The 450,181-nt window shown below is 72.8% G+C and carries 394 protein-coding genes, 8 tRNA genes, 3 rRNA genes, 8 pseudogenes and 1 riboswitch (2 of these 414 only partly in view); of the genes and pseudogenes, 150 read left to right on the top strand and 263 right to left on the bottom strand.

All coding sequences use genetic code 11. The annotated features are described in order from the left end of the window. The 4 genes from alaS to rpsD all read right to left on the bottom strand — a co-directional run. Positions 1-2,536 carry the 5' portion of an alanine--tRNA ligase gene (gene alaS / locus ACSHWO_RS27570; protein ID WP_361091556.1) on the bottom strand. The gene continues 134 nt to the left of window position 1, outside the view, so the window shows 2,536 of its 2,670 coding nt (coding positions 1-2,536); the start codon lies at positions 2,534-2,536; its stop codon lies off the left edge, out of view. Then, positions 2,536-2,889, bottom strand: coding sequence for a DUF6167 family protein (locus tag ACSHWO_RS27565; protein WP_361091559.1), 354 nt, complete (start codon positions 2,887-2,889; stop codon positions 2,536-2,538). The genes alaS and ACSHWO_RS27565 overlap by 1 nt, the downstream gene beginning before the upstream one ends. 9 nt (positions 2,890-2,898) lie before the next feature. Continuing rightward, a complete protein-coding gene (locus tag ACSHWO_RS27560) occupies positions 2,899-3,327 on the bottom strand; it encodes a DUF948 domain-containing protein (protein WP_438315878.1) in 429 nt (142 codons plus the stop codon). 256 nt (positions 3,328-3,583) lie between these two features. Further along, a complete protein-coding gene (rpsD, locus tag ACSHWO_RS27555) occupies positions 3,584-4,195 on the bottom strand; it encodes a 30S ribosomal protein S4 (RefSeq protein WP_361091565.1) in 612 nt (203 codons plus the stop codon). Between the two features lie 277 nt (positions 4,196-4,472). Here rpsD and ACSHWO_RS27550 point away from each other — a divergent pair, with 277 nt between their 5' ends. Further along, positions 4,473-5,129 carry a DUF2470 domain-containing protein gene (locus tag ACSHWO_RS27550; RefSeq protein ID WP_385805222.1) on the top strand — a complete coding sequence of 219 codons (657 nt, stop codon included), beginning with the start codon at positions 4,473-4,475 and terminating at the stop codon, positions 5,127-5,129. Here the strand turns inward: ACSHWO_RS27550 and ACSHWO_RS27545 are convergent. The 4 genes from ACSHWO_RS27545 to ACSHWO_RS27530 all read right to left on the bottom strand — a co-directional run bounded on the left by ACSHWO_RS27545 (position 5,126) and on the right by ACSHWO_RS27530 (position 9,340). Next, complete coding sequence (locus tag ACSHWO_RS27545; protein WP_361091571.1) at positions 5,126-6,475, bottom strand: replication-associated recombination protein A; 1,350 nt, start codon at positions 6,473-6,475, stop codon at positions 5,126-5,128. The genes ACSHWO_RS27550 and ACSHWO_RS27545 overlap by 4 nt on opposite strands. 40 nt (positions 6,476-6,515) lie before the next feature. Continuing rightward, a complete protein-coding gene (locus ACSHWO_RS27540; protein WP_385805221.1) occupies positions 6,516-7,130 on the bottom strand; it encodes a vitamin K epoxide reductase family protein in 615 nt (204 codons plus the stop codon). Between the two features lie 133 nt (positions 7,131-7,263). Next, complete coding sequence (gene hisS, locus ACSHWO_RS27535; RefSeq protein WP_438315872.1) at positions 7,264-8,616, bottom strand: histidine--tRNA ligase; 1,353 nt, start codon at positions 8,614-8,616, stop codon at positions 7,264-7,266. A gap of 10 nt (positions 8,617-8,626) precedes the next feature. Beyond that, positions 8,627-9,340 carry an MBL fold metallo-hydrolase gene (locus tag ACSHWO_RS27530; protein WP_361091580.1) on the bottom strand — a complete coding sequence of 238 codons (714 nt, stop codon included), beginning with the start codon at positions 9,338-9,340 and terminating at the stop codon, positions 8,627-8,629. Positions 9,341-9,504: 164 nt separating this feature from the next. Between ACSHWO_RS27530 and ACSHWO_RS27525 the strand changes: the two genes are divergently transcribed. Together ACSHWO_RS27525 and ACSHWO_RS27520 are read left to right on the top strand one after the other, a co-directional pair. Continuing rightward, positions 9,505-10,287, top strand: coding sequence for a peptidylprolyl isomerase (locus ACSHWO_RS27525; protein ID WP_385805219.1), 783 nt, complete (start codon positions 9,505-9,507; stop codon positions 10,285-10,287). A 186-nt stretch (positions 10,288-10,473) separates the two neighbouring features. Further along, entirely contained in the window at positions 10,474-11,703 is a 1,230-nt protein-coding gene (locus tag ACSHWO_RS27520; RefSeq protein WP_385805218.1) for a DUF349 domain-containing protein, read from the top strand. Between the two features lie 102 nt (positions 11,704-11,805). Here the strand turns inward: ACSHWO_RS27520 and ACSHWO_RS27515 are convergent, their stop codons facing one another. From ACSHWO_RS27515 to pgsA, 15 genes are all read right to left on the bottom strand, one after another. Next, entirely contained in the window at positions 11,806-14,244 is a 2,439-nt protein-coding gene (locus ACSHWO_RS27515) for a RelA/SpoT family protein (RefSeq protein ID WP_361091589.1), read from the bottom strand. A gap of 251 nt (positions 14,245-14,495) precedes the next feature. Continuing rightward, a complete protein-coding gene (locus ACSHWO_RS27510; RefSeq protein ID WP_361091592.1) occupies positions 14,496-15,047 on the bottom strand; it encodes an adenine phosphoribosyltransferase in 552 nt (183 codons plus the stop codon). Next, positions 15,044-16,105, bottom strand: a complete 1,062-nt coding sequence (gene secF, locus ACSHWO_RS27505) for a protein translocase subunit SecF (protein WP_385848473.1) — start codon at positions 16,103-16,105, stop codon at positions 15,044-15,046. Before secF ends, ACSHWO_RS27510 begins: the two co-directional genes overlap by 4 nt. Before the next feature lies 1 nt (position 16,106). Then, positions 16,107-17,870 carry a protein translocase subunit SecD gene (secD, locus tag ACSHWO_RS27500; protein WP_361091598.1) on the bottom strand — a complete coding sequence of 588 codons (1,764 nt, stop codon included), beginning with the start codon at positions 17,868-17,870 and terminating at the stop codon, positions 16,107-16,109. Positions 17,871-18,028: 158 nt separating this feature from the next. Continuing rightward, positions 18,029-18,472: a preprotein translocase subunit YajC gene (gene yajC, locus ACSHWO_RS27495; protein ID WP_361091601.1), complete on the bottom strand. Its 444-nt coding sequence runs from the start codon at positions 18,470-18,472 to the stop codon at positions 18,029-18,031. Between the two features lie 165 nt (positions 18,473-18,637). Further along, positions 18,638-19,696 carry a Holliday junction branch migration DNA helicase RuvB gene (ruvB, locus tag ACSHWO_RS27490; RefSeq protein ID WP_385848479.1) on the bottom strand — a complete coding sequence of 353 codons (1,059 nt, stop codon included), beginning with the start codon at positions 19,694-19,696 and terminating at the stop codon, positions 18,638-18,640. Positions 19,697-19,779: 83 nt separating this feature from the next. Beyond that, the gene (ruvA, locus tag ACSHWO_RS27485) at positions 19,780-20,412 is read right to left on the bottom strand and encodes a Holliday junction branch migration protein RuvA (protein ID WP_361091607.1); all 633 of its coding nucleotides are present in this window, start codon (positions 20,410-20,412) and stop codon (positions 19,780-19,782) included. After that, entirely contained in the window at positions 20,409-20,939 is a 531-nt protein-coding gene (gene ruvC / locus ACSHWO_RS27480) for a crossover junction endodeoxyribonuclease RuvC (protein ID WP_438315863.1), read from the bottom strand. Before ruvC ends, ruvA begins: the two co-directional genes overlap by 4 nt. 123 nt (positions 20,940-21,062) lie before the next feature. Further along, complete coding sequence (locus ACSHWO_RS27475) at positions 21,063-21,815, bottom strand: YebC/PmpR family DNA-binding transcriptional regulator (RefSeq protein ID WP_179176434.1); 753 nt, start codon at positions 21,813-21,815, stop codon at positions 21,063-21,065. 59 nt (positions 21,816-21,874) lie between these two features. Beyond that, positions 21,875-22,468 carry a pyridoxal 5'-phosphate synthase glutaminase subunit PdxT gene (gene pdxT, locus ACSHWO_RS27470; RefSeq protein ID WP_361091615.1) on the bottom strand — a complete coding sequence of 198 codons (594 nt, stop codon included), beginning with the start codon at positions 22,466-22,468 and terminating at the stop codon, positions 21,875-21,877. 12 nt (positions 22,469-22,480) lie between these two features. Next, positions 22,481-23,392 (bottom strand): pyridoxal 5'-phosphate synthase lyase subunit PdxS, encoded by a 912-nt coding sequence (gene pdxS / locus ACSHWO_RS27465; protein ID WP_361091618.1) that lies wholly within the window; start codon positions 23,390-23,392, stop codon positions 22,481-22,483. Positions 23,393-23,520: 128 nt separating this feature from the next. Continuing rightward, entirely contained in the window at positions 23,521-24,060 is a 540-nt protein-coding gene (locus tag ACSHWO_RS27460; protein WP_438315859.1) for a hypothetical protein, read from the bottom strand. A 141-nt stretch (positions 24,061-24,201) separates the two neighbouring features. Continuing rightward, positions 24,202-25,371 (bottom strand): glycosyltransferase family 4 protein, encoded by a 1,170-nt coding sequence (locus ACSHWO_RS27455; protein ID WP_361091624.1) that lies wholly within the window; start codon positions 25,369-25,371, stop codon positions 24,202-24,204. Continuing rightward, entirely contained in the window at positions 25,368-26,273 is a 906-nt protein-coding gene (locus tag ACSHWO_RS27450; RefSeq protein WP_361091626.1) for a phosphatidylinositol mannoside acyltransferase, read from the bottom strand. Before ACSHWO_RS27450 ends, ACSHWO_RS27455 begins: the two co-directional genes overlap by 4 nt. After that, positions 26,273-26,938, bottom strand: coding sequence for a phosphatidylinositol phosphate synthase (pgsA, locus tag ACSHWO_RS27445; protein ID WP_361091629.1), 666 nt, complete (start codon positions 26,936-26,938; stop codon positions 26,273-26,275). The genes ACSHWO_RS27450 and pgsA overlap by 1 nt, the downstream gene beginning before the upstream one ends. Positions 26,939-27,191: 253 nt before the next feature. Here pgsA and ACSHWO_RS27440 point away from each other — a divergent pair, with 253 nt between their 5' ends. Together ACSHWO_RS27440 and ACSHWO_RS27435 are read left to right on the top strand one after the other, a co-directional pair. Continuing rightward, a complete protein-coding gene (locus ACSHWO_RS27440; protein WP_361091632.1) occupies positions 27,192-29,396 on the top strand; it encodes an elongation factor G-like protein EF-G2 in 2,205 nt (734 codons plus the stop codon). 127 nt (positions 29,397-29,523) lie between these two features. Then, positions 29,524-31,188: a hypothetical protein gene (locus ACSHWO_RS27435; RefSeq protein ID WP_438315854.1), complete on the top strand. Its 1,665-nt coding sequence runs from the start codon at positions 29,524-29,526 to the stop codon at positions 31,186-31,188. Positions 31,189-31,350: 162 nt separating this feature from the next. Here the strand turns inward: ACSHWO_RS27435 and ACSHWO_RS27430 are convergent, their stop codons facing one another. After that, positions 31,351-31,911 carry an HIT family protein gene (locus tag ACSHWO_RS27430; protein WP_361091638.1) on the bottom strand — a complete coding sequence of 187 codons (561 nt, stop codon included), beginning with the start codon at positions 31,909-31,911 and terminating at the stop codon, positions 31,351-31,353. A 67-nt stretch (positions 31,912-31,978) separates the two neighbouring features. Between ACSHWO_RS27430 and ACSHWO_RS27425 the strand changes: the two genes are divergently transcribed. Then, positions 31,979-32,659 (top strand): potassium channel family protein, encoded by a 681-nt coding sequence (locus ACSHWO_RS27425; RefSeq protein ID WP_438315851.1) that lies wholly within the window; start codon positions 31,979-31,981, stop codon positions 32,657-32,659. 102 nt (positions 32,660-32,761) lie between these two features. On the opposite strand, the gene thrS is transcribed toward ACSHWO_RS27425, so the two are convergent. Then, positions 32,762-34,738, bottom strand: coding sequence for a threonine--tRNA ligase (gene thrS, locus ACSHWO_RS27420; protein WP_438315848.1), 1,977 nt, complete (start codon positions 34,736-34,738; stop codon positions 32,762-32,764). Positions 34,739-34,871: 133 nt separating this feature from the next. Between thrS and ACSHWO_RS27415 the strand changes: the two genes are divergently transcribed. Beyond that, complete coding sequence (locus ACSHWO_RS27415) at positions 34,872-35,396, top strand: GNAT family N-acetyltransferase (protein WP_438315845.1); 525 nt, start codon at positions 34,872-34,874, stop codon at positions 35,394-35,396. On the opposite strand, the gene ACSHWO_RS27410 is transcribed toward ACSHWO_RS27415, so the two are convergent. Then, positions 35,393-36,637: a hypothetical protein gene (locus ACSHWO_RS27410; protein ID WP_438319287.1), complete on the bottom strand. Its 1,245-nt coding sequence runs from the start codon at positions 36,635-36,637 to the stop codon at positions 35,393-35,395. The two genes, ACSHWO_RS27415 and ACSHWO_RS27410, sit on opposite strands and share 4 nt — an antisense overlap. Continuing rightward, on the bottom strand, positions 36,634-37,224 hold the full coding sequence (locus tag ACSHWO_RS27405) for a DUF4365 domain-containing protein (RefSeq protein WP_361091654.1): 591 nt from the start codon (positions 37,222-37,224) through the stop codon (positions 36,634-36,636). Before ACSHWO_RS27405 ends, ACSHWO_RS27410 begins: the two co-directional genes overlap by 4 nt. Before the next feature lie 213 nt (positions 37,225-37,437). Here ACSHWO_RS27405 and ACSHWO_RS27400 point away from each other — a divergent pair, with 213 nt between their 5' ends. Next, on the top strand, positions 37,438-38,163 hold the full coding sequence (locus ACSHWO_RS27400; protein WP_361091657.1) for a 3'-5' exonuclease: 726 nt from the start codon (positions 37,438-37,440) through the stop codon (positions 38,161-38,163). 91 nt (positions 38,164-38,254) lie between these two features. Here ACSHWO_RS27400 and ACSHWO_RS27395 read toward each other — a convergent pair. Both ACSHWO_RS27395 and ACSHWO_RS27390 read right to left on the bottom strand, forming a co-directional pair. Then, a tRNA-Val gene (locus ACSHWO_RS27395) sits at positions 38,255-38,326 on the bottom strand. 39 nt (positions 38,327-38,365) lie between these two features. Next, complete coding sequence (locus tag ACSHWO_RS27390) at positions 38,366-38,851, bottom strand: SRPBCC family protein (RefSeq protein ID WP_438315841.1); 486 nt, start codon at positions 38,849-38,851, stop codon at positions 38,366-38,368. A gap of 103 nt (positions 38,852-38,954) precedes the next feature. Between ACSHWO_RS27390 and ACSHWO_RS27385 the strand changes: the two genes are divergently transcribed. Continuing rightward, positions 38,955-41,498 (top strand): SCO7613 C-terminal domain-containing membrane protein, encoded by a 2,544-nt coding sequence (locus ACSHWO_RS27385; RefSeq protein WP_438315838.1) that lies wholly within the window; start codon positions 38,955-38,957, stop codon positions 41,496-41,498. A gap of 123 nt (positions 41,499-41,621) precedes the next feature. On the opposite strand, the gene ACSHWO_RS27380 is transcribed toward ACSHWO_RS27385, so the two are convergent. Beyond that, positions 41,622-41,693 (bottom strand) — tRNA-Val (locus ACSHWO_RS27380). A 46-nt stretch (positions 41,694-41,739) separates the two neighbouring features. Beyond that, positions 41,740-42,207 (bottom strand): TIGR02611 family protein, encoded by a 468-nt coding sequence (locus tag ACSHWO_RS27375; RefSeq protein WP_438315835.1) that lies wholly within the window; start codon positions 42,205-42,207, stop codon positions 41,740-41,742. 177 nt (positions 42,208-42,384) lie between these two features. Between ACSHWO_RS27375 and ACSHWO_RS27370 the strand changes: the two genes are divergently transcribed. Both ACSHWO_RS27370 and ACSHWO_RS27365 read left to right on the top strand, forming a co-directional pair. Beyond that, positions 42,385-42,798 (top strand): SsgA family sporulation/cell division regulator, encoded by a 414-nt coding sequence (locus ACSHWO_RS27370; RefSeq protein ID WP_030011909.1) that lies wholly within the window; start codon positions 42,385-42,387, stop codon positions 42,796-42,798. A gap of 270 nt (positions 42,799-43,068) precedes the next feature. After that, positions 43,069-43,689, top strand: coding sequence for a CGNR zinc finger domain-containing protein (locus ACSHWO_RS27365; RefSeq protein ID WP_361091670.1), 621 nt, complete (start codon positions 43,069-43,071; stop codon positions 43,687-43,689). On the opposite strand, the gene ACSHWO_RS27360 is transcribed toward ACSHWO_RS27365, so the two are convergent. Both ACSHWO_RS27360 and ACSHWO_RS27355 read right to left on the bottom strand, forming a co-directional pair. Next, positions 43,630-43,809, bottom strand: coding sequence for a hypothetical protein (locus ACSHWO_RS27360; RefSeq protein WP_256987697.1), 180 nt, complete (start codon positions 43,807-43,809; stop codon positions 43,630-43,632). The two genes, ACSHWO_RS27365 and ACSHWO_RS27360, sit on opposite strands and share 60 nt — an antisense overlap. Positions 43,810-43,918: 109 nt before the next feature. Continuing rightward, complete coding sequence (locus ACSHWO_RS27355; protein ID WP_361091673.1) at positions 43,919-44,383, bottom strand: hypothetical protein; 465 nt, start codon at positions 44,381-44,383, stop codon at positions 43,919-43,921. A 183-nt stretch (positions 44,384-44,566) separates the two neighbouring features. Between ACSHWO_RS27355 and ACSHWO_RS27350 the strand changes: the two genes are divergently transcribed. Continuing rightward, positions 44,567-45,070, top strand: coding sequence for a DsbA family protein (locus ACSHWO_RS27350; RefSeq protein ID WP_361091676.1), 504 nt, complete (start codon positions 44,567-44,569; stop codon positions 45,068-45,070). 43 nt (positions 45,071-45,113) lie between these two features. Here ACSHWO_RS27350 and ACSHWO_RS27345 read toward each other — a convergent pair whose 3' ends face one another. The 3 genes from ACSHWO_RS27345 to ACSHWO_RS27335 all read right to left on the bottom strand — a co-directional run bounded on the left by ACSHWO_RS27345 (position 45,114) and on the right by ACSHWO_RS27335 (position 47,927). Then, a complete protein-coding gene (locus ACSHWO_RS27345; protein WP_385848516.1) occupies positions 45,114-45,938 on the bottom strand; it encodes a GNAT family N-acetyltransferase in 825 nt (274 codons plus the stop codon). Positions 45,939-46,030: 92 nt separating this feature from the next. Next, on the bottom strand, positions 46,031-46,855 hold the full coding sequence (locus ACSHWO_RS27340; protein WP_361091682.1) for an aminotransferase class IV: 825 nt from the start codon (positions 46,853-46,855) through the stop codon (positions 46,031-46,033). Between the two features lie 16 nt (positions 46,856-46,871). Next, the gene (locus ACSHWO_RS27335; RefSeq protein WP_438315826.1) at positions 46,872-47,927 is read right to left on the bottom strand and encodes a chorismate-binding protein; all 1,056 of its coding nucleotides are present in this window, start codon (positions 47,925-47,927) and stop codon (positions 46,872-46,874) included. Positions 47,928-48,108: 181 nt separating this feature from the next. Between ACSHWO_RS27335 and ACSHWO_RS27330 the strand changes: the two genes are divergently transcribed. The 5 genes from ACSHWO_RS27330 (at position 48,109) to ACSHWO_RS27310 (ending at position 48,584) form a co-directional block, all read left to right on the top strand. Continuing rightward, positions 48,109-48,181 (top strand) — tRNA-Gly (locus tag ACSHWO_RS27330). A gap of 40 nt (positions 48,182-48,221) precedes the next feature. Next, positions 48,222-48,295 (top strand) — tRNA-Cys (locus tag ACSHWO_RS27325). A gap of 1 nt (position 48,296) precedes the next feature. Continuing rightward, positions 48,297-48,368: transfer RNA gene (locus ACSHWO_RS27320), tRNA-Val, on the top strand. 19 nt (positions 48,369-48,387) lie between these two features. Further along, positions 48,388-48,459 (top strand) — tRNA-Val (locus tag ACSHWO_RS27315). A 53-nt stretch (positions 48,460-48,512) separates the two neighbouring features. Continuing rightward, positions 48,513-48,584 (top strand) — tRNA-Val (locus ACSHWO_RS27310). Between the two features lie 84 nt (positions 48,585-48,668). Here the strand turns inward: ACSHWO_RS27310 and ACSHWO_RS27305 are convergent. Together ACSHWO_RS27305 and ACSHWO_RS27300 are read right to left on the bottom strand one after the other, a co-directional pair. Beyond that, positions 48,669-49,682: a phosphotransferase family protein gene (locus ACSHWO_RS27305; protein ID WP_438315823.1), complete on the bottom strand. Its 1,014-nt coding sequence runs from the start codon at positions 49,680-49,682 to the stop codon at positions 48,669-48,671. A 259-nt stretch (positions 49,683-49,941) separates the two neighbouring features. Further along, positions 49,942-50,127: a hypothetical protein gene (locus ACSHWO_RS27300; RefSeq protein WP_361091690.1), complete on the bottom strand. Its 186-nt coding sequence runs from the start codon at positions 50,125-50,127 to the stop codon at positions 49,942-49,944. Between the two features lie 598 nt (positions 50,128-50,725). On the opposite strand from ACSHWO_RS27300, the gene ACSHWO_RS27295 reads away from it, so the two are divergent. Beyond that, the gene (locus ACSHWO_RS27295) at positions 50,726-51,934 is read left to right on the top strand and encodes a serine/threonine-protein kinase (RefSeq protein WP_361091693.1); all 1,209 of its coding nucleotides are present in this window, start codon (positions 50,726-50,728) and stop codon (positions 51,932-51,934) included. Positions 51,935-51,952: 18 nt separating this feature from the next. Here ACSHWO_RS27295 and ACSHWO_RS27290 read toward each other — a convergent pair. Next, positions 51,953-52,779, bottom strand: a pseudogene (locus ACSHWO_RS27290) (RNA-guided endonuclease InsQ/TnpB family protein). A gap of 32 nt (positions 52,780-52,811) precedes the next feature. Between ACSHWO_RS27290 and ACSHWO_RS27285 the strand changes: the two are divergent. Beyond that, positions 52,812-52,996, top strand: a pseudogene (locus ACSHWO_RS27285) (IS200/IS605 family transposase); the annotation flags it as partial. Positions 52,997-53,067: 71 nt separating this feature from the next. On the opposite strand, the gene ACSHWO_RS27280 reads toward ACSHWO_RS27285, so the two are convergent. The 8 genes from ACSHWO_RS27280 to ACSHWO_RS27245 form a co-directional block, all read right to left on the bottom strand. Further along, positions 53,068-53,886 (bottom strand): TrmH family RNA methyltransferase, encoded by an 819-nt coding sequence (locus ACSHWO_RS27280; protein WP_361091695.1) that lies wholly within the window; start codon positions 53,884-53,886, stop codon positions 53,068-53,070. A 58-nt stretch (positions 53,887-53,944) separates the two neighbouring features. Next, positions 53,945-55,177, bottom strand: a complete 1,233-nt coding sequence (gene cobA / locus ACSHWO_RS27275; protein ID WP_438315819.1) for a uroporphyrinogen-III C-methyltransferase — start codon at positions 55,175-55,177, stop codon at positions 53,945-53,947. 1,048 nt (positions 55,178-56,225) lie between these two features. Further along, positions 56,226-60,035, bottom strand: coding sequence for a nicotinate-nucleotide--dimethylbenzimidazole phosphoribosyltransferase (cobT, locus tag ACSHWO_RS27270; RefSeq protein ID WP_438315816.1), 3,810 nt, complete (start codon positions 60,033-60,035; stop codon positions 56,226-56,228). Between the two features lie 322 nt (positions 60,036-60,357). Continuing rightward, a complete protein-coding gene (gene cbiE / locus ACSHWO_RS27265) occupies positions 60,358-61,560 on the bottom strand; it encodes a precorrin-6y C5,15-methyltransferase (decarboxylating) subunit CbiE (protein WP_361091704.1) in 1,203 nt (400 codons plus the stop codon). An 82-nt stretch (positions 61,561-61,642) separates the two neighbouring features. Continuing rightward, positions 61,643-62,317: a GNAT family N-acetyltransferase gene (locus tag ACSHWO_RS27260; RefSeq protein ID WP_361091707.1), complete on the bottom strand. Its 675-nt coding sequence runs from the start codon at positions 62,315-62,317 to the stop codon at positions 61,643-61,645. Between the two features lie 224 nt (positions 62,318-62,541). Continuing rightward, positions 62,542-63,402, bottom strand: a complete 861-nt coding sequence (locus tag ACSHWO_RS27255) for a MetQ/NlpA family ABC transporter substrate-binding protein (protein ID WP_438315812.1) — start codon at positions 63,400-63,402, stop codon at positions 62,542-62,544. Positions 63,403-63,569: 167 nt separating this feature from the next. Further along, on the bottom strand, positions 63,570-64,238 hold the full coding sequence (locus tag ACSHWO_RS27250; RefSeq protein WP_385848535.1) for a methionine ABC transporter permease: 669 nt from the start codon (positions 64,236-64,238) through the stop codon (positions 63,570-63,572). Continuing rightward, complete coding sequence (locus ACSHWO_RS27245; protein ID WP_438315808.1) at positions 64,235-65,353, bottom strand: methionine ABC transporter ATP-binding protein; 1,119 nt, start codon at positions 65,351-65,353, stop codon at positions 64,235-64,237. The genes ACSHWO_RS27250 and ACSHWO_RS27245 overlap by 4 nt, the downstream gene beginning before the upstream one ends. Positions 65,354-65,976: 623 nt before the next feature. Here ACSHWO_RS27245 and ACSHWO_RS27240 point away from each other — a divergent pair. Beyond that, a complete protein-coding gene (locus ACSHWO_RS27240; protein ID WP_361091720.1) occupies positions 65,977-66,345 on the top strand; it encodes a hypothetical protein in 369 nt (122 codons plus the stop codon). After that, positions 66,338-66,775 carry a hypothetical protein gene (locus ACSHWO_RS27235; RefSeq protein ID WP_385848537.1) on the top strand — a complete coding sequence of 146 codons (438 nt, stop codon included), beginning with the start codon at positions 66,338-66,340 and terminating at the stop codon, positions 66,773-66,775. The genes ACSHWO_RS27240 and ACSHWO_RS27235 overlap by 8 nt, the downstream gene beginning before the upstream one ends. Here the strand turns inward: ACSHWO_RS27235 and ACSHWO_RS27230 are convergent. The 3 genes from ACSHWO_RS27230 to ACSHWO_RS27220 all read right to left on the bottom strand — a co-directional run bounded on the left by ACSHWO_RS27230 (position 66,765) and on the right by ACSHWO_RS27220 (position 69,114). Next, positions 66,765-67,271 carry a GNAT family N-acetyltransferase gene (locus ACSHWO_RS27230; RefSeq protein WP_361091726.1) on the bottom strand — a complete coding sequence of 169 codons (507 nt, stop codon included), beginning with the start codon at positions 67,269-67,271 and terminating at the stop codon, positions 66,765-66,767. The genes ACSHWO_RS27235 and ACSHWO_RS27230 overlap by 11 nt on opposite strands. A 37-nt stretch (positions 67,272-67,308) precedes the next feature. Beyond that, complete coding sequence (locus ACSHWO_RS27225) at positions 67,309-67,824, bottom strand: sigma-70 family RNA polymerase sigma factor (RefSeq protein ID WP_361091729.1); 516 nt, start codon at positions 67,822-67,824, stop codon at positions 67,309-67,311. 93 nt (positions 67,825-67,917) lie between these two features. After that, positions 67,918-69,114: a glycerophosphodiester phosphodiesterase gene (locus tag ACSHWO_RS27220; protein ID WP_438315804.1), complete on the bottom strand. Its 1,197-nt coding sequence runs from the start codon at positions 69,112-69,114 to the stop codon at positions 67,918-67,920. A 304-nt stretch (positions 69,115-69,418) separates the two neighbouring features. Here ACSHWO_RS27220 and ACSHWO_RS27215 point away from each other — a divergent pair, with 304 nt between their 5' ends. Next, entirely contained in the window at positions 69,419-70,048 is a 630-nt protein-coding gene (locus tag ACSHWO_RS27215; protein ID WP_361102247.1) for a lysophospholipid acyltransferase family protein, read from the top strand. Between the two features lie 45 nt (positions 70,049-70,093). On the opposite strand, the gene ACSHWO_RS27210 is transcribed toward ACSHWO_RS27215, so the two are convergent. The 3 genes from ACSHWO_RS27210 to ACSHWO_RS27200 form a co-directional block, all read right to left on the bottom strand. Continuing rightward, positions 70,094-71,641 (bottom strand): membrane-associated oxidoreductase, encoded by a 1,548-nt coding sequence (locus tag ACSHWO_RS27210; protein ID WP_438319286.1) that lies wholly within the window; start codon positions 71,639-71,641, stop codon positions 70,094-70,096. Between the two features lie 71 nt (positions 71,642-71,712). Further along, positions 71,713-73,272: an MFS transporter gene (locus ACSHWO_RS27205; protein ID WP_438315801.1), complete on the bottom strand. Its 1,560-nt coding sequence runs from the start codon at positions 73,270-73,272 to the stop codon at positions 71,713-71,715. Continuing rightward, positions 73,269-73,820, bottom strand: coding sequence for a TetR/AcrR family transcriptional regulator (locus tag ACSHWO_RS27200; RefSeq protein ID WP_361102226.1), 552 nt, complete (start codon positions 73,818-73,820; stop codon positions 73,269-73,271). Before ACSHWO_RS27200 ends, ACSHWO_RS27205 begins: the two co-directional genes overlap by 4 nt. 84 nt (positions 73,821-73,904) lie before the next feature. On the opposite strand from ACSHWO_RS27200, the gene ACSHWO_RS27195 reads away from it, so the two are divergent. Together ACSHWO_RS27195 and ACSHWO_RS27190 are read left to right on the top strand one after the other, a co-directional pair. Further along, a complete protein-coding gene (locus tag ACSHWO_RS27195) occupies positions 73,905-74,423 on the top strand; it encodes an HAD domain-containing protein (protein ID WP_438315797.1) in 519 nt (172 codons plus the stop codon). Between the two features lie 99 nt (positions 74,424-74,522). Next, entirely contained in the window at positions 74,523-75,722 is a 1,200-nt protein-coding gene (locus tag ACSHWO_RS27190) for a hypothetical protein (RefSeq protein WP_438315794.1), read from the top strand. 176 nt (positions 75,723-75,898) lie between these two features. On the opposite strand, the gene argH is transcribed toward ACSHWO_RS27190, so the two are convergent. Together argH and ACSHWO_RS27180 are read right to left on the bottom strand one after the other, a co-directional pair. Further along, entirely contained in the window at positions 75,899-77,326 is a 1,428-nt protein-coding gene (gene argH / locus ACSHWO_RS27185) for an argininosuccinate lyase (protein WP_438315791.1), read from the bottom strand. A gap of 110 nt (positions 77,327-77,436) precedes the next feature. Then, positions 77,437-78,630 (bottom strand): argininosuccinate synthase, encoded by a 1,194-nt coding sequence (locus tag ACSHWO_RS27180; protein WP_385848544.1) that lies wholly within the window; start codon positions 78,628-78,630, stop codon positions 77,437-77,439. 195 nt (positions 78,631-78,825) lie between these two features. On the opposite strand from ACSHWO_RS27180, the gene ACSHWO_RS27175 reads away from it, so the two are divergent. The 3 genes from ACSHWO_RS27175 to ACSHWO_RS27165 are packed head-to-tail and all read left to right on the top strand — an operon-like array spanning position 78,826 to position 81,752. Further along, complete coding sequence (locus tag ACSHWO_RS27175) at positions 78,826-80,433, top strand: HEAT repeat domain-containing protein (protein WP_438315788.1); 1,608 nt, start codon at positions 78,826-78,828, stop codon at positions 80,431-80,433. A 44-nt stretch (positions 80,434-80,477) separates the two neighbouring features. Further along, positions 80,478-81,059: a pyridoxamine 5'-phosphate oxidase family protein gene (locus ACSHWO_RS27170; RefSeq protein WP_361102244.1), complete on the top strand. Its 582-nt coding sequence runs from the start codon at positions 80,478-80,480 to the stop codon at positions 81,057-81,059. A 3-nt stretch (positions 81,060-81,062) separates the two neighbouring features. Then, positions 81,063-81,752 carry a L,D-transpeptidase family protein gene (locus ACSHWO_RS27165; RefSeq protein ID WP_385848546.1) on the top strand — a complete coding sequence of 230 codons (690 nt, stop codon included), beginning with the start codon at positions 81,063-81,065 and terminating at the stop codon, positions 81,750-81,752. A 60-nt stretch (positions 81,753-81,812) separates the two neighbouring features. On the opposite strand, the gene ACSHWO_RS27160 is transcribed toward ACSHWO_RS27165, so the two are convergent. The 9 genes from ACSHWO_RS27160 to ACSHWO_RS27120 form a co-directional block, all read right to left on the bottom strand. Then, positions 81,813-82,376 (bottom strand): arginine repressor, encoded by a 564-nt coding sequence (locus ACSHWO_RS27160; protein ID WP_385849490.1) that lies wholly within the window; start codon positions 82,374-82,376, stop codon positions 81,813-81,815. Between the two features lie 7 nt (positions 82,377-82,383). Then, a complete protein-coding gene (locus ACSHWO_RS27155; RefSeq protein WP_438315783.1) occupies positions 82,384-83,595 on the bottom strand; it encodes an acetylornithine transaminase in 1,212 nt (403 codons plus the stop codon). Beyond that, complete coding sequence (gene argB, locus ACSHWO_RS27150) at positions 83,592-84,518, bottom strand: acetylglutamate kinase (protein ID WP_438315780.1); 927 nt, start codon at positions 84,516-84,518, stop codon at positions 83,592-83,594. Before argB ends, ACSHWO_RS27155 begins: the two co-directional genes overlap by 4 nt. After that, positions 84,515-85,672, bottom strand: coding sequence for a bifunctional glutamate N-acetyltransferase/amino-acid acetyltransferase ArgJ (gene argJ, locus ACSHWO_RS27145; RefSeq protein WP_385849489.1), 1,158 nt, complete (start codon positions 85,670-85,672; stop codon positions 84,515-84,517). Before argJ ends, argB begins: the two co-directional genes overlap by 4 nt. Before the next feature lie 73 nt (positions 85,673-85,745). Then, positions 85,746-86,774 (bottom strand): N-acetyl-gamma-glutamyl-phosphate reductase, encoded by a 1,029-nt coding sequence (gene argC, locus ACSHWO_RS27140; protein WP_438315777.1) that lies wholly within the window; start codon positions 86,772-86,774, stop codon positions 85,746-85,748. Between the two features lie 129 nt (positions 86,775-86,903). After that, positions 86,904-88,271, bottom strand: coding sequence for a pyridoxal phosphate-dependent decarboxylase family protein (locus ACSHWO_RS27135; protein ID WP_385849488.1), 1,368 nt, complete (start codon positions 88,269-88,271; stop codon positions 86,904-86,906). A 56-nt stretch (positions 88,272-88,327) separates the two neighbouring features. After that, positions 88,328-89,077, bottom strand: coding sequence for an N-acetyltransferase (locus ACSHWO_RS27130; protein ID WP_385849487.1), 750 nt, complete (start codon positions 89,075-89,077; stop codon positions 88,328-88,330). Between the two features lie 40 nt (positions 89,078-89,117). Continuing rightward, positions 89,118-89,693: a histidine phosphatase family protein gene (locus ACSHWO_RS27125; RefSeq protein WP_361102193.1), complete on the bottom strand. Its 576-nt coding sequence runs from the start codon at positions 89,691-89,693 to the stop codon at positions 89,118-89,120. 31 nt (positions 89,694-89,724) lie between these two features. Further along, positions 89,725-91,194, bottom strand: coding sequence for a PLP-dependent aminotransferase family protein (locus ACSHWO_RS27120; RefSeq protein WP_438315773.1), 1,470 nt, complete (start codon positions 91,192-91,194; stop codon positions 89,725-89,727). Between ACSHWO_RS27120 and ACSHWO_RS27115 the strand changes: the two genes are divergently transcribed. Further along, on the top strand, positions 91,193-92,137 hold the full coding sequence (locus tag ACSHWO_RS27115) for a DMT family transporter (protein ID WP_438315770.1): 945 nt from the start codon (positions 91,193-91,195) through the stop codon (positions 92,135-92,137). The two genes, ACSHWO_RS27120 and ACSHWO_RS27115, sit on opposite strands and share 2 nt — an antisense overlap. A gap of 62 nt (positions 92,138-92,199) precedes the next feature. After that, positions 92,200-92,397 carry a DUF1918 domain-containing protein gene (locus ACSHWO_RS27110; RefSeq protein WP_361102186.1) on the top strand — a complete coding sequence of 66 codons (198 nt, stop codon included), beginning with the start codon at positions 92,200-92,202 and terminating at the stop codon, positions 92,395-92,397. 25 nt (positions 92,398-92,422) lie between these two features. On the opposite strand, the gene ACSHWO_RS27105 is transcribed toward ACSHWO_RS27110, so the two are convergent. After that, a complete protein-coding gene (locus ACSHWO_RS27105; protein ID WP_385849484.1) occupies positions 92,423-93,721 on the bottom strand; it encodes a glycoside hydrolase family 10 protein in 1,299 nt (432 codons plus the stop codon). A 175-nt stretch (positions 93,722-93,896) separates the two neighbouring features. On the opposite strand from ACSHWO_RS27105, the gene ACSHWO_RS27100 reads away from it, so the two are divergent. Beyond that, complete coding sequence (locus ACSHWO_RS27100) at positions 93,897-94,769, top strand: 3-hydroxybutyryl-CoA dehydrogenase (protein ID WP_361102180.1); 873 nt, start codon at positions 93,897-93,899, stop codon at positions 94,767-94,769. A 100-nt stretch (positions 94,770-94,869) separates the two neighbouring features. Then, positions 94,870-96,225, top strand: a complete 1,356-nt coding sequence (locus tag ACSHWO_RS27095) for an acyltransferase family protein (RefSeq protein ID WP_438315765.1) — start codon at positions 94,870-94,872, stop codon at positions 96,223-96,225. Here the strand turns inward: ACSHWO_RS27095 and ACSHWO_RS27090 are convergent. The 10 genes from ACSHWO_RS27090 to infC all read right to left on the bottom strand — a co-directional run bounded on the left by ACSHWO_RS27090 (position 96,222) and on the right by infC (position 107,422). Then, positions 96,222-96,752, bottom strand: coding sequence for an NUDIX hydrolase (locus ACSHWO_RS27090; protein WP_438315762.1), 531 nt, complete (start codon positions 96,750-96,752; stop codon positions 96,222-96,224). The two genes, ACSHWO_RS27095 and ACSHWO_RS27090, sit on opposite strands and share 4 nt — an antisense overlap. Before the next feature lie 52 nt (positions 96,753-96,804). Further along, positions 96,805-98,145: a transcriptional regulator gene (locus ACSHWO_RS27085; protein WP_438315760.1), complete on the bottom strand. Its 1,341-nt coding sequence runs from the start codon at positions 98,143-98,145 to the stop codon at positions 96,805-96,807. Positions 98,146-98,506: 361 nt separating this feature from the next. After that, positions 98,507-99,670: a PP2C family protein-serine/threonine phosphatase gene (locus ACSHWO_RS27080; protein ID WP_438315757.1), complete on the bottom strand. Its 1,164-nt coding sequence runs from the start codon at positions 99,668-99,670 to the stop codon at positions 98,507-98,509. Positions 99,671-99,837: 167 nt separating this feature from the next. Beyond that, positions 99,838-102,366, bottom strand: coding sequence for a phenylalanine--tRNA ligase subunit beta (gene pheT, locus ACSHWO_RS27075; RefSeq protein ID WP_438315754.1), 2,529 nt, complete (start codon positions 102,364-102,366; stop codon positions 99,838-99,840). Beyond that, on the bottom strand, positions 102,366-103,496 hold the full coding sequence (pheS, locus tag ACSHWO_RS27070) for a phenylalanine--tRNA ligase subunit alpha (RefSeq protein WP_361096131.1): 1,131 nt from the start codon (positions 103,494-103,496) through the stop codon (positions 102,366-102,368). Before pheS ends, pheT begins: the two co-directional genes overlap by 1 nt. A gap of 154 nt (positions 103,497-103,650) precedes the next feature. Beyond that, positions 103,651-104,838 carry a sensor histidine kinase gene (locus ACSHWO_RS27065; protein ID WP_361096128.1) on the bottom strand — a complete coding sequence of 396 codons (1,188 nt, stop codon included), beginning with the start codon at positions 104,836-104,838 and terminating at the stop codon, positions 103,651-103,653. A gap of 56 nt (positions 104,839-104,894) precedes the next feature. Further along, positions 104,895-105,758, bottom strand: coding sequence for a TrmH family RNA methyltransferase (locus tag ACSHWO_RS27060; RefSeq protein ID WP_361096125.1), 864 nt, complete (start codon positions 105,756-105,758; stop codon positions 104,895-104,897). Between the two features lie 167 nt (positions 105,759-105,925). Then, positions 105,926-106,318, bottom strand: coding sequence for a 50S ribosomal protein L20 (gene rplT, locus ACSHWO_RS27055; RefSeq protein ID WP_008741875.1), 393 nt, complete (start codon positions 106,316-106,318; stop codon positions 105,926-105,928). A 100-nt stretch (positions 106,319-106,418) separates the two neighbouring features. Then, complete coding sequence (gene rpmI / locus ACSHWO_RS27050) at positions 106,419-106,613, bottom strand: 50S ribosomal protein L35 (protein ID WP_114056849.1); 195 nt, start codon at positions 106,611-106,613, stop codon at positions 106,419-106,421. Between the two features lie 104 nt (positions 106,614-106,717). Next, a complete protein-coding gene (infC, locus tag ACSHWO_RS27045; RefSeq protein ID WP_361096162.1) occupies positions 106,718-107,422 on the bottom strand; it encodes a translation initiation factor IF-3 in 705 nt (234 codons plus the stop codon). 354 nt (positions 107,423-107,776) lie between these two features. Between infC and ACSHWO_RS27040 the strand changes: the two genes are divergently transcribed. Then, positions 107,777-108,154 (top strand): DUF1844 domain-containing protein, encoded by a 378-nt coding sequence (locus tag ACSHWO_RS27040; RefSeq protein WP_361096121.1) that lies wholly within the window; start codon positions 107,777-107,779, stop codon positions 108,152-108,154. Positions 108,155-108,303: 149 nt separating this feature from the next. On the opposite strand, the gene ACSHWO_RS27035 is transcribed toward ACSHWO_RS27040, so the two are convergent. From ACSHWO_RS27035 to ACSHWO_RS27025, 3 genes are all read right to left on the bottom strand, one after another. After that, on the bottom strand, positions 108,304-109,044 hold the full coding sequence (locus tag ACSHWO_RS27035) for an SseB family protein (protein WP_438315746.1): 741 nt from the start codon (positions 109,042-109,044) through the stop codon (positions 108,304-108,306). 120 nt (positions 109,045-109,164) lie between these two features. Next, complete coding sequence (mycP, locus tag ACSHWO_RS27030) at positions 109,165-110,334, bottom strand: type VII secretion-associated serine protease mycosin (protein WP_438315743.1); 1,170 nt, start codon at positions 110,332-110,334, stop codon at positions 109,165-109,167. After that, positions 110,331-111,215 (bottom strand): hypothetical protein, encoded by an 885-nt coding sequence (locus ACSHWO_RS27025; protein WP_438315741.1) that lies wholly within the window; start codon positions 111,213-111,215, stop codon positions 110,331-110,333. Before ACSHWO_RS27025 ends, mycP begins: the two co-directional genes overlap by 4 nt. A gap of 167 nt (positions 111,216-111,382) precedes the next feature. On the opposite strand from ACSHWO_RS27025, the gene ACSHWO_RS27020 reads away from it, so the two are divergent. Beyond that, entirely contained in the window at positions 111,383-112,588 is a 1,206-nt protein-coding gene (locus tag ACSHWO_RS27020) for an amino acid deaminase/aldolase (RefSeq protein ID WP_438315738.1), read from the top strand. 26 nt (positions 112,589-112,614) lie between these two features. Continuing rightward, a complete protein-coding gene (locus ACSHWO_RS27015; RefSeq protein WP_438315735.1) occupies positions 112,615-112,851 on the top strand; it encodes a hypothetical protein in 237 nt (78 codons plus the stop codon). A gap of 31 nt (positions 112,852-112,882) precedes the next feature. On the opposite strand, the gene ACSHWO_RS27010 is transcribed toward ACSHWO_RS27015, so the two are convergent. The 4 genes from ACSHWO_RS27010 to ACSHWO_RS26995 form a co-directional block, all read right to left on the bottom strand. Then, positions 112,883-114,166, bottom strand: coding sequence for a haloacid dehalogenase-like hydrolase (locus ACSHWO_RS27010; RefSeq protein WP_438319285.1), 1,284 nt, complete (start codon positions 114,164-114,166; stop codon positions 112,883-112,885). Between the two features lie 198 nt (positions 114,167-114,364). Then, positions 114,365-115,159 (bottom strand): 3-oxoacyl-ACP reductase, encoded by a 795-nt coding sequence (locus ACSHWO_RS27005; RefSeq protein WP_361096100.1) that lies wholly within the window; start codon positions 115,157-115,159, stop codon positions 114,365-114,367. Positions 115,160-115,162: 3 nt separating this feature from the next. Next, positions 115,163-116,542 (bottom strand): aldehyde dehydrogenase family protein, encoded by a 1,380-nt coding sequence (locus ACSHWO_RS27000; protein ID WP_438315732.1) that lies wholly within the window; start codon positions 116,540-116,542, stop codon positions 115,163-115,165. A 53-nt stretch (positions 116,543-116,595) separates the two neighbouring features. Continuing rightward, the gene (locus tag ACSHWO_RS26995) at positions 116,596-117,969 is read right to left on the bottom strand and encodes a glutamine synthetase family protein (protein WP_361096094.1); all 1,374 of its coding nucleotides are present in this window, start codon (positions 117,967-117,969) and stop codon (positions 116,596-116,598) included. A gap of 77 nt (positions 117,970-118,046) precedes the next feature. Here ACSHWO_RS26995 and ACSHWO_RS26990 point away from each other — a divergent pair, with 77 nt between their 5' ends. From ACSHWO_RS26990 to ACSHWO_RS26970, 5 genes are all read left to right on the top strand, one after another. After that, the gene (locus ACSHWO_RS26990; RefSeq protein WP_385836487.1) at positions 118,047-118,793 is read left to right on the top strand and encodes a FadR/GntR family transcriptional regulator; all 747 of its coding nucleotides are present in this window, start codon (positions 118,047-118,049) and stop codon (positions 118,791-118,793) included. A gap of 129 nt (positions 118,794-118,922) precedes the next feature. After that, entirely contained in the window at positions 118,923-120,392 is a 1,470-nt protein-coding gene (gene eat / locus ACSHWO_RS26985; protein ID WP_438315728.1) for an ethanolamine permease, read from the top strand. Positions 120,393-120,480: 88 nt separating this feature from the next. After that, positions 120,481-121,170 (top strand): gamma-glutamyl-gamma-aminobutyrate hydrolase family protein, encoded by a 690-nt coding sequence (locus tag ACSHWO_RS26980; protein WP_361096086.1) that lies wholly within the window; start codon positions 120,481-120,483, stop codon positions 121,168-121,170. A 73-nt stretch (positions 121,171-121,243) separates the two neighbouring features. Continuing rightward, complete coding sequence (locus ACSHWO_RS26975; protein WP_361096083.1) at positions 121,244-121,444, top strand: DUF5988 family protein; 201 nt, start codon at positions 121,244-121,246, stop codon at positions 121,442-121,444. Positions 121,445-121,455: 11 nt separating this feature from the next. Continuing rightward, entirely contained in the window at positions 121,456-121,770 is a 315-nt protein-coding gene (locus ACSHWO_RS26970) for a DUF1876 domain-containing protein (protein WP_361096080.1), read from the top strand. Positions 121,771-122,000: 230 nt separating this feature from the next. Here ACSHWO_RS26970 and ACSHWO_RS26965 read toward each other — a convergent pair whose 3' ends face one another. Further along, positions 122,001-122,924 (bottom strand): LysR family transcriptional regulator, encoded by a 924-nt coding sequence (locus ACSHWO_RS26965; RefSeq protein ID WP_361096077.1) that lies wholly within the window; start codon positions 122,922-122,924, stop codon positions 122,001-122,003. A gap of 71 nt (positions 122,925-122,995) precedes the next feature. Here ACSHWO_RS26965 and ACSHWO_RS26960 point away from each other — a divergent pair, with 71 nt between their 5' ends. Next, positions 122,996-124,153 carry a TDT family transporter gene (locus ACSHWO_RS26960; protein ID WP_438315723.1) on the top strand — a complete coding sequence of 386 codons (1,158 nt, stop codon included), beginning with the start codon at positions 122,996-122,998 and terminating at the stop codon, positions 124,151-124,153. Here ACSHWO_RS26960 and ACSHWO_RS26955 read toward each other — a convergent pair. Continuing rightward, the gene (locus tag ACSHWO_RS26955; RefSeq protein WP_438315720.1) at positions 124,150-124,872 is read right to left on the bottom strand and encodes a helical backbone metal receptor; all 723 of its coding nucleotides are present in this window, start codon (positions 124,870-124,872) and stop codon (positions 124,150-124,152) included. The genes ACSHWO_RS26960 and ACSHWO_RS26955 overlap by 4 nt on opposite strands. A gap of 6 nt (positions 124,873-124,878) precedes the next feature. Beyond that, on the bottom strand, positions 124,879-125,490 hold the full coding sequence (locus ACSHWO_RS26950; protein WP_361096071.1) for a helix-turn-helix domain-containing protein: 612 nt from the start codon (positions 125,488-125,490) through the stop codon (positions 124,879-124,881). Positions 125,491-125,794: 304 nt separating this feature from the next. Between ACSHWO_RS26950 and ACSHWO_RS26945 the strand changes: the two genes are divergently transcribed. Genes ACSHWO_RS26945 through ACSHWO_RS26930 form a run of 4 tightly spaced genes read left to right on the top strand, consistent with a single transcriptional unit; the run spans position 125,795 to position 130,175 of the window. After that, complete coding sequence (locus ACSHWO_RS26945; protein WP_438319284.1) at positions 125,795-126,703, top strand: 5'-3' exonuclease; 909 nt, start codon at positions 125,795-125,797, stop codon at positions 126,701-126,703. A gap of 49 nt (positions 126,704-126,752) precedes the next feature. Further along, complete coding sequence (locus ACSHWO_RS26940; RefSeq protein ID WP_361096068.1) at positions 126,753-127,586, top strand: siderophore-interacting protein; 834 nt, start codon at positions 126,753-126,755, stop codon at positions 127,584-127,586. A gap of 51 nt (positions 127,587-127,637) precedes the next feature. Next, positions 127,638-129,176 (top strand): serine hydrolase, encoded by a 1,539-nt coding sequence (locus ACSHWO_RS26935; protein ID WP_438315715.1) that lies wholly within the window; start codon positions 127,638-127,640, stop codon positions 129,174-129,176. Positions 129,177-129,206: 30 nt separating this feature from the next. After that, a complete protein-coding gene (locus ACSHWO_RS26930; protein WP_385836544.1) occupies positions 129,207-130,175 on the top strand; it encodes a pseudouridine synthase in 969 nt (322 codons plus the stop codon). Here the strand turns inward: ACSHWO_RS26930 and ACSHWO_RS26925 are convergent. The 14 genes and pseudogenes from ACSHWO_RS26925 to ACSHWO_RS26860 form a co-directional block, all read right to left on the bottom strand. Then, positions 130,072-130,380, bottom strand: a complete 309-nt coding sequence (locus tag ACSHWO_RS26925; protein WP_438315713.1) for a hypothetical protein — start codon at positions 130,378-130,380, stop codon at positions 130,072-130,074. The genes ACSHWO_RS26930 and ACSHWO_RS26925 overlap by 104 nt on opposite strands. Positions 130,381-130,806: 426 nt before the next feature. Continuing rightward, positions 130,807-131,448: pseudogene (locus tag ACSHWO_RS26920) on the bottom strand (helix-turn-helix domain-containing protein); the annotation flags it as partial. A gap of 91 nt (positions 131,449-131,539) precedes the next feature. Beyond that, on the bottom strand, positions 131,540-134,401 hold the full coding sequence (locus tag ACSHWO_RS26915; protein ID WP_438315710.1) for a DEAD/DEAH box helicase: 2,862 nt from the start codon (positions 134,399-134,401) through the stop codon (positions 131,540-131,542). An 80-nt stretch (positions 134,402-134,481) separates the two neighbouring features. After that, positions 134,482-135,369 carry a diacylglycerol kinase gene (locus ACSHWO_RS26910; RefSeq protein ID WP_438315707.1) on the bottom strand — a complete coding sequence of 296 codons (888 nt, stop codon included), beginning with the start codon at positions 135,367-135,369 and terminating at the stop codon, positions 134,482-134,484. 39 nt (positions 135,370-135,408) lie between these two features. Then, entirely contained in the window at positions 135,409-136,377 is a 969-nt protein-coding gene (tatC, locus tag ACSHWO_RS26905) for a twin-arginine translocase subunit TatC (RefSeq protein WP_438315704.1), read from the bottom strand. 81 nt (positions 136,378-136,458) lie between these two features. Continuing rightward, entirely contained in the window at positions 136,459-136,743 is a 285-nt protein-coding gene (gene tatA / locus ACSHWO_RS26900; protein WP_361096050.1) for a Sec-independent protein translocase subunit TatA, read from the bottom strand. A gap of 214 nt (positions 136,744-136,957) precedes the next feature. Continuing rightward, positions 136,958-137,161 (bottom strand): hypothetical protein, encoded by a 204-nt coding sequence (locus ACSHWO_RS26895; RefSeq protein ID WP_361096047.1) that lies wholly within the window; start codon positions 137,159-137,161, stop codon positions 136,958-136,960. Positions 137,162-137,186: 25 nt separating this feature from the next. Next, positions 137,187-137,468 (bottom strand): hypothetical protein, encoded by a 282-nt coding sequence (locus tag ACSHWO_RS26890; protein WP_385836586.1) that lies wholly within the window; start codon positions 137,466-137,468, stop codon positions 137,187-137,189. A 111-nt stretch (positions 137,469-137,579) separates the two neighbouring features. Then, a complete protein-coding gene (locus ACSHWO_RS26885; RefSeq protein ID WP_361096039.1) occupies positions 137,580-138,548 on the bottom strand; it encodes a helix-turn-helix transcriptional regulator in 969 nt (322 codons plus the stop codon). A gap of 171 nt (positions 138,549-138,719) precedes the next feature. Beyond that, positions 138,720-139,679 carry a helix-turn-helix transcriptional regulator gene (locus tag ACSHWO_RS26880; protein WP_361096036.1) on the bottom strand — a complete coding sequence of 320 codons (960 nt, stop codon included), beginning with the start codon at positions 139,677-139,679 and terminating at the stop codon, positions 138,720-138,722. A 128-nt stretch (positions 139,680-139,807) separates the two neighbouring features. After that, positions 139,808-140,188 (bottom strand): FKBP-type peptidyl-prolyl cis-trans isomerase, encoded by a 381-nt coding sequence (locus ACSHWO_RS26875; protein WP_361096033.1) that lies wholly within the window; start codon positions 140,186-140,188, stop codon positions 139,808-139,810. A gap of 67 nt (positions 140,189-140,255) precedes the next feature. Beyond that, positions 140,256-141,194, bottom strand: coding sequence for an FKBP-type peptidyl-prolyl cis-trans isomerase (locus tag ACSHWO_RS26870; protein ID WP_361096030.1), 939 nt, complete (start codon positions 141,192-141,194; stop codon positions 140,256-140,258). A 101-nt stretch (positions 141,195-141,295) separates the two neighbouring features. Beyond that, positions 141,296-142,657, bottom strand: coding sequence for a Pup--protein ligase (gene pafA, locus ACSHWO_RS26865; protein WP_438315697.1), 1,362 nt, complete (start codon positions 142,655-142,657; stop codon positions 141,296-141,298). Between the two features lie 58 nt (positions 142,658-142,715). After that, positions 142,716-143,966, bottom strand: a complete 1,251-nt coding sequence (locus ACSHWO_RS26860) for an MFS transporter (protein ID WP_404241529.1) — start codon at positions 143,964-143,966, stop codon at positions 142,716-142,718. Positions 143,967-144,100: 134 nt separating this feature from the next. On the opposite strand from ACSHWO_RS26860, the gene ACSHWO_RS26855 reads away from it, so the two are divergent. After that, positions 144,101-145,105 (top strand): LacI family DNA-binding transcriptional regulator, encoded by a 1,005-nt coding sequence (locus ACSHWO_RS26855; protein ID WP_438315694.1) that lies wholly within the window; start codon positions 144,101-144,103, stop codon positions 145,103-145,105. An 89-nt stretch (positions 145,106-145,194) separates the two neighbouring features. On the opposite strand, the gene prcA is transcribed toward ACSHWO_RS26855, so the two are convergent. The 6 genes from prcA to arc form a co-directional block, all read right to left on the bottom strand. Continuing rightward, positions 145,195-145,959, bottom strand: a complete 765-nt coding sequence (prcA, locus tag ACSHWO_RS26850) for a proteasome subunit alpha (protein WP_361096018.1) — start codon at positions 145,957-145,959, stop codon at positions 145,195-145,197. A 46-nt stretch (positions 145,960-146,005) separates the two neighbouring features. After that, positions 146,006-146,845 carry a proteasome subunit beta gene (gene prcB / locus ACSHWO_RS26845; protein WP_361096015.1) on the bottom strand — a complete coding sequence of 280 codons (840 nt, stop codon included), beginning with the start codon at positions 146,843-146,845 and terminating at the stop codon, positions 146,006-146,008. Then, entirely contained in the window at positions 146,797-147,384 is a 588-nt protein-coding gene (locus tag ACSHWO_RS26840) for an endonuclease VII domain-containing protein (RefSeq protein ID WP_404241532.1), read from the bottom strand. Before ACSHWO_RS26840 ends, prcB begins: the two co-directional genes overlap by 49 nt. Positions 147,385-147,424: 40 nt before the next feature. After that, a complete protein-coding gene (locus ACSHWO_RS26835) occupies positions 147,425-147,637 on the bottom strand; it encodes a ubiquitin-like protein Pup (protein ID WP_042803062.1) in 213 nt (70 codons plus the stop codon). Positions 147,638-147,824: 187 nt separating this feature from the next. Continuing rightward, positions 147,825-149,336, bottom strand: a complete 1,512-nt coding sequence (gene dop, locus ACSHWO_RS26830) for a depupylase/deamidase Dop (protein WP_361096011.1) — start codon at positions 149,334-149,336, stop codon at positions 147,825-147,827. A gap of 254 nt (positions 149,337-149,590) precedes the next feature. After that, positions 149,591-151,357, bottom strand: coding sequence for a proteasome ATPase (gene arc, locus ACSHWO_RS26825; protein WP_438315687.1), 1,767 nt, complete (start codon positions 151,355-151,357; stop codon positions 149,591-149,593). Between the two features lie 265 nt (positions 151,358-151,622). Between arc and ACSHWO_RS26820 the strand changes: the two genes are divergently transcribed. Next, the gene (locus tag ACSHWO_RS26820; RefSeq protein WP_385836708.1) at positions 151,623-151,952 is read left to right on the top strand and encodes a ferredoxin; all 330 of its coding nucleotides are present in this window, start codon (positions 151,623-151,625) and stop codon (positions 151,950-151,952) included. A gap of 4 nt (positions 151,953-151,956) precedes the next feature. Here the strand turns inward: ACSHWO_RS26820 and ACSHWO_RS26815 are convergent, their stop codons facing one another. The 3 genes from ACSHWO_RS26815 to ACSHWO_RS26805 all read right to left on the bottom strand — a co-directional run bounded on the left by ACSHWO_RS26815 (position 151,957) and on the right by ACSHWO_RS26805 (position 154,825). Next, the gene (locus tag ACSHWO_RS26815) at positions 151,957-152,562 is read right to left on the bottom strand and encodes a hypothetical protein (protein WP_438315684.1); all 606 of its coding nucleotides are present in this window, start codon (positions 152,560-152,562) and stop codon (positions 151,957-151,959) included. A gap of 199 nt (positions 152,563-152,761) precedes the next feature. Beyond that, on the bottom strand, positions 152,762-153,673 hold the full coding sequence (locus ACSHWO_RS26810; RefSeq protein ID WP_361095999.1) for a tRNA (adenine-N1)-methyltransferase: 912 nt from the start codon (positions 153,671-153,673) through the stop codon (positions 152,762-152,764). A gap of 18 nt (positions 153,674-153,691) precedes the next feature. Beyond that, entirely contained in the window at positions 153,692-154,825 is a 1,134-nt protein-coding gene (locus ACSHWO_RS26805; protein ID WP_361096149.1) for a site-2 protease family protein, read from the bottom strand. A 264-nt stretch (positions 154,826-155,089) separates the two neighbouring features. Here ACSHWO_RS26805 and ACSHWO_RS26800 point away from each other — a divergent pair, with 264 nt between their 5' ends. Both ACSHWO_RS26800 and ACSHWO_RS26795 read left to right on the top strand, forming a co-directional pair. Further along, entirely contained in the window at positions 155,090-155,986 is an 897-nt protein-coding gene (locus tag ACSHWO_RS26800) for a RecB family exonuclease (protein WP_438319283.1), read from the top strand. A gap of 64 nt (positions 155,987-156,050) precedes the next feature. Continuing rightward, the gene (locus tag ACSHWO_RS26795; protein ID WP_361095993.1) at positions 156,051-156,725 is read left to right on the top strand and encodes a response regulator transcription factor; all 675 of its coding nucleotides are present in this window, start codon (positions 156,051-156,053) and stop codon (positions 156,723-156,725) included. A gap of 92 nt (positions 156,726-156,817) precedes the next feature. Here ACSHWO_RS26795 and ACSHWO_RS26790 read toward each other — a convergent pair whose 3' ends face one another. From ACSHWO_RS26790 to metH, 4 genes are all read right to left on the bottom strand, one after another. Further along, entirely contained in the window at positions 156,818-158,398 is a 1,581-nt protein-coding gene (locus ACSHWO_RS26790) for an ABC transporter substrate-binding protein (protein ID WP_438315680.1), read from the bottom strand. Between the two features lie 68 nt (positions 158,399-158,466). After that, positions 158,467-160,071: an ABC transporter substrate-binding protein gene (locus ACSHWO_RS26785; RefSeq protein ID WP_438315677.1), complete on the bottom strand. Its 1,605-nt coding sequence runs from the start codon at positions 160,069-160,071 to the stop codon at positions 158,467-158,469. Positions 160,072-160,552: 481 nt separating this feature from the next. Further along, the gene (locus ACSHWO_RS26780) at positions 160,553-161,254 is read right to left on the bottom strand and encodes an HAD family hydrolase (protein WP_361095985.1); all 702 of its coding nucleotides are present in this window, start codon (positions 161,252-161,254) and stop codon (positions 160,553-160,555) included. A 113-nt stretch (positions 161,255-161,367) separates the two neighbouring features. Then, on the bottom strand, positions 161,368-164,880 hold the full coding sequence (gene metH / locus ACSHWO_RS26775) for a methionine synthase (RefSeq protein ID WP_438315673.1): 3,513 nt from the start codon (positions 164,878-164,880) through the stop codon (positions 161,368-161,370). A 252-nt stretch (positions 164,881-165,132) separates the two neighbouring features. Here metH and ACSHWO_RS26770 point away from each other — a divergent pair, with 252 nt between their 5' ends. The 5 genes from ACSHWO_RS26770 (at position 165,133) to ACSHWO_RS26750 (ending at position 171,413) form a co-directional block, all read left to right on the top strand. After that, positions 165,133-165,900 (top strand): IclR family transcriptional regulator, encoded by a 768-nt coding sequence (locus tag ACSHWO_RS26770; RefSeq protein WP_438315670.1) that lies wholly within the window; start codon positions 165,133-165,135, stop codon positions 165,898-165,900. 319 nt (positions 165,901-166,219) lie between these two features. Next, a complete protein-coding gene (locus tag ACSHWO_RS26765; RefSeq protein ID WP_361095976.1) occupies positions 166,220-167,002 on the top strand; it encodes an MIP/aquaporin family protein in 783 nt (260 codons plus the stop codon). 79 nt (positions 167,003-167,081) lie between these two features. Then, complete coding sequence (glpK, locus tag ACSHWO_RS26760; protein ID WP_361095973.1) at positions 167,082-168,608, top strand: glycerol kinase GlpK; 1,527 nt, start codon at positions 167,082-167,084, stop codon at positions 168,606-168,608. Positions 168,609-168,647: 39 nt separating this feature from the next. Further along, the gene (locus ACSHWO_RS26755; RefSeq protein ID WP_385836784.1) at positions 168,648-170,255 is read left to right on the top strand and encodes a glycerol-3-phosphate dehydrogenase/oxidase; all 1,608 of its coding nucleotides are present in this window, start codon (positions 168,648-168,650) and stop codon (positions 170,253-170,255) included. Between the two features lie 126 nt (positions 170,256-170,381). Beyond that, positions 170,382-171,413, top strand: coding sequence for a PAC2 family protein (locus ACSHWO_RS26750; RefSeq protein ID WP_385836795.1), 1,032 nt, complete (start codon positions 170,382-170,384; stop codon positions 171,411-171,413). 123 nt (positions 171,414-171,536) lie between these two features. On the opposite strand, the gene mshC is transcribed toward ACSHWO_RS26750, so the two are convergent. From mshC to ACSHWO_RS26730, 4 genes are all read right to left on the bottom strand, one after another. Beyond that, on the bottom strand, positions 171,537-172,766 hold the full coding sequence (mshC, locus tag ACSHWO_RS26745) for a cysteine--1-D-myo-inosityl 2-amino-2-deoxy-alpha-D-glucopyranoside ligase (RefSeq protein WP_438315665.1): 1,230 nt from the start codon (positions 172,764-172,766) through the stop codon (positions 171,537-171,539). A 109-nt stretch (positions 172,767-172,875) separates the two neighbouring features. Beyond that, a complete protein-coding gene (locus ACSHWO_RS26740; RefSeq protein ID WP_438315662.1) occupies positions 172,876-173,733 on the bottom strand; it encodes an SCO1664 family protein in 858 nt (285 codons plus the stop codon). Continuing rightward, positions 173,697-174,287, bottom strand: a complete 591-nt coding sequence (locus tag ACSHWO_RS26735; RefSeq protein WP_361095959.1) for a DUF3090 domain-containing protein — start codon at positions 174,285-174,287, stop codon at positions 173,697-173,699. Before ACSHWO_RS26735 ends, ACSHWO_RS26740 begins: the two co-directional genes overlap by 37 nt. A 119-nt stretch (positions 174,288-174,406) precedes the next feature. Further along, complete coding sequence (locus ACSHWO_RS26730) at positions 174,407-175,144, bottom strand: histidine phosphatase family protein (RefSeq protein ID WP_385836823.1); 738 nt, start codon at positions 175,142-175,144, stop codon at positions 174,407-174,409. Positions 175,145-175,226: 82 nt separating this feature from the next. On the opposite strand from ACSHWO_RS26730, the gene ACSHWO_RS26725 reads away from it, so the two are divergent. Then, positions 175,227-176,219 carry a magnesium and cobalt transport protein CorA gene (locus ACSHWO_RS26725; protein ID WP_438315658.1) on the top strand — a complete coding sequence of 331 codons (993 nt, stop codon included), beginning with the start codon at positions 175,227-175,229 and terminating at the stop codon, positions 176,217-176,219. 19 nt (positions 176,220-176,238) lie between these two features. Here ACSHWO_RS26725 and ACSHWO_RS26720 read toward each other — a convergent pair whose 3' ends face one another. Together ACSHWO_RS26720 and ACSHWO_RS26715 are read right to left on the bottom strand one after the other, a co-directional pair. After that, entirely contained in the window at positions 176,239-177,033 is a 795-nt protein-coding gene (locus ACSHWO_RS26720) for a ferritin-like domain-containing protein (protein WP_385836830.1), read from the bottom strand. 228 nt (positions 177,034-177,261) lie between these two features. Then, positions 177,262-178,311, bottom strand: coding sequence for an LLM class F420-dependent oxidoreductase (locus tag ACSHWO_RS26715; protein WP_361095946.1), 1,050 nt, complete (start codon positions 178,309-178,311; stop codon positions 177,262-177,264). Positions 178,312-178,413: 102 nt separating this feature from the next. Here ACSHWO_RS26715 and ACSHWO_RS26710 point away from each other — a divergent pair, with 102 nt between their 5' ends. Further along, complete coding sequence (locus tag ACSHWO_RS26710; RefSeq protein WP_438315654.1) at positions 178,414-179,409, top strand: aldo/keto reductase; 996 nt, start codon at positions 178,414-178,416, stop codon at positions 179,407-179,409. Then, a complete protein-coding gene (locus tag ACSHWO_RS26705; protein WP_438315651.1) occupies positions 179,406-181,985 on the top strand; it encodes a helix-hairpin-helix domain-containing protein in 2,580 nt (859 codons plus the stop codon). The genes ACSHWO_RS26710 and ACSHWO_RS26705 overlap by 4 nt, the downstream gene beginning before the upstream one ends. Positions 181,986-182,061: 76 nt before the next feature. Here ACSHWO_RS26705 and ACSHWO_RS26700 read toward each other — a convergent pair whose 3' ends face one another. Next, positions 182,062-182,721, bottom strand: a complete 660-nt coding sequence (locus tag ACSHWO_RS26700; RefSeq protein ID WP_438315648.1) for a hypothetical protein — start codon at positions 182,719-182,721, stop codon at positions 182,062-182,064. A gap of 47 nt (positions 182,722-182,768) precedes the next feature. Here ACSHWO_RS26700 and ACSHWO_RS26695 point away from each other — a divergent pair, with 47 nt between their 5' ends. After that, positions 182,769-182,957, top strand: a complete 189-nt coding sequence (locus tag ACSHWO_RS26695; RefSeq protein ID WP_360622827.1) for a DUF5703 family protein — start codon at positions 182,769-182,771, stop codon at positions 182,955-182,957. 40 nt (positions 182,958-182,997) lie between these two features. Here ACSHWO_RS26695 and ACSHWO_RS26690 read toward each other — a convergent pair whose 3' ends face one another. The 3 genes from ACSHWO_RS26690 to ACSHWO_RS26680 form a co-directional block, all read right to left on the bottom strand. Continuing rightward, complete coding sequence (locus ACSHWO_RS26690; RefSeq protein ID WP_438319282.1) at positions 182,998-183,822, bottom strand: chaplin; 825 nt, start codon at positions 183,820-183,822, stop codon at positions 182,998-183,000. 141 nt (positions 183,823-183,963) lie between these two features. Further along, positions 183,964-184,197: a chaplin ChpH gene (chpH, locus tag ACSHWO_RS26685; protein ID WP_361095931.1), complete on the bottom strand. Its 234-nt coding sequence runs from the start codon at positions 184,195-184,197 to the stop codon at positions 183,964-183,966. Between the two features lie 129 nt (positions 184,198-184,326). Next, positions 184,327-185,652 (bottom strand): M20/M25/M40 family metallo-hydrolase, encoded by a 1,326-nt coding sequence (locus ACSHWO_RS26680; RefSeq protein ID WP_361095928.1) that lies wholly within the window; start codon positions 185,650-185,652, stop codon positions 184,327-184,329. 164 nt (positions 185,653-185,816) lie between these two features. On the opposite strand from ACSHWO_RS26680, the gene ACSHWO_RS26675 reads away from it, so the two are divergent. Together ACSHWO_RS26675 and ACSHWO_RS26670 are read left to right on the top strand one after the other, a co-directional pair. Continuing rightward, positions 185,817-185,904, top strand: a tRNA-Leu gene (locus ACSHWO_RS26675). 177 nt (positions 185,905-186,081) lie between these two features. Then, positions 186,082-186,441 carry a zinc ribbon domain-containing protein YjdM gene (locus ACSHWO_RS26670; protein WP_385836877.1) on the top strand — a complete coding sequence of 120 codons (360 nt, stop codon included), beginning with the start codon at positions 186,082-186,084 and terminating at the stop codon, positions 186,439-186,441. Positions 186,442-186,547: 106 nt separating this feature from the next. Here ACSHWO_RS26670 and ACSHWO_RS26665 read toward each other — a convergent pair whose 3' ends face one another. The 3 genes from ACSHWO_RS26665 to ACSHWO_RS26655 all read right to left on the bottom strand — a co-directional run bounded on the left by ACSHWO_RS26665 (position 186,548) and on the right by ACSHWO_RS26655 (position 190,844). After that, a complete protein-coding gene (locus ACSHWO_RS26665) occupies positions 186,548-187,984 on the bottom strand; it encodes an amino acid permease (RefSeq protein ID WP_438315643.1) in 1,437 nt (478 codons plus the stop codon). 296 nt (positions 187,985-188,280) lie between these two features. Then, positions 188,281-189,834 carry an APC family permease gene (locus tag ACSHWO_RS26660; RefSeq protein WP_438315640.1) on the bottom strand — a complete coding sequence of 518 codons (1,554 nt, stop codon included), beginning with the start codon at positions 189,832-189,834 and terminating at the stop codon, positions 188,281-188,283. A gap of 65 nt (positions 189,835-189,899) precedes the next feature. Further along, positions 189,900-190,844, bottom strand: coding sequence for a hypothetical protein (locus ACSHWO_RS26655; protein WP_385836899.1), 945 nt, complete (start codon positions 190,842-190,844; stop codon positions 189,900-189,902). Positions 190,845-191,085: 241 nt separating this feature from the next. On the opposite strand from ACSHWO_RS26655, the gene ACSHWO_RS26650 reads away from it, so the two are divergent. Then, positions 191,086-191,511, top strand: a complete 426-nt coding sequence (locus ACSHWO_RS26650; RefSeq protein WP_438315636.1) for an ASCH domain-containing protein — start codon at positions 191,086-191,088, stop codon at positions 191,509-191,511. 19 nt (positions 191,512-191,530) lie between these two features. On the opposite strand, the gene ACSHWO_RS26645 is transcribed toward ACSHWO_RS26650, so the two are convergent. Beyond that, positions 191,531-193,186 (bottom strand): FAD-binding dehydrogenase, encoded by a 1,656-nt coding sequence (locus ACSHWO_RS26645; RefSeq protein ID WP_438315633.1) that lies wholly within the window; start codon positions 193,184-193,186, stop codon positions 191,531-191,533. A gap of 75 nt (positions 193,187-193,261) precedes the next feature. On the opposite strand from ACSHWO_RS26645, the gene ACSHWO_RS26640 reads away from it, so the two are divergent. The 7 genes from ACSHWO_RS26640 (at position 193,262) to ACSHWO_RS26610 (ending at position 198,420) form a co-directional block, all read left to right on the top strand. Further along, on the top strand, positions 193,262-193,816 hold the full coding sequence (locus ACSHWO_RS26640) for an NUDIX hydrolase (protein ID WP_438315630.1): 555 nt from the start codon (positions 193,262-193,264) through the stop codon (positions 193,814-193,816). 9 nt (positions 193,817-193,825) lie between these two features. Continuing rightward, positions 193,826-194,224 carry a YidH family protein gene (locus ACSHWO_RS26635; protein ID WP_438315627.1) on the top strand — a complete coding sequence of 133 codons (399 nt, stop codon included), beginning with the start codon at positions 193,826-193,828 and terminating at the stop codon, positions 194,222-194,224. 4 nt (positions 194,225-194,228) lie between these two features. After that, complete coding sequence (locus ACSHWO_RS26630; RefSeq protein ID WP_438315624.1) at positions 194,229-194,555, top strand: DUF202 domain-containing protein; 327 nt, start codon at positions 194,229-194,231, stop codon at positions 194,553-194,555. Between the two features lie 130 nt (positions 194,556-194,685). Then, positions 194,686-194,994: a hypothetical protein gene (locus ACSHWO_RS26625; RefSeq protein ID WP_438315621.1), complete on the top strand. Its 309-nt coding sequence runs from the start codon at positions 194,686-194,688 to the stop codon at positions 194,992-194,994. A 78-nt stretch (positions 194,995-195,072) separates the two neighbouring features. Next, complete coding sequence (locus ACSHWO_RS26620; protein ID WP_361095896.1) at positions 195,073-195,984, top strand: MBL fold metallo-hydrolase; 912 nt, start codon at positions 195,073-195,075, stop codon at positions 195,982-195,984. Positions 195,985-196,147: 163 nt separating this feature from the next. After that, positions 196,148-197,188 carry a phosphotransferase family protein gene (locus ACSHWO_RS26615; protein WP_438315617.1) on the top strand — a complete coding sequence of 347 codons (1,041 nt, stop codon included), beginning with the start codon at positions 196,148-196,150 and terminating at the stop codon, positions 197,186-197,188. 11 nt (positions 197,189-197,199) lie between these two features. Beyond that, entirely contained in the window at positions 197,200-198,420 is a 1,221-nt protein-coding gene (locus ACSHWO_RS26610) for an acyl-CoA dehydrogenase family protein (RefSeq protein ID WP_361095890.1), read from the top strand. A 29-nt stretch (positions 198,421-198,449) separates the two neighbouring features. Here the strand turns inward: ACSHWO_RS26610 and ACSHWO_RS26605 are convergent, their stop codons facing one another. From ACSHWO_RS26605 to ACSHWO_RS26595, 3 genes are all read right to left on the bottom strand, one after another. After that, entirely contained in the window at positions 198,450-199,055 is a 606-nt protein-coding gene (locus tag ACSHWO_RS26605) for a TetR/AcrR family transcriptional regulator (protein WP_361095887.1), read from the bottom strand. 64 nt (positions 199,056-199,119) lie between these two features. After that, positions 199,120-200,832 carry a class I adenylate-forming enzyme family protein gene (locus tag ACSHWO_RS26600; RefSeq protein WP_385836957.1) on the bottom strand — a complete coding sequence of 571 codons (1,713 nt, stop codon included), beginning with the start codon at positions 200,830-200,832 and terminating at the stop codon, positions 199,120-199,122. Beyond that, positions 200,817-201,593 carry an SDR family oxidoreductase gene (locus tag ACSHWO_RS26595; protein WP_438315612.1) on the bottom strand — a complete coding sequence of 259 codons (777 nt, stop codon included), beginning with the start codon at positions 201,591-201,593 and terminating at the stop codon, positions 200,817-200,819. The genes ACSHWO_RS26600 and ACSHWO_RS26595 overlap by 16 nt, the downstream gene beginning before the upstream one ends. A 125-nt stretch (positions 201,594-201,718) precedes the next feature. Here ACSHWO_RS26595 and ACSHWO_RS26590 point away from each other — a divergent pair, with 125 nt between their 5' ends. The 4 genes from ACSHWO_RS26590 (at position 201,719) to ACSHWO_RS26575 (ending at position 206,276) form a co-directional block, all read left to right on the top strand. Next, positions 201,719-203,008 (top strand): exo-beta-N-acetylmuramidase NamZ family protein, encoded by a 1,290-nt coding sequence (locus ACSHWO_RS26590; RefSeq protein ID WP_438319281.1) that lies wholly within the window; start codon positions 201,719-201,721, stop codon positions 203,006-203,008. A gap of 158 nt (positions 203,009-203,166) precedes the next feature. After that, positions 203,167-204,540 (top strand): serine-threonine protein kinase, encoded by a 1,374-nt coding sequence (locus tag ACSHWO_RS26585; protein ID WP_438315609.1) that lies wholly within the window; start codon positions 203,167-203,169, stop codon positions 204,538-204,540. A 153-nt stretch (positions 204,541-204,693) separates the two neighbouring features. Then, positions 204,694-205,449: a hypothetical protein gene (locus ACSHWO_RS26580; protein ID WP_438315606.1), complete on the top strand. Its 756-nt coding sequence runs from the start codon at positions 204,694-204,696 to the stop codon at positions 205,447-205,449. Then, entirely contained in the window at positions 205,446-206,276 is an 831-nt protein-coding gene (locus ACSHWO_RS26575) for a 3-keto-5-aminohexanoate cleavage protein (RefSeq protein WP_438315603.1), read from the top strand. Before ACSHWO_RS26580 ends, ACSHWO_RS26575 begins: the two co-directional genes overlap by 4 nt. A gap of 5 nt (positions 206,277-206,281) precedes the next feature. On the opposite strand, the gene soxR is transcribed toward ACSHWO_RS26575, so the two are convergent. Beyond that, a complete protein-coding gene (soxR, locus tag ACSHWO_RS26570; RefSeq protein WP_361095869.1) occupies positions 206,282-206,725 on the bottom strand; it encodes a redox-sensitive transcriptional activator SoxR in 444 nt (147 codons plus the stop codon). Positions 206,726-206,829: 104 nt separating this feature from the next. Here soxR and ACSHWO_RS26565 point away from each other — a divergent pair, with 104 nt between their 5' ends. After that, the gene (locus ACSHWO_RS26565; protein WP_385837008.1) at positions 206,830-207,291 is read left to right on the top strand and encodes a MaoC family dehydratase; all 462 of its coding nucleotides are present in this window, start codon (positions 206,830-206,832) and stop codon (positions 207,289-207,291) included. Between the two features lies 1 nt (position 207,292). Here the strand turns inward: ACSHWO_RS26565 and ACSHWO_RS26560 are convergent, their stop codons facing one another. Together ACSHWO_RS26560 and ACSHWO_RS26555 are read right to left on the bottom strand one after the other, a co-directional pair. Then, positions 207,293-207,925, bottom strand: coding sequence for a TetR/AcrR family transcriptional regulator (locus tag ACSHWO_RS26560; protein WP_361095863.1), 633 nt, complete (start codon positions 207,923-207,925; stop codon positions 207,293-207,295). Between the two features lie 125 nt (positions 207,926-208,050). After that, a complete protein-coding gene (locus ACSHWO_RS26555) occupies positions 208,051-209,202 on the bottom strand; it encodes an acyl-CoA dehydrogenase family protein (RefSeq protein ID WP_438315598.1) in 1,152 nt (383 codons plus the stop codon). A gap of 97 nt (positions 209,203-209,299) precedes the next feature. On the opposite strand from ACSHWO_RS26555, the gene ACSHWO_RS26550 reads away from it, so the two are divergent. Next, positions 209,300-209,974, top strand: coding sequence for a TetR/AcrR family transcriptional regulator (locus tag ACSHWO_RS26550; protein ID WP_438315595.1), 675 nt, complete (start codon positions 209,300-209,302; stop codon positions 209,972-209,974). Between the two features lie 30 nt (positions 209,975-210,004). On the opposite strand, the gene ACSHWO_RS26545 is transcribed toward ACSHWO_RS26550, so the two are convergent. The 8 genes from ACSHWO_RS26545 to ACSHWO_RS26510 all read right to left on the bottom strand — a co-directional run bounded on the left by ACSHWO_RS26545 (position 210,005) and on the right by ACSHWO_RS26510 (position 222,099). Then, a complete protein-coding gene (locus ACSHWO_RS26545; RefSeq protein ID WP_438315592.1) occupies positions 210,005-211,084 on the bottom strand; it encodes a Zn-dependent alcohol dehydrogenase in 1,080 nt (359 codons plus the stop codon). Positions 211,085-211,187: 103 nt separating this feature from the next. Beyond that, entirely contained in the window at positions 211,188-212,600 is a 1,413-nt protein-coding gene (locus ACSHWO_RS26540) for an aldehyde dehydrogenase family protein (protein WP_361095851.1), read from the bottom strand. A 100-nt stretch (positions 212,601-212,700) separates the two neighbouring features. Then, positions 212,701-214,218 carry a CitMHS family transporter gene (locus ACSHWO_RS26535; RefSeq protein WP_438315589.1) on the bottom strand — a complete coding sequence of 506 codons (1,518 nt, stop codon included), beginning with the start codon at positions 214,216-214,218 and terminating at the stop codon, positions 212,701-212,703. Between the two features lie 73 nt (positions 214,219-214,291). After that, positions 214,292-216,601 (bottom strand): molybdopterin-dependent oxidoreductase, encoded by a 2,310-nt coding sequence (locus tag ACSHWO_RS26530; protein ID WP_438315586.1) that lies wholly within the window; start codon positions 216,599-216,601, stop codon positions 214,292-214,294. A gap of 106 nt (positions 216,602-216,707) precedes the next feature. Continuing rightward, entirely contained in the window at positions 216,708-217,328 is a 621-nt protein-coding gene (locus ACSHWO_RS26525) for a TetR/AcrR family transcriptional regulator (RefSeq protein WP_385837307.1), read from the bottom strand. 58 nt (positions 217,329-217,386) lie between these two features. Then, on the bottom strand, positions 217,387-218,787 hold the full coding sequence (locus ACSHWO_RS26520) for a hypothetical protein (protein ID WP_438315583.1): 1,401 nt from the start codon (positions 218,785-218,787) through the stop codon (positions 217,387-217,389). Continuing rightward, positions 218,784-219,635 carry a hypothetical protein gene (locus ACSHWO_RS26515; protein ID WP_438319280.1) on the bottom strand — a complete coding sequence of 284 codons (852 nt, stop codon included), beginning with the start codon at positions 219,633-219,635 and terminating at the stop codon, positions 218,784-218,786. The genes ACSHWO_RS26520 and ACSHWO_RS26515 overlap by 4 nt, the downstream gene beginning before the upstream one ends. A gap of 325 nt (positions 219,636-219,960) precedes the next feature. Next, complete coding sequence (locus ACSHWO_RS26510; RefSeq protein WP_438315580.1) at positions 219,961-222,099, bottom strand: right-handed parallel beta-helix repeat-containing protein; 2,139 nt, start codon at positions 222,097-222,099, stop codon at positions 219,961-219,963. A 146-nt stretch (positions 222,100-222,245) separates the two neighbouring features. On the opposite strand from ACSHWO_RS26510, the gene hmgA reads away from it, so the two are divergent. Further along, on the top strand, positions 222,246-223,559 hold the full coding sequence (hmgA, locus tag ACSHWO_RS26505; RefSeq protein ID WP_361097877.1) for a homogentisate 1,2-dioxygenase: 1,314 nt from the start codon (positions 222,246-222,248) through the stop codon (positions 223,557-223,559). An 87-nt stretch (positions 223,560-223,646) separates the two neighbouring features. Then, entirely contained in the window at positions 223,647-224,396 is a 750-nt protein-coding gene (locus ACSHWO_RS26500) for a GntR family transcriptional regulator (protein ID WP_361097880.1), read from the top strand. Positions 224,397-224,560: 164 nt separating this feature from the next. On the opposite strand, the gene ACSHWO_RS26495 is transcribed toward ACSHWO_RS26500, so the two are convergent. Next, positions 224,561-224,725, bottom strand: a complete 165-nt coding sequence (locus ACSHWO_RS26495; protein ID WP_361097883.1) for a hypothetical protein — start codon at positions 224,723-224,725, stop codon at positions 224,561-224,563. Between the two features lie 159 nt (positions 224,726-224,884). Between ACSHWO_RS26495 and ACSHWO_RS26490 the strand changes: the two genes are divergently transcribed. Beyond that, positions 224,885-226,090, top strand: coding sequence for a type ISP restriction/modification enzyme (locus ACSHWO_RS26490; RefSeq protein ID WP_438315575.1), 1,206 nt, complete (start codon positions 224,885-224,887; stop codon positions 226,088-226,090). 72 nt (positions 226,091-226,162) lie between these two features. On the opposite strand, the gene ACSHWO_RS26485 is transcribed toward ACSHWO_RS26490, so the two are convergent. Beyond that, positions 226,163-226,891 carry a TetR/AcrR family transcriptional regulator C-terminal domain-containing protein gene (locus tag ACSHWO_RS26485; protein WP_438315572.1) on the bottom strand — a complete coding sequence of 243 codons (729 nt, stop codon included), beginning with the start codon at positions 226,889-226,891 and terminating at the stop codon, positions 226,163-226,165. A 120-nt stretch (positions 226,892-227,011) separates the two neighbouring features. Here ACSHWO_RS26485 and ACSHWO_RS26480 point away from each other — a divergent pair, with 120 nt between their 5' ends. Then, entirely contained in the window at positions 227,012-228,214 is a 1,203-nt protein-coding gene (locus ACSHWO_RS26480) for a CaiB/BaiF CoA transferase family protein (RefSeq protein ID WP_438315569.1), read from the top strand. Between the two features lie 34 nt (positions 228,215-228,248). Here the strand turns inward: ACSHWO_RS26480 and ACSHWO_RS26475 are convergent, their stop codons facing one another. Beyond that, entirely contained in the window at positions 228,249-228,518 is a 270-nt protein-coding gene (locus ACSHWO_RS26475; RefSeq protein ID WP_361097895.1) for a hypothetical protein, read from the bottom strand. 450 nt (positions 228,519-228,968) lie between these two features. Between ACSHWO_RS26475 and ACSHWO_RS26470 the strand changes: the two genes are divergently transcribed. Continuing rightward, positions 228,969-230,693, top strand: a complete 1,725-nt coding sequence (locus ACSHWO_RS26470; RefSeq protein WP_438319279.1) for a serine/threonine-protein kinase — start codon at positions 228,969-228,971, stop codon at positions 230,691-230,693. Between the two features lie 24 nt (positions 230,694-230,717). Here ACSHWO_RS26470 and ACSHWO_RS26465 read toward each other — a convergent pair whose 3' ends face one another. Then, positions 230,718-231,527 (bottom strand): SGNH/GDSL hydrolase family protein, encoded by an 810-nt coding sequence (locus ACSHWO_RS26465; protein WP_438315566.1) that lies wholly within the window; start codon positions 231,525-231,527, stop codon positions 230,718-230,720. A 223-nt stretch (positions 231,528-231,750) separates the two neighbouring features. On the opposite strand from ACSHWO_RS26465, the gene ACSHWO_RS26460 reads away from it, so the two are divergent. Together ACSHWO_RS26460 and ACSHWO_RS26455 are read left to right on the top strand one after the other, a co-directional pair. Further along, positions 231,751-232,848, top strand: a complete 1,098-nt coding sequence (locus ACSHWO_RS26460) for a DUF5925 domain-containing protein (protein WP_361097900.1) — start codon at positions 231,751-231,753, stop codon at positions 232,846-232,848. 195 nt (positions 232,849-233,043) lie between these two features. After that, positions 233,044-233,604 (top strand): FABP family protein, encoded by a 561-nt coding sequence (locus ACSHWO_RS26455; protein ID WP_361097903.1) that lies wholly within the window; start codon positions 233,044-233,046, stop codon positions 233,602-233,604. Between the two features lie 57 nt (positions 233,605-233,661). Here the strand turns inward: ACSHWO_RS26455 and ACSHWO_RS26450 are convergent, their stop codons facing one another. After that, positions 233,662-234,048 (bottom strand): GntR family transcriptional regulator, encoded by a 387-nt coding sequence (locus tag ACSHWO_RS26450; RefSeq protein ID WP_385837142.1) that lies wholly within the window; start codon positions 234,046-234,048, stop codon positions 233,662-233,664. Positions 234,049-234,119: 71 nt separating this feature from the next. Between ACSHWO_RS26450 and ACSHWO_RS26445 the strand changes: the two are divergent. The 3 genes and pseudogenes from ACSHWO_RS26445 to ACSHWO_RS26435 form a co-directional block, all read left to right on the top strand. Continuing rightward, positions 234,120-235,049: pseudogene (locus ACSHWO_RS26445) on the top strand (GNAT family N-acetyltransferase); the annotation flags it as partial. A 15-nt stretch (positions 235,050-235,064) separates the two neighbouring features. Further along, positions 235,065-235,535, top strand: coding sequence for a DUF402 domain-containing protein (locus tag ACSHWO_RS26440; RefSeq protein WP_438319278.1), 471 nt, complete (start codon positions 235,065-235,067; stop codon positions 235,533-235,535). Positions 235,536-235,781: 246 nt separating this feature from the next. Beyond that, positions 235,782-236,825 carry a lytic polysaccharide monooxygenase gene (locus ACSHWO_RS26435; protein WP_438315561.1) on the top strand — a complete coding sequence of 348 codons (1,044 nt, stop codon included), beginning with the start codon at positions 235,782-235,784 and terminating at the stop codon, positions 236,823-236,825. A 9-nt stretch (positions 236,826-236,834) separates the two neighbouring features. Here the strand turns inward: ACSHWO_RS26435 and ACSHWO_RS26430 are convergent, their stop codons facing one another. The 3 genes from ACSHWO_RS26430 to ACSHWO_RS26420 all read right to left on the bottom strand — a co-directional run bounded on the left by ACSHWO_RS26430 (position 236,835) and on the right by ACSHWO_RS26420 (position 242,435). Further along, positions 236,835-237,704 (bottom strand): esterase/lipase family protein, encoded by an 870-nt coding sequence (locus tag ACSHWO_RS26430; RefSeq protein ID WP_385837155.1) that lies wholly within the window; start codon positions 237,702-237,704, stop codon positions 236,835-236,837. 163 nt (positions 237,705-237,867) lie between these two features. After that, the gene (locus ACSHWO_RS26425) at positions 237,868-238,860 is read right to left on the bottom strand and encodes a DNA polymerase Y family protein (protein WP_438315557.1); all 993 of its coding nucleotides are present in this window, start codon (positions 238,858-238,860) and stop codon (positions 237,868-237,870) included. Then, a complete protein-coding gene (locus tag ACSHWO_RS26420) occupies positions 238,857-242,435 on the bottom strand; it encodes a DNA polymerase III subunit alpha (RefSeq protein WP_438315554.1) in 3,579 nt (1,192 codons plus the stop codon). Before ACSHWO_RS26420 ends, ACSHWO_RS26425 begins: the two co-directional genes overlap by 4 nt. A gap of 165 nt (positions 242,436-242,600) precedes the next feature. Between ACSHWO_RS26420 and ACSHWO_RS26415 the strand changes: the two genes are divergently transcribed. Further along, positions 242,601-243,719 (top strand): ABC transporter permease, encoded by a 1,119-nt coding sequence (locus tag ACSHWO_RS26415; RefSeq protein ID WP_438315551.1) that lies wholly within the window; start codon positions 242,601-242,603, stop codon positions 243,717-243,719. Positions 243,720-243,760: 41 nt separating this feature from the next. Here ACSHWO_RS26415 and ACSHWO_RS26410 read toward each other — a convergent pair whose 3' ends face one another. The 4 genes and pseudogenes from ACSHWO_RS26410 to ACSHWO_RS26395 form a co-directional block, all read right to left on the bottom strand. Beyond that, positions 243,761-245,026 carry a vanadium-dependent haloperoxidase gene (locus tag ACSHWO_RS26410; RefSeq protein WP_438315548.1) on the bottom strand — a complete coding sequence of 422 codons (1,266 nt, stop codon included), beginning with the start codon at positions 245,024-245,026 and terminating at the stop codon, positions 243,761-243,763. A gap of 301 nt (positions 245,027-245,327) precedes the next feature. After that, a pseudogene (locus ACSHWO_RS26405) lies at positions 245,328-246,973 on the bottom strand (IS1182 family transposase). Between the two features lie 185 nt (positions 246,974-247,158). After that, positions 247,159-248,034: a S1 family peptidase gene (locus ACSHWO_RS26400; protein WP_361097926.1), complete on the bottom strand. Its 876-nt coding sequence runs from the start codon at positions 248,032-248,034 to the stop codon at positions 247,159-247,161. A gap of 427 nt (positions 248,035-248,461) precedes the next feature. Then, positions 248,462-249,808, bottom strand: coding sequence for a DUF5685 family protein (locus tag ACSHWO_RS26395; RefSeq protein ID WP_438315544.1), 1,347 nt, complete (start codon positions 249,806-249,808; stop codon positions 248,462-248,464). Positions 249,809-250,092: 284 nt separating this feature from the next. Here ACSHWO_RS26395 and ACSHWO_RS26390 point away from each other — a divergent pair, with 284 nt between their 5' ends. Next, positions 250,093-250,542, top strand: a complete 450-nt coding sequence (locus tag ACSHWO_RS26390) for a cell division protein SepF (RefSeq protein WP_361097932.1) — start codon at positions 250,093-250,095, stop codon at positions 250,540-250,542. Positions 250,543-250,551: 9 nt separating this feature from the next. Here the strand turns inward: ACSHWO_RS26390 and ACSHWO_RS26385 are convergent, their stop codons facing one another. Further along, a complete protein-coding gene (locus ACSHWO_RS26385; RefSeq protein ID WP_385837217.1) occupies positions 250,552-251,721 on the bottom strand; it encodes an acyl-CoA dehydrogenase family protein in 1,170 nt (389 codons plus the stop codon). A 27-nt stretch (positions 251,722-251,748) separates the two neighbouring features. After that, positions 251,749-253,554 carry an MFS transporter gene (locus ACSHWO_RS26380; protein WP_438315539.1) on the bottom strand — a complete coding sequence of 602 codons (1,806 nt, stop codon included), beginning with the start codon at positions 253,552-253,554 and terminating at the stop codon, positions 251,749-251,751. A 295-nt stretch (positions 253,555-253,849) separates the two neighbouring features. Between ACSHWO_RS26380 and ACSHWO_RS26375 the strand changes: the two genes are divergently transcribed. Next, a complete protein-coding gene (locus tag ACSHWO_RS26375; protein ID WP_438315536.1) occupies positions 253,850-254,989 on the top strand; it encodes a hypothetical protein in 1,140 nt (379 codons plus the stop codon). A 346-nt stretch (positions 254,990-255,335) separates the two neighbouring features. Then, complete coding sequence (locus ACSHWO_RS26370) at positions 255,336-256,466, top strand: phosphatase PAP2 family protein (protein WP_438315533.1); 1,131 nt, start codon at positions 255,336-255,338, stop codon at positions 256,464-256,466. A 447-nt stretch (positions 256,467-256,913) separates the two neighbouring features. Here ACSHWO_RS26370 and ACSHWO_RS26365 read toward each other — a convergent pair whose 3' ends face one another. Together ACSHWO_RS26365 and ACSHWO_RS26360 are read right to left on the bottom strand one after the other, a co-directional pair. After that, a complete protein-coding gene (locus tag ACSHWO_RS26365; protein WP_438315530.1) occupies positions 256,914-257,906 on the bottom strand; it encodes a helix-turn-helix transcriptional regulator in 993 nt (330 codons plus the stop codon). A gap of 356 nt (positions 257,907-258,262) precedes the next feature. After that, the gene (locus tag ACSHWO_RS26360) at positions 258,263-259,099 is read right to left on the bottom strand and encodes a transglycosylase family protein (RefSeq protein ID WP_438315527.1); all 837 of its coding nucleotides are present in this window, start codon (positions 259,097-259,099) and stop codon (positions 258,263-258,265) included. A 387-nt stretch (positions 259,100-259,486) separates the two neighbouring features. On the opposite strand from ACSHWO_RS26360, the gene ACSHWO_RS26355 reads away from it, so the two are divergent. Together ACSHWO_RS26355 and ACSHWO_RS26350 are read left to right on the top strand one after the other, a co-directional pair. Beyond that, a complete protein-coding gene (locus ACSHWO_RS26355) occupies positions 259,487-260,308 on the top strand; it encodes a hypothetical protein (protein ID WP_438315524.1) in 822 nt (273 codons plus the stop codon). A 209-nt stretch (positions 260,309-260,517) separates the two neighbouring features. Further along, positions 260,518-260,916, top strand: coding sequence for a hypothetical protein (locus ACSHWO_RS26350; protein ID WP_385849155.1), 399 nt, complete (start codon positions 260,518-260,520; stop codon positions 260,914-260,916). 33 nt (positions 260,917-260,949) lie between these two features. On the opposite strand, the gene der is transcribed toward ACSHWO_RS26350, so the two are convergent. The 4 genes from der to ACSHWO_RS26330 form a co-directional block, all read right to left on the bottom strand. Beyond that, entirely contained in the window at positions 260,950-262,410 is a 1,461-nt protein-coding gene (gene der, locus ACSHWO_RS26345; protein ID WP_361097956.1) for a ribosome biogenesis GTPase Der, read from the bottom strand. Between the two features lie 122 nt (positions 262,411-262,532). Further along, a complete protein-coding gene (locus tag ACSHWO_RS26340) occupies positions 262,533-263,228 on the bottom strand; it encodes a lysophospholipid acyltransferase family protein (RefSeq protein WP_438315520.1) in 696 nt (231 codons plus the stop codon). Continuing rightward, on the bottom strand, positions 263,177-263,887 hold the full coding sequence (gene cmk, locus ACSHWO_RS26335; protein WP_438315517.1) for a (d)CMP kinase: 711 nt from the start codon (positions 263,885-263,887) through the stop codon (positions 263,177-263,179). The genes ACSHWO_RS26340 and cmk overlap by 52 nt, the downstream gene beginning before the upstream one ends. A gap of 286 nt (positions 263,888-264,173) precedes the next feature. After that, complete coding sequence (locus ACSHWO_RS26330) at positions 264,174-265,262, bottom strand: prephenate dehydrogenase (protein ID WP_385849156.1); 1,089 nt, start codon at positions 265,260-265,262, stop codon at positions 264,174-264,176. A gap of 233 nt (positions 265,263-265,495) precedes the next feature. Between ACSHWO_RS26330 and ACSHWO_RS26325 the strand changes: the two genes are divergently transcribed. The 3 genes from ACSHWO_RS26325 (at position 265,496) to ACSHWO_RS26315 (ending at position 267,191) form a co-directional block, all read left to right on the top strand. Next, the gene (locus ACSHWO_RS26325) at positions 265,496-265,837 is read left to right on the top strand and encodes a DUF952 domain-containing protein (protein ID WP_361097968.1); all 342 of its coding nucleotides are present in this window, start codon (positions 265,496-265,498) and stop codon (positions 265,835-265,837) included. Positions 265,838-265,969: 132 nt separating this feature from the next. Then, complete coding sequence (locus tag ACSHWO_RS26320) at positions 265,970-266,452, top strand: Rieske 2Fe-2S domain-containing protein (RefSeq protein ID WP_438315512.1); 483 nt, start codon at positions 265,970-265,972, stop codon at positions 266,450-266,452. A 55-nt stretch (positions 266,453-266,507) separates the two neighbouring features. Next, a complete protein-coding gene (locus ACSHWO_RS26315; RefSeq protein ID WP_438315509.1) occupies positions 266,508-267,191 on the top strand; it encodes a nucleotidyltransferase domain-containing protein in 684 nt (227 codons plus the stop codon). 74 nt (positions 267,192-267,265) lie between these two features. Here ACSHWO_RS26315 and ACSHWO_RS26310 read toward each other — a convergent pair whose 3' ends face one another. Further along, the gene (locus ACSHWO_RS26310) at positions 267,266-271,843 is read right to left on the bottom strand and encodes an FG-GAP-like repeat-containing protein (RefSeq protein WP_438315506.1); all 4,578 of its coding nucleotides are present in this window, start codon (positions 271,841-271,843) and stop codon (positions 267,266-267,268) included. A gap of 521 nt (positions 271,844-272,364) precedes the next feature. On the opposite strand from ACSHWO_RS26310, the gene ACSHWO_RS26305 reads away from it, so the two are divergent. The 3 genes from ACSHWO_RS26305 to ACSHWO_RS26295 all read left to right on the top strand — a co-directional run bounded on the left by ACSHWO_RS26305 (position 272,365) and on the right by ACSHWO_RS26295 (position 280,345). Continuing rightward, positions 272,365-279,000 carry a polymorphic toxin-type HINT domain-containing protein gene (locus tag ACSHWO_RS26305; protein WP_438315503.1) on the top strand — a complete coding sequence of 2,212 codons (6,636 nt, stop codon included), beginning with the start codon at positions 272,365-272,367 and terminating at the stop codon, positions 278,998-279,000. A gap of 3 nt (positions 279,001-279,003) precedes the next feature. After that, positions 279,004-279,282: a DUF6959 family protein gene (locus tag ACSHWO_RS26300; protein WP_438315500.1), complete on the top strand. Its 279-nt coding sequence runs from the start codon at positions 279,004-279,006 to the stop codon at positions 279,280-279,282. 103 nt (positions 279,283-279,385) lie between these two features. Continuing rightward, positions 279,386-280,345 (top strand): IS481 family transposase, encoded by a 960-nt coding sequence (locus ACSHWO_RS26295; RefSeq protein ID WP_438315497.1) that lies wholly within the window; start codon positions 279,386-279,388, stop codon positions 280,343-280,345. Between the two features lie 190 nt (positions 280,346-280,535). On the opposite strand, the gene ACSHWO_RS26290 is transcribed toward ACSHWO_RS26295, so the two are convergent. The 13 genes from ACSHWO_RS26290 to ACSHWO_RS26230 form a co-directional block, all read right to left on the bottom strand. Next, the gene (locus ACSHWO_RS26290; RefSeq protein WP_438315494.1) at positions 280,536-281,603 is read right to left on the bottom strand and encodes an ADP-ribosylglycohydrolase family protein; all 1,068 of its coding nucleotides are present in this window, start codon (positions 281,601-281,603) and stop codon (positions 280,536-280,538) included. Then, positions 281,600-282,343 (bottom strand): NUDIX hydrolase, encoded by a 744-nt coding sequence (locus tag ACSHWO_RS26285; RefSeq protein ID WP_438315492.1) that lies wholly within the window; start codon positions 282,341-282,343, stop codon positions 281,600-281,602. The genes ACSHWO_RS26290 and ACSHWO_RS26285 overlap by 4 nt, the downstream gene beginning before the upstream one ends. Before the next feature lie 6 nt (positions 282,344-282,349). Further along, complete coding sequence (locus ACSHWO_RS26280; RefSeq protein WP_438315489.1) at positions 282,350-283,462, bottom strand: AAA family ATPase; 1,113 nt, start codon at positions 283,460-283,462, stop codon at positions 282,350-282,352. Beyond that, the gene (gene pnuC / locus ACSHWO_RS26275) at positions 283,459-284,091 is read right to left on the bottom strand and encodes a nicotinamide riboside transporter PnuC (protein WP_438315486.1); all 633 of its coding nucleotides are present in this window, start codon (positions 284,089-284,091) and stop codon (positions 283,459-283,461) included. The genes ACSHWO_RS26280 and pnuC overlap by 4 nt, the downstream gene beginning before the upstream one ends. Positions 284,092-284,190: 99 nt before the next feature. Continuing rightward, entirely contained in the window at positions 284,191-285,384 is a 1,194-nt protein-coding gene (locus tag ACSHWO_RS26270) for a pseudouridine synthase (RefSeq protein WP_438315483.1), read from the bottom strand. Next, complete coding sequence (gene scpB / locus ACSHWO_RS26265; protein ID WP_438319277.1) at positions 285,384-285,986, bottom strand: SMC-Scp complex subunit ScpB; 603 nt, start codon at positions 285,984-285,986, stop codon at positions 285,384-285,386. The genes ACSHWO_RS26270 and scpB overlap by 1 nt, the downstream gene beginning before the upstream one ends. Before the next feature lie 106 nt (positions 285,987-286,092). Continuing rightward, a complete protein-coding gene (locus tag ACSHWO_RS26260; RefSeq protein WP_438315481.1) occupies positions 286,093-287,277 on the bottom strand; it encodes a segregation and condensation protein A in 1,185 nt (394 codons plus the stop codon). A gap of 372 nt (positions 287,278-287,649) precedes the next feature. Further along, positions 287,650-288,165, bottom strand: a complete 516-nt coding sequence (locus ACSHWO_RS26255; protein WP_438315478.1) for a hypothetical protein — start codon at positions 288,163-288,165, stop codon at positions 287,650-287,652. Further along, positions 288,150-289,310 carry a ParA family protein gene (locus tag ACSHWO_RS26250; protein WP_385849167.1) on the bottom strand — a complete coding sequence of 387 codons (1,161 nt, stop codon included), beginning with the start codon at positions 289,308-289,310 and terminating at the stop codon, positions 288,150-288,152. The genes ACSHWO_RS26255 and ACSHWO_RS26250 overlap by 16 nt, the downstream gene beginning before the upstream one ends. 335 nt (positions 289,311-289,645) lie before the next feature. Then, the gene (gene ald, locus ACSHWO_RS26245; RefSeq protein ID WP_361098007.1) at positions 289,646-290,761 is read right to left on the bottom strand and encodes an alanine dehydrogenase; all 1,116 of its coding nucleotides are present in this window, start codon (positions 290,759-290,761) and stop codon (positions 289,646-289,648) included. 151 nt (positions 290,762-290,912) lie between these two features. Beyond that, a complete protein-coding gene (locus tag ACSHWO_RS26240; RefSeq protein ID WP_438315474.1) occupies positions 290,913-292,958 on the bottom strand; it encodes a tetratricopeptide repeat protein in 2,046 nt (681 codons plus the stop codon). A 97-nt stretch (positions 292,959-293,055) separates the two neighbouring features. After that, positions 293,056-293,685, bottom strand: coding sequence for an NUDIX hydrolase (locus tag ACSHWO_RS26235; protein WP_361098069.1), 630 nt, complete (start codon positions 293,683-293,685; stop codon positions 293,056-293,058). A gap of 91 nt (positions 293,686-293,776) precedes the next feature. After that, positions 293,777-295,429, bottom strand: a complete 1,653-nt coding sequence (locus ACSHWO_RS26230) for a CTP synthase (RefSeq protein WP_438315471.1) — start codon at positions 295,427-295,429, stop codon at positions 293,777-293,779. Between the two features lie 482 nt (positions 295,430-295,911). Between ACSHWO_RS26230 and ACSHWO_RS26225 the strand changes: the two genes are divergently transcribed. The 3 genes from ACSHWO_RS26225 to ACSHWO_RS26215 all read left to right on the top strand — a co-directional run bounded on the left by ACSHWO_RS26225 (position 295,912) and on the right by ACSHWO_RS26215 (position 300,838). Continuing rightward, positions 295,912-297,708 carry a glycoside hydrolase family 15 protein gene (locus tag ACSHWO_RS26225; protein ID WP_385849170.1) on the top strand — a complete coding sequence of 599 codons (1,797 nt, stop codon included), beginning with the start codon at positions 295,912-295,914 and terminating at the stop codon, positions 297,706-297,708. A 90-nt stretch (positions 297,709-297,798) separates the two neighbouring features. Further along, complete coding sequence (locus ACSHWO_RS26220) at positions 297,799-299,181, top strand: FAD-binding oxidoreductase (RefSeq protein ID WP_438315468.1); 1,383 nt, start codon at positions 297,799-297,801, stop codon at positions 299,179-299,181. 34 nt (positions 299,182-299,215) lie between these two features. Beyond that, positions 299,216-300,838 carry a PucR family transcriptional regulator gene (locus tag ACSHWO_RS26215; RefSeq protein WP_438315465.1) on the top strand — a complete coding sequence of 541 codons (1,623 nt, stop codon included), beginning with the start codon at positions 299,216-299,218 and terminating at the stop codon, positions 300,836-300,838. 292 nt (positions 300,839-301,130) lie between these two features. Here ACSHWO_RS26215 and ACSHWO_RS26210 read toward each other — a convergent pair whose 3' ends face one another. From ACSHWO_RS26210 to ACSHWO_RS26185, 6 genes are all read right to left on the bottom strand, one after another. Beyond that, positions 301,131-301,799 (bottom strand): class I SAM-dependent methyltransferase, encoded by a 669-nt coding sequence (locus tag ACSHWO_RS26210; protein WP_361098024.1) that lies wholly within the window; start codon positions 301,797-301,799, stop codon positions 301,131-301,133. Positions 301,800-301,824: 25 nt separating this feature from the next. After that, complete coding sequence (locus ACSHWO_RS26205) at positions 301,825-302,946, bottom strand: glycosyltransferase family 4 protein (RefSeq protein WP_438315462.1); 1,122 nt, start codon at positions 302,944-302,946, stop codon at positions 301,825-301,827. 347 nt (positions 302,947-303,293) lie between these two features. Next, positions 303,294-305,012, bottom strand: a complete 1,719-nt coding sequence (gene recN, locus ACSHWO_RS26200; protein WP_438319276.1) for a DNA repair protein RecN — start codon at positions 305,010-305,012, stop codon at positions 303,294-303,296. 129 nt (positions 305,013-305,141) lie between these two features. Next, the gene (locus ACSHWO_RS26195; protein ID WP_438315459.1) at positions 305,142-306,071 is read right to left on the bottom strand and encodes an NAD kinase; all 930 of its coding nucleotides are present in this window, start codon (positions 306,069-306,071) and stop codon (positions 305,142-305,144) included. Between the two features lie 68 nt (positions 306,072-306,139). Next, positions 306,140-306,955: a TlyA family RNA methyltransferase gene (locus ACSHWO_RS26190; protein ID WP_385849174.1), complete on the bottom strand. Its 816-nt coding sequence runs from the start codon at positions 306,953-306,955 to the stop codon at positions 306,140-306,142. Positions 306,956-306,962: 7 nt separating this feature from the next. Continuing rightward, positions 306,963-307,229 carry a hypothetical protein gene (locus tag ACSHWO_RS26185; RefSeq protein WP_361098036.1) on the bottom strand — a complete coding sequence of 89 codons (267 nt, stop codon included), beginning with the start codon at positions 307,227-307,229 and terminating at the stop codon, positions 306,963-306,965. A gap of 65 nt (positions 307,230-307,294) precedes the next feature. Between ACSHWO_RS26185 and ACSHWO_RS26180 the strand changes: the two genes are divergently transcribed. Next, a complete protein-coding gene (locus ACSHWO_RS26180) occupies positions 307,295-307,642 on the top strand; it encodes an SCP2 sterol-binding domain-containing protein (protein ID WP_361098039.1) in 348 nt (115 codons plus the stop codon). Positions 307,643-307,696: 54 nt separating this feature from the next. Here ACSHWO_RS26180 and ACSHWO_RS26175 read toward each other — a convergent pair whose 3' ends face one another. The 4 genes from ACSHWO_RS26175 to ACSHWO_RS26160 all read right to left on the bottom strand — a co-directional run bounded on the left by ACSHWO_RS26175 (position 307,697) and on the right by ACSHWO_RS26160 (position 311,751). Further along, a complete protein-coding gene (locus tag ACSHWO_RS26175; RefSeq protein ID WP_438315454.1) occupies positions 307,697-308,545 on the bottom strand; it encodes an ABC transporter ATP-binding protein in 849 nt (282 codons plus the stop codon). Continuing rightward, the gene (locus tag ACSHWO_RS26170) at positions 308,542-309,588 is read right to left on the bottom strand and encodes a FecCD family ABC transporter permease (protein ID WP_438319275.1); all 1,047 of its coding nucleotides are present in this window, start codon (positions 309,586-309,588) and stop codon (positions 308,542-308,544) included. Before ACSHWO_RS26170 ends, ACSHWO_RS26175 begins: the two co-directional genes overlap by 4 nt. A 23-nt stretch (positions 309,589-309,611) precedes the next feature. After that, complete coding sequence (locus ACSHWO_RS26165) at positions 309,612-310,658, bottom strand: FecCD family ABC transporter permease (protein ID WP_438315451.1); 1,047 nt, start codon at positions 310,656-310,658, stop codon at positions 309,612-309,614. 61 nt (positions 310,659-310,719) lie between these two features. Further along, positions 310,720-311,751 (bottom strand): HAD hydrolase-like protein, encoded by a 1,032-nt coding sequence (locus ACSHWO_RS26160; protein WP_438315448.1) that lies wholly within the window; start codon positions 311,749-311,751, stop codon positions 310,720-310,722. Between the two features lie 118 nt (positions 311,752-311,869). Between ACSHWO_RS26160 and ACSHWO_RS26155 the strand changes: the two genes are divergently transcribed. Further along, positions 311,870-313,141 (top strand): DUF1015 family protein, encoded by a 1,272-nt coding sequence (locus ACSHWO_RS26155; RefSeq protein WP_438315445.1) that lies wholly within the window; start codon positions 311,870-311,872, stop codon positions 313,139-313,141. Between the two features lie 81 nt (positions 313,142-313,222). On the opposite strand, the gene ACSHWO_RS26150 is transcribed toward ACSHWO_RS26155, so the two are convergent. The 6 genes and pseudogenes from ACSHWO_RS26150 to ACSHWO_RS26125 all read right to left on the bottom strand — a co-directional run bounded on the left by ACSHWO_RS26150 (position 313,223) and on the right by ACSHWO_RS26125 (position 321,925). Continuing rightward, positions 313,223-314,185, bottom strand: coding sequence for a hypothetical protein (locus ACSHWO_RS26150; protein ID WP_438319274.1), 963 nt, complete (start codon positions 314,183-314,185; stop codon positions 313,223-313,225). A 222-nt stretch (positions 314,186-314,407) separates the two neighbouring features. Next, a pseudogene (locus ACSHWO_RS26145) lies at positions 314,408-315,457 on the bottom strand (hypothetical protein); the annotation flags it as partial. A gap of 159 nt (positions 315,458-315,616) precedes the next feature. Then, positions 315,617-315,733, bottom strand: a 5S ribosomal RNA gene (gene rrf / locus ACSHWO_RS26140). Between the two features lie 106 nt (positions 315,734-315,839). Continuing rightward, positions 315,840-318,955 (bottom strand): 23S ribosomal RNA (locus ACSHWO_RS26135). 281 nt (positions 318,956-319,236) lie between these two features. Further along, positions 319,237-320,760 (bottom strand): 16S ribosomal RNA (locus tag ACSHWO_RS26130). The 16S, 23S and 5S rRNA genes sit together here, the layout of an rRNA operon. A gap of 523 nt (positions 320,761-321,283) precedes the next feature. Next, entirely contained in the window at positions 321,284-321,925 is a 642-nt protein-coding gene (locus ACSHWO_RS26125) for a DNA-3-methyladenine glycosylase (protein ID WP_361087516.1), read from the bottom strand. 98 nt (positions 321,926-322,023) lie between these two features. On the opposite strand from ACSHWO_RS26125, the gene ACSHWO_RS26120 reads away from it, so the two are divergent. The 3 genes from ACSHWO_RS26120 to ACSHWO_RS26110 all read left to right on the top strand — a co-directional run bounded on the left by ACSHWO_RS26120 (position 322,024) and on the right by ACSHWO_RS26110 (position 324,056). Further along, positions 322,024-322,806 (top strand): sporulation protein, encoded by a 783-nt coding sequence (locus ACSHWO_RS26120; protein WP_361087519.1) that lies wholly within the window; start codon positions 322,024-322,026, stop codon positions 322,804-322,806. 61 nt (positions 322,807-322,867) lie between these two features. Continuing rightward, the gene (locus ACSHWO_RS26115) at positions 322,868-323,401 is read left to right on the top strand and encodes a YbhB/YbcL family Raf kinase inhibitor-like protein (protein ID WP_385849798.1); all 534 of its coding nucleotides are present in this window, start codon (positions 322,868-322,870) and stop codon (positions 323,399-323,401) included. 151 nt (positions 323,402-323,552) lie between these two features. Further along, entirely contained in the window at positions 323,553-324,056 is a 504-nt protein-coding gene (locus ACSHWO_RS26110; protein WP_404243118.1) for an HNH endonuclease, read from the top strand. Between the two features lie 94 nt (positions 324,057-324,150). Here ACSHWO_RS26110 and ACSHWO_RS26105 read toward each other — a convergent pair whose 3' ends face one another. From ACSHWO_RS26105 to ACSHWO_RS26090, 4 genes are all read right to left on the bottom strand, one after another. Next, a complete protein-coding gene (locus tag ACSHWO_RS26105; RefSeq protein ID WP_385849800.1) occupies positions 324,151-324,921 on the bottom strand; it encodes a sulfite exporter TauE/SafE family protein in 771 nt (256 codons plus the stop codon). A gap of 102 nt (positions 324,922-325,023) precedes the next feature. Next, positions 325,024-326,022: an SPFH domain-containing protein gene (locus tag ACSHWO_RS26100; RefSeq protein WP_361087531.1), complete on the bottom strand. Its 999-nt coding sequence runs from the start codon at positions 326,020-326,022 to the stop codon at positions 325,024-325,026. A 95-nt stretch (positions 326,023-326,117) separates the two neighbouring features. Continuing rightward, positions 326,118-326,543, bottom strand: a complete 426-nt coding sequence (locus ACSHWO_RS26095; RefSeq protein WP_385677900.1) for an NfeD family protein — start codon at positions 326,541-326,543, stop codon at positions 326,118-326,120. 44 nt (positions 326,544-326,587) lie between these two features. Continuing rightward, complete coding sequence (locus tag ACSHWO_RS26090; protein WP_361087536.1) at positions 326,588-327,382, bottom strand: ABC transporter ATP-binding protein; 795 nt, start codon at positions 327,380-327,382, stop codon at positions 326,588-326,590. Positions 327,383-327,526: 144 nt separating this feature from the next. On the opposite strand from ACSHWO_RS26090, the gene ACSHWO_RS26085 reads away from it, so the two are divergent. Further along, positions 327,527-328,309 carry a hypothetical protein gene (locus tag ACSHWO_RS26085; RefSeq protein WP_385849801.1) on the top strand — a complete coding sequence of 261 codons (783 nt, stop codon included), beginning with the start codon at positions 327,527-327,529 and terminating at the stop codon, positions 328,307-328,309. 130 nt (positions 328,310-328,439) lie between these two features. Here the strand turns inward: ACSHWO_RS26085 and ACSHWO_RS26080 are convergent, their stop codons facing one another. The 3 genes from ACSHWO_RS26080 to ACSHWO_RS26070 form a co-directional block, all read right to left on the bottom strand. Then, positions 328,440-328,688 (bottom strand): chaplin, encoded by a 249-nt coding sequence (locus ACSHWO_RS26080; RefSeq protein ID WP_385849802.1) that lies wholly within the window; start codon positions 328,686-328,688, stop codon positions 328,440-328,442. A gap of 135 nt (positions 328,689-328,823) precedes the next feature. Next, complete coding sequence (locus ACSHWO_RS26075; RefSeq protein ID WP_438315436.1) at positions 328,824-329,477, bottom strand: response regulator; 654 nt, start codon at positions 329,475-329,477, stop codon at positions 328,824-328,826. Then, positions 329,470-330,600, bottom strand: a complete 1,131-nt coding sequence (locus tag ACSHWO_RS26070; RefSeq protein WP_438315433.1) for a GAF domain-containing sensor histidine kinase — start codon at positions 330,598-330,600, stop codon at positions 329,470-329,472. The genes ACSHWO_RS26075 and ACSHWO_RS26070 overlap by 8 nt, the downstream gene beginning before the upstream one ends. A gap of 473 nt (positions 330,601-331,073) precedes the next feature. Between ACSHWO_RS26070 and ACSHWO_RS26065 the strand changes: the two genes are divergently transcribed. Continuing rightward, positions 331,074-331,739: a transglycosylase SLT domain-containing protein gene (locus ACSHWO_RS26065; protein ID WP_438315430.1), complete on the top strand. Its 666-nt coding sequence runs from the start codon at positions 331,074-331,076 to the stop codon at positions 331,737-331,739. Between the two features lie 108 nt (positions 331,740-331,847). On the opposite strand, the gene ACSHWO_RS26060 is transcribed toward ACSHWO_RS26065, so the two are convergent. After that, positions 331,848-334,352, bottom strand: a complete 2,505-nt coding sequence (locus ACSHWO_RS26060) for an FHA domain-containing protein (protein WP_438315427.1) — start codon at positions 334,350-334,352, stop codon at positions 331,848-331,850. Between the two features lie 295 nt (positions 334,353-334,647). Here ACSHWO_RS26060 and serB point away from each other — a divergent pair, with 295 nt between their 5' ends. After that, on the top strand, positions 334,648-335,847 hold the full coding sequence (serB, locus tag ACSHWO_RS26055) for a phosphoserine phosphatase SerB (protein ID WP_361087558.1): 1,200 nt from the start codon (positions 334,648-334,650) through the stop codon (positions 335,845-335,847). A 117-nt stretch (positions 335,848-335,964) separates the two neighbouring features. Here the strand turns inward: serB and ACSHWO_RS26050 are convergent, their stop codons facing one another. The 4 genes from ACSHWO_RS26050 to ACSHWO_RS26035 all read right to left on the bottom strand — a co-directional run bounded on the left by ACSHWO_RS26050 (position 335,965) and on the right by ACSHWO_RS26035 (position 338,400). Then, entirely contained in the window at positions 335,965-336,486 is a 522-nt protein-coding gene (locus ACSHWO_RS26050) for a SixA phosphatase family protein (RefSeq protein ID WP_361087561.1), read from the bottom strand. A 110-nt stretch (positions 336,487-336,596) separates the two neighbouring features. Then, positions 336,597-336,797, bottom strand: coding sequence for a hypothetical protein (locus ACSHWO_RS26045; protein ID WP_385849806.1), 201 nt, complete (start codon positions 336,795-336,797; stop codon positions 336,597-336,599). Between the two features lie 146 nt (positions 336,798-336,943). Continuing rightward, on the bottom strand, positions 336,944-337,063 hold the full coding sequence (locus ACSHWO_RS26040; RefSeq protein ID WP_361087566.1) for an SGM_5486 family transporter-associated protein: 120 nt from the start codon (positions 337,061-337,063) through the stop codon (positions 336,944-336,946). A 5-nt stretch (positions 337,064-337,068) separates the two neighbouring features. Next, positions 337,069-338,400 carry a CynX/NimT family MFS transporter gene (locus tag ACSHWO_RS26035; protein WP_438315422.1) on the bottom strand — a complete coding sequence of 444 codons (1,332 nt, stop codon included), beginning with the start codon at positions 338,398-338,400 and terminating at the stop codon, positions 337,069-337,071. Positions 338,401-338,485: 85 nt separating this feature from the next. Between ACSHWO_RS26035 and ACSHWO_RS26030 the strand changes: the two genes are divergently transcribed. Continuing rightward, complete coding sequence (locus tag ACSHWO_RS26030) at positions 338,486-339,175, top strand: FadR/GntR family transcriptional regulator (protein ID WP_385849808.1); 690 nt, start codon at positions 338,486-338,488, stop codon at positions 339,173-339,175. A 105-nt stretch (positions 339,176-339,280) separates the two neighbouring features. Here ACSHWO_RS26030 and ACSHWO_RS26025 read toward each other — a convergent pair whose 3' ends face one another. The 3 genes from ACSHWO_RS26025 to fabG form a co-directional block, all read right to left on the bottom strand. After that, a complete protein-coding gene (locus tag ACSHWO_RS26025) occupies positions 339,281-339,712 on the bottom strand; it encodes a hypothetical protein (RefSeq protein ID WP_438315419.1) in 432 nt (143 codons plus the stop codon). 226 nt (positions 339,713-339,938) lie between these two features. Continuing rightward, positions 339,939-340,709 carry an enoyl-ACP reductase FabI gene (gene fabI / locus ACSHWO_RS26020; protein WP_361087575.1) on the bottom strand — a complete coding sequence of 257 codons (771 nt, stop codon included), beginning with the start codon at positions 340,707-340,709 and terminating at the stop codon, positions 339,939-339,941. Positions 340,710-340,714: 5 nt separating this feature from the next. Beyond that, a complete protein-coding gene (gene fabG, locus ACSHWO_RS26015; RefSeq protein WP_385849831.1) occupies positions 340,715-341,434 on the bottom strand; it encodes a 3-oxoacyl-[acyl-carrier-protein] reductase in 720 nt (239 codons plus the stop codon). 186 nt (positions 341,435-341,620) lie between these two features. Between fabG and ACSHWO_RS26010 the strand changes: the two genes are divergently transcribed. The 3 genes from ACSHWO_RS26010 (at position 341,621) to tyrS (ending at position 345,917) form a co-directional block, all read left to right on the top strand. Then, the gene (locus ACSHWO_RS26010; protein WP_361087581.1) at positions 341,621-343,144 is read left to right on the top strand and encodes a TldD/PmbA family protein; all 1,524 of its coding nucleotides are present in this window, start codon (positions 341,621-341,623) and stop codon (positions 343,142-343,144) included. Then, entirely contained in the window at positions 343,141-344,529 is a 1,389-nt protein-coding gene (locus tag ACSHWO_RS26005; RefSeq protein ID WP_385849830.1) for a metallopeptidase TldD-related protein, read from the top strand. The genes ACSHWO_RS26010 and ACSHWO_RS26005 overlap by 4 nt, the downstream gene beginning before the upstream one ends. Positions 344,530-344,648: 119 nt before the next feature. Further along, positions 344,649-345,917: a tyrosine--tRNA ligase gene (gene tyrS, locus ACSHWO_RS26000; RefSeq protein ID WP_361087587.1), complete on the top strand. Its 1,269-nt coding sequence runs from the start codon at positions 344,649-344,651 to the stop codon at positions 345,915-345,917. 88 nt (positions 345,918-346,005) lie between these two features. Here the strand turns inward: tyrS and ACSHWO_RS25995 are convergent, their stop codons facing one another. Continuing rightward, positions 346,006-346,284 carry a GlsB/YeaQ/YmgE family stress response membrane protein gene (locus tag ACSHWO_RS25995; protein ID WP_361087590.1) on the bottom strand — a complete coding sequence of 93 codons (279 nt, stop codon included), beginning with the start codon at positions 346,282-346,284 and terminating at the stop codon, positions 346,006-346,008. A 232-nt stretch (positions 346,285-346,516) separates the two neighbouring features. On the opposite strand from ACSHWO_RS25995, the gene ACSHWO_RS25990 reads away from it, so the two are divergent. The 3 genes from ACSHWO_RS25990 to ACSHWO_RS25980 all read left to right on the top strand — a co-directional run bounded on the left by ACSHWO_RS25990 (position 346,517) and on the right by ACSHWO_RS25980 (position 348,360). Then, positions 346,517-346,795: a DUF3099 domain-containing protein gene (locus ACSHWO_RS25990; RefSeq protein WP_361087593.1), complete on the top strand. Its 279-nt coding sequence runs from the start codon at positions 346,517-346,519 to the stop codon at positions 346,793-346,795. Between the two features lie 146 nt (positions 346,796-346,941). Next, positions 346,942-347,181 carry a hypothetical protein gene (locus tag ACSHWO_RS25985; protein ID WP_360634830.1) on the top strand — a complete coding sequence of 80 codons (240 nt, stop codon included), beginning with the start codon at positions 346,942-346,944 and terminating at the stop codon, positions 347,179-347,181. 321 nt (positions 347,182-347,502) lie between these two features. After that, entirely contained in the window at positions 347,503-348,360 is an 858-nt protein-coding gene (locus ACSHWO_RS25980; RefSeq protein WP_385849828.1) for a caspase family protein, read from the top strand. A gap of 5 nt (positions 348,361-348,365) precedes the next feature. Here the strand turns inward: ACSHWO_RS25980 and moaA are convergent, their stop codons facing one another. From moaA to ACSHWO_RS25965, 3 genes are all read right to left on the bottom strand, one after another. Continuing rightward, positions 348,366-349,355, bottom strand: a complete 990-nt coding sequence (gene moaA / locus ACSHWO_RS25975) for a GTP 3',8-cyclase MoaA (protein WP_438315411.1) — start codon at positions 349,353-349,355, stop codon at positions 348,366-348,368. A 193-nt stretch (positions 349,356-349,548) separates the two neighbouring features. Beyond that, on the bottom strand, positions 349,549-351,204 hold the full coding sequence (locus tag ACSHWO_RS25970; protein WP_438315408.1) for a solute symporter family protein: 1,656 nt from the start codon (positions 351,202-351,204) through the stop codon (positions 349,549-349,551). Beyond that, complete coding sequence (locus ACSHWO_RS25965) at positions 351,201-351,566, bottom strand: DUF485 domain-containing protein (protein WP_361087605.1); 366 nt, start codon at positions 351,564-351,566, stop codon at positions 351,201-351,203. Before ACSHWO_RS25965 ends, ACSHWO_RS25970 begins: the two co-directional genes overlap by 4 nt. A gap of 255 nt (positions 351,567-351,821) precedes the next feature. Here ACSHWO_RS25965 and ACSHWO_RS25960 point away from each other — a divergent pair, with 255 nt between their 5' ends. Continuing rightward, positions 351,822-353,363: a S8 family serine peptidase gene (locus ACSHWO_RS25960; RefSeq protein WP_438315405.1), complete on the top strand. Its 1,542-nt coding sequence runs from the start codon at positions 351,822-351,824 to the stop codon at positions 353,361-353,363. An 88-nt stretch (positions 353,364-353,451) separates the two neighbouring features. Here ACSHWO_RS25960 and ACSHWO_RS25955 read toward each other — a convergent pair whose 3' ends face one another. The 3 genes from ACSHWO_RS25955 to ACSHWO_RS25945 form a co-directional block, all read right to left on the bottom strand. Beyond that, complete coding sequence (locus ACSHWO_RS25955; RefSeq protein ID WP_361087610.1) at positions 353,452-354,495, bottom strand: zinc-dependent alcohol dehydrogenase family protein; 1,044 nt, start codon at positions 354,493-354,495, stop codon at positions 353,452-353,454. Positions 354,496-354,559: 64 nt separating this feature from the next. Continuing rightward, positions 354,560-355,282, bottom strand: coding sequence for a lysoplasmalogenase (locus ACSHWO_RS25950; protein WP_438315401.1), 723 nt, complete (start codon positions 355,280-355,282; stop codon positions 354,560-354,562). Next, positions 355,279-356,199 (bottom strand): sterol desaturase family protein, encoded by a 921-nt coding sequence (locus tag ACSHWO_RS25945; protein ID WP_438315398.1) that lies wholly within the window; start codon positions 356,197-356,199, stop codon positions 355,279-355,281. The genes ACSHWO_RS25950 and ACSHWO_RS25945 overlap by 4 nt, the downstream gene beginning before the upstream one ends. 92 nt (positions 356,200-356,291) lie before the next feature. On the opposite strand from ACSHWO_RS25945, the gene ACSHWO_RS25940 reads away from it, so the two are divergent. Next, complete coding sequence (locus tag ACSHWO_RS25940; RefSeq protein ID WP_438315395.1) at positions 356,292-359,390, top strand: NACHT domain-containing protein; 3,099 nt, start codon at positions 356,292-356,294, stop codon at positions 359,388-359,390. Between the two features lie 22 nt (positions 359,391-359,412). On the opposite strand, the gene ACSHWO_RS25935 is transcribed toward ACSHWO_RS25940, so the two are convergent. Genes ACSHWO_RS25935 through ACSHWO_RS25920 form a run of 4 tightly spaced genes read right to left on the bottom strand, consistent with a single transcriptional unit; the run spans position 359,413 to position 363,628 of the window. After that, positions 359,413-360,633, bottom strand: a complete 1,221-nt coding sequence (locus ACSHWO_RS25935) for an amidohydrolase family protein (RefSeq protein WP_438315392.1) — start codon at positions 360,631-360,633, stop codon at positions 359,413-359,415. Beyond that, positions 360,630-361,934, bottom strand: coding sequence for an amidohydrolase family protein (locus tag ACSHWO_RS25930; RefSeq protein ID WP_438315389.1), 1,305 nt, complete (start codon positions 361,932-361,934; stop codon positions 360,630-360,632). The genes ACSHWO_RS25935 and ACSHWO_RS25930 overlap by 4 nt, the downstream gene beginning before the upstream one ends. A gap of 10 nt (positions 361,935-361,944) precedes the next feature. After that, positions 361,945-362,829: an SDR family NAD(P)-dependent oxidoreductase gene (locus ACSHWO_RS25925; RefSeq protein ID WP_438315386.1), complete on the bottom strand. Its 885-nt coding sequence runs from the start codon at positions 362,827-362,829 to the stop codon at positions 361,945-361,947. Between the two features lies 1 nt (position 362,830). Further along, a complete protein-coding gene (locus tag ACSHWO_RS25920; protein WP_385806996.1) occupies positions 362,831-363,628 on the bottom strand; it encodes an acetoacetate decarboxylase family protein in 798 nt (265 codons plus the stop codon). Between the two features lie 148 nt (positions 363,629-363,776). On the opposite strand from ACSHWO_RS25920, the gene ACSHWO_RS25915 reads away from it, so the two are divergent. From ACSHWO_RS25915 to ACSHWO_RS25895, 5 genes are all read left to right on the top strand, one after another. Then, the gene (locus tag ACSHWO_RS25915) at positions 363,777-364,475 is read left to right on the top strand and encodes a TetR/AcrR family transcriptional regulator (RefSeq protein ID WP_404243052.1); all 699 of its coding nucleotides are present in this window, start codon (positions 363,777-363,779) and stop codon (positions 364,473-364,475) included. A 2-nt stretch (positions 364,476-364,477) separates the two neighbouring features. Continuing rightward, positions 364,478-365,449 carry a DEDDh family exonuclease gene (locus ACSHWO_RS25910; protein ID WP_361087635.1) on the top strand — a complete coding sequence of 324 codons (972 nt, stop codon included), beginning with the start codon at positions 364,478-364,480 and terminating at the stop codon, positions 365,447-365,449. Between the two features lie 63 nt (positions 365,450-365,512). Next, positions 365,513-365,746 (top strand): hypothetical protein, encoded by a 234-nt coding sequence (locus tag ACSHWO_RS25905; RefSeq protein ID WP_361087638.1) that lies wholly within the window; start codon positions 365,513-365,515, stop codon positions 365,744-365,746. 141 nt (positions 365,747-365,887) lie between these two features. After that, positions 365,888-366,682 carry an SURF1 family cytochrome oxidase biogenesis protein gene (locus ACSHWO_RS25900; RefSeq protein ID WP_438315381.1) on the top strand — a complete coding sequence of 265 codons (795 nt, stop codon included), beginning with the start codon at positions 365,888-365,890 and terminating at the stop codon, positions 366,680-366,682. A 61-nt stretch (positions 366,683-366,743) separates the two neighbouring features. After that, positions 366,744-367,499 (top strand): SDR family oxidoreductase, encoded by a 756-nt coding sequence (locus ACSHWO_RS25895; RefSeq protein WP_385806970.1) that lies wholly within the window; start codon positions 366,744-366,746, stop codon positions 367,497-367,499. A 45-nt stretch (positions 367,500-367,544) separates the two neighbouring features. On the opposite strand, the gene amaP is transcribed toward ACSHWO_RS25895, so the two are convergent. The 8 genes from amaP to ACSHWO_RS25855 form a co-directional block, all read right to left on the bottom strand. Then, the gene (gene amaP / locus ACSHWO_RS25890; protein ID WP_438315378.1) at positions 367,545-368,108 is read right to left on the bottom strand and encodes an alkaline shock response membrane anchor protein AmaP; all 564 of its coding nucleotides are present in this window, start codon (positions 368,106-368,108) and stop codon (positions 367,545-367,547) included. Further along, on the bottom strand, positions 368,105-368,794 hold the full coding sequence (locus tag ACSHWO_RS25885) for a DUF6286 domain-containing protein (protein ID WP_438315376.1): 690 nt from the start codon (positions 368,792-368,794) through the stop codon (positions 368,105-368,107). Before ACSHWO_RS25885 ends, amaP begins: the two co-directional genes overlap by 4 nt. After that, positions 368,791-369,297 (bottom strand): hypothetical protein, encoded by a 507-nt coding sequence (locus ACSHWO_RS25880; protein ID WP_438315373.1) that lies wholly within the window; start codon positions 369,295-369,297, stop codon positions 368,791-368,793. The genes ACSHWO_RS25885 and ACSHWO_RS25880 overlap by 4 nt, the downstream gene beginning before the upstream one ends. 13 nt (positions 369,298-369,310) lie before the next feature. Beyond that, a complete protein-coding gene (locus ACSHWO_RS25875; protein ID WP_385806939.1) occupies positions 369,311-369,493 on the bottom strand; it encodes a hypothetical protein in 183 nt (60 codons plus the stop codon). A gap of 10 nt (positions 369,494-369,503) precedes the next feature. Then, the gene (locus ACSHWO_RS25870; RefSeq protein ID WP_385806931.1) at positions 369,504-369,938 is read right to left on the bottom strand and encodes an Asp23/Gls24 family envelope stress response protein; all 435 of its coding nucleotides are present in this window, start codon (positions 369,936-369,938) and stop codon (positions 369,504-369,506) included. A 171-nt stretch (positions 369,939-370,109) separates the two neighbouring features. Next, positions 370,110-370,889, bottom strand: coding sequence for an enoyl-CoA hydratase/isomerase family protein (locus tag ACSHWO_RS25865; protein ID WP_361087659.1), 780 nt, complete (start codon positions 370,887-370,889; stop codon positions 370,110-370,112). A 165-nt stretch (positions 370,890-371,054) separates the two neighbouring features. Then, on the bottom strand, positions 371,055-371,276 hold the full coding sequence (locus ACSHWO_RS25860; RefSeq protein WP_361087662.1) for a helix-turn-helix domain-containing protein: 222 nt from the start codon (positions 371,274-371,276) through the stop codon (positions 371,055-371,057). A gap of 393 nt (positions 371,277-371,669) precedes the next feature. Next, positions 371,670-373,268 carry an ABC-F family ATP-binding cassette domain-containing protein gene (locus ACSHWO_RS25855; protein ID WP_361087665.1) on the bottom strand — a complete coding sequence of 533 codons (1,599 nt, stop codon included), beginning with the start codon at positions 373,266-373,268 and terminating at the stop codon, positions 371,670-371,672. A gap of 237 nt (positions 373,269-373,505) precedes the next feature. Between ACSHWO_RS25855 and ACSHWO_RS25850 the strand changes: the two are divergent. Continuing rightward, positions 373,506-374,015: pseudogene (locus tag ACSHWO_RS25850) on the top strand (neutral zinc metallopeptidase). Positions 374,016-374,126: 111 nt separating this feature from the next. Continuing rightward, positions 374,127-374,522 (top strand): VOC family protein, encoded by a 396-nt coding sequence (locus ACSHWO_RS25845; RefSeq protein ID WP_385806910.1) that lies wholly within the window; start codon positions 374,127-374,129, stop codon positions 374,520-374,522. 61 nt (positions 374,523-374,583) lie between these two features. On the opposite strand, the gene ACSHWO_RS25840 is transcribed toward ACSHWO_RS25845, so the two are convergent. Next, positions 374,584-376,074, bottom strand: coding sequence for a hypothetical protein (locus ACSHWO_RS25840; RefSeq protein WP_438315367.1), 1,491 nt, complete (start codon positions 376,072-376,074; stop codon positions 374,584-374,586). Between the two features lie 117 nt (positions 376,075-376,191). Continuing rightward, positions 376,192-377,322 carry an alpha/beta hydrolase gene (locus ACSHWO_RS25835; protein ID WP_385806899.1) on the bottom strand — a complete coding sequence of 377 codons (1,131 nt, stop codon included), beginning with the start codon at positions 377,320-377,322 and terminating at the stop codon, positions 376,192-376,194. Between the two features lie 373 nt (positions 377,323-377,695). Here ACSHWO_RS25835 and ACSHWO_RS25830 point away from each other — a divergent pair, with 373 nt between their 5' ends. The 7 genes from ACSHWO_RS25830 (at position 377,696) to ACSHWO_RS25800 (ending at position 386,440) form a co-directional block, all read left to right on the top strand. Then, entirely contained in the window at positions 377,696-378,949 is a 1,254-nt protein-coding gene (locus ACSHWO_RS25830; protein WP_404243027.1) for an inorganic phosphate transporter, read from the top strand. Positions 378,950-378,977: 28 nt separating this feature from the next. After that, positions 378,978-379,199 (top strand): hypothetical protein, encoded by a 222-nt coding sequence (locus ACSHWO_RS25825; RefSeq protein WP_361087679.1) that lies wholly within the window; start codon positions 378,978-378,980, stop codon positions 379,197-379,199. Between the two features lie 234 nt (positions 379,200-379,433). Next, a riboswitch (cobalamin riboswitch) is annotated at positions 379,434-379,517 on the top strand. A 58-nt stretch (positions 379,518-379,575) separates the two neighbouring features. Then, positions 379,576-380,562, top strand: a complete 987-nt coding sequence (locus tag ACSHWO_RS25820) for a cobalamin biosynthesis protein (protein ID WP_438315362.1) — start codon at positions 379,576-379,578, stop codon at positions 380,560-380,562. Next, a complete protein-coding gene (locus tag ACSHWO_RS25815) occupies positions 380,559-382,079 on the top strand; it encodes a cobyric acid synthase (RefSeq protein ID WP_438315359.1) in 1,521 nt (506 codons plus the stop codon). The genes ACSHWO_RS25820 and ACSHWO_RS25815 overlap by 4 nt, the downstream gene beginning before the upstream one ends. A 166-nt stretch (positions 382,080-382,245) precedes the next feature. Continuing rightward, positions 382,246-384,390: a putative cobaltochelatase gene (locus ACSHWO_RS25810; protein ID WP_438315356.1), complete on the top strand. Its 2,145-nt coding sequence runs from the start codon at positions 382,246-382,248 to the stop codon at positions 384,388-384,390. Then, complete coding sequence (gene cobO, locus ACSHWO_RS25805) at positions 384,390-384,989, top strand: cob(I)yrinic acid a,c-diamide adenosyltransferase (RefSeq protein ID WP_361087691.1); 600 nt, start codon at positions 384,390-384,392, stop codon at positions 384,987-384,989. Before ACSHWO_RS25810 ends, cobO begins: the two co-directional genes overlap by 1 nt. 8 nt (positions 384,990-384,997) lie before the next feature. Further along, the gene (locus tag ACSHWO_RS25800; RefSeq protein ID WP_438319273.1) at positions 384,998-386,440 is read left to right on the top strand and encodes a cobyrinate a,c-diamide synthase; all 1,443 of its coding nucleotides are present in this window, start codon (positions 384,998-385,000) and stop codon (positions 386,438-386,440) included. A gap of 2 nt (positions 386,441-386,442) precedes the next feature. Here ACSHWO_RS25800 and ACSHWO_RS25795 read toward each other — a convergent pair whose 3' ends face one another. After that, the gene (locus ACSHWO_RS25795) at positions 386,443-387,165 is read right to left on the bottom strand and encodes a ZIP family metal transporter (RefSeq protein WP_438315353.1); all 723 of its coding nucleotides are present in this window, start codon (positions 387,163-387,165) and stop codon (positions 386,443-386,445) included. An 86-nt stretch (positions 387,166-387,251) separates the two neighbouring features. Between ACSHWO_RS25795 and cobC the strand changes: the two genes are divergently transcribed. Next, entirely contained in the window at positions 387,252-388,682 is a 1,431-nt protein-coding gene (gene cobC / locus ACSHWO_RS25790) for an Rv2231c family pyridoxal phosphate-dependent protein CobC (RefSeq protein WP_438315350.1), read from the top strand. 170 nt (positions 388,683-388,852) lie between these two features. Beyond that, positions 388,853-390,112 carry a CapA family protein gene (locus ACSHWO_RS25785; protein WP_385806852.1) on the top strand — a complete coding sequence of 420 codons (1,260 nt, stop codon included), beginning with the start codon at positions 388,853-388,855 and terminating at the stop codon, positions 390,110-390,112. A 110-nt stretch (positions 390,113-390,222) separates the two neighbouring features. Here the strand turns inward: ACSHWO_RS25785 and ACSHWO_RS25780 are convergent, their stop codons facing one another. Together ACSHWO_RS25780 and ACSHWO_RS25775 are read right to left on the bottom strand one after the other, a co-directional pair. Next, a complete protein-coding gene (locus tag ACSHWO_RS25780; RefSeq protein WP_438315346.1) occupies positions 390,223-391,176 on the bottom strand; it encodes an SCO1860 family LAETG-anchored protein in 954 nt (317 codons plus the stop codon). Between the two features lie 337 nt (positions 391,177-391,513). Next, positions 391,514-392,602, bottom strand: coding sequence for an amidohydrolase family protein (locus ACSHWO_RS25775; RefSeq protein ID WP_385806842.1), 1,089 nt, complete (start codon positions 392,600-392,602; stop codon positions 391,514-391,516). Positions 392,603-392,667: 65 nt separating this feature from the next. Between ACSHWO_RS25775 and ACSHWO_RS25770 the strand changes: the two genes are divergently transcribed. After that, positions 392,668-393,750 (top strand): pyridoxal-phosphate-dependent aminotransferase family protein, encoded by a 1,083-nt coding sequence (locus tag ACSHWO_RS25770; RefSeq protein WP_438319272.1) that lies wholly within the window; start codon positions 392,668-392,670, stop codon positions 393,748-393,750. 70 nt (positions 393,751-393,820) lie between these two features. Here ACSHWO_RS25770 and ACSHWO_RS25765 read toward each other — a convergent pair whose 3' ends face one another. The 7 genes from ACSHWO_RS25765 to ACSHWO_RS25735 form a co-directional block, all read right to left on the bottom strand. Beyond that, complete coding sequence (locus ACSHWO_RS25765) at positions 393,821-394,528, bottom strand: DsbA family oxidoreductase (RefSeq protein WP_385806833.1); 708 nt, start codon at positions 394,526-394,528, stop codon at positions 393,821-393,823. Between the two features lie 88 nt (positions 394,529-394,616). Next, a complete protein-coding gene (locus ACSHWO_RS25760) occupies positions 394,617-395,126 on the bottom strand; it encodes an N-acetyltransferase family protein (RefSeq protein ID WP_438315341.1) in 510 nt (169 codons plus the stop codon). Between the two features lie 63 nt (positions 395,127-395,189). Then, the gene (locus tag ACSHWO_RS25755) at positions 395,190-396,638 is read right to left on the bottom strand and encodes a peptidoglycan D,D-transpeptidase FtsI family protein (protein ID WP_361087715.1); all 1,449 of its coding nucleotides are present in this window, start codon (positions 396,636-396,638) and stop codon (positions 395,190-395,192) included. A gap of 73 nt (positions 396,639-396,711) precedes the next feature. Beyond that, entirely contained in the window at positions 396,712-397,383 is a 672-nt protein-coding gene (locus ACSHWO_RS25750) for a response regulator transcription factor (protein WP_438315337.1), read from the bottom strand. Further along, a complete protein-coding gene (locus ACSHWO_RS25745) occupies positions 397,380-398,693 on the bottom strand; it encodes a sensor histidine kinase (RefSeq protein WP_438319271.1) in 1,314 nt (437 codons plus the stop codon). Before ACSHWO_RS25745 ends, ACSHWO_RS25750 begins: the two co-directional genes overlap by 4 nt. Positions 398,694-398,870: 177 nt before the next feature. Beyond that, complete coding sequence (locus ACSHWO_RS25740; protein ID WP_438315334.1) at positions 398,871-399,977, bottom strand: hypothetical protein; 1,107 nt, start codon at positions 399,975-399,977, stop codon at positions 398,871-398,873. Positions 399,978-400,072: 95 nt separating this feature from the next. After that, positions 400,073-400,939, bottom strand: coding sequence for an IclR family transcriptional regulator (locus tag ACSHWO_RS25735; protein ID WP_385806807.1), 867 nt, complete (start codon positions 400,937-400,939; stop codon positions 400,073-400,075). Positions 400,940-401,087: 148 nt separating this feature from the next. Between ACSHWO_RS25735 and ACSHWO_RS25730 the strand changes: the two genes are divergently transcribed. The 4 genes from ACSHWO_RS25730 (at position 401,088) to ACSHWO_RS25715 (ending at position 404,598) form a co-directional block, all read left to right on the top strand. After that, positions 401,088-402,629 (top strand): aldehyde dehydrogenase (NADP(+)), encoded by a 1,542-nt coding sequence (locus ACSHWO_RS25730; protein ID WP_438315330.1) that lies wholly within the window; start codon positions 401,088-401,090, stop codon positions 402,627-402,629. Positions 402,630-402,779: 150 nt separating this feature from the next. After that, on the top strand, positions 402,780-403,001 hold the full coding sequence (locus ACSHWO_RS25725) for a hypothetical protein (protein WP_361087731.1): 222 nt from the start codon (positions 402,780-402,782) through the stop codon (positions 402,999-403,001). A 71-nt stretch (positions 403,002-403,072) separates the two neighbouring features. After that, positions 403,073-404,299 carry a TerD family protein gene (locus ACSHWO_RS25720; protein WP_385806792.1) on the top strand — a complete coding sequence of 409 codons (1,227 nt, stop codon included), beginning with the start codon at positions 403,073-403,075 and terminating at the stop codon, positions 404,297-404,299. A gap of 113 nt (positions 404,300-404,412) precedes the next feature. Continuing rightward, positions 404,413-404,598 (top strand): hypothetical protein, encoded by a 186-nt coding sequence (locus ACSHWO_RS25715; RefSeq protein WP_361087737.1) that lies wholly within the window; start codon positions 404,413-404,415, stop codon positions 404,596-404,598. Between the two features lie 40 nt (positions 404,599-404,638). Here ACSHWO_RS25715 and ACSHWO_RS25710 read toward each other — a convergent pair whose 3' ends face one another. Together ACSHWO_RS25710 and ACSHWO_RS25705 are read right to left on the bottom strand one after the other, a co-directional pair. After that, complete coding sequence (locus ACSHWO_RS25710) at positions 404,639-406,081, bottom strand: alkaline phosphatase PhoX (protein WP_438315326.1); 1,443 nt, start codon at positions 406,079-406,081, stop codon at positions 404,639-404,641. Positions 406,082-406,375: 294 nt separating this feature from the next. Continuing rightward, a complete protein-coding gene (locus ACSHWO_RS25705) occupies positions 406,376-407,905 on the bottom strand; it encodes a hypothetical protein (RefSeq protein WP_438315323.1) in 1,530 nt (509 codons plus the stop codon). Between the two features lie 363 nt (positions 407,906-408,268). Between ACSHWO_RS25705 and ACSHWO_RS25700 the strand changes: the two genes are divergently transcribed. From ACSHWO_RS25700 to ACSHWO_RS25690, 3 genes are all read left to right on the top strand, one after another. After that, complete coding sequence (locus ACSHWO_RS25700) at positions 408,269-410,113, top strand: endonuclease/exonuclease/phosphatase family protein (RefSeq protein ID WP_438315320.1); 1,845 nt, start codon at positions 408,269-408,271, stop codon at positions 410,111-410,113. A gap of 121 nt (positions 410,114-410,234) precedes the next feature. After that, the gene (locus ACSHWO_RS25695; RefSeq protein WP_438315317.1) at positions 410,235-410,696 is read left to right on the top strand and encodes a GNAT family N-acetyltransferase; all 462 of its coding nucleotides are present in this window, start codon (positions 410,235-410,237) and stop codon (positions 410,694-410,696) included. Positions 410,697-410,884: 188 nt separating this feature from the next. Beyond that, positions 410,885-411,160 carry a hypothetical protein gene (locus ACSHWO_RS25690; protein ID WP_361087752.1) on the top strand — a complete coding sequence of 92 codons (276 nt, stop codon included), beginning with the start codon at positions 410,885-410,887 and terminating at the stop codon, positions 411,158-411,160. A 117-nt stretch (positions 411,161-411,277) separates the two neighbouring features. Here the strand turns inward: ACSHWO_RS25690 and dapD are convergent, their stop codons facing one another. Together dapD and ACSHWO_RS25680 are read right to left on the bottom strand one after the other, a co-directional pair. Beyond that, positions 411,278-412,258, bottom strand: a complete 981-nt coding sequence (dapD, locus tag ACSHWO_RS25685; protein WP_438315314.1) for a 2,3,4,5-tetrahydropyridine-2,6-dicarboxylate N-succinyltransferase — start codon at positions 412,256-412,258, stop codon at positions 411,278-411,280. A 9-nt stretch (positions 412,259-412,267) separates the two neighbouring features. After that, positions 412,268-413,494, bottom strand: coding sequence for an MFS transporter (locus tag ACSHWO_RS25680; protein WP_438315311.1), 1,227 nt, complete (start codon positions 413,492-413,494; stop codon positions 412,268-412,270). Between the two features lie 103 nt (positions 413,495-413,597). Here ACSHWO_RS25680 and ACSHWO_RS25675 point away from each other — a divergent pair, with 103 nt between their 5' ends. Continuing rightward, on the top strand, positions 413,598-414,476 hold the full coding sequence (locus tag ACSHWO_RS25675; protein WP_438315308.1) for a winged helix-turn-helix transcriptional regulator: 879 nt from the start codon (positions 413,598-413,600) through the stop codon (positions 414,474-414,476). A gap of 21 nt (positions 414,477-414,497) precedes the next feature. On the opposite strand, the gene ACSHWO_RS25670 is transcribed toward ACSHWO_RS25675, so the two are convergent. Together ACSHWO_RS25670 and ACSHWO_RS25665 are read right to left on the bottom strand one after the other, a co-directional pair. Further along, positions 414,498-415,067 (bottom strand): TetR/AcrR family transcriptional regulator, encoded by a 570-nt coding sequence (locus ACSHWO_RS25670; protein ID WP_361087764.1) that lies wholly within the window; start codon positions 415,065-415,067, stop codon positions 414,498-414,500. Then, positions 415,067-415,387: a DMT family transporter gene (locus ACSHWO_RS25665; RefSeq protein WP_361087767.1), complete on the bottom strand. Its 321-nt coding sequence runs from the start codon at positions 415,385-415,387 to the stop codon at positions 415,067-415,069. Before ACSHWO_RS25665 ends, ACSHWO_RS25670 begins: the two co-directional genes overlap by 1 nt. A gap of 308 nt (positions 415,388-415,695) precedes the next feature. Between ACSHWO_RS25665 and ACSHWO_RS25660 the strand changes: the two genes are divergently transcribed. Beyond that, positions 415,696-416,910, top strand: a complete 1,215-nt coding sequence (locus tag ACSHWO_RS25660; RefSeq protein ID WP_438309567.1) for an IS110 family transposase — start codon at positions 415,696-415,698, stop codon at positions 416,908-416,910. Positions 416,911-417,025: 115 nt separating this feature from the next. Here ACSHWO_RS25660 and ACSHWO_RS25655 read toward each other — a convergent pair whose 3' ends face one another. From ACSHWO_RS25655 to ACSHWO_RS25615, 9 genes and pseudogenes are all read right to left on the bottom strand, one after another. Then, a complete protein-coding gene (locus ACSHWO_RS25655; RefSeq protein ID WP_438315303.1) occupies positions 417,026-418,390 on the bottom strand; it encodes a hypothetical protein in 1,365 nt (454 codons plus the stop codon). Between the two features lie 177 nt (positions 418,391-418,567). Then, positions 418,568-418,912, bottom strand: a complete 345-nt coding sequence (locus ACSHWO_RS25650) for a metal-sulfur cluster assembly factor (RefSeq protein WP_007263433.1) — start codon at positions 418,910-418,912, stop codon at positions 418,568-418,570. Next, on the bottom strand, positions 418,909-419,370 hold the full coding sequence (gene sufU, locus ACSHWO_RS25645; protein ID WP_361087774.1) for a Fe-S cluster assembly sulfur transfer protein SufU: 462 nt from the start codon (positions 419,368-419,370) through the stop codon (positions 418,909-418,911). Before sufU ends, ACSHWO_RS25650 begins: the two co-directional genes overlap by 4 nt. A gap of 13 nt (positions 419,371-419,383) precedes the next feature. Further along, entirely contained in the window at positions 419,384-420,640 is a 1,257-nt protein-coding gene (locus ACSHWO_RS25640; RefSeq protein WP_438315300.1) for a cysteine desulfurase, read from the bottom strand. Next, positions 420,637-421,401, bottom strand: a complete 765-nt coding sequence (gene sufC, locus ACSHWO_RS25635; RefSeq protein ID WP_361087780.1) for a Fe-S cluster assembly ATPase SufC — start codon at positions 421,399-421,401, stop codon at positions 420,637-420,639. The genes ACSHWO_RS25640 and sufC overlap by 4 nt, the downstream gene beginning before the upstream one ends. Before the next feature lie 7 nt (positions 421,402-421,408). Further along, complete coding sequence (locus tag ACSHWO_RS25630) at positions 421,409-421,729, bottom strand: bifunctional 3-phenylpropionate/cinnamic acid dioxygenase ferredoxin subunit (RefSeq protein WP_361087783.1); 321 nt, start codon at positions 421,727-421,729, stop codon at positions 421,409-421,411. Next, a complete protein-coding gene (gene sufD, locus ACSHWO_RS25625) occupies positions 421,729-422,907 on the bottom strand; it encodes a Fe-S cluster assembly protein SufD (protein ID WP_385806704.1) in 1,179 nt (392 codons plus the stop codon). The genes ACSHWO_RS25630 and sufD overlap by 1 nt, the downstream gene beginning before the upstream one ends. Before the next feature lie 78 nt (positions 422,908-422,985). After that, positions 422,986-424,456: pseudogene (gene sufB / locus ACSHWO_RS25620) on the bottom strand (Fe-S cluster assembly protein SufB). After that, positions 424,453-425,214, bottom strand: coding sequence for a helix-turn-helix transcriptional regulator (locus tag ACSHWO_RS25615; protein WP_361087792.1), 762 nt, complete (start codon positions 425,212-425,214; stop codon positions 424,453-424,455). The pseudogene sufB and the gene ACSHWO_RS25615 overlap by 4 nt, the downstream one beginning before the upstream one ends. A gap of 208 nt (positions 425,215-425,422) precedes the next feature. On the opposite strand from ACSHWO_RS25615, the gene ACSHWO_RS25610 reads away from it, so the two are divergent. From ACSHWO_RS25610 to ACSHWO_RS25595, 4 genes are all read left to right on the top strand, one after another. Further along, entirely contained in the window at positions 425,423-426,349 is a 927-nt protein-coding gene (locus tag ACSHWO_RS25610) for an ABC transporter ATP-binding protein (protein ID WP_385806682.1), read from the top strand. Next, on the top strand, positions 426,346-427,113 hold the full coding sequence (locus tag ACSHWO_RS25605; protein WP_385806675.1) for an ABC transporter permease: 768 nt from the start codon (positions 426,346-426,348) through the stop codon (positions 427,111-427,113). Before ACSHWO_RS25610 ends, ACSHWO_RS25605 begins: the two co-directional genes overlap by 4 nt. 85 nt (positions 427,114-427,198) lie before the next feature. Next, entirely contained in the window at positions 427,199-428,353 is a 1,155-nt protein-coding gene (locus tag ACSHWO_RS25600; RefSeq protein ID WP_438315293.1) for a hypothetical protein, read from the top strand. A 4-nt stretch (positions 428,354-428,357) separates the two neighbouring features. Next, complete coding sequence (locus ACSHWO_RS25595; RefSeq protein WP_438315290.1) at positions 428,358-429,347, top strand: COX15/CtaA family protein; 990 nt, start codon at positions 428,358-428,360, stop codon at positions 429,345-429,347. Between the two features lie 106 nt (positions 429,348-429,453). Here the strand turns inward: ACSHWO_RS25595 and ACSHWO_RS25590 are convergent, their stop codons facing one another. The 3 genes from ACSHWO_RS25590 to ACSHWO_RS25580 all read right to left on the bottom strand — a co-directional run bounded on the left by ACSHWO_RS25590 (position 429,454) and on the right by ACSHWO_RS25580 (position 431,989). Next, positions 429,454-430,575, bottom strand: coding sequence for an amidohydrolase family protein (locus ACSHWO_RS25590; protein WP_438315287.1), 1,122 nt, complete (start codon positions 430,573-430,575; stop codon positions 429,454-429,456). 103 nt (positions 430,576-430,678) lie between these two features. Further along, on the bottom strand, positions 430,679-431,017 hold the full coding sequence (locus tag ACSHWO_RS25585) for a hypothetical protein (protein ID WP_361087810.1): 339 nt from the start codon (positions 431,015-431,017) through the stop codon (positions 430,679-430,681). Positions 431,018-431,041: 24 nt separating this feature from the next. Then, positions 431,042-431,989: a heme o synthase gene (locus ACSHWO_RS25580; RefSeq protein WP_361088556.1), complete on the bottom strand. Its 948-nt coding sequence runs from the start codon at positions 431,987-431,989 to the stop codon at positions 431,042-431,044. Positions 431,990-432,241: 252 nt separating this feature from the next. On the opposite strand from ACSHWO_RS25580, the gene tkt reads away from it, so the two are divergent. From tkt to pgl, 5 genes are all read left to right on the top strand, one after another. Next, positions 432,242-434,326 (top strand): transketolase, encoded by a 2,085-nt coding sequence (tkt, locus tag ACSHWO_RS25575; RefSeq protein WP_438315284.1) that lies wholly within the window; start codon positions 432,242-432,244, stop codon positions 434,324-434,326. Between the two features lie 35 nt (positions 434,327-434,361). Continuing rightward, a complete protein-coding gene (gene tal / locus ACSHWO_RS25570) occupies positions 434,362-435,480 on the top strand; it encodes a transaldolase (RefSeq protein WP_361087816.1) in 1,119 nt (372 codons plus the stop codon). Between the two features lie 5 nt (positions 435,481-435,485). After that, positions 435,486-437,012 carry a glucose-6-phosphate dehydrogenase gene (gene zwf / locus ACSHWO_RS25565; RefSeq protein ID WP_438315281.1) on the top strand — a complete coding sequence of 509 codons (1,527 nt, stop codon included), beginning with the start codon at positions 435,486-435,488 and terminating at the stop codon, positions 437,010-437,012. Continuing rightward, positions 437,009-438,145: a glucose-6-phosphate dehydrogenase assembly protein OpcA gene (opcA, locus tag ACSHWO_RS25560; protein ID WP_438315278.1), complete on the top strand. Its 1,137-nt coding sequence runs from the start codon at positions 437,009-437,011 to the stop codon at positions 438,143-438,145. The genes zwf and opcA overlap by 4 nt, the downstream gene beginning before the upstream one ends. Positions 438,146-438,245: 100 nt before the next feature. Next, positions 438,246-439,028, top strand: coding sequence for a 6-phosphogluconolactonase (gene pgl / locus ACSHWO_RS25555; RefSeq protein WP_361087826.1), 783 nt, complete (start codon positions 438,246-438,248; stop codon positions 439,026-439,028). A 150-nt stretch (positions 439,029-439,178) separates the two neighbouring features. On the opposite strand, the gene pgi is transcribed toward pgl, so the two are convergent. The 9 genes from pgi to ACSHWO_RS25510 all read right to left on the bottom strand — a co-directional run. Next, positions 439,179-440,834, bottom strand: coding sequence for a glucose-6-phosphate isomerase (gene pgi, locus ACSHWO_RS25550; RefSeq protein WP_438315275.1), 1,656 nt, complete (start codon positions 440,832-440,834; stop codon positions 439,179-439,181). Positions 440,835-440,986: 152 nt separating this feature from the next. Then, a complete protein-coding gene (locus ACSHWO_RS25545; protein WP_007263454.1) occupies positions 440,987-441,322 on the bottom strand; it encodes an RNA polymerase-binding protein RbpA in 336 nt (111 codons plus the stop codon). Positions 441,323-441,517: 195 nt separating this feature from the next. Further along, the gene (secG, locus tag ACSHWO_RS25540) at positions 441,518-441,748 is read right to left on the bottom strand and encodes a preprotein translocase subunit SecG (RefSeq protein ID WP_361087830.1); all 231 of its coding nucleotides are present in this window, start codon (positions 441,746-441,748) and stop codon (positions 441,518-441,520) included. 172 nt (positions 441,749-441,920) lie between these two features. After that, positions 441,921-442,697 (bottom strand): triose-phosphate isomerase, encoded by a 777-nt coding sequence (gene tpiA / locus ACSHWO_RS25535; RefSeq protein ID WP_361087833.1) that lies wholly within the window; start codon positions 442,695-442,697, stop codon positions 441,921-441,923. A 6-nt stretch (positions 442,698-442,703) separates the two neighbouring features. After that, positions 442,704-443,915 carry a phosphoglycerate kinase gene (locus ACSHWO_RS25530; protein WP_438315269.1) on the bottom strand — a complete coding sequence of 404 codons (1,212 nt, stop codon included), beginning with the start codon at positions 443,913-443,915 and terminating at the stop codon, positions 442,704-442,706. Between the two features lie 147 nt (positions 443,916-444,062). Then, positions 444,063-445,067, bottom strand: coding sequence for a type I glyceraldehyde-3-phosphate dehydrogenase (gap, locus tag ACSHWO_RS25525; protein WP_385806600.1), 1,005 nt, complete (start codon positions 445,065-445,067; stop codon positions 444,063-444,065). Between the two features lie 209 nt (positions 445,068-445,276). Then, complete coding sequence (locus ACSHWO_RS25520) at positions 445,277-448,240, bottom strand: M14 family zinc carboxypeptidase (protein ID WP_438315265.1); 2,964 nt, start codon at positions 448,238-448,240, stop codon at positions 445,277-445,279. 305 nt (positions 448,241-448,545) lie between these two features. After that, entirely contained in the window at positions 448,546-449,535 is a 990-nt protein-coding gene (gene whiA / locus ACSHWO_RS25515; RefSeq protein WP_360626588.1) for a DNA-binding protein WhiA, read from the bottom strand. Continuing rightward, positions 449,526-450,181, bottom strand: partial view of a gluconeogenesis factor YvcK family protein gene (locus ACSHWO_RS25510; protein WP_438315261.1) — the 3' portion only. 415 nt of this gene lie beyond the right edge of the window; only the last 656 of its 1,071 coding nucleotides appear in the window; the start codon falls outside the window, past its right edge — the gene reads right to left on this strand; its stop codon occupies positions 449,526-449,528. The genes whiA and ACSHWO_RS25510 overlap by 10 nt, the downstream gene beginning before the upstream one ends.

The following is a 450,181-nucleotide window of genomic DNA, read 5'->3' as shown; positions in this document are numbered from 1 at the left end:
CCAGGTCGCCGGCCTTGAGACCGCGTTCGCGAGCGGCCTCGTTGGTGGCGATCACGGTCAGCGGCCGCTCGTTGGCCGTGGCGAACAGCGCCACGACGGCCGGGCGGTCGCCCTGGATGCGGCCGCGCACGTCGAGGACCAGCTTGCGCAGGTCGTCGGCGCCGGTGCCGTCCGGCACCTGGCCCACGACGAGGGCGACGCCGCGGATGTCCTGGGCGTTCTCGGCGAGGCCGGCGGCGGCCTGGAGGACCTTCTCCGCGCGGAACTTCTCGATCTCCTTCTCGGCGTCCTTCAGCTTGCCGAGCATGGAGGCGATCTTCTCCGGCAGCTCCTCCGAACGGCCCTTGACCAGCTCCTGGAGCTGGGCGACGACCGTGTGCTCCTTGGCGAGGAAGTTGTAGGCGTCCACACCGACGAGGGCCTCGACACGGCGCACGCCGGAGCCGATCGAGGACTCGCCGAGCAGCTTCACCAGGCCCAGCTGGGCGGTGTTGCCGACGTGCGTGCCGCCGCACAGCTCCTTGGAGAAGTCGCCGATGGTGACGACGCGGACCTGCTCGCCGTACTTCTCGCCGAACTCGGCGATGGCGCCCTGCTTCTTCGCCTCGTCGATGCTCATGATCTCGGCCGTGACCTCCAGCTCGCGGGAGAGCACGTCGTTGATCTTCTGCTCGACGTCGGTGAGGACCGTGCCGGGGACGGCGTTCGGCGAACCGAAGTCGAAGCGGAATCGGCCGGGGCTGTTCTCGGAACCGGCCTGGGCGGCGGTCGGGCCGAGGGCGTCGCGCAGCGCCTGGTGGGTCAGGTGCGTGGCCGAGTGGGCGCGGGCGATGGCCCGGCGGCGCTTGATGTCGATGGCGGCGTACGCGGAGGCGCCCACCGTCACCTCGCCGACCTGGACGGAGCCCTTGTGGACGGAGACGCCGGGGACCGGCTGCTGGACGTCGCGGACCTCGATGACGGCGCCGGTGTCGAGCTTGATGCGGCCCTGGTCGGCGAGCTGGCCGCCGCCCTCGGCGTAGAACGGGGTGCGGTCCAGGACGACCTCGACCTCGTCGCCCTCGGAGGCGGCGGGCGCGGAGACGCCGTTGACCAGCATGCCCACGATGGTGGCCTCGCCCTGGTTGGTGGCGTAGCCGGTGAACTCGGTGCCGCCGGCGGTGTCGGCGATCTCCCGGTAGGCGGAGACGTCGGCGTGGCCGGTCTTCTTGGCCTTGGCGTCGGCCTTGGCGCGGTCGCGCTGCTCCTGCATCAGGCGGCGGAAGCCGGTCTCGTCCACGGAGAGGCCCTGTTCGGCGGCCATCTCCAGGGTGAGGTCGATCGGGAAGCCCCAGGTGTCGTGGAGCAGGAACGCCTTGTCGCCGGAGAGGACGGTGCCGCCGGCGGCCTTGGTCTCGGTCACGGCGGTGTCGAGGATGTTGGTGCCGCCCTTGAGGGCCTTCAGGAACGCGGCCTCCTCGGCGAGGGCCACGGTCTCGATGCGCTTGCGCTCGGTGACGAGCTCCGGGTACTGCTGGCCCATCGTGTCGATCACGACGTCGATGAGTTCCTTGACCACGGGGCCGGTGGCACCCATGAGGCGCATGTTGCGGATGGCGCGGCGCATGATGCGGCGCAGCACGTAGCCGCGGCCCTCGTTGCCGGGCGTGACGCCGTCGCCGATGAGCATGGCGGAGGTGCGCATGTGGTCGGCGACCACGCGCATCGAGACGTCGGTGTCCTTGGCCTGGCCGTAGCGGACGCCGGTCAGCTCGGTGGCCTTGTCCATGACCACGCGCAGGGTGTCGGTCTCGTACATGTTCTGCACGCCCTGCAGGATCATCGCCAGGCGTTCGAGACCGAGGCCCGTGTCGATGTTCTTCGACGGCAGGTCACCGAGGATCGGGAAGTCCTCCTTGCCGTCGCCGGCGCCCCGCTCGTACTGCATGAAGACGAGGTTCCAGATCTCCACGTACCGCTCGTCGTTGACGGCGGGGCCGCCCTCGACGCCGAACTCGGGGCCGCGGTCGTAGTTGATCTCGGAGCAGGGGCCGCAGGGGCCGGGCACGCCCATGGACCAGAAGTTGTCCTTCTTGCCCAGGCGCTGAATGCGCTCGGCGGGGACGCCGATCACGTCGCGCCAGATCGTCTCGGCCTCGTCGTCGTCGAGGTAGACGGTGATCCAGAGCTTCTCCGGCTCCAGGCCGTAGCCGCCCTTGTCCTGGGGCGTGGTGAGCAGCTCCCAGGCCAGCTTGATGGCGCCTTCCTTGAAGTAGTCGCCGAAGGAGAAGTTGCCGCACATCTGGAAGAACGTGCCGTGGCGGGTGGTCTTGCCGACCTCTTCGATGTCCGGGGTACGGACGCACTTCTGCACGCTGGTGGCCCGCGGGGCGGGCGGCTTGGTCTCACCGAGGAAGTACGGCTTGAACGGGACCATGCCCGCGTTGACCAGGAGCAGAGTCGGGTCGTCCGCGATGAGCGACGCCGAAGGGACGACGGTGTGACCGCGCTCCTCGAAGAAGCTCAGCCAGCGGCGGCGAATCTCAGCCGACTCCATCAGTGGTCCTCATTCCGGTTGATGTGGGAGAAGTTCGGTCGGGTGGTCCCGCGGTGCGGGTCGTTCTCAAGGGCCTGCAGTCGCCGCGGCCCGGGGAGGGCGGTGACGTTGCCCGGCCGGTCGGGGTCCTGGTGCAGCCCCAGTGCGTCATTCAGCTCGTCCTCGCGCTGGGACATTCCCGCCTTGACGTCGAGGGCGAACTCCTTGAGGCGGTGGCCCGCCTCCACGGCCTTGTCTGCGGCCTGGGCGGCAAGGCTCTCCGGCGTCAGCTTCCTGAGCTGGCGGTGGACCTTGTTGGTGGCCCACACGCCGGCGGCTGCGCCGGCGGTGAACCAGAAGGCTCGGCGGAACATCGGCGTGGGTCAGCCCTTCTGCTTCCGGCGCCGGGCCGCCGGCACCGTACGTCCAACGATCACGGTACGTCGCTCAGCGGCGGGCGCACCCTCCTGGGTCCGGCCCAGGGCCTTGCGGACCCCGTAGCCGAAGGCGGCGACCTTGACCAGCGGGCCGCCGAAGGTGGAGGCCACGGTGGACGACAGCGCGGACGCGTTGGAGGTGACCTCCTGGACGTCGCTGGCGATGGCGTCGACCCGGTCGAGCTGGGTGCGCGCGGAGCGGACGGTCGTGGAGGCGTCCGCCAACAGCGGCACGGCCTGGTCGGTCACCTCGGCCACCAGCCTGGTCGTCGCCTTGAGCACCTGGGCCAGCCTCGCCAGCGCCACGGCCAGGAAGGAGACCAGAATTGCCCAGAAGACGGCCACGAGGATCCCGGCCACCTCTCCACCGGACACGTTGCACCGCTCTCTGCATGTTGATCGCTACGTAGAAAAGTCGTTCTCCGACCCTATCGCGCCGGAGATACGCAGCCGTACCGGAAATCCCGGCCCGCGGGCCCGCAGGACTCCGGAAACAATCTTGCCCCGCGGCCGGCCGGCGCCCGCGGGCGGGGTGCCCGGTCGGCGGGGGCCGGAAAACAGGAAGCCCGCCGGCTCCCCCGAGGGGGAACCGGCGGGCTGACCAGCCTGTGAGGCTACGCCTGCCGAATGATCAGCGGGCGTAGTACTCGACGACGAGCTGCTCGTCGCAGATGACCGGGATTTCCTTGCGGTTCGGGTCGCGGTCCAGGCGGAAGGCCAGGGCCTTCAGGTTGACCTGCAGGTAGCGCGGGGTCTCGCCCTCGCCTGCGTAGCCACCCTCACGGGCGATCTGGAACGGAACCTTCTCGCGGCTGCGCTCGCGAACGGTGATGACGTCGTCCGGGCGGACACGGAACGACGGCTTGTCGACCTTCGCGCCGTTGACCTCGATGTGGCCGTGGACGACCATCTGGCGGGCCTGGTAGATGGTGCGGGCGATGCCCGAACGCAGGACCAGGGCGTCGAGACGACGCTCGAGCTCGACGACCAGCGCCTCGCCCGTCTTGCCCTCGGCCTTCTTCGCGCGGTCGTACGCGCGGGCCATCTGACGCTCGGAGATGTCGTACTGAGCGCGCAGACGCTGCTTCTCGAGCAGACGGACCTTGTAGTCCGAGGTCTGCTTGCGGCCACGGCCGTGCTCGCCCGGCGGGTAGGGGCGGGCCTCGAAGTACTTGACGGCCTTCGGCGTCAGGGCGATGCCGAGAGCGCGCGACTTCTTGACCTTGGGTCGCTTCTGGTTCACGGGGAACCTACCTCCATGTAAGTTAGGTGAGGCTTACCTTATCGAGGAGGACGTAATGTCTCGACCGCATGGGATCCCCCTGCCCAGTGCGCATCGGAGTTCGGATTCCAACGAAACGGAATCCGCTTTCGACGACGATAGGCAAGGTCAGCCGCGTCCCAGGGAAGGCGTTCGGCAGCTCACCGGAGCCGAACGCGTACGAACCCTCGTAGAGTCCAACGCCTCAGTATCCCTCACCCTGCCCGGTGCTCGTGACCAGGGAGAGTGGTGGACAGGGATGCCGGCCGCTGCGACCGTCACCCCGGACGGGGACGTGATCCTCCTGGTATCAGGGGGTTCCACGGCTGCCAGGGCTGCCGCACACGCCCAGGACGACGACCTCACCGCCGTGATCGAGATCACGGACGTGGCGCCGGTGTCCGTGCCCCATCGTATCCGAGGCCGCGCATGGCTCGCCGGGTGGCTGACCGGGGTCGGCGACGAGGACCGCGCCGCCTGCGCCGCCCTGCTCGCCGAGCGCCACCCCGTGGGCGAGCTGCTGCGGCTGCACGGCAGCCCGCAGTGGGTGCTGCTGCGGCTGGAGGTCGGCGACATCTCGGTGGACGACCTGTGGGGAGCCGAGCGCGTGGATCCCGACGACCTCGCCGCGGCCGAGCCCGACCCCGTCGCCGCCCACGAGACCGAGCTCCTCCAGCACCTCGCCGCCGCCCACCGCGACCGGATCGCCGACCTCGGCTCCCTGCTGGGACCGCGGGAGAGCACGGGCCTGACCGCCGTCCCCCTCGCCCTGGACCGGCTCGGCCTGCGCGTCCGCTTCACCTGCCCGCGCTCGGCGTCCTCCTTCGACGCCCGCTTCGACTTCCCCACCCCCGTCGGCGACGTCCACGGCCTGCACCGGGCCATGCAGAACCTCTTCGCCGCCGCCGGCGGCTAGGAGCCGCGCAGCCGCTCGCGGACCTTCTCCACCACGTCCGCGTACCGCGCCTCCGCGCCGTAGCGCGTCGGCTCGTAGTACCGCTTGCCGTGCACCGCGTCCGGGGCGTACTGCTGCGCCGCGATGGCGCCCGGCACGTCGTGCGGGTACACGTAGCCCACCGCGTGCCCGAGCTTCGCCGCGCCCTTGTAGTGCCCGTCCCGCAGGTGCGCCGGCACCGTCCCCGCCAGGCCCGCCCGGACGTCCGCGAGCGCCGCACCGATCGCGGTCGTCGCCGTGTTCGACTTCGGGGCCAGCGCCAGCGCGATCGTCGCGTGCGACAGGGTCAGCGCCGCCTCCGGGAAGCCGATCATCGCCACCGCCTGGGCCGCGGCCACCGCGAGCGGCAGGGCCGTCGGATCCGCCAGGCCGATGTCCTCGCTGGCGGAGATCATCAGCCGCCGCGCGATGAACCGCGGGTCCTCCCCCGCCTCGATCATCCGGGCCAGGTAGTGCAGGGCCGCGTCCACGTCCGAGCCGCGGATCGACTTGATCAGCGCGCTCGCCACGTCGTAGTGCTGGTCGCCGTCCCGGTCGTAGGCCACGGCCGCCCGGTCGACCGTCTCCTCCACCGTCTTCAGGCTGATGTCGCCCTCACCCTTGGCCAGTGCCGCACCGGCAGCGGCCTCCAGCGCCGTCAGGGCCCGTCGGGCGTCACCGCCCGCGATCCGCAGCAGGTGCGCCTCGGCGTCCGCCGGGAGGGAGACGGCCCCGCCCAGGCCCCGCTCCTCGGTCAGGGCCCGGCGCATCAGGGCGCTCAGGTCGTCGTCGGTCAGCGGTTCCAGGGTCAGCAGCAGCGAGCGCGACAGCAACGGGGAGATGACCGAGAAGTACGGGTTCTCCGTCGTCGCCGCGATCAGCGTCACCCAGCGGTTCTCCACGGCCGGGAGCAGCGAGTCCTGCTGGGCCTTGCTGAAGCGGTGGATCTCGTCGAGGAAGAGGACGGTCTCCTTGCCGTACCCGCCGGCCGCGCGCCGGGCGCCCTCGATGACCGCCCGGACCTCCTTCACGCCCGCGGTGATGGCGGAGAGCTCCACGAAACGCTTCTGCGTCGCCTGGCTCACCACGTACGCGAGGGTGGTCTTGCCGATGCCGGGCGGTCCCCACAGGATCACCGACGACGGGCCGGCCGGACCGCCCGCGCCCTCCCCGACCAGCCGCCGCAGCGGCGAGCCGGGCTTCAGCAGGTGCTGCTGTCCGACGACCTCGTCCAGGTTGCGCGGGCGCATCCGGACGGCGAGCGGGGAGCTCGCCGGGTCCTTCTCCTGGCGCTCTTCGGCTGCGGCGGTGAACAGGTCTGGTTCCACACGGGAAGCCTAAGCGCTCCCGCCGACAGCCCGGGGCGGCTCAGGAGGTCCAGAAGTCCCACCAGCGGGTCAGGATCAGCATGCCGATGATCCCGACGTGCAGGACCGGCAGCACCCAGGTGAACTCGTCGAGGAAGCCGCGCAGCCAGCCCGGGGCGGGCAGCATGCCCTCGCGGACGTTGTGCGCGGTGACGTACCAGAACATGAAGATCGTGGCGACCCAGGCCAGGGAGCACCACAGGCACAGGGCGTTGATGTTGTACAGCGACTGGTAGGTCAGCCAGGCGCAGAAGACGACGCCGAAGAGGCAGCCGGCGTTGAAGGTCAGCCAGTACCAGGGGCGGAAGCGGGCCCCGGCCAGCACGCTCATGCCGACGCAGATCACGATGCCGTAGGCGACGAGGCCGAGCATCGGGTTCGGGAAGCCGAACACCGCCGCCTGCTCGCTCTTCATGATGCTGCCGCAGGAGACGACCGGGTTGAGGCTGCAGCCCGGCGTGAAGTTCGGGTCCTCGAGCAGCTTGAACTTGTCGATCGTGATCACCCAGGCCGCCAGCAGCCCGGCCGCGCCGGTGATCACCAGCAGCCAGGCCAGCGCCCGGCTCGCGCCGACGGTCCGCACGGTCTTGTCGCCTGTAGTCGTCATGCGGTGCATTCTGCCGCACGGACCTGTGGGCCGGACCGGGAAGCGGCTGGAGCCCGCAGCGGTGTGCCGGTCCGGCAAGTGCTCGCGGCCGGCACGGGGTTGGGGCCGGACTGCGGCGCGTGCGCCGTCCGGCCCCACCTCGTCACGCGAGCTTCGCGCGCACGCTCTCGACCAGGGCGTCCAGCGTCACGGCCGTCTGCTCGCCGGACTCCATGTCCTTGAGCTGGACGACGCCCTCGGCCAGGTCGCGGTCCCCCGCGACGATCGCGAGGCGGGCACCCGAGCGGTTCGCGTCCTTCATGGCGCCCTTGAGCCCCTTGCCGCCGAACGAGAAGTCCGCCGCGATGCCCTCCTTCGCGAGGCGGGCACCCGAGCGGTTCGCGTCCTTCATGGCGCCCTTGAGCCCCTTGCCGCCGAACGAGAAGTCCGCCGCGATGCCCTCCTTGCGCAGCTCGACGACCTTGCCGAACAGCAGCCGGCGGGCCTCGTCGCCGATGGCGACGGCGAAGACGCTGGTGGCCGCCGGGATGTCCAGCTCGACGCCCTCGGCCTCCAGGGCCAGGACCGTGCGGTCCACGCCGAGCGCCCAGCCCACGGACGGCAGCGCCGGGCCGCCGATCATCTCGGACAGGCCGTCGTAACGGCCGCCGCCGCCGACCGCGGACTGGGAGCCGAGGCCGTCGTGGACGAACTCGAAGGTGGTGCGGGTGTAGTAGTCCAGGCCGCGGACCAGCTTCGGGTCGTCCTCGAAGACCACCCCGGCCGCGGTGACGAGCGCGCGCACCTCCTCGTGGTACGCCTTGCAGGCGTCGCACAGGTAGTCGCGCAGCAGCGGGGCGTCGACCAGCTGCTTCTGGACGTCGGCCCGCTTGTCGTCGAGCACCCGCAGCGGGTTGATCTCGGCGCGGCGCAGGGTCTCCTCGTCGAGGTCCAGCCCGCGCAGGAAGGTCTGGAGCGCCTCGCGGTAGACCGGGCGGCACTCCTTGTCGCCGAGCGAGTTCAGCAGGATGCGGAAGTCGCGCAGGCCCAGGGAGCGGTAGGCCTGGTCGGCCAGGATGATCAGCTCGGCGTCCAGGGCCGGGTCCTCGGCACCGATGGCCTCGGCACCGACCTGCGAGAAGTGGCGGTAGCGGCCCTTCTGCGGGCGCTCGTAGCGGTAGTACGAGCCGGAGTACCAGAGCTTGACCGGGAGGTTGCCCTGCTTGTGCAGGCTGGCTTCCAGGGCCGCGCGCAACACGGACGCCGTACCTTCGGGGCGAAGAGCGAGCTTGTCTCCGCCCTTCGTTTCAAAGGCGTACATCTCCTTGGTGACGATGTCGGTGGACTCGCCGACACCGCGGGCGAACAGGTCGACGTCCTCGAAGCCCGGCGTCTCCACGTACCCGTAGCCCGCCTTGCGCAGCGGCGCGGAGATGGCCTCGCGGACGGCCAGGTACTTCGCCGAGAACGGCGGGATCAGGTCGTACGTGCCCTTGGGGGCCTTGAAGGTGCTCACGAAAGTCTCGTCACATTCCTCGTCGTGGAGCGGCGGTCGGGTCCGCTCCCAGGCCGGCGGCGACCTCCCGCAGGTACGGGTTGGTCGCGCGTTCGCGGCCGATGGTGGTCTGGGGACCGTGGCCGGACAGCACCACGGTCGAGTCGTCGAGCGGCAGGCACACGCGGGCCAGCGAGTCGAGCATCTCGGCGTGGGAGCCGCCGGGCAGGTCGGTGCGTCCGATGGAGCCGGCGAAGAGCAGGTCGCCCGAGAAGAACACCGAGGGGATGTCGGCCTGCTCGGGCATCCGGAAGGTCACCGACCCCCTGGTATGGCCGGGCGCGTGCGACACCGTGAAGTCGAGGCCGGCCAGCTTCAGCGCGGCGCCGTCGCTGAGCTCGCGGACGTCGTCCGGCTCGCCGACGGTGATCTCGCCCATGAGCGGCATGCCGATGGAGCGGCCGAGGGCCTTCTCGGGGTCGCTCATCATGTAGCGGTCCTCCGGGTGGATCCAGGCGGGAACCTCGTGGGCTCCGCACACCGGGACCACCGAGGCCACGTGGTCGATGTGGCCGTGGGTGAGGACGACCGCGACGGGCTTGAGCCGATGCTTCTTCAGCGTCTCCTCGACTCCCCGGGTGGCCTGGTGGCCCGGGTCGATGATCACGCACTCCTCGCCTGCGGCGGGGGCGACCACGTAGCAGTTGGTCCCCCAGGCCCCGGCGGGGAACCCGGCAATCAGCACGTTCGTCCTCATTCATGTCCGGCGGGAGGGTCGGCAGCGGCCGTCGATCGCCAATGCTGCTGCTCAGAGCCTACCGGCGCGGCTCGTTCCACAGCGAACCCATATACGGTACGGCCTAACCGAGCGCGCACAGCGGTACCAGACACGTACAAGGAGACGACCCGGTGGTCACGAGCGATCAGCGGCGGCGACAGCTCGCCAGGGAGAAGTTCGAGCGTCAGCAGCAGCGTCGGGCCGAGGCCCGCCGCAAGGGGCGGCAGCGGGCGATGGTGATCGGCGCGGCGGTGGCCGTGGTGATCGCCGCGCTGGTCGGCCTGATCGCCGGCGGCGTCTTCGACTCGGGCAAGAAGGACGAGGCGGCGGACCCGTCCGCGAGCCCGTCGGCGGCGCCGACGCCGAAGCAGTCCCCGGCGCCGGCGATGGCGATCGACCAGAAGGCCAAGTACACCTTCGCGCTGAAGACGAGCGCCGGTGAGGTCAAGGTCGAGATGGACGCGGCGAAGACCCCGGAGACCGTCAACTCGTTCAAGGCGCTGGCGGACAAGGGGTTCTTCGACAACACCAAGTGCCACCGCCTGACCACTTCCGGGATCTACGTGCTGCAGTGCGGCGACCCGGAGGGCACCGGCATGGGCGGCCCCGGCTACACGATCGCGGACGAGAACCTCGACGCCCTCGGCAAGCCGAACGAGCAGGGCCAGGTGATCTACCCGGCGGGCACGGTGGCGATGGCCAACACCGGCCGCCCGCACACCGGCGGCAGCCAGTTCTTCCTGGTCTACAAGGACAGCCCGCTGGCGCCGTCCTACACGCCGTTCGGGAAGATCGACGCGGCGGGCCTGAAGGCGCTGGAGGAGGTCGCCAAGGCCGGTACGGCGGAGGGCGGCCAGGACGGGGCCCCCAAGACCCCGGTGGTGATCCAGAAGGGCACCGTCACCCAGAACTGACGGCCGGGCGGCCCGCCGGGCCGGCCCCGCGCCCCCCGCGGCGATATTCCGTCGTGCGGGATGCGGACAGCCGGCCCGGCGGTCGCCTATGTTGGCGTTGTGCAGGGCGGGCGCTGCCCGCCCCAGGAAACTGTGGACGATGCCCGGGGGTGGACCCCCTCGCAGGCATCAGGTGGAGGAGGCGCTGTGAGCAGCGACCCGTGGGGCCGCGTCGACGAGACGGGCACCGTGTACGTGCGTACTGCCGAGGGGGAGAAGGTCGTCGGCTCGTGGCAGGCGGGCACCCCCGAGGAGGCCCTGGCCTACTTCGAGCGCAAGTACGAGGGCCTGGTGGTCGAGATCGGCCTCCTCGAGCGGCGGGTGCGGACCACCGATCTGTCCGCCAAGGACGCCCAGACGGCGATCGAGCACCTGCGCGCGCAGGTGGAGGAGCACCACGCGGTGGGTGACCTGGACGCGCTGCGCGTGCGGCTGGACAAGCTCGTCGCGGACGTGGATGCGCGCCGCGAGGAGCGCAAGGCGCAGAAGGCCAAGCAGGCGGACGAGGCCCGGACGGCGAAGGAGACCCTGGTCGCCGAGGCCGAGGAGCTGGCGCAGAGCGACCAGTGGCGGTCCGCGGGCGAGCGGCTGCGGGCGCTGGTGGACACCTGGAAGGGGCTGCCCCGGCTGGACCGCAAGTCCGACGACGAGCTGTGGCACCGGTTCTCGCACGCCCGTTCCGCCTTCTCCAAGCGCCGCAAGGCGCACTTCGCGGCGCTCGACGCGCAGCGCGAGGACGCCCGCAAGGTCAAGGAGAGGCTGGTCGCGGAGGCCGAGTCGCTGTCGAAGTCGACGGACTGGGGTCCGACGGCCGCCCGCTACCGCGAGCTGATGGCGGACTGGAAGGCGGCGGGCCGGGCTCAGCGCGAGGCCGAGGACGACCTGTGGAACCGTTTCCGCGGTGCGCAGGACGTGTTCTTCGCGGCGCGCAGCGAGGTGTTCGCCGAGCGCGACGCCGAGCAGGTGGAGAACCTGAAGCTGAAGGAGGAGCTGGCCGAGGAGGCCGAGAAGCTCGTCCCGGTGACGGACCTGAAGGCGGCCCGGGCCGCGTTCCGCTCGATCAACGAGCGCTGGGAGGCCATCGGCCACGTGCCGCGGGACGCCCGTGGTCGGGTGGAGGGCCGGATGCACGCGGTGGAGCGGGCGATCCAGGAGGCCGAGGAGGGCGAGTGGCGCCGTACGAACCCGGAGGCGCGGGCCCGTGCGGCCGGTCTGACGGGTCAGCTGCAGGCCGCGGTGGACAAGCTGCGCGCTGAGATCGACGCGGCGCGCGCGGCGGGCAACAACGCCAAGGCCGACAAGCTGGCGCGCGAGCTGGAGGGCCGTCAGGCCCTGCTGGACCAGGCGCTGAAGGGCCTGGAGGAGTTCGGCGGCTGAGCCGCCGGTCGGACGCACGGGGGCCCCGGTACGCGATCGCGTACCGGGGCCCCCGTGCGTCCGACCCGGGCCGAGCGGCCCGGGCCGGGTACGGCGTACGGCCTACGGCCTGCGGGCGGAGGTGACGCGGTAGACGTCGTAGACGCCCTCGACGCCCCGTACGGCCTTCAGGACGTGGCCGAGGTGCTTCGGGTCGCCCATCTCGAAGGTGAACCGGGAGGTGGCCACCCGGTCGCGGGAGGTCTGCACGGCCGCCGAGAGGATGTTCACGTGCTGGTCCGACAGGACCCGGGTGACGTCCGACAGGAGGCGGGAGCGGTCCAGGGCCTCGACCTGGATGGCGACCAGGAAGACGGAGGACTGGGTGGGCGCCCACTCGACCTCCAGGATCCGCTCGGGCTGCTGGGAGAGGGAGTCCACGTTGACGCAGTCCGCGCGGTGAACCGATACGCCACTGCCGCGGGTGACGAACCCGATGATGGGGTCGCCGGGGACCGGGGTGCAGCAGCGGGCCAGCTTGACCCACACGTCGTCGACGCCCTTGACGACGACGCCGGGGTCGGCGCTGCCGCGCCGCTTGGTGCGGGCGCGGGACGGCGGGACGCTCTCCTCGATGTCCTCGTTGGCGGCCTCCTCGCCGCCGAGGGCCTGCACCAGTTTCTGGACGACGCCCTGCGCGGCCACGTGGCCCTCGCCGATCGCCGCGTACAGCGAGGAGATGTCGGGGTAGCGCATCTCGTGGGCGAGGGTGACGAGGGAGTCGCCGGTGAGGATGCGCTGGATCGGCAGGTTCTGCTTGCGCATGGCCCGCGCGATGGCGTCCTTGCCGTGCTCGATGGCCTCGTCGCGGCGCTCCTTGGAGAACCAGCCGCGGATCTTGTTGCGGGCCCGCGGGGACTTGACGAAGCCGAGCCAGTCCCTGGAGGGGCCGGCGCCCTCGGCCTTGGAGGTGAAGACCTCGACGAGGTCGCCGTTGTCGAGGGTGGACTCCAGCGGGACGAGGCGGCCGTTGACGCGGGCGCCTATGGTGCGGTGGCCGACCTCGGTGTGGACGGCGTACGCGAAGTCCACGGGGGTGGCACCGGCGGGCAGGGCGATGACGTCGCCCTTGGGGGTGAAGACGAAGACCTCGTTGCGGGAGAGGTCGAAGCGCAGCGAGTCGAGGAACTCGCCCGGGTCCTCGGTCTCCTTCTGCCAGTCCAGCAGCTGGCGCAGCCAGGCCATGTCGTTGACCGTGTCCTGGCCGGCGCTGCCCTTGGCGGCCTGCGGGACGTCGGTGCGGATCTTGGAGGCGCCGGCGACGGTCTGCTGCTTGTACTTCCAGTGCGCGGCGATGCCGTACTCGGCCCGGCGGTGCATGTCGAAGGTGCGGATCTGCAGCTCGACCGGCTTGCCGTTGGGCCCGATGACCGTCGTGTGGAGCGACTGGTACATGTTGAACTTGGGCATCGCGATGTAGTCCTTGAACCGCCCCGGAACCGGGTTCCAGCGGGCGTGGACGGTGCCCAGTGCCGCGTAGCAGTCGCGGACGGTGTCGACGAGGACGCGGATGCCGACCAGGTCGTAGATCTCCGCGAAGTCGCGCCCGCGGACGATCATCTTCTGGTAGACGCTGTAGTAGTGCTTGGGCCGGCCGGTGACGGTGGCCTTGATGCGGGCGGCTCTGAGGTCGGTCTGCACCTCGTCGGTGACGATGGCGAGGTATTCGTCGCGCTTGGGGGCGCGCTCGGCGACGAGGCGGACGATCTCGTCGTACATCTTGGGGTAGAGGATCGCGAAGGAGAGGTCCTCCAGCTCCCACTTGATGGTGTTCATGCCCAGCCGGTGGGCCAGCGGGGCGTAGATCTCCAGGGTCTCGCGGGCCTTCTTCTCCTGCTTCTCCCGCTTGAGGTAGCGCATGGTGCGCATGTTGTGCAGGCGGTCGGCGAGCTTGATGACGAGGACGCGGGGGTCCTTGGCCATGGCGACGACCATCTTGCGGACGGTCTCGGCCTGGGCGGCCTCGCCGAACTTGACCCGGTCGAGCTTGGTGACGCCGTCGACGAGGAGGGCCACGGCGTCGCCGAAGTCGCGGCGCAGGTCCTCCAGCCCGTAGTCGGTGTCCTCGACGGTGTCGTGGAGCAGGCCGGCCATCAGGGTGGCCGGGTCCATCCCGAGCTCGGCGAGGATGGTGGTGACCGCGAGCGGGTGCGTGATGTACGGGTCGCCGCTCTTGCGCTTCTGGCCGCGGTGCCAGCGTTCGGCGACCTGGTAGGCCTGCTCGATCTGGCGGAGGGTGGCCGTCTCGATCTTCGGGTCGTTGCTGCGGACTATGCGCAGCAGGGGTTCCAGGACCGGGTTGTACGGGTTGGAACGCTGGACTCCGAGGCGGGCGAGCCGGGCGCGCACGCGATTGGAGGACCCTGCGGGCTTCGTCGGCGCGGGCCGCGCCGGGGCGGGCTTCGCGAGTGGCGCCGGCGGGGGCGTGGCAGGGGACGCCGCGGCCTTGTCGGCCTGGGGGTCGGGCTGCGCGGCGGAGAGTGGCTGGACCTCGTCTGGCAAGAGCGCTCCTCTGGGAGTCCCCCCGGACGGAGTCCGGGGGAGGATCCGGGGCCCCGGTCAGGTCCGGACATCCCATGGTAGCGAGGGTTCCGCCAGCCTGTTCCCCCTGCCCGGATCGCGGGCGTCCGCCTCCGGAGCGCCGTTGCCGGGCGGCGGGTGCCCGGTCCGCGGCCGGTCGGGGCCGGACGTGCCGGAGCGGCGGGCACCGGGAGGATCCCCGGTGCCCGCCGCTCCGCTGCGCCGTTCGGTCGTCAGACGACGATCAGGGCGTCCAGTGGTGCGCCCGCGAGGGCGTCGGCCAGGCGCTCGCGTCCCGGCAGGAACGACAGCTCCATGAGCACCGCGACGCCGGCGACCTCGGCGCCGGCCCGGCGGATCAGCGACAGCGAGGCGTGGGCCGTGCCGCCGGTGGCCAGGACGTCGTCGATGACCATGACCCGGTCGCCCGTGCGCAGGTCCTCGGCGTGGACCTCGATCTCGGCGGTGCCGTACTCCAGCTCGTACGCCTGGGCGAGGGTCGCCCCGGGCAGCTTGCCCGCCTTGCGGACCGGCACGAAGCCGATGCCCGCCTGGACGGCCACGGGGGCGGCGAGGATGAACCCGCGCGCCTCCAGGCCGACGATCTTGGTCGCGCCGTAGCGGGCGGCCAGTCGGGCGAGGGTGTCCGTCAGCGCGGCGAACGCCGCCGGGTCGGCGAGCAGCGGGGTGATGTCCTTGAACATCACGCCCGGCTTCGGGTAGTCGGGCACGTCCTTGATGCGGCTGAGGAGCAGCTCGCGGACCTCGGGGGACAGTGCGGTCATCGCCGGCGCCCCGCTGCCCGGCCCTGAGCCACGACCTGCGGCGCGTCCCCGGTGTCGTACGCCTCGTCCTCCACGGACTCGCCCTTGGCGGCCGCGGCGGCCCGCTTGGCGAGGACCCGCTTGCGCAGGGCCTTCATCGCCGGCTCGCGCTCCTTGAGGTCCACGACCAGCGGGGTCGCGATGAAGATCGAGGAGTACGCGCCGGCCGCGAGGCCGACGAACAGCGACAGCGAGATGTCGTTCAGCATGCCGGCGCCCAGGAAGCCGCCGCCGATGAACAGCAGGCCGGCGACCGGGAGGAGGGCGACGACCGTGGTGTTGATCGAGCGGACCAGGGTGCCGTTGATGCTGCGGTTGGCGACCTCGCCGAAGGTGTACCGGGTCTGCTTCGTGATGTCCTTCGAGCTCTCCTTCAGACCGTCGAAGACGACGACGGTGTCGTAGAGGGAGTAGCCGAGGATCGTCAGCAGACCGATCACGGTGCCCGGGGTGACCTCGAAGCCGACGAGCGCGTAGACGCCGACGGTGATGGTGAGGTCGTGGATCAGGGCGATCAGCGCGGCGACCGCCATGCGCCACTCGAAGGCGATGGCCAGGTAGATGACCACGAGGATCATGAAGATGCCGAGACCGGTCCAGGCCTTGTTCGCGATCTGCTCGCCCCAGCTGGGGCCGACCAGGTCCGCGTTGATGTCCTGCTCCGGCATCTTCAGGCCGGCCGCCAGCTCCTTCTTCACGTCGTTGGCGGCGTTGGTGTCCAGGCTGGCGATCTGGATGCGCAGGGTGCCGTTGCCCAGCTTCTGGACGATCGCCGCGTGGCCGGAGGCCTCCTTGGCGAGCTCACGGGCCCTGGTGTCCGAGACGGTCGTCTTGGCGGTGGTGAAGACGGCACCGCCCTTGAACTCGATCCCCATGTTGAGGCCCTGGACGGCCAGGCCCACGATCGCCGTGATGGTGATCAGGATCGAGACGCCGTACCAGATGAAGCGCTTGCCGACGAAGTCGTAGCCGACCTCGCCGCGGTACAGCTTGGCGCCGATGTCTCCGAGCTTCGACATCTCACGCCTCCTTTGCGTCGACGGGGGCGGGGGTGCGGCGGCGGGAGCTCCGCAGCGGCGGGCGGGCGCCCAGGCGCTTCGGGTCCAGGCCGGACCACGGGTGGCCGCTGGAGAAGAACTTCGTCCGGGCCATCAGTGTCATGAGCGGCTTGGTGAAGAGGAACACCACGACCACGTCGAGCAGGGTGGTCAGGCCGAGCGTGAAGGCGAAGCCCTGCACCTTGCCGACGGTGACGATGAACAGCACCGCGGCGGCCAGGAACGACACGAAGTCGGAGACCAGGATGGTGCGCCGGGCGCGCGGCCAGGCCCGCTCGACGGCGGGGCGCAGGGTGCGGCCCTCGCGGATCTCGTCGCGGATGCGCTCGAAGTACACGATGAACGAGTCCGCGGTGATGCCGATCGCGACGATGGCACCGCACACGGCGGGCAGGTTCAGGGCGAAGCCGATTCCCTTGCCCATCAGCGCCATGAGCGTGTACGTGAGGACCGCCGAGACACCGAGGCTGAGGATGGCGATGAACGCCAGGCCCCGGTAGTACACGAGCAGGTAGATCACGACGAGCACGAGGCCGATGGCGCCCGCGATGAGGCCGGCCTTGAGCTGCTCGCCGCCGAGGGCGGCGGTGACGGTGGTGACGCTGTCCTCGCTGAAGGAGAGCGGCAGGGCGCCGTACGAGAGCATGTTGCCCAGGTCCTGCGCGGACTGCTGGGTGAAGCCGCCGGAGATCTCGGCGTTGCCGCCGGTCAGGGCCTGGCTGACGGAGGGGTCGGAGATGACCTTGCCGTCGAGGACGATCGCGAACTGGTTCTGCGGGGCCTGCTTGGTGGCCAGCTCACCGGTGATCTTGGCGAACTTGTCGGCGCCCTTGTCGGTGAACTGCATCGTGACGATCCACTGGCCGCGCTGCGGGTCGATGACGCCCTTGGCTTCCTTGACGTCCGTACCGGCGACACCGGCCGGACCGAGGATCCACTTGCCCCAGGCGGTGCCGCGCTGGCCGCAGGCGAGCGTCGGCTCCTCGGGCTTGACGCCCTTGCCGGCGGCGGCGCGCTGCTTCTCGTCGGTGCAGTCCAGGGCGGCGAACTTGGCCTGGAGGTCGGCGGCGGCCGCGTCCGCGCCCGAGGGGGTCGGGACGGGGGACGGGGCGGCCTTGTTGTCGTCTGCCTTCTTCGACTCGCTCGCCGAGGGCGAGGGAGAGGCCGTGGCGGCGGGGGCCTTGAGGGCCTCACTGACCGCGCGGCCCTGGGAAGTGGCGCTGGACGACGGGGTGGGCTTGGCGTTGCCCTCGGCCTTGGGGGCACCGGAGGTGCTCGCGGACGGGCTCGGCGTGGCCGCGGGGGCGGCCGGGGCGCCGTCGGCGAACGCCAGGACCGGGCGGAAGTAGAGCTGGGCGGTGGTGCCGACCTGCTCGCGGGCCTGCTGCTCGTTCACACCCTTGGGGATGTTCACGATGATGTGGTCGCGGCCCTGGGTCTGGACCTCGGCCTCCGAGACGCCGAGACCGTTGACGCGGCGGTCGATGATGCCGACGGCCGTGTTCATGTTGGTCTCGTTGACCGCGTCCGGCTTGCCCGGTTCGCTCTTCGCCTTGAGGGTGATGGTCGTACCGCCCGCGAGGTCGATGCCCAGGCGGGGGGTCGTCTGCTTAGAGAGGAACATCCCCGCGGTGAGCGCCACCATCGCGATCAGGATGATGGCCAGGGCGCGGCCCGGCCTCCCCTGAGCCCCCGTGGGCCGTCGGCCCTTCTTCGGTGCTGCCACCTTGTCGTATCTCCCTGTCCAACCGTCCGGGCGGCGCTTCGGTCAGCGCGCGGACGGCCACGAAAATGTGTGGTGGGGACCCCTGCCCCCCGCAGAAGTATCACTGGCGGGGACCGCGCGGCGGCCGGTCGGGCGCCGTCGCGGTCCCCGGGCGCGTGCTACTTCGCGCCGGCCTCGCCGTCGCCCTTGTCGTTCTTCGGCTCGTCGCCCTCGGCGGCGTCCTTCTTGCCCAGGTCGAGCTTCGGCTCGGTCTCGTCCTTGGTCAGGGAGGAGATGTCGTCGGGGACGACGGGCGCGTCGTCGTGGCCGGCCGGCTCCTCGGTGCCGTGGACGATGCGGTTGTACTCCGCGTCGTCCAGCACGGCGGCGACCGCCATCTTCGCGTAGATCGCGTGGACGCCGGGGGCCACCTCAAGGGTGACGGTGTCGTCACCGATCTCCTTGACCGTGGCGTACATGCCGCCGATGGTGCGGATACCGGTGCCGGGCGACATCTGGTCGCGCATCTGCGCGGCCTGCTGCTGCTTCTTCTTCGCGGAGCGGGTCATCAGGATCATCGCCCCGATGAGCACGATGAACGGGAGGAATGTCACGAGATTCACGGGACGGAGATCCTTCGCACGACCGCCGGGGAGACGGCCTTGTTCTACGGGGGGTGGGCACGCCGACCCGAAGGGTCGGCATCGGCGGAGTCTAGGCGAGTCCGCACCGATGGAACAACGCCCAGCATGGCACCGCGGTTCCCGGCCGGGCGAACCTCCGCGCCGTCACGCCCCGAACAGGCCCTGCTGGCCGGCGGTTCCGGCGCCGCCCTGCTGCGGCGGAACGAGTCCCAGGTGGGCCCATGCCGCGGGGGTCGCGATCCGGCCCCGCGGGGTGCGGGCGAGCAGCCCCTCGCGGACGAGGAAGGGCTCGGCGACCTCCTCGACGGTCTCGCGCTCCTCGCCCACGGCGACGGCCAGGGTGGACAGGCCGACGGGGCCGCCGCCGAACAGCTTGAGGAGGGCCTCCAGCACGGCCCGGTCCAGGCGGTCGAGGCCGCGGGCGTCCACCTCGTAGACCTGGAGGGCGGTGGCGGCCACCTCGCGGGTGACGACCCCGTCGGCACGGACCTGGGCGTAGTCCCGGACACGGCGCAGCAGGCGGTTGGCGATGCGCGGGGTGCCGCGGGAGCGGCCGGCGATCTCGGCGGCGCCGGCGGTGTCGATCTCGACGTCGAGGAGGCGGGCGGAGCGCTGGATGACGCGTTCCAGCTCCTCCGGGGCGTAGAACTCCATGTGCCCGGTGAAGCCGAAGCGGTCGCGCAGCGGCGGCGGCAGCAGCCCGGCCCGGGTGGTCGCGCCGACGAGGGTGAACGGGGGCAGTTCCAGCGGGATGGCGGTGGCGCCGGGGCCCTTGCCGACGATCACGTCGACGCGGAAGTCCTCCATGGCCATGTACAGCATCTCCTCGGCGGGCCGGGACATGCGGTGGATCTCGTCGAGGAAGAGGACCTCGCCCTCCTGGAGGGAGGAGAGGATCGCGGCGAGGTCGCCGGCGTGCTGGATGGCGGGGCCGGAGGTGATCCGGATGGGTGCCCCCATCTCGGCGGCGATGATCATCGAAAGGGTGGTCTTGCCGAGACCGGGGGCGCCGGAGAGCAGGACGTGGTCGGCGGTGGCGCCGCGCTGCTTGGCGGCCTTGAGGACCAGGTCGAGCTGCTGGCGGACCTTCTCCTGGCCGACGAACTCGTCGAGGTCCTTGGGGCGCAGGGCCGCCTCGACGGCGGTGTCCTCGCCGTCCGCGGCCGGCGCGACAATGCGCTCGCTGTCGTCGTCCCAGTTCACGGTGTCAGTCTGCCTTCTCGGTTCGTACGGTGATCGGCTGCCGGGCGGCGGGGCGCTCGCGGGCCGGCGATGGGGCGGGCGGCTCAGCGGGCGCGGTTGAGGGACTGCAGGGCGGCGCGGAGCAGCTGCGGGACCGGGGCGGATCCGCCCTCGGCGATGGCGGCCTCGGCCTGCGGGGTGACGGCCACGACGGCGTCCTCGGCCTCGCGGGAGGCGTAGCCGAGGCCGATGAGGGCGGCGGAGAGCTGCTCGGTCCAGGGGGCGGGGCCGGTGGCGGCCGCGCGCTGGGCGCCGACCAGGGCGCCGGTGCCCAGGGGGGCGCCGAGCTTGCCCTTCAGTTCGAGGAGGAGCTTCTGGGCGCCCTTCTTGCCGATCCCGGGGACGGCGGTCAGGGCCTTCTCGTCGCCCGACTCCACGGCCCGGCGCAGCGCGTCCGGGCTGTGGACGCCGAGCATGGCCTGGGCGAGGCGCGGTCCGACGCCGCTGGCGGTCTGGAGCAGCTCGAAGACCTGCCGCTCGTCGTCGTCGGCGAAGCCGTACAGGGTGAGCGAGTCCTCCCGGACGACCAGGGTGGTGGCCAGCCGGGCGCTCTCGCCCACGCGCAGGCCGGCGATGGTGTTCGGGGTGCACTGCACGGCCATGCCCACTCCCCCGACCTCGACGACGGCCAGGGTGGGGCTGAGGGCGGCGACCGGGCCGCTGACGAAGGCGATCATCGGGTACGGCCTTTCGTGGTGTGCAGGGCGACCGCCTGCTGGAGGCGGCTCTGGGCGGGGGCGCGCCAGATGTGGCAGATGGCGAGGGCCAGGGCGTCCGCGGCGTCGGCGGGCCTGGGCGGGGCGGAGAGCCGCAGCAGCCGGGTGACCATCGCGCCGACCTGGGCCTTGTCGGCCCGGCCGGTGCCGGTGACGGCGGCCTTGACCTCGCTGGGGGTGTGCAGGGCGACGGGTATGCCGCGGCGGGCGGCGCACAGCATGGCGACGGCGCTGGCCTGGGCGGTGCCCATGACCGTGCTGACGTTGTGCTGGCTGAAGACGCGTTCGACGGCGACGACTTCCGGGCGGTGCTCGTCGAGCCACTGCTCGATGCCCCGCTCCACGGCGACGAGCCGGTCGCCGAGCTCCGCCTCGACCGGCGTACGGACGACGCCGACGCCGAGCATGGTCAGGGCGCGGCCGGCCACGCCCTCCACCACGCCGATGCCGCAGCGTGTCAGCCCCGGGTCCACGCCGAGTACGCGCACTGCACCCGCCCCTTCTCGGTCCGTCTGTGCGTGCAGGCTATCGGGTGGCACCGACAACGCAGCGGGCCGACGGGGTGTGTTCCCCGTCGGCCCGTCTGACCTGCTGTGGAGTGGGGACGCCGGTCAGGCGTCGACCTTCTCCATGACCTCGTCCGAGACGTCGAAGTTGGCGAAGACGTTCTGGACGTCGTCGCTGTCCTCCAGCGCGTCGATCAGCTTGAAGATCTTCCGCGCGCCCTCCTCGTCGAGCTCGACCTGCATGGTCGGGACGAAGCTGGAGTCCGCCGAGTCGTAGTCGATGCCGGCTTCCTGGAGCGCGGTGCGGACCGCGACCAGGTCGGTGGCCTCGCTGATGATCTCGAAGGTGTCGCCGTTGTCGTTGACCTCTTCGGCACCCGCCTCGAGCACCGCGCCGAGGACGTCGTCCTCGCTCAGCTCGCCCTTGGGCAGGATGATGACGCCCTTGCGGTTGAACAGGTACGAGACCGAGCCCGGGTCGGCCATCGAGCCGCCGTTGCGGGTCATGGCGACGCGCACGTCGGACGCGGCACGGTTGCGGTTGTCGGTGAGGCACTCGATGAGCACCGCGACACCGTTGGGACCGTAGCCCTCGTACATGATCGTCTCGTAGTCGGCGCCGCCGGCCTCGAGGCCGCCGCCGCGCTTGACCGCGGAGTCGATGTTCTTGTTCGGGACGGACTGCTTCTTCGCCTTCTGCACGGCGTCGAACAGCGTCGGGTTGCCGTCGATGTCGGGACCGCCCATACGGGCCGCGACCTCGATGTTCTTGATCAGCTTCGCGAAGAGCTTGCCGCGCTTGGCATCGATCACGGCCTTCTTGTGCTTCGTCGTAGCCCATTTAGAGTGGCCGGACATCCGCCTGTCTCCTTCGCGTAACCAACATGGTGTTCGCCTCTGATCCTACCGGGCGTCGATTACAGCCCCGTGCGCACCATGTCGACGAAATAGGCGTGGACGCGGTCGTCTCCGGTCAGCTCCGGGTGGAAGGAGGTGGCCAGGACGTTGCCCTGCCGGACGGCGACCGTGTGGCCGTCGTACGTGGCCAGGACCTCGGCCTCGGCTCCGACCGACTCCACCCACGGGGCGCGGATGAAGACGCCCTCGACGGGGCCTCCCTCGATGCCCGCGAAGTCGATCTTCGCTTCGAAGGACTCGTTCTGGCGGCCGAAGGCGTTGCGGCGGACGATCATGTCGATGCCGCCGAGCGTCTCCTGGTCCTCGCGGCCGTCGAGCAGCTTGTCGGCGAGCATGATCATGCCGGCGCAGGTGCCGTACACCGGCATGCCGGCGCGCACGCGCTCGCGCAGCGGCTGGAGCATGCCGAACAGGACGGCGAGCTTCGACATGGTCGTGGACTCACCGCCGGGGATCACCAGGGCGTCGACCTCGGCGAGTTCCTCGGGGCGCCGGACCGGCCTGGCCACGGCGTCCGCCGCGGCCAGGGCGATCAGGTGCTCCCGGACGTCGCCCTGGAGGGCCAGGACGCCGATGACGGGGGGGTTGCTCATCTCGGGGGTGCCTTACCAGCCGCGGTTGGCGTAGCGCTCGGCCTCGGGCAGGGTGTCGCAGTTGATGCCGACCATGGCCTCGCCCAGGTTGCGGGACGCGTCCGCGATGATCTTCGGGTCGTCGAAGAAGGTGGTGGCCTTCACGATGGCGGCGGCGCGCTTGGCCGGGTCGCCCGACTTGAAGATGCCGGAGCCGACGAAGACGCCCTCGGCGCCGAGCTGGCGCATCAGCGCGGCGTCGGCCGGGGTGGCGACACCGCCGGCGGAGAACAGCACGACCGGGAGCTTGCCGAGCTCGGCGACCTCCTTGACGAGCTCGTACGGGGCGCGCAGCTCCTTGGCGGCGGCGTACAGCTCGTTGTTGTCGAAGCCGCGCAGCTTGGCGATCTCGTTCTTGATCTGGCGCAGGTGGCGGACGGCCTCGACGACGTTGCCGGTGCCGGCCTCGCCCTTGGAGCGGATCATGGCCGCGCCCTCGGCGATGCGGCGCAGGGCCTCGCCCAGGTTGGTGGCGCCGCAGACGAAGGGGGTGGTGAAAGCCCACTTGTCGGAGTGGTTGACCTCGTCGGCCGGGGTCAGGACCTCGGACTCGTCGATGTAGTCGACACCGAGGGACTGCAGCACCTGGGCCTCGACGAAGTGGCCGATGCGGGACTTGGCCATGACCGGGATGGAGACCGCGTCGATGATCTCCTCGATCATGTTCGGGTCGGACATGCGGGCCACGCCGCCGTCCTTGCGGATGTCCGCGGGGACCCGCTCCAGGGCCATGACGGCCACGGCGCCGGCGTCCTCGGCGATCTTCGCCTGCTCGGCGTTGACCACGTCCATGATCACGCCGCCCTTGAGCTGCTCGGCCATGCCGCGCTTGACGCGAGCGGTGCCGGTCTCGGGGGTCTGCGGGGTGGAGGAAAGCGTGCTCACGGGTGAACCTCACTCGAAGGGAAGACGACGCTGCAAAGGTGCTGGGCCGAGCAAACCCTTCCCGTCCAGGCCACCGCAAGGGCCAATGAGGAGCCGGTGGCTCCTTTCGACTTGGCCAATGGGTACAACTACGGCCGGTCCGCGAGGTACGTCGGCGGCTCGTCGTCCATCTCGAAGGCCAGCGGGAACGGGGCGTGCCCGGCCAGCCGGAACCAGCGGACCTTGCGGTGCCGGCGCAGGGCCCGCGCCGCCCGTACGGCGTCGTTGTGGAAACGGCGGGCCATGGGTACCCGGCGCACGGCCGCGGCGAGCTCCCCGGCGGCGGCCTCGCCGCCGGGCGCGGCCTTGAGCTCCTCCACCTGGGCGGCGTCGGCGAACACCGCGCGCAGGGCCTGGCTGAGCTCGCTCTCGGCGACCTCGCGGTGCTCCTCGTCCGCCTGCCGGGCGGCGTGCGCGGCCTCGTACAGCACGATCGAGGAGGCCGGGTCGAGCGCACCGGAGGTGGCCACCTCCACCACCACCGAGGCGCGGCGGACCAGTTGCGCATCCAGGGCGGCGCGGGCGGCGTCCATCCGGGTGTGGAGCCGGTCCAGCCGTCCGGCGGTCCAGCTGAGGTAGACCCCGATGACGGCGAGGACCAGGGCGGTCCAGACAAGGGTTTCGATCACGGCCCGCGACTCTACCGTCCGGTTCGCCCCGGGCTCCGCCCCGGCCCCGGGACCGCCGGCCGGACCGGCGACGACGGCCGGACCGGCGACGACGGCCGGACCGGGAACGGAAACGGCATCGGGCCGGGCAGCGGAACCGGATCAGGCCGACGGGTCGCGGGTGAGGCCCAGCCGGGACCGCAGGGACACGCGCTCGTCGGTGGCCACGGCCGAGGCTCCGTCGGTCACGGTCTCGTAGACGGCGAGGATGTCGGCCCCGACCGTCGACCAGTCGAAGCGGCGCACGTGCGCGGAGCCGCGCGCGCTGAGCTCCGCCCGCCGCCCGGGATCGCGCAGCAGCTTCACCGCGGCCGCGGCCAGCGCGTCGGCGTCCTCGTTCGCGAACAGCTCGCCCGCCGCGCCCTGGTCCAGGACCTGGGCGAACGCGTCCAGGTCGGAGGCCAGGACGGCGGCCCCGGCCGAGAGGGCCTCGACGAGGATGATCCCGAAGCTCTCGCCGCCGGTGTTGGGGGCGACGTACACGTCGACGCTGCGCAGCAGCCGCGCCTTGTCCTCGTCCGAGACCATGCCGAGGAACTCCACGCGGGAGCGCAGTTCGGCGGGTAGGGCGGCCACGGCCTCCTCCTCGTCGCCCCGCCCCGCGACGAGGAGCCGGACGTCGGGGCACTCCGCGGCGATCCGCGGGAACGCCGCCATCAGCACCGGAAGGCCCTTGCGCGGCTCGTCGATGCGCCCGATGAACCCGAGGGTCCGCCCGGCCCATTCGGCCTTCGGCTCGGCGGAGGCGAAGAAGTCCACGTCGACGCCGTTCGGGATCACCACGGCGTCCCCGCCGAGGTGCTCCACGAGGGTGCGCCGCGCGTACTCGCTGACCGCGATCCGCGCGCTGATCTTCTCCAGCGCCGGCTGGAGGATCGGGTACGCCGCGATCATGGCCCGGGACCGCGGGTTCGAGGTGTGGAAGGTGGCCACGATCGGGCCCTGTGCGGCCCAGCAGGAGAGCAGCCCCAGCGACGGCGAGGCCGGCTCGTGGATGTGGATCACGTCGAAGACGCCGTCGTGCAGCCAGCGCCGCACCCGCGCCGCCGACAGGAACCCGAAGTTCAGCCGCGCCACCGAGCCGTTGTAGGGGACCGGCACCGCCCGCCCGGCCGAGACCACGTACGGCGGGAGGGGGGTCTCGTCGTCCGCCGGGGCGAGCACCGACACGTCGTGGCCGAGGCGGATCAGGTGCTCGGCGAGGTCCCGGATGTGGAACTGGACGCCGCCGGGCACGTCCCACGAGTACGGGCAGACAATGCCGATCTTCACGCGGAGCGCTCCTCCAGGTCGTCCAGCCACAGCCGCTGGAGCATGTGCCAGTCCTGCGGGTGGTCGGCGATGCCCTGCGCGAAGGCGTCGGCCACCGCCTGCGTCATGGCGGCGGTCTTCTCGGTCCGGGTCCCGGTCCCGGGGACCTCCACCTCGGGGTGGATCCGGCCGCACAGCTTGGGCGTGTCCCCGTAGTACAGGGTGACGGGCAGCAGGGCCGCGCCGGTCTGCTGCGCGAGCAGGGCCGGTCCGGCCGGCATCCGGGCGGTCGCGCCGAAGAAGTCCACCTCGACCCCGGACGCGGACAGGTCCCGGTCGGCGACGAGGCAGATCAGGCCACCGGCACGGAGCCGGCGGGCGAGCGTGCCGAAGGCGGCGCCGCCGCTGTGCGGCAGCACCTCCATCCCGAGGCTCTCGCGGTAGGCGACGAAGCGGTCGTAGAGCGACTCGGGCTTCAGCCGCTCGGCGACGGTGGTGAAGGGGATGCCGAGGTGCCCGGTGACCCAGGCGCCGGCGAGGTCCCAGTTGGCCAGGTGGGGCAGGGCGACGACGACCCCCCGGCCGGAGGCGACGGCCTCCTTGAGGATGTGGTCGTCCTTGATGGACACGTCGGTGCCGAACCGCGCCGGGTCCATCGCCGGCAGCCGGAACGACTCCATCCAGTACCGCATGTACGAGCGCATGCCCGCCTGCGACAGCTCCCGGAGCCGCTCGGGCCCGGCCTCCGGCACGACCCGGGCGAGGTTCGCCTCCAGCCGCAGCACGCCCTTGCCGCGGCGCCGCCACGCGACATCGGCGATCCGCCGGCCGAGGGCCACGGCCGCCGGCTCGGGCAGCTTCTTCACGCCGGCCCAGCCGAGCCCGTACAGCCCGTCGACCAGGCGGTCCTGTGCCGCGCCCATCAGGCCGCACCCGGCCCGGACGCGGCGGCCGCGGCATCGGCCTCGGCGGCCTCCCGGCGCACGGTGACCACGCGCTGGATCAGCGTGACCAGCGAGCCGGCCGCCACCACCCACAGCGCGACGGGCAGCAGCACGCCGAGCCACGAGGGCGCGCCGAAGGTCTGCAGCCCGGACAGCCCGGCCGCGACCAGCGAGATCACCAGCCGCTCGGCGCGCTCGACGAGCCCGTTGACCGCCACCGGCAGGCCGATCGACTCGCCCCGGGCCTTGGTGTACGAGACGACCTGGCCGCTGGCCAGGCAGAAGATCGCCACCGCGCACAGCGCGTTGTCGTCGCCCAGACCCGCGTACCACAGCGCGAGACCACCGAAGATCGCCGCGTCGGCGACCCGGTCGAGGGTGGAGTCGAGGAAGGCGCCCCAGCGGCTGGAGACCCCGGCCTGGCGGGCCATGTTCCCGTCCACCAGGTCGGAGAAGACGAAGAGCGTGATGGTGATGGTGCCCCAGAAGAACTCGCCCCGCGGGAAGAAGACGAGGGCCCCGGCCACCACCCCGGCCGTGCCGATGAGCGTGACCGCGTCCGGGCTCACCCCCCGCCGGAGGAGAAAAGCGGCGAATGGCGTGAGAACACGCGTGAAGAACGCACGCGCGTACTTGTTCAGCATGGCCTTCCCGGAGGGTCGCTGGGCCGTACGGCCCCGTCGGCCACCGGCTGGCCCATCGTAGCCAGCGGCCCGGGGCGACATACCCGCGCACCCACCGGTTTCGTGCCGGGCGATCGACCGGGACCGGTCCGGCCACGCGCCCGCCGTGCGCCGGACGGCGGCGCGTATTACATATGGACGCAGAGTGACGCCGGTGCAAAGCTCGAAGGACGCCGATCACCTCCTCACCGTCACCCCGGGAGGCACGAGCATCATGGGAGCCACATCACACCAAGCCGGAGCCGCCGGCAGGGCACCGACGGCCGACCGGCCCTCGTCCGTACGGAACGTCGTGCTGGTCGGCCACAGCGGAGCCGGCAAGACCACGCTCGTCGAAGCCCTCGCCCTCACCGCCGGAGCCGTGACCAGGGCGGGCCGGGTCGAGGACGGGGCCACCGTCTCCGATTACGACGAGATCGAGCACCGCCAGCAGCGTTCCGTGCAGCTCTCCCTCGTCCCCGTCGAATGGGGCGGGGTCAAGGTCAACATCCTGGACACCCCCGGATACGCCGACTTCGTCGGCGAGCTCAGGGCCGGTCTGCGCGCCGCGGACGCGGCCCTCTTCGTCGTCTCCTCCTCGGACGGCATCGACGGCGCCACCCGCATGCTCTGGGAGGAGTGCCAGGCCGTCGGCATGCCCCGCGCCATCGTCGTCACCCATCTGGAGGCGGCCCGCGCCGACTACGCCCAGATGGCCTCGGTCTGCGGGGAGGCCTTCGGCGCCGACGACCCCGACGCCGTCGTCCCCCTCTACCTCCCGCTGTACGGGCCCGCCGGGCCCGACGGGCACGCACCCGTCACCGGCCTGCTCGGGCTGCTCTCCCAACGGGTGTACGAGTACGACAGCGGATCCCGCGTCGAACGCGACCCCACCCCCGGGGAGCTCGAACAGATCGCGGAGGCCCGCGCCCGCCTGATCGAGGGAATCATCGCCGAGAGCGAGGACGAGACCCTCATGGACCGCTACCTCGGCGGTGAGGACATCGACATCAAGACCCTCGTCGACGACCTGGAGCGCGCCGTCGCCCGCGGGACCTTCCACCCGGTCCTCATGGCCGCGCCCGCCGCGGACGGCGCCCGCCAGGGACTCGGCACCGTCGAACTCCTCGAACTGATCACCGGCGGCTTCCCCACCCCCCTCGAAGCCGCCCCCGTCCCCGTCACCACCCCCGACGGCGCCGAACGCCCCGCCGCCACCTGCGACCCCGACGGCCCCCTCGTCGCCGAGGTCGTCAAGACCTCCTCCGACCCCTACGTCGGCCGCATCTCCCTCGTGCGGGTCTTCTCCGGCACCCTCCGCCCCGAGCAGACCGTCCACGTCAGCGGCCACGGCCTCGCCGACCGCGGCCACGAGGACCACGACGTCGACGAGCGCATCGGCGCCCTCACCTCCCCCTTCGGAAAACAGCAGCGCCCCCTCACCCAGGTCATCGCCGGCGACCTGGCCTGCGTGGCCAAACTGGGCCGCGCCGAAACCGGCGACACACTCTCCGCCAAGGACGGCCCCCTGCTGATGGAGCCCTGGCGGATGCCCGACCCGCTCCTCCCGATCGCCATCGAGGCCCACAGCAAGGCCGACGAGGACAAGCTCTCCCAGGGCCTGGCCCGCCTCGTCGCCGAGGACCCCACCATGCGGCTGGAGCAGAACCCGGACACCCACCAGCTGGTCCTGTGGTGCCTGGGCGAAGCCCACCAGGACGTCGCCCTCGAACGCCTGCGCACCCGCTACGGCGTCCAGGTCGACCCGGTCCCCCACAAGGTCAGCCTGCGCGAGACCTTCGGCGCGAAGGCCGCCGGCCGGGGCCGGCACGTCAAACAGTCCGGCGGCCACGGCCAGTTCGCCATCTGCGAGATCGAGGTCGAGCCCCTCCCGGCGGGCAGCGGCATCGAGTTCGTCGACAAGGTCGTCGGCGGCGCCGTGCCCCGGCAGTTCATCCCCTCCGTCGAGAAGGGCGTACGGCACCAGGCCGCCCGCGGCGTGGCCGCCGGCTACCCCCTCGTCGACGTCCGGGTCACCCTCCGCGACGGCAAGGCCCACTCCGTGGACTCCTCCGACGCCGCCTTCCAAACCGCCGGCGCGCTCGCCCTGCGCGAGGCCGCCGCCGAAGTCCCCATCCACCTCCTCGAACCCGTCGCCGAACTCACCGTCCTCGTGCCCGACGACTACGTCGGCCCCGTCATGAGCGATCTCGCCGGCCGGCGCGGCCGCGTCGTCGGCACCGAGCAGGCCGCCCTGGGACGCACCCTGGTCCGCGCCGACATCCCCGAGATCGAGATCAGCCGCTACGCGATCGACCTGCGCTCCGTCTCGCACGGCACCGGCAGCTTCACCCGCACCTACGCCCGGCACGAACCGATGCCCCCGCACATCGCCGACAAGGTGCGCGAACAGCTGGAGAAGGGAAGCACTCTGACGTAGTGCCAGGGAGCCGCCCGACCAACCCGCTTGCGGCGGGCGGCATTTCCCTGTCCCATGACCGTGGGGGCAGATACGCCGATAGGCTCATCCGCGCACGACGGCACGACGCACAGCGATGGGGGCAGCGGTGGCGGACGACGGATTCGACTTCAGGCCGGGGGCGCAGATCCCTCTCCAGGGCGGTGGCGGCCAGACCGCCGCGACCAACGCCCTCGCCTCGGCGGCCTACCGCGACGGCGGGAAGGACACCAAGCTGTCCTCCCTGCTCGAAGCGAACAACGAGTACCACTCCTCCACCATCAAGCCGCCGAGAATCTCCCTCTTCGAGCCGAACCTCGGCGAGGCCTTCTGCCGCGCCGTGGAGGCCCGGACCCTCCCGGGCGGCCGCAAGCCGATCATCCAGTCCTTCGGCGCCGACCCGCAGACCGTCGTGGAACACTGCCTGGCCGCCTCCCACATCCGCAGGGAACGCGACCGCAAGCTGCGCCTGATCATGCTGGTCGCCGGGGTGGTCTTCCTCCCCGGCCTGCTGCTGTGGCTGGGCCTGTTCCAGCTCCGCAAGAGCCTGCTCGGCAGCGAGAAGTACGCCTCCTGGATGAGCACCCTCGTCCTCGTCGGCATCGGCGTCCTCGCAGCCGTCATGATGTTCCGGCTGCCGTTCGACGGCTTCCTCGGCCTCTACCTGCGCGGCATGATCATCGTCCCCGCGCTCGGCTGGTTCCTCGCCCGCCGCATCTGCGAGTCCACCGCCGCCGACCTGCGCTCCCGCTGGGACGGCCTGCTCTCCGGCGACGGCATCGGCGCCAAGATCCCCGAAGCGGTGCCCGGCAACCCCGACGAGAAGGCCCGTGAGGACCTGCGCCACGCCCTGGCCAAGCTCACCGCCGAGAACCGCAGCAACGCGGTCTTCTACGCCGGCCCGAAGGGGATCCTCGGCATGGGCACCCGCTGGGGCAGCTGGCAGCTCGCCGAGGAACTGACCCCGAAGACCGAGGGCGCGGACATCCACCCGTTCCGCAGCTGGGACGTCATAAGGGCCATCGACACCGAACTGCGCAAACTGGAGCGCGGCCCGCTGCACACCGGCGGGCTCCCGCCCGCGTCCGTCCAGCACTGGATCGTCGCCCCGGTCAGCGAGGGCGCCGCCGAGGTGACCCGCCCGTCGGGCGCGGACGTGGACACCTTCCTCGTCAAACCGCACGAGATCACCCGCATCTGCAACGAGCAGCAGTTCAGCGGCGGCAACCGGCACTACCTGGGCATCCAGTACCCGCTGTGGGACGGCCAGCTCGTGATCACCATGCTGGTCACGGTGACCGTCCTCTACAAGACGCTGCGGGTGGAGGTCACCGGCCACGCCCTCGGCCCGGTCCACGGCCTGTTCGGCACGAAGTCCAAGGCGCCGGTGGTGGAAGTGCCCAAGTCGATCCGGTTCTGGGAGACCGTGGAGCGCCCGCTGCCCCTGGTCGACGCCCAGGAGGTGGTCCGGCTCGCCGTCCGCGCCCCGCTGACCTGGTACCCGCCGCTGCTGGACTACTTCGGCGGCAAGCTGGTGCTGCCCGAGCCCTTCGGCGCCCGCCACGTGTGGGCGGGCCAGCCGTGGCGCAACCGCTTCATGGCCGACGACGCGCTGCGCGCCGCGACCCCGGTGCTGCGCGCCGTCCACGCCGCCGCAATGCGGGTCCTCGACGAGAACGGCGTCGACGTCGAGCGCTTCGGCAACCGCTCGATGATCGTCAGCGGCCTGGTCCAGGACGCGTCCCCGCGCAAGGCCGACGTCTACGACGCGTAGGCGCTCCGCGGGCGGCCGGACCGCGAAACCACGGGCCGGTGGGGGCTGGTCGCGCAGTTCCCCGCGCCCCTTCGGGGTGCGGCCGCCCGGCCCGGAGGGTGGTCCGGGAGGCGGCGCGCGGCCGGCACCCGGACCCGACGGAACCGTTTCGGCCCGGTCGGCTCAGTCGTTCGGCCAGGCGTCGGCGAGCATCTGCCGGGTGTCGGCGAGCAGCTGCGGCAGCACCTTCGTGTGGCCGACCACGGGCATGAAGTTCGTGTCCCCGCCCCAGCGGGGCACGATGTGCTGGTGCAGGTGCGCGGCGATGCCCGCGCCCGCCGCCGAACCCTGGTTCATGCCGATGTTGAAGCCGTGCGCCCCGGACGCCTTGCGCAGCGCGACCATGGCCCGCTTGGTCAGTTCGGCCAGCTCGGCCGTCTCGGCCGCGTCCAACTCCGTGTAGTCGGCCACGTGCCGGTACGGGACCACCATCAGGTGGCCGCCGTTGTACGGGTAGAGGTTCAGCACGGCGTAGACGTGCTTGCCCCGCGCGACGACCAGGCCGTCCCGGTCGGACATCTCCGGGATCCCGCAGAAGGGGCAACCGTCCCCGGCCTCCGGGCCGCTGGGCTTGTTCTCGCCCTGGATGTAGGCCATGCGGTGGGGCGTCCACAGCCGCTGGAACGAGTCCTGCGTCCCGACGCCATTCTGCTGCTCCGGCTGAGTCGTCATGTCATGCAGCATATGACCTTGTCGTGGCGCGGCGTGTCGCCGGGGCGGAGATCGCCCCGCGGCCGGGGATCCTGGCCGGATGCACGAAGTACCGGCCGAGCGCAGGCAGCGCTGGGAAGACCTCACCGAGGTCCCCCTGCTGATCGCCTCGCTGCTCTACCTCGCCGCCTACGCCGTCCACGTCCTCGTCCCGTCGGCGGAGGGCTGGGTGCACACCCTCGCGCTCGTCGTCATCGGCACCACCTGGCTGTGCTTCCTCGTGGACTACCTGGTCCGGATGTGGCTGAGCGGCCTGCGCCCGCTGCGCTTCCTGCGCGCCCACGTGCTCGACACCCTGGTCCTGCTGCTGCCGCTGCTGCGCCCGCTGCGGCTGGTGCAGATCTACATGGCCCTGCAGCGCCGGCGGGACAAGCCGCGGATGGACCTGTACCAGCGGGTGGTCGCGTACGCCGGGACTGCCGCGCTGCTGCTGGGCTTCGCCGGCGCCCTGGCGGTGTACCAGCAGGAGCGGTACGCCCCCGGGGCGAGCATCGTCACCTTCGGGGACTCGGTCTGGTGGGTGTGCGCGACGCTGACGACCGTCGGGTACGGGGACGTGGTCCCGGTGACGAGGGCGGGCCGCACGATCGCCGCCCTCATGATGGCCTTCGGCATGGCGCTCCTGGGGGCGGTGACGGGCTCGTTCTCGTCGTGGCTCGTCCAGGTCTTCGAACGCGACGAGAGGAGGCCCCCGCGGAACGGGAAGACCCCCGGGAAGTGAGACTTCCCGGGGGCTTCAGCCCCGCTGGCGCGGGGAGCAGGTCGCGGGTAGGTGTGGCCCACGGCACAGGTCCGGATCACCCCCGCTCACGCGCGGAGCAGATCACACCTGGACCCGGCGCTCCACCACGTCAACGAGCTTGGCCAGCGCCGCGTCACGCGGGATGCCGTTCTCCTGCGAACCGTCGCGGTAGCGGAAGGAGACGGTGCCCGCGGCCATGTCGTCGTCACCGACGATGATCATGAACGGGACCTTCTGCTTCTGCCAGGTCCGGATCTTCTTCTGCATGCGGTCGGAGGAGGCGTCCACCTCGACCCGCAGGCCCTTCTTCTTCGCCTCGGCTGCGAACTCCTTCAGGTAGTCCACGTGCGCGTCGCCGATCGGGATGCCGACGGCCTGGACCGGGGCGAGCCACGGCGGCATGGCGCCCGCGTAGTGCTCCAGGAGCACCGCGAAGAACCGCTCGATGCTACCGAACAGCGCACGGTGGATCATGACCGGGCGCTGGCGGGAGCCGTCGGCCGCGGTGTACTCCAGGTCGAAGCGCTCCGGCAGGTTGAAGTCGAGCTGGACGGTCGACATCTGCCAGGTGCGGCCGATGGCGTCGCGCGCCTGCACGGAGATCTTCGGGCCGTAGAAGGCCGCGCCGCCCGGGTCAGGGGTCAGCGGGAGGCCCTGCTTCTCGGCGACCTGCTGGAGGACGGCGGTGGCCTCCTCCCACGCCTCGTCCGAGCCGACGAACTTCTCCGGGTCCTTGGTGGACAGTTCCAGGTAGAAGTCGGTCAGGCCGTAGTCGCGCAGCAGGTTCAGCACGAAGCTGAGGGTGCGGTCCAGCTCCTCCGCCATCTGCTCGCGGGTGCAGTAGATGTGCGCGTCGTCCTGGGTGAAGCCGCGGGCGCGGGTCAGGCCGTGGACCACGCCGGACTTCTCGTACCGGTACACGGTGCCGAATTCGAACAACCGCAGGGGCAGTTCCCTGTACGAGCGCCCGCGGGCGTCGAAGATCAGGTTGTGCATCGGGCAGTTCATGGGCTTGAGGTAGTAGTCGGTACCACCGTCGAGCTGCATGGGGGGGTACATGCCCTCCGCGTACCAGTCCAGGTGACCGCTCTTCTCGAAGAGCTGGCCCTTGGTGGCGTGCGGCGAGTAGACGAACTCGTAGTCCTCCTCCTCGTGCCGCTTGCGGCTGTAGTCCTCCATGACCCGGCGGATGATGCCGCCCTTGGGGTGGAAGACGGCCAGGCCGGAGCCGATCTCGTCCGGGACGGAGAAGAGGTCCAGCTCGGTGCCGAGGCGGCGGTGGTCGCGCTTCTCGGCCTCGGCGAGGAAGTCGAGGTGGGCCTTCAGCTCGTCCTTCGACGGCCAGGCGGTGCCGTAGATGCGCTGGAGCTGCTTGTTCTTCTCGCTGCCGCGCCAGTACGCCGACGCGTTGCGCATGAGCTTGAACGCCGGGATGTTGCGGGTGGTGGGCAGGTGGGGACCGCGGCAGAGGTCCCGCCAGCACAGCTCGCCGGTCTTGGCGTCCAGGTTGTCGTAGATGGTCAGCTCGCCGGCGCCCACCTCGACGTTCGCGCCGTCGTCGGTCGACGCGGAGCCCTTGATGCCGATGAGCTCCAGCTTGTAGGGCTCGTCGGCGAGCTCCTCGCGGGCCGCCTCGTCGGTGACCACGCGGCGGGAGAACTTCTGGCCGCGCTTCTGGATCTCCTGCATCCGCTTCTCGATGGCCTTGAGGTCATCGGGGGTGAAGGGCGTCGCGACGTCGAAGTCGTAGTAGAAGCCGTCCCGGACCGGCGGGCCGATGCCCAGCTTGGCCTCGGGGAAGAGCTCCTGCACGGCCTGCGCCATGACGTGGGCGGTGGAGTGGCGCAGGATGTCGAGGCCGTCCGGGGAGGAGATCTCCACGGGCTCGACGGTCTCGCCGTCCTGGACGGCGTAGGAGAGGTCCTTGAGCTCGCCCGCCACGCGCGCGGCGATCACGGTGCGCTCGTCGGCGAAGAGGTCGGCGGCAGTAGTGCCCGTGGCCACCACGCGCTCGTCCCGCTCGGAATCGCGTTGGATGATCACACGGACGTCTGACACCGGTTTCTCCTGACTGAAGGGATGCGGCAGCGAACGCTGCGCGTCTGAATCGTACCGAGAGCGGCGGCCCGCCCGCGAAACGGTTATGCCTGTTCCGCGCACGGCGTGAACACGTGTTCGCTACCGTGGGGGCATGGCGACGACGACCTGGCCGGTACGGCCCCTGGACCTGGGCCACGACGCGACCGCGGCCGCCGTGCACCGCATCGGCCGGGCGGCGTACGCGGTGGAGGCGGAGCTGATCGGCTTCGACGGCATCCCGGCGCTGGGCGAGAGCCTCGCCGAGCTGCGGGCGCGGCCGCTGCGCTGGCTGGGGGCGGTGGCCGGCGGGGACGCGGGCGTGGAGGACGGGCCGCTCGCCGGATTCGTGGCCTGGGAGCGGCAGCCGGACGGCTCGGTGTGCGTGGACCGGCTGTGCGCGGACCCGGCCTTCTTCCGGCAGGGCGTGGCCTCGCTGCTGCTGCGGGCGCTGCTGGCGCAGGTGCCGGCCGAGCAGCCGGTCACCGTGTCGACGGGCGCGGCGAACGCCCCGGCGGTGGCCCTGTACGAGCGCTTCGGTTTCGTCCGCGGGGCGGACTTCTCCCCCGCGCCCGGCCTGGTCATGGCCTCGTTCACCCTCGCCCCCCGCACCGGTCACGCGGGCCGGTCCACCGCCTAGTCCTCGGCGGCCAGGACGTCCGACGGGTCGAGGGACTCGTCCATCGACTTGATCAGCCGGTCGCGCTGGGCCTCGTCCAGAGGGACGGCCCGCACGTCGGTGATCTCGGTGACGCGGCGGAAGCCGCCCCGGCGCTGGAGCCGCCCGGTGACCCTGATCGGCACTCCGGCGAGGTGGGCGTGCCCGGCCACCCGGTACGCCCGCTCGTCCAGGGCCATTCGCACCTCCGGCACGTCGGCCCCGGACAGCACCTGGACGCGGACCGCCCCGCCGACCGCGGGTGTGGTGCGGCGCATGCGGACCACCGTGCCGGTGATCTGTACGGGGACGGAGGGCTCGTGCCGGGTGTAGCGGGCCGACGCCTCGCGGAGCGCGGGCAGGTCGCCCGGGGAGAACTCCACCGGTTCCGGGCGGGCCGCGCACCCGGCGGGTGCTCCGGCGGCCGGCGCCCAGGCCAGCGCGATCCGGGCCCCCTCCGAACCGCTGACGAGGTCGATGAGCGCGTCGGCGAGCTCCCGGCTGACCCCGGCCCGGACCGCCGCGTCGAAGGCCTCCATCCCGCCGGCGGTGCGCCGGTAGTCCACGGCTTCGCGGGCCGCGTGCAGGGCGTGGTGCAGCCGGGTCACGGTGCCGCGGCCGCCCGCGACGGGCAGGTAGGCGGTGAGCCGGCCGCCTGCGGAGGACGGCCCGGCGACCACCGCGTCCAGGTCCCGTTCGGCCTGCCGGCGGTGCCGGGCCCCGTAGTAGCCGGCGGTGGACCGGGCCGCGAGCGCCCCGGCGAGCAGCAGGGCGTGGGCGGCCGCGCGCAGGTGGTCCTCCACGGTCAGGGGCCGCTGGTTGCGGCCCGGGGTCCGGGGGACCTGCGGGTTCTGCCGCTCCCAGCGGACCTCGTCGCTGGGGACGCTCAGCCCGTGGAGCACCTCTCGGGCGCAGGGCAGGCCGCCGTGGGCGAGCGCGGCGAGCGCCTCCTCCAGCAGGTCGGTGCAGTCGGAGAAGGCGCGGGACTCCGGGACGAGGATGCTGGTGGCCGTCCGGGCCGCCGGGCTGGGCGCGGGCGGTGTCCAGCGCCCGTAGCGTCCTGCTGCGCCGCCGCTGCGCCGCCAGCCGTTCCGGCGCAGGAGGACGCCGAAGACGGCCGGGTCGACCCGTGCGGGGTCGGGGAGGGTTCCCGCTCCGGTGCGGTCGCCGAACTCCTGCAGGGCGGCGGGCGGTTCGAGGCGCGGTGGCGGACGGTGCATCAGGGTGTCCCTCCCGACCCGACGCGGGTCATGATCTCGCACAGCGCGCGGTCGTCGAAGATCCGTGTGGTGGGGATCCGGACGGTGGTGCGGCGCCGGCCGGTCACGGGGTGCCCGGCGAGGTTGGTCCAGTAGCAGCAGTGCCGCAGGTCGAGCCGGTCGTGCCCGGCGGACAGCCATCGGTCGCGCTCGCGCGGGACGATCATCACGACGAGGATCTTGTGCACGGCGACCGGGGTGCGGGCCAGCTTCACCAGGTGTTCGTTGTCGAGGGTGAAGGCGAAGGAGGGGCCGGGGGGTTCGGGCGGGATCTGGTAGGTCGCCTTCAGCTGCACCTTGATGGTGACCTCGTCGTCCACGACGTGCTCGGGGGCGCCGTGGCTGACCTGCCAGTCGATGCCGTTGTCGGGGAAGGGCTGGGACAGCGAGCAGCCGGCGGCGGCCGCGACGGCGTGCAGGTATCCCACTTGGAGGGTCTCCATGCAGGCGGTGGTGGCGAGTGTGCCGCGCAGCGGTGCGGGGCGCGCCTCGTCGCGCGCACCCGTGCGCCCCTGCAGCACCCCGCCCGGTTCGGGCTGGGTGAGTGCCATGGCCGGATGCTCCCCGTGCCCTTGCGGGCTGTGGCCGGATGAGAGCGGGTGGGGTGACGGCCGGTCATGTGTGCGGTCCCCCAGGGAGGTTGTCTCCCCAGCGGGCGGGCCGCAAACGGCGTACGGCGCAAACGGGCCGGGTATCACGGATTCGGGCAAGGGTGGCGTGTTCGACGTACGCCCCATCTGCCGATCGTGGACGAGGAGTTCGCCATGACACGCTGGTACGAGGGCCCGCTGGCCGCATTCGACACGGAGACGACCGGGGTGGACGTGGAGCAGGACCGGATCGTGTCCGCCGCTCTCGTCGTGCAGGAGTGCGCGGGCGGCCGGGTCCGCCAGACGCGCTGGCTGGTCAATCCAGGGGTGCCGGTGCCGCCGGGGGCCACGGAAGTGCACGGCCTGACGGACGAGTACCTCCAGCACAACGGCCGGTGGCCGGCGCCGGTCGTGGAGGAGATAGCCCGGGCCCTGGCGGAGCAGCAGGTCGCGGGCCGCCCGGTGGTGGTGATGAACGCTCCGTTCGACCTGACCCTGCTGGACCGGGAGTTGCGCCGGCACCGGGCGTCCTCGCTGGCCCGGTACCTGGACAACCGGCCGCTGACGGTGCTGGACCCGCGGGTGCTGGACAAGCACCTGGACCGGTACCGCAAGGGGCGGCGGACGTTGACGGACCTGTGCGAGCACTACGGGATAGAGCTGGAGGGCGCGCACGACGCGGCGGCGGACGCGCTGGCCTCGCTGGAGGTCGTACGGGCGGTGGGCCGGCGGTTCGCGGGCCGGCTGGAGCGGCTCACCCCGGCCGAACTGCACACCCTGCAGGCGGTGTGGCACGCGGCGCAGGCACGCGGGCTGCAGGCGTGGTTCGCCCGGCAGGGCACGCCGGAGGCGGTGGATCCGCACTGGCCGCTGCGGCCGGAGGTGTCGACGGCGGCGTGAGGCGGGCGGAGTGCGGGACGGCCGGGGGCGGCCTGGGACGGTCCGGAATGCGGAAGGCCGGTCCGTCGTACGACGGACCGGCCTCTCCCGGTGGGCGATACTGGGATCGAACCAGTGACCCCTTCGGTGTGAACGAAGTGCTCTCCCGCTGAGCTAATCGCCCGGGAACGCACTGAACAATACAAGAGCCACGGGGTCTGGTTCAAACCGCGTCCGCACCGGGCGCCAGCCGGGCCGCCAGGGCGCGCCGTCCGGCCCGCATCATCAGCGCGTGGTTGAGCCGGAACAGCGGCCGCGCGGGCAGGGACAGCCGGCGCAGCAGCGGCCGCCGCAGCTCGACCTCCTGCTCGTAGAGCACCCGCGTCCCGCCGCCGCCCCGCGGGTGCGGGCGGACGGTCCACCGCACCCAGCCGTCCACGTCGCCGTGCAGGGCGGCCTCCAGGATCCGGTGCCGGGGGTCGCGCAGCAGTTCGGCGGCTGTGATCCGGATCTCGTACGGGAGGGCGGAGCGGATGCGCAGGGCGCTGCTGTGCGCGTCGATCCGCTCGACCGCGCGGACCTGCGGCCACCAGGTCCCGTAGTCGTCGGCCTGCTCCAGTACGGCGTAGACGTGGGCGGGCGGGGCGTCGAGGTCCCACCGGCTGCGGAAGCGGTAGCGGCTCCACCGGGCGCGGCTGCTGCGGTCCATGCCCTCAGTCTGGCGTGCGGGGCGGGTGCTGGGGGCGTACTCAGCGCGGAAATGAGTACGTGCGCCCATACCCCCGGGGCGTGACCGGCGCCACACTCCGAGCATGAACATGCCTCTGCCGCCCGCCGAGGAGCTGGCGCTGATCGACCGTGAGCTGGCGCAACTCGATGCCCGGCGCGGGTACTTGCTCGACCGTCGGGCCTGGCTGCTACAGCTTGCGGCGCCGTCCGCGGCGCTGTCCGGGATGCCGGTCACGCCGCCCGTGCGTGCGGCGGAGGCGTCGGGCCGGGGTGCGCAGAACGTGCTGCTGACGCTGGGTGCGGTGCTGCTGGCGGTGGCCGCTCTGGCGTTCACGCTGGTCAGCTGGGGTTCCCTGGGGATCGGGGGGCGCTCGGCGGTGCTGGGCGTGGTGACCGGGGCGGCCCTGGGCGCGCCGGCGCTGCTGCTGCGGCGCGGGCTGCGGTCGACGGCCGAGTCGGTGGCGGCGGTCGGGCTGCTGCTGACGGTGCTGGACGCGTACGCGGTGCACGCGGTGGCCCTGCCGGGCAGCGGTGGTACGGGGTACGCGGCCGCGGCGTCGGCGGTGCTGGCGGTGGTGTGGGCGGTGTACGCGGTCGCGCTGCCGGGGCTGGTGGTCCCGGCCGCGGGGGCGGTGCTCGCCGCGCAGCTCCCGCTGCCGCTGGCGGCGCTCGCCGCGGATCGGGGCCCGGTGGGGCTCGGCTGGGCGCTGCTGGGGACCGCGGTCCTGGACTGCGTCCTGGCGGTGTCCGGGGGCTTCGCCGCACGGCTGTGGCCACGGGCGGCCCGGACGGTTCCGGCGGTGTGGGTCCTGGCGGCGGTGTGCGGCGCCGGGGCGCTGCTGTGCGCGCTGCCGGAGCTGCTGACGGCGGCGACGGCGGCCGCGGCCGTGGATCCCGCGCTGCTGGCCGCGGGGTGCGCGGCGCTGGGCGTCGCGGTGGCCTGGCGGGTGCCGGCCGCGTCGGGCGCCGCGCTGGCGGGCGGCCTGGCGGCGGTGGCGGCGTTCGCCGGCCCGGTCCGGCCGGAGCTGGCGACGGGCTGGCCGGTGGTGGTGTGCCTGCTGCTCGCGCTGCCGCTGCTGGGCGCGGCCGCGGTGGCCGCACTGCCGGCGGCGGTGCGGCGCGGGCTGGGTCGGGCGGGAGCCGTGGTTTCGGCGGGGGCCGCCGTGTGGGGCCTCGCGTCGACCCTGGGGCCGCTGCTGTCGCGCGTGGCCGTGGCCCGGGAGGCATGGACCCCGGCGGTCCCGGCCGGCGTGGCGGCGTCCGGCCCGGGCACCCCCGCGGTCGCGACCCTGCTGATCGCAGCGCTGGCCGCATGGTGCGCGGCCCGCCTCCTGCCCCCGTCCCGCCCGGGCGGGACGGTGACGGCCGCCGCAGGCCCGGACGGGGTCGGTACGGGAACGGCCGGCGCGGGCGTGTCGGGGGCGGCGGCCGCGCGGGCGGTCGCGGTCGTGTGCGGCTGGGCCGGGCTGTTCACGGCACCGATGGGCCGGGGCCTGCCGGTGACGCTGGTGCTCGGCGCACAGCTGGCGGTCACCGCGGCGGCCGCCGCGGTCGCGCTGCGGACGGCGACCGGCGCCGGGAACCCGGCCGGCACGGGCGTGACGGGCACGACGGGTGCCGCGGGCACGGCGAGCTCCTCGGACTCCGCCGGAGCCGGAGTCGCGGCCGGTGGTGTGGGACGGGTGGCAGCGGTGTGCGCCGCGGCCGGGGCCGTGGACGTGGCCCTCGCCGCGCTGGACGGGCGCTGGGCCACGTTCGCGGTGTTCGGGCTGCTCGGTGCGGGGGCTTCCGCGGCGGCCCGGCACCGCAGCGCCCCGGCGGACCTGCGGGCGGGCGCGGCGGTGTGCGCCGTCGGGTTCGCGGCGGCGACGGTGGCGGCGGTGTGCGCGCTGGCGGGGGTCGCGGTGGCCTGGTGGGCGCTGCCGCTGCTGGCGGTGGCAGCGGCTCCGGTGGCCGCGGGGCCGCGGTGGGGCCGGGTGCGTACGGCCACGGAGGCGGCCGGGGCCGGGGTGGGCGCGGTGGCGCTCGCCGTGGCCGGCCGGGATCCGGCGGTGCTGTCGCTGGCGTGTGCGCTGGCCGCGGTGGTCTGCGCGGGGGCGGCCGTCCGGCCGGAGCGGCGCCGGCTGGGCTGGGCGGCGGCGGTGCTGGGCGTCGCGGCGGCGTGGCTGCGGCTGTGGGTGTCCGGGGTGACGGTGACGGAGGCGTACACGCTGCCGGTGACGGTCGCGTCCCTGGCGGTGGGTCTGCTGCGCCGCCGCAGGGACCCGGAGGCCTCGTCCTGGACGGCGTACGGGCCGGGGCTGGCGGCGACGCTGCTGCCCGGCCTGGTCGAGGCCTGGCAGGACCCGTACTGGCTGCGGCCTCTGCTGCTCGGCGCGGCGGCGCTCGCGGTGACCCTGGTGGGCGCGCACCGCAGGCTCCAGGCCCCGCTGCTGCTGGGGGGCGGGGTCCTGGCCGCGGTGGCCCTGCACGAGCTGGCCCCGTACGTGGTGCAGGTGGTCGGGGTGCTGCCGCGCTGGCTGCCGCCGGCCCTGGCGGGGCTGCTGCTCCTGGTGGTCGGGGCGACGTACGAGAAGCGGCTGCGGGACGCGCGCCGGCTCCGGGCCGCGCTGGGCCGCTTCCGGTGAGGCCGCTGCCAGGGGTCCCGGGCCGGTGGGCCGCCACCCGAGGGGGCCTGCACCGTGCGGCCGTTCCGGTGAAAAACACCGAGGGTCCGGAGACGGTCTACGTCTCCGGACCCTCGGTCCGGGTGGGCGATACTGGGTTCGAACCAGTGACCCCTTCGGTGTGAACGAAGTGCTCTCCCACTGAGCTAATCGCCCGGGCACACCGCAAACATTACCCCATGTCAGCGGTGCTCTTTGACCATCACTGGTCCTTGAGGTCCCACGGCATGGTGAGGCCGTACTTCCACAGGTAGAACCCGATCAGCGCGCCGGCGATCACGAGCCCGACGGTGGTCAGGATGATGTTGCGGCGGCGCACCTTCGGGTCGAGGGCCTTCTGTGCGGCTTCTGTGACCTTGCGCTTCGTCCAGGCCAGGACGAGGTGGGCCCAGGCGAACTCGGTGGCCCAGATCGCCAGGCCCGCGAAGATCGCGACCCATCCGGGACCGGGCAGGACGAGCATGGCCACGCCCGCGGCGATCACGGCGAGGCCGACGACGAAGACGCCGACCTGCCAGCTGACGTGCAGCGATCGGCTGCGTCGGATGAACGCGGGCGCCTTCGACACGTGCGTCTTCTCCGTGGTGGTCGCGGCGTTCTCGGCGCCGGCGTCGGTGCCGGGCTCGCCGGCTGCGGACCCGCGGGCCTCGCGGTCACTCCCCGTATTCATGGGCCCGAATCTACCGGAGCCGGAAGCACACGGGTATGGCGGTGTGGATCCGCCGTCCGAGTGACCCAGAGGTCCGCAAAACGGTCAGAGGGGTTTACAACGGCACCGTAGGTGGCATGTCGATTTCGCCGACGTGCGAATCCCCGAGCGCACACTGAGCGAAAGGCCCTGGCGCTTATGAACACCACGGTCAGCTGCGAGCTGCACCTGCGCCTCGTTGTGTCGAGCGAGTCCTCACTGCCTGTTCCCGCGGGCCTGCGGTATGACACGGCCGATCCCTACGCCGTGCACGCCACCTTCCACACCGGCGCCGAGGAGACGGTCGAATGGGTGTTCGCCCGCGACCTCCTCGCGGAGGGTCTCCACCGGCCCACCGGAACCGGGGACGTCCGCGTCTGGCCGTCCCGCAGCCACGGTCAGGGCGTCGTCTGCATCGCCCTGAGCTCACCGGAGGGAGAAGCACTGCTCGAAGCCCCCGCCCGGGCGCTCGAGTCATTCCTCAAGCGCACGGACGCCGCGGTCCCGCCCGGGACCGAACACCGGCACTTCGACCTGGACAAGGAGCTCTCGCACATCCTGGCGGAGAGCTGAGCCAGCCCCCGCGGGGAGCGCCCCCGGCGGCAGCCGGGGACCACTGCGCACCGTCCGACTCGGGGCGACGGTGCGGGCTGGGGAAAACCACATAGGCGGTGCCGGCGCTGTTCTCGCGGGAGCCTCCCGCGAGGGCGGCGCCGGTGTGCTTGTCCGCACCGGCCGTCGACACCGGGGCACCTCCCGGCGGCGACCGGTGGAGGCTAGAGTCGGCCCCCAAGCGGCGGCACCGGCCCGTCGCCGCAGGCCCGGCCACAGGGAGCGAGTTCCGTGCAGATCCCCCACGACACCCGTGGCGCGCTCGACGTCGTCGTCGCGCTGGTGAACACCGCGGCCGAGGCGGACCAGCCCGACGGGCTCGCGGACGTCGGTTCGCTGCGCGAGTTCGTCCGCGAGCACAAGATCAGTGACGTCGGCGACCTGGGCGCCCGCGACCTGGCCGGCGTGCGCGCCGTCCGCGGCAAGCTCGCCCAGATCTTCGCGGCGCCGAACGCCCGCGTCGCGGCCGGACTGGTCAACGAACTGGTCGCCACGGCCGGCACGACCCCCCAGTTGACCAACCACGACGGCTACGACTGGCACGTCCACTACTTCGCCCCCGGCGCCTCGCTCGGCGACCACCTCGCGGCGGACGGCGGCATGGCACTGGCCTTCATCGTGGTCTCCGGCGAGCAGGAGCGACTGCGCCGCTGCGAGGCCCCCGACTGCCGGCGGGCCTTCGTGGATCTGTCCCGCAACCGCTCGCGGCGCTACTGCGACAGCCGGACCTGCGGGAACCGGCTGCACGTGGCGGCGTACCGGGCGCGGCGCAAGGAGGCCGACGCCGGGGCGTCAGAGCAGGAAGAGGTCGTGCACGGCGGCGAGCAGCAGCAGGGTGCCGATCACCCCTAGGAAGATCATCAGGGGTGGCTGGGAAAGCGCGAAGAGGCAGCCTCGCGGCTCCTCGGCAACGGGGGCGGGAGCCGCGGCCGGCGCGGGAACCGTCGGCTCACCCTGCGATGTCTCGAGCATGTCGGGGCGATGATGACCCAGCGCACCGGCGCAGTGCCCCCAACACGCGAGCGTTCGCGCGGGAGTTCACCCCTTCTCGTCATCCGCGCGGCAAACCGGGTGCGGCGGCTCAGATTCCGTGCTTCTTCAGGATCGCCTCGATGTCCGAGAAGTCGTCGTCGGACGCGGGCTTCGGCCGGCCCGCCGCCTGCCCGAGGGAGGGCGCGGACGCGGCGGGCGCGACGGCGTCCCGCGCGGCGCTCCCCCGGGCCGCCCGCGGGGCCTTCCCGGGCTTGCCGGCGTTCGCGGCCGCCGGCTCGTTCCGCCCCGCCTTGCCGAGGCCGCGGCGCTCGACCGCACGCGTGGCGGCGAACAGCGCCCAGGCGAGCGCGAGGACGCCGAAGCCCGCCCACACGGTCGGCTTGAAGACGATGTCGGAGGCCCACGCCACCGCGCCGGTCAGCACGAGCCCGGCCGGCACCAGGGCGTACGCCGCGATCCGCGCGGCCGTGCGGAAGCGCTTGCGGTAGGCGGCCACCGCGGCGATGCCCAGGCCTGCCGCGGCCAGCGCGGAACATATGGTCTCGGCGAGCATGCGGTCCTCCAGGGCAGTGCCGTCAGGGCGGTTCTCCGTCCCCCGTCCATCCTGCACCGGGCGCCGCCGGCGGGGCCACGCACCGGACGGCGCCGCGCCGGATCTCCGGGACATCTCGGGGTCCGCCTCCTCCTCAGGGGGTGGGCGGCGCCACCGGGGTCCGGCGGCTGGGAGACTGTCCGCATGACCGATTCCGTGATCCTCGACGTCTGGTGCGAGCTCCAGTGCTCGGACTGCCACCGCGCTCTGGACGACGTACGCGCCCTGCGGGCCCGCTACGGCGGCCGGCTGGACATCCGGCTGCGCCACTTCCCGCTGGAGAAGCACAAGCACGCCTTCGCCGCGGCGCAGGCCGCCGAGGAGGCGGCCGAGCAGGGGCAGGGCTGGCCGTACGCGGAGGCGGTCCTCGCCCGCAGCGCGGAGCTGGGCGAGCGCGGCGAGGCCGTGCTGCTCGATGTGGCGCGTGAACTCGGTCTCGACGTCGAGGAGTTCGACACCGCCCTGATCGACGGACGGCATATCCTGATCGTCGACGCCGACCACGCCGAGGGCAAGGCGATCGGTGTGACGGGCACGCCCACGTACGTGATCGGCGGCGAGCGCCTGGACGGCGGCAAGAGCCAGGAGGGCCTGCGCGCCCGCATCGAGGAGATCGCGGACCGGCTGCTCGCCGAGAGCGCGAGCTAGCGGGAGCCGGTCTGAGCCGGGAGGCCGGGGAGCGGAGGCCGGGCTAGATCAGGTCCTTGGTGTAGTTCAGCCCGGTCGGGCGGTAGCCGAGCGACTCGTAGAGCCGCAGTGCGGGGACGTTCCCCGAGAAGACGTGGAGTCCCAGGGTGCGCTCGCCCGCGCCGACGGCGGCGCGTTCGGCGAGCAGCATCAGGGCCCGGCCGTGTCCGCGGCCGCGGTGCTGCTCGCCGACCGCGACGTCGTAGACGTAGGCCCCCTCGTCGTTCCGTCCCACCCAGACCGTGCCGACGGACGCCCCCGCGGCCTCCAGGACGAGGAGGTGCGTGCCGGGCGTGGCCGGCCCCTGGGGCAGGCCGCGGGCGTGGTCGTCCTGCGACTTGGCCCGGGCGGCCTCGGCCGGCATGCCGCGGCTGATCATGTCCTCGGTGTAGCCCTGGACGGCCCTGGGCAGCCATTGCGCGTACTCGGCTGCCGTCATCGGCCGGCCGAGGACCCCGGCCGGCAGTGCGGGCGGGCCGTCGGGGAGTTCCTTGGCCATGTTGCGGCTGTACTCGACGTACCCGAGGGCCTCGGCCAGGCGGATCCCGCCCGGCGACCCTGCCGGCACGACGGCCCGGATGCGGCGGCACCCCCAGCCGCGCAGGACCTCCTCCGCGGCGAGCGCGGCGACGGTGGCGCGGCCCCGGCCGCGGTCGGGCGGGTCCACGGCCAGGTCCCGGATCTCCCCGACCTCCGGGCCGAACGGGCTGTCGCAGGCGATGAGCAGCGCGCCGACGCGCCTGCTGTTGACCCGGATCTCGTAGGGGCGCGAGCGGGCGCCGCCGGCGCCCTGCTGGAGCGGCCCGCTGGGCCGCAGGGTGGTGGTCATCCCTGTGGTTCTACCCGCCCCGCGGAGGTGTGCACAGCGGATTTCCGGGCCGTGCGGCCGCTGCGGGGCGGGGTGCTGTCGGGCGGGGTCGGCTACGGGTCGAGGTCGTCGGCGGCGCGCGCGTCGAAGGTCCGCATGGCGGCGGTCGTGACGGGTCCCGGGGCGGCCGTGGCGAGCGGGCGGCCGTCGATGCGGCGGACGGCCTGCACGTCGCGGAGGGTGGAGGTCAGGAAGACCTCCTCGGCGCGGTCCAGTACGTCGAAGGGCAGGTCGGTCTCCTTGGCGCCGGCCCATTCGACGACGAGGGCGCGGGTGATCCCGGCGAGGCAGCCGGAGGACAGGGGCGGGGTGTGCAGTTCCCCGTCCAGGACGACGAACACGTTGGAGCCGGTGCCCTCGCAGAGCCGGCCGAGGGTGTTGGCGAACAGGGCCTCGGAGGCCGCGGCCTTGTTGGCGGCGGCGAGCGCGACGACGTTCTCCGCGTAGGAGGTGCTCTTCAGCCCGGCCACGGCGGAGCGTTCGTTGCGCACCCAGGGCACGGTGATCACCGAGGTGGTGTCCGGCCTGCGGGTGGTCTCGCCGACGGCGACGACCAGGGTGGGCCCGGAGTCGCCGCGGTCGGAGCCGAGCGGCGAGAGCCCGCCGGTGTAGGTGATCCGCAGCCGGCCGAGGGGCACGGGGTTGGCGTCGAGGACGGCCTCACAGGCCCGGCGGACCTCGTCCGGGTCCGGGTCGGGCAGGCCGAGGCCGCGGGCGGAGCGGGTCAGCCGTTCCACGTGGCGGGTGAGGGCGAAGACCCGGCCCCCTTCCGCCTTCAGGGTCTCGAACACCCCGTCGCCGACGGTCAGCCCGTGGTCGAACACGGACACCCGTGCGCTTTCGGCGTCCCGCAGCGCGCCGTCGAGCCAGATCATCACCGTACGATCCCTCCGCTCAGCCAGGGGTGGATGTCACCGCATGCTGCCCCGACGCTACCCGCAGCAACCGGGCCGCCTTGAGCTCGGTCTCGGCCCATTCGCGGTCCGGATCGGAGCCCCAGGTGATGCCGGCGCCGGTGCCGAAGAGCAGGCGCGGGCCGCCGGGCGCCTGCCGGTCGATCCAGAAGGTGCGGATGCCGACGGCGAGTTCGGCGGTGCCGCGGTCGGCGTCGACCCAGCCGATGCCGCCGCAGTAGGGGCCGCGCGGGGCGGTCTCCAGGGCTTCGATGATCCGCAGGGCGGAGGACTTGGGCGCGCCGGTGACGGAGCCGGGCGGGAAGGTCGCGGCGAGCAGTTCCGGCCAGCCGGCGCCGTCGGCCAGTTCCCCGCTGACGGTGGAGACGAGGTGGACCAGACCCGGATGCTCCTCGACGGCGCACAGTTCGGGGACGGTGACGGAGCCGGTGGCGCAGACCCGGCCCAGGTCGTTGCGGACCAGGTCCACGATCATCACGTTCTCGGCGTGGTCCTTGGGCAGCAGGTCCGCGGCGGTGCGGCCGGTGCCCTTGATCGGGCCGGACTCCACGTGGTGCCCGGCCCGGCGCAGGAACAGCTCGGGCGAGGCGGTGGCTATCTCGACGCCGTGCGCCGGGAGGCGGATCGTTCCGGCGTACGGGGCCGGGTTGCCGCGGGCGAGCAGCGCCGTCAGGGCGTCCACGTCGGCGCCGTCCGGGTCGGGCAGCGGTGCGGACATCACGCGGCAGAGGTTGGCCTGGTAGACCTCGCCGGCGGCTATGTGCGCGCGGATGCGGCGGACGCCGGCGGTGTAAGCGGCCCGGTCCAGGGAGGAGGACCACGCGTCGGCGGCGGGGCCGCGCCAGGCCCCCGGGGCGGGCTCGGGGACTGGCGCGGGGCGTACGTCGCCGAACCGCGCGCAGACCAGACGTCCCTCGAAGTCTGCGGCGACCGCCCAGAAGCCGGAGGAGTCGAGGGCCGCGGGGTCGCTCGTGACGTCGCGGAGATCGGTCGCGAGGAGGCCGCCGAAGCGGGCCAGGGGAAGCAGGTCGTGCACGGCTGCGAGTCTATGACCGGTGGCGGAAAGCCGCCGTGGAGGTGTCCGGCGGGTGACCGGTGGTGATCGGGTGGCAGCACGCTGCGGAAACGCGTTTTTGAGCTGGCCCGGGAATCCGCTAGAGTTCAACACGTCGCCAGGGAGCGAAGGGGAAAAACCCCGGAGCGAACAGGGTGACAGTGCGGACGTAGCTCAGTTGGTAGAGCACCACCTTGCCAAGGTGGATGTCGCGAGTTCGAGTCTCGTCGTCCGCTCTGAGGTGGGGGATCTTCCCGAGAGCCCCCGCAGCTCCGAGGTGGAGTGGCCGAGAGGCGAGGCAACGGCCTGCAAAGCCGTCTACACGGGTTCAAATCCCGTCTCCACCTCCAAGGACGATTAGCTCAGCGGGAGAGCGCTTCCCTGACACGGAAGAGGTCACTGGTTCAATCCCAGTATCGTCCACCGGATCTTCGGGTCCCCCGCGCGATTAGCTCAGCGGGAGAGCGCTTCCCTGACACGGAAGAGGTCACTGGTTCAATCCCAGTATCGCGCACGCAGTATCCTGCAACACCTTGTTTGACCTGCGGCTTTCGGGCCGTGGAGCCCGCGCGATTAGCTCAGCGGGAGAGCGCTTCCCTGACACGGAAGAGGTCACTGGTTCAATCCCAGTATCGCGCACCGACCGGGAGCCCCGGCCGTCTCGACGGCCGGGGCTCCCGCGTTTCCACCCGGGGGTTCCGCCGGAGGGGGTGCGCGGCCCGGCTAGTGCTGTGCCGGGGCGCGGGCCGCCGTGTCGGGTGGGAGCGCGGCGATCCGGGCGCAGGACTCCACCATCAGCCGTTCCACGTCGTCGAGTCGGCGGCGGTTCTCGGCCGAACGTGCCAGGGCGAGGGCGGCGGTCTGCACGGTCAGGGCGCGGGCCGCGAGGTCGAGGGCCCGCCGGGGATCGCGGCCGGGCGGCCCGGCGGCCGGCCCCCCGGCGGCCCGGTAGGCGTCGAGGAACCGGCCCCAGGCGTCGGCGCTGAGCACCCCGGCCGCGTACCAGGCGGCGGGCCGGGCCAGGTCCCAGGCCGGGGTCCCGACGCCGAGGTCGTCGACGTCGATGAGCCGCCAGCCGTCGGCGGCGCCGCCCCGCACCAGCTGGCCCAGGTGGAGGTCCCCGTGGCACAGGACCCCGCCCGGCGGCGCCGGGGCCGTCCCGCGCACCCAGGCGGGCAGGGTGCGGGCGGCCTCCCGGACCACTGCGGGGCCGAGGCCCGGTTCGAAGCGGTGGCCGCGGAGTCCTTGGGAGGCGGCGCGGGAGAGCCGACCGAGGGCGCGGGAGAGCTTGGCGGGGCCGCGCATGGGCGGGAGCGGGCCCGGGAGCCCGTCGAGCGGCACCTGGTGCAGGGCGGCCAGCAGCCGGGCGGCGGCCTCCCAGGGGGCGGCCTCCGGGAGGCCGGGGTCGACCGGGGCCCCGTACGGCCACAGGGAGACCGGGCGGCCGCGCAGCAGGTCCGCCCCGGGGCGGAGCGGGGGCAGCAGGACGCCGACGAGGGCCCGGTCGGCGGCGATCCGCATCCGGACGGCGAGGTCGTCGCAGTCGCTGTCGGCGGCGTGGGCCTTGGCGACGATGCCGCCGCAGCGGACGACGGTCCCGTCCTCCCGGTCGGCGAGGAGCTCGTACGGGGCCGCGGGCTCGCCGGTGGCGTAGGCGGCCAGTGCGGCGGGCAGCGGCGCCGCGGGGGCGGGCACGAAGCCCTTCCCGAGGCGCCGGGCGGCGTGCTCCTGGTTCATCGCGGCTCCCGAACGGTCGTCACTCGCCCTCTCGGGAGCAGGTTACGGAAAGGCGGCCGGCATGACCGGTCGTGCGGGGCGTTCGGGGCGTTCGGGGACGGTCTCCGGCGTTCCGGGCCATGCGTGAGCGTGCTGCCCGTGCGACTCCCCAGTCGCACGGGCAGCACCCTTCACCTGCCGTCCGCCGCTCCCCCGTCCCCACGGGGTTCGGCGGGCTGATGTCCCGGTCCGGGCCGCTCTCCCGGACCCGGGGCGCCGCTCAGCGCCCCAGCATCACGCCCACGGACGACGCCTGTGCCGCCACCTGGTCGAAGCCTCCGAAGAGGAAGAGCAGGAGGGCGGCCAGGGGGATGACCATGGCGGCGGCCACCAGCGGGTGGCGCGTACCGGACTCGTGGGCGTTGAACGCGAAGGCCTTGCGTCCGTGCCGTGCCGTGTCCGCCATGGTCCTCTCCCCTGTCGTGTGGCTGCGGCGGCCCGGGACCTCGGGGGACGAGAACGTCGCCCGCCGCATGTCCTCAACACTAGGGGGGCGGGGATGGCGCGGCGTCCTGCTCTCGTACCCATTGGAGGGCCTCCAGGAGGATGACGGGGCGCCTCCGGCGTACTCCGCTGGGTGGAGACCTCACCCGCGGGTTGGGGGATCTCCCGGAGGGGCCGCACGGGGCTGCAGCCGGGCTTGATCGCGGAAGATGACCGGAGGGTAGTGAATTCGCTCACTTCCGTCACTCCCCGCACACGCGTGTCGGCGTACGGGGCACCTGAACGACCGCCCGGCTCACGAGCCCCGCGCACGGGCCCACCGCCCGCCGGGCAGCACTCCCCGCCGAGCACCGGGAAACACCAACCCCCTTGCTCCGACGGTGTTTTGACGACCCATCCCCTCAGCGGCGGCGCACCCCACCCGGTGCTGAGACACCCTCAAGTGGGCGCCGCCGCACAGACGATCGGTTACCGGGGCGAGGGCGCGGCCTCTGAGCGCTCGTGCCGGATCGTCCGTAAGCTGTGCCACGTCAACAGGACGACCGGGCAGCGGGGTGGACATGGCGATGATGCGGCTCCGGCGCGAGGACCCGCGTGTCGTCGGCTCGTTCAGGCTGCACCGGCGGCTCGGCGCCGGCGGGATGGGCGTGGTCTACCTGGGGTCCGACCGGCGCGGGCAGCGCGTCGCCCTCAAGGTGATCCGGCCCGACCTGGCCGAGGACCAGGAGTTCCGTTCCCGGTTCGCCCGGGAGGTGTCCGCCGCGCGGCGGATCCGCGGCGGGTGCACGGCGCGCCTGGTGGCCGCGGACCTGGAGGCCGAGCGGCCGTGGTTCGCCACCCAGTACGTGCCCGGGCCGTCGCTGCACGACAAGGTGGCCGAGGACGGCCCCCTCACGGCCGCCCAGATCGCCGCGATCGGCGCCGCCCTGTCGGAGGGCCTGGTCGCCGTCCACGAGGCCGGGGTGGTGCACCGGGACCTCAAGCCGTCGAACATCCTGCTGTCGCCCAAGGGGCCGCGGATCATCGACTTCGGCATCGCCTGGGCCACCGGCGCCAGCACCCTCACCCACGTCGGCACCGCCGTGGGCTCCCCCGGTTTCCTCGCGCCCGAGCAGGTGCGCGGTGCGGCCGTCACGCCGGCCACCGACGTCTTCGCGCTGGGCGCCACCCTCGCGTACGCGGCGACCGCCGACTCCCCCTTCGGGCACGGCAGTTCCGAGGTGATGCTGTACCGCGTGGTGCACGAGGAACCCCACCTGGTCGGCGTCCCCGACGCGCTCGCGCCGCTCGTACGGGCCTGCCTGGCCAAGGACCCGGAGGACCGGCCCACCACGCTGCAGCTGTCGATGCGGCTGAAGGAGATCGCCGCCCGCGAGGCCCAGGGCCTGTCCGACGGCCGGCCGCCCGCGCAGCGGATGCCGCGCTCCGACCGGCCGACGGGGCGGCTGCCACAGCCGTATCCGGACGACCGCGGGGAGCGGCGGGAGCGGCGCACGGGCGGCACGCCGACCCCGCAGGCGGTGGGCAGGGCCGCCGTCCGGGGTGCGGTGGAGGGCCCGTCCTCGCGACCGTCCTCGCCGCGGAACCCGGGCGGGCCGTCGTCCCGGCCGACCGCCGGTCGTACGGGCGGCCGCCCGGCCCCGCGTACGACGGGGGCGGGGCGGCGTCCCTCCCGGCCGGACCCTCGGCTGATGCGGCAGCGGTTGATCGTGTTCGTCGTGGTGACGCTGATCGTGGCCCTCGGCATCGCCGCGGCCCAGAAGCTCTGACGTGACGTGCTCCCCGCCCTAAAGGACGGGGATTCCAGCCCGGGCCGTCTGGCCCTTCCGGGGGCTTCCTGCTTCACGGCGCTGTGCGGGCACAGGTGCCCGTCTCACCGGCGCTCCACAGGCAGGTTGAGCAGACCTGGGAGGTCGGCTCGAAGCGGCCGATCCTGCCGAAGTACCGTCCGTGCTCGGCGGCCTTGTACTCCAGCATGCCGAGGAACGCCGACCATCCGGCGTCGTACACGGACTTGGAGAGGCGGGTGCGGGCAAGGCCGGACACCGTGAGGTCTTCCACGTACACCGCTTGGTTCTCGCGGATGATGCGCGTGGATTCCTTGTGGTGCCAGTCCCTGCGCCGGTCCGCCACGCGGGCGTGCTGGCGCGCGACCTTGACGCGGGCCTTGGCCCGGTTCTTCGATCCCTTGGCCTTGCGGCTGAGGTCCTTCTGCAACCGAGAGGACCGCGAACGCCGAGAGGCCGAGGTCGATACCGGCCTCGGCGGTCGTCTCGGGCAGGAACTCGGGATCGGTGTCCACGACGAACGAGGCCCAGTACCGGCCGGCCGCGTCCATCGTGACCGTGACCGAGGTCGGGGCGGCCGGAAGGGGACGCGACCAGCGCACCCGCAGGTCTCCGACCTTGGCCACGTACAGACGGCCGTTGCCGCGCAGGCCGAACCCGTGGGCGGTGGGGCGGATGGACTGCCGGTTGTCCCGCTTGGACTTGAACCGGGGCGGCGCGACCTTCGGGCCCTTCCGCTTGCCGGTGACGGAGGCGAAGAAGTTCCGGTACGCGGTGTGCAGGTCTCTGAGGGACTGCACCAGGACGACGGAGGACACCTCGGCCAGCCACGCCCGTTCGTCGGTGCGCTTGGCGGCGGGTGTCCGGCCTCGTGAACAGCCTCAAGGGCGTCTCCGCCCGCATCCTGCGCCGGGACTCCACCGGCGCGTGAACCGGGCGATCATGCACGGCCCCTTCTGGTCGCCCCGTTACTTCGCGGCCTCCTGCGGCGGCGCCCCGCTCACGGTGGTACGGCAGTACATCGAGCAGCAGCGCCGGCCGCTTCAGCTTCGCTCTGCGGACCGTACCGGCTCACCCCGCCCTGAAGGACGGGGCTTGCGCCGGGCACATCACGGTCAGGCCCGGGGGCGGGTCGCGTAGAAGGCCACTGCGGAGGCCGCGGCGACGTTGAGGGAGTCGATGCCCTCGGCCATCGGGATCCGGACCCATTCGTCGGCGGCGCGCAGGGCGTGCGTCGACAGACCGTGCCCCTCCGAGCCCAGCATGATCGCGCAGCGTTCGAAGCGCTCCGGCGGGATCTGGTCGAGCGGAGTCGCCTTGGGGCTCGGCGTCATGGCCAGGAGGCGGTAGCCCGCCTCCCGTACCTTCTCCAGGTCTGCCGGCCAGGAGTCGAGGCGGGCGTACGGCACGGAGAAGACAGATCCCATGGACACCTTGATGGCCCGCCGGTAGAGCGGGTCGGCGCAGTCCGGGGACAGGAGTATCGCGCTGATGCCGAGGGCGGCGGCGCTGCGGAACGCGGCGCCCAGGTTGGCGTGGTCGACGAACCCCTCGAAGACCGCGATGCGCTGTCCGGCCCCGTCCCCCGCCAGCAGCTCGGCCGCCTCCGGCAGCGGCTTGCGCTGCATGGAGGCGAGGGCGCCGCGGTGCACGTGGTAGCCGGTGACCCGCTCGGCGAGCTCCGGGCTGACGGCGTACACCGGGGCGGGCAGCTCGTCGATGACGTCCCGCATGACGTCGACCCACTTGGCGGACAGCAGCATCGAGCGCATCTCGAACCCGGCGTCCTTGGCCCGTCTGATGACCTTCTCGCCCTCGGCGATGAACAGGCCCTCCTCGGGTTCGCGGCGGCGCCGCAGCTCCACGTCGGTCAGGCCGGTGTAGTCGCGCAGGCGCGGGTCGTCGGGGTCCTCGACGGTGATGAGATCAGCCACAGGGTGATACTGCCTTGTCCTGGGTGGGGTGCCAACGCCCCTGTCGGGCGGCGGGGGTTCAGTGGGTCGGGGGCGTGGGGCCGGTCTCCGCGACCCGTACGACGTCGCCGACGACGATGACGGCGGGCGGCCGGACGTCCTCGGCCCGCACCCGCTCGCCGACGGTGGCCAGCGTGGCGTCGACCCGCCGCTGGGCGGCGGTGGTGCCCTCCTGGACCACGGCGACCGGGGTGTCGGCCGGGCGGCCGTGCCGGACCAGGGCCTCCGCGATCAAGCCGATCTTGTCGACCCCCATGAGGATCACCAGGGTGCCGGTCAGCCGGGCCAGCGAGGCCCAGTCCACCAGGGACCGCGGGTCGTCGGGCCCGACGTGCCCGCTCACCACGGTGAACTCGTGCGCGACGCCCCTGTGCGTGACCGGGATCCCGACGGCCGCGGGCACGGAAATGGAGCTGGAGATCCCGGGAACCACCGTGCACGCGATCCCCGCCTCGGCGAGCGCCTGGAGCTCCTCCATGCCCCGCCCGAAGACGTACGGGTCCCCGCCCTTGAGCCGGACCACGGCCTTGCCGGCCTTGGCGTGCTCGATCAGGGCGTTGTTGATGGCCTCCTGGGCCATGTAGCGCCCGTACGGGATCTTCGCGGCGTCGATCACCTCGACGTGCGGCGGGAGTTCGTCGAGCAGGTCGCGCGGCCCGAGCCGGTCGGCGATGACGACGTCCGCCTCGGCGAGCAGACGCCGACCCCGCACGGTGATCAGGTCCGGGTCCCCCGGCCCGCCCCCGACGAGCGCCACACCGGCCTGCTGCCGGCCGCGGTGCGCCGGGGCGGTGAGGGAGCCGTCGCGGAGCCCCTCGACCACCGCATCGCGCACGGCGGCCGAACGGCGCGGGTCGTTTCCGGTGAGCACGGCCACGGTGACGCCTTCGACGCGGCCGGTGGCCGGCGTCCAGGCGGTGGCGGCGGAAGCGTCGTCGGCGCGGACGCACCAGACCCGCTCGCGCTCGGCCTCGGCGGAGGCCTGCTCGTTGACCTCGCGGTGCTGGGTGGCGATCAGCGCGTACCAGGCGCCGGCGAGGTCGCCGTCCCGGTAGCGGCGGCGCTCCCAACGGATCTCACCGGTCTCGGCCATCGCGTCGACGGACGGGGTCGCGGACGGCGAGACGAGAACGACGTCGGCACCGGCCGCGAGGAGCGCGGGCAGGCGGCGCTGGGCGACCTGGCCGCCGCCGATGACGACGACGCGCCGGCCGGCGAGGCGGAGTCCTACAGGGTAGGCGGGGTGTGCCATGGCGGTTGCGGCTCCTGATGCGGCGGGTCTGCGGGCCGCTGCTGCGCTGGAGCGGCTTGTCTTCGTGACGTGCGGTTTCGTTGTCCGGGTCCACGATAAGGCCCCGGGCCCGCGCGCCAACCCCGGGCCCCGGCGAAGCGCGGCCCCGACCACGGGCCGGGCCGCCCGGCTTCCTCGGGCTCCACCCGCAGCCCGCCCGCCGCCTGCCTGTCGGCCGCCCCGCGCCCCGCGCCCCGACCACCGGCACGAGGCCGGAGCGGGCGCCCCGCATCCCTGACGGGGCCGCCTCTCGACCCGTCCCCCTGGCCGTCCTTCGGGGGCGTCCCGGCAGCTCTTTGGCATTCCGCGGCGGGACGGGCGGTCAAGGGTGGCCGAAGGCCATCGCGCAGCGACGCGACGCAGGAGCGCCCTTGAGGGGCCGGCCCGCACGGGGAGGACAATGGGCGGCCGGGAAGCCCCCGTACGGTCTCCGACGCCGCCAGGGGGCAAAGCCGAGGGTGGCTGGGCCGCGGGAGCGGGGCGGGAAGGGGGCGGGGGCCAACCCCCGCACCGCTGCGCCTCAAACGCCGGCGGGGCTGGATTCGGCGGTCCGGGCAGCCGAACCGGCAGGACCGGCGTAAGCCGACGACAGCGCAACCAGCCGGCGGGGGTGGAAATGGCCCCAGACCGCGGCTGCGAAACGCCAGCGAAGCGTCCTCGGGACGGCGGCAGCATCCGTGACGACCCGGCGGCCCGAGCGGGCCGCGCCGAGCAGGCCCCGCAGACCGAGCCAGCCGAGCCGGGCCAATGGGCCGACCGCACAAGCCGACCAACCGGCCGGGCAGCCAGTCCGGGCCCCCGAGCCAGCGGCGAGCCGGACCAACCACGCAGGCCGAGCAGGGCCGCCGGGCCGAGCCGAGCAGACCGAGCCGGGCCAGTGGGCCGGCCGGACGAGCCACCGGGCGGGCAGGCAGGCCGGGCGGGCGGGCCGGGCCGGCGAGTGGGCCGGGCCGGCGGGTGGGGAAGGGGTCCCGGGTCTGGCGGCTGTGGGGGCAGCCGCCCGCTCCCGCTACTTCTCCGTGACGCCCGCCGAGTCGAACGTGGCGACCTCGTGCATCGCGCGGGCCGCGCTCTGGACCAGCGGGAGGGCCAGCAGGGCGCCCGTGCCCTCGCCGAGGCGGAGGTCCAGGTCGACCAGCGGGCGCATGCCCAGCTTGTTCAGGGCGGCGACGTGCCCGGGCTCCGCGCTGCGGTGGCCGGCGATGCACGCCGAGAGGGACTCGGGTGCGATGGCCCGGGCCACCAGGGCGGCCGCGCCGACGCTGACGCCGTCGAGGATGACCGGCGTGCGCAGCGACGCGCCGCCGAGGATCATGCCGACGATCGCCGCGTGCTCCAGGCCGCCGATGGCCGCGAGGACGCCGATCGGGTCCGCGGGGTCGGGCTGGTGCAGTTCGAGGGCGCGCCGGACCACGTCGACCTTGCGGGCGTGCGTCTCGTCGTTGATGCCGGTGCCGCGGCCCGTCACCTCCGACGGGTCGGTGCCGGTGAACACCGAGATCAGGGCGGCGGAGATCGTGGTGTTGGCGATGCCCATCTCGCCGGTCAGCAGGGCCTTGTTGCCGGCGGCGACGAGGTCGCGGGCCGTCTCGATGCCGACCTCGATGGCCGCGACCGCTTCCTCGCGGGTCATGGCCGGGCCGGCCGTGAGGTCGGCGGTGCCGGGGCGGACCTTGCGGGGCAGCAGGCCGGTGGTGGGCGGCAGTTCGCCGGCGACGCCGACGTCGATCACGCAGACCTCGGCGCCGACCTGGTTGGCGAACGCGTTGCAGACCGCGCCGCCGCCCAGGAAGTTGGCCACCATCTGCGTGGTGACCTCCTGGGGCCAGGGGGTGACGCCCTGGGCGTGGACGCCGTGGTCGCCCGCGAAGATCGCTACGGCCGCGGGCTCCGGGATCGGCGGGGGGCAGACCCGGGACAGGCCGGCCAGCTGCGCCGAGATGATCTCCAGCATGCCGAGGGCCCCGGCGGGCTTCGTCATGCGCTTCTGGCGCTCCCAGGCCTCGCCCAGCGCCTTCGCGTCGAGCGGGCGGATGCTGGCGACGGTCTCGGAGAGCAGGTCGTGCGGCTCCTCGCCGGGCAGCGCGCGGCGCCCGTACGTCTCCTCGTGGACGACCCACGCCAGGGGCCGCCGCTGCGACCAGCCGGCCTGCGCCAGTTCGGGCTCGTCCGGGAACTCGTCGACGTAGCCGACGCACAGGTAGGCGACGACTTCGAGGTGCTCGGGGAGGCCGAGCTCGCGCACCATCTCGCGCTCGTCGAAGAAGCTGACCCAGCCGACGCCGAGGCCTTCGGCGCGCGCGGCGAGCCAGAGGTTCTCGACGGCGAGGGCGGAGGAGTACGGGGCCATCTGCGGCTGGGTGTGCCGGCCGAGGGTGTGGCGGCCGCCGCGGGTGGGGTCGGCGGTGACGACGATGTTGACCGGGGTGTCGAGGATGGCCTCGATCTTCAGTTCCTTGAACTGCTTCGCCCGGCCCTTGGGCAGCGACTTCGCGTAGGCCTCGCGCTGGCGCTGGGCGAGTTCGTGCATCGCCCGGCGGGTCTCGGCGGAGCGGATGACGACGAAGTCCCAGGGCTGGGAGTGGCCGACGCTGGGCGCGTGGTGGGCGGCTTCGAGGACGCGCAGCAGCACCTCGTGCGGGATCGGGTCGGTGCGGAAGCCGTTGCGGATGTCGCGGCGCTCGCGCATGACGCGCAGGACGGCCTCGCGCTCGGCGTCGGCATAGCCGGGGGCGGCCTCGCCCGGGGACGGCTCCACGATCCCGTCCTCGGCGGCCTGCTCCTCGGCGGCCGGCTCGTCCGTGGCCTGCCCCTCGACGGCGGGCTCACCTACGGCGGGCTCCTCGGCGGCGGACTGCTCGGCCGCCGCGGCCTCGTCGCCCGAACCCTCGGCGGGGGCTGCGGCCGGCTCCTCGGCGGCAGCCGCAGCCGCATCAGCGGCGACGGGCTCGGCTCCGGCCGGCTCGGCCACGCCCTCCGCGGGCGCGGGCACGGCCACGGGCTCGGGCTGCGCCGCGGCTTCGGCCTGGACCGGGGCGGCGGGCTCCGCGACAGCGGCAGCGTCGGCCGCCGCCACCACGGCTTCGGCGGGGACGGGCTGCACGCCCTCCGCGGGCTGGGCGGGGGCGGCCGCGGCGGGCTCCGCCGGCGCCGCGGCAGGGACCTCGGCCCCGGGCTGCTCGGCCGCCGCGACGGGCTCGGCCTGCGACTGCGGCTCGGCCTGGGGCACCTGCGGGGCCTCGGGGCTCTCGACGGCCTGGGGGGCCACCGGGACCTCGGCGGCTTCGGGGGCGGCTGCCGGCTCCGGCGCGGGCACGGCGACGGCCTCGGCCGCCGGAACGGCCTCCGGCGCGGGCGCGGCGACGTCCTCGGCAGCAGGGGGCTCCGGCGCGGCCGCGACGGCGACGTCGGCGGCGGGGGCAGCGGTGGCTGCAGGGGCCGGCTCCGCCGCCGCGGCGGGCTGGGCCTGCTCCGCGGGTACGGGCTGCGGCTGCTCGGGCTGGGCCGGCGCCGCCTCGGTGGCGGCCGCCTGCTCGGGCCCGACGGCGACCGCGGGCTGGCCGGACTGGGCGGGATCGACGGGCTGGTCGGCCACAACGGGCTGGCCAGCGGCAACAGGCTGGTCGGCGGCAACGGGCTGACCGGCCTCGACGGGCTGACCGGCCTCGACGGGCTGACCGTCAGCAGCAACAGGCTGGCCGGCGGCCTCGACCGGCTGACCGTCGCCCGCGGCAGCCTGACCGTTCTCCGCAACCTGGGCAGGCTGGGGCTCGCCCTGAACGGGCTGAACGGACTGAACGCCCTGAACGGCCTGCACGGGCTGTTCCGGCTGGCCGGCCTGGGGTGCGGCGGGCTGGCCGGCCTGGGCGGGGACGACGGCCTCGGCGGCGGCTGCCGGCTGCGGCGTCGCGGGGGCCTGCTCGGCCCCCCACGGGGCGCCGGCCTGCGGCGGGATCTCGCCGAGCTGGGGCCCGGCGGGTACGCCGCCTTCCGCGCGCGGCACGTCGAGGTACTCGGGACCGAGGGTCGGCGGCCCTGCCTGGGCCATCGGCACCGGCACCGGCATCGGGGCCACGGGCGTGCCGGCCGGGGGCGTGGCGGTGGCGACCGGAGCGCCGGGGGCGGCCGGCGCCGTCGCCGTCGCCGTCGCCGTCGGGGGCATGGGAGCCATCGGGGCGGCCGGCCCGCGGTCGGCGAGCGAGCGGACGACGCCGGCGCCGTTGGTGGCTTCGGGGACGGGGGGACCCATGTGCAGCGGCCGGCGGGCGTGGCCGACGGGCGCGGCCGGGGGGACGGGGCCCAGCGGGGAGGCCGGGGCGCCCGTGGGCGGCGGCACGAGGCCGCCGAGGTTCAGGGCGCCGGAGTCGCGGCCGCCGGCCTCGTGGGCGCCGAGGCTGTACGCGGCCGGGTCGGGGAAGCCGGGGGCGGTGTGGCCGGGGTCCACGTAACCGGTCTGCGCCATGGCCTGCGCCTGGGCCTGGGCCATGGCCTGCGCCTGGGGGTCGGCGTAGTCGGCGTACTCGGCGTAGGGCGCGTCGCCGTACGAGGTTTCGACGGGGTAGGCGGGCGCCGGCGGGACGATCTGCGGGTCGCTCCACGCTCCGCCCTGGCCGTGTCCGCTCGGCATCAGCAGCAGTTCCTCGTCCTCCGGCTCGGCCGGGTTGTCCACGAGGTCCTGGAAGGCGTAGCCCCCCGGGACGGGAGCGGGGACGGAGCCCGGGTGCGGGACCGGAGCGGGAATGCCCTGCTGATCCACCATGCCCGCGTTGCCCGCGTTGTCCGGGAGCCCCTCGCCCGGTACCTGGCCGGTGTCAGTCATGCGTACCCCTCGCCCATCGTGTTGCCTCTTCGATCGCCCGGCGCCCACATGACCCAACGAGCGGAGTTGCCGTGGGACGCGTGCGTCGTGCGTACGCCCCGTGCGACAACCAGTAAGCATTGTCGCGCCCGTTCGCCACCATGGCGGCCATTACCGCCATGGTCTGCTGTGGACTGCGCCACGTCGCGCGTCTTGTCGTGCCGCCGCCCCAGGACGTGCCCGGGACGTTCCGGGGACGTACCCGGGACGTTCCGGGCACCCACCCCTAGACGTACCAGGGCAGTACCAGGGCAGTACGACGATCGGCCAGCCTACCGCGGGCTCAGGCCTGGCGGTTCACCGGGCGCTCGGCTGCCAGGAGGAACACGACGGAACGGTCCTGTTCGCTCCAGGAGCGGGTGTCCAGCCCGACGGACTGCAGCAGGGCGCATTCGACGGTGTAGCCGCCCTCGGCCAGGACGCGTCCGATGGCTTCCGCTTCGTCGCGGGTGGAGGCGTGGCTGACGATCCGCTCGGGGCGCCGGTCTGCGACGGCCGCGACGACCGCGGCTCCCCCGCCGCCGACGCGGACGACGTCCGGTTCGGGGAGGTCCTCCAGGACGTGGGGGGCGCGTCCGGCGACGACTTGGAGCTGTACGGCGCGGGCGCGGGCGGCTGCGCCGGCGCGTTCGCAGGCGCGCGGGTCGGCGTCGACGGCGATGACGGCGGCGCCGAAGGCGGCGGCTTCCACGGCGAAGGCGCCGGAGCCGGAGCCGATGTCCCAGACGAGATCGCCGGTGCGCGGTCCGAGCCGGGCGAGCTGGGCGGCGCGCAGCAGGGCGGATTCCCCTTCGGCGGCGTGGGGCAGGGGGCGGGCCCAGCCGCGTTCGGTGGTGCGGGCGGGGTTCAGGCCGAGCAGCCAGGGCGGGTCGGCGGCGATGGTGCGGCCACCGATGACGATGACGACGTTGGGGTTGCGCCAGGTGTGGTCGGGGGCCTTGTCGGAGGTGACGACGGTGACCTGCTCGCGGTCGGTGCCGAGTTCCTCGCAGATGACGAAGGTGCGGTGGACGGGGCCGAGCAGCAGGGCGAGTTCGGCGGGGCCGGCGCCGGGCGAGGTGAGGACGGCGACCTTGCCGTGGGCGCGGCAGACGTTGACGGCGCGGCGCAGCGTGCGCGGGTGGGCGACGACGACCTGGGCGTCGTCCCAGGGCATGCCGGCGCGGGCGAAGGCGGCGGCGACCGAGGAGACGGCGGGGACGACCTCGACCTCGAGTCCGTGCTCGGGGGCGCGCAGGGTGCGGACGGCGCCGAAGAAGCCGGGGTCGCCGTCGGCGAAGACGACGGCGCTGCCGCGGTGGCGGGCGATGCGGCGGGCGGCGAGGTCGAGGCTGCCGAGGCGGATGCGTTCGGCGGCGGGCGGGACCTCGGGGAGTGCGAGGTGGTGGGCGGCGCCGGCCACGAGGGTGGCGGCCGAGAGCGCGGACCGGGCGGCCGCGGTCAGGGGGGAGCCGTCCCAGCCGATCACCGTGACCCGGTCGGCCATCGTCGTCTGTCTCCTGCTGCGGTGGGGGGCGGGCGAAGTGTCGTCGGGGGGACGGGCAGGTCGAGACTACCCGGCCGGCGGTTCAGTTCCAGTCGGCGCAGACGCGGTGGCCGCCTGCGTCGGCCCGGTGCACGACGGCGTGTCCGTAGCCGTCCTGGCCGGCGTAGTCGTCGGCGTCCTCCAGGTCCTCGGGGAGGAGGCTCCAGACGATGAGGTCGGTGCGGGTGCCGGTCCAGGTGCCGTCGGTGTTCTGTGCGCGCACTATCCACGCGTTGCGCAGGACGCCCTCGCTGATGCAGCCGATCTTCTGGGCGACCTGCTGGGAGGCGGTGTTGTCGGCGGCGGTGCGGATTTCGAGGCGTTCGAAGCGCTGGTCGTGGAAGAGCCATTGGGCGACGGCGAGTACGGATTCGCTGGCGTAGCCCTCGCCGCGGGCCCAGGGGGCGGTGACGTAGCCGACCTCGGTACTGCGGGTGCGCCAGTCGGTGTTCTTCAGGTGCACGCTGCCGACGAGGCGCTGGGTGAGGAACTCGGAGACGGCGAAGGCGATGCCGCGGCCTTCGGTGCGCTCGGTGTGGGAGTGGCGGGTGGCCCAGGCGTGGGCGTCGGCGTGGGTGTAGGGGTGGGGCAGGGAGGTCCAGGCGGTGACCTGCTCGTCGTTCATCATCTCGGCGAGCGCGGTGACGTCTTCCAGCTCGAAGGGGCGCAGCACCAGCCGGTCCGTGCTGATGGTGACGTCCGGGAAGGTGGTAGTCATGCGCAGCTCCATGCCTGGGAGGTGGGGCGACCGTGGTGCGGGACCGAGTGTGCGGGGCGCCGTCGTGCGGGCCGTTCAGCCACAGCATGCAGCATCGCCCGGCGGATGTGCATGGCCGCCCCTGCCCGGAAGCGGGCAGGCCGCGGCCCCGCGCGCCGGGGAGGGCGCGCGGGGCCGTGTGCACTGGTGGCGCGGGGTGCGCCGGGTGCGGTGGGTACCGCGGGTCAGGAGGCGGGGGTGCCGGCCGCGGGGACGACCGAGCCCTGGTACTTGTCCTCGATGAACTTCCTGACCTCGGGGGAGCCGAGGAGGCGGGCGAGCTTCTCGATCCGCGGGTCCTTCTCGTTGCCGGCCTTGACCGCGAGGAAGTTGGCGTACGGGTTGCCCTCGGCCTTCTCCAGGGCCAGGGCGTCCTTGGCGGGCGAGAGCTTGGCTTCGAGGGCGTAGTTGCCGTTGATGACGGCGGCGTCGACGTCGTTCAGGGCGCGCGGGACGGTGGCGGCCTCCAGCTCCTTGAACTCCAGGCCCTTCTTGTCGGTGATGTCGGACAGCTTGGCGCTGGTGCCGACGCCTTCCTTGAGGGTGATCAGGTTGTTCGCGGCGAGGAGCTGGAGGGCGCGGCCCTCGTTGGTGGTGTCGTTGGGGACGGCGACGGTCTGGCCGGCCTTGAGGTCGGCGAGGGCCTTGACCTTCTTGGAGTAGAGGCCGAGGGGCTCCAGGTGCACGTTCACGACGGGCACGATGTGGGTGCCGTTCTTCTTGTTGAAGTCGTCGAGGTACGGCTTGTGCTGGAAGAAGTTGGCGCCGACCTGGCCCTGCTCGGTGGCGGTGTTGGGCAGGACGTAGTCCGTGAACTCCTTGACCTCCAGCTTGAGGCCTTCCTTGGCCGCGAGCTTGTCCTTGACGAAGTTCAGGATGTCGGCGTGCGGGCTCGGGGAGGCCGCGACGACGAGGGGCTTGGTCTCGTCGACCTTGCCGTCGCCGCTCGCGGAGGAGGGGTCCGAGGAGCTGCCGCAGGCGGTGAGGCCGAGGGCGAGCGCGGCGGAGGCGGCGGCGATGGCGGTGAGCTTGGTGTTCTTACGCACGAAGAGTGCCTTTCATGTGGTGCAAGTGCGCAGGGGGTGCGCGGGTCTTGCGGGTGGTGGCCCAAGCACGACAAGTGCGGGCTCTGCGGGGTGGGGGGTTGTGGGGGTTCGTGGGGTTCGTGGGGCCCGCGCGGGAGCCGGGGGCTGACGGGTCCGCCGGGTGGCGGTCAGGCCGTGCGGCCCCGGCGGGCGAGGAGGCGGACCAGGCCGTCGCCGGCGAGCTGGATCACCGTGACGACGGCGATCAGGATCACGACGGTGGCGATCATGAATCCGGTCTCGAAGCGCTGGAAGCCGTAGGTGACGGCCTTGGAGCCGAGGCCCTCGCCGCCGACCGCGCCGGCCATGGCGGAGTAGCCGACGAGGGTGATGAGGGTGGTGGTGACGCCGGCCACCAGCGAGGGCAGGGCCTGCGGGAGGAGCACCTTGCCGACGATGGTGGGGATGCCGCCGCCCATGGACTCGACGGCTTCGACGAGACCGTGGTCCACCTCGCGGACGGCCGTCTCGACGAGGCGGGCGAAGAAGGGGACGGCGCCGATGGCGAGCGGGACGATCATCGCGGTGGGGCCGATGAAGGTGCCGACGACGGCGGTGGTGACCGGGATCAGGGCGATCAGCAGGATGATGAACGGCAGCGAGCGGCCGATGTTCACGATCACGCCGATGGCCTTGTTGAGCGGCCGGTTCTGCAGGAGGCCGCCCTTGTCGGTGAGGACGAGGAGGATCCCGAGGGGAAGTCCGCCGAGGACGGTGACCAGGGTGGACCACAGGACCATGTAGAGGGTGTCGTACGTGCCCTGGGTGAGCAGGGGCTGCATCTCGGACCAGGTCACTGGGCACCATCCTTGACGAGCTGGGCGAGCTCGGCGTCAACGTCTGTGTCTTCGGCGGCTGTGTCTTCGGCGGCTGCGGTCGCGGTCGGGGCCGCGGCCGCGGGGGTGTCGGCGTCGTCGACGACCTCGATCTGGAGGCCCTGCTCGCGCAGGAAGCCCACCGGGACGACGTTGTCCTCGTACCGGCCGGGGAGTTCGATGCGCATGCGGCCGATCTGGCGGCCGGCGACGGTGTCCATGGCGGCGCCGAGGATCGAGATGTCGATGTTGTAGGTGCGCGACAGCTGGGAGATGACCGGCTGGGTCGCGGACTCGCCGTGGAAGGTGACGTCGACGACGGTGCGGTCGGGGCCGGTGGCCTCGCCGCTCACCGGGAAGAGCTCGGCGGCGAGTTCGGAGCCGGGGGTGGCGAGCAGTTCGGCGACGGTGCCGGTCTCGACGATCCGACCCCGCTTCATGAGGGCGGCGGAGTCGCAGATCGTCTTGACGACGTCCATCTCGTGCGTGATGAGCAGGACGGTCAGGCCGAGCTGGCGGTTGAGGTCGCGCAGCAGCTGGAGGATGGAGCGGGTGGTCTCGGGGTCCAGGGCGCTGGTGGCCTCGTCGGAGAGGAGCACCTTGGGGTCGCCGGCGAGGGCGCGGGCGATGCCCACGCGCTGCTTCTGGCCGCCGGAGAGCTGGCCGGGGTAGGCCTTGGCCTTGTCGGCGAGGCCGACGAGGTCGAGGAGTTCGAGGGCCTTGCGGGAACGTTCGCCGCGGGGGTGGCCGAGGATCTCCAGGGGGAGTTCGATGTTGGCCTGGACGGTGCGCGAGGACAGCAGGTTGAAGTGCTGGAAGACCATGCCGATGCGGCTGCGGGCCTCGCGCAGCTCGCGGCCGGCGCGGCGGCCGCGGCCGGCCAGGGCCGTGAGGTCGACGCCGTCCACGGTCACGGTGCCGGAGGTGGGGCGCTCCAGCAGGTTGACGCAGCGGATGAGGGAGGACTTGCCGGCGCCGCTCTGGCCGATGACTCCGAAGACCTCGCCCTCGCGGACGTGGAGGTCGACGCCGTCGAGGGCGGTGACCTCGCGGCCGCGGGACTGGTAGACCTTGGTGAGGCCCGATGTGGTGATCACAGGAATTCCGTCGCTGTCGAGTGCGCGGCGCAGGCTGGTGCCGGCCGGGCACGGGGCAAACATCTGGGGACGCGATACGGGTCGAACCGGAAGTTTTCGGCGGTTTCCACGCATGCGCGGGGCGGGAGCTATCCGTTCCGTTTCCTGCCGCTGCCGTGCAGCGGCGGGCCGGACGGGCTCGGCCGGTCTCGCTTCGGGGCGCGAGACGGGAGGAGAGGGGCCCTCAGAAGGCGCACATTCGACACATACAACGAGCACCGGGCGTCATCGTCGCCTCGGTCGCAAGGGTGCGGCTGCTCGTCGTGGTCATGGGCCCCAGTAAAGCAGACATGCCCCTTCTACGATCAAAACTGTCCGCATAGCGGACACAATTCGGCCGTATACCGGACGCCCGATGCATCCCAGCCCCTGCCCCGAGGCGCCGCTCCGACCCGCTGACCTGCACGGATCCTCGGCGTCCCGGATCCGCGCCAGGCCGCCGGCAGGCCCTGCGCCGGCCCGTCAGCGGGCCACCCTGTGGTCAAGACCACTGTCGGGGCCGGGCAGGGGGCCGGGTGCGGCGCACGGGGGCGGGGCACGGGGGCGGGCGCAGCGCCCCGGGCGGCCCGTAATACGCTCGCTGCATGCTCGACGCCCTGACGGTCGCCCTCGGCGCGGCCGCCCTCGCCCTCGCCGCCTGGTGCGGCTACGCCGCGCTGCGGGACCAGCCGACCAAGGACTGGCACTTCATCGGCATGGGCGTGGTGAGCCTGCTGGCCCTCGCCCAGCTGGTGGTCGGCGTGGTCATGCTGGCCTCGGGCGGGAAGCCCGACGAGGGTTCGGTGATCTTCGTGGCCTATCTGCTGGGCGCCTTCGCCGCGGTCCCGGCCGCGGGGCTGCTCTCGCTGACCGAGCGGACCAAATGGGGTTCGGTGACGGTGGCCGCCGGCGCGGTCGTCCTCGCCGTCCTGGAAGTACGGCTCTACGACATCTGGGGGACCCCCGGTGCCTGACACCGACACGACCACCGGGCCGGCCGACGGCAGCGCTCCCGCGGCGCGCAAGCGGCTGGTCTCCGGACCGGGGCTGCTGCTGGTCTGGGTGTACGGCGTGATCACGGTCGGCGCGGTCTCGCGCTCCGTCTACCAGATCTCCACCGAGTTCGACCGGGCGCCGCTGCCGTACACGCTGACCGGCCTGGCCGCCCTGGTCTACTGCTTCATCACGTACTCGCTGGTGCGCGGCGGGGAGACCGCCCGCAGGGCGGCGCGGCTGTGCTGCGCCGCCGAGCTCGCCGGCGTGCTGATCGTGGGGACGTGGACGCTGGTGCGCCCCGAGGCCTTCCCCGACTCCACCGTGTGGTCGCAGTTCGGGATGGGGTACCTGTTCATCCCGGTGGTCCTGCCGGTCACCGGGATGCTCTGGCTGCGCGTCAGGCGCTGACCGCGAAGTCGGCGGCGCCCGCCTCCTTCTCCAGGATCAGCAGCTTCACGCCGTCGCTGGCGGTGCGTCCGCCGACCTGTACGTAGCCGGCGTTGTGGTAGAGGCGCAGGTTGGACTCGCTCTTGTGGCCGGTGTGCAGCCGGAAGCGGGCCGGGGCCCCGTCGCGGGCCGCGAGGGCCTCTTCGACGGCGCGCAGCAGCCGGGCGCCGAGGCCGTGGCCCTGCATGCGCGGGTGCACGCAGAGCTTGGCGATCCGGCCGGTGCCCTCCTCGTCGATGCTGCCGCGGACGGCGCCGACCACCTCGTCGCCGAGCCGGGCGACGAGTACGGTGCCGGACGCGAGCTCCGTCCTGAGGGAGTCCAGGGACTGGGTGAGCGGCTGGATGCGGTAGTTGCCGTACAGCTCGGCCTCGCGCTGGAAGGCCAGGTACTGGAGTTTGAGGATCTGCTCGCCGTCCTCGTCCACCGCCGCCGAAATGGTCACGCTCATGCCCATATGCGCACGCCTCCTGCTCACCTGGTAGCCCGCTGGTCTACCGCTCCCTTCCCCGAAGGCGAGGAGCCGCAACCTCCGCCGCGAGCATTCTGCGCAGACATCCCAGGCAGCGGGAACGGACCGGCCCCAAACTTCCTTGTGAGATACCCAACTCCCCTGCGATTTCACGGTATGTCAAGTCTCTGGGCGAGAGAAGTGCCTGCATCAGCTCCGGGCAGCGTCCGGGCAATCGGGCGACCGCCGATCGGAGGGCCCGCTTCTCCTCCCGGTGCATCAGGGCCTCTTCGGGCGCGGCGCCGGCGTTCCCGGGGCGGCAGCCGTACGGGATCTCCCGGCGGGCGCGCCGCCGGGCGACGCGGGCCTCGGCGCGCACGGCCCGACGCAGCCAGCGGGCCGGTTCGGCGGGGGCGGGGCCGTGTTCCAGCAGCCTGACCCAGACGGCCTGTTCCAGGTCGGCCGCGTCCACGCCGGTGCCCGGAGCCTCTGCGGCCGCCTCGGCGGAGAGCAGCGGGCCCAGTTCGTTCAGCAGATCGGAGTCCTTCAGCAGGTCCATGCCGGGCGGGACGCGCGGGCCGTGCCGGGCGGTTTCCCCGCCCGGCACAACTCCCCCGAAGGCGGTGTTCCGGCTGTGGGTTGACGTCTGCCGCTAGTGACCGCGGCCGGGGCGGAAGGCCTCCGCCGCGAGCAGCCCGGTGTCCGGGTTGTCGGTGAAGATGCCGTCGATGCCCTGCTCGAAGTAGGTCCGGAAGGCGCCGAAGGCGTCGCCGTACGCGGCCGGGTCGGTGCCCTTGCGGTACTCGGCGGGCAGGAAGTTGTTCTCGTTGCGCGCGGTGTAGGGGTGCAGCACGAGGCCCTGCGCGTGGGCGTCCTTGACCAGGGTGGTCGGGGTGCCGAGCCGGCCGGCCGCGTCGCGGGGCAGGATCAGGTCCAGGGTGGGGCCGATGCCCTGGGCGAAGCGGGCGATCCACTTCAGCCCCTCGGGCTTGACCAGGTCCGCCACCGTGCGGGGGTCCTTGGCCTGTTCGAAGTCCCAGGGGCGGGTGTTCGCGGCCCCGAGCAGGACCACGCGCGGCGCCGACACCAGCCGGCCGAGGCGCTGGATGCTGGACGGTTCGAAGGACTGCAGGAACACCGGGGCGCCCCGGCCGTCGCGACCGTAGCAACGCAGGAGCCGGGCGAGCGGCTCCTCCAGGCCGAGGCCGAGGGAGCGGAAGTAGCTGGGGTGCTTGGTCTCGACGTGCAGCCAGACGCGCTTGCCGCGGCGCCCGCCCTCCCGGTCGGCCCAGCGCAGCACCTCCTCGAAGGTGGGCACGTCCCAGCGGCCGTCGTAGAGGGTGCCCCGCTGGCGCAGGGCGGGGATGCGCTCCTTGGCGCGGAGGGTCTTCAGCTCGGCGAGGGTGAAGTCCTCGGTGAACCAGCCGGTGACGGCGACCCCGTCGACGGTCTTGGTGGTGCGACGGGAGGCGAACTCGGGGTGGTCGGCGACGTCCGTGGTGCCGCCGATCTCGTTCTCGTGACGGCACACCAGGTGGCCGTCGCGCGTGGGCACGAGGTCCTGCTCGACCACGTCGGCGCCCAGGTCGAGGGCGAGGGCGTACGAGCCGAGGGTGTGCTCGGGCCGGTAGCCGCTGGCTCCGCGGTGGCCGATGACCAGCGGGACGGGCAGGTCCTCGTACCCGCCGCCGTGGCGCGCCTGCCCGGCTGCCGCCGCCTCCGCGGACCGGCCCGGCTCGGCGGGCTCCGCCGCGTGCGCGGCCCCGGTGCCGAGCCCGGCCGTGCCGGTGCCCGCCGCCAGGACGACCGCCCCCAGGACCGTGCGCCGTGCTGCCCCACCCTGCGTCATGAGTGCCACTCCCGTCGTCTGAGGGGCCCCGGCCCCCGGCCCGGCAGTCCGGCGGCCCGGCGGCCCGGATCGGACTGCCGATCGTAGGCAGGAGCCGGTGGCGGACAGGGGGGTACCGGCCGAACATGGCGCGAACGTGCGTCAACACGGGGTTTCGACCTCGTGAACCCGATGTGCGAGCGCACCTGACCCACGAGTATCGTCCTCACCTGCACGACCGCCGTGTCGTGCGAAGCCGCTTCTCGATGCCGGAGGGCTCACGTTGTTCCGTACCGCGCTCATCAAGGCCACCGTCGGACCGGTCATGCGCATGATGTTCCGCACCCGTGTGGAGGGCATCGAGAACATCCCCGGCTCCGGCCCGGTGATCCTGGCGGGCAACCACCTGACCTTCATCGACTCCATGATCCTGCCGCTGGTGTGCGACCGGACGGTCCACTTCATCGGCAAGGACGAGTACGTGACCGGCAAGGGCGTCAAGGGCCGCGCCATGGCCTGGTTCTTCACCGGCGCCGGCATGATCCCCGTGGACCGCGACGGTGCCAACGGCGGCGTCGCCGCCCTGATGACCGGCCGCCGGATCCTGGAGGAGGGCAAGATCTTCGGGATCTACCCGGAGGGCACCCGCTCCCCCGACGGCCGTCTCTACCGCGGCCGCACCGGCATCGCCCGCCTGACCCTGATGACCGGCGCCCCCGTGGTCCCGTTCGCGGTCGTCGGCACGGACAAGCTCCAGCCCGGCGGCAAGGGCATGCCCCGCCCGGGCCGGGTCACCATCCGCTTCGGCGCACCGATGGAGTTCTCCCGCTACGAGGGCATGGACCGCGACCGGTACGTGCTGCGCGCCATCACCGACTCGGTGATGGCCGAGGTCATGCGGCTGTCGGGGCAGGAGTACGTGGACATGTACGCCACGAAGGCGAAGGCCGCCTGACCCCGCCCGGCCCGGGGCGGCCCACGCCCCGGGCCGCAGTACGGCCTACTGCCGCTGGAGTGAGCGGCTGACGCCCGCCGCGGTCGTCGTGGCGAGCACCCAGCCGGTCACGATCAGCAGGTACGACAGCCACTGGCCCCAGCCGCGGGGCGCGAAGGCCTGCTCCTGGCCGAAGCCGATGATCGGCAACAGCAGGTCGAGGGTGTAGAAGACCGGGTTGAACTCGGGAGCCTCGCCCGCCTTCAGCGGCGGGGGCGGCCGCAGCCCGTACGCGAGCGAGCCCGTCAGCAGCAGGGCCAGCAGCCAGCCCGCCGCGCGCAGCGGCCGGAAACCGTAGCCCACGGTGGCGTCCTGGAGCACCCCCCACAGGCGGGTGTGCCGGGGCAGGGTGCGCCGGTGCCGGCGCAGCTTGGCGAGCTGCACGGTCCGGGCGGCGGCCTCGTCGCCGGTGGTGCGGTAGGCCGCGGCCAGCTGCTCGTAGGCGTACGGCAGGTAGCCGGACTCCTCGCGCTCCAGGGCGGGCAGCCGCTCCCCCGGCGGCAGGTGCGGGGCGAGGGTGCGGTAGGTCAGGCCGTCGATGCGGATCCGGTCGGGCCAGGTCCCGGGTTCGACGTGCAGCAGGTCGAGGGTGGAGCGGCGCAGGTTCACCGCGCCCTGCACCGGCTCGCAGCGGTTGAGCCAGAGCTCGCCGATGGTGCAGCTGGAGGCGCGCAGGGCGGTCTCGCCGGGGGCGTGGAAGCGGGCCCGGGTGAAGATGACCTGGCCGGGGATGCGGGAGCCGGTGAGGTTGACCATGCCGCGGGCGTCGAGCCGGTGGGCGCGCAGGTCGGTGCCGACGGTGAGGGTCTCCGCGTGCAGGGCGATGCCGCCGGGGGCGTGGAGGCGGGCGCCGTCGAGCTGGATCTGGCCCCTGACGGTGGCGCCGTTGATGCGGGTCTGGCCGTGCACGGTGAGGCCCATGGCGATGACGTCGGTGCCGATGTCGGCATGGTTGAGCTGGAGCGGGGGCCCGTCGGCCGCCTCGGCCGCCGGGGTGGCGTCGGTGGTGCCGGGATCGCCCGGGGTGCCGGTATCTCCCGGGGTGCCGGCGTCGCCCGGGGTGCCGGGGGTGCCGATCACGGCCCGTTCCAGGAAGAGCCCGCCGGATATCCGCGCGCCCTGGAGGCGGAGGCGTCCGGTGACGCGACAGCCGGTGAGCCTGAGGACGAGGTCGGCGCGGAGGTTGGCGGCCATCAGGCCGGGCAGAACCGAGTCGGACAGGACGAGGGCGCGGAGCTGGGCCCCGTACAGGACCGGGGTGCGTTCGAACCAGCAGGCCTGGAGGCGGATGCCGTGCTCGATCGTCGCGTACGTCCAGTCGATCGCGCCGGTGATGCGGGCGCCCTTGACCGTGAGGCCGCAGACCAGGCCGTCGGCGGGGCTCCCGCTCAGCAGGAGGGCGATGAGCACCTCGGCGCGCAGGGTCCGCTCGGGGCCCCAGTCCGCGCCGTCGGCGGCGTCCTCGTCGGGGTGCTCCCGGAAGTCGACGCCCTCACCGCGCGGGAAGGCCTCCCAGACGCGGCGCTCGGCGGTGGTCAGGTCGGTGATCTCCATCGCGGGGATGGTGTCGCGCACGTCGACGGAGTGTCAACCGCGTGCACGACACCACCCTTTGGGTGTACGGCTCAGTGGTGGGCGGCGGCGCCCTCCTGCAGCTTCTGCCCCCTGAGCAGGAACCAGGCGGCCACGGCGGTGGCCAGCAGGACCAGGGCGCTGACGCCGGAGGCGTAGTGCAGGCCGTCCACGAAGGCGTCCCGGGCGGAGTCCAGCAGCGTGCGGCCGGTCTGCGGGTCCAGTGCGCCGGAGGCTTCGACGGCGCCACCCAGCGATTCGTGCGCGGCGTGGGCGAGCGGCGCGGGCACCCCGGCGGGGGCGGTGAAGCCCTGGTAGACGCCGGTGACGACGGACCCGAGGAGGGCGATGCCGAGGGCGGCGCCCAGCTCGTACGCGGTCTCGGAGACGGCCGAGGCGGCGCCGGCCTGCTCCTTGGGGACGCTGGAGAGGATCACGTCGGCGGTGACGGTGAAGGAGAAGCCCGCGCCGAGGCCGACGACGAGCAGGGACGCGCCGAGCAGCGCGTAGCCGCTGTCCTGCCGGACCAGGGTGAGCGCGCCCAGGGCCAGGCCTATCGCGCCGAGGCCGCCGGCCACGACGGACCGGACGGAGAACCGGCGGGCCCACTGGCCCGCGACCAGGCCGGTGACGACCGCGCCGATGGCGGCGGGCAGTTCGGCGAGGCCGGCCTCCAGCGGCTCGCGGCCCTGGACCAGCTGGAGGAACTGGGAGAGGAAGAACAGCAGGCCGGAGAGGCCGAAGACGGTGAGGAGGTCGGCGACGACCGCCCCGGAGAAGCCGCGGTCCTTGAACAGCCGCATGTCGAGCAGCGGCGCGGGCAGCGCGAACTGGCGGCGCACGAAGGCGTACAGGGCGCCCGCACCGATCACGACGGCGAGGCCGGCGTCCCAGGTGGCGCCGTGGGTGGCGGCTTCCTTGACGGCGTATACGACGCCGATGACGCCGACGAGGGAGAGGGCGACGCTGATCAGGTCCCAGGGCCCGGCGACCGGGTTCTTGGACTCGGGCAGCAGCTTGACGCCGACGAGGACCAGGACGATCATCACGGGCAGGTTGATGAGGAAGACCGAGCCCCAGTAGAAGTGCTGGAGCAGCGCCCCGCCGACGACGGGGCCGACGGCCGCGCCCGCGGAGGCGGTGGCACCCCAGATGCCGATGGCGAGGCTGCGCTCGCGCGGGTCGGTGAAGATGTTCCGGATCAGCGCGAGGGTGGACGGCATGAGGGTCGCGCCGGCCACGCCGAGCAGGGCCCGCGCCGCGATCATCATCTCGGGGCTGCTGGCGTGGGCGGTGAGGACGGACACGGCGCCGAACGCGGTCGCACCCGTCAGGAGGAGCTTCTTGCGGCCGATGCGGTCGCCGAGGGAGCCCATGGAGACGAGCAGGCCGGCGATGACGAAGGAGTAGATGTCGCCGATCCAGAGCAGCTGGGTGCCGGACGGTTCGAGGTCCTCGGAGAGGGACGGGGTGGCGAGGCCGAGGACGGTGGCGTCGACGGCGACGAGGAGGACGGCCAGTACCAGCACGGCCAGCGCGAGCCAGCGCCCGCGGCTGCCGCCCGCACCGGTCTCCACCCCCGTCCGGGGCTTCAGCTGCTCGGTTGCGGTCATGTCCTATCACTCCGTTGCGCGCCACCGAGCAGAAGCTCGATGATCATGTGTTGGAAGTCCTTGGAGGCCACGCGGCCGTCCATGACGGCCCAGGCGCAGGTGCCGATGAGCCCGTAGAGGGCCTCGGTGAGCCAGGCGGGGCTCAGGTCGATCCGGATGTCGCCCTCGGCCTGACCGCGCCGGAACAGTGCGCCGACGCGGGCGTCGAGCCGGGCCCAGCCCTCGTTGACCTGGTCGCCTTCGAACAGCTGGTTCTCGGTGACGAGGAAGGCCAGCAGCTCGGCGTTGTCCTCGCTCTCGGCGACGAGCCGACGCAGCGCCTCCGGCGCGGTGCCCTCGTCGAGGCGCGCCCGGTCGAAGGCTTCCTCGAACTCGCGGATGCCGAGTTCCTCCAGGGCCCGTACGAGGGCGTCGCGCCCGGCGAAGTGCCGGTGGAGGGTCGCGCGGCCGATTCCGGCGGCGCGGGCGACCTCGTCCATCGTGGCGGTCGACTTGCGGGAGAGCAGGGCTGCGGCGTCGCGGAGCACCTGGTCACGATCCATGGCCATGAGACAACGATACATCAAATGAGACGTCGATGTCTCATTTTAATGGACGGGTGCCCTCGGGGTCCGGAAAGGAAGACTCTGCGCATGACGACGAAGCCGCTGCTGCTGATCGACGTGGACGGACCCCTGAACCCGTACGCGGCGCAGCCCCAGCGCCGCCCGGCGGGGTACGCCACCCACCGGATGCGGCCCACGGGATGGACGGAGGCCGAGAGCCGCAAGCCGCTGCGCGTGTGGCTGAACCCCGCGCACGGCGCCGCGCTGCTCGCCCTGGCCGGCTCGTACGAGCTGGTCTGGGCCACCACCTGGAAGGACGAGGCGAACGACTGGATAGGTCCGCACCTGGGCCTGCCGCGGCTCCCGTTCATCGACTGGCCGCAGATGCACGGCCGCGCACCGCGCGGCACCTTCTGGAAGACGCAGTACGTCCTCGACTACGCGGGCGAGAGGGAGTTCGCCTGGGTCGACGACGACATCACGGATCTGGACCGCGAGTACGTCGACCAACGCCACCCCTTCCGGGCCCTGTTGATGCGGATCGACGAACGGATCGGGCTGGCCCGGCCGGACTTCGAAAAGCTCGCCGAGTGGGTGGCGGGGTGACGGCGCGGCAACTTTGATCACGGCTCCGGGAGTACCTAGCATGCCCATGCCACCCCCATGCCACTTTCCCCGCGCCCTGCCGCCCGACGAAAGCGACCCATGCGCATCCAGCGGATCCTCGCCACGACCGCCGCCCTCACCTGCCTCACCACCCTCTCCGCGTGCAAGGAAGGCGGCCAGGCGGCCCCACCGGGCGCATCCGCCTCCTCCGCCCCCTCGGCCTCCGCCGGGGCGGCCGGGGGCGCGGCCGCCGACGGCCCGCTCGTCAGGGCGCAGCAGTACATGCGCCAGTGGGCCGGGTGCGAGAACCTGAGCGCGAAGGCCGACGACCCGAGGATCCCGCGGGGCGCCTTCCCCAAGGTCGGGCAGTGGTCGGTGACGGAGATCGGCGTCTGCAGCACCACGGCCGAGAAGAGCGACATCGTCATCGCCGTCCCCGGCGACATGAAGGAGTTCCAGGCGGGCTACAAGAAGTACGTCATGGACAGGATCGCCGGCGGCGACGGGGCCTACGGGCTCTTCAGCAACGTGATCGTCGGCAAGGACTTCGTCGCGTTCCCCACCCTGCCGAAGACCTCCATGGCCCTGGTCCGCTCCGAGATGCGCGTCCTGACCTGCAACCCGACCGCCCCCGTACCCCAGGGCTACAAGCGGGAGAAGCCCCTGGTCGAGGACTGCAACCTCAGCGACTTCGTCCCCGCCGAGGACGGCTCGGGCAGCCCGAACTTCGAAACGCCGCAGAACCCGTCCGGGCAGGAGAAGCCCGGCCAGCCGAAGAACGGCAGCCTCGGGCTCCCGCGGGCGGGCAGCATCGCCGAGCTCCGCGCGCTCGTGAACAACAGTCCCCTGGCCTGCAAGGAGCACTTCTCCACCGATCCCGAGGCGGTGGCGATCGAGTCCATCGACTACCAGCCGGCGATCAAGGGCAACGCGGCGGACTGGGGCGTGACCGGCCGCGCCCTGTGCGGCCAGCCGGCCGGGGAGCGGCGCGCCCACGCCCTCAGCTGGCTCGACACCGTCGGCGACATGAGGAAGCTCCAGACGAAGGCGAAGGCCGCCCAGCAGGCCGACCTGAAGGACGACGGGAAGCTGCGGGCGACCGCCAGCATGCTGCTCGTCGGCGAGAACATCGCCGTCGAGACCAACGACCGGGCGGCCCGGTTCGTCCTGTACCAGCAGCAGTTCCTCTACCTGAACTGCACGCCCGGCTTCTCCGCCCCGTCCGGGTACCGGCTGGAGAAGTCCCAGGTCGAGGGCTGCGTCCTGACCAACTACGAGCCGGACCACCCGGTGGGCTGAGCACGCGGCGCGAACGCGACGGAGGGGCGGCCGGAGCCAGGCTCCGGCCGCCCCTCCGGGCATCCCGCGGCGTGCGGACGTACAGGGCCCGGGCCCCCGAGGGGGCGAAGGGCGTGCGGGCCCGCAAGGCCGCGGACGTACGGGGGCAGCCCCTGCGGCTGCGGCTGCGGCTGCGGCTACTGCTTGTGCACGGCCCAGGCGTGCTGGATCACGAGGTCCGCCTTGAGCTCGGTGAGCTGGAGGGCCACCGCCGAGGGCGCGGTGCCGCCGCGGCCGTTGCGCGAGGCCAGCGCGCCGGGGACGTTCAGGACCGTCCGGACCTCGGGCGTCAGGTGCTCGGAGATCTTGGCGAACTGGTCGTCGGTGAGCTCGTCGAGCTCGATGCCGAGCACCTCGCACTCCTTGACGCACTCGCCGGCCACCTCGTGCGCCACCCGGAACGGCACGCCCTGCTTGACCAGCCACTCCGCGATGTCCGTGGCGAGGGAGAAGCCGGCCGGAGCCAGTTCCTCCATGCGCTCCCGGTTGACCGTGAGCGTCGCCATCATCCCGGTGAAGGCCGGGAGCAGGACCTCGAGGGTGTCACAGGAGTCGAAGACCGGCTCCTTGTCCTCCTGGAGGTCCCGGTTGTAGGCGAGCGGGAGGGCCTTGAGGGTGGCGAGCAGACCGGTCAGGTTGCCGATGAGCCGACCGGACTTGCCGCGCGCCAGCTCTGCGATGTCCGGGTTCTTCTTCTGCGGCATGATCGAGGAGCCGGTGGAGAAGGCGTCGTGCAGGGTCACGAAGGAGAACTCCTTCGTGTTCCAGATGATGACCTCCTCCGCGATCCGGGACAGGTTGATCCCGATCATGGCGGTGATGAAGGCGAACTCGGCGACGAAGTCGCGGGAGGCCGTGCCGTCGATCGAGTTGCCGACCGAGCCGCGCTCGAAGCCGAGGTCCGCGGCGACCGCCTCCGGGTCCAGGCCCAGCGAGGATCCGGCGAGGGCGCCGGATCCGTACGGGGAGACCGCGGTGCGGGTGTCCCACTGGCGCAGCCGCTCGGCGTCCCGGGACAGCGACTGGACGTGGGCGAGCACGTGGTGCGCGAAGAGCACCGGCTGGGCGTGCTGGAGGTGGGTGCGACCGGGCATGGCCACGTCCGGGTGGGTCTCGGCGAGGCCGACCAGCGCGTCCTGGAGCTCGGCGAGCAGGCCGCCGATGATCCGGGCGTGGTCGCGCAGGTACATCCGGAAGAGGGTGGCCACCTGGTCGTTGCGGGACCGGCCGGCGCGCAGCTTGCCGCCGAGCTCGGCGCCGAGCCGCTCCAGCAGACCGCGCTCCAGGGCGGTGTGCACGTCCTCGTCGGCGATGGTGCCGGTGAAGGAGCCGTCGGCGACGTCCGCCTCCAGCCGGTCCAGGCCGGCGATCATGCGGTCGAGCTCGTCGGCGGTGAGCAGCCCGGCCTTGTGCAGCACGCGGGCGTGGGCACGGGAGCCGGCGATGTCGTAGGGGGCGAGGCGCCAGTCGAAGTGGACGGACGCGGAAAGCTTCGCCAGGGCCTCGGCGGGGCCGTCGGCGAACCGGCCGCCCCAGAGCCGGACGTCACCGTTGTTGCTGCTCACTGCTGATGCTCCTCGATCGCTGCATGGCTTCGGGTGGGGAACGGCCTCCCCGCCGCGCAGGTAACGGGGAGGCCGGCCGTCACGGGGTGCCCGCGCCGCGGGCACCGGGGTCAGCCCAGGTCGCGCTTGGCAGCGATCTTCGCGGAGAGGGCGAAGATGTCGATGAAGCCCTGGGCCTTGGACTGGTCGAAGGTGTCGCCGGTGTCGTAGGTGGCGAGGTTGAAGTCGTACAGCGACTCGTCCGACTTCCGGCCGGTGACGACGGCGCGGCCGCCGTGCAGGGTCATCCGGATGTCACCGGTGACGTGCTGGTTGGCCTCGTTGATGAAGCCGTCCAGCGCCCGCTTGAGCGGGGAGAACCACAGGCCGTCGTAGACGAGCTCGCCCCAGCGCTGCTCGACCTGCCTCTTGTAGCGGGCCAGCTCGCGCTCGACGGTGACGTTCTCCAGCTCCTGGTGGGCGGTGATCAGCGCGATCGCGCCCGGGGCCTCGTACACCTCGCGGGACTTGATGCCGACGAGGCGGTCCTCGACCATGTCGATCCGGCCGATGCCCTGGGCGCCGGCCCGCTCGTTGAGCTGCTGGATGGCCTGGAGGACGGTGACGGGCCGGCCGTCGATGGCGACCGGGACGCCCTCCTTGAAGGAGATGACGACCTCGTCGGGCTCGCGCGGGGTGGCCGGGTTGGAGGTGTACTCGTAGATGTCCTCGATCGGCGCGTTCCAGATGTCCTCGAGGAAGCCCGTCTCGACGGCGCGGCCGAAGACGTTCTGGTCGATGGAGTACGGGGACTTCTTGGTGGTGGCGATCGGCAGGTTCTTCGCCTCGCAGAAGGCGATGGCCTTGTCCCGGGTCATCGCGTAGTCGCGGACCGGGGCGATGCACTTGAGGTCGGGGCCGAGGGCCTGGATGCCGGCCTCGAAGCGGACCTGGTCGTTGCCCTTGCCGGTGCAGCCGTGGGCGACGATGCCGGCGCCGTGCTTCTTCGCGGCGGCGACCAGGTGCTTGACGATGGTGGGGCGGGAGAGCGCCGAGACCAGCGGGTAGCGGTCCATGTAGAGGGCGTTCGCCTTGATCGCCGGAAGGCAGTACTCGTTGGCGAACTCGTCCTTGGCGTCCGCGACCTCGGCTTCGACGGCACCGCAGGCGAGCGCGCGCTTGCGGATGACGTCCAGGTCCTCGCCGCCCTGGCCGACGTCCACGGCAACGGCGATGACCTCGGCGCCCGTCTCCTCGGCGATCCAGCCGATGGCGACGGAGGTGTCCAGGCCGCCCGAGTAGGCGAGTACGACGCGCTCGGTCACGGGTTTCTCCTTACGGTGCATTCCAGCGATGGGCATAACTATGCACTGCTCCGTATGTTTCGTCAATCGGCTGGATGGGCGCGCGCCTGACCAGCGGAAATATCGGCAGCGCCTTTCGCCTCCCGCCGAGTACGCTCCCGCTGCCGGGCGGCGGATCGCGCCACGGCGGGGCACCGGTCGAGCCGGGGAGGGCACGTGGCGGGGAGAAGGACGTGGGACGCGCACGCGGGGCGCACCGCGGCGCAGGCGCTGCTGTGCGGCGGCGAGGTCCCGGCCGGCGGGGTGCTGCGGAACCGCGGCCCGGAGGCCTGGCTGGCCTTCGACGCGCACGTACGCAGGACACTCGCCGGCCGGACCGGCTCGGGCGGGGCCGGCGCTGCGGGACCGGGCGGACCCGGCGCCGTGGGGCCTGGCGGGCCCGGTTCCGCCCGGCTCAGCGGGCCGGGCGGGACGGTGCGGCCTCGCCGCGGGCTGCTGCGCCGCACCGCCCGGCCCGTCGGGACGCCGCTGGAGGTGCTGCTGTGCCACCCCGACGGCCGGGTGCGGGAGGAGGCGCTCGGCGCGAGGCACGCCCCGGTGCCGCTGCCGCTCGTGGTGGTCCGCTGCACCGACCCGGTCCCTCAGGTCCGTGCACGGGCCCGCCGGCTGCTGGTCAGGGCGCTGGCCGCCGACGCCCCGTACACGGTCTCCACCGCGGTCCCGCTCGTCCTGCGGCTCGCCGGACGGGAGCGGGGCGCCTGGGCGGTCGAGCTGTTCGAAGCCGCCCTGCGGCTCCGGCCGCCGCGCCCCGGACAGTGGTGGGAGGTCGGCCTGCTCACGGGCCCGCCGTCCCGCAGGGAGGCGGACGGGATACTGGCCGGACTGCGCCGCGCGGCACATCCGCCGACCCGCCGCTTCGCCGCCCGCATCAGCCTCGCCCGCGGTGTCCTGGACCTGCCGGAGCTGGCCCGGCACGCCGGCGCCGAACGGGATCCGGCGACGGCGCGGATCTGGGCCGACGCCGCCCTCACGGCACTCGCGGCGGCACGGGCCGACACCCCGGCGGCCCATGCGGCGATCGACGCACTGCTCGGCAGCCCCCTCCCCGGGGTGCGCTCGGCCGGGGTCACCGCCCTGCGCGCGGCCGGGCGGACCGCCGAGGCCGACCGGTACCTCGCCGACCGCTCCGCCCCGGTCCGGGCCTGTGCGCGGTGGCTCGTCGGCCAGGACGGCGGTCAACCGCACGCCCGCTACCGCCGGCTGGTCAGCGACCCGGCCGGCCCGTCCCCGTACGCGGTGGCCGGCCTCGCCGAATGCGGCCGCGCCGACGACGTACCCCTGCTGCGGGAGCTGCTCGGGCACCCCGTCGGCCGGGTGCGCGCCGCCGCGCTGGCCGGACTGCGGCAGCTGGGCGCCGTCCCCGGCAGCACCGAACTGCTGGCGCTGCTGGACGACCCGGCCCCGTCCGTGGCACGCGAGGCCTGCCTGGCCCTGCTCCCGGTGGCCGGCCGGCTGGACCCCGGTCCGCTGGTCGCCCGCTGCACCCCGCGGGCGGGCCTGCACGTCCGCCGTGCGGCCTTCCGGGTGTTGCGCGCGCGGGGCGGGATCGAGGGGCTGCGGGCCGCGGTGGCCCTGTCCTCGGACTGGGAACCGAAGCTGCGCGGGGTGGCGCGGGCGACCGTACGCGGCTGGGACTGGCGGCTCGCCCGGTGCACCGGGCAGTCGGACCCGGCGGAGCTCGCCGCCCTGCTCCGCAGGTCCGCCCACCTGTTCAGCGCGGCGGAGCTGGCGGACCGACGGGCCCGTCTGCGGTCGGTGGAATGAAATCCCGTTCCCCGGGGAGGCGTTCGGCGCGGGACGATGTCCCCATGGGAAAACTGTACGAACGCATGGACGGCCGGCTGCGCACCTTCATCGAGGAGCAGCCGGTCTTCTTCACCGCGACGGCCCCGCTGGCGGCGGACGGCCACGTCAACCTGTCCCCCAAGGGCCGCAAGGGGACCCTCGTCGTCATCGACGAACTGACGCTCGCCTACCTCGACTTCGGCGGCAGCGGCGCCGAGACCATCGCCCACGTCCGGGAGAACGGCCGGATCACCCTGATGTGGTGCGCGTTCGACGGACGGCCGACCATCGTGCGGGTGCACGGCCGGGCCGAGGCCGTCTTCCGCGACGACCCGCGCTGGGGCGAGCTGATCGGCCGGTTCGCACAGGCCGACGGGCCGAGCGCGCGGGCGGTCATCGTCGTGCACGCGAAGCGGATCTCCGACTCCTGCGGGTTCGCCGTCCCCTTCATGGAGTACGGGGGCGAGCGCTCGCTCCATGCGGAGTACTTCGGCCGCCAGACGGACGAGGAGTTCGCCGCGTACTGCGAGCGGAAGGAGTACGTGGGGGTGAGTGTCGACGGCCTGCCTGCGCTGCCCCTGCCCCTTCCTCCGCGTACCGTCTGACATGTGCTCCGTACCGCTCTCGCAACCGGCTCACTGATCGTCACCGCCCTGCTCCCCCAGAACAGTCCGACGCTGCCGGACCAGCTCGCCGACACCGGCGGCGGCAGCCAGCTCATCACCGCCGTCGCACCCGCCGCCGGATCCACCACCGGACGGGTGGTCTGGTGGGAGCTGCTGGCGGGGCACTGGATCGAGAAGGGCAGCACCGACGCCCGGTTCGGGTCCAAGGGCCTGACCGACGGCGCGACCCGCGTCCAGGGCACGAACACCACCCCGACCGGCCTGTACGCCCTCCCGTACGCCTTCGGCATCCGTCGGGCCCCGGCCGGGACGGAGTACACCTACAGGCGGGTGACGGCCAACTCGTGGTGGTGCCAGGACATCGCCTCGACCAGCTACAACCGCTGGGTGGAGCCGCTGCCGGCGGACTGCGCGCCGGGCGAGTCCGAGCACCTGGTGACGTACGCGCGGCAGTACGCGCACGCCATGGTCATCGCCTACAACTACGACCAGCCGGTCCTCGGCCGCGGGGCGGGCATCTTCCTGCACGTCAACGGCAGGGGCGCGACGGCCGGCTGCGTGTCGGTGCCGGCGGAGGCGATGCGTGCGATCCTCCGCTGGGCCGATCCCGTGCGCAAACCGCACATCGTGATCGGCACGGCGTCCGGCGACCTGGCGATCACCCGCTACTGACGGCCCTCCTCCGCCCGGGCCTGCCGGACCGCAGCGGTCCGGCAGGCCCGGGCGGAGGCGTCAGCCTTCCTTCTGGGCCAGGCGGAGCAGGTGGTCGGCGAGGGCCTGGCCGCCCGCCGGGTCGCGGCTGATGAGCATCAGCGTGTCGTCGCCGGCGATGGTGCCGAGGACGTCGTGCAGTTCGGCCTGGTCGATCGCCGAGGCGAGGAACTGCGCGGCACCCGGCGGGGTGCGCAGGACGACGAGGTTCGCGGAGGCCTCCGCCGAGATCAGCAGTTCACCGGAGAGGCGCCGCATGCGCTCCTCCTTCGCCGACTCGCCGAGCGGGGCCTGCGGGGTGCGGAAGCCGCCCTCGCTGGGAACCGCGTAGATCAGCTCGCCGCCGGTGTTGCGGATCTTCACCGCGCCCAGCTCGTCGAGGTCCCGGGAGAGCGTCGCCTGGGTGACGCTCAGTCCGTCGTCGGCGAGCAGCTTGGCCAGCTGGCTCTGGGAGCGGACCGGCTGCCGGTTCAGGATGTCCACGATCCGGCGGTGGCGGGCGGTGCGCGTCTGGGGAACGGAAGGACCTCCACCGGCATCCGCCTGGGAGGACCCCCACTGCTCGTTGTCCTGCGCCTGGCTCATCGTCGTCTCATTCCCCGGTTCGTCCGTCCCCGTTGGCTGCGTCGAGGATGCCGGGCAGGGCCTGGAGGAACGCGTCCGCCTCGGCCTCGGTCAGCACGTACGGGGGCATGAGCCGTACGACGTCGGGGGCGGGCGCGTTGACCAGGAAGCCGGCGTCCTGGGCCGCCTGCTGCACCTGCGGTGCGTACGGCCCGGTCAGCACGATACCCAGGAGGAGGCCCTCCCCCCGGACATGGGAGACCAGCGGGTGGCCGCTGCCGCCGCGGAGGCCTTCGATTCCGGAGCGCAGCCGCTCGCCGAGGGCCTTGACCTCGTCGAGGAGTCCGTCCGCGGCGATGGTGTCGAGGACGGCGAGGCCGGCGGCGCAGGCGACCGGGTTCCCGCCGAAGGTGGTGCCGTGCTGGCCGGGTTGCAGGAGGTCCGCGGCCGGCCCGAAGGCGGCCACGGCGCCGATCGGGAGACCGCCGCCGAGGCCCTTCGCGAGTGTGACGAGGTCGGGGTCGACGCCCTCGTGGGCCTGGTGCTCGAACCAGTGGCCGCAGCGCCCGATGCCGGTCTGCACCTCGTCGAGGACGAGGAGGGTGCCGGTGGCGCGGGTGATCTCGCGTGCGGCCTTGAGGTAGCCGGGGGGCGGGACGACGACGCCGTTCTCGCCCTGGATCGGCTCGATGACGACGAGTGCGGTGTTCTCGGTGACGGCGGCCCTCAGGGCTTCGGCGTCACCGTAGGGGACGTGCGTGACGTCGCCGGGCAGCGGGCGGAACGGGCCCTGCTTCGCGGGCTGGCCGGTGAGCGCGAGGGCGCCCATGGTGCGGCCGTGGAAGCCGCCCTCGGTGGCGACCATGTGGGACCGCCCGGTCAGCCGGCCGATCTTGAAGGCGGCTTCGAGTGCCTCGGCGCCGGAGTTGCAGAAGAAAATCCGGCCGGGGCGGCCGAAGAGCTGGAGCAGCCGCTCGCCGAGGGCGAGGACGGGCTCGGAGGCGTAGAGGTTGGAGACGTGGCCGAGGGTGGAGACCTGGGCGGTCACGGCCGAGACGATCGCGGGGTGGGCGTGGCCGAGGGCGTTGACGGCGACCCCGCCGACGAGGTCGGTGTACTGCTTGCCGTCGGCGTCCCAGACCTGGGCGCCTTCGCCGCGGACGAGGGCCACGGCGGGCGTGCCGTAGTTGTTCGTGAGCGCGGCCTGCCAGCGGGCGGCGTACTCCTGATTGGCGGTCATGACGTCCTCCCTCCCGGGGTGGTGAGCGGCTTCGGGTCCGGCACGACCATCGTGCCGATCCCTTCGTCGGTGAAGATCTCCAGCAGGATCGAGTGCTGGACGCGCCCGTCGATCACCCTGGCGGTGCGCACCCCGTTGCGTACGGCGTGCAGGCAGCCCTCCATCTTGGGGACCATGCCGCTGGACAGCTCGGGCAGCAGCTCCTCCAGCTGGCTGACGGTGAGCCGGCTGATCACCTCGTCGCTGTGCGGCCAGTCGGCGTAGAGGCCCTCGACGTCGGTGAGGACCATCAGCGTCTCGGCTCCGAGCGCGGCGGCGAGCGCGGCGGCGGCGGTGTCGGCGTTGACGTTGTAGACGTGCCCGTCGTCGGCGCTGCGCGCGATGGAGGAGATCACCGGGATGCGGCCGTCGGCGAGCAGGGCCTCGATGGCACCGGTGTCGATGGCGGTGATCTCGCCGACCCGGCCGATGTCCACCTGCTCCCCGTCGATCTCGGGCATGTGCCGGACCGCGGAGATGGTCTGGGCGTCCTCGCCGGTCATGCCGACGGCGAGCGGGCCGTGCTGGTTGAGCAGGCCCACCAGCTCGCGCTGGACACGGCCGGCGAGCACCATCCGCACGACGTCCATGGCTTCCGGGGTGGTCACCCGCAGGCCGGCCTTGAACTCGCTGACCAGGCCTTCCTTGTCGAGCTGGGCGTTGATCTGGGGGCCGCCCCCGTGCACGACGACCGGGCGGATCCCGGCGTGCCGGAGGAAGACCACGTCCTGTGCGAACGCGGCCTTGAGCTCGTCGTCGACCATGGCGTTGCCGCCGAACTTGATCACGACCGTCCTGCCGTGGTGGCGGGTCAGCCAGGGCAGCGCTTCGATGAGGATCTGCGCCTTCGGGAGGGCGGTGTGCTTCCGCGCGGTACCGGTCATGAGCTGTAGGCGCTGTTCTCGTGGACGTACTCGGCGGTCAGGTCGTTGGCCCAGATGACGGCGGACTCTTCGCCGTGGGACAGGTCCGCGGTGATGCGCACCTCGCGGTCCTTCATGCTGACCAGGTCGCGGTCCTCGCCGACCGAGCCGTTCTTGCAGACCCACACGCCGTTGATGGCGACGTTCAGCCGGTCGGGGTCGAAGGCGGCCCCGGTGGTGCCGATGGCGGAGAGCACCCGGCCCCAGTTGGGGTCCTCGCCGTGGATGGCGCACTTGAGGAGGTTGTTGCGGGCGATGGACCGGCCGACCTCGACGGCGTCGGCCTCGCTGGCCGCGCCGACGACCTCGATGCGGATGTCCTTGCTCGCGCCCTCGGCGTCGCCGATGAGCTGACGGGCGAGGTCGTCGCAGACGGTCCGCACGGCCTCGGCGAAGTCCTCGTACGCCGGTACCTGCCCGGAGGCTCCGGAGGCGAGCAGCAGCACGGTGTCGTTGGTGGACATGCAGCCGTCGGAGTCGACCCGGTCGAAGGTGGTGCGGGTGGCGGAGCGCAGGGCCCGGTCGAGGGTGGCGCTGTCCAGGTCGGCGTCGGTGGTGAGGACGACGAGCATGGTGGCCAGGCCCGGTGCGAGCATGCCGGCGCCCTTGGCCATGCCGCCGACCGTCCAGCCCCCGCGCGTGACCGCGGCGGTCTTGTGGACGGTGTCGGTGGTCTTGATGGCGATGGCGGCGGCCTCGCCGCCGTCCGTGGAGAGGGCGGCGACGGCGGTGTCCACGCCGGGCAGCAGCCGGTCCATGGGGAGCAGGACGCCGATCAGGCCGGTGGAGGCGACGGCCACCTCGCCGGCGTTGTGCTCGCCGCCGAGGGCCTCGGCGACCTTCTCGGCGGTGGCGTGGGTGTCCTGGAAGCCCTTGGGGCCGGTGCAGGCGTTGGCACCGCCTGAGTTGAGGACGACGGCGCTGACGGTGCCGCCGCGCAGGACCTGCTCGGACCAGCGGACGGGGGCGGCCTTGACGCGGTTGGAGGTGAACACGCCGGCCGCGGCCAGGCGGGGCCCGTTGTTGACCACGAGGGCGAGGTCCGGGTTGCCGTTCTCCTTGATCCCCGCGGCGATTCCCGCCGCGGTGAATCCCTGTGCTGCCGTGACCGTCACTGCGTCTCCTCGTTCGCTTCTTCCGTCGTCGTCCGCAGCCCGGCGGCTGCGTGCAGGGCGCTCGTTACGGCGCTCACGGTGCGACTCCGATCGTGGACAGCCCCAGGCTCTCGCGGAGCCCGAGGGCGATGTTCATGCTCTGGACCGCGCCGCCGGCGGTGCCCTTGGTGAGGTTGTCGATGGCGCTGACCGCGATGATCCGCTGCGCGGCCCCGTCGTGGGCGACCTGGATCTGAACGGCGTTGGAACCGTAGACGGATGCCGTGGCCGGCCACTGGCCCTCGGGCAGCAGGTGGACGAAGGGCTCGTCCGCGTACGCCTTCTCGTACGCCGCGCGCACCGCGTCGGCGGTGGTGCCGGGGAGGGCCTTGGCGGAGCAGGTGGCGAGGATGCCGCGGGACATGGGCGCCAGGGTGGGGGTGAAGGAGACGGAGACCCGCTGCCCGGCGATCGGGGACAGGTTCTGCACCATCTCGGGGGTGTGCCGGTGGCCGCCGCCCACCCCGTACGGCGTCACCGAGCCCATGACCTCGGAGCCGAGCAGGTGCGGCTTGAGGGCCTTGCCGGCGCCGGAGGTGCCCGTGGCGGCCACGATCACGGCTTCCGGCTCGGCGAGCCGAGCGGCGTAGACCGGGTAGAGGGCGAGGGAGACCGCGGTGGGGAAGCACCCGGGGACCGCGATGCGCTTGGCCCCCTCCAGCGCGGCCCGGCCACCGGGCAGCTCGGGCAGACCGTAGGGCCAGGTGCCGGCGTGCGGGGCTCCGTAGAACCTGTCCCAGTCCGCGGAGTCCTTCAGCCGGTGGTCGGCTCCCATGTCGACGACGAGCACGTCGGGGCCGAGCTCGGCGGCGACGGCGCCGGACTGCCCGTGGGGCAGGGCGAGGAAGACCACGTCGTGGCCGGCGAGGACCTCGGCGGTGGTCGGCTCCAGGACGCGGTCGGCGAGCGGGAGCAGGTGGGGCTGGAGGGAGCCGAACCGCTGGCCGGCGTTGGAGTGGCCGGTGAGCGCGCCGATCTCCACCTCGGGGTGGGCCAGGAGCAGGCGCAGGAGCTCACCGCCCGCGTATCCGCTCGCTCCGGCCACTGCTGCACGTACCACCATCGGACCCTCCTGTTGGGATGGCATGACTATACGTAGCGCCGCAGTTTTATGCAATGTAGGTGATGTTGCCTCCCCCGGCCGTCGCCCCGCTGACCTGCGGCTGTGCGGGGCAGCGGCCGGGGGAGCGTGTCAGGCGCAGGTGACGGCCCGGCGAATCGCCGCCAGCGAACGCGCCACGTCCGTGTCGGTGGTCGACCAGTTGCTCACCGAGATCCGCATGACGCGCCGGCCGTGCCAGGTGGAGCCGCTGATCCAGGTGTCGCCTTCGGCGAGCAGCCGGGCGAGGACCCGGTCGGTGCGGTCGTCGCTGCCGAAGGAGGCGCAGACCTGGGTGAACACCACCTCGTTGAGGACGGTCGCGCCGTCGATCCCGGCGATCCCGTCGGCGAAGGCGCAGGCGTGCCGGCAGAGCCGGTCGACGAGGTCGGCCACCCCCGAGCGGCCGAGGGACCTGAGCACCGCCCACACGGGGAAGGCCCGGCCGCGCCGGGACAGCTCGGGGACCTTGTCGACCGGGTCGCCCAGCTCGTCGTGGATGAGGTAGTCGCCGCGCTGGCCCATCGCCGCCCGCAGCGCGGACGGGTCGCGCACGACGGCGAGGCCGCAGTCGTAGGGGACGTTGAGGGTCTTGTGGGCGTCGGTGGCCCAGGAGTCGGCGTCCGCGCAGCCGGCCGTCAGGTGTGCGTGCGCCGGGGAGACCGCCGCCCACAGGCCGAAGGCCCCGTCGACGTGCACCCATGCGTCCGCCCCGCGGGCGGCGCGGATCGCCTCGGGGAAGGGGTCGAAGGCGCCGGAGTGGATGTCCCCGGCCTGGAGGACCACGATCGTCGGGCCCGGTCCGCGCCCCGCCAGGGTGCGGCGCAGGGCCTCGGGGTCGATGCGCCCCTGGGCGTCCGCCGGCACGGTCTCGGGTGCGCCGAGCCCCAGGTAGCGCAGGGCCAGGTCGACGGCGATGTGGCGGTCGGCGCCGGCGACGACCCGGACGGGCGGGCCGCCGGCGAGCCCGTCGTGGGCGGCGTTCCAGCCGGCGGCGCGCAGCACCGCGTCGCGGCCGGCGGCGAGGCAGGTGAAGTTCGCCGTGGTGGCGCCGGTGGTGAAGCCGACCGCGCTGCCGCCGGGCAGGCCGAGCAGGTCGAGCAGCCACCCGCTCGCGATGTCCTCGGCCGCCGCGTAGGCGGGCGAGGCGGCGCGCATCACGCAGTTCTGGTCCCAGGCGCTGACCAGCCAGTCCGCGGCCAGCGCGGCCGGCTCCGTGCCGCCGACCACGAACCCGTGGAAGCGGCCGCTGGGGAACGCCGTCAGGCCCGGCTCGCAGGCCTCGGCCATCAGGTCGACGACCTCGGCGGGTACGCCGGGGCCGTCGGGCAGCTCGGTACCGAGCGCCCGCACGACCTCGTCGGCCGAGGCGCGGGCGGGCACCCGCCGCTCGGAGAGGCTCGCCAGCCAGCGCACGGCGTGCCCGTGCGCCCGTCGGAGCGCGGCCTCGCGCGCGTCCATACCTCGGACTATGGGACGGTCGCCGCCCCGTTGCAAGCGGCGGCCGCGGCCGGCCGTCAGGTCAGCGGGTGGCGGACCCAGACGTTCGGCTCCACGTACGCCGCGTAGCCCTGGACCGGGTCGCAGTGGACCGGGGTGAGGGCCCCGGGCACGTGGACCGGGCCGGCCGTGTCGAAGGGCAGGCCCGTCCAGGCGCGCCATTCGTCCAGGGAACCGGTGACCGTCATCGACAGCGGCGCGATCGAGTCGATCACCGCGCCGGCCCGGACGTGGACGCGCAGCCACGGGTCGTACGGCAGGCCGTCCTCGCGGGTGCGGTACGCGTACTCCTGCATCGGGGTGTCGGGCTCGGCCGGCTTGCCGCTCGGCCGCACCGGGGCCACCACCTCGGCGAAGCCGCGCGCACGGGCGTTGTCCCGCATCGCGGCCAGCATCCGCCCGGACAGGCCCTCACCCTGGCGGCCGGTGTCGACGCTGATCTCGACCGCGCTCACCGTGTCGGGCTCGATGCCGCGCCGCAGGTCGGAGAAGGCCCACATGACGACCTGGTCCCAGCCGCGGGCCGGCAGCACCCCGTCCCGGCCGGGCGCGTGCAGCGCGAACGGCACGCTGAAGCCGCGGGCGACCACCGTGTCGCCGTCCAGGGCGACCAACACGTACTCGGGCAGCTCCGACACCATCCGCGGGTACAGCAGCCAGGCGAGCGAGTCGTTGCCCGAGAACGCGGGCCACGAGTCCTCCATGTCGTACAGCCGCTCGGCGAGTTCGGGGCGCCCGGCGATCGTGGTGATCTCTATTCCGTTCATGTGCGCAGGTTAGGGGCGTTGCGGCGGCGACTCCACCGGATTAGGCGGGGGCCTGGAGCGAGAGGTGCCAGTGCCCCGACCAGCCGGTCAGGGTGATGGTCGACAGCGGCCGGACGTCCACGTTCCAGTACGTCTGCGGGGCGGCCCCGAGCGCGTACACCAGGGCGGCCCGCACCACCGAGGGCTCCGCGACCGCGACGATCGCGCCCCCGTCGTCGGCGGGCCGGGTGTCGAGCCAGCCGCCGATGCGGGAGATGAAGGCGAGGAGGGACTCGCCGCCGTGCGGGGTGGCGAGCGGGTCGCTGAGCCAGAGCTCCACCGCGCCGGGCTCTCGCGTGGCGACCTCGGCCAGGGTCAGTCCCCGCCAGCGGCCCATGTCGCACTCGCGCAGCGCCGGTTGGGCGAGCGGCGCGTACCCGAGGGCCCGGCCGGTGGCCCGGCTGCGCGGGCCGGGCGAGCAGTAGCGCAGTTCGGCGGCGCCCAGGGGCACCAGGCCGTGCGCGGCGGCCGACAGGGTGCGCCAGCCCTCGTCGTCGAGCGGGCGGTCGTCGTCGAAGCGCTCGGCGAGCAGTGCGGAGCCGCGGGCTGCAGCGACGAGCGAAACCCGAACGTTCATGCGGCGATGGTGGGCCGCGGGCCGCACCGGGTCAAGCGTCCGGACCGACGGCGCCGACGGGCTCCTCCCCCAGCCCGTCGCGCAGCCCGTCGCGCAGTCGGCGGACGGCCTCGCCGAGTTCCGCCGCGCCCGAGACCCCGGCGAAGCTCAGCCGTACGTACGGACCGGGGGGCTCCGCGCAGAAGTACGGGCGCCCGGGCGTGACCGCGACCCCGGCCCGCAGGGCGGCGGCCGCGAAGGCCGCCTCGTCGACCTCGCCGCCGGGGCGGGCCCAGAGCTGGAAGCCGCCGGTCGGCAGTCGGTCCGGCCGCAACCCGGGCAGTCCGCGGCGCAGCGCGCCGGCCAGCACGTCGCGCCGGTGACGCAGTTCGGCGGCGACCGTGCGCAGGTGGCGGGGCCAGGCCGGGGCGCCGACGAGTTCGAGGGCGGCCTCCTGGAGGGGGCGCGGCACGAAGAAGCTGTCCACGACCTGGATGGCGCGCAGCCGGTCCAGGACGGGGCCGCGGGCGGCGAGCGCGCCCACCCGCAGGCTCGGTGAGGTGATCTTGGTGAGTGACCGGACGTGCACGACGACCCCGTCGTGGTCCTCGGCGGCCAGGGTCGGGGGCAGCGGCGCGGCGTCCTCGTGGGCGAGGGCGCGGGCGTAGTCGTCCTCGACGACGAACGCCCCGGCCGCCCGCGCGATGCGCAGCACCTCGGCCCGCCGCTCGGGGGCGAGCACCGCGCCCGTGGGGTTCTGGAAGAGCGGCTGGCATACGAACACCCGTGCCCCGGTGGCTTCGAACGCGGCGGCCAGCAGCTCCGTCCGGACACCGTCCGCGTCGACGGGGACGGGCACGGGCCGGCACCCCGAAGCCCGGGCGATCGACAGCAGCCCGGGGTAGGTCGGCGACTCCACCAGGATCGGCGCCCCCGGCGGGGCCAGCGCCCGTACGGCGGTGGTCAGCGCGCTCTGCCCGCCCGCGGTGACCAGCACGTCGGCGGCGGAGACGGAACCGCCGATCTCGCGGGCGAACCAGTCGCGCAGCTCGGGCAGTCCTTCCACGGGCGGCCGCCCCCAGGCGCCGGGGCGCCGGCCGGCCCGGGCCAGGGCGGCGGCCATGGCCCGCTCGGGCTGGAGGGAGGGGTGCAGGTAGCCGCCGTTGAGCTCGATCACCCCGGTCGGCGGGGTCGCGAGGGAGCCGAGGACCCCGGAGGCGTCGACGGAGCGGGGGATGACCTCGCCGGCTCCCTCGGCGCTGAGGGCCACCTCCTGCCAGGAGGTGTCGCCGGCCGCGGGCTCGGCGGTGCGGGGGGCGGCCCGGAAGGCGCCGGCGCCGGGCCGGGTGACCACGAGGCCCTCGGCGGCGAGCTGGGCGAGGGCGCGGGAGACGGTGACGGGGCTGACCCGGAAGCGCTCCACGAGGGCCCGGCTCGACGGCAGCTTTCCACCTACCGAGTAGCGGTCCAGTTCGGAGCGCAGGACGTCCGCCAGTTCCGCCACACTGCTACGCTCATACATGAGAGCAAAGAATAGCGCTACCCCCTCCACCACGATAGCGGTCGCCATCCCGGGCGGAACCGGGGCCGGGACCGCGGGCCGTGCGGGGACCGGGACCGCGGCCGGCACCGCGCTCGCCTGCCTCGGGGTCGTCGCCTTCTCCCTGACCTTCCCCGCCACCGCCTGGGGCCTGGAGGGCTTCGGCCCCTGGAGCTTCGTCGCGCTGCGCAGCGTGCTCGCCGCCCTGCTCGCGGGCGTCTTCCTGCTGGCCGGGCGGGTCGCGCTGCCCGCCCGCGGGCACTGGGCGGGGCTGGCCGTGGTCGTCGGGGGCGTGGTCGTCGGATTCCCGCTGCTCACCACCCTGGCGCTGACCACTTCCACCACCTCGCACGCCGCCGTCGTGGTCGGGCTGCTGCCGCTCACCACGGCGGCCCTGTCCGCCCTGCGCACCGGCGTGCGGCCCTCGCGCCGGTTCTGGGCCGCGGCCGTCGCCGGAGCCGCCGTCGTCCTCGGCTTCACCCTGGCGGAGAGCGGCGGCTCGCTCTCCGCCGGCGACGGCTACCTGTTCGGGGCCCTGCTGGCCTGCGCCGCCGGGTACACCGAGGGTGCCCGGCTGGCCCGCGCCATGCCGGGCTGGCAGGTCATCGGCTGGGCGCTGGTGCTGGCCCTTCCGCTCACCCTCGCCGGTTCGGTGCTGGGGCTGGCGTACGAGCCGGTGCGGCTGACCGCCCACGGGCTGGCGGGCCTGGCGTGGGCGGCCGCGGGCTCCACCTTCCTCGGCCTGTACGTCTGGTACCGGGGCATGGCGGAGATCGGGGCCCCGCGGGCCAGCCAGCTCCAGTTGGCGCAGCCGCTGCTGACGCTCGTGTGGTCGGTGGCGCTGCTGGGCGAGCGGCTGTCGCCGGCCGCGCCGGCGGCCGCCTGCGCGGTGCTGGTCTGCATCGCCCTGACCCAGCGGGCTTAATCGGGACAATCCGCCGTAAACTGTCGTCACCGGACCGAGACCGCCTCCGAGGAGGTCAGCTTATGCGCGCGACCGAAGGCGACCAGTTGCTGCAGCACGGCAGAGTCGTGGGGCAGCACGACAAGGTCGGCGAGATCACTCAGGTACTGGGCGAAAACGGCAGCCCGCCCTACCGGGTCCGTTTCGCCGACGGCCACGAAGCCCTGATGTCCCCGGGCCCCGACTGCGTCGTGAAGCACCCGGAGGAACCCCGGCACTGATGCGGCGCAGCGGCGGCCCCGCGCCTCAGCGGGGCGGCACCGTCGTCGGGTAGTGGTCGGCGACCACCCTGGCCATCGCTCCATTGGGGTCCGCGGCCACCTGCTTCGCGGAGAAGTAGGCGTGGCCGCGGACCTCGGCGTACCGGCTCGCGAGGGTCAGGTGCCGGGACAGCTCGGCCGGATCGCGCCAGGCGGCCGTCGCGCTGTCGCGTTCGCAGCGGTACAGCGCCTCCCCGATGTACAGGTCGACGTCCGTCCCCGCGACGGTCTGCGCCCACCACGGGACGAGCTTCGCGTAGTCGGCCGTCGGATGGCCGATGTGCCAGTAGGCCTGCGGCACCACGTAGTCGATCCAGCCCTCGCGCACCCACATGCGGGTGTCCGCGTACAGGTCGTCGTACGTGGCCAGGGACTTGGTGTCCGAGCCGAGCGGATCCCGGTCCCGGTTGCGCCACACGGCGAACGGGCTGATGCCGAACCGGGCCGAGGGCCGTACCGACCGCACCTTCTCGGACATCTCCCGGACCAGCGCGTCGATGTTGGAACGGCGCCAGTCGGCGCGCGTGGCGAAGCCCGATCCGTGGCGCGCGTACGCGTCGTCGTCGTCGAAGTACTCCCCCGCGACGGGGTACGGGTAGAAGTAGTCGTCCCAGTGCACCCCGTCCAGCGCGTAGCGGGAGACGGCGTCGAGCATGGCCTCCTGTACGAAGGCGCGCACCTCGGGCAGCCCGGGGTTGTAGTACAGCTTGCCGCCGTACGGGACCGTCCAGCCCGGGTTGCGGCGGGCCGGGTGCGAGGACGCCAGGCGTGTGGGATCGGTGTGGTTGTTCGCCACCCGGTACGGGTTGAACCAGGCGTGCAGCTCCAATCCCCTGGCATGGGCGTCGGCGACGGCCGTGCCCAGCGGGTCCCAGCCCGGGTCGGCGCCCTGCCGGCCCGTCAGCCACTGCGACCAGGGTTCCCGGGCACCCGGCCACATCGCGTCGGCGGTGGGCCGGACCTGGAGGAACACCGCGTTCAGTCGGTTCGCGACGGCGGCGTCGAAGAGGGAGGACAGCTCGTCGCGCTGCTCCCCGGCGCCCAGCCCGGGCGCGGAGGGCCAGTCCACGTTCTCCACGGAGGCGATCCACATGCCGCGGAACTCCGGGGCGGCCTTCCGTCGCACCCCCGGCCGCCGCGCCGGCGCTGCCGCCGGCTGCGCTGCAGCGGGCTGCGCCGCTTCCGCTCCCCGCGCCGACTCCGCCGCCCGCGCCGGGCTCCCCGCGGCGGCGGCGATCACCCCCGCGGCTCCCGCCAGCAGTCCCCGCCGACCGATGTACGTCATGTGACGACTCCGTTCCGTTGCGTGACATCCCCTGTCTGCGCCCAGCATGCCCGCCCCGGCCCGCCACCACCGGCAAGATCGGGGGTAACGTCGGGGGGCGTGGCGGGCGCCGGATTGCAGTGACCACTGACGACAACGGGGGACCCGCCGACGACGGAGCAGCGAAAGGCACGAAGTGACTGACCTCCCTTCCGACATCACACGGGTCGGCGTAGTGGGCTGTGGCCAGATGGGTGCCGGCATCGCCGAGGTGTGCGCCCGCAGCGGTCTCGACGTGAAGGTCGCCGAGACGACGGGCGAGGCCCTGGAGCTCGGACGGACCCGGCTGCACAACTCGCTGACCAAGGCCGCCGCCCGCGGCAAGATCAGCGAGGAGGAGCGGGACGCCACCCTGGCCCGCCTCTCCTTCACCACCGACCTCGGCGAGTTCGCCGACCGCGACCTGGTCATCGAGGCGGTCGTCGAGAACGAGCAGGTCAAGACGGAGATCTTCCAGGTCCTCGACCAGGTGATCACCCGCCCCGACGCCATCCTCGCCTCGAACACCTCGTCGATCCCGCTGGTCAAGCTGGCCGTCGCGACCTCCCGGCCCGACCAGGTCATCGGCATCCACTTCTTCAACCCGGCCCCGGTGCAGAAGCTCGTCGAGCTGATCCCGGCGCTGACCACCGGCGAGGAGACCATCAAGCGGGCCGAGGCCCTGGTGCAGAACGTCCTCGGCAAGCACGCCATCCGCGCCCAGGACCGCTCCGGCTTCGTGGTCAACGCGCTGCTGGTCCCGTACCTGCTGTCCGCGATCCGGATGTTCGAGTCGGGCATCGCGAGCCGCGAGGACATCGACAACGGCATGGAGTTCGGCTGCGCCCACCCCATGGGCCCGCTCAAGCTCTCCGACCTGATCGGCCTCGACACGATCGCCTCGATCGCCGACTCGATGTACTCGGAGTTCAAGGAGCCCCTGTACGCCGCTCCCCCGCTGCTCCAGCGCATGGTCGACGCCGGCCGCCTCGGCCGCAAGACCGGCTCGGGCTTCTACGCCTACGGCTGAGCCACCCCGCCCGCCCCGCCGCCCGGGCCGGGACCCGGCGGCAGTGTGAGAAGAGCCTCGGTCGTCCTCGCGACGACCGAGGTACCGGTAGGGTCCTGCGGTGAAGTCGTCCCCCTCCTCCCCCGCCGAGCCGGGCGCCCGGCTCGGCTGGCTCGACGCGCTGCGCGGTGTCGCCGCCCTCATCGTGGCCCTGCACCACTTCGACGTCCTGCGGATGTTCCCCCACCGGGACACCGTCACGCAGCACTTCGACATGGGCCTGTTCGGCGTGATGCTCTTCTTCATCGTCAGCGGCTACATCATCCCGGCCTCGCTGGAGCGCCGCGGCGACGTCCGGGCGTTCTGGATCGGCCGGATCTTCCGGATCTACCCGGCCCTGATCGCCGCCCTGGTCGTCTCGATCATGATGCTGCCGGCGGGCGACGGGGCGGTCTCGCTGCTGAGCACCGGCGACGACACCGCGTCGCTGGTCGCGAACGGCCTGATGCTCCAGGACATGCTCGGGGTCACCAACAGCATGAACGTCACCTGGACGCTCTGCTACGAGATGGTCTTCTACTTCTTCGTGACCGCCCTGTTCACCCGCGGACTGCACCGCCACAGCGGCCCGATCGCCGTGGCCTGCGCCGCCGCGGCCCTGGGGGTCGGCACGGCCGTCGGGGGCGGGCTGCTGTCCACCGGACTCGGCTCGACCCGACTGCTCCTGCTGATCGTCACGCCGGTCGCGCTCGCCGGCCTCGCCGGGGTCCTCAGCGGCAGGCGGTGGGCGACCGGCGCGGGCGCCGCACTGCTGGCCGGGCTCGGCCTGGTGCTGACCACGCTGAACGGCCGGGCACCCTGGTTCGAGACCTGGATGATCTTCGCCACGATGTTCGCCGGCACGGCCGTCCACCGGGCGCAGCACGCTGCCCCCTCCGGCCGGATCCGCACCCTGTCGCTGCTGTCCTGCGGGTTCGTGGTCGTCGCGGGCGTGCTCGTCGGATGGCTGTACAACCGGGGCGGCCACGCGCACGACACCTGGACGGCGAGCTGGAAGGCCTGGTCCCTGTCCTACCTGGCCGCGTGGGCCGTGTTCGGGCTCGGGTTCCTGCTGCGCGGGCGCCGCTTCCCACGGGTGCTGACCTGGCTGGGTGCGGTCAGCTTCTCGGTGTACCTGCTGCACTTCCCGCTGCTGCGCACGATCGGCCCGCTGGTCGGGGTGCCGCCGCAGCCCTCGTCCGCGCTGGGCCGCCTCGTGTGGACCGTCCTGTTCCTCTCGGTGGTGCTGGTCGCGAGCCAGCTGCTGTACCGCCTGGTGGAGCTGCCGGTGCAGAACCTCGGCCGGCGCGTCCAGCGGGCTGCCGACCGGCGGTGGCCCCGTGCCGGGGCCGGCACCCGGGCCGATCTGGTGCCCCCGCAGCGGGCTGCCGCGGAGGAACCGGTCCGGGCGGGTGCCGGCGGGCGGAGCGGCGGCTAGCCCAGCCGCAGGTGGTGGAGGAGGAGCAGGCCGGCGGCCATGTTCGCGGCCGGGACCTCGCCGCGGGCGATCATCTCCGGCACGAGTTTCAACGGCACCCACTCGCGCCGCGAGGACTCGAAGTCGTCCTGGGGCCGGCCCGTGTACGTGGCCCCCTCCGACCAGAAGAGGTGGTGACGGGCGTCGGTGAGCCCGTTGGAGGGCTCCACGGTCAGCAGGTGGTGCAGCGGGCCGGGCCGCCAGCCCGACTCCTCCTCCATCTCCCGGGCCGCCGCCTGCGCGAGGTCCTCGCCGTCCTCGACCACGCCCGCGGGCAGTTCCCAGCCCCAGCTGTCGGTGATGAAGCGGTGCCGCCACAACAGCAGCACCTCGTCGGCCTCGTTGACGGCCGTGGCGGCGGCGACCGGCCGCAGCCGGATCACGAAGTGGTCCAGGTGCCGGCCGTCGGGAAGTTCCACATCGGCGAGGTTCACGTCGAACCAACGGTTCTTGTACACGGTCTGCTCACTCAGGTTCGTCCACTGCACGGTTCTGCCACCTTCCGGATCGTCGGTGGCAACATGGCAGCAGCCGCGGCGGTCACAGCGGAACGCGCAGCGCCTCGTCGATGAGCCGTGCCGTCTCCGCGGCGCCCTGGCAGCCGCTGCTCAGCAGTTGTTCGCGGACGGCCCGCAGCCGGTCCCGCAGCCGCAGCGACTCCATCCCCCTGACCCGTTCGGCCATTTCTGCGGCCGTGGCCGCCGCCCCGTCCGCCTCCCCCTGCCGCAGCTGGACCTCGCACAGCATCGCCAGCCGGTGGACCCGGCCGCGGTCGTGGGCGGGGGTGCCGACCGCGGCGGCCGCCTGCTCGTGCGCGGCGTCGAGGTCCCCGAGGCTCAGCAGGGCCTCGGCCACCTGGACGTTGACCAGCCCGGGCTGGACGTATCCGGTCTCGTCCGGCTCCGAGCCCGGCCGGATCCGCCCGGCGGCCGCCTCGGCGTGCCGGATACAGGCCAACGCGGCAGCAGGGTCGCCGAGTTGGGCGTACGCCTTGGCCTGCATCGCGTACAGGTCGGCGGTCAGGGCCGGGGTGGTGTCCCGGCTCGCGCAGCGCAGTGCGGCCTCGGCGAAGGCGACGGCCTGGCGGTGTTCGCGCAGGTGCAGGGACTGGTTGACGAGCAGCGCGATGACGTACGCGCCGAGCCCCCGGTCCCCGCTGGCCTTGGCCAGCCGCAGCGCCTGGTGGAAGTAGCGCTGGGCGAGGCCGTGGGCGTCGGAGTCGTACGCGCAGATCCCCGCGACGGCCACCAGGGATCCGGCGGCCCGGTGCAGCCTGCGGCCCAGCTCGTCGGGGTAGCTGCCGCGCAGCATGGGCGCGGTCTCGCTGCCGAGGAAGCGGACGATGCGGGCCCGGGTGGCGACCCCGCCGGACCGGCGGTACATCAGCTCGTAGTGGGCGCGGGCGGCCCGCAGGATCTCGATGTGCTCGGGCCCGATCCGCAGCGGCCCGTCGCGGGACACGTCGGCGTCCTCCGGCGGGTTCTCCCACTCCCAGACGGGGATCACGGCGGGGGTGCCGGTGACCGCCTCGGTGGTGAGCAGCGGGAAGCGCCCCTGCTGGTCGGAGCGCCACAGGGCGGCGGCCCGGTCGACGAAGCCCCGGAGCGGGGAGGAGTGCGGGCCGGTGGGCTGGCCGGGCAGCCCGAGGCCGACGTCGTCCAGGGAGACCGGGCGGCGGAGCCGGCCGCCGAGCACCTCGCAGATCAGGTCGGGGACCTGGCCGCGCGGCCGCTGTCCCTTCAACCAACGGGTGACGGCGGTGTGTTCGTAGCGCAGGGCGAGACCGCGGGACCGGCCCGCCTGGTTCACGTGCGCGGCGAGGCCGGCGTGGGACATGCCCGCCTCGGCGAGGAGGGCGTCGAGCAGGGTGTTGGGCTGCATGGGCCCCTCCAAGGGCTCGTCGGTCTCAGGCTAGTGGGTGCGGGGTTCACCCGGGGTGTGAAACGAGTACGCGCATAAATGCGATACGCACTCTGCCGCGGGGGCCCCGAGAGCGGTTCACTGAAGAGCCTCGCCAAAGAGGCAGCCCGGGTCGTCGGCTCCCCCTCGTACAGTGCGACGACCCGCACCGCGCCGCCCGTCGTGCTGTCTGCCCGACACTCCACGGCAGGCGGGCGGCGCGCCTCGGCGCCCGCCGGCACCCGGTTGGTCACCGGGTCCCGGCGGGGGCCGGGAGGAACGCGCGCCGGGCCCTCCCACCGGGGCCCGGTGTGCGGTTCCGGTCGCCGCCCCGGTCCGGGGTTCAGGCGCAGCGGTCGCTGCGGAGGACCAGCAGGGCGACGTCGTCGGTGAGTCGCCCGCCGGTGTGCCGCAGCAGTGCGGCGTGGACTCCCGCGACCAGCCTCGCGGGCGCGGGCGCCGGCGTCCCGGCCAGGATCCCGGCCAGGACGCGGGGCAGCGGGAAGAACCGGCCGGCGGCGTCGCGGGCGTCCTCGGCACCGTCGGTGTGCAGGAACAGGAGCTCCCCGGGGCGCAGTTGGCCGCAGTCCCCGGCCACCAGCCCGTCGGGCACGGGAACCACCCCGAGCGGTGGCAGCGGCTCGCCCCCGTCGAGCACCCGCACCCCCTCCGCCGCGGGTTCCCCGTCCGCTGCCCGTTCCGGCGGCGGCCGGAGCGCACACCTCCTCCTCGTCCGGGGCGCGGCCCCTGCGGGCCCCGCCGACGGGTACGCCACCGGTCCGGGCGGCGCCGGGACCGGGGACGCGGCGGCGGGGACGGCCCCGCAGTGCTCCAGGGCCCCGTCCGGCCGGCGCAGCAGAACGGGCCACGGGTGCCCGCAGTTGAGGGCCGTCACGGCCCCGTCCCGCCCGATCTCCAGCAGCAGCACCGTCACGAACTCCTCCGCGGAGGGCGATTCGGGCTCGGCCGGGCAGGCCGACGGGTGTTCCGCCCGCGCCCGCTGCCGCACGTGCCGGGCGAGCGCCCGCTCCATGCGCCGCAGCACCCCGGCCAGCGCGGCCTCGTCGTAGGCCGCCTCACGGAAGGCGCCGAGCACCGCCGCCGCGGCCGCCAGCGCCGGCAGGCCGTGGCCGCGTACGTCCCCGATGACGACCCGCACCCCGTACGGGGTCGGGACGGCCTCGTACAGGTCGCCGCCGACCGCCGCGCCCCGGCTCGCCGACAGCTGGGCCGCCGCCACCGCGAGGCCCTCGATCCGCGCCGGCAGGGGCCGCAGCAGCGCCCGCTGGGCGGCGCCGGCGATCTCCTGGGAGCGTCTGAGCCGGGCCTTCAGGCCGCGCCGGACGTGCAGGACGCAACCGGCGGCGAGGAGCAGGAAGGCGGCGCAGCTGGCCAGCCCGGCCCACAGCGGCCGGCCGGGCGCGGACAGTTCCCATGACACCGCGGCGCCGCCCCACGTGAGGACGCCCGCCCGGCGCAGCTGGGGCATCTCCCCACGCGTGATCATCCCTGGGACTCCCGTGTCCGGCCCTGGGCACCCGGCCGCCTCGATTCTTTCGACCCGCCCCGCCCCGGGGACACGGCTGGAGGGGGTTCTCACCCGAATGAGTGAGGGGCGCATCCGGTTCCCCGGATGCGCCCCTCACCTGGCCCTACGTCTGCTGACGGCGTCGCCTACGCGCCGCGCAGCACCGCCCCCGTGTGCTCGGTGGCCAGCGCCACCGCCGCGTCGCGGGCGGCCGTGGACTCCTCGACCGTCAGCGTGCGGTCGGCCGCGCGGAAGCGCAGCGCGTACGCCAGGGACTTCTTGCCCTCGCCGACCTGCTCACCGGTGAACACGTCGAACAGCCGCAGCGATTCGAGCAGTTCGCCCGCGCCCTTGCGCAGCGCCGCCTCGACGTGGGCCGCCGGGACGGACGCGTCGACGATCAGCGCGACGTCCTGGGTCGCCACCGGGAAGGAGGAGATCCGGGGCGCGACCACGGCCTCGCCGCCGGCCGCCGCGAGGCGGTCCAGGTCGAGCTCCATCGCGCTGGTGCGGGCGGGCAGGCCCAGCGCCTTCACGACGCGCGGGTGCAGCTCGCCGGCGTGACCGATGACCTGCTCGACCCCGTCGAGGGTGACGACGAGCTCGGCGCACCGGCCCGGGTGCCAGGGGCCGTACTGGCCCTGGCGGACCACCAGCTCCGCACCGGCCTCGACGGCCAGCGTGCGGGCGGCCTGGACGGCGTCCGCCCAGTCGGCGGGGCGGCCCTTGCCCCACCAGCCGGCCTGCTCGCGCGCACCGGCCAGCACGACCGCGGCGTACCGCGGCTGTGCCGGCAGGGCGGCGTCGAGCGTGGCGATCTCCTCGTCCGTGGGACGGCGGTCGACGGGCAGCCGCACCGCGACGCCCGCCCGGTCGCCGGCCCGGAAGACCGAGCCTGTCTCGAACAGGGCGAGGTCGTGGCTGCCGCGGCTGTCGTTGCGGCGCAGCGCGTGGAGCAGGCCCGGCAGCAGCGTGGTGCGCAGCGCCGGCTCCTCGTCGGAGAGCGGGTTGACCAGCTTCACGACCTGGCGGGCGGCGTCGTGCGCGGGAAGCTGGAGCTGGTCGAAGACCTGCTCGCCGAGGAACGGGTAGTTCAGCGCCTCGACGTAGCCGGCCCCGGCCAGCGCCCGGCCGACCCGGCGGTGCAACTGCTGGCGGGCGGTCAGACCGCGGCCGGAGGGCACCTGGGGCAGGGTCGACGGGAGGTTGGCGTAGCCCTCCAGCCGGATGACCTCTTCGGCGAGGTCGTTCGGCGCGGCGAGGTCGGGCCGCCACGACGGGACGGTGACGACGAGCTCGTCCTGGCCGTAGACGTCGCAGCCGACCTCCTGGAGGCGGCGGACGACGGTCTCGCGGCCGTAGTCCATGCCCGCGACCCTGTCCGGGTGGTCCGCGCGCATCGCGATGGTGCGCGGGGCGCCCGGGGCGACGAGCTCGGTCACGCCGGCCTCGGCGGTGCCGCCGGCGAGCAGCACCAGCAGGTCGACGGTCCGCTGCGCGGCCGCGGAGGCCGCCTGCGGGTCGACGCCGCGCTCGAAGCGCTTGGAGGACTCCGAGGACAGCTTGTGGCGGCGGGCGGTGCGGGAGATCGCGATCGGGTCGAAGTGCGCGGCCTCGATGACGACGTCCGTGGTGCCGGTGACCTGGCCGGTCTCCGGGTCCGTGACGGAGTCGGCGATCTCGGTGTCGGCGCCGCCCATGACACCCGCGAGGCCGATCGGCCCGCTGTTGTCGGTGATCACCAGGTCCTCGGCGTCGAGGGTGCGCTTGACCCCGTCGAGGGTGGTGAACTTCTCGCCCTGCTCGGCCCGCCGGACGCCGATGGCGCCGTCCAGGCGGGAGCGGTCGTAGGCGTGCAGCGGCTGGCCCAGTTCGAGCATCACGTAGTTCGTGACGTCGACGGCGAGGGAGATCGGGCGCATGCCCGCCTTCTGCAGGCGGCGCTTGAGCCAGATCGGGGACTTCGCCTCGGGGTCCAGGCCCGTGACGGTGCGCGCGGTGAAGCGGTCGCAGCCGGCCGGGTCGTTGATCTTGACGAGGTAGCCGTACGAGTTGGGCGCCGGGACGTCGAGCAGCGCCGGGTCGCGCAGCGGCAGGCCGTACGCGGTGGCGGTCTCGCGGGCCACACCGCGCATCGACAGGCAGTAGCCGCGGTCCGGGGTGACGGCGATGTCGAGGACCTCGTCGACGAGCTGCAGCAGCTCGATCGCGTCGGTGCCGACCTCGTGCTCCGGCGGCAGCACGATGATGCCGTGCGTGCCGTCGTCGCCCATCCCGAGCTCGTCGCCCGAGCAGATCATGCCGTGCGAGTTCCTGCCGTACGTCTTGCGCGCGGCGATGGCGAAGTCGCCGGGCAGGACGGCGCCGGGCAGGGCCACGACGACCTTGTCGCCGACGGCGAAGTTGCGGGCGCCGCAGACGATCTCCTGGGGCTCGCCGGTGCCGTTGGCCTGGCCGACGTCGACGGTGCAGAAGCGGATCGGCTTCTTGAAGCCCTCCAGCTCCTCGATGGTCAGCACCTGGCCGACGGCGAGGGGGCCGGTCAGGTCGGCGCCGAGCTGCTCGACGGTCTCGACCTCCAGACCGGCGTCGATGAGCTTGGCCTGCACGTCACGACCGGTCTCGCCCGCAGGCAGGTCGACGTACTCCCGCAGCCAAGAAAGCGGGACCCGCATCAGATCTCCATCCCGAACGGCCGGGTGAACCGGACGTCACCCTCGACCATGTCTCGCATGTCTTCCACGTTGTGCCGGAACATCAGCATCCGCTCGATGCCGAAGCCGAAGGCGAACCCGCTGTACTTCTCGGGGTCCACACCGCAGGCGGTGAGCACCTTCGGGTTGACCATGCCGCAGCCGCCGAGCTCGATCCAGCCCTCGCTGGAGCAGGTGCGGCAGGGACGGTCGGGGTTGCCCACCGACGCGCCGCGGCACACGTAGCACTGCATGTCCATCTCGGCGGACGGCTCGGTGAACGGGAAGAAGTTCGGGCGCAGCCGGGTGGTCACGTCGTCGCCGAAGAGCGCCTTGACCATGTGGTCGATGGTGCCCTTCAGGTCGGCCATGGTCAGGCCCTCGTCGACGGCGAGCAGCTCGACCTGGTGGAAGACCGGGGTGTGCGTGGCGTCGAGCTCGTCGGTGCGGTACACGCGGCCCGGGCAGACGACGTAGACGGGCGGCTCGCGGCGTTCGAGCAGCGAGCGGGCCTGCACGGGCGAGGTGTGCGTGCGCAGCACGACGCCGGACTCGTCGCCCTCGACCCCCTCGGGGCCCTGGACGAAGAAGGTGTCCTGCATCTGCCGGGCCGGGTGGTCGGGCGTGAAGTTGAGGGCGTCGAAGTTGAACCACTCCGCCTCCACCTCGGGGCCCTCGGCGACCTCGTAGCCCATGGCGACGAAGACGTCCGCGATGCGGTCCATCAGCGTCGTCAGGGGGTGGCGGGCGCCTGCGGGGACGCGGTCGTACGGCAGCGTGACGTCCACGGCCTCCTCGACCAGCACGCGCTCGTCGCGCTCGGCCTCCAGCTGGGCGAGGCGCTCCGCGTACGCCTTGTTCACGGCGCCGCGGGCCTGGCCCACGCGCTTGCCCGCCTCGGCCTTGGCCTGCGGGGGCAGCGCGCCGATCTCGCGGTTGGCGAGGGCGAGCGGCGAGGTGCCGCCCGCGTGGGCGGTCTTCGCGTGCGCCAGTTCGTCGAGGTCGCCGGCGGCCGCGAAGGCGGCGAGCGCCTCGTCCCGCATGCGCTCGATCTCTTCCGGTTTCAGTGCCTCGACCTCGACAGGGTCGTACGACTTGTTGGGTGCCGACATCTCTTCCCGTACTTCCGATGGGCTGGCTGGAGGTCCCCGCTCGACACAAGGAGCTCGACACAAGGACACAAAGGTGCCAAAGGACGAGTCTACGGGCCGCGGGGGAGGTGAGGAGCCCGAGGGCCGCCTGGCGAGACGCTCCGCAGTGCTGGTGCTACTGCGCGAGGTACGCCGGCGCGCCGACGGGCAGGATAAATCGGAACTCTGCGCCGCCGCCGGGGCCGCGGCCGACCGTGATGGTGCCGCCGTGGGCTTCCACGATGCCCTTGACGATGTACAGGCCCAGGCCGGTGCCGCCGCGCTTGCTGCCCCGCCAGAAGCGGGTGAAGACGCGGCCCATCGACTCCTCGGGGATACCGGGGCCCTCATCGGTCACGGTGACGGCGGTTCCCTTCTCGGTCTTGCCCGCGGCGTTCGTCAGGCTGGTCGGCGATACGTCGATGGTGACCGTTCCCTCGCCGTGGCGCACGGCATTTTCCAGCAGGTTGCCGAGGATCTGGTCGATCTTGTCCGGGTCGGCCCACAGCGCGGGCAGGGAGCGGCTGACGCGGACGAGGAACCGGTCGGGAGCCTGGCCGTTCGCGGTGAGGGCCTGGACGTGCCGGCCGACGGCGGTGGCGATGTCGACGGGCTGGCGGCGGACCTCCAGGCGCCCGGAGTCGATGCGCGAGATGTCGAGGAGTTCGGCGATCAGGCGGGTGATGCGGCCGGCGTCGGCGTCGACGGTCTCCAGCATCAGGCGCTTCTGGTCGTCGGTGAACCGCTCCCATTTGGCGAGCAGGGTCGCGGTGAACCCCTTGACGGAGGTCAGGGGGGAGCGCAGTTCGTGGGCGACGGTGGCGATCAGCTCGGCGTGGCTGCGCTCGGTGCGGCGGCGGGCCTCGGTGCCGCGCAGGGTGACGACGAGGCGGCGCAGCGGGCCGGTCGGGTGGGCGCGGACGTACCGGGCGGAGACGAGGACCTCGCGGCCACCGGGGAGCAGCAGGTTCCGTTCGGGCTGGCCGCGCCGGGTGGCGAGGCCCCCGTACGGGTCGGTGAGGGCCCACCAGCGGCGGCCGTCGAGGTCCTCCAGCGGCAGCGCCCGGTCGATGCGGGCGCCGAGGGCCTCGGCGGGGGCGAGGGCGGTGATGCGGGCGGCGGCGGTGTTGAAGCAGATGACCCGGCCGGTGTCGTCGGCGATGACGAGCCCGTCGGGCAGGTCGTCGGGGTCGACCCCGAGGCCGGCCAGGTCGGCGGCGTCCGGGCCGGTGCGGCCGCCCGGGGGCTGCGCGGGCACGGCCCCCAGGGAGGGCGCCCCCGCCGCGTTCGTGGCCGCTGGCGAGCTGTTCGTACCGACGGTCATGTCCCCGTACCCCACATCTCCGAGTAGCGCAGTGGGCCCCCCGGGCGGCCACATTACTAGCTGGGGGTCACGGAGCGGCACCCTCCGGGCGCCCGCTGTGCACGCGCGGAAGCATAGAGGCACACCGCGGCGGCCGTGGCGAGGTTCAGGCTTTCCGCCTTGCCGTGGATCGGGACGCGTACGACGGCGTCGGCGAGCGCCCGGGTCTCCTCCGGCAGGCCCCAGGCCTCGTTGCCGAAGACCCAGGCCGTGGGGCCGCCCATGGTGCCGGCGTCGAGCTCGGCGTCCAGGTCGTCCTCACCGGCCCCGTCGGCGGCCAGGATCCGCACCCCGGCCGCCCGCAGCCCCTCGACGGCCCGCTCCACGGGCACGCCGACGGCGACGGGCAGGTGGAAGAGGGAGCCCACGGAGGCGCGCACGGACTTCGGGTTGTACAGGTCGACGGAGGCGTCGGTCAGCACCACGGCGTCGGCGCCGGCGGCGTCGGCGCAGCGGAGCACGGTGCCGGCGTTCCCGGGGTCGCGGACGTGCGCGAGGACGGCGACGAGCCGGGGCCGGGCGGCGAGGACCTCCTCGAACGGCGAGTCGAGGAAGTTGCAGACGCCGACGATCCCCTGCGGGGTGACGGTCTGGGAGACCTCGGCGAGCACCTCGTCGGAGGCGTGGTGGACGCGGACGCCGGCGGCGCGGGCGGCGTCGATGATGTCGCCGTAGCGCTCGGCGGCCTCGACGGTCGCGAACAGCTCGATCAGGGTGTGGCCGGTGGCCCCGCGGTGCTCCACGGCCTCGCGGACGGCCTGCGGGCCCTCGGCGAGGAAGCGGCGCTCCTTGGTGCGGAAGTTGCGCCGTGCCAGCCGCCTGGCGGCGGCCACCCGCGGGGACCGGGGGGAGATCAGCTCGGCGGGGGCGGGGGTTCCCATGGTCGGTCGGCTCGCTTCCGTGCGTACTGCGGGTGTGCTGCGGTCTGACAGGGGCGGGGCGGGGTGCGGCGTGGCGCCGTGCGGGCCCCACACGCGCCGGACCCGCAGGCACAGGGCCTGCGGGTCCGGGCTGAAGCCAGTGAAGGCCTGCTGCGTAAGCGAGGTGCTTAGGCGGCGGCGGGGGCCTTCGGGGCGTTCACGTCGGCCGGGAGCGCCTTCTGGGCGACCTCGACCAGCGCGGCGAACGCGTTGGCGTCGTTGACGGCCAGCTCCGCGAGGATCTTGCGGTCCACCTCGATGTTGGCGGCCTTCAGACCCTGGATGAGGCGGTTGTACGTCATGCCGTTCTGGCGGGCAGCGGCGTTGATGCGCTGGATCCACAGCTGACGGAAGTCGCCCTTGCGCTTCTTGCGGTCGTTGAAGTTGTAGACCAGCGAGTGGGTGACCTGCTCCTTGGCCTTGCGGTACAGGCGCGAACGCTGACCGCGGTAGCCGGAGGCCGCCTCGAGGATCGCCCGGCGCTTCTTGTGGGCGTTTACTGCCCGCTTGACGCGTGCCACTTTTTAACTCCTTGTAGCGGGGCCGCGGGTGTGTTCACGCGGCCCGAAAGTTCGATGGGGTACCGGTCTTGGCATCCCGCCCCGGTGGGGGCAGGGGATGTCAGATGCCGAGAAGCTTCTTGATCTTCGCGGCGTCGCCCGGGGCCATCTCGGCGTTGCCGGTGAGGCGACGCGTCAGCTTGGACGACTTGTGCTCGAGCAGGTGGCGCTTGCCGGCGCGCTCACGGAGCACCTTGCCGGAGCCGGTGACCTTGAAGCGCTTCTTGGTACCGCTGTGCGTCTTGTTCTTCGGCATGGCGCCGTTATCTCCTCGTCAGTGGCGTTCCCGCCGGTCCGGTACCGGACCGGCCTGCGGGAACGTCATGGTGTGTCGGTGATCCGGGACCGGATGCCCCGGGATCAGGCCTCGGCCTGTGCCTCGTCGGCGGCGTCGGCGGCGTCGGCGTCGGCCTCGGCAGGGGCGACCTGGTCGCCCTCCGTGGCGTCCGCTTCCTTGGCGGCGGCCGCACCCTGGCGCTCGGCCTTGCGGGCGGCCTGGGCCTCGCGGGCTTCGGCCATCGCCTCGGTCTTCTTCTTGTGGGGACCGAGAACCATGATCATGTTGCGGCCGTCCTGCTTCGGGTTCGACTCGACGAAACCGAGCTCCTGGACGTCCTCCGCCAGACGCTGCAGCAGTCGGTAGCCGAGCTCCGGCCGGGACTGCTCGCGACCACGGAACATGATCGTGATCTTGACCTTGTCGCCCTGCTTGAGGAACCGAACGACGTGACCCTTCTTGGTGTCGTAGTCGTGCGGGTCGATCTTCGGCCGGAGCTTCATCTCCTTGATGACCGTGTGCGCCTGGTTCTTGCGCGCCTCACGGGCCTTCATGGCCGACTCGTACTTGAACTTGCCGTAGTCCATGAGCTTGCAGACCGGCGGCCGGGCAGACGCTGCGACCTCGACAAGGTCCAGGTCGTACTCCTGCGCGAGTTCGAGCGCCTTCGCAAGCGGGACGATACCCACCTGTTCGCCGCTGGGACCGACGAGTCGCACCTCAGGGACACGAATCCGATCGTTGATGCGGGGCTCGGTGCTGATGGATCCTCCTCGGTAGCACCACACGGCTGTCAGGCAGACAGCCGCTGACGTCTGTGTCGTCACGACCGACCGCGGCAGGGAAACAAAAATGCCCCGCCGGGCACAGGCAGGGGCTCCAATGACAACCGGAGCACCGCCGCGTGCACACCGCGGGGCGCAGACTCGGGCGGCTTTCCATCGTCCGTACGGAACGATGGATGCCGCCTGACCGGTGACCCGCCGCCCCGGAGGACGGTCAGGTGGGAGAACGGAGCCTCCACTTGTGGGCCGGTGACATGCGTCTCCGGCCGGTCGTTAGCCCAATATAGCATTCCGCGCCAGGGCCGCTCACCCGGTGCCGGGTCGGGGGCCCGCACCACCCGGCTTATCGTGTGGGACATGACTGACGCGACCCCCTCCCCCGCCGCCGAGGCCGACCAGGCCCCCGACTACGACGCCCTGACGCGTGACATCGCGGACGTGCCCGCCGTCGAGGTGATCACCACGGTGGCCGTTCACCTGCTGAGCGCCGCGGCGGTCAACCTGGGCCTCGACAAGCCGGACTCCGAGCACAAGGACCTCGACGAGGCCCGCAAGCTGATCACCGCCCTCGCCGGCCTGGTCACCGCCAGCGCCACCGAGATCAGCTCCTTCCACGCGGCCCCCCTGCGTGACGGCCTGAAGTCGCTCCAGCTCGCGTTCCGCGAGGCGTCCGTCGTCCAGGACGAGCCGGGCCAGGGCCCGGGCGAGAAGTTCACCGGACCCGTCTACGCCTGACGGGCGGACGCCCGGTCGGCAGGCCGGGGCCGCGCTACGGGAACGGCATCGGGAAGGGCCGGGGCGCTACGCCCCGGCCCTTCCCGTTTTCGTGCTTCTTCTCACTCCGCCGGCACCGCCGCAGCGGCCGGCGGACGCCGGCAGTCCGGTCAGCGGGTGAAGAGCGCCTCCCCCGGCGGGGCCGCGGCCGTCTCGGGGAGCAGCGCCAGGTCCAGCCCGTGCACCAGGCGGGCCCGCAGGGTCTCGTCGGCGGCGAGCGCCTCGGCGATCCGGCGGGCCGCGGCCCCGGCCTCGGGGCCGGCGGCCAGGACGACCGCGAGGATCCCGTCGGCGTCCGCACCGGCCGGGACCAGGTGGGCGCGGAGCACGGCGGGCTCCGCCGCCACGGCGGCCCGTACGGCCTCCCGCACCGCCGGGTCGGCCAGCGGATCGGCGTCGGTGCGGCCCTCGGCCAGTGCGCGCAGCGCGGAGCCGGTGAGCTGGTAGGTCACGGGGCCGGCCATGTCCAGGAGCAGGGTGTCGGCCTTCTCGTGCGCGACGGCGGCCAGCGCCTGGCGCAGCGGTACGGCCACGGGCCGGGCACCCGGGTCCCACAGCGCGAGCGAGGCGGTCGAGGTGAACGCGGGCAGCGCGCGCCGGTTCCCCGCCTGCAGGGTGGGCACGGCCATGTCGCTGGTCTTCTCACGCTTCAGGCCCGTCTCCGGGTCGGTCTCGACGTCGCCGAGGACGGCGACGACCGGGACCAGCAGCCGGGCTTCCCGGAGCGCGGCCAGCAGCTCCGGCTCCTTCGCCCGGTCCTCGGACCAGGCGGCCAGGGCCGCGCTCAGCCGGGGGTCGGCGGAACCGTCGTCGTCGGAAAAACCGGGATTGGGGATGGTTTTGTTCGCCACAGTTCCCCGACCCTATCCCGCGCCCCGGGCCGGGCCCGACGCGCGGTGGGCGGCGGCGGGGCGGGAGCGGCGGTCGGGCCCGAAGCCGGTCGGGCCCGACCCGGGCGCGGTCAGTCGTCGTCAGGCGTGCCGCGCGGCTCTGGGCCGGCGGGCCAGTACGGCGGCCAGGGCGAGCAGCGCCAGCCCGGTGCCCGCGGCCGCCGGGACGCGGAGGCGTTCCGCCCGGCCGGCGGGGCGGCCCGGCTCGGGGCCCGGGCCGAAGTACCGCTGTCCGGCCGCGACGGGCGCGGGGAGCGCCGGCTCGGGGCGCAGGGACTCCGCGGCCTGGAGGGCTGCGACGGGGTCCACGAGGCCGTGGCCGCGGGAGTCGTCGCGGCCGCCGACCGGGGCGTCGGCGGCGGTGTCCTGGAGCAGCTTCTTGATCTGGGCCGGGGACAGGTCCGGGTGGGCGGCCTTGAGGAGGGCGACGGTGCCGGAGACGAAGGCGGCGGCCGCGCTCGTCCCCCAGCCCTCGTAGTAGGCGCGGTCGGGGTCGGCGATGACGACGTCCACTCCGGGGGCGCTGACGCTGGCGTACCAGTTGCGGGTGGAGAAGGCGGCCTTGCGGCCGCTGCGGTCCACGGCGGTGACGGCGATGACGCCGGGGTAGGCCGCCGGGTAGGAGGCGTGGTCGCCCTCGCGGCCGCCGTTGCCGGCGGAGGCGACCACGACGACGCCCTTGGCGAGGGCGTACTGGACGGCCTCGTCCTCGGCGGCCTCGTGGTGGGCGGAGTCGCTGTCGTCGCCGAGCGAGAGGTTGATGACGTCCGCGCCGTGGTCGGCGGCCCAGCGGATGCCCTCGGCGAGGGCGCCGCCCCTGTTCTGGCGGGCCTTGGCCCGGTCGGGGTCGCCCTCCTCCAGGATCACCCGGACGGGCAGGACCTTCGCCTGCGGGGCGATGCCGAGGACGCCCTGGCGGCGGTTGCGGCCGTGGCCGCGCCCGGCGATGATCCCGGCCATCGCCGTGCCGTGGCGGGCCCAGGGGCGGTCGCCGGGGCCGGCGCCCGTGCCGACGAGGTCGGTGCCGTCGAGGACCTGTCCGGCGAGGTCGGGGTGGGTGGAGTCGACGCCGGTGTCGAGGACGGCGACGGTGACGCCGTCGCCCTGGGTGATGCCCCAGGCCTCCTCGGCGCGCAGGGCGGTCAGGGCCCACTGCCGGTCGCGTACGGCGTCGGCGACGGCCGGGGGCGCGGTGGCGACGACGAGGACGGCGCCGAGGGCGAGGGCCGCGGCGGAGCGGGGGCGGCTCATCGGGCGGCCCCCGCGGAGCCGGGAGCCGCGGGGGGCGCGGCGGGCGCCGGTGTCGCGGTGGCCGCCGGTGTCGCGGTGGCCGCGGCCGCCGTGCCCCTCGACGCCGTGGCGGGCGTCGGGGAGGCGAGGGAGCGGACGGTGCCCTCCATCCGGTCCGCGACGGCCTTGGCCTCGTGCCCGAGGCCGGCCTGGGCGACGGCGCCGGTGGCGTTCTTCCGCATAGCGTCCTCGGCGGGGACGGGCGCCTCCAGGGTGCGGCCGTCGGCGAACGCGGAGACGGCGTAGACGACGACCGGGGCGTCGGGCAGCACGGACGCCGTCCAGGCGGCGCGGCGGGCGTCCGCGAAGCCGTACGCCGGCGGGGCGGTGAGCCGGCCCCGCAGGCCGTCCATCGCGGTGGCGTCGGCGGGGGTGAACACCATGCCGACGGCGATCAGGGAGCTGTGCGTGGCGTCGGCGTAGGTGGCGCGCAGGACGCGGGTGCAGCCGGTGGGGGCGAGGGCGGCCTGCCAGTCGGGGGCGAGGGCGGGCCCGCAGTCGGAGTCGGGGGCGAGCGCGACCCGTGTCCAGGTGCGGTCGGCGCCGCCGGGGCCGGAGTCGGCTCCGGTCAGGACGGGCGGGAAGAGGGTGTCCGCGGGCGCCGCGCGCCAGAGGGAGGCGGCGGTGCGGTAGGCGGCCTCGGGGGTGGGCGGGCGGCCGGCGGCGTGCCGTTCGGCCCAGCCGGTGAGGGCGGCGGCTGCCAGCAGGCCGGTGCCGAGGACGGCGCAGAGGGCGGCGGCCGCGGTACGGGCCGCGCCGCGGGAGGGGCGCGCGTCGGGATCGTGCCCGGGCCCGGGCTCGGGGTCGGCCAGGGCCGCGGTGTGCGGTGTCGACGTGCTCATCCGGCGGCTCCGCCCCCCGTTTCGTACGGCTGCCTCCGGGGTACTTTACGCGGCTGCTCCGCACGCCCCGGCCCTGCGGCCGGGTGCGACGGCAGGGGGCCACGGCCGCCGGGGCGGGTGCGACGCGGGGGTTACCCGAGGGTACGACGGCGTGGCAAGCTGCGGCCATGACTGCTGCCGCCGGTGGGGACCGGGCCCGGTACGACCGGGCCACCGCGCATCTCGACGCGCCGTTGGCGGTCGTGGACCTCGACGCGTTCGACGCCAATGCCGACGACCTCGTGCGCCGGGCCGGCGGGAAGCCGGTCCGGGTCGCGAGCAAGTCGGTGCGCTGCCGGGCGTTGCTCGAACGGGTCCTGGCCCGGCCGGGGTTCGCCGGGATCATGTCGTACACCCTCGCGGAGTCGCTCTGGCTGGCCCGCTCGGGGTTCGAGGACGTGCTGCTGGCCTACCCGTCCGCCGACCGCGCCGGCTTCGCCGAACTCGCCGGCGACCCGAAGCTGGCCGGGGCCGTCACCGTCATGGTCGACGACCCGGCGCAGCTGGAGCTGATCGACCGGTCCCGGGGCGGCGGCACCCAGGAGGTCCGGGTCTGCCTGGAACTGGACACCGCGCTGCGGTTGCTCGGCGGCCGGGTCCGGATCGGCGCCCGGCGCTCGCCGCTGCGCGAGCCCGCGCAACTGGCGGCGCTCGCCCGTACGGTCGCGGCCCGGCCGGGGTTCCGGGTGGTCGGGCTGATGGGGTACGAGGGCCATGTCGCCGGGGTCGGCGACGCGCTGGCCGGGCGTCCGCTGAGGTCCCGGGCGATCCGGCTGATGCAGGCGGCGGCCCGCCGGGAGCTGGCCGCCCGCCGCGCGGAGGCGGTGCGGGCGGTGCGGGCGGTGGTCCCGGACCTGGAGTTCGTCAACGGCGGCGGCACGGGCAGCGTGCAGCAGACGGCCGCCGAGGACGCGGTCACGGAGGTCGCGGCCGGGTCCGGGCTGTACGTGCCGCGGCTGTTCGACAACTACACCTCCTTCCGCGGCCGTCCGGCGGCACTGTTCGCCCAGCCGGTGGTGCGGCGGCCGGGCGTGGGCGTGGTGACGGTGCTCGGCGGCGGCTACCCGGCCTCGGGCGCGGCCGGCGCCGACCGGCTGCCCGAGCCGTACCTCCCGCCGGGGCTCCGCTACGACCCGCAGGAGGGCGCCGGGGAGGTGCAGACCCCGCTGCTCGGTGCCGCCGCCGACGACCTGCTGATCGGCGACCGGGTGTGGTTCCGCCACGCGAAGGCGGGCGAGATGTGCGAGCGCTTCGACGTCCTGCACCTCATCGAGGGCGACCGCGTGGCAGCGGTCGCCCCCACCTACCGCGGTGAGGGCCGCACCTTCCTGTAGTGGTGAGCCGGATGGGGAGCCCCGACGTGCGCACGAGCGCGGACGACCTCGTCGAGCACGTCCGGGACAGCGGGCTCGACGTGGTCGCGGTCCCGGGTGACGGGCCCGGTCCCTCGGTGGCGGACGCCTGGCGTGCCGTGGCCGGGTTCGGGGTGGAGCCGTGCGCCTCGATCGAGTTCGTCGCCCGCTCCGCGTCAGGCGACCACATCTGCGGGATCACCGCGGAGGAGTACGACTACTGGGTCGTCAGCCTCGCCCTCTAGCCGTGGCCGGCGCACTCTTCCCGACCCAGCACTAGTTCGACGGCTGGTGGACGGTGTCGGTCTGGTCCGGGATGACGGTGCCGTCGGGGCGGCGGACCGGGGCGGGGGTGCCGTCGCGTTCGGTGTAGCCGCTCGTGGAGCACGGGTAGGGGGTGGTCCGCTGCGGCTTCGGCTCGATGAACATGGGGTTGACGATCCAGCGGCCGTCGCCGTTGTCGTAGGCCCGGCACATCAGCTCGTTCTTGTTGCGGTTGACCACCAGTCGCAGGGCGGTGGCGTCGCGCAGGAACGAGACGTCGGTGTCGGAGTCGCCGGCGGCGAAGACCTGGCGGCGGGCGGCCGGCTGGACCTTCTGCGCGGCGGCACCGCGCACGCCGAGCACCTCCTGGTTGATCCAGCAGCGCTTGCCGTCGATGTACGTGATCATGCTGTCGGCCCCGTCGGGGACCGAGCCGCAGCCCTGGAGGCGGGGGGTCAACCGCCCGCCGCGGCCGGTGGTGTTCCGGATGCCGATGACGTGGTCGGCGGCGATGCCCGCGCCCTCGGCCCAGACCTCGACCACGGGCTGCGGGGAGGCGGAGCTGATCCAGACGTCGAAGCCGGCCGTGCGCAGGGCGCCGATGAGCTCCTGCTGCTGGTCGTAGTAGCGGACCCAGGCGGTGGCGGTGCCGCTGCCCACCCGCTGCTTCGCGCCGACGGGCGCGGCCAGGTTCTCGGTGCGGGCCGCGGCGGCGAAGGAGCGGATCTCGCGGGCGGTCCAGCCCTGCTGGAGCTGGGCGAGCCAGGCGTACGAGGGCTCGGTGGTCCGGCGGTCCCAGCCGACGAAGGCGGGGGCTCCGGCCCGGGTGGCGCCGGTGCCGTAGACGGCGTTGACCTCGTCGGCGCAGGCGGTGCCGGCCGGGGTGCCGGTGGGCAGGGGCGCGCCGGGGGCGGCGAGGCCGTCGCAGGCGGCGGCGAGGGCGGTGGCGGCCTGGTCGGTGAGGAACCGGCTGGTGGTGTGCCAGTCGCCGTCGGCGGGGCGGCGGATCTTGCCGTTGCGCAGCAGCCAGAACATGGTGGCGTCGCCGACGTCGTTCTTGACGACGGTGTTGTCCCAGTCGAAGACGGCGACGGGCTTGGCGCGGTTCGGCCGGTACGGGTTGCAGCGGCCGTAGCGGTCGAGGAGTTCCTGGAGGCGGGCCCGGTTGTCGCCGTACCAGGCGGCGGTCAGGCGCGGGGTGGCGCAGTGGCCTGGTGCCCGGCCGGCGGCGTGGGCGGCCGGCCCGGCGGCGGTGAGGGCGCCCGCGGCGATCACGGCGGCGGTGCCTGCGGCCAGGAGGCGGCTGCGGGCTGCGGGGCTCCGGGCGGGGCGGGGAGCGGTACGGGGGGCGGGGCGGGGGGCGGTGGTTCGGGGCACGGGCGGGTGCTCCTCTCCGGGCGGAGGTCGTCGGGGCCGGGTGCATGGGACAGCCGGGCGTCGTACGACGCCCGGCTGCGGGTGGGTGGAGCGGCGGGCCGTGGTGGTCCGGTGCGGCTACAGGGGGGTGACGTACGCGCCGGAGATGCCGCCGTCGACGAGGAAGTCGGTGGCGTTGATGAAGGAGGAGTCGTCGCTGGCGAGGAAGGCCACGGCCGCGGCGATCTCGGTGGCCTCGGCGAACCGGCCGACGGGGATGTGCACGAGGCGGCGGGCGGCCCGCTCGGGGTCCTTGGCGAACAGCTCCTGGAGCAGCGGCGTGTTCACCGGGCCCGGGCACAGGGCGTTGACGCGGATGCCCTCGCGGGCGAACTGGACGCCGAGTTCGCGGGACATGGCGAGCACACCGCCCTTGGAGGCGGTGTAGGAGATCTGGGAGGTGGCCGCGCCCATGATCGCCACGAAGGAGGCGGTGTTGATGATGGAGCCGCGGCCCTGGCGCTGCATGTAGGGCAGGGCGGCCTTGCAGCACAGGTAGACGGAGGTGAGGTTGACGTCCTGGACGCGCTTCCAGGCCTCCAGGCCGGTGGTGAGGATGGAGTCGTCGTCGGGGGGCGAGATGCCGGCGTTGTTGAAGGCGATGTCGACGGAGCCGTAGGTGTCGAAGGCGGTCTTGAAGAGGGCCTCGACGTCCTCAGGGCTGGTGACGTCGACCTTGACGAAGGTGCCGCCGACCTCCTCGGCGGCGGCCTTGCCGGCGGTCTCGTCGATGTCGGCGCAGACGACGTTGGCGCCCTCGGAGGCCAGGCGGCGGGCGGTGGCGAGGCCGATGCCGCTGCCGGCCCCGGTGATGACGGCGGTGCGGCCGACCAGGCGGCGGCAGACGATCTCTTCGGTGGGCTGGGCGGTCATGGTTCAGGCCTCCGTGCTGATGAAGACGTTCTTGGTCTCGGTGAATGCGGTGAGGGCGTCGGGTCCGAGCTCGCGGCCGAGTCCGGACTGCTTGTAGCCGCCGAAGGGCGTCCAGTAGCGGACGCTGCTGTGGGAGTTGACGGACAGGTTGCCGGCGGCGACGGCGCGGGAGACGCGCAGTGCGCGGCCGACGTCGCGGGTCCAGAGGGAGCCGGAGAGGCCGTACTCGGTCGCGTTGGCCAGGCGTACGGCGTCCTCCTCGTCCTCGAAGGGGAGGACGACGGCGACGGGTCCGAAGACCTCCTCGGCGGCCACGGGCGCGGTGGGGGCGACGTCCGTGACGAGGGTCGGGGGGTACCAGAAGCCGGGGCCGTCGGGGGCGGTGCCGCGGACGGCGGTGAGGTCGTCGGTGACGTAGGAGCGGACGCGGTCCAGTTGGGCGCGCGAGATCAGGGGTCCCATCTGGGTCTTCTCGTCGCCCGGGTCGCCGACGACGACCCCTTCGATGCCGGGCGCGACCAGGGCGAGGAAGCGGTCGTACACGGTCCGCTGGACGAGGATGCGGGTCCGGGCGCAGCAGTCCTGGCCGGTGTTGTCGAGGAAGGACATCGGTGCGGAGGCGGCGGCCGCCTCCAGGTCCGCGTCGGCGAAGACGATGTTGGGGCTCTTGCCGCCGAGTTCGAGGGTGACGCGCTTCACCCGGTCGGCGCACTTGGCCATGATCTGCTTGCCGACGCGGGTGGAGCCGGTGAAGACGATCTTCGCGACCCCGGGGTGTTCGACGAGGGCGTCGCCGGCGGTGTCCCCGCGGCCGGGGAGCACCTGGAAGAGGTGCTCGGGGATCCCGGCGTCGAGGGCGAGTTCGGCGAGGCGCAGCGCGGTGAGGGGGGTGGTCTCGGCGGGCTTGAGGATGACGGCGTTGCCCGCGGCGAGCGCCGGGGCCAGGCCCCAGGCGGCGATCGGCATGGGGAAGTTCCAGGGGGCGATGACGCCGATCACGCCGAGGGGTTCGAGGAAGGTGACGTCGATGCCGCCGGGGACGGGGATCTGCCGGCCGGAGAGCCGCTCGACCCCGCCGGCGGCGAAGTCGAGCAGGTCGCGTACGTTGCCCGCCTCCCAGCGGGCGTTGCCGATGGTGTGGCCGGCCTCCTGGACCTCCAGGCGGGCCAGTTCCTCGACGTGCCCGTCGACGACCGCGGCGAAGCGGCGCAGCAGTCGGGCCCGGTCGGCGGGGGCGGCGGCCGCCCAGGCGCGCTGGGCCGCGGCGGCGCGGGCGACGGCGGCGTCCACATCGTCCCGTGTGGCGGCCGGGACGATGGCGACGGTTTCCTCGGTGGCCGGGTTCAGAACCCTCAGGTGGTCGGGGGCCAGCGCGTCGGACACGTGGTGCCTCTCAGACGTTCGGATCAGGGGTGCGGTGCCGGGCACGGGCCGGGCTACAGGCGTTCGAAGGAGCGGCGCCGCTCCCAGTCGGTGACGGCGGAGTCGTAGGCGTCCAGTTCGACGCGGGCCATGTTGAGGTAGTGGGCGACGACCTCGGGGCCGAAGGCGGCCTTGGCGATCTCGCTGTTCTCCCAGAGCTCCGCGGCCTCGCGAAGGGTGGCGGGGACGTGGGCGTAGTCGCCGGTGTAGGCGTTGCCGGGGCAGGCCTCGGGCAGTTCGAGGCCGTTCTCGATGCCGTACAGGCCGGCCGCGACCAGGCCGGCGACGGCCAGGTAGGGGTTGACGTCGCCGCCGGGGAGGCGGTTCTCGAAGCGCATGGAGCGCCCGTGGCCGACCACCCGGAGGGCGCAGGTCCGGTTGTCCATGCCCCAGGCGACGGCGGTCGGGGCGAAGGATCCCGGCCGGAAGCGCTTGTACGAGTTGATGTTCGGGGCGTAGAGAAGGGAGAAGTCGCGCAGCGCGGCGAGCTGGCCGGCCAGGAAGTGCCGCATGACGGGGGACATGCCGTGGTGCGGGCCGTCCCCGTCGCCGGCCATCGCGTTGCGTCCGTCGGCGTCGGTGAGCGAGAGGTGGATGTGACAGGAGTTGCCCTCGCGCTCGTCGAACTTGGCCATGAAGGTGAGCGAGACGCCCTCCTGGGCGGCGATCTCCTTGGCCCCGGTCTTGTAGACGGAGTGCTGGTCGCAGGTGGTCAGGGCCTCGTCGTAGCGGAAGGCGATCTCGTGCTGGCCGAGGTTGCACTCCCCCTTCGCGGACTCCACGACCAGGCCGGCGCCCTGCATCTCGTTGCGGATCCGGCGCAGCAGGGGCTCGATGCGGCCGGTGCCGAGGACGGAGTAGTCGATGTTGTACTGGTTGGCGGGGGTCAGCCCGCGGTAGCCGGAGTCCCAGGCGTGCTCGTAGCTGTCCTTGAAGACCATGAACTCCAGCTCGGTGCCGACCATGGCCGTGTAGCCGTGCTCGGCGAGGCGCTCCAGCTGGCGGCGCAGGATCTGCCGGGGGGCGGCGGTGACGGGCGCGCCGTCGTTCCAGGCGAGGTCCGCGAGGAGCAGGGCGCTGCCGGGGTGCCAGGGGATCCGGCGCAGGGTGGCGAGGTCGGGGTGCATGGCGAAGTCGCCGTAGCCCCGTTCCCAGGAGGACATCTCGTAGCCGTCGACGGTGTTCATGTCGGTGTCGACGGCGAGGAGGTAGTTGCAGCCCTCCGTACCGTGCTCCATGACCTCGTCGACGAAGAACTGTGCGGCGAACCGCTTGCCCTGGAGCCGCCCCTGCATGTCGGGGAAGGCCAGGACGACTGTGTCGATCTCGCCGGCGGCTACGAGGGCGCGGAGCTCCTCGGGCGCGAGCGGCGGCATGCGGTCTACCACGGGGATCTCTCCTTCGGTGAGCCGAGGAGGCCTAAGGTATTGAACAGAACCATTGCTTGGGAAGGGGTGGAACGGAGATGACCGACACGGCGGGCGAGAGCGGCGGGACGGCGCGGCTGAATCCCGTGCTGCGGCAGGTGCGGGCGGGCAACGGTTTCGAGGAGGCGCTCGAACAGATCCTCCAGGTGGTCCGGCTGGGCCTGGTGCCGGGCGGGGAACGGCTGCCGCCCGAGCGGGAGTTGGCGGAGGCGATGGGCATCAGCCGGGTCACCCTGCGCGAGGTGCTCAAGGTGCTGCAGGAGCAGGGCCTGGTGGAGGCGCGCCGCGGGCGGTACGGCGGAACGTTCGTGCTGCCCCGCCCCGACACCCCGGTCGGCGGCACCGAGGACGAGCTGCGCCGGCGCGTGGCGGGCGTGGACCTGGAGGACGTCCTGCGGTTCCGCGAGGTGCTGGAAGTGGGCGCCGCCGGGCTGTGCGCCTCCCAGGGGCTGCCCGAAGGGGGCTCCGAGCGGCTGCTCGGCGCCCTGGCCGCCACGCACGACGCGCCCCTGGCCGACTACCGCCGCCGGGACACCCTCTTCCACCTCGCCCTGTGCGAGCTCGCCGGATCGGCCACGCTCACCGCCCAGTACGCCGCCGTCCGCGCCACCGTCAACGACCTGCTGGACTGCATCCCGCTGCTGGTGCGCAACCTGGAGCACTCGCAGGCGCAGCACACCGCGCTCGTGGACGCGGTGCTGGAGCGCAACGCCGACGCGGCCCGCGAGGTCATGCGCGAGCACTGCTGCGGCACGGCGGCGCTGCTGCGCGGGTTCCTCGCCTGAGCGGGGCGCCCCGGACGCCACTGGCGAGAGCTTTTCGTAACCCTCGTTTTACGCAGGGGTCTTGCGCTCCCCACCCCACTGACGCAAAGGTACGCGGCACAACCATTGTCCCGGGCAGGAGCGACGCACATGGCCGACGACACCGGGGCACGGCTGACAGCCGTGCCCGAAACCACCAGATCCCCCGAGGGCGGCGACGACTACCTCCAGCGGCGCACCCTGCGGCGCGGCAGCGCCGGCTGGCTGCTGCTGACCGGCCTCGGCGTCGCCTACGTCGTCTCCGGCGACTTCTCCGGCTGGAACGTCGGGCTCGCCCAGGGCGGTTTCGGCGGACTCGCCGTGGCCACCGTCCTCATGGGCGCGATGTACGCGTGCCTCGTGTTCTCCCTCGCGGAGCTGTCCGCGATCCTGCCCACGGCGGGCGGCGGCTACGGCTTCGCCCGCCGTGCGCTGGGCCCCTGGGGCGGCTTCCTCACCGGCACCGCGATCCTCATCGAGTACATCCTGGCGCCGGCCGCGATCGTCATCTTCATCGGCGACTACGTCGAGTCCCTGCACCTCTTCGGCCTCACCTCCGGCTGGCCCGTCTACCTCGCCTGCTTCGCGATCTTCATCGGCATCCACCTGTGGGGCGTCGGCGAGGCCCTGCGCTTCTCCCTCGTCGTCACCGCGATCGCCGTCGTCGCCCTGGTCGTCTTCGCGGTCGGCGCGTTCACCGGGTTCGACCCGGGGCGGCTCGACGACATCCCCGTCGACACCGCCGCGCTCGGCGCCAACTCCTGGCTGCCGATGGGCCTGCTGGGCATCTGGGCGGCGTTCCCCTTCGGCATGTGGTTCTTCCTCGGCGTGGAGGGCGTGCCGCTGGCGGCCGAGGAGGCCAAGGACCCGGTGCGCTCGATGCCTCGGGCCCTGTCGACCTCCATGGCCATCCTGGTGCTGCTGGCCCTCGTCACCTTCCTCGCCTCGACCGGGGCGCGCGGCGCCGACGCCATCAAGGACGCCGGCAACCCGCTCGTCGTGGCCCTGGAGGGCAACCCGGACCTGGGCTGGCTGAAGACCTTCGTCAACTACGCGGGCCTCGCCGGGCTCGTGGCCTCGTTCTTCTCCCTGATCTACGCCGGCTCGCGCCAGCTGTTCGCCCTGTCCCGCGCCGGCTACCTGCCGCGCTTCCTGTCCCTGACCTCGCGCCGCAAGGCCCCGTACCTGGGCCTGCTCATCCCCGGTGCGATCGGCTTCGCCCTCGCCGCCGCCACCGGCAACGGCCCGCGCATGCTCAACATCGCGGTGTTCGGCGCGACCATCTCCTACGCCCTGATGGCCCTGTCGCACATCGTGCTGCGGCGCCGCGAACCGGGGCTGGAGCGCCCGTACCGCACGCCCGGCGGCATCGCGACCTCCTCGGCGGCCTTCCTCCTCGCCCTGTCCGCCCTGGTGGCCACCTTCCTGGTGGACAAGGACGCCGCCTTCATCGCCCTGGGCGTGTACGCCGTCGCCCTCGGCTACTTCGCGTTCTACAGTCGGCACCACCTGGTGGCCTCGGCTCCGGAGGAGGAGTTCGCCGCGCTGGCCCGGGCCGAGGCGGAGCTGACCCGGGACTGACCGACCCCGCCAACGGCCCCGCCGCCGGCACCCCGTCGACCCCCACCCTTCGACCCCCTCCCCCGAACCGCCCCTGGAGGTGGCACTCGTGCCCAGGCCGCTCATCGGCATCACCACCTACGTGGAGGAATCCACCCGCTTCCGGGTGTGGGACGTCCCGACGTCCCTCGTCCCCGCCGGGTACTACGAACTCGTCCAGGCGGCGGGCGGCGCGGCCGTGCTGCTCCCGCCGGACGAACCCGGAACCGCGGCGGAGGTGTTGAGCCGGGTGGACGGCCTGGTCGTCGCCGGCGGCCCCGACCTGGACCCGGTCCGCTACGGGGCCGCGCGCGACCCGCGTACGGGCCCGCCCGCCACGCAGCGGGACGAGTGGGAGCTCGCCCTCATCGGGGCCGCCCTGGCGGCGGGCCGCCCGCTGCTCGGCATCTGCCGGGGCATGCAGGCGTTGAACGTGGCCCTGGGCGGCACGCTGGTCCAGCACATCGACGGCCACGTGGAGGCCCCGGGCGTCATGTCGTGGCACCCGGTCCGCCCGGTCGCCGGCACCCGGTACGCCGGGCTCGTCCCGGAGGAGGCGGAGGTGCCGACGTACCACCACCAGGCGGTGGAGCGGCTGGGCCGCGGCCTGATCGCGTCGGCCCACGCGGTGGACGGCACGGTCGAGGCGATCGAGCTGCCGGACCCCGACCGGTGGGTGGTGGGCGTCCAGTGGCATCCGGAGCGGGACAAGGACACCCGCGTCCTGGCCGCCCTGGTGGCCGCGGCGGCCGCGCGCTGACGTCCTCCCGGCCTCCCGGCCCGCCGGACGGCGCCGACGTGCGGGGCGTCCGGCGGGTCGGAAGACTGGAGTCATGACGAACAAGGCAGTCCTGGAGGGCGGACCGGGCGACCTGCCCGAGCGGGTCGTCGAGGCCCCCGCCCCGGGCGATGACGTGAAGATCCGGCACCGCGGAGGGTACGAGCACTTCCGGGCCACGGCGCGGCAGCAGGACAGTCCGCAGGGCCGCCTGCCCGTGTTCGAATGGTGGGAACGGACCGAGATCGCCGAATGACGAGGCGCGTCATGACACACACCGCGGAATGGAAGGTCGGTGTCTCGCTGACGGAGGAGGGCGGCACCACCCGCGCCCGGGCCGTCCTGGACACCGGGACCACGCAGCTCGTCGGCCGCGGCTCGGCGCGCTGCAACCCCGAGGACGTGGAGGTGCCGGCCATCGGCGACGAGCTCGCCGCGAGCCGGGCCATGCGGGACCTCGCCGGCCAGCTGATGCGCGCCGCCGACCGCGACCTGGCCGCGATGGGCGCCGTCCCCGAACCGCCGCGCACCTCCTACGGCTGGCCCCAGGACGCCGAAGACCCCACTCGCCGCGGCCGCTGACGCTTCCCGGTTCCCGGCGCCCCCGGGGTGGCCCCGCCGGTCATCCGGGTGCGGGCCGCCCGCGCCTTGACGCGCAGTTCCCGGCGCCATGGCCACCCCCGTCAGGGGCGCGGGGAACTGCGCGAGGAACCGCACCCGACCCGCACACGAAGAACCGGCCGAGCCACCCCAGGGGCGCGGTGAACTGCGCGAACGACCACAGCGGACCCGCACCGAAGGCACCGGCGGGGCTACGCCCTGACCCGGGTCAGCGACAGCAGGTCCCTGGCCGGGCCGGCCGGCCTGGCCCCCGCCGGCCACACGGCCCGCAACGCCCGCCCCAACGCCGCCCCGGACACGGGAACCTCCACCAGCCGCCGCGCGGCCAGCTCGTCCCCCACCGCCAGCTCCGACAGCACGCACGGCCCCGCCCCGCTCACCGCGGCCGCCTTCACCGCGGTGGTCGACGCCAGCTCCAGCAGCGGCGCGGCCAGCCCCCCGCATCCGGCGAGGGCCCCGTCCAGCACCTGCCGGGTCCCCGACCCCCGCTCCCGCAGGATCAGCGGGGTCGCGGCCAGCTCGGCCGCGGTCACCGCACCCGCCCGCCGCGCCCAGGGGTGCCCGGGGGCCACCGCGACCACCAGCCGGTCCTGCGCGATCACCACCGCGTCCAGCCCGTCGGGCACGGTCAGCCCCTCCACGAAGCCCAGGTCCGCCTCGTGCGCGAGCACCCGCTGCGCGACCACCGCCGAGTTCCCGGCGTGCAGCGACACCGCCGTTCCGGGCCGCTGGCCGCGCAGCGCGACCAGCCAGCCCGGCAGCAGGTACTCGGCGATGGTCATGCTGGCGGCGACCCGCAGGCGGGAGTCCCGCCGGCCGCGCAGCGCCTGCGCGCCCGCGTCGAAGGCCTCGGCGGCCTCGACGACCCGTCGCGCCCAGTCCGTGACGAGCGCCCCCTCCGCGGTGAGCGTGGACCCCCGCGGCGAGCGGTCGACCAGGGCGACGCCGAGCCGGGTCTCCATGGCCCGGATGCGGCTGCTGGCCGCGGGCTGGGTGATGCCCATCCGCTTCGCGGCCCCGCTGAGGCTGCCGACACGGGCGACCTGGAGCAGCAGTTCCAGCGCGCCGAGGTCCGGCACCCGGTGCACCAGCGGAATCCACTCCTCATTACCCATAAAGTCAGTTTATGGCCTCATAGAAACGCGGCCCCTGCCGCGCGGCCCGCCGCGGCACCACGCTGGGGCCCATGGCCACCACCCTCGTCCGACCGGACGAACACCCCTCCCGGAGCGACCGGGCGGCCCACAAGGCCGGCCCGGGGCCCGCAGCCCCCGCCCCCGCCCGCTTCCCGGCCCTGCGCCACCTCGGCCCGAACTGGTACGCGTGCGTCATGGGCACCGCCATCGTCGCCAACGCGGGGGCCACGCTCCCGTACCAGCTGCCCGGGCAGCGCACGGCCTGCCAGATCGTCTGGGCGCTGTCCGCCGCAGCCCTCGCCGTCCTCCTCGCCGCCCGCGCCGGCCACTGGCTGCACCACCGCGACCAGGCCCGCGCACACCTCCTCGACCCGGCCGTCGCCCCCTTCTACGGCTGCCTGTCCATGGCCCTGCTGGCCGTGGGCGCCGGCACCCTGGTCGTCGGCAGGGACCTGATCGGGGAGCCGGCCGCGGTCGCCGCCGACGCGCTGCTGTTCACCGCCGGCACCGCGGTCGGGCTGCTCATGGCCGTGCTCGTGCCCTACCTGATGGTCGTCCGGCACGAGATCGACGCCGCCCAGGCCGGCCCCGTCTGGCTGCTGCCGCTCGTCTCCCCGATGGTCTCCGCGGCCACCGGCCCCCTGCTGGTCCCGCACCTGCCGGCCGGCCAGGCCCGGGAGGCGCTGCTGCTGGCCTGCTACGCCATGTTCGGGCTGAGCCTGCTGGCGACCCTGCTGCTGCTCCCGATGGTCTTCGGGCGGCTGCTCACCACCGGCCCGCTGCCGCTGCTGCTGACGCCGACGCTGTTCCTGGTCCTGGGCCCGCTCGGGCAGTCCACCACCGCGGTCAACCAGCTGGCCGACGTGGCCCCGCTGGCCGTCGGAGCCCCGTACGCGGGCGCGCTCGGCGCGTTCGCGGTCGTCTACGGGGTGCCGGTGACGGGATTCGCGCTGCTGTGGCTGGCGCTGGCCACCGCACTGCTGGTCCGCGCGGCCCGCGCCGGGATGGGTTTCGCGATGACCTGGTGGGCGCTGACCTTCCCCGTCGGCACCTGTGTCACCGGCGCCGCGGGCCTGGCCCGGCACACCGGGCTGACCGCGTTCGCCTGGCTGGCCGCCGCCCTGTACGTCGCCCTGCTGGCCGCGTGGCTGCTGGCCGCCGGGCACACCCTGCGCGGCCTGGCGGCGGGGCGGCTGCTGCCCCGCTAGCCGGCCGCGGCCAGGGCCGCCGCCAGCACCTGCGGGGCCTCGGCGAGCGAGGGCCCGTACCAGGTCAGGTGGCGGCCGCTGACCAGGGCGGCCGGACGGCCCGGGAACGCCTCCGGGCCGTCCTCGCGCGTGAAGGCGTACGGCTCGTCGGGCAGCACCACCAGATCGCAGTCGGCGGCGGCCAGCTCCGCCAGGGGCACCTTCGGGTAGCGCTCCGGGTGGCTGGCGTAGACGTTGTGCACGCCGAGCCGCGCCAGCAGGTCCCCCGCGAAGGTGTCCCGGCCGAGCACCATCCAGGGCCGCCGCCACACCGGGACGACGGCCCGCACGCCCTCCGCCGGCGCCGCCCGCGCCCAGGCGGCCTCGGCCTCGTCCAGCCAGCGCGGCCGGGCCAGCCCCAGGGCGCCCACCAGCAGCCGGTCCAGCTCGGCGAAGGCCTGCGGCAGCCCGCGGACCTCCGTGACCAGCACTTCCAGCCCGGCCGCGCGCAGCGCCGCCAGGTCGGGGGCCCGGTTCTCCTCCTCGTTGGCGACGACCAGGTCGGGCCGGAGCGCGGCCACGGCGGCGACGTCCGGGTTCTTGGTGCCCCCGATGCGCACGGCACCCTGCCGGCCGAGGTCGGCCGGGTGGGTGCACCAGTCGGTGACGCCGACCAGCAGGCCGGGGGCGGTGGCGGCCACCGCCTCGGTCAGCGAGGGCACCAGGGAGACGACCCGCACCGCCGCTCAGCGCCCCGGCTCGGGCGGCTCGAAGGTGGCGTGGATGTGCTCCCCGACCGCGACGACCACGATCCGGGTGTCCTCGGTGACGGCCCGCCAGCGGTGGCGCACCCCGCCGGACAGGAACAGGGCGTCGCCGTTCTCCAGCCGGTACGCCCGCCCCTCGGCCTCCACCTGGCAGGCCCCGGAGACGACGTACATCAGCTCGTCGTTGCGGTGCTGGTACTCACGGCCCGCGTCCTGGTCGCCGGTGAACTCCAGCGCGTGCAGCTGGTGGTGCCCCCGGACCAGGGGCCGCACGCCCGGGACCGGCCCCAGCCCCGAGTCGTCCCCCGCCCGTACGAGGTCGACGGTGCGCGCGGTGTCGGACGCGGCCAGCAGCTCGACGGCGGTGGTCTCCAACGCGTCGGCGACCCGTTCGAGGGAGCGCATGCTGGGCCGGGCCCGCTCGTTCTCTATCTGGCTGAGGAAGGGCACCGAGAGGCCGCTGCGCGCGGACACGGCCGCGAGGGTCAGGTGGAGCGCCCGGCGCCGCTTGCGCACGGCCACGCCCACCCGGAGCGGTTCCTTGGCGTCCTTGTCCCGTTCCTTGTCGTCCGAGCCGTCCCTGTCGTCCATGGCGGGGCTGCCCTCCCCTTGTCACGTAAGTCGGCCTTGTCACGTAAGTGGGCCTAGTCAGGTCTGTCGGCCGTGTCAGGTCTGTCGGCGTACATCGGCGTCCGTCGCACGGGGTGTGCTGTAAGCACCTTACGCAGCAACCGCCCCCGGTTTCGCGCCCGTGGGCGGACCGGGCTACTCCACGGGTGAAACTCCTGTGCCATGTCCGATCGCTCATGCGGCCACTTTGCGTCCTCCTGGCCGTAACCCTGCGGCGTCGGTGGGGTGCGGCATCATCGTCGTCGTGACGACGACTCGACGGCTGATGCTGCTGGACACCGCCTCCCTCTACTTCCGCGCCTACTTCGGCGTACCGGACTCCGTGAAGGCCCCGGACGGCACCCCGGTCAACGCGGTGCGCGGACTCCTCGACTTCATCGCCCGCCTGGTGCAGGACCACCGCCCCGACGAACTGGTCGCGTGCATGGACGCCGACTGGCGGCCGCACTGGCGGGTGGAGCTGATCCCCTCCTACAAGGCGCACCGGGTCGCGCAGGAGACCCCGGCGGGACTGCCGGACGTGGAGGAGACCCCCGACACCCTGGCGCCCCAGGTGCCGATCATCGAGGCGGCGCTGGACGCGTTCGGGATCGCGCGGGTGGGGGTCGCCGGGTACGAGGCGGACGACGTGATCGGCACGCTGACGGCGCGGGCCGCCGGCCCGGTGGACATCGTCACCGGCGACCGGGACCTCTACCAGCTGGTCGACGACGCCCGGCAGCGGCGCGTGCTGTACCCGCTGAAGGGGGTCGGGACCCTCCAGGTCACCGACGAGGCGTGGCTGCGCGCCAAGTACGGGGTCGACGGCCCGGGCTACGCGGACCTGGCCCTGCTGCGCGGCGACCCGAGCGACGGCCTCCCCGGGGTGCCGGGGATCGGCGAGAAGACGGCGGCGAAGCTGCTGGACACCTACGGGAGCCTGGCCGGGATCATCGCCGCGGTCGAGGACCCTTCGTCGAAACTGACGCCCATGCAGCGCAAGCGGCTGGACGAGTCCCGGCCGTACCTGGCGGTGGCCCCCAAGGTGGTCCGGGTGGCCACCGACGTGCCGCTTCCCGTGTTCGACCCGGCCCTGCCGGCGGCCCCGGCACAGCCGGAACTCGTCGATGCACTTGCCCACCGGTGGGGTCTGGGCGGCGCGGTGTCGCGCCTGCGGGGCGCACTCCTTCCCTGAGATGCTAACTTAGGTAATCCTAAGTTTCAGGGGAGTCAGGGGAGACGCCGTGGCAGAAGGACGCGCCCGCAAGGTCGGCACCGCAGTCGTCGTGCGGACCGAGCGGCTGACGCCGCACATGGTGCGGGTGGTTCTCGGTGGCGCCGGACTGGCCCGCTTCAGCGCGGGCGAGTTCACGGACCACTACATCAAGCTGCTGTTCGCGCCGGAGGGCGTCACCTACCCCTCCCCGTGGGACCTGGACCGCATCCGCGCCCAGTACCCGCGGGCCGCGTGGCCGCGCCAGCGCGCGTACACGGTCCGCAGCTGGGACCCGACCCACCTGGAGCTGACCGTCGACTTCGTCGTCCACGGCGACGAGGGGCTGGCCGGCCCGTGGGCCGCCCGCGCCCAGCCGGGCGAGCTCGTCCGCTTCCTCGGCCCGGGCGGCGCGTACGCCCCGGCCCCCGAGGCCGACTGGCACCTGCTCGCCGGCGACGAGAGCGCGCTGCCGGCGATCGCCGCGGCGATGGAGCGGATGCCGGCCGGCGCCCGGGTCCACGCCCTGGTGGAGATCGACGGCCCCGAGGACGAGCAGAAGATCGCGACGCCGGACGGCATCGTCCCCGTGTGGCTGCACCGCGGGACCCGCCCGGTGGGCGAGGCCCTGGTCGAGGCGGTCAGGGCCCTCGACTTCCCCACCCGCGACGTGCACGCCTTCGTCCACGGCGAGGCGGGCTTCGTCAAGGAGCTCCGCCGCCACCTGCGCCTGGAGCGGGGCATCCCGAAGGAGCGCCTGTCGATCTCGGGCTACTGGCGCCTCGGCGAGACCGACGAGGGCTGGCGGGCGATCAAGGGCGAGTGGAACGCGCGGATCCTCGCGGAGCAGGAAGCCGCGGCCTGACCCGGACGGCCGAACGGGCGGGTCCGCCGCACCGGCCCGACAATGAGGGTTATGCGTACCCGCCTCGCGGTCACGGCGGCGGGAACCGCGCTGGCGCTGGCCGCGGCCGTCCCGGTCGCGGCCGCCCCCAGCCCGCCGCCGCCCCCGAAGCCCCGGCTGACGGACCAGGACGTCGCCACCGCGGTGGACCGCCTGCCCGCCTCCATCACGGCGGGGATGCGCAGCACGGGGGTGCCCGGGGTGTCCGTGGCCGTCGTCCACGACGACGAGGTCGTGTACCTCAAGGGGTTCGGCGTGCGGCGCACCGGCGAGAGCGGTGCGATCGGCCCCGACACGGTCTTCCAGATCGCCTCGCTCTCCAAGCCTGTCTCCTCCACCGTCGTCGCCGGCACCATGAAGGACCCGGCCGAATGGGACCGGCACACCGAGCTGCCCGGCTTCGCCCTCAAGGACCCCTGGGTCACCGGGCACGTCACCACCGCCGACCTGTTCTCCCACCGCAGCGGCCTGCCCGACCACGCCGGCGACCTCCTGGAGGACCTGGGACACGACCGGGCGTACGTCCTGGACCACCTGCGGCTGCTGCCCCTCTCACCGTTCCGGGCGAGCTACGCGTACACCAACTTCGGGCTCACCGCAGCGGCCGAGGCCGTCGCCCGCGCCCACGGCACCAGCTGGCAGAAGCTCAGCGCCGACACCCTGTTCAAGCCCGCCGGCATGACCCGTACCAGCACCGAGTTCTCCGCCTTCGCCACCGCGCCCGACCACGCCGCCACCCACGTGAAGAACCCCGACGGCACCTGGTCCCCCCGCTACGTACGCGATCCGGACGCCCAGGCCCCGGCCGGCGGGGTCAGCTCCACCGCCCGCGACCTGGCCCGCTGGATGCGGCTCCAGCTCGGCGACGGCACCCTCGACGGGAAACGGATCGTCCCCGCCGGGACGCTGGCCCGCACGCACCTGCCCGAGATCGTGGCACAGGCCACCACCCCGACCGGCCGACCCCAGTTCTACGGGCTCGGCTGGAACGTCACCTACGACGACGCGGGACGGCTGCGGCTCAGCCACTCCGGTGCCTTCGACCTCGGCGCCAACACCAACGTCACCCTGCTGCCCCTGGAACGGCTCGGCATCGTCGTCCTCACCAACGGGGCCCCGGTCGGCCTCGCCGACGCCATCGCCGAGGACTTCTTCGACACCGCCGAGCACGGCGCGCCCACCACCGACTGGCTGTCCCTGTTCGCCTCGCTGTACGCGCGGCTCGATCCGAAGGCCTCCACGACCGACTACGCCCGTCCGCCCGCGGGCGCCGCCCCGCCGCGCGCCGACTCCGCGTACACCGGCACGTACGACAACGCGTACTACGGCAGGGCGACGGTCACCGCGGACCCCGGCGGCGGCCTCACCCTGTCGCTGGGCCCCGGGCCCCGGCGCCATCCGCTGCGGCACTACGCCGGCGACACGTTCAGCTTCGAGACCTCCGGGGAGAACGCCGTCGGCCGCACCGGCGTGTTCTTCAAGGACGGCACGATGCGCATCGAGTACCTGGACGAGGAACACCTGGGCACCTTCACCCGGCAGCAGCCGTAGCCCGCCGGCCACTGCCCTAGCCTGGAGCCGATGAGAAGCAGAACCCGCATACCCCCCGCACCGCTCCCCCAGATCGACGGCATCGACCCGGTCCGGCTGCGGCTGCCCACCGTCCGCGACGGCAGATGGCCCGACCTCGGCAGCTACCTCACCGAGCGCTACGCGGGCACCCGCGGCGCCGAGTCCATGGCCCGCCTGCTGCACGCCGGCCGGATCCTCGGCCCCGGCGGGCGGGTGCTGCGCGCGGCGGACCCCTACGAGCCGGGCGCGTACCTGTGGTTCCACCGGGACATGGACCCCGAGCCCGTGGTGCCCTTCCCGATCGGCGTGGTGTACCGGGACGCCCACCTGCTGGTGGTGGACAAGCCGCACTTCCTGGCGACCACCCCGCGCGGCAGCCACATCGTGCAGACCGCCCTGGCCCGGCTGCGCAGCGAGCTGGACCTGCCCGAGCTGAGCCCGGCGCACCGCCTGGACCGGCTCACGGCCGGCCTGGTGATGTTCAGCATCCGGCCCGAGGACCGCGGCGCCTACCAGGGGCTCTTCCAGGAGCGGCGGGTGGGCAAGGAGTACGAGGCCCTCGCCGTCCACGACCCGGCGGTCGAGCTGCCCCGCACCGTCCGCAGCCGGATCGAGAAGGTCCGCGGGATCATCGGCGCGAGCGAGGTCCCGGGCGGCGAACCGAACGCCGAGACCTCGCTGGAACTCCTCGACACCGCGGGCGCCCTGGGCCGCTACCGGCTGGTCCCGCACACCGGCCGCACCCACCAGCTGCGGGTGCACATGAACGGTCTCGGCCTGCCCATCCTCGGCGACCCGGTGTACCCGGAGGTCACCGACCCGGCCCCGGACGACTTCCGGCGGCCGCTGCAACTCCTCGCCCGCACCCTGGCGTTCACCGACCCGGTGACCGGCATCGAGCACCGCTTCGAGTCCGGTTTGGAACTGCTCGCCTGGCGGGACCGCGCCGCCTGGGAGGCCGGGCCGCCGGCCGGGTAGCAGCGGGGTGCGGCCGGAGGGGGACGTCAGACCTCTCGTTGGAGTACGCGACGTGCGTCGGGTCCTGGTACGCGCCCCGGCCGTCGGAGCTGGGCGTGAGGGACAGCAGCATGCCGCCGGGCGCGAGGAGCCGGTACAGCTCGTTGATCAGCGGGATCTTCTGCGGCACGTGCTCCAGGAAGTCGACGGCGCGGACCAGGCCCACCGAGCCGTCGGCCAGGTCCAGCGGGTCCGGCAGCGTCGCGACGATGTCGACGCCGTCCCGGGAGTGGCGGTCGACGCCCGCGTAGCCGGGCGGCTTGCGGTGGGCCGCCCCCGGGTCCAGGGCGAGCAGCCCGCGCCGCCGGGCCCAGGCGAGCGTGTTCGCCTCGACCTGTCGTACAGGGCGACCGTCTCGCGCTGGATGTGGGCGCTGACCTCGGAGTCCCGCTGCGTGCTGTCCGGGTGCACGCGCTACAGGTACAGGCAGCGGGGGACGTCACGCCGCGGCCGGCGCACCCCGCGCCCCGCCCTACCCGGCGCGGCCCCCGCCCTGGCTGCCAGCCCCCGCACCCACCCCGGCCACCTCCACCGGCCCGGCCACCTCGACCCCGGCCACCCCCGCCGCCCCGCCCGGATCCGCCTCGCGTGCGACGCCCGCGATCCGCAGCGCCGCGTCCGCCGTGGCTTCCGCGAAGGCGGCGACCGGGCGGGCGGGGTCGTAGCGGTGGATCAGCATGACGCCCTCGATCAACCCGAAGACCAGGTCGCCCCGCAGCGCCAACCCGGCCCGGTCCCCGCCGAGTTCGACGCCGACGGAGGTGGCTCCGAGCAACGCCCCGTAGGCCTCGCGCAGTTCGCCCCGCAGCTGGCGGAACCGGCTGAACCGGGCTCCCGCCACCTCGGGCAGCAGGTACAGCGCGCCCAGGTCGTACGGCCCCCCGCACAGCAGCAGCACGTCCGAGCGGCACAGCTCCCACAGCCGCTGCGCTGCGGGTCGCCCTGTGTCGGCGAGGAGCCGCCGGGCCAGCCGCAGAGAGGGGGCGACCGTGGACTCCAGGAGTTCGGCGAGGAGTTCTTCCTTGCCGGCGAAGTAGTGGTACATCGTGGCCTGGCGCATCCCGGCCCGCTCGGCCACGCTCCGCGTGGTGGTGGCCGCGTACCCCCGTGCGGTGAACAGCTCGGCCGCCGCGCGGAGGAGTTCCTCGCGCGGCGGCCGGCCGCTGCGTTCCTTCAGCCGGTCGGCGCGCGGCCGGCCGACCCGTCTCGGTCCTTCGCCCGTTCCCCCGGTCATGGCTCGATCGTCCCACAGGGGCACCCCGGAGTGATCATGGCAAGAGATGCGATCCGGCCATGCCCCCCTTCGGAGGAAGCCCCAAGAGGGGCTAGCCGACCGAGCTGTACGCCACCACGCCCCGCAGGAGGGCGTCGACCGCCTTGCGTGCGTTGCGCGCCACGGTGCTTCCGCTGCCGCTGCCGCCCCCGGTGGACGCTGACGCTGACGCCGGCGCGGCCGCGGCGATCTGCCCGAGCACGTCGATGACCTGCTTGCACCAGCGTACGAAGTCGCCGGCCGGCATCTCGGCCTCGCGCAGCACCTCGTCCAGGCCCTTGCCGGACGCCCACTCGTAGGCGGCCCACGCGAAGCCGAGGTCCGGCTCGCGCTGTCCCACGCCCTCGGCCTGGTTGATGCGGTGCTCCTCCTCCAGCGCGTCGAGGCGGCCCCAGATGCGGACCATCTCGCCGAGGGCGGCCTTCGCGGCGCCGCCGGGCACCTTCGGCGTCACCGCGTCGTCGGACTGCCGTGCCTCGAAGACCAGCGCGGAGACGCAGGCGGCCAGCTCGGCCGGGTTCAGGCCTTCCCAGACTCCCTCGCGCAGGCATTCGGAGGCCAGCAGGTCGAGCTCGCCGTAGAGCCGGGCGAGCCGCTTGCCGTGCTCGGTGACCTCGTCCTCGCGCAGGTAGTCCAGCTCGGTCAGGAGCCGGTGGATCCGGTCGAAGGTGCGGGCGATGGTGTTCGTCCGGCCCTCGATGCGCCGCTCCAGCGCCTGGGTGTCCCGCTTGAGCCGGTGGTAGCGCTCCGCCCAGCGGGCGTGGTCCTCGCGCTCGTCGCAGCCGTGGCAGGGGTGCGCCCGCAGTTCGGCGCGCAGCCGGGCGATCTGGCGGTCGTCGGCGGCGGCGGCCCGGCCGCGGCGGCCCCTCTCGGGGGTGACGTGCCCGGCCTTGGCCCGCAGTTGGGAGGCGAGGTCGCGGCGGGACTGCGGGGAGCGGGCGTTGAAGTTCCGCGGGATCCGCATCCGGTCGATGGCTTCGACCGGCACCGGGAAGTCGATCGACGCGAGCCGCTTGACCTGCCGTTCGGCGGTGAGGACGAGCGGGCGCGGGCCCTCGGCGTACTCCTGGCCGCGGTACCCGTGGACCCGGCCGGCGGGCACGCCGGGGTCGAGGACGAGGGCGAGCCCGGCGAACTTGCCGGTGGGGACGTGGATGATGTCGCCCGGCTTGAGCTTCTCCAGGGAGTCGGCGGCCTGGGCCCGGCGCTGGGCCGCGCCCTGCTTGGCCAGTTCCGTCTCGCGGTCCTTCAGGTCGCGGCGCAGCTGCGCGTACTCCTCGAAGTTCCCGAGGTGGCAGGTCATGCCCTCGCGGTAGCCGGTGAGGCCCTCCTCGTTGCGCTGGACCTGCCGGGAGATCCCGACGACGGAGCGGTCGGCCTGGAACTGCGCGAAGGAGGTCTCCAGCAGCTCGCGCGAGCGGTGCCGCCCGAACTGCTGCACCAGGTTGACCGCCATGTTGTACGAGGGTTTGAAGCTGGAGCGCAGCGGATACGTGCGGGTGCCGGCGAGACCGGCGAGCGCGGCCGGGTCCATGCCGCGCTGCCACAGGACCACGGCGTGGCCCTCGACGTCGATGCCGCGGCGGCCGGCGCGGCCGGTCAGCTGCGTGTACTCGCCGGGGGTGATGTCGGCGTGCTGTTCGCCGTTCCACTTGACCAGCTTCTCCAGGATCACCGTGCGCGCGGGCATGTTGATGCCGAGCGCCAGGGTCTCGGTGGCGAAGACTGCCTTGACCAGGCCGCGGACGAAGAGCTCCTCCACGACCTCCTTGAAGGTGGGCAGCATGCCGGCGTGGTGCGCGGCGATGCCGCGTTCGAGGCCTTCGAGCCACTCGTAGTACCCGAGGACGTGGAGGTCCTCGGCGGGGATGGACGCCGTCCGCTCCTCGACGATCTCACGGACCTTCAGGCGGGCCGACTCGTCGTTGAGCCGCAGGCCGGCGAAGAGGCACTGCTGGACGGCTGCCTCGCAGCCGGCCCTGCTGAAGATGAAGTTGATGGCGGGCAGGAGCCCGTCGCCGTCGAGGCGGGCGATCACCTCGGGGCGGCCCGGGGTCCAGATCCGGTTGCGGGAGCGCCGCTCGCGCTCGCGGTCGGCCTCGCGGACCATCTTGCCGCGCCGCCGGTCCTTGGGGTTGTAGCCGCGGCTGTTCTCCTCGCGGGCCATGCGCAGCAGGTCGGGGTTGACCTCGCGGCGGCCGGAGCCGCGGCCTCCGTGGTCGGTCTCCTCCTCGAAGAGGTCGTGGATCCGGCGGCCGGCCATGACGTGCTGCCACAGCGGGACGGGCCGCTCCTCGGAGACGATCACCTCGGTGTCGCCGCGGACCGTGTCGAGCCAGTCGCCGAACTCCTCGGCGTTGGACACGGTGGCCGACAGGGACACCAGCGTCACGGACTCGGGGAGGTGGATGATCACTTCCTCCCAGACGGCTCCGCGGAACCGGTCGGAGAGGTAGTGCACCTCGTCCATCACGACGTAGCCGAGGCCCAGCAGGGACTGCGAGCCCGCGTACAGCATGTTGCGGAGCACCTCGGTGGTCATGACGACCACGGGCGCCTCGGAGTTCACGCTGTTGTCGCCGGTCAGCAGGCCGACGCGGTCGGCGCCGTAGCGCTTGACGAGGTCGGCGTACTTCTGGTTCGACAGGGCCTTGATCGGTGTCGTGTAGAAGCACTTGCGCCCCTGGCGCAGGGCCAGGTGCACGGCGAACTCGCCGACGATGGTCTTGCCCGAGCCGGTCGGGGCGGCGACCAGCACGCCCTTGCCGGCCTCCAGTGCCTTGCAGGCGTCGACCTGGTACGCGTCCAGGTCGAAGTCGTACAGCTCGCGGAAGGGGGCCAGGGCGGTGGCTTCCTCGGCGGCGCGGATCCGGGCAGCGGCGTACCGCTCGGCGGGTGAGAGTTCTTCGGTCATCTTGCTGTCGAGCCTACCCGCCGCCCCTGACAACAGTCGCGATCTTTATGACCGGTCCGGGGCCCGGGGCGGCCGCGGCGTCAGCCGAGGATCCGTGCGGCCGCGGGGACGCACTCGGCGGTGACCGGCAGCGGCCCGACCCGCTCGCCGTCGGCGTAGGCGGTCAGGCCCGCGGCCTCCAGCGTGACCTTCGCGGCCCGGTGGACGGTGACCTTGGGGTGGTCGAGGTGGGTCCCCTTGTAGACCTGCGGGAACACCGTCAGCAGGGTGGTCCGGCTGCAGTCGCCGACGACCACGACGTCGAAGAGCCCGTCGTCGGGGACGGCGTCGGCGCAGATCCGCATGCCGCCCCCGTAGGAGGATCCGTTGCCGACGGCGACCAGGGTGGCCTCGGTCTCGACGGCGGGGCCGTCGTCGAGGGTGATCCGGTACCGGAAGGGCCGGAAGGCAGCCAGTTCCGCGATCATCGCCAGGTCGTACTTGAAGCGGCCGGCGGGCAGCCGCATCCGGTTGCCGCGGTCGTTGACCCGGGAGTCGAAGCCGGAGCAGAGCACGGTCCCGAACCAGGTCCCGGCCACCCGTCCGAGGTCGATCTCCCGCAGCCGGCTCTCCTTGAGGGCCTCGGCGGCCAGCCGTGCCGCCCGGGCGGGTTCCCGCACGGGCAGGCCCAGGGAGCGGGCGAAGTCGTTGCCGGTGCCCGCCGCGATCACCCCGAGCGGCACCAGGGTCCCGGCCAGGGCCTGCAGGGCGAGGGAGACCACGCCGTCGCCACCGACGGCGATCACCGCCCCGGTTCCCTCGCGGACGGCCGTGCGCAGCCGCGCGAGGGCGTCCTCGGCGTCCGTGCCGACGACGGTGCGGACGTGGAAGCCGGCGTCCCGGAGCGCGGACGCGGCCGGCTGCGCGGAGTGCGCGCCCCGGCCGCGTCCTGCGGTGGGATTGACGAAGAGGGTGATCTCAGCGCTCACCGCAGGGAATGTACCTGCCGGGTGGCGCCGTCGTAACCGTCAGGTGGCGTCGTCGTAACCGTTGATCTTCCGGCGTCCGCCGTCGGTCTGCTCGGGCAGCGGCGTGGGTGCGGCCACCGCCTCCACCCCGCCGATCGGGGCGGGCGTGAGGTCGAGCTCGGCGGCCTCGTCGTCGGCGAGCAGCGCATCGGGGTTGTTGCGGCGCCGCCTGCGGTCGTTGACCAGGCAGATCCCGAGGGCGACGAAGTACAGGGCGACGATCGGGGCGGCCAGCGACAGCATCGTCAGCGGGTCGCCGGTCGGCGTCGCGAACGCCGCGAAGACGGTGATGCCGAGGACCATCGCGCGCCACCAGCTCGCGAGCCGCTTCGCGGTGAGGACCCCGGTGAAGTTCAGCAGGATCAGCAGCAGCGGCAGCTCGAAGGCCAGCCCGAAGACGATGACCATGCGGGTGACCAGGTCGAGGTAGTCGTCGACCGGGAGCAGGTTGCGCGCGTGCTCAGGGGTGAATTCGAGCAGGATCGTGGCGGTCTGCGGCAGCAGCTTGTACGCGAGTACCGCGCCGGCACCGAAGAGCGGCGCGCCGATCGCGACGAAGCCGATCGCGTACTTCTTCTCGTGGCCGTGCAGGCCGGGCGCGACGAAGGCCCACAGCTGGTACAGCCAGACCGGGGCGGAGAGGACCACGCCGGCGGTGAGCGAGACCTTGAGGGCGATAGAGAACGGCGCGATGAGGCCGTTCACGGTCATGTCGGCGCAGGGCCGGCCGTTGCGCTGCGAGACCACGCCGTCGGTGCAGCCGACGGAGTCGAGCATCGGCTTCAGCATGAAGTCGATGACGTCCTTGTAGTAGACGGCCGCCACCACGGTGATCACGAGGATCGCCAGGACCGACTTCAGCAGGCGGTTTCTCAGCTCACGCAGGTGCTCGACGAGAGGCATCCGCCCTTCGGCGTCCTTCTCCTGCCGCTTGCCCTGCTTGTCTTGCTTGCGGGCGGTCTTGAGCAACCCACGTCCCTTGTCTCGTTGCAGATGACCGGCGCGACCGTGATCGCGACCACGGCGCGGACCGCGGTCGTGACCGGCGGATCAGCCCTGGGCGGTGTGGTTCGGCTCGCCGACGGGGCGGGAGCTGGTCACGTCGCCGGGGGCCGCCTTGATGGTGCGCGGGGCAGCCTGCTGCGGGGCCGGGTCGGCGGTGCGCGCGGCGTCCTCCGCGGCGCTCTCGCTCTTCATGGCCTTGGCCTCGCTCTTGAGGATACGGGCCGACTTGCCGAGGGAGCGGGCCATCTCGGGGAGCTTCTTCGCACCGAACAGGAGCACGATGACCGCGATGATCAGAAGGATCTCGAGGGGCTTCAGATTGCCGATCATGTGTGTCTTCCTTCTCACCGAAACGGCTGGTTGTGGTGGCAACGGCATCGGACCGTGATCCTCGGACCGCTCCAAGGATCGTAACCCCCGGGGGTTAACGACCGGCAATCCCCCGGGGTACCACGCCTTGCGCGCGGCTGCGTCCGACGGTACGGGTCGCGTCCCGCACTTTCCATACACCTGCCGGACGCGATACCAGCCGGACGCGGATGGCTCAGCGGTGCGCGGTCTCGCGGCCGGCCCGGGCCAGGTCCTCCGCCGCCCGCTCCAGGTCCCCGGAGGCGGCCGTGATCCGGCGGCTGGCGAGCGCGACCTGACCGGACAGCCGCCGGACCTCGGCGAAGACGCGCAGCGCCAGGACGGCGAGGACGGTGAGCCCGAGGAATCCCAGGGCGATAGCGAGCATCGGCCACAGCATGGGACGAGCCTAGGCCACCGCTCCGTCAGACACTGCGCAGGGTGCTGACACCGCCGCCGGTGAGCAGTTCCACGATGCGCTCACCGGCCGGTTTGCGGACGGACGCGGCGCACTCGGGGCAGGTGAAGGAGTAGAACGTGGTCCGCCGGCTACCGCCGATGACCAGCCGCAGGGCGGCCGCGTCCAGCTCGAAGCGGGCCCGGCAGTCGGGACAGGCGGCCCTGAAGGAGACCGGCCCCGCCACGGCGGGCCGTCCCGGCGGCCCCGCGGCGCCCTGCCCGCCCCGCGGCCCAGACATTCGCGACATCCTCGGCGCTCCCCTCGCGGTTCTTCTTCCCTGCCCAACCGCCGCGCCGGGCGCGGCCGCCGCCGGCCCGGTCGGCCCCGCGCGCTGCGGTCCGGCCCCGGCGGTGCGGGCTCAGCCCTGTTCCCCGTACCCGGCCAGTGCCTCGCGGGCCGCCTGCCGTGCGCTCTGCGCCAGCTCCGGCGGCGACACGATCCGGCCGTCGCGGCCCAGCCGCAGCGCGAGGCGGCGCAGCGAACCCGGGTCGGGGCTGCGCAGCGTGATCCGCAGGCCGCCGTCGGCGAGTTCCTCGGCGCTGTCGTGCGGGTAGTACTCGGCCACCCAGCGGCCGGCCGGGCCCACCTCGACGACGACCTGCGGGTCCTCGGCGGCCGGCTGGACCAGCCCGACGGACAGGTCGCGCGGCTCGATGGCGGGCGGCTCGGAGCGCTCGTCGAGCAGTCGGATCTCGGCCACCCGGTCGAGGCGGAAGGTGCGCCGCGCCTCGGAGAGGTGGCACCACCCCTCCATGTACGTGTGGCCCACCGCGAAGAGGCGGATCGGGTCGACGGTGCGCTCGGTGAGCTCGTCGCGCGCGGGCGAGTAGTAGCGCAGCCACAGCCGACGGCGCTCGGCGATGGCCCGGTCGACGTCGGCGAAGACGCCGCCCTCGGACTCGAAGGTCACCGACAGCCGGGAGCTGGCCCCGGCGACCTCCCCGGCGGCCGCCTCCAGCTTGGCGGTGGCGCGCAGCAGGGCGTCCCGGTCGCTCTCGCGCAGCCCGGGCAGGGTGGCGACGGCGCGGGCCGCCACCAGCAGGGCGGTGGCCTCGTCGGCGGCCAGGCGCAGCGGCTCGGCGGTGGACTCACCGGAGGCGTCGGCGTTGTGCCACCAGATGCGCTCGCCGTCGGTGTCGATGTCGAGCAGGTCGCCGCCGCGGAAGCTGGTGCCGCACATCGGCAGCACGTCGAGGTCGGAGATGAGCTCGTCCTCGGTGATCCCGAAGGCGCGGGCGACGTCGGCGACGTGCGCGCCGGGGCGCTCGCGCAGGTAGGTCACCAGGGACAGCATCCGGCGGGTCTGGTCGATGGCGTTGGCGGCCATGCTGGTAGGTCTCCCCCTCAGGGCACGTCGTGCGTACGGTGCGGTGTGCGGATGGTGCGGCGGACGGGATCGGGTGCGGGGCCGGTACGCGACCGGTGCGGGCACGGCCGCGGTCGCGGCCCGCTGCCCCTGGCCGAGTGGCGGGCCGCCTCCCTGCGGCCCGGGGCGGCCTCAGCCCGCGGCGACGGCGCGCAGCCGGTCCACCACGTCCGCCCGCAGGTCGGCGGGCTCCACCACCACGACGTCCGGACCGAACTCGACGAGCCAGGCGTCGAGCCCGTGCCCGTACGGGATCTCCAGCTCGTCCCAGCCGTCCGCGACGCCCTCGCGGGTGGCGGTGGCCTTGGCCCGCAGCGGGTAGCCGGCGCCGGCCCGCAGCCGGATCACGGCGGTGCGGTCCGCGCTCTCCCCGGCCCAGCCCGCGACGGTTTCGCGGACGGTGACCACGTCCGGGACCTCGGCGGTGTACGTACCGGCCCGGGAGCGGACCTTGCCGGTGATCCGGGAGAGCCGGAACACCCGCTCCGCCCCGCGGTCGCGGTCGTGGCCGGCCAGGTACCAGTGGCCGCGCCAGCACTCCAGGGCCCACGGCTCCACCTGCCGGGTCTCCGGCCGGGCGGCGGTGGACTTGCGGTAGTCGAAGACCACGGGCCGGCGGTCGCGGCAGGCCAGCATCAGCGGTTCGAAGGCGGCCTCGTGGACCGGGATGCGCGGCTCGATGGCGCTGTGCTGGCCCTCGTACGGGTCCTCCGCCTCCGGCATGCCGCCGGCCCGAAGCTTCTGCAGGGCGCCGCTGGCGGCGCCGGCGAGGCGGGCCTGCTGCCAGACCTTGGCCGCCAGGCCCAGGGCGGCCGCCTCCTCGGCGTCCAGGGAGACGGGCGGCAGCCGGTTGCTGTCACGGCGGGCGAGGTAGCCGGTCTCGCCCTCCAGGTTCTCCACGGTCTCGATGACGAGGCCGAGCTCGCGCAGGTCGTCCTTGTCCCGCTCGAACATGCGGTTGAAGGACTCGTCGTTGCCCGCTTCCATGTACGCCTCGATGGAGCCGCGCAGCTCGCGCTTGCTCAACGGCCGGCGGGTCCCCAGCAGGCACAGCGCCAGATTCATCAGCCGCTCGGCCTTGGCAATCGCCATCGACGCCCTTCCGCCCTTCTCCCATTACATGTCCGTGACCGTTGACCGTACCGCCCCGGCGCTCCGGGGCAAAAGCGAGGGCCCCCGCCTCGCGGCAGGGGCCCTCGTACCCGTCAGGGGCGGCTGGTTCAGCCGACGCCCATCAGGTCGCAGACGAAGATCAGCGTCTCGCCCGGCTGGATGGCCGGGGTCGGGCTGTGGTCGCCGTAGGCGAGGTGGGCGGGGATGGTCAGCTTGCGGCGGCCGCCGACCTTCATGCCCTGGACGCCCTGGTCCCAGCCCTTGATGACCTGGCCGATGCCCAGGACGAACGGCAGCGGGGCGCCGCGGTTCCAGGAGGCGTCGAACTCCTCGCCGGTGGAGAAGGCCACGCCGACGTAGTGGACGGAGACCTTCTGACCGGCCTCGGCCACCGGGCCGTCGCCCTCCCAGATGTCCTCGATGACGAGGTCCTTCGGGGCCGGGCCCTCGGGGAAGTCGATCTCGGGCTTCTCGAGCTGGTCGCTCACGTGAACTGCTCCTCAGAAAAACGTACGGGCCCTCCCGACGGTGGCCGGGAGGACAACCGGGACAGTCTTACATCACCGCGAGGATGTCGAGGCTGAACACCAGCGTCGAGTTCGCCGGGATCGTGCCCTTGGCCTCCGCGCCGAAGCCCTGGTCCGGCGGGATCACCAGCAGGATGCGGCTGCCGGCCTTCTTGCCGACCAGGCCCTCCTTGAGGCCCTTGACCGAGATCTGGTCCATCGGCCAGGTCACCGTCTGGTCCAGGGCGTACGTGCTCTCGAAGGTCTTGTCGTCCTTCCACGTCTTGCCGTGGAACTTCACGACGACGCTGTCGGTGTCCTTGACGGCCGGGCCGTCACCCTCCAGCACGTAGTTCGAGACCAGCTTGGCCGGCGGCTCGCTGTCCTTCGGGACCGTCACGGAGACTTCCTTGCCGTCCGTGTTCGTACCGACCTTGGGCAGGGCCTTGTCCTCCTGCGGGACCTCCTTGCCCGTCGCCGAGACGGGAACGCTGGTTCCCTTGACGATGTCCACGACGAAGACCAGCGTGGCGTTCGGCTTGATCTTGTCGCCGGAACCCTTGGCTCCGTAGCCCATGTCCGGCGGGATCACCAGCTCCAGCCGGCTGCCGACCTTCTTGCCCTCCAGGCCCTGGTCCCACCCCTTGATGACCATGCCGGCACCGATCGTCACCTCGAACGGCTTGCCCTTGCCGAAGCTCTGGTCGAACGGCTCCTTGCCGTCCCAGACCTGGCCGAGGTAGTTGACCTGGGCGACGTCGCCCTTCTTCAGCGCCGGGCCGGTGCCCTCGCTGATGGTCTCCACCTTCAGCTCCTTCGGCGGGTCGCCCTCGCCCTTGGACAGCTTCGGGGTCTCTCCGAACTTGGCGCCCTCGGTGATCGCGGGCACCCCGTTCTTCATATCGGCGGAGTCGGAGCCACTGTCGCCACAGGCTGCCGTGGACAGCAGCAGAGCGGGTACGACCAGCAGGCCGGCAAGTCGGCGCACGTGTTCCTCAGATCTCAGACGGCAACGGTCGTCGCCACTCTAAGGTGTGCCAGGGCCTCGTACGAGATCCGTACGAGGCCCTGGCCGCAATCAGTGCGATGTCACATGCCAGCGATCAGCTTCTCCACCCGGTCATCCACCGACCGGAACGGGTCCTTGCACAGCACCGTCCGCTGCGCCTGGTCGTTCAGCTTCAGGTGCACCCAGTCCACCGTGAAGTCCCGCCGCTGCTCCTGCGCCCGCCGGATGAAATCACCCCGCAACCGCGCCCGCGTCGTCTGCGGCGGCACCGACTTCCCCTCGAAGATCTTGAGGTCGTTGCAGATCCGCGTCGCCTGCCCCTTGCGCTCCAGCAGGTAGTACAGCCCCCGCCGACGGTGGATGTCGTGGTACGCGAGGTCTATCTGGGCCACCCGCGGATTCGACATGGTCATGCCGTGCTTGGCCCGGTACCGCTCGATCAGCTGGTACTTCATGACCCAGTCGATCTCCGTCGCGATCCGGTCCAGGTCCTGCGCCTCGACCGCGTCCAGCGTCCGGCCCCACAACTCCAGCACCTGCTCCACCGTGCCGGAACGGATCCCCCGGCGCTCGGCGAAGTCCACCGCCTTGTCGTAGTACTCGCGCTGGATCTCCAACGCCGAGGCCTCGCGCCCACTCGCCAGACGCACCTTGCGCTGACCCGTGGTGTCGTGACTGACCTCCCGGATCGCCCGGATCGGGTTCTCCAGGGTCAGGTCCCGCATCACCGTGCCCGCCTCGATCATCCGCAGCACCAGGTCGGTGGCCCCGACCTTCAGCAGCATCGTCGTCTCGGACATGTTCGAGTCCCCGACGATCACGTGCAGCCGGCGGTACCGCTCGGCGTCCGCGTGCGGCTCGTCACGCGTGTTGATGATCGGCCGGGACCGCGTCGTCGCGGAGCTGACGCCCTCCCAGATGTGCTCGGCCCGCTGGCTCACGCAGTAGACGGCACCCCGCGGCGTCTGCAGCACCTTGCCCGCCCCGCAGATCAGCTGCCGCGTGACGAGGAACGGAATGAGGATGTCCGCCAGGCGGGAGAATTCCCCGTGCCGCGCCACCAGATAGTTCTCGTGGCAGCCGTACGAGTTTCCCGCCGAGTCGGTGTTGTTCTTGAAGAGGTAGACGTCGCCCGCGATCCCCTCCTCGTGCAGGCGGCGTTCGGCGTCGACCAACAGACCTTCGAGAATGCGCTCGCCGGCCTTGTCGTGGGTGACGAGTTCCGTCACGTTGTCACATTCGGGAGTTGCATATTCCGGATGCGATCCCACATCGAGGTACAGACGGGCACCGTTCCGCAGGAACACATTGCTGCTGCGGCCCCATGACACGACACGGCGGAAGAGGTAGCGCGCCACTTCGTCAGGAGACAGTCGGCGCTGTCCCCTGAACGTGCACGTGACGCCGTACTCGTTCTCCAGCCCGAAAATGCGGCGGTCCATGACTGAACATTACGCCTTTGGCCCCCGTCTGAAACCGGCTTCGGGAACGCCGTTTCGATCAGTTCCCGACGAGCCGGGCCTCCGCCGCCTCCGCAGCACCCGCCGCCGACCCCGCCACCGTCCGCGAACGCCCCGGAGCAGCAAGGACCCGCTGAGTCGCCGTCAGCACCACCAACGCCGCCGCACCCGCCACGCACGCCACACCGAACCCGGTCACCGTACCGCCCAGTTCCACGGCCGGACCCGCCACCGCCGTACCCGCGGCCGCACCCACCCCGAAGAACGTCACCAACCAGGAGAACGCCTCCGTGACCGTACCCGCCGGCGCATGCCGGTCCACGACGATGAACGCACACGCGATCGTCGGCGCCAGGAACACCCCCGCAAGAGCCGTCAGCGCCGTCATGACCACCGGACCGGGGGTCGACAGCAGCGGCAGATAGCCCAGCGCCAGGAACCCCACCAGCAGCCGCAGCCGCCGCTCCGGCGCCCCGCTCCACTGCCGGGCCCCGTACGCCACACCACCCACGAGCGCACCCAGACCCAGGGCCGCCATCAACCAGCCGTACACCGCCTGACCACCGTTGCGGTCGGAGTAGGCGATCGCCGCCACCGTGATCGACCCCAGGGCCATGCCCACGAAGAAGAAGGAGCCGAGCAGCGCCCGCAGCCCCGACGAACGCAGCGCACCCAGCCAGTGCGCCTCACGCGGCTCGGAACGCCACGCACGAGAGGGCTCGGACATCACCACCGACAGCGCACCGAGCACACCCAGAGCGTTGATCACCAGCAGGGCCCCCGCCGGACTCCACAGCGCGACGGACACCGTCACGATCAGCGGCCCGACGGTGTACATGACCTCCTGGGCCACGGCGTCCAGCGCGTACGCGGCGTGCACCCGCTCCTCCCGGCCACCGAGCACGCTCGGCCACAGCGCCCGAAGCCCGCCCTCCAGCGGCGGGGAGAAGAAACCGGCGACCACCATCGCGGCGTACGCGACCGCCGCCGAGCCCGTGCCCGCCAGCGCCAGCCAGGCCATGCCCAGCGCGGCCACCACGGCGGACGGCAGCTGGACCCGGGGCTGCCCGTACAGGTCCACCGCGCGACCCAGCAGCGGCTGACCCACGGCATTGGCCACACCGTAGACGGCGGCGAGAGCACCCGCGAGGCTGTAGCTGCCCCCCTCGGCCCGGACGAACAGCACGATCGCGATCGCGGCCGTGGCGTTCGGCAGCCGGCCGACGAGCGTGCCCGCCAGCAGCCGCGCCGCATGCCTGGTCCTGAGCAGCTCCGCGTATCCCGCGGCCATCTCCGCCCCCTTCTGCCCGGACCTGCCGGGGTAATACGTATAACTAGGCGGGTCATACGTACCATGGCCGCAGCCCGGGGGTCCAGCCGCACGACCGGCCCCACCCCTCCCACCTCGCCTTACAGGAGACCCGTGTGACGAGACCCACCAGCAGGGACGTCGCCACCGCCGCCGGAGTCTCCCAGGCCACCGTCTCCCTCGTCCTCGGCGACAAATGGCGCGGCCGCATCTCCGAGCGCACCGCCGACCTCGTCCGCACCACCGCCGCCGACCTCGGCTACCGCCCCAACCTCGCCGCCCGCAACCTCCGCCTCGGCAGCACCCGCACCGCCCTCCTCGTCGTCCCCGCCCTCACCAACGAGTTCTTCGCCCGCGTCTACACCGGAGCCGCCCGCGTCGCCGCCGCACACGGCTTCGGCGTCGTCCTCTACCCCTCCCCCGACGGCACCGGCCCCGCCCGCGACCCCTTCGCCTCCGCCCGCGCCGCCCTCGACGGGGTCATCGCCTCCTCCATGGCCGCCGGCGCCCTCGACGCCATCGGCGGCGACGGACTCCCCCTCGTCATGCTCGACAGCGCCCCCGGCTCCGGCCGCGCCGCCGCCCACGTCAACCTCGCCATGGCCGACGGCATCCGCCAGGTCACCGAACACCTCCAGGCCCTCGGGCACCGCCGCTTCCTCCACTTCGCCGCCGCCGTCGACTCCTGGACCTTCGACGTCCGCGCCCAGGCCCTCGCCCGCCTCCTCGGCCCCCACACCGAGCTCCGCACCGTCCGGGCCCCCCTCGACGTCACCGAGGCCCGCACCGCCATGGAAGCCGCCCTCGCCGACCCCGCCGCCCGACCCACCGCCGTCATCTGCGACGACGACATCCTCGCCGTCGGCGCCTGCAAGGCCGCCCGCCGACTCGGCCTGCGCGTCCCCGACGACCTCTCCGTGACCGGCATCGACGACCTCGCCCTCGCCACCGCCGTCGAACCCGAACTCACCACCCTCCGCCTGCCCGCGGAACGCGTCGGCGAACAGGGCATGGCCGCCCTCCTCGCCGTCCTCGACGGCACCCCCTGGACCGCCCCGGACATCCCCGTCGACCTCGTCGTACGCGCCTCCACGGCACCCCCACCGACCACCCACCCCTGAAACACCGCACAAAACACGAACCGCCCCGGCCCCACCTCCGAAGAGACAGGACCGGGGCGGAACACGCATCCGCGAACCGGAAACGACGCCTACTCGGCGTCCTCCTCCGGACCCTCGTCGTTCGACACCGCATCGGCCTGCACCGCCGCCGGAACATCCGCCTCCAGCAACCGCGCCAACTGCCGACCGCGGATCCGCTTGAACTTCCGCTGCTGCGCCCGCGTCCGGTCCAGCACCGCCACCTCCAGCCGCTCCGCCGGAATGGTCTTGTCCGCACCGTTCGCCTGACTGGACAGCGCCTGCACTGCCAGCTTCAACGCCTCCGACAGGGTCATCCCCTCCCGGTGGCGCTGATCGAGGTAGCTGCTGATCTGCTCCGCATTGCCACCGACCGCGACCGAACCGTGCTCGTCCACGATCGACCCGTCGTGCGGCAACCGGTAGATCTGGTCACCCGCCGCGGTCGTACCGACCTCGGCCACGACCAACTCCACCTCGTACGGCTTCTCACCCGCACTGGAGAAGATCGTGCCGAGCGTCTGCGCGTACACGTTCGCCAGCCCACGCGCCGTCACATCGTCACGGTCGTAGGTGTACCCGCGCAGGTCCGCGTAGCGCACACCCCCGATCCGCAGGTTCTCGTACTCGTTGTACTTGCCGGCGGCCGCGAAGCCGATCCGGTCGTAGATCTCGCTGAACTTGTGCAGCGCACGGGACGGGTTCTCACCGACGAACACGATGCCGTCGGCGTACTGCAGCACGACAAGGCTGCGACCGCGGGCGATGCCCTTGCGGGCGTATTCCGCCCGGTCGGCCATCGCCTGCTGCGGGGAGACGTAGAACGGAGTCGACACCGGCTGACCGTCCCTTTCTTCTGGGCTCCTGAGGGGCTGTTACGGATCAGAGCAGGGCGGCGCGCGGGCCGTCCGGCTCCTGGAGGCGGCGGTCGGTGACCTTGCGGGCCAGAGCCTGGGACTCGTCCTCGGTCAGCCGCCGGAAGCCCTCGTCGGTGATGACGGTGACGATCGGATAGATGTTGCGGTAGAGGTCCGGTCCGCCGGTCGCCGAGTCGTCGTCGGCGGCGTCGTACAGCGCCTGGACGACCAGCGTGGTGGCCTGCTCCTCCGTCAGGTCCGGCCGGTACAGCTTCTTCATCGACCCGCGGGCGAAGATCGAACCCGAACCGGTGGCGGCGTAGCCGTGCTCCTCGGAGCGGCCGCCGGTCACGTCGTAGGAGAAGATGCGGCCCTTCTCCTTGCCCTCGTCGTAGCCCGCGAAGAGCGGGACCACGGCCAGGCCCTGCATGGCCATGCCCAGATTGCTCCGGATCATGGTGGAGAGCCGGTTCGCCTTGCCCTCCAGGGAGAGGGTCGCCCCCTCCACCTTCTCGAAGTGCTCCAGCTCCAGCTGGAACAGCTTCACCATCTCCACGGCCAGGCCGGCCGTGCCGGCGATGCCGACCGCGGAGTACTCGTCCGCCGGGAACACCTTCTCGATGTCCCGCTGCGCGATCATGTTGCCCATCGTCGCCCGCCGGTCACCGGCGAGGACCACCCCGCCGGGGAAGGTGGCGGCCACGATGGTCGTGCCGTGCGGCGCCTCGACGATCCCCTCCGGAAGCTTCCGGTTGCCCGGCAGGAGCTCCGGCTGGTGATCCGCCAGGAAGTCCATGAAGGACGACGACCCCGGCGTCAGGAAGGCTGCCGGCAGACGCCCTGTGCCACGAGTGTTGGGTTCCACAGGTTTCCTTCCACGTAAGCGGCTGCACGCCTTATGACGTCCGGCCGATCCTTGAACTGCCCCAGGGCTGCGTTGCAGCTGAAGCACAGTACGCCTCGGACCTTACCCGTCTGATGATCGTGATCAACGTGCTCGGCGGGGGCATCCCGGCAGATCACGCACACGCCACCCTGAGCTGCGATCATCTCGTCGCGCTCGGCCTCGGTAATGCCGTACTTCCGCATGAAGTAACTCGCCCTGTTGCGCTTCGCCCGACACGAACGGCAATAGCTGGACCATCCGTCCGAGGTGGTCTTGTTGGGCTCCCATTCCGAGTGCGGCTTGATCTCTTCGCACTGCGGACACCGTTTGTGGCCGGACGGCACGTCCACCTTGACCCGCACCGTCCGCCCTTTCGCCTCCTGCCGGGCTTTGTAGTACTCCGCCCAACACTCGCGGCAGTAGGCCTGTAAGCCGTCGGCCGCCGAGCGGTTGCTCGCGAACTCCCCCCGCGGTTTGTCCTGCTTGCATCGCGAACACCGCTTGGTGCCCTCGGACACTCACCTTACCCCCCACCTTCGATTCGAAGGTCAAATGGCCTTACTGGCCACCTTTCTGAACGAACGACCGCACGAAGTCCTCAGCATTCTCCTCGAGGACATCGTCAATCTCGTCAAGTACGGAGTCGACGTCGTCGGAGAGCTTCTCCTGCCGCTCCTTGAGGTCGGACTGTGCTTCCGCGGCCTGCTCCTCGACCTCCTCGGTCGAGCGAGTGGCCTTCTGCTGTCCGCCGCCGGTGTCCTTGGTCGCCATGTCTACCTCACCCCGCTCGGTTCGCACGCTCGTGACGAGGGACCCCGGGATTCGGGATCCCTCAAGATCAGACCCTACTTCGGACCCTACAAGGAGGGCCGGGCTTTCGTCCCGGTACTTTGACAACGTCCGGGTGTTCCCATGATTCCCGGGAGAGGGGGCTTTCAGGCCCCCTCCCGGGAGCCGTTCAGTTCCCGCTGAGCACCCGCACCAGGTCCTCCGCCGTCCGGCAGCGGTCCAGCAGCTCCTTGACGTGCTTGCGGGTACCCCGCAGGGGTTCCAGGGTCGGGACGCGCTGGAGGGAGTCGCGGCCCGGCAGGTCGAAGATCACCGAGTCCCAGGAGGCCGCGGCGACGTCGTCCGCGTACTGCTCCAGGCACCGCCCGCGGAAGTACGCCCGGGTGTCCTCCGGCGGCTTCGCGGAGGCCCGCTCCACGGCCTCCTCCTCCACCAGCCGCTTCATCTTGCCGCGGGCCACCAGGCGGTTGTACAGGCCCTTGTCGGGCCGTACGTCCGCGTACTGGAGGTCGACCAGGTGGAGCCGGGCGGCGTCCCAGCCGAGCCCGTCGCGCCGCCGGTATCCCTCCAGGATCTGCCGCTTGGCGATCCAGTCCAGCTCGCCGGCGAGGCTCATCGGATCGCTCTCCAGCCGCCCCAGGACGTCCTCCCAGCGGGACAGCACGTCCTTGGTCTGCTCGTCCGCGTCGGCCCCGAACCGCTCCTCCACGTACTTGCGCGCCAGCTCGAAGTACTCCATCTGCAGTTGCACGGCGGTCAGGGTGCGGCCGCTGCGCAGCGTGATCAGGTGGCGCAGGTCGGGGTCGTGGGAGACCTGGTGGAGGGTGCGGACGGGTTGTTCGACGGCGAGGTCGACGGTGATGAACCCGTCCTCGATCATGGACAGGACCAGTGCGGTGGTGCCGAGTTTGAGGTAGGTGGAGATCTCGGAGAGGTTGGCGTCGCCGATGATCACGTGGAGGCGGCGGTACTTCTCTGCGTCCGAGTGGGGCTCGTCGCGGGTGTTGATGATGGGCCGTTTGAGGGTGGTTTCGAGGCCGACCTCGACCTCGAAGTAGTCGGCGCGCTGGCTGATCTGGAAGCCGTGTTCGCGGCCGTCCTGGCCGATGCCGACGCGGCCGGCGCCGGTGATCACCTGGCGGGAGACGAAGAAGGGGGTGAGGTGGCGCACGATCTCCGAGAAGGGGGTCTCCCGCTTCATCAGGTAGTTCTCGTGCGTGCCGTAGGAGGCGCCCTTGTTGTCGGTGTTGTTCTTGTAGAGCTGGATCGGCTGGGCGCCGGGGAGCTGGGCGGCGCGTACGGCGGCCTCGGCCATGATCCGTTCGCCGGCCTTGTCCCAGAGGACGGCGTCCAGGGGGTTGGTGATTTCCGGGGAGCTGTATTCGGGGTGGGCGTGGTCGACGTAGAGTCGTGCGCCGTTGGTCAGGATGACGTTGGCCAGGCCGATGTCCTCGTCGGTGAGCTGGCTGCTGTCGGCGGCCTCGCGGGCGAGGTCGAAGCCGCGGGCGTCCCGCAGCGGGTTCTCCTCCTCGAAGTCCCAGCGGGCGCGTCGCGCCCGGTGCATCGCCGCCGCGTAGGCGTTGACGATCTGGGACGAGGTGAGCATGGCATTGGCGTTCGGGTGACCGGGGACGGAGATCCCGTACTCCGTCTCGATTCCCATTACTCGCCGTACGGTCATGCGGCCCTCCTTGCCCGGCGGCGCCCCCGTTCGGGAGCGGCGCTCAAGTACCGCTGGTGGTCCGGTGCGTGTGCGGTGCCCGACCCCGCACTGCGGATGCGGCGGTACGGATGAGCCTAGAACCACTCCACGCCGGTGGGGAGATCGTTTCAATCCTTTGGCTGCGCCCCGTCACGGCTGAAAAGCGGTCGGTGATGCTGTCGGTAAAGCAGTCGGCTGCGGGTGCCCGGTGGGGCACCCGCAGCCGCCTCCGATCAGAGGTACTGGCCGGTGTTCGCCACCGTGTCGATGGAGCGTCCGGTGTCCGCGCCCTGCTTTCCGGTGACGAGGGTGCGGATGAAGACGATCCGCTCGCCCTTCTTTCCGGAGATCCGGGCCCAGTCGTCCGGGTTGGTGGTGTTGGGCAGGTCTTCGTTCTCCTTGAACTCGTCCACGCAGGCCTGGAGGAGGTGGGAGACGCGCAGACCCTTCTGGTTGTGTTCGAGGAAGGCCTTGATGGCCATCTTCTTGGCCCGGTCGACGATGTTCTGGATCATCGCGCCGGAGTTGAAGTCCTTGAAGTAGAGGACTTCCTTGTCGCCGTTGGCGTACGTGACCTCGAGGAAGCGGTTCTCCTCGGTTTCGGCGTACATCTGCTCGACGACGGTCTGGATCATGCTGTGGACGGCGACCTCGGAGGATCCCTGGTGCTCGGCCAGGTCGTCGGCGTGGAGCGGGAGGGAGGCCTTGAGGTACTTGGCGAAGATGTCCCTCGCGGCTTCGGCGTCCGGGCGCTCGATCTTGATCTTCACGTCGAGGCGGCCGGGGCGGAGGATCGCGGGGTCGATCATGTCCTCGCGGTTGGAGGCGCCGATGACGATGACGTTCTCCAGGCCTTCCACGCCGTCGATCTCGGCGAGGAGCTGGGGGACGATGGTGTTCTCCACGTCCGAGCTGACGCCGGATCCCCGGGTGCGGAAGAGGGATTCCATCTCGTCGAAGAAGACGATGACGGGGGTGCCCTCGCCTGCCTTCTCCCGGGCGCGCTGGAAGACGAGGCGGATGTGGCGTTCGGTTTCGCCGACGTACTTGTTGAGGAGTTCGGGGCCCTTGATGTTCAGGAAGTAGGACTTCCCGGCGGGCTGGCCGGTGACCTCGGCGACCTTCTTGGCAAGGGAGTTGGCGACGGCCTTGGCGATGAGCGTCTTGCCGCAGCCGGGCGGGCCGTAGAGCAGGATGCCCTTGGGGGGCCGCAGTTCGTGTTCCTTGAACAGGTCCGGGTAGAGGTAGGGGAGCTCGACGGCGTCGCGGATCAGCTCGATCTGGTCGCCCAGGCCGCCGATCTTGTCGTAGTCGATGTCCGGGACCTCTTCGAGGACGAGTTCTTCGACCTCGCTCTTGGGGACCACTTCGTAGACGTAGCCGGAGCGGGGTTCGAGCAGGAGGGCGTCGCCGGGGCGGATGGTGGCGTCCAGCAGCGGCTCGGCGAGCCTGACCACCCGTTCCTCGTCGGTGTGCCCGATGACCAGGGCGCGCTCGCCGTCCTCGAGGATTTCCTTGAGGGTGACGATGTCCCCGGCCCGCTCGAATTCCATGGCCTCGACCACGTTGAGGGCCTCGTTGAGCATGACTTCCTGGCCGCGCCGGAGCTCGTCCGAGTCGACGCTGGGGCTGACGTTCACGCGGAGCTTGCGGCCCCCCGTGAAGATGTCGACGGTGTCGTCCTCGTTCGCCTGGAGGAAGACTCCGAATCCGGCCGGCGGCTGTGCGAGCCGGTCGACTTCCTCCTTGAGGGCGACGATCTGGTCGCGTGCCTCACGGAGCGTATTTGCCAGTCGCTCGTTTTGTGCGGATACGCCGGCCAGGTTTGTCTGGAGCTCGACGATCCGCTCCTCGAGAATCCTCGTGTGTCGCGGAGAGTCGGCGAGCTTACGTCGCAGGACGGCGATTTCCTGCTCGAGATAGGCAACCTGACCGGCGGGGTCCTCGGACCCCCGCCCCGGCCGGATGCCGCGGTTGATGTCGTCGTCGTGGGCTGCCACGGTCCTCACCTCCTCCAAGGGGAGCTGGACGCTTCCTGACCCTACCTGGGCTGGTGGTGATTGAAACCCCTAGATCACAAAGACGGTAGAGGTGTGTCCGATCTTCACCCTTGCGTACTCCCTCACGCCAGGGGAATACCCACCCTTCAACATCGGAAAGCAGCCGGTTGTAAGGTCGAGGAGTTCAACACCCGTCAGCCTGGAAGCGACTTGCCGCCGGCACATGGCGGGAATCGGATCATTCAGGGCAGGAACGGCGGGAGATATGACCGTGCAGCAGGAGGCAACCGGCGGGGGCGCTGCCGACGGCGGGCAGGCCGGGGAGCCGCTGGAGGTCTGGATCGATCAGGACCTGTGCACCGGCGACGGGATCTGCGTGCAGTACGCGCCGGAGGTGTTTGAGCTGGACATCGACGGTCTGGCGTACGTGAAGGGCGCCGAGGACGAGTTGCTGGTGGAGCCGGGGGCGACGACCCGGGTTCCGTTGCCGCTGCTTCAGGACGTGGTGGATTCGGTGAAGGACTGCCCGGGTGACTGCATCCACGTGCGGCGGGTTGCGGACGGGGTCGAGGTCTACGGTCCCGACGCGGAGTGATGGTTCAAACACTCCCGGCGGAAGTCCGCGTCAGCTCCTGGCGGAATTTTCCGCCGCTCCAGCGCCACTTGGCGAGCTGCTCGACGTCGGGGCTGTAGCGGGGGACGTCGGGTGAGGAGTAGCCGAGGAGGCGTGCGGTGATGGTGCCGTCACGGATCGTGAGGTCGGTGGCGGTCTGTCGGCGTGTGGTGTCGAGGAGGGTGGCGACGACGCGGGGTGGGGCGCCGGCGGTGGGGTTCTGGGCGAGTACGTAGATGGCGTGGGGCGGGGTGCCGGATCCTGCGTCGCAGCGGACGGCGGCCACGGTCTCGGGGCGGTGGTCTCCGTCGAGGTCGCCCTGGGCGGTGGCGGTGACGGCTGTGGGGGCGCCTTTGCAGTCGAGGGGCCAGGTGACGGCGGCCGGGTCGGGGGCGTCGGCGGGTGCGGGAGCGGGTCGTGCGGCGGGCTCGGGGGTGGCGGGGCCGGCGGCGGTGGCCTCGGGTTGGAGGAGTCCCGCGCCGGCTATGACGGCGGCCATGGCGCAGGCGGTGGCGAGCCAGTGGAGGGGCCCGGTGTTGCTGTGGGCCGGGTTGTCGAGGGTGGGGGCCGGCGTGGCGGTGCGGTGCGGCACGCGGGGTGTCTCCTGTGCAGGCGGTGACGGTGACGGCGAGCCAGCATCGTGTCACACCTCACAGGAGGGTGGAACGGGTGGGTCGGTGGTCCGCCGCCCGTGCGCCCGGGCAACGTGAAGGCGCTGCGGTGCAGTTCCCGCGGGTGGCGGGGGAACTGCGCCGCAGCGCCTGTGTGTTGTACGTGGGCGGGGCCGTGGGTCAGCCGCGGTCGCCGGAGGCGGTGGGGCTGCTGCCCGGGCCTTCGTAGTCCTCGCCGTACGCGCCCTTGGCGGGGCGGCGGCGGCGCATCGGGGGCTCGACGCCGTCCGCGAGGCGGCGGGCGGTGACGAGGAAGCCGGTGTGTCCGATCATCCGGTGGTCGGGTCGGACGGCGAGGCCCTCGACGTGCCAGTTGCGGATCATCGATTCCCAGGGCTGCGGTTCGGCGAAGCAGCCGATCTCGCGGATGGACTCGACGGTCTTGGACAGCTGGGTGGTGGTGGCCACGTAGCAGCACAGGATGCCGCCGGGGACCAGGGCCTTGGAGACGGCTTCCAGGCATTCCCAGGGGGCGAGCATGTCGAGGATGACGCGGTCGACGTCGGTGTCGGACAGGTTGTCCTGGAGGTCGCCGACGGTGAGCTGCCATGCGGGGTGGGGGCCGCCGAAGTAGCGCTCGACGTTCTCCTGGGCGATCTGGGCGAAGTCCGCGCGGCGCTCGTAGCTGTGGAGCATGCCCTGGTCGCCGATGGCGCGCAGCAGGAAGCTGCTCAGGGAGCCGGAGCCCACTCCCGCTTCCACGACGCGTGCGCCGGGGAAGATGTCGGCGAAGGCCAGGATCTGGCCCGCGTCCTTGGGGTAGACCACGGCGGCGCCGCGGGGCATGGACAGGACGTAGTCGGGGAGCAGGGGGCGCAGCGCGAGGTACGCGACGTTTCCCGTGGTTCGGACAACACTGCCCTCGGGAGCGCCGATCAGCTCGTCGTGCGGGAAGGAACCCTTGTGGGTGTGGAAGTTCTTCCCGGCTTCGAGCGTGAACGTGTAGTGGCGTCCCTTGGGGTCGGTGAGCTGGACCTGGTCCCCGACCTTGAAGGGCCCGCGACGGCGGGCGGCACCGGTCGGTTCGGACATGTGACCAGTGTATTGGCTTCAGGGGCGGGGCCGTGCCATGGCCTTCACGAAGGCCTTTTCGACGTCGAGGGTGGACAGGACGCCGTAGACGTGGCCGCTGGTTTCGAGAACGAGGTATTCGGTGGCGGGGGTGGCGCGGAGGTGGTCGAGGAGTTCTTCGCCGGTGAGCTCCGCGGAAACCTTCATGCCGTCGGTGAGGTCTTGGGCGAGGGTGTCGACGGCGACCCAGGGGCGGCGGTGTTCGGGGACGGAGGCGATGGCGCTTTCGCGGACGATGGCGGTGGGTTCGCCGTGGCCGTCGACGATGACGATGGCGCGGGCGCCGTAGGCGTTGGCGCGGCGCAGGGCTTCGGAGAGGGGGGTGGTGTTCTCGACGGGGACGGCGCGGCGGGTGAGGGTGCGGGCGCGGAGTTCGGGGAGGTGTTCGCGCAGGCGGGCCATGCGCAGGCTGTTGCCGGCGCCGGTCCAGATGATGGCGGCGAGGATGGCGGCGAGGAGGGCGTCCATGACGGTGCTCATGCCGCCGATCTCGTCGCCGGGGGTGCCGAGGAGTCCGGTGTGGGTGATGAGGGGGAGGCCGAGGAGGACGGCGATGGCGAGGGCGCGGCCGACCCAGGCGGCGGCGATGGTGCCGGTCATGGGTTTGCCGGTGATGCCCCAGATGACGGCGCGGAGCATGCGGCCGCCGTCGAGGGGGAGGCCGGGGAGGAGGTTGAAGGCGGCGACGAGGAGGTTGGAGATCATGAGGCCGGCGAGGAGGACGCCGGGGACGGTGGCGGGGTCGACGGCGTTCATGCCGAGGTAGAAGGCACCGGCGAGGAGGAGGGAGAGGAGGGGGCCGACGAAGGCGAGGACGAATTCGCGGCCGGGGGTTTCGGATTCCTTCTCGATTTCGGAGACGCCGCCGAAGAACTGGAGCTGGATGCGCCGTACGGGGAGGTGGAAGCGGAGGGCGGCGACGGTGTGGGCGAGCTCGTGGACGAGGACGGAGGCGTAGAAGGCGACGGCGAAGAAGAGGGAGACGAGGTAGCGGGCGGGGCCGAGGTCGGGGAGGACGCGGTCGAGCTGGTCGCCGAAGACCCAGGTGATGAGGGCGGCGACGAGGAACCAGCTGGGCGAGACGTAGACGGGCACGCCGAAGGGGCGGCCCATGAGGATGCCGCCGCCCGGTCCGGGGCGTTTGCCCGGGCGATGGCCGGTCTCGTCGGTGTCTGCCACTGCTGTCCTTCGTTCGGTGCTGTCCGGCGTTGGTGGGGCCGGTGGTCTTCCCAGTGTGGTTCACGGGCCGTCCGGCGGGTCGGGCCGGGGCTGCGCGGTAGCGCGGCGTGATGCTCCGATCATGCAGTGCGAGGGGGCCCGGCGTCGATGGTATGCGCGTGGCTGTCCGTGGCGGGTCGTAGGGTTTTGTGCATGACGATGAGCCCCGGTTCCCTTTCCGGCGCCTCGGATGCCGATGTGGCACCGGGCGCGGCGGTACCCGTTTCGCTGTCGCCTTCGCGGGCGAGCGATTTCATGCAGTGTCCGCTGTTGTACCGGTTTCGGGTGATCGACAGGTTGCCGGAGAAGCCGAGTGCGGCGGCGACGCGGGGGACGCTGGTGCATGCGGTGCTGGAGCGGTTGTTCGATGCTCCGGCGCAGGAGCGGACGGCGGTGCGGGCGAGGGCGCTGGTGCCGGGGCAGTGGGAGCGGCTGCTGGAGGCGAAGCCGGAGCTGTCGGAGTTGTTTCCGGGTGGGGACGAGGGGGCGGGGCTGGCGCGTTGGCTGTCGGAGGCCGAGGCGTTGGTGGAGCGGTGGTTCACGTTGGAGGACCCGACGCGGCTGGAGCCGGTGGAGCGGGAGTTCTTCGTGGAGGCGGAGCTGGAGTCGGGGCTGCGGTTGCGGGGGATCATCGACCGGGTGGACGTGGCGGCGTCGGGTGAGGTGCGGATCGTCGACTACAAGACGGGCAAGGCGCCGCGGCCGGAGTACGCCGAGGGTGCGTTGTTCCAGATGAAGTTCTACGCGTTGGTGGTGTGGCGGCTGAAGCGGGTGGTGCCGCGGCGGCTGCAGCTGGTGTATCTGGGCAGTGGTGACGTGTTGACGTACGACCCGGTGATGGCGGACCTGGAGCGGGTGGAGCGCAAGCTGCTGGCGCTGTGGGAGGCGATCAAGGAGGCGACGGCGACGGGTGACTGGCGGCCGCGGCCGACGAAGCTGTGCGGTTGGTGTGATCACCGGGCGGTGTGTCCGGAGTTCGGGGGTACTCCTCCGGTGTATCCGCTGCCGGTGGTGCCGCGTCAGGGGGTCGGTGGGGCGCGTCCGGCGGAATCCTGATCATCCGATCAGGGCAGAATGGGGGCGTCCTGCCGAGTGGCCTTACGAATCAGAGGTGTCCCCCGTGGCGATCCGCGTCCTCCTGGTCGATGACCAGCCGTTGCTGCGCACCGGCTTCCGGATGATCTTGGAGGCGGAGCAGGACCTGGCGGTGGTCGGGGAGGCCGGGGACGGTGTGCAGGCGCTGGAGCAGGTGCGGGCGTTGCAGCCGGACGTGGTGCTGATGGACATCCGGATGCCGCGGATGGACGGGGTGGAGGCGACTCGGCAGATCACCGGGCCGGGGCGGGACGGTCCGGCGAAGGTGCTGGTGCTGACCACCTTCGATCTCGACGAGTACGTGGTGCAGGCGCTGCGTGCGGGGGCGAGCGGTTTCCTGTTGAAGGATGCGCCGGCGCATGAGTTGGTGCAGGCGATCCGGGTGGTGGCCGGTGGTGAGGCGATGCTCGCGCCGAGCATCACGCGGCGGTTGTTGGACAAGTACGCGGAGCACCTGCCGTCGGGCGAGGAGCGGGTCCCGGACACGCTCGGTTCGCTGACGGAGCGTGAGGTCGAGGTGTTGAAGCTGGTGGCGCGGGGGTTGTCGAACGCGGAGATCGCGGCGGACCTGTTCGTGAGTGAGACCACGGTGAAGACGCACGTGGGGCACGTGTTGACGAAGTTGGGGTTGCGCGACCGGGTGCAGGCGGCGGTGTACGCGTACGAGAGCGGTCTGGTGCGGCCGGGCGCTGCGCAGTAGTGCCGCGGGCCGGCGTGCCCGGTGCGGAACGGGACCGGCCCGTGCCGCCTCCGGTGGGAGGTGGCACGGGCCGGTTCGTGTGCGTGGGGCTGTCAGCCCTTGGCGATCTCCCAGAAGCGGAAGACGGTGGAGGCGTCGAGCGACCACTGCAGGCCGGTGACGTTCTGGCGGGTCACCGCGTACTGCTTGCTCTGCCACAGCGGCAGGAGCGGGATCTCGTCGGCGACGATGTCCTGCAGGCGGGTGTAGTCGGGGGTGGCCGCGGTGCGGTCGGACTTGGAGGCGGTCGCCGGGATGATCGTCCCGGTGATCTCCTTGTTGTCGTAGTTGTTGCGCAGGACGCTGTCCGGTCCGAAGAACGGCTGCGTGAAGTTGTCGGCGTCGGGGAAGTCGGGGACCCAGCCGCGGACGTACACGCCGTACTTGCCGGCGTCGATGTCCTTCTCGTACTGGTCGTACTCGACGGACTTGACCTCGGCGTCGAACAGGCCGCTGTCGTTGAGCTGCTTGGCGATCAGCTGCATTTCCTGGTCGGTGGCCGGACCGTAGCGGGCGGGCGTCGAGTACAGGTTGAGCTTCACCTTGTCCTTGATGCCGGCGGCACGCAGGACGGCCTCGGCCTTCTTCGGCTGGGGGCTGCCGCCGTAGCGGTCGAAGAAGGCGGTGGTGTGGGAGCCGATGCCGGCCGGGATGACCGAGTACAGCGAGGTCGCGGTGCCCTCGTAGACGTCCTTGACGAGCGCTTCGCGGTCGACGAGGTAGGCGATGGCCTTGCGGACGGGGAGCTTGCCGACGACCTCGTCCTTCATGTTGAAGACGAGGTGCTGGACCTCGGCGCCGGTGCCCTGGACGACCTCGACGCTGTTGTTGCCGGTCTTGGTGGAGGACAGGCTGGCGATGTCCTTGGCGGCGAGGCCGCGGAAGGCGAAGTCGACGTCGCCGCTCTCCAGGACCTTCCTCAGGGCGGCCTGGTCGTGGTTGAAGAACTTCAGCGTGACGCCGGTGTTCTTGGCCTTGGCCTTGCCGGTGTAGGCCTCGTTGACCGAGAAGTTGGCGCTCTTCTCGTTCATGGAGTCGAGCTTGTAGACGCCGGAGCCGATGGCCTTGTTGTCCGTGCGGAGCTTGTCGGCCGGGTACTCGCTGCTGTCGACGATGGAGCCCGCACCCGAGGCGATCTTGCTGGGGAAGGTCGCGTCGGAGGTCTTGAGGCGGAAGACGACGGTCTTGTCGTCGGGGGTGTCGATGCCGGCGATCGACGACAGCATGACGGCGGGGCCGTTCGGGTCGTTGATCTTCAGCGTGCGCTCGAAGGAGAACTTGACGTCCTTCGAGGTGAGGGGGTGGCCGTTGCTGAACTTCAGGCCGGCCCGCAGGGTGCACTTGAACACCTTGCTGTCGGCGCCCTCGAAGTTGCAGGCCTGGGCGGCGTCGGGCTCCGGAGTCGTGCCGCCCTTGGGGAAGCTCAGCAGCGACTGGAAGACGTTGTTGAAGAGCAGCCAGGAGCCCGGGTCGTAACCGGATGCGGGGTCGGTGGACTTCACCTTGTCGGATATTCCCATGACCACGCCCTTGCCGCCCTCGGCGGCGGGGCCATCGGTCGAACCGCAACCGCTGAGCAGCGCGGCGGCGGTGGCTGCGCCGAGCGGGGCTGCCAACCACTGGTTACGTCTCATCGCACGAACGTCCTTCTTGCTGAATCGTTGCGCCGGCCAGCGACACCCGCCGCCGGTTGCTGTGCTTCTCAGCCGCTGACACCGCGGCCGAGTTCCCACAGCTGGAGGTCGGAGATGGCGTTGACCGACCACTCCACTCCGGTGATCCCGTCGCGCGCGGCGACGTACTGCTTGCCCTGCCACAGGGGCAGGACGGGCACGTCCTCGGCGACGATGTCCTGCATCTCCGAGATCGCGGGGCCGGCGACGTTGCGGTCGACGGCCTTGCGGGACTCGGGGATGAGCTTGGTGCGCACCGTGCTGTTGGCGTACGGCGTGCCCAGGAAGTTGTCCTCGCCCAGGAAGGGGGCGAGGAAGTTGTCGGGGTCCGCGTAGTCGGGGAACCAGCCGAGCCCGTAGGCGGCGTAGTCGCCCTTCTTCTGCGCGGGGCGGAAGTCGTTCCAGTCGGAGCCCTGGACGGTGATGTCGAACAGCTGGGTGGAGTTCAGCTGGTTCTTCAGGGCCTCGAACTCGTTGGCCGTGCCGTCGCCGTAGTGGTCCTTGGTGTAGTTCAGCGTCAGCTTGACCGGGGTCTTGATGCCGGCGTCCTTGAGCAGGGCAGCGGCCTTGGCGGTGTTGGCCTCGCCGTACTTGTTGCGGAACGAGTTGACGTGGCCGGCGACGGAGGAGGGGACCAGGGAGTACAGCGGCTGGGCGGACTTGCCGTAGACCTTGGAGATGACGGCGTTGCGGTCGACGGCGGCGGCGAGGGCCTGCCGTACGGCCTTGTCCTTGACGGCCGGGGCCTCGGTGTTGAAGCCGATGTAGCGGATCTCCAGGCCGGGCATCTGGGTCAGCTTGACGCCCTTGGGCGGGTTCGCGGAGAACTCGGTGATCTGGGCGGGCGACAGGGTGCGCGAGATCATGTGGATGCGCCCGTCGGTGAGCGCCTTGCCCATGGCGGTGGAGTCGTCGAAGGTGCGCAGTTCGACCTTGTCGTTCTGCAGCTTGAGGTCGCCCTTGTAGTGCGGGTTCTTGGTGAACACGGCGCGGACGAGGTGGTCGCCCTTGACTTCGGCCTTCATCGTGTACGGGCCGGAGCCGTCGACGGCGAAGCCGCCGCGCAGCTTCTTGGCGTCGTAGTTCTTCTCGCTGAGGATGCCGGCGGCGGGCGTGGAGAGCTTGTGCGGGAAGGTCGCGTCGGGGGCGTTCAGGTGGAACACGACCGTGTCGGCGCTCTTGACCTCGACGGTGTCGATGGTGGACAGCAGCGAGGAGGGGCCGTTCTCGGCGTTGATGGCGCGGACGCGGTCGATGGAGAACTTGACGTCCTTGGCGGTGAGGGGCTCGCCGTCGGCGAACTTCAGGCCGGGACGCAGGGTGCAGCGGTAGCTCTCGTTGCCGTTGTCGGTGAAGCGGCAGTCGGACGCCGCTTCGGGGACGGGCTGGCCGCCGCCGCGGGGGGTGTGCATCAGGGTCTGGACGGTCTGCCGCAGGACGTTCCAGGTGCTGGCGTCGTAGGCGTACGCCGGGTCGAACGGTGCGGGGGCGTAGTCGGCCGCCTCGTACCGGTCGGTGGTGCCGACGACGATCGCTCCGGTTCCTGCTCCTCCGCCCGTGGCGCTGCCGCATGCGGCGAGCGCGGGCGTGAGCAGTCCGGCCGCGGCCGTCAGCACCAGGGTCTTGCGGTTCATGCTGGAAGTACTCCCTTGACCGGCACTTGTTCAAAGCGGCGTAAAGGGCACCTCGCGACGGTCGCCCGTTCAGGGCGGAACGATCGGGCCGGTTTTATGACGATCGGTCCACGCAATCCCGACACAGGGGTATGCGTCCGGGAGTGCTGCGGTGTGGCGGAGTGCCCGCGTCGACATTAGTGGGCTATGAGGGGATGGCTTGAACTGGCAGGACTTGGGGTGTAATCGCACGGTGATGGGAGCGGACTGCCTGTCAGTGCCGGGGGCGTCCCAGATGGGGTCAGGAGATCACCAATCCGGACACAAGGGAACCTTGCCGAGCCCCGGGACAGGTCGGTCGGGGGCGTTTCGGGTGACGAAGGTCACCCGGCCCGGGCGCCACGGAAAGGATGGGATTCCGGCCGCCCGGCCATGGAACGAAAGATCGTTCCGCGGGCGGTGGCGCCAGGTCCGGCCCGCTCGGAGACGGAGCGTGTGCGGGTCAGTTCATCGGTGTGATGAGGGCCCGGAGGAAGGCCAGGTCCACGTCCTCCAGGGAGCGGACCACGGTGCGCCCGGGGGCGGGGGCGATGAGGCCGACCGAGGGGACGGCGATGACGCGGCAGCCGGCCGCCTCCGCGGCCGCGACGCCGGTGGCGGTGTCCTCGATGACGGCGCAGCGCGAGGGGTGGGCGCCGAGGGTGCGGGCGGCCAGCAGGTAGGGGTCCGGGTGCGGCTTGGTGCGCGGCACCTCGTCGCCGGCCACGGTCGTGGTGAAGCGCTCGGGGCCGAGGGAGCCCAGGATCCGGTCGATGACCCGCCGGTGGGAGGCGGAGACGAGAGCCGTGGGCACGTTGTGCCGGGCCAGCTCGGACAGGAGCCGCTCGGCGCCCGGCATGAGCGGCACCTGGTCGGCGATCCGGGCCTCGAAGCGCTCGTTGAGCAGGACGCTCAGTTCGGCCAGGTCGACGGTCACCCCGGTGGCCTCGATCAGGAAGCCCAGGCTCCGGCTCATCGGGCCGCCGACGACGACGTCCCGCCAGGACTCCTCCAGTCGGTGGCCCAGCTCGGCGAAGACGTCCACTTCGGCGTCCCACCAGAAGCCCTCGGTGTCGACCAGCGTCCCGTCCATGTCGAGCAGCACCGCCTGCAGGGCCGACCCGTCGGCCGTACGGGCGATGGAGACGGGAACGGTACTGGTCATGCGCACACCTCGCGGAAGGGACGAGAAGGCCGGTCGCCTCTTCCCGCGCGGGGCTACCCCCGGGGAACAGGCGACCGGCCTGTATGGGGCCGACCAGTGTACGTCCAACTGCCTCAGCGTGCGTTGAAATACTTCGCTTCGGGGTGGTGGATGACGATCGCGTCGGTGGACTGCTCCGGGTGGAGCTGGAACTCCTCCGACAGGAGGACCCCGATCCGCTCGGGCCGGAGCAGGTCGGCGATCTTCGCCCGGTCCTCCAGGTCCGGGCAGGCACCGTAGCCGAGCGAGAAGCGGGCGCCGCGGTACTTCAGGGCGAACATGTCCTCGACGTCGGCCGGGTCCTCCCCGCCGAAGCCGAGCTCGGCGCGGACCCGGGCGTGCCAGTACTCGGCGAGGGCCTCGGCGAGCTGGACGGACAGGCCGTGCAGTTCCAGGTAGTCGCGGTAGGAGTCGGTCTCGAACAGCTTGGCGGTGGCCTCGCCGATCTTCGAGCCGACGGTGACGACCTGCAGGCCGACGACGTCCCTCTCGCCGGACTCCTCCGGGCGGAAGAAGTCCGCCAGGCACAGCCGCCGGCCTCGGCGCTGGCGCGGGAAGGTGAACCGGGTCCGTTCGTTGCCCTGCTCGTCGAGGATGATCAGGTCCTCGCCCTTGGAGACGCAGGGGAAGTAGCCGTAGACCACGGCCGCTTCCAGCAGGTTCTGCGTGTGGAGCGTGTCCAGCAGGCCGCGCAGCCGGGGCCGGCCCTCGGTCTCGACGAGCTCCTCGTAGCCGGGCCCGCCGGCACGGGCCTGCTTCAGGCCCCACTGGCCCTTGAACAGGGCGCCCTCGTCCAGCCAGGACGCGTAGTCCTTGAGCGGGATGCCCTTGACGACCCTGGTCCCCCAGAACGGCGGCGTGGGCACCGGGTTGTCGACCGCGACGTCCGAGCGGCCGCCGGGCTCCTCCGCCTCGTCGCTCTGCAGCAGGGGGGCGGCGCGCTGGGCGACGCGGCGCTGCTTGAGTTCGGGCAGGGTCGCGCCCGGGACGCCGCGCTTCACGGCGATCAGGGCGTCCATCAGGCGCAGGCCCTCGAAGGCGTCGCGGGCGTAGCGGACCTCGCCGTCGTAGATCTCGTGGAGGTCCTGTTCGACGTAGGCGCGGGTGAGCGCGGCGCCGCCGAGGATGACCGGGTAGGCGGCGGCCAGCTTGCGCTGGTTGAGCTCCTCCAGGTTCTCCTTCATGATCACCGTGGACTTCACCAGCAGCCCGGACATGCCGATCACGTCCGCGTTGTGTTCCTGCGCCGCCTCCACGATCGCGGAAACCGGCTGCTTGATGCCGATGTTGACCACGTTGTAGCCGTTGTTCGACAAGATGATGTCGACCAGGTTCTTGCCGATGTCGTGCACGTCGCCGCGGACGGTGGCCAGGACGATGGTGCCCTTGCCCTCCGCGTCCGACTTCTCCATGTGCGGCTCCAGATGGGCCACCGCCGTCTTCATCACCTCGGCCGACTGCAACACGAACGGCAGCTGCATCTGCCCGGACCCGAACAACTCGCCGACGACCTTCATGCCCTCCAGCAGCGTGTCGTTGACGATGTCCAGGGCGGGACGGGTCTGCAGGGCCTCGTCGAGGTCCGCCTCCAGGCCGTTCTTCTCGCCGTCGATGATCCGCCTCTGGAGCCGCTCCTCCAGCGGCAGCGCCAGGAGCTCCTCGGCGCGCCCGGCCTTGAGTGACTTCGTGTTGACGCCCTCGAAGAGGGCCATCAGCTTCTGCAGCGGGTCGTAGCCCTCGGAGCGCCGGTCGTAGATCAGGTCCAGGGCGGTGGAGACCTGCTCCTCGTCGAACCGGGCGATCGGCAGGATCTTCGACGCGTGCACGATCGCCGAGTCCAGACCCGCCTTGACGCACTCGTCCAGGAAGACCGAGTTGAGCAGGACACGGGCGGCCGGGTTCAGACCGAAGGAGATGTTCGACAGGCCGAGCGTGGTCTGGACATCCGGGTGCCGGCGCTTCAGCTCCCGGATCGCCTCGATGGTGGCGATGCCGTCGCCGCGGGACTCCTCCTGGCCGGTGCAGATGGTGAAGGTGAGGGTGTCGATGAGGATGTCGGACTCGCCGATCCCCCAGTTCTCCGTCAGGTCCGCGATCAGCCGCTCCGCGACGGCCACCTTGTGTTCGACGGTACGGGCCTGGCCCTCCTCGTCGATCGTCAGCGCGATCAGCGCCGCACCGTGCTCCTGCGCCAACCGGGTGACCTTCGCGAATCGGGAATCGGGGCCGTCACCGTCCTCGTAGTTGACCGAGTTGATGACCGCACGCCCACCCAGTTTCTCCAGACCCGCCCGGATGACCTCCACCTCGGTCGAGTCCAACACGATCGGCAGGGTCGAGGCGGTCGCGAACCGACCCGCCAGCTCCTCCATGTCCGCGACACCGTCACGGCCGACGTAGTCCACGCACAGGTCGAGCATGTGCGCGCCCTCGCGGATCTGGTCGCGGGCCATCTCCACACAGTCGTCCCACCGGCCCTCCAACATGGCCTCGCGGAACTTCTTCGACCCGTTCGCGTTCGTCCGCTCACCGATCGCCATGTACGAGGTGTCCTGACGGAACGGCACCGTCTGGTACAGGGACGACGCGCCCGGCTCCGGCCGCGGCTCCCGCACCGCCGGAGCCAGCCCGCGCACCCGCTCCACGACCTGCCGCAGGTGCTCCGGTGTCGTACCGCAGCACCCGCCCACCAGCGACAGCCCGTACTCGCGGACGAAGGTCTCCTGGGCGTCCGCCAGCTCCGGAGCGGTCAGCGGATAGTGCGCGCCGTCCTTGGTGAGGACCGGCAGGCCCGCGTTCGGCATGCAGGAGAGGGGGATGCGGGCGTTGCGGGCCAGGTAGCGCAGGTGCTCGCTCATCTCGGCCGGGCCGGTGGCGCAGTTCAGGCCGATCATGTCGATGCCCAGCGGCTCCAGCGAGGTCAGCGCCGCACCGATCTCGGAGCCCAGCAGCATCGTCCCGGTGGTCTCCACCGTGACGGAGCAGATCAGCGGGACCGACACCCCGAGCGCCTCCATGGCGCGCCGGGCGCCGATGACGGAGGCCTTGGTCTGGAGGAGGTCCTGGGTGGTCTCCACCAGCAGCGCGTCCGCCCCGCCGGACAGCAGGCCCTCGGCGTTGGTCTGGTAGGCGTCGCGGATCGCGTCGTACGGGATGTGGCCGAGGGTCGGCAGTTTCGTGCCCGGGCCCATGGAGCCGAGGACCCAGCGCTGCCGGCCGGTCTCCGCGGTGAACCGGTCGGCCACCTCGCGGGCCACCAGGGCGCCGGCCTCGGACAGCTCGAAGTTGCGTTCGGGGATGTCGTACTCGCCCAGTGCGGTGAAGTTCGCGCCGAAGGTGTTGGTCTCGACGCAGTCCACGCCGACCGCGAAGTAGGCCTCGTGCACCGAGCGCACGATGTCGGGCCGGGTCACGTTCAGGACCTCGTTGCAGCCCTCCAGCTGCTGGAAGTCCTCAAGGGTGGGCTCCTGCGCCTGGAGCATCGTTCCCATGGCCCCGTCGGCGACGACCACGCGGGTCGCGAGCGCCTCTCGGAGGGCATCGGCCCGGGTCTGGGTGTCTGCGGGCGGGTTCGGCAACGAGGCCATGAGAGCTCCCTGGGATGCGACGGCTGTCGGCTTTGCACCCTTGCTGTGTCAAGGGTGCACGCGGTCAGGGTAACCGCGCCTTCGCAACCCCGGTGAGGGCGTCCCACGTGGCGGACTGCATCCTGTGCCGGGGAGTCGGTCGGGTGTGCCCCGGGCGGCCTCGGCTTGAACATATGGCCAACCATGCGCAAGGTCGACATGGGCCGATAGTGTTCAGCATTGTCGAACTTCGTCAGCAGGAGGCTGCGCACCATGGCACGGAACATCCAGTCGCTCGAACGAGCCGCTGCGATGCTGCGGCTCCTTGCCGGCGGTGAGCGCCGCCTCGGCCTGTCGGACATCGCGAGCGCCCTGGGGCTGGCCAAGGGCACGGCGCACGGCATCCTGCGCACGCTCCAGGCCGAGGGCTTCGTCGAGCAGGACCCGGCGTCCGGCCGCTACCAGCTGGGCGCGGAGCTGCTGCGCCTGGGCAACAGCTACCTGGACGTGCACGAGCTGCGCGCGCGGGCGCTGGTGTGGACGGACGACCTGGCCCGGGCGAGCGGCGAGAGCGTGTACGTGGGCGTGCTGCACAAGAGCGGGGTGCTGATCATGCACCACGTCTTCCGCCCCGACGACAGCCGCCAGGTGCTGGAGGTGGGGGCCATGCAGCCGCTGCACTCCACGGCGCTGGGCAAGGTGCTGTCGGCGTACGACCCGGTCGCCCACACCGAGGCCCTGGAGGCCGAGCGCGAGGCGTTCACGCCGCGCACGGTCACGGACGGGGCGGGCTTCGAAGAGGTGCTGGACCTGACCCGGGCGCGCGGCTGGGCCTCGGACGTCGAGGAGACCTGGGAGGGCGTCGCCTCGGTGGCTGCGCCCATCCACGACCGCCGCCGGATGCCGGTGGGCGCGGTGGCGGTGGCCGGTGCGGTGGAGCGGGTCTGCGGGGAGTCCGGGGAGCCGCGGGCGAGCCTGGTGGCGTCGGTGCGCGACTGCGCGCGGGCGGTTTCCCGCGACCTCGGCGCGGGCCGGTTCTAGCCCCTCACCCATACGTTCTCGGCCACTCCATGGCCGTTTTCTGCCGTCTTGCTGGCATATATCGGCCATTGGATGGCTTGTTTCGATCTACCGCACGGCGTGGTAACGATCCGACACATTGGCCTGGCCAACCCTTGACGCGTTCTTCACCTGGGCGAAAAACTGCCGTTCATCGGTCGGCATTGTCGAACACCTACCGGCAATACGCGCTAGGGTGGGACAAGGCCAAGGACCGGTGAACCACTCACCGAGTGCGCGCACGCGGGCCGGGACGACCCCGTGTCCGCGCACCCCTGGACGTAAGACAAAGGAGTCGCGGGTGTCCAGCTCCGACATCTTCCTCGGCGAGACCATCGGTACCGCCCTGCTCACCCTGCTCGGCGGTGGTGTCTGCGCCGCCGTGACCCTCAAGAGCTCCAAGGCCCGCAACGCAGGCTGGCTCTCGATCACCTTCGGCTGGGGTTTCGCCGTACTGATCGCCGCCTACGTCTCCGCCCCGCTCTCCGGTGCACACCTCAACCCGGCGGTCACCGTCGGCCTCGCAGTCAAGAACGGCGACTGGAGCGACACTCCGGTCTACTTCGCCGGCCAGCTCCTCGGCGCCATGCTCGGCGCCGTCCTGATGTGGGTCACCTACTACGGCCAGTTCGCCGCCCACCTGGCGGACCCGGAGCACATACGTGACGCCAAGCTCGGCCCGGAGGACCCCCACCCGCACGACGTCGCCGGCCCGGTCCTCGGGATCTTCTCCACCGGCCCCGAGATCCGCAACGTGGTCCAGAACCTGGCCACCGAGATCATCGGCACGGCCGTCCTGGTCCTGGCGATCCTGACCCAGGGCCTGCAGGACGACGGCAAGGGCCTCGGCGTCATCGGCGTCCTCATCACCTCCTTCGTCGTCGTCGGCATCGGCCTCTCCCTCGGCGGCCCGACCGGCTACGCCATCAACCCGGTCCGCGACCTCGGTCCGCGTATCGTCCACGCCCTGCTCCCGCTGCCCAACAAGGGCGGCTCCGACTGGGGTTACTCCTGGATCCCGGTGGTCGGCCCGCTCGTCGGCGCCGTCATCGCCGGCGGTCTGTACAACGTCGCGTTCGCCTGATCAGCACGGCCCCGCGCTCGTAAGATCCGCACCGCCCACCTGATTCCGCACTCTTCATAGACCTGCCAGGAGCAGCCACATGACCAGCAGCACCGGCCCGTTCATCGCCGCCATCGACCAGGGCACCACCTCCTCCCGCTGCATCGTCTTCGACCGCGACGGCCGCATCGTCGCCGTCGACCAGAAGGAGCACGAGCAGATCTTCCCGAAGCCGGGCTGGGTCGAGCACGACGCCAAGGAGATCTGGGTCAACGTCCAGGAGGTGGTCGCCGGCGCCATCGCCAAGGCCGAGATCACCGCCGCCGACGTCAAGGCGATCGGCATCACCAACCAGCGCGAGACCACCGTCCTGTGGGACAGGAACACCGGCGAGCCGGTGCACAACGCGCTGGTCTGGCAGGACACCCGCACCGACGCCCTGTGCAAGGAGCTCGGCCGCAACGTCGGCCAGGACCGCTTCCGCCGCGAGACGGGCCTGCCGCTCGCCTCGTACTTCGCGGGCCCGAAGGTCCGCTGGCTGCTCGACAACGTCGAGGGCCTGCGGGAGCGCGCCGAAGCCGGCGACATCCTCTTCGGCACCATGGACTCCTGGGTCATCTGGAACCTGACCGGCGGCGCCGAGGGCGGCGTGCACGTCACCGACGTCACCAACGCCTCCCGCACGATGCTCATGAACCTGCACACGCTCGCCTGGGACGAGCGCATCGCGGAGTCCATGGACGTCCCGCTGAACGTCCTCCCCGAGATCAGGTCCTCCGCCGAGGTCTACGGCCACGTCAAGGACGGCGTCCTCGCCGGCGTCCCCGTCGCCTCGGCGCTCGGCGACCAGCAGGCCGCCCTCTTCGGCCAGACCTGCTTCGCCGAGGGCGAGGCCAAGTCCACCTACGGCACCGGAACGTTCATGCTGATGAACACCGGCGACAAGGTCATCAACTCCTACAGCGGCCTGCTGACCACGGTCGGCTACCAGATCGGCGACCAGAAGCCGGTCTACGCCCTGGAGGGCTCCATCGCCGTCACCGGCTCGCTCGTCCAGTGGATGCGCGACCAGATGGGCCTGATCAAGTCCGCGGCCGAGATCGAGACCCTGGCCTCCTCCGTCGAGGACAACGGCGGCGCCTACTTCGTGCCCGCCTTCTCCGGCCTGTTCGCCCCGTACTGGCGCTCCGACGCCCGCGGTGTGATCGCCGGCCTCACGCGGTACGTCACGAAGGCGCACATCGCCCGTGCCGTCCTGGAGGCCACCGCCTGGCAGACCCGCGAGATCACCGACGCCATGACCAAGGACTCGGGCGTCGAGCTGACGGCCCTCAAGGTCGACGGCGGCATGACCTCCAACAACCTGCTGATGCAGACGCTCTCCGACTTCCTGGACGCCCCCGTGGTCCGTCCGATGGTCGCCGAGACCACCTGCCTCGGCGCCGCCTACGCCGCCGGCCTCGCCGTCGGCTTCTGGCCGGACACCGACGCCCTGCGCGCCAACTGGCGCCGCGCGGCCGAGTGGACCCCGCGGATGCCCGCCGACCAGCGGGACCGCGAGTACAAGAACTGGCTCAAGGCCGTCGAGCGGTCCATGGGCTGGATCGACGAGGAAAACGCCGGCTGACCGCACCAGCCGACGAACCGATGAGGAGCTGAAGAGATCATGAGCACCCTGCAGAGCGTCCCCGCCCTGGGAACGCACCCGACCGCCGGCTCGAACGCGAGCCGCGCCGAGACCCGTGAGCAGCTGTCGAAGGCCACGTACGACCTGCTGGTCATCGGCGGCGGAATCCTGGGCACCTCGGTGGCCTGGCACGCCGCGCAGTCGGGTCTGCGGGTGGCCATGGTGGACGCCGGCGACTTCGCCGGCGCCACCTCCTCCGCCTCCTCCAAGCTCGTCCACGGCGGCCTGCGCTACCTGCAGACCGGCGCGGTCAAGCTGGTGGCCGAGAACCACCACGAGCGGCGGGTGCTGGCCAAGGACGTGGCCCCGCACCTGGTCAACCCGCTCACCTTCTACCTGCCGGTCTACAAGGGCGGTCCGGTGGGTGCGGCCAAGCTGGGCGCGGGCGTCTTCGCCTACTCCGCCCTCTCGGCCTTCGGCGACGGCATGGGCAAGGTCATATCCCCCGCCCGTGCCGTCGCCGACAACCCCGGTCTGAGGACGGACAACCTCAAGGCCGTCGCGGTCTACTACGACCACCAGATGAACGACTCCCGCGTCGCCGTCATGACGGTCCGCGCGGCCGTCGAGTCCGGTGCGGTCGTCCTCAACCACGCCGAGGTCACCGGCCTGCGCATGACGCGCGGCCGGGTCTCCGGTGCCGAGCTCAAGGACCGCCTCGACGGCACCGAGTTCGGCGTCGACGCCCGCGTCGTGCTCAACGCCACCGGCCCGTGGGTGGACCACCTGCGGCGCATGGAGGACAAGCACGCGCTGCCGTCGATCCGCCTCTCCAAGGGCGCGCACATCGTCATGAAGCGCAAGTCGCCGTGGAAGGCCGCCATGGCCACCCCGATCGACAAGTACCGCATCACCTTCGCCCTGCCGTGGGAGGACCAGCTGCTGCTGGGCACCACCGACGAGGTGTACGAGGGCGACCCGGCGGACGTCCGCGCCACCGAGAAGGACATCCAGCAGATCCTGGACGAGGCCGCCTTCTCCGTGAAGGACGCCGACCTGGACCGCTCCCTGATGACGTACGCCTTCGCCGGCCTGCGCGTGCTGCCCGGCGGCCCCGGCGGTGTCGAGAAGGCCAAGCGCGAGACGGTCGTCTCCGAGGGTGCCGGCGGCATGCTGTCGGTGGCCGGCGGCAAGTGGACCACGTACCGCCACATCGGCCGCGTGGTCATGGACAAGCTGGCCAAGCTCCCGGGCAGCCCGCTGACCGACGACATGGAGCCGGTGAAGTCGCTGGTCCGCCGGGTCCCGCTGCCCGGTGTCGCCAACCCCAACGCGGTCGCGCACCGCCTGCTCGTCGACCGCGAACCCGGCGCCCGCATGGACCCGCTGACCGCCCGCCACCTGGCCTCCCACTACGGCTCGCTCGCCTTCGACATCGCCCGCCTGGCGAACGAGGACCCGTCGCTGGCCGAGCGGATCCACCCGGACGGCCCGGAGATCTGGGCGCAGGTCGCCTACGCCCGCGACTTCGAGTGGGCCGAGACCGTCGACGACGTGCTCCGCCGCCGCACCACGGTGACCATCCGCGGTCTGGACGACGACGCGGTCCGCGGCCGCGTCGAGGAGATGCTGGGCCGCAAGGCATAGCCTCCGGCAAGGTGGGGAAGAGGGGCGGTTCCGAGGGGAACCGCCCCTCTGTCGTGGGCTGTGGCCGCCGTCCCCACAAGGCTTAGGCTGGCCCACGTACACAAGGAACTTGGGAAGGAGACCTGGGTGATCGAGCTTGAGGGCGTGCCCGAGCTGATCGACCCGGTCATGGTGGCCGCGTTCGAGGGCTGGAACGACGCGGGTGACGCGGCCTCCGGTGCGGTCGCGCACCTGGACCGGGAGTGGAAGGGAGAGGTCTTCGCGGCGCTCGACGCCGAGGACTACTACGACTTCCAGGTCAACCGGCCGACGGTGTGGCTGGACAACGGGGTACGGAAGATCACCTGGCCGACGACGCGGCTGTCCGTCGTGCGCATCGGCGGCGCGAACCCGCGCGACCTCGTGCTCGTACGGGGCATCGAACCGTCGATGCGGTGGCGGTCGTTCTGCAACGAACTCCTCGGCTTCGCCCACGAACTGGGCGTCGAGATGGTGGTCATCCTCGGCGCCCTGCTCGGTGACACCCCGCACACCCGCCCGGTGCCGGTCAGCGGGGTCACCTCCGATCCCGACCTGGCGCGCACCATGCACCTGGAGGAGACCAAGTACGAGGGGCCGACCGGCATCGTCGGCATCCTCCAGGAGGCCTGCACCCACGCCGGGGTCCCCGCCGTGTCCCTGTGGGCGGCGGTCCCCCACTACGTCTCCCAGCCGCCCAACCCGAAGGCCACGCTCGCCCTGCTGAACCGGCTGGAGGACCTCCTCGACCTGCGGATCCCGCTCGGCGAGCTGCCCGAGGACGCGCGGGCCTGGCAGCTGGGGGTGGACCAACTGGCCGCGGAGGACAGCGAGGTCGCCGAGTACGTGCAGACGCTGGAGGAGGCGCGGGACACCGCGGACCTGCCGGAGGCGTCCGGGGACGCCATCGCCCGGGAGTTCGAGCGGTACCTGCGGAGGCGGGATCCGGGCACCGAGCCGGGGCCCGGCGGGGCCGCGGGGGACGGGTCGTACCTGCGGGACACCTCGTCCGGGCGGACGCGGCCGCCGCGGCGGGCCGCGGACCCGGACCGCGGTCCGGACCCCGAGTCCGGGTCCGGACCGGGACAGGAGCCGGGCGACGACGACACCACGGGCCCCGGGGAGCCACCCCAGCCGTAGGGGCGCCGGGGCGATGGCGCCGGGGCGGTCCGGCCCCGCCGGCGTGGGACGCGGGGTCGGGGCCGCGGAGCGTCCGGGCGCAGCCCGTCCGGCCTCTGCGGCCGGCGGCTGCGCCCGGGGGTGTTACAGGGCCACGCCGAGGAGGGCGTCCACCGTGCGGGTGACCAGACCCGGGGCCGCGGTGTCGGTGCCGTCCGTGGCGTTCTGGGCGTCGACCCAGCGGTCGACGGCCGCGAGCGCCGCCGGCGCGTCCAGGTCGTCGGCGAGGGCCGCGCGGACCTCCTCGACCAGCGCGTCGGCCGGAATGCCGTCCGGGCGGGACACGGCCGCGCGCCAGCGCGCCAGGCGGGCCTCCGCCTCCGCGAGGACCCCGTCCGTCCACTCCCAGTCAGAGCGGTAGTGGTGCGCCAGCAGGGCCAGGCGGATCGCCGCCGGGTCGACGCCGGCCCGCCGCAGGGCGGAGACGAAGACCAGGTTGCCCTTGGACTTCGACATCTTCTCGCCGTGCAGCGCGACCATGCCCGCGTGCACGTACGCCTTGGCCATCGGGAACTCGCCGGTCAGGACCTGCGCGTGCGAGGCGCCCATCTCGTGGTGCGGGAACGCCAGGTCGGATCCGCCGCCCTGGATGTCGAAGCCCATGCCCAGGTGGTCCAGGGCGATGGCCACGCACTCGATGTGCCAGCCGGGGCGGCCCCGGCCGAGGGAGCCGCCGTCCCAGCTGGGCTCGCCCGGCCGCGCGGCCATCCACAGCATCGGGTCGAGCGGGTTCTTCTTGCCCGGGCGGTCCGGGTCCCCGCCGCGCTCCGCGGACAGCAGGCGCATGGCCTCCGCGTCGAGGTTCGACACGCCGCCGAAGTGGGTGTCGGACTCCACCGAGAAGTAGACGTCCCCGTCCAGCTCGTACGCCGCGCCCGCGTCCCGCAGCCGCTCCACCAGCGGCACGATGCCCGGTATGGCCTCGACGGCGCCGATGTAGTGCTGCGGCGGCAGGATCCGCAGGGCGGTCATGTCCTCGCGGAACAGGGCCGTCTCGCGCTCCGCGAGCTCGGTCCAGTCGTGGCCGTCGCGCAGGGCCCGCTCCAGGAGGGGGTCGTCGACGTCCGTGACGTTCTGTACGTAGTGAACCTGCCGCTTGGTGTCGAGCCACACGCGCTGAACGAGGTCGAACGCGTTGTAGGTCGCCGCATGACCGATGTGGGTCGCGTCGTACGGGGTGATGCCGCAGACGTAGATGCGGGCGACGGGCCCGGGGTCGAGGGTGATCTTCCCCTGGGTCGCGGTGTCGTGGATCTGGAGGTCGCGGCCCTTACCAGGAAGGGCGGGGACCTCAGAAGCGGGCCAGGCATGCATGTGTCGAGCCTAACCGGACGCCTGTTCCTCGAACGAACCGGACCGCACTGTTGGCCGAATAGGCACTCTTGCGGTCCCACGCGGGCTGTGCATGCCGGGTCCGGCCTGCTCAGACGGGGGGCCAGGGGATCGCCGGCCACTGCCCGGAGGGCTCGGGGTGGACGCCCGTGCGCCGCAGACGGGACACGCGGGCCCGCACGGCGGCCAGCTCGGCGGGTGTGATCAGTTCGGCCAGCCGGGTGGCGAGCCGGCCCCCGGCCGCGAGCTGCCGCTCCAGGCCGGTCAGCACCTCGCGCGCCTCGTCCGTCAGCGGTTCGCCGGCCCAGCCCCACAGCAGGGTGCGCAGCTTGTCCTCCACGTGGAAGGTCACGCCGTGGTCGATGCCGTAGAGGCGGCCGTCGGGTGCGGCCAGCAGGTGGCCGCCCTTGCGGTCGCCGTTGTTGATCACGGCGTCGAGGACGGCGAGGCGGCGCAGCCGGGGGTCGTCGGCGTGGACGAGGAGCGCGGTGCGGCCCTCGCCGACGTCGGCGAGGGCGACCGGCTTCCAGCCCTCGCCCGCCTCCTCGCCCTCGACCAGGGCCAGCAGCCCGTCCGCCCCGGTGGCCCCGTCGGCCCCGTCGGCCCCGTCAGCCGCTATCCACTGCTGGACCATGCCCTCCCCGTACGGCCCGTCGCGCAGCACCGTCGGCGGCACCAGGCCCCAGCCGGTGGCCTCGGAGACCAGGTAGGCGGCGACCTCCCGGCGGGCGAGGTTGCCGTCGGGGAAGTCCCACAGCGGGCGCTCGCCCTTGACCGGCTTGTACACGCAGTCGGCGCGTACGCCCCCGTACTCCACCGTGCACAGCAGCACGGCGTTCGACGCGCCGGAGATCCGGCCGACGACCGTCAGCTCGCCCTTGGCGAGCAGCTCTTCCCGCTCCCCCGTGGTGTTCACACCTGGCGCCGGTAGCCGTTCTGGCGCGGGCACACGTGCCCCTCGGGGTCGAGCGGAAGGCTGCACAGCGGGCACGGCGGCCGGCCGGCGTTGACCACGTCCAGGGCCCGCTTGGCGAAGGCCCGGGCCTGGGCGCCGGTGAGGCGGACCCGCAGCATCGGCGGGCCGTTCTCCTCGTCCTGGAGGAGCCGCTCCTCGGCCTCGGCGAGGTCCTCCTCGGAGTCGGCGTCGAGTTCCACCAGCGCCTGGGCCTCGACGATCATCCGCTGGTGTTCACCGTCCCAGGCGAGGGCCATGGTCCCGACGCGGAACTCCTCCTCGACGGGGACGTCCAGGGGGGCCGTGTCGGCTGCCTCGGCGGGGGCCACGGCCGGGACCGGGGCATTGCCGCCGGTGCGCCGTACGACCTCGTCCAGCAGTTCGTCCATCCGCTCGGCGAGCGCCGCGACCTGGGTCTTCTCCAGGGAGACGCTGGTGGTGCGGTGGCCGGCGGAGGCCTGCAGGAAGAACGTACGGCGTCCCGGCAGACCGACCGTGCCGGCCACGAAGCGGTCCGGCGGGTCGTAGAGGAACACCTGACGGGGCACGTCCAGTCTCCAAGTCTGGGGGTCCCCCCGGACGGAGTCTGGGGAGGCGGGGCGGGGCGCACGGGCAGGGGCGGGTTCACGCCCATGTGTTGGCCCATCCACCCTACTGCGCCGTTCGATCACGCCGCTCCCGCGCCGCCGCCCACGACGGCGTTCCCCCCGTCCTCGGTGGCCGCTTCGAAGGTCTCCGTGTCGGCCGCGGCCGCGTCGGGTTCCCGGGCGGGGCGCGGGGCGAGCGAGCCGAAGTCGCCGGTGTCGCCGAGCCGGAGCAGGAACGGCCGGCTGGGCGTGTAGCGGACGGCGGTGACCGAGCAGGGGTCGACGTGGAGCCGCTGGAACAGGTCCAGGTGCATGCCGAGGGCGTCCGCCACCAGGGCCTTGATGATGTCCCCGTGCGAGCACATCAGGAAGACGGCGTCGCTGCCGTGCTCCTCCTCGATCCGGGCGTTCCACTCCCGTACGCAGTCCACGGCGCGTGCCTGCATGGTGCGCAGCGACTCGCCGCCGGGGAAGACCGCGGCCGACGGATGGTGCTGGACGATCTTCATCAGGGGTTCGTCGGCGAGTTCGGACAGCTTGCGGTTCGACCAGTCCCCGTAGTGGCATTCGCCGATCCGCTCGTCGGTGTGCAGCGGCAGGTCCGGGCGCGCGGCGAGCAGCGGCGCGAGGGTCTCCCGGCAGCGCTGGAGCGGGCTGGTGACGGCGGCGGCGAGGGGCACCGCGGCCAGTCGTTCGGGGAGGGCCGCGGCCTGTTCGGCGCCGCGCCGGTCGAGGGCCACGCCGGGCGTCCATCCGGCGAGCAGCCCTGCGGTGTTGGCGGTGGACCGCCCGTGTCGTACGAGGATCAGCGTGGCCATGGCGCCAAGAGTAGGCCCTGGCGTGCGGGAACAGGACGGGGACGGCGGGGCCCGGATGCGGGTCCGGCGCGGGCGGGGCACAATGCCGGGCGTGATTGTCGACTGCGCGATGTACCGGAACGGCCGCCGCTCCGCCGCACCCGAGGACTTCTCGGACGCCCTGGACATGGCCCGGGCGGCGGGTGACGCGTTCGTCTGGGTCGGCGTGCACGAACCGACGGAGGAGGAATTCGAGCACGTCAGCCGCGAGTTCGGGCTGCACCGGCTGGCCGTGGAGGACGCGCTGACCGCGCACCAGCGGCCGAAGCTGGAGGTGTACGACGATTCGCTGTTCGTCGTCCTCAAGCCGGTGCTGTACGACGACGAAGCGGACACGGTGACCACCGGCGAGCTGATGGTCTTCATCGGCGACTCGTTCGTGGTCACCGTCCGGCACGGCGAGGGGGCGGCGCTGGCCGACGTACGGCGCCGGCTGGAGCAGGAGCCCGAGGTGCTGCGGCACGGGCCGACGGCGGTGCTGTACGCGGTCGCGGACGCGGTGGTGGACCACTACATGGAGGTGGCCGACGAGCTCCAGGTGGACCTGGAGGAGCTGGAGACCGACGTCTTCGCGCCGACCGGCCAGGACACCCGGCACACCGCCGCCCGGATCTACGGCTTCAAGCGGCAGGTGCTGGAGTTCCGGCGGGCCGCGGGCCCGTTGGCGCTGCCGATGGAACGGCTCGCGTTCGGGGGCGTGCCGTTCGTGCACGGGCCCGCGCAGCCCTTCTTCCGCGATGTCGCCGACCACCTGGCGAAGGCGAACGAGCACGTGGAGGGCCTGGACCGGCTGCTGTCGGACGCGCTGTCCGCGCACCTGGCCCAGGTGGGCGTCCGGCAGAACGACGACATGCGCAAGATCTCCGCGTGGGCGGCGATGGCGGCCGTGCCGACCATGGTGGCGGGGATCTACGGGATGAACTTCGACCGGATGCCGGAGCTGCGGAACCCGTGGGGCTATCCCGCGGTGCTGGCGGTGATGGCGGCGGCCTGCCTGGGGCTGCACCGGCTGTTCAAGACCCGCGGCTGGCTGTAGCGGCGGGGCGGGCCGCGCCCTACGCGTACTCGGGGGCGGTGACGGGCGGGGGCGTGCTGCCGAGGGCGTCGCGCCGCTCGGGCGGGCGCAGGCTGATCATGCGGTGCCAGCCTGCGAACCGCTCGTACGCGTACATCCCGTGGATCCCGGCGGCGAGCGCGGCCGACTTGGGGGCGGGCCAGCGCAGCAGCCGGCCCATGTGCGCCATGACGGCGAGGCTCACGTCCCGGTAGACGGCGATCTCGGCGAGGGCGCTCTCGCGCAGCACCCGCTGGATGGTCCTGCCGTGTCCCTGGCGGGCGAGGCGGAGGAGTTCCTCGTGGCAGTAGGACAGGTGGTTGTCCTCGTCGTGGCTGATCATGCGGATGGCCTTGCCGACCGTCGGGTGGTCCCCGAAGTGCCGGACGAGCATGTCCATCTGGTCGGCGGCGCGCTGTTCGGTGACCCGGCTGTGCGCGAGGTAGACGACGATGTCCTCCTCCGTCAGCCGCTGCTCGGCCCGCAGCCTGGTGTGGGCGAGGCCGATGCCGCGCCGCTCCAGCAGCATCGTGTAGTCGGTCTCGGGCGGTACCGGGACGGCGGGCAGGCCGCGCCGGCGCAGCAGCGCCTGGAAGATGCGGCCGTGCTTGTCCTCGTCGGCGCCGTGCCGGGTGATCTTGGGGGCGAGGTCGCGCATGCTGGCGGGCACCAGGGCCGCGATCCGGGCGTTCTCCCAACCGCCCTGGGTCTCCCCGCTGGCGGCGATGGAGCAGAACAGCTGGAAGGAGTCGTCGTTGTCGACGATCTCCTGGAAGATGCTGCGGGCAGAGAGCATGCATCGAGTCAACGGCCGATCCCGCGGGCGGGCAACCGATGGGTCGCACTACTCGGCCGAATGAACGACGCACGGGGGTGAACCGGGGGCGTAACCCGGCGGACGCCGCGCGCGTTGTTGACTGTGTCGGCCGTGGCGGGGAAGACCCCCCGAGCCCCCACCACGGCCGCAGGCGTCACGCCCGGGCCCGGGCCGCCCCCCGGCGGTCGGGCCCGGGCGCCTCCGGGATCAGGCGAGGCCGGCCCGCTCCAGGGCCTCCGTGCCGGCACGCAGGGCCGTGATCCGCTCGTCCAGGGTGAACCCGGCCGGGGCGAGCGTCAGGGTGGTGACCCCGGCCTCGGCGTAGGCCCGCATGCCGTCCGCGATGCGCTCCACGGAGCCGAGCAGGGTGGTGGAGTCGATCAGGGAGTGGGGGACGGCCGCGGCGGCGCCCGTCTTGTCGCCCGCCAGGTACTTGTCCTGGATCTCGGCGGCCTCCTTCTCGTAGCCCATGCGCTGGGCGAGCTGGTTGTAGAAGTTCTGCTTGCGGCTGCCCATGCCACCCACGTACAGGGCGGTGTACGGGCGGAACATGTCCGCGAGGGCGGTCACGTCCTCGCCGACGGCCAGCGGCACGGTCGGGCAGACGTCGAAGCCGTCCATGGTCAGCCCGGCCTTCTCGCGCCCGGCCCGGATGTGGGTGAGGGCGGTGGCCTCCAGGTGCTCGGCCGCCGGGAAGATCAGCAGGGCGCCGTCGGCGATCTCGCCGGTCTGCTCCAGGTTCTTCGGGCCGATGGCGGCGATGTAGAGCGGGATGCGCTCGCGCTCCGGGTGCACGGTCAGCTTGATGGGCTTGCCGGGGCCGCCCGGCAGCGGCAGGGTCCAGTGCTCGCCCTCGTAGGAGAGGCGCTCGCGGGTCATCGCCCGGCGGACGATCTCCACGTACTCGCGGGTCCGGGCGAGGGGCTTGTCGAACTTCACGCCGTACCAGCCCTCGGAGACCTGGGGGCCGGAGACGCCGAGGCCGAGCCGGAACCGGCCCTTGGTGAGCGAGTCCAGGGTGGCGGCCGTCATGGCGGTCATCGCGGGCTGGCGGGCCGGGATCTGCATGATCGCGGAGCCGACGTCGATGCGCTCGGTCTGGGCGGCGACCCAGGAGAGCACGGTCGGCGCGTCGGAGCCGTAGGCCTCGGCGGCCCAGCACACGTCGTAGCCGAGGCGGTCCGCCTCCTGGGCCACGGCGAGGTTGTCCGCGTCCATGCCGGCGCCCCAGTAGCCGAGATTGATGCCGAGCCGCATGTGTCGTCCCCTTACCGGTTTACCGATCAGTAACGTCGTTGTGAGCAGGGACTGTAGCGCGCCCGGGTCCGCCACGTCAGCGTCCCAGTAGTCTCAGCGGTCATGGAGCAGAGGCATCTCGGCCGCACCGGCCTGCGCGTGTCCCGGATCGGCCTCGGCACCCTGACCTGGGGCCGGTCGGCGGACGGGCCGGACGAGGCGGGCGCCGCCGAGCAGTTGAAAGCCTTCTGGGACGCGGGCGGCACCCTCGTCGACACGGCCGACGTGTACGGCGGCGGCGAGGCGGAGTACCTGCTCGGGCAGCTCGTCGGCGGGCTGGTGCCGCGCCGGGAGCTGGTCATCGCCACCAAGGCGGGCGGTGTCGCGGACCCGGACCGGCGCTTCGACGGCTCGCGCGGGCACCTGCTGGCCGCCCTGGACGACTCGCTGGCCCGGCTGGGCACCGACTACGTGGACCTGTGGCAGCTCCACGCCTTCGACCCGGCGACCCCGCTGGAGGAGACCCTGCAGGCGCTGGACCTGGCCGTGAGCAGCGGGCGGGCCCGCTACGCGGGGGTGTCGGAGTTCAGCGGCTGGCAGCTGGCGAAGGCGGCCACCTGGCAGCTGGCCGCGTCGGGCGCGGGCCGGACCCGGCTGGCCAGCACCCAGATGGAGTACTCGCTGCTGCAGCGCGGTGTGGAACGGGAGGTGCTGCCGGCGGCGCTGGACCTGGGGGTCGGCCTGCTGCCGTCGTCACCGCTGGGCCGCGGGGTGCTGACGGGCAAGTACCGGGACGGGGTCCCTGCGGACTCCCGGGGCGCGTCGCCCACCATGGGCGCCTTCGTGGAGCCGTACCTGGACGAGGCGGCCGGGCGGATCGTGGACGCGGTCAGGACGGCCGCCCAGGGGCTGGCGGTGACACCGCTCCAGGTGGCGCTGGCGTGGGTGCGGGACCGGCCGGGGGTGGCCGCACCGGTCGTCGGCGCGCGGACGGCCGCACAGCTGGCGGAGGCGCTGTCGGTGGAGGCGCTTAGTCTTCCGGAGGAGATCCGCCGGGCACTGGACGACGTGTCGGCCCCGGTGCACCGCTACCCCGACCAGGACTGGAGCACGCTGTGAGTACGGACCGCCACGCCGCCGAGCCGGCCTCCCCCGGCCCGCAGGGCGAGGCCCCGAAGGCCACCGGACCCGCCGCCGCGGCGGCCGGCGCCCCGGGCCCGGCCCCCGGCGAGCCGCCGACGGCGGCCACAGCGCCCCCCTCCCCCGAAGCCCCGGGCGTCGCCGCGGCCGACGCGGGCGCCGAAGCCGGGGACGACGCCCCCGTGCCCGAGGCCGCCACCGCGGAGGCCGCGGAGCCCGCCGCCGCCCCGGCCGACACCGACACCGGTGCCGGCACCGCAGACCCGGAGGACGGCCCCGCCGCACCGGCCGGCGCCGGCGACGACACGGCAGAGCCGGACAGCAGCTCCGGACCCGCGGAGGCTGCCGCCACCGCCGGCACCGGGGACGGCTCCGCCGAAGCCGGGGACGAGCCCGCGGAGGCCGAGAGCCGCTCCGACGGCACGGAGGCCGACGCGGCCGGCGGCGCCGGGGGGCCGGCTGCGGAGCCCACGCTTTCCGAAAGGGGCGGGGAGGGGGAGGGCCCCGCAGGGCCCGAGCCCACCCCCACCGCCGAAGGCGACGCCGCGGCCCCGCAGCTGAGCGAGGCCCAGGCCGAACTCGCCGCCCAGCGCGTGGAGCGCGACCGCATCGCCCGCCGCAAGGCGCAGCGCCAGGCCCCGGTCGAGGCAGGCGCCAAGCTGAGCGGCACGGCCGCCGACCTGCTGGCCGCCGTACGGGCCGTGGAGAGCGGGGAGAAGCCCTCCCCCCGCTACTTCGACGAGGCCCCGACCGCCCCGCGCAGGCCCGCCCCGGCCCCGGCCCCCTCGCCGGCGACCCCGCCCCGCCCCCGCCCGGCGGCCGCGGCGGCCCCCGCCGCCCCTCCCGCGGCGAGCGTCGAGGCCGTACGGGCCGTCCTGGCCCGCGGCGGCGCCCCCGAGCAGCTCGCCGCCCCGGCCGCCTCCGCCCTCGGCGAGACGGCCGCCGAAGAGCTCGTGGAGAACCCCTGGCGGCTGCTGGCCCTGGCGGGGATCCGCCCGACCCAGGCGGACTCCTTCGCCCGGGCCCTGCTGGGCCCCGCCGCGGGCCCGGGCGACGAGCGGCGCGCCGCCGCCCTCGTCGGCTGGCTGCTGGAGCAGGCCGCCGTCAAGGGGCACACCGCCCTGGAGGCGCCCACCCTGGAGTCGGCGCTGGCCCAGTACGGCGTTCCGCAGCCGGCCGAGGCCCTGGAGCAGGCCGTCGCCGAGGGCCTGGTCCTGGTGTTCCACGAGCCGCTGGGCGCGCCCGTCGCGGACGGCGAGGAGGGCGCGGAGGGCGAGGAGCAGCCCGTACGGGTGCTGATGGGCCTGGAGGCGTACGCGCTGGCCGAGGAGAGCCTGGCCGACGGCCTGGCCCGGCTGGCCGGCACCTTCACCGGCGTCGGGGACGCCGCCGCCTGGCAGGAGGCCGCCACCGGCACGGGCGCCGACCTGATCCGCGCGGTCGCCGCGCACGGCCTGGTCGTCCACACCGGCGGCGAGGCGGCCCGCGCCGAGCCGCTGGCCCTGCTGGAGGCCGCCGGGAAGCTGGGCCTGCGCACCTGCCTGGCCGCGCACGCGCCGGCGCACGCGTCCGCGCCGGCGACCGCGCAGGGTGCCGTCACCGTGGCCGGGCTGCTGGCCGGGACCGAGGGGCCGGAGCGGGACGCGGACGGGCAGTTCGCGCTGGACCTGCTCGTGGTGCTGGACGCGCCGCAGCTGGACGTGGAGAGCGCCGCCGAGCTGGTGGAGTCGGTGCCGGACGGGGCCCGGCTGGTGCTGTCCGGGGACCCGGCGGTGCTCGGGTCGGCGGGCCCGGGGCGGGTGTTCGCCGACGTGCTGGCGGCCCGCGCCTGCCCGCAGGTGGTCTCCCGCATCCCGGATCCGGGCCCGCTCGGCGAACTGGTCTCGGGCATCGGGATCGGTGAGCTCAACCAGGTCGAGGCCCCCGGCAAGGAGGTCGTCATCGTCCCCGTGCGCGACGCCGGGGAGGCGGTGCACCGCACCGTGCAGCTGGTGGCGGAGTCCGTGCCGCGGGCCTTCGGGATCGCCGCGGACGGCATCCAGGTGATCACCCCGGGCCATGGCGGCCCGGCGGGCACCCGGGCGCTGAACGCGGCGCTGAAGGAGCGGCTGAACCCGGGCCCGGCCCGGTTCGACGGCTTCGACCCCGGCGACCGGATCGTCCACGTGCCCTCGCCGGGCCGGGCCGTTCCGGGCCGGGTGGTCTCGGCGGACGCGCAGGGCCTGCACCTGGAGACCGCGGGCGGGCGGATCGTCGTACCGAAGGAGCAGGTGGCGGCGCTGGTGCGGCACGGCTGGGCGGTGACGGCGCACCAGGCCGTCGGCATGCGCTGGCCGGCCGTGGTCGCCGTGCTGCCGGGTGATGCGGCGCCGGCGCTGTCGCGGGACTGGGTGTACACGGCGTTCGGCCGGGCCGAGCGGCACCTGTCGGTGGTGCACGGTGTCGACCAGGCGCTGCCGCGCGCCGTCGCGGAGGTGCTGCCGAAGCCGCGCACGACCCGGCTGGCCGGGCTGCTGCGGACGTTGGCGGCGGCCGCCGGGGAGCAGCCGGAGTAGCGGCTGTCCGAGCGGACGAGCGCGGCCCCCGCCCTGCCCGGGCGGGGGCCGCGTCGCGTTCCGGCCTCGGGACGGATCAGGCGGGGGCGAAGCCGGGCTCCGCCGCCTCGTCGTCCTCGTCCGCCTCCTCGTCCGCGTCCTCGTCGTCGAAGACGGAACTGACGTCGAAGCGGTGCAGCACGTCCTGCGGATCGGTGTTCTGGAAGGGCGAGCCCAGCCATTCCCCCGGCTCCGCGGCCTCGCGCGAGGCGGCGACCCAGAGCGTCGAGTCACCCTCCTCCAGGCCGAAGTCCTTGGCCCGCGACGCGATTTCGTCGGGCTCGTACTCCCCGAAGAGGACGCCGAGCGCTCCGGCGGTGCCGCCGTCATGGACGAGTTCCGCCTCCCTGTCGTGCGCCGCGACCCGGTCGGCCTGGGCGATCAGCCGCGCGGGCTTGGCGACGGTGTAGTCGCGGCGGATGAGCACGCTGAACGCGGCGGGCTCCGCCGGGCCGCGGTACGGGGCTCCGTCCTCGGGCGTGGGGATCTCGAACGGCGTGACCTCGTCGTACCGGTCGTAGAGCAGTTCGTCGTACTCCTCGGCGGCGGCGGCGAGTTCGTTGAATGCGGCGTAGACGGCCGGGTCCTCGTCCCCGATCCTGCTCTCGACCGCGGCGAGGTGACGGTCGATGGCGGCCTTGACCGCCTCGGCGGCGGCGCGTACCTCGGCAACAGTGGGCAGAGCGGCATCAGACATAGTGCAGACGCTATCCGTAGCGGGGCCGTGCCCGCACAATAGATGCGATGCCGGAATACGAATTTGTCGACGTGTACGTGCCCCGCGGGGTTCCCCGCAGCGAGGCGACCCGACTGCTGACCGACCATGCCGAGTACGGGCACTGGGAGCTCGACCGGCTGACCCTCCACCGGGACGGCAGCCGGCGCGTGCGGCTGCGACGGCGGATCATCCGTCAGGTCCGCGCCACCTGGTGACGCGGGCCCCGGGGTGCGGGGCCCGCGTCGTGAGGGCCCGTCAGGCCGTGGTGCGGGCGCGCCGGTAGAGCAGGGCGCCGGCCAGGAGCGTCCCGGCGGCGAGCGGAAGCCCCACGCCGAGGACGTCACCGGCACCGGTCGCCGCGAGCCCGGCCTGCCGGGCGGCCGCGACCCCGACCCCGGTCCCCGGGGTACCGGGCGTACCGGGCGTACCGGGCTGCGCCGGAGTACCCGGCTGCCCGGGCGTACCCGGAGTGCCGGGCTGCGCCGGGGTACCGGGCTGACCGGGCTGACCCGGAGTACCGGGCTGACCCGGAGTGCCAGGCTGACCCGGAGTACCGGGCTGACCCGGGGTGCCAGGCTGACCCGGAGTACCGGGCTGACCCGGGGTGCCAGGCTGACCCGGAGTACCGGGCTGACCCGGGGTGCCAGGCTGACCCGGAGTACCGGGCTGACCCGGCTGCCCGGGGGTGCCGGGCGTACCCGGCGGGGTGCCCGGGTGCTCGCCCTCGTCGCACGGCCCGTCCGGCCCGCCGGGCTGCCCCGGGTGTCCGGGGTGACCGGGCTGGCCGGGATACCCGGGGTGACCGGGGTTCCCCGAGTGGCCGCCGGGCTGGCCCGGCTTGCTCGGCTTGCTCGGCTTGCCCGGCTTCGCCGCTTCGTTGGAACAGCGGTTACCGAAGGCCGGGTTGAGGCCCCCGACGACCGTGACCGTGTTCCCGCAGGCGTTCACCGGGACGTCCACGGGCGCCTGGACGTTGTTCCCGGACAGGACGCCCGGGGAGTTCGCCGCACGGCCGGCCGCGCCGGAGTCCGCGTGCGCGTATCCCCCGCCCAGCGCGAGCACGCCCCCTGCCGCCGCCATGGTGATCAGGGTCTTCCTGGTGACCGCTGCTTGTCGTCGCATCTGTGTGTTCCCCCAGCTGAAAAACGAACGGCCGGGCCCTGAAGCCCGGCGGCCCCGGAACGCTGGAATGCGTTCCGGGGCCCAAAGACTTCAGGTACGTCAGGCGTTGACGCAGGTGTTGCCGAAGGCCGGGTTCAGCAGGCCGACACCGTCGATGGTGTTGCCGCAGATGTTCACCGGGATGTGGACCGGGACCTGGACGACGTTGCCGGACAGGACACCGGGGGAGCCGATGGCCGCACCCTGGGCGCCCGCGTCGGCCACGGCCAGACCCGCACCCGCGAGAACCAGACCACCGGTGGCGGCAGCAGCGGCCACAACCTTCTTGAGCATTGTTCCTCCTAGTAGGCAATGCGGTCCCAGCCGCGGACCGCACCACCTGTAACGAGGAGGGATCACCGGGGCTACGAGCGTATGAGCGCATTCACTCTTCTCAGTGGAATGCGCACACCTTCGCGATTCTCAGCAGTTGTCGATGAACCGGTCGAGCACCCGTACGCCGAACTTCAGCCCGTCCACCGGCACCCGCTCGTCCACTCCGTGGAACATGCCCGCGAAGTCCAGCTCCGGCGGCAGCTGCAGCGGCGCGAAGCCGAAGCAGCGGATGCCGAGGTCGTCGAAGGACTTGGCGTCGGTGCCGCCGGAGAGCATGTACGGGACCGCGCGGGCGATCGGGTCCTCCGCCTTGAGGGCGCCCTGCATGGCGTCCACGAGCCGGCCGTCGAAGTCGGTCTCCAGGGCCTTGTCGCCGTGCACGTCCTCCCGCTTGACGCGCGGGCCGAGGATCCGGTCGAGGTCGGCGAAGAACTCGTCCTCGTAGCCGGGCAGGAAGCGGCCGTCCACGTGGGCGGTGGCCTGGCCGGGGATCACGTTCACCTTGTAGCCGGCGCCCAGCATGGTCGGCGCGGCCGAGTTCCGCAGCGTGGCCCCGACCATCTTGGCGATGCCGCCCAGCTTGGCGAGGGTGGCGTCCATGTCGTCGGGGTCGAGGGGGGTGCCCAGCGCGTCCGAGAGCTCGTCCAGGAAGGACCGCACGGTCTTGGTGACGCGCACCGGCCACTGGTGGCGGCCGAGCCGCCCCACGGCCTCGCACAGCTCCGTGATCGCGTTGTCGTTGTTGGTCATCGAGCCGTGGCCCGCCGTGCCCTCGACGGTGAGCCGCATCCAGTGCATGCCCTTCTGGGCGGTCTCCACGAGGTACAGCCGCAGGTTCTCGTTGACGGTGAAGGAGAAGCCGCCCACCTCGCCGATGGCCTCGGTGACCCCCTCGAAGAGCCCGGGGTGCTTGTCCACGAGGTACCGCGCCCCGTACAGGCCGCCCGCCTCCTCGTCGGCGAGGAAGGCCAGCACGATGTCCCTCGGCGGCTTGCGGCCGCTGCGCAGCCGGTCGCGGACGACGGCCAGCGTCATCGCGTCCATGTCCTTCATGTCGACGGCGCCGCGGCCCCACACGCACCCGTCGGCGATCTCGCCGGAGAACGGGTCGTACGTCCAGTCGGCGGCGTTCGCCGGGACCACGTCGGTGTGGCCGTGGATGAGCAGGGCGGGACGGGAGGGGTCCTCGCCCTCGATGCGGGCGACGGTCGAGGCCCTCCCCTTGTGGGACTCGAAGATCTGCGGCTCCAGCCCGACCTCGGCGAGCTTCTCGGCGACCCACTCGGCGGCCTGGCGCTCGCCGGGACCGGAGTGGTCCCCGTAGTTGCTGGTGTCGATCCGGATGAGGTCCCTGCAGAGGTCGACGACCTCGTCCTCGCCGGAGACGGTCCTGCCCGCGCTCGACTGGCTCACGCTGCTTCCTCCCACTGGTCGGTCCGACTGCCTCCCCATCCTCCCGCTTCGACCCGCTCCGCCCAAGGGCGATCCCCGGCCGCGAGGGGGGTGATCGAGCACCCCGGAATGTTTGGTAATGTTTTCCACGTCGGAACGGCCAAGGGCCGCGAGACAGACACCTAGTCCGGGTGGCGGAATGGCAGACGCGCTAGCTTGAGGTGCTAGTGCCCTTTATCGGGCGTGGGGGTTCAAGTCCCCCCTCGGACACCAGCGGAGACCCCAGTCGATCTGGGGTCTTTCTGTTTCTCCGGCTGCACGCGGCCAACCCGGTGGCCACGACCGAACGCCTCTGGTCGGACCAGTGCCGAGGAGCCGACGGCCATCGCGGCCCGCTCCCGACTCCTCCCCGAAGCGGCACCGCCGCTGGGGCGGGACTACGCTGGGGGTGTGATCGAGAATCTTCCCCCTTGCCCGAAATGCTCTTGCGTGTACACCTATGAGATGAACGCGCTCGTGGTCTGCCCCGAGTGCGGCCACGAGTGGGTCCCCGCCGAGGAGGGGGCCTCCGACGCGGACGCGGCCGGTGAGCGGGTCGTCCGGGACTCCGTCGGCAACGTCCTGCAGGACGGGGACACCGTCACCGTCGTCAAGGCGCTCAAGGTGAAGGGGAGCGCCTCCGGGATCAAGGCCGGCACCAAGGTGCGCAACATCCGCCTCGTGGACGGCGTCGACGGCCACGACATCGACTGCCGCATCGAGGGCTTCGGCGCCATGCAGCTGAAGTCCGGCGTGGTGAAGAAGGCCTGAGCCGGGTCCTCGGCGGGGCGTGGACCCCGCGGGACCCGCGGAGACCCGCGAGGACGACGAAGGACCCCCTGCCGGGCCGGCAGGGGGTCCTTCGTCGTTCGGGGCGTCAGCGGCGGGCGGCGATCTCCGCCACCCGGCGGCGGACCAGGTACCAGCCGCCGACGAACAGGGCGGCGATGACCGGGACGCACAGGACCGTGGTGCGGCCCACGCCGCCGTCACACCACATCAGGACCAGCACCGAGGCGAGGAAGACCAGGGTGATGATCTGGGTGTACGGGGCCCAGGGGAGCCGGTAGTGCGGGCGCTCGACCAGGCCCTGCTGCGAGCGGCGCCAGAAGAACAGCGAGCAGATCATGACCATCGCCCAGGTGCCGAGGATGCCGAGCGAGGCGAAGTTCAGGACGAGCTCGAAGGCGTCCTTCGGCATGAGGTAGTTCAGGCCGACGCCGGCGAGGCCGAAGGCGGCGGTGAACAGGACGCCGCCGTAGGGCACCTTGCCCTTGTTCATGCGGGCGGTGAACTTCGGGGCGGAACCGGACATGGCCATCGAGCGCAGGATGCGGCCGGTGGAGTACAGGCCGGAGTTCAGGCTGGAGAGGGCCGCGGTCAGCACGACGAGGTTCATGATGCCGGCGGTGCCGGGGATGCCGAGCTTGTCGAAGACGGTGACGAAGGGGCTCTGGTCCGAGGAGTACTCGGTGTACGGGAGCAGCATCGCGAGCAGCACGACGGAGCCGACGTAGAAGAGGCCGACGCGCCACATGATCGAGTTGATCGCCTTCGGCATGATCTTCTCGGGGTTCTCGGTCTCGCCGGCGGCGACGCCGCAGAGCTCGACGGAGGCGTAGGCGAAGACCACACCCTGGACCACGAGGAGCATCGGGAGGACGCCGGAGGGGAAGATGCCGCCGTTGTCGGTGATGGTGGACAGGCCCGGGGTGTGGCCGCCGATGTCGTGGCTGGTGGCGACCAGGTAGATGGCGACGACCAGGAAGATCGCCAGGGCGGCGACCTTGATGAGGGAGAACCAGAACTCCATCTCGCCGAAGTACTTCACCGAGATCAGGTTCGCGGTGAGGACCACGGCGAGGGCGATCAGGGCCAGGACCCACTGCGGGATGCTGGTGAACATCGACCAGAAGTGCGCGTAGGTGGCGGCGGCCGTGATGTCGGCCACAGTGGTCGTGGACCAGTTCAGGAAGTACAGCCAGCCGGCCGTGTAAGCGCCCTTCTCCCCCATGAACTCGCGCGCGTACGAGACGAACGCGCCGGAGGAGGGGCGGTAGAGGACGAGCTCGCCGAGGGCCCGTACGACGAAGAAGGCGAAGATGCCGCACACCGCGTACGCGATCGCGAGGGAGGGGCCCGCGCCGGCGAGCCGGCCGCCGGCGCCGAGGAAGAGGCCGGTGCCTATCGCCCCGCCGATGGCGATCATGTTGATGTGGCGGGACTTGAGGTCCTTGCTGTAACCCTCGTCACCTGCGTCGACGTGGGAGGCGGTGGCCGAGGCGGGGGCCTCGGTCAATGTGCGGTCACTCATGTGGGACTTCGCCTTCGTGGGTGGGACAGGCAGGTCCGGGCCGCCGTGCAGGGGAGCTGGGTGGTGTCACCTGTGCGGGGGTCCGGTGGTTTTTGTCGCCATAGGAGACCATGAGCCCCGGCCATGGCCAAAACCCGCCCCCTAGTACAGAGGCCCCCGACGACCTTGGAAACAGGTGTCGGGGGCCTCGTACGGGGTGAAAGCGAGGGCGGGGGGGGGTCTGTCGGACCGGTCCCGTCGCCTGCGACCGACCGGTCCTTCGCGCGGTCAGTCGTGCGGTCCGTCATGCGGGGCGGTCAGTCGCGCGGGGCGGCCTCCGCGGCCTGGTCGAGCCGGAAGGCCTCGTTCCCCAGACCGATCCGGGCGTGCACCTCGGGCTTCCGGCTGCGCAGCACGAGCCCGTACAGCAGGCCGCCCACGGCGGCGGCGCCGATGATGCCGGGCAGCACCCAGCTGAGCACCGAGCCCTCCCCGGCGCCGACCAGGACCCCGAAGTCCTTGACGGTGTACACGGCGATGCCGAGGAGGGCGAGGCCGGCGGCTCCGGCGGCCAGGAGCCGCCAGAGCTGGGCGGCGGCGGTGCCGCGGCGGACGAAGAAGGCGATGACGGCGACGGAGGCCGTGGCCATGAGAAGTGTCACGCCGAGGGCGCCGACGCTGCCCATCCAGGTGAACAGGTGCAGCACGGGCGCGGTGGGGTCGCCGTCCGGCTTGTCGTCGGTGACGGCGAACGCGAGGACGACGACGGCGGCGACGGCGGTCTGGAGCAGGGAGCCGGTGGCGGGGGCGCCGGTGCCCGGGTTGGTGCGCCCGAACGCGGCGGGGAGGAGGCCCTCGCGGCCCATGGCGAAGGCGTAGCGGGCGACGACGTTGTGGAAGCTGAGCATCGCCGCGAACATGCCGGTCACGAACAGGACGTGCAGGACGTCGGTGAAGCCGGCGCCGAGGCGTTCCTCGGTGAGCTGGAACAGCAGGCCGGGGCCTGCCTCCGCGGCGGTCCTCACGACCTCGGCGGGGCCGGTGGCGACGGTGAGGGCCCAGGCGCTGAGCGCGAAGAAGAGGGCGACGAAGCCGACGGCGAGGAACATCACGCGGGAGACGACGAGGTGCGGCTTGCTGGTCTCCTCGGCGTAGACCGGGGACTGCTCGAAGCCGACGAACGCGGCGATGCAGAAGCACAGGGCGGTGCCGAGGCCGGCGCCGCCGAGCGTGGCCGGGTTGAAGGCGTGCAGGGACAGGCCCTGCGGGCCGGGGTCGGCGAGGGCTGCGACGTCGAAGACGACGACGAGGGCGCACTCGATGAGGAGCAGGACGCCGAGGACCCGCGCGTTCAGGTCGATCTTGAGCCAGCCGAGCGCGCCGGTGACGGCGACGGCGGCCAGGGCGGGGATCCACCAGGCGACGTCGGTCTTGAGGTAGGTGGCGAACAGGCCGGACATCTCGAAGCCGAGGATGCCGTAGACGCCGACCTGCATGGCGCTGTACGCGACGAGGGCGACCAGTGAGGCGCCCGCGCCGGCGGTGGGGCCGAGGCCGCGGGCGATGTACGCGTAGAAGGCGCCGGCGTTGTGGACGTGGCGGCTCATCTCGGCGTAGCCGACGCCGAAGAGGGCGAGCACGATGCCGAGGATGACGAACAGCAGGGGCTGCCCGACGATGCCCATCACGCCGAAGGTGGTGGGCATCACCCCGGCGACCACCATCAGGGGGGCGCTGGCCGCCAGTACGGAGAGCAGCAGGCCGGCCGTGCCGAGGCGGTTGGCGCGCAGGGCCCGCTCCTGGCCCTTGTACGTGCGGATCTCGGCGGTGCCGGGCGGGGTGCCGAGCGTGGTGGGTCTGCCCGTCGCCATGGGGGGTGTCCTTTCGGGGGAAGGAGGTCGAGCGGTACGGGGGGTGGTGCGTCGGCGGCCCGCCGTCAGGTGCCGAGGGCGGCGTTGCGGGCGGCGAGGAACGCCTTGCGGGGGTCGAGGTCGGGGTAGGACCAGGGGGCGCGGGTGGCGTGGCTGCCGATGCGGTGGAAGAGGGCGGCGGCCTCGGCGGGGCGGCCCTCGCACAGCTTGGCGTGGGCGAGGAAGTTGAGGTCGACCCGGTTGCGGGGGTGGTCCTCGCGCTCCCACTCCAGCCACCAGTCGAAGGCGGCGCGCAGCACCTGTCGGGCGCGGCGGCTGGACCAGTGGGCGGCGGCGCCGTCGGGGGTGCGGCCGTGGGCGGCGGCGAGGACGCGGTAGCGCTCGGCGTGGGCGATGACCGGGAGGACGGCGAGCGGGGAGTCGGCCGGGGACTCCTCGGCGGCCCAGGCGGCGAAGTCGTACACCTCGTGGAGCGGGTCCTGGCCGGAGGAGGGGGCGTGCTCCGCGAGGCGGGCGACCATCAGGTGGTGGGCGTGGTGGTGCTCCCGGTGCCGGGCCCGGACCTGGTCGAAGTGGCGGCTGAACTCCTCCTGGGAGCCGAAGGCGCGGGACAGCATGAGCAGGCCGAGCCAGGGGGTGGGGTCGGCGGGCAGCAGGGCGGCGGCCCGGTGGCAGGCCTCCTCGGCGGCCTCCGGGGTGCCCTTGCGGCGCAGTGCGGTGAAGACGGCGGCGCAGGCGAGGAGGGTGGCGGCGTCGGCGCTGTCGGGTTCGGCGAGCAGCCACTCGTCGGCCCAGGCGCTCGCGGCCGGGGTCTCGGCGAGGACGACGATCCGGTGGCCGCGGCGGTCCCAGTCGTCCGCCGTGCCGGCCAGCAGGGCGCGGGCCCTGGCCCACCGGCCCTGGGTGAACTGGGTGCGGACGTCGACGAGCTCGGTGTCGCACAGGGCCGGGTCGAAGAGCTGGGCCTCCCGCTTGCGGGCGCGGCCGAGGGGCGGCGGAGGCGGGGACATCCGCGGTTTTCCCTCCAGGGACACGGGCGCGGGCGGACGGTTCGGCACGTACGACGGGAACGGGAACGACGGGGGCCGCGGGCGCGACACGGGATGATCACGCACAGCAAACCGGTAGGTACAGCTCCGAGTCAAGGTCCAGTCCACTGCGTGGCGCGTTTCAACTGGTGCTGACTGGCGCAGAGTTGAGGTTGCCGTTCGGCTTCGGGGTGGGTGTCGGGGCAGGTCGTAGGGTGGGCGCATGACGACCTACGAAGACCTTCCTCCTTATCCGCTGGGTTTCCCGGGGCCGCTGCGGGACGCGCTGGTGGCGGCCGCGCTGAGCGGCGCGAAGACCGCCACGACGGGCCTGCTGCCGGAGTACGAGGCCGAGGGCGAGCCGCTGCCCGAGCCGGGCGACCGGAGCGTGCTGGTGGACTCGGACGAGCGGGCGGTGGCGGTGGTGGAGGTCACGGAGGTGCGGGTGGTGCGGCTCGCCGACGTGGACCTCCAGCACGCGCTGGACGAGGGCGAGGGGTACGCGTCGGTGGCCGAATGGCGCGCCTCGCACGAGCGCTTCTGGCACAGCGACCCGATCCGGGAGGCGCTCGGCGATCCGGACTACACGGTCGACGACGACACCCTTGTGATCGCGGAGCGGTTCCGGATCGTCGAGCGGATCGGCTGAAACGGCACGGCCCCGCCGCTCAGCCCACGGCCGTCGCCGCGGCCCGGCCGGCCGCGCGGCCCGAGAAGATGCAGCCGCCGAGGAACGTGCCCTCCAGCGCCCGGTAGCCGTGCACCCCGCCGCCCCCGAAGCCGGCCGCCTCACCGGCGGCGTACAGGCCGGGCAGCGGGTCGCCGGACTCGGTGAGCACCCGGGAGGACAGGTCGGTCTCCAGCCCGCCGAGGGACTTGCGGGTCAGGACGGACAGCCGTACGGCGATCAGCGGGCCGGCCGCCGGGTCCAGGATCCGGTGCGGGGCGGCGGTGCGGATCAGCCTGTCGCCGAGGTACTTGCGGGCGCCCCGGATGGCGGTGACCTGGAGGTCCTTGGTGAAGGGGTTGGCGATCTCCCGGTCCCGCGCCTCGATCTCCCGGCGGACGGTCGCCTCGTCGAGCAGGTCCTCCCCGGTGACCGCGTTCATGCCGCGGACCAGGGCGGACAGGTCGCGTTCGACGACGAAGTCCGCGCCGCGGTCCATGAACGCCTGTACCGGCGCCGGCACCGCCTGCCGGGCGCGGTCGACGACGTCCCGCACGGACCTGCCGGTGAGGTCGGGGTTCTGCTCGGAGCCGGAGAGGCCGAACTCCTTGCCGATGATGCGCCGGTTGAGCACGAACCAGGTGTGGTCGTGGCCGGTCCGCATGATGTGGTCGAGGGTGCCCAGGGTGTCGAAGCCGGGGAAGAGCGGTACGGGCAGCCGGCTGCCGGTGGCGTCCAGCCAGAGCGAGGAGGGGCCGGGCAGGATGCGGATGCCGTGGCGGGCCCAGACCGGGTTCCAGTTCTCGATGCCCTCGGTGTAGTGCCACATCCGGTCGCCGTTGACGTGGTGGGCGCCGGCGTCCTCGGCGATGCCCAGCATCAGCCCGTCCACGTGCGCCGGAACCCCCGAGAGCATCCGCTGCGGCGGGGTGCCGAGCCGGGCGGGCCACTGCTTGCGCACGAGGTCGTGGTTGCCGCCGATGCCACCGCTGGCCACGATCAAGGCCTGGGCGCGCAGCGAGAAGGTGCCGACGACCTTGCGGCTGCTCGCGGTGCCGCGTTCGGCGGCGGACGGCTCCAGGAGCTCGCCGGTCACGGTGTCCAGGGCGCCCGCGGTCCGGGACAGCCCGGTGACGCGGTGGCGGAAGCCCAGCCGGACCAGGCCCCGGTCGGCCCCGGAGCGGACCCGCCGGGCGAAGGGTTCGACCAGGCCGGGGCCGGTGCCCCAGGTGATGTGGAAACGGGGTACGGAGTTGCCGTGCCCGAGGGCGCCGTAGCCGCCCCGTTCGGCCCAGCCGACCACGGGGAAGAAGCGGACGCCCTGCGCGTGCAGCCAGGGCCGCTTCTCGCCGGCGGCGAAGTCGACGTACGCCTCGGCCCAGCGGCGGGGCCAGGTGTCCTCCGGCCGGTCGAATCCGGCGGTGCCGAGCCAGTCCTGGAGGGCGAGGGCGCGGCTGTCCTTGATCCGCATCCGGCGCTGTTCGGGCGAGTTCACGAAGAACAGGCCGCCGAAGGACCAGTGCGCCTGGCCGCCGAGGGACTGCTCGGGCTCCTGGTCGAGCAGGATCACCGTGCGTCCCGCGTCGACGAGTTCGGCGGTGGCCACGAGGCCCGCGAGCCCGGCCCCGATCACGATCACGTCTGCGTCGTACGTCATGTGAAGTCGTCCTCCGGTCGCTGGTGGGGCAGATCCTTGGCTACGGAGCGGTAACCCGTCAATGGCGGTGGTTGGATGAACCCCGTGAGTGCTGCTGATGAAGTGCTGGACGTGGTGGACCGCGAGGACCGGGTGACCGGGCGGGCGCCGCGGGGCGAGGTGTACGCGCGCGGGCTGATCCACCGGTGCGTGTTCGCGCTGGCCACGGATGCGGCGGGGCGGGTGTTCGTGCACCGGCGGACCGCGTCGAAGCTGGTGTTCCCCTCGCACTACGACATGTTCGTGGGCGGGGTGCTCGGCGCCGGCGAGGACTACGCCTCCGCCGCGCTGCGGGAGGCCGAGGAGGAGCTGGGGGTGTCCGGGCTGGCGCAGCCGGAACCGCTGTTCAAGTTCCTGTACGAGGGTCCGGGCGGGGCGTGGTGGTCGTACGTGCACGAGGTGCGCTGCGAGCTGCCGGTGCGGCCGCAGGAGTCCGAGGTGGCCTGGCACGCCTGGCTGTCCGAGGAGGAGCTGGAGGCCCGGGTCGACGGCGGCGAGTGGCCCTTCGTGCCGGACGGGCTGGAGGCGTACCGGCGGCTGCGGGCCTTCCGTGCGGCCCGGAAGCAGACCGGGACGCAGGCCGGGACGTAGATTGGCCGGGTGATCGACTTCGGCAAGGACCTCCGGCTCTGGTTCGCTCCGCAGCGGCTGCAGGACGAGGGCGAGACGCCCGACTACCGCTTCTCCCTGGCCAACGAGCGGACCTTCCTGGCCTGGATCCGCACCTCCCTCGCGCTGGTGGGCGGTGGTTTCGCGGTGGACCAGTTCCTGCCGGACCTGCGCTGGGGCGTGCGCGTCGGGATGGCGCTGGCCCTGCTGGGGGTGGGCGTGGCCTGCGCGCTGCGGGCGGTGAACCACTGGGCGCGCTGCGAGCGGGCCATGCGGCGCGGCGAGGACCTGCCGTTGTCCCGGTTCCCGGTGCTGCTGGGCCTGGGGGTGGGGCTGGTCGCGGCGGCGATGGTGGTGGTCGTGCTGCTCGGCTGGACGGAGAGGGGGTGACGCGGTGACGGGTCCGTCCGCGGCGGCCGGCGGCCGGGACGCGGGGCTCCAGCCGGAGCGGACCCGGCTGGCCTGGCGGCGTACGACGCTGTCCTGCTCGGTGGTGGCGGTGCTGGCGCTGCGGCAGGCGCTGCGCGGCTCGGGCGCCTCGACGGAGCTGGCCGGGGCCGCGGTGATCGCGCTGGTGTGGCTGCTGTTCCTGTGGGTCGCGCACCGGCGGATCCGGGAGCTGGCCGTGGTCCGGCCGGCGGCGCTCGGGGCGCGGGCCGCGCTGGCGGCGGTGGGGTGCGCGGTGGCGCTGGCGGTGTTCGCGGTGGCGGTCATCCTCTGAGCGGCGGGGTCGGTCACCCGCTGAGCGACGGGGCGTTCATCGGCCGATCGGACCGTCGGATCGTGTGACCTGTCCCCGCCACCCGGTACGCAACGGGCAAACCGGGAGGTAGCGCACTAGCCTCTGCGCCATGACGATCCTGCACCAGGAACACACCACGCACGAGCACGAGCACGACCACGCGCACGGCCCCGACTGCGGGCACATGCAGGTCGCGCACGGCGACCACGTGGACTACGCCCACGACGGCCACCTGCACCGCGAACACGACGGCCACTGGGACGAGTGCGAGACGACCGCCCACACCCGGCACGAGGGCCACGCGCACACGCACGGCGAGGGCTGCGGCCACGACTCCGTCCGGCACGGCGACCACCTGGACTACCTGCACGACGGCCACCGGCACGCCGCGCACGACGGCCACTACGACGACCACTGACCCGCCCCCTCTCCCGCGGGAGCGGCCCCGGCTGGCAGGATGCCGATCACCTGTCGCAGCAACCCGGGGAGAGTGCAGATGACCGCCGAGCAGCCCTACGTCGTCCAGCCCGCGGACGGGGTGTACGCCTACGTCCAGCCGGACGGCGGCTGGTGCCTCAACAACGCCGGCTTCGTCAGCGACGGCGGGCGGACGCTGCTCGTCGACACCGCCGCCACCGAGCGCAGGGCGGTGGCCCTGCGCGAGGCGGTCGCCGCGGCCGGGGTGCCGCTGCCGCGGACCGTCGTCAACACCCACCACCACGGCGACCACACCTACGGCAACGGCGTGTTCGCCCCGGAGGCCCTGATCGTCGGGCACGACAGCGCCCGCGCCGAGCAGCTCGCCGCCGGGCACCAGTTGGAGATGATCTGGCCGGCGACCGACTTCGGCGCGATCGACATCACCCCGCCCGACCTCACCTACAACGACCGGATGACCCTGCACCTCGGCGCCACCGAGGTGCAGGTCGTCCACCCGGGCGTGGCGCACACGACCGGGGACTCGATCGTCTGGCTGCCCCGGCAGCGGGTCGTCTTCACCGGCGACCTGATCTTCTCCGGGGGCACCCCGTTCCTGGCCATGGGCTCGCTGGCCGGTTCGCTGCGGGCGCTGGAGCTGCTGCGCTCCCTGGACGCCGAGACCGTCGTCCCGGGGCACGGGCCGCTGACCGACCCGTCGGCGTACGACTCCACCGAGCGCTACCTGCGGTACGTGGCCGAGCTCGCCCGGGAGGGCGAGGCCAAGGGGCTGGAGCCGCTCGAGGTGGCGCGGGCGGCGGACCTCGGGGAGTTCGCGGCCTGGCGGGAGAGCGAGCGGCTGGTGGCGAACCTGCACCGGGCGTACGCGGAGCTGGCGGGACGGCCGGAGGGCGCGCCGCTGGACATCGCGGCGGTGCTGAGGGACATGACGGTGATGAACGGCGGGCAGCCCATCCTCTGCCACGCCTGAGCCCGGTACCCGGGGCCGGGGACCCGGGACCCGAGGCCTGCGACCCGGGCGCGGGACTCGGGGCGCCCCTGGCCCGTGCCCGGGGTCGCGCGCACTGGACGACATACCGACTGGTCGGCATGATGGCTCCGTCACCGTCAACTTCCGTACGGAGGTGTGCACCATGACCTCAGCCCCCGACCCGGCCGGCGGCCCCCGGGGCCTCGACCTGGAGCGGCTGCGCGGCCATCTGGACCGCGTGCGCCCGGGGCTCCTGGCCGGGCCGCTGCGCGGTCGGCTGATCGAAGGCGGCCGGTCGAACCTCACGTACGAGGTCACCGACGGGGCCGCCCGATGGGTGGTGCGCCGCCCGCCGCTCGGCCACGTCCTGGCCACGGCCCACGACATGCGCCGCGAGCACCGGGTCATCGAGGCACTGCACGGCACGGCCGTCCCGGTGCCCGAGCCCCTCCTGCTGTGCGAGGACGAGTCGGTGCTCGGGGCGCCGTTCTACGTCATGGAGTTCGTGGACGGGGTCCCCTACCGCACCGCCGGGAAGCTGGCCGCGCTGGGGTCCGAGCGCACCCGGCGGGTGGTGCTGGGCCTGGTGGACACCCTGGTCGAGCTGCACGCGGTGGACCCGCGGGAGGTAGGCCTCGGCGACTTCGGCCGGCCCGAGGGCTTCCTGGACCGGCAGCTGCGCCGCTGGGCCAAGCAGCTCGCGGCCTCCCGCGGCCGGGATCTCGCCGGCATCGACGAGCTGCACGGGGCGCTCGGCCGGGCCCTGCCCCCCTCCCCCGCCGCCACCGTCGTGCACGGGGACTACCGGCTCGACAACGTGCTGGTCGGCGGGCCGGAGGACACCGTCCGGGCGGTGCTGGACTGGGAGATGTCCACCCTCGGCGACCCGCTGACCGACCTCGGGCTGCTCGTGATGTACAGCTCCGACCTGGGGCTCGCCGACTCGCCCGTCAGCACGACGAGCGCCGCTCCGGGCCACCCGGCGCCGGCCGAACTGATCGAGCGGTACGCCGCCCGCTCCGGCCGGGACACCGGGGCGGTCGCCTGGTACACGGCCTTCGCCTGGTTCAAGCTCGCCGTGATCCTGGAGGGCATCCACTACCGCTGGACCCTCGGGCAGACGGTGGGCGAGGGATTCGACCGGATCGGCGAACTGGTCCCGGTCTTCATCGAGCACGGTCTGCACACCCTCCAGGAAGGCTGAGGCACCCCGCCATGGATTTCGCATTCGACGCCCGGACCCAGGAACTCCGCGAGCGGCTCCTCGCGTTCATGGAGGAGTACGTGTACCCGGCGGAGCCCGTCGCCGCCGAGCAACGTGCGCGGCTGGCCTCGCCCTGGGACACCCCGGCCGTGTTCGCGGAGCTGAAGGCCGAGGCGCGCCGCCGCGGCCTGTGGAACCTCTTCCTGCCCGACGCGCGCTACGGCGCCGGCCTGACCAACCTGCAGTACGCCCCGCTCGCCGAGATCACCGGCCGTAGCCCGCACCTGGCCCCGACGGCGACGAACTGCGCCGCCCCGGACACCGGGAACATGGAGCTGCTCGCCCAGTTCGGCAGCGAGCAGCAGCGCAAGCAGTGGCTGGAGCCGCTGCTGGAGGGGGAGGTCCGGTCGGCGTTCGCGATGACGGAGCCCGAGGTGGCCTCCTCGGACGCCACCAACATCGAGACCCGGATCGAGCGCTCCGCGAGCGGGGACGCGTACGTGGTCACCGGGCGCAAGTGGTTCATCTCGGGCGCGATGAACCCGGACTGCCGGGTGTTCATCGTGATGGGCAAGACCGATCCCGACGGGGCGGATCCGCGCCGCCAGCAGTCGATGGTCCTGGTCCCGCGCGACACCCCGGGCGTCGAGGTCCGCCGGGCGATGACCGTGTACGGGTACGAGGACCACGACCACGGCGGACACGCCGAGGTGGTCTTCGACGGGGCGCGGGTGCCGGCCGCGAACCTGATCGGCGAGGAGGGCGGGGGCTTCGCGATCGCCCAGGCCCGGCTGGGCCCAGGCCGGATCCACCACTGCATGCGGCTGATCGGCATGGCGGAGCGGGCGATCGAGCTGATGTGCCGGCGCGCGGTGGGACGTACGGCCTTCGGCAAGGAGCTGGCCGCGCAGGGCGTCGTGCAGAACTGGATCGCGGACGCCCGGGTCACGGTGGAGCAGCTGCGGCTGCTGGTGCTGAAGACGGCCTGGCTGATGGACACGGTCGGCAACCGCGGGGCGCACACCGAGATCCAGGCCATCAAGATCGCCACCCCGCGGGCGGTGGTGCGCATCCTGGACGACGCGGTGCAGCTGCACGGTGCGGGCGGGGTGAGCCAGGACTTCCCGCTGGCCGAGCTGTGGGCGGCGGCGCGGACGCTGCGGCTCGCGGACGGGCCGGACGAGGTGCACCAGCGCTCGCTGGCCCACCGGGAGCTGAAGCGGTACCGCTGACCCGGCCGCGCCGGCTCCGTAGGGCCGTCCTACGGGCGGAGGGCGCGCAGCAGCAGGTCGGCGAGATGGTCGGCGACCTGCTGCGGGGTGAGCGGGCCGTCCGCCCGGTACCAGGTGGACAGGTGGTGGACGGAGCCGAAGTGGTAGTCCACCACCAGGTCGGCGGGGGTGGCGGTGGAGAACACGCCGCTGCGCTGGCCCTCTTCGATCAGGGCGCGGAAGCGTTCGTGGTAGCGCCGCCGCTCCGCCCGCACCTGCTTGTACTTCTCCGGGCTGAGCTGGTGCATCGAGCGGAAGAAGATCATCGCGTCGTCGAGGTTCTCGATGGTGGTGACCACGACGTCGGCCGCGGCGGCGCGCAGCCGCTCCTCGACGGGCGCGTCGGACTCGGCCACCGCGTCGAGGCGCTGCTGCTGGAGGCGCAGCATCCGCGCGTACACCTCGTGCAGCAGGTCGTCCTTGGAACCGAAGTAGTGGTAGAGGGCGCCCTTGGTGACCCCGGCCGCCTCGACGATCTCCTGGACGGAGGTACGGTCGTAGCCGCGCTCGGCGAACAGGCGCGTGGCCACGGCCAGGAGCCGCTGCGGCACCGGGGTCTCCTGGGTGCCCTCGGGCTCCGTCGTCCTGGCAGCCATGGCGCTGGCCCTCCCATTCTGTTCTGCGGCCGGTGCGGCCGACTGTACGACCATCCGACTGTTTTCAGCCACGGTCGCGCAGTTCCCGTCGCAGGATCTTGCCACTCGTCGTCTTCGGCAGGACGGGCAGGACCTCCACCTGGCGCGGGTACTTGTACGCGGCCATGCGGGCGGCACAGTGCGCGGCGAGCTCCGCCGGCCCGACCGAGAAGCCGGGGCGCAGGCTCACGTACGCCTTCACGGTCTCCCCGCGGTACGGGTCGGGGACGCCGACGACGGCGGCCTCACGGACGGCGGGGTGGGTGTAGAGGACGTCCTCGACCTCGCGCGGCCAGACCTTGAAGCCGGCGGCGTTGATCATGTCCTTCTTGCGGTCGACGACGTAGAGCCAGCCGTCCCGGTCCATGAACCCGACGTCCCCGGTGCGCAGTTCGCCCTCGGGGAAGGCGCGGGCGGTCTGCTCCGGCAGGCCCCAGTAGCCGGACGCGACCTGCGGGCCGCGGACGGCGATCTCCCCGGTCTCGCCGAGGGGCACCTCGGCGCCCCGGTCGTCGAGGATGCGGACGGCGGTGTCGGCGCCGGGCAGGCCGACCGCCAGGGTGCCGGAGGCCGGGTCGACGGGCGCTTCGAGGTGCGGGGGGACGGAGGCGACGGCGGCGGTGGACTCCGTGAGGCCGTATCCGTTGCGCAGGTGGAGGCCGTAGGCGGTGCGCAGTCGTGCGACCAGCGCCGGCGGGAGGGGGGCGCCGCCGGACGAGGTCACCCGGAACGAGGCGAAGTGGTCCGGGGTGGCGGCGGGGTGGGCGGTCAGGGCCATGAAGGCCGTGGCGGGGCCGATGGTGTAGGCGGGCCGGTGTTCGAGGAAGGCGTCGAGGACGGTGCCCGCGTCGAAGCGGTGCGCGAGGACGAGGGTGCCGGCGTTGAGGAAGCAGGCGGCGAGTTCGCAGACCATGCCGGTGATGTGGAAGAGCGGGGCGAGGGCGAAGTAGCCCGAGCCCTCGGCGATCGGGTGGCCGCTGACCTGCCTGCGGGCGTTGTGGGTGAGCGCACCGTGCTGGTTCATCGCACCCTTGGGGGTGCCGCTGGTGCCGGAGGTGTAGCTGATGAGCGCGGTGTCGGCGGCGGTGAGCCCGGGGTCGGGCGGGGCCGGGTGGCCCCGGTGGGCGACAGCGGCGAAGTCGGCGGCGTCGGGCGCCTGCGGCTGCCGCCCGGGCCGCAGGACGCGTACGTCGTCGCGGGTCTGGAAGTCCAGCTCGGAGGCGGTCAGCGTGGTCCGTACGGCGGTCCCGGCGGCGGCGCCGCGCAGGTGCGCCGACCAGGCGCGGTCGTCGCAGATCAGCGCGGCGGCGCCGGAGTCGCGCAGGATGTGCCGGGCCTCGGCCTCCTTGTACATGGGGTTGAGGGGGACGACGACGGCCCCGGCCTTCCAGGCGGCGAGGACGGCCAGCGCGAAGTGCGGGGTGTTCTGCAGCAGGACGGCGACCCGGTCGCCGCGGCCGATGCCGTGCTCGGCGAGGTGTCCGGCGACCGAGTCGGAGAGCGCGTCCGCCCGCGCGTAGCTGGTGCGGCCGTCGAAGTAGGCGAGCGCGGTCCGCCCGGGGGCGCGGGCGACGGCCGCCCGGAAGGCGTGCAGCACGCTGGGCGGGGCGTCCACGGGGGCGCGTTGGGCCGGGCTGAGGAGGTTCAGCCACGGCTTGGCGGCATACGGGGAGTCCGGGACCGGAGGCGGGGGCGGGGCCGGCGCCGGGCTCGACGGCGGGATCACCTGCTCTCCCATTTCTGCTGGAGGTGGTTCATGCCGTTCAGCCAGCGGTCGGGGTCGGTGGCGCGCGCGATGTGGAAGTCCGCCACCTCGGGGTGCGGGAGGATCAAGAACCGGCCCTTCTCCATACCGTCGAACAGTGCGTCCACCACCGCCTCCGGCTCGATCGCGGTCGGTGCGAGGACGAGTTCGCCCGCGGAGCCCGCAGCCGTCAGCATGTCGGTGCGGACGCCTTGCGGGCAGATGGCGTGGACCTGGATGCCGCGGTGGCGGTAGGTCAGCGAGAGCCACTCCGCGAAGGCGAGCGCACCGTGCTTGGTGACACTGTACGGGGCCGCTCCGATCATGGTGAGCAGCCCGGCGGCCGAGACGGTAGACACGAAGCGTCCGCTTCCGCGCTCCAGCCAGTGCGGGAGCAGCACCCGGGCGGCCCGGACGTGCGCCATGACGTTGGTGTCCCAGGCCGCCTCCCACACGGCCTCGTCGACGAACGCGTCGCCGCCGGAGGCGAGTCCCGCGTTCGCGCAGTAGACGTCCACCTCGCCGCCGAGGGCCTCGCGGGCCTCGTCGGCGGCGGTGGAGGCGTCGCCGGGGAGCGCGATCGCACGGTCGCCGATCGCGCCGGCCACCGCGGCGGCCCTGGCCGCGTCGAGGTCGTTGACGACGACGGTCGCGCCCTCGGCGGCGAAGCGGCGGGCGAGGGCGGCACCGATGCCGCCGCCCGCGCCGGTGACGACGACTCGCTGGTCCTGGTACGGGCGTGCACTCGCGCTCACGGGATCACCTTCCTGGGGACGTCGCTGTGTTCGGTGCCGCCGGCGCCGGACGCCCGGCAGACTAACCGGTCGGTATGTCGGGGAGGAAGAGGGCCGGGGCCTAGCGTGGCGGCATGACGCTGAGGCTGTCGCTATCGCGACGGGGGCTGATGGGACTGGCGGGGAAGGCGAGCGCGGCCAGCGCCCTGGGGGCTGCGGGGGCACTCGGGGCCGGACGGGCGACGGCGGCGGGCGCACCCCGCACGTCGCACGCGGCGGACCGGGTGCGGACGGGCTTCGAGGTGCTCGCCGCGGACGGGTACGCCGTGCTCGACGGACAGCGGGTCGGGGTGGTCACCAACCCCACCGGGATCACCGCCGACGCCCGCCATCTGGTCGACGTCCTGCACGCCGACGCCCGGGTCCGCCTGGTCGCGGTGTTCGGGCCCGAGCACGGCTTCCGCGGAACGGCGCAGGCCGGCGACTCGGAGGGGGCCGGCCGGGATCCGGCGACGGGGCTGCCGGTGTACGACACGTACGGCAAGAGCGGGCAGCTGCTGGCGGACGTGTTCACGGCGGCCTGCGTCGACACCGTGGTCTTCGACATCCAGGACGTGGGGGCGCGCTTCTACACCTACATCTGGACCCTCTACGACTGCATGCGGGCGGCAGCGCTGGCCGGCAAGGCCGTCGTCGTCTTGGACCGGCCCAACCCGATGGGCGGGCGGCGGGCCGCCGGACCCGTGCTGGAGCGGGCGTACGCGAGCTTCGTGGGCCGGGAGCCGATCGCGCTGGCGCACGGGATGACGGCGGCCGAGCTGGCGCTGCTGTTCAACGGGGAGTTCCTGGCGGCGGATCCGGTCCGCCTGCAGACCGTACCGATGACCGGCTGGCGGCGGGACTGCTTCTTCGACGGGACCGGACTGCCGTGGGTGCCGCCGAGCCCGAACATGCCGACCCCGGGCACGGCCCTCGCGTACGCCGGCACCTGCCTGTTCGAGGGCACCAACCTGTCGGAGGGGCGCGGGACGGCGACGCCCTTCGAGGTGCTGGGCGCGGAGGGCATCGACCGGCGGTGGGCGGAGGCGGCCGACGCGCTGGGGCTGCCGGGCGTGTGGTTCCGGGAGGCGTACTTCACACCGACCTTCTCCAAGCACGTCGGGAAGGTGTGCGGCGGGGTCCGGCTGATCGTGCACGACCGCCAGGCCTTCGATCCGGTCCGGGCGGGGATCGGGCTGCTGGTGACGGCGCGCCGGACGTGGAGCGGGTTCGCCTGGCGGTCGGACCACTGGATCGACCGGCTGACCGGCTCGGACCGGGTGCGGCGGCTGGTGGACGCGGAGGCGGGCGTGGAGGAGATCGCGGCCGACTGGGCGGCGGGGCTGGAGCGGTTCGCGGAGGTGCGGGAGCGGTACCTGCTCTATCCACCGCACTAGGCGCTGCACGCGAGGGCGCCGCCTCCGGTGGGCGCGGTGCCCGTTGGCCGCCGGATCCGGTGGGCGCGGGGGTCTGGCCGGGTGGGGGCCGCAGCAGGATGCTGTACGCCACGGCACGGCCGGCACGGCAACGGTGGGCGAGCGCGGAGGGGGAACCCATGGCGGCGAGAACGGGCGGAACGGCGGGTGCGGCCGGGACGGCGGGTGCGGCCGGGACGGCGGGTGCGGCCGGGATCGGGGTCGGCCCGTATGCGGAGCTGACGTTCGACGCCGAGGGCGACCCGGACGGGGCCGCGCTGCGGGCGGTGGCGGCTCTGGAGGCCACGGACCTGCTGGTCTTCGCGCACGGCTGGAACAGCGAGCGGTCCACCTCGACCCGCCTGTACGACCGGTTCTTCGCCCCCTTCCCGGGGCTGGTGGGGCCGGGGGTACGGCTGGGGTACGTGGGTGTCGTCTGGCCCTCGATCCGGTTCTCGGACGAGCCCATTCCCGATTTCGACTCCCCCGCGGCGCTCACCGAGCCCGGCGACGGGACGGCCCTGGACCCCGCCACCCGGGAAGCGCTCGGGGCGTTCTGGCCGGGGCGGGGTGCGGAGCTGGACCGCATAGCCGAACTGCTGCGGGAGCGTCCCGGCTCTGCGGAGGCACTCACCGAGTTCGGCACGCTGGTACGGGAGCTGGCCGGTGCGGGTGACGGTTCCGGTTCCGGTTCCGGTAACGGTTCACGGGAGGTTCCCGCCATATTCGCCGAGGACGTGCGCACGGTGTGTCGTGCACTCGCCGACGGGTTCGCCGCGGCGGGCGGCCCCACGGGGGAGGACCCCGCGGCCGAGGACCCCGCCGGGCCCGGGTTCGCCCTCGGCGACGTCCCGCGCGGGCTGTGGCGCGGCGCGAAGGAGCTGCTGCGGCAGGCCACGTACTACCAGATGAAGAAGCGCGCCGGGGTCGTCGGCGAGCGCGGCCTCGGCCCCGTCCTCGCGGAGCTGGCCGGGCGGCGGCCGGACCTGCGCGTCCACCTGATCGGCCACAGCTTCGGGGCCCGGCTGGTGTCCTTCGCGCTGCGCGCGGTGCCGGACGGCGCCGGGTACGTGAAGTCCGTGACGCTGCTCCAAGGAGCCTTCTCGCACTACGCGTTCACCGACCGGCTCCCGCACGACCGCGACCGCGGCGGCGCCCTGCGCGGCCTGCAGCACCGGGTCGACGGGCCGGTCGTGGCGTGCCATTCCGCACACGACGCGGCGCTCGGGGTCTTCTACCCGCTGGCCTCCCGGACGGCAGGCGATTCGGCCGGTCTGCTCGGCTTCGACGAGCGGTGGGGCGCGGTCGGGTACGACGGGGTGCAGGCGGTGCCGGACGTGCCGCGGCTGACCCTGGACCAGGCACTGCGCGACGGCGTCCCGGCGGCCGGTTGCGTCAGCGTGGACACGGCGTCCGTGGTGCGCCGCGGCGGTCCGCCCGCGGGGGCGCACAGTGACATCTGCCACCCGGAGCTGGCACGGGTCGTGGTGTCCGCGGGGCGCATGGGGCGCTGAGTTCCGGCCATGTGCCACCCGTACGCCTCGACCGCCCCCGCATGCGCCCGCACCCGACCGGGCATGTTGGGCACATCTCACGGTGCGTCGTCGTGCGACCGAGCGCGGCGCCGCGATGTGGACTTGGGCGCGCGAGGCGGAGGTGAAGGTGTGATGGCAGGTTTCCGGAGTCTGGCCTACCAGGTGCGGGATGCGCGCAACGACCGTGCCCTGCGGCGCCATTCGCTGCGCCGCTGCCTGGAGCGGTTCGCCCCGTACGGGCACCGGGCGACGTGGTGGCACCTGTGCGACCGGCACGGGATCGCCCCCGAGGACCGGGGGGCGGACCCGCAGCGGCTGGTGGCCGCGCTGGAGGAGTTGGAGGAGGCGCGGGCGGTCTGGCTCGACTACGAGCGGCAGTTCGCGGAGCGGCGACGGCGCGAGAAGCACCACGGGCTGCGCCGGCCGGAGTGGGCGTGGAACGGCAGCGGCGACGCCGTGGTCCGCTGCGCCGACCCGGGGGTGCGGCCGGACGGCACCCTGGCCGAGGTGCTGCGCCGGCTGGTCACGGCCCTGGAATCGGAGCCGGGGACGGGCTGCCCGGTCTGCGGTGAGCAGGAGCTGCACTGGCCCGCGCCGGTGCCGGGACCCAGACGGGGGCCCGGGCCGGGACGCGCGGCGGGACACGGAACCGGTTCGGGTCGTGCCGCGGGATCCGGGGCCGGGCAGCGACAGCACCGGGCCGGGAGCCTGGCGGGGCACGGGCCGTGGGCGGGAGCGTGGGCCTGGGACGGCCCGGTCTGCGCGGGCTGCGGGATCGTGGTGCCCAGGCCGGCGCTCGCGGACTCGGCCTGGACGTCCCCGGCGGACGGGATGCGGCCGTCGGTGCCGGTGCCGGTGTCGGTGTCGGCTTCGGCCGGGGCGGCGTGAGCCTGCGGCTGCAGGTGTCGCTGAACGGTGCGCGCGGCGCCGCCGAGGGCGCCGCCGTGCCGCTGTCGCCCGGGGACCTGGCGGAGTCGGCGCTCGGGGCGGTCGCGGCCGGGGCCGTGGAGGTGCTGGTGCACCCGCGGACGCCGTGCGGGCGGGAGAGCCCGTCGCCGCGGGTGGTGGGGCCGCTGCTGGAGGCGTTGCGGGGCGCGGGGGTCTCCGTACCGCTGTCGGTGTGCGCGGGCATCGCCGCCGAGCCCGATCCGGGCGGGCGGCTGGAGCGGGTCCGGTCCTGGAGGGTGCTCCCGGACCGGGCCGCCGTGCACTTCGCGGAGCCGGGGGCGGCGGAGCTGGCCCGGGTGCTGCTGGCCCGGGGCGTGGCGGTGGACGCGGTGGTCACGCTGTCCGGCGTGCCGGAGGAGGGCGCGATGGCCGCGACGGGCTGCGCGGCCGGGGCGGCGGGGTTCGGGGCGCTGGCGCGGTTCCTCGCCTCGCGGGCTCCGGAGCCGGCGGGCCGCGCACGGGTCCGGCCCGCGGCGGAACTGGCGGTGGTGCCCGCGGCGGCCGACCCGGCCGTGGTGGCGGGCCTGGTGGCCGCGCTGCGCCGGCCGGCGGTGGGGTCGCTGCTGCTGTACGGGCGGGAGGCCGCGGCCTGGCCGGTGCTGCGGCTGGCCGTGCGCTGCGGCGCGGATGCGCGGATCGGGCTGGGCGACGTACTGCGGCTGCCCGACGGGCGGCCGGCCGGCTCGAACGCCGCGCTGGTGGCGGCGGCGCACGAGGTGGCCGGGGCGGGTACGGGGACGGCCGGTGGCGGCGCCTTCCGGTGGTGAGGGTGCTACAGCCGGGAGCCGGTGAGCCGTTCGCCGAAGACGTCGTCCGGGTTGGACAGGGCGCAGGTCTTCAGGGACAGGCAGCCGCAGCCGATGCAGTCGGTGAGGTGGTCGCGCAGCCGCTCCAGCTGCGTGATGCGCTGTTCGAGCTCGCTGCGCCACAGGTCGGAGAGCCGGGCCCAGTCCTCCTTGGTGGGGGTGCGCTCCTCGGGCAGTTCGGCGAGGGCGTCGCGGATCGCGGCGAGGGGGATCCCGACGCGCTGTGCGGCGCGTACGAAGGCCACCCGGCGCAGCGCGTCGCGGCTGTAGCGGCGCTGGTTGCCGGCGGTGCGGCGGCTGCTGATCAGGCCCTTGGTCTCGTAGAAGTGGAGCGCGGAGACGGCCGCGCCGCTGCGCGCGGACAGCTGGCCGACGGTGAGTTCGTGGACTTTCTCGGGAATCTGCGGCACGAGGCCGAGGGTAGTCGGCCCACCGGGGATCCGTTGACATATACATGCGACCCCCGCATGCTGAGCAAGCGCTTATTCGACTGGAAGAGGAAGAGGGCAGGGGCATGGCCGAGCCGAGGGTCTTCACGTCCGCCGAGGAACTGCGCGCCGCGATCGGTGAGACGCTCGGCCCCAGCGGGTGGCTGGAGGTGGACCAGAAGCGGATCGACCTGTTCGCCGACGCCACGGGCGACCACCAGTGGATCCACGTGGACCCGGAGCGGGCCGCGTCCGGACCCTTCGGCTCCACGATCGCGCACGGCTATCTGACGCTCTCGCTGCTGCCGAGCCTCGTCCCGCAGGTCATGCGGGTCGAGGGCATGCGGATGGGCGTCAACTACGGGACGGACAAGGTCCGCTTCCCGGCGCCGGTCCCGGTCGGCTCGCGGCTGCGGGCCACCGCCGTGATCACCGACGTCACGGAGGCGGGTGGCGGCGTACAGGTCGCGGCGACGGTCACGATCGAGCGCGAGGGCGGCGACAAGCCGGTGTGCGTGGCCCAGTCGGTGTCGCGGTACTACTTCTGAACTACTCCTGACCGGGCGCCGCGCCCACCATGCGCAGGACGAGTCCGGCGTAGAGCTCGCCGACCTCCTCCGGCGTGCGCCGGCCGGCGGTGTTGAACCAGCGGGCCACGTCGATGCACAGGGACAGCACGGCGAGCGTGGTGCCGGGGACGTCCGGGACCCTGAACTCCCCCGCCGCGACGCCGTCGGTGAGGATGCGGCGCACGACGGCGTCGCTCTGCCGGCGCAGTGCCACGATCTCGGAGCGGTGCTCCGGAGCCAGGGCCTCCAGCTCGTACTGGACCACGCGGGCGGTGGTGTGGTGCGCCGCGTGCCACAGCACGAAGGACCGCACGGCCGCCCCGAGCCGGTCGGCCGCGGAGCCCGGGCCGGCGGCGGCGGTCTCCAGGATGTCGAGGGCCTTGTCGTGGCCGATCCGGCTGATCCGGTGGAGCAGCTCTTCCTTGGTCTTGTAGTGGATGTAGAGCGCGGCCGGGCTCATGCCCGCCCGGCCGGCGATGTCACGGGTGGTCGTGGCGTGGTACCCGCGCTCGGCGAACGCCTCGACGGCGGCGATCAGCAGCCGCCGCGCGGCGTCGGGGGTGACCTCCGACCAGGGCCGGTAGCCGCCCGTCGTCTCCGCCGCGCTGTCCATCGCTCGCCCACCTTCTCGTCACCTTCGGAAGGAATACCTTACCGGAGGGTGAGCAAGCGCTTAGCGCCTTGCGGGAACGCGGGCCGGGCCCGGCGGGGCGGGGCGGGGGGCGGGGCTGGGCGTCCTCAGAAGGCGGAGACGCCGGTGCGGGCGCGGCCGATCAGCAGCTTCTGTATCTGGCTGGTGCCCTCGTACAGGGTCATCACACGGGCGTCGCGCAGCAGCTTGCCCGCCGGGTACTCGTCGATGTAGCCGTAACCACCGTGCACCTGGAGGGCGTTGCTCGCGGCGCGGACGGCGGCCTCGGAGGCGAACAGCTTGGCGGTCGACGCCTCTGCGGCGAAGGGCTGCCCGCGGTCGATCAGGTCGGCCACCCGCCAGGTCAGCAGGCGGGCCGCGTCCACGTCCACCGAGATGTCGGCGATCAGCTCCTGGACGAGCTGGTGGTGGGCGATGGGCCGGCCGAACTGCTCGCGCCCGGCCGCGTACGAGACGGCCGCGTCCAGTGCCGCCTGCGCGATGCCCACGCATCCGGCGGCGACCGACATCCGCCCCTTGGCCAGGGCGGACATGGCCACGGAGAAGCCCTTGCCCTCCGGGCCGAGCATCGCGGAGGCCGGTACGCGGACCCGGTCGAGGACGAGTTCGGCGGTGGCCTGGCCGCGCAGGCCGAGCTTGCCGTGGATCTCGTGGCGGGTGAAGCCGGGGGCGTCGGTGGGAACGAGGAAGGCGGAGATCCCGCGGTGCCCGGGCTGCCCGCCGGTGCGGGCGAAGACGAGGGCGAGGTCGGCCCAGGTGCCGTTGGTGATGAACATCTTGGTGCCGGTCAGGACGTACGCGTCCCCCTCGCGCTCGGCGCGGGTGGTCAGGGCGGCGGCGTCGGAGCCGGTACCGGGCTCGGTCAGGCCGAAGCAGCCGAGTGCCTCGCCGGAGCAGAGGCGGGGCAGCCAGGCGCGCTTCTGCTCCTCGCTCCCCCAGGCGGCGAGGGTCTTGGCGACCAGGCCGAGGGAGACGGAGACGATGCCGCGCACGGCGGAGTCGCCGCGGCCGAGCTCCTCGGTGACGAGCGCGTAGGCGAGGTGGTCGCCGCCGGAGCCGCCGTACTCCTCGGGAACGGTGAGGCCGAGGAAGCCGAGGTCGCCGAGCTTCTTCACGACGGCCCGGTCCACGCTCTCGGCGCGGTCCCACTCGGCGGCGTACGGGGCCACCTCGCGCTCGGTGAACTCGCGGGCGAGGCGGCGCACCGCGGTCTGCTCCGCGCTGAGTTCAAGGTTCACCGGGCACCTCCGGGGAGTGGGCGGGGCGGCTGCACGGGGGCGGCGGCTCCCGACGGCTTTAACTAGCAGCGGTAGTTTCGAGGGGGCAGGCCCTACTATGTGGCGCATGGCCAGACCGCGCAAGCCCCTGCTCAGCCGAGACCTCATCGTCGAGGCGGCGGGCGCGCTGGTGGACGCGGAAGGGCTGGAAGCGGTCTCGACACGGCGGCTGGCGGCCGCGCTGGGAGTCAGCGGCCCCTCTCTCTACAACCACTTCCGCACCAAGGACGAGATCCTGGACGCGGTGGCGGACGCGGTGAGTGCGCGGGTCGACCTGTCGGTGTTCGAGGACGTGGCGGGGGGCGGCCGGGACTGGCGGGAGGCGCTGCGCGCCTGGGCGCACTCGTACCGGGACGCGCTGGCCGACCACCCCAACATCGTGCCGGTGCTGGCGCGCGGCCCGGGGCGGCGCCCGGCGGGACTGCGGCTGGCCGACGCGGTGTTCGGGGCGATGACGGCGGCCGGGTGGCCCCCGGCGCAGGCGACCCGGATCGGCGCGCTGATGCGGTACTTCATCCTGGGCTCGGCGGTGGGGTCCTTCGCCCGGGGTTTCGTGGACGACGAGGCCGCGTACGACCCGGCGGACTACCCCCACCTGGGCCGGGCCCACCTGCTGGCCGAGCGGCAGCGCGAGGTGGACGAGGGCGCGTTCGAAACGGGCCTGACCGCCCTGCTGGACGGCCTGGCCCTGCAGTTCGAGGCCCTGGCCGTGGCCGCGCGGCAGGAGGACTGACGCGCGACCGGGCCGGAAGGCCGGCGGGGTCTAGAACACGACGAGGGAGCGGCCGCCCCTGCCGGCCAGCATCGCGTCGAAGGCGCCGGGGATGCCGTCGAGGGCGATCCGTTCGGTGACCATCGAGCCCAGGTCCAGGCGGCCGGCGCGGACGTGCTCGGCCAGCACCGGAAGGTCGCGGGCCGGGTCGCTGTTCCCGTAGACGCAGCCGGTGAGGGTGCGGGCGAAGTGGAATATCTCCAGGGCGTGGAAGGCGACCTGCTGCTCCTTGCCGCCGATGCCGACGACGGTGGTGCGGCCGCCGCGGCGGGTGCACTCCCAGGCCGCGCGGATGGACTCGGCCCGGCCGACGCACTCCACGGCGACGTCCGCGCCCTGCCCGCCGGTGAGCCCGCGGATCTCCTTGGCGGTGGTGTCGGAGGCGAGGACGAAGGCGCTGGCTCCGGCCGCGCGGGCCAGCTCCTCCTTGGCGGGGGAGACGTCCACGGCCACGATCGGGCCCGCCCCGGCGATCCGCGCGGCCTGCAGGGCGGCGAGGCCGACCCCGCCGACCCCGAAGACGGCGACGGACTCGCCGGAGCGCACCCGGGCGCTGTGGTGGACGGCGCCGTATCCGGTGAGCACCGCACAACCGAGCAGAGCGGCCTCGGCGAGCGGGATGCCGGCGGGCGCGGGCAGCACGCAGTTGGCCGTGACGACGGTCTCCTCGGCGAACGCGGCCACGTTGAGCCCCGGGTGCAGCGGCGTGCCGTCGGCGTCGTGGGCGTGGACGGCGCCGACCCCGGTGAGGGCCTTCGCGCAGAGCCAGACCTCGCCGATGGAGCAGTGGTGGCACTCCCCGCAGGACGGGGACCAGTTGAGCACCACGCCGTCGCCGGGAGCGACATGGGTGACCCCCTCCCCCACGGCGAGCACCGTGCCCGCCCCCTCGTGGCCGAGGACGGCGGGGACGGGGACCTTCATGGTGCCGTTGGTGAGGGAGAGGTCCGAGTGGCAGACCCCTGCTGCGGCGAGCCTCACCCGGACCTGTCCCGGGCCGGGATCGGGCAGCACGATCTCCCGTATCTCCAGCGGGGCTCCGACGGCGGGCAGGATGGCGGCGCGGACCATGGTCGATTCCGTCTCTCGGACTAGGGGGCGGGGCGGTGCAGGACGGGGCGGAGCAGGGCGGGACGGGACCGGACGGGAGCCGGCGGCGGGCCCCGCGGGCGGGTCAGAACTGCAGCGACTTGGTCTGGAGGTACTCCGCCAGACCGTGCGGGCCGAGCTCGCGCCCCACGCCCGACTGCTTGTAGCCGCCGAAGGGCGCGAGCCGGTTGAAACGGCCGCCGTTGATGTCCACCTGGCCGGTGTCCATGCGCCGCGCGAAGGCCACCGCGGTCTCCTCGTCGGCCGCCCAGACGGCGCCGCCGAGACCGTACACGGTGCCGTTGGCGATGCGCAGGGCGTCGTCCTGGTCCTCGTACGGGAGGATCGACAGCACGGGGCCGAAGATCTCCTCCTGGGCGATGGTCATCTCGGGGGTGACGTCGGCGAAGACGGTGGGGGCGATGTAGTAGCCGCGCTCGTGCGGGGCGTCCGGGCCGCCGGCGACGAGGCGGGCGCCCTCCTCGATGCCCTTGGCGATGTATCCGCGCACACGGTCGCGCTGCTTGGCGTTGACCACCGGGCCGAGGCGGGTGCCCGGCTGCCGGGGGTCGCCGCAGGGGTACGCGGCGACGGCGGCGGCCGCGAGCGAGACCGCCTCCTCGTACTGGTCGCGGTGGACGAGCATGCGCGTGAGCGCGTTGCAGCTCTGCCCGGAGTTGTTCATGACGTGGCCCACGCCCGCCGCGACGGCCTTGGCCAGGTCGGCCCCGGGCAGGATGACGTTGGCCGACTTGCCGCCGAGTTCGAGGGCGACGCGCTTGACGGCGGCACCGGCCACGGCGCCGATCTGCTTCCCGACCGCGGTGGAGCCGGTGAAGGAGACCATGTCGACCCCTTCGTGTGCGGCCAGCGCCTGCCCGGCGACCGGACCGGTCCCGGTCACCAGGTTGAACACCCCGGCCGGAATGCCCGCCTCGTGCACGGCTTCGGCGAAGAGCTGTGCGGTCAGCGGGGTGTCCTCGGCCGGCTTGAGGACGAGGGTGCAGCCGGCGGCGAGGGCGGGCGCCACCTTGGCAACGATCTGGTGCAGGGGGTAGTTCCAGGGCGTGATGGCCCCGACCACGCCGACCGGCTCCAGCAGCACGGTCGAGTTCCCGATCCGCTCCTCGAAGGCGTACGAGGCACCCAGTTCGGCGAAGGAGGAGGCGACGGCGATCGGCGCCCCGACGTGGACCATCTCGGAGAAGCCGACCGGCGCGCCGAGCTCGGCGGTGATGATCTCGGTGAACTCGGCCTTGCGGGCGACCATGGCGTCGCGCACCGCCCCGACCAGGGCCGCCCGCTCGGCCGGGGGCGTGGCCGCCCAGCCGGGCAGGGCCGCGCGGGCCGCGCGCACGGCCGCGTCCACGTCGTCGGCGGTGCCGGCCGGGACCCCGCCGATGCTCTGCTCGTCGGCGGGGTTGACGACCTCGATCCGGTCGCGACCGGCGGCGGGCCGCCATTCGCCGGCGATGTACATCCCGTCGTGGGCCTTCATGGCATTCCTCCCGAGCACGCACGAGCGCGTAGACCTGACCCCGTGCGGACAGCCTACAAACTAGCGTCGGTAGTTTTTTGGGCGCCCGGCTCGGGCCCGGTCAGATGAGGCCGAAAAGCATCCCCGCCGCGAGGACGACGAGGGAGGTGAGCGCCGCCCATTTCACGGTGAAGCGGGTGTGGTCGCCGAACTCGACCCCGGCCATGCCGACGAGGACGTAGACGGCCGGGACCAGCGGGCTGGACATGTGCAGCGCCTGGCCGACGAGGGAGGCGCGGGCGATGGCCAGCGGGGAGACCCCGTGGGCGGCGCCGGCCTCGGCGAGCACGGGCAGGACGCCGAAGTAGAAGCCGTCGTTGGACATGAAGTAGGTGAGCGGCAGGCTGAGCAGGCCGGTGACCAGGGCCATGTGCGGGCCCATGCCCTCGGGGACGGCGTCGACGAGCCAGTCGGCCATGTGCTTGACCATGCCGGTACCGCTGAGGACGCCGGTGAAGACGGCGGCCGCGAAGACCATGCCGGCGACGTTCAGGACGTTGTCCGCGTGGGCGGCGAGCCGGGTCTTCTGGTCGGGCATGTGCGGGAAGTTGACGGTGAGGGCGAGGGCGGCACCGAGGAGGAACAGCACCGGGATGGGCAGCAGCTCCGTGATCATCGCGGCGAGGAGGGCGATGGTGAGGCCGGCGTTGAACCAGTAGAGGCGGGGGCGGAGGGTCGGGCGGAGGGGGTCGAGCCCCTGGAAGCCGCCGTCCTGCGGCCCGTCGGCGGCGGAGACGCCGGAGGCGGACCCGGAAGCGGCCCCTGAAGCGGACCCGGACCCGGGTGCTGGGACGAGGGCGGGGGCGGGGGCGGAGCCCGAACCGGAGTCGGCACCGCCACCGCCGTGGGCACGGGTGTCGGCACCGGCGCCGGCGTCGACGGATCCCTTGCCGGCGGTGACCAGCTGCGGCGCGGACTCGTCGGCACCCACGTCGTTCCCGTCGGCGTCGGCGGGGAGCGCCAGGGTGCCGACCCGGCGGCGTTCCTTCAGGCCGAGGACGTAGGCGAGGGCGAACACGCACAGCAGACCGACCGCCAGGGCGGGGATCATCGGCACGAAGATGTCGGCGGCGTCGAGCTTCAGGGCCGTGGCGGCGCGGGCCGTGGGGCCGCCCCAGGGGAGGGTGTTCATGACGCCGTTGGCGGTGGCGGCGACGCCCGTCATGACGACGAGGCTGAGGCCGAGCCGCTTGTAGAGCGGGTACATGGCGGAGACGGTGATCATGAAGGTGGTCGAGCCGTCGCCGTCGAGGGAGACGATCGCGGCGAGGACCGCCGTCCCGACCACGACGCGCATGGGGTCGGCCTTGCAGAAGCGCAGGATGCCGCGCACGATCGGGTCGAACAGGCCGACGTCGATCATCAGCCCGAAGTAGACGATGGCGAACATCAGCATGGCGGCGGTCGGCGCGAGTTTGCCGACGCCGTCGATGACGTAGTCGCCGAGGTGGGCACTCTTGCCTGCGAACACGCAGAAGAGCGCGGGAATGAGGACGAGCGCCGCGATGGGCGACATTTTCTTCATCATGATCAGGACCAGGAAGGTGGCGATCATGGCGAAGCCGAGGAAGGTCAGCATGCAGGGAACGTAGGGGTCGCCTCCGGAGCCCAACAAGACGTCCGCGTGTGAGCAATACGAGCAAAACCCCAGCTCAGGGCAGGGGTGTGAGTTCGACGGGGAACCCGTTGAGGACGGCCGTGCCGGACAGCGGGTCGAGCAGGGTGCCGTCGAGGAGCTGGTTGACGTTGGCGCCGGGCGCGGCGGCGGCCACCGACAGGCGGGCGCCGTCGCGGTCGTGGCCCCAGCCGTGCGGGAGGCTCACCACGCCGGTGCGAACGGTGTCGGTCACCTCGACCGGGACCTCCAGGCTGCCGCCGCCGCCGGTGATCCGGGCGCGGCCGCCCTCGGTGAGCCCGATCCGGGCGGCGTCCAGGGGGTTCACCTGGAGGGTGCAGCGGTTGGAACCTCCGGTGAGGGCCGGGACGTTGTGCAACCAGCTGTTGTTCGACCGCAGGTGGCGGCGGCCGACGAGCACCAGGGCGGCGGGGCGTTCGGCGAGCGCCGCGTGCAGCCGGGGCAGCTCGGCCGCGATCGGGGCGGGGAGCAGCTCGATCCTGCCGCTGCGCGTCCTCAGTACGCCCGGGAGCCGGGGCCGCAGCGGGCCCAGGTCGATGCCGTGCGGGTGCGCGAGCAGTCGCTCCAGGCCCAGCCCGTCCGGGCCGGGCCGCTCGCCGTCCGGTTGCCGTGCGCCCGGCGCCTCGCCCCGGGCGGCCGGGGTCGTGCCCTCTCCCCGGGCGCCGAAGAGGTCGCCGTACGGTCCGAGTCGGAGCATCAGGTCGAGCCGGCGCTCCGGGCCGCTCTCCCCGGCGAGCAGCCCGGCGAGGTGCGCCGGGTCCTGGCCGTGGAGCGGTGAGTGCGGGTCGGCGGTCTCCTTGGCGAGCGTGGCCAGGACGACCGGCTCGTCGACCGCGGCTGCGGCGTCTGGGACGGCGGCGCCGTGCAGTCCCGCGACGGCGAGGACGAGGCGGGCGTGGATCTCGCACTCGTCGAGCAGTCCCGCCTCCAGCGGGACGGCGGGGCGGGTGTAGCGGGCCTGGTTGCGGATGGCGAAGCCGTTGAAGGCGAAGTCGTGGTGCGCGCTCTGGGAGGGCGGCGGGGGCGGCAGCACGACGTGGGCGTGGCGGGAGGTCTCGTTCAGGTACGGGTCGACGCTGACCATGAAGTCGAGACCGGCCAGGGCCGCGTCGAGGCGCCGTCCGTCGGGGGCGGACAGCACCGGGTTCGCGGCGATGGCGACCAGGGCCCGGATCCTGCCCTCGCCCGGCGTCTCGATCTCCTCGGCCAGGGCGGCGACGGGCAGTTCGGACTTGGCCTCGGGGTGGCCGCTGACCCGGCTGTGCCAGCGGCCCACGGCGAAGCCCTTGCCGGGTCCCGCGGGGCGCGGCCGCGGGCCGGCGGCCGGGAGCGGGAAGAGGGCCCCGCCCGGCCGGTCCAGGTTGCCGGTCAGGATGTTGAGTACGTCGACGAGCCAGCTGGCGAGGGTGCCGTACGCGACGGTGCAGCTGCCCATCCGCCCGTACACGGCGGCGGTGGGCGCGGCCGCCAGATCGCGGGCGAGGACGCGGATCTCGGTGGCCGTGAGGTCGCAGGCGGGGGCGACGGCCTCAGGAGTGAAACTCGCGAGGGCGTCGCCGAGTTCCCCGAGGCCGAGGAGGTGTTCCCCGAGGGCGCCGGGGGCGGCGAGACGCTCGGCGAGCAGCGTGTGCGCCAGGGCCGCCAGCAGCAGGGCGTCGCTGCCGGGGCGGGGGGCGAGGTGGCGGTCGGCGAGGCGGGCGGTGCGGGTGCGGCGCGGGTCGACGACGACGAGGGTGCCGCCGCGGGCGCGCAGCGCCTTGAGCCGGCCCGGGAAGTCGGGGGCGGTGCACAGGGAGCCGTTGGACTCGACGGGGTTGGCGCCGATCAGGAGCAGGAAGTCGGTGCGGTCGAGGTCCGGGACCGGGATGGCGAACGGGTCGCCGAAGAGGAGTCCGCTGGAGACGTGCTTGGGCATCTGGTCGAGGGTGCTGGCGGTGAAGAGGTTGCGCGTGCCGAGGGACTTGAGGAGGAGGGGCGGATAGAGGGCGCCGGCCATGGTGTGGACGTTCGGGTTGCCGAGGACGACGCCCACGGACTGGGCGCCGTGCTCCTGCACGAGGGCCGGGAGAGCGGTGGCGACGGCCTCGAAGGCCTCGTTCCAGCCGGCCTCGCGGAGCCGTCCGCCGCGGCGGACGAGGGGGGTACGCAGTCGGTCGGGATCGGAGTCGAGCGCGCCGAAGGCCGCTCCCTTGGGGCAGATGAAGCCGCGGCTGAAGACGTCGTCGCGGTCCCCGCGGACGCCGGTGACGGTGCTGCCGTCGATGGTGAGGGACAGGCCGCAGGTGGCCTCGCAGAGGGGGCAGATGCGCAGGGCGGTGCGGGGCATGGGCCCTCCAGGGGCGTCAGGCTGCGGCACGAGCACGTGGACGGAGAGCATACCGACCGGTTGGCACGCTGGGGAGGTGCGCGCGGGAGGACGTCACGCCGGGCGGTCAGTCGAGGGCGCGGGCCAGGTAGGCGTGCATCATGGCGCGGATTTCCGTCACGATCGCCGGATCGCCCGCCGGGTCGGTGCGGAAGGCCAGCTTGGTCAGCGCGTCGGTTGCCTCGACGGCGACGAGGACGGCCCGCTCCAGGTCCGGGTCGGGGCTCAGGCCCAGGTGCGCTCCGAGGAGTTCGGTGAGGCGCACGGCGACCAGCCGGTTGGGGTCGGCGGCGGGGCCCTCCTCGGGCGGGACGGGCACCCCGAAGTCGACGAGCGCGAAACCGGGGACGCTGCGCTTCATGGCCAGGTACTCGTCCAGTACGGCGTCGACGACCGGCCGCCAGTCCTCGGCCGGGAGGTCGGCGAGGCGCTCCGCGATGGCCTCGGTGTAGCGGTCGAGGTTGCGGTGGGCGAGGGCGATGGCCATGGCCCGCTTGTTGCCGAAGAAGCGGTAGACCGAGCCGATCGGCACGCCGGCGCGCAGGGCCACGGTCCGGGTGCTGAGGTTCTCGTAGCCGGTCTCGTCCAGGAGGTCGGCGCAGGCGTCGAGGATCCGGGCGAGCCGTTCGGCGCTGCGCTGCTGGACCGGCGTACGGCGCAAGGGGTGGGTGGGCGGCACGGGGTCCATCATGCCGCTCGGGCACGCGGTTTCAGCCGTCGTTCCGGGCGCGGTGTCCGGTGCTGCATCAGTTCAGCAGGAGTCCGATGCCGCCCAGGGTGTACGTGACCATCAGCGCGAGCATGGGGAGCTGTCCGGTCACGGCCCGGTGCGGCGGGAAGAGGCGTACGGCGCGGTCGTGCGCGGCGACGACACCGAGGACGTGGCCGGTGACGACGGCGACGACCTGGAGGGCGGCGAGGGCGGCGGATCCCAAGGGGGGCAAGGGATCCGGGCCGTTGTCAGTGCCGAGTGCCATGCTTACCGTGCGTGGTCCTTCGGTTACGAGAAGGGAGAAGTAGTGGGCGGTGAGATAGCCGAGCGCGATCGGCACGAGTGAGTGCGCGAAGGCGGTGAGGGGTCCGGGGTGCGGGCCGCTGACCAGGCGGGTGGCCGCCGCGCACAGGCAGTAGAGGGTGGCGACGAGGGCGATGGAAGCGAGCAGTCCGAGGGTGGCCGTGGGGGTGCGGCCCAGGGGGGAGGTCTGGAGGGTGTCGATCCATGCGGGGTGGTCGCTGAAGCCGTCGTAGGCGGTGGAGCCGAGCAGCACGCAGACGGTGGCGACGAGTCCGGGCCGCTCGGGCGTCGCGTCGAGTCCGTGGAAGGGGTTGCGGAGCACGAGACGGCCGTCGCTGCGGCGGCCGAGGGGGGAGAGCCGGGCCAGGAGGGCGGAGTACGCCTCGAAGGCGTCCCCGTCGTCGAACCAGCGCTCGCCGAAGCGGGCGGCGAGCGCCAGGTGGGCGCTGGTGTAGGCGGCGAGAGCGATCAGGAGGGTGGTGGTGGATGCGGGATCGGGTGCGGCGAGTTCGAGCCAGGTGAAGCCGAACAGTCCGGCGGCGGCGGGCCACTGGCCGAGCCGGGCGGGAAGGGGGGCGGGCCGGTGCGGGGCCGGCCGCAGGCGGCGCAGCGGGCTGTGCAGGAGGCGGTGCAGGGTGCGTAGCGGGTTGAGGAGGCGCCAGACGGGGCCGAGGAGGAGGGAGGCGGGTATGAGGCCGACCCAGAAGAGGACGTAGACGGCGCCGGGGCCGGGATTGCGGTCGGGGTCGTCGGGAGCGAGGAGGAGGGAGGCGAGCAGGGCCAGGTAGGCGGCGAGGCCGAGGGCGCGGAGGCCGCCGCGGGTCGTGGGCGCGTCGGCGACCCGCTGGAGGCCGGCCGGCAGGGCGAGGCCGGACCGGTCACCACGGAAGCGGGAGGACGACCACAGGAGACCGAGGGCGAGGAAGGAGACGAAGAGTGCGGTGAAGGCACCGGCGAACGCGTAGAAGGGAGAGATCGGGAGATCGTGCTGGGAGCCGATGCCGTGCGCGAGCACGGTGAGCGGGTCCCCGGCGGCCGGGTCCAGGACCACGCCCCGGCCGCCGGGCCCGCCTCCGGGTTCGCCCGCGGCCCCGCCGGCGGACTGCGCGTACGGGGGCGGGAACGGGGTCATCGGACGAGGAGCTGGGTCAGCACGAGGCGGGACTCGTGGGTCTCGACCTCGAACAGGCCCGTGCGGTCGGCCGTCAGCACCAGGGTGGCCTCCTGGCCTGCCGGCAGGGCGAGTTCCTTGTCGTAGCCGTGGACGTGCAGGGTGTCCGCGCGGTCACTGGTGACGCGCAGGGCGACGCTCTCGCCGCGCTTGAGCTCGGTGCGGCCGGGGGCGGGGACGACCCTGCCGTCCCGGACGGTGATGGTGACCGTACGGTCCGCCTGCGCGGGGGCGGGTGCGGGCGGGGACCCCGGCGGGGGTGCCGCATGGCTGTGGCCGCCTGACGCACCCGGGGCGGCGGCGGAGAGCTGTGCGGTGCCCTCGACCGGTTTCCCGGAGACCGCCCAGGCGGTGTGGTCGTCCGCGTAGAGGCGGACGGTCAGGGTGTGCGGGCCCTCGGGCACCTGCGCCGCGGGCAGGTGGTACCAGGGACCGTAGAGGCGGGCCAGCTTGCGGCCGTCGAGCTCCAGGTGGGCGTGGCCGGCGCCCGGGAGGGCGGCGCCGCCGGCGCTCTCGGGGGTGAAGCGGAAGTTCTCCACCGCCAGTTGGAGGTTCCAGCCGTCCTCGGAGTCGGGGTGGACGGTGACCCGCACCTCGGGCGCCCGCGCGGCGGGGACCTCGCGCAGGCGGTGGCCGGTGCCGTCGACGGCGTCGAGGAGCGTTCCCGTGCTGCCGGTGGCCTGCTCGTGGCTGGTGCCGGGCTTGTGGTGGGTCGTGGCCCGGCCGCCGCACCCCGCCACGGCGCCGCCGAGCACCACCCCGACGGCAAGCACCGCCACGGCCCGCCGCCACGCCCCGCCGGCGCGCAACGCCGCCCCCCGGCGCGGGCCGGCCCCGCCGCCGGGCCGGCAGGGGGGCGGCTCGGTGCCGGGGAGCGGGCCGTCGGGCGTGGGGGGACGGGTGTTGTCGGGGGGCCCGGCGGGGGCTGCGGGGTGGGCGGTCACTGCGGTCTCCAGGGGTCGGGGCCGTCGGGCGGGACGGCGGGTGGCGGCTCCCCGTTGGGGCCGTGGTGCCCCGCGGGACGGCACTCCCCAGCGGGCTGCGGCTCCCCGCGGGCTGCGGGTCCTCTTGGGCTCGGCTCCCCGCGGGCTGCGGGTTCTCGTGGTCGGCGCACCGCGGGGGCCGCCGGTGGGGTCAGGCGGGGACGGGTACGGGGCGGGGGCGGGGGGCGGAGGCGGCAGCGGCCCAGAGGGTCCAGACGACGGCCACGACGGCGCGGGCCCAGGCGGGGCCGATCGGGATCCAGGGGATCATCAGGACGGCCTTGTCGAAGGCGTCGAGCAGGGTGAGCGCCGCCAGGAGCAGGGTGAGCCGGGCCAGCCAGGGGCGGTCGGCGTGCAGGGCGAGGCCGGCGCCCGCCCACCACAGGCCCAGCAGGAGCAGGGCCAGGGCCGGGACGGCGGTGGGGGTGAGCGGCAGTGTGGAGCCGGCCACGTCCAGGGCCAGCCCGGCCAGGCCGAGCAGGGACGCGGCCGTGCCCAGGCGGGAGTGCCGCAGGCGGCGCCACCACAGCACTCCGCCGACCAGCAGCAGCACGGCCGCCGTGGCCAGCGCGATCTGGGTCTCCACCCGGGCCGGGCCGCGCGCCCCGTACCAGTCGCAGCCGGCCGGGAGCCTGCGGGCCTGCACGTTGTAGTCGGCGCAGACGAGCAGCTGGGCGAGTTTCACCGGCTCGCCGACCAGACGGGCCGATCCGCCGGACACGGCACCCCGGCGCTCCCCGCACCGCGGGAGCGTGCCCGGGCTGGAGCCGTCCGGGCCGGGCTGCCAGCAGTTGCCGCGGCCCTGGCCGTCCCACCACACGTCCATGCCGTTGGGGTGGACGGCGCCGGACTTGTCCTTGCCGAGGACGTTTCCGGCGTACCGGTTGTGGTGCGAGGTGTCGGTCTGCTTGGACCACTCGCCCTCGCCCCGGATGAACGCGGGCACGGCCGACAGGAAGAAGCCCGCGCGGCGGTGGCCGTACACCCAGTTCTGCTCGTAGACGTTCCAGTTGCCGCCCGCGGTGATGATGCCGGTGCCCGGCGGCATGGAGATCTGCGGGCAGACCACGCCCTGCTCGTAGCCGCGTTCGACGGGCGGCTTGGCGCAGGTGCCGTCGGCGACGTACCGGTAGTAGTCCTGGTTGTTGTCGTGGATCAGGTTCCGCTCGAACTTGGCGTGGTTCTGCGGGAGTCCGGGGTGTCCGGGGAAGGCGCTGTCCATCGAGGCGCCGCCCATGTTCTGGTCGAACTCGTTGTCGTGCACCCACACCGAGTCCCCGGCGGTGCCGGAGTAGCCGACCATGTTGTGGTGGCTGCGGCAGCCGGTGATCTCGATCGAGTAGCGGGGGACGTCGTAGCCGCGGCCGTCGTTGATGTCGGAGGCGCTGCCCGGGTAGATGCCGGAGTCGCCGTTCCCGTACGACTCGCAGTTCCTGTACAGGCCGTGGTCGCTGGCGAAGGTCAGGAAGCCGTACTCGTCGTTCCAGCGGGTCAGTACGTCGTCGATGACGAACCCGTCGGCGGCGAGGACGTACAGGGAGTTGAAGGTGGTGCGCTGGGCGGTGAAGTTGCGGAAGTAGACGCCGTCGGACCTGTCGGCGCGGATGGCGTTCAGCTTCTGGTACTTCGCGTCGACGACCACGTCGAGACGGGTCGCGCCGGTGCCCTCGATCTGCAGGTCCTTCTTGCCGAGGACGGCGACGAGGTTCTGGTTGTGCGGACAGCGCGCCTGCTGCTCGTAGGACAGGATCTGGTAGCCGAGCGCGGAGGAGGGGGCCTTCAGGGCGGCGCACTCCCCCGTCGGCTGCGGCAGTGACGGCTCCTCCTCGTACAGGCCGGGGAGGATCGCGATGTTCACGCCGGGGCGGTCCACGGCGTCGACGGCTTCCTGGAGGTGCCGGTAGCCGCTCTTCTCGCACCGCTCGTACAGGGCCAGGTTGCGCTGCCGCAGGGTTTCGGGGAACGCGGCGATCCGGCGTTCGAAGGCGGGCCGGTCGGTCTTGCAGACGAGCAGGTCGGGCTCGGTCGCGCGGTACTGCGGCACGGATCCCGAGCCGTCGGGGAGGGTCACGGGGCGCTCTTCGTGCGCGCGGGCGGCGGGTGCGGCCGCGAGGAGCGCCAGGAAGGCGAGGAGCAGGGCGAGGGCGGCGGTGAGCAGGGCGCTGGAACGAGCCTTGAGGGTGGCGGAGAGCGGGACGGAGAGCGGGACGGCAAGGGGGGCGGCGAAAGGGGCGGTGAGGGGGGCCGCCGGCACGGCAGGGGACCTGCGGGTCCACGGGGTCCACGACATGCGCGCGAGAGTAGAGCAATGTTCATGTTTTGTGAGCCCCCGCGGCACGCCCAATCCGCACGCGGCCCGCCGCCGAGCGCCATTGACGCGACGGGGACGGAATCCTACTGTCAGGCATAGGATTCCTTCGACAGAGTGGAAGAGCCATGAGCGAGCAGGCCAGGAAGACGGCCGAGGCCCTGGAGTACCTCACCGGTTTCGGCAACGAGCACAGCTCGGAGGCCGTCCCGGGCGCCCTCCCCGCAGGCCGCAACTCGCCCCAGCGCGCCCCCCTCGGCCTGTACGCGGAGCAGCTCAGCGGCAGCGCCTTCACCGAGCCGCGCAAGCACAACCGCCGCTCGTGGCTGTACCGGATCCGCCCCTCGGCCGCGCACCCGCCGTTCACCCGCATCGACAACGGCGCCCTGCGCTCCGCCCCCTTCACCGAGTCCCCTGCCGACCCCAACCGCCTGCGCTGGAACCCGACGCCCGACCCGGCCCCGGGCACCGACTTCCTCTCCGGCCTGTGGACGCTCGGCGGCAACGGCGACGCCACACAGCGCTCCGGCATGGCGATCCACCTCTACTCCGCCAACACCGACATGACGGACCGGGTCTTCAGCGACTCCGACGGCGAGCTGCTGATCGTCCCGGAGCGCGGCGGCCTGCTGCTGCGCACCGAGCTCGGCCTGCTCGCCGCGAAGCCGGGCGAGGTGGCGCTGATCCCGCGCGGCGTCCGTTTCCGCGTCGAGCTGCTCGACGACACCGCCCGCGGGTACGTCTGCGAGAACTACGGGCGCCCCTTCGAGCTGCCGGACCTGGGCCCGATCGGCGCCAACGGCCTCGCTGCCGCCCGGGACTTCCGGGCGCCGGTGGCGGCGTACGAGGACGAGGACCGCCCGACCGAGGTGGTGAACAAGTTCTGCGGCAACCTGTGGTCCGCGACGTACGACCACTCGCCGCTGGACGTGGTCGCCTGGTACGGCACGCACACCCCGTACGTCTACGACATGCGCCGCTTCAACGTCCTGGGCTCCATCAGCTACGACCACCCGGACCCGTCGATCTTCACGGTGCTGACCTCGCCCTCCGACACGCCCGGGCTGGCGGGCGTGGACTTCGTGGTCTTCGCGCCGCGCTGGCTGGTCGGCGAGGACACCTTCCGTCCGCCGTACTTCCACCGCAACGTGATGAGCGAGTACATGGGCCTGATCGAGGGTGCCTACGACGCCAAGGCGGAGGGCTTCGTCCCCGGCGGCGGCTCCCTGCACAACATGATGTCGGCGCACGGCCCGGACCGGGACACCTTCGACAAGGCCAGCGCCGCCGAGCTGAAGCCGCAGAAGATCGACGACGGTCTGGCCTTCATGTTCGAGACCCGCTGGCCGATCGCCGTCACCGCCCAGGCGGCCGGCGCCGGGCACCTCCAGCCCGCGTACGACGACGTATGGCAGGGGCTGGAGCGCCACTTCCGCGCCTAAGATGCCCCCGGCCCCTCCCTCCCCCGGCCCGCCGCCTCGGAACGGGAGGGGCCGACACCCGACACCCCGTCCGTACGGAGAACGACCGTGACCGCCTTCGCTCCCGATTCTCTGGTACTCAACCGGAAGCTGCCGCTCTGGTACCAGGTGTCACAGTCGCTGCGCGCCTCCATACTGGGCCGCACCCCGGACGCCTCGCTGCGCCTGCCCACCGAGGAGCAGCTCGCCGAGCACTACGGGGTGAGCGTGCTGACGATGCGCCAGGCACTGAAGGAGTTGGAGGGCGAGGGGCTGATCAGCCGGCACCGGCGGCGCGGCACCTTCATCGAACCGGGCGCGCGGCGCGGGGCCCCGGTGCGGCTGCTGGGCTCGGTCGACACGATCGTGGCGCAGCAGTCGGGCGACCGCACGACGGTCCTCGGCCGTGAGCGGACCCCGGTGTCCGGGGAGTTGCTGGAGCACTTCCCGGACACGGCGGAGGTGGTCACGTACCGGCGGCTGCGGCACGACGGCGAGAGCGGCGAACCGACGAACTGGGCGGAGAACGCCGTCCGCGCCGAGATCGCGGACCTGGTGGACGTGGCGGACCTGGCGCGCTGGCCGATGACGAAGGTGCTGCGCGATGTCGTCGGGGTGCGGATCAGCCGGATCACGGACACGGTGGAGGCGCGGCTCGCCGACCCGGAGACGGCCGAGCTGCTCGACGTGCCGCTGCTGAGCCCGATCCTGCACTACACGGGCGTGACCTACGACGAGGACGGCAGGGTCGTGGACGTGGCGCGGATCCGGTACCGGGGGGACCGCTTCTCGTTCACGGTGACCGTCGAGGCCCACTGAGGCGACGCCCGCCGGGTGGAGGGCCAGCGAGCGGGCGGCCGCGCAGCAAGCGGGGGCCGGGGCCAACGGTCCAGCCCGGCCCGAGCGGGCCCGATCCGGGCCGAGCGGGCCCTACCCGGCCTGGCCTGACCCGACCCGGTGCCGCGCGCGCCGGAGCCGGGGCGCTACTTCCTGTCGTCGTCCGCGCTGCGCTCGCCCTCCGCCTGGGACGGGGTGGTGCGCATCGTGTCCGGGTGGTGGTGGGCCGCGCGCTCCTTCTCGTCCATGTCCTCGTCGAGGCGCTCGCCCTCGGCCTGCGACGGAGTCGAGTATTCGTCGTACTGGCTCATGGCCACTCCCCGCATCCGCAGTTTCGTACGCTCCGCATGTTTCGGACGTTCCACAGATCCCGTACATGCACATCCCGTACATAAGGAGCGTAACGCTTCGGTCTGCGCACAGCTCTGCGGGCCGCCCGGCCCCTGCAGCGCCTCGCTACCATCTGCCGGGTGAGCGAAGACGTACCGCTGCTGGACGATCTGATGCCCTGGGCCGTGAGCGGCCCGCGCCTCGGCCGCACCTGGGTCGCGGCCCCCGACCCGGATGCCCTGCGGACCCGCTGGGCGGTCCTGGCCGGGGCCGAAGGAGCCGAGCGGGAGCGGCTGTTCCGCCCGACCCGGCTGCGCTCGCCCGCCCTCGGGGCGGCCGCCCTGCCCGGCCAGCGCTCCGCCTCCACGGCCGGCTTCGCCGATGCGCCCGGCCCCTGCCCCGATCCGGTGCGGGTGCTGTACGCCCCCTTCGACGAGCAGTGGCTCCTGCCCGACCAGCGGCTCATCGACGCCTCGCGGCCGCAGCTGTGGCGGGTCCTGGACGAGCACCAGCTCTTCCTCGTCGAGGCACCCGCCACCGGCCCGGAAGGCCCGCTGGTCACCCGGCACCTCCCGACGGTCCGGCCGGCCGGCGTCCGCCCGCTGCACCGCCGCCCCGGCGGCGCCGAGCCGAACCTGGCGCCCGGCCTGCCGGAACTGCTGGGCGAGCGCTACGGCGGCCCGGTCACCCCGCAGGACGTGCTGTGCTGGGTCCTCGCGGCGGGCCGGCCGGGCCCGCGCGGCCACGAGGTGCCGCTCGCCGCCGACCCGGAGCGCTGGCGCGCCGGGCTGGACCTCGGCCGGCGGCTGCTCGCGGTGCAGGTGCGCGGGGTGGGTGGCGGTGAGCCGCCCCGGCTGCCGGGCGGACGCAGGCCGTACGTGCGCTCGGCGATCCGGGGCTGGCCCGACGGGCTCGGCTGGGACCCGGAGACCGGGACGCTGGCCCTCGGCTCCGGGACCGTGTCCCCGGTGCCGCGGGCCGCCTGGGAGTACGAGCTGCCGGGCACGCCCGCCGGGGCCGGCGGTACGGCAGCGGGCACGCGGGTGCTGCAGGCCTGGTTCGCCGCCCGCTGCGCCCACCGGGACCGCGCAGCCGAGGGGCTGGATGCGCTCGGGCCGGCAGAGTGGCCGCAGGCCTGGACCTCGGAGCTGCTGGCCCTGGTGACCACGCTGGCACTGCTGGCCGATCTGCGCCCGGAGCGGGAGGCGTTCGCACCGGGGCCGCCGCTGTCCCGCACCGACCTGGTGGCGGCGGGGGTGCTGCCGCCGCCGCGGTGGGCCCGGCGGCCGGCCTCCGTACTGGACCACCAGGAGGAGGGCCCGGGCGGGCAGTTCGCACTGCTCTGACCGGGGCCGTGCCCGGAGCCGAGAGCCCGGAGCCGGATCCTCGGATCACCCGGGTCCCCCGCGCCGGCCGCCCTACGCGGTGTCCCAGCCGCCGAGCAGCCGGTCCATCGAGCGGTCGAACACCGCACCCATGTCCGCGGTCGCCTCCGCCACCGGGTAGGCGTCCGCCAGCGCGGCCCCGAGCAGCGGGTACCGCCCGGTCCCGAGCGCCGAGCCCAGCCAGGCCGTGCGCACCGCCGTCTCCTCGGCCTCGCTCCAGGGCAGCGCGCGGGCCCGCTCGGCCATGGCGAGCTCCCCGGCCACGAACGTCGCCACCGAGCCGTTGACCGACGCGACGAGCTCCAGCTTCTCGGCGCCCGACAGCTCCAGCGGGGCCAGGCAGGCCAGGCTGTGCTCCAGGTAGCGCAGGGCGTTCGGGCTGAACCCGTAGACCGGGGTCAGCAGCCGCGGCAGCCAGGGGTGGCGGTGCATCAGCTGCCGGGTCTGGCGGGCCAGGGCCAACAGGTCGGCCCGCCAGTCGCCGGTGGGCGCGGTGAACTCGTACTCCCCGCTGACCGCGTCGACCATCAGCTCGTACAGGTCCTCCTTGCGCGGCACGTAGTTGTACAGGGACATCGTCCCGGCGCCGATGCCCGCGGCCACGCGCCGCATGGAGACGGCGTCGATCCCCTCCGCGTCGGCGATCCGCACCGCCTCGGCCGCTATCGACTCGCGGGTGTGCGCGGGGCGGGGTCCGCGGCCGGCGCGCTGCGGGCGGGTCCAGATCACTTCGGGGTCAGCGGGGCGCCCGCTGGGTGTCATCGCTCATCACCTCGCCACCATCCTAGGTACGTACGTCGTACGCAGAGGCTGGGGCCGCGGCAGGGCGTTCTACGGGGTGGGGGTGACAGGAGCCGCCCCCACCCCGTAGACATCGACGTCATGGAACACTCGCCCGAACCCCTGCCGCTGGACGGGATCACGGTCGTCGCCGTCGAGCAGGCCGTCTCCGCGCCCTTCGCCACCCGCCAGCTCGCCGATCTCGGTGCCCGGGTGATCAAGGTGGAGCGCCCCGACGGCGGCGACTTCGCCCGCGCCTACGACACGGCCGCGCACGGCCTGGCCTCGCACTTCGTCTGGGCCAACCGCGGCAAGGAGTCGATCGCCCTGGACCTGAAGGACCCGCGCGGCCTGGAGGTCCTGCACGGACTGCTCGACGGGGCGGACGTGTTCGTCCAGAACCTGGCGCAGGGTGCGGCGGCCCGGCTGGGGCTGGACTCGGCCGCGCTGTGCGCGCGGTACCCGCGGCTGGTCGCGGTGGACGTCTCCGGGTACGGCGCCGAGGGCCCGTACGCCCACAAGCGCGCCTACGACATGCTCGTGCAGTGCGAGGCGGGGCTGGTCTCGGTGACGGGCACCCCGGAGCAGCCCGTCAAGGCCGGCGTCCCGGCCGCGGACATCGCGGCGGCCATGTACGCCTTCTCGGGGGTCCTCGCGGCGCTGGTGCGGCGCGGGGTCACGGGGCGCGGGGGCCGGGTGGAGGTGTCCATGCTCGACGCGCTCGCCGAGTGGATGGGGCATCCCCTGCACCACACGATGCACGGTGGGCGGCAGCCGGACCGGACGGGACTGGCGCATGCGGTGATCGCCCCGTACGACGCGTACGTGACGGCGGACGGCGACCGGGTGCTGCTGTCGGTGCAGAACGACCGGGAGTGGCGCCGGCTCGCCGAACAGGTGCTCCAGCGGCCCGAGCTGGCGGAGGATCCGGCGTTCGCGACGAACGCGGCGCGCACCCGCGGGCGGGAGGAGACGGATGCCGTGGTGGCTCGGGCGCTGTCCCGGCTGGACGCCGGCGAGGCGATCGGGCGGCTGGAAGCAGCGGGCATCGCCTGCGCCCGGCTGAACTCGGTGGCGCAGCTCGCGGAGCACCCGCAGCTGACGGCACGGGACCGCTGGCGTCAGGTGGACTCACCGGTCGGCCCTCTACGGGCCCTGCTGCCGCCCATCGGCCTGCCGGGAGGCCCGGCACCGCACATGGGTGCGGTGCCCGCGCTCGGCGAACACACCGAGGCCCTGCTGCGCGCCCTGGGGATGTCGGGCGCGCAGATCACGACGCTGCGCCGGGATGGAGTGATTGCGTAGGGCCGGGCGAAACTTCTCGGGGTCGGGGACAGTTCTACGAGCGGCGGCTGCCGAAGAGCGAGCGGCGCAGGCGGCGCAGCGGCGCGAAGAGCGAGACGCGCGCGCTCCGGCTGCGCAGCCGGTGCGTGTGGTCGCGAGCGGTGAGCTCGCGCATCAGCAGGGTCGCCTCGGCGACTTCCCGGTGGGGGACGGCAGGTCCGCCCAGCACGGCGAGGTGGCGGTCGAGGCGCGAGCTGGTCGCGCTGCCGCCGCACGTGATGGCAGGCACGCGGGGCGGCCTGCTGCGCATTGCTATCTGTTCCATCTTTCTCTCCCCACCCGTACGAAGGCACCCGGCCCGGGCAGGTTAACCCTATCGCCCCCGCGATGCCCGCGGGTATCCCGGTGGTGTGAATTACCCCTATGCGTCGGGGAGTTGACGATTACTCAGCGAAGTCGACGGTTACTCTCCGTAACGCCAGGGCGGCCCGGGGGTCACGGAGGGCGATTCCCGCCCGCGCGGCAGGGGTCAGGCGGCCGACACTGCGGTAACGTGGAGTGACCACCCGATGACGCATCGCCGCCACACCGACGCAGGGGGTGCGCGGATGCATTGGACGCACAGGGGGCGCGCGTGACGGACGACCGGGGTGGCACGGAGGGCCCGGAGAACACGGAGAGCACGGAGGAGGAGCCGGGCGCGCCCGCGGGCTCGCGCCCGGGTCGGGCCGTCGCGGGCCGGTACCGGCTGCTCGCCCTGCTGGGCCGGGGCGGCATGGGCGTCGTGTGGCGGGCCCGGGACGAGGTCCTGGCGCGCGAGGTGGCCGTCAAGGAGGTACGGGCGCCGGCGGGGCTGGACGGGGCCGAGGTCGGACGGCTGTACCGGCGGCTCGAACGGGAGGCCTGGGCGGCGGCCCGGGTCTCGCACCGCGGGGTCGTCACCATCTACGACGTGGTCACGGAGGAGGGCCGCCCGTGGATCGTCATGGAGCTGGTCCGCGGGCTCTCGCTGGCCGAGGTGCTGGAGGCGGACGGGCCGCTGACCCCGCAGCGCGCCGCCCACCTCGGGGAGCAGGTCCTGGCCGCGCTGCGGGCCGCGCACGGGGTGGGGGTGCTGCACCGGGACGTCAAGCCCGCCAACGTACTGCTGGCCAATGACGGCAGGGTGGTGCTGAGCGACTTCGGGATCGCCCGCCTGGAGGGCACTGCGGCGATCACGAGGACGGGCGAGGTGGTGGGCTCGCCCGAGTTCCTCGCCCCGGAGCGGGCGTTGGGGCGCGAGCCGGGCCCCGCCTCGGACCTGTGGTCGCTGGGCGTACTGCTGTACGCGGCCGTCGAGGGCGTCTCGCCGTTCCGCCGGGACACCCCGCTGTCCACGCTGCAGGCCGCGGTCGACGGGGAGTTGCCGCCGCCGCGCCGGGCCGGGCCGCTGGCGCCCGTACTGGAGGGACTGCTGCGCAAGGACCCGGACGAGCGACTGCCTGCGGAGGAGGCGGCCCGGATGCTGCGGGTCGTCGGCGCGGGCGGGACCGTACGGGACCCGGGCGGGCCGCGGTCCGGCACGGGAGCGGGGACCAGGGCGGGGGCGGGGGCCGGGACGGGGGCGGGGACCGGGACGGGGGCGACACCGCCGCTTCCGATGCCCGGGCCGGCCGCCACCGTACCGGCCGTCCCCGCGCCCGACCCCGGCTCCGGGCACGGCCCGGAGTACGCCTCCGGATACGGCCCAGAGGACGGCTCCGGGCGCCCGGGGCGGGCCGGGGCGGTGCTGGCCGTCGGGATCGTGGTGCTGCTGCTGGCGGTGGTGGCCCTGGGCTGGCTGCTGCTGCGGGACCGCCCGGCCGGGGACGCCTCCGGTTCGGGCGGCGGTCCGGCCGCCACGGGCGGTGGCGCCCCGTCGGGCTCGGCGGGCCCCTCCGGCAAGACGGGCTCCGCGGCCCCGGGTTCGGCCCCGGCCTCCGCATCGGCGTCCACTGCATTCGCGTCGGCGTCCGCGTCCGCGTCGGCGTCCGCGTCCGCATCCGGCTCCGACTCCGACTCCGGCTCGGCCTCGGTGTCGCCGTCGGCCGCGCCCTCGCCGCGGGTCGTGGTCTCCGTCCGTGCCGTGCGCGGGGAGTACCGCGGGACCTGCCCGCCGGCCGCCTCGCGGGCACCGGCCTTCACCGCCGCCGTCGAGGTCGAGCCGCGGCCGGCGGTGCTGGAGTACCGGTGGGTGACGCGGAGCGGAACGCCCGCCGGCCCCGGCTGGCAGTCCGTCACATATACCGCGGACGGGCCGGCGAGCCGGCAGTTGGAGCACACCGCCCTCGGGTACCGCGCGGGCGGGACCCTCGACGACGCGGTCCGCCTGGAGGTGCGGGGGCCGGTGCCGGTGGTCTCGGAGTGGGCGGGGTTCTCGGTGACGTGCGAGGAGGCGGCCCCGACGGGCGGGGTCGCCTCCCCCGGTGCGAGCGGGTCGCCGGGTCCGGCTGCGTCGCCGGACCCGGCGCCCGCGCCCTGAGGCCTGCCCCGCGGGGCAGGCGGGTCAGGCCTTGCTGCGGAAGACGGGCAGGTAGCCGCCGGACTGGCCGGCCGCGGTCGGGTGGTACGACTCGACGATGTTGAGCCAGTTGACGCTGTGCAGCCACGCGTCGCCGGAGCAGATCTCGTGGCCGGTGAAGGCGCCGGCGACCGAGGCGAAGGTGAAGCCGTGGGCGGTGGCGCGCTTGCTGATCGCGGCGTTCAGGTGGTCCGCCGCGCCGTTGATGGCCGAGCGTTCGCCCTCGGTGAGGCCGGCGACGCAGGTGCCGTTCAGCTTGTAGAAGCGGGGGTAGCCGAGGACGACGACGCGGGCGGAGGGCGCCCGGCCGCGGATGGCGTCGTAGACCTGGTCGAGCTGGCCGGGCAGGGTGGCGTCGACGTACGCCTTGGCCTGGTTGATGCGGTTGACACAGGTGGACTCGGACTGGAGCACACAGGTCGTCATGACGTCGGAGAAGCCGGCGTCATTGCCGCCGATGGTGATGCTGACCAGGTCGGTGCCGGAGTTCAGCGGGCCGAGCTGGCCGGAGAGGACGTCGCCCGTGCGGGCGCCGGAGCAGGCGGTGAAGGCGAAGGACTGCGGGGAGTTGGCGGCGGCCCACAGGGCCGGGTAGGCGCGGTTGGTCCGCTTGCATGCGCCGCTGGAGCTGTCGTAGTTGCCGGCGCCGACGCCGGAGGAGTACGAGTCGCCGAGGGCGACGTAGCCGAAGTCGGCGGCGGCGCCGGCCTGGCCGGCGCCGAACAGGACGGCGCCCGCGGCGAGTAAGAGGGAGGAGGTCCAGGCGGCGAGGCGTGGCAGGCGTCCCAAGGGCATGGTGCGGCTCCTCAAGGGGTGTGGGGGGGACTCAGGAGTCGGGGTTACTCCTGAGTCCGTGGTACAAGGAGCCCGGGATGGCTGGAAGTGTCCATGCCAAGAATTTTTGGCGCAGACTTGTGCCCCGAATCTTCACGGCCACGGCGTTTGGCGGAGGCCGGCACGCACCCGTTCCGGCGAAACACGGGTGCACAGGGGCAGTTCGTGCCGGATCATGGGCGCCATGTCAGCCAACCCGCATGATGCGCTGCCGATCCGGCTCAACGTCGACGACAGCGATTCGCCCTCGGACGTCGTGGACGCGCTCTTCCTCGGCCGGTTCGCGTCCGGCGAGCAGCCGTACTCGCGCAGCGTCACCATCGAGCGGGTCAAGGCCGAGGCGACCCTGCTACCGGCCGGGGCCACCGTGCTGCGCTCGTCACGCGACTCCGACCGAAGCGCCGTCCTGGCGGAGGGCGCCGGCTGGACGGTGCTCGTGTCCCGCTGGAGCAGGGGTGCGGACGTGACGGTGACGGCGGTCAGCGACGAACTCGCGGCGGGGGTGCTCGGCGAGGCCACCGAGGGGGCCCAGGACGAACCCGAACCGCAGCCGGAGAACGTCACGATGGGGTTCTGGTACGTCTCCCCGCGCCGGGGCCCGTACCGCACGACGCGCCAGATCAGCGCGGGGACCTGGGCGGAGGTGCGGTCGAACTACACCGCGCCGGTGGCCTCGGCGATGGACCGGCTGATGAAGGTGACCCCGGACGACATCGCCGGACGGCTCCTGCTGCTGCACGGGCCGCCCGGGACGGGGAAGACCTCGGCGCTGCGGACCCTGGCCCGGTCGTGGCGGGACTGGTGCCAGGTGGACTGCGTCCTGGACCCGGAGCGGCTGTTCAACGACGTCGGCTACCTGATGGACATCGCGATCGGCGAGGACGAGGGCACGGCGAAGGGCCGCTGGCGGCTGCTCCTGCTGGAGGACTGCGACGAGCTGATCCGCGGCGAGGCGCGGCACACCGCCGGCCAGGCCCTGTCGCGGCTGCTGAACCTGACGGACGGGCTGCTCGGCCAGGGCCGCAACGTGCTGGTCGGGGTGACCACGAACGAGGACCTGGAGCGGCTGCACCCGGCGGTGGTCCGGCCCGGGCGCTGCCTGGCCCGCATCGAGGTCGGCAGGCTGACGCACCGCGAGGCCGTGGAATGGCTGGGCGGCGACGAGGGCGTCTCCCGCGAGGGCGCCACCCTGGCCGAGCTGTTCGCGCTGCGCCGGGGCACGGGCCCGGCGGCCGTCCTGCCGCCGCAGGGCCACGGCGCGGACGCCGGCCTGTACCTCTGATCCTGGCTCGGGGCGGCGCCGCCACCCCGGCCGCCGCGCGGTACCGGCTCTCCGGCACCGCGCGGCGGCGGTGTCTCCCGTACGCCGGGCCCCTGGGCCGCGAGAATGGGCAGCGGACCCGTGTCCCGGGGACGGGCCGGAGTCCGTCGGTGCCCCGGGGCAGCCCGAACGACCCCGACCCGGAGAGAGCCGACCGTGCCCGACGCCCCGCACGAGAACCCGTACCCCGACACCCACGTCCTCGGCGAGGGCCCCGAACCCCACCCGCAGCTGAAGCCGGTCCTCGCCCTGATGGGCCACTGGCACGGCGGTGGCAGCGGCCAGTACCCGACGCTGGAGCAGGACTTCCGGTACCGGCAGGAGATCGCTTTCAGCCATGACGGCAGGCCCTTCCTGCGCTACGAGTCGCGCGCATGGCTCGTGGACGGGGCGGGCACGGCCCTGCGCCCGGCAGGACGGGAGAGCGGCTGGTGGCGGGTGCTGCCCGACACCTCCCTGGAGGTGGTCCTGGCCCACCCCAGCGGCATCGTGGAGACCTACCTCGGCTCGGTCACCGGCTCGGGCGGGGGCGGCGAGCTCGTCGTCGAGCTCGCCACGGACACGGTGGCGTGCACCCCCCGGGCCAAGGAGGTCACCGGCATGCGGCGCCGGTACGTGCTGCGCGACGGCGAGTTGTCGATCGAGCAGGACATGGCGGCCCTGGGCCTCCCGCTGGAGCACCACCTGAGCGCCCGGCTCCGTCCCCGGCTGCCGTAGCCCGCGGCCACCCGCCGGACCGTCGGACCCCGGCCTCGGCCTCGGCTCCGACCCCGGCTACTCGCCGTAGCGCGCGCGCAGGGCGTCCAGGGCGGTCGCCGTCGCCTCGTCGAAGGTCAGGCCCAGCCGCTGCGCCCGTTCGGCGAAGGCCTGCGCTGCGGCGGCCGCCTCCCGGACGGCGGTGTCGCCGGCGGCCGCGACGAACGTGCCGTGCCGGCCCCGCGTCTCGATCACCCCGTCCGCCTCCAGCACCCGGTACGCCTTCGCCACCGTGTTCGCCGCGAGCCCGAGCTCCTCCGCGAAGCCCCGTACGGTCGGCAGCTTGAATCCCACCGGCAGCCGGCCCGTCCTCGCCGCCTCGGCGATCTGCGCGCGCAGCTGCTCGTACGGGGCGGCCGCGCCGGCCGATCCGTCGATCCGGATGTTCAGGTTCGTCGAGGTCACCCGGCTGATTCTTCCCCATCCGGCGGAAAATCCGGAGGCGTTCGCCGGCGTCCCGCACTTACCGTCGCCGCATGACCGTATCGATCCGCGACCTCCGCCGCGGCGACCCCTCGGACGTGGCGGCCGTGGTCCGCGTGCGCCGTGCGGCGCTGCCGTTCATGATCTCCACTGCCGAGGGCGTGGCCTTCGAACTGGACGGCGCCCACCCCGGCGAACACCGCCGCATCCTGGTCGCCGAGGACGGCGACGGCCTCGTCGTCGGAACCGCCCAGGTCGGCATCGCCCACGACAGCACCGAGCCGGGCCGGGCCTTCGCCAACGTCCACGTGCACCCCGACCACCGCGGCCGCGGCGCGGGCACCGGCCTGCTGCGTGCGGCCGAGGAGCACGTCTCGGCCCACGGCGGGGTCGAGGTGTTCTCCTGGGTGCCCGACGAGGCCCCCTCGCGCGCCTACGCCGAGCGCCGCGGCTACCGCCCGAGCCGTTCCGCGCACTTCCTGCGCCTGGACCTGACCTCCGCCGAACTGCCGCCGTACCCGCAGGAGCTGCCGCCCGGCGTGGAGCTGCGGCCCGGCTCCGCGTTCGCCGGCGACCCGCGCCCGCTGTTCGAGGCGGACGCGGCGGTGACTGCGGACGAGCCGGGTGACGTGCCCCTCGTCCTGGACGACTACGCGGACTGGCTGCGCACCGTCTGGCAGGACCCGGAGCTGGACCACGGGCTGACCTCGGTCGTCCTCGTCGACGGGGTCGTGGCCGCGTTCGCCGCGGCCCGCACCGACGGCGGGACCCGCTACGGCTCGGCGATGACCGGCACCCTCGCCGGCTTCCGCGGCCGCGGCCTGGCCAAGCTCGCCAAGACGGACTCCCTGCACCGGGCGCGGGCGGCCGGCTACCGGGAGGCCTTCACCGGCAACGACACCGGGAACGGGGCGATGCTCGCCGTCAACCGGTGGTTCGGGTACGAGGTCTGCGCGAGCGAGGTCCGCTTCGTACGGCGGCTCGACGGCGAACGGCAGGTGACGGTGGCCCTGTCCAAGGCCGGCCGGACCAAGATCCGATATCCGGCGGAGGTGGTGGCCGACACCGGCGACCGGATCACCGTACGGGCGCCGTGGGCGGCGGACGGGGTACGGGACTTCGGGTTCGTGCGCTTCGAGCCGGGCGACGTGTTCACCGAGCACTTCTGGCGGACGCGCTGGTACGCGGTGAAGGAGGTGCGGACCGGCGCGGGGGTGCTCAAGGGCTGGTACTGCGACGTCACCCGCCCGGCCGTGGTGGACGGCGGGGAGATCCGGGTGGTGGACCTCGACCTCGACCTGTGGGTGTCGGCGGACGGCTCGTCGGTGCTGCGGCTGGACGAGGACGAGTTCGCGGCGAGCGGCCTCGCGGACAGCGACCCGCGGGCGGCCGCCGAGGCGGTGAGGGCCCTCGACGCCCTGGAGCACCAGGCCCACGCACCGTCGGGTCTGGGCGCCCTCCTCGCCTGACGGGGCGCCGGCGGGGTTTCCTCAGGGGCTGCTTACCGGCGGCTTAAGCGGAGCCTAAGGATCTCCGGGAGGGGCCTCGGGCGGGTGGAACGGGCCGGTGGGGCGGCTAGCTTGGCGGAGCCGGGGAGGGTCGGCGCGCGGTGCCGGAGCCCACGGGGGGCGGCGCCGCACCGCCCGGTTCCCGGCACCTCCACCGCCCCGGGGCCCGGCCCCGGGCTCCGCCGCCCGCTCCGAGGAGAGCCTCCCATGCCCGCTCGCCACCGTCGCCGGACCCTCACCCGTATCGCCGCGGCCGGCGTGGCCCCGCTCGCGGTGGCCGTGTCCGCCGCCGCGCCCGCGGCCGCCCACGGATCCATGACGGACCCGGTCAGCCGGGTCGCGGCCTGCTACGCGGAGGGGCCGGAGTCGCCGAAGTCGGCGGCCTGCAAGGCGGCCGTGGCCGCCAGCGGGACCCAGGCCTTCTACGACTGGAACGCGGTCAACATCGCCGATGCGGCCGGCCGCCACCGGTCGCTGATCCCGAGCGGCCGGCTGTGCTCCGCGGGCAACGACAAGTACCGCGGCCTGGACCTGCCGCGCGCCGACTGGCCTGCGAGCCCGATGGCGGCCGGCCCGCACACCTTCCGCTACAAGGGGACCGCCCCGCACCGGGGCACCTTCGAGCTGTACGTCACCAAGGACGGCTACGACCCGTCGAAGCCGCTGACCTGGTCGGACCTGGAGCCCGCCCCGTTCGCGAAGGCCACCGACCCGGGTATGCAGGGCGGCGACTACGTGTTCTCCGGCACCGTCCCGAACAAATCCGGCCGGCACCTGGTCTACAGCATCTGGCAGCGCTCGGACAGCCCGGAGGCCTTCTACACCTGCTCGGACGTGGTCTTCGGCAAGGACAACGGAGGCAGTGGCGGCAGCAACGGCAACGGCGGCGGCGTCCCGACCGCGAAGCCCAGCGGCAAGCCGGGCGCCGAACCGGACACCGGGACCTCCGAGCCCCCCGCCCCCGCCCCCGAGGCCCCGACGGACCGCCAGATCACCGACGGGCAGGGCAGGTCCTCGGTGGAGCACCACGGCCACGGCGACGACGACCCGAGGACGAACGGCGTCACCGCGCTCGGCGCGGCCGCGACGGACGCGCCCACGGGTGGTGGCACCGACCTGGCGCAGACCGGCGGCAGCAGCGCCACCCCGGCGATCGCGATCGCCGGGGTGGGTGTGCTGGCCGTCGGCTCGGCCGTGCTGTTCGCGGTGGCCCGCCGCCGGGCGACGGCCGGCCGCCACGGCCGCGTCTAGGCGTGCGCCTCAGTCGAAGATCGAGGCGCAGGTGGTCCGTTCGGCGTGTGCGGGGTCGAGGGCGTTGAGCGCCTCGTGCCAGGCGATCCGGTCGGTGAGCCCGATGGCGACGTGCTCGGACAGGTCCAGCGGGCACAGGTCCTGCAGGACGACGTTGCGCACGTTGCTCCCGGTGCCCTGCAGGAAGCCGCTGCGGTACGGCGTGACCACCTCGTCGTACTTCGTGGCGATCACCGTGTACTGGACGCCGGGCACGGTGTCCCCGCCCGCGTTCAGCTTCGTGAGGAAGGGGGATCCGGTGATCTGGTCGGCCAGGCCCGGCGTCTTGGAGTTGATCAGGTCCTCGGCGCCGGGGAAGTACGGGAGCAGTGCGGTGAGGCCGGACAGGGTCGTGCCGTGGTTGTCGGGCGCCAGTCCGATCAGCGCGTTGACCTTGGCGGCGCCGCCGAGGAACTTGAGGTAGTAGTTCGGCATCATGCCGCCCTGGGAGTGGCCGACGATGTCGACCTCGGCGGCGCCGCTGGCGGCGAGCACCTGGTCGACGAAGACGGCGAGCTGGCCGGCGGACTTGTCGGCGGGGCCCAGCCCGTGGAAGAAGGGGACGCCGGGCAGCTGGCCGTAGTCGAGCGAGTAGACGCAGTACCCGCGGTGGACGAGGTACGGGGCGAACCCGAGCCAGTTGTCTACGGAGTTGCCGAGGGTGCCGTGCACGAGGACCACCGGGCGGGGGTGGGCGGCGGACGGCTTGCAGGACCAGTTGTTCCAGCCGCTGCTCGGTGCGGAGGCGGCCTGTGCCGCGCCCGTGGGGGCGGCGAGGGCGGCGGCGGTGAGGACGAGGACGGCCAGCGGGCGGAGCAGGCGTCGCAGCCAGGGCAGCATCGGGTGATCTCCTTGCGGCTCAAGGGGAATGGACGTGGGGGCTCATCCCGTGATCCGGATCACAAGGCGTGCTGCTGACGCCAAATTACGGTCGAGTAGCAAAACTGGGAAGTTACGCGTCAGTAAAAAATGCGCGCCGCGCCGCCTCGTCGGCTATGCCGCCCTACGCCGCCCTGTGGAAGGTGGTGGCCGGGCGGACCGTTCCGGGGCCGAAACGCGCGTTCGCGCGGTCGACGGCCGCCTCCACCGTCAGCCGCGCCTCGCGGACCGGGTCCAACGACAGCTGCCGGGACACCCGCTCGGAATCCGTCAGGTCCTCGGCGCGCAGCACCATGCCGGTCAGCCGGGCCCGTTGCAGTCCGGCCGCGTCCAGCAGGCGGTACGCCGCCGCCCGCAGGTCCTCGTCGTGCGCGGACGGCTCCGGGAGCCGGCGGGCCTTCTCCCAGTGCCCGCCGCCGGCGAACCGGAGGGTCAGCGACACGGACCGGGCCGCCTGGCGGCGTCCGCGCAGCACCGCCCCCAGCCGGACGACCAGGCCGAGGAGCACGGCCCGGGTGTGCGGGCCGTCGAGCTCGTGCCGGGTGAACCCGGTCCGGACGGCGGCCGATGCGGGCAGGTCCTTCGGGGTGACGGGGCGCGGGTCGATCCCGCGTGCGCGCTCCGCGGCCAGCCGACCGGCCCGCCGGCCCAGGATCCGCTCGACGGTGCCCGGGGAGACGGACGCCACCGCGCCGACGGTGTGCAGCCCGTACCCGCGCAGCGCCTCCGCCTGCCGGGAGCCGATGCCGTGCAGTTCCTCCACCGGCAGCGGTCCCAGGAAGCCGGCCGCGTCGCCCTCCGGCACGGCCAGGACGCCGCCGGGCGCGGGCACCCGGGCGGAGGCCGTGGCCGCCACCGCCCAGGTCGCGGCGACCCCGATCCGTACGTCCGTACCCAGCCGGGCCACGGCGCGCAGCCGCACCAGCTCGGCGATCCGGCGGGCGTCCGCGTCGAAGTAGCGCCGGGCGCCGCGTACGTGGACCAGCGCCGCCCGGGGCGGCAGCGCCTGGACCGTCGGAGAGAACTCCCGCAGCAGCTCCAGGACTTCGCGGTACCCCTCCTCGGACACCGCCGGGGCGCACCGGACGTGCAGGACGCCGTTCTCCGGGGCCGTCATCCCGCGCTCCCCGGGCTGGAGTGCCACAGCTTGCGGCCGGTCGCGGCGCGCTCGCCGGCGGGCTGGAGGTCGGCCCACGGGTTCATCTCGTACCCGGTGGGCAGGTGGATGCGGCGCCCGGAGTCGGCGGACGGCGCGCCGGATCCGGCGGAGCCCGCACCGGATCCGGTCCCGTCCGTGCCCGGCGGGGGCTCCGCCAGCCGGGCCGCGACCGCGGCCGGGCCGCCGGAGCGGCGCAGTTCCACCAGCTCGGCCAGGTTCCAGGCGGCCGCGCCGACCACGCTGAGGCTCTGCGGTCCGCGCCGCTGCACGACGCCCCTGACCAGCAGCAGGAACGAGTGGAAGACGGTGTGTGCGCAGGCTTCGTGGCTGTCGTCGAAGAAGGCCAGGTCGACCAGGCCCGTCCCGTCGTCCAGGGTCGTGAAGACGACCCGCTTACCGGACCGGATCGGCGGGGTCTGGGTGGCCGCCTTGGCCCCCGCGACCAGCACGGTCCGACCGTGCTCGACCTCGCGCAGCCGGCGCGCCGGGATCACGCCCAGCTCGGCCAGGAAGGCCTGGTGGTCGCCCATCAGGTGCCGCGAGGCGTCCATCCCGAGGACGCCCAGCTCCGCGCTGAGCCGCTCCTCGTCGGTCAGGTCGGGCAGGCCGGCCGGGGCCGTCGACCGCCCGCCGCCCAGCGGGAGCTGGGCGCTGCCGCGGGCCGCGGCCGGCCGCTGGGCACCGTGCAGCTCGGCCAGGTGCAGCAGCAGGTCGCGCCGGTTGACGCCGAAGGCGTCCAACGCCCCGACCTGGGCGAGTCGTTGGGCGACCGGGTGGCCGGGGTGGGCCCGGTCCCAGAAGTCGCGCAGCGATCCGTACGGCTGCCCGTCCTCGATGCGCAGCGCCTCGGCCCCGCTGATGCCGTGGACGTCGGACAGGGCCAGCCGGAGCCCCCACACCGCGGGTTCGCCGGGCACCGGTTCGATGCGGTGCGCCACCGCCGACCGGTTCACGTCCAGCGGCAGCACCGGCACGCCGCGCCGCCGCGCGTCCGCGAGCAGCAGCCGCTTCGGGTACATCCCGGGGTCGTGGGTGAGCAGTCCGGCGTAGAACGCCGCCGGGTGGTGCGCCTTCAGCCAGGCCGACTGGTACGTGGGCACGGCGAAGGCCACCGCGTGCGCCTTGCAGAAGCCGTAGCTGCCGAACGCCTCCACGATCTCCCAGGTCCGGCCGATCACCTCGGCCGAGTAGCCCCGTTCGGCCGCCCGCGCCGTGAACCACGCCTTGATCCGCTGCTGTGACTCGGGGTCGGACAGCCCGCGGCGGACCCGGTCCGCCTCGTCCCGCCCGCAGCCGGTCAGGACGTGCACGATCTCGATGATCTGCTCGTGGAAGACCACCACCCCGTACGTCTCCTCCAGCGCCGGCGCCAGGTCGGGGTGCGGGAAGCGGACGGGGGCCCGCCCGTGCCGGGCCTCGATGAACGGCCGCACCATGTCGGCGGCCACCGGGCCGGGCCGGAACAGCGAGATGTCGACGACCAGGTCGTGGAAGGTCGACGGCTGGAGCCGCCCCACCAGGTCGCGTTGGCCCGGCGACTCTATCTGGAAGCAGCCCAGTGTCTCCGCCGAGCGGATGAGCTCGTACGTCGCCCGGTCGCCCGGCGGGACCTGCGCGGGGTCGTCCAGATCGAGCTCCTCGCCGGTGGTACGCCGGATCTCCGCGACGGCGTGCGCCATCGCGGACTGCATCCGTACGCCCAGCACGTCGAGTTTGAGCAGGCCGAGGTCCTCCACGTCGTCCTTGTCGAACTGGGACATGGGGAAGCCCTCGCCGCTGGTGGGCACCACGGGGGTGCGGGCGAGCAGGGAGGCGTCGGAGAGCAGCACCCCGCACGGGTGCATGGCGGTCCCGCGCGGCAGCGCGTCCAGCGCCTCGACGAGCTCCCACAGCCGCCCGTGCTCCTCCTCGCGCACGCCGCGCAGCTCGGGCAGTTCGGCGAGTGCGGCGCGGGCGTCGCGGGCCCGGACGTGCGGGAAGGCCTTGGCGAGCCGGTCGACGACGGCCGGGTCCATGGACAGGGCGGCGCCGACGTCGCGGACGGCGTGCCGGACCCGGTAGGTCTCGGGCATGGAGACGGTGGCGACGCGCTCGGTGCCGAACCGGTCGATGATCCTGCGGTAGACCTCCAGCCGGCGGGCGGACTCCACGTCGATGTCGATGTCGGGCAGGACGTGGCGGCGCTTGGACAGGAAGCGCTCCATCAGCAGGCCCTGGGCGACGGGGTCGGCGTGGGCGATGCCGAGCAGGTGGTTGACGAGGGAGCCGGCGCCGGAGCCGCGGGCGGCCACGCGGATGCCCATCTCCCGTACGTCGTCCACGACCCGGGCGACCGTCAGGAAGTACGAGGCGTAGCCGTGGTAGGCGATGATGTCGAGCTCGTGGTGCATCCGCTCCCAGTAGGCGGGGTCGCCGGCGTAGCCGCGCAGCACCATGCCGGCGGAGGCCCGGGAGGCGAGGACCCGCTGGGCGGTGCGGTGGGCGGCGCCGACGAGGTGGGCCTCGGGGAAGTGCACGGAGCCGATGCCGAGGTCGTCCTCGGGGTCCACCGCGCAGGCCTGGGCGGTGCGCCGGGTCTCCTCGAGCAGCCGGCGGGCGTCGCCCGGGCCGAGGCCGGCGGCCCGGGCGATCCGGTCGGCGGTCTCGGCCATGGCGGCCGGGCCCTTGAGCCAGCGCTCCCCGCTGTCGAGGGGACCGCGGGGGTCGACGGGGACCAGGCGGCGGGCCGCGTCGAGGACGTCGGCGACCGGGCCCTGCCCGGGGTCGGCGTAGCGGACGGCGTTGGTCAGCACGGCCGGGACGCCCTGTTCGGCGGCGAAGCCGACGGTGCGGGCGGCCAGCCGCAGCGAGCCGGGGCCGGTCCCGCTGCGGCCGTGGTGGACGGCCTCCAGGCGCAGGGAGTCCCCGAAGACCTCCCGCCAGGGCGCGAGCAGCCGCGCGGCCCGGTCGGGCCGGCCCGCGGCCAGGGCGCGCCCCACCTCGGAGCCGGGGCCGAGCAGGACGTACACGCCCGTGCCGTGCAGGGCGTCCCAGGGCAGTACGGGCGGCCCGCCCGGGATGCCGGGGGCTCCCGCGGTGCCGTCGGCCCGCCCGGCGTGGGCGGGCAGGGCGGCGTGGGCGGCGGTGACCATGCGGCACAGCTCGGCCCAGCCGGCGGCGCCGTCGCGGGCGAGGAAGACGGCGCGGGGCGCGGACTCGTCCACGAAGGCTCCGCCCCTGACGGGGGTCCGCCGCCGGTACGACGCCTCGGCGCCGGGGCCGCCCGACGCGGACGCGGACGCGGATGCGGGTGCGGGTGCGGGTGCGGGTGCGGGTGCAGCCGACACGGCCAGGTCGGTCCCGAACAGCGGCCGGATCCCGGCCTTCGCGCACGCCTTCGCGAACCGCACCGCACCCGCGAGGGTGTCCCGGTCGGTCAGGGCGAGGGCGTCCATGCCCCGCTCGGCGGCACGCTCCGCCAGCCGTTCCGGGTGCGAGCCTCCGTAGCGCATGGAGAACCCCGAGACGGTGTGCAGATGCGTAAACCCGGGCACCCGCGGCCTCCTGCTTCGTTCGTCGAACACCTCCCCCGTGTCCACCATAAAGCAATTCGAATATCCGTGCGAAACGTTTGTTCGATCATCCACGGATCACCAGCCGCTAGCCCGTTCGGCCCGCCCCTGCTGCGCCCCGCCCCCGGCCCGACCAGCGTGGGGACCATGACCCAGAGCACCGACGCGGGCCCCTCCGGCGGGTTCGCCGCCGAGTTCAAGGACGCCGTGACCATCCGGGCGGCCCTGCTGGTCCTGGGCGTACTGGCCCTCCAGCTCGCCTTCATCGCCTCGTACGTCGGGGCCTTCCACCAGCCCCGGCCCCGGGAGATCCCCCTCGCCGTCACCGCGCCCGTCCCGGGCGTCGCCGAACAGTCGGTGCGGCAGCTCCGCACGCTGCCCGGCACCCCGCTCGACCCGCGCGCGGTGCCGGACGAGGCGGCCGCGCTCCGGCAGATCGAGCACCGGGACGCGGACGGCGCCCTGGTCGTCGACCCGGGTGGTACGACGGACCGGCTGCTGGTCGCGAGCGGCGCCGGAGCCTCGCTCTCCCAGGCCCTGGAGCAGGTGGTCCGGCTCGCCGAGGAGTCCCAGGGGCGCAGCCTCCAGGTGGTGGACGCGGTCCCGGCCGCCGCGGGCGACGCGCGCGGCCTGACCTCCTTCTACCTGGTCGTCGGCTGGTGCGTCGGCGGCTACCTGTGCGCCGCGATCCTGGCGGTCAGCGCCGGCGCCCGGCCCGCCAACACCACCCGCGCGGCCATCCGGCTCGGCGTGCTCCTGCTGTACGCGGTCGTCGCCGGACTGTTCGGTGCGCTGATCGCGGGCCCGGTCCTGGACGCCCTGCCCGGCGGCACCGCGGCCCTGTGGGGGCTGGGCACCCTCGTCGTCCTCGCGGTCGGCGCGCTCACCCTGGCCTGCCAGGGCCTGGCCGGGGTGGTCGGTATCGGCCTGGCGATCCTGCTGGTGGTGGTGCTCGGCAACCCGAGCTCGGGCGGCGCCTATCCGTACCCGCTGCTGCCGCCGTTCTGGAGCGCCATCGGCCCGGCCCTGCCGCCGGGGGCCGGTACGTACGCCGCGCGCTCGATCGCGTACTTCCACGGCAACGGGGCGGCCGGGGCGGTGCTGGTGCTGGCCGCCTGGGCGGTGGTCGGCGCGGCCGTCACCCTGGCCTGTGCGGCCGTCCGCAAGGGCCGCCCGGGGGCCGCCGTGGGCAGCGGGCCCCCCGACGGCGCCGGACGGCCCGAGACCGGGGCGGACGACGACCGCGCGCCGGCGGCCGGCCGCTGAACCGCCGGGCGGGGCCGCCGGGCCGCCGGGCCGTCGAACTGCTACGGGCGGTCGGTGCCCCGCGGCTCGAAGAGCCGGTCGGCGTGGCGCAGGGCGTGCAGTGCGACCGTCCTGCCGAGGACGACGCCCGCCTCGTCGGCCGAGCGGCTGTGGATCCCCGAGAAGACGCGGGCGTCGACGTTGTCGCGGGTCAGCTCCGCCCAGCCGGTGTAGGTCCGGTGCACGCCGGGCGCGGTCGGGCTGGTCAGGGAGAAGGGGGCGGTGCGGGCCCCGACGAGGGCGCCCAGGACGGTCTCGGAGGCCCCCGCGTAGGTGGTGTGGCCGCTGGGGTAGTCGGGGTGGGCCGGGGTCGGGTGCAGCGGCGTCCAGGCCGGGTCGGGGGCGATCGAGCCGGTCCGGATGGCGGTGACGGGGCGCCAGCGGGTGTACGCGTACTTGCTGTCGGAGGTGGCGATCTGCGTGTCGACCAGGGCCGCGTGGTACAGGGCGACCAGCTCCGCGCGCCCGGCGGCCGAGCGGTGCGAGCGGGTCACGGCCACCCGTAGCGGCTCGGTGTAGAGGGTCAGCGAGGGGCCGTACCAGAACTCGGCGGTCTCGGTCTGGCGGGGGGTGCGCACGGTGCTGTCGGCCTTCCCGTACGCCCGCACCTCGGCGAGGTCGGCCCGGTAGCGGCGGGAGTCGAGCGCGGGCGGCGGGCCGAGCCGGTACTGGGAGGGGGAGTCCAGCAGGAAGGGCTTGGCGGTGCGGTTGCCGTACTGGATGGCGGGGGCGTAGCCGTCGGGCGTCGGCTGCCATACGCCGGGGGCGGCGGGCGGCACGGTGAAGGGCGCGTTCACGGACTCCGGGTCGAGCCCGTCGCCCTCGCGCTCGGCGAGGGCGGCCCGGGCCTGCCGCTCCCCGGCGGCGACACCCCGCTCCTCGGCGGGGCCGTCGGGGATCCGGTCGAGGGTGGCGGCGAGGGCGGCGTCCAGCTCGGCCGCGCGGGCGGGGGCGAGGGAGAGCAGGGCGCCGTGGACGGCGGAGGCGACCGCCGCGTCCTCGAAGGCGGCCCGGTCGCGGCCGACCGGGGCCTCCCGGGCCGCGCGCGCGGCGGCCAGCCAACTGATCGCCCAGGTGCGGCTGTTGGTGATCTGGGTCGGCGCTCCCGCGGCGGCGACGGTCTCGGCGGTGGTGTCGTACCACTCGCGTACGACGGCCCCGCCGTCCGCGGCCGGGACCGGGGCGGCCTGGGCGGCCGGGACGGCGGCGGTGGCTGCCAGCGCCAGCGCGGCTCCGAGGGACAGCAGGGCGGAGCGGGACGGCTTCACGGACACTCCTGGTTGAGGGCGACGCGGTGTACCGGCAATGCGGCCCCGACGCTAACCAGCCGCCGCGGACCGGCACAACGGCCCCAACGCGCCACGTCCGTCCCGAAACACCCCCTGGCGGGTGCGGACGTCGACCACCGCGCCGGTTCCACTGCCGTCCGTCCCCCTGCCGCCGCACACGGTGGTGGGGCTCGCCCCCGGGGACGCCGCCGGGCTGGACCGGTGCGTCGGCATGACCCCGTACCCGACGCCGAGCCCCCGCCCGGTTCGGATGCTGTTGGCAAATCCGCCCCGTTGGATCTCATCCAGCGGGGCGGAGTGCTGCGAAGGGTGAGGTGCGCGTGCGGGCGAGAGGTCTGCTTGTGAGCCGGGCATCGAGACGGGCGAGGTTGATGGCGGCGCCGGTGAAATGGTGTTGGACTCGGGTCTTGGAAAGGCCGCGGTAGCAGGATCTGCGCAGGCCGAACGCCTGGACGGCTTGGGAGATGGTGCCCTCGGCCCCGGCGCGGTGGCCGTAACGCCGTTGCCACTGCTCGGTGTCCTGCTCGGCCCGTGCCCGCTGAAGGATCTCGTGCTCGACCCGTGGCCGGAACGTGAGCGCGCGGCCGTGGGGCGAGTCGGTTCAGGACGTCTTCAGATCGCACCGGCCGCACTCGCGGGCCGGGAACTTGACGCGGGTCACGGGGGTGCCCCGATGGCTGGTGGTCTCACGCCAGATGGTGTTCTGCTTGCCTCCAGAGCAGGTGACGGAGTGCTGGTCCCAGTCGATGTGAAGCGGGTGTTGTCGAAGTGCCCCGGTACGACCTGCTGGCGTGAGCTGATCGGTTTGACCGGACCGACCAGTTCCAGCTGATGATCACGGCGGGCGTGTCGGATCTGCTCGGCGTCGATGTATCCGGCGTCCACCAGGTGCTCGTCTGGCAGAAGACCGCGCTCGGCCAAGGCGGTGTGGATGTCTTCCAGGACAGCATCGTCGTTGACCGGTGCCGGGGTGGTGTGAACGTGGGCAATCAGGTGCGGGGCGTCCGGCTCGCAGGTCTCGTTGAGGTGAACCTTGTAGCCGGACCAGCCCAGATCCCGTTTGGCCCCGGTCCTCGCCTCAGGCTCATACGGGCTGCGTAAGCGGATCAGGCCGGGTGGAAGGTCCTTGGGCTCACGCCAGCGCACGACGCCGTCGGCGAGCTGAAACTGCTGCACCCACGTCCGGCGCAAGAACTCCACCGCGGGCAGGCTCCGCAGGCCAGGCGGAGCCGAGGGTGACCAGACGGCCTCCAACAGGACCATGCCATCGGCTCCGCACTGGTCGCCGTGTGCGACCCGGGCGGCCCACCGGGAGGGGAAACGACTGTCCTCCGGCCGGGCCGAATAGCGGTCGAACCACTCCGGCGCAGCCAGTGCACCCAGCCAGTACCCGGTCGTCTTGGCGACCTCGTTCAGCGCTGCCCGCAAGGTTTCGGCCACGAACTCCAGCCGGTTCAGGTCCCTGGTCACGGCCAGCACATGCGTGGCGTCCGTGCGCTGCCGTTTGCCCGCCTTGACCAGCCCGGCCTGCCCGGCCGCCCGCAGCACCGCATCGAACACCGCCCGGTCCGCGTCCGCCTCGACCAGCCGGGCCCGGAACTCGCTGAGCACCGAGAAGTCGAAACCGGTGTCGGTCAGCTCCAGCGACAGGGCGTACTTCCAGTCCAGACGCGAGCGGACCGCGTGCGCGGCTTGCCGGTCGGTCAGACCCTCCGAGAACTGCAACACCGACACCATCGCCAGCCGGGCCGGCGACACCGCCGGCCGTCCCCGCACAGGGAACAGCTCCTCGAAGTCAGCATCGGTGAAGACCGGCCCGAGCGCATCACGCATCCGCATCGCCAGACAGCCCTTCGGGAACACCGCACGCGCCACCCGTGCCGTTCCCTCCGGGATCTCCGCCAGCTCCACTCCACGCAACGACACGAACCCACCCCTGAACACGACGACGGCCTGCACCACCCCAACGGGGTCGTACAGGCCGTCGTCACGCAGGCCCCGGATTTACCAACAGCATCCGGTTCGGGTGGGGGCTCGTGATCACGCCCGGTGGGGGCGGAGGTGCCGTCAGGGCCGCGGCAGGCGTCAGTAGACGCCGGCCGCGGCAGGCGTCAGTAGACGCTGACCCCGTAGGCGTTCAGGGCCTCGACGACCGGCTGGAAGAAGGTCGTTCCGCCCGTGGTGCAGTTGCCGCTGCCGCCGGAGGTGAGGCCGATCGCGCGGGTGCCGGAGTAGAGCGGGCCGCCGCTGTCGCCCGGTTCGGCGCAGACGTTGGTCCGGATCAGGCCGTAGACGATGTCGCCGCCGCCGTAGTTCACGGTGGCGTTGAGGCCGGTCACGGACCCGCTGTGGGTACCGGTGGTGGAGCCGCGCCGGGTCACGGACATGCCGGTGGTGGCGTTGGCGGCGCTGGTGATGTCCTGGCTGCCGACGGTGCCGGGGTGGGCGAGGGCGGCGTTGTCGTAGCGGACCAGGCCGTAGTCGTTGCTCGGGAAGCTGGAGCCCACGGTCGGGCCGATCGCCGTGGTGCGCGCGGAGTTCGTCCACCAGGTGCCCGCGCCGTCGGTGCAGTGGCCGGCGGTCAGCATGTAGTAGGTGCTCCCGCTGCGCACGTTGAAGCCGAGTGAGCAGCGCCAGCTCGACGCGTACACCGCGTCACCGCCGGAGACCAGCTTGCGCAGGGTGCCCGGGATGCGCTCGACACGCAGGGCGGCGGCGTCGGCTCCGGCCTCCGCGCGGATCCTGGCGAGGTCGGTAGCGGTGACGGTGGAGTCGGCGGCGACCACCAGGGTCCCGTTGGCGGGGTCGGTGTACCAGGCGGTGCCGGCGACGTCGGCGCGTTCCACGGCGGCGCCCGCCGAGGCGAGCCGGGCCGCGCTGAAACCGCTGTCGGCGTTCGCGGCGGTGGGGGCGGCGAGCCCGGCGACGGCGGCCAGGCCGGCGGCAACCGCGAGCAGCCGGGTACGGGTGATGCTCTTGATCCTCACTTGTCGTCCTCCCGGGAGGGGTCTGGGGCCCGGCGCGCGTGGGGCGGCCGGAGCCCGTGAGGCGCAGCCGGGGGTACGGCGGGCGCACTGTTTTTAGTCGTGCCCCTGACAAACTCCCGGACAGTCGCTGTCGGGAGTGTCGTGGCGCCGGTCACGGGCGGCAAGGGCAACTTTCGGCCTCCGTCCCCCCGCCGCCGGGCCGTCGCGGGAGCGTCTGCGACATCGTTCATGCCGCTCAGCCCTTCCACACCGGCCCCCGCGGGAACCGCGCCCTACGCCGTCCGGGTCTGCGACCGGTTCCGCGTAGGCGGCCTGACGGGGGATCGGCGGGCCGCCGCCGCGCCGTCACGCGGCCCGCTCCCGCCTCCCCCGTCCTGTCGGTGCCTTCCGGCCCGCGGCCCTTCCCGGTCTTGCCGGCCCTCCCGGTTCAGCTGCAGCCGCAGTCGCAGTCGCAGCAGCCCCCGTCGCAGCAGTTGCAGCAGTCACAGTTGCAGTTGCCGCAGTCGCAGTCGTCGCACCACGCGTCCCGCTTCTTCCGGGACCACGGGCCCTCGTGCTCCGTGCAGCACAACTGGCAGGTGCAGAACAGCCCCACGGCCACCGCGCAACCGGCGAGCAGCCCGCGCCGCGGCTTCTGCGGGGGCATCCCGGGACCGCCCGGCCCGCCCGGGCCGCCACCGTGAGGGCCGCCTCCGTAGGGTCCGCCGCCGTAGGGTCCGCCGCCGTGGGGACCGCCGTACTGGCCGCCGCCGTACTGGCCGCCGCCGTACTGACCGCCGCCGGGCGGGTTCCCGCCGTAGGGGTTGCCGCCGTACGGGCCTCCCCCGTACGGGTTCCCGCCGCCCTGGCCGTAGCCCTGCGGCGGTGCTCCGAAGCCGCCGCCCTGCCCGACCGCGTTCATGGCCGTGTGACCGCAGGAGCGGCTGCCGAAGGCGCGGTCCACGGAGGTCCGCAGCTCGTGCACCAGCAACCGGTGCGCCAGGCCCCCGTCCACGAACTCGACCTCCTTCAGGGCGAGCCGGATGCCGTGGAGCGCGTCGTCGCACAGCCGCCGGGCCTCGGCGAGCGGGGTCCCGGTGGCGGTCAGCGGGTTCCAGGCGCCGTTCTCCGCGTCCGCGGACCGGTCCTCGACGGCGTCCAGCAGGTGCGCGAGCCGGCCGAAGTACCGGCCGGCCTCCGCGAGCGGGGCGGCGTTGCCCGGCCGTCCGGCCAGCTGCGCGGTGTGCGCGAAGGCGGCGGCCGTCGCGGTCTCCGTCGGCTCGGTCACCACGAGCACCGGCGTCCCCGGGCCTGCCAGCGCCTCGATGTCCGTCTGCCGGTCGACGGCGTCGAGGAGCACGGCGGTGTCGAAGCCGAGCGCGGCTCCGGTACGGGCGCCCGCGCGGTCCCAGCCGCGGGCCACCCGGCGCGCGGCGGCGGCGATCGGGGCGCGGGCCAACAGCCCGTCCCGGTCGGCCACGTGGTCCCGCACCTTCGCCGAGGCGAGCACGAGCGAGACGGCGGCGGCGAGCCGCGCCCCCTCGCCGTTGGCCACGGCGGCCGTGCGCATGCCGCGCAACGGGCAGGGGCCGGCGGTGCGCCGGGCGCCGGGGGCCGGGCCCGACTGAGCCTCCGTCAGGACGGATATGAGAAGCCCGTCGTAGTTGGTCACGATCCGGGCGAACTGTCCGTGATCTCCGCGAAGTGCCAGGCAGAGCCCGCAGAGATGGGCCATCCACTCCGTCTTGAAACGCTCCCCGAGCCGGTGCGTGCAGGGTCTGACGATGCCGAACAAACCAGGTCCCCCGAGTGTCAATCGCTTGCGAGACGGGCATCGTACCGATCCGGTTCGGTCACCCGTACGTCCCCGCCGCCCACCCGGACGGCGGCAGTCATCGTATTTTCACTCAGTCAGCAGTGGGGCCGACCAGGATCCTGACGGTGCAACGGATGTTCTGCACCAGTACCGTCACGAAAACCGTGCGCGGCGGCTATCCACTTGGCGCGTTGTCAGCATCATGGACGACCATAGGGACAGCGGAGAGAAACAGACCGACCGCGGTGAGAGAGGAGGCGTCCATGGGTTCGGTACGCAAGGCGAGCGCTTGGCTGGGTCTCGTGGAGGACAGCGACGACGAGCGCTACTACGACGACGACTACGCGGAGGCCCCGCACGGTTCCGTGGCGGGGCCGGGCGACCAGTGGGTCACCGACCCCCGGGTCAGGGTCGCGTCGGAGTCGGCCGTCGAGCAGGGCCGCCGGATCGCCACCGTCACGCCGGACGGGTTCCGTGACGCGCGCGCCATCGGCGAGCTCTTCCGCGAGGGCGTCCCGGTGATCGTGAACCTCTCGCAGATGGACCCGTCCGACGCCAAGCGCGTGGTCGACTTCGCGGCCGGCCTGACCTTCGGCCTGCGCGGCTCGATCGAGCGGGTGGCGACCAGGGTCTTCCTGCTGACCCCGGCCGACACCCAGATCGTGAGCGGCGAGTCCGGCGGCCGCTCGCGCGACTTCTTCAACCAGAGCTGAGGCAGGGCCTCACCGGAAGGCGTCGAGCCCGGTGAGCGCCTTGCCCAGCACCAGCTGGTGCATCTCCACGGTGCCCTCGTAGGTGAGCACCGACTCCAGGTTGGTGGCGTGCCGCATGACGGGGTACTCGAGCGAGATCCCGTTGGCACCGAGGATCGTCCGCGCGGTACGGCAGATGTCGATGGCCTCGCGGACGTTGTTGAGCTTGCCGAAGCTGATCTGCTCCGGCCGCAGGGTGCCCGCGTCCATGCGGCGGCCGAGGTGGTGGGCGAGCAGGATGCCCTTGTGGAGCTCCAGCGCCATGTCGGCGAGCTTCGCCTGGGTGAGCTGGAAGCCGCCGATCGGCCGGCCGAACTGCTCCCGCGTCCGCGCGTAGTCGAGCGCGGCCTCGAAACTGGCGCGCGCCGCGCCCATGGATCCCCAGACGATCCCGTACCGCGCGTGGCTGAGACAGCCCAGCGGTCCCTTGAGCCCCGTGACCCCCGGCAGCACCGCGTCGGCGGGCAGTCGCACGTCGTCCATGACCAGCTCGCTGGTGACCGAGGCGCGCAGCGACCACTTGTGCTTGATCTCGGGCGCCGAGAAGCCGGCGGAGTCGGTGGGTACGGCGAAGCCGCGGATCCCCTCGTCGGTCTGCGCCCAGACCACGGCCACCGCCGCCACGGACCCGTTGGTGATCCACATCTTGCGGCCGTTCAGGATCCAGTCGGAGCCGTCGCGCTTGGCGTACGTGCGCATGGCCGCGGGGTCGGAGCCGATGTCGGGCTCGGTCAGGCCGAAGCAGCCGATGAGTTCGCCGGCCGCCATGCCGGGGAGCCAGCGCTGCTTCTGCTCCTCCGAGCCGTACTTCCAGATCGCGTACATGGCGAGGGAGCCCTGGACGGAGACCAGCGAGCGGATCCCGGAGTCGGCGGCCTCCAGCTCCAGGCAGGCCAGTCCGTACTGCACGGCGGTGGCGCCCGCGCAGCCGTACCCCTGGAGCGACATGCCGAGGGCGCCGATGGCGCCGAGCTCGCGGGCCAGCTCGCGGATCACCGGCAGCTCACCGGTCTCGTACCACTCGGCGACGTACGGGAGGACCCGGTCGGCGGCCCAGCCGCGGACGGTGTCGCGGACGGCGAGGTCCTCGGGGCTGAGGAGCTCGTCGAGCCCGAGCGGATCGGTGGGGACGAAGGACACGGGGCCTCCCGGCGCCGAAGGGTGAACCTAGCGGTGCAAGTTTGACCTTGCCGCCGCCCCCGGTCCACCCCCGGCCGGGCCGGCGAGGGCGTCACGGCCGGACCGCGCCGGGCCGGGGATCCGCGGGCGCTCGGCGTCGGGGTCCGCGTCCGGGGCGCCGTCGGCCCCGGCGGTGACGACGTCAGCGGTGGCCCCGGAGCCGGCGGTGGCGTCGGAGCCGGTCTGCTCGGGGACGTCGGCGCACTCCATGACCCGCGGCAGCTTCAGCGCCATCACGGCCCCGGCGAGCAGCAGGACGGCGCTGACCACCAGCGTGATGTGCAGGCCCTGCACGAACGAGTGACGGGCCGCGCCGAACAGCGACTCACCCGCGGCGCCGCCCAGCTTCCCGGCGATCTGGTAGGCCTCGCCCAGCGAGTTCGCCGCACCCTTGGCGTCCTCGGGCGACACGCCGGGGACGTCCAGCAGCCCCGGCGCGTAGGCGGCGTTCATGACGCTGCCGAGCAGGGCGATGCCCATGCCGGCGCCCAGCTGGTACGAGGTCTCGCCTATGGAGGCCGCCCCGCCCGCCGTCTCCGCGGGAGCCTCGCTCAGCATCGACTCGTACGCGGCGAAGAGGGTGGTCTGGAGCCCGAAGCCGAGCAGGACGAACCCGACGGTGAGCAGGACGGGCCGGTCGTGCTCGCCCATGAGCGTCAGCAGCAGCACGGCGAAGGCGGTCAGTACGAAGCCCAGCGACACCATGGTGCGCGGCCCGACCCGGGCGAGCGTGTACGAGCCGGTGGCCCCGGCGGCCATGGCCGCGAAGGTCAGCGGCAGCAGCCGCAGACCGGTTTCGAGGGGGCTGAGCTCCAGCACGAGCTGGAGGTACTGGACGGCGAGCAGTTCGAGGCCGACCAGGGCCAGCATGGCGAGCACGATGCACCCGACGGAGGTGGAGAAGGCGGCCCGGGCGAACATCCGCATGTCGATGAGCGGGTGCTCGCGGTGCTTCTGCCGGCGCGTGAACAGCACCAGCAGGACCACGCCGAGCAGCAGCGGCAGCAGCGACTCGGCGTCGAGGAGGCGGCGCTCGGCGCCGAGCCGCTTGACCCCGAGGACCACGCCGAGCACACCGCCGGCGGCCATCAGCGCGCCGAGTACGTCCCACGGCCCGTCGGCGGCGCCCCTGGACTCGGGCAGCAGCCAGCGTCCGAGCGGCAGGATCAGCGCCATCAGCGGAATGTTGATCAGGAAGACCGAGCCCCACCAGAAGTGCTCGATGAGGAAGCCGCCGAGGACCGGGCCGCTGGCCGCGCCGATGGCGGCGACGGCGGTCCAGATGCCGATGGCCAGGGCGCGCTCGCGCCGGTCGGGGAAGACCTGGCGCAGGATCGACAGGGTCGCCGGCATGATCATCGCGCCGCCGACGCCGAGCAGGGCGCGGGCGACGATGAGGATCTGGGCGTGGTCGGCGAAGGCCGCGAGGGCGGAGGCCGCACCGAAGAGGCTGTAGCCGAGCAGGAGTATCCGGCGGCGCCCGATCCGGTCGCCGAGGGTTCCGAAGAGGATCAGCAGAGCGGCGCACACCAGCGGGTAGGCGTCGACGATCCACAGCAGCTCGACGGAGCTGGGGCGCAGGTCCTCGGTGACGGAGGGGACGGCGACGTGCAGGATCGTCGCGTCGAGCGCGACGAGGACCAGGCTGACGCACAGCACGGCGAGGACGACCCAGCGGTTGGCCCCGCCGGAGGCCGCGCGCAGCAGCGCCCCGAGGGACGGGCGGCCGGCGGGCGCCGTGGGGGTGGGTCTGCTGTCGGCGGTCCTGCGGTCGGCCGCGTTGGTCCCCGACATGCATGTACCTCCCAGATGAATCGCTCGCACTCGGCGGACCAGCGTCTCGGCGGAGCCGCCAGGGTGGGGGACGGGGCGGCGTCCTACGGGGTCCGGCATCGACATGCGAGTGAACGGTCAGCGTACGCGAGTCCGCCTGTCCGGCACGTGGCCAAGCTCTCATCGCGACGGCGGCCGCACTGTGGCGTACGCCACTCACCCCACCCGCTCCCCTCCCCCGCCCTCCCTCCCCGTACACGCCTGGTCACCGCGTGTGGTTCTGCCCGCTCGGCGGCTGCGGCCGCCACGGATAATCATGCCCGTGAAAGATCATGGTTTTCGCCGGGTTGCGCCGGCCCTGGCCGTTTTCGCAGCGGTCCGGCTGCTCGGGCTGGGCGCGCTGGCGGCGTGGGGCGCGGCGGCCGGCAGCAGCCCGCACCGGCTGCTGTCGGCGCGCTGGGACTCCCTCTGGTACGCGCGCATCGCCGCCGAGGGGTACGGACACGAGGTGGCCCTGCCGGGCGGGGTCGTCCACTCCGACCTGGCCTTCTTCCCGCTGCTGCCGTGGCTGGAGCGGCTGGTCGCCGCGCCGACGGGGCTGGGGTACGGCTCGGCGGGCCTGGTGGTCTCGGCGGTGGCCGGGCTCGCCGCGGCCTGGGGGATCTTCGCGGTCACCGACCTGGTGTGCGGTCGGCGGGACCTCGGCGTCGACGGCCGCCGGGCGGGGGTGTTCGCGGTCGGTGTCTGGGCCGCACTGCCCGTCGGCGTCGTGCAGTCCATGGCGTACAGCGAGTCCCTGTTCACGGCACTGGCCGCCTGGGCGCTGTACGCGGCCCTGCGCGGCCGGTGGGTCGCGGCGGGACTTCTCGCGGCCGGGGCGGGGCTGACCCGGCCGGTCGGCGCCGCGGTGGTCGCGGCGGTGTGGGTGGCGCTCGTCCTGGCCCGGCGGCGCGGCGAACGCTCCTGGCGGATGGCGGCGGGGGCGGCCCTGGCCCCGGCGGGGGCGGCGGCGTACGGGTTGTGGGTGGGCGCGTACACCGGGGGCGGCCTGCTCGGCTACCTCGACGTACAGGCCGGCTGGGGCAACGGCTTCGACGGCGGGCTCGCCTTCGCACGGTTCGTCGGGGCCAAGCTGGTCTCGGGCGCGGCCCCGGCGGCGATCGGGCTGATCGCCGGCGTGGTGCTGGTGCTGTGGCTGTACGCGCTGTGCGTGCGGCAGGGGCAGCCGGCCGTGCTGCTGGTGTACTCCGGGATCGTCGTCGCGCTGGCGCTGGGCGCGTCGGCGTACTTCGGGTCCAAGCCGCGGCTGCTGCTGCCGGCCTTCCCGCTGCTGCTGCCGGCGGCGGTGGCACTGGCCCGCGCGCGGCCGGGGCGGGCGGCCGCGGTGCTGGGGGGCGTGGCACTGGCGTCGGCGGTGTACGGGGCGTTCTGGCTGAACGGGTCGGGGCCGCCGTAGGCGAAGGGGCGGGGCGGGAGGGGCGACACCGCGGGCCGGACCCGGGGCGCACGCCTCCACGCCGCCGCCGCCCGCACACCACCCCGGCCCGCGCCGCCGCGCCGCGCCCCGCCCACGCAACGGAATGGATCATTCCGATCCATCTTTCGGCAAAGGAATTGGGCGCCGCCGATAAAGCCCGGGCAGGGGTGCGAAACAATGACCGGGGCCAATGGATCGGACACTCCAACTAATGCCTTAATCCCAGGAATTAAGTGCCGCGTGAGACCAACTCCACATCACATGGTCATCACAAACCCGGTGATTCGCCCGGGCTGACCAGCGGCGCGCGGTAACGTCGATTGACGTGCGTACCGACCAAATCCTGTCCCGGCTGGAGCGGGTGTTCGCCCGACTGGACCGGGAACCCGAGCGACCGGCTCATCTGCAAACACCGCAGATGAGCCGGCACCGCGTCGTGCTCTTCGGAGCGACCCTCGCCTTCTACCTCGCGATCGTGGTGGCCGTACTGACCACGTCCTGGCTCGTCCGCCTGGACTGGCAGGTCATGTTCTTCCGGCCGTACGACCAGTGGCCGCAGCTGCACGCCTTCCTCGACTACCTCGTCGTGCTGGGGCAGCGCGGGCCCACCGCGGTCATGGTCGCCGCATGGCTCGGCTGGCGCTCCTGGCGGCAGCACACCCTCCGCCCGCTGATCACCCTCGGCGTGGCGCTGCTCCTGCTCAACATCACCGTGGGCGCCGTCAAGCTGGGCCTCGGCCGCCTCGGCCCGCACTACGCCACCACGATCGGCTCCGCCGAGCTGTTCGCCGGCGGCGACATATTTCCTTCCGGCCACACCGCGAACGCCGTCGTGACCTGGGGCATCCTGGCCTACCTGGCATCCACCACGGTCACCCGGCGGGTGCTGTCCGTGGTCTCCGCGGTCGTCTCGCTGAGCGTCGGCGCCACCACCGTCTACCTCGGCACCCACTGGGTCAGCGACGTCCTGCTCGGCTGGTCCGCCGGCCTGCTGATCATGCTCGCGCTGCCCTGGTTCGAGCCGCTGATCTCCGGTGTCGAGGCCTGGGTGTTCGAGCGGCGGGAGGGGATGCGGCGCCGCGTCGAAGCCGGAACGGTGCCCGCGCCGGTCGCCGGCGCACTCGTCCCGCTGCTCTCCGCGGGCGGCAAGTGGCAGCCCCCGCGCATCGCCGGAACGGGCGGCTCCGGGGCAGCGGCGGGAGCCCCGGCCGCAGCCCGGGCCGCGGGCGCGGCAGCCGGCGCGGCGGTGCCGGGTCAGGCCACCGGCCCGGCGTCCGCGCAGGCCGGAGCCGCGGCCGCGCACGCAGCGGTGCCCCGGCCCGCGCACCACGCCGGCCGGGCACACCTGGTCCGCTCCGAGCGGGTACCGGGCACCCCGGGCGGCGTCCGGCGCCCGGGGCACGCCGAACGGGCCCCCGCGGGACGCGCCGCCGCCCGCCCGGCCACCAACGGCTGAGGCCGGGCCTGGGGGACGGAGGCACCGGGGCGGTACGCACACCACCCTCACCTCCCCCTCCACCCCCGCACCGCACGCCGGAGGGGGCGGGCCGGGCCGCCCGCCCGGCCGGCCCCCTCCGTCCGAACCTCCCGAACGTCAGCATCGCGCCCGGAGGTTCGTCCGTACCGGGTCACGCTTCTGTCACGGAATGTCGACAGTTCCCCGGGCCCCCGGAGTTCTCCGGAAGTGGCGCACGGGCCGCGTACGACTCCCGACGCCGCATTCTTTATCCGGCCCTTGGTGGAACCGGTGCCGCACGCCCCGGGAAGCGCCGCGGGACCTATGCCGGACCGGGCCGGGACAGCTGCCCGACCCCATTCGCATTCCGTTAGAGAACGTCTGAATTCCGCGGCCCGATTGCCCCGGAGCGACCGGCGGACACACCGCCCGGGCCTCCCGGAATCCCTACTCCCTCTCGACGGCAGCGGTCCCGCCCGCCCGGTCCAGGGCCCGCCCGAGGAGGTCCCGCGCCGCCCGGATACGGTCGGTCAGCTCCTGCGGCTCGACCACCTCGAACTCGCAGCCGAGCAGCATCACGTGGATGACGAGCACGTCGAGGCTGGTGGCCCCGGTGCGCAGCAGGCAGCTCTTGTCGTCGACCGGTTCCAGGGCCCCTTCGCTCGGCCCGATCAGCCGCGCCGCCTCCTCGGCCGGCAGCCCCAGCCGCAGCACCGCACGGGCGGCGTAAGCGCCCTGGGCCACGCCCCGGGACACGTATGCCGCTAGGTCCGGCGCGGGGGCCGGGCGCGGGACGAACCGCGGCCCGTGCGGAGGCCTGGGCTCGATCCGGTCGGCGCGGAAGGTCCGCCAGTCCTGCCGCTCCACGTCCCAGGCGACCAGGTACCAGCGCCGCTCGGTGCACACCAGCCGGTGCGGCTCCACCACCCGCCGCGAGGCGCTTCCGGCGTGGTCCCGGTAGGCGAAGCGCAGCCGCTCGTTGTCCCGGCAGGCCGCGGCGAGCTCGGCCAGCACGGAGGGGTCGACGGCGCTCCGCTCCGGCGCGCGCAGCATCGGGACGGTGAACTCGTCGATCGCCGACACCCGCCGCCGCAGCCGCCCCGGCAGGACCTGCTCCAGCTTGGCCAGCGCCCGTACGGAGGCCTCGCCGATCCCCTCGACCCCGTTCCCGGCGGCGGTGCGCAGGCCCACCGCGACGGCCACCGCCTCGTCGTCGTCGAGCAGCAGCGGCGGCAGCTCGGCCCCGGCGCCCAACTGGTAGCCGCCGCCGGTGCCGGGGGTGGCGTTCACGGGATAGCCGAGCTCCCGCAGCCGCTCCACGTCGCGGCGCACCGTCCTCGGGGTCACGCCGAGTCGCTCCGCGAGGTCGGCGCCGGTCCATTCGCGGTGGGCCTGCAACAGGGACAGCAGGCGCAGCAGTCGTGCGGAGGTCTCCAGCATGCCGAGCAGTGTGCCAGCGTCGGCGGTACCGCCCTGCGACGGCCCGCTCCCCGCCCCGTGCCACCGCACCCCGCAGTCGGCCGACGGGCCACCGCCGGCCGCAGGAGCGGCCCTCGACTGCCCGGCCCGGAGAGGGCGCGCGGGGGACGCCGCCGCCGCGCGACGTACGACGCCCCACGCGGCGAAGCCCGTTCGCCACACGGACGAGTGAGCCCGACGCCCCGCACGGCCCCGCACGGCCCCGCACGGCTTCGCACGGCCTCGCCGGGCCGCCGGGCCGCCGCGGTCGAGCGGTCGGGACGGGCAGCGGAGAGGCACTCGCCCGCCCCCGCGAAGTACGGCCCGTGACGCGGGGTTCAACGACCGGGGCGCGGAACGGCCCACCCCGGCCGGGCCCGGTAGGGCGGCTCGGGCTCGGCCGAGGACACGGACCCCGGGCCCGCAGGGGCCGACCTCGACGGCGGTACGGGCGCGGGCGGCGCGGGCGGCGCGGGCGGCGCGGGCGGCGCGGGCGGGGCAGCGGGAGCCGGTGCAGGCGGCTTGTCGGGCCCCGGCGGTCGGGCGGGCAGGGGTACCGGCGGCGACTTCGGCGGGGGTGCGAGCGGGGGGAGGGCCAGCAGGGCGCCGGGGGTGATCGCCCGGGGATGCGGGCCGATCAGGGAGCGGTTGGCCTCGTACAGCGCCTGCCAGCCGCCCTGAACCCGGCGTCGGCGGGCAATGCCTTCGAGCGTGTCCCCGGCCCGCACCACGTGCGCCCGACCCGCCAGCCCGTACCGCTTCGCGCACACCGGCCAGGCCTCCCACCCCTGCCAGGCCAGGACCTCCTCCGCCACCAGGATCTGCTGCTCCCGGCCGGCCAGGTCGGCCCGCGCCGCGAACGCCAGCCCCCCGTACTCCTCCCAGGTCCGCTGCCGGAACTGCAACCCGCCGTAGAAGCCGTTGCCGGTGTTGATCGCCCAGCGCCCGCTGCTCTCGCAGTCGGCCACGCAGTCCCAGGGCCACTCCGCGCCCGGCCCGCAGTCCCCCGGTCCGCTGCCGATGGTCCCGGGCGAGCCGGGGTGCGCCGCTCCCACGGGTCCGGGCGCCGGCGGCGGAGGGGCCGCGCCGGCTCCCGACGGGAGTACGAGAACGAGAGCCAGCGCGGCGACGGCGGCAGCCGCCGAAGCGGCCCGCCGGATCCGGGGGTCGGGCATCGGGTCACGCTACGCAGCCCGCTGGCCCGCACCCCGCCGCGCCACGCGGAAGGGCCCCGCGCCCCGCCCGAACCCCACCCGGTCGGCGGATCCCGCGGCCGCTCCCGCGGCGGGCCCGCCACGACGCTTCCCCGGCAGACCTCCGGCCGCGCCCGCCGCAGGCCCCGCGCAGCCCCGTCCAAACGCGCAGCTCCGGCCAGCAACTGCGCACAAAACGGCAACAGTTGGCCCGAAAACAACGCAGTGGTGCGGCCGTTCACCCCTCCGGGGGTCGGGTTCGATTCCGTTCCCTCCGACGGCGTGACCCCGGCCGCCGCTCCCCCGTTGATCCGGCAGGCCGGGAACCGCTCGGCCCGCCCCTGCTTGCCTAGCCCGAGGAGCCACCCCGTGCCCCGCATGCTCGACGTCAGTGATGAGGTACGTGCCGAGATCGGTGACGAAGAAGCCGAGAGGCTGCTCACCGGCGACGACGCACCGCGCAGTTACGACTGCACCTCCTGCCGCACCCCCGGGGACCCGGAGACCGACCGCACCAGCACCGTGCTGTTCGTCGGCGAGGAGACCGCCGTCCTCGCCTTCGCCCACGCCGGCTGCATCCCCTCCCAGGTCGTGAACGTCTCCGAGGAGCAGCTGCAGGGCGCCGTCCGCAGCATCACCGGCGACAGCCCCGCCCCGGAGTCCGCGGCCCCCGGCGCGCCCGGCTCCGTGCCGCGGAGCGTGCCCGGCGGCCAGGCCGTCCTCGGCATCACCAGCGGCCTGGTCCTGATCGGCGGCGAGCTGCACCCCGCGCTCGTCGTCGAGCCGACCGCGCCGATCGCCCGCCCGGGCAGCGACGGGCCCGGCGACGACTTCCTGCCGCTCCTCATCGAGCAGGGCTTCATCCCCGTCACCGACACCGCCGGGGTCCCCTCCCCGCTCGCCGGCTGGTCGGTGCTGCTCGCCGCGGGCCAGCTGCACGCCGTGCTCCAGCCGGACCCCAAGGGCGGCAAGCCGGTCGCCTGGTGGCAGGCGCACCAGGCCCTGTCGGTCACCGACGGCTGGCGGGCCGCCGTCAACAAGACCCAGCGCGTCCTCGTCTACGCCGCCCCCGTCGGCTCCATCGGCCAGCAGCCCCGCGAGGACCTGCTGCGCGACGCCCTCGACCGGGCCGCGGCGGCCGGCCAGCTCGTCGCCGCCTCGATGCCCCTGGCAGGTACCCCGGGCGCCTGACGCCGAGGGACCCGGAAGCGGACGGCCCGCCCCTCACCAGGGGGGCGGGTCGGACGTGCGCCGGGGGTGTGCGGTCCGCCCCGCGCACCCCCGGCGATCTGCGTTTTCTGCCCTCCGGGCCGCATCCGCAGGGGCCCGGGGTCGTTTGCTGATACGTGCATTCATACGACCCCTCCCGAGCCCCTGCCCATCCGAGCACCGTCTCCCCGATGCGCCCCGTACGGGACCGGGACGGCGCACCCGCCGCCGCCTCGCACACCCCCATCTACGACACGCTGTACTCGGAGTACCTGCGCGCCTTCCGGGCCCTCCCCGGCGACCGGACCGGCGAGGAGGACCTCGCCTTCACCTCGTTCACGTACGCCGGCTCCTACACCGGCTCCGTGACCGCCCCCGGCACGTACGGCAGCGGCTGGAGCGGCTCCTCCGCCTGGCACCCCGACTGGCAGTCCGCGTACCCGGCGGTGCCGCAGCCCGCGTACGCGTACGCCGCCACCGGCACCGCGACCGGCACGTACGCGTACGCGTACGGCAACGGGCGGCAGCACCAGTCCGGGATGCACCACATCCCGGCGGCCCTGCCGCCCGCTCCGCGCCGGGGCTACTGACCCCTCGGACCCGGGGAGACCCCGCCAGACCCGCTACTTCTTCTTGTGCTGGGCGCCGCGCTTCTCGCGCACCCGCACGGAGATGTGGATCGGGGTGCCCTCGAAACCGAACTCCTCGCGCAGACGGCGCTCGATGAAACGCCGGTAGCCGTGCTCCAGGAAGCCGGAGGCGAAGAGCACGAACCGCGGCGGCTTGCTGCCCGCCTGGGTGCCGAACAGGATGCGGGGCTGCTTGCCGCCGCGGATCGGGTGCGGGTGCGCCGCGACGATCTCGCCGAGGAAGGCGTTCAGCCGGCCGGTCGGGACGCGCGTCTCCCAGCCCGCGAGGGCGGTCTCGATCGCCGGGACCAGCTTCTCCATGTGGCGGCCCGTCATCGCGGAGACGTTGACCCGGGGCGCCCAGGAGACCTGCTGCATCTCGGTCTCGATCTCGCGCTCGAGGTAGTAGCGGCGCTCCTCGTCGAGCTGGTCCCACTTGTTGTACGCGATCACGACGGCGCGCCCGGCCTCGACGGCCATGGTGATGATGCGCTGGTCCTGGACGCTGATGTTCTCGCTGGCGTCGATCAGGATGACCGCGACCTCCGCCTTCTCGACGGCGGCGGCCGTGCGCAGCGAGGCGTAGTAGTCGGCGCCCTGCTGGAGGTGGACGCGCTTGCGGATACCGGCGGTGTCGACGAACTTCCAGGTGACGCCACCGAGTTCGATCAGCTCGTCGACCGGGTCGCGGGTGGTGCCGGCCAGCTCGTTGACGACGACCCGCTCCTCCTTGGCGACCTTGTTCAGGAGGGAGGACTTGCCGACGTTCGGGCGGCCGATGAGCGCGATGCGGCGCGGCCCGCCGAGCTGGCCGCCGCCGAAGGTCTGCGCCGGGGCCTCCGGCAGCGCCTCCAGGACGGCGTCGAGCAGGTCGCCCGTACCGCGGCCGTGCAGCGAGGACACCGGGTAGGGCATGCCGAGGCCGAGGGACCACAGCGTGGTCGCGTCGGCCTCGCCGGCCTGGCCGTCGACCTTGTTCGCGCACAGGACGACGGGCTTGCCGGCGCGGCGCAGCAGCTTGACGACGGCCTCGTCGCTGTCGGTGGCGCCGACCTTGGAGTCGACGACGAAGACGACGGCGTCGGCGGTCTCGATGGCGTACTCGGCCTGGGCGGCGACGGAGGCGTCGATGCCGAGGACGTCCTGCTCCCAGCCGCCGGTGTCGACGACCTTGAAGCGGCGGCCGGCCCATTCGGCCTCGTAGGTGACGCGGTCGCGGGTGACGCCCGGCTTGTCCTCGACGACCGCCTCGCGGCGGCCGATGATGCGGTTCACCAGGGTCGACTTGCCGACGTTGGGGCGGCCGACGACGGCGAGGACGGGCAGCGGGCCGTGGCCCGCCGCCTCGATCGCGTCCTCGACGTCCTCCAGGTCGAAGCCTTCCTCCGCGGCGAGCTCCATGAACTCCGCGTACTCGGCGTCGCCGAGCGCTCCGTGGTCGTGCTGGTCGTTCATGAAGTCCGTTCCTCGTCGTTCGTGGTGATCGGTGGCGGCCGGGCGGGGATCGCCGGGCGGGGATCCCCGCGGCGTCCGCGGGCGCTGCCCGCGGCGGCCGCCACTACTGGGTCAAGTCTCGCTCAGCGCCCGGTGAGGCGCTTGGCGTCGGCCAGGTGTGCCGTGAGCCTGCTCTGGATGCGGACGGTGGCCTCGTCCAGGGCGGTGCGGGTGCGGCGGCCGGTGCCGTCGCCCGCGTCGAAGGGGGAGCCGAAGACGATGTCGACCCGGCTCTTGAACGGCGGCAGCCCCCGTATCAGCCGCCCCTGGCGGTCGGTGCTGCCGAGGACGGCGACGGGCACGACGGGCGCGCCCGAGCGGACCGCGAAGTAGGCGAGGCCCGCGCGCAGCGAGGCGAAGTCGCCCTCCCCCCGCGTGCCCTCGGGGAAGATCCCCAGGGCACCGCCGTTCTCGAGGACCGCCAGCGCCTTCGAGATCGCGGTGCGGTCGGTGCCCGAGCGGTCGACCTTGACCTGGCCGATGCCGTCGAGGAAGGTCCCGAGCGGGCCGACGTACGCCTCCTTCTTGATCAGGAAGTGCAGCGGCCGGGGCGCCGTGCCCATGACCATGGGCCCGTCGATGTTGTGGGCGTGGTTGACGGCGAGGATGACGGGGCCCGAGGCGGGCACGCGCCAGGCTCCCAGTACCCGGGGCTTCCACAGCCCGTACATGAGCCCGACGCCGATCCGCCGGCCGACCGCCGCACCCTTGAGGGAGGGCGTGTCGCTCACTTGCGGCCCGCCCCCGCCCGCTGCTCCTCGACCAGGGTCACGACGCACTCGATGACCTGCTCCAGGGTCAGCTCGGTGGTGTCCACCTCGACGGCGTCTGCGGCCTTGGCCAGCGGGGAGGTCTTGCGGCCGGAGTCGGCCGCGTCCCGCTTGATCAGGGCTTCCCTGGTGGCGGCCAGGTCGCCGGCCTCCTTGCCGCGCAGCTCGCCGTTGCGGCGGGCGGCGCGGGCCTCGGCGGAGGCGGTGAGGAAGATCTTGAGGTCGGCGTCGGGGAGGACGGTGGTGCCGATGTCCCGGCCCTCGACGACGATGCCGCCCTCGTCGGTGGCGGCCGCGGCGATGGTGCGCTGCAGCTCGGTGATCAGGGTGCGGACCTCCGGGACGGCGCTGACGGCGCTGACCTTGGAGGTGACCTCCTGGGTGCGGATCGGGCCGGAGGCGTCGAGTCCGTCGACGGTGATCGTCGGCGCGGCCGGGTCCGTCCCGGAGACGATGGTCGGCTTGCCGGCGGCCACGGCGATGGCCTGCGGGTCGTCGGTGTCGACGCCGTTGCTGATCATCCACCAGGTGATGGCCCGGTACTGGGCACCGGTGTCCAGGTAGCGCAGCCCGAGCTTGGCGGCCACGGCCTTGGAGGTGCTGGACTTGCCCGTGCCGGAGGGACCGTCGATGGCGACGATCACGGCGGACGGAGCTGCGGTTTCCACGGTGCGGGCACCTTCCTGGTTGCGCGGGCGTGTCAGGGCGCGACAAAGCACCCCTGTCCAAGGTTACCGGCCCGCGCCACGAGCACCGCCCGCCCGGTCCCGGACCAGGGCCGCGGGGCGGGCGGGGCGGGGTCGCGACCCGGCCGGGGCGGGCCCGGAGCCCGGGCGGGGGGGCGGGGCGGGGAGCCCGGCCGGGGCGGGCCCGAAGCCGCGGGTGACTCCTGCTCGGCGACCGCCGGGGCCGCGGGTGGCGTGGCGCGGGTCGCGGGTGGCGTGGCGCGGGTGACTACTGCTGGCGCAGGGCCCAGCCGCGGTCGCGGAGCTCGGCCGTGAGGGCGGCCGCGGCCCGCGGCTCCACCATCAGCTGCACCAGGCCCGCCTGCTGCCCGGTGGCGTGCTCTATCCGGACGTCCTCGATGTTGACCCCGGCCCGGCCCGCGTCCGCGAAGATCCGGGCGAGCTCGCCCGGCTGGTCGCTGATCAGGACGGCCACCGTCTCGTACGCCATCGGAGCCGAGCCGTGCTTGCCGGGCACCCGCTCCCGGCCCGTGTTGCCGCGGCGCAGCACGTCCTCGATGCCGGAGGCGCCGTCGCGCCGCTGCTCCACGTCGGCGGACTCCAGGGCCCGCAGCGCTTCGACCGTGGCGTCCAGGTCGGCGGCGATGCCGGCGAGGACGTCGGCGACCGGCCCCGGGTTCGCGGAGAGGATCTCCACCCACATCCGCGGGTCGGAGGCGGCGATCCGGGTGACGTCCCGGATGCCCTGGCCGCAGAGGCGTACGGCGGTCTCGTCGGCCTCCTCCAGGCGGGCGGCGACCATGCTGGACACCAGCTGCGGGGTGTGGGAGACGAGGGCGACCGCGCGGTCGTGCGCGTCGGCGTCCATGACGACGGGCACGGCCTTGCAGAGGGCGACCAGCTCCAGCGCCAGGTTCAGCACCTCGTGGTCGGTGTCCCGGGTCGGGGTCAGCACCCACGGCCGGCCCTCGAAGAGGTCCGCGGTCGCGGCGAGCGGCCCGGACCGCTCCTTGCCGGCCATGGGGTGGGTGCCGATGTAGGCGGCGGTGTCCACGCCGAGGGCCGCCAGCTCCCGCCGCGGCCCGCCCTTGACGCTGGCCACGTCCACGTACGCCCGGGCCAGGCCCCGGCCGATCGCCTCGGCGAGGGTGGCGGCCACGTGGGCCGGCGGTACGGCGATGACGACGAGGTCGACCGGGCCGTCGGGCGCCTTGTCGGTGCCGGCGCCGAGGGAGGCGGCGGTACGGGCCTGGGCCGGGTCGTGGTCGGCCAGGTGGACGGCGATGCCGCGGGCGGACAGGGCGAGCGCCACGGAGGTGCCGATCAGGCCGGTTCCGATGACGGCGGCGGTTCTCACGGGCGCTCCAGGGGTGGCGGTGTTGCGTTACGGCACGTCAGGGCCAGCCTAGCCAGCGCCCGCGCCGTACCGGAAAGCGGAACGGATCGAGGCGGGGTGGGGCCCGGCGCGACGGACGAGGGCGGGAGGCGGGCGGGGCGGAGGCGGGACGGGGACGGGGACGCGGGCGGGGGCGGGCGGCGGTGCCGCGTCACGGGCGGATCGGGGGCGCGGGCTGCGGTAGAACGATCCGCATGATCTTCCACATCGTCCCGCTCGCCGACTGGACCGCGGCACCCGACCTCCCGTACGCCCCGCCCTCCCTCGACTCCGAGGGGTTCGTGCACTGCTCCGCGGACCGCCCGACGGCGCTCGCGATCGCGGACGCGCACTACCGGGACGTCCCCGGGCCGCTCCTGGCCGTCGAACTGGACGAACGGGCCCTGACGTCGGAGGTCAGCCGGGAGGGTGCATCGGGCGGCCGCTACCCGCACGTCCACGGCCCGCTGGACCGGGCGGCCGTGATCCGTCTCTGGGAGGTGGTCCGCCCGGCCGGGGGCCCCGCGGAGCTGGCCCCGTGGGAACCGGGTGCCTGATCCGGCGGCGCGGCGGGCTGCACCCGGGCCCGCCGCGCGCCAGGATGCTCCTCGCGAACCCCACCCCGCACCCGGCGACCCCGGCCGTCCGGCGCCCGGGCACCCGCCGCGGCCTTGAACGAGGAGCACCGCATGAGCAACCCGTCCCGACGCACCGTACTGGCGGCGGGAACCGTCGCCGCCCTGTCCGGCGCGGCCCTCACCGGCTGCGGCAGCGACGGCGAGGAGTCCGCGCAGACCCCGCCGAAGGGCGAATCCCCCGAGGCCGCCACCCCCGCCCCCGAGGGCACGCCCGCGGCATCGCCCACGACGGGCGGTGACGCGTCGGAGGCGCTCGTGCAGGCATCGGCGGTGCCGGTGGGCGGCGGCACGGTCGTCACCGCCAAGAAGCTGGTGGTCACCCAGCCGTCGGCCGGGACCTTCCGCTGCTTCACGGCGGTGTGCACGCACCAGGGCTGCATCGTGAACAAGGTGGCCGACGGCACGATCGACTGCCCCTGTCACGGCAGCAGGTTCAACATGTCGGACGGCGCGGTGGTGCACGGCCCGGCGACCCGCCCGCTGGCCCAGAAGAAGATCACGGTCTCCCCGTCGGGCGCCATCACCCTGGCCTGACCCCGCCTCCTTAATCCTTTCGCGGGACGGGCGCCCGGACGCATACCCTCCCGGAATGGACCAGCACACCCTCGTACGCGACCACACGGTCTACGCGTGCGTCATGGGCTCCCGGGCGTTCGGCCTGGCGACGGAGTCGAGCGACACCGACCGGCGCGGCGTGTACCTCGCCCCGACGCCGCTGTTCTGGCGCTTCGAGAAGCCGCCGACCCACGTGGAGGGTCCGCGGGAGGAGCAGTTCAGCTGGGAGCTGGAGCGGCTGTGCGAGCTCGCCCTGCGCGCCAACCCGAACATCCTGGAGGTCCTGCACTCCCCCCTCGTGGAGACCCTCACCCCGGTCGGGGAGGAGCTCCTCTCGCTCCGCGAGGCGTTCCTCTCCCGCCGGGCCCACGCCACCTTCACCCGGTACGCGGCCTCGCAGCACGCGAAGCTCCGGACGGACGTCCGCATCCACGGCGCCCCGCGCTGGAAGCACGCCATGCACCTGGTCCGGCTGCTGCTGTCCTGCCGCGACCTCCTCCGCACGGGCCGCCTGACGATCGACGCCACCCCGCACCGCGACCGCCTCCTCGCCCTGAAGCACGGCGAACTGACCTGGCCGGAGGTGGAGTCCTGGATGACCCGCCTGACGGAGGAGTCCGAAGCGGCCCTGACCACCACCCCCCTCCCGGAGGCACCGGACCACGCCCGGGTGCAGTCCTTCCTCGTCCGCACCCGCCGGGCTAGCGCCGCGCCCTGACGGGCACCCTGTCAAAGGGACCGGCCCGGACTGAGAACAGTCCGGGCCGGTCGATCGGGCGTGCCGTGGAGGGTTCAGCGGTGCGTGACGAGCACGTGCGCGTCACCGGTGCGGGATCCTGCGATGCCCGCCAGAGCCGCGTCGAAGCCCGGCTTCACCCAGCCCTGCCACGAGCCGTTCACGTAACGGACGTTGTGGTAGGCAATGCCGTCGGGTCCCACGGAGACCAGCTGCGCGTCACCGGTGGACATCCCCGTGATGGCCACACTGGTGGCACCGTCCACTCCGCCGATCGGGTTCCAACCCTGCCAGCTGCCGTTGAGGAACCTGGCGTCATGGTATTGACGGCCGTCGTTGCCCACGGCCACGACCTGGGCGTCGCCGCTCGGCATGCCCGCAATGGCCACCGAGGATGCCACGAAGTTGGGAGCCCCGCCGTATCCGTTCATGGTGTTCCAGCCCTGCCATCCGCCGTTGACGTAGCGCGCGTTGTGGTAGAGCTTGCCGTCCAGCCCGGTGATCACGACCTGGAGATCGCCGTTCGGCATGCCCGTGGCGGCAACCGCGCGGGCGCTCCAGTTCGACACCGGGTTCCAGCCTTGCCAGGTTCCGTCACGGAACCTGGCGTTGTGGTAGATCCGTCCGTCGCCCCCGATGGAGATGACCTGCGCGTCGCCGTTCGGCATGCCCGCGATGGCCTCTTCCTTCGAGGTCCAGGTGGAAGAGCCGCCCGTCCCGTCGACGGCACCCCAAGCGGTCCAGGTACCGGTCGTGTAGCGGGCTCGGTGATAGAGCTTGCCGTCGATTCCGGTGCCAAGTACCTGCGCTGATCCGTCAGGGGTCGTGGTGATGGCCTGTTCGCTTCCCTGGAAGTAGCCGGCGCTGCCGACTCCGTCGAGGGGGCTGAAGGGGGCCCAGTCCCCGGCAGTGGACCGGATCGAGTGGAAGAACGCCCCCGTGGGAGCGGGGTGTGTGTCGGCACCGGCCTTCACCACGCCGAGCGGGATCCACCCGTTGGTGCTGGCCTTGTCGCCGCCGTTCCAGGCGTAGACCTTCGCGCTCTCGTTCGTTCCGGCCAGGATGTAGTCGGCGTTCGCGTCCGCGGTGAAGGCACCGAACTGCACCAGCTGGTGGTTGGTCGTGAAGCCGGCAGTGACCTGGCCAAGGGCCTGCCAGCCCCCGGCGCCGTCGCCTCCCTTGTTGAGGAGGACCTCGACGCCGCCGTCGGGCTTGATGCGGTGGTAGTCGGCCTTGCCGTCACCGTCGAAGTCCGCCCAGCGGACGGCTGCACGGTCGGCGGTCAGGCCGGTGGTGACCTTGGCGGGGGCCTGCCAGCCGCCCGCACCGTCGCCACCCTTGTTCAGCTGTACCGTCACCTCGCCGGAGTCTCCGAACGTGAAGCGGTCGGACTTGCCGTCGCCGTCGAAGTCGGCCAGCCGGACCATGGTGGGATCGATGGCCGGTCCGGTGTGGACCTTGCCGATGTCCTTCCATCCACCCTTGATGCCACCGCCCTGGTTGAGCTTGACGGTGAGGGAGCCGTCGGGGTTGAGGAGCTGGTAGTCGGCCTTGCCGTCGCCGTCGAAGTCGGCCAGCCGGACCCGGGTTCGTTCGTCGCGCGTCGCGTCGAAGACCTTGCCCAGCCACTTCCAGCCGCCGTTGGTGTCACCGCCGTAGTTCACCCACACGGAGAGGGAGCCGTCCTCGCCGAACAGGTGGTAGTCGAGCTTGCCGTCACCGTCGAAGTCTGCCCAGCGGACACGGTCGTGGGGGTTGCCGACCTCGTTGCCGGCCACCGTGACGTGGGCCTGCTGGGTGTCTATGACGAACTCGGCGCCGAAGGAGTGACCCGTGGCGTCAGGTGCCTTGGCCGGCCACCCGGAGACCTTGTTGTCGGCCTTGCGTGCCCAGAGGTCCGGCAGACCGTCGCCGGTGATGTCGCCGACCGACCCGATCGTCGGGTAAGCGGCCTCGCCGAACCCTGATCCGATCTTGACCCGCGTGGCTGCGTTGCCCCAGGTGGTGAGGTCGAGGTTGCCGTCCGGCCCCTTGGTCCCGTGGGAGCGGAACAGATCACCGGTGGTGTTGTCACGGAGCCAGAGGTCGGGGACTGCGTCCCCGTTGAGGTCACCGGGCGCGATGACCGTGAACCGGTCCCAGTCGCCGCTGCCGACCAGGACCGGCTCGCCGCTTCCGGCGAGCTGGTTGATGTCCGGGAAGTACGCCCAGAGCTGCTTGCCCTGCCTGACCAGGAGGTCGGCCACCGAGTCGCCGTTCAGGTCACCCGGTGTGACGATCTGTTCGGCGTTGTACCAGTGGTCGTTCCCGTTCCAGTCGTCTCCGTAGTCGCAGCCCTCGGCCGGGTTCTTCACGGGGCAGTCGACCTCGAGCTCGATGGGGTTGTGCACGGTGCCCAGGCCGTCGTTGGAGTAGGCCCACAGCTTGTTCTTCTGCGCGTTCCCCACGTACTGCAGCGACACGAGGTCGTTGGAGCCGTCGCCGTCCCAGTCGCCCAGGGAGGCGACGCGGGCCCCGGTGAAGGCCAGCCCCTGGGAGGCGGCCGACGCGGTGAACTTGGAGTTGCCCTGACCGGTGTAGGCATAGAGCTGGCCCTTGGCGTCCGCGGACCAGATGTCGCGGAACCCGTCGCCGTTGATGTCACCCGGACCGTCGACGGTCGCGGTGCGGGCCGCGCAGAAGTGGTAGGTGCTCGTGTCGGAGCGGTTGCCGGCCTTGTCGACGCTGTACGCGTGGACGAGGTGCGGACCCGTGCCGGGCGGGACGAGGACGGCGCTGGCCCCGGGTACGACCGACCGCAGACGCGAGTCGAAGTCGGAGTAGTACCAGATCTCCTTCACGTCGGTGACGCCGTTGGCGCCGAAGGTGAACGTACCGGGGGTGCGGGCCTTGCCCGTGGACGCCGGCCAGCTCTTCGAGCAGTCGGGGAACTGGGCGGAACCCACCACGGGCGGCGTGCTGGGCCGGCTGCGGTCCACTTCGAAGGAGCACGAGGCGGACCACTCCGACGAGGCCTCGTCCTGGTCCTTCGCCCGGATCCGCCACGAGTAGGTGCCGCCGGCCAGGGCGTCGTCGGGGACGGACCAGGTCACGACCCTGCCCTTGAGCGCCGGAACCGCCTGCTTCGCGATCGGGGTGGCCTGGCCGGTTTTGTACAGCTCGAACTCGGCCTGCAGGTTTCCGCCGTCGGTGTCGTCGAGTGTCGCGAACAGGCTGATCCGTGCGTTGCCGATCAGCCCTCCCTCCGTGCAGGAGGTGGACGGCGACGTGCCCATGCCCGCCGGGGCGTGCGGGGGGTTGTTGTACTCGGTCTCCAGCGTGATCGTCTTCGGGTCGAAGCGCTTCCACTGGTAGACGTCGCCCTCGTTCGGCGCGTAGAGGCCCAGGGTCACGGAGGACCAGCCGTTGGCGGCCGACTCCTGTGCTGCCCTGGTCGCGTCGAACTCGAGGTTGCCCGCGGCGCAGGACGATCCCCAGCCCTTCGCGTCGGTAACCGTGTCGATCCGGCGGACCTTGCCGGGCTGGTTGTTCCACGTGGTCGACGGGGAGATCGGACCCGTCTGCCACAGTTCCACGGGCGTCTTGGTGCAGGACCAGGCCCACGTCTCCTTGACGCGGAACGTGGACTTGGTGACCTTGGCGCCCTTCAGGTTGGACGTGTCGAGCTGGAAGAAGGAGCGGGAGAGACCGTTGGTCTCGCTCTCGTAGCCGACGCGGACGTCTTCCTTGGTGTTCCAGTACGACTTGTTGGGCCAGGCGCGGTAGGCCCACGCCCAGTTCTGCCGCTCCCCCCAGGCGATCGACGGGTCGATGTACACGGGGTACTTCGTGGAGCTGTCGGCGAGGAGGGACTGGTCCGGCTTGATCTCCAGGCTGCCGCCCGCAACGGTCGTCGGCATCTGCGCGTTCTTCGCCCCGGACGGCGCCACGAACGCGTCGGCCGGTGCCGGCACAGCGCCCCCGTCGGCGGCCGCGGCGCGCGCAGCACCGGCCTTCGCCTGCGGAGCGGCCGCAGCGGTAGCGGCGCCTGCGGTCGTCGTCGAGTCCCACATCATCGGGGCGGATGCCGTGAACACGGTCTGGCCGACGGGGTTCGCGGCCTTGATCAGGCCGGTACCGGCATCGGTCGACACGTTCAGGCCCACGGTGTCGAGCTTGAACCTCAGGGTGGCCAGTTCGGGGTTCTTCGCCGCGGCCGCCGTCTTGACGACGAGGAGCTGCGAGAAGCCCTCGACCTCCGCCTTGAGCTGGAGGTCCACGTCGGGCAGCACGTTCGCGTACGTGGCTACGTTCCCGGCCAGGGTCGGCTTGGGCAGCGCCTTGGCCCAGGTGAGGGACAGCGTACGGCCGTCCTTCACCCCGGACAGCAGCGGCCCGGTGCCGCCGCCCGAGAACCTCACGGAGACGGGGGCCGCCTTGGAGACGACCGCACCGTCCGCCGCGAACTGCAGCGTCGGGTCGACCGGCACCCAGGCCGCACCGCGACGCACGCGCACGGTGGTCCCGTAGCGCTTCACCGTCCACTTGCCGGTCGGCAGGGCCCACGTGTCCGATGACGGAGTACGGGCCGAAACCAGCTCATAGGGCTGGCCGGTTTCTTTCGCTTTCTTGAGGGCGAAGTCCTCTTTGCTCATAGAGCCGTCCGCCACGGGATCGGTCGATACCGCCGCTGCGGCCGGAGGGGCCGCGCCAGCCAATCCGGAACCTATTATTCCCCCCGTGAGGACCAGCGAGAAACCGGCCAGAAAAAGGCCGTTTCCGCGCAGACCCCGGCGGGATCTCCTTCTGCTCACACAAACCCCCACACATAAAGCCCAGGTATATCCGGCGCGACTCTACCGGCCCTGACCGACACGCCGACCACGCCCCCACCTGCACCTTCGAGGCATCCGTGGCATCGATGTCCGACATTGGGGCACTTGATCACCTTTATATTCCTTGGATGGCATCGCAGGGGATTTGAGAGATCTGACGAAGTGTCCGACTTGTCGGGCGACCCTGTTAGTCTGCGCTCGCCTATTTCTCAGAACAGCAATTGGGGTGGGGTGTGAGAAGATTTCGCGTGCGAGGATTTTCGGCAGCATTGGCTGCCGTTGTTCTCGCCGGTGTGCTGCCCGGTGCAGCCGTAGCGGCAGAGGCCAAAAACGGCCCGCCATTGCCTGGACTCAAGCAGCCGAAGGCGGTCAAGGTCACGAAGGTGGCCACCGGCGGTGCCAAACGACCGGACGCGGCCGCCCGGGCTTCCAAGGACAAGCCGAAGGCCGACTGGCCTGCCGCGGGCTCGGGCGAGGTGTCCCTGGCCACCGGCGGCCCGGCGGGCAAGCTACCCGTCTCGCTGGCCCCGGCGGACGCGGGCTTCTCCAAGTCCGCGCTCCTCAAGGCCGCCCCGACGGCCGGGGTCGACGATCCGGGTCGGGTGAAGGTCTCCCTGACCGGCAAGGACGCGGCCCGCAAGGCCGGCGTCGACGGCGTCCTGATGTCGCTCACGCGCACCGACGGGCCCGCCGGCGCCGTCCCGGCCAAGGTCGAGGTGGACTACAACGCGTTCCGCCAGGCCTACGGCGGCGACTACGCAGCCCGCCTGCACCTGGTGGAACTTCCGGCGTGCGCGCTGACGACCCCCGAGCGGGCCGAATGCCGCACGCAGAAGCCGCTGCCGACACGGAACGACACGACCAAGGGCAAGGTGTCCGCCCAGGTCACCACCGCCGGCGGTGCCGGGTCCGCGCCGAAGTCAGCGAAGATGGCGATGTCCGCCGCAGCAGCCGCCTCGGGAGCGACGGTACTCGCCGCGACGGCGGGTGCGGCCGGTTCGACGGGCGACTACAAGGCCACGTCCCTCCAGCCGTCGGGATCCTGGAACGCGGGCGGCTCGACCGGCGCGTTCTCCTGGTCGTACAAGGTCGACGTACCGACCGTGCCCGGCGGCCTCGACCCAAGCATCTCCCTCGGCTACTCCTCGCAGAGCGTGGACGGGCGGACGTCCGCCTCGAACAACCAGGCCTCCTGGATCGGTGACGGCTGGGCCTGGGAGCCGGGCTTCGTCGAGCGCAAGTACAAGTCCTGCGAGGACGACAAGACCGGCGGCACGAACACCACCAAGGTCGGCGACCTCTGCTGGTTCAACGACAACGCCACCCTGTCCCTCGGCGGCAAGTCGACCGAGCTGGTCTTCGAGAAGGACAAGGGCTGGCACCCGGCGTCCGACTCGGGCGAGAAGGTCGAGAAGCTGACCGGCGCCTCCAACGGCGACAACGACGGTGAGCACTGGAAGGTCACCACGACCGACGGCACCCAGTACTACTTCGGCCTCAACCGCCTGCCGGGGTGGAAGGACGCCACGACGCCGACGACGAACTCGGCGTGGACGGTCCCGGTCTTCGGCAACCAGGCGGGAGAGCCCTGCTACAACTCCTCCTTCGCCTCAGCCTGGTGCCAGCAGGCCTGGCGCTGGCAGCTGGACTACGTGGTCGCCCCCGGTGGGGACGCGATGGCGTACTACTGGAGGACCGAGACCAACAACTACGGCCGCAACGTGTCGTCGACGACCGGCAAGGCCACGGTCACGCAGTACGTCCGCGGCGGCTGGCTGGACCACATCGACTACGGTCTCCGCTCCGACTCCGTCTACACGGCGAAGGCTGCGGGCCAGGTCCTCTTCGAGGTGGACGAGCGCTGCCTGAGCGGCTGCGGCACCTTCGACGAGACGAACGCGAAGAACTGGCCGGACTCCCCGTACGACCTGTTCTGCAAGGACGGCTCGACGGAGTGCAAGGACAGGTACTCGCCGACGTTCTGGTCGCGCATGCGCCTGACCGGCATCAAGACCCGGCTGCTCACCGGCGGCCTGTACCAGGACGTCGACTCCTGGTCCCTGCAGCAGAGCTTCCCGCCCTCGGGCGACGGCATCTCGACCCCGATGTGGCTGAAGTCCATCACCCGGACCGGCAAGGCCGGCGACGGCCCGGACATCACGCTGCCGCCGGTGACGTTCGCGGGCGAGCAGCGCCCGAACCGCGTCGACAAGACCGGTGACGGCCTGGCCCCGTTCGTCCGCCTGCGCGTGTACCAGGTCACCACGGAGACGGGCGGCACCATCGGCGTCACGTACTCCCAGCCCGAGTGCACGGCGACGACGCTCCCGAAGCCCGACGAGACGAACACGACGCGCTGCTACCCGGTGAAGTGGGCCTTCGAGGGCGACACGGCGAAGCTGGACTGGTTCAACAGCTATGTCGTGACCCAGGTCGTCGAGGGCGACAACCTCGCCGACTCCCCCGACAAGGTGACCTCGTACGCCTACCTGGGCGGCGCCGCCTGGGCGAAGAGCAACGACGAGTTCACCAAGGCCGAGGACCGCGTGCACTCCGTGGCCCGCGGCTACGAGAGGGTCCAGACCCGCACGGGCGCCGCGAACGACCGCAAGACCCTGTCCGAGACCCGCTACTTCCGGGGCCTGGACGGCAAGGAGGTCAAGGACTCGGCGGGCGTCGCAGTGGTCGACCGCGACGAGTTCGCGGGCATGCCGCGCGAGACGGCCACCTACAACGGTGACGACATCGCCGAGCTGGTGACCGCCACCTCCTCCACCCCGTGGCGCTCGGCCGCAGTGGCCACCCGCAAGCGGACCGGCCTGCCGGACCTGGTGGCGTACAAGACGGGCACGGAGAAGCAGTCCACCCGGACGGTGGTGACCGGCGGCGTCCGCACCGTGGAGTCGACGAGCCACTTCGACGACTACGGCATGATTGACTCGGTCTCGGAGACCGGTGACACGGCCAAGTCCGGCGACGAGAAGTGCACGACCACCTCCTACGCCCGCAACACCGACACCTGGATCCTGAACAGGATCAACCGGGTGGAGACGGTCGCCGTTCCGTGCGGTACGACCGTGAACCGGCCGACCGACGTCGTCAAGGACGTCCGGACGTACTTCGACAACGGCACACTGGGCGCCGTCCCCGGACCCGGCCTGCCCACGAAGATCGAGACGATCAACTCCAAGGGCGACGGCTACGACCTCGTCTCCTCGGTGCCGAGCACGTGCGGCACCGCGAAGAACCAGCTCTGCTACGACGTCCACGGCCGCCAGCTGGCCTCCGCGGACCCGTACGGGCAGGTCACGACGACGGTCTACGCCCCGGTGACGGGTGAGGCCCCGACGTCCCTGGTCGTGACGAACCCCAAGGGACACGTCACCACCTCGGTCATCGACCCGCTGCGGGCCCAGCCCCGCCAGGTGACCGACGCGAACGGCAAGGCGACCACCACCGAGTACGACGCGCTCGGCCGCGTGGCCAAGGTCTGGGCACCGAACCGGCCCGTGGCCGCCAACCCGGACTCTCCGACCCGCAGCTTCGACTACCTGATCCGCAACGACGGCCCGGTGGTCGTCACCACGAAGTCGCTCACCCACGACTACAAGTACGCGGTCGCCTACTCCATCCAGGACGGCCTGCTGCGCGAGCGGCAGACCCAGACGCAGTCCCCCGACCTGGTGGGTCGTCTGATCACCGAGACGTTCTACAACACGCTCGGCCAGGCGTGGCGCACCTCGGGCAGCTACTACGCCGACGGGGCTCCCTCGGCACAACTGGTGACGGGCCAGGAGACCGCCTACCCGGCGTCCACGGACACCGAGTACGACGGTGCGGGCCGTGCCACGGCCGTCATCGCGAGGAAGTTCGGGACGGAGACCAAGCGCACGACCACGACGTACACGGGTGACACGACCACGGTCGTCCCCCCGCAGGGTGGCACGGTGTCCACGACCGTGGTGGACGCCCTGGGTCGCACGGTCGAGCTGAAGCAGTACACGGATCCCGCACGCACGGCTTCGCAGTCGACCACGTACGCCTACGACAAGGCCGGCCGACTCGCCCAGGTCACCGACCCGAGCTCGGCGAAGTGGACGTACACCTACGACGTCAGCGGCCAGCAGATCGAGTCGTCCGACCCGGACAAGGGAGTCACCAAGACCGCGTACGACGCGGGCGGCCGTCCGACCGACATCACGGACGCCCGCAACATCACCCTGCACACCGACTACGACGAACTCGGCCGCCCCACCGCGGTCAAGCAGGGCGCGACCACGCTCACGTCCACGGTGTACGACACGGTGGCCAAGGGCCAGACGACGAAGTCGACGCGCTACGTGGACGGCAAGGCCTTCGAGTCGGAGGTGCTGTTCTACAACGACCTGTACCAGCCGCTGACGACGAAGGTCACCATCCCGGCCACACCCGACACCGGGGCTCTGGCGGGCACCTACCAGTGGACCCAGAGCTACAACCTCACCGGCCAGCCCCTGGCCACGAAGCAGCCGGCGATCGGCGACCTGCCCGCGGAGACCGTCGGCAACACGTACAAGTCGGTTTCCGGCCTCCTCAACAGCATGGGGGCGGGCAACAGCCGCCTGGTCACGGCAATGACGTACGACCACTACGGCCGCGGCATCCGCCAGGAGCTGGGCGCTGCGGGCCAGCGCCTGTACCGGACGACGGAGTACGACGAGCACACGGGTGAGGTCACCCGCGTCTTCACCGACCGCGACGTCGCCCCGCAGCGGATCGAGGACACCAAGTACGGCTACAACCCTGCGGGTAGCCTCACGTCCATCGCAGCGGCCTACGGCCAGGACGCCACCCGCACCACCGACACCCAGTGCGTCACCCTCGACTCCCTCAACCGCATCTCGGAGGCGTGGACCAACAGGGGCGAGACGTGCGCGCCGACACCGTCGGCGCCCGTGATCGGCGGCGAGGACCCGTACTGGACGTCGTACACCTACGACGCGGTCGGCAACCGCAAGACGGAGACCAAGCACAAGACGGCCTCCGGTCCGACGGCGGACACGGTCCGCACGTACGCCGCTCCCACTGCGGGCAAGCACGACCTGCCGAAGGTCACCCAGACCGGCACCGACCCGCACGACGAGACGTTCACCTACGACGCCTCGGGCAACACCAAGACCCGCAAGACCAGCGGGAGCGCCGAGACCCAGTACCTGACGTGGGACGTCGAGGGCCACCTCAAGTCCCTCGACCAGGGCACGTCCAGCAGCACCTTCCTCTACGACACCGCCGGCCAGCGCCTGCTGCGCAAGGACTCCACGGGCACCACGCTCTACCTCCCCGGTGGCAACGAACTCCGCCAGGACAAGTCGGGGGCCGTCAAGGGCACCCGCTACTACGGCAGCGTGGCGATGCGGGAGAACGGCAAGCTGACGTTCCTCCTCGCCGACCACCACGGCACCGGCACGGCCCAGATCACGGCGGACGCCACCCAGACCGTCACCCGTCGCAAGACGGGCATGTTCGGCGAGGAGCGCGGCCTCAAGCCCACCGGTTGGGCGGGCGACAAGGGCTTCGTCGGCGGAACCAAGGACACCGACAGTGGCCTGACCCACCTCGGCGCCCGCGAGTACGACCCGCTGATCGGCCGCTTCGTCTCGGTCGACCCGATCATGGACCTGACGAAGTCGCAGCAGATGCACGGCTACGTCTACTCCAGCAACAACCCGGTCTCCCTCAGCGACGCCTCGGGCCTCCAGGAAACCGACTGCTACCACGGCCTCTGCGGCGGCCACTACAACCCCCGCGACGACAACCTAGACGTGGACGACCCGGCCCGCCCGAAGGCGATCACCGGCAGCTACTACACGTACAACAAGTACCGTCGCCCCACCCTGCTGGAGAACGACTACGGCCTGTCCATCCGCCTGCCGAAGAAGAACCAGCAGAAGTTCATCCAGATCTACATCAAGCACTACCTGAAGGAGACCCAGAAGTTCCACCTCGGCTTCTCCGAGCAGGATGACTGGATCAACAAGACGCAGGCCATGATTGACGCCTGCGACCAGCTCGGCTGCGAGGAGCTGGGTTGGTACGTGAAGCAGCACGGCGACGCTGTCTCAGCGGTCTACGGCCTCGGCTTCGGCGAGAACGTCAACATCAACGGCGCCTCCCCGAAGTGGAAGGCAGACAACCGCGGAAAGATCCCGACTGGCAGGCAGGGCGGCTGCAAGTGCTTCTTGGCCGGCACCGAGGTCCTGATGGCCGACGGAAGCACGAAGAAGATCGAGGACGTGAGGCTCGGTGACGAGGTACTCGCCACCGACCCCCGCTCCGGCGAGACCGGCAAGCGCGCAGTTACCCGCGTCATCGTCACGGAGGACGACAAACAGTTCAACAAGCTCTCCATAGCCACCGAACAGGGAGTCCAAGAACTAACCGCAACCCACGAGCACCCCTTCTGGTCCCCCTCCGAGAACGCCTGGCTGGAAGCCCGCGACCTGAAGCCCGGAATGTCGCTCCTGACAGCTGAGGGAACAACGGCCATCCTGACGTCGAACCACCCGTTCGACCAGCACGCCAAAACCTACAACCTGACGGTCGAAGACCTCCACACGTACTATGTGCTGGCGGGCGGCACTGCTGTACTAGCCCACAATTCTTCATGCGAACCAATTGTGGCTAATGGAGCCTCACTTGAGGGTATTTCAGTGTCTGAGATGACGCGAATCCAGAATGCCGCTAACAGTAGAGGTGTGAGCATCGCGGTTGTCGGCAGTCGGGTCAAGGGGCCGAGATCGGAGAGCAATCCACGCGGATATCATGCAGAATCAGACTGGGACTATGTAATAACAGGAATAAATGCCCGAACAAAAAGCAGGATCTCAAGCTCTCTGCCAAAGGCGGATGTATCTCTCGGCAGGGGAAGAAGGCAGGACATTTTCACCGGCGAGCTGGTGGAGACCGAGCCTTACGTGTTGTTCCACCCCCAGAGGTAAATAATGCAGCATCATGAGAACGGAAGCCGTCTTCTGGCGGTCGAGGGAAACTACGCCATCATTCAGGTGGAGGGCAGGAATTTTCCCGCCGCCGCCATACAGGGAGACTCCCTCAAGATCCTCCAAGAGGCCCTACAAGAACTCGCCAACTCTCTCGATAACGGCGACATCACAGAAGCGCGCTTTCCTTTGGAAGAAGTGAAAGTAGCAATTGAGGAGTTGCTTGGACTGTACGAGGAAACTTCTCGGCGGCTTGGCTTCAAGTTGCCCTACATGCCCTAGCTGTACTGATCACGAGCGTTGTTAACAGCTGGCGGGGCTTGATCATGGCGAAGACCTCCGGTGTGGTGGAGGTGTCTAAGCTGCACCGCACACGGAGGTCTTCGTGTCCCACCGTAATGCCCGCCTGACTGTGCACGGCAGGCGGATCCTCGTCGAACGCATCATGTCGGGGCGTCCGGTCGCGCATGTCGCAGCCGAGACGGGCATATCAAGGCCCACGGCCCACAAGTGGCTCCGCCGCTGGAAGGCCGAAGGCGAGGCGGGCCTAGCCGACCGCTCCAGCCGGCCCGGCGCCACCCCGCACCGGACACCTTCCACGGTGGAAGGCCAGGTTTGTGACCTGAGGCGGACCCGCAAGCTCGGCCCCGCGCGGATCGGCCCGATCCTCGGGCTGCCCCCGTCCACCGTGCACCGCATCCTGGCCCGCCACGGGCTGAACCGCCTGGCCTGGCTCGACCGCCCCACCGGCACCGTGATCCGCCGCTACGAGCGCAACCGCCCGGGCGAGCTGGTCCACGTCGACGTGAAAAAACTCGGCCGGATCCCCGACGGAGGCGGCTGGCGCGTCCACGGACGGCAGGACGGCTGCCGGGACCGCGGCCGCCGCATCGGCTTCGACTACATCCACTCCGCCGTCGACGACCACAGCCGCCTGGCCTACAGCGAGGTCCACCCCGACGAGAAGGTCGCGACCTGCGCGGGCTTCCTCACCCGCGCGGCCGCGTTCTTCCACACCCACGGCATCACCCGCATCGAACGGGTCCTGACCGACAACGCGTGGGCCTACCGCAAGGGCCTGGCCTGGAAGACCGTCCTGGCCGAACTCGGCGCGACCGGCAAGCTCACCCGCGCCTACCGGCCGCAGACGAACGGCAAGGTCGAACGCTTCAACCGCACCCTGCTCGACGAATGGGCCTACCTACGGCCCTACACCTCAAACACCGAGCGGACCGAAGCCCTGGCAGACTTCCTGCACACCTACAACCACCACCGCTGCCACACCGCACTGGGCGGACACCCGCCCATCAGCCGCGTCAACAACGCTGCGAGTCAATACACCTAGCCGACCAGCGTCGGACAGCGGCTTCCGGCGGGTCCTCCTTCGAGTAGACGGCCTGCTCCACCAGTGCGCCGAAGCGTAGGGGCCGTCCCCGCCTCACGGCAGCGTCAGCGGCTCTTCCCACCGTTACACCCGCCCGTTTCCGGCGTGATCTTCAGTACGCCGAAGGGGTATCACCTGAGGGTCCTGCCGGCTATGCCGGACAGGGCCTCAGGGCTGTTTCAGACTCCCCCCGGGCGTCCCAGAGGGCGGCGAATGTGAGGAGGTCCTCGCGGTATTCGATGGCGGAGGTCCACTCCTGCGGCCAGGCCGTGGCGCCGAGGTGGGCTCCTGCGAAGGCGCCCGCGAGGCAGGCTATGGAGTCCGAGTCGCCTGCGGTGCAGGCGGCGCGGCGGAGGGCCGTCAGGGGCTCGTCCGGGAAGAGGAGGAAGCACTGGAGGGCGGTGGCGAGGGCTTCTTCCGCTATCCAGCCTTCGCCGGTGGTGAGGCAGGGGTCCGTTTCCGGGGACGGGTTGCGCAGGGCCGCCGTCAGGCGGTCGAGGGCCGACAGGCATTCGTCCCAGCCGCGGGCCATGAAGGATTCCGGGGTGGCGTCCGAGGCGGTGCGCGTCCAGAGGTCGCCCAGCCAGCGCTCGTGGTAGCGGGTGCGGTTGTCCAGGGCGTACGAGCGGAGCAGGCCGACCAGGCCCGTGACCTCCGCGCCGCGGGACAGGAGGTACACCGCCCTCGCCGTCAGGTCCGAGGCGGCCAGGGCGGTGGGGTGGCCGTGGGTCAGGGCCGACTGGAGCTGGGCGGCGCCGGCGCGCTCCTCCTCCGTCCAGCCGGGGACGAGGCCGATCGGGGCCACGCGCATGTTCGCGCCGCAGCCCTTGGAGCCGGTCTGGCTGGCGTCCCGCCAGTCCCGCGCCCGGTCCTGGAGGAGGTCGCAGGCCCGCAGGCAGGTGTTGCCGGGGGCGCGGTTGTTCTCCGGGGACCGGTACCAGGCCACGTACTCCTCGCGGACCGGGGCGGTGAGGCTCTCCGGGGTCAGCGGGCCGCGGTCCGTGGCCGTGCGGATGGCGCGGGCCAGGGCGAGGGTCATCTGGGTGTCGTCCGTGACGATCGCCGGTCGCGGCAGGCGCATCTGCCGCCACGGGCCGGTCTTCGCCAGGATCGTCGGGACGTCGTTGAACTCCGTGGGGAAGCCCAGCGCGTCCCCGAGGGCGAGGCCCAGGAGGGAGCCCGTCGCGGCGCGTTTCGTCGCCTTCACCGTCGTCGTCATGTCGTCAGGGGTCCTTCCGTGGGCGTCGGGCGGAGCAGCGGGGGGTGCAGGGCGGTGGCCGGGCCGGCCCGGTAGAGGGCGGCCGGTTTGCCGCGTCCTCCGGTGAGGCGGGCGGCTCCCGGCACGGCTTCGACGAAGCCGGGGGTGGCGAGGACCTTGCGGCGGAAGTTGGGCCGGTCCAGGGCGGTGTCCCAGACCGTCTCGTAGACGGACTGGAGTTCCCCGAGGGTGAACTCGGGCGGGCAGAACGCGGTGGCCAGGCAGGTGTACTCCAGCTTCGCGCCGACCCGGGAGCGGGCGTCGGCGAGGATCACCGCGTGGTCGAAGGCCAGCCGACCTGTCTCCCCCACCGGCACCCAGCGGGCGCGGTCCGCGTCGCCGCCGCCCCCTTCCGCCGGTTCGGGCATGTCCGGGACGAGGGCGGTGAAGGCCACCGACACCACCCGCATGCGGGGGTCCCGGTCCGGGTCGCTGTACGTGCGCAGCTGCTCCAGGTGGAGGGCCGCGACCACCGGCTCCGGCAGGCCGGTCTCCTCGGCCAGTTCGCGGCGGGCCGCCGCCTCCGCCGATTCGCGGGGCAGGACGAAGCCGCCGGGGAGCGCCCAGGCGCCCGCGTACGGGTCCTGCCCGCGCCGGATCAGCAGGACGTGGAGGGCGCCGTCGCGGACGGTGAGGACGGCCAGGTCGACCGTCACCGCGAAGGGGGCGAAGGCGTACGGGTCGTAGGACGGGTCGGTCATCGTCCGTCAGCGCCTTTCCGGGAGGGGGGCGGTGAAGTGCCAGCCCTCGGCGAGGAGTTCGTCGACCGCCTCGACCGCCGTCCGCAGGCGGGTTTCGCGGTCACCGCGGATGATCACGTGGCGCCGGCCGGTCCGGTTCAGTTCCGCGCGGAAGCGGTCCGTCATCCACGGCCGCAGGTGCGGGCCGTCGCGCAGGCCGTCGTCCTCGAAGGGGACGTCCGCGTGGTCCGTCAGCAGGTACAGGTCGCGTCGGCGCAGGGCCCCGATCCGCTCGACCTCCTCGTTGCGGCCGCCCGTGTACCGCTCGTGCCAGATGCCGGTCGCGAAGGAGTCGGTGTCGCAGAAGAGGACGGGCGAGCCGGCGCGGGCCGCCCGCTCCTCGTCCTCGTCCTGGCGGCGGGCGATGACCGGGAACTCGTCGGAGGTGAACTCCACGTCCTCCCAGGTCGCCGCCGGGTCTGCGGCGCGGGCGGCCGCGAGCTTCTCCTCGCTGTACCGGCGCCCGTACTCGGCGACCCAGCCCGTCTCCGCCCACACCCCGCCGCGCCCCCGGTAGTGCTCGGCGAGCGCGCGGGACAGCGTCGTCGTCCCGGTGGACTCGGCGCCGAGGACGACGACCCGCCGGGCCAGCGCGCCCCGCACCGCCGGGCCCAGGTGCTCCCAGCAGCGGACGGGGTCGGCGCGGACGGCGGTCCCGGAGACGGGGAAGCGGGTCCGGTCGGGGTCGACGAGGACCTCCTCGGCCCCGAACCGCCGGGCGAGTTCCGTCCCGTACTCCTCCGAGGTGAAGACGGCGTCCACCGGCTCGGGCACGGCGCCCCGGAAGACCGCCATGTGCGCGTCCCAGATCGCCGGGTCGTGCAGGTCGACCGGGATGTCGTCGACCGCGCCGACGACCCGTACGCCCGCCTGCCGGTGCGTCTCGCGCATCCAGGCGACCCGGTCGGCGAGCGGCACCGACTCCACCGAGGCCGCGCACACCAGCACGGTCAGCCGCTCGCACTGCGCGGCCGCGCTGTCCACCAGGTGGTGGTGGCCGGCGTGCGGCGGGTAGAACTTGCCCAGCACCAGCCCGTGGGCGTACCGCCGGGCCGTGCCGCCGCTCGTACCGCCGCTCATGCCGCCGCCTCCGCGGTCGTGCGCCCGGCGGCGCCCGGCAGCGTGCGCCGCCAGCCGACGAGCCCGGCCACGCACAGCGCGAGGAAACCGACGTAGAGGCCGGCGGTCAGGTACAGGCCCTTGTACGCGTACAGCGGGATGTAGACCAGGTCGGCGGCGATCCACAGCCACCACGATTCGACGAGTTTGCGGCACTGGCCGTACGTGGCCGTGAGCGAGAGCCCGGTGGTCAGCGCGTCCCAGAACGGGACGGTGGAGTCGGTGGCCCGGTCCAGCAGCAGCGTGAGGGCGAGCACCCCCACCGCCCCCGCCGCGGCCAGTGCGGCCCATTCGGTGCGCGTGGTGCGGCGCACCGGCAGGACCCCGGCGGTTCCTGGTCCACCCCCGTGGGTCCAGGACCACCAGCCGTACGCGGCGAGGGCGATGAAGACGATCTGCAGTCCGGCGTCGGCGTACAGGCCGGACTGCGCGAACAGCACGATGAAGAAGACGTTGTTGGCGATGCCGACCGGCCAGTTGGCGACATGCTGTCGGGCCACGAGCCAGACGCACAGCGCCCCGGTGGCGAACCCGAGAACTTCGGTCCAGCTCACGAGAGCATCGACCCCCCTCACTCCTTTTATAGTCATCCTGACTATAAACAGGGCCGGGGGTGTCGGGCAAGCAAAAAGCCCGCAGTGCCACAGGGCACTGCGGGCTCCGTCGCGACGGGCCTGGGCGGCTCCGTCCTACAGGCCGACCTCGCGCATCAGCATGCCGACCTCGGTGTTGCTGAGGCGGCGCAGCCAGCCCGACTTCTGGTCGCCCAGCTCGATCGGGCCGAAGGCGGTCCGGACGAGCTTCTCGACCGGGAAACCGGCCTCCGCGAGCATGCGGCGGACGATGTGCTTGCGGCCCTCGTGGAGGGTCACCTCGACCATGTAGTTCTTGCCTACCTGGTCGATGACGCGGAAGTGGTCGGCGCGCGCCCAGCCGTCCTCCAGCTCGATGCCGTCCTTGAGCTTCTTGCCGATGTCGCGGGGCAGCGGGCCGGTGATGTGGGCGACGTACGTCTTCTTCACGCCGTACTTCGGGTGCGTGAGGCGGTGGGCCAGCTCACCGTGGTTGGTGAGGATGATGACGCCCTCGGTCTCCGTGTCGAGACGGCCCACGTGGAAGAGCCGGGTCTCGCGGTTGGTGACGTAGTCGCCCAGGCACTGCCGGCCGTCCGGGTCCTCCATGGTGGAGACGACACCGACCGGCTTGTTCAGCACGAAGAACAGGTGCGACTGGGTGGCGACGGTCAGACCGTCGACCTTGATCTCGTCCTTGGGCAGGACCCGCTTGCCCTGCTCGGTGACGATCTCGCCGTTGACCTCGACGCGGGCCTGCTCGATCAGCTCCTCGCAGGCGCGCCGCGAGCCCATGCCGGCCCGGGCGAGCACCTTCTGCAGCCGCTCGCCCTCCTGCTCGGCGCCCGGGAAGGTCTTCGGGGTCCTGATCACCGGCTTGTCCGCGTACCGGTCGCGGACGCGCTCCTCGATCCGGGCCTCGAACTCGCGCGACCGGGAGGGGCCGCCGTAGCCGGCCTCGCCGCGCCGGGCGCCGCCGCCCTGGCCGCCGTAGCCGCCCTGACCGCGCTGGCCGCCGCGGTAGCCGCCCTGGCCGCCCTGGGAGCTGCCGGGCTTCTTCGGGCCGCCCTTGGCGCCGCCGCGCGCGGCCGCACCGCGGGAGCCGCGGGTGCGCTCGCCCTCGGGGCCGACGTCGTAGAGACGCTCCTCCGGACGCGGGCGACGCGGGCGCTGCGGGGCGCCGCCCGCCCTGTCGTCGCGCGCGTTGCCGGCGCCGCGGTAGTTGCCGCGCCCGCGTCCGTCTCCGCCCTTGCGGCTGCCGCCGCCGCCCGTGTTCCGGTTGCCGCCGTTGCCGTTGCCGCTGCTTCGCATCAAAGTTCCGTCGTCTTGTCGTCTTCTTCGGTGTCCGGTGCGTCCGGATCGAACGACGGAACACCTTCCTGCGTCTCAGCTTCGATCGCGTCCGCCTCGGGGAGGAAGGGCGCGAGCTCCGGGAGCTCGTCCAGGCCGCGCAGGCCCATCCGCTCCAGAAAGTAGTTCGTCGTCCTGTACAGGATCGCACCTGTTTCGGGTTCCGTGCCCGCCTCGGCCACCAGACCCCGCTGGAGCAGGGTCCGCATGACCCCGTCGCAGTTCACTCCGCGCACCGCCGAGACCCTGGAGCGGCTGACCGGCTGCCGGTACGCGACCACGGCCAGGGTCTCCAGGGCGGCCTGGGTGAGGCGGGCCTGCTGCCCGTCCAGGACGAACCGCTCGACGGCGGCCGCGTACCGGGGGCGGGTGTAGAAGCGCCAGCCGCCCGCGACGAGCCGCAGCTCGAAGCCGCGCTGCTGGACGGTGTACTCGTCGGCCAGCTCGCGCAGGGCGGTCGCGACCTCGCGGGGGGTGCGGTCGAGGACCTTCGCGAGGTGCGCCTCGGTCGCCGGCTCGTCCACCACCATGAGGACGGCCTCCAGTGCGGGCTTCAGCGCCATCCCGGCGACGCCGCCTCCGGTGTCGTCGGTGTCGTCGGTGTCTGCGGTGTCGTCGGCTCTGCCGGGGTCGCTCATGCGCTCGTACGCTCGTTCCACGTACCCATTCTCATTCCGTGACCTCCACGGGCCGGTCGAACTCGTCCGTCACGACGGGCATGCCGTCGCCGTCCCCGCCCGTCCACCGGACGGTGAGGGTCCGCAGCGCCTCCTCCTGGTCGAGGACCACCGCCTTCTCGCGGTACAGCTCCAGGAGGGCGAGGAAGCGGGCGACGACGGTGAGGGTGTCGCCGGTGTCCTCGGTGAGGTCCTGGAAGGTGGCGGTGCCGCGCGCCTTGAGGAGCGCGACCACCAGGGCCGCCTGCTCGCGCACACTGACCAGCGGCGCGTGGATGTGGTCCACGTAGACCTGCGGCTGGGCCCTGGGCTGCATGGCCTTGACCGCGAGGCGGGCGAACCCCTCCGCGCCGATGCTGATGACGACGTCGGGCAGGAGCTCGGCGTGGTGCGGTTCGAGGCCGACGGTGCGGGGGTAGCGCTTGCCCTCGGCCTCGTTGCGCTCCTCCAGGAGGGAGGCGATCTGCTTGTACGCGCGGTACTGGAGCAGGCGCGCGAAGAGCAGGTCGCGGGCTTCGAGGAGGGCGAGGTCGGCCTCGTCCTCCACCTCGGCGGTGGGCAGCAGCCGGGCGGCCTTGAGGTCGAGCAGGGTCGCCGCGACCACCAGGAACTCGGTGGTCTGGTCGAGGTCCCACTCCGGGCCCATGGCGCGGATGTGCGCCATGAACTCGTCGGTGACCTTGGAGAGGGCGACCTCGGTGACGTCGAGTTTGTGCCGGGAGATCAGCTGGAGCAGCAGGTCGAACGGCCCCTCGAAGTTGTCGAGCCGCAACGTGAACCGCCCGTCGCCGACCTGCGCCCCGTCCCGGCCCCCGCCGTCCGCCGCCTCCGCCGCCGCCTCGACCCCCTCCACTGCTTCCGCCGCCTCGACTGCCTCCTTCACCTCGGCGGGCTCGACACGGTCGGCCGGCTCGACGGGCTCGGTGGGCCGGGCGGAGGCAGGGAGGGACGCCTCCGGCACCTCCTGGGCCTCAGGGATGCCCTGCGGTACCGCAGCAGGGGCTTCAGCGGCTGCCTGAGCGGCTTCGGGGGCGCCGCCGGCGTCCGGGTGCGCCACGCCGGGCGCAGGCTGCTCGGCGGCCGTCTGCGGCCGCGCGGGCGCGGGCGCGGCGGGCACGCCCGGGCCACGCCCCAGGGTCCGGCGGGGCGGGCGGCCGGGGTCGGCGGGAGAGGGCATCGCAGTCCAGGGTGGTACGGAAGGTCGGGCCGATGGGCCACCCCCAAGGCTCCCACGAACCACGGCACCCACGGCCCCCGGACCCACCCGCGGCCGGGCACCGACGCGAAGGCGCGACGAGGAGCCGGGCGCGGGCCGGGCCGACGGGCGGGTTCGGCCGGCCGGGACCCGACGAGCCTGCGGGCCGACAGCGTGGCCCGCGGCGGAGACGGGCGGCCCCGGACAACGACCGACGGCCGGGCCGGCCGGGCTGCCGAGGCGGGGCCGGTGACTACCGTGGCGGGGGCGGCCGCGGAGCCGGGGGCCGGGCCGGCTACCGGGACAGAACGGCAGCGCCGGCGGCAGTCGCCTCGGGGCCCGGGCGCGGAGGCGTCAGCGGCCGCGGAGGCGGCGGACCAGGATGCTGGCGTCGCCGCGGGATTCCAGGTCCGCCAGGACGACCGCCACCGCTTCACGGACGATGCGGCCGCGGTCCACCGCGAGGCCGTGTTCGCCGCGGAGCACCAGGCGGGCGTGCTCCAGGTCCATCAGCTCCTCGGCGGAGACGTAGACCGTGATCTTCTCGTCGTGCCGCTCACGCCCGCTGGGTCGGCGGCTCGCCGTCCGGCCCGGGGCCTTGCCGCGCCGGGCGGGCGGGTTGACAGAACCTTCCTGCGGCCGCCGCGGGGCTCCCACCACCGGGTCCGTGCGGTCCGTGCCGGCCGCCGCCTCCCGGCCGCCACGGCCCTCCCCCGACGGGGACGGGGCCGGCCCCGAGGCCGCCGAGTGCTCCGGCGGGGCCTCCGGGGCCTCCTCGCCGCCCCGCTTCGGCGAGGACGACTGCAGCGCCATCCCACCGGTCGTACGGAAGAGTTCGTCGGCTCCGGGCAGACTCACTCGGCGTGACACCGGGCGAGCACCTCCCTGGCCAACTGGCGGTAGGCGGCGGCGCCGACGGAGTTCGAGGCGTACGTGGTGATCGGCTCGCCGGCGACCGTGGTCTCCGGGAAGCGCACCGTACGGCCGATGACCGTGTGGTACACGTGGTCGTCGAAGGCCTCGACGACGCGCGCCAGCACCTCGCGGCTGTGCACCGTGCGGGAGTCGTACATCGTGGCGAGGATGCCGTCGAGCTCCAGCTCGGGGTTGAGCCGCTCCTGCACCTTCTCGATGGTCTCCGTGAGGAGGGCGACGCCGCGCAGGGCGAAGAACTCGCATTCCAGCGGCACGATGACCTTGTGAGCCGCCGTCAGGGCGTTCACGGTCAGCAGGCCGAGCGAGGGCTGGCAGTCGATGACGATGTAGTCGTAGTCGTTCATCAGGGGCTTGAGCGCCCGCTGCAGCGTCGACTCGCGCGCGACCTCGCTGACCAGCTGCACCTCGGCGGCGGACAGGTCGATGTTGCTCGGCAGCAGGTCCATGTTGGGGACCGCCGTCTTGAGCAGCACCTCGTCGGCCGACATGCCCCGCTCCATGAGCAGGTTGTAGACCGTCAGGTCGAGTTCCATCGGGTTCACGCCGAGACCCACGGACAGGGCGCCCTGCGGGTCGAAGTCGACGAGCAGCACGCGGCGCCCGTACTCGGCGAGCGCGGCACCCAGGTTGATGGTGGACGTGGTCTTGCCCACGCCGCCCTTCTGGTTGCACATCGCGATGATCTTCGCGGGACCGTGGTCGGTCAGCGGACCCGGGATCGGGAAGTACGGCAGGGGCCGCCCGGTGGGGCCGATCCGCTCGCGGCGCTGGCGGGCAGCGTCGGGGGCGAGGGTGGCCGCGTACTCGGGGTCGGGCTCGTACTCCGCGTCGGGGTCGTAGAAGTGCCCCTCGGGCACCTGGTCGTAGTCGGCGAAACCAATGGGCGTATCGCCGCTGTGGTCGCCGGCCGTGGAGTTCACGTCTAGGCCGTCCATGCTCTTTTGGGGCGTCGTCATGTGCTGGTGGTTTGCGAAGGTGCGGACTGCGACGGAGCCGACAGCTTCGAGCCCGGCCGGGCCCTGGCCCCGCTCAGACGTTCCTGCTCGACCACCCCCAGGAGTAAATGTCGACTCATTCACAAGTCGTCTTACCTCCTCGGACGTGACCAGGACACTTATCGATAGGTCAGCGTGGCACCATGCCGACGGTTGGCGACTCTATGGCGTGTCACCGCTCAGCGGCAACACAATCCACTGGACCGGCAACGATGTGTCGGCATCCGAACACCACTCTGTCAAGGGCGTCCGGCCCACCTCTGTGAAGTTTCGCAGGTGCGCGAAAGGGTTAAAGGGTTACGTTCGAGGCGAGTTGAACGGCGGACGCAGTCCCTCCGCAAACGCGTCCGGCCGGACCTTGCGGGCAAGGTCCGGCCGGATACGTGATATTGACGTCAGTCGTTGACGGGGCGGTCGGGTCAGCCGAGCAGCGCGCCGAGCTCGACGGACTCCAGGCCGTGGGCCTCGGCGACCGGGCCGTAAACGACCTTGCCGTCATGGGTGTTGAGGCCCAGTGCCAGCGCGGGGTCACGGCGCAGCGCCTCGACCCAACCGAGGTTCGCGAGCTGCACGATGTAGGGCAGCGTGGCGTTCGTCAGCGCGTAGGTGGAGGTGTTCGGAACCGCGCCCGGCATGTTGGCGACGCAGTAGAAGACCGAGTCGTGGACCTGGAAGGTCGGCTCGGCGTGGGTGGTCGGACGGGAGTCCTCGAAGCAGCCGCCCTGGTCGATGGCAATGTCGACAAGGACACTTCCGGGCTTCATCTTGGCGACGAGCTCGTTGGTGACCAGCTTCGGGGCCTTCGCACCCGGGATCAGCACAGCGCCGATGACGAGGTCGGCCTCGATGACGGCCTTCTCCAGCTCGTACGCGTTCGAGACGATCGTCTTCACCTTGGTGCCGAAGACCTTGTCGGCCTCGCGGAGCTTGTTGATGTCCCGGTCGAGCAGGGTCACGTGGAAGCCCATGCCGATGGCGATCTGCACCGCGTTCCAGCCGGAGACGCCGCCGCCGATGACGACGCACTCGCCGGCGTGGGTGCCGGGGACGCCGCCGGGGAGCACGCCGCGGCCGCCCGCCGAGCGCATCAGGTGGTAGGCGCCGACCTGCGGGGCCAGGCGGCCCGCGACCTCGGACATCGGGGCGAGCAGCGGGAGCGCGCGGTTGGCGAGCTCGACCGTCTCGTACGCGATGGCGGTGGTGCCGGACTCCAGCAGCGCGTCCGTGCACTCGCGGGAGGCCGCCAGGTGCAGGTAGGTGAAGAGGGTCTGGTCCTTGCGGAGGCGGTGGTACTCCTCGGCGATGGGCTCCTTGACCTTCAGCAGCAGGTCGGCGGTCGCCCAGACCTCGTCGGCGGTGGCGAGGATCTCGGCACCGGCGGCGACGTACTCGGCGTCCGTGATCGAAGAGCCGACACCGGCGTTCTGCTCGACGAAGACCTGGTGGCCGTTGCGGACCAGCTCATGCACGCCGGCGGGCGTGATGGCGACCCGGAACTCGTTGTTCTTGACCTCGCGGGGGATGCCGACCTTCATCGTCGATCACGGTCCTTGGCTCAGGGGAAATTACGGGGCACTTCCATACATACCCGTCCACAAGGCGCGCAACGGGATGCACCACGAGATGACGTGGTGGAGCCAGTCTAATGAAGGATGAGGCGCTGTCTAGCCTTGCAAACCAATAATCTCAGTCGTTACCACTGCGGATTTCGCAGGCCGCGGGGTCGTCTCCCAGCAACTTGTCGGCCGCTGACCGGTGCAGACGCGCAGCCGCCGGATCGCCCAGCCGGTCGAGGGTGTCGGCGAGGCGCACCTGCAGCGCCGCCTGAAGGCGCAGGTCCCCGGCCCGCCGGGCAAGATCGACCGCCTCGCGGCAGGTGTGCAGCGATTCCTCGGGCCGTCCGGCGTACTCCTGGATTCGCGCCATCTCGCTCAGCGCCTTCGCCTGCCCCGGTACGTCGGCCAGCCGCCGGTAGCCCGCGGCCGCCGCGCGCCAGCTGCGCAGCGCGTCCCCGTACCGGCCCGCGTGGGTGTAGGCGTTGCCGAGCCGCCCGTACAGCCGGGCCTCGTCCTCGCGCTCGCCGCGCGCCAGGGCCTGGGCCAGGGCCCGGCCGAACCAGTCGGCGGCCCGGTGCCAGTCGCTGAGCTCCTGGTAGGCGCCGCCTACGGATTCCATCGCCCGGCCGGTGGCGTACGGGTCGTTCGCCGCCCGCCCGGCGTCCAGCGCGGCCCGGTAGCGTTCGAGTGCCTCGCGGGTCCGGCCGGTCTCGGCGTCCAGGTCGGCCAGGTTCAGCAGGGCCGCGGCCTGCTCGCGGTGCAGGCTGCGGCGCTCGGCCACGTCCAGGACCAGCCGGTGCAGCCCGTACAGCTCGGGCGCGGCGGCCGCGGTGCCGCGGTGCTCGGCGAGGGCCCGGACGAGTCCGGCGACGATCCGGCGGGCCAGGGTGTCCAGTCCCCCGTCGGCCACGGCCAGCTGGGCGGCCGCGGACAGGGCGGGCAGCCGGGTGTCGAGCCAGGTGGCGGCGGACCGCCGGTCGGGGAAGCGGAGTGCGCGCGGCACCCCCTCCAGCAGATCCCGTACGTCCTCCCCCTCCGCGGCGGCCATGACCTGGCAGGAATGCAGCAGGCGTACGGTGCGCTCCAGCATCCGGGCCCGGGCGAGCTGGACCTCGGCGGGCCGCTCCCGGGTTTCGAGCAGCGGGCGGATCAGCGGGACGAGGCAGCCGGGCAGCAGGAACAGGCCGTCGGCGCCGTGCCGGACGAGGCCCAGCCCGGCGAACTCCTCGAGGACCGACTGGGCGGCGGCGACGGAGCAGCCGGCGAGGGCGGAGGCGGTGTGCGAGTCGACGATGCCGGCGGGCGCGAGCGGCAGCAGCCGCAGGGTCCGCTGGGCGGGCTGCGGCAGGGACTCGTAGACGAGCCGGAAGCCGCGGCCGAGCGGGCCTTCCCCGTCGGACGGCATGTCGTGCAGCTGCTTGGCGGTGTCGGAAACGGAAGCCTTGGGGTGGGCGGCGAGCCAACCACCGACGAGGGCGAGTACGGCCGGCTGCCTGTCGCACACCTCGGCGAGCTTCTCGGCGGCGCGCGGGTCGACGGCGATCCGGGTGGTTCCGATGTGCTGGGCGAGCACCTCCACGGCGGAGGCGGTGTCCAGGCCGCCCAGGGTGCAGGGGCGCACGTCCGGGATGCCGGTCAGCGGCCCCTCGGCGGTGAGGACGACCAGGCAGTCCGGGTTGTCGGGCAGCAGGGCGTCGACCTGGTAGGGGTCGGAGGCGTCGTCGACGAGGAGGACGGCCCGCCGCGCCGAGAGGGCCGTGCGCAGCGCGGAGCTGAGCTCGTCCTCGGCCGCGCCGGGCGGGGTGGGCTCGCCGAGCCCCTCCAGGAGGGTGCGCAGGGCGCGTTCGGTGGCGATGGGCCGCCCGCCGGGCGCGGTCAGCCGGACCCGGAGCAGGCCGTCCGGGTAGTCGGCGGCGATCTCGCGGACGAAGGCCTCGGCGAGGGCGGTGCGGCCCGAGCCGGGGCGTCCGGCGATCAACAGCAGGCGTGCCCGGGGGGCCTTGGCCTTGCGGCCCGAGAGGGTGTCGAGCCCCGTGCGCGCGATGTCCTCGCGCAGCTCCTTCAGCTCCCGCCGCCGCCCGACGAAATCCGCCACGGATCCGCTCCTCTCCCTGCCTTCGGGGTGCGAGCGTAGTTCACGCTGAGCGACGACCCGTGGGGAGCGCGGCGGGCACATCGCCCGATCGGATCAGCCGATGGTCACACCGCACCCCGGACGGCCCACGCGGCCGCGGCGGCCGCCCCGCCGGTCGGCCCGCCGGCGGCCCCGCCGGTCACGCCTCGTAGGGACGCGCAGGCCAGGGGGCCTCGGGGCCGCGCAGGGCGTCGAGGCCGCCCGGCGCGGCCAGCGCCGCGGACAGCGCGAGCACGCCGGTGACCAGTCCCGGGTTGCCGAGCCGGCCTTCGAGGACGCCGCGGACCAGGTCGGTGAGGGGAACGCGGGCCACCTCCATGTCCGCCTCCTCCTCGGAGACGGCGTACCGCTCCCCCTCGGCCTCGGAGAGGTCCCGGGCCAGGAAGATCCGGATCGCCTCGTCCGAGCCTCCCGGGGAGGCGAAGAAGTCGGCCAGCACCCGCCAGTCCCCGGCGCTGACGTGCGCCTCCTCGTACAGCTCGCGCCGGGCCGCGTGCAGCGGGTTCTCCCCCGGTACGTCCAGCAGGCCGGCCGGCAGCTCCCACAGCTTGTGCCGCACGGGGTGCCGGTACTGCCGCAGCACGAGCACGGCGCCGTCGGCGTCCAGCGCCAGCACGCACACCGAACCGGGGTGCACCTGGTAGTCGCGGCGGGCCAGGGTGCCGTCCGGCATCCGCACCTCGTCCGAGCTGACCGACGTCTTGGCCCCTCGGAACGGGACCCGGGAGTCGACGGTCTCCCACGACTCGGCGGTGTCTGCGATGCCCATGGTCATGCCCGCTACCTCTCCCCAGAACGCGATGACGGCCGGGGCGGGATCCGTTCCCTGCCCCGGCCGTCTACCGTATGCGGTCAGCGCCTCACCCGGCGGACTGCTGCCGCTCCACCGCCGCCTTCACCAGGCCGGCGAAGAGCGGGTGCGGGCGCGTCGGGCGCGAGCGCAGCTCCGGGTGGGCCTGGGTGGCCACCAGGTAGGGGTGCACCTCGCGCGGGTACTCGACGTACTCGACGAGCTTGTTGTCCGGGGAGGTGCCGGAGAAGACGACGCCCGCCTTCTTCTCCAGCTCGCCGCGGTAGGCGTTGTTCACCTCGTAGCGGTGGCGGTGGCGCTCGTCCACGTAGGCCTGGTCGCCGTAGACCTCGCGGACGATCGAGCCCTCGGCCAGCTTGGCCGGGTACATGCCCAGGCGCATGGTGCCGCCGAGGTCGCCGGCGCCCTCGACGAAGGCGAGCTGCTCCTCCATGGTCGAGATGACCGGGTGCGGTGTGGACGGGTCGAACTCGGTGGAGTTGGCCTCGGGGATGCCGGCCAGGTTGCGGGCGGCCTCGATGACCACGCACTGCAGGCCCAGGCACAGGCCGAGCAGCGGGATCTTGTTCTCGCGGGCGTAGGTGATCGCGCCGACCTTGCCGTCGACACCGCGGTCGCCGAAGCCGCCGGGGACGCAGATCGCGTCGACGTCGGACAGCTGGGCGGCGGCGCCGGCCGGGGTCTTGCAGTCGTCCGACGTGACCCACTTGATCTTGACGCGGGCGCGGTTGGCGAAGCCGCCGGCGCGCAGCGCCTCGGTGACCGACAGATAGGCGTCGGGCAGGTCGATGTACTTGCCGACGAGCGCGACGGCGACCTCGTGGTCGGGGTTGTGGACGCGGTCGAGGAGGTCCTCCCAGACGGTCCAGTCCACGTCGCGGAACGGCAGGTCGAGCTTGCGCACGACGTACGCGTCGAGGCCCTCGGTGTGCAGGACCTTCGGGATGTCGTAGATGGACTTCGCGTCGATGGCGGCGACCACGGCCGCCTCGTCCACGTCGCACATCAGCGAGATCTTGCGCTTGATGGAGGTCGGGACGTCCCGGTCGGCGCGCAGCACGATCGCGTCGGGCTGGATGCCGATGTTGCGCAGGGCCGCGACCGAGTGCTGGGTCGGCTTGGTCTTCAGCTCGCCGGAGGGGCCGATGTAGGGCAGCAGCGAGATGTGCACGACGAAGACGTTGTCGCGGCCGACCTCGTGGCGGACCTGGCGGACGGTCTCCAGGAACGGCAGCGACTCGATGTCGCCGACCGTGCCGCCGACCTCGGTGATGACGACGTCGACGTCGTCGGTCGCCATGCGCCGGATGCGGTGCTTGATCTCGTTGGTGATGTGCGGGATGACCTGCACGGTGTCACCGAGGTACTCGCCGCGCCGCTCCTTGGCGATGACGGTGGAGTACACCTGGCCGGTGGTGACGTTGGCCGAGCCGTCGAGGTCGACGTCCAGGAAGCGCTCGTAGTGGCCGATGTCCAGGTCGGTCTCGGCGCCGTCGTTGGTGACGAACACCTCGCCGTGCTGGAACGGGTTCATCGTGCCCGGGTCGACGTTCAGGTACGGGTCGAGCTTCTGCATCGTGACCCGAAGGCCCCGAGCCTTCAGCAGGGCACCCAGGCTGGAGGCCGTCAGGCCCTTGCCGAGGGACGAAGCGACACCCCCGGTGACGAAGATGTGCTTGGTCGTCGTGGATTTGGGCGGCATCGCCAAGAGGGGGCTCCCGTGGTCGCGAAGTGAGGTGCGTCCGGCGCCGGCCACCGTCGAACCGGAAGGTCTCTGGGGGCGCCGAAGCTGCGGTTTCGGGGTGCCTGATGCCCACAGGCGGACCACCGATCCACGGGGTACCAGCCTATCAGCGCCCGGGGCGCTCCGCCTCCGGGCACGCGGCGCGACGTGGGACCCGACCGCCAGCTACCGCATGGCGTACCGCCGATCGGGCGACATCCGCCCTGGTCACCCGTTCGGACGAGCGGCACTGTCCCCGGACTTCGAGAGATCACTAGGGTGCCGTCATATCCTGCTCGAATATCGCTGCACATCGCCGCCGAGCAGTCCGGCAGACGGCGTAACCCGGCCGCATCCGGAATCATGAGCTCAGTGCGGGGATCCACACACGGAAGACCGCGCAACCGCGCAATGCAAGCGCCCTTCGGGGCGGACGTGGCCGTTTCGACTGGAGAAGCAACGTGTCCGGGCGCATCGAGGATTACGCACTGATCGGAGACACGCAGACCGCCGCACTGGTCTGCCGGGACGGGTCGGTGGACTGGCTGTGCCTGCCACGGTTCGACTCCCACGCCGTCTTCGCGAGCCTTCTCGGCACGGAGGACCACGGGTTCTGGCGGATCGGGCCGGCGGGCTCCGGGGCGCCGTACGCCGACCGCCGCCGCTACCAGGGCGATTCGCTGGTCCTGGAATCGGAGTGGGACACCGCGGACGGCACCGTCCGCGTCATCGACTTCATGCCGCCGCGCGAGGACCACGCCCCGCAGCTGGTCCGCATCGTCGAGGGCGTCACCGGGAGCGTGCGGATGCGCTCGGCGCTGCGCATGCGGTTCAGCTACGGGCGGGTGGTGCCCTGGGTGCACAAGGTGGACGCGCGGACCGTCGCCGTCGCCGGCCCCGACTCGGTCTGGCTGGACTCCGACGTGCCGACGTACGGCGAGGACCTGACGACGTACTCCGACTTCACCGTCGGCCCGGGCGACCGGGTGGCCTTCTGCATCAGCTGGCAGGCCTCGCACCGCGGCGCGCCGGAGGTCCCCGACGCCGCGGCGGCGCTGACCGCCACCACCGCGTTCTGGCGGGAGTGGGTCGACCACTGCACGTACCACGGCCCCTACCGGGAGGCCGTGATCCGCTCCCTGATCACCCTGAAGGCGCTGACGTACGGGCCCACCGGCGGCATCGTCGCCGCCCCCACCACCTCCCTGCCCGAGGAGATCGGCGGGGTCCGGAACTGGGACTACCGCTACACCTGGCTCAGGGACGCGGCGATCACCCTCTCCTCGCTGCTGCGCACCGGCTACCGCGAGGAGGCCCAGGCCTGGCGCGAGTGGCTGCTGCGCGCGGTCGCCGGCGACCCCGACAACCTGCAGATCATGTACGGCATCGCGGGCGAGCGGGAGCTCGGCGAGACCGAGCTGGACTGGCTGCCGGGCTACGAGGACTCCCGCCCGGTCCGGGTCGGCAACGGAGCCGCGCACCAGCTCCAGCTGGACGTGTACGGCGAGGTCACCGAGGCCCTGCACCTGGCCCACATGACGGGCCTGGCCCGCAACGACTACGCCCAGGGGCTCCAGCTGAAGCTGATCCGCTACCTGGAGACGCACTGGGACCAGCCGGACGAGGGCATCTGGGAGGTCCGCGGACCGCGCCGGCACTTCGTGCACTCGAAGGTGATGGCGTGGGTGGCGGTGGACCGCACGATCAAGCTGATCGAGAGCGGTGACGCGGAGGGCCCGCTGGACCGGTGGCGCGAGCTGCGCGACGAGATCCACCAGGACGTGTGCGAGAAGGGCTACGACAAGGAACGCAACACCTTCACGCAGTCGTACGGCTCGAAGGAGCTGGACGCCTCCCTGCTGCTGATCCCGCAGATGGGCTTCCTCCCGCCGGACGACAAGCGGGTCATCGGCACCATCGAGGCGATCCAGCGCGAGCTGTCCACGCCCGACGGGTTCATCCTGCGCTACCCCACGGCCGGCGAGGAGGCCGGCGTGGACGGCCTGGAGGGCGACGAGGGCGCCTTCCTGGCCTGCTCGTTCTGGATGGCCGACGACCTCGCGATGATCGGCCGGGTCGACGAGGCCCGCCACCTCTTCGAGCGGCTGCTGGCCCTGCGCAACGACCTGGGGTTGCTGGCGGAGGAGTGGGACCCGCGGCTGCAGCGGCAGGTCGGCAACTTCCCGCAGGCCTTCAGCCACGTCCCGCTGATCGACACGGCCCTGCGGCTGACCGCGAGCGGCGCGTACGGCGGCTGACCCGGCCGGACCCCGCCTACGGGAGGTGGGGTCCGACGAGTCCGCCTACGCTGGAATGGTCCTTTGCCCTCCCGGCGGAAAGGGGCAGCCATGGCTCCCCTCTCGAAGGCGGGCACGGCGCTTGCCGCGCTCCGCGAGGATCTGGCCGGCGACGTCTTCGCGCCCGGCGACGCGGGCTACGACGAGGCCCGGCGCGTCTTCAACGCGATGATCGACCGCAGGCCTGCCGTCATCGCCCAGTGCGAGGGCGTCGCGGACGTGGTCACGGCCGTCCGCTTCGCCCGGGACCTGGACCTGCACGTCGGCGTGCGCGGCGGCGGCCACAGCGTCGCCGGCATGGCCCTCAACGACGGCGGGGTGGTCGTCGACCTGCGCCGGATGCACGAGGTGACCGTGCACCCGGCGGCCCGGGCCGTCCGCGCGGAGGGCGGGGCCACGATGAGCCACCTGGACCGGGCCTGCCAGCCGTACGGCCTGGCCACGACGGGCGGCCGGGCCTCCACCACGGGCCTGGGCGGCTACGTGCTGGGCGGCGGCAGCGGCTGGCTGGACCGGAAGTTCGGGCTGGCCGTCGACAACCTGCTGGGCGTGGAACTGGTGACCGCGGACGGCATGGTGGTCGAGGCGACCGCCGAGGAGAACCCGGAGCTGTTCTGGGCGCTGCACGGCGGCGGCGGGAACTTCGGCATCGCCACCTCCCTCACCCTGCGGCTGCACGAACTGCCCGCGTTCTCCTTCGCCCTGGTGCTGGCCCTGCCCGAGCACGGGCCGGCCCTGACCCGCGCCTACCGCGAGGTCGTCGAGAGCGGCCCCGACGACGTCGGCGGGGGCATCCTCTACCTGACCGGCTCGCCGGACGACTTCATGCCCGAGCACCTCGTCGGCACGCTGCTGGCCGCGGCGGTCATGACGTACGCGGGCCCGGAGGAGGGCGTCCGCAAGCTCGCGGCGCCGCTGCTGGCCGTCCCGCACGAGGTGGAGGTCGTCGCGGCGCCGCCGTACGCCGACTTCCAGTGCATGCTCGACGACCCTCCCGACATGCGCAACTACTGGTCGGCCGAGTACCTGACCGGCATCCCGGACGAGATGCTCGACGTGTTCTGCGCCCGCGCGGCCGACATGCCGGTGCCGTCCGGCTGCCAGCACGTGCTGTTCCCGCAGGGCGGTGCGATCGCCGCCGGGCCGCCGCAGTGGCCGGTCCCGTACCGGGACGCGCCGTGGGTGGTGCACCCGTTCGGGATCTGGGAGGACCCGGCCGACGACGTGCGCGCCGTCCAGTGGGTCAAGGCCGTACGGGCCGACGCGCAGCCGTGGAGCACCGGCGCCGTGTACCTCAACTTCACCGGCGACGAGGGCCCGGAGCGGGTCGTGGCGGGTCTCGGGGCGGAGAACGTGCGCCGACTGGCCGAGGTGAAACGGCAGTACGACCCGGACAACGTCTTCCGCTTCAACCACAACATCAGGCCGTTGTAGCGGCGGAACGGGCCGTGCGTTAGCGTCCCGCGCTATGGACAACCAGGGCGGGATCACCGTTCAGCGGGCACTGGAGCTACCCGGGCTGCGCAGCGGCTTGCCGGAGGTGGTGGCCTGCGCCGACCGCCTCGGCCGGACCGTGCGCTGGGTGCACGCGGGCGAGGTCCCGAACATCGCGTCCCTGCTCAAGGGCGGGGAACTGCTGCTGACCACGGGCCTGGGCCTGGGCACCCGGCCCGCCGAGCAGCGGGCCTTCGTCCGCCGCCTCGCCGAACGGGGCATCGCCGCCCTGGTCGTCGAGCTCGGCCCGCGCTTCACCCGGCTCCCGGCCACCCTCGTGGACACGGCGCAGGCGGTCGGGCTGCCGCTCGTCCAACTGCACCGCGAGGTCCCCTTCGTGGCCGTGACGGAGGAGGTCCACACCGAGATCGTCAACGGCCACTTCGCACTGCTCCAGCGCGCCGAGGAAGTCCACCGCCGGTGCACGGAAGCCCTGCTGAGCGGCGGCGGCATCCCCCAGGTGCTGCACATCCTGGCCGACTTCACCGCGAACCCGGTGTTCCTCGAGACCCCCGACGGCCAACTCCTCTACGGGGCCGGCCCGGTGGCCGGGGAGGCCGCCGCCGATCCCCTCCAGGTGTGGGAAGGACTGCGCGGCCAGCGCGAGGCCGGCCCGTCGGGCCACACCGTCGTCGTCGACGTGCCCGGAGGCGGCCCCGGCACCGGCTCGGTCCGGGCGCGGCTCGTCCTGCTCGGGGTGTCGGCGCCGCCGATGCCCGTGCACCGGATGGCGGCCGAGCGGACCGCCGGCGTACTGGCCGTCGTCCTGATGCAGGCCCGGCAGGAGGAGGAACTCGCCGCCCGCGGCCGCGGCGACTTCCTCACCGACCTGGCCGAGGGGCGGATCTCCGCCGAGGACGCCCCGGCGCAGGCGCGGGTCCTCGGCTTCCGGCCGGGAGCCGGACCGCTGCTGCCCGTCGTGATGCGGCTGTCCACGGACCTCGGGCCGGCGGGAAACTGGGCCGTGCTGGCCCGCGCCGTCCTGGAGGAACTGTCCGCGGTCGGCGTGCCGGTGCTGCTCGGGGTCCGGCCGGTCGAGGGCCGCGTACCGCTGCTGGTGTCCCTGCGGGCCGAGTCGGAGCGGACCGCGGTCGCCGACCGGGTCGCGGCCGCGCTGCGGGCCGGGGTCGAACGGGCCGGGCTGGACCGGGCCGCCGCCCCGCCGGCGGTCGTCGTCGGGGTCGCGGGCGGCTGGGCGGCCGTCTCCGCCGGGCTGCGGCACGCGGCCGAGACCGCCACCGCCGCCCACGGGCTGCCCGCCCGGCCCTGGTACGACGCCCGGCGCCTGGACATCGACCTGCTGCTGTGGCGGCTGCGGGAACATCCCGACCTGGCGGCCTTCGTGGACCGGGCGATCGGGCCCCTGCGGGCCCATGACGCGGCGTCGCGGCCGCCGCTGCTGCCGACGCTGGAGACGTACCTGGCGCATGCGGGGCGGAAGGCGGAGACGGCGCGCGAGCTGCACCTGAACCGGCAGACGCTGTACAACCGGCTGGCCCGGATCTCGGAGCTGCTGGGTACGGACCTCGACGACCCGGAGACGGTGCTCTCGCTGAGCCTGGCCCTGCGGGCGCGCCGCCACGCGTCCCCGTCCTGACGCGCCCGCCGGGCGCAGGTGGCGCCCCCTGCCCGCTGCCGGGCGGCCCGGGTGCGGGTACGGCCCTGCGGGCGGCATGCCGCACCCCGCCCCTTCCCGGAACCGTGGACTCCGCCCCCCGGCCCTCCGGTGCCTCGAACGCCGGCGGGGCCGAGGCATCGGGGCTGCGCCCCGGTCCCCGTTTCCGTGCGCTGCGCGCCCGGTGCGCTCAAACGCCGCGCGGGCTGGACATCCCGGCCCCGCCGGCGCATTCCGCGTTCGGGGCGCGGGGGTGGGTGCACCGGGCCCGGGGTCAGGGGTGGCGCCATACCAGGGTGTAGCGCCAGAACAGCCGGCGGCGCAACCGCACCCCCGGCAGCACGGCTTGGGCCTCCCGGACGATGTCGGTGAAGGCCAGCTCCGGCGCGCGGGTCGGCGCCGTCATCGCCACCGGCCGCGGCCCGCGCCGCCCGCGGTTCTTCAGCCAGCCCATGGCGGCGTTGGCCGGTACCGCCACCGCCCCCAGGAGGTGGTCCACCGGCGTCCGGGCCTGCGCCAGCCCGACGACCACCAGCGTCCCTCCGGGCGCGAGGCGCCGCCGGAAGCAGCTCAGCGCCCGGTCGAACGGCATGTGGTGGATCGCCGCGACGCACGTGATCACGTCGTACGGGCCGCCCGGGAGTTCGGGGTCGGCCACCGCGTCCGCGACGGTGTACTCCACGGGAAGCGCGGCAGGGGTCAGTTCCCGGGCCCGGTCCGTGATCCCCTGGTCGGAATCGACCGCCGTCACGCGGGCCGCCCGCCCGGCGAGGAGCCTCGCGAGGTCCCCGCTGCCGGAGCCGACGTCCAGGGCGCGCTCGAAGCGCTTCGGCAGCTGCCGCAGGATCCAGCGGTGGTAGTGGGCGTTGTGGTCCCACGGGTGGGCGGCGTTGAAGCGTTCGAGGGCCCGCAGCACACCGGGCGTGAGGGTCTTCGTCTTCATCCGGTCAGTCCATCACGCCGTCCGCTCAGCGCCGGCGGTCCATCAGTTCGTCGTAGACGGCGAGGACCTGGGCGACCGCGTCGTCCTCCGACGGCCAGGTCGCCGACTGGGCGCGGCCCGCCGCGGCCAGCTCGGCCCTCCGGGCCGGGTCCGACAGGAGCGCGGAGACCGCCTCGGTCAGGGCGGGCGCGTCCCCGTACGGGAGCAGCACCCCCGCGTCCCCGACCAGCTCCGGCACGCCCCCCACCGCCGTCGCGACCAGCGGCACGCCCAGCCTCAGTGCTTCCTGCGCCAGCAGCGACCGCGCCTCCCACCGGCTGGGCAGCACCGCCACGTCGGCCGCGGCGAGCAGCTGCACCGCGTCCCGGCGCCGCCCGAGCAGCCGGACCGGCAGCCCCTCGGCTTCGATCCGCCGGGACAGCTCCCCGCGCTGCGGGCCCTCCCCCGCGATCACCACCAGCGGTACGGGTTCCAGCGCCCGCCAGGCCCTCGCCGCGTCCAGCAGGACGGTGTACCCGCGGTGCGGGACCAGGCTCCCGATCGCGATCACCAGCGGCCGCCCGACCGCGCCCAGCTCGGCCCGCACCTTGCCCGGGTCCGTGCCCGGGGCGGGGCCGCCGCCGGCTCCGGTGGGGGCGGCGGGCCGGGCCAGCCGGGCGTCCCGGGCGCCGCGGGCCCGTGCGAGGTCCACCTGGTCGGTGGAGGCGCCGAGGACCACGGCCGCGGCCCGCGCGACCTGTCGTTCGACGAGGCGTCCGAGCCGCCCCAGCGGCCCTTCGGGGGCCGGCTCGCCGCCCTGCCAGGTGACCACGAGCGGCACGCGGCGCCCGCGCAGCGCCAGCAGGGCCCGCACCGCCGCCCGTACGCCGTGCGCGTGCACCACGTCCGCTCCGGCGCAGGCGGACCGCAGGGCGCTCACCGCGTCCGGCGCGAACTGTGCTCCGGCGCCGGTGAAGTCGTACTCCCCTTCCGCTTCGACGGGGGCGCACACCGTGACGCGCACCCCGCGCGCGGCGAGACCGGTCGCGAGGGACCGTACGTGCGCGCTGCTGGCCGCGCCGGCACCGCCGAGCACCTGGACGGTGCGCAGGGGCGGCCGGCCGTACGGCTGTGCGGGGGCCGGAATCCGGACCGGGGAGCTGCTCACGGCTCGAAGCTCCTGGATGAGGGGGCAGAGTCGCCGCCCAGGATGCCAGCCCGCACGCGCGTTCCGGGACCATACGGGTGCTGATCCCGCACGAGATACCGTCACACGCCCCCGAGCGTCACCCACACGGCGTAGCGCCTCGTCATCCCGACGCCACCTTCGCGCCACCCCACGCCTCCCCCCACGCCTCCCCACTCGCCACCCCCGCCGGTGGCCGCCGCCAGCGGCCGACGCGCGTCCACGCGGCGCGCGTACAAGCGGGTGGTGCCGGACGCGTGGTCCCGGCGCGTACGCCGAGGGCCCGGAGCGCCGTGCGCTCCGGGCCCTCGCGGCTCGTGGTCGTGCCGCTACGCGTCGGCGCGTGCCGCCGCGAGCAGTTCCTCGGCGTGCGCCCGCGCGGACACCGAGTCCTCGTGACCCGCCAGCATGCGCGACAGCTCGCGGACGCGGTCCTCGCCCTCCAGGACGGTGACGCCGCTGCGGGTCACCGAGCCGTCGTTGGTCTTCTCGACCAGAAGTTGCCGGTCCGCGAAGGCCGCCACCTGCGGCAGGTGGGTGACGACGACGACCTGCGCCGACTTGGCGAGCTTCGCCAGGCGCCGGCCGATCTCGACCGCCGCCTTGCCGCCGACGCCCGCGTCGACCTCGTCGAAGAGGTACGTCGGGACGGGGTCGGAACCCGCGAAGACGACCTCGACGGCCAGCATGACGCGCGACAGCTCACCGCCGGAGGCGCCCTTGGCGATCGGCCGCGGCTGCGCGCCGGGGTGCGGGGCGAGCAGCAGCTCGACCTCGTCGGCGCCCGAGGGCCCGTAGGCGACGCGCCGGCCGCCGACCTCGACGCCGTCCTCGTCCTCCGTCTGGCGGACGTCGATGGTCACCCGGGCGTGCGGCATCGCCAGCGAGGCCAGCTCCTCCGTGACGGCGGAGGCGAACCGGGTGGCGGCCTCCGTCCGGGCGTCCGTCAGGGCCTGGGCCAGCTGCGAGAGTTCGGCGGCGAGCCCGTCCCGCTCGGCGGCGAGCTCGGTGATCCGCTCGTCGTCGCCGTCGAGTTCCAGCAGTCGCGCGGAGCCCTGCTCGGCCCACTCCAGGACGGCGTCGATCGAGTCGCCGTACTTGCGGGTGAGCTGGGTCAGGGCCGCCCGCCGCTCCTCCACCGCGGCGAGCCGCAGCGGATCGGCGTCGAGGTCGTCGGCGTACCCGGCGAGCTCGCCGGCCACGTCGGTGAGCAGGATCTGGAGCTCCCCGATCCGCTCTGCGAGGGAGCCGAGCACCGGGTCGTGGGACCGTACGGCCTCCAGGGCCCGGTGTGCGCCCGCGACGAGCGTGTTCGCGTCGACGCCCTCCGGGTCCTCGACGTTGCCGGCGAGCGCCGCGTGCGCGATCTGCGCCGCCGAGGCGAGCGCTTCGGCGTGGCCGAGCCGCTCGGCCTCCGCCGCCAGCTCGGCGTCCTCGCCGGGCAGCGGTTCCACGGCCGCGACCTCCTCCAGCCCGAAGCGGAGCAGGTCGGCCTCCTGGGCCCGTTCCCGGGCGCGCGTGGTGATCTCGTCGAGCTCGGTGGCGACGGCGCGCAGCCGCCGGTACGCGGCCGCGTACTTCTCCAGCGGGACCGCGACGGCGTCGCCTGCGTACCGGTCGAGGGCCTGTCGCTGGCGGGCGGGCCGCAGCAGGCCCTGCTGGTCGGTCTGGCCGTGGACGGCGATCAGGTCGTCCGCGAGCTCGCCGAGCAGGCCGACGGGCACGGCCCGGCCGCCGACGTGGGCGCGGGAGCGCCCTTCGGCGGACACGGTCCGGCTGATCAGCAGGGTGCCGTCGTCGAGCTCGGCTCCGGCCTCCTCGGCCCGGACGGCCGCGGGCGCGCCGGGGCGCATGACGATCCGGCCCTCCACGACCGCCGCCTTGGCGCCGATCCGGACGAGGGCCGGGTCAGCGCGCCCGCCGAGCAGCAGCCCGAGGCTGGTGACGACCATCGTCTTGCCCGCGCCGGTCTCGCCGGTCACCGCGGTGAAACCGGGCGACAGCTCGACCACCGCGTCGTCGATGACCCCGAGTGACCGTATCCGCATCTCCTCAAGCACGGGACGACCATACCGAGGTTTGACCGGTGTCATGTGACGTCACCCGTCGAGAATTCTCCGAACGAATGTGCTATTAACGACACCCCGGCGGGCCCGCGCTCGGGCGCCGCCGCGGCGCTAGTGGGGCGCGCCGCGCCAACCCGACACGGGCAGCGCGAACTTGGCGACGAGCCGGTCCGTGAACGACGCGTGGTGCAGCCGGGCGAGCCGCACCGGCACCGCACCACGGCGGACCTCCACCCGCGCCCCGGCGGGCAGCTCCAGCATGCGCCGACCGTCGCACCACAGCACCCCGTGCGGGGCGCCGGCCTGCACCTCCACGGCCAGCACCGAGTCCGGCGAGGTCACCAGCGGCTTGGCGAACAGCGCGTGGGCACTGATGGGCACCATCAGCAGCGCCTCCACCTCCGGCCAGACCACCGGCCCGCCGGCCGAGAAGGCGTACGCCGTCGAGCCCGTCGGGGTGGCGCAGACGATCCCGTCGCAGCCGAAGCCGGACACCGGGCGCCCGTCGATCTCCAGGACCACCTCGAGCATCCGCTCGGGGGCCGCCTTCTGCACCGCGGCCTCGTTGAGCGCCCAGTCGCGGTGGACCACGTCGCCGTTGGTCCGCACGAGCACGTCGAGGGTCATCCGGTCCTCGACCTCGTACGCCCGCGTGACCACCCGGTCGACGACCTTGTCGAGGTCGTCGCGCTCGGCCTCGGCGAGGAAGCCCACGTGCCCCAGGTTGACGCCCAGCATCGGCACCCCCGAGCCGCGCGCGAACTCCGCGCCGCGCAGCAGGGTCCCGTCGCCGCCCAGCACGATCAGCAGCTCACAGCCCTCCAGCGCCTCCGGCGTACCCTCGGGCACCAGTTCGACCTCGGGCGGCAGCGGCAGGTCCCGCGCCTCGTTCTTCACGACGCGCACGCCCAGGCCGCACCTGAGCAGCCCCTGGACGACCAGCTCGGCGCTGCGGATGGCCGCCGGCCGGCCGGTGTGCGCGACCAGGAACACGGTCCGGCCCGCCGCCAGGGGCCCGCCCCGCGCGACGGCGGCCTCCACACCCGTACGGGCCGTGTGACCCGTGGAAGCCGTTGAACCCGTTGAACCGTTCGATCCCGCTGAATCTGTCACTGCGGCCCCTCCGCCACTGCACGGTCGACATCCTCCGGGTCGAGTGCCGGTGCCCCCGCCCTCAGCCACAGAAAGTACTCCACGTTGCCGGACGGGCCCGGCAGCGGACTCGCGGTCACCCCGAGCACCCCCAGCCCCAGTGCCGCCGCCTGCGCGGCGACCCCGCGCACGGCCTCGGCCCGCAGCTCGGGGCTGCGCACCACGCCGCCGCTGCCGAGCCGCTCCTTGCCGACCTCGAACTGCGGCTTGACCATCAGCACCAGGTCCGCGCCCGGCGCGCAGCAGGCGACGAGGGCCGGCAGCACCAGGCCGATCGAGATGAAGGACAAGTCACCGACGACGAGGTCGACCGGGATCCCGTCGATCTGCTCCAGGGTGAGCTCACGGACGTTGGTGCGGTCCTTCACGGTGACCCGGTCGTCGCTCTGCAGCGACCAGGCGAGCTGCCCGTACCCCACGTCGACGGCCATCACGTGGGCTGCGCCCGAGCGAAGCAGCACGTCCGTGAAGCCGCCGGTGGAGGCGCCGGCGTCCAGGGCGCGGCGGCCCTCGACGACGAGCCCCTGCGGCAGGAAGGCGGCGAGTGCGCCCGCCAGCTTGTGGCCGCCCCGGGAGACGTAGTCGGGGTCGCTGTCGTCCTTGAGGACGACGAGGGCCGCGCTGGTCTCGACCTGGGTGGCCGGCTTGGTCGCGGTGGTCCCGCCGACGGTGACCCGGCCGGCGGCGATCAGCTGCGCGGCGTGCTCCCGCGAGCGGGCCATGCTGCGGCGTACCAGTTCGGCGTCCAGGCGGCGGCGTGCCACTCCTGCCACGTTCGGTTCAGCTCCTGTTTTCGTACGGTCCGGGGGCGGGTGCTGCGTCCAGCGCGGTCAGCGCGTCACGCAGGCCCCTGTGCACATCCTCGTACACCGCGACGTGTCCGTCCGCCGTGAGGTGGTCGGCTTCGGCCAGCCGCTCCAGGTGCGCGTCCACCGCGGCGTGCCCGGTGGGGGTCCGTACGAGGCCCAGCGGCGCGGGACCGCCGGGCTCCACGGCGGCCTCCGGCCCCTCGGGGGCCGCGGCTGTGTCGGGCGCTTCGTCGCTCATGCCCCGACGCTACCGCGAAGCACGCGAGCGACCACCCGCGGCTCTGCGGTACGGTCGAGATCACGATGGCTACGATCCAGGAGTGCCGGGCGGCACTCGACCGACTTTCCGACAACCTGCTGCGGGCCGACGGCGACGTGCGCGGCGCGGCCGCCCTCGACCGCTCCCTGAGCTGCCACATCACCGACCTGGACCAGACCTTCACGGGTCGCCTCGACGGCGGCCGGATCAGGGTCGACGCGGTCTCCCCCGGGCCGCCCGCCGCCAAGGCGCAGATCCGGCTGGCGATGACCGGCGACGACCTGGTCGCGATGGTCGGGGGCGAGCTGGCCTTCGCCAAGGCCTGGGCCTCGGGCCGGGTCCGGCTGGAGGCGGGCGTACGCGACCTGTTCCGGCTCAGGAAGCTGCTCTAGCGACCGCGCCCCAGCGCATCGGCACGGGCGGGCGCAGGACCCGCCCCCGACCCCTCAGCCGGTGGCTGCCCCGGCCCGCGGCGCGGTGCGCGCGGACGTGCGCGCCGCCGGGATGACCAGCGGCGTCCCGGTCTCGGGGTCGTCGATGATCCGGCAGCGCAGCCCGAAGACCTCCTCCACCAGCTCGGCGGTGACCACCTCGGCCGGCGGCCCCTCCGCGACGACCTTCCCGCCCCGCATGGCGATCAGGTGCGTGGCGTAGCGGGCGGCGTGGTTGAGGTCGTGCAGGACGGCGACGAGGGTCCGCCCCTGGTTCTCGTGGAGCTCGGCGCACAGGTCCAGCACGTCGATCTGGTGCTGGATGTCCAGGTAGGTGGTCGGCTCGTCCAGCAGCAGCAGCGGCGTCTGCTGGGCGAGGGCCATGGCGATCCACACGCGCTGGCGCTGGCCGCCCGACAGCTCGTCCACGCTGCGGTCGGCGAGGTCGGCGACCCCGGTCGAGGCCATCGACTCCCGGACGATCCGCTCGTCCTCCTTCGACCACTGCCGCAGCAGCCCCTGGTGGGGGTAGCGGCCGCGGGCGACGAGGTCGGCGACGGTGATCCCGTCGGGGGCGACGGAGGACTGCGGCAGCAGGCCCAGGGTCTTCGCGACCTTCTTCGCCGGCAGGGAGCCGATGGCCTGCCCGTCGAGCAGCACCTGCCCGGCGGCGGGCTTCAGCATCCGGGAGAGGGCGCGCAGGAGCGTGGACTTGCCGCACGCGTTGGGTCCGACGATCACCGTGAAGGAGTGGTCGGGGATCTCCACGGAGAGGTTCTCGGCGATGACCCGCTGCTCGTAGCCGAGGGTCACGTTCTGCGCGGTCAGCCGCTGCTGCACCTGCGTACTCCTTGAGTTGGTCATATACGTCCCGCCCTGCGCTCGGTGACGAGCAGCCAGAGCAGATAGACACCGCCGACGAGCCCGGTCAGGACGCCCACGGGCAGCTGGTCGGCGCCGAACGCCCGCTGCGAGGCCCAGTCGGACAGCATCAGCAGGACGGCGCCCATGAGCGCTCCGGTGAGCAGGTTCGACCCGGGCGAGCAGGTGAGGCGGCGGGCCAGCTGGGGCGCGGCGAGCGCGACGAAGCTGATCGGCCCGGCCGCGGCGGCCGCCGCGGTGGTGAGCAGGATGGCCGCCAGCATGAGCAGCATCCGCATGCGCTCGACCCGCACCCCGAGGGCGTACGCGGCGTCGTCGCCCATCTCGGTCATCCGCAGGGCCCGGCCCTGCCCGAGGACCAGCGGGAACAGCACCGCGCAGGTCGCCAGCAGCGGCCACACCTGGCTCCAGTCCCGGCCGGCGAGCGAGCCGGTCAGCCAGACCATCGCCCGGGTGGCGTCGACGAGCTGGGCCTTGGTCAGCAGGTACTGGATGGCGGCGACGAGCATGGCGGAGGTGCCGATGCCGACGAGGACCAGCCGGTAGCCGCTGATGCCGCCCTTGTACGACACGAGGTAGACGAAGACGCCGGTGAGCACGCCGCCGGCCAGCGCGCCGGCCGCGACCGTGTTCGCGTCGCCCTTGAACAGGACGATCACGACGAGGGCGCCGACGGCCGAGCCGTAGTGGAAGCCGAGCAGGTCCGGGGAGCCGAGCGGGTTGCGGGACAGCGACTGGAAGATCGACCCGGACATACCGAGCGCGGCGCCGACGAGCAGGGCGACGAGGACCCGCGGCAGCCGCAGGTCGTTGACGATGAAGTCCTGCGCGGGCGTGCCGTCGCCCAGCAGGGTCTGTACGACGTCCGCCGGCGGGATCTCGAAGTCGCCGGTGCCGATCAGCAGGACGGCCAGCGCCGCCACGGCGGCGGTGAGCAGCAGCCCGGCGGCCAGTGCCCGCGGCTCCACGCGCAGCGACAGCCCGCCTGGGCCGCGCAGGGTCCGGGTCGGGGAGCCGAACCGGATTCGGCCCGGTCGGAGTTCGACGGTCACAGCTGGGCCATCCTCTTGCGCCGGACGAGGTAGATGAAGACGGGTCCGCCGACGAGGGCGGTGACGATGCCGACCTGGAGCTCGGCGGGCCGGGTGACGACCCGGCCGATGACGTCCGCGCCCAGCAGCAGGACCGGCGACAGCACCGCCGAGTAGGCGAGCACCCACCGCATGTCGGGGCCGGTGATGATGCGGGCCAGGTGCGGGATCATCAGCCCGATGAAGACGACCGGCCCGCAGGCGGCGGTCGCGGCCCCGCACAGCAGGGTGATGGCGGCCATGGCCGCGATCCGGGTCCGGGTGAGGTGGGCGCCGAGCGCCCGCGCCGTGTCGTCGCCCATGGCCATCGCGTTGAGCGGTCGGCCCAGCGCGAGCGCGAGGACCGCGCCGGCGAGGAGGAACGGGGCCACCTGCCGGACGGTGTCCATGTTGGCCGAGGCCAGCGAGCCCACCGTCCAGAAGCGGAGCTTGTCGAGCGCCTTGCTGTCCATCAGCTGCACGGCGTTGATGTAGCCGGTGAGGGCGGCGCTGGCCGCCATGCCCGCGAGCGCGAGGCGCACCGGCGTGGCACTGCGGCTGCCGCCGAGGACGTACACGACGACCGAGACGACGGCGGCGCCCAGCAGGGCCCACCACACGAACGCGGTCAGGCTGGAGGCCCCGAGGAAGCTGATGGCGGACACGACGGCGGCCGCCGCCCCGGCGTTGACGCCGAGGATGCCGGGCTCGGCCAGCGGGTTGCGGGTCAGCGCCTGCATCACCGCACCGGACAGCCCGAGCCCGACCCCGACCATCAGCCCGAGGAGGGTGCGCGGGATCCGCAGATCGCGCACCACCACGTCGGAGGGTGTCCCCGCGTAGTGGAACAGGCCGTGCCAGACCTCGTCGAGCGGCATCTGCTTGGCGCCGACCGCGATGCTCGCCACCGCGACGAGGGCCAGGACCGCGAAGGCGCCGACCAGACCGGTGGCGCGCACCGCGTGCCGCGCGCGCGGGGCGGCCGCCGGCGCCGCGCTCTGTTCAGGGGGACTCTCGACCAACACGCAGGTTAGGTTAGCCTACCCTCCGCGCGTTCTTGATCCCCGCTCCCCGCCGATGCTGGCGCTACAGCCCGGTCCTGGCCAGGGCCTTCCCCGCGTCCAGGGTGCAGGAGCCGTCCCCCGCCCACGTCCACGCGGCCGCGCACAGCGCCCGCAGCCCGTCGACCGGGTCGCCCGCACCGTGCAGTTCGAGGACGCCGTCACCGGCGACCGCGGTCCAGCCCCCGCAGCCGAAGCCCTCCCCGGCCGCCGTGACCTCCGGCTGCCCGGTGAGCAGCCCGCGCAGGTCGCGGTCCACGTACGTGGGCCGGTGCCGGGGCTCGGCCCGCAGCAGCTGCGCCCCGTCCGCGATGCCGGTGAGCACCAGCAGCGAGTCCACCTCGCCGTTGAACGCCCCCTCGATGTCGGTGTCCAGCCGGTCCCCGACCACCAGCGGCCGCTCCGCCCCGGTCCGCAGGACGGTCTCCCGGTGCATCGGGGGCAGCGGCTTGCCCGCCACCTGCGGCTCGGCGCCCGTGGCGATCCGTACGACCTCCACCGCCGCCCCGTTGCCCGGGCCGATGCCGCGGCCCGTCGGGATCGTCAGATCGGTGTTGGACGCGTACCAGGGCACGCCGCGGTTGACGGCGAACGAGGCCTCCGCGAGCCGCCCCCACGGCAGTTCGGGCCCCCCGTACCCCTGGACGACCGCGGCGAGGCCCTCCTCGTCGGCGGAGTCCACCGGCACCAGCCCGCGCTCGCGCAGCGCGACCCGCAGTCCTTCCCCGCCGATGACCAGCACCTTCGCACCCGGCGCCACCTGCTCCGAGATCAGCCGGGCCACGGCCTGCGCCGAGGTGATCACCTCGGCGGCCTCGGTGGGGATCCCCAGCTCGGCCAGGTGCGCGGCCACGGCGTCGGGCGTCCGCAGCGCGTTGTTCGTGACGTACGCCAGGTGCATGCCCCCGGCCCGGGCCGCGGCCAGCGACTCCACCGCGTACCCGATCGCCTCGCCGCCCGCGTACACGACACCGTCGAGATCCAGCAAAGCGGTGTCGTACGCCTGGTGCAGGGCGAGTTCGCTGCCTGCCGGACTGGTCCTGCTCCGCCGGGTCATCCTGTCCACTCCCTGTCGGCTCGATCCGCTCGATCTTCGATCGATCTCGGCCACACGCCGGCCGAGCGTTTCCTCGCTCGATCATCCCGCATCCCGAGACGCGCCTTACCATGCACCAATGACCACTTCTGCCACCACGCACGCCGGGCTGCGCCTGATCCCCTTCCACGGCCTGCGCTACGTCCCGGAACGCGTCGGCAGTCTGGCCGCCGTCACCTCACCGCCGTACGACGTGGTGGTGCGCCCCGACGGCGTCGACTACCTGGAGTCCGCCGACCCGCACAACATCGTCCGCCTGATCCTTCCGCAGGCCGACACACCGGACGCGCGCAACGAGCAGGCCGCGCAGACGCTGGAGGACTGGCTGGCCAAGGGCGTCCTGAGCGCGGACCCGGAGCCCGCCCTGTACGTCTACGAGCAGCGCACGGACCGGGTGCTGCAGCGCGGCGTCATCGGCGCCCTGGCCCTGTCGACGGCGGACGACGGCATCGTCCTCCCGCACGAGGACGTCATGCCGCACGTGGTCACGGACCGGGCGGGGCTGATGCGGGCCACGTCCGCGAACCTGGAGCCGCTCCTCCTCACCTACCGGGGCGGCGACGCCGCGGCCGGCGCGGCCGAGGTCGTCGAGCGGACCGCCCAGAGCACGCCCCTGCTGGCGACGACCACCGAGGACGGGGTCCGGCACCGGCTGTGGGCGGTCATCGACCCCGTCGACCAGGACGCCATCACCGCCGACCTGCGCCGCCGCCAGGCGCTGATCGCCGACGGGCACCACCGCTGGGCGACGTACCTGCGCCTCCAGCAGGAGCACGAGTCCCCGACGCCGTGGGATTTCGGCCTCGTCCTCCTCGTCGACACGGTCCGCTACCCGCTGCAGGTGCGGGCCATCCACCGGATGCTGCACCGCCTTCCGGTCGCCGATGCCCTGGCCGCGGTGGAGGGGAGCTTCCGGGTCCGCCGGGTCGACGGCCCGCTGCCGCTGGCCCTGGAGGCCCTCGGGGAAGCCTCGGAACGGGGCAACGCCTTCCTCCTCACCGGTGACGGCACCTTCCACCTGGTCACCGACCCGGATCCGGAGCTGCTGGAGCGGACCGTGCGCCGGGACCGGCCCGAGGCCTGGCGCCGGCTGGACGCGACCGTGCTGCACGCGACGCTCCTCGACACCCTGTGGCAGATCCCGGACACGCCCGACCAGATCACGTACATCCACGACGCTTCGGCCACGGTCGCCATGGCCGAGCGGCACGGCGGCACCGCGGTCCTGCTGTACCCGGTGCGCGAGGAGGTCGTACGGGCGCTGGCCCGCCAGGGCGTGACGATGCCCCGCAAGTCGACCTCGTTCGGCCCGAAGCCGGCGACGGGCCTGGTCCTGCGCAGCCTGGCCTGACGCGGGCCGCGGGTTGGCGCCGGACACGGCAGAGGGCGGCACCCCTTCGGGGGTGCCGCCCTCTCTCATTCGTTCCGGTGATCAGGCCTTGTCGCCGTCACGGACCTCGTCCTCGACGACCACGATCTCGTCGGCGACGTCGACATCGGCGTCGGCCTCGTCGGCGACGTCGACATCGGCGTCGGCCTCGGCGGCGACGTCGACATCGGCGTCGGCCTCGGCGTCGGCCTCGGCGGCGACGTCGGCGTCCGCTTCGGACTGCTCGATCGGCTCGTACTCGTCGTCGTCCTCGTCGTAGTACTCGGTCTGGTCGGAGGCGCGCTCGGCGCGGGCCACCTCGGCGGGGTCCTGGCCGTCGAGGTCGTCCTCGTCCCGGTCGGCGTCCTCGTCGTCGTCCATCGCGTCGACGAACTCGACGCCGTCCAGCTCGGCGAGCCGGTCGGAGGCGTCGGTCGTGCCGTCCCGGTCCGCCTCGATGGCCTTGGCGAACCACTCGCGGGCCTCGTCCTCGCGGCCGGCCGCGAGCAGGGCGTCGGCGTAGGCGTAGCGCAGGCGCGCGGTCCACGACTGCACGGTGTTCGAGGCCAGCTCGGGGCTCTGCAGGGTGACGATGGCGGCGTCGAGCTGCCCCATGTCACGCCGCGCGCCCGCGGCGACCAGGCGCATCTCGACCTGGCCGGCCTTGTCGAGCTTCTGCACCTCGGGCTCGCCGGCCATGGCCAGGGCCCGCTCCGGACGGCCGAGGCCGCGCTCGCAGTCGGCCATGATCGGCCACAGCTCGACGGAGCCGGTCATGCGCTTGGCGGCACGGAACTCCGCGAGCGCCTCGCTGTACTTCTGCACGGCGTAGGCGGCGAAGCCGGCGGCCTCGCGGACGGCGGCGACGCGGGAGGCCAGTCGCAGGGCGATGCGGGAGTACCCGTACGCGCGCTCCGGCTCCTCGTCGATCAGGCGGGCGACCATGACCAGGTTTCGGGAGACCTCTTCGGCCAGGCCCTTGGGCAGGCTCAGCAGCTCCTGGCGGACATCGGCGTCGATCTCCATGCCGGTGACGTCCTCGTCGATCGGCAGGCGCTTGACCGGCTCGCGGTCACGGTCGCGGTCCGGACGCCCGCCGTCGCGGTCGCGGTCTCCGCGGTAGCCGCCGCGGTCGTCGCGGCCACGGTAACCGCCGCGGTCACCCCGGTCGTCCCGGCGCCCGTACGAGGGACGCTCACCGCGGTCGTCACGGCGGTAGCCGCCGCGGTCGTCACGGCGCTCGCCCCGGTCGTCACGGCGCGGGTACGAGGGACGGTCACCGCGGTCGTCGCGACGCGGGTAGGACGGGCGGTCGTCGCGGCGCTCGTCACGACGGAACCCACCGCGCTCATCGTCCCGGCGCGGGTACGAGGGGCGGTCGCCCCGGTCGTCACGGCGCGGGTACGAGGGACGCTCACCGCGGTCGTCACGGCGGAAGGACGGACGGTCACCGCGGTCGTCACGGCGCGGGTAGGACGGGCGGTCCTCACGGCGACCGTAGGACGGGCGGTCGTCGCGGCGCTCGTCACGACGGAACCCACCGCGCTCATCGTCCCGGCGCGGGTACGAGGGGCGGTCGCCCCGGTCGTCACGGCGGAAGGACGGACGGTCACCGCGGTCGTCACGGCGGAAGGACGGACGCTCGCCCCGGTCGTCACGGCGCGGGTAGGACGGGCGGTCCTCACGGCGACCGTAGGACGGGCGGTCGTCGCGGCGCTCGTCACGACGGAACCCACCGCGCTCATCGTCCCGGCGCGGGTACGAGGGGCGGTCGCCCCGGTCGTCACGGCGCGGGTACGAGGGACGCTCACCGCGGTCGTCACGGCGGAAGGACGGACGCTCGCCCCGGTCGTCACGGCGCGGGTAGGACGGGCGGTCGCCGCGGTCGTCGCGGCGGAAGGACGGACGCTCGTCGTCGCGGCGGAAGCCGCCGCCGTAGGGGCGGTCGCCCCGGTCGTCGCGGCGCGGGTACGACGGGCGGTCGCCGCCGCGGTCGTCACGGCCCCCGCGGTAACCACCCCGGTCGCCGCCGCGGTCGCCGCCGCGGTCGCCGCCGGCGGGACGGCCGTAACGGTCGTCGTCGCGCCGCCCGTAGGAGGGGCGGTCGCCGCGGTCGTCGCGGCGCGGGTAGGAGGGGCGGTCGCCGCCCCGGTCGTCGCGGCGGAAGCCGCCACCGTACGGGCGGCCACCGCGGTCGTCGCGGCGGAACGGGCGGTCGCCGCCGCGGTCGTCACGGCCCCCGCGGTAGCCACCCCGGTCACCGCCGTCGTTGCGACGGGGCTCGCGCTCCGGACGGTCGTCGGGAGAGTTGGACATGGGTGTGACTCCTGTCTTCGGGGTACCGCTAGTCATTCTCGCGCAACCGCACCGTGGCCGCGCTTCGGCGTAAAAGAGGGGAAAAACAAAAAAGGACCCTTGGTCCAGCGTTGAACGCTGGACCAAGGGTCCTGAAAGATTGTTCGGCGGCGTCCTACTCTCCCACAGGGTCCCCCCTGCAGTACCATCGGCGCTGAAAGGCTTAGCTTCCGGGTTCGGAATGTAACCGGGCGTTTCCCTAACGCTATGACCACCGAAACCCTATCGGTTTCGAGCGAACAAGCACACTCTGTAGTTGTGTTCCAGCTCTAGAAACCAGCAACTGTTCGTTGCTTCAGAACTAACACAGTGGACGCGAGCAACTGAGGACAAGCCCTCGGCCTATTAGTACCAGTCAGCTCCACCCGTTACCGGGCTTCCACATCTGGCCTATCAACCCAGTCGTCTACTGGGAGCCTTACCCTCTCAAGGAGGTGGGAATACTCATCTTGAAGCAGGCTTCCCGCTTAGATGCTTTCAGCGGTTATCCCTCCCGAACGTAGCCAACCAGCCATGCCCTTGGCAGGACAACTGGCACACCAGAGGTTCGTCCGTCCCGGTCCTCTCGTACTAGGGACAGCCCTTCTCAATATTCCTACGCGCACAGCGGATAGGGACCGAACTGTCTCACGACGTTCTAAACCCAGCTCGCGTACCGCTTTAATGGGCGAACAGCCCAACCCTTGGGACCGACTCCAGCCCCAGGATGCGACGAGCCGACATCGAGGTGCCAAACCATCCCGTCGATATGGACTCTTGGGGAAGATCAGCCTGTTATCCCCGGGGTACCTTTTATCCGTTGAGCGACGGCGCTTCCACAAGCCACCGCCGGATCACTAGTCCCGACTTTCGTCCCTGCTCGACCCGTCGGTCTCACAGTCAAGCTCCCTTGTGCACTTACACTCAACACCTGATTGCCAACCAGGCTGAGGGAACCTTTGGGCGCCTCCGTTACCCTTTGGGAGGCAACCGCCCCAGTTAAACTACCCATCAGACACTGTCCCTGATCCGGATCACGGACCGAGGTTAGACATCCAGCACGACCAGAGTGGTATTTCAACGGCGACTCCACAACCACTGGCGTGGCTGCTTCAAAGTCTCCCACCTATCCTACACAAGCCGAACCGAACACCAATATCAAACTGTAGTAAAGGTCCCGGGGTCTTTCCGTCCTGCTGCGCGAAACGAGCATCTTTACTCGTAGTGCAATTTCACCGGGCCTATGGTTGAGACAGTCGAGAAGTCGTTACGCCATTCGTGCAGGTCGGAACTTACCCGACAAGGAATTTCGCTACCTTAGGATGGTTATAGTTACCACCGCCGTTTACTGGCGCTTAAGTTCTCAGCTTCGCAACCCCGAAAGGTCACTAACCGGTCCCCTTAACGTTCCAGCACCGGGCAGGCGTCAGTCCGTATACATCGCCTTACGGCTTCGCACGGACCTGTGTTTTTAGTAAACAGTCGCTTCTCGCTGGTCTCTGCGGCCACCCCCAGCTCAGAGTGCAAGACTCATCACCAAGCGTGGCCCCCCTTCTCCCGAAGTTACGGGGGCATTTTGCCGAGTTCCTTAACCATAGTTCACCCGAACGCCTCGGTATTCTCTACCTGACCACCTGAGTCGGTTTAGGGTACGGGCCGCCATGAAACTCGCTAGAGGCTTTTCTCGACAGCATAGGATCATCCACTTCGCCACAATCGGCTCGGCATCAGGTCTCAACCTTCATGAGGGACGGATTTGCCTACCCCTCGGCCTACACCCTTACCCCGGGACAACCACCGCCCGGGCTGGACTACCTTCCTGCGTCACCCCATCGCTTACCTACTACAAGTCTGGTCCGTCGGCTCCACCACTCCCCTCAACTCCGAAGAGATCAGGGCGGCTTCACGGACTTAGCATCGCTCGCCTCGATATTGGGCGTTTCAAAGCGGGTACCGGAATATCAACCGGTTGTCCATCGACTACGCCTGTCGGCCTCGCCTTAGGTCCCGACTTACCCTGGGCAGATCAGCTTGACCCAGGAACCCTTAGTCAATCGGCGCAAGAGTTTCTCACTCTTGTATCGCTACTCATGCCTGCATTCTCACTCGTGAACCGTCCACAACTACCTTCCGGTGCTGCTTCACCCGGCACACGACGCTCCCCTACCCATCACAGCAGGCGTTGGCCCTATTGCTGCAATGACACGACTTCGGCGGTACGCTTGAGCCCCGCTACATTGTCGGCGCGGAATCACTTGACCAGTGAGCTATTACGCACTCTTTCAAGGGTGGCTGCTTCTAAGCCAACCTCCTGGTTGTCTCTGCGACTCCACATCCTTTCCCACTTAGCGTACGCTTAGGGGCCTTAGTCGATGCTCTGGGCTGTTTCCCTCTCGACCATGGAGCTTATCCCCCACAGTCTCACTGCCGTGCTCTCACTTACCGGCATTCGGAGTTTGGCTAAGGTCAGTAACCCGGTAGGGCCCATCGCCTATCCAGTGCTCTACCTCCGGCAAGAAACACACGACGCTGCACCTAAATGCATTTCGGGGAGAACCAGCTATCACGGAGTTTGATTGGCCTTTCACCCCTAACCACAGGTCATCCCCCAGGTTTTCAACCCTGGTGGGTTCGGTCCTCCACGAAGTCTTACCTCCGCTTCAACCTGCCCATGGCTAGATCACTCCGCTTCGGGTCTAGAGCGTGCAACTCAATCGCCCTATTCGGACTCGCTTTCGCTACGGCTTCCCCACACGGGTTAACCTCGCTACACACCGCTAACTCGCAGGCTCATTCTTCAAAAGGCACGCAGTCACGAAGATCCGAAGATCTCGACGCTCCCACGGCTTGTAGGCACACGGTTTCAGGTACTATTTCACTCCGCTCCCGCGGTACTTTTCACCATTCCCTCACGGTACTATCCGCTATCGGTCACCAGGGAATATTTAGGCTTAGCGGGTGGTCCCGCCAGATTCACACGGGATTTCTCGGGCCCCGTGCTACTTGGGAGATGAGCAAGCAAGCCGCTGATGTTTCGTCTACGGGGGTCTTACCCTCTACGCCGGACCTTTCGCATGTCCTTCGACTACACCAACGGTTTCTGACTCGCCTCACAGCCGGCAGACTGTGAAAGCTCATTCCCACAACCCCACATGCGCAACCCCTGCCGGGTATCACACGCATACGGTTTGGCCTCATCCGGTTTCGCTCGCCACTACTCCCGGAATCACGGTTGTTTTCTCTTCCTGAGGGTACTGAGATGTTTCACTTCCCCTCGTTCCCTCCACACTGCCTATGTGTTCAGCAGTGGGTGACAGCCCATGACGACTGCCGGGTTTCCCCATTCGGACACCCCCGGATCAAAGCTCAGTTGGCAGCTCCCCGGGGCCTATCGCGGCCTCTCACGTCCTTCATCGGTTCCTGGTGCCAAGGCATCCACCGTGCGCCCTTAAAAACTTGGCCACAGATGCTCGCGTCCACTGTGTAGTTCTCAAACAACGACCAGCCACCCATCACCCCACCCGACAAGCAGGTGAGTTCACTGGGGCCGGCACTGAAGACTGACCAACGGCCGTGCCTTCAGGACCCAACAACGTGCCAAGCACGATCCCTCAAGATCTCATCACGTTCCACGCCGAAGCAGTACTAGTGAAGGACTCTCACGATCGCGCCAACTAATCAACGTTCCACCCATGAGCTGACCGTGCAGAACGTTTGCCTGCAATCGGTACTGTGCTCCTTAGAAAGGAGGTGATCCAGCCGCACCTTCCGGTACGGCTACCTTGTTACGACTTCGTCCCAATCGCCAGTCCCACCTTCGACAGCTCCCTCCACAAGGGTTGGGCCACCGGCTTCGGGTGTTACCGACTTTCGTGACGTGACGGGCGGTGTGTACAAGGCCCGGGAACGTATTCACCGCAGCAATGCTGATCTGCGATTACTAGCGACTCCGACTTCATGGGGTCGAGTTGCAGACCCCAATCCGAACTGAGACCGGCTTTTTGAGATTCGCTCCACCTCACGGTATCGCAGCTCATTGTACCGGCCATTGTAGCACGTGTGCAGCCCAAGACATAAGGGGCATGATGACTTGACGTCGTCCCCACCTTCCTCCGAGTTGACCCCGGCGGTCTCCTGTGAGTCCCCATCACCCCGAAGGGCATGCTGGCAACACAGGACAAGGGTTGCGCTCGTTGCGGGACTTAACCCAACATCTCACGACACGAGCTGACGACAGCCATGCACCACCTGTATACCGACCACAAGGGGGGCACTATCTCTAATGCTTTCCGGTATATGTCAAGCCTTGGTAAGGTTCTTCGCGTTGCGTCGAATTAAGCCACATGCTCCGCCGCTTGTGCGGGCCCCCGTCAATTCCTTTGAGTTTTAGCCTTGCGGCCGTACTCCCCAGGCGGGGAACTTAATGCGTTAGCTGCGGCACCGACGACGTGGAATGTCGCCAACACCTAGTTCCCAACGTTTACGGCGTGGACTACCAGGGTATCTAATCCTGTTCGCTCCCCACGCTTTCGCTCCTCAGCGTCAGTAATGGCCCAGAGATCCGCCTTCGCCACCGGTGTTCCTCCTGATATCTGCGCATTTCACCGCTACACCAGGAATTCCGATCTCCCCTACCACACTCTAGCCAGCCCGTATCGAATGCAGACCCGAGGTTAAGCCTCGGGCTTTCACATCCGACGTGACAAGCCGCCTACGAGCTCTTTACGCCCAATAATTCCGGACAACGCTTGCGCCCTACGTATTACCGCGGCTGCTGGCACGTAGTTAGCCGGCGCTTCTTCTGCAGGTACCGTCACTCTCGCTTCTTCCCTGCTGAAAGAGGTTTACAACCCGAAGGCCGTCATCCCTCACGCGGCGTCGCTGCATCAGGCTTTCGCCCATTGTGCAATATTCCCCACTGCTGCCTCCCGTAGGAGTCTGGGCCGTGTCTCAGTCCCAGTGTGGCCGGTCGCCCTCTCAGGCCGGCTACCCGTCGTCGCCTTGGTAGGCCATTACCCCACCAACAAGCTGATAGGCCGCGGGCTCATCCTTCACCGCCGGAGCTTTCCACCACAGGAGATGCCTCCCGCAGTCGTATCCGGTATTAGACCCCGTTTCCAGGGCTTGTCCCAGAGTGAAGGGCAGATTGCCCACGTGTTACTCACCCGTTCGCCACTAATCCACCCCGAAGGGCTTCATCGTTCGACTTGCATGTGTTAAGCACGCCGCCAGCGTTCGTCCTGAGCCAGGATCAAACTCTCCATGAATGATTACCCGTAATCGGGTGCACACATCACGGTGAGCGGGTCAGCCACGGTCGGAATATGACCGACTGACCACTGCGTCCTCGCTGTGTTTGTCGCCTACAAGCGCCCCACTAGTGGGCCCTGCAGGCCTTTTCAAAGGAACCTCATCCACCTAAGTGGACGGGGTATCAACTTCTGGCGTTGATTTTTGGCACGCTGTTGAGTTCTCAAGGAACGGACGCTTCCTTCGTACTCACCCTCTCGGGCTTTCCTCCGGGCTTTCGTTCTCGCGTTTCCCACTCTATCAGAGTGTTTCGCGCTCCGCTTTCCGGTTCTTCGCTTTCGCGCTTTCCCTTTCGGCGTCCACCACTTTAGCGCTTATCCCGTGCAACTCATAATCGAGCCGCTGGATTCGAATTCGGGCATGCCGAATTCGACCCCGTCAGGGGTGCGTAGTAGGTGGTGGTTTGCCGCTCCGGGGGCTGTCGATGACAGTGACCCGTTCAAGCGGCTCGGGCTACGTTAGGCGTCCGCCCAGGGTGAGTCAAGTTGAGCGGCGGCGCGGCGCGTGGGCGCGATAGGGGCTCACCGTGGGGTCGTGCGTGATCCAGTAGCGGTACGGATGGGCCGCTCCCGCGCCGCCGACGCCCGTGCGCGGACCGTTGCTCACCAGGTCGGGCGGGGTGGGGCTGCCCTCCAGCAGGGAAAGGGGGGAATCGGGGCCGGCGCAGAGGTCCGCGCCGTCGAGGGAGCGGTCCACCTCCAGAGCGGTCGCCAGGCGGGCCGGCCCTTTGGCGAGTTCCCTGTCGTTTCTGGCCGAAAGTCGACGTTTGCGAGCCAGGTCCCTGCCCACGGTGATCTCCCCCGCGCGCAGCAGCACCCCGCTGGCGCGGCCCGCCGGACCGCACACCAGGTTGAGGCTGAACCACATGCCGTAGATGAAGTAGACGTACGCGTGTCCGGGTGGGCCGAACATCGACGCGTTGCGCTCGGTGCGTCCGCGGTAGGCGTGGGAGCCGGGGTCGGCCTCGCCCTCGTACGCCTCGACCTCCGTGATGCGCAGTTCGATGGGGCCCTCGGGAGTACGGCGGACCAGGATGCGGCCGAGGAGGTCCGGGGCCACCGTGAGGACCGGCCGGTCGAAGAAGGACCGGGGCAGGGGCGTACGGTCGGTGCGCGCGCTCATCCGGTCGAGCGTAGTGGAACGGACACGCCTGCAACCGGGCCCTAAGGTTCCGCGTTGGTAAGGGTTAGTCGAACGAGTCCTTCAAGGGGAGTCAGAGCATGGGGTTCAAGAAGCTGTTCGCCGCACTGGGTGCCGGTGGTGCCTCGGTGGACACGATCATCACCGAGCCGAACGTCGTGCCTGGCGGGATCGTCCAGGGCGAGGTCCGTATCCAGGGCGGGTCGGTGGAGCAGCAGATCGAGGGTCTGTCCCTGGGTCTGCAGGCGCGGGTCGAGGTCGAGGGCGGCGACCAGGAGTACAAGCAGGACATCGTCTTCACCAAGCAGCGCCTCGGCGGTGCCTTCAAGGTCCAGCCGGGCGCCCTGCACGTGGTGCCGTTCGGGCTGGAGATCCCCGCGGAGACCCCGATCACCCACTTCGAGGGTCAGCACCTGCACGGGATGAACATCGGGGTGAGCACCGAGCTGGAGATCGCGCGGGCGGTGGACGCCGGCGACCTCGACCCGATCAACGTCCACCCGGTGCCGGCGCAGCAGGCGATCCTGGACGCGTTCCGCCGGCTGGGCTTCACCTTCCGCAGCGCGGACATGGAGCGCGGGCACATTCGCGGCACGCGGCAGACGCTGCCGTTCTACCAGGAGATCGAGTTCCTGCCGCCGGCGCAGTACCGCGGCCTGAACCAGGTCGAGCTGACCTTCGTCTCGGACGGCAACGAGATGGACGTCGTCCTGGAGATGGACAAGAAGTCGGGCCTGTTCACGGAGGGCAGCGACACCTACCGCTGCTTCCAGGTGGGCCTGCACTCCTACCAGGGAACCGACTGGGCGGCGTACCTCAACGAGTGGATCGCGTCCGTGGGTTCGCAGCGCAACTGGTTCTAGGCTCGGGCCGGGTACCGGGCCAGTCCGGCCCGGTACCGGTTCGCGATCAGGAGGTTCAGCAGTGGCCGAGCAGAACAGGGCACCTCTTCCGCACGACTTCCACCCGGAGGTCCCCGCGTTCTCGGTGGTGAGCGACGACCTGGAGCCCGGCGCCGACCTCGGCGACGGTCAGGTCCTGCAGGGCGGGAACGTCTCGCCGCACCTGCGGTGGGAGGGCTTCCCCGCGGGGACGAAGAGCTTCGCGGTGACGTGCTTCGACCCGGACGCCCCCACGGGCAGCGGGTTCTGGCACTGGGTGCTGTTCGACCTGCCCGCCTCGGTCACCGAGCTGCCGGCGGGTGCGGGCAGCGGGAAGTTCGAGGGCCTGCCGGCCGGTGCCGTGCACGTGCGCAACGACTACGGCACGAAGGACTTCGGCGGGGCGGCCCCGCCGGCCGGGGAGCGGCACCGCTACGTGTTCACCGTGTACGCGGTGGACCAGGAGAAGCTGGGCCCGGGCGGGGACGTCTCCCCGGCCGTGGTCGGCTTCAACCTGCGTTTCCACTCGCTGGGTCGGGCCCAGCTGATCGGTGAGTACGAGGCCCCCCAGAACTGATCGTTCGCCTTCCGTTTGCCCGGTCCTGGTCTGAAGGCGGCCAGGACCGGGCATTTTTTATTGCGTTGTCCCGCGTGGCGCGCGCGGCCAGAGTGGTTGCGGGCCCTGCCGCCAGGGTGGTCGCGGGCCTGCGCACGGGAGGTGGGCGAGAATGCGGGACACGCTGGTGCTGAATGCGAGCTTCGAGCCGCTGTCGACGGTGACGTTGAACCGGGCCGTCGTTCTGGTGCTCCAGGACAAGGCCGTCGTCGAGCAGTCGCACCCCGAACTGCGTGTCCGCGGGGCCACCATGGATCTGCCGATGCCGCGGGTGATCAGGTTGTGCCGGTACGTCCGGGTTCCGTTCCGAAGACACGCGGCGTGGTCGCGGCGGGGGGTGCTGGTCCGGGACCAGCACCGGTGCGCGTACTGCGGGAAGCGGGCGACGACCGTGGACCATGTGGTGCCGCGGGCGCAGGGCGGTGGGGACACCTGGCTGAACACGGTGGCGTCCTGCGCCGAGGACAACCACCGCAAGGCGGACCGGACTCCGGAGGAGGCGGGCATGCCGCTGCTGCGCGAGCCGTTCGTGCCCTCGCCGGCGGACGCGATGCTGCTGGCCCTGGGCGCGCGGGGGCAGGACGCGCTGCCGGAGTGGCTGGCGCCCTCGGCCTAGTCCCGTACGGCGCCCCGGTGCGGCGCGGCGGCCCGCCCCCCACCTGGGGGACGGGCCGCCGCCGTGTTCGTACGGGGTGTACGAGCGCGGGGGTTCAGCGCAGCAGCAGCTGGACGATGGCGAGGGTGCCGACCACGACGATCACCGCGCGGAGTGCGGTGGGCGGGAGGCGACGGCCGACCTTCGCGCCGATCTGGCCGCCTATGGTCGAGCCGACGGCGATGAGGAGGACGGCGGTCCAGTCGAAGTCGGCGACGAAGAGGAAGAAGACGGCGGCGATGCCGTTGACGAGGGCGGCGAGGACGTTCTTGACGGCGTTGATGCGCTGCATGTCGTCGTGGAGCAGCAGCCCCATCAGGGCGAGGTAGAGCACGCCCTGGGCGGCGCCGAAGTAGCCGCCGTACGCGCTGGCGGCGAGCATGCCGCCGAGGAGGACGGGCCCGCCGTCGGGGTGGCCGCCGTCCCGTCCGGCGGCTTCCTGGCGGCGGCGCAGGGCGGCCGCGAGGCGGGGCTGGAGGACGACGAGGACGAGCGCGAGCCCGATGAGGACGGGCACGATCGTGTCGAAGGACTCCGACGGCAGGGTGAGGAGCAGGACGGCGCCGGCGAGACCGCCGACGAGCGAGACGGCGCCGAGGCGGATGATGCGGCGGCGCTGGCCGCGGAGCTCCTTGCGGTAGCCGAAGGCTCCGCTGAGCGAACCGGGCACCAGGCCGAGGGTGTTGGAGACGTTGGCGGTGACCGGGCTGAGTCCGGTGGCGAGCAGCACCGGGAAGGTGATGAGGGTGCCGGAGCCGACGATCGTGTTGATGGTGCCGGCGCCGATGCCGGCCGCGAACACGGCGAGTGATTCCCAGATGGACATGGACTGGGCCATCCCCTTTGCATGAGTGAGACGCCTCCCCGCCATGAAGGTCGAGGGGCCGTACTGATCATGCAGGAGGGGACGGGCCCGTGGTTCCGCGGGTCAGTCGATCGGGGGCTGCTCGCGGCGTTCCGTGCCGTTGCTCCCGTTGTGTCCGTGGCCGTTGGTGGTGCCGTTCCCGGCGGTCTTGGTGGTGTTGAGCGGGTTGAAGCCCGAACCGCCGTTCACGGGGCCGAAGTTGCCCATGGCGCCGGAGAGGCCCTTGAGGGCGTCGCCGATCTCGCTGGGCACGATCCAGAGCTTGTTGGCGTCGCCCTCGGCGAGCTTGGGGAGCATCTGGAGGTACTGGTAGGCGAGGAGCTTCTGGTCGGCGTCGCCGGCGTGGATGGACTCGAAGACCGTACGGATGGCCTGGGCCTCGCCCTCGGCCTTGAGGGCGGCGGCCCTGGCCTCGCCCTCGGCGCGGAGGATGGCGGACTGCTTCTCGCCCTCGGCCTTGAGGATCTCGGACTGGCGGACGCCCTCGGCCTGGAGGATGGAGGCGCGCTTGTCGCGGTCGGCGCGCATCTGCTTCTCCATCGAGTCCTGGATGGAGGTCGGCGGGTCGATGGCCTTGAGCTCGACGCGGTTGACGCGGATGCCCCACTTGCCGGTGGCCTCGTCGAGGACGCCGCGCAGGGCGGCGTTGATCTCCTCGCGGGAGGTGAGGGTCCGCTCCAGGTCCATGCCGCCGATGATGTTGCGCAGGGTGGTGACGGTGAGCTGCTCGATGGCCTGGATGTAGCTGGCGACCTCGTACGTCGCGGCGCGGGCGTCGGTGACCTGGTAGTAGATGACCGTGTCGATGTTGACGACCAGGTTGTCCTGGGTGATGACCGGCTGCGGCGGGAACGGCACGACCTGCTCGCGGAGGTCGATGCGGTTGCGGATGGAGTCGATGAACGGGACCACGATGTTGAGGCCCGCGTTGAGGGTGCGGGTGTAGCGGCCGAACCGTTCGACGATGGCTGCACTGGCCTGCGGGATCACCTGGATCGTCTTGACCAGTGCGATGAAGACCAGAACCACCAGAATGATCAGGACGATGATGATCGGTTGCATGCGGTTCCCCGTGCCCTTCCGGCTGTCTGTACTGCCCCGTTGAATCGGAGTCTCGCAGACCCCGGGGCCGCGGGTCGGCTGCTTGGCTCAGAAGCTCACATGACGACGGCGGTGGCTCCGTCGATCTCCACGACGTCCACCTGCTGCCCGGGTTCGAAGGTGCTGTCCGCGTCGAGGCTGCGGGCGGACCAGATTTCGCCGGCGAGTTTGATCCGGCCCCCGGTGCCGTCGACGCGTTCGACGACGAGGGCCGTTCTGCCCTTCAACGCGTCGACTCCGGTGCGGTGTTGGGGCCGCTCGCGATGGTGGTTGGCGATCGAGCGGACGACGGCGGTGAGTGCGACCGACACGATGACGAAGACGAGGACCTGGGCGACCGCTCCCCCGCCGAGGGCCGCCGTGACGGCGGCCGCGAGCGCACCGACGGCGAACATGCCGAACTCCGGCATGGCCGTCAGGACGAGGGGGATGCCGAGCCCGACCGCGCCTATGAGCCACCACACCCATGCGTCGATGTTCACGTCGTCATGGTAGGTCCGGCGGGCGCGGTCGGGACAGGGTGCGACTAACGCAGGGGCAGGCCCTGGGCGGTCCAGCGGTCGTTGTCGTGGCGCTCGACGACGAGGGGGAGGCCGAAGCAGAGGGACAGGTTGCGGGAGGTGAGTTCGAGGTCGATGGGTCCGGCGGTGACGACCTTGCCCTGGCGGATCATCAGGACGTGGGTGAAGCCGGGGGCGATCTCCTCGACGTGGTGCGTGACCATCGCCATGGAGGGGGCGAGGGGGTCGCGGGCGAGGCGGCCGAGGCGGCGTACGAGGTCCTCGCGGCCGCCGAGGTCGAGGCCGGCGGCGGGCTCGTCGAGGAGGAGGAGCTCGGGGTCGGTCATCAGGGCGCGGGCGATCAGGGTGCGCTTGCGCTCGCCCTCGGAGAGGGTGCCGAACTTCCGGTCGAGGTAGTCGCTCATGCCGAGCCGGTCGAGGAAGGCGCGGGCGCGCTGCTCGTCGACGGCCTCGTACTCCTCCTGCCAGGTCGCCGTCATGCCGTACGCGGCGGTGAGGACGGTCTGGAGGACGGTCTGCTTCTTGGGGAGCTTGTCGGCCATCGCGATGCCGGCGATGCCGATGCGCGGGCGCAGCTCGAACACGTCCACCTTGCCCAGGGTGCTGCCGAGGATGGTGGCGGTGCCCTTGGTGGGGAAGAGGTAGCTGGACGCGATGTTGAGCAGGGTGGTCTTCCCGGCGCCGTTGGGGCCGAGGATGACCCAGCGCTCCCCTTCCTTGACCGACCAGGAGACCTGGTCCACCAGAGCCCGGCCCTCGCGGACCACGGATACGTCCACCAGCTCCAGTACATCGCTCATGAGCGCGTTGTCTCCCCTTGCAGTCTTGGTTCGTCAGTGCACCGGTAGGCGCAGCCCCAGGGGAAAACCTACGCCACTCGGGGAGGGGTCCGGGCGCGGGCCCGGCTGCGGGGCCGGATCCGGGCCCGTCCGTAGAGTGGGGGGATGCTTTTCGAACCACGTTCAGGGCGGCTGGCCGCCTGGGGGAACGCGCTGCTGTCCGGTCTCGTCTCGCCCGACGAGGCCGCGATGTCGATCGTGGGCGAGGACGCCGTGCACCGGGTGGCGGGGCTGCCGGGCGAGGAGGCCCCGGTGGGGCTCACGCTGGCACTGGGCCGGCTGCGGGCACTGGGGGTGACCGGGCTGCGGGTGGCGCTGCCGGTGCCGGGGCACCCGCTGGGGCTGAGCGGGCCCGCGGAGTTCAACGAGCGGGCGCTGGAGGCCGGCGAGGCGGTCGTCGCGATGGGCGCGGCGCTGGGTCTGGTGCCGGAGGTCACGGAGGCGGGGCCGGCGGGGGACGTGCACGTGGAGGTGGTGTGGCACTGCCTGCCGGTGCGGGAGGCGCCGCCCGCGGACGTGCCGTCGCTCGGCGAGGCGGAGCGGGAGCTGGCCGAGGGGATGCGCGAGGCGACGGTCGTGCTGACGCGGCTGGACGTGGCGGCGTCGGGGCCGGCGGCCGAGGCCGCGCTGTCGGCGTACCGGGCGCGGGCGGAAGCCGGGCGGGAGGCGCTGGCTCCGGGGTATCCGGCGCGGGCGGTGCGGGTGCTGGCGCTGGCGCAGCGGGTGGCCCTGCTGGTGTCGCTGGCGTACGAGCGCGGGCACGGGGGTGCGGTGGCGGCCTCGGAGATGGCGGCGCGGGCGGAGGCCCTGCGGCCGGTGGAGCGGGTGGCGCGGCGGGCGCTGGTGGCGGCGTACAACGCGGCGGTGGAGGAGCGGGAGCGCGGCTGACGGCGACCGGTCGGGGCCCGGCCGTGAGGAGCCCGGCCGGGCCGGACCCTGCGGGCCGCTCCGGGTGCGGGGCGGCCCCGCCTCCCGGGGAGAGTGGGGAGAGGCGGGGCCGGTGGCGGGGGGCGGCGCGTCAGTGGTTGACGCCGGCGTTGCCCCAGACGCCGTTCAGCAGGCCGACGACGGTGACCGTGTTGCCGACCGCGTTCACGGGGACGTGCACGGGGGCCTGGACCAGGTTCCCCGAGGCCACGCCGGGCGAGCCCGCGGCCTCGCCGCAGGCGGAGGCACCGCTGCCGTGCGCCGCGGAGACGCCGGCTCCCGCGGCAAGGAGGCTGCCCGCGATCAGGGTGATGGCAGTGGCCTTCTTGGTGTTCTTCACGTTCTCGTCCTCCAGGCATCTGCCGCGGGCGTCCGCCGCGGCACGCCATGGAGAACGGTCGCCCGGCGCGGGGGATACGCCATGTGGGCGACATACACCCGACGGTATGAAAATCCTCAACGGCGCTGGACGCCGTCAGCCGGCGGTGCCGTGCCGGACGGCCCACAGGGCCGCCTGGGTGCGGTCCGCGAGGTCCAGCTTCATCAGGATGTTCGAGACGTGCGTCTTGACGGTCTTCTCCGACAGGACGAGTGCGCGGGCGATCTCCCGGTTCGAGCGGCCGTCCGCGATGAGGGCAAGGACCTCCTGCTCCCGCTCGGTCAGCGAGCCGCCGCGGCCGGACCCGGACTGCTCCTCCTGGGAGAGGAGTGCTTCGGCCACCTCCGGCTGGAGCACCACGTGCCCGGCGTGGACGGAGCGGATGGCTCCGGCCAGGGCGTCGGGGTCGACGTCCTTGTAGACGTATCCCGCGGCGCCGGCGCGCAGGGCCGGGACGACCGTCCGCTGCTCGGTGAAGCTGGTGACGACGAGGACCCGGGCCGGGTTGGCGAGGACGCGCAGGCGGCGCAGGGCCTCGATGCCGTCGGTGCCCGGCATGGTGACGTCCATCAGGATCACGTCGGGCCGCAGTTCCTCGGCGCGGGCCACGCCCTCCTCCCCGTCGGCCGCCTCGCCGACCACCTCGATGTCGTCCTGGACCTCCAGGAACGTGCGCAGGCCCCGCCGGACCACCTGGTGGTCGTCGACGAGCAGTACTCCGATGCGGGTCCGCCCGGGCGTGTCAGCCACCGGGCACCTCCATCTCGATCGTGGTGCCCGAACCGGGCGCCGAGTGCACGGTCAGGCGGCCGCCGACGCCGCCGGCCCGGTCCCGCATGGAGACCAGGCCCAGGTGGCGGCCGGCCGCGCGGACCGCCCGGGGGTCGAAGCCGCGGCCGTCGTCCTCGACGGTGAGGACGGCGCCCGGGCCGCGGCGGGCGAGGACGACCTCGACGCGTTCGGCGTCCGCGTGCCGCAGGGCGTTGTGGAGGGCCTCCTGGGCGACCCGGAGCAGGGCTTCCTCCTGGGCGGCGGGCAGCGCGCGTACGCCGTCGCAGGTGAAGGTGACGCGGGCGCTGTGGGCGCGGTCGAGGACCCGGACCTGGCCGCGGAGGGTGGCGGCCAGCCCGTCCTCGTCGAGGCCGGCGGGGCGCAGCTCGGTGACGGCGGCGCGCAGTTCGTCGGCGGCCTCGGCGGCGAGCACGGCGACCTGGTGCAGTTCCTCCTTGGCGCGGGCCGGGTCGCGGTCGACGAGGGCGGCGGCGGCCTGGGCGGTCAGGCGCAGGGAGAACAGCTTCTGGCTGACGGCGTCGTGCAGCTCGTGGGCGAGGCGGGAGCGCTCCTCGGTGATGGTCAGCTCGCGGCTGCGCTCGTAGAGCCGGGCGTTGGTGAGGGCGATCGCCGCGTGCTGGGCGAGGAGGCCGAGGAGCTCCTCGTCCTCGTCGGTGAAGCCGCCGGGGACCCGCTTGTCGGCGAGGAAGAGGGCGCCGAGGGTCTCCTCGCCGTCCCGGATGGGCTGGCCGAGGAAGTCGGACATCTCGGGGTGGCCGGCGGGCCAGCCCTCGAAGCGGGGGTCCTTGCGCACGTCGGCGAACCGCTCGGCTTCCTCCTGGTGGAGCATCGCGGCGAGGATGCCGTGCTGGCGGGGCAGCGGGCCGATGCGGCGCCACTGGTCCTCGCTGATGCCGTCGACGACGAACTGGGCGAAGCCGCCGTGGTCGTCCGGGACGCCGAGGGCCGCGTAGCGGGCGTCGAGCAGTTCGCGGGCGGAGACGACGATCGTGCGCAGGACGTCGCGCACCTCCAGTCGGCGGCTCATGGCGAGCAGTGCGGTGCTCACGGCGGCGAGTCCGCTGCGCGGTCCGTTGTGCATGGGGTCACCGTACTCGCGGCGCTGACCTGCGGGATCGGGCCGCGGGCCTAGGCCCGTGGGCGGGCGGGGGTCCTCCTCGGGGAGGAGGGCGGCGGGCGGATGCGGTCCTCGGGGTGGAGGCCGTGGGCCGGTGACGTCGTCCGTACGTCGCAGGGCGTGACGGAACGAATTGCGGTGGCAACGGTTGGCGATGCCGTTACACGGCCGATGTGAGCCCGCGCATAGGACCCACGTCACTTACGAAGGCACGTAGTGGACGCGTAAAGGTCGCATCAGTGCTGTTCTGTCCGGTGTCCGGGGGGAAATTCCACATCTGGGCGGGGCCCCTGATCCACTAAGCAGGATCGTACGTCACACCTTTGCACCAGGATTTTGCCGCCGCTAAGAATTGCTCCCGCCGCACGGCACCGCGGATCCCCAGATCCTCCCGGCGTCCTCCTGCGGCCCCCGCGATTCGAAGAGGTTGCTACCGCATGTCCAAGACCAGCATTCGTGGCCGTCGCATGACGAAGGCGCACAAGATGTCCTTCGCCGCCGTCGCCACCGTCGGTGCCGCTGCCGTTGCCGCCACCCTCGTCCCCGGCGGTGCCGCCAACACCGGTACGGCCGAGGCCGCCGTCGCCGCCCCCGTGGCGATGACCGCCCAGACCACCCTGACCGCCCAGCAGGCCGTCGCCGCCCAGGACGCGGCCGCCGCGGCCAAGGCCAAGGCCGACGCCGCAGCCGCCGCCGCCGCCGCGAAGGCCAAGGCCGAGGCCGCGGCGAAGAAGGCCCGCGCGCAGGCCGCCAGCCGTGCGGCCGCCCGCAAGCCGGTCTTCGCGAACAACCTGGACGGCTGGATCAAGGAAGCGCTCTTCATCATGAAGAAGGAGGGCATCCCGGGCACCTACGCGGGCATCCACAAGAACGTGATGCGCGAGTCCTCGGGCAACCCGCTGGCCATCAACAACTGGGACATCAACGCCAAGAACGGCATCCCGTCCAAGGGTCTGCTCCAGGTCATCTACCCGACCTTCAAGGCCTACCACGTGCCGGGCACCAAGTTCGACCAGTACGACCCGGTCGCCAACATCGTCGCCGCCTGCAACTACGCGGCCGACCGCTACGGCACCATCGACAACGTGAACAGCGCCTACTAGGCACCTCGCGGACACCTCCGCAGCAACTCTTCGAACGCCTCAGGGCGGTACCCGCGATCCGGGTACCGCCCTGAGGCGCTTGTGCGTCGCGCGGTCGCGCTGCCGCCGCTAGTTGCGCATGACCTCGGGCTCGTGGCGGCGCAGCAGGCGCTGCACCGCGAAGCCGCAGGCGATGCCGAGGGCGAGCAGGACGATGATGTTCAGCGTCCACTGGCCGCCGGTGGGGTCCCACAGCGGGTCGGTGTTCTCCGGGTGCTGCTGGTCGAACGGCGCCATCAGCTTGGCCAGGTTCAGGGTGGTGCCGGCGGCGGCGATGGCCCAGCGGGAGGGCATCAGCCAGGCGAACTGCTCCAGGCCGGGCTTGTCGTAGATCTGGAACAGCAGGCCCGTGAACACGACCTGGATGATCGCGAACATGACCAGCAGCGGCATGGTCTTCTCGGCGGTCTTCACCAGCGAGGAGATGACCAGGCCGAACATCATCGAGGTGAGGCCGAGCGCGATCACCGAGATGCACAGCTCGGTGGCCGGGTCCATGAACACGCCCTCGACGGGGAGCTTGCGCGGGGTGAACGCGATCGCGCACATGATCCCGCTCTGGAGGGCCGTGATGACGCCGAGGACGATCACCTTCGACATCAGGTACGCCGAACGGGACAGGCCCGTCGCGCGTTCCCGCTCGTAGATGACCCGCTCCTTGATCAGCTCACGGACCGAGTTGGCGGAACCGGAGAAGCACATGCCGACCGCGAGGATCAGCATGATCGTTCCGGCGTCGCCGTTGAAGCGGCTCGGCGGCGTCGGCGGTGCGAGGCCGAACTTCGCCGGGATCACGGTGGAGACGATGCCGATGACCGCGGGCATGATCACCATGAGGGCGAGGAAGCCCTTGTCGGAGGCGATGACCGACAGGTAGCGGCGCATCAGGGTCCACAGCTGCGAGCCCCAGGCCTGCGGCTTCGGCGGGATCATCTGCTGCGGCGGCATGGCCACCGACTGCGGGGCGACCGCGTCGAGGTCGGCGGCGTACAGCTGGTAGTGCTGCGAGCCCTTCCAGCGGCCGGCCCAGTCGTAGTCGCGGTAGTTCTCGAACGCCGAGAAGACGTCCGCCCACGTGGCGTAGCCGAAGAAGTTGAGCGCCTCGTCCGGCGGGCCGAAGTAGGCCACCGAACCGCCCGGGGCCATGACCAGCAGCTTGTCGCACAGCGACAGCTCGGCCACGGAGTGGGTGACGACGAGGACCGTGCGGCCGTCGTCGGCGAGGCCGCGCAGCAGCTGCATGACGTCGCGGTCCATGCCCGGGTCGAGGCCGGAGGTCGGCTCGTCCAGGAAGATCAGCGACGGCTTGGTGAGCAGCTCCAGGGCCACGGACACGCGCTTGCGCTGACCACCCGAGAGCGCGGTGATCTTCTTGTCCTTGTGGATGTCGAGCTTCAGCTCGCGCAGCACCTCGTCGATGCGCGCGGCGCGCTCGGACTCGGCGGTGTCGCCGGGGAAGCGGAGCTTGGCCGCGTACTTCAGGGCGGTCGCGACCTTCAGCTCCTTGTGCAGGATGTCGTCCTGCGGGACCAGGCCGATGCGCTGGCGGAGCTCCGCGAACTGCTTGTACAGGTTGCGGTTGTCGTAGAGGACTTCGCCCTGGTCGGCGGGCCGGTAGCCGGTCAGCGCCTTGAGGAGGGTCGACTTGCCGGAACCGGACGGGCCGATGACGCCGATCAGCGACTTCTCCGGGACGCCGAAGGTGACGTCCTTGAGGATCTGCTTGCCGCCGTCGACCGTGACCGTGAGGTGGCGGGCGGAGAAGGAGACGTCACCGGAGTCGACGAACTCCTCCAGCCGGTCGCCGACGATCCGGAACGTGGAGTGGCCGACGCCGACGATGTCGTTCGGGCCGAGCAGCGCCGAGCCGGACTTGGCCAGCGGCTGGCCGTTGACGTAGGTGCCGTTGTGGCTGCCGAGGTCGTGGATCTCGAAGCGGCCGCCGGCGGAGCGGAACTCCGCGTGGTGCCGCGAGACCTGCAGGTCGGAGACGACGAGCTCGTTGTCCAGGGCACGGCCGATGCGCATGACGCGGCCGACGGCGATCTGGTGGAAGGTCGTCGGGCTGCGGTCGCCGCCGTGGCCGGCGGGCGCGCCCTGCTGCTGCGGGAAGTGCTGCTGCTGGGCGGGCGCCTGCTGCTGCGGCTGGGGCCACCCCTGCTGCTGGGCCGGAGGCTGGTACGCCGGGGCGGCCTGCGCCTGGGCCGGGGCCTGGTAGGCGGGAGCCGGGGCCTGGTAGGCCGGGGCCTGCTGCTGCGGCACGGCGGCCTGCTGCGGCGCGCCGGCAACGCTCAGATCCAGCCGCGGCCCGTCCGTGGCGTTGCCGAGGTGGACCGGCGTGCCCGGCACGAGCTCCACCTGCTGGACCCGCGCACCCCGCACGTACGTGCCGTTGGTGCTGCCGTGGTCCTCGATGCCCCAACCCCGGCCGTTCCAAGCGATGGTGGCGTGCCGCCAGGAAACCCGGGCGTCATCGATCACCACGTCTCCCTGGGGGTCGCGCCCCAGCGAGTACGACCTGGACGGATCCAGCGTCCAGGTCCTTCCATTCAATTCCAGTACGAGTTCCGGCACTCCAGCCCCACTTAGGTCCCCCGAGAATCCCCCTGGCCGTCAGGGAGTCCGACGCCAGGGAGTCTAGGGATGGCTAACATCCGGGGGAACTATTTCAGGCCTGCGCCCACATGTGGAATCGGGGCCTTGCCGGGCCGCCGGCGGACCGCGGGGGCAAGTCGCCCGGAGCGTGCGATACGGGACTTCTTGATCGACGATTCCGGCCCCGCCGCCGCCTCTGAGCGGGGGAAACCGATCCCGGTGGGTGGGACGGGCCTGACGCCCCCGCGGGCCGGGAAGATACGGTGAGGGCACCATGAGCGCTTCGCAGACCTCAGACGTCCCCACCCTCCTCGTCAAGATCTTCGGTAAGGACCGTCCCGGGATCACCGCGGGACTGTTCGACACCCTGGCCGCCTTCTCCGTCGACGTGGTCGACATCGAGCAGGTCGTCACCCGTGGCCGCATCGTGCTGTGCGCCCTCGTCACCACGCCCAAGCACGGCACCGAGGGCGAGCTGCGGGCCACCGTCCACAGCTGGGCCGAGTCGCTCAAGATGCAGGCGGAGATCCTGTCCGGCACCGGCGACAACCGGCCGCGCGGCACCGGCCGCTCCCACGTCACCGTGCTCGGCCACCCGCTGACCGCCGAGTCCACGGCGGCGGTCGCCGCCCGGATCACCGCCACGGGCGGCAACATCGACCGTATCTTCCGGCTCGCCAAGTATCCGGTGACGGCGGTCGAGTTCGCCGTGTCCGGCTGCGAGACGGAGCCGCTGCGCACCGCGCTGGCCACGGCCGCGGCACACATCGGCGTCGACGTGGCGGTGGTCTCGGCGGGCCTGCACCGGCGGGCCCAGCGCCTGATCGTCATGGACGTGGACTCGACCCTGATCCAGGACGAGGTCATCGAGCTGTTCGCCGCGCACGCGGGCTGCGAGCCCGAGGTGGCCGCAGTGACCGAGCGGGCCATGCGCGGCGAACTGGACTTCGAGCAGTCGCTGCACGCCCGGGTGGCGCTGCTGGCGGGGCTGGACGCCTCGGTGGTGGAGAAGGTCCGGGCCGAGGTGCGGCTGACCCCCGGGGCGCGGACGCTGATCCGCACCCTCAAGCAGCTCGGCTACCAGGTGGGCGTGGTCTCCGGCGGGTTCACGCAGGTCACGGACGATCTGCGGGAGCGGCTGGGGCTGGACTTCGCCTCCGCCAACACCCTGGAGATCGTCGACGGCAAGCTCACCGGCCGGGTCACGGGCGAGATCGTGGACCGGGCCGGGAAGGCCCGGCTGCTGCGCCGCTTCGCGCAGGAGGCCGGCGTACCGCTGGAGCAGACGGTGGCGATCGGCGACGGCGCGAACGACCTGGACATGCTGAACGCGGCCGGGCTGGGGGTGGCCTTCAACGCCAAGCCGGTGGTCCGCGAGGCCGCGCACACCGCGGTCAACGTGCCGTTCCTGGACACCGTGCTGTACCTGCTCGGGATCACCCGCGAGGAGGTCGAGGCCGCCGGCCTGACCTGACCGGTCCGCCCGTCCGCGCACGGGTACGGCCGCGCGCACGGCAACGGGGACGGGCCCCGGCGGTTCGACCGCCGGGGCCCGTCCCCTCGTCCTGCAGGCCCCGCCGCGGGCCGGTGGTCAGTGGTCCGCGGGCGTCCAGAAGTCGAGCAGCGTGCCCACTCCGTGTTCCAGGGACTTCCAGGACCCCGTGAAGGAGACGACCGCGAGCGCGGCGGTCGGGAAGCCGCTGCGGGTCATCCGGGCCAGGGCGTCGCCCTCGACGCGGCCGGCGAGGGCGTCGGCGAGGGCGTGCATGCCGGGGTTGTGTCCGATCACGAGGAGGTCCGCGACCTCGTCGGGGGTTTCGTTGAGGAGGGCGATGAGCTCGCCGAGCGAGGCTTCGTACAGCCTCTCCTCGTACACGGTCTTCGGGCGGTGCGGCAGTTCCTGGACGGCGAGCTTCCACGTCTCGCGGGTGCGGGCTGCGGTGGAGCAGAGGGCCAGGTCGAAGGCGATGCCGGCCTCGGCCAGCTTCAGTCCGGCGGCCGGTGCCTCCTTGCGGCCGCGTTCCGCCAGCGGGCGGTCGTGGTCGGCCACCTGGGGCCAGTCGGCCTTGGCGTGCCGGAGGAGGACGATCCTGCGGGGTGTGTCGGCGCTCATGGCCCCAGCTTCGCACGGATCGGGCCGTGCAGCGGAGGGTGTTGGGGGCCCGTCCGCGCACGGGAGGCGCACCTGCGGCGTGCGCGGCTCACGCGGCCGCGCGGGCCGGATCAGCCGGCGGCGCGCAGCAGCTGTTCGCTGACCTGGAGCAGGGGGGCGGTCTCGTCGGCGGTGGCCTGGATCTCGCCGGATCCTGCGAGGAGCAGCAGCAGGAGGCCGAAGGCGAGGGCGGGCAGGGCCAGGGCCCACCAGTGCAGGCGGACGTCGGCGCCGGCGGTGCGGTGGACGGGGGCGGGCGGGGTGGCCGGCATGGGGGCCTTCCGGGGTGTGCGGAGGGGAGGGGCTCGTCCTTCGAATCTAGGGATCCGAAGGCGCCGTTCCCATCAGGGGCGCACCCCACCCGACCCTGAACCCCGCCCCCTAGGGGTCGGTGGGGGCAGCCCCACCCCCTGCCGGGTCAGGGCGAGGCGAGGGTCGCGATGACGGCGATGATCACGGTGACGACGAGCATCGCGCCGAGCACGGCGCCGAGCTTCTTGCGGCCGTCCTGGGGGTTGGGGTCGAGTACGGGCGACATGCCGTTCAGTCTCGCACGCCGCCGTCGTCCTCGATCGTGCGGTCCCGGCCCGCGAGCACGCCCAGGGCGATCTGCGGGACCAGCAGGCAGCTCATCAGGGTCAGCGGCAGGTCCCAGCCGCCGCTGTGCTGGTAGAGGGTGCCGATGAGCAGGGGGCCGGGGATGGAGACGAGATAGCCGGTGCTCTGGGCGAAGGCGGAGAGTCGGGCGACGCCGGCCGGGCTCTTCGCGCGCATCCCGATCATGGTGATGGCGAGGGGGAAGGCGCAGTTGGAGATGCCGAGCAGGAGGGCCCACGCCCAGGCGCCGGCGGCGGGGGCGAGGTGCAGGCCGGTGTAGCCGATGAGGCCGAAGACGCCGAGGCCGACGGCGATGGGGCCCTGGTTGCGCATCCGGCCGGCCAGGTTGGGGATGACGAAGGCCAGCGGGACGCCCATGACCATGGTGACGGCGAGCAGGACGCCCGCGGTCCCGGCGGAGACCCCGGCGTCGCGGAAGATCTGCGGGAGCCAGCCCATGGTGATGTACGCGCCGGTGGCCTGGAGGCCGAAGTAGCCGGCCAGGGCCCAGGCGGTGCGGCTGCGGACGACGCTCGGGCCGGCGGCCGCGGCGGGTGCGGCGCCCGCGGCGGTCCGCTGCTCGCGCCGGACGGAGGCGGCCAGCGGCAGCCAGGGCAGTACGGCGGCCACCGCGAGCACGGCCCAGACCAGCAGGCCGGTGCGCCAGCTGCCGCCGAGGGCGGAGGTCAGCGGGACGGTGGCGGCGGCGGCCAGCGAGGTGCCCACGGCCAGGGCCATGGAGTACAGGCCGGTCATGGTGCCGAGTCGGTCGGGGAACCAGCGCTTGACGATCACCGGGAGCAGCACGTTGGTCAGGGCTATGCCGGCCAGGGACAGGGCGCTGGCGGCGAGGAATCCGGCGGCGCCGGTGGCGAAGGGGCGGATCAGCAGTCCTGCGGCGACGGCGGCCATGCCCGCGCAGACGACGGTCGCCGGGCCGAAGCGGCGGGAGAGGCGGGGTGCGGTGACGCCGACGACGGCGAAGCAGAGGGCCGGGACGGAGGTGATCAGTCCGGCGACGGTGCCGCTCATGCCGAGGCCGGTGCGGACCTCCTCGAAGAGGGCGCCGAGGCTGGTGATGGCGGGCCGCAGGTTGAGGGCTGCCAGGACGATGCCGACGACGAGGAGCGGTCCGAGCCATCCGCGCCGGGCGGCCTCGGGCGCGGGGTCCGCCGCGGCGGGGCCGGTCCGTGCGGCGGGGAGGAGGGTCGCGGGGGTTGCGGGGGTTGCGGGCGCGGCGGTCCGGCGGTCGATCGTCTGGGTCTCGTCGTCCAACATTCGCCCATCATAGAATCATGGGATGATTGGCTGTCCAGTCAGTCGTCGTTCGGCCGCCCGGCCCCCGGAGAGGACTCCCGCCCGTATGCCACCACTGACCTCGCCCCGCCGATCCGCCCTGGTCGATCAGGTGATCGCCCAGCTCAGGAACCAGATCACGTCCGGCGAATGGCCGGTCGGCGCCCGCATCCCCACCGAGCCGGAGCTGGTGGAGATGCTCGGGGTGGCCCGCAACACCGTCCGCGAGGCCGTCCGGGCCCTGGCCCACAACGGACTGCTGGACATCCGCCAGGGTTCGGGGACGTACGTGCTCGCCACGAGCGAGCTGGCCGGGGTGATGCACCGCCGCTTCGCCGGGGCCGACCCCCGGCACATCGCCGAGGTCCGCTCGACGCTGGAGTCGGCCGCGGCCCGGCTGGCGGCGCAGCGGCGCACCGAGCGGGACATGGCGCAGTTGGACGCGCTGCTGGCGCGGCGCGACGGGGCCTGGGCGAGCGGGGACGCGGAGTTGTTCGTGGCGGCGGACGTCGCGCTGCACATGGCGGTGGTGGCCGCCTCGCACAACGAGGTGCTGACCGGGCTCTACGCGGACCTCGGCGACCTGGTGGCCGAGTGGCTGCGCTGGGACGTGGGCGTGGACCTGGATCCGGCGGGGCTCCTGGACCACGCCCGGCTGATCGAGGCGATCCGGCGCGGGGACGGGGACACGGCGGCCTCGGAGGCGGCCGGCTACCCGTTCACCTGCCTGGGCCGGATGGAGCAGGACCCGGCGTAGGCGCGCCGGAGGACACGGCGCCGGGCCCGGTGGGCGCGGGGCGCGGGGTGCGGCCCGGGGCTCGGGGCTCGGCCTGAGTGAGGCGCGGCGGGGCCCGGGGCGGGGTCATGCCCTCCGGTGGCTGACCCAGGTCGAGCGGACTTCCTTCCAGCACCGGCCGACGAGCTCGGCCCGGCCGGCCGGGCCGACGGCCACGGCGTTGCCGTCCCCGTCCAGGTCCCACCAGCGGTCGCATTCGACGTGCAGCCGGACCAGGTCGGTCTCCGGGTAGCTGTTGTGGCAGTACGCGGTGACCAGCGTGCCCTCGACGACCGTGTCGCAGTCCGCGCCGAACAGGTCGGCGGTCGGGGTCGGGGCGGCCCGTGCGGGGGGCTCGGCGGGCATCTCGGCGAGGTCCACGCCGGTGGGCGTGGCCGGGCCGGACCCGGCCACCTGGTCAGCGCCCTCGGGGCGGGCGAGCACGCCCGGGATCAGGAATCCCGCCAGGACCACCGAGGTCACCAGCAGCGCAACCGCCCGGTTCGGCCTCGCAGGCACGCCCGTACCTCCTCCCGGCAGGAGCCGGGAAGATCCCGACCTGGCCAGTTTGCAGTCTTCTGCCCCGGTTTTCGACTCGGGAAGATCCGGTCGGCCCTCGCAAATCTGGTCGAGGGTGCAGACCCCGCCCTCCCGCGTCCCGTCCCCGGAACGCGGAAAACGGCGGCGGCCGCGCCTCCCCCCGGGGGGAGGCGCGGCCGCCGCCGTACGCCGTTGCGCGTGCCGCTCAGGCACCCATCGCGTGCAGACCGCCGTCCACGTGGACGATCTCACCGGTGGTCTTCGGGAACCAGTCCGACAGCAGGGCGACCACGCCGCGGCCCGCGGGCTCCGGGTCGGTCATGTCCCACTCCAGCATCGAGCGGTGGTTCCAGGTGTCCGCCAGGTCGGAGAAGCCCGGGATGGACTTCGCGGCCATCGAGCCGAGCGGGCCGGCCGAGACCAGGTTGCAGCGGATGTTCTCCTTGCCCAGGTCGCGGGCGAGGTAGCGGCTGGTGGCCTCCAGGGCGGCCTTGGCCGGGCCCATCCAGTCGTACTGCGGCCAGGCGAACTGCGCGTCGAAGGTGAGGCCGACGACGGCCGCGCCCTCCGCCGGGAACAGCGGCTTGCAGGCCATGGTCAGCGACTTCAGCGAGAACGCCGAGACGTGCATGGCGGTGGCGACCGACTCGAACGGGGTGTTCAGGAAGTTGCCGCCGAGGGCGTCCTGCGGCGCGAAGCCGATCGAGTGGACGACGCCGTCGAGGCCGCCGAGCTCGTCGCGGACGAGGCCCTCCAGGCGGGCGAGGTGCTCGTCGTTCGTGACGTCGAGCTCGATCACCTTGACCGGCTTCGGCAGCTTCTTGGCGATGCGCTCGGTCAGGGTCGGCCGCGGCCACGCGGTGAGGATGACCTCGGCGCCCTGCTCCTGGGCCAGCTTGGCGGCGTGGAAGGCGATGGACGACTCCATCAGCACACCCGTGATGAGGATGCGCTTGCCGTCGAGGATTCCGCTCATGGTGATCAGTGACCCATGCCCAATCCGCCGTCAACGGGAATGACGGCTCCGGTGATGTACGCGGCGTCGTCGGACGCCAGGAAGCTGACGGCAGCCGCGATCTCCTCGGGCTGCGCGTAGCGCGCGAGCGGCACGTTCGCCACGATGGCCGCGCGCTGCTCGTCGGTGAGCACCTTCGTCATGTCCGTGTCGACGAAGCCGGGGGCCACGACGTTGAAGGTGATGTTCCGCGAGCCCAGCTCACGGGCGAGGGAACGGGCGAAGCCGACCAGCGCGGCCTTGGAGGCGGCGTAGTTGGCCTGGCCGGCCGAGCCCAGGAGGCCGACGACCGAGGAGATCAGGACGACGCGGCCCTTCTTGGCCCGCAGCATGCCGCGGTTGGCGCGCTTGACCACGCGGAAGGTACCGGTGAGGTTGGTGTCGAGGACGGAGCTGAAGTCCTCCTCGGACATGCGCATCAGCAGCGTGTCCTTGGTGATGCCGGCGTTGGCCACCAGCACCTCGACCGCGCCGTGCGCGTCCTCGATCTCCTTGTAGGCCTGCTCCACCTGCTCCGAGTCGGTGATGTCGCAGCGGACCGCCAGGACGCCGAGCGCGGTGAGCTCCTGCGGCGGCTCGCCCGAGCGGTACGTGATCGCGACCTTGTCGCCAGCCTGCGCGAAGGCTCGGGCGATGGCGAGGCCGATGCCCCGGTTTCCTCCGGTGACGAGAACCGAGCGGCTCAACGGATCACCCTTTCGACTAGCGGTCTGAGTACCAGAAACCTATAGGCCGCTCCTGCCGCGCGCAGAATCGGTCTCCCACAGGGCCGCGGGACGGGCTCTGTCGAATCCCTACAGAAAGTGGTAGGCACGAGCGGCCCGGGCGCGCCATGATCGGGGGGACCGGCTCCGACCCCCGGGAGGACTTCCGTGCCCCATTCCATCGACGCGGCCTTCACCGCGCTGCCCCTGCGGGCGCTCGCCGACGCGGCGCTCGCCCGGGCCCGCGCGCTGGGCTCCGAACACGCCGACTTCCGGCTGGAGCGGATCCGCAGCGCTTCCTGGCGGCTGCGGGACGCCAAGCCGTCGGGCGGGTCCGACACCACCGACCTCGGGTACGCGGTCCGGGTGGTGCACGGGGGCGCCTGGGGCTTCGCCTCCGGCGTCGACCTGACCATGGACGGCGCCGCCCGCGTTGCCTCGCAGGCCGTGGCCATGGCCAAGCTGTCGGCCCAGGTCATCAAGGCCGCGGGCGCCGACGAGAGGGTGGAGCTCGCCGACGAGCCCGTGCACGCGGACAAGACGTGGATCTCCGCCTACGACGTGGACCCGTTCGACGTGCCGGACGCCGACAAGGCGGCCCTGCTCGCCGACTGGAGCGCGCGGCTGCTCGCGGCCGACGGGGTCGCGCACGTCGACGCCTCGCTGCTCGCCGTGCACGAGAACAAGTTCTACGCCGACACCGCCGGCACCATGACCACGCAGCAGCGGGTGCGCATCCACCCGCAGCTGACCGCGGTCGCCGTGAACGGCACCACCGGCGAGTTCGACTCGATGCGCACCATCGCCCCGCCGGCCGGCCGCGGCTGGGAGTACCTGACCGGCACCGGCTGGGACTGGAACGCCGAGCTGGAGGAGATCCCCTCCCTGCTCGCCGAGAAGATGCGGGCGCCAAGCGTCGAGGCCGGCCGCTACGACCTGGTCGTGGACCCGTCGAACCTGTGGCTCACCATCCACGAGTCCATCGGCCACGCCACCGAGCTGGACCGGGCGCTGGGCTACGAGGCGGCGTACGCGGGGACCTCCTTCGCCACCTTCGACCAGCTGAACACGCTGAAGTACGGCTCCGCGATCATGAACGTGACCGGTGACCGCACCGCCGAGCACGGCCTGGCGACCGTCGGCTACGACGACGAGGGCGTCGAGGCGCAGAGCTGGGACCTGGTCAAGGACGGCACCCTGGTCGGCTACCAGCTGGACCGGCGCATCGCGCGGCTGACCGGCCTGGGCCGGTCCAACGGCTGCGCCTTCGCCGACTCCCCCGGGCACGTGCCCGTGCAGCGGATGGCGAACGTGTCGCTGCAGCCGGATCCGGGCGGGCTGTCCACCGAGGACCTGATCGGCGGGGTGGAGCGCGGGATCTACGTGGTCGGCGACCGCTCCTGGTCGATCGACATGCAGCGCTACAACTTCCAGTTCACCGGGCAGCGGTTCTTCCGGATCGAGAACGGCCGGCTGGCCGGGCAGTTGCGCGACGTCGCCTACCAGGCCACCACCACCGACTTCTGGGGCTCCATGGAGAAGGTCGGCGGCCCGCAGACGTACGTCCTGGGCGGCGCCTTCAACTGCGGCAAGGCCCAGCCGGGCCAGGTGGCGGCGGTCTCGCACGGCTGCCCCTCCGCGCTGTTCCGCGACGTGAACATCCTGAACACCACCCAGGAGGCCGGTCGATGAGCCGAACGAAGCCCCACGAGATCGTCGAGCGGGCCCTGGAGCTGTCCACCGCCGACGGCTGCGTCGTCATCGCCGACGAGGAGTCGACGGCCAACCTGCGCTGGGCGGGCAACGCGCTCACCACCAACGGCGTCACCCGCGGCCGGACCCTGACGGTCATCGCCACGGTCGACGGCAAGGAGGGCACGGCCTCGGGGGTCGTCTCGCGCTCCGCCGTGACCGCCGAGGACCTGGAGCCGCTGGTCCGGGCCGCCGAGGCCGCTGCCCGGGGCGCCGGCCCGGCCGAGGACGCGCAGCCGCTGGTCACCGGCACCCCCGTCTCGCCGGACTTCGCCGACGCCCCGGCCGAGACCTCCTCGGCGGTGTTCGCGGACTTCGCCCCGGCGCTGGGCGAGGCCTTCGCCCGGGCCCGGGCGGGCGGCCGGGAGCTGTACGGCTTCGCCAACCACGAGCTGGTCTCCACGTACGTGGGCACCTCGACGGGGCTGCGGCTGCGCCACGACCAGCCCAACGGCACGCTGGAGCTCAACGCCAAGTCCCCGGACCGGCAGCGCTCGGCCTGGGCCGGCCGCTCCACCCGGGACTTCAAGGACGTCGACCCGACCGCGCTCGACGCGGAGCTGGCCGTACGGCTGGGCTGGGCGGAGCGGCGCTTCGACCTGCCGGCCGGGCGGTACGAGACGCTGCTGCCGCCGACGGCGGTGGCCGACCTGCTGATCTACCAGATGTGGTCGGCGGCGGCCCGGGACGCGGTCGAGGGCCGGACGGTGTTCTCCAAGCCCGGCGGCGGCACCCGGCTCGGGGAGAAGCTGTCCGGGCTGCCGCTGAGCCTGCGCAGCGACCCGAACGCGCCGGGCCTGGAGTCGGCACCGTTCGTGATCGCGCACAGCTCGGGCGACGACGCCTCGGTGTTCGACAACGGCCTGCCCGTCCCGGCGACCGACTGGATCAAGGACGGCGAGCTGACCCGGCTGACCACCACCCGGCACAGCGCGGACCTGACCGGGCTGCCGGTCTCCCCCGGCTTCGGCAACCTGCTGATGGACGCCGGCGGGGAGAAGTCGCTGGAGGAGATGGTCGCCGGAACCGGACGGGGCCTGCTGCTGACCTGCCTGTGGTACATCCGCGAGGTCGACCCGGCGACGCTGCTGCTGACGGGCCTGACCCGGGACGGCGTCTACCTGGTGGAGGACGGGGAGGTCGTCGGCGAGGTCAACAACTTCCGGTTCAACGAGTCCCCGGTGGACCTGCTCTCGCGGGCCGCGGAGGCGGGTCGCCCCGAGAAGACCCTGCCGCGCGAGTGGAGCGACTGGTTCACGCGGGCCTCGATGCCCGCGCTGCGGATCCCGGACTTCAACATGAGCTCGGTCAGCAAGGGCGTCTGAGGCCGCCCCGGCCCGGCGGCCCAGGTCGCCGGGCGTCCGAGGGGGGTGCCCCGCCCGCCTAGACTGGCGGGGAAACCCTTCAACACCCTGTTTCACCTCGTTCAAGGAGAGTCACGACCGTGACGGACATCGTCGACGAACTGAAGTGGCGCGGGCTCTTCGCCCAGTCCACCGACGAAGAAGCGCTGCGCAAGGCGTTCGCGGACGGTCCTGTCACGTTCTATTGCGGGTTCGACCCGACGGCCGCCTCGCTGCACGTGGGACACCTCGTGCAGGTGCTCACCGTGCGCCGCCTCCAGCAGGCCGGTCACCGGCCGCTGGCGCTGGTCGGCGGGGCCACCGGCCAGATCGGCGACCCGCGCCCGACGGCCGAGCGCACCCTGAACGACCCGCAGACCGTCGCCAACTGGGTGACGCGGCTGCGCACGCAGATCGAGCCGTTCCTGTCCTTCGAGGGCGAGAACGCGGCGGTCATGGTGAACAACCTGGACTGGACGGCGGGCCTGTCCGCCATCGAGTTCCTGCGGGACATCGGCAAGCACTTCCGCGTCAACAAGATGCTGACGAAGGACTCCGTGGCCCGCCGTCTGGAGTCGCAGGAGGGCATCAGCTACACGGAGTTCAGCTACCAGCTGCTGCAGGGCATGGACTTCCTGGAGCTGTACCGCCGCCACGGCTGCACCCTCCAGCAGGGCGGGTCCGACCAGTGGGGGAACCTGGTGGCCGGCCTCGACCTGATCCACAAGCTGGAGCCGCAGGCGCAGGTGCACGCGCTGGCGACGCCGCTGATGGTGAAGGCGGACGGCACCAAGTTCGGCAAGACCGAGAGCGGGGCCGTCTGGCTGGACCCGGAGATGACCACGCCGTACGCGTTCTACCAGTTCTGGCTGAACGTGGACGACCGGGACGTCTCCACCTACATGCGGATCCTGTCCTTCAAGTCCCGCGAGGAGCTGGAGGAGCTGGAGGCGCAGACCGCCGAGCGGCCGCAGGCCCGCGCCGCCCAGCGGGCGCTGGCCGAGGAGCTGACGACGCTGGTGCACGGCGCCGACCAGTGCGCCGCCGTGATCGCCGCGTCGAAGGCCCTGTTCGGCCAGGGCGAGCTGGCGGACCTGGACGGGCCCACGCTGGCCGCGGCCCTGTCCGAGCTGCCGCGTGCCGAGGTGGCGGAGCTCGCCCCCGTGGTGGACCTGTTCGCGGAGACCGGACTGGTCGCCAGCAAGTCGGCCGGCCGCCGGACCGTGAAGGAGGGCGGCGCCTACGTGAACAACGTGAAGGTCACCGCCGAGGACGCGGTCCCGGCCGAGGCGGACCTGCTGCACGGCCGCTGGCTGGTGCTGCGCCGCGGCAAGAAGAACCTGGCCGCGGTCGAGGTCACGGGCGCCTGACCAGGGACACGGCCGCACGACGCGGGGGCCGGTCCGGACATCCGTCCGGGCCGGCCCCCGCCGTGTCCGCGCGCGGCCGCGCGCCGCGTCAGGCCGTGCCCTTCCTCCCCCCGCGCACCGAGGCGTAGATCATCTCGCCGAGGGCCACGATCAGGACCGCGCCGGCGAGCTGGAGCAGGTGCCGGGTCCAGTCGATGCCCCGGGTCTCCGCGACGCCCATCCAGCCCGCGACGGCGTTGCCGAGGACGGCACCGACCATGCCGAAGAGCGTGGTCAGCCAGAGCGGCTGGTGCTGTTTGCCCGGGAGGACGGCCTTGGCGATGAGGCCCAGCACGAAACCTACGATGATCGCCCACAACCACTGCATGTCGAGCCTCCTCGTGGCGCGTCGTGCGCAGATGGGCCCAGTGTCGACCCGTCCGGCGTACGTCGCATGCCGGACGCGACCGTTCAGGGGCACCCCCTCTGCTTCCCGCCGCGACCTCGGCGTACCGTGGAAGCGTCCGGGCGGCGGAACGCCCGGGAGTCGGATCGGGCGGTGGAGCGTGCTGCGGAGGAAACCAAAAGGGACCGAGGTCTTCCGGATCACCGGGGCCCGGATGGGCCTCGACGAGGACGTGCGGGGGCGGCAGCGCCGGTACGTGATCTCGATGGCGATCCGGACCCTGTCGGTCATCGCGACGGTGCTCCTGTGGAACGTGGAGCGGTACCTGGCGGTCGTGACGCTCGTCGCGGGCGCACTGCTGCCGTACGTGGCCGTGGTCATCGCCAACGCGGGGCGCGAGTCGACACCCAAGCTGCCCTCGAATTTCCTGCCGCCACCTGCACGTCCGGCGCTGGGCGCGGGAAACCTCAGGAAAACCTCAGATCAATCATGAAGTTCCGGTGCACCGCACCGGGTCGTGCGTGACATACTGCCTACGCGCTCCGCATCCCCCGTCGGAGCGACGGACCGACGCCGGGCAGCTCCCCCCGTGGCTGCTCGGCGTCGCCCTTTCCCGGGGCCGGTTTGTAGGGTTGAGCCGTGAACTCCCCTGACTCCCCCGAGACCCCCACCTGTTCCGCCAAGGGCTGCCGCGCGGCGGCCGTCTGGGTGCTGGCGTGGAACAACCCGAAGCTCCACACCCCGGAGCGGCGCAAGACCTGGCTCGCCTGCGAGGAGCACCGTGAGCACCTGTCGCAGTTCCTCGGGGTCCGCGGCTTCCTCAAGGACGTGGTGGAGCTGACGGAGTGGGTGCAGCCGGAGGGCTCGGAGCGCCGCTAGCCGGGAGAGCGGGCGGACGGGCCCCGGGCGTCCCGGGCCGGACGGGTCCGCAGGGGCGTCGCCTTCGGTCCCGTGGCGCCAGATGGATGAAGCTTCGGGCGGAAGATGGAACGGCAATGTCACCTTCCGTAATGTCGACCTCGCTCGCAGCACATGCCCGAGTCGGGCGGGCGATGAGTGGGCATCCCACGGCGACGGGCCGGCGGCGGTGAAGGCCGGCTCCCGCACCGTGCCTCCTGCGCTCGCCACGAAGTCCTGCGGCCGCCCGAGCAAGGTGGCCTCCCAGCCCTCCCCTACCGCTGCGCACTTCAGGAGAAGAGCATGCCCAAGGGCCTGTCCATCCACATCGGCATCAATGAGATCGACGAGAGCAAGTACGGCACGAAGGCCGAGCTGAAGAACCCCGAGAACGACGCACTGACCATGGCCGGCGTCGCCGCGGCCAACCGGTACGAGACCCTCGCCACCCTGCTCACCAAGGACGCGACCAGCGAGAGGGTGACGGCGTCGCTGAAGGAGGCGGCCTCCCGGCTCACCGGCGGGGACATCCTCCTGCTGACGTACGCGGGCCACGGCGCGCAGGTGCCGGACAAGAACGGCGACGAGCCCGACCGCCGCGACGAGACCTGGGTGCTCTACGACCGCCAGTTCATCGACGACGAGCTGTACGCCCTCTTCGGCTCGTTCGACGAGGACGTGCGCATCCTCGTCCTCTCCGACAGCTGCCACAGCGGGTCGGTGGCCCGGGACCTGTCCCTCTTCCTCGACAAGTCGGAGCTGGAGCGGGCCTTCGACACCAGCGAGCCCGCCGAGGTCCGCACCCGGATGCGGGTGCTGCCGCAGGACGCGCAGTTCCGCAACTACCAGCGCGACCAGGAGCTCTACGACCGGATCCAGCAGACCGTGCCCGCGATGGAGCACGCGGAGATCGGGGCGGACATCCTGCTGATCTCCGGCTGCCAGGACAACCAGACCTCCAGCGACGGAGCCGGCGCCAACGGCCTGTTCACCGAGACCTTCCTCAAGACCTGGAAGAACGGCGCCTTCCAGGGCACGTACTCCAGCCTGCACCGGCAGATCGTCGAGCAGATGCCCTTCTACCAGACCCCGAACCTCTTCCAGGCGGGCAAGGCCAGCGCCGCCTTCACCGGCCAGTCGCCGCTGGCCATCCAGGTCTGAGCGGCTTAGCCGCCGATCGCCGACATCGGACGGTCGGGCTGGAGGAAGGCCGGGTCGTCGAGGCCTGACCCGGCCTTCTTCCCCCACATCGCGGTCTTCCACAGCCCGGCGATCTCCTCGTCGGGGGCGTCGGAGCGCAGGGCCTCGCGCAGGTCCGTCTCCTCGGTGGCGAACAGGCACGTACGGACCTGGCCGTCCGCGGTGAGCCGGGTGCGGTCGCAGGCACTGCAGAAGGGCCGGGTCACGGAGGCGATGACCCCGACGGTGGCCGGGCCGCCGTCGACGGTCCAGCGCTCGGCGGGGGCGGAACCGCGCTCCCCGGCGCCTTCCTCGGTGAGGGTGAAGCGGGTGCGCAGGGAGGCGAGGACGTCGCCCGCCGTGATCATGCCGTCGCGCTTCCAGCCGTGCTGGGCGTCCAGCGGCATCTGCTCGATGAAGCGGAGCTCGTACCCGTTCTCGACGGCCCAGGCCAGCAGGTCGGGGGCCTCGTCGTCGTTCAGGCCGGGCATCAGGACGGCGTTGACCTTGACCGGGGTGAGGCCCGCCGCGCGGGCGGCGGCCATGCCGTCGAGGACGTCCTGGTGCCGGTCGCGCCGGGTGAGCGTCTTGAAGACGTCGGGGCGCAGGGTGTCCAGCGACACGTTCACCCGGTCCAGGCCGGCGGCCTTGAGCGCCTCGGCGGTGCGCTTGAGGCCTATGCCGTTGGTGGTCAGCGACATCCTGGGGCGCGGCTCCAGGGCGGCGCACTGCTCGACGATCCCGACCAGGCCGGGGCGCAGCAGGGGCTCGCCGCCGGTGAAGCGGATCTCGGTGATCCCGAGCCGGGTGACGGCGATGCGGATCAGCCGGACGATCTCCTCGTCGGTGAGCAGGTCGGACTTGCCGAGCCACTGCAGGCCTTCCTCGGGCATGCAGTACGTACAGCGCAGATTGCACCGGTCGGTGAGCGAAACGCGCAGGTCAGTGGCCACGCGGCCATAGGTGTCGAGAAGCACTGTGGGCCCCCTCCCCGATCCGGTTCCTAGGAGATGTGCGCCGCCTGGTTGGAGAGTGCATGCGCTGTGATCGAGCCTACGCGAGACGGGTGGCGCGGCGGGATACCCGTTCGAACCAGAGACGGCGTAGCCGTGTCGTACGGATCTACGACACGGCCGCGCTGCGCGTGCGGGGCGTTCACCGGGCGGGGTGTCAGTGGGCGCCGGTTCCGGTGAGGGAGCGGACCTCCAGCTCGGCGAACTTCTGCGGGTCGGCCTTCTCCTTGGACAGGACGGTGCCCAGCCAGCCCAGCAGGAAGCCGAGCGGGATGGAGACGATGCCGGGGTTCTCCAGCGGGAACCAGTAGAAGTCGGCGTCCTTGAACATCGAGGTGGGCTTTCCGGAGACGACCGGGGAGAACAGCACCAGGACCACCGAGGAGACCAGGCCGCCGTAGATCGACCACAGCGCGCCCCGGGTGGTGAAGCGCTTCCAGAAGAGGCTGTAGAGGATCGTCGGCAGGTTGGCGGAGGCGGCGACCGCGAAGGCGAGGGCGACGAGGCCGGCGACGTTGAGGTCGCGGGCCAGCGCGCCGAGGAAGATCGCGACGGCGCCGATGACGACGGTGGACCAGCGGGCCGCCCGGACCTCCTCCGCCTCGGTGGCGTTGCCCTTGCGGATCACGTTCACGTACAGGTCGTGGGCGAAGGACGAGGAGGAGGCGAGGGTGAGCCCGGCGACGACGGCGAGGATGGTGGCGAAGGCGACCGCGGAGATCACGGCGAGCAGGATCGCGCCGCCGGTGGAGCCGGCGCCGCCGCCGAGTTCCTGGGCGACCAGCGGGGCCGCGGTGTTGCCAGCCTTGTTGGAGGCGATGATGTCGGTCCGCTTGAGCAGGGCGGCGGCGCCGAAGCCGAGGGCGATGGTCATCAGGTAGAAGGCGCCGATGATGCCGATGGCCCAGTTCACGGACTTGCGGGCCGCCTTGGCCGTGGGCACGGTGTAGAAGCGGATCAGGATGTGCGGCAGGCCCGCGGTGCCCAGGACGAGGGCGATGCCGAGGGAGACGAAGTCCAGCTTCGAGGTGGAGTCCTTGCCGTACTTCAGCCCGGGCTCCAGGAACTTGGCGCCCTGGCCGCTGTTCTCCGCGGCGGCGCCGAGCAGGTCGGAGATGTTGAAGTCGAACTTGAGCAGCACCAGGAAGGTGATCAGCAGGGCGCCCGCGATGAGCAGCACCGCCTTGATCATCTGGACCCAGGTGGTGCCCTTCATGCCGCCGATGGTCACGTAGACGATCATCAGGACGCCGACCAGCGCGACCACGGCCACCTTGCCGCCGTCGCTGGTGATACCCAGCAGCAGGGAGACGAGCACGCCCGCGCCCGCCATCTGGGCGAGCAGGTAGAAGATCGAGACCACGATGGTGGAGGTGCCGGCGGCGGTGCGCACGGGCCGCTGGCGCATCCGGAAGGCCAGGACGTCGCCCATGGTGTAGCGGCCCGAGTTCCGCAGCGGCTCGGCGACCAGCAGCAGCGCCACGAGCCAGGCCACGAGGAACCCGATGGAGTAGAGGAAGCCGTCGTAGCCGAAGAGGGCGATGGCGCCGGCGATACCCAGGAAGGACGCGGCGGACATGTAGTCGCCGGAGATGGCGAGGCCGTTCTGGAAGCCGGTGAACTGGCGGCCGCCCGCGTAGAAGTCGGCGGCGTCCCGGGTCTGGCGGCCGGCCCAGACCGTGATGATCAGGGTGGCGACGACGAACAGGCCGAAGAGGGTGATGATCAGCGGCCGGTGCGCGCCGGCGCCGGCCGCGGCCGCGGCCGTGGTGTGCGGCGCCGCGGCCGCCGTGAGGTGCAGCGTCCCGGTCATGCGCCGTTCTCCATCCGCGCCTTGATGGCCTCCGCCTTCGGGTCGAGCTTCTGCGCCGCGTGCCGCGAGTACAGCCAGGCGATGAGGAACGTCGTCGCGAACTGGCCGAGGCCCAGGGCGAGGGCGACGTTGATGTTGCCGAAGAGCTTGGTCCCCATGAAGCCGCCGGCGTAGTTGGACAGCAGGACGTAGAGCAGGTACCAGGCGATGAAGGCGACGGTGAGCGGGAAGGCGAAGGAGCGGTGGGAACGGCGCAGTCCGGCGAACTCGTCGCTCTGCTGGACGGCGGTGAACTGCTCGGCGGTGGGGCTTGCCGTGGTCGTTCCCGCGCTGCCCGGCGGCGGCGCTGCTTCGGTGGTCACGGGGGGCTCTCCTTGTGACGCTGGTGCGGTGGGGACGGACAAATCAACCTCCGTGCGGGGGGACGGCGAACCGGTCCCCCTGTCAACGGCACGGACGAAGGGCCGGCGCGGTTCAACTTCGGCGGATTCTTTGGAAACTGATTCCTCGAACTGATGGCGCAGGGGCGAGCACCGGCACTAGGTTCACCTGTCATGAACCCGTCGTCCTGCGCGACCGCGCACGGACGGCTTTTTCACGGATGATGTGGAGAACCCATGGCTCATCTGGGATCCGGCCGCCGGCGTCTCGCCGTACCGGTCGGCCTGGCGCTCACCGCCTCGCTCGCCTTCCTCCCCTCGGTCGCGGCCTCCGCCGCGCCGCTGGGCACCACGGCGGGCGCCGCCTCGGCGGCGAAGACCGACACCACCGGCCCGAAGCTGTCGTACGTGGCGAACCTGACCGCGTACGGGACGGTGAAGCAGGCGAAGAAGGCCGTCGAGCAGGCGGGCGGCACGGTGGTGACGGCCTATGAGCAGATCGGCGTGGTCGTCGCGCACTCCCAGAACCCGGAGTTCGCCAAGACGCTGCGCGCCCAGCGCAGCCTGTTCGTGTCCGTCGGCGCCACCCGCACGGCCCCCCTGCAGGCGGTGCAGACCACCGACGAGGGCGCCACGCAGAAGCTGAGCGCGGCGGACGCCGCCAAGGCCGCCGCGGCGGCGCAGGCGGGTCAGGAGCCGCTGGAGCCCAACCAGTGGGACCTGCGGACGATCAAGGCCGACCAGGCTCACAAGATCAACGATGGCAGCCCGGACGTCACCGTGGGCGTCATCGACACGGGTGTCGACGACACCCACCCCGATCTCGCGCCGAACTTCTCCCGGGCGCAGTCCGCCAACTGCGTCGGCGGCGTCGCCGACACCTCCGAGGGGGCCTGGCGCCCGTACCCGGACGGCAGCGACCACGGCACCCACGTGGCCGGCACCATAGCCGCGGCCCGCAACGGCATCGGCATCAGCGGTGTCGCCCCGGGCGTCAAGGTCGCCGGCATCAAGGTGAGCGAGCCCGGGACCAGCCTCTTCTACACCGAGGCGGTCCTGTGCGGCTTCATGTTCGCCGCCGAGAAGGGGATCGAGGTGACCAACAACAGCTACTACGTCGACCCGTGGCTCTACAACTGCAAGTCCGACAGCGACCAGGGCGCGCTGGTGGAGGCCCTCTCCCGGGCCACCAAGTACGCGGAGCGCAAGGGCGTGCTGAGCGTCGCCTCGGCGGGCAACTCCAACCACGACCTGGCCGCGGACTCGATCCTCGACGACACGAGCCCGGACGACGCCACCCCGGTCCCGCGGACCATCGACCCGAAGGTCTGCCTGGACCTGCCGACGCAGCTGCCCGGCGTGGTCACGGTCAGCGCGACCGGTGACAAGGGCTTCAAGTCCTACTACTCCAGCTACGGCATCGGCGTCGTCGACGTGGCCGCGCCCGGCGGCGACAAGTACCAGGTCCCGGCGACCCCGGACGCCAACGGCCGCGTGCTGTCGACCCTCCCCGGCGGCGGCTGGGGCTACAAGCAGGGCACCTCGATGGCCGCCCCGCACGCCGCGGGCGTCGCCGCGCTGCTCAAGAGCGCCCACCCGGAGGCCTCGCCGTCGCAGATCCAGCGCCTGATGAAGGCCCAGGCGACCAGGACGGACTGCCCGACGCAGGTGTACGACAGCACGGGCACCCTGGTCGACGCCACCACCTGCACGACCAAGAGGGGCCAGACGGGCTACTACGGCTACGGCGTGATCGACGCCCTGAAGGCCGTGAAGTAACCGCCCACCGCCGACGGCCCACCGCACACCGGTGGCACGGGGCCGGTCGGGGAGCGATCCCCGGCCGGCCCCCGCGTCGTCCGGGGCGTCAGGGCTTGATGATCACCTTGAGGGCGGTGCGGTCGTCCATCGCGCGGTAGCCGTCCGGGACCTCGTCCAGGCCGACGCCGCGGTCGAAGACGGGCGCCGGGTCGATCGCGCCGCTCAGCACGTCCTCCAGGAGCTCCGGGATGTACGCGCGCACCGGGGCCACGCCGCCGCGCAGGCTGATGTTGCGGTCGAACATCACGCCGAGGTCGAGGCCGGTACCGCTGCCGTGCGGGACGCCCACGTAGCCGACGGCGCCGCCGTCGCGGGTGATGTTGACGGCCGTGCGCATCGACTGCTCGGTGCCGACCGCCTCGATGACGGAGTGCGCGCCCCGCCCGCCGGTGAGCTCGCGCACCGCGGCCTCCGCGGCCTCGCCGCGCTCGGCGACCACGTCCGTGGCCCCGAAGAGCTTGGCGATGTCGGTACGGGCCGCGTGCCGGCCCAGGGCGATGATCCGCTCGGCGCCCAGCCGCTTCGCCGCGAGGACACCGCACAGACCGACCGCGCCGTCGCCGACGACGGCCACGGTGGAGCCCGGGCGGACACCCGCGCCCAGCGCCGCGTGGTGCCCGGTGCCCATCACGTCGGACAGCGCGAGCAGTGCGGTCAGCAGGTGGTCGTCGGAGGCGGCCGCGGCGGGCAGCTTCACCAGGGTGCCGTCGGCGTGCGGGACGCGGACGGCCTCGCCCTGGCCGCCGTCGTGGCCGACCGAGCCCCAGAACCCGCCGTGCAGGCACGAGGTGAACAGGCCCTCGGAGCAGAACTCGCAGGTGCCGTCCGACCACATGAACGGCGCGACGACCAGGTCGCCGGCCCGCAGCCCCGACACCTCGGAGCCGGTCTCCTCCACGATGCCGAGGAACTCGTGGCCGATGCGCTGGCCGGGCTGCCGCTGGGCCTCGCCGCGGTAGGCCCACAGGTCGCTGCCGCAGATGCAGGCGCGCAGGACGCGGACGACGGCGTCCCCGGGGTGCTGGACCGCCGCGTCGGGAACCTCCTCCACGCGTATGTCGAACGGGGCGTGGATGACGGTGGCGCGCATGCTGGTACAGCCTCCGGGTCGGGGTGCGGGGGGAATCCGGCCATCGTTGGCCGATACAGCTTCCCTACCGTACGCCTGTCCGACCGCGATCGAGTGCACCGGTCGTCAGCAGGTACTGGGCCGCCGCGTAGGTCGCCATGATCCAGAAGTCGGGGCGGGGCAGCTGCGGCCAGGCGGCGACCCCGCTCGCGATCAGCGAGTCGGACAGCAGGAACAGCGCCCCGCCGACGCCCGCGCGCAGGCCGAACACGCCCGCCCGGCAGGCCATGGCGGTGAGCAGCAGGCTGTAGCAGGCGACCGGGATCCGCAGGTCGGCCGGCAGGTCGCCCCACAGCAGCCCGACGGTGCCGAGCAGGGCGGCGGCGTAGCCGGCGGCCAGGGCGGGCTGCGTCCGGCCCGGGCCGAAGAGGACGAGGTAGCAGACGTGCCCCGCGGCGAAGGAGCCCATGCCGACGAGGAAGGCGGGCTCGGCGTCGAAGAGCAGGGTCAGGTCGCCGCCCCAGCCGAACACCAGGGCCGCGAGCAGCAGCCGCGTGGCCCGGCGCGTGACGGCGTACGCGATGAGCAGCGGCATCAGCAGCGGCTTGAAGACCACGTGGCCGGGGTGCCAGTCGGCGAGCAGCGACACGAGGTCGGCGGCGGTGGCGGCGGCGAAGGCCGCGAGCAGCACCCGGCCGGCGGCGGCGCGGGCCGCGGAAGCCGCGCCGCCGCCACCCGCGCCCGTGCCCGCGCCCGCGCCCGTTCCGTGGGTGCCCGGTCCAGCGGCCGCGGAGGCGGCGGCGCTCACGCGGCCCGCTCCGGGGCGGGCGCCGCGCAGGCGGCCTCAGCGGCGGCCTCAGCGGCGGGGGCGGCGGCGGGGGCGCTGGCGGGGGTGGCGGCGGGCTGCCAGCCGGGGCCGCGGAAGACCCGACCGGCGCGCTCGCGCCAGCTGCGCGCGGCGCGCACGTCGCGGGCGATGGCGGCGTACTCGTGGGTGGCGACGCGCAGCGGGTTGTGGGTGTCGATGTTCTTCGTCAGCCCGAAGACGGGCTTGTCCTCCTCGGGGACCCACGAGCCGAACATCCGGTCCCAGATGATCAGGATCCCGCCGAAGTTGCGGTCGAGGTAGCCGCCCTGGGAGGCGTGGTGGACGCGGTGGTGGGAGGGGGTGTTGAAGACGTACTCGACGGGGCGGGGCAGCTTGTCGATGCGCTCGGTGTGGATCCAGAACTGGTAGAGGAGGTTGACCGAGTAGCAGAAGGCGACGGCCGCCGGGTGCACGCCGAGGGCGATCATCGGCAGGTAGAACGGCCAGGAGGTGGCGCTGGTCCACGGCTGGCGCAGCGCGGTGGTGAGGTTGAACTTCCGGCTGCTGTGGTGGACGACGTGGCAGGCCCACAGGATCCGGATGACGTGGTGCCCGCGGTGCTGCCAGTAGTAGAAGAAGTCCTGGGCGAACAGCATCAGCAGGAAGGTCCACCACAGGAACGGCACCCGCAGCGGGGTCAGTTCGTAGACCGCGGTGTAGATGGCGACGACCGGGATCTTCCACAGGAAGTCGAAGAAGATACTGCCGATGCCCATGGTGAGGCTGGTGACGGCGTCCTTGGTCTCGTACCCGGCGGCGTCCTCGTCGGGATGGATCCGGTAGCTCACCACCTCGATCACGGTGAGCAGCACGAAGGCGGGTATGGACCACAGCACGACATCGGGCAGATTTGGCATGGGCGCACCTTAGGGCGAGTTCCGGGGTGCCGCTAGGGGTTGTTACCGATCAGTATCCGATGGGGTTACCCCGGGTACAAGGGGGAGGACGCGTGACAGGACTCGAAACGGCCGCCTTACGGGCGGCGGGAGCGGCGGCGAGCCGCCTGTGGAGCTCACGGCTCGGGCAGGTGCCCGGCGCAGGACTCACGGACCGGCCGGTTCGACCGGTGCCGCACTGGCAGCGGCCGACGGAACTCGGCGGACCGGAGCTGCGTCGGCTCGCCGAGCGGCTCGCGGACCGGCTGGGCGAAGCCGTGTCCCGACTGCCGGAGCACGAACGACTGGCCGCGCTCGACGCGGTCACCGACGCCTTCGCCGGAGCGGGCCGGCTCGACGCCGACGCCCTCTTCGCGGCGGACCTCGACCCGTCGGAGCTGGCGGCGAAGGTGCCCGTGCCGGCCGCCGCGGGCCTGGGCCCGGCCGCCGAGGCCGCCTGCCGGGACCTGATCCGGCTGGTGTGCGTCCACGCCGCGGAGTACCTGACGACCCTCCCGTCCTTCGGGGCCCGCGCCGATGTGGAACTCGTACGCCGCACGGGCGAGTTGCAGCGCACGGTGCACCGGCTGGCGGAGCGGGCCGACGGGGCGGACCGGGTCGCCGCTACCGCCCACGCCTTCGAGGAGCGGTACGCGCGCTACGTGGCCGACACCCACGGGCGGATCCAGCTGTTCGGCCTGACCACCGGTCGGCGGCGGGAGGAATGGCCGCTGGACCTCGCGTACATCAGCCTCGCGGTGAGCGGCGAGCAGCAGCCGATGCTGCCCGGCGAACCGGGAGTGCACCGGACCACCGTCAAGGCGGAACACGCCCTCGGGGCGGCCGACCGGGTTCTGCTGCGCGGACCGGCCGGCTCCGGCAAGAGCACCCTGGTCCAGTGGCTGGCGCTGCACGCGGCCCGGCGGAGCGGCGGCCCCTGGAGCACCTGCGTCCCGTTCGTCCTGCGGCTGCGCGCGTTCACCACCGCCGAGAACCTGCCGCTGCCGGAGGAGTTCCTCAAGGCCTCGGGGGTGCCGCTGTCGGCCCCGCCCGGGTGGGTCGAGGAGCTGATGCTCGGCGGCCGGGCCCTGGTCCTGGTCGACGGCGTGGACGAGGTCCCGCAGCGCCTGCGCAGCCGTACGGAGACCTGGCTGCGCTCCCTCGTCTCGGCCTTCCCGAAGGCGCGGTACGTGGTGACCACCCGCCCCTCGGCGGTCCCCGAGGACTGGCTCGCCGGGCAGGGCTTCGTACCGCACTCGCTGCTGCCGATGGAGCGCGAGGACGTGGCCGCGTTCATCGCGCACTGGCACGCGGCGGCCCGCGCCGAAGCCGGCCCCACCGGAGAGGACTTCGACGCGTACGAGGCCTCCCTGCGGGAAGCGGTCTCCGCCCGCCGGGACCTGGGCCGGCTGGCCACCAACCCCTTGATGTGCGCCCTGCTGTGCGCCCTGAACCGGGACCGGCGGATGCAGCTCCCCCGCGCCCGCAAGGAGCTGTACGACGCCGCGCTGGACATGCTGCTGGTCCGGCGGGACACGGAGCGGGAGATAGCCGGGGTCGAGGGGGTCGACCTCACCCGGGACGAACAGATCGTGCTGCTCCAGCGGTTCGCCTACTGGCTGATCCGCAACGGTCAGGTCGAGGCGGGCCGCGACGAGGCCGTCGAACTGGTGGAGGAGTGGCTGGAGGGCATGCCGCAGGTCCGCGAGCAGGCGGGTGCGGAACAGGTGTTCGCGCACCTGCTGATCCGCAGCGGGCTGCTGCGCGAGCCGGTGCCGGGTGCGGTGGACTTCGTCCACCGCACGTTCCAGGACTACCTGGGCGCCAAGGCGGCGGTGGAGTCCCGGGACTTCGGCGTGCTGGTGAAGAACGCGCAGGACGACACCTGGGACGACGTGGTCCGCATGGCCGTGGGCCACGCGCGGCCGGACGAACGGACCCGCATCCTGCGGGGGCTGCTGAAGCGCGCGGACAAGGTCAAGGGCGCCCGCAACCGGCTGGTCCTGCTGGCCGCGGCCTGCCTGGAACACGCCCCGGAACTGGACCCGTCCCTCCGCCGCGAGATCCAGTCCCGCACCGCCGAACTCCTCCCGCCGCGCAGCCGCCGCCAGGCCGAGGAGCTGGCAAAGGCGGGGGAACTCGTCCTGGAGCTGCTGCCCCACGGCGACGGCCTGGACGCCGCCACGGCCGAGGCGGTCGTCCTCACCGCTGCGGGGGTCGGCGGCCCCCGGGCCATGGAGGTCATCGCCCGGTTCCGGTCGGACGGGCGCATCCGGGTGGCGCAGGCCCTCTCCGAGAGCTGGGGCCGCTTCGACGCCGCCGAGTACGCGCAGGCGGTACTGGGCGACGCCGACCTGGGCGAGGCCAACCTGTTGGTGAACGCGGCCGAACAGGCCGCGCAGCTCCACCGTCTCACCCACCTCAAGCGGGTGAACATGCACTGGGCTCCCGGCCTGCGAGCGGTGCTGGAGCAGCGCCGGGACCTCGAGTGGCTGTTCGTCTACCGCAACGACGCCCTCGACGATCTCGCCCCGCTGCGCGGCATGGACCGCCTCGACTTCCTCGGCCTGTCGACGTGCCCGAACATCCGCGACCTCGGGCCGCTGGCCGATCTCCCGCTGCGCAACCTGAGCCTCTACCTGCTGCGGGACGGCCTGTCGATGGACCCGCTGCGTCCGCTCGCCCTCGAACACCTGGGGCTCGGCTACCGGCCCCCGGTGGACCGGGTCGGCGAACTTCCGGTGTCGGAGGGCCTGCAGTCGCTGTCCCTCGGGCTGGGCGCCCGCGACCTCGCACTCGACGGACTGGACCGCTGGCAGAAGCTCAGCAGCCTGGCCATATGCGGCGACGCCCACGTGCGGCAGCTCGTGGCGCACCGCCCCCGCCCGGCACTGACCGGCCTGGACATCGCCGAGGCGGCGGTCGAACCGGACCGGCTGACCCACCTCGAGGGACTGACCCGCCTGTCGCTGAGCCGGTGCACGGTCGGCGGCTCACTGCGGCCCCTCGCCGGGCTCCCCCGCTTCGAGCGCCTCACCGTCTACCGGGCCGAGGGGCCCGTGGACCTCGCCCCGCTCGCCGATGCGGAGCACATCGTGATCGAGGTGGTCGGCGATATGGCGGTCAACGGGGCCGAGGCCTTCCCGCCGGAGCGGCTCGTGCGGTGGGGCTGAGCCGCCCGGCGGGAGCCGTTCGTCACCAGACCCGGACCGAGCCCCCGCGGGCGAAGGCCGGGCTGGTGGCGTCCGGCGGGGGCTCCGGCAGGGGCTCGGCGATCTCCGCGACCGTCGGCCCGTGCTTCGCCGCGAGCGCGTCCAGCAGCGCCGGGTCGAAGCCGTAGACGCGGGCCGCGTTGCCGCCGACCATCGCCGCGACCTCCTCCCGCGGCAGGCCCGCGTACGCGATGCGCAGGCCCTCGCGGGAGTACGGCGTGGTGCCCTCGTCGTGGGGGTAGTCGCAGCCCCACATGATCTTGTCGAGGCCGATCCGGTGGCGCAGCGGTACCTCGTGCGGCCGCATGAAGCTGGCGCCCACGAAGCAGTTGTCCCGCCAGACCTCGCTCGGCCCCCTCCCCATGGCCTCGGCCAGCCCGGCGCCGAACTTGGACTCCGCGGTGGACGCAGCTGCCACCAGTCGGCCGTGGTAGTAGTCCAGCATGTCGAGCACGCCCGGGATCCAGCCGGATCCCTGCTCGGTCAGGACCAGTTTCAGGCCGGGGTGGCGGCGGAAGGCCCCGCCGAAGACCAGGTGCCACAGGGCGCGGTGGGAGAACCAGGTGGTCTCCACCATGAACACCGCGCGGGCGGCCGGTTCGTCCCCCAGCGGCGGCGAGGCGGAGCCGCCGTGGTGGTTGACGGGCACGTCCAGCTCGTCGCAGACCGCCCAGATCGGGTCGTAGGCCTGCGCGTACAGCTCCGGGACGCCGCTGCCGGGCGGGGCTCCGGGGAGCAGGATGCCGCCGGTCAGGCCGGCCTCCTTCGTGCGGCGGACCTCCCGTACCGCCTCGTCGACGTCGTTCAGCAGGATCTGCGCCACGCCCGCGCGGCGGCCGGGGGCCCGCGCGCAGAAGTCGGCGAGCCAGCGGTTGTGCGCGCGCAGGCCGGCCCAGCGCTGTTCGAACTCGGCCCGGGTCGGTGCCGGGGCCATCAGGGAGGCGCTGGGGAAGAACGGCGGGATGGTGTTGGGGAAGACCACTTCGGCGACGATGCCGTCGGCCTCCAGGTCGGCCAGCCGCCGGTCGGAGTCCCAGTTGCGGTCGGCGGTGTCGGCGAGGAGGTCCTCGTACGGGTTGACGTAGCCGGCGGCCCAGGCGTCGAAGTCGTCGTGGTGGCGCTTCTCCAGGTACGGCTTGTAGTCGAGGAGGTCGGCGCCCGCGTGGCAGTCCGCGGAGATCACCGTGTAGCGGTCCTGCGTCACGGCGCCACCCCCAGGACGGGGAAGTCGCCGCCGGTCAGCCAGTGCCGGCCGGTCTCGCGGGAGCGGGCCCAGGACGCCTCGACCGCGGCCTGGTCCGCGGGCTGGCCGAGGTCCGCCGGGGTGGGGCCGATGCGGCGGGCGGTCGGGGCGAGCTTCGCCGTGTCGAAGCCGAAGGCCTCGGCGGCGGCCAGGCCCAGCATCCGGCGGGTCTCGGCGACGGGGATGTCGTGGAAGGTGTCGCGGAGCCACTGCCGGGTGGCGGGCCAGGTGCCTTCGGGGTGCGGGAAGTCGGAGCCCCACAGGATGTTGTCCACGCCGATCTCGTACCGCTGGGCGAGTTCGCGCCGCTTGGTGTTGGTCGCGCAGATGAACACCTGCCGGTCCAGGTACTCGCTGGGCGGCCGCTTCAGCTCGGCGAACGGGCTGAGCTTCTTGCCGCCGTGGGCGCCGAGGTAGAGCCGGTCCATGAACCACAGCTGGTTGGGCAGCCACCAGCAGCCGGCCTCGGCGATGCCGAACCTGAGCCCCGGGTGCCGTTCGAAGACCCCGGACCAGAGCAGGAACCACAGCGGGCGGGCGGGCCACCAGGTGACCTCGGAGACGTAGATCCCGAGGTGGTCGCCGTACTCGTGGCGGGGCGCGGCCCCGGAGTGGGTGACGACCGGCATGCCGGTCGCGGCGGCGGCCGCCCAGACCGGGTCGTAGCGGCGGTCGTGGTACGGGGCCCTGTCGACCCACATGGAGGGGATCATCAGGGCGCCCAGGCCGGACTCCTTGGCCCGGTGGATCTCCGCGACGACCTGGTCGGGGTCGCCGGTGACGGGCAGCAGGGCCACCCCGCAGTGGCGTTCGGGGTGCTCGGAGACGAACTCGGCGAGCCAGCGGTTGTGCGCCCGGGCCCCGGCCATGCCGAGCTCGGGGTCCTGGTCGCCGGAGAGTCCGAGGCCCACGCCGAAGGGCGCGGCGGTCTGGCTGTCCACGGCGTCGGCGTCGGGGAAGACGACCTCGGCGGCCACCCCGTCGCCGTCGAGTTCCTTGAGTCGCCGGACGGTGTCCCAGCCGCCCTTGAGGCCCTCCTCGTGGTCGTGGAACCACTTCGCGGCGAAGGCCTCGTTGCGGATGCCGAGGCGGGTGGCCTCCTCGCGGCGGGCGTCGCGCTGGTCGAGGAACTCGTCGAACGCGCGGTGGAAGCGGGGGTCGAGGTAGGGGCGGTACCGCTCGGTGGGCAGTCCGGCGTGGCAGTCGGAGGAGATGACCAGGTACGGGTCGTCGTACGCGCTGTCGCTGGCACGGTCGCTCAACGGTGGCTCCTCAGTCGAGGATGAAGTTCTCCAGGTAGGCGGGATCGGCGCGGTCGAGCATGGACTGCGACCGGGCGCGGATCTGGCGGTCGCTGTGTTCGCTCGGCGGCAGCATCCAGAAGCGGTCGGCGCGGATCCCGTCGACGACGTGGGCGGCGACCTCCTCGACGGGGGTGAACCGCACCTCGTGGCCGGCGTCCCGCATGGCGCTCTCGTACTGGTCGAGGGTGCGGTACGGGGTCCTGCGGGGCCGCTGCTTGGCGTACCGCTCGGGGCGGTTGCGGTGGGACTCCCACAGTCCGGTGCGGAGCATGTGCGGTCCGGGGAAGAGGACGGACGCGCCGACGGGTGCGCCCTCGGCCTTGAGGTGGGCGTAGAGGCATTCGGTCATGGTGACCACGGCCGCCTTGGTGACGGCGTAGACGGAGGCGGTGGGCAGGGGGGCGATGCCGCCGTCGCCGGAGGAGGTGTTGACGACGTGGCCGGGGTGGCCGGCGGCGATCATGCGGGGGACGAAGGCCTGGACGCCGTGGAAGACGCCCCACACGTTGACGGAGAAGGCCCACTGCCAGTCGGCGGGTTCGTGCTCCCACATCCGGCCTTCGGCGCCGGAGCCGACGCCGGCGTTGTTGCAGAGCACGTGGACGGCACCGAAGGCCTCGTACGCGGTGTCGGCGAGGGCGAGGACGGCCTCGCGGTCGCCGACGTCGACGCGGACGGGGAGCACCTCGGCGCCCTCCGCGGTGAGCTCGCCGGCGGCCTTGTGCAGGGCGGTCTCCTCCACGTCGCCGAGGACGACCCGGAGGCCCTCGGCGGCGAAGCTGCGGGCCATGGCGAGTCCGATGCCGCTGGCGGCTCCGGTGACGACGGCGGTCTGGCCGGCTTCGAGCCGCATCTCACGCGCTCCCTTCGGGCGGGCCGTCGAAGGCCTGCTGGGGGTCGTCGTAGCGCTGGTGGAGGTAGGGCAGGAGGGCCTGGGCGCTGACCCGCTCGACGGCGCGGCCCCGCTGGTCGGTGGTCTTCTCGCCGATGGTGATCTCGACGGTGCGGCGGACGACGAGGTCGGCGACGGGGTCGAACATCGACTCGCGCAGGACGATGTCACCGGTGACGTGCTCCAGCTTGCGGACCTTCTCGTTGCGCGTGCAGTGCACGAGCACCGGATCGTCCTCGAAGCCCGAGCCGTCCACCGCGGGCAGGAACTTGAAGTAGAAGTCGGTCCTGCGGGCCGGTGCGGGCGGCGGCAGCTCCCGGTCGACCGCCCCGCGCACCTCCACGAAGGCGATGCCGTGCCGGGCGAGCGAGGCCCGGACGACGAGCCCGTCGCGCTCGACGGCGACCTCGCCCAGCTTCTTCGGCTCGCCGAAGACCTCGCGGCCGCCGGTCAGCGCGCGCTCGTGGGTCATGGGCATCACCAGCGGGTACCAGCCGTCGACGCCGCCGTGCCGGGCGGCGACCGCCACCGACCCGGCGCCCAGTGGGTAGCCGGGCAGGTCGACCCGGCTGACGGTGGCCCGGACCAGGGGCCGTTCGGCGGGCTTCAGCGGGGGCGGCAGGACCGCCGCCACCACGTCGGGGTCGGTCTCCCAGACGGCCACCACACCGGTGGACCAGATGTCGGGGAGGCTGGAGCTCCTCGCACGCGAGGCCGTGATCTCGGCCTCGGTGCGCGCTCCGTACCGTACGCGTGCCATGGTTCGCACCACCCTTCTGGGGTCCCCCGGACGAGTCCGGGGGAGGTTCTGTAACACAGTTACACCGACCCCGATGAAGGGTAAAGACCCCCGCACACAGCGAAACTGACGGTGCGACAGATTTGCCACGGATTGGCGGCGACCGCCCATGGCCAGGTCCGCGCTCACCCGCGACGAGGTGCTCCGGGCGGCCGCCCGCCTGGTCAGGCAGCACGGGCCGGCCGCCCTGACCATGCGCCGGCTCGCCGCCGAGCTGGGCACGGCGGTGACCTCCATCTACTGGCACGTCGGCAACCGCGAATCCCTCCTCGACGCACTCGTCGAGCTCACCGTGCGCCAGATGGGCGCGATCCGGCCGGTCGGCCGCACCCCCACCGAGCGGGTCGTCTCCGTGGCCCTGGCCCTGCGCCGCGAGCTGCGGGCGCACCCGCACCTGATCGCGATGGTGCACGAGCGGGGGCTCACCGAGCGGATGTTCCTGCCCGCCCAGCAGGCGCTGGTCCGCGAGGTGCACGCGGCGGGGCTGCGTGGGGCGCGGGCGGCGGACGCGGTCCGGGCCGTCCAGTTCCAGGCGGTGGGCTTCGTCCTGGTCGAGCGGAACCGGGAGCGCTCCCCCGCCCAGTCCCCGGCCGAGGGAGAGCTGTGGGACCTTCAGGCCCCCGCGGACCCGGCCCTGTCCCGGGCACTGGCCCGCCCCGCCGACCCGGAGCGGCTGTTCCTGCTCTCCGTACGCGCCCTGGTGACCGCGCTCCTGGGGCCCGGTGGCAGCGGACCGGGCTCCCCGCCGCGGCCGGAATCCGACCCCGGCGGGGAACGGGCTGTCGGTGCGGGCCCGTATCCTCTGTGACCATGCTCGACGACCGTACGACCGCAGAGACGACCTGGCCGACCGCGTACCCCACGGGGTACGCGGTCGTCGACGTGGAGACCACCGGGCTCGCACGCGACGACCGGATAGTCTCCGCGGCCGTCTACCGGCTCGACGCGCAGGGCAACGTGGAGGACCACTGGTACACCCTGGTCAACCCCCAGCGCGATCCGGGCCCGGTCTGGATCCACGGTCTGACCAGCGAAATGCTCCAGGAGGCGCCCCTGTTCAAGGACGTCGCCGAGGAGTTCGCCGAGCGCCTCGACGGCCGGGTGCTGGTCGCCCACAACGCCATGTTCGACTGGCAGATGATCGCCCGGGAGTACGCGCGGGCCGCCGGGACCGCGCCGGTCCGTCAGCGGCTGTGCACCATCGCCCTGTCGAAGGAGCTGGCCCTCCCGCTGCCCAACCACAAGCTGGAGTCGCTCGCCGCGCACTTCGGCGTGGTCCAGCAGCGCGCCCACCACGCCCTGGACGACGCCCGCGTCCTGGCGGAGGCGTTCCGCCCCTCGCTGCACGCCGCCGCGCAGGGCGGGGTGCGGCTGCCGCTGCTGGAGTGCCGGCCGCTGACGGAGTGGTCGGACTCCCCCGCCACCGCGCGGATCGGCCACCAGGCCTCGTACCGCGGCAGCAGCTGGCGGCCCTCGCGCAAGCGTCCGCCGTGCCCGCACCCCAACCCGGGGCGCTACACGGACGGCGAGCCGCTGAAGCAGGGCATGCGGGTCGCCTTCTCGGGCGACACCTCGGTCGACCGCGAGCTGTTGGAGGACCGGGCGGTCGAGGCGGGTCTGCACGTCGCGACGAGTGTGTCGCGGCTCACGAGCCTGCTCGTGACGAACGACCCCGACTCGGCGACCTCGAAGACCGTCAAGGCGAAGGCCTACGGAACACCGGTGGTCGACGAGGCGGCCTTCACCCAGCTGCTGCGGGACGTGGCTGCGGCAGACGGGTGAGCGTCGGGCGACTCGCCCGGCGCCCGCTTCCCCGGCCCGCCCCGCGGTCCCACCCTGTGGCGCATGGCACGTTGTGAGGTCTGCGGAAACGATTACGGCATGTCCTTCGAGGTGCACGCGCAGGGCGCCGTGCACGTCTTCGACTGCTTCTCCTGCGCCATCCACCGCATGGCGCCGATCTGCGAGCACTGCCGGGTACAGATCATCGGGCAGGGCGTGGAGGTGCAGGGCCAGTGGTACTGCGGCGCCCACTGCGCCCGCGCCGAGGGAAAGGCGGGCATCGTCGACCGCGTGTGACGCGCGCCCCTTCCACCCCCTGTCGCCCCGTCGGCTCCCCTCCCCCACCCCGCGCTACCCGTCCTTCCCTCCGACCCGCTCCCGACCCCGGACGGCCACCCGGCTGCCGGGGTCCTCGCGGCTGGGGGTACCGTCGTGGGCGTGTACCGCTTTGTGCTGACCCGGCAGTGGGTGACCCTCACCCTCTTCGCCCTCGTCCTCATCCCCGTGATGATCAAGCTGGGGTTCTGGCAGTACCACCGCCACGAGCACCGGGTCGCCCAGAACGAGCTGATCGCGACCAACCTGACCGCGAAGCCGGTGCCCGTCACCGAGCTGACCTCCCCCGGACACCTGGTCCCGCGGTCCGACTACTGGCGGGCCGTCACCGCCACCGGTACGTACGACACCGCGCACGAGGTGGTCGTCCGGATGCGCACCTCCAACAACGACAAGGTCGGCTTCCACGTCGTGACCCCGCTCGTGCTGGCCGACGGCCGGGTCCTGCTGGTCAACCGCGGCTGGGTGGCGGGCGGCGACGACCCGCGCGCCTACCCGCCGGTGCCGGCCGCGCCCTCCGGCGAGGTGACGGTCACGGGCCGGCTGAAGGCCGACGAGACCAGCCGCGGCAGCGGCATCAAGGACCGCAAGGGGCTGCCGGACCGCCAGGTCATGCTGATCAACAGCGAGCAGCAGGCGGCGTCCCTCGGCCGGCCCGTCCTCGGCGGCTACCTGGAGCTCGCCTCCCCGGCCCCGGCGGACGGCACGCCCGAGCCGGTCGCCGAGCCCGACCACGACTCGATCGGCGCGCACATGGCCTACGCGGTGCAGTGGTGGCTGTTCGCCGCCTCGGTGCCGGTGGGCTGGCTGGTCCTCGTACGGCGGGAGAAGCGCGACCGGCAGGCCGCGGCGGCCGCCGCCGATGCCCCCGTGCGGGAGCCGGCTCCGACGGTGTGACGCGGACCGCAGCACGCGCAGCCCGTTACGGTGCGGGTCTGCACGGCGTAGGTTGTCGGACATGGATCTTGGACTGAAGGACCGTGTCTACATCGTCACCGGCGCCACCCGCGGCCTGGGCTTCGCCTCCGCGCGCGAGCTCGCCGCGGACGGCGCCCGCGTCGTGGTGTCGGGCCGTGACGAGGAGCGGGCCGCAGCGGCCGCTGCGGCGCTCGGCCCGAACGCGCTGGGGGTCGCGGCCGACAACGCCGACCCGGAGGCCGCCGGCCGGCTCATCGCCACGGCGAAGGAGCGCTTCGGCCGCTTCGACGGCATCCTCGTCAGCGTCGGCGGCCCTGCGCCCGGCTCGGCGGCCACCACCACCGACGCGCAGTGGGCGCAGGCGTTCGACGCGGTGTTCCTGGGCGCGGTGCGCCTGGCCCGGGCGGCGGCGGCCGAACTGGGCGAGGGCGGGGTCATCGGGTTCGTCCTGTCGGGGTCGGTCCACGAGCCGATCCCCGGCCTGACCATCTCGAACGGCCTGCGGCCCGGGCTGGCCGGGTTCGCCAAGTCCCTCTCGGTGGAGCTCGGGCCGCGGGGCATCCGGGTGGTCGGGCTGCTGCCGGCCCGGATCGACACGGACCGGGTGCGGGAGCTGGACTCGCTGTCGGGCGATGTGCGGGCGGCCCGCGCGGCCAACGAGGCCCACATCCCGCTGGGCCGCTACGGCACCCCGGAGGAGTTCGGCCGGACCGCGGCGTTCCTGCTGTCGCCGGCGGCCTCGTACCTGACGGGTGTGATGCTGCCGGTCGACGGCGGCTTCCGGCACGGCTTCTGACGGGCCGCCCCGCCGGGCCCCGGTCGGCGGGGGGCCACGGGGCCGTCAGGTGACGCGGCTGGCACGGTGCCTGGGCACGCGGAGCCGGGCCTCGGCCGGGAGCCCGGCGAGACCCGTCGAGGTACGGGCGTGGCCGAGCACCGGCCCGGCCAGCGCGGCCAGCGCATCGGCCGGGACGGCGTACGGCTCCAGTTCCAGGGCCAGCCGCAGGCTCGGCGCGCCGCGCCGACCGCGCAGTACGACGCGGCAGCGGGCGACCCCGGCCAGGGCTCCGGCCTCCGCGGCCACCGCCTCCTCCAGCGCGCGGCCCCGGAGCACGGCGAACTCCCCGTCACCGGTGTCGACCACCACGGCCGGCAACCGCGGGCGGCGCAGTTGGGCCAGCAGCCACCACAGGGCGAGCAGCACGCACAGCGCCAGTCCGGCGGCGACGGCCCACCACCAGCCCCCGGCCTGCCAGTGCTCGCGCCGGGTCTGCGCCGCGAGCAGCGGGGCGTGGCGGCCGCCGAGCGGCGGCGCCGCCGCCAGCAGTCCCGCGCCGGCGGCGAGGAGGACGAGCCCCACCAGGCCGAGCAGAATCCGGTTGACTGTCCGGAGCACGGGGCTCACCTCTTCCCTTCGGCGGCCCGGGTGACCCGTACCCGCGGCTGCGGCGGATGGGCGAGGCCCAGTTCGCCGATGCCGACGGTGAGTACGGCCTCCAGGTCGGCCCGTACGGCGTCCAGTTCGCGGAAGTGCGAGGCGGCCCGCACGGCGACCCGGGTGCGACCCACCCGCACCCGCGCGGACCGCACCCCGGACACCTCCATGGCCCGGTCCCGCAGCACCAGTGCGGCGTCCTTCCGGCCGAGCCCGGCCCGGATCCCGGCGCCGTCCCCCTCGTCGGGGGGCAGCATCGGCAGCACGCCGCGCAGCCCGGGGGTGAGGGCCAGCACCAGCAGGACCGCCCCGGCCACGACGAGGACCCCGGCGGCGACGAGCACCTCCGGGTCGGCGGGCGTGTACTCGGCCAGCCGGGCGGCGAGGTAGCGGCGCCACTGCATGCCGGGTCGGTCGGCCCGTACCGCGGCGAGGTCGTAGAGGAACAGGCCCGCCGCCCCGAGCAGGACGAGCGCGGTGAGCGCGGCCGGAATCCGCCGGGCCGACCAGAACCGGCCGGCGTGGGGCGGGCGGCCCGGGGCGTGGTCGCCGCGGCGGCGGCCACCGCGCCCGCGGGGACCCTTCCCGCTGCCCGTCCCGCGCGCGCCCGCCCCGCGGCCGGCCGTCGCCGGATCCGCCGGTTCGGGGGCCGTCACCGCAGTTTCCGGTCCCGTACGGCGGCACTGCGGATGTGCGCGGAGTGCAGGTGCTCGATGTCGATGTCGACCTCCGGTACGGCCATGCCGGCGCAGTCCTCGACGCGCCGGACCACCTGGCGGCGCACGGCCGCGCAGCTCTCGGCGAGGTCGGACGGGTAGCCGAGCTCCAGGCTCACCCGGACCCGCGCGATGTCGTGGTGCACGGTCACGGCGGCGTGCGGCGGGGCCGCACCCCCCGGCCCGGCGCCCCTGGGCGGCCCGCCCGGCCGTACGGCCAGCGCCTCCCGGGCCGCCTGGGCCGCGATCTTGGCCACGACCCGGTCGGCGATGTGGGTGGCCCCCCGCTCGGCGGGCGGCACCCGGGCCGGCACGCCACCGGCCTGGTCCCCGCCGACCGGTGGCGTGCCGGCCGGGACCCGGCCGACCTGCGGGCCGCCCTTCGACCGGGTGCCCTTCGGCCGGGTGCCTTTCGGCGGAGTGTCCTTCGCCGGTGTGCTCATCGGCGGCTCACCTTCACCTGCCACGGTCGCGCGGGCGGAAGAAGTCGCCGGGTTCCAGATCCCCGTCCAGGAACCGGCCGGCGATGAAGCCGACCGCACCGAGCGCCGCGACCAGCAGGAACGCGCCGAAGCCCCCGAAGTAGCCGGCGAACGCCAGCGCCATGCCGGCGAAGAGGCCGACGGCAGCCATCCTCATGCGGGCTCCCTCACTGGAGTCGGGGCTCCGGTTGCTCCTCGTCCGGCTCGTCGGGCAGTTTGACGTCACTGACCGCGATGTTGACCTCGACGACCTCCAGGCCCGTCATCCGCTCGACGGCCGAGATCACGTTCAGCCGGACGGCGCTGGCCACGTCCCGGATGGACACCCCGTAGTCGACGACGATCTCCAGGTCGAGGGCCGTCTGCACCTCGCCCACCTCGGCCTTCACCCCGCGGGTGACGGACGTTTTGGCCCCGCCCGGGACCCGGTCGCGGACGGCCCCGAAGGTCCGGGACAGTCCGCTGCCGCTGCCCATGGCATGGACGCCCTCGACCTCTCGGGCGGCGAGTCCGGCGATCTTCTCGACCACGCCGTCGGAGACGGTCGTACGGCCGCGGTCGGCGGGGTCGCGGGCGGCGCCCCCGGAAGCGGATTCGGTCATCGCGTGTCCCTTCGCGCGGATGGAATCACTCGCACCACCACGGTAAGCGCGCGGACGCCGCGGCGCCCCGGGACTACGCCGGTCGGCCCGGCATACGGCCCCGCCACCGGCGTACGGGACCGGTGGGCGGGGCCCGGCGGAACGGGAGAGGGCCGGCGCCGGGCCCGGCCGTCAGTCGGAGAGTCCGGCCAGGTCGCGCAGGCGGCGGGCCTGGGCGGCGCGCTCGGCGGCGCGCTGGTCGTCGTACGCGCGGGACGGAGCGCCGCGCAGCAGCGCCTTGGTCTCGATCACCGCGTCCCGCGGCGGGGCCAGCAGCGCCGAGGTGAGGTCCTGGACCGCGGCGTCGAGTTCGTCCGCGGGGACGACGAGGTTGGCGAGCCCGATCCGCTCGGCCTCCTCGGCGTGCACGAAGCGGCCCGTCGCGCAGATCTCGAGCGCGCGGGCGTAGCCGACGAGGGAGGTCAGCGGCTGGGTGCCCGCCAGGTCGGGGACCAGTCCCAGGCTGGTCTCGCGCATGGCGAACTGGACGTCGTCGGCGACGACGCGGAGGTCGCATGCGAGGGCCAGCTGGAAGCCCGCGCCGATCGCGTGTCCCTGCACGGCGGCGATGGAGACGATGTCGTTGCGGCGCCACCAGGTGAAGGCCTCCTGGTACTCGGCGATGGTGGAGTCGAGCAGTTCGTCCGAACCGCGCGCCAGGTCGAGGAAGGAGGGCTCACCCTCGAAGCCCTCGGGGGTGAACGCCTGCCGGTCGAGCCCGGCGGAGAAGGATTTGCCCTCGCCGCGCAGCACCACGACCCGGACGGTGCCCGGCAGCGACCGTCCGGCCTCCGTCAACGCCCGCCAGAGCGCGGGGGACTGAGCGTTTCGCTTGGCCGGATTGGTCAGTGTCACCGTGGCGACGGCGTCGTCCACGGTGAGCCGTACGCCATCCTTGTCGAGCAGAGCCATCGGGTGCCTCCGGTGGTGTGCAGTCGGCCGCAGTCTCGGCCCAAGTGACTGCACAGTAACCACCCGGTCGACCGGTCGGTCGACCGGGGGTCACCGAAGGAACCGCGGTTCAGGCAGGCAAGCGTTGGTCTTTCCCGGCCCCGGGCCTGACGGTCGGGGCCGCGATCAGATCGAAGTCGCCTTCTTCCCGCGTGTCGCGCCACCGCGACCGCGCAGCACGACTCCGGACTCGCTGAGCATCCGGTGGACGAATCCGTAGGACCGGCCGGTTTCCTCGGCCAGCGCACGGATACTCGCACCGGAGTCGTACTTCTTCTTCAGGTCTGCCGCGAGCTTGTCGCGCGCGGCGCCGGTCACCCGGCTGCCCTTCTTCAGAGTCTCGGCCACCCGTGCCTCCTCATGGGAAGTGCGCTCTGGACTTCTCATGATCACCCCTCCCCGGCTTCCTGGCCACCCATTCAGCAAGGTCGGTACGACGGCATTTCCCCAGGCATGGACACACAAGCGGAACGGAATCTCCGCTTCCGCTGCATGACGTCCGTCACATTTCTCCGTCCGCGCAAGGAATCACCAGGTCAGACGGTGGGAACCGAAAAAACACGGCCCCGGGGCGCCTTCCCGAGAAAGCGCGGCCAGGGCCGTCGTACAGAGCGCAGCGGTACGAGACCGTCTCACTCAGATGATGGAGAACGTCTGAGCCGAATGATCCATAAGGAACTGGATCAACCCGCCGGGCGGTCGCCGGGCACCGCGGGGCGGCCGCCCGGCGACGCCCGAGCGTCAGGCGAGGGCGACGAGGTCCCGGTAGTCCGGGCCCCACATGTCCTCGACGCCGTCCGGGAGCAGGATGATCCGCTCCGGCTCCAGGGCGTCGACCGCGCCCTCGTCGTGCGTGACGAGGATGACGGCGCCCTTGTAGGTGCGCAGCGCCCCGAGGATCTCCTCGCGGCTGGCCGGGTCGAGGTTGTTGGTGGGCTCGTCGAGGAGCAGGACGTTCGCCGAGGAGACGACCAGCGTCGCGAGCGCGAGGCGGGTCTTCTCGCCGCCGGAGAGGACGCCGGCGGGCTTGTCGACGTCGTCGCCGGAGAACAGGAAGGAGCCGAGCGTCTTGCGGACGTCCACCAGGTCCATGTCGGGCGCGGCGGAGCGCATGTTCTCCAGGACGCTGCGGTCCGGGTCCAGGGTCTCGTGCTCCTGGGCGTAGTAGCCGAGCTTGAGGCCGTGGCCGGGGGTGACGGCGCCGGTGTCCGGTGCCTCGGTGCCCGACAGCAGGCGCAGCAGGGTGGTCTTGCCGGCGCCGTTGAGGCCGAGGATGACGACCCGGGAGCCCTTGTCGATGGCCAGGTCGACGTCGGTGAAGATCTCCAGCGAGCCGTACGACTTCGACAGTCCCTCGGCGGTGAGCGGCGTCTTCCCGCACGGCGCGGGCTCGGGGAAGCGCAGCTTGGCGACCTTGTCCTGGGCGCGCACGGCCTCCAGGCCGGCCAGCAGCCGGTCTGCGCGCTTGGCCATGTTCTGCGCGGCGACGGTCTTGGTGGCCTTGGCGCGCATCTTGTCGGCCTGCGCGTTGAGGGCCGCGGCCTTCTTCTCGGCGTTCTGGCGCTCGCGCTTGCGGCGCTTCTCGTCGGCCTCGCGCTGCTGCTGGTAGAGCTTCCAGCCCATGTTGTAGACGTCGATGACCGAGCGGTTGGCGTCGAGGTAGAAGACCTTGTTGACCACCGTCTCGACGAGGTCGACGTCGTGGGAGATCACGATGAAGCCGCCGCGGTAGGTCTTGAGGTAGTCCCGCAGCCAGACGATCGAGTCGGCGTCGAGGTGGTTCGTGGGCTCGTCGAGGAGCAGGGTGTCGGCGTCCGAGAAGAGGATCCGCGCGAGCTCGACGCGGCGGCGCTGACCGCCGGAGAGCGTGTGCAGCGGCTGGCCGAGGACCCGGTCCGGCAGACCGAGGGCGGCCGAGATGGTGGCCGCCTCGGACTCGGCGGCGTAGCCGCCCTTGGTGAGGAACTCGGTCTCCTGGCGCTCGTACTGGCGCAGGGCCTTCTCCCGGGTGGCGCCGGAGCCGTTGGCGATGCGGTCCTCGTTGGCGCGCATCTTCTTGATCAGCACGTCGAGGCCGCGGGCGGACAGGATCCGGTCGCGGGCGAGGACGTCGAGGTCGCCCGTACGCGGATCCTGCGGCAGGTAGCCGACCTCACCCGAACGGGTGATGGCGCCGGCGGCGGGCTGTCCTTCGCCGGCGAGGCACTTGGTGAGGGTGGTCTTGCCCGCTCCGTTGCGGCCGACCAGGCCGATGCGGTCGCCCTTGGCGACGCGGAAGGAGGCGGACTCGATGAGGATGCGGGCGCCGGCGCGCAGCTCGATGCCGGTAGCGGTGATCAAGGAAATGCTCCAGGGCGGTGGGAACGGCGGAAGGGGGCGGGTGCGAGCTTCGACGCCGCTAATCCGCGAGGAGATTTGCCATGGGATTCATTCTACCGGGGGTGCGCAACCTGTTTTCGGGCGCAGGCGCCGCGCGGGGGCGCGGGCCCTGGCGGCGCAGGCCGGGGCGCGCGCCGGGAGGGGCCGGGCGCTACTCGCCGCAGGGGTGGGCACGCGGAACCGAGGGCGGTGCGCCCCGTGCAGTTCGACGATGACGCCGACCTGGACACCTCCCAGGTCGAGGACGTGCGCGGCAGCCGCGTCCCGGGCGGGAGGGCCGCCATCGGCGGCGTCGCCGGGCTCGTCGCGCTGGTCCTCGGGCTGCTGTTCGGGATGGGGCCGGACGAGCTCGGGCTGTCCTCGGGGGAGCCGGAGGTGCGGGCGAGCGCCGCGTCGGCCGGCGAGGTACAGCCCAGCTGCCGGACCGGACGGGACGGGACGCGAACGCACGGCGGGACTGCCGGCCGGTCGCGGTCGTGGGCGACACGCAGGCCTTCGGGCGGGAGGGGTTCGCCCGGCGTGGCCTCGGGGTGTACGCCCCGCGTCGACGGTCTCTTCGGCCGCTGATCGACGACCGGATCCGGCAGCAGGTCCAGGTCCGGGTGACGCCGGAGGCCTGGACGCACGGCTCGTCGGTGCAGCGCCGGGCAGTGGTTCCTCCACGGGTACCGGACCGGTGACCCGGCCCGCTGCAACACCTTCCGGTGACCGCCGTCCGGTTGCGGTGACCGCCTTCCGGCCGTCTTCGGTGCCGACTGCCATGCTGTTGCGCAGGTCACGTTCACGAGCACACGCACGAGCCGACAAGGGGTGATCGTCATGGCCGGACAGCCGTCCGTCCTTCCCGCTCTCGTCTACCGCGACGCGAAGGCCGCGATCCGGCAGCTGACGGAGGCGTTCGGGTTCACCCGGGTCGCGGTGTACGAGGGCGAGGACGGCACGGTGAGACACGCCGAGCTCTCGTACGGCCCGGGTGCGGTCATGCTCGGCAGCAGGGGGACGGGCGGCGTCTTCGACGCGGCGATGGCGGGCGCGGGCCCGACCGGCATCTACGTGGTGGTCGACGACGTGGACGCGCACCACCGGCGGGCCGTGGAGCACGGGGCGGAGATCCTGATGGAGCCCACCGACCAGGACTACGGGTCGCGGGACTACATGGCCCGGGACGTCGAGGGCAACGTCTGGAGTTTCGGGACGTACGCGCCGCAGCTCTGACGCCCGCGGCGCGTCCCTCCTCACGCCCGGCCGGTAGCCGTCCGGCCGGTCCGCCGCCCGGTCAGGCCCCGCCGGTGTGGACCTGGAAGGCGGCCCGGCGGACCGCCTTGGCCAGGGCCGGGTCCGGGTGTGCGGCGGCCAGCGCCACCAGGACCTGCACGGTGCGGGGGTGGCCGACCGCGCGGACCTCGTCCAGCAGCCGCGGGACCGTGGTCCGGACGGCCGAGTCGAGGTGGCGGGCCAGCAGGCCGGCCTCGCCGTGGTCGGCGATGGCGGCCGCGGTGTCGACCCAGAGCCACGTCGACTCCTCGGGGGTGAGGACGTCCGGGGCCTCGTCGGGGTCGATCCCGTCGTGCTCGGCGAGCCAGAGCAGGGCGTACGGCCGCAGGGCGGGCTCGCTGGCGGCGGCGCGGACCTCGGGCTCGGCGGGGGCGCCGACGACGCGGAGGGCCTCGAAGGCGAGGCCCCGCAGGAGGGCGTCGTCGCCGCGGGCGGCACCCAGCAGCTCGCCGACGGCGTGGCCGACGGGCCGGGCGGCGAGCCAGGCCCGGTATTCGGCGCGGGCCGGACCGGGGGTGAGGCCGGCGCAGCCGTGCAGCATGGCGGCGGCGGACTGCTCGATGTTCCCTGCGGGGCTCTGCGCGGCGACGCAGATCTGCTCCAGCTTGACCCAGACGGCCCAACTGCCGAGCGGGGTCAGCGAGGCCTGCGCCGGGCCGAGGGTGACGGCGTCCACCGCGGCGAGGCCGCCGAGCGCCCAGCGCAGCAGCCGGGAGAGCGGGACGTGGGCCGCCGGGCCGCCGACCGCGGGGGCCGCGACCGCGACGGCTGCCGGGTCCTCGGAGGCGGGTTCCGGTGCCTCGCCCGGAGCGGTCCCGTCGGACGTTCCCCCGCGCGCGGAGGTGTCGTACGGCACCTCGCACCGCTCGTCGCGGAGTTCGGCGACGCGCTGGCCGAGCAGGTCCAGCAGGTCCGGGACGGTCACGGGGCCGGCGGACAGCTGGAGCAGCGAGAGCAGCTGGGGCATCGCCTCGACGACCTCGGCGACGCCGGCGGGGGCGATGTCGGCGGGCGCGGGGTGCACCAGCGACCAGGCGTCGAACAGGGCGACCCAGCCGCGCAGGACGGCGCTGTCGTCGCTGTCCCAGGCGCGCAGTCGCCAGCCCGGCCGGGCGTGGCCGCCGTGCACCTCGACGAGCCCGGCGAGCCGGGCCCGGTCCCAGCCGGCCCGGATCTGCCCGTGCGTCAGGCCCAGTTCTTCGGAGGCCCTTTCGACGTCCGCTGCGGGCAGGGCTCCGGCCGGGGCGGGCCGTCGTCCGTCGCCCGCCCCGAGGTTGCGTTCGGCCCAGCGGGCGAGCCGCACGGCGTCGGCGAGCGAGGCCCGGGCCCGGGCGGCGAGTTCGGCCGTGGCGGGGGTGCCCGCCGGGGGCCTGGAGGCCGACCGGGTGCGTCGGTCCGTCACCGCCTTGCGGGCTGTTGCGACGGAGCGCGGGGAGACGAGTCGGAGTCTGGAGTCGCGAACCAACTGCTCATCAGGCTTTCGGGACGTCACGGAAAGAAGTCTCGCCCGTCACCGGCCGAAAGCCCAAACGGAACCAGCCGTTACCGCAGCTCAACGAATGAATATTTCAGACAAATCACCACCCCTGCCCCTGCGTGCACACGGGCTTCACATCAGGGGGGTGAGGAAGCGGCGCAAGGCTTCCTCGTACCCGTGCGGGTCGGCGTTCCACATCGCCCCGTGCGGGGCGTCCAGGACGGTCCGCAGCGTGACGAGGTCGGGCCGGGCCTGGGCGAGCCTGCGGGAGGGCTCCCAGGGGGCGAGGGCGTCCCCGGGCCCGTGGAAGATCAGCACGGGGACGCGCAGCCCGCCCGGGTCCTCCCCGGGCCGCTGGTGGCCGGCCCGCAGTCCGGCGCGGCCCTCGGCGGCGCGCACGGCGAAGGGCACCAGGGCGGCCGGGGTGTGCCGCGCGGTGACGAGCGCGCGCAGGGTGGCGTGCCAGTCGAGCACCGGCGAGTCGAGGACGAGGCCGGCGATGCGGTCGGCGAGGGCGGAGCGCTCGGCGGCGTGCAGGGCCATGGCGGCTCCGGTGGACCAGCCGTGGAGGACGACGCGGCGGGCGCCGTAGCGCAGGGCGTAGCGGATGGCGGCGTCCACGTCGCGCCACTCCGATTCACCGAGGTGGCCGAGGCCGTCCGGGGAGGCGGGGGCGCCGGCGTCGCCGCGGTAGGAGAGGGCGAGGACGGGCAGCCGGAGGCGGTGCAGCAGCGGCATGACCACCATCGGGTGCTCGCGGCCGGCGCCGAGCCCGTGGACGGCGATGACCCAGGTGCCGCGGGTGGCGGGCACGAACCAGGCGGGCAGGGCGCCGAGCTCGCCGGGGACGTCCACGTCGGCGTACTCCAGCCCGAGGGCGCTGCCCGGGTCGCCGGCGTGGACCTGGGGGGTGAGGGCGACGCGGGCCCCGGGGACGAGGCTGCCGTGGGTGACGGCCAGGAGCCGGCGGACGACGGTGTCGGGGTCGGGGGCGGCGCCGCCCAGGACCGACCCGACGATGGCGTGCACCCCCGGTCCGGCCAGGCCGTAGGTGCCGGGCCGCAACGAGGCCAGGGAGCGGGTCAGTGCGACGCGGCCCGGGCCGGTGGAGTGGACGCTCAGCCTGGGCCCGCCGGGCAGGGGCCGGCCGGGGCGGGGACGCAGGGCGGCGTCGGCGGCGTAGCGGCCGGCCGCGACCGCGGCCGCGCCGGCGCCGACGAGGGTGGTGGCGACGGCTGCGGCCGTCGCAGTGGCGGTACGCACCGCTCCAGTGTCGAGGCGGGAGGGCGGGCGGGCCACCGGGGAACGGGCCGACCGTGCGGCCGACGGGAAGCGGAACCCCGGCCGCGGGGGCCGGAGCGGGGGCGCGGGGCCGTGTCCGCGAGGACTCCGACGGGGTGATGTGGATCACTTTCGACTCCGCTTCGAGGCCCGCCGGGGGCCCGGACGGCCGGGCCGGAGGGTTCGTTAACCCCGCTTTGACATGCATTAATCGACATATGGACCCTGAAACCAGGACGAACAGCGGAGTGGGGCGTCGAGCAGGTCCACCACTCGGACGATGCCAGTTCATCTTCCGTTCACCCAGGTTGCCTACGGTCGGCGAGCCACTGACGCCAAACAGAAGCCTGGGTAAATGGAGCACATAACGCTTCTCCTCGGGATCGTGATCATCACCGCTCTCGTGTTCGACTTCACGAACGGTTTCCACGACACAGCCAACGCGATGGCGACCACCATCTCGACTGGCGCCCTCAAGCCCAAGACGGCGGTGGCCATGTCCGCCGTGCTCAACCTCGTCGGCGCTTTCATGTCCGTGGAGGTCGCCAAGACGATCTCCAAGGGCCTCGTCAACGAAGAGGGCATCCAGCCCGAAGTGATCTTCGCTGCCCTGGTCGGCGCGATCCTCTGGAACCTCGTGACCTGGCTGGTCGGTCTGCCGTCCAGCTCGTCGCACGCCCTGATGGGCGGTCTGATCGGTGCCGCGGTCGCCTCCGCCGGCATCGGCGCAGTCAACGGCGACGTCATCGTCACCAAGGTGCTCATCCCGGCCGTCGCCGCGCCGATCGTGGCCGGTGTGGCCTCGATGCTGGCCGCACGGGTCACGTACAAGCTCGGCAGCCGGGTCGGCGAGAAGACCTCCGCCAAGGGCTACCGCGCCGGCCAGATCGCCTCCGCCGGCCTGGTCTCCCTCGCGCACGGCACCAACGACGCGCAGAAGACCATGGGCATCATCACCCTGGCGCTCGTCGCCGGCGGCGCCCTGCACTCCGGTGCGAACCCGCCGGTCTGGGTCATCGTCTCCGCCGGCACGGCCATCGCGCTCGGCACCTACCTGGGCGGCTGGCGCATCATCCGCACCATGGGCAAGGGCCTGACCGACCTCCAGCCGCAGCAGGGCTTCGCCGCCCAGACCTCGGCCGCGAGCGTCATCCTGGCCTCCTCCAGCCTCGGCTTCTCCCTCTCCACCACCCACGCCTGCTCCGGCGCGGTCATGGGTGCCGGCCTGGGCCGCAAGGGCGGTGTGGTCCGCTGGTCCACCGCCACCCGCATGTTCGTCGCGTGGGGTCTGACCCTGCCGGCCGCCGCCCTGGTCTCCGCGCTCGCCGAGATGGTCATGCGCACCGGTGACGTCGGCGTTGCCGCCGTCACGCTCTTCCTCGTCGGCTCCTGCGTGGCCATCTGGCTGATCTCGCGTCGCAAGGTCGTCGACCACAGCAACGTCAACGACGTCCAGCCGGTCGACGTCGAGGCCCCGGGCGTGGTCACCACGGCCATGGCCGCCGTCACCGTCCCGCCGACCGCCGCCGCCGTGGCGGGCGAGGACCTGAAGGCCACCATTCCGGCGCCCGCCCCGTCGACCCCCACGGCCCCCGCGGCCACGGTCTGACCCCGCGAACAACAGAGGAATCCGCAGTATGAAGATCGACTGGGCAGCCCTCGGCTCCGTCTTCGGGGTCAGCCTCTCCGCCACCGTCGCCCTCGTGGCCCTGTTCACCCTGGGCCTGGTGGGCCTGTCGAAGCACGAGGCCGCCACCGAGCAGGGCGGCGCCGCCACCCTGGCCCGCAGCGGTGCCTACGCCTGCTTCGCGGTCGTCGCCGCGGCCGTCGCGTACGGCATCTACCTGATCGTCAGCTGACGACGCGGGCACCACGCGCGAAAGCTCCCTCCGGGTTCTCCCGGGGGGAGCTTTCGCGTGTCCTCGGACGCCTCCCGGAGCGCGTCCCGGGCGGCGTCCGCAGGGGCCTTCGTGGGGGCCTTCGTGGGGGCGTCCGCGACCGGTGCGTGTGACCTGCCTCGCCGCAGGTCAACGGCGAGTTGACGGGCGTTCGCGGTGCGTGGTGGACTGCCCGAGCCATCACGGCGGCATGGAGAGGAAGTCCGGTGCGAATCCGGCGCGGTCCCGCCACTGTCACCGGGGCGCACGCGACGCGTGCGGTCCGGGAGCCAGGAACTCTCGCCGCCGGACACGTCGAACCAGGGCGCGGACCCTGAGTGAGGACAGACCTGCAACCATGCGTGCCGACCGCGTCTTCGCGTACGGCGCCACGGCGGGCCTGATCGGCGACCGGATCCTCGGCGATCCGCGTCGCGGGCACCCCGTGGCCGCTTTCGGACGGGCCGCCGCCGCCGTCGAACGCGCCCTGTGGCGCGACGACCGGGCCCGCGGCGCCGTCCACACCCTCGTCTGCGTGGGGGGCACGGCCGCCGTCGGCGCGCTGGCCGCCCGCGCCGTGCGCTCCCGGTCCGCGACCGCCCGGATCGCCCTGACCGCCGCCGCCACCTGGGCCGTCGTCGGTGGCACCACGCTGGGCCGCGAGGCCCGCGCCATCGGCGGGGCGCTCGCCGCCGGGGACGCCGAGGTGGCACGGGAGCGGCTGCCGCACCTGTGCGGGCGCGACCCGCAGGCCCTGGACGAGCAGCAGATGGCCCGCGCCGTCGTCGAGTCCGTCGCCGAGAACACCTCCGACGCGGTGGTCGGGGCCCTCGTGTGGGGCGCCGTCGCCGGCGTCCCCGGGCTGCTGGCCTTCCGCGCCGTGAACACCCTCGACGCCATGGTCGGCCACAAGTCGCCCCGCCACCTGCGCTACGGCTGGGCCTCCGCCCGGCTCGACGACCTCGCGGGCTGGCCCGGCGCCCGGCTGACCGCGCTCGCGGCCGTCGTCGCCGGACCGGACCGGCGGGGGGCCGTACGGGCCTGGCGCGCCGACGCCGCCGCGCACCCGAGCCCCAACGCCGGGCCGGTGGAGGCCTCCTTCGCGGGGGCCCTCGGCGTACGGCTCGGCGGCACCCTCTCGTACGGCGGGCGGGTCGAGCACCGGGCCGTGCTGAACGGTGCGGCGGGCCGGCCGGTGGAACTCGCCGACATCGAGCGGGCGGTACGGCTCTCGCAGCAGGTGACGTGGCTGGCACTCGGGACCTGCGCGGCCCTGCGGTACGCGGTGTCGCGCCGGCCGGGGAAGCCGGGACGGACGGGCAAGTCGGCGAAGGGACGGGCATGAGCGGCACGAAGCGGGCGGGGGGACTCCTCGTCGCCGGTACGACGTCGGACGCGGGCAAGAGCGTGGTCACGGCGGGCATCTGCCGCTGGCTGGCCCGCCAGGGCGTGAAGGTGGCGCCGTTCAAGGCGCAGAACATGTCGCTCAACTCGTTCGTGACCCGCGAGGGCGCCGAGATCGGGCGGGCACAGGCCATGCAGGCGCAGGCGGCGGGCGTCGAACCGACCGCGCTGATGAACCCCGTACTGCTCAAGCCCGGCAGCGACCGCAGCAGCCAGGTGGTGCTGCTGGGCAAGCCGGTGGGCGAGATGAGCGCCCGCGGCTACCACGGCGGCCGCCAGGAGCAGCTGCTCGGCGTCGTCACGGACTGCCTGGAGCAGCTGCGGGGCACGTATGACGCCGTGATCTGCGAGGGGGCGGGCAGTCCGGCCGAGATCAACCTGCGCCGGACCGACATCGTGAACATGGGGATCGCGCGGGCCGCGCGCTTCCCCGTCGTCGTGGTCGGCGACATCGACCGCGGCGGGGTCTTCGCGTCCTTCTTCGGGACCACGGCGCTGCTGTCGCAGGCCGACCAGTCGCTGATCGCGGGCTACCTGGTGAACAAGTTCCGGGGCGACGTCTCGCTGCTGGAGCCGGGCATGGAGATGCTGCGGTCCCTCACCGGCCGTGCCACGTACGGGGTCCTGCCCTACCGGCACGGGCTCGGCATCGACGAGGAGGACGGTCTGCGGGTCTCCCTGCGCGGAGCCGTGCGCGAGTCGGTCGTCGCCCCGCCGGTCGGCGCGGACGTGCTGCGGGTCGCGGTCTGCGCGGTGCCGCTGATGTCCAACTTCACGGACGTCGACGCGCTGGCGGCGGAACCGGGCGTGGTCGTGCGGTTCGTGGACCGGGCCGAGGAACTCGCCGACGCGGACCTGGTCGTCGTACCCGGCACCCGCGGAACGGTGAAGGCCCTGCAGTGGCTGCGCGAGCGCGGGCTCGCCGATGCGCTGGTGCGGCGCGCCGCGCAGGGGCGGCCGGTGCTCGGCATCTGCGGCGGCTTCCAGGCGCTCGGCCGGCGGATCGAGGACGAGGTCGAGTCGAAGGCGGGCGTGGTCGAGGGACTCGGGCTGCTGCCGGTCCGGGTCCGCTTCGCGCAGGAGAAGACACTGGCCCGGCCGACCGGCTCGGCGCTGGGCGAGCCCGTCGACGGGTACGAGATCCACCACGGCGTGGCCGAGGTGCTGGGCGGGGAGCCGTTCCTGGACGGCTGCCGGGTCGGCGCGGTCTGGGGCACCCACTGGCACGGCTCGCTGGAGTCGGACGCGTTCCGCCGGGCCTTCCTGCGGGAGGTCGCGGCAGCGGCCGGCCGCCGGTTCGTGCCCGCCCCGGACACGTCCTTCGCGGGGCTCCGCGAGGAGCAGCTCGACCTGCTCGGCGACCTGATCGAGGAACACGCCGACACCGGAGCCCTGCTCCGCCTGATCGAGGGCGGCGCCCCCGCGGCCCTCCCCTTCCTCCCGCCGGGGGCGCCGTGACCACCACCATCCCCGCACGTGCGGGGAGCACAGAAGCACCTCGACCAGGTGGTCGTGCAGCAGCGGGTCAGCCCTGTCGAGGCAGGGAGCACGCAGCCAGTCCGGTTCCCCCCGGACACCTGAGCGTGCGCATCGACGACAAGCCACTCGAAGGAGTGATCGGTTCATGAGCAGCGCCCTCTTCCCCTTCTCGGCCGTGGTCGGCCAGGACGACCTCCGGCTGGCGCTGCTGCTCAACGCCGTCAGCCCGGCGGTCGGCGGGGTGCTGGTGCGCGGCGAGAAGGGTACGGCCAAATCGACGGCGGTGCGCGCGCTTTCCGCCGTACTGCCGGAGGTCGACGTCGTGCCCGGCTGCCGCTTCAGCTGCGCGCCCGCCGTCCCGGACCCGGCCTGCCCTGACGGCCCCCACGAGCCGGGCCCCGGTACGGCACGGCCCGCCCGGATGGTGGAGCTGCCGGTCGGCGCCTCCGAGGACCGCCTGGTCGGCGCGCTCGACATCGAACGGGCTCTCGCCGACGGGGTGAAGGCCTTCGAGCCGGGCCTGCTCGCGGCCGCGCACCGCGGCATCCTCTACGTCGACGAGGTCAATCTGCTCCATGATCACTTGGTGGACTCGTTGCTGGACGCCGCCGCCATGGGCAGTTGCCACATCGAGCGCGAAGGCGTGTCGGTCCGGCACGCCGCGCGGTTCCTGCTCGTCGGCACGATGAACCCGGAAGAGGGCGAGCTGCGCCCGCAGTTGCTCGACCGGTTCGGGCTGACCGTGGAGGTGGCCGCCTCCCGGGAGCCGGAGCAGCGCGTCGAGGTGGTCCGGCGCAGGCTCGCCTACGAGGACGACCCCGCCGCCTTCGCCGCCCGCTGGGCCGGTGACGAGGCCGAGGTCCGGGCCGGTGTGGTGGCCGCACGGGCCCTGCTGCCGAAGGTCCGGCTGGGCGACAGCGCGTTGCTGATGATCGCGGCGGTCTGCGCCGGCTTCGAGGTGGACGGCATGCGCGCCGACATCGTCATGGCCCGCACGGCGGCCGCACTGGCCGCCTGGGCCGGGCGTACGGCGGTGCTGAAGGAGGACGTCCGGCAGGCCGCACTGCTGGCCCTCCCCCACCGCCGGCGCCGGAACCCCTTCGACGCGCCGGGGTTGGACGAGGCCAGGCTCGACGAGATCCTGGACGGCTTCGCCGACGACGAGCCCGAGCCGGAGCCGGACCCCGAGCCGGACCCGGATCCGGGTCCGGAGGGTCCGGAGGGTCCCGACGACAACGGTGGCGGCCCCGACGGCGGCGGGGTTCCCCCGCAGGGCGGGCCCGATGCGCCGGAGGAGGCCCACGAGCCCGCCGACGCCGACGCCGACCCGGGGACCGACACCGACTCCCCCGCCCCCGCCCCGCAGCCCCCCGCCCCGCAGCCCGCCGCCGGGCAGGGCGGGGACGCGCCCGAGCAGGCTGCCGTACGGGCCGCAGAGCCGTTCCGGACGAAGATGTTCAGCGTGCCGGGCCTCGGCGAGGGCGCGTCCGGCCGCCGTTCACGCGCCCGCACCGCGCACGGCCGTACCACCGGCGCCCAGCGCCCGCGCGGCCAGCTGACGAAGCTGCACCTGGCCGCGACCCTGCACGCCGCCGCCCCGCACCAGAAGGCCCGCGGACGCAGCGGCCGCGGGCTCGTGGTCCGCAAGGACGACCTGCGCCAGGCCACCCGGGAGGGCCGCGAGGGCAACCTCGTGCTCTTCGTCGTCGACGCCTCCGGCTCGATGGCCGCCCGGCAGCGCATGGGCGCGGTCAAGGGCGCCGTGCTGTCGCTGCTGCTGGACGCCTACCAGCGCCGCGACAAGGTCGGCCTGATCACCTTCCGCGGTTCCGGCGCCGACCTGGCGCTGCCGCCCACCTCCTCGGTGGACGCGGCCGCCGTCCGGCTGGAGCGGCTGCCGACCGGCGGCCGCACCCCGCTCGCCGCGGGCCTGCTGAAGGCGCGCGAGGTGCTGCGGATCGAGCGGCTGCGGGACCCGAGCCGCCGCCCGCTGCTGGTGGTCGTCACCGACGGGCGGGCCACTTCGGCCGGTGCCCTGGCCGGCGACGCCCGTGGGCTGGCGGCGCGCAGTGCCCGGCTGCTGGCGGCCGACGGGGTCGCCTCGGTGGTGGTGGACTGCGAGTCCGGCCCGGTCCGGCTCGGCCTGGCCGGGGCGCTGGCCGCGGAGCTCGGCGGTCCGGCCGTGACGCTGGAGGGGCTGCGGGCCGACGCGCTGGCCGGGCTCGTGAAGAACGTACGCACGTCGGCGATGTCGCCGTCGTCATCGCACACCAACAGGAGGGCCGCGTAATGCCGCAGGGACAGCCGACCGTCATCCCCGACGACGGACTCACCACCCGTCAGCGCCGCAACCGCCCGCTCGTCCTCGTCCACACCGGGCCGGGCAAGGGCAAGTCGACGGCTGCGTTCGGGCTGGCGCTGCGCGCCTGGAACCAGGGCTGGCCGATCGGGGTGTTCCAGTTCGTCAAGTCGGCGAAGTGGAAGGTGGGCGAGGAGAACGCGCTGAAGGTCCTCGGCGCCTCCGGCGAGGGCGGCGCCGTCGTCTGGCACAAGATGGGCGAGGGCTGGTCCTGGGTGCAGCGGGACGCGCAGCTCGACAACGAGCAGGCGGCCAAGGAGGGCTGGGAGCAGGTCAAGCGGGACCTGGCCGCCGAGACGCACCGGCTGTACGTGCTGGACGAGTTCGCGTACCCGATGAAGTGGGGCTGGATCGACGTCGACGAGGTCATCGAGGTGCTCCGCAACCGGCCGGGCACCCAGCACGTGGTGATCACGGGCCGGGACGCACCGGAGAAGCTGATGGAGTTCGCCGACCTCGTCACGGAGATGACGAAGGTCAAGCACCCGATGGACGCGGGCCAGAAGGGCCAGAAGGGCATCGAGTGGTGACCACGCACGTGTCGGGCGTGCCGCGCCTGGTGATCGCCGCGCCCTCGTCGGGCAGCGGCAAGACCACCGTCGCGACGGGCCTGATGGCGGCCTTCGCGGGGCGCGGCCTGGCCGTGTCCCCGCACAAGGCCGGCCCTGACTACATCGACCCCGGCTACCACGCCCTGGCCACGGGGCGGCCGGGGCGCAACCTCGACGCGTTCATGTGCGGGCCGGAGCTGGTCGCGCCGCTGTTCGCGCACGGGGCCGCGGACTGCGACCTGGCGGTCGTCGAGGGCGTCATGGGGCTCTACGACGGGGCCGCGGGCCGCGGTGAGCTGGCGTCGACGGCGCAGGTCGCGAAGCTGCTGCGGGCGCCGGTCGTGCTCGTGGTCGACGCGTCCTCGCAGTCGCGGTCGGTGGCGGCGCTGGTGCACGGCTTCGCCTCGTTCGACCCGCAGGTGCGGCTCGGCGGGGTGATCCTGAACAAGGTCGGGTCCGACCGGCACGAGGCGATGCTGCGGGAGGCGCTGGAGGAGGCGGGCACCCCGGTGCTGGGCGTCCTGCGGCGGGCCCCGCAGGTGTCGGCGCCGTCGCGGCACCTGGGGCTGGTGCCGGTGGCCGAGCGCCGGGCTGACGCGGTGGCCTCGGTGGCGGCGCTGGCGGAGCAGGTCCGGGCCGGCTGCGATCTTGAGGCGTTGCTGGCGCTGGCCCGGTCGGCGCCGCCGCTGGCCTGCACCGTCTGGTCCCCCGAGCAGGCGCTGGCCGGGGCCCGGGGGCGTACGGCGGTCGACCCGACTGCCGCGGCCGACGGGTCCGCCGCGGCCGCCGGCCCGACTCCCGGCCCCGGCGCGGTCCCGGGACGGCGGCCCGTGGTCGCCGTCGCCGGCGGGGCGGCGTTCACGTTCTCGTACGCCGAGCACGCCGAGCTGCTCACCGCGGCCGGCGCCGAGGTCGTCACCTTCGACCCGCTGCGCGACGAGCAGCTGCCGGAGCACACCGCCGGCCTGGTGGTCGGCGGCGGTTTCCCGGAGGTGTACGCCCCCGAGCTCTCGGCCAACGAGCCGCTGCGCAGGGCGGTTGCGGACTTCGCCGCCGCCGGCGGGCCGGTCGCCGCCGAATGCGCCGGGCTGCTGTACCTGGCGCGGAGCCTCGACGGCAAGCCCATGTGCGGGGTGCTGGACGCCGAGGCCCGGATGTCGCAGCGCCTGACCCTCGGCTACCGGGAGGCCGTGGCCGTGTCGGACAGCTCCCTCGCCGCGGCCGGAACCCGGCTGCGCGGCCACGAGTTCCACCGCACGGTGATCGAGCCGGGCGCCGGCGAGACCCCCGCCTGGGGGTTCACGCACCCGGAGCGGCGCGTCGAGGGGTTCGTCCGGCAGGGCGTCCACGCCAGCTACCTCCACACCCACTGGGCGGCGGAGCCCTCCGTCGCCCGCCGCTTCGTCGCGTCGGCGGCGGCCCGGCCGTGAGCTCATTCCGCCAGGCCCACCACGAGCCAGATCCCGGCCACCCCGCCCACGGTGCACAGCAGCGTGGAAAGGGCCGGATGCTCGTGGTGTGCCTCGGGCAGGATCTCGGCGGCCGCGAGGTAGAGCAGGGCCCCGCCGAAGAACCCGAGGTACGCCCCGAGCGGTTCCTCCGGAAGGGTGAACAGCGCAGTGGACGCCGCACCCACCACCGGGGCCGCGGCGTCCGCCAGCAGCATCAGCTGCGCGCGCCGGCGCGCGTTCCCGTACACGCGGGTGAGGGTGTACGTGTTGAAGCCGTCGGCGAAGTCGTGGGTGACCACGGCCAGCGCCACGGCCGCACCCATCCCGCCGCCGACCTGGAAGGCCGCGCCCAGTGCCACCCCGTCGGCGAGGCTGTGCACGACCATCGCCGCGGCCGCCGTCAGTCCGACCTGCGGGATGCGGCCGGTCTCGGCGCCGTGCGCCGCGTGGCGCACGGCGAGCAGGCGCTCCCCGACGTGCGCGGTGAGGAAGCCGGCCACGAAGAGCAGCAGGGCGAGCGGGACCCCGAACACCGGGCGGTCGGCGGCCTCCAGCGATTCGGGCAGCAGGTCGAGGCCGACCACGCCCAGCATCAGCCCGCCGGCCAGGCCCAGGACGAGGTGGCGGCGGTCGGTGACGCGCTGCGCCGTCCACCCGCCAGCGAGGGTCATCAGGAACGCGCCCAGCGCCACGATCACGGCCATGTGCCCCTGAATACCGACTGCGGGCCGCACGTGCACGTCCGCGCGCGGTCCGCGGGCGACGCACCATTGACGACTACGGAGGGGACTTGAGCCCGGTGGGTGACTACGCGACGCAGCTGGTGGTCGGGGTCGGCGGACGGGCCGGGGTGTCCGTGGCCGAGGTCTGCGCCCTGGTCGAGGAGACGCTGCGCGGGGCCGGTCTGTCCTCGGGTGCGGTGAAGGCGCTGGCCACGGTGGAGACGAAGGCGTGCGAGGCGGGGATCGCCGGCGCGGCGGAACGTTTCGGCGTGCCGCTGCTCAGCTACCCGGCGGAGCAGCTGGCCGGGGTCGCCGTACCGCACCCTTCCGACGTGGTGCGGGACGCCGCCGGGACCTCCTCGGTGGCGGAGGCGGCCGCGCTCGCGACGGGCGGCGAACTCCTCGTCCCGAAGCGGCGGTCGGTGGCCGCGACGTGCGCGGTGGCGACGGCGCAGGCGCACGACCTGCGGCACCACGGGGACGCTGAGGTGCGGGGCGACGGCGCGTCGTTGGTGGACCTCGCGGTGAACGTACGGGCGCACATGCCCCCGGCCTGGCTCAAGCAGCGCATCGCGGCGTCGCTCGACGCCCTCTCCGCGTACCCCGACGGCCGCACCGCCCGCGCGGCGGTGGCGGAGCGGCACGGGCTGCCGGTCGAGCGGGTGCTGTTGACGGCCGGGGCCGCGGAGGCGTTCGTGCTGATCGCGCGGGCCCTCGACGCGCAGTGGCCGGTGGTGGTCCACCCGCAGTTCACGGAGCCGGAGGCGGCGCTGCGGGATGCGGGGCACCAGGTGGAGCGGGTCGTGCTGCGGGCGGCGGACGGGTTCCGGTTGGATCCGGCGGCGGTGCCGGAGGAGGCGGACCTGGTGGTGGTCGGCAATCCGACCAACCCGACGTCGGTCCTGCACCCGGCGGCGACGCTGGCCGCGCTGGCCCGGCCGGGCCGGATCCTGGTCGTGGACGAGGCGTTCATGGACGCCGTTCCGGGCGAGCGGGAGGCAGTGGCCGGGCGGACCGACACCCCGGGCCTGGTGGTGCTGCGGAGCCTGACGAAGACGTGGGGGCTGGCGGGGCTGCGGATCGGCTACGTGCTGGCCGAACCGGAGGTGATCGCGAAGCTGGCGGCGGCGCAGCCGCTGTGGCCGGTGTCGACGCCGGCCCTGGTGGCGGCCGAGGCGTGCATGACGCCGCGGGCGCTGGCGGAGGCGGAGGCCGCGGCCCGGCAGATCGAGGCGGACCGGGACCACCTGCTGGCCGGGCTCGCCGAGTTCGAGGAGGTCTCGGTGTCGGGGGTGGCGCAGGGCCCGTTCGTGCTGATCCGGGTCCCGGGGGCGGCGGAGGTCCGGGCCCGGCTGCGGAACCTCGGCTTCGCGGTGCGCCGCGGGGACACCTTCCCGGGCCTGGACGACTCCTGGCTGCGGCTGGCGGTGCGGGACCGCGCGACGACGGGTCGTCTCCTCCAGGCCCTGGACCGCGCCCTCGCCCTGACGGCCCGCTGAGCCGGCCCGTCCCGCGGGCCGGCGGCACCGGCCCGCGGCCCTGACCTCCGGCCCGGGGCGCGGCTCTGACCTGCGGCGGAGCGGAATCCGTCGCGGGGGACCCGATTGGCGGTACGGGCCCGTGTGGGTGATGATCGGCGCATCGGCACGGAGACACGGGGGGATCCGCGATGAAGGCAGCCGCCAAGGCGGGCGTGGCAGTGGCAGGACTGGCAGTGGTGGGCGGCGCGGTGTTCGCCGCCTCCACCCTGCTGGACGGGGGCGGGGAGGACCGCGGTACGGCCGGGGAGCAGCGGCTCGCCGGGGGCAGGACCGGCCAGGGCAGCGGGAAGGGGAAGGGCGGGGACCAGGCGGGGCCCGCAGCTCCCGCCGACGCCCGCCCGTTCACGTTGCTCGGGACCGGCGACACCATCCCGTACCCGTCGATCATCCAGCAGGCGGCGGACGACGCGAAGGGCAGCGGCCAGAGCCACGACTTCGGGAAGATACTGGCCGGGGTCAAGCCCCTGGTGGCCGCCGCCGACCTGGCGATATGCCACCACGAGATACCGTACGGCCGGCCCGGCGGCCCCTACACCGGGTACCCGGCCTTCAAGGCCCCGCACCAGCTCGCCGACGCGTTGAAGGACGCCGGCTACGACAGCTGCTCCACGGGTTCGAACCACACCCTGGACGACGGCTACGACGGTGTCGTCCGCACCCTCGACCACCTCGACCGGGTCGGCATCAAGCACGTCGGCTCGGCCCGCAGCGCCGAGGAGGCCAAGGCTCCGGCGGTGCTCTCCGCGGGCGGCGCGAAGGTCGCCCAGCTGGACTACACGTACGGCACGAACGGCATCCCGCTCCCGTCCGGCAAGCCCTGGGCCGTCAACCTCCTCGACCAGAACCGGATCATCGCCGACGCGCGGGCGGCGCGGGCCGCCGGGGCGCACGTGGTCGTCCTCAGCGTCCACTGGGGCACCGAGTGGCAGACGGCTCCCGACCAGCAGCAGCGCGACCTGGCGCAGGCGTTGACCGCCTCGCGCGGCCCGGACGGGCTCCCGGACATCGATCTGATCCTCGGTACGCACAACCACGTGCCGCAGCCCTACGAGAAGATCAACGGTACCTGGGTGGTCTTCGGCATGGGCGACCAGATCGCCAGCTTCTACGAGCCCGAGAAGCTGCGCGGCAACATGTCGTCGATCCCCCGGTTCACCTTCGCCCCGTCGACCGCGCATCCGGGCCGCTGGGACGTGGTCAAGGCCGAGTACCTGACCCAGTTCTCGGACCGGGGCGGTCCGTTCCGCGTCGTGTGCACCTCCTGTGCCGCCGACGGCGGCGGGTCCGGGGCCAAGCGGTCCGAGTACGCCGCCGTCGACAAGCAGGTCAGCGAGGCCGTGCTGTCGCGCGGAGCCGACAAGCAGGGCCTCCAGCACGCGACGCGCTGAGCCGGCCCGCCCCCTCCAGCCGGGCCGGGTCCGCGTCGCCGCGGGCTGCGGGGCCGCGCCCCGCGTCACGGGGTACGACCGGCCCCGTCACGAGGTGCGGCCGCGCCCGGTCACGAGGTGCGGCCGCGCCGGGTCACGACGAGCGCGACCGCTCCGATGCCGAGCAGCACCAGTGCGCCTCCGGCGACGAACGGGGTGAGCGAACCGCCGCCGGTCTCGGCCAGGTTGGCGTCCGTGGTGATGCCGGACCCGGTGCCGGATGCGCCGGTCTGCGGCTTGATGTCGGGCCGGCCGCCCGTGTCGGTGGCGGGCCCGGTGCCGGGGCCCCCGGACGGGGGCGGCCCGGCCGGGGACTCGCAGCGCGCCTCGGCGAGGACGATCTCGCCCTCGACCTGCGCCACGTTCAGGTTCAGGGGGTTCACGGACACCTTGAGGCGGAGCGCGGCCGCGGCGGCGGTGGTGGAGGTGGTCTCCTTCGCCGAGAGGTCCAGGCTGACCAGGCCGACCCCCGGGACCTCCACCTTGGACGGGCCGCCCGCGGAGAGGGTGACCTTCTTGCCGAGCACGGTGGCCGCGCCCAGCACGTTGGCCTCGGCCTGCGGCTTCTTCCCGGCCTCGCACACGGCCTTGGAGGTGACCTCCTCGACCTCGATCAGGGAGAGCGCGGGCAGTCCGGGCACGTGCACCCGGGCGTGGGCCAGGTTGGCCTCGGCCACGGCACGCTGCTCGTCCGCGGTGGCCTTGGAGGTGGCCACGTCGGCGCGGAGCACACTGACCGGCTTTCCTCCTTCGGCGCCGTCCACGGCGACGGTGAGGGCGGTCTTCTCGGCGGTGGCCGGGGCGCTGACCTCGTTCAGCGTGGTCTTCAGCGGGACGTGGACGGCCTTGTTGAGCAGGCCCACGTCCAGTCCGGCGCGCAGCACGACGGCGCCGGCCCTGCCCTCGCCCCCGCCGCCCGTGCCGGGGCGGCCGCCCGTGGCGGCGGCGGGCGGGGCGGTGAGCAGGGCGAGCGCCCCTGCGGCGAGCAGGGCGGCCGCGGGCGTGCGGAAGGTGTTGCGGTTCACGGTGGGAAACCCCCAGGGAGATGGGAGCCGTCGCGCGCCAATGGGGGACATCGCGCACGGGACGGCCTACTACCCCCGGAATCTTTTACGCACGGAGAGTGAAGGGACAGCCACCTGAGGTGAGTTCATTCCAACGGGTGGTTTCCATGCACGTATTCGATTAATTGGGCACCACAAGGAACGGGAGTTCATTTCCGCCACAGGCACGTGCGCGTCGTGTCCGCCTCGGAGCCCCGGTCGGCCATTTCCAACGACCGCCGGGACGCCCAGGTCACGCGGCGTCAACGGGCGCCGTCAACCGGTTCGTCAACCGACCCCGCCAGCCGTGCTGTCGTGCTCAGGCGCGGACGGTGCCGTTCACGACCACCCGCAGCGGCTGCGCCAGCGCCCGTACGTCGGCCCGCGGGTCGGTGCCGTACACCACGAGGTCGGCGGACGCGCCCTCGGTGAGCCCCGGCCTGCCGAGCCACGCGCGCGCCGCCCAGGTCGTCGCGGACAGGGCGTCCAGCGGCGGGATCCCTGCCCGCACCAGCTCCGAGACCTCGTCCGCGACCAGGCCGTGCGGCAGGGAGCCGCCCGCGTCCGTGCCGACGTACACCGCGATGCCCGCGTCCCAGGCCGCGCGCACGGTGTCGTACCGGCGCTCGTGCAGCCGCCGCATGTGCGCCGACCAGCGCGGGAACTTGGCCTCGCCGCCCGCCGCCAGCTTCGGGAACGTGGCGATGTTCACCAGGGTCGGGACGATCGCCACCCCGCGCTCCGCGAACAGCGGGATGGTGTCCTCGGTGAGCCCGGTGGCGTGCTCGACGCAGTCGATGCCCGCCTCGACCAGGTCGCGCAGCGAGTCCTCCGCGAAGCAGTGCGCGGTGACCCGGGCACCCAGCCGGTGCGCCTCGGCGATGGCCGCCTCGACCTCGGCGCGCGGCCAGCAGGCCGTCAGGTCGCCGGCGTCGCGGTCGATCCAGTCGCCGACGAGCTTCACCCAGCCGTCGCCGCGCCGCGCCTCGCGGCCCACGTACGCGACGAGGTCGGCGGGCTCGATCTCGTGCGCGTAGTTGCGGATGTAGCGGCGGGTGCGGGCGATGTGCCGGCCCGCCCGGATGATCTTCGGCAGGTCTTCGCGGTCGTCGATCCAGCGGGTGTCCGAGGGGGAACCGGCGTCGCGGATGAGCAGGGTGCCGGCGTCGCGGTCGGTCAGGGCCTGCCGCTCGGCGGTCTCCGCGTCGACCGGACCGTGGGCGTCCAGCCCCACGTGGCAGTGCGCGTCGACCAGGCCCGGCAGGACCCAGCCGGACACCGTGGTCGTCCCGCGTGCGCCGGCCGGGCGCTCGTAGGAGATCCGGCCGCCGACCACCCAGAGCTCGTCGCGCACGTCGTCCGGGCCGACGAGCACCCGCCCCTTCACATGCAGCACGTCATCGGTCATGTCCCGCACTGTACGTGCGCGGTCGATAGGCTCGTCCGGCAACCCCGGACGAAATGAGCACCGCCGTGACCCACCCCCTGCTGGACCTTCCACCGCTCACCGCCGAGCACTTCGCGTCGATCGAGCGGAAGGTCGCGGACCTGCTGCGCACCCGTCAGGACGTGGTGATCACCCAGGGCGAGGCGCTGCTGCCGCTGGAGGGGTGCATCCGCTCCGGGGCCCGGCCCGGCTCGACCGCGCTGAACGTGGTCACCGGCCCGTACGGCAACACCTTCGGCAACTGGCTGCGCGACTGCGGGGCGACGGTGGTGGACCTGGCGGTGCCCTTCGACACGGCGGTGACCGCCGGGCAGGTCGCGGCCGCGCTGGAGCAGCACCCGCAGATCGACTTCGTGTCGCTGGTGCACGCGGAGGCGGCGACCGGCAACACCAACCCGGTCGCGGAGATCGGCGAGGCGGTACGGGCCCACGGGGCGCTGTTCATGCTGGACGCGGTCGCGTCGGTGGCCGCGGAGCCGCTGCTCGTGGACGCGTGGGGCGTCGACCTGTGCGTGATCGGCGCGCAGAAGGCGATGGGCGGCCCGGCCGGCGTCTCGGCGGTGTCGGTGTCGGAGCGGGCCTGGGAGCGCTTCGCGGGGAACCCGGCCGCACCGCGCCGTTCCTACCTGTCCCTGCTGGACTGGAAGGAGCGCTGGATCGACGGCGGCCGTACGGCGCTGCTGCACGCGCCGGCGCAGCTGGAGATGCTCGCGCTGGAGGCCTGCCTGGACCGGATCACGGCCGAGGGACTGACCGCCGTGGCGGGCCGTCATGCGGCGGCAGCGGCGGCCACCCGTGCGGGTGCGGCGGCGCTCGGCCTCGCCCCGTTCGTGGGGCGCGCCGCCGAGGCCGCGCCGGTGGCCACGACGCTGCGCGTGGCGGACGCCTCGGAGGTGACGGCCAAGGCGCTGGCCGCCGACCCGTCAGCCCCCGTCGCGGCCGGGGGCGGTGCGCTCGCCGGGGAGATGGTCCGGGTCAACCACTACGGCCCGGCCGCGTCCCGGGAAGCGGTGCACGCCGCCCTCGCGGCCCTCGCCGCGGCCCTGTCGACGGACCCGGCCGAAGCGCTGGCCGCGGCGGACGGGGCCTGGGCGGCGGCCACGAGCTGAGCGCTCCCCCACCCCTGTGCCCGCAGCCCCGCCCGCGTCCGGCCAGGACGGGGGCGGGGCTGCGGGGTCGTTACGCCTGGGGAACGGCGCAGGCGCCGTCCGGGTCACAGGCGTCGGCCGTCGGGGCCGGCTCGACCGGCTCGCGGCCGGCCCAGGCCTGCTCCAGGGCGCGGGTGAACACCTCGGCCGGCTGCCCGCCGGAGATCCCGTAACGGCGGTCCAGGACGAAGAACGGCACCGCGTTGGCCCCGAGTTCCGCGGCCTCCCGCTCGTCGGCCCGCACCTGCGCGGCGTACGCGGAGTCGTCCGCGAGGACGGCACGGACCTCGGCCTCCGCCAGACCGGCCGCCACGCCGAGCGCGACCAGCACCTCGGGGTCGAAGACGGACCGCTCCTCGGCGAAGTTCGCGCGGAACGCCAGGTCGAGCAGCTCCTCCTGGCGGCCGTGGGCGGCGGCCAGGTGCAGCAGCCGGTGGATGTCGAACGTGTTGCCGTGGTCGCGGCCCTCGGTGCGGTACTCCAGCCCCTCCGCACGGGCGGTCTCCGCGACGTGCTCCTCCATGCCGCGCGCCTCGTCGAGGGTGCGGCCGTACTTCTTGGCGAGCATGTCCACGACGGGCGCGGTGACGCCCCTGGCGCTGTTCGGGTCGAGCTCGAAGGACCGGAAGACGACCTCCACCTCGTCGCGGTGCGCGAAGGCGGCCAGCCCCTTGGCGAACCGGGCCTTGCCGATGTAGCACCACGGGCAGGCGATGTCGCTCCAGATCTCGACGCGCATGTTCCTTCTTCTCTCGGTTCTCTCGGTTCGGGTGGACGCCCCGGCCGGGGCCGAGGCGGTTTCACGTTCAACCACCACCCGGAGCGTCTCATTCCCCGGACCGGGGTCCGATCCCGGACCGGGGTGCGACCTCCAGCCAGAGCGTCAGGTGCGAGCCGGAGCGGGGGAGGTCGGGATCCGGACGCCAGCCGTGGCGGGCGTAGAAGGCCTGGGCGCGGAGGTTGTGCTCGTACACCTCCAGCCGCACCCGGTCGGCGCCGGCGGCGCGCCAGGCGTCGAGGCATGCGGCGTGCAGGGCGGCGCCCGTGCCGCGCCGCCAGTGCGCGGGGTCGACGTGGAGCTGGGTCAGGGTGGTCCCGTCCGCGGCGGTGCGGAACGCGGCGACCCCGGTCAGCCGGCCGTCCTCCTCCGCGCACAGCACCCTCCCCTCGGCCGCGGTGCGGGCCACGGCACGGGTCCAGCCCTCGCGGGAGCGCACGAGTTCGGCCTCGTCCGCGTAGGCCTCCTGCGGGACGCGGCCCCGGTAGTAGGTGGCCCGGGCCCTGGCGTGGAGGGCGGCTATGGCATCGACGTCGGCGGGGTGCGCAGCTCTGATCATGGAGCAGAAACGCGCCGGGAACCGTGTCGGTTCCCGGCGCGCGGGGCGGTGCGCGGAGGCCGGCTACTTCTTCAGCCAGGCCTCCATCATCTTCTGCGCGATGGGGGCGGCCAGCCGGCCGCCGCCGATCTCGGAGCGGTCGGTGTCCGAGTTCTCGATCATCACGGCGACGGCGATCTGCTTGCCGTTCGCCTTCCCGTACGAGGTGAACCAGGCCAGCGGCGGCAGGCTGTTCTTCACGCCGCGCTGGGCCGTGCCCGTCTTGCCGCCGACCTCGGCGCCCGACACCTGCGCGGGCTTGCCACCGCCCTCGGCGACGACGGTCTTCATGGCGTCCCGCAGCATCCCGGCCGTCTTCGGGCTCATGACCTGCTGGACCTTCGGGTTCTTGAAGCTCTCCAGCACGGTGCCGCCCGAGTCGGTGACCTCGGACACCGAGTGCGGGGCGACGAGCTTGCCGTCGTTCTGGATCGCGGCCGTCACCATGGCCATCTGCAGCGGGGTGGCCTGCACGTCGAACTGGCCGATGCCGGTGAGCGCGACCTGGTCGACGGACATCTTCTTCGACGGGTACTTGCTCGGCACCCGGGTCGTGACCGGGGTCTCGACGTTGGTGTTGAAGCCGAGCTTCTCGGCCGTCGCGCGCATCTTGTCCTGGCCCAGCTTGGACGCCAGCTCGGCGAAGACGTTGTTGCAGGACAGCCGCAGGGCGGTGCGCGCGGAGACGTTGTTGCAGGCGGCGGAGCCGGCCTCGCTGGGCAGCTGGGTCCTCGTCCCCGGGATGGTGTACGGGTCGGGGGTGCCGGTCGGCGCGTCCAGGTTCGTGACCAGCCCGTTCTCGATGGCCGCCGCCAGGGTGACCAGCTTGAAGGTGGAGCCGGGCGCCTGCGGCTTGCGCAGCGCCACGTTCTCCATGGCCTTGCCGTTGTCGGCGGACAGCTCCTTCCAGGCCTCGGCGTCGTTGGCACCGGAGATGCGGCCCGGGTCGAAGGAGGGGTTGTTCACGAGGGCGAGGATCTCGCCGGTCGCGGGGTCGATCGCGACGGCGGAGCCCTGCTTTCCGTCCAGCGCGTCGTACGCGGCCTTCTGGACGCCCTTGTCGACGGTGGTCAGGACGTTGCCCGGCGAGGCCCGCCGGTTGGTGAGCATGTCCATCACGGTCTTCAGGCGGTCGTCCGAGCCGTTGAGGACCTTCTTGTAGACGCCCTCGATCATGCTCGTGCCGTAGGCCTGCGAGCTGTACCCGGTGAGCGGCGCGTACAGCGGGCCGTCGACGTAGGTCCGCTTGTACCCGAAGTCCTTGCCGCCCGTCTTGACCGAGCCGGTGATCGCCTCCCCGCCCACGATGATGTTGCCCAGCGGGTTCTCGTACTGCCCGATGAGGTTCCGCCGGTTGTTCTCGTTGTCTGCGAGGGCCTGGCCTTGGTAGGCCTGCACCCAGGTGACCCGGAGAAGCAGGGCCAGCACGAGGAGCAGGCAGAAGACCGACGCACGCCTGATCGTCTTGTTCATCTTCCGGAAGGACGTGCGAGTGCGGCCGGGCGTTCCGCCCTGTCCCGATTGTGGCCGGGTTCTCAGTTTTTCTTCATGTTGTCGCCCCCCGCACGACGAAGCCCCCCTCGTAGGCGGCGATGACGGCCTGGGTGCGGTCGCGGGAGCCGGTCTTGGCCAGGACGGCGGCGACGTGCGTCTTGACGGTCTGCGGGCCGACCCCGAGGCGTGCGCTCATCTCGTGGTTGGACAGCCCGCCGGCCATCAGGCGCAGCACGTCCGCCTCCCGGTCGGTGAGCCGGGCCACCCAGGGGGCGGGGGCGCCCGCCGCGGTGGCCGCGTGGGAGGCGGCCAGGGAGCGGACCGCTGCCGGGAACAGCAGCGAGTCGCCGCGGGCCACCAGCCGGACGGCGCCGAGCAGCTCGTCCGGATCGGCCCGCTTCAGCAGGAACCCGGAGGCGCCCGCGCGCAGCGCGTCGTACACGTACGCGTCGTTCTCGAAGGTGGTCACGACGATGATCCGCGGCGGTTCGGGCAGGGTCGCGAGGATCTGCTCCGTGGCCCGGATGCCGTCGATCCCGGGCATCCGGACGTCCATCAGCACCAGGTCGGGGACCAGCTCGCGGACCGCGGAGACGGCCTCGGCACCGGAGGCCGCCTCCCCCACGACCTCCAGGTCCGATTCCGCTTCGAGGATGACCCGCAGGGCGGTGCGTACCATCCGCTCGTCGTCGGCGAGCACGATGCGCAGCGGCGGCCGGCTCATCGGGAGCCTCCGCCGGGACCCCCGCCGAGCGGGAGGACGGCCCGCAGCCGCCACAGCCCCTCGTGCGGGCCCGCTTCGACGGTGCCGCCCAGCAGGGCCGCCCGCTCCGCGGCGCCGCGCAGCCCGCGGCCCCCGGTGGTGCGGTCCGGGAGGGCCTCCCCGAGCCCCGGTGGATTGGTCATGGTGATCTCCAGTTCGCGGTGGGTGCTGTCCTTGCCGCCCGGCGCGTCCCGCGCGTCCGTTACGGCGATGCGCAGCTCGACGGGGCCGGCGCCGTGCCGCAGTGCGTTGCTCAGGCCCTCCTGCACGATCCGGTACGCCTCGCGGGAGGCGATCGCCGGCAGCTGTGCCCAGTCCCCCGCCGGTCCGGGGTCCTGGCGGGAGGTGACGGTGGTGCCCGCGGCCCGGGTACGGGCCAGCAGCCCGTCCAGGTCGGCGGCGAGCGTCGGTGCGGGCGCGGCGTCCGGCCGGGCCCGGTCCCCGTCCCGCAGCAGGCCCAGAACGGTGTCCAGCTCGCCCACCGTGCGCCGCGTGGTGTCCTCGATCGCCGCCAGCGCCTCCCGTACGAACGCGGGGTCGCTGTCGAGGACCCGCCGGGCCGCGACCGCCTGGAGGGTGACGGCGCTCAGGGCGTGCCCGACCGCGTCGTGCAGCTCGCGGGCGAGCCGGTTGCGCACGGCCAGGTCGGCGGCCCGCTCCTCGGCCGCGGCCAGCCGGTCCGCCGGCGTCGGCCCCAGCAGGACGGGGGCGAGCCGGGCCAGCAGCGCCCCGGCCCCGGCGGCGCACAGCAGGAGCCCCACCAGCAGGCCGATCCCGAGGAAGGGGGCGACGTAGGGGTCGGCAGCGGTGCTGAGCAGACCCGAGCCGACCGGCATGTCCCGCAGCGCGCTCACGAAGGGCAGCAGGAGCAGCACCACCGCCATGGGCGGCACCGCGAGGCTCATCCCGCTGACCAGTGCGCCGATCCCCAGGTGCAGGGACCACCAGGCGGCCGTCCTCCCCCGGGCCGCCCAGGACCGGGCGGGCCCCTCGGCCAGCTGCTCCCCCGGCACCCCGCACAGCGCCCGCACCGCGACCACCGACATCTGCCGGACCAGCCCCAGGAGGCCCGTCACCGCGGCCAGCGGCACAGACACCCCGTAGGCGATGAAGGTCAGCGGGGTGGAGGCGAGCGCGTTCGTCCCGGCGATGACGCCGACCACCACCTGCGCCAGCAGGAAGTACGGCATCAGCAGGGCCCCGCCGAGTATCAGGTGCACCCAGCGCAGCCGGGCCCGCGACCCCAGCAGCCGCCCCGAACCGCCCGGCATCCGGGCCGCCGGCGCCCCCGTGTCCCTCACCCGACCCCCCTTCATCGCTCCGCCCGTCGCTCCGCTTCCGCCCGGGCCGGATCCCCCAACGGTCCGGGCCCGCTCCGGTCCGGGCGCGCTCCGGTCCGTCCCTCTGCGCCGCCCGGTGCCGGGCCGGTCCGTTCCCGTGCGGCCGGCTCAGGCCGCGAGCCGTGAACGGGTGAACCGGGCCAGGACGACCGCGCAGAGGCCTCCGACGATCACCTGGCCAGCGTAGGCGAGGTAGATCATCGGCGAGAGTCGTTCGGAGTCGCCGAACTCCAGCCCCAGCACCGCCGTGAGCAGCCACAGCCCCCAGCCCAGCGACGCCGACGACCCGATCCAGGCGAGGGCCAGCGGCCGCCGCACCCGAACTCCCCCGCCCCGGCCCAGCAGTAGCGCCCCGGCACCCGCCGCCAGTGCGCACAGCCCGTGGACCGCCGAGATCACGCCGCTCTCCGCCGAGTACTGCGCGACCTGCCGCGCGCTCAGCCAAGCCGCCCCACCGAACGCCCAGTACAGGTGTATCGCGCCCACAGCGGCACCGACCGTGGCCGCGACCCCCGCCACCACCCCCGTGGGCGACGGGAGCCGCGTTCCCGGCGGGCCCTGCCAGCACCGGCCCCACCGCTCGCGCGCATAGGGCGCGAACAGCCCGGCCAGGGCGAGTCCCTGGACGATGAAGCCGCCGTAGACGACGGGGTACACCCAGTCGTCGAGGAACGGCCCCCGCGCGGCCTTCACCGCGTCCCCCGCCCCCAGGCCCAGCGCCCTGACCACGAGTTGGCCGGGGAAGCCGGTCAGGATCGGGGTGAGCAGCCCGGTGGCCGTGTAGACGGGCACGATCAGCAGCGGGCCGGGCACCCGTCTGCCCCAGGGCCGGGTGAGCAGCAGGGCGAGCACGATCACGCAGGCGTCCATCGCCATCGTGACGGCGTTGGCCACGGCGGGCAGCGGCCCGGGCTCCAGCAGCACGCTGCCGTCCGGTATGCCGATGCGGCTCCCCGCCAGCCAGGCACCCTTCAGGACCAGGTACGGCACGGTGGCGATGACGGCCGCCGCCCGCAGGACCCCCGTACCCGCGGGCACCGTGATCGTCGGACGCACCGCGCCCGTCCGCGTTCTCGGCTCCGCGCCGGCCGACAGGTCGGCCGACGGGCCGGTCGGCGGGTCTCTCGGTGGCGCGGCGCCCGGTGGCGCGGCGGGATTCGTCGGGTGGTCGCCGGGCGGGTCGGTCATGCGTCGCATCGCTCGTGTCGTCGTCATGGCTCAACAGTCGCGTGCCCGGCGCCCCGCCACCTCCCCCGTGAAGGTGAACCGCCTCCCCCGCGCGGGGGAGGCGCCCTCATCCCGGTGCCCCCTCACATGCGCCGGGCCACCACCGACAGCCGGTCCCGGGCCGCGAACAGCGCGGCCTTGATCGCCTCCTCGTGGTCCGCCGTCAGCCGGGCCACCGGCACCGAGCAGCTCACCGCGTCCCGCGCCGGCGTCCGATAGGGCACGGCCACCCCGAAGCAGCGCAGCCCGAGCGTGTTCTCCTCCCGGTCCACCGCGTACCCCTGCTCCCGCACCGCCGCCAGCTCCTCGATGAGCTGCTCCCGGTCGGTGACGGTGTGTTCGGTGACGGCGTCCAGCCGCCGCGGCAGCAGCGCGCGCACCTCGTCGTCGGTGTGCGTGGCGAGCAGCGCCTTGCCCAGCGCGGTCGAGTGCACGGGCAGCCGTCGCCCGACCCGGGTGAACGGCCGCAGGTAGTGCTGGGACTGGCGGGTGGCCAGGTAGACGACGCTCCGCCCGTCCATCCGGGCCAGGTGAATCGTTTCGGTGGTGTCCTCGGAGAGCCGGTCCAGAGTGGGCCGGGCCGCCGCGACCACCTCGTCCCCGTCGATGTAGGAGCTGCCGACGAGCAGGGCACGCACGCCGATGCCGTACCGCGTGCCCGTGGCGTCCGTCTCCACCCAGCCCAGGTTCACGAGCGTGCGCAGCAGCATGTAGAGGCTGGACTTGGGCAGGTCCAGGTCGTGCTGGATGTCGGCGAGGCTGTGCAGGCCCGGCCGGGCCGCGAAGTGCTCCAGCAACACCACCGTGCGGACGGCGGACTTCACGGCCGCCGGGGCCGCGCCCGCCGCCCCGCCGGGCTCCCCGGAGCCACCCGGGCCACCCGGACCGCCGCCCCCGTCCACCGCCACCGCCGCCGCCCCGTCGAACTCGATGCGCTCACCTCTGGCCATTCGCCTTCCTGCCCCTCTTGTTCTCTTGTCACGCGAAAGACGCGGAAATAGAGTCCGGAACGGATGGAGATCATTCACCCATCGGAACGGCGTTCAGAATACTGAACGCCGCCGTGCGGGTCGGCGTAGATCCAGGAGGCAGTGCGGCATGGCAGGGACACCAGTCTGGAGTGTGGACCCCCGCACCGGGAAGCAGCGGGCCCAGGTCGCCGTGGAGGCCGGCTCCCCGGAGGTGGACGAAGCCGTCCGCGCGGCGCACGCCGCCCGCACGGCGCTCGCGGACCGCACCGCGCGCATCGCGTTCCTGCGCGCCGCGGCGGACCTGCTCGACGCGGCCGCGGAGCAGGTGGTCGAGGCCGCCGACGCCGAGACCGCGCTCGGACCGGCCCGACTCGGCGGCGAACTCGCCCGCACCACCGGCCAGCTGCGCGCCTTCGCCGCCGCCGTCGCCGACGGCGGCTACCTCGACATCCGGATCGACCGGGCGGACCCCGCCCTCGCCCCGCCGCGGCCCGAGCTGCGCCGCTACAAGGTGCCGCTCGGCGTGGTCGCCGTCTACGCCGCCTCCAACTTCCCGCTCGCGTTCTCGGTCCCCGGCGGGGACACCGCCAGCGCGCTGGCCGCCGGCTGCCCGGTGGTCGTCAAGGCGCACCCCGACCATCCGGCCACCTCCGAGCTGTGCGCCTCGCTACTGCGCCGGGCGGCGGTGGCCACCGGCCTGCCGGGCGAAGTGGTGACCGTCCTCCACGGCTTCGACGCGGGCCTGGAGCTGATCCGCCACCCGCTCGTCACCGCCGCCGGGTTCACGGGCTCGCTGCGCGGTGGGCGCGCGCTGTTCGACGCGGCCGCCGCACGCCCCGTCCCCATCCCCTTCCACGGCGAACTCGGCTCCCTCAACCCGGTCGTCGTCACCCCGGACGCCGCCGCCGAGCGCGCCGAGGAGATCGGCACCGGGCTCGCGGGCGCGGTCACCCTCGGCGTCGGCCAGTTCTGCGTCAAGCCGGGCCTGGTCCTCGTCCCGGAGGGCACGGCCGGGGACCGGCTCGCCTCGGCCCTGGCCAAGGCGCTCGGCGAGACCGGCCCGGGTGTCCTGCTCGACCACCGGATGCGGGACAACTTCGTCGCGGGCGTCGCCGAGCGGGCCGCGCTGCCCGGTGTCACCGCGCCCGTCACTCCGGGTCCCGCCGGGGAGCACGCGGTCGGCGCGGGCTACCTGGCCGTGTCCGCCGCGAGCCTGCTGGCCGGCCCGGCGTACGAGGTGCTGCTGGAGGAGTGCTTCGGCCCGGTGACCGTCGTCGTCCGGTACGCCGACCAGGAGGAGGCCGGGGCGGTGCTCGACCTGCTCCCCGGCAACCTCAGCGCCACCCTCCAGCTGTCCGCCGCCGAGGCGCAGGGCGCCCCCGGCCCGGCGGCGGAGCTGGTCTCCCGCGTCACGGCGCTGGCCGGACGGGTCGTGGTCAACGGCTGGCCGACCGGGGTCGCGGTGGCACCGGCGCAACACCACGGCGGCCCCTACCCGGCCGCGACCTCGCACTCCACCTCGGTCGGGGCCACCGCGATCGAGCGGTGGCTGCGCCCGGTCGCCTACCAGTCCGTGCCGGACCCACTGCTTCCGGCGGAGCTGCGCGAGGCGAACCCGCTGGGGCTGCCGCGCCGCGTCACCGAGGCACCGGAGCAGCCGATCAGGTGAATCCGACGGGGCCGAAGGGTCCGGCGGGGCCGGCCGTTCACGTCGATCGGCCGATCCGGTCGACCCGACGAACCGGGGGGAGCGGGCGACCCGGTCCGCCCCCGCAAAACCCGTTGCCGACCCCGCTCCGGGCGGGGCAGGCTGCGCTCCATGCCGAGACCGCAGGGATTCACGTACGAGCAGAGGGGCGACGGCAGCGTCGTCATCACCCACCGCGGCCGGGCCGCGGGCACCTTGCGCGGAGCCCGCGCCGAGAAGTTCCTGGCCGAGGTGGAGGCCGGCGACGCGCAGCTCGTGATGGCCCGCTGGACCGGCGCGTACAGGTTCGGCAACGAGCGCACGGCGAAGAACCACCCCCGCAACCGCCGCTGAGGCATCCCCCACCCGGCCGGTCCCCGGGATTTCCGGGGGAACGGCACGCCGCCCCCGGTCGTTCTCCGGGCATGACCGCTATGACCCCTGGTTCCAATCTGCCGCTCAATGCCGTCCGGGTGACGGTGGACGTGGCCGCCCCGGTGCGGCTCGACGTCTCGGGGCTGCTCCTCGCGGCCGACGGCAAGGTGCGCTCCGACGCCGACTTCATTTTCTACAACCAGCCGTCCGGGCCCGGTGTCGGCTACCGCTCCGGCGGCGGGACGGCCCCCGACTCCGTCACCGTGGACACGGGCGGCCTGCCGCCCGGCATCGAGCGCATCGTGGTCACCGCCAGCCCGGATGCGGCGGGGCAGACCTTCCAGGGCGTCGAGCCCACCGCCACCGTGCGCAACGCGGACACAGGGGCGGTGATCGCCACCTTCACCCCGCCCCAGCTGGGCACCGAGACGGCGCTCGTCGTCGTCGAGGTCTACCAGCGGGGCGGCGTGTGGAAGGTGCGCGCGGTGGGCCAGGGGTACGCGAACGGCCTCGCCGGCATCGCCACCGACTTCGGGGTCTCGGTGGACGAGGAACCGGCCGCCCCGGCCCCCGCGTCCGCCCCGCAGACCCCCGCCGCCCCGGTTCCCCCGGTCGCCCCGCCGGTCACCGTCCCCCCGCCGGCCCCGGTCCCGGTCGCGGCCCCGCCCGCGGCACCCGCCGCCGCTCCGGCCGGCACCGGGAAGATCAACCTCGACAAGGGCCGGGTCAGCCTCCAGAAGAACCAGACCGTGTCCCTCGTCAAGAACGGCCGCCCGCTGCTCTCCCAGGTGCAGATGGGCCTCGGCTGGGAACCCGCCTACCGAGGCCGGGACATCGACCTCGACGCGTCCGTCATCGCGTACGGCCCGCAGCGCAACCACATCGACAGCTGCTACTTCGGCAGACTGACCATCCTGGGTGGCGCCATCCGCCACTCGGGCGACAACCTCACCGGCGAGGGCGCCGGGGACGACGAGGTGATCACCGTGGACCTCGGTCGGCTGCCCGCCGAGGCGACGGGCCTGGTCTTCACCGTGAACTCCTTCTCCGGCCAGAAGTTCACCGAGGTCGCCAAGGCCTACTGCCGCCTGATCGACGCGGCCAGCGGCGAGGAGCTCGTCCGCTTCGACCTCACCGGCGCCGAACCGCAGACCGGCGTGATGATGGCGAAGCTGATCCGGCAGTTCTCGGGCGAATGGGAGATGACGGCCATCGGGGAGTTTGTGAAGTCCCGCACAGTGCGCGGCATGGTGAAGCCCGGCGCCGAGACACTCTGAGCAGGTGGGCGGGCACGTGCAGCGAGCGCCGACGGCCCGGCCGCCGGCGAAGGTGATGGATTACACCCCTAAACCGGGGGTGACGGTCCGTGCCCGCCCGTAGCCTGGAAACCATGTACAGCACACTCAGGCCCGCGGGTCCCGCCCGCCCGTCCGCCGCAGAGGCGAACGAGGCGATACGGCACCTCGTCGAGACCCGGGTGGATGACGAATGGCCCGCAGCGGCTTACGAGTTCCTACTCGAGCAATGGGCCAGCGCCAGCCGCGCCGACACCGTCGAGGTCGCCGCCGCCCCATGAGGGCGGCGGCGCAGCCGTATCCCCGGCCCGGCCGTGTCCGTCAGCGCGGCCCGCGCCGCCACGGCCCGGTGATGGCCAGCATGATGCCCGGCTCCTGGATGCAGGCGAACAGCGTGCGCCCGTCGGGGGAGAAGCAGACCCCCGCGAACTCGGAGTACTCGGGCTCCTCCGCCGTCCCGATGTTCAGCTCGTTGCGCGCGATCGGATAGGTGCGGCCCGACTCGGTGGCGCCGAACAGGTGCTGGAGGCCCTCGCCGTCCTCGGCGATGACGAGCCCGCCGTACGGGGAGACCGTGATGTTGTCGGGGCCGTCGTCGGCCGCGCCCCCCGCCGGGTCCGGGTTCACCCCGAGCAGCACCTTCAGCGTGATCGTGCGCCGCTTGGGGTCGTAGAACCACACCTGCCCGTCGTGCGCGGCGCCCGGGCTCTCCTCCCGCGCGTACGACGAGACGAAGTACGCACCGCCGTCGGCCCACCACATGCCTTCGAGCTTGCGCGCACGCGTCACCGCACCGTCCCCGAACTGCTTGCGCACCGACACCGTCTGCGCGTCGCGGTCCGGTACGGCGACCCAGTCGACCCCGTAGACCGCGCCGGCCCTCGTCGCCCGAGACAGGTCGTCCACGAACCGGCCGCCGCCGTCGAAGCACTTGGCGGCCGCGAGCACGCCCGCGTCGGCCGCGAGGGTACGGAGCCTGCCGCGCCCGTGGCGGAAGCCGCTCGGCGGGGTCCAGCGGTAGAGCAGTCCGTTGGGGCCGGAGGCGTCCTCGGTCAGGTAGGCGTGGCCGAGGCGCGGGTCGACGACGACGGCCTCGTGCGCGTACCGGCCCAGGGCCTTGACGGGCTGCGGGTCCCGGTTGGCGCGGCGGTCGTGCGGGTCGACCTCGAACACGTAGCCGTGGTCCTTGGTCATGCCGTTCTTGCCGGCCCGGTCCTCGGTCTCCTCACAGGTGAGCCAGGTGCCCCAGGGGGTGGCGCCGCCGGCGCAGTTGGTCGACGTACCGGCGATGCCGACCCATTCGGCGAGCTCGCCGCCGCGGCGGACCTCGACGACCGTGCAGCCGCCGGCCGCCGCCGGGTCGTAGACGAGGCCCTCGGCGAGCGGCACGGGGTGGGCCCAGTCGGCCCGCTCGCCCTTGAGCTCGTGGTTGTTGACGAGGAGCGTGACCCCGCGGTGGCCCTCGAAGGCGGCCGTGCCGTCGTGCTTCTGCGGGGTGGACTCGCCCGATTCGAGGGTGGTGACACCGCTGTGGGTGAGGATGCGGTACCGGAATCCGGCGGGGAGGGCGAGGATCCCGGCCGGGTCGGACAGGAGCGGGCCGTAGCCGGGCTCGCAGGGGCGGCCGTGCTCGTCGCGGTGCGGGCCGTCGCCGGCCGCCAGCGCCCCCGGGGCGGTGGCGAGGGCGCCTACGGTCCCGGTGAGCGCGACCCCTGCACCGGCGGCGACGGTACGGGCAGTGAAGTCTCTACGGCTGAGTGGCATCGGGTCACTCCAGGGGTGTGGGAGGTGGTGCGCCTGTCGTTCGCGAGCGGAGGTGCCGCGCGGCGGCCGGGGGCTGCCGCGCGGCGCACACGCTCGCACCCGCACGTGAACGGCGGCTGAATTACCCCCGGGGCGGAACCGTCCGTTCACCGCCCGGCCGCAATGACCGACACCCACTCAGGAACGTCTCGTTCCGCCCCCTCCGCCCGCGGGGCGGCGCCCTCCCGCGCCCCCTGCTGCCCTCCCCCCTTTTTTTGCGGCCCCGTCGCGGCGCCCTTTGTGGTCTCCTGTGCCTCAGATGCGCCGCGAGCGGGCCTTGTACGCCGCCTTGCGGGCTTCCTTGGCCGCCTTCCTGTCCGGGTGCAGCCGGCCCATCGCCTCCAGCACCTCCCCCGCCGCCGGGTGCTCCACCCGCCAGGCCTGGTCGAAGAACCCCGTGTGGTGGGCGGTCAGGGACTCCATCAGCAGCGGCAGTTCGTCCGCGTCCGGGTCGGTGGCCAGTTGCGCGGCGATCGTGTCGACGGTCAGCCAGTACACCATCGCCCCTGCCGGCGCCGGGACGTCGGCCGCCCCGCGCTCGGCGAGCCACACCCGGGCGAGCCCGCCCAGCTCCGGGTCGTCCAGCACCGCCCGGACCGCCGGCTCGGCGGCCGGGCCGGCCGACGCGAGGGCCTGCTGGCAGCGCAGCCGGCGCAGCGGGGCACCCTGGTCCGCGCCGCGGGCCGCGGCCAGCAGTTCGGCCACCGCGGCGGGCAGTTCGCGCCCGGTGAGCCACTGCGCGATCTCTGCCTGGGCGGCACCCTCGGGGTAGTCGCAGACCGCGTCGAGGAGCGCGTCCGCACCCTTGTCGGCCAGTTCGCCGACGGCGGGGGCCCCGATGCCGGCCTCCCGCATCCGCGCGCGGAGCCCGTACAGGCCGAGCGGGGTGAGGCGGACCATCCCGTACCGGGACACCTCCTCCGCGTCGAGTTCGCGCGGGCCGGTCCCGGCGGCGGACTCCTCGTCGTCGGTCTCCGCCAACACCGCCTCGTCGACGGGCCGGTACTCGACCAGCCCGATCGGCTCCAGCTGCCGGAACTGGTCGTCCAGGCGCATCATCGCGTCCGAGACCTGCTCCAGCACGGCGTCCGTGGGCCGGGCCATGCCGTCCGGAACCACCATGGAGGCGGCGAGCACGGGCAGCGGCACCGCGCCGCCCCGTTCGGCGCCGCCCTCGGCGACGGTGAGCAGGTAGAGGTTGGCGAGGACCCCGTCGAGGAAGTCGGCCTCGCGCTGCGGGTTCCAGTCGAGCCGGTCGAAGTCGATGGTGCCGCCCTGGTCCAGCGCGTCGACGAGGTCGACGAGTTCGGGCACCGCGGCGTCGGCGAGGACGGCGTCCAGGGCGGACAGCCACAGGTCGAGCACCTCGGCGGGCGCGCCGCCGGTGACCAGCGCCAGGTCCTCGCCGGCCGCCGCACCGCCGAACTCGCCGGCCCCGCCGGACTGCGGCCCCTGCGCCCCGCCCGTCTCCGACCCGCCCGTCTCCGACCCGTCCGCCTCCGGTCCGGTCAGCTCCACCAGGCCCGTGTCCAGGGCCACCCGCCACGCCTGGCTGGCGTCCGCGCGCGCGTCCTCGTCGGCGGGGTCGAGTCCGAGCGCCGCAGCGGCCTCGGGCAGCTGCGCCGGGTCGAGTTCGCCGTTGCCGTCGACCTGCGTGCCGGGGCCGACCCAGCGGGCCAGCCGCACGGCGCGGGCGAACAGGGGGGCGGCGAGGGCCTCCCGGGCGAGTTCCGCGTCGGAGGGCAGCCGTACCGGCGGCAGGATGGAACGCGACTCTGCGGACATGGGATGGGTCTCCTCGCGGGCGCGGTCGGTCGGAGGCCGTCAGCGGCCGTCCGGCGCACCAGAGTAGACGCAATTCGGACGTGTCCGGCGGTCATACCTTTGGTTCATCTCACAGTCGGCTTCCGTATGCCCTGGAGGTCTTGACAACATCACTGGTCAACAAGGAAATTGACGCGCGTAGACATTAGGGGGACCCCGGGGATCCCTGCGGACCGGCCGCGCCCGGCCCGTCGACCACCGTAGATTCCCGGCCATTTCGCACCGCAGTACCGCAGCACGGCACCACGGCACGCCGCTGTACCGCACGCGCAGTACCGCGACCGACCCTCCGCTTTCCTCCTCCACACACCGGAGTACCTGACCATGCACTCCTCGCACCCCCGCTCCGCCGCCGTCGCGGCCCTCGTCGCGGGCGCCCTCGCCACCGGCCTGCTCACGGGCACGGCCGACGCGGCCGAAGGCACCGCGACCGACGGGGCCGTCCGCATCCACGACATCCAGGGCACCACCCGGATATCCCCGCTGAACGGCAAGCAGGTCGCCGACGTCGCGGGCATCGTGACGGGTGTGCGCACCTACGGCTCGCGCGGCTTCTGGATGCAGGACCCCGACGCCGACGACGACGCGGCCACCAGCGAGGGCATCTTCGTCTTCACGGGCTCGGCCCCGACCGTCGCCGTCGGCGACGCGGTCAAGGTCTCCGGCCTGGTCGGCGAGTACATCCCCGGCGGTGTGAACTCCGGCAACCAGTCGGTGACGCAGATCTCCAAGCCGGCCGTCACCGTGGTCTCCTCGGGCAACGCCCTGCCCGAGGCCACCGCCGTCAACGAGTACACCGTGCCCGCCGCGTACGCCCCCGCGGGCGACCCGGCCGCCGCCGGCAGCATCAACGGCCTGACCCTGGACCCCTCGCGCTACGCCCTGGACTTCTACGAGTCCCTGGAGGGCATGAACGTCTCCATCGGCACCTCGCGCGTGGTCGGTGCCACCGCCGCCGAGTACGGCGAGCTGTGGGTCACCGTCAAGGGCTGGGAGAACAACGTCAAGCGCGGCGGCACCCTCTACGGCTCGTACGAGGCCCAGAACACCGGCCGCCTGAAGGTCCAGCAGCTGGCCCCGCTCGCGCAGCAGCCCTTCCCGGTCGCCAACGTCGGCGACAAGCTGACGGGCACCACCGAGGGCCCGCTGGACTTCAACCAGTTCGGCGGCTACACCCTGGTGGCCCGCACCCTGGGCACCCTCGCCAAGGGCACCCTCGCCCCCGAGAAGACCAAGGCGCAGGCGCAGGGCGAGCTCGCGGTCGCCACGTACAACGTGGAGAACCTCGACCCGACCGACCCGCAGGAGAAGTTCGACGCGCTCGCGAAGGCGGTCGTGGAGAACCTGGCCTCGCCCGACATCCTGGCCCTGGAGGAGATCCAGGACGACAACGGCGCCAAGAACGACGGCACGGTGTCCGCGGAGCAGACCCTGACCAAGTTCACGGCGGCGATCGCGGCCGCGGGCGGTCCGTCCTACCAGTGGCGCACCATCAACCCGTCGAACAACCAGGACGGCGGCGAGCCCGGCGGCAACATCCGCCAGGTGTTCCTCTTCAACCCCGCCCGGGTCTCCTTCACCGACCGCGCCGCCGGCGACGCCACCACCGCGACCGGTGTGACGACGGACAAGGGCCACGCGGCCCTCACCCACTCCCCGGGCCGCATCGACCCGGCGAACCCCGCGTGGAAGGACAGCCGAAAGCCGCTGGCCGGCGAGTTCGTCTTCCGCGGCCGCACCGTCTTCGTCATCGCCAACCACTTCGGTTCGAAGGGCGGCGACGAGGCCCTGACCTCCCACCACCAGCCGCCGGTGCGCTCCTCCGAGGCCAAGCGGCTGCAGCAGGCGCAGGCCGTGAACACCTTCGTCAAGGAGCTCCTGGCGGCCGACAAGGACGCCAAGGTCCTCGCCCTCGGCGACATCAACGACTTCGAGTTCTCCGACACGGCGAAGGCGCTCGAGGACGGCGGCGCGCTGTACTCGGCCATCAAGTCGCTGCCGAAGTCGGAGCGCTACTCGTACGTCTTCCAGGGCAACGCCCAGGTGCTGGACCAGATCCTGGTCAGCCCGGCCGTCAGGGGCTACACGTACGACAGCGTGCACATCAACGCGGAGTTCTCGGCGCAGAACAGCGACCACGACCCGCAGGTGCTGCGCTTCCGCCCGTAACACCACCGCACCGCACCGCCGTGCAGCCGCAGCCCCGTGGGACGACCCACGGGGCTGCGGCCTCCGGTCCGCAGGGGGCCCGGCCGCCGTCCCGGCCGGGCCCCCTGCCACACTTCCGGTCATGATCTTCCGTGAGGCCACCCGCCAGGACCTGCCGGTCGTACTCGCCCTGCTCGCCGACGACGGGACGGAACGGGCCGGGGTCAGCGGGGCCCACGAGCGGGCCTTCGCCGCCATCGAGGCGGACGCCCGCAACGAGCTGCTGGTCCTCGTCGACGCGGACGACGTGGTGGGCTGCCTGCAGTTGACGTACGTCCCCGGCCTCGGGCAGGGCGGCCGCGAGCGGGCGCTCGTGGAGGCGGTACGGATCCGCGCGGACCGTCGCGGCGACGGCCTGGGCGCCGAGCTGATGCGGCTCGCCGTGGAGCGGGCCCGCGGGCGCGGCTGCGGGCTGGTCCAACTGACCAGCAACAAGCGGCGCGGCGCCGCCCACCGGTTCTACGAGCGGCTCGGCTTCGCCCGCAGCCACGAGGGCTTCAAACTGCACCTGTGCCAAGACCCGGACCAGCACCCGGAGCCGTGAGCGAGGATGCGGGTACCCCCTGACCCGGGGGCCCGGTGGTTCCGAGGCGGGGAAAACGGGCACACCGGGGGAGTTGGGGACTTTTGCCCCTGGCGTGACGCTCGCCACATCCCGGCCCCTTCGGCCCGGGTTGTGGTGTTGAGTGAGTGCACGCCCGGTCTTGCCCAGCCCGTCGCCCGGAGGTCCGCGTGCTTCCCTCGATCTCCCCCGCCCAGGAAATCGGCCTCGCCATCCTGCTCGTGGCCGTCGGCCTGTGGCTGGCCGGCTGTGGCCGCATGCTGTGGGGCCCCCGCTTCGACGACCAGCCGGAGCCCGAGTCCCGCATCGGCCGCGCCGATCTCAGCGCGATCCCCGCGCAGCGCCGCCGGGACGCGCACCCGATGGAGTCGGTCGAGCTGACCGAGGCGGAGGAGGAGGCCTTCGCGGGCCTGGTCCGCTCGATCCGCAGCCTCCCCCAGCACTGACCCGCCGCCCGACCGCGGCCCCGGCCTCGCCGCCCGGCCCCCGGAACACGTGCGGCCGGTGTGCGCTCCCCCGCTCGGGGAGGGAGCGCGCACCGGCCGTGCGGCCGACCGCAGGGGTCAGTTGTGGCTGTGGAGGACGTCGTTCAGACCGCCCCAGACCGCGTTGTTCGGGCGGGCCTCGACGGCGCCGGTGACGGAGTTGCGACGGAAGAGGATGTTGCTGGCGCCCGACAGGGTCAGGGCCTTGACGATCTCGCCGTCCGGCAGGGTGACGCGGGTGCCCGCGGTGAGGTAGAGGCCGGCCTCGACGACGCACTCGTCGCCCAGCGCGATGCCGATGCCCGCCTCCGCGCCGATCAGGCAGCGCTCGCCGACCGAGATGATCTGCTTGCCGCCACCGGACAGGGTGCCCATGGTGGAGGCGCCGCCACCGATGTCGGAGCCGTCGCCGATCACGACGCCCGCGGAGATGCGGCCCTCGACCATGGAGGTGCCGAGGGTGCCGGCGTTGAAGTTGACGAAGCCCTCGTGCATGACGGTGGTGCCCTCGGCGAGGTGCGCGCCGAGGCGGACCCGGTCCGCGTCGGCGATGCGCACGCCCTTGGGGGCGACGTAGTCGGTCATCCGCGGGAACTTGTCGATCGAGGTGACCTGGAGGTGCAGGCCCTCGGCGCGCGCGTTCAGGCGCACGGTCTCGACCTGGTCCACGGCGACCGGGCCGAGGGAGGTCCAGGCGACGTTGGCGAGCAGGCCGAAGACGCCGTCCAGGTTCTGGCCGTGCGGCTTGACCAGCCGGTGGCTGAGCAGGTGCAGGCGCAGGTACGCGTCGTGCGCGTCCAGCGGCTTGTCCTCAAGGGAGGCGATCACGGTGCGGACGGCCACGACCTCGACGCCGCGGACCTCGTCCTTGCGGATCGCCTTGGCCGCGGCGGCGCCCAGGAGTTCGACGGCCTGCTCGGCGGTGAGGCGCTCGGTGCCGGCGGGGCCGGGCTCGGCGACCAGCTCGGGAGCGGGGAACCAGGCGTCGAGGACGGTGCCGTCGGCGGCGAGGGTGGCAAGTCCGGCGGCCGCGGCGCCGGTGGTACGGGAAGCAGTCATACGGGAAACCTAACCGGCCGCGGCCCGAGGTAGCGAACCGGTCTCAGGTGCCGGGCGAAGCCCGTGTCGCGCCGCGCGCCGGGCCGCGCACAGCACCGCGGCGCCCGCCCCGCCGGCCAGCAGCGCGCACAGCGGCCACAGCAGCCCGGGCGCGGCCGCGTACAGGGCGCCGCCGAGCGGCGGGCCGAGGACGACGCCGCTGACGGAGACCCCGGCGTACAGGCTCTGGAACCGGCCGATGGCGTGCTCGGGCGCCTGGTCGGCGACGTAGGCGGTGGCGGTGGTCTTGTAGAGGATCTCGCCGAGGCTCAGCAGCACGATCATCGAGGCCGCGGTCCCGACCCCCGCTCCGGGCAGCAGCGCCGCGTAGCCGGCCCCGACCAGCAGCAGCCCGGCCCCGATGACGGGCAGCGGCGGCCGGGCGCGCAGGGCGACGGCGGCGGGCAGTTCCAGCAGCAGGATGACGGCGCCGTTGAGGGCGATCACATAGCCGAAGTCCCGGGTGTCGAGGCCGTGGTCGGCGAGGTAGACGGGGAAGGTGCCGTACTGCTGGCGGTAGACGAGGTCGGTCACCAGGATCGCGCCGAGGAGGACGAGCACGGCGGGCCGGGCCCGCAGCTCCGCCCACAGGCCGGGCGCCCCGCCCGGGGCGGCGGCGGGGGTGCGGGCGGCGGCGCGGGCGGGGACGACCCGTGCCGTCCACAGCGCGAAGAAGAGGGTGCCGAGGCCGTCGCCGAGGAAGAGCCAGTCGTACGAGAGCCCGGTCGCGATCAGTGCGCCGAGCGGCGGGCCGAGGGTGAAGCCGCCGTTGGAGACGCAGCGCACGACGGCGAAGGCCTGGCGGCGGGCGCCCTCGGGGACGGTCACCGCGACCAGCGCCGAGTTGGCGGCCCTGACGACGCCGGAGGCGTACTGGGCGAGCGGCAGGGCTGCGTACAGCCCTGCGGCGGGCAGCAGCGGGAAGGCCGTGAGGGTGAGGCCGCCGAGGGCGGAGGCGGCGAGCAGCACCCGGCGGTGGCCGAAGCGGTCGCCGTACCAGCCGCCGGTGAAGTTCCCGGCGACGAGGCCGATGCCGCCGATGCCGGTGACCAGTCCCGCCTGGGCGGTGCCGAGGCCGCGCGGGCCGGTCAGGTACAGGAAGACGAAGACGAAGGTGAAGCTGACGACGGCGTTGACGAACACGCCCGCCGCCAGCAGCCACACCACTTTGGGCACGTCCCTCAGCCCTTGCACCATGCCGGCCGCTCCCCCGTGGGTGTGAGTGGATGATCAGTGAGTTCCTTTTGGGAACGGACTATGTCAGCATGACAGCCTTGGGTCAACGGACGAAGGAGTTCCCATGGCCCAGCGCACGCACCTCGGCGACGCCGACTGCTCGATCGCCCAGGCCCTCGACGTGGTGGGCGACTGGTGGACGCTGCTGGTCGTGCGCGACGCCGCGCGCGGGCTGCACCGCTTCGAGGAGTTCCAGCGCGAGCTCGGGATGTCCCGGAAGGTGCTGGCCGAGCGGCTGAAGCTGCTGGTCGAGGCCGGGGTGTTGACGCGCGAGCCGTACCAGGAGCGCCCGGTGCGGCACGAGTACCGGCTGACCCCGCGCGGACGGGGGCTGCTGCCGGTCCTGGTCGCCCTCCAGGACTGGGGTGACACGTGGGTGCTGGGAGAGGGAGAGATGACGGCGACGACACAGGAGGCCTCGCGGGAGGCCGCGCGGGTGCACGGGCTGCGTGGCCGGCGCGTACCGGAGCTGCTGCTGCCGGACCGGTTCGGCGAGCTGCGCGACCCGGTCGCGGGCGACACCCCGTTCACGGTCCTGTACTGCTTCCCCGGCGCCTACGCCCGGGCCGCGTCCTACCCTCCCGGCTGGGCCGGGATCCCGGGCGCGAGGGGCTGCACGCTGGAGTCGTGCACGTACCGCGACCAGCTCGCGGAGTTCACGGCGGCCGGCGCGACGGTCCACGGGGTCTCGACCCAGCGGCCCGACGAGCAGCGGGAGTTCGCGGAGGCCGAGCGGCTGCGCTTCCCGCTGCTCTCGGACGCGGAGCTGGGCCTGACGGCGGCCCTGCGGCTGCCGACGTTCCGCGCGGCGGGGGTGAGCCGGATCAAGCGGTTGACGCTCGTGCTGGACCGGGAGCGGACGGTGCGCGAGGTGATCTACCCGATCACGGACATCGAGGCGAGCGTCGCCGCCGCCCTGGCCGCGGTACGCGGCGCCGCCTGAGGGCGGCCCCGGGCGGTCCGGTCAGCCCTCCGGACGTGGGGCCGGGGCGAGGAGGCGGCCCAGGACCTCGCGGGCGTACCCCGCGTCGTACGGCGCGTCCGTCAGCAGCACCTGGAGGCTGATCCCGTCCATCACCGCGACCAGCGCCCGGGCGGTCACCGGATCGGTCCGCTCCGCCAGGGCCGCGGAGACCGACTCGCACCACTCGGCGGCCACGGGCCGCAGCGCGGGGCGGCGCAGCGCCGCGAGGTAGAGGTCGTACTCCAGCTCCGCCCGCCCCCGGTCCGCCCCGAGGAACTCCCCGAGCAGCGCGGCGAGCGCCCCGGCGAGGTCGGCTTCCGGGTCGGCCAGGGCGGGCGAGGCGGCGACGGTCGCGGCGAAGCCCTCGTTCGCCTGCCGGAGAGCGGCGACCAGCAGCTCGTCCAGCGTCCTGAAGTGGTAGGTGGTCGAGCCGAGCGGGACGTCCGCCTCCGCGGCCACCGTGCGGTGGCTCAGCCCGGCGATGCCCTTGGCGCCGACCACGCGGATCGCCGCGTCGATGATCCGCTGCCGGCGTTCCGGGTCGTGGCGGCGGACCCCGGCGGCGCCCATCAGTGGGCCCCGCTGAGGTTGACGAGCACGACCCCCGCGATGATCAGCGCGATCCCGGCGAGCTTCGCCGCGGTCGCCGCCTCCCCCATGAACACCATCCCTATGGCGGCGATGGCGGCGGTGCCGACGCCGGCCCATATCGCGTAGGCGGTGCCCACCGACATCGACTTCAGGGTCTGGGCGAGCAGCGTGAAGGCGACGAGGTACCCCACGACCGTGGCCAGCGAGGGCCACGGCTTCGTGAACCCTTCGCTGAACTTCATGGCGGTGGTCCCGGCGACCTCGGCGGCGATGGCTGCGGCGAGCAGTACGTAGGGCACGTGCACGACGGTACACAACGTTGTGGACGGCCGTACACATCCCCCCCGTTATGTTTTTCGCGGTCCTGCAATGGGGCCGCTGGCCTCCGGGCCCGGTATGACTGTGTCCCCTCTGTCGAACGGATGACCTGGGGGGTGGTGTCGCCGGGCCCGGCAGGTGCCGTCGGAGACGCTGATGAGAGACCCGGCCACCGTCCGGTCCGGCGCAATGCCGGGCAGATACGTGGGCGGCAGGTCTGCATAACGTGGATGCGCGAGCACGGTGCCACCGCCGAGGCCGGCACGGTCAACACCTGCGGAAGGTTGCGATGTTAGACACCGAAGGCATAGGCGTCTTCCTCGGGATGGACGTCGGCAAGACGGCCCACCACGGCCACGGGCTCACCCCGGCCGGGAAGAAGGTCTTCGACAAGCCGATGCCCAACAGCGAACCGAAGCTGCGGGCCGTCTTCGACAAGCTCAAAGCCAAGTTCGGCAGCGTCCTGGTGATCGTGGACCAGCCCGCCTCGATCGGGGCTCTCCCGCTGACCGTCGCCCGCGACGCCGGCTGCGAGGTCGCCTATCTGCCCGGACTGGCGATGCGGCGGATCGCCGACCTGTATCCGGGGGAGGCGAAGACCGACGCGAAGGACGCGGCGGTGATCGCGGACGCGGCCCGCACCATGCCCCACACCCTGCGTTCACTGGAGCTGACCGACGAGATCACCGCCGAGCTGACCGTCCTGACCGGCTTCGACCAGGACCTCGCCGCCGAGGCCACCCGCACCAGCAACCGGATACGCGGCCTGCTCACCCAGTTCCACCCGTCGCTGGAGCGCGTGCTCGGACCGCGACTGGACCACCCCGCCGTCACCTGGCTCCTGGAGCGCTACGGATCCCCGGCCGCACTGCGCAAGGCCGGCCGCCGCAGACTCGTCGAGGTAATCCGGCCCAAGGCCCCGCGCATGGCCGACAGGCTGATCGACGACATCTTCAACGCCCTCGACGAACAGACCGTCGTCGTCCCCGGCACGGGCACCCTCGACGTGGTCATCCCCTCGCTGGCCCGCGCGCTCGCCGCGGTCCACGAACAGCGCCGAGCCCTGGAAACCCAGATCAACACCCTGCTGGAGGCCCACCCTCTTCACCCGGTCCTGACCTCGATGCCCGGAGTCGGAGTCAGGACCGCCGCCGTCCTGCTGGTCACCGTCGGCGACGGGACCGGCTTCCCCACCGCCAGCCACCTCGCCTCCTACGCCGGCCTCGCCCCCACCACCAGGTCGTCAGGGACCTCGATCCACGGCGAACACGCACCCAGAGGCGGAAACCGGCAGCTCAAACGCGCCATGTTCCTCTCCGCCTTCGCCTGCATGAACGCCGACCCCGCCTCACGCACCTACTACGACCGGCAACGAGCACGCGGCAAAACCCACACCCAAGCCCTCCTCCGACTCGCCCGCCAACGCATCAGCGTCCTCTTCGCCATGCTCCGCGACGGCACCTTCTACGAATCCCGACCCCCCACCGTCACCCTCGCCGCATAACCACCCCAAACAACCCAAACCCGGCACCGCACCCTTGACGAAGGACATAGAGACACCCCCCCCGGCGCCGGGAGGAGCCGAGAAGCATGGGGCATGGGGCATGGGGCGTGGGGCGTCAGCCCAGCGTGAACCAGGCCGTGCGGGCCTTCTTCCACTCCGGGTGCGCCAGGTCCTTGGCCTCGATCCCGTCGCCGTACAGGTCTGCCGAGCCCGAGTCGGTGACCAGCTGCACCCGCGCGCCCGGCACCGACAGGTCGGGCACCGCGACGACGGCCTCCCAGCCGCCCGGGTCGGTCGTCGGCAGGTCGGCGCGCTTGACCGGGGCGTGGCCGGGGACGCCGTCCCACTGGTAGAGGGCGTACGGGTCGGAGTTGTCGTCCGCGGCCCAGGAGCCGGCCAGGATCAGGTACTGCCCGGCCGCGTTCTTCTTCACGTCCCGTACGGACAGCCCGCCGAGGTCCAGCTCGACGCCCGCCCCGAAGACCGCCTCGGCCCCGCTGGAGAGCACCTCGTCGAAGTTGGTGACGGGGACGAGCAGCGCCTTCCCGCCGGGGACGGCCGGGGCCAGCGGGGCCCGGAAGCCGAGGTATGCGGTGGTGGTGGAGCCGGGGGCGAACTCCAGGCCCTCCACGTTGAAGCCGTCGATCTGCTTGGGCGCCTGGCCCGCGGCGGTGCCGGCGGCGAAACCGTAGCGGTTGCCGTTCGCGGTGTCCCAGGAGACCAGGTCGTCGCGGAGCTTCTTGTAGGAGCGCCCGTACGTGAGCTGCGCCGACGAGCCGGAACCGGTCAGCTCGGTGGTGAAGACGGTGTTGCGCGGGGCCTTGTACTCGCCGTCCTTGTTGTTGCCGAGCGAGCCGGTCCAGTAGATGGTGTCGCCGACCAGCGTCCCGCCCTCGATGTCGACCTCCTTGGTGACACCGAGCTGCGAGCCGAAGTCCCAGGTGCGCACGGGCGCGCCGGAGCGGGAGCGGTCGTACAGCCGCAGCACGTTGGACTCGTCGTCGGCGACGACCGCGTACCCGCCGCCGACCTCGACGGCGGCCGAGGCGTCCGCGGAGCCGGTGAAGTACCGCGCGTCGGCAGGGTTCTGGACCGCGGCCGAGGCCGCGTAGGAGAGGGTCCTGGTGGCGCTCTTTCCGCCCAGGCCGACCACCTCGACGGTGAGGTCGGTGTAGCCGCGGCCCCGCGCGGCGACGGCGAGCTGGCGCACCGCCCCGGTTCCGGTGACGGTGACGTCCCCGGTCCCGGCGACCGAGGCCTTGCTCGACGCGGTGGCGCTGACCGTCAGCGCGGAGGCGTCGGCACCGCTCTGACCGACCGTCACGTCCACGACCGGGTCGCCGACGGCTCCGACGGCGCCCGACAGGTAGGAGGCGGACAGCGCGATGGTCGGGGTGCCGTAGGCGACCGCCTGCGCCGGCATGCTCGCCGCGGCGAGCAGCAGCGCCGCGATTCCGGTGATGGACCACTGCTTCTTCATCGGTGACCCCCGCGTTCGGATCCGGACGAGGGCCGTCCCCCGACGGCCGTCGATAAGGTTCGGCCATGGTGGCCAACTCCCGGTGCACGCCGCGCGTCCGCCGCACGAACAGCGAGGGCCCCCGGCACGTTCGTGCCGGGGGCCCTCGGGGTCCCGCTCCGCGGTGTGCGGAAGGTGTCAGACGTTGAAGCCGAGCGCGCGCAGCTGCTCACGACCGTCGTCCGTGATCTTGTCCGGGCCCCACGGCGGCATCCAGACCCAGTTGATGCGCAGTTCGTTGACGATGCCCTCCGTCGCGGACTTCGCCTGGTCCTCGATGACGTCCGTCAGCGGGCAGGCCGCCGAGGTCAGCGTCATGTCGAGGGTGGCGATGTTCGCGTCGTCGATGTGGATGCCGTAGATCAGGCCCAGGTTGACGACGTCGATGCCCAGCTCGGGGTCGACCACGTCGTAGAGGGCCTCGCGGACCTCCTCCTCCGTGGCCGGCTTGATCGACGCCTCGGGCGTCGCGTTCTCGGTCATGCCGTCTTCCTCTCCGCGCCGCCCAGCACCTGGGCGGTCGCGTCCTTCCACGCCATCCAGCTCAGCAGAGCACACTTGACGCGCGCGGGGTACTTGGAGACGCCGGCGAACGCGACCGCGTCCTCCAGCACCTCCTCCATCTCCTCGTCCGGCTCGATCTTGCCCTTGGACTGCATCAGCTCCAGGAAGGTGGCCTGGATCCGCTGCGCCTCGGACAGCTGCTTGCCGACGAGCAGCTCGTTCAGCACGGACGCGCTGGCCTGGCTGATCGAGCAGCCCTGGCCCTCGTACGAGACGTCGGTGAGCGTCTCGCCGTCGTACTTCACACGCAGCGTGATCTCGTCGCCACACGTCGGATTGACGTGGTGCACCTCGGCGTCGCCCTCGCGCAGGCCACGCCCGTGCGGGTGCTTGTAGTGGTCCAGGATCAGTTCCTGGTACATCGAATCCAGCTTCACCAGTGCAGCGCTCCTACGCGAAGAAGTTCCGTACGTGCTCCAGCCCGTCGACCAGCGCGTCGACCTCGGCCGGAGAGGAGTACAGGTAGAAAGACGCTCGCGTGGTCGCAGGAATTCCGTACCGCAGGCAGACCGGGCGGGCGCAGTGGTGTCCCACCCGGACGGCGATGCCCTGCTCGTCCAGGACCTGGCCGACGTCGTGCGGGTGGATGTCGCCGAGCACGAAGGAGATCGCGGCCCCGCGGTCCTCGGCCGTGGTGGGGCCGATGATCCGCAGGTCGGGGACCTCCTGCAGGCGCTTCACCGCGTACTCGGTGATCGCGTGCTCATGGGCGGCGATCTTGTCCATGCCGATCGCGGACAGGTAGTCCACGGCCGCGCCGAGGCCGACGGCCTGGGCGATCGGGGGGGTACCCGCCTCGAACTTGTGGGGCGCCGGGGCGTACGTCGACGAGTGCATCGAGACGGTCTCGATCATCTCGCCGCCGCCGAGGAACGGGGGCAGGTCCTCCAGGAGCTCCTGGCGGCCCCACAGGACGCCGATGCCGGTCGGGCCGCACATCTTGTGGCCGGTGAAGGCCACGAAGTCGGCGCCGAGGGCCTGGACGTCCAGGGGCATGTGCGGAGCGGCCTGCGAGGCGTCGATCAGCACCAGCGCGCCGACCTCCTGCGCGCGCCGGACGATCGTCTCGACCGGGTTGACGGTGCCGAGCAGGTTGGAGACCAGCGTGAAGGAGACGATCTTCGTCTTCTCCGTGATGACCTCTTCGATGTTCGACAGGTCGAGCCGGCCGTCGTCGGTGAGGCCGAACCACTTCAGCTTCGCGCCGGTGCGCTGCGACAGCAGCTGCCACGGGACGATGTTGGAGTGGTGCTCCATCTCGGTGATGGCGATCTCGGTCTCGCGGTCGACCCGGTAGGGCTCTTCGGCCCAGCCGAGCATGTTCGCGACGAGGTTGAGCGACTCCGAGGCGTTCTTGGTGAAGATCACCTCGTCGCGGCTCGGCGCGTTGATGAAGGCGGCCACCTTGTCGCGGGCGCCCTCGTACAGTGCCGTGGCCTCCTCGGCGACCAAGTACACGCCGCGGTGGACGTTGGCGTTGTGCCGCTCGTAGTACTCGTTCAGCGCGTCGAGCACCTGGCGCGGCTTCTGCGAGGTCGCCGCGGAGTCCAGGTAAACGATCTTCTTCCCGTCATGGACCACACGATCCAGCAGGGGGAAGTCCTTGCGGATCGCCTCGATGTCGAGGAGGCCAGGCAGCTGTGTCACGCGGTCGCGCCACCCTTCACGTACTTGTCGTAGCCCTCCGACTCCAGCTGGTCGGCCAGCTCTGCGCCGCCGGACTCGGCGATGCGGCCGTTCGCGAAGACGTGCACGAAGTCGGGCTTGATGTAGCGCAGGATGCGCGTGTAGTGGGTGATCAGCAGGGTGCCGACCTCGCCGGTCTCGCGGACGCGGTTGACGCCCTCGGAGACGATGCGCAGGGCGTCGACGTCGAGGCCGGAGTCGGTCTCGTCGAGGATCGCGATCTTCGGCTTGAGGAGCTCCAGCTGGAGGATCTCGTGGCGCTTCTTCTCACCGCCGGAGAAGCCCTCGTTGACGTTGCGCTCGGCGAAGGCGGGGTCCATCTGGAGCCGCTCCATGGCCTCCTTGACCTCCTTCACCCAGGTACGCAGCTTGGGGGCCTCGCCGCGGACGGCGGTGGCGGAGGTGCGCAGGAAGTTGGAGACCGAGACGCCGGGGACCTCGACCGGGTACTGCATGGCGAGGAAGACGCCGGCGCGGGCGCGCTCGTCGACGGACATCTCCAGGACGTCCTCGCCGTCGAGGGTCACCGAGCCACCCGTGATGGTGTACTTCGGGTGGCCGGCGAGCGAGTACGCCAGGGTGGACTTGCCGGAGCCGTTCGGGCCCATGATCGCGTGCGTCTCACCCTGCTTGACGGTGAGGTCGACACCCTTGAGGATCTCGCGGGCGCCGTTCTCCGCTTCGACGGAGACGTGCAGGTCGTGGATTTCAAGCGTTGCCATGGGTGCCTCAGGACTCCTGGGTGAGAGAGACGAGCACGTCGTCCCCTTCGATCTTTACGGGGTATACGGGAACGGGGCGCGTCGCGGGCAGGCCGGACGGCTTGCCGGTGCGCAGGTCGAAGGCCGATCCGTGCAGCCAGCACTCGATCATGCAGTCCTCGACCTCGCCCTCCGAGAGCGAGACGTTCGCGTGCGAGCAGATGTCGTTGATCGCGTACACCGATCCCTCGGTGGACACGATGGACACCGGCGTGCCGTCGAGCTCCACCCGCTTGGGGGTGTTCTCCTCCAGCTCGCTCAGCGCACAGGCCTTGATGTAGGTCGTCATCAGACGGACGCCTCGAGCTCGGCCTCGATCTTGGCGATGAGGCGCTCCTCGATGTCGTCGACACCGATCTGCTGGACGAGCTCGGCGAAGAAGCCGCGCACGACCAGGCGGCGGGCCTCGTCGGCGGGGATGCCGCGGGCCTGCAGGTAGAACAGCTGCTCGTCGTCGAAGCGGCCGGTCGCGGAGGCGTGGCCGGCGCCGACGATCTCGCCGGTCTCGATCTCCAGGTTCGGCACCGAGTCGACGCGCGCGCCGTCCGTGAGGACGAGGTTGCGGTTCATCTCGTAGGTGTCGGTGCCCTCGGCGCTCTTCTCGATCAGGACGTCGCCGATCCAGACGGCGTGGGCGTCCTGGCCCTGGAGCGCACCCTTGTAGACCACGTGGGACTTGCAGTGCGGGGCGTCGTGGGTGACCAGGAGGCGGTGCTCCTGGTGCTGGCCGGCGTCGGTGAAGTACAGGCCGAGCATTTCGGCCTCGCCGCCGGGGCCGGCGTAGCGCACGCGCGGGTGGATGCGGACGACGTCACCGCCGAAGGTGACGACGACCGACTTGAAGCTGGCGTCGCGGCCGAGCAGCGCGTTGTGCTGGGAGGTGTGGACGGCGGTGTCGTCCCAGTCCTGCACGGACACGAAGGTCACCTTGGCGCCGTCGCCGACGAGGACGTCGACGTTGGCGGCGCGCACGCCGTCACCGGTGTGGTCGATGACGATGATCGCCTCGGCGAACGGCTTGATGTCGAAGACGGTGTGGCCGAAGGTCGTGCCGCCCTCGCCGTGCAGGGCGACGCGGATCGGCTCGGCGAGCACGGTCTCCTTGGGCACGGTGACGACCGTGGCCTTGGCGAACGAGGTGAAGGCCTGGGCGGCGACCCGGTCCACCGGGGTGCCGGCCTTGCCGATGCGCTCGTCGTCGCGCTCGACCGACTCGACGGTGACGCCCTCGGGCGCGTCGATCTGGGCCTTCATGCTGCCGTTGGCCACGGCGGTGCCGTCGTGGAGTCCGCGCAGCCGCCCCAGCGGGGTGAAGCGCCACTCCTCCTCGCGGCCGTGCGGGATGGGGAAGTCCGCCACGTCGAAGGACGGCGGCGCGCTCATCCGGGTGGCGACGGTGGACTCGGCGGCCACCGCGATGGAGCCGGCGGTGGTGGAGCCCACCGGAAGGTTCTGAGCATCAGCCATGGCTGTCGTTCTGCTCACTCTCTTTAAAGAACACTGCCTACGTCAAAGAATGTGCTGCGGGACTGCGGCGGGCCGGGACTAGCCGACCGAGCCCTCCATCTGCAGCTCGATCAGCCGGTTGAGCTCCAGCGCGTACTCCATCGGCAGCTCCTTGGCGATCGGCTCGACGAAGCCGCGCACGATCATCGCCATGGCCTCGAACTCGCTCAGGCCGCGGGCCATCAGGTAGAAGAGCTGGTCCTCGGAGACCTTGGAGACCGTCGCCTCGTGGCCCATCGTCACGTCGTCCTCGCGGACGTCGACGTACGGGTAGGTGTCGGAGCGGGAGATGGTGTCGACGAGCAGGGCGTCGCACAGGACGTTGCTCTTCGATCCGGCCGCGCCCTCGCCGATCTCGACCAGGCCGCGGTAGGAGGTGCGGCCACCGCCGCGCGCCACCGACTTGGAGACGATGTTCGAGGAGGTGTTCGGGCCGCCCACCGCCGCGCGCCACCGACTTGGAGACGATGTTCGAGGAGGTGTTCGGCGCCATGTGGACCATCTTGGAGCCGGCGTCCTGGTGCTGGCCCTCGCCCGCGAAGGCGATGGACAGGGTCTCGCCCTTGGCGTGCTCGCCCATCAGGTAGACGGCCGGGTACTTCATGGTGACCTTGGAGCCGATGTTGCCGTCGATCCACTCCATGGTCGCGCCCTCGTAGGCCACGGCGCGCTTGGTGACCAGGTTGTAGACGTTGTTCGACCAGTTCTGGATCGTCGTGTAGCGGCAGCGACCGCCCTTCTTCACGATGATCTCGACCACGGCGGAGTGCAGCGAGTCCGAGGAGTAGATCGGGGCGGTGCAGCCCTCGACGTAGTGGACGTAGGCGTCCTCGTCGACGATGATCAGCGTCCGCTCGAACTGGCCCATGTTCTCCGTGTTGATGCGGAAGTAGGCCTGGAGCGGGATCTCCACGTGCACGCCCTTCGGCACGTAGATGAAGGAGCCGCCCGACCACACGGCGGTGTTCAGCGAGGCGAACTTGTTGTCGCCGACCGGGATGACGGTGCCGAAGTACTCCTTGAAGAGCTCCTCGTGCTCCTTCAGCGCGGTGTCGGTGTCGACGAAGATGACGCCCTGCTCCTCCAGGTCCTCGCGGATCTGGTGGTAGACGACCTCGGACTCGTACTGGGCCGCGACACCGGCGACGAGGCGCTGCTTCTCCGCCTCCGGGATGCCGAGCTTGTCGTACGTGTTCTTGATGTCCTCGGGCAGTTCCTCCCAGGAAGCGGCCTGCTTCTCGGTGGAGCGCACGAAGTACTTGATGTTGTCGAAGTCGATGCCGGACAGGTCGGAACCCCAGGTCGGCATGGGCTTCTTGTCGAAGAGCTTCAGGCCCTTGAGGCGGAGCTTCAGCATCCACTCGGGCTCGTTCTTCTTCGCCGAGATGTCCCGGACGACCTCTTCCGACAGGCCTCGCTTGGCCGCCGCGCCCGCCTCGTCGGAGTCGGCCCAGCCGTACTCGTAGTTGCCCAGACCCTCGAGCTCAGGGTGAGCAGTCTCCGTGGTCATGCGGGGTTCCTCCCGGCCGTGCTTGCAGATGCTGATGTGTTGGACTGTGCTGTGCCCGCGCCACGCGGGATGAAGGTGGTGCACACCCCGTCGCCGTGGGCGATGGTGGCGAGGCGCTGCACATGGGTCCCGAGCAGACGGGAGAAGACCTCGGTCTCCGCCTCGCAGAGCTGCGGGAACTGCTCGGCTACGTGGGCCACCGGGCAGTGGTGCTGGCAGAGCTGTTCACCGCTGTGCGGACCGGGAGCGCTCTTCGCCGTAGCAGCGTACCCGTCCGCGGTCAACGCCTTGGCAAGGGCCTCGGTGCGGTCCGCGGGGGCCGCTGCGTCGACCGACGTGCGGTACGCCTCGGCCTGGGCCTCCATGCGCGCCCTGGCGAAGGCGGCCACGGCCGCCTCGCCCTTCTCGCCCCCGCCGGCCGACTGCGCGATCCAGCGCATGGCGTCCGCGGCGAGAGAGTCGTAGGACTGGTCGAAGGCGTCGCGGCCGCAGTCGGTGAGCGCGAAGACCTTGGCCGGCCGGCCCCGGGTGCGCGTGCCGTACACCCGCTGCTCACGGGCTTCGACCACGTCGTCGGTGACGAGCGTGTCGAGGTGGCGGCGGACGGCGGCCTGGGTGAGGCCGAGACGCGCGGCGAGGTCGGCGACGGTGGACGGACCGTGGTCCAGGATGGACCGCGCGACCCGGTTGCGGGTGGACCGCTCCCCGGTAGCGAGTTCCCCCTGGGGGGTCTCGATCAGCCGTTCGCCGTATTTCACAACGCCATTGTTGCGTAATTACCTGAGGACCGACAAGCCGTGACGGACGCCACGCCTGGTGTCCTCCATCACTAAGGGTTACCTAACCTATCTACGGAGAGTGAGGAACGGGCCGGTGCCCAGGCGCCTGGCCAGCGGTGATGCCCGGGTCGGGGGAACCTTGCCCCGGCGCCCCTGAGCGGCCCTACCGCTCCGTAGACTCACCCGCATGAGCAACGACCCCGCCGTGGAGATCCGCGGACTGGTGAAGCGGTACGGCCCCAGAACGGCGGTCGACGGCCTCGACCTCACCGTCCGCAGGGGCTCGGTCACCGCGGTCCTCGGCCCCAACGGCGCGGGCAAGACGACCACCGTCGAAACCTGCGAGGGGTACCTGCGCCCCGACGCCGGGACCGTGCGCGTCCTCGGCCTCGATCCGTTCGCCCAGGCCGCGGCCCTGCGCCCACGGATCGGCGTCATGCTCCAGTCCGGCGGCGTCTACTCCGGGGCCCGCGCCGTCGAGATGCTGCGCCACATGGCCCGGCTCCACGCCGACCCCCTCGACGTGGACGGCCTGGTCGAGCGGCTCGGGCTCGGCGGCTGCGGCCGCACCCCCTACCGCCGGCTCTCCGGGGGCCAGCAGCAGCGCCTGTCGCTGGCCATGGCCGTGGTGGGGCGCCCGGAACTGGTCTTCCTGGACGAGCCGACCGCGGGCCTGGACCCGCAGGCCCGCCGCGCGACCTGGGAGCTCGTACGGGAGCTGCGCACCGACGGGGTCGGCGTCGTGCTCACCACCCACCACATGGACGAGGCCGAGCAGCTCGCCGACGAGGTGGCCGTCATCGACGCCGGCCGGGTGATCGCCCACGGCAGCCCCGAGCAGCTGTGCCGCGGCGGCGCCGAGAACACCCTGCGCTTCACCGGCCGCCCCTCCCTCGACCTCGCCTCCCTGCTCAAGGCGCTGCCCGACGGCACCCAGGCCGCCGAGCTCACCCCGGGCGTCTACCGGGTCACCGGCGACGTCGACCCGCAGATGCTGGCCACCGTCACCTCCTGGTGCGCCCAGAACGGGGTCATGCCGGACAGCCTCTCGGTGGAGCGGCACACCCTCGAAGACGTCTTTCTGGAGCTCACCGGTAAGGAGCTGCGCGCATGAGCGCCGGTACGTTCGCCCCCCGCCCGGGGGCCGCGCCCGTGTCCCGCATGATCCTCGCCCAGACGGCGCTGGAGACCCGGATGCTGCTGCGCAACGGGGAGCAGCTGCTGCTGACGGTGATCATCCCGGCCCTGTTGCTGACCCTGTTCTCCGTGGTCGACATCGTCGACACCGGGGACGGGAAGTCCGTGGACTTCCTGGCCCCGGGCGTGCTCGCGCTGGCCGTGATGTCCACCGCCTTCACCGGGCAGGCCATCGCCACCGGCTTCGACCGGCGCTACGGCGTGCTCAAGCGGCTCGGCGCCTCGCCGCTGCCGCGCTGGGCGCTGATGGCCGCCAAGACGCTGTCCGTGCTGGTCACGGAGGTGCTCCAGGTCGTACTGCTGACCGTGATCGCGCTGGGCCTGGGCTGGTCCCCGCAGGGGAACCCGCTGTCGGTGGCGCTGCTGCTCCTGCTGGGCACGGCCGCGTTCTCCGGGCTGGGGCTGCTGATGGCGGGCACGCTCAAGGCCGAGGTGACGCTGGCCGCCGCGAACCTGGTGTTCCTGCTGCTCCTGGTGGGCGGCGGGGTGATCGTGCCGCTGGACAGGTTCCCCGGCGCGGTCCAGGCGGTGCTCGGCCTGCTGCCGATCTCGGCCCTGTCCGACGGGCTGCGCGAGGTGCTCCGGCACGGGGCCGCGCTGCCGTGGGACGACGTCGCCGTGCTGGCCGGGTGGGCCGTCCTCGGCCTCGGCGCCGCCGGGAAGCTCTTCCGCTGGGAGTGAATCCCGGCCCCCGGACGTTGGTCCTGCTGACCACCGGCGCCGCCGCACAGGGGCGGCGCCCACCAGGACGCCGGGGGGCGGACAGATGGGGGAACGGGAAGCCGCATTGCGGCTGGACGAGCAGTGGACACGGATCCGGTCGGGGGCGGAGCCGGCCGAGTACGCCGCGGCGGAGACGCTGCTCGGGGAGCTGATCTCCGCGCTGCGGGAGCCGGCCGCGGACGACCCCGAGTGCGCGGCGCGCCTCGGGCTGCGGCTGGGCGACCTGGCGGCCCGCCGGTTCTCCGGCGGGGACCGGGCCGGGGCGCTGGCGGCGATCGAGGAGGGCCTGCGGTACGCGCAGCAGGCTGCCGGGCACGCGCCGGAGTACGCCCGCTGGTACGCGCGGGGACTGATCAACCAGGGGGTGTGGCTGGCCTGGCCGCTCAGCGACGCCGACCGGCTGCCCCGCTACCCGCTGGGCGCGGCGGCGGAGCACGGCCCGAGCGCCATCGAGCGGGCGGCGGGCGAGCGGGCCCGGGACCTGACCCGGGCCGCGGTGGAGGTCTGGGGCGGCCTGGACCGGGAGGACCCGGTCAACCGGCGGGGTCTGGCCCAGGCCGAGGTGTTCCTCGCGGACCGGCTGGCGGAGCTGGGCCTCGCCGAGGAGGCGGTGGCGTGGGCGGTGGACGCCGAGGAGGGCTTCCGCCGGATGCTGCTCGCCGGCCCGGGCCCGGAGGAGGCCCGGGAGGCGGAGGAGGCCCTCGACCACATAGGCCGGCAGCTCGGGCTGCGGCTGCGCTTCCTGTCCCTCGACGCGCTGGTGAACCTGCGTGCGCGGGGGCTGCTGCCCGAGCGGCTGCTGCCGCAGGCGGTGGTGGCGGCCCGGATCGGCGGGGCGGCCGAGGCCGTGATCGCGGACCGGCTGGGGCTGGAGGCCGAGCAGGTGCGGACGATGCTGGACGTCACCCCGTGGCTGGCGGTGTGGCGCTTCGAGGTGCGCGGCCCCGACGGGCTGTGGGAGGCCCAGGGGCAGGGGGACCCCTGGCGCGGCAGCGCCGAAGTGCGCAACCGCACGGCCGAGGACATCGGGACCGAACTCGTGAGGAGCTTCCGGGCGTCCCCGGACCACCCCGGCGACAGCACCTACTGGCGCGTCCTCGTCTGGTGGCACGAGGAGGGCGATCCCTCCGGGGCCCGGTTCCGGCTGCTCGTCGGCCCCGGACCGCGCGGGGGCGACCCCGAGGCGACCCCCTCGTGAAAGTTTGCACAAGGGGCCGCCTACGATAGGGGGCGTGTTTAACCCCCTCGCCTACCTCGCCGCCCGCTGGACGCCCTCACCCCGGATCGTCCAGCGTGCCGCACTCGCCGCACTCACCATGACCGTCGTCATCGTCGTCACCGGTGGCGCCGTACGGCTGACCGGGTCCGGTCTGGGCTGCGACACCTGGCCCAAGTGCACCGACGACAGCCTGATCACCACCCAGGCCCAGGGCATCCACGGCGCCATCGAGTTCGGCAACCGCATGCTCACCTACGTGGTGAGCGCGGCCGTCGGCTGGTGCATCCTGGCCGCCCGGTGCGCCAAGCCGTGGCGCCGGTCGCTGACCAGGCTCGGCTGGGCGCAGTTCTGGATCGTCGGCGCCAACGCCGTGCTCGGCGGGATCACCGTCCACACCAAGCTCAACCCGTGGAGCGTGGCCGGGCACTTCCTGCTCGCCACCGCGCTGATCACCGTCACCACGCTCACCTGGCAGCGCGCCCGTGAGGGTGACGGCGCCGCCAGGCCGCGGGTGCCGGGTCCGGTGCGCAAGCTGTCGTGGGCCCTGCTCGCGGCCGCGGTCGTGCTGATCGCCGCGGGCACGGTGGTGACCGGCTCGGGGCCGCACGCCGGGGACAGCAGCGAGGTGCCGCGGATGCCGTTCGACTGGGAGACCACGGCCCACGTGCACGCCGTGGCCGCCTGGGCGGTGTGCGCGCTCGCCGTCGCCATGTGGCTGGTGCTCCGGGTGGTGGACGCCCCGGACGACACCCGGGCCCGCGCCCGGGACCTGATCCTCGTCCTCCTCGCGCAGGGCGCCATCGGCTACGTGCAGTTCTTCACGGACCTGCCCGCGGTCCTGGTCGGCGCCCACATGCTGGGCTCCTGCCTGGTGTGGATCGCGGTGCTCCGCGTCGCGCTGAGCCTGCGGGAGCGCCCGGTGGAGCAGCCGGAGATCCCGGCGCAGAGCGACCCGCAGCTCGCCGCTCTCTGATCCGCCGGGTCCGACAGCCGACCGCGCACCCGAGCCGGGCCGTCCTCCGTGGCGGCCCGGCCCCGTCGTGCCCGCGGCTCCTGCGGCTCCCGCGGCGCCGGCCGTGTCAGGGGCGTTCGTCGAGCCGGTAGACCCGCCGGGCGTTGCCGGCCGCGACCATCGCGGCCACCCGCTCGGCGTCCCGCCGGGACCAGGCCCCCTCCCCCACCCAGCCGCCGAGCACCCGGCCCAGCGCCTCCCGGAACGCCAGTGCACCCACCGCGTGCAGTTCGGGCAGCCGCCGCCCGCCGCTGGAGAACAGCAGCTTGCCGAACGGGACGATCTCCAACAGCTCGGCGAGGACCGCCGGAGCCCGGGCGCCGCTCTGCGCGAGGGCCGCCCCCAGGTCGGCGTGGACGTGCGGGAACGCGGCCGCCAGTCGGGCGGTGCGCCGGTGGTACGGGTAGCCGCCGAGCAGCACCAGTCGGCTCCCCGGCCCCTCGGTGGCCCGGACGAAGTCGGCCAGCAGCGCCGGATCGGCCTGCTCCGCCCGCCGCCCCGGCTCCCCGCCGCCCGTGTGCAGCTGGAGCGGCAGCCCGGTCGCCACCGCACTCCACAGCAGGTGTCGCAGCAGCACGGGATCGCGTACGGCCCCGCCCGCGGTGCGCTGGGCCAGCCACCGCCCGGCGGCCCCGCGCACCTCCCCCGGTCCTGGCGGATCGGGGCAGTGGGCGAGGGCGGCGGGGTAGCCCGCGTCGGGGCCGCAGGTGAAGGCGACGGCCCCGGCTGCGGCGTGGTGGACGGCCTCGGCGAGGTTGGCGAGGAAGGCTGCGACGGTCCCCGAGGTGTCGGCGACCTGCTCGGCCAGCGGCTCCAGCCGGACGAGTTCAAGGGCATCGGCGTCACCCGCGAGGGCGAGTTCCTTGGGCCCGGTGAGGTCGCCCGGCTCGCCGGTGTCGACCAGGCGGGCGGCGACGCCGGAGCCGCGCAGGAGTCTGCGCCCCGTCTCGGCCGCGCCGAGTTCGCGCCGCCGGGCCAGGTACCGGGCGGGGGCGCAGTGGGCTTCCAGACCGAGCAGCGGCGGGCACCAGCGGCGCACGGCGAAGCCGGTCTGGGTGTCGAAGAAGGTGGTCCCGGGGGCGGGCGGCCCGGCCGGGGCGGACAGCTGGGCCTCGAAGGTGCCCAGGCCCAGCTCGGTGCGGAGCAGTCCGTGGCAGTACTGGTCCACCAGGGGCGGCGTTTCGATCATCCGGGCATCCCGTTGCGGACGTGGGGGGCTTCCACACGTCCTAACGGGTGAGCGGGGTGTGAGGTGTTGCTCGCGCTGTTGACCGAGCGGGCCCCGTACGGGCTCAGGCGGCCGGGTTGGCCGTCCCGCCGAGCTGGATGCCGGCCATCCGGGTCCACTCGTACGGGCCGGTCCTCACGCGGGCGGCGAAGTCGCCGTCGAACTCCTCGTGGAGGGTGAGCCCGGCCTTCTCGGCGGCCTTCTCGGCCACCGCGTAGCTCGGGGCGACCAGGTCGCCCCAGCCGCCGTCCGTGCCGACGAGCACGATCCGGGTGCCGGCCTGGCCGATGTGCGCCAGCTGGCCCTCGGCGCCGCCGTGCTGCCGCGCGAAGGCGCCGATCTGCTTGGCCAGCTTCGCGGCGGCCCGGTCCTGCTTCTTGGTCTCTGCGGTGGTGTCAGCCATGGACAGCATGCTACCGGCGAGTAATCAGCGGAGGAAGGGATCCACGGCCACGGCCACGAACAGCAGCGACACGTAGGTGATGGACCAGTGGAACAGGCGCATCTCCTTGAGCTTCGCGCCGGTCACGCCCGCCTTCGCCCGCGCGTGCAGCGCGTGCGCCTCCCAGAGCCACCAGCCGCCCGCCGCCAGGGCGACCGCGGTGTAGAACCAGCCGGTGTAGCCCAGCGGGGTCAGCAGCAGCGAGACGCCGACCATCACCCAGCTGTAGAGGACGATCTGCCGGGCGACGGCCTTGTTGCCGGCGACGACCGGCAGCATCGGCACGCCGACGCGCGCGTAGTCGTCCTTCACCTTCATGGACAGCGGCCAGTAGTGCGGGGGCGTCCAGAAGAAGATGACGAGGAAGAGGATGACGGCGGCCAAGGAGACCTCGTTGCGCACCGAGGACCAGCCGATGAGCACCGGCATGCAGCCCGCGATGCCGCCCCAGACGATGTTCTGGGTGGTGCGCCGCTTCAACAGCATCGTGTAGACGACGACGTAGAAGAGGAGTGCGCCGAGGGCGAGGGCGGCGGACAGCCAGTTGACGAGCAGCCCGAACCACAGCGTCGACACCACGCCCAGGGTGATGCCGAAGACCAGGCACTCGCGGGGGCTGACCATGCCGGTGACCAGGGGACGCTGCGCTGTGCGGTCCATCAGCGCGTCGATGTCGCGGTCGATGTACATGTTCAGCGCGTTCGCGCCGCCGGCGGACAGGTAGCCGCCGAAGCAGGTCGCGAGGACCAGCCACAGCGACGGCACGCCCTGCTCCGCGAGGAACATCACCGGCACTGTGGTGATCAGCAGAAGTTCGATGATCCGCGGCTTGGTCAAAGCCACAAAAGCCTTCGCACGGGCCCCGAACGGCCGGTGGCCGGGGCTCGTCCCGAGCACCCCCGAAGGACGGGATTCGACGGCCGTCACGCACACCCCTGACAGAGAATCCAGCAAGTTCCGGACATGTTGGACCGGTAAAGACTTGCGCGTACCACGCCACTTTAGACGTTGCGCTCAGCGCGCCCTGCGCGGGGGTCGCCTCGTGTTGGTCCGATCGCGGTCGGCAACGTTCTGACGGACTGCGCGCACTCGAATAGCTGCACGCCGCGGCGGGGGTAGGCTCGGAATCGCCGGTGCACGGTACGTGACCGGGAACCGACATCTGGAGAGGAGCCCTGACCCACGGTGACCACCAAGCCGACGACCACAGAGCTCGAATGGACCGATCTGGACCAGCGGGCCGTCGACACCGCCCGCATCCTGGCCGCCGATGCGGTCCAGAAGGTCGGGAACGGCCACCCGGGCACGGCGATGAGCCTCGCCCCGGCCGCCTACACCCTTTTCCAGAAGGTGATGCGGCACGACCCGGCGGACCCGGACTGGGTCGGGCGTGACCGCTTCGTGCTCTCCGCCGGTCACTCGTCGCTGACCCTCTACACCCAGCTGTACCTGGCCGGCTTCGGCCTGGAGCTGGACGACCTCAAGGCCTTCCGCACCTGGGGCTCGAAGACCCCGGGCCACCCGGAGTACGGCCACACCAAGGGCGTCGAGACCACCACCGGCCCGCTCGGCCAGGGTGTCGCGAACGCGGTGGGCATGGCGATGGCCGCCCGCTACGAGCGCGGCCTGTTCGACCCGGAGGCCGCCCCGGGCACCTCCCCCTTCGACCACATGGTCTACTGCATCGCCGGTGACGGCTGCCTCCAGGAGGGCATCTCCGCCGAGGCCTCCTCCCTCGCGGGCCACCAGAAGCTCGGCAACCTGGTGCTGCTGTGGGACGACAACCACATCTCCATCGAGGGCGACACGGAGACGGCCGTCTCCGAGGACACCGTCAGGCGCTACGAGGCGTACGGCTGGCACGTCCAGCGCATCGAGCAGCAGGCCAACGGCGACATCGACCCCAAGGCCCTGTACGAGGCCCTGGCCGCCGCCAAGGCCGAGACCGAGCGCCCCTCCTTCATCGCGATGCGCTCGATCATCGCCTGGCCCGCCCCGCACGCCCAGGGCACCGAGGCCTCCCACGGCTCGGCCCTCGGCGACGACGAGGTGGCGGCCACCAAGCGCGTCCTCGGCTTCGACCCGGAGCAGTCCTTCGAGGTCTCCGACGCCGTCATCGGCCACACCCGCCAGGCGCTGGACCGCGGCCGCGAGGCCCGGGCCGCCTGGGACAAGGACCTCTCCGCCTGGCGCACCGCCAACCCGGAGCGCGCGGCCGAGTTCGACCGCATCCAGGCCAACGAGCTGCCCGAGGGCTGGGAGGACAAGCTCCCCGTCTTCGAGCCCGGCACCGGTGTCGCCACCCGCGCCGCCTCCGGCAAGGTGCTCGCCGCCCTCGGCGCGGTCATCCCGGAGCTGTGGGGCGGCTCGGCCGACCTGGCCGGCTCGAACAACACCACCATCGACAAGAACTCCTCGTTCCTGCCGAAGGGCAACCCGCTGCCGGAGGCCGACCCGTACGGCCGCACCATCCACTTCGGCATCCGCGAGCACTCCATGGCCGCCGCCATGAACGGCATCGCCCTGCACGGCCACACCCGCATCTACGGCGGCACCTTCCTGGTGTTCTCCGACTACATGCGCAACGCGGTGCGGCTGTCGGCCCTGATGCACCTGCCGGTGACGTACGTGTGGACGCACGACTCCATCGGCCTCGGCGAGGACGGCCCGACCCACCAGCCGGTCGAGCACCTCGCCTCGCTGCGTGCCATCCCCGGTCTGGCGGTCGTCCGCCCGGCCGACGCGAACGAGACGGCGATCGCCTGGCGCGAGATCCTCAAGCGCCACACCAAGGTCTTCGGCAAGGGCACCCCGCACGGCCTTGCACTGACCCGCCAGGGCGTCCCGACCTACGAGCGCAACGAGGACGCGGCCAAGGGCGGCTACGTGCTGTTCGAGGCCGAGGGCGGCGACGCCCGGGTCGTGCTCATCGGCACCGGCTCCGAGGTCCAGCTCGCCGTCGCCGCCCGTGAGGCGCTGCAGGCCGAGGGCATCCCGACCCGGGTCGTGTCGATGCCGTCCGTCGAGTGGTTCGAGGAGCAGGACCAGGCGTACAAGGACAGCGTCCTGCCGCCGGCCGTGAAGGCGCGCGTCGCGGTCGAGGCGGGCATCGGCCTGACCTGGCACCGCTACGTGGGCGACGCGGGCCGCATCGTCTCCCTCGAGCACTTCGGTGCCTCGGCCGACGCCAAGGTGCTGTTCCGCGAGTTCGGCTTCACCGCCGAGGCCGTTGCCGCGGCCGCCAAGGAATCGATCGAAGCCGCGCGCTGACGCCGGTACGAACACCAGTAGGAGATGCAATTCCCATGACAGACGCACTCAAGCGCCTCTCCGACGAGGGCGTGGCGATCTGGCTGGACGACCTGTCCCGCAAGCGCATCACGTCGGGCAACCTGGCGGAGCTCGTCGACGAGTCGCACGTCGTCGGCGTCACCACCAACCCGTCGATCTTCCAGAAGGCGATCAGCAGCGGCGACGGCTACGAGCAGCAGCTCGCGGACCTGGCCGCCCGCAAGGTCACCGTCGACGAGGCCATCCGCATGATCACGACGGCGGACGTCCGCGACGCCGCCGACATCCTGCGCCCGGTCTTCGACCGGACCGACGGCCAGGACGGCCGCGTGTCGATCGAGGTCGACCCGCGCCTGGCCCACGACACCGCGGCGACGATCGCCGAGGCCAAGCAGCTCGCCTGGCTGGTGGACCGCCCGAACACGCTGATCAAGATCCCGGCGACCAGGGCCGGCCTGCCGGCGATCGCCGAGGTCATCGGCAAGGGCATCAGCGTCAACGTCACGCTGATCTTCTCGCTGGAGCGCTACCGCGAGGTCATGGACGCGTACCTGACCGGTCTGGAGAAGGCGAAGGCCGCGGGCCTGGACCTGTCCGAGATCCACTCGGTCGCCTCCTTCTTCGTGTCCCGCGTGGACTCCGAGATCGACAAGCGCCTGGACGCGCTGGGCACGGACGAGGCCAAGGCCCTGAAGGGCAAGGCCGCGCTCGCCAACGCCCGCCTGGCCTACGAGGCCTACGAGGAGGTCTTCTCCTCCGACCGCTGGGCCGCCCTGGAGCGCCTGGGCGCCAACAAGCAGCGCGCGCTGTGGGCCTCGACCGGCGTCAAGGACCCGGCGTACAAGGACACCCTGTACGTGGTCGACCTGGTCGCCCCGAACACGGTGAACACCATGCCGGAGGCCACCCTGGAGGCCACCGCCGACCACGGCGAGGTCACGGGCGACACGGTGCGCGGCACCTACGAGCAGTCGCGCGCGGAGCTCGATGCGGTCGCGAAGCTCGGCATCTCGTACGACGATGTGGTGCAGCTGCTTGAGGACGAGGGCGTCGAGAAGTTCGAGGCGTCCTGGAACGACCTGCTGAAGTCCACCGAGGCGGAGCTGGAGCGCCTCGCTCCCACGGAGGCCTGAGCACTTTGTCTGCATACGGAGCGAACCCGCTTCGTGACGCACAGGACCGGCGGCTCCCGCGCATCGCGGGGCCGTCCGGTCTGGTCATTTTCGGCGTTACGGGTGACCTGTCGCGCAAGAAGCTGATGCCCGCCGTCTACGACCTGGCCAACCGCGGCCTGCTGCCGCCGGGCTTCTCGCTGATCGGCTTCGCCCGCCGGGAGTGGGAGCACGAGGACTTCGCCCAGGAGGTGTACGAGGCCGTCAAGCAGCACGCGCGCACACCCTTCCGCGAAGAGGTGTGGCAGCAGCTGGTGCAGGGCTGCCGCTTCGTCCAGGGCGACTTCGACGACGACCAGGCCTTCGAGACCCTGAAGGCGACGATCGAGGAGCTCGACAAGCAGCAGGGAACGGGCGGCAACTTCGCCTTCTACCTGTCCGTGCCGCCGAAGTTCTTCCCGAAGGTCGTCCAGCAGCTCAAGGACCACGGGCTGGCGCAGAAGGAGGGCTCCTGGCGGCGCGCCGTCATCGAGAAGCCCTTCGGCCACAACCTGAAGAGCGCCGAGGAGCTCAACAAGGTCGTCCACGAGGTCTTCCCCCGGGACGAGGTCTTCCGCATCGACCACTACCTGGGCAAGGAGACCGTCCAGAACATCCTGGCGCTCCGCTTCGCCAACACGATGTTCGAGCCGATCTGGAACCGGTCGTACGTCGACCACGTGCAGATCACCATGGCCGAGGACATCGGCATCGGCGGCCGGGCCGGCTACTACGACGGCATCGGCGCGGCCCGCGACGTCATCCAGAACCACCTGCTCCAGCTGCTCGCGCTGACCGCGATGGAGGAGCCCGGCTCCTTCCACCCCAAGGCGCTGGTGGCGGAGAAGCTGAAGGTGCTCAGCGCCGTCGAGATCCCCGAGGACCTCGGCAAGCACACCGTGCGCGGCCAGTACACCTCCGCGTGGCAGGGCGGCGAGAAGGTCGTCGGCTACCTCGAAGAGGACGGCATCGACCCGAACTCGAAGACCGACACCTACGCGGCCATCCGCCTGGAGATCAACAACCGTCGCTGGGCGGGCGTGCCGTTCTACCTGCGGACGGGCAAGCGCCTGGGCCGCCGGGTCACCGAGATCGCGGTGGTCTTCAAGCGGGCCCCGTACCTGCCCTTCGAGTCGGGCGCGACCGAGGAGCTGGGGCAGAACGCCCTGGTCATCCGGGTCCAGCCGGACGAGGGCATCACGGTGCGCTTCGGTTCCAAGGTCCCCGGCACCTCCATGGAGGTCCGGGACGTCACGATGGACTTCGCGTACGGCGAGTCCTTCACGGAGTCGAGTCCCGAGGCGTACGAGCGGCTGATCCTCGACGTCCTGCTGGGTGACGCGAACCTCTTCCCGCGCCACCAGGAGGTCGAGCTGTCCTGGAACATCCTCGACCCGATCGAGGAGTACTGGGACAAGCACGGCAAGCCCGCCCAGTACACGGCGGGTACCTGGGGGCCGGTCGAGGCGGACGAGATGCTCGCACGAGACGGACGGAGCTGGCGCCGGCCATGAAGATCGACCTCACGGAGACCACCTCCAGCAAGATCAACGCCGCGCTGGTGCAGGCACGCCGGGACATCGGCACGCCGGCCGTCGGCATGGTCCTCACGCTGGTGATCGTGACCGACGAGGAGAACGCGTACGACGCGCTCAAGTCGGCGAACGACGCGTCCCACGAGCACCCCTCGCGGATCATCGTCGTCATCAAGCGGGGTAGCCGTTCGCCGCGCAGCCGCCGCGACGCCCGTCTCGACGCGGAAGTCCGCGTCGGCGCGGACGCCGGTTCGGGTGAAACGGTGGTGCTCCGCCTCCACGGTGAGCTGGTCAACCACGCCGACTCCGTGGTCCTCCCCCTGCTCCTGCCGGACGCCCCGGTGGTCGTCTGGTGGCCGGAGGGTGCCCCGTCGGACCTGGCGGGCAACCCGCTGGGCGCGCTCGGCCAGCGCCGGATCGCGGACACGTACGCCTGCGAGGACCCCATCGGGGTGCTGGCGGGGCGGGCGGCCGCGTACGCCCCCGGGGACACGGACCTGTCCTGGACCCGGATCACGCCGTGGCGCTCCATGCTGGCGGCGGCCCTGGACCAGCAGGCCTTCCAGATCGTCTCGGCGGTCGTCGAGGGCGAGGACGAGAACCCGAGCTGCGAGCTGCTGGCCATGTGGCTGGCGGACCGCCTGAAGGTGCCCGTCCGGCGCACCCGGTCGGCGGGCCCCGGCCTGACGTCGGTGCACCTGGAGACCAAGGACGGCGAGATCGTCCTGGACCGGGCGGACGGTTCGCTGGCGACGCTGCGCATGCCGGGCCAGCCCGACCGGAGCGTGGCGCTCAAGCGCCGCGACACGGCCGAGCTGCTGGCGGAGGAGCTGCGCCGGCTCGACCCGGACAACATCTACGCGTCCGCGCTGAAGTTCGGCGTGGCGAAGCTGGAGTCGGCCCGAACCCAGGCCGCTCCGACCGGGGCGGCGCCCTCCGCCTCGGCCTCGGACTCGGCCGCGGCGGAGGCCGAGGCGGTCGCCGAAGCCGTCGCCGACGCCGAAGCCGGAGCCCCGGCGGCCGACGCGGCCGGTTCCGCGTCCGCGGCCAAGGGCGGCAAGTCCGCCGGCAAGGCGGCCGCGCCGGCCAAGAAGGCCTCGGCCAAGCAGTGAAGCACGACGGCCGCCGGCCGGTCCGCCTCCCGTTCACGGGGGTGCGGTCCGGTCGGCGGCCGAGCCATTTCCTGACGAAGAAGGCGGCAACAACATGGGTATGACGACTCCCCAGGTCGTCGTCCACCGGGACAAGGAGCTGATGGCCCAGGCCGCGGCCGCCCGGCTCATCACGAAGATCGTGGACGCGCAGGCGGCCCGCGGCAGCGCCTCGGTGGTCCTCACGGGCGGCCGCAACGGCAACGGGCTCCTCGCGGCGCTCGCGGCGGCCCCGGCCCGGGACGCGGTCGACTGGTCCCGCCTTGACCTGTGGTGGGGCGACGAGCGGTACGTCCCGGCCGACGACCCCGAGCGCAATCACGTCCAGGCCCGGGAGGCGCTGCTCGACGCGGTCCCGGTGGACCCGGCGCGGGTCCACGTGATGCCCGCCTCGGACGGCCCGTACGGCAGTGACGTGGACGCGGCGGCCGCGGCGTACGCGGAGGAGCTGCGCCGGGCCGCGGAGCCGGAGGACCACGGTCCGGTGCCCCGCTTCGACGTGCTGATGCTGGGCGTCGGCCCGGACACGCACGTGGCCTCGCTGTTCCCGGAGCACCCGGCGGCGCGCGAGACCGACCGCATGGTCGTCGGCGTCCACGGTGCCCCGAAGCCGCCGCCGACCCGCGTCTCGCTGACCCTGCCGGCCATCCGCGCGGCCCGCGAGGTGTGGCTGCTGGCGGCGGGCGAGGACAAGGCGGGCGCGGTGGCGATCGCACTCGGCGGGGCCGGCGAGCTGCAGGCCCCGGCCGCGGCGGCGTACGGGCGCTCGCGCACCCTGTGGCTGCTGGACCGGGCCGCGGCGGCGAAGCTCCCGGCGGGCATGTACCCGCCGGCCTCGGCCTGACCCCGGGCGGCCCCGGCCGACCCGGGGCGGGATCCGCCGCCGTCCCCGCCCGCATGCACGAGGGCCCGCCCCTCCCGGATTCCACCGGGAGGGGCGGGCCCTCGGCGCGTGTCGCGGACGGCGGACGGCCACGGGCGGCCGCCGCCGGGGTCAGGAACGGCCGCGCAGCGAGCGGTACGTGGCCACCAGGCCGCGGGTCGAGGCGTCGAGGCCCGGGACGTCGGCGCCCTCGGTCAGGGCCGGCTCCACCCGCTTGGCCAGGACCTTGCCGAGCTCCACGCCCCACTGGTCGAAGGAGTCGATGTTCCAGACGGCGCCCTGGACGAACACCTTGTGCTCGTACAGCGCGATCAGCTGGCCCAGGACCGACGGGGTCAGCTCGGCGGCCAGGATCGTGGTCGTCGGGTGGTTGCCGCGGAAGGTCTTGTGCGGGACGAGGGCCTCCGGCACGCCCTCGGCGCGGACCTCGTCCGCGGTCTTGCCGAAGGCCAGCGCCTGCGTCTGCGCGAAGAAGTTCGCCATCAGCAGGTCGTGTTGGGCGGCCAGCGCCGGGGGCAGTTCGGCCACGGGGTGGGCGAAGCCGATGAAGTCCGCCGGGATCACCTTCGTGCCCTGGTGGATCAACTGGTAGTACGCGTGCTGCCCGTTGGTGCCGGGCGTGCCCCACACGACCGGGCCGGTCTGCCAGTCCACCGGGCGGCCGTCGCGGTCCACGGACTTGCCGTTGGACTCCATGTCGAGCTGCTGGAGGTAGGCGGTGAACCGCGACAGGTAGTGGCTGTAGGGCAGGACGGCGTGCGACTGGGCGTCGTGGAAGGCCCCGTACCAGATCCCGAGGAGGCCGAGCAGCAGCGGGGCGTTCTGCTCGGCGGGCGCGGTACGGAAGTGCTCGTCCATCAGCCGGAAGCCGCCCAGGAGTTCGCGGAAGCGGCCGGGGCCGATCGCGATCATCAGGGAGAGGCCGATGGCCGAGTCGAAGGAGTAGCGGCCGCCGACCCAGTCCCAGAACTCGAACATGTTGGCCGGGTCGATGCCGAAGTCCGACACCTTCTCGGCGTTGGTGGACAGCGCCACGAAGTGCCGTGCCACGGCGGCCTGGTCGCCGCCGAGGCCGTCGAGCAGCCAGGCGCGCGCCGATTCGGCGTTGGTGATGGTCTCGATGGTGGTGAAGGTCTTGGAGGCGATGATGAACAGGGTCCGCGCCGGGTCGAGGTCGCGCACCGCCTCGTGCAGGTCGGCGCCGTCCACGTTGGAGACGAAGCGCACGGTCAGGTCGCGGTCGGTGAAGGCGCGCAGCGCCTCGTAGGCCATGGCCGGGCCCAGGTCGGAGCCGCCGATGCCGATGTTGACGACGTTGGTGATGCGCTCGCCGGTGAAGCCGGTCCACTCCCCCGAGCGGACGCGGTCGCTGAACGCGGCCATCTTGTCGAGGACGGCGTGCACACGGGGGACGACGTTCTCGCCGTCCACCTCGATGACCGCGTCGGGGGCGGCGCGCAGCGCGGTGTGCAGGACGGCCCGGTCCTCGGTGGTGTTGATCTTCTCGCCGCGGAACATGGCCTCGCGCAGTGCGGCCACGCCGGTCGCGTCCGCCAGCTCGCGCAGCAGCGCCAGCGTCTCGTCCGTCACGAGGTTCTTGGAGTAGTCGATGTGCAGGTCCCCGACCCGCAGCGTGTAGTCCGCGCCCCGGCCCGGCGCCGCCTCGAACAGTTCGCGCAGATGCGTCTGTCCGAGCTCTTCCCGGTGCTTGCCGAGGGCAAGCCACTCGGGGGTCCGGTTGAGCCTCACACGGCTGTCTGCGTTCATTTCGGACATCAACCCGTTTCTTCCGTCCTGTCGTGCCCCGCCGATCACCAACTTAAGGGATCGGAAGGGGGCCCACCGCATGCGAAGGGGCCCGGCCCGCAGGAGAACACTCCTGCGGGCCGGGCCCCTGTCACATCGTCACCGCGCGTTCGTCAGATCTCGCCGCGGAGCTTGGCGAGCGCCTCGGCGAGGATCGCCTCGCCGTCGGCGTCCGTGCGCCGCTCCCGTACGTACGCCAGGTGCGTCTTGTAGGGCTCGGTGCGGGGCGGCGCCGGGGGGTTGTCCCGGTCCTGCCCGGCCGGGAACCCGCAGCGCGGGCAGTCCCAGGTGTCCGGCACCTGCGCGTCGCTGGCGAAGCTGGGCTGCGTCTCGTGCCCGTTGGAGCACCAGAACGAGATGCGCAGGCGGGGTGCGGACTCACCGCGCTCCGCCTCGCCCATCGGCCCCGCCCCGACCCGGCTGCCCCGGATCGCGTTGCCACTTGCCACGGTCGTAACTCCCTGCGTGATGGTGCCGCGAAGCGTGAGTGGATTCCGCCGCGGGCGCCCCAGTCTACGTAAGGCCCAACGGACGTCCAGCAAATGGAGTTACTCACTCCAGGCTGCGGACGCCGTCTTCATGATAGGCAGGGCGGGGCCGGCCGGACGGGCCGAATGGCGAGAACCGACGGCTTCCCGAACGGGTCAGCCCGACGACTTGGTGAGCAGGCCCAGCGCCACGATGCACGCGAACCACAGCAGACCGACCACGATGGTGATGCGGTCGAGGTTGCGCTCGGCGACCGAGGAGCCGCCGACCGACGACTGCATGCCGCCGCCGAACATGTCCGAGAGGCCGCCGCCCTTGCCCTTGTGCATCAGCACGAGCAGCATCAGCAGGGCGCTGAACACGATCAGGGCAATCGAGAACCCCATAACCACGGCTGGTTCCTACTTTCTGGCTTCTCTTGGCTTCCGGCTGTGCTGGACGTGCGCGGGGGCCAGTGGCTGCTGGTTCAGCCCCCTGGCCCCCGCAAGAGTACGACGGATCCGCCCCGCCGCCTACTCGCTGCCGCGAGCGTCCGGCCTGCGTGCGGACCCGGCGCGACTACTGGTCCCGGAACCGGACGATCTTGACGAACTCGTCCACGTCGAGGGACGCACCGCCCACGAGGGCGCCGTCGACGTCCGGCTGGGCCATGATCGCCGCGATGTTGCCGCCCTTGACCGAGCCGCCGTACTGGATGCGGACCTTGTCGGCCAGCTCCTGGGAGTACAGCTCGGCGAGACGGCCGCGGACGGCCCCGCAGACCTCCTGGGCGTCCTCGGGGGTGGCGACCTCGCCGGTGCCGATGGCCCAGACGGGCTCGTAGGCGATCACGACGGTCTCGGCCTGGTCGGCCGGGACGTCCTTGAGACCGCCGTCGACCTGGGCGAGGGTGTGCGCGACCTGGTTGCCGGCCTTGCGGACGTCGAGGCCCTCGCCGACGCACAGGATCGGGGTGAGGCCGTTGCGGAACGCGGCCTTGACCTTGGCGTTGCAGATCTCGTCGGTCTCGCCGTGGTACTGGCGGCGCTCGCTGTGGCCGACGGCCACGTACGTGCACTTCAGCTTCGAGAGCATCGGGCCGGAGATCTCGCCGGTGTAGGCGCCGGAGTCCTGCGCCGAGATGTCCTGGGCGCCGTACTTGATCTTCAGCTTGTCGCCCTCGACCAGCGTCTGCACCGAGCGCAGGTCGGTGAAGGGCACGAGGACGGCGACCTCGACGGCGTCGTGGTCCTTGTCGGAGAGGGCGAAGGCGAGCTTCTGGGTGTGGGCGATGGCCTCGAGGTGGTTGAGGTTCATCTTCCAGTTGCCCGCCATCAGCGGGGTGCGCGTGGTCATGCGGGGTCAGACCTCCAGTGCAGCGATGCCGGGGAGCGACTTGCCCTCGAGGTACTTGAGGGAGGCGCCGCCGCCGGTAGAGATGTGGCCGAAAGCGTTCTCGTCGAAGCCGAGCGTACGCACGGCCGCGGCGGAGTCACCGCCGCCGACGACGGTGAACGCGGGGCTGTCGACGAGGGCCTGCGCGATCGCGCGGGTGCCGCCGGCGTAGTCGGGGTGCTCGAAGACGCCCACCGGGCCGTTCCAGAAGACGGTCTCGGCGTCGGCGATCTTCGAAGCGTACAGCTCACGGGTCCTGGGACCGATGTCCAGGCCCTCCTTGTCGGCGGGGATCTTGTCCGCGTCGACGGTGACGTACTCGGCCGGGGTCTTGCCCTTGAGGTCGGGGAACTCCGAGGAGGCGAGGATGTCGACCGGCAGGACGAGCTCGACGCCGTTCGCCTCGGCCCGGGCCATGTACTCCTTGACCTTCTCCACCTGGTCCTTCTGGAGCAGGGAGATGCCGACCTCGTAGCCCTTGGCGTACAGGAAGGTGTACGCCATGCCGCCGCCGATCAGCAGGCGGTCGGCCTTGCCGAGCAGCTCGTCGATGACGGCGAGCTTGTCGGAGACCTTGGCGCCGCCCAGGACGACGACGTAGGGGCGCTTGACCTCGGCGGTCAGCTTCTTCAGGACGCCGACCTCGGTGGCGATCAGGAAGCCGGCCGCGTGCGGGAGGCGCGCCGGCAGGTCGAAGACCGAGGCGTGCTTGCGGTGGACGGCGCCGAAGCCGTCGCCGACGTAGACGTCGGCCAGCTCGGCGAGCTGGTCGGCGAAGGCGCCGCGCTCGGCGTCGTCCTTGGACGTCTCGCCGGCGTTGAAGCGCAGGTTCTCCAGGACGGCGACCTGGCCGTCGGCGAGCTTCGCGACGGTCTCCCGGGCCGAGGCGCCGACGGTGTCGGTGGCGAAGGCCACCTCGGCGCCGAGCAGTTCGCCGAGCCGCTGGGCGGCCGGGGCGAGGGAGAAGGCCGGGTCCGGGGCGCCCTTCGGGCGGCCCAGGTGCGAGGCGACGACCACGCGGGCGCCGGCCTCGGCGAGCTTCGCGATGGTCGGCTGCACGGCGCGGATGCGGCCGTCGTCGGTGATCTTGTCACCGGCGAGCGGCACGTTGAGGTCCGCGCGCACGAAGACCCTCTTGCCGGAGACGCCCTCGGCGAGGAGTTCGTCGATCGTCTTCATCTGTTTCTACTCCTTGTCCCCCGGCACCGGCGGTGCCCGGTGCGGGGTGGGTGGGACAGGCAAGCAACAGGGCCCGTACAACGCTTCATCGCGCTGCGCGGACCCTGTGCTCACATCTTCGTGTTCGGCTTTGGTGCCCGACGAACCTTAGAGCTGACCGCCGACGAAGACGGTGAGGTCGACGAGGCGGTTGGAGTAGCCCCACTCGTTGTCGTACCAGCCGACGACCTTGACCTGCTTGCCCTGGACCATCGTCAGGGAGGAGTCGAACGTGCAGGAGGCGGGCCAGTTCACGATGTCGGAGGAGACGATCGGGTCCTCGGTGTAGTCCAGGATGCCCTTCAGCTGGCCCTCGGCGGCCTTCTGGAAGGCGGTGTTGATCTCTTCCTTGGTCGTCTCGCGGTCCAGCTCGATGACGAGGTCGGTGACCGAGCCGGTGGGGACCGGGACGCGCATGGCGATGCCGTCCAGCTTGCCCTTGAGCTGCGGGAGGACCAGGGCGGTGGCCTTGGCGGCACCGGTGGAGGTCGGGATGATGTTCTCGGCGGCGGCGCGGGCGCGGCGCAGGTCCGAGTGCGGGAAGTCCAGGATGCGCTGGTCGTTCGTGTACGCGTGGACCGTGGTCATCATGCCCTTGACGATGCCGAAGTTCTCGTCGAGGACCTTGGCCATCGGCGCCACGCAGTTGGTGGTGCAGGAGGCGTTGGAGATGACGTGGTGGTGCGCCGCGTCGTACTTGTCCTGGTTGACGCCCATCACGATGGTGATGTCCTCGTCCTTGGCCGGAGCCGAGATGAGGACCTTCTTCGCGCCGGCGGCGAGGTGCTTGGCGGCGTCGGCCTTCTTCGTGAAGATGCCGGTCGACTCGATGACGATGTCGGCGCCCAGCTCGCCCCAGGGGAGGTTGGCGGGGTCGCGCTCGGCGAAGGTCTTGAAGGTGTTGCCGCCGACCGTGATGGTGTCCTCGGTGTGCGTGACCTCCTGCTTGAGGCGGCCGAGGATGCTGTCGTACTTGAGGAGGTGCACCAGGGTGGCGTTGTCCGTCAGGTCGTTGACACCGACGATCTCGATGTCCGCCCCCTGCTCCAGGAGAGCTCGGAAGTAGTTGCGGCCAATGCGGCCAAAACCGTTGATTCCTACGCGGATCGTCACGAACCGATCTCCTCGTTGGTGCGCCGGTCTGTGCGCCGGCGAGCTGTAAATGGGATGTCCCCGACCGCTTACGACCCTACCTCTCCGTGAGCTTGCGAGTGACATCGTCCAAGGGCTGACACGCCCCCGGGGCCCGCACCGGGAGGCCGGTGCGGAACCCTCGGGCCTCGGCCCCCGTCACGCACGGTGAGCTGCGGTCGGGCCTTCGATCAGTGGTGCAGCGAACGGAGCGCCTTACCGATCAGTACGGCACGGTCCCGCGCCGTCGACAGGTGCTCCAGACCGAATCCGAGCAGGACGGTGTTACGCGTGGTGACCGATGCGTAGGACTTGAACAGCTCGCCGGAGACGGACCAGTCGCCCGGGACGTCGGGGCTTCCGGCGGGTCCGGCCCGCACCGTCCAGGCTCCCGGGGAGCCCTCGAAACCGTCAGTGGCCTGGTCCACCGACCCGACGGACAGGCGCGCGTCGTCGAGGAAGACGCCGCGGCCGCCCTCGCTCCCGTCGGTGATGTAGGAGAAGGAGAGCTCGACCGTCTTCCCCGCGTAGGCGCTCAGGTCGAAGGAGACCTGCTTCCAGCCGTCGGAGGACCCGGTGAAGCTGTGCCACGCGCCGCTGCTGCCCGTTGCGGTGCAGCCGTCGGCGCCGAGGGTCAGGTAGTGGCCGAGGAACGGGTGGCCGCCGAGGAAGAAGCCGGCGGCGCAGTCCGCCGGGACCTGGGAGCGGGTGAGGCCGCCGGCCTCGGGCAGCGTGGTCCAGTCCTCCGCGCCGGCGGTGCGGGCCTCCAGGACCGCGTGGTCGTAGCCGAGCTCGGTGTTCCAGTGGAGGGCGGCCTTGAGCTGCGGCCGGGCGGCCGCGGTGACCTTGGTGAGGTCGATGGTGCGGGTCAGCCGCTTCCAGTCGTCGTCGGCGTGGGCGGCCGCGGCCATCCCGGTGCCGGTGTAGGGGGCGTACGGGTTCACGACGCCGGCGTAGCTGCCGCCCTGCGCGCTCTTGAACTGCGGGAACTGCGCCGGGGGCAGGGCCTCGGAGGTCACCGTGTACGCGCCGGGGGTGTCCAGCGGGTTGCCCGCCGCGTCGTCCACGGGCCCCTGGGCGCCGGCCAGGGCTCCGGCGCCGTTGAAGCCGGTGGCGCCGCGGGCTCCGGCGCGACCGTACGCGCCGAGGTAGTACTGGCTGAAGTCGTCGGTCAGGGCGGGTCCGACCTGGGCGTCGCCGCCGGCCAGTTCGCCGGCCTCGACCAGCCGGCCGCCCTCGTTGAGGAAGTCGCGCACGGCGAGCTGGGTGGCGCCGCCGGGCTCGGCGGCGCCGGTGTAGTGGACGGCGGTGCGGAAGTGGGAGAGGACGCCGAGGTGGTGCGGGGCGCCGCGCTCGGCCACGTCCCAGACGGCCGCGGACCGGCCGGCCGCGCGCAGGGCGTCGACGTAGGTCTGCGCGTGCCGGGCCGTGGCGCCCTCCTCGGCGATCACCAGCACGTCGGCGCGGGGCCGCTGGGCCACGGTGTACGTGAAGTGCTCGCTGGAGACCTTCCGGCCGGACTCGTCGCGGCCGGTGAACCAGACCTCGACGCGGTCGCCGGGTCCGGCGCCGTCCACCTGCGCCCGGTACTGGTCGAACCAGTTGTTGTCCTCGCCGCCGTAGACGGAGCCGCCCTTCCAGGCGCGCAGTCCCGCGTCGTGCGTCCGGCCGCCGTTGATGCGGTACGTGAGCCGCTTGTCCTTCAGCGCCTTGCGGGCCGTGACGGAGACCGGCTGGTCCTGGCCGCGGACCGCGTAGGAGGTGGTGAAGGGGTCGAGGGTGAAGTCGGCGGCGGTCAGGCCCACCGGGGACTTCGGGCGGTCGGGGCGGGTGGCGCTCTCGGCGACGGCGAGGGCGAAGGGGACGTTCTTGGCGAACTCCGCCTGGATCAGCTTCTCGTCGTCGGGGAAGGTGAAGCCGGAGCGGCAGTCCTCGGGCCGCCAGCGGTCGTTCGGATCGCTGGCGGACGCCGTCTGGCAGGTCGTCATCTCCGGCGTGAACATCATGATGCCGTTGACGTTGGACGCGTGGCCGTCGGCCTCGCCGTTGGTGGTGTAGAGCTCCGACGACAGCTGCGGGTGGTAGCCGGGGACGGCCGGGTTCTCCGGGGTGCCGGCCAGCGCCTTGTAGGCGACGTCGTCCGGAGTGCCTGTGGCCACCTGCCAGCCCACCCCGTAGAGCAGCAGCTCGGCGGCGGAGTGGTAGTTGACCGCGTACCGGAAGCCGATGCGCTTCTCGAACCGGTCGAGGGCGACGGTCTCGGGTTCGGAGGAGGCCCGCGGGCCGCGGTAGGTCTCGCTCGACGGGTTCGGCGAGGAACCCTCGTTGTCGTAGCCCCACTTGTAGGTGAAGTTCCGGTTGAGGTCGACGCCGTCCCCGGTGGTGGTCTTCCCGTCGCCGTTGTTGTCGGCCAGGTTCTTGCGCCACAGCCGCTTGCCGTCGGGGGCGTGGGTGTAGTCGTACCCGTCGGGGTTGGCGGAGAGCAGGAACCACAGCTCGGTGGAGTCCACCAGGGCGGTGATCCGCGGGTCCTTGCCGTAGTTGTCGAGGGTGTGGTGCATCAGCCGCCGGGTCATCTCGGGGGTGATCCACTCGCGGGCGTGCTGGTTGGACATGTACAGCACGGACGGCTTCCCGCCGTCGCGGACGCGGTCGGCGTCCTTGCTGACCTTCAGCGCGAGGATGTCCTTGCCCTGGACGGTCTTGCCGATGGAGACGACCTTCGTCAGGGCCGGGTGCTCCTGGGCCGTCCTGAGGACCTCCTCCTGGAGGCCGCCCTTGCCGCTGTACGGGCGGAAGACCCCGTCGCCGGGGGCCTGGGCGCGGGCCGACTGCCCCACCCGCCGCTCGGCGAGCCGGATCCCGCGGGCGGAGAGCTTCCCGGCCTGGGAGGGGGTGAGGATCAGCTCGACGCGGGCCGTACCCGTCTGCGGGGCGCGCTCGGTGAGCTCGTGGGCGTCCTGGCCGGCGGCGAGGACGAGGGGGATCTGCTCCTTGGTGACGTCGGCCTCGTAGACGCGTACGTCGTCGGTATCGGTGTCGGCGCCCGGGGCGGTGTCCGCCGCGGGGCGCGCATGGGCCGCCGGGAGGGCGGCCAGGGTGGTGCCTAAGAGGAGTGCGCCGGCGGCGAGGATCGATCTCGTGAGGTGCCTCATGTGCCCCCCTGGGCGTCGTCAGCCACGAAAGCGAAATGGTGTGCACGACAGGCTCACGAGAGCCCATGTTCATGTCAATGGGGCCTCGTGGGATTGAGCCGCCGCGCGGCAGGGGCCGGCACGTGACGCGGACTGCGACGTGCGGACCCCTGCCGCTCGGCGTACGGGCAGCAGGGCTGCCGAGCGCTCAGCGGGAGCTGCTGCGACGGGTCGGCGACCGACTGCGGACCCGTTGTGGCCGACGCGCGGTTCCCCGCACCCCCGGAGGGGCGCTGCCACACCACCGTCGGCCCCGCCGCGGCGGCTCATCCGGCCAGGTTGTCGGCCATCTCGTCGCTGAGGTTCGACTCCGTGCCGGGGATGCCGAGGTCCTGGGCCCGCTTGTCGGCCATCGCGAGCAGGCGCCGGATCCGGCCCGCGACCGCGTCCTTGGTCAGCGGCGGGTCGGCGAGCGCACCGAGCTCCTCCAGGGAGGCCTGCTTGTGCTCCATGCGCAGCCGGCCCGCGGCGGCGAGGTGCTCGGGGACCTCCTCGCCGAGGATCTCCAGGGCACGCTGGACGCGGGCCCCGGCGGCCACGGCGGCCCGCGCCGAGCGGCGCAGGTTGGCGTCGTCGAAGTTGGCGAGGCGGTTCGCGGTGGCGCGGACCTCGCGGCGCATCCGCCGCTCCTCCCAGGCGAGCACCGACTCGTGGGCGCCGAGCCGGGTCAGCAGGGCGCCGATGGCGTCGCCGTCGCGGACGACGACCCGGTCCACGCCGCGCACCTCGCGCGCCTTGGCGGCGATGGAGAGCCGGCGGGCGGCGCCCACCAGGGCCAGCGCGGCCTCCGGGCCGGGGCAGGTGACCTCCAGGGAGGAGGACCGGCCCGGCTCGGTGAGCGAGCCGTGGGCCAGGAAGGCCCCGCGCCAGGCCGCCTCCGCGTCACACGTGGCCCCGGAGACCACCTGCGGGGGAAGACCCCGGATGGGGCGGCCGCGGCCGTCCACGAGCCCCGTCTGGCGCGCCAGCTGGTCCCCCCCGGCCACGACCCGGACGACGTACCGGCTGCCGCGGCGCAGACCGCCGGGGGCCATGACCACCAGGTCCGACGAGTGGCCGAAAATCTCCAGGATGTCCTTGCGCAGGCGGCGGGCGGCGATCCCGGTGTCCAGCTCCGCCTCGATGACGATCCGGCCGCTCACCAGGTGCAGCCCGCCCGCGAACCGAAGGATCGCCGAGACCTCCGCCTTCCTGCAGCAGGTCCGGGTGACGGGGAGCCGGGAGATCTCATCCTTCACCGCTGGCGTCATCGCCATGGGCCGATCCTTCCATGCATCCGAAAAATACGGTCGTACGCGGCGGCCAGCAGCTCCGGGTCGTGCTTCGGGGAGCCGTCCTCCCTGGCCACCCGCGCCAGCTCGACCGCGGCGCCGAAGCGCTGCGCGGCATCGGCGAGGGACTCGCGGTCGGGCACGGCGGCCTGGTCGGCCAGCACCACGTCCAGGGCGAGTTTAGGGGCGTGTCGGGCCAAAACCTCCAAATGACGCTGCGGAGAGAAGCCCTCTGTTTCGCCGGGCTGCGGAGCCAGGTTCAGCGAGAGGACCCGCCGCGCCTTGGTCTCCATCAGCGCGTCCAGCAGCTCCGGCACCAGCAGGTGCGGGATCACGGACGAGAACCAGGAACCGGGGCCCAGCACCACCCAGTCCGCGTCCAGGACCGCGGCGACGGCCTCCGGCACGGCCGGCGGGTCGCTCGGCACGACGTGCACGGACAGCACCTCGCCGGGGGTGGTGGCGACGGTGGCCTGCCCGCGGACGGTGTCGACGTCCCCGGGCCGGGCCGGGTCGTGGCCCCTGACCATGGCCTGGAGCTCCAGCGGTACCGCCGACATCGGCAGCACCCGGCCCTGCGCGCCGAGCAGCCTGCCGACCAGGTCAAGGGCCTGGACGGGGTCGCCGAGCT

Source organism: Streptomyces pallidus (ex Mingjun et al. 2026) (assembly GCF_051550185.1).
GTDB lineage: Bacteria > Actinomycetota > Actinomycetes > Streptomycetales > Streptomycetaceae > Streptomyces.
This window is presented reverse-complemented; position numbering and strand designations above follow the sequence as displayed.

What these genes read in the sequence shown, in the direction of transcription:
- ACSHWO_RS27565 (WP_361091559.1), bottom strand. Translation starts at nt 2,889, where the DNA reads ATGTTCCGCCGAGCCTTCTGGTTCACCGCCGGCGCAGCCGCCGGCGTG.
- ACSHWO_RS27550 (WP_385805222.1), top strand. Translation starts at nt 4,473, where the DNA reads ATGCCGGCCGCTGCGACCGTCACCCCGGACGGGGACGTGATCCTCCTG.
- ACSHWO_RS27540 (WP_385805221.1), bottom strand. Translation starts at nt 7,130, where the DNA reads ATGCACCGCATGACGACTACAGGCGACAAGACCGTGCGGACCGTCGGC.
- ACSHWO_RS27510 (WP_361091592.1), bottom strand. Translation starts at nt 15,047, where the DNA reads ATGACCGCACTGTCCCCCGAGGTCCGCGAGCTGCTCCTCAGCCGCATC.
- secF (WP_385848473.1), bottom strand. Translation starts at nt 16,105, where the DNA reads ATGTCGAAGCTCGGAGACATCGGCGCCAAGCTGTACCGCGGCGAGGTC.
- ruvA (WP_361091607.1), bottom strand. Translation starts at nt 20,412, where the DNA reads ATGATCGCCTTCGTCAGCGGCCCGGTCGCCGCCCTCAGCCCCACCCTG.
- ACSHWO_RS27475 (WP_179176434.1), bottom strand. Translation starts at nt 21,815, where the DNA reads ATGTCCGGCCACTCTAAATGGGCTACGACGAAGCACAAGAAGGCCGTG.
- pdxT (WP_361091615.1), bottom strand. Translation starts at nt 22,468, where the DNA reads ATGAGCAACCCCCCCGTCATCGGCGTCCTGGCCCTCCAGGGCGACGTC.
- ACSHWO_RS27450 (WP_361091626.1), bottom strand. Translation starts at nt 26,273, where the DNA reads ATGGGCGCGGCACAGGACCGCCTGGTCGACGGGCTGTACGGGCTCGGC.
- pgsA (WP_361091629.1), bottom strand. Translation starts at nt 26,938, where the DNA reads ATGCTGAACAAGTACGCGCGTGCGTTCTTCACGCGTGTTCTCACGCCA.
- ACSHWO_RS27440 (WP_361091632.1), top strand. Translation starts at nt 27,192, where the DNA reads ATGGGAGCCACATCACACCAAGCCGGAGCCGCCGGCAGGGCACCGACG.
- ACSHWO_RS27430 (WP_361091638.1), bottom strand. Translation starts at nt 31,911, where the DNA reads ATGCTGCATGACATGACGACTCAGCCGGAGCAGCAGAATGGCGTCGGG.
- ACSHWO_RS27425 (WP_438315851.1), top strand. Translation starts at nt 31,979, where the DNA reads ATGCACGAAGTACCGGCCGAGCGCAGGCAGCGCTGGGAAGACCTCACC.
- ACSHWO_RS27415 (WP_438315845.1), top strand. Translation starts at nt 34,872, where the DNA reads ATGGCGACGACGACCTGGCCGGTACGGCCCCTGGACCTGGGCCACGAC.
- ACSHWO_RS27405 (WP_361091654.1), bottom strand. Translation starts at nt 37,224, where the DNA reads ATGGCACTCACCCAGCCCGAACCGGGCGGGGTGCTGCAGGGGCGCACG.
- ACSHWO_RS27400 (WP_361091657.1), top strand. Translation starts at nt 37,438, where the DNA reads ATGACACGCTGGTACGAGGGCCCGCTGGCCGCATTCGACACGGAGACG.
- ACSHWO_RS27390 (WP_438315841.1), bottom strand. Translation starts at nt 38,851, where the DNA reads ATGGACCGCAGCAGCCGCGCCCGGTGGAGCCGCTACCGCTTCCGCAGC.
- ACSHWO_RS27385 (WP_438315838.1), top strand. Translation starts at nt 38,955, where the DNA reads ATGAACATGCCTCTGCCGCCCGCCGAGGAGCTGGCGCTGATCGACCGT.
- ACSHWO_RS27375 (WP_438315835.1), bottom strand. Translation starts at nt 42,207, where the DNA reads ATGAATACGGGGAGTGACCGCGAGGCCCGCGGGTCCGCAGCCGGCGAG.
- ACSHWO_RS27370 (WP_030011909.1), top strand. Translation starts at nt 42,385, where the DNA reads ATGAACACCACGGTCAGCTGCGAGCTGCACCTGCGCCTCGTTGTGTCG.
- ACSHWO_RS27360 (WP_256987697.1), bottom strand. Translation starts at nt 43,809, where the DNA reads ATGCTCGAGACATCGCAGGGTGAGCCGACGGTTCCCGCGCCGGCCGCG.
- ACSHWO_RS27355 (WP_361091673.1), bottom strand. Translation starts at nt 44,383, where the DNA reads ATGCTCGCCGAGACCATATGTTCCGCGCTGGCCGCGGCAGGCCTGGGC.
- ACSHWO_RS27350 (WP_361091676.1), top strand. Translation starts at nt 44,567, where the DNA reads ATGACCGATTCCGTGATCCTCGACGTCTGGTGCGAGCTCCAGTGCTCG.
- ACSHWO_RS27345 (WP_385848516.1), bottom strand. Translation starts at nt 45,938, where the DNA reads ATGACCACCACCCTGCGGCCCAGCGGGCCGCTCCAGCAGGGCGCCGGC.
- ACSHWO_RS27305 (WP_438315823.1), bottom strand. Translation starts at nt 49,682, where the DNA reads ATGAACCAGGAGCACGCCGCCCGGCGCCTCGGGAAGGGCTTCGTGCCC.
- ACSHWO_RS27300 (WP_361091690.1), bottom strand. Translation starts at nt 50,127, where the DNA reads ATGGCGGACACGGCACGGCACGGACGCAAGGCCTTCGCGTTCAACGCC.
- ACSHWO_RS27295 (WP_361091693.1), top strand. Translation starts at nt 50,726, where the DNA reads ATGGCGATGATGCGGCTCCGGCGCGAGGACCCGCGTGTCGTCGGCTCG.
- cobA (WP_438315819.1), bottom strand. Translation starts at nt 55,177, where the DNA reads ATGGCACACCCCGCCTACCCTGTAGGACTCCGCCTCGCCGGCCGGCGC.
- cobT (WP_438315816.1), bottom strand. Translation starts at nt 60,035, where the DNA reads ATGACTGACACCGGCCAGGTACCGGGCGAGGGGCTCCCGGACAACGCG.
- cbiE (WP_361091704.1), bottom strand. Translation starts at nt 61,560, where the DNA reads ATGGCCGACCGGGTCACGGTGATCGGCTGGGACGGCTCCCCCCTGACC.
- ACSHWO_RS27260 (WP_361091707.1), bottom strand. Translation starts at nt 62,317, where the DNA reads ATGACTACCACCTTCCCGGACGTCACCATCAGCACGGACCGGCTGGTG.
- ACSHWO_RS27240 (WP_361091720.1), top strand. Translation starts at nt 65,977, where the DNA reads ATGCTCGACGCCCTGACGGTCGCCCTCGGCGCGGCCGCCCTCGCCCTC.
- ACSHWO_RS27230 (WP_361091726.1), bottom strand. Translation starts at nt 67,271, where the DNA reads ATGGGCATGAGCGTGACCATTTCGGCGGCGGTGGACGAGGACGGCGAG.
- ACSHWO_RS27225 (WP_361091729.1), bottom strand. Translation starts at nt 67,824, where the DNA reads ATGGACCTGCTGAAGGACTCCGATCTGCTGAACGAACTGGGCCCGCTG.
- ACSHWO_RS27220 (WP_438315804.1), bottom strand. Translation starts at nt 69,114, where the DNA reads ATGACGCAGGGTGGGGCAGCACGGCGCACGGTCCTGGGGGCGGTCGTC.
- ACSHWO_RS27215 (WP_361102247.1), top strand. Translation starts at nt 69,419, where the DNA reads ATGCGCATGATGTTCCGCACCCGTGTGGAGGGCATCGAGAACATCCCC.
- ACSHWO_RS27210 (WP_438319286.1), bottom strand. Translation starts at nt 71,641, where the DNA reads ATGGAGATCACCGACCTGACCACCGCCGAGCGCCGCGTCTGGGAGGCC.
- ACSHWO_RS27205 (WP_438315801.1), bottom strand. Translation starts at nt 73,272, where the DNA reads ATGACCGCAACCGAGCAGCTGAAGCCCCGGACGGGGGTGGAGACCGGT.
- ACSHWO_RS27200 (WP_361102226.1), bottom strand. Translation starts at nt 73,820, where the DNA reads ATGGCCATGGATCGTGACCAGGTGCTCCGCGACGCCGCAGCCCTGCTC.
- ACSHWO_RS27195 (WP_438315797.1), top strand. Translation starts at nt 73,905, where the DNA reads ATGACGACGAAGCCGCTGCTGCTGATCGACGTGGACGGACCCCTGAAC.
- ACSHWO_RS27190 (WP_438315794.1), top strand. Translation starts at nt 74,523, where the DNA reads ATGCGCATCCAGCGGATCCTCGCCACGACCGCCGCCCTCACCTGCCTC.
- ACSHWO_RS27170 (WP_361102244.1), top strand. Translation starts at nt 80,478, where the DNA reads ATGGGAAAACTGTACGAACGCATGGACGGCCGGCTGCGCACCTTCATC.
- ACSHWO_RS27160 (WP_385849490.1), bottom strand. Translation starts at nt 82,376, where the DNA reads ATGAGCCAGGCGCAGGACAACGAGCAGTGGGGGTCCTCCCAGGCGGAT.
- ACSHWO_RS27155 (WP_438315783.1), bottom strand. Translation starts at nt 83,595, where the DNA reads ATGACCGCCAATCAGGAGTACGCCGCCCGCTGGCAGGCCGCGCTCACG.
- argB (WP_438315780.1), bottom strand. Translation starts at nt 84,518, where the DNA reads ATGACCGGTACCGCGCGGAAGCACACCGCCCTCCCGAAGGCGCAGATC.
- argC (WP_438315777.1), bottom strand. Translation starts at nt 86,774, where the DNA reads ATGGTGGTACGTGCAGCAGTGGCCGGAGCGAGCGGATACGCGGGCGGT.
- ACSHWO_RS27135 (WP_385849488.1), bottom strand. Translation starts at nt 88,271, where the DNA reads ATGGACGCGCGCGAGGCCGCGCTCCGACGGGCGCACGGGCACGCCGTG.
- ACSHWO_RS27130 (WP_385849487.1), bottom strand. Translation starts at nt 89,077, where the DNA reads ATGAACGGAATAGAGATCACCACGATCGCCGGGCGCCCCGAACTCGCC.
- ACSHWO_RS27125 (WP_361102193.1), bottom strand. Translation starts at nt 89,693, where the DNA reads ATGAACGTTCGGGTTTCGCTCGTCGCTGCAGCCCGCGGCTCCGCACTG.
- ACSHWO_RS27115 (WP_438315770.1), top strand. Translation starts at nt 91,193, where the DNA reads ATGAGAGCAAAGAATAGCGCTACCCCCTCCACCACGATAGCGGTCGCC.
- ACSHWO_RS27120 (WP_438315773.1), bottom strand. Translation starts at nt 91,194, where the DNA reads ATGTATGAGCGTAGCAGTGTGGCGGAACTGGCGGACGTCCTGCGCTCC.
- ACSHWO_RS27110 (WP_361102186.1), top strand. Translation starts at nt 92,200, where the DNA reads ATGCGCGCGACCGAAGGCGACCAGTTGCTGCAGCACGGCAGAGTCGTG.
- ACSHWO_RS27105 (WP_385849484.1), bottom strand. Translation starts at nt 93,721, where the DNA reads ATGACGTACATCGGTCGGCGGGGACTGCTGGCGGGAGCCGCGGGGGTG.
- ACSHWO_RS27085 (WP_438315760.1), bottom strand. Translation starts at nt 98,145, where the DNA reads ATGCAGCCCAACACCCTGCTCGACGCCCTCCTCGCCGAGGCGGGCATG.
- ACSHWO_RS27080 (WP_438315757.1), bottom strand. Translation starts at nt 99,670, where the DNA reads ATGATCACGCGTGGGGAGATGCCCCAGCTGCGCCGGGCGGGCGTCCTC.
- pheT (WP_438315754.1), bottom strand. Translation starts at nt 102,366, where the DNA reads ATGCGGGTCCCGCTTTCTTGGCTGCGGGAGTACGTCGACCTGCCTGCG.
- pheS (WP_361096131.1), bottom strand. Translation starts at nt 103,496, where the DNA reads ATGTCGGCACCCAACAAGTCGTACGACCCTGTCGAGGTCGAGGCACTG.
- ACSHWO_RS27065 (WP_361096128.1), bottom strand. Translation starts at nt 104,838, where the DNA reads ATGACCGTCGGTACGAACAGCTCGCCAGCGGCCACGAACGCGGCGGGG.
- ACSHWO_RS27060 (WP_361096125.1), bottom strand. Translation starts at nt 105,758, where the DNA reads ATGGGAACCCCCGCCCCCGCCGAGCTGATCTCCCCCCGGTCCCCGCGG.
- rpmI (WP_114056849.1), bottom strand. Translation starts at nt 106,613, where the DNA reads ATGCCGAAGAACAAGACGCACAGCGGTACCAAGAAGCGCTTCAAGGTC.
- ACSHWO_RS27040 (WP_361096121.1), top strand. Translation starts at nt 107,777, where the DNA reads ATGACTGACGCGACCCCCTCCCCCGCCGCCGAGGCCGACCAGGCCCCC.
- mycP (WP_438315743.1), bottom strand. Translation starts at nt 110,334, where the DNA reads ATGAGCCGCCCCCGCTCCGCCGCGGCCCTCGCCCTCGGCGCCGTCCTC.
- ACSHWO_RS27025 (WP_438315741.1), bottom strand. Translation starts at nt 111,215, where the DNA reads ATGAGCACGTCGACACCGCACACCGCGGCCCTGGCCGACCCCGAGCCC.
- ACSHWO_RS27020 (WP_438315738.1), top strand. Translation starts at nt 111,383, where the DNA reads ATGACTGCTGCCGCCGGTGGGGACCGGGCCCGGTACGACCGGGCCACC.
- ACSHWO_RS27005 (WP_361096100.1), bottom strand. Translation starts at nt 115,159, where the DNA reads ATGACCGCCCAGCCCACCGAAGAGATCGTCTGCCGCCGCCTGGTCGGC.
- ACSHWO_RS26990 (WP_385836487.1), top strand. Translation starts at nt 118,047, where the DNA reads ATGACCGACACGGCGGGCGAGAGCGGCGGGACGGCGCGGCTGAATCCC.
- eat (WP_438315728.1), top strand. Translation starts at nt 118,923, where the DNA reads ATGGCCGACGACACCGGGGCACGGCTGACAGCCGTGCCCGAAACCACC.
- ACSHWO_RS26975 (WP_361096083.1), top strand. Translation starts at nt 121,244, where the DNA reads ATGACGAACAAGGCAGTCCTGGAGGGCGGACCGGGCGACCTGCCCGAG.
- ACSHWO_RS26970 (WP_361096080.1), top strand. Translation starts at nt 121,456, where the DNA reads ATGACACACACCGCGGAATGGAAGGTCGGTGTCTCGCTGACGGAGGAG.
- ACSHWO_RS26965 (WP_361096077.1), bottom strand. Translation starts at nt 122,924, where the DNA reads ATGGGTAATGAGGAGTGGATTCCGCTGGTGCACCGGGTGCCGGACCTC.
- ACSHWO_RS26960 (WP_438315723.1), top strand. Translation starts at nt 122,996, where the DNA reads ATGGCCACCACCCTCGTCCGACCGGACGAACACCCCTCCCGGAGCGAC.
- ACSHWO_RS26950 (WP_361096071.1), bottom strand. Translation starts at nt 125,490, where the DNA reads ATGGACGACAGGGACGGCTCGGACGACAAGGAACGGGACAAGGACGCC.
- ACSHWO_RS26945 (WP_438319284.1), top strand. Translation starts at nt 125,795, where the DNA reads ATGCTGCTGGACACCGCCTCCCTCTACTTCCGCGCCTACTTCGGCGTA.
- ACSHWO_RS26935 (WP_438315715.1), top strand. Translation starts at nt 127,638, where the DNA reads ATGCGTACCCGCCTCGCGGTCACGGCGGCGGGAACCGCGCTGGCGCTG.
- ACSHWO_RS26930 (WP_385836544.1), top strand. Translation starts at nt 129,207, where the DNA reads ATGAGAAGCAGAACCCGCATACCCCCCGCACCGCTCCCCCAGATCGAC.
- ACSHWO_RS26915 (WP_438315710.1), bottom strand. Translation starts at nt 134,401, where the DNA reads ATGACCGAAGAACTCTCACCCGCCGAGCGGTACGCCGCTGCCCGGATC.
- tatA (WP_361096050.1), bottom strand. Translation starts at nt 136,743, where the DNA reads ATGATCGGCAATCTGAAGCCCCTCGAGATCCTTCTGATCATCGCGGTC.
- ACSHWO_RS26895 (WP_361096047.1), bottom strand. Translation starts at nt 137,161, where the DNA reads ATGCTGTGGCCGATGCTCGCTATCGCCCTGGGATTCCTCGGGCTCACC.
- ACSHWO_RS26890 (WP_385836586.1), bottom strand. Translation starts at nt 137,468, where the DNA reads ATGTCGCGAATGTCTGGGCCGCGGGGCGGGCAGGGCGCCGCGGGGCCG.
- ACSHWO_RS26885 (WP_361096039.1), bottom strand. Translation starts at nt 138,548, where the DNA reads ATGGCCGCCAACGCCATCGACCAGACCCGCCGGATGCTGTCCCTGGTG.
- ACSHWO_RS26880 (WP_361096036.1), bottom strand. Translation starts at nt 139,679, where the DNA reads ATGGCGATTGCCAAGGCCGAGCGGCTGATGAATCTGGCGCTGTGCCTG.
- pafA (WP_438315697.1), bottom strand. Translation starts at nt 142,657, where the DNA reads ATGGACCGCCGCATTTTCGGGCTGGAGAACGAGTACGGCGTCACGTGC.
- ACSHWO_RS26860 (WP_404241529.1), bottom strand. Translation starts at nt 143,966, where the DNA reads ATGGCCGCGGGATACGCGGAGCTGCTCAGGACCAGGCATGCGGCGCGG.
- ACSHWO_RS26835 (WP_042803062.1), bottom strand. Translation starts at nt 147,637, where the DNA reads ATGGCGACCAAGGACACCGGCGGCGGACAGCAGAAGGCCACTCGCTCG.
- dop (WP_361096011.1), bottom strand. Translation starts at nt 149,336, where the DNA reads ATGACCGTACGGCGAGTAATGGGAATCGAGACGGAGTACGGGATCTCC.
- ACSHWO_RS26820 (WP_385836708.1), top strand. Translation starts at nt 151,623, where the DNA reads ATGACCGTGCAGCAGGAGGCAACCGGCGGGGGCGCTGCCGACGGCGGG.
- ACSHWO_RS26810 (WP_361095999.1), bottom strand. Translation starts at nt 153,673, where the DNA reads ATGTCCGAACCGACCGGTGCCGCCCGCCGTCGCGGGCCCTTCAAGGTC.
- ACSHWO_RS26805 (WP_361096149.1), bottom strand. Translation starts at nt 154,825, where the DNA reads ATGGGCCGCCCCTTCGGCGTGCCCGTCTACGTCTCGCCCAGCTGGTTC.
- ACSHWO_RS26800 (WP_438319283.1), top strand. Translation starts at nt 155,090, where the DNA reads ATGAGCCCCGGTTCCCTTTCCGGCGCCTCGGATGCCGATGTGGCACCG.
- ACSHWO_RS26790 (WP_438315680.1), bottom strand. Translation starts at nt 158,398, where the DNA reads ATGAGACGTAACCAGTGGTTGGCAGCCCCGCTCGGCGCAGCCACCGCC.
- ACSHWO_RS26785 (WP_438315677.1), bottom strand. Translation starts at nt 160,071, where the DNA reads ATGAACCGCAAGACCCTGGTGCTGACGGCCGCGGCCGGACTGCTCACG.
- ACSHWO_RS26780 (WP_361095985.1), bottom strand. Translation starts at nt 161,254, where the DNA reads ATGACCAGTACCGTTCCCGTCTCCATCGCCCGTACGGCCGACGGGTCG.
- metH (WP_438315673.1), bottom strand. Translation starts at nt 164,880, where the DNA reads ATGGCCTCGTTGCCGAACCCGCCCGCAGACACCCAGACCCGGGCCGAT.
- ACSHWO_RS26770 (WP_438315670.1), top strand. Translation starts at nt 165,133, where the DNA reads ATGGCACGGAACATCCAGTCGCTCGAACGAGCCGCTGCGATGCTGCGG.
- glpK (WP_361095973.1), top strand. Translation starts at nt 167,082, where the DNA reads ATGACCAGCAGCACCGGCCCGTTCATCGCCGCCATCGACCAGGGCACC.
- ACSHWO_RS26755 (WP_385836784.1), top strand. Translation starts at nt 168,648, where the DNA reads ATGAGCACCCTGCAGAGCGTCCCCGCCCTGGGAACGCACCCGACCGCC.
- mshC (WP_438315665.1), bottom strand. Translation starts at nt 172,766, where the DNA reads ATGCATGCCTGGCCCGCTTCTGAGGTCCCCGCCCTTCCTGGTAAGGGC.
- ACSHWO_RS26730 (WP_385836823.1), bottom strand. Translation starts at nt 175,144, where the DNA reads ATGGCCACGCTGATCCTCGTACGACACGGGCGGTCCACCGCCAACACC.
- ACSHWO_RS26725 (WP_438315658.1), top strand. Translation starts at nt 175,227, where the DNA reads ATGCCGGGCGTGATTGTCGACTGCGCGATGTACCGGAACGGCCGCCGC.
- ACSHWO_RS26720 (WP_385836830.1), bottom strand. Translation starts at nt 177,033, where the DNA reads ATGCTCTCTGCCCGCAGCATCTTCCAGGAGATCGTCGACAACGACGAC.
- ACSHWO_RS26715 (WP_361095946.1), bottom strand. Translation starts at nt 178,311, where the DNA reads ATGCGGCTCGGCATCAATCTCGGCTACTGGGGCGCCGGCATGGACGCG.
- ACSHWO_RS26710 (WP_438315654.1), top strand. Translation starts at nt 178,414, where the DNA reads ATGGAGCAGAGGCATCTCGGCCGCACCGGCCTGCGCGTGTCCCGGATC.
- ACSHWO_RS26700 (WP_438315648.1), bottom strand. Translation starts at nt 182,721, where the DNA reads ATGTCTGATGCCGCTCTGCCCACTGTTGCCGAGGTACGCGCCGCCGCC.
- ACSHWO_RS26695 (WP_360622827.1), top strand. Translation starts at nt 182,769, where the DNA reads ATGCCGGAATACGAATTTGTCGACGTGTACGTGCCCCGCGGGGTTCCC.
- ACSHWO_RS26690 (WP_438319282.1), bottom strand. Translation starts at nt 183,822, where the DNA reads ATGGCGGCGGCAGGGGGCGTGCTCGCGCTGGGCGGGGGATACGCGCAC.
- chpH (WP_361095931.1), bottom strand. Translation starts at nt 184,197, where the DNA reads ATGCTCAAGAAGGTTGTGGCCGCTGCTGCCGCCACCGGTGGTCTGGTT.
- ACSHWO_RS26665 (WP_438315643.1), bottom strand. Translation starts at nt 187,984, where the DNA reads ATGAGTGACCGCACATTGACCGAGGCCCCCGCCTCGGCCACCGCCTCC.
- ACSHWO_RS26660 (WP_438315640.1), bottom strand. Translation starts at nt 189,834, where the DNA reads ATGGCGACGGGCAGACCCACCACGCTCGGCACCCCGCCCGGCACCGCC.
- ACSHWO_RS26655 (WP_385836899.1), bottom strand. Translation starts at nt 190,844, where the DNA reads ATGTCCCCGCCTCCGCCGCCCCTCGGCCGCGCCCGCAAGCGGGAGGCC.
- ACSHWO_RS26650 (WP_438315636.1), top strand. Translation starts at nt 191,086, where the DNA reads ATGACGACCTACGAAGACCTTCCTCCTTATCCGCTGGGTTTCCCGGGG.
- ACSHWO_RS26645 (WP_438315633.1), bottom strand. Translation starts at nt 193,186, where the DNA reads ATGACGTACGACGCAGACGTGATCGTGATCGGGGCCGGGCTCGCGGGC.
- ACSHWO_RS26640 (WP_438315630.1), top strand. Translation starts at nt 193,262, where the DNA reads ATGAACCCCGTGAGTGCTGCTGATGAAGTGCTGGACGTGGTGGACCGC.
- ACSHWO_RS26625 (WP_438315621.1), top strand. Translation starts at nt 194,686, where the DNA reads ATGACGATCCTGCACCAGGAACACACCACGCACGAGCACGAGCACGAC.
- ACSHWO_RS26620 (WP_361095896.1), top strand. Translation starts at nt 195,073, where the DNA reads ATGACCGCCGAGCAGCCCTACGTCGTCCAGCCCGCGGACGGGGTGTAC.
- ACSHWO_RS26615 (WP_438315617.1), top strand. Translation starts at nt 196,148, where the DNA reads ATGACCTCAGCCCCCGACCCGGCCGGCGGCCCCCGGGGCCTCGACCTG.
- ACSHWO_RS26610 (WP_361095890.1), top strand. Translation starts at nt 197,200, where the DNA reads ATGGATTTCGCATTCGACGCCCGGACCCAGGAACTCCGCGAGCGGCTC.
- ACSHWO_RS26605 (WP_361095887.1), bottom strand. Translation starts at nt 199,055, where the DNA reads ATGGCTGCCAGGACGACGGAGCCCGAGGGCACCCAGGAGACCCCGGTG.
- ACSHWO_RS26600 (WP_385836957.1), bottom strand. Translation starts at nt 200,832, where the DNA reads ATGGGAGAGCAGGTGATCCCGCCGTCGAGCCCGGCGCCGGCCCCGCCC.
- ACSHWO_RS26585 (WP_438315609.1), top strand. Translation starts at nt 203,167, where the DNA reads ATGGCGGCGAGAACGGGCGGAACGGCGGGTGCGGCCGGGACGGCGGGT.
- ACSHWO_RS26580 (WP_438315606.1), top strand. Translation starts at nt 204,694, where the DNA reads ATGGCAGGTTTCCGGAGTCTGGCCTACCAGGTGCGGGATGCGCGCAAC.
- ACSHWO_RS26565 (WP_385837008.1), top strand. Translation starts at nt 206,830, where the DNA reads ATGGCCGAGCCGAGGGTCTTCACGTCCGCCGAGGAACTGCGCGCCGCG.
- ACSHWO_RS26560 (WP_361095863.1), bottom strand. Translation starts at nt 207,925, where the DNA reads ATGGACAGCGCGGCGGAGACGACGGGCGGCTACCGGCCCTGGTCGGAG.
- ACSHWO_RS26550 (WP_438315595.1), top strand. Translation starts at nt 209,300, where the DNA reads ATGTGGCGCATGGCCAGACCGCGCAAGCCCCTGCTCAGCCGAGACCTC.
- ACSHWO_RS26545 (WP_438315592.1), bottom strand. Translation starts at nt 211,084, where the DNA reads ATGGTCCGCGCCGCCATCCTGCCCGCCGTCGGAGCCCCGCTGGAGATA.
- ACSHWO_RS26540 (WP_361095851.1), bottom strand. Translation starts at nt 212,600, where the DNA reads ATGAAGGCCCACGACGGGATGTACATCGCCGGCGAATGGCGGCCCGCC.
- ACSHWO_RS26535 (WP_438315589.1), bottom strand. Translation starts at nt 214,218, where the DNA reads ATGCTGACCTTCCTCGGCTTCGCCATGATCGCCACCTTCCTGGTCCTG.
- ACSHWO_RS26530 (WP_438315586.1), bottom strand. Translation starts at nt 216,601, where the DNA reads ATGCCCCGCACCGCCCTGCGCATCTGCCCCCTCTGCGAGGCCACCTGC.
- ACSHWO_RS26525 (WP_385837307.1), bottom strand. Translation starts at nt 217,328, where the DNA reads ATGGACCCCGTGCCGCCCACCCACCCCTTGCGCCGTACGCCGGTCCAG.
- ACSHWO_RS26520 (WP_438315583.1), bottom strand. Translation starts at nt 218,787, where the DNA reads ATGACCCCGTTCCCGCCCCCGTACGCGCAGTCCGCCGGCGGGGCCGCG.
- ACSHWO_RS26510 (WP_438315580.1), bottom strand. Translation starts at nt 222,099, where the DNA reads ATGTCGTGGACCCCGTGGACCCGCAGGTCCCCTGCCGTGCCGGCGGCC.
- hmgA (WP_361097877.1), top strand. Translation starts at nt 222,246, where the DNA reads ATGAGCGAGCAGGCCAGGAAGACGGCCGAGGCCCTGGAGTACCTCACC.
- ACSHWO_RS26495 (WP_361097883.1), bottom strand. Translation starts at nt 224,725, where the DNA reads ATGAGCCAGTACGACGAATACTCGACTCCGTCGCAGGCCGAGGGCGAG.
- ACSHWO_RS26485 (WP_438315572.1), bottom strand. Translation starts at nt 226,891, where the DNA reads ATGACACCCAGCGGGCGCCCCGCTGACCCCGAAGTGATCTGGACCCGC.
- ACSHWO_RS26480 (WP_438315569.1), top strand. Translation starts at nt 227,012, where the DNA reads ATGGAACACTCGCCCGAACCCCTGCCGCTGGACGGGATCACGGTCGTC.
- ACSHWO_RS26475 (WP_361097895.1), bottom strand. Translation starts at nt 228,518, where the DNA reads ATGGAACAGATAGCAATGCGCAGCAGGCCGCCCCGCGTGCCTGCCATC.
- ACSHWO_RS26470 (WP_438319279.1), top strand. Translation starts at nt 228,969, where the DNA reads ATGGGCGTCGTGTGGCGGGCCCGGGACGAGGTCCTGGCGCGCGAGGTG.
- ACSHWO_RS26465 (WP_438315566.1), bottom strand. Translation starts at nt 231,527, where the DNA reads ATGCCCTTGGGACGCCTGCCACGCCTCGCCGCCTGGACCTCCTCCCTC.
- ACSHWO_RS26460 (WP_361097900.1), top strand. Translation starts at nt 231,751, where the DNA reads ATGTCAGCCAACCCGCATGATGCGCTGCCGATCCGGCTCAACGTCGAC.
- ACSHWO_RS26435 (WP_438315561.1), top strand. Translation starts at nt 235,782, where the DNA reads ATGCCCGCTCGCCACCGTCGCCGGACCCTCACCCGTATCGCCGCGGCC.
- ACSHWO_RS26430 (WP_385837155.1), bottom strand. Translation starts at nt 237,704, where the DNA reads ATGCTGCCCTGGCTGCGACGCCTGCTCCGCCCGCTGGCCGTCCTCGTC.
- ACSHWO_RS26425 (WP_438315557.1), bottom strand. Translation starts at nt 238,860, where the DNA reads ATGACGGCCCCGGAGAACGGCGTCCTGCACGTCCGGTGCGCCCCGGCG.
- ACSHWO_RS26415 (WP_438315551.1), top strand. Translation starts at nt 242,601, where the DNA reads ATGACCCAGAGCACCGACGCGGGCCCCTCCGGCGGGTTCGCCGCCGAG.
- ACSHWO_RS26390 (WP_361097932.1), top strand. Translation starts at nt 250,093, where the DNA reads ATGGGTTCGGTACGCAAGGCGAGCGCTTGGCTGGGTCTCGTGGAGGAC.
- ACSHWO_RS26380 (WP_438315539.1), bottom strand. Translation starts at nt 253,554, where the DNA reads ATGTCGGGGACCAACGCGGCCGACCGCAGGACCGCCGACAGCAGACCC.
- ACSHWO_RS26375 (WP_438315536.1), top strand. Translation starts at nt 253,850, where the DNA reads ATGCCCGTGAAAGATCATGGTTTTCGCCGGGTTGCGCCGGCCCTGGCC.
- ACSHWO_RS26365 (WP_438315530.1), bottom strand. Translation starts at nt 257,906, where the DNA reads ATGCTGGAGACCTCCGCACGACTGCTGCGCCTGCTGTCCCTGTTGCAG.
- ACSHWO_RS26360 (WP_438315527.1), bottom strand. Translation starts at nt 259,099, where the DNA reads ATGCCCGACCCCCGGATCCGGCGGGCCGCTTCGGCGGCTGCCGCCGTC.
- ACSHWO_RS26350 (WP_385849155.1), top strand. Translation starts at nt 260,518, where the DNA reads ATGCGCCCCGTACGGGACCGGGACGGCGCACCCGCCGCCGCCTCGCAC.
- der (WP_361097956.1), bottom strand. Translation starts at nt 262,410, where the DNA reads ATGAACGACCAGCACGACCACGGAGCGCTCGGCGACGCCGAGTACGCG.
- ACSHWO_RS26325 (WP_361097968.1), top strand. Translation starts at nt 265,496, where the DNA reads ATGATCTTCCACATCGTCCCGCTCGCCGACTGGACCGCGGCACCCGAC.
- ACSHWO_RS26320 (WP_438315512.1), top strand. Translation starts at nt 265,970, where the DNA reads ATGAGCAACCCGTCCCGACGCACCGTACTGGCGGCGGGAACCGTCGCC.
- ACSHWO_RS26315 (WP_438315509.1), top strand. Translation starts at nt 266,508, where the DNA reads ATGGACCAGCACACCCTCGTACGCGACCACACGGTCTACGCGTGCGTC.
- ACSHWO_RS26310 (WP_438315506.1), bottom strand. Translation starts at nt 271,843, where the DNA reads ATGAGCAAAGAGGACTTCGCCCTCAAGAAAGCGAAAGAAACCGGCCAG.
- ACSHWO_RS26300 (WP_438315500.1), top strand. Translation starts at nt 279,004, where the DNA reads ATGCAGCATCATGAGAACGGAAGCCGTCTTCTGGCGGTCGAGGGAAAC.
- ACSHWO_RS26290 (WP_438315494.1), bottom strand. Translation starts at nt 281,603, where the DNA reads ATGACGACGACGGTGAAGGCGACGAAACGCGCCGCGACGGGCTCCCTC.
- ACSHWO_RS26285 (WP_438315492.1), bottom strand. Translation starts at nt 282,343, where the DNA reads ATGACCGACCCGTCCTACGACCCGTACGCCTTCGCCCCCTTCGCGGTG.
- ACSHWO_RS26280 (WP_438315489.1), bottom strand. Translation starts at nt 283,462, where the DNA reads ATGAGCGGCGGTACGAGCGGCGGCACGGCCCGGCGGTACGCCCACGGG.
- pnuC (WP_438315486.1), bottom strand. Translation starts at nt 284,091, where the DNA reads ATGACTATAAAAGGAGTGAGGGGGGTCGATGCTCTCGTGAGCTGGACC.
- ACSHWO_RS26270 (WP_438315483.1), bottom strand. Translation starts at nt 285,384, where the DNA reads ATGCGAAGCAGCGGCAACGGCAACGGCGGCAACCGGAACACGGGCGGC.
- scpB (WP_438319277.1), bottom strand. Translation starts at nt 285,986, where the DNA reads ATGGCGCTGAAGCCCGCACTGGAGGCCGTCCTCATGGTGGTGGACGAG.
- ACSHWO_RS26260 (WP_438315481.1), bottom strand. Translation starts at nt 287,277, where the DNA reads ATGCCCTCTCCCGCCGACCCCGGCCGCCCGCCCCGCCGGACCCTGGGG.
- ald (WP_361098007.1), bottom strand. Translation starts at nt 290,761, where the DNA reads ATGAAGGTCGGCATCCCCCGCGAGGTCAAGAACAACGAGTTCCGGGTC.
- ACSHWO_RS26240 (WP_438315474.1), bottom strand. Translation starts at nt 292,958, where the DNA reads ATGTGCCCGCCGCGCTCCCCACGGGTCGTCGCTCAGCGTGAACTACGC.
- ACSHWO_RS26235 (WP_361098069.1), bottom strand. Translation starts at nt 293,685, where the DNA reads ATGGGCATCGCAGACACCGCCGAGTCGTGGGAGACCGTCGACTCCCGG.
- ACSHWO_RS26230 (WP_438315471.1), bottom strand. Translation starts at nt 295,429, where the DNA reads ATGCCGCCCAAATCCACGACGACCAAGCACATCTTCGTCACCGGGGGT.
- ACSHWO_RS26220 (WP_438315468.1), top strand. Translation starts at nt 297,799, where the DNA reads ATGGCTCCCCTCTCGAAGGCGGGCACGGCGCTTGCCGCGCTCCGCGAG.
- ACSHWO_RS26215 (WP_438315465.1), top strand. Translation starts at nt 299,216, where the DNA reads ATGGACAACCAGGGCGGGATCACCGTTCAGCGGGCACTGGAGCTACCC.
- ACSHWO_RS26210 (WP_361098024.1), bottom strand. Translation starts at nt 301,799, where the DNA reads ATGAAGACGAAGACCCTCACGCCCGGTGTGCTGCGGGCCCTCGAACGC.
- recN (WP_438319276.1), bottom strand. Translation starts at nt 305,012, where the DNA reads ATGCGGATACGGTCACTCGGGGTCATCGACGACGCGGTGGTCGAGCTG.
- ACSHWO_RS26185 (WP_361098036.1), bottom strand. Translation starts at nt 307,229, where the DNA reads ATGAGCGACGAAGCGCCCGACACAGCCGCGGCCCCCGAGGGGCCGGAG.
- ACSHWO_RS26180 (WP_361098039.1), top strand. Translation starts at nt 307,295, where the DNA reads ATGGCTACGATCCAGGAGTGCCGGGCGGCACTCGACCGACTTTCCGAC.
- ACSHWO_RS26175 (WP_438315454.1), bottom strand. Translation starts at nt 308,545, where the DNA reads ATGACCAACTCAAGGAGTACGCAGGTGCAGCAGCGGCTGACCGCGCAG.
- ACSHWO_RS26160 (WP_438315448.1), bottom strand. Translation starts at nt 311,751, where the DNA reads ATGACCCGGCGGAGCAGGACCAGTCCGGCAGGCAGCGAACTCGCCCTG.
- ACSHWO_RS26155 (WP_438315445.1), top strand. Translation starts at nt 311,870, where the DNA reads ATGACCACTTCTGCCACCACGCACGCCGGGCTGCGCCTGATCCCCTTC.
- ACSHWO_RS26150 (WP_438319274.1), bottom strand. Translation starts at nt 314,185, where the DNA reads ATGGAGATCGACGCCGATGTCCGCCAGGAGCTGCTGAGCCTGCCCAAG.
- ACSHWO_RS26125 (WP_361087516.1), bottom strand. Translation starts at nt 321,925, where the DNA reads ATGAGCGCGCGCACCGACCGTACGCCCCTGCCCCGGTCCTTCTTCGAC.
- ACSHWO_RS26120 (WP_361087519.1), top strand. Translation starts at nt 322,024, where the DNA reads ATGGGGTTCAAGAAGCTGTTCGCCGCACTGGGTGCCGGTGGTGCCTCG.
- ACSHWO_RS26110 (WP_404243118.1), top strand. Translation starts at nt 323,553, where the DNA reads ATGCGGGACACGCTGGTGCTGAATGCGAGCTTCGAGCCGCTGTCGACG.
- ACSHWO_RS26105 (WP_385849800.1), bottom strand. Translation starts at nt 324,921, where the DNA reads ATGTCCATCTGGGAATCACTCGCCGTGTTCGCGGCCGGCATCGGCGCC.
- ACSHWO_RS26100 (WP_361087531.1), bottom strand. Translation starts at nt 326,022, where the DNA reads ATGCAACCGATCATCATCGTCCTGATCATTCTGGTGGTTCTGGTCTTC.
- ACSHWO_RS26090 (WP_361087536.1), bottom strand. Translation starts at nt 327,382, where the DNA reads ATGAGCGATGTACTGGAGCTGGTGGACGTATCCGTGGTCCGCGAGGGC.
- ACSHWO_RS26085 (WP_385849801.1), top strand. Translation starts at nt 327,527, where the DNA reads ATGCTTTTCGAACCACGTTCAGGGCGGCTGGCCGCCTGGGGGAACGCG.
- ACSHWO_RS26070 (WP_438315433.1), bottom strand. Translation starts at nt 330,600, where the DNA reads ATGCACAACGGACCGCGCAGCGGACTCGCCGCCGTGAGCACCGCACTG.
- ACSHWO_RS26065 (WP_438315430.1), top strand. Translation starts at nt 331,074, where the DNA reads ATGTCCAAGACCAGCATTCGTGGCCGTCGCATGACGAAGGCGCACAAG.
- serB (WP_361087558.1), top strand. Translation starts at nt 334,648, where the DNA reads ATGAGCGCTTCGCAGACCTCAGACGTCCCCACCCTCCTCGTCAAGATC.
- ACSHWO_RS26050 (WP_361087561.1), bottom strand. Translation starts at nt 336,486, where the DNA reads ATGAGCGCCGACACACCCCGCAGGATCGTCCTCCTCCGGCACGCCAAG.
- ACSHWO_RS26045 (WP_385849806.1), bottom strand. Translation starts at nt 336,797, where the DNA reads ATGCCGGCCACCCCGCCCGCCCCCGTCCACCGCACCGCCGGCGCCGAC.
- ACSHWO_RS26040 (WP_361087566.1), bottom strand. Translation starts at nt 337,063, where the DNA reads ATGTCGCCCGTACTCGACCCCAACCCCCAGGACGGCCGCAAGAAGCTC.
- ACSHWO_RS26035 (WP_438315422.1), bottom strand. Translation starts at nt 338,400, where the DNA reads ATGTTGGACGACGAGACCCAGACGATCGACCGCCGGACCGCCGCGCCC.
- ACSHWO_RS26030 (WP_385849808.1), top strand. Translation starts at nt 338,486, where the DNA reads ATGCCACCACTGACCTCGCCCCGCCGATCCGCCCTGGTCGATCAGGTG.
- fabI (WP_361087575.1), bottom strand. Translation starts at nt 340,709, where the DNA reads ATGAGCGGAATCCTCGACGGCAAGCGCATCCTCATCACGGGTGTGCTG.
- ACSHWO_RS26005 (WP_385849830.1), top strand. Translation starts at nt 343,141, where the DNA reads ATGAGCCGAACGAAGCCCCACGAGATCGTCGAGCGGGCCCTGGAGCTG.
- ACSHWO_RS25995 (WP_361087590.1), bottom strand. Translation starts at nt 346,284, where the DNA reads ATGCAGTGGTTGTGGGCGATCATCGTAGGTTTCGTGCTGGGCCTCATC.
- ACSHWO_RS25990 (WP_361087593.1), top strand. Translation starts at nt 346,517, where the DNA reads ATGGGCCTCGACGAGGACGTGCGGGGGCGGCAGCGCCGGTACGTGATC.
- ACSHWO_RS25980 (WP_385849828.1), top strand. Translation starts at nt 347,503, where the DNA reads ATGCCCAAGGGCCTGTCCATCCACATCGGCATCAATGAGATCGACGAG.
- ACSHWO_RS25970 (WP_438315408.1), bottom strand. Translation starts at nt 351,204, where the DNA reads ATGACCGGGACGCTGCACCTCACGGCGGCCGCGGCGCCGCACACCACG.
- ACSHWO_RS25960 (WP_438315405.1), top strand. Translation starts at nt 351,822, where the DNA reads ATGGCTCATCTGGGATCCGGCCGCCGGCGTCTCGCCGTACCGGTCGGC.
- ACSHWO_RS25955 (WP_361087610.1), bottom strand. Translation starts at nt 354,495, where the DNA reads ATGCGCGCCACCGTCATCCACGCCCCGTTCGACATACGCGTGGAGGAG.
- ACSHWO_RS25945 (WP_438315398.1), bottom strand. Translation starts at nt 356,199, where the DNA reads ATGCCAAATCTGCCCGATGTCGTGCTGTGGTCCATACCCGCCTTCGTG.
- ACSHWO_RS25925 (WP_438315386.1), bottom strand. Translation starts at nt 362,829, where the DNA reads ATGCGGCTCGAAGCCGGCCAGACCGCCGTCGTCACCGGAGCCGCCAGC.
- ACSHWO_RS25920 (WP_385806996.1), bottom strand. Translation starts at nt 363,628, where the DNA reads ATGGCACGCGTACGGTACGGAGCGCGCACCGAGGCCGAGATCACGGCC.
- ACSHWO_RS25915 (WP_404243052.1), top strand. Translation starts at nt 363,777, where the DNA reads ATGGCCAGGTCCGCGCTCACCCGCGACGAGGTGCTCCGGGCGGCCGCC.
- ACSHWO_RS25910 (WP_361087635.1), top strand. Translation starts at nt 364,478, where the DNA reads ATGCTCGACGACCGTACGACCGCAGAGACGACCTGGCCGACCGCGTAC.
- ACSHWO_RS25905 (WP_361087638.1), top strand. Translation starts at nt 365,513, where the DNA reads ATGGCACGTTGTGAGGTCTGCGGAAACGATTACGGCATGTCCTTCGAG.
- ACSHWO_RS25895 (WP_385806970.1), top strand. Translation starts at nt 366,744, where the DNA reads ATGGATCTTGGACTGAAGGACCGTGTCTACATCGTCACCGGCGCCACC.
- ACSHWO_RS25880 (WP_438315373.1), bottom strand. Translation starts at nt 369,297, where the DNA reads ATGAGCACACCGGCGAAGGACACTCCGCCGAAAGGCACCCGGCCGAAG.
- ACSHWO_RS25875 (WP_385806939.1), bottom strand. Translation starts at nt 369,493, where the DNA reads ATGAGGATGGCTGCCGTCGGCCTCTTCGCCGGCATGGCGCTGGCGTTC.
- ACSHWO_RS25870 (WP_385806931.1), bottom strand. Translation starts at nt 369,938, where the DNA reads ATGACCGAATCCGCTTCCGGGGGCGCCGCCCGCGACCCCGCCGACCGC.
- ACSHWO_RS25865 (WP_361087659.1), bottom strand. Translation starts at nt 370,889, where the DNA reads ATGGCTCTGCTCGACAAGGATGGCGTACGGCTCACCGTGGACGACGCC.
- ACSHWO_RS25845 (WP_385806910.1), top strand. Translation starts at nt 374,127, where the DNA reads ATGGCCGGACAGCCGTCCGTCCTTCCCGCTCTCGTCTACCGCGACGCG.
- ACSHWO_RS25830 (WP_404243027.1), top strand. Translation starts at nt 377,696, where the DNA reads ATGGAGCACATAACGCTTCTCCTCGGGATCGTGATCATCACCGCTCTC.
- ACSHWO_RS25825 (WP_361087679.1), top strand. Translation starts at nt 378,978, where the DNA reads ATGAAGATCGACTGGGCAGCCCTCGGCTCCGTCTTCGGGGTCAGCCTC.
- ACSHWO_RS25820 (WP_438315362.1), top strand. Translation starts at nt 379,576, where the DNA reads ATGCGTGCCGACCGCGTCTTCGCGTACGGCGCCACGGCGGGCCTGATC.
- ACSHWO_RS25815 (WP_438315359.1), top strand. Translation starts at nt 380,559, where the DNA reads ATGAGCGGCACGAAGCGGGCGGGGGGACTCCTCGTCGCCGGTACGACG.
- ACSHWO_RS25810 (WP_438315356.1), top strand. Translation starts at nt 382,246, where the DNA reads ATGAGCAGCGCCCTCTTCCCCTTCTCGGCCGTGGTCGGCCAGGACGAC.
- cobO (WP_361087691.1), top strand. Translation starts at nt 384,390, where the DNA reads ATGCCGCAGGGACAGCCGACCGTCATCCCCGACGACGGACTCACCACC.
- ACSHWO_RS25795 (WP_438315353.1), bottom strand. Translation starts at nt 387,165, where the DNA reads ATGGCCGTGATCGTGGCGCTGGGCGCGTTCCTGATGACCCTCGCTGGC.
- ACSHWO_RS25785 (WP_385806852.1), top strand. Translation starts at nt 388,853, where the DNA reads ATGAAGGCAGCCGCCAAGGCGGGCGTGGCAGTGGCAGGACTGGCAGTG.
- ACSHWO_RS25775 (WP_385806842.1), bottom strand. Translation starts at nt 392,602, where the DNA reads ATGACCGATGACGTGCTGCATGTGAAGGGGCGGGTGCTCGTCGGCCCG.
- ACSHWO_RS25765 (WP_385806833.1), bottom strand. Translation starts at nt 394,528, where the DNA reads ATGCGCGTCGAGATCTGGAGCGACATCGCCTGCCCGTGGTGCTACATC.
- ACSHWO_RS25760 (WP_438315341.1), bottom strand. Translation starts at nt 395,126, where the DNA reads ATGATCAGAGCTGCGCACCCCGCCGACGTCGATGCCATAGCCGCCCTC.
- ACSHWO_RS25755 (WP_361087715.1), bottom strand. Translation starts at nt 396,638, where the DNA reads ATGAACAAGACGATCAGGCGTGCGTCGGTCTTCTGCCTGCTCCTCGTG.
- ACSHWO_RS25750 (WP_438315337.1), bottom strand. Translation starts at nt 397,383, where the DNA reads ATGAGCCGGCCGCCGCTGCGCATCGTGCTCGCCGACGACGAGCGGATG.
- ACSHWO_RS25745 (WP_438319271.1), bottom strand. Translation starts at nt 398,693, where the DNA reads ATGCCGGGCGGTTCGGGGCGGCTGCTGGGGTCGCGGGCCCGGCTGCGC.
- ACSHWO_RS25740 (WP_438315334.1), bottom strand. Translation starts at nt 399,977, where the DNA reads ATGACGACGACACGAGCGATGCGACGCATGACCGACCCGCCCGGCGAC.
- ACSHWO_RS25735 (WP_385806807.1), bottom strand. Translation starts at nt 400,939, where the DNA reads ATGGCCAGAGGTGAGCGCATCGAGTTCGACGGGGCGGCGGCGGTGGCG.
- ACSHWO_RS25730 (WP_438315330.1), top strand. Translation starts at nt 401,088, where the DNA reads ATGGCAGGGACACCAGTCTGGAGTGTGGACCCCCGCACCGGGAAGCAG.
- ACSHWO_RS25725 (WP_361087731.1), top strand. Translation starts at nt 402,780, where the DNA reads ATGCCGAGACCGCAGGGATTCACGTACGAGCAGAGGGGCGACGGCAGC.
- ACSHWO_RS25720 (WP_385806792.1), top strand. Translation starts at nt 403,073, where the DNA reads ATGACCGCTATGACCCCTGGTTCCAATCTGCCGCTCAATGCCGTCCGG.
- ACSHWO_RS25715 (WP_361087737.1), top strand. Translation starts at nt 404,413, where the DNA reads ATGTACAGCACACTCAGGCCCGCGGGTCCCGCCCGCCCGTCCGCCGCA.
- ACSHWO_RS25710 (WP_438315326.1), bottom strand. Translation starts at nt 406,081, where the DNA reads ATGCCACTCAGCCGTAGAGACTTCACTGCCCGTACCGTCGCCGCCGGT.
- ACSHWO_RS25705 (WP_438315323.1), bottom strand. Translation starts at nt 407,905, where the DNA reads ATGTCCGCAGAGTCGCGTTCCATCCTGCCGCCGGTACGGCTGCCCTCC.
- ACSHWO_RS25700 (WP_438315320.1), top strand. Translation starts at nt 408,269, where the DNA reads ATGCACTCCTCGCACCCCCGCTCCGCCGCCGTCGCGGCCCTCGTCGCG.
- ACSHWO_RS25695 (WP_438315317.1), top strand. Translation starts at nt 410,235, where the DNA reads ATGATCTTCCGTGAGGCCACCCGCCAGGACCTGCCGGTCGTACTCGCC.
- dapD (WP_438315314.1), bottom strand. Translation starts at nt 412,258, where the DNA reads ATGACTGCTTCCCGTACCACCGGCGCCGCGGCCGCCGGACTTGCCACC.
- ACSHWO_RS25680 (WP_438315311.1), bottom strand. Translation starts at nt 413,494, where the DNA reads ATGGTGCAAGGGCTGAGGGACGTGCCCAAAGTGGTGTGGCTGCTGGCG.
- ACSHWO_RS25675 (WP_438315308.1), top strand. Translation starts at nt 413,598, where the DNA reads ATGGCCCAGCGCACGCACCTCGGCGACGCCGACTGCTCGATCGCCCAG.
- ACSHWO_RS25670 (WP_361087764.1), bottom strand. Translation starts at nt 415,067, where the DNA reads ATGGGCGCCGCCGGGGTCCGCCGCCACGACCCGGAACGCCGGCAGCGG.
- ACSHWO_RS25660 (WP_438309567.1), top strand. Translation starts at nt 415,696, where the DNA reads ATGTTAGACACCGAAGGCATAGGCGTCTTCCTCGGGATGGACGTCGGC.
- ACSHWO_RS25655 (WP_438315303.1), bottom strand. Translation starts at nt 418,390, where the DNA reads ATGAAGAAGCAGTGGTCCATCACCGGAATCGCGGCGCTGCTGCTCGCC.
- ACSHWO_RS25650 (WP_007263433.1), bottom strand. Translation starts at nt 418,912, where the DNA reads ATGACCGAGAACGCGACGCCCGAGGCGTCGATCAAGCCGGCCACGGAG.
- sufC (WP_361087780.1), bottom strand. Translation starts at nt 421,401, where the DNA reads ATGGCAACGCTTGAAATCCACGACCTGCACGTCTCCGTCGAAGCGGAG.
- ACSHWO_RS25630 (WP_361087783.1), bottom strand. Translation starts at nt 421,729, where the DNA reads ATGACGACCTACATCAAGGCCTGTGCGCTGAGCGAGCTGGAGGAGAAC.
- sufD (WP_385806704.1), bottom strand. Translation starts at nt 422,907, where the DNA reads ATGGCTGATGCTCAGAACCTTCCGGTGGGCTCCACCACCGCCGGCTCC.
- ACSHWO_RS25610 (WP_385806682.1), top strand. Translation starts at nt 425,423, where the DNA reads ATGAGCAACGACCCCGCCGTGGAGATCCGCGGACTGGTGAAGCGGTAC.
- ACSHWO_RS25605 (WP_385806675.1), top strand. Translation starts at nt 426,346, where the DNA reads ATGAGCGCCGGTACGTTCGCCCCCCGCCCGGGGGCCGCGCCCGTGTCC.
- ACSHWO_RS25600 (WP_438315293.1), top strand. Translation starts at nt 427,199, where the DNA reads ATGGGGGAACGGGAAGCCGCATTGCGGCTGGACGAGCAGTGGACACGG.
- ACSHWO_RS25590 (WP_438315287.1), bottom strand. Translation starts at nt 430,575, where the DNA reads ATGATCGAAACGCCGCCCCTGGTGGACCAGTACTGCCACGGACTGCTC.
- ACSHWO_RS25585 (WP_361087810.1), bottom strand. Translation starts at nt 431,017, where the DNA reads ATGGCTGACACCACCGCAGAGACCAAGAAGCAGGACCGGGCCGCCGCG.
- tal (WP_361087816.1), top strand. Translation starts at nt 434,362, where the DNA reads ATGACAGACGCACTCAAGCGCCTCTCCGACGAGGGCGTGGCGATCTGG.
- opcA (WP_438315278.1), top strand. Translation starts at nt 437,009, where the DNA reads ATGAAGATCGACCTCACGGAGACCACCTCCAGCAAGATCAACGCCGCG.
- pgl (WP_361087826.1), top strand. Translation starts at nt 438,246, where the DNA reads ATGACGACTCCCCAGGTCGTCGTCCACCGGGACAAGGAGCTGATGGCC.
- pgi (WP_438315275.1), bottom strand. Translation starts at nt 440,834, where the DNA reads ATGAACGCAGACAGCCGTGTGAGGCTCAACCGGACCCCCGAGTGGCTT.
- secG (WP_361087830.1), bottom strand. Translation starts at nt 441,748, where the DNA reads ATGGGGTTCTCGATTGCCCTGATCGTGTTCAGCGCCCTGCTGATGCTG.
- tpiA (WP_361087833.1), bottom strand. Translation starts at nt 442,697, where the DNA reads ATGACCACGCGCACCCCGCTGATGGCGGGCAACTGGAAGATGAACCTC.
- ACSHWO_RS25530 (WP_438315269.1), bottom strand. Translation starts at nt 443,915, where the DNA reads ATGAAGACGATCGACGAACTCCTCGCCGAGGGCGTCTCCGGCAAGAGG.
- ACSHWO_RS25520 (WP_438315265.1), bottom strand. Translation starts at nt 448,240, where the DNA reads ATGAGGCACCTCACGAGATCGATCCTCGCCGCCGGCGCACTCCTCTTA.
- whiA (WP_360626588.1), bottom strand. Translation starts at nt 449,535, where the DNA reads ATGGCGATGACGCCAGCGGTGAAGGATGAGATCTCCCGGCTCCCCGTC.